The 456,527-nt window shown below is 66.2% G+C and carries 433 protein-coding genes, 5 tRNA genes and 2 pseudogenes (2 of these 440 only partly in view); 252 read left to right on the forward strand and 188 right to left on the reverse strand.

Features of this window, described 5'->3' with window-relative positions; translation table 11 throughout:
• Both AC50YC_RS00820 and AC50YC_RS00825 read left to right on the forward strand, forming a co-directional pair.
• Positions 1-256: the 3' portion of a tyrosine-protein phosphatase gene (locus AC50YC_RS00820; RefSeq protein ID WP_494952160.1), read on the forward strand. It extends 425 nt beyond the left edge of the window; only the last 256 of its 681 coding nucleotides appear in the window; its start codon lies off the left edge, out of view; the stop codon is at positions 254-256.
• Positions 257-268: 12 nt separating this feature from the next.
• Positions 269-2,656, forward strand: coding sequence for a hypothetical protein (locus tag AC50YC_RS00825; protein WP_494951753.1), 2,388 nt, complete (start codon positions 269-271; stop codon positions 2,654-2,656).
• Between the two features lie 81 nt (positions 2,657-2,737).
• On the opposite strand, the gene AC50YC_RS00830 is transcribed toward AC50YC_RS00825, so the two are convergent.
• From AC50YC_RS00830 to AC50YC_RS00840, 3 genes are all read right to left on the reverse strand, one after another.
• Positions 2,738-3,946, reverse strand: coding sequence for a globin domain-containing protein (locus tag AC50YC_RS00830; protein WP_494951754.1), 1,209 nt, complete (start codon positions 3,944-3,946; stop codon positions 2,738-2,740).
• A gap of 219 nt (positions 3,947-4,165) precedes the next feature.
• Positions 4,166-4,885 (reverse strand): DUF4397 domain-containing protein, encoded by a 720-nt coding sequence (locus AC50YC_RS00835; protein WP_494951755.1) that lies wholly within the window; start codon positions 4,883-4,885, stop codon positions 4,166-4,168.
• Positions 4,886-5,012: 127 nt separating this feature from the next.
• Complete coding sequence (locus AC50YC_RS00840; protein WP_494951756.1) at positions 5,013-5,429, reverse strand: hotdog fold thioesterase; 417 nt, start codon at positions 5,427-5,429, stop codon at positions 5,013-5,015.
• Between the two features lie 162 nt (positions 5,430-5,591).
• On the opposite strand from AC50YC_RS00840, the gene paaZ reads away from it, so the two are divergent.
• Together paaZ and AC50YC_RS00850 are read left to right on the forward strand one after the other, a co-directional pair.
• Positions 5,592-7,703 (forward strand): phenylacetic acid degradation bifunctional protein PaaZ, encoded by a 2,112-nt coding sequence (gene paaZ / locus AC50YC_RS00845; protein ID WP_494951757.1) that lies wholly within the window; start codon positions 5,592-5,594, stop codon positions 7,701-7,703.
• A gap of 84 nt (positions 7,704-7,787) precedes the next feature.
• Positions 7,788-8,195: a VOC family protein gene (locus tag AC50YC_RS00850; protein ID WP_494951758.1), complete on the forward strand. Its 408-nt coding sequence runs from the start codon at positions 7,788-7,790 to the stop codon at positions 8,193-8,195.
• A 113-nt stretch (positions 8,196-8,308) separates the two neighbouring features.
• Here AC50YC_RS00850 and AC50YC_RS00855 read toward each other — a convergent pair whose 3' ends face one another.
• The 5 genes from AC50YC_RS00855 to AC50YC_RS00875 form a co-directional block, all read right to left on the reverse strand.
• Entirely contained in the window at positions 8,309-9,184 is an 876-nt protein-coding gene (locus AC50YC_RS00855) for a DUF427 domain-containing protein (RefSeq protein ID WP_494951759.1), read from the reverse strand.
• A gap of 41 nt (positions 9,185-9,225) precedes the next feature.
• Entirely contained in the window at positions 9,226-10,404 is a 1,179-nt protein-coding gene (locus AC50YC_RS00860) for an NUDIX hydrolase (RefSeq protein ID WP_494951760.1), read from the reverse strand.
• 185 nt (positions 10,405-10,589) lie between these two features.
• Complete coding sequence (locus AC50YC_RS00865) at positions 10,590-11,195, reverse strand: TetR/AcrR family transcriptional regulator (RefSeq protein WP_494951761.1); 606 nt, start codon at positions 11,193-11,195, stop codon at positions 10,590-10,592.
• A gap of 86 nt (positions 11,196-11,281) precedes the next feature.
• Entirely contained in the window at positions 11,282-12,610 is a 1,329-nt protein-coding gene (gene paaK, locus AC50YC_RS00870) for a phenylacetate--CoA ligase PaaK (protein ID WP_494951762.1), read from the reverse strand.
• Positions 12,611-12,626: 16 nt separating this feature from the next.
• Positions 12,627-13,157, reverse strand: a complete 531-nt coding sequence (locus AC50YC_RS00875) for a hotdog fold thioesterase (RefSeq protein ID WP_494951763.1) — start codon at positions 13,155-13,157, stop codon at positions 12,627-12,629.
• A 232-nt stretch (positions 13,158-13,389) separates the two neighbouring features.
• On the opposite strand from AC50YC_RS00875, the gene pta reads away from it, so the two are divergent.
• Positions 13,390-15,501, forward strand: a complete 2,112-nt coding sequence (pta, locus tag AC50YC_RS00880) for a phosphate acetyltransferase (RefSeq protein WP_494951764.1) — start codon at positions 13,390-13,392, stop codon at positions 15,499-15,501.
• 11 nt (positions 15,502-15,512) lie between these two features.
• Here the strand turns inward: pta and AC50YC_RS00885 are convergent, their stop codons facing one another.
• Positions 15,513-15,803, reverse strand: coding sequence for a hypothetical protein (locus AC50YC_RS00885; RefSeq protein ID WP_494951765.1), 291 nt, complete (start codon positions 15,801-15,803; stop codon positions 15,513-15,515).
• A 209-nt stretch (positions 15,804-16,012) separates the two neighbouring features.
• On the opposite strand from AC50YC_RS00885, the gene AC50YC_RS00890 reads away from it, so the two are divergent.
• Positions 16,013-17,182 (forward strand): acetate kinase, encoded by a 1,170-nt coding sequence (locus tag AC50YC_RS00890; protein ID WP_494951766.1) that lies wholly within the window; start codon positions 16,013-16,015, stop codon positions 17,180-17,182.
• A gap of 101 nt (positions 17,183-17,283) precedes the next feature.
• Here the strand turns inward: AC50YC_RS00890 and AC50YC_RS00895 are convergent, their stop codons facing one another.
• Positions 17,284-17,574: an antibiotic biosynthesis monooxygenase family protein gene (locus tag AC50YC_RS00895; RefSeq protein ID WP_494951767.1), complete on the reverse strand. Its 291-nt coding sequence runs from the start codon at positions 17,572-17,574 to the stop codon at positions 17,284-17,286.
• Between the two features lie 167 nt (positions 17,575-17,741).
• Between AC50YC_RS00895 and AC50YC_RS00900 the strand changes: the two genes are divergently transcribed.
• Entirely contained in the window at positions 17,742-18,311 is a 570-nt protein-coding gene (locus AC50YC_RS00900; protein WP_494951768.1) for a GNAT family N-acetyltransferase, read from the forward strand.
• A 118-nt stretch (positions 18,312-18,429) separates the two neighbouring features.
• On the opposite strand, the gene AC50YC_RS00905 is transcribed toward AC50YC_RS00900, so the two are convergent.
• The 6 genes from AC50YC_RS00905 to AC50YC_RS00930 all read right to left on the reverse strand — a co-directional run bounded on the left by AC50YC_RS00905 (position 18,430) and on the right by AC50YC_RS00930 (position 25,033).
• A complete protein-coding gene (locus tag AC50YC_RS00905; protein ID WP_494951769.1) occupies positions 18,430-19,251 on the reverse strand; it encodes an HpcH/HpaI aldolase family protein in 822 nt (273 codons plus the stop codon).
• Positions 19,236-20,021: a 2-oxo-hept-4-ene-1,7-dioate hydratase gene (gene hpaH, locus AC50YC_RS00910; protein ID WP_494951770.1), complete on the reverse strand. Its 786-nt coding sequence runs from the start codon at positions 20,019-20,021 to the stop codon at positions 19,236-19,238. Before hpaH ends, AC50YC_RS00905 begins: the two co-directional genes overlap by 16 nt.
• Before the next feature lie 2 nt (positions 20,022-20,023).
• Positions 20,024-21,103, reverse strand: a complete 1,080-nt coding sequence (gene hpaD, locus AC50YC_RS00915; protein ID WP_494951771.1) for a 3,4-dihydroxyphenylacetate 2,3-dioxygenase — start codon at positions 21,101-21,103, stop codon at positions 20,024-20,026.
• A 76-nt stretch (positions 21,104-21,179) separates the two neighbouring features.
• On the reverse strand, positions 21,180-22,712 hold the full coding sequence (gene hpaE, locus AC50YC_RS00920; protein ID WP_494951772.1) for a 5-carboxymethyl-2-hydroxymuconate semialdehyde dehydrogenase: 1,533 nt from the start codon (positions 22,710-22,712) through the stop codon (positions 21,180-21,182).
• Between the two features lie 70 nt (positions 22,713-22,782).
• Positions 22,783-23,499 carry a GntR family transcriptional regulator gene (locus tag AC50YC_RS00925; protein ID WP_494951773.1) on the reverse strand — a complete coding sequence of 239 codons (717 nt, stop codon included), beginning with the start codon at positions 23,497-23,499 and terminating at the stop codon, positions 22,783-22,785.
• Positions 23,492-25,033: a fumarylacetoacetate hydrolase family protein gene (locus AC50YC_RS00930; RefSeq protein ID WP_494951774.1), complete on the reverse strand. Its 1,542-nt coding sequence runs from the start codon at positions 25,031-25,033 to the stop codon at positions 23,492-23,494. Before AC50YC_RS00930 ends, AC50YC_RS00925 begins: the two co-directional genes overlap by 8 nt.
• A gap of 236 nt (positions 25,034-25,269) precedes the next feature.
• Between AC50YC_RS00930 and AC50YC_RS00935 the strand changes: the two genes are divergently transcribed.
• Positions 25,270-27,219 (forward strand): FAD-binding monooxygenase, encoded by a 1,950-nt coding sequence (locus tag AC50YC_RS00935; RefSeq protein WP_494951775.1) that lies wholly within the window; start codon positions 25,270-25,272, stop codon positions 27,217-27,219.
• A gap of 296 nt (positions 27,220-27,515) precedes the next feature.
• Here AC50YC_RS00935 and AC50YC_RS00940 read toward each other — a convergent pair whose 3' ends face one another.
• From AC50YC_RS00940 to AC50YC_RS00965, 6 genes are all read right to left on the reverse strand, one after another.
• Entirely contained in the window at positions 27,516-29,870 is a 2,355-nt protein-coding gene (locus AC50YC_RS00940; RefSeq protein WP_494951776.1) for a hypothetical protein, read from the reverse strand.
• Positions 29,871-29,965: 95 nt separating this feature from the next.
• Entirely contained in the window at positions 29,966-30,619 is a 654-nt protein-coding gene (locus AC50YC_RS00945) for a peptidoglycan-binding protein (RefSeq protein ID WP_494951777.1), read from the reverse strand.
• Between the two features lie 750 nt (positions 30,620-31,369).
• Positions 31,370-31,636 carry a GlsB/YeaQ/YmgE family stress response membrane protein gene (locus AC50YC_RS00950; protein WP_494951778.1) on the reverse strand — a complete coding sequence of 89 codons (267 nt, stop codon included), beginning with the start codon at positions 31,634-31,636 and terminating at the stop codon, positions 31,370-31,372.
• A 237-nt stretch (positions 31,637-31,873) separates the two neighbouring features.
• Positions 31,874-34,090 carry a S9 family peptidase gene (locus AC50YC_RS00955; protein ID WP_494951779.1) on the reverse strand — a complete coding sequence of 739 codons (2,217 nt, stop codon included), beginning with the start codon at positions 34,088-34,090 and terminating at the stop codon, positions 31,874-31,876.
• Positions 34,091-34,164: 74 nt separating this feature from the next.
• Positions 34,165-35,247, reverse strand: a complete 1,083-nt coding sequence (locus AC50YC_RS00960; protein ID WP_494951780.1) for an LCP family protein — start codon at positions 35,245-35,247, stop codon at positions 34,165-34,167.
• A 58-nt stretch (positions 35,248-35,305) separates the two neighbouring features.
• Positions 35,306-35,896 (reverse strand): arsenate reductase/protein-tyrosine-phosphatase family protein, encoded by a 591-nt coding sequence (locus tag AC50YC_RS00965; protein WP_494951781.1) that lies wholly within the window; start codon positions 35,894-35,896, stop codon positions 35,306-35,308.
• 239 nt (positions 35,897-36,135) lie between these two features.
• Here AC50YC_RS00965 and AC50YC_RS00970 point away from each other — a divergent pair, with 239 nt between their 5' ends.
• From AC50YC_RS00970 to AC50YC_RS00980, 3 genes are all read left to right on the forward strand, one after another.
• Complete coding sequence (locus AC50YC_RS00970; protein WP_494951782.1) at positions 36,136-36,702, forward strand: hypothetical protein; 567 nt, start codon at positions 36,136-36,138, stop codon at positions 36,700-36,702.
• Between the two features lie 41 nt (positions 36,703-36,743).
• Entirely contained in the window at positions 36,744-38,042 is a 1,299-nt protein-coding gene (locus tag AC50YC_RS00975) for a hypothetical protein (protein ID WP_494951783.1), read from the forward strand.
• Between the two features lie 84 nt (positions 38,043-38,126).
• Entirely contained in the window at positions 38,127-39,707 is a 1,581-nt protein-coding gene (locus tag AC50YC_RS00980; protein WP_494951784.1) for a tyrosine-protein kinase domain-containing protein, read from the forward strand.
• A 60-nt stretch (positions 39,708-39,767) separates the two neighbouring features.
• Here AC50YC_RS00980 and lepB read toward each other — a convergent pair whose 3' ends face one another.
• Positions 39,768-40,481 carry a signal peptidase I gene (gene lepB / locus AC50YC_RS00985; protein ID WP_494951785.1) on the reverse strand — a complete coding sequence of 238 codons (714 nt, stop codon included), beginning with the start codon at positions 40,479-40,481 and terminating at the stop codon, positions 39,768-39,770.
• A gap of 131 nt (positions 40,482-40,612) precedes the next feature.
• Between lepB and paaA the strand changes: the two genes are divergently transcribed.
• From paaA to galU (AC50YC_RS01020), 7 genes are all read left to right on the forward strand, one after another.
• Positions 40,613-41,644 carry a 1,2-phenylacetyl-CoA epoxidase subunit PaaA gene (paaA, locus tag AC50YC_RS00990; RefSeq protein WP_494951786.1) on the forward strand — a complete coding sequence of 344 codons (1,032 nt, stop codon included), beginning with the start codon at positions 40,613-40,615 and terminating at the stop codon, positions 41,642-41,644.
• The gene (gene paaB, locus AC50YC_RS00995) at positions 41,641-41,946 is read left to right on the forward strand and encodes a 1,2-phenylacetyl-CoA epoxidase subunit PaaB (protein ID WP_024367847.1); all 306 of its coding nucleotides are present in this window, start codon (positions 41,641-41,643) and stop codon (positions 41,944-41,946) included. The genes paaA and paaB overlap by 4 nt, the downstream gene beginning before the upstream one ends.
• Positions 41,943-42,884 (forward strand): 1,2-phenylacetyl-CoA epoxidase subunit PaaC, encoded by a 942-nt coding sequence (gene paaC, locus AC50YC_RS01000; RefSeq protein ID WP_494951787.1) that lies wholly within the window; start codon positions 41,943-41,945, stop codon positions 42,882-42,884. The genes paaB and paaC overlap by 4 nt, the downstream gene beginning before the upstream one ends.
• An 11-nt stretch (positions 42,885-42,895) precedes the next feature.
• The gene (gene paaD, locus AC50YC_RS01005) at positions 42,896-43,450 is read left to right on the forward strand and encodes a 1,2-phenylacetyl-CoA epoxidase subunit PaaD (protein ID WP_494952161.1); all 555 of its coding nucleotides are present in this window, start codon (positions 42,896-42,898) and stop codon (positions 43,448-43,450) included.
• 15 nt (positions 43,451-43,465) lie between these two features.
• Complete coding sequence (gene paaE, locus AC50YC_RS01010) at positions 43,466-44,698, forward strand: 1,2-phenylacetyl-CoA epoxidase subunit PaaE (RefSeq protein WP_494951788.1); 1,233 nt, start codon at positions 43,466-43,468, stop codon at positions 44,696-44,698.
• A gap of 39 nt (positions 44,699-44,737) precedes the next feature.
• The gene (locus AC50YC_RS01015; protein WP_494951789.1) at positions 44,738-45,517 is read left to right on the forward strand and encodes an enoyl-CoA hydratase/isomerase family protein; all 780 of its coding nucleotides are present in this window, start codon (positions 44,738-44,740) and stop codon (positions 45,515-45,517) included.
• Positions 45,518-45,615: 98 nt separating this feature from the next.
• Positions 45,616-46,506: a UTP--glucose-1-phosphate uridylyltransferase GalU gene (gene galU / locus AC50YC_RS01020; protein WP_494951790.1), complete on the forward strand. Its 891-nt coding sequence runs from the start codon at positions 45,616-45,618 to the stop codon at positions 46,504-46,506.
• On the opposite strand, the gene AC50YC_RS01025 is transcribed toward galU (AC50YC_RS01020), so the two are convergent.
• The 5 genes from AC50YC_RS01025 to AC50YC_RS01045 form a co-directional block, all read right to left on the reverse strand.
• Positions 46,499-46,933, reverse strand: a complete 435-nt coding sequence (locus AC50YC_RS01025) for a VanZ family protein (RefSeq protein ID WP_494951791.1) — start codon at positions 46,931-46,933, stop codon at positions 46,499-46,501. The two genes, galU (AC50YC_RS01020) and AC50YC_RS01025, sit on opposite strands and share 8 nt — an antisense overlap.
• 88 nt (positions 46,934-47,021) lie before the next feature.
• A complete protein-coding gene (locus AC50YC_RS01030; RefSeq protein WP_494951792.1) occupies positions 47,022-47,636 on the reverse strand; it encodes an LPXTG cell wall anchor domain-containing protein in 615 nt (204 codons plus the stop codon).
• A gap of 171 nt (positions 47,637-47,807) precedes the next feature.
• A complete protein-coding gene (locus AC50YC_RS01035) occupies positions 47,808-49,631 on the reverse strand; it encodes a DUF4012 domain-containing protein (protein ID WP_494951793.1) in 1,824 nt (607 codons plus the stop codon).
• Between the two features lie 69 nt (positions 49,632-49,700).
• Complete coding sequence (locus tag AC50YC_RS01040) at positions 49,701-51,014, reverse strand: UDP-glucose dehydrogenase family protein (RefSeq protein WP_494951794.1); 1,314 nt, start codon at positions 51,012-51,014, stop codon at positions 49,701-49,703.
• Positions 51,015-51,081: 67 nt separating this feature from the next.
• A complete protein-coding gene (locus AC50YC_RS01045; RefSeq protein WP_494951795.1) occupies positions 51,082-52,563 on the reverse strand; it encodes a sugar transferase in 1,482 nt (493 codons plus the stop codon).
• A gap of 274 nt (positions 52,564-52,837) precedes the next feature.
• On the opposite strand from AC50YC_RS01045, the pseudogene AC50YC_RS01050 reads away from it, so the two are divergent.
• Positions 52,838-53,395, forward strand: a pseudogene (locus AC50YC_RS01050) (glycosyltransferase family protein); the annotation flags it as partial.
• The gene (locus AC50YC_RS01055; protein WP_494952162.1) at positions 53,396-54,010 is read left to right on the forward strand and encodes a glycosyltransferase; all 615 of its coding nucleotides are present in this window, start codon (positions 53,396-53,398) and stop codon (positions 54,008-54,010) included.
• Positions 54,011-55,415: 1,405 nt separating this feature from the next.
• Here the strand turns inward: AC50YC_RS01055 and AC50YC_RS01060 are convergent.
• From AC50YC_RS01060 to AC50YC_RS01090, 7 genes are all read right to left on the reverse strand, one after another.
• The gene (locus AC50YC_RS01060) at positions 55,416-56,651 is read right to left on the reverse strand and encodes a glycosyltransferase (RefSeq protein WP_494951796.1); all 1,236 of its coding nucleotides are present in this window, start codon (positions 56,649-56,651) and stop codon (positions 55,416-55,418) included.
• Positions 56,652-56,702: 51 nt separating this feature from the next.
• Positions 56,703-57,935, reverse strand: a complete 1,233-nt coding sequence (locus AC50YC_RS01065; RefSeq protein WP_494951797.1) for a hypothetical protein — start codon at positions 57,933-57,935, stop codon at positions 56,703-56,705.
• Positions 57,936-57,998: 63 nt separating this feature from the next.
• A complete protein-coding gene (locus AC50YC_RS01070) occupies positions 57,999-59,111 on the reverse strand; it encodes a glycosyltransferase family 4 protein (RefSeq protein ID WP_494951798.1) in 1,113 nt (370 codons plus the stop codon).
• Positions 59,101-60,465, reverse strand: coding sequence for a hypothetical protein (locus AC50YC_RS01075; protein WP_494951799.1), 1,365 nt, complete (start codon positions 60,463-60,465; stop codon positions 59,101-59,103). Before AC50YC_RS01075 ends, AC50YC_RS01070 begins: the two co-directional genes overlap by 11 nt.
• A 4-nt stretch (positions 60,466-60,469) precedes the next feature.
• On the reverse strand, positions 60,470-61,369 hold the full coding sequence (locus AC50YC_RS01080) for a glycosyltransferase family protein (protein WP_494951800.1): 900 nt from the start codon (positions 61,367-61,369) through the stop codon (positions 60,470-60,472).
• A 213-nt stretch (positions 61,370-61,582) separates the two neighbouring features.
• Positions 61,583-63,070 carry a tyrosine-protein kinase domain-containing protein gene (locus tag AC50YC_RS01085; RefSeq protein WP_494951801.1) on the reverse strand — a complete coding sequence of 496 codons (1,488 nt, stop codon included), beginning with the start codon at positions 63,068-63,070 and terminating at the stop codon, positions 61,583-61,585.
• A 225-nt stretch (positions 63,071-63,295) separates the two neighbouring features.
• On the reverse strand, positions 63,296-63,760 hold the full coding sequence (locus AC50YC_RS01090) for an Lrp/AsnC family transcriptional regulator (RefSeq protein WP_307461019.1): 465 nt from the start codon (positions 63,758-63,760) through the stop codon (positions 63,296-63,298).
• 159 nt (positions 63,761-63,919) lie between these two features.
• On the opposite strand from AC50YC_RS01090, the gene pdhA reads away from it, so the two are divergent.
• Genes pdhA through AC50YC_RS01105 form a run of 3 tightly spaced genes read left to right on the forward strand, consistent with a single transcriptional unit; the run spans position 63,920 to position 67,724 of the window.
• Complete coding sequence (gene pdhA / locus AC50YC_RS01095) at positions 63,920-65,170, forward strand: pyruvate dehydrogenase (acetyl-transferring) E1 component subunit alpha (protein ID WP_494951802.1); 1,251 nt, start codon at positions 63,920-63,922, stop codon at positions 65,168-65,170.
• Entirely contained in the window at positions 65,167-66,279 is a 1,113-nt protein-coding gene (locus tag AC50YC_RS01100) for an alpha-ketoacid dehydrogenase subunit beta (protein WP_494951803.1), read from the forward strand. Before pdhA ends, AC50YC_RS01100 begins: the two co-directional genes overlap by 4 nt.
• A 2-nt stretch (positions 66,280-66,281) precedes the next feature.
• Positions 66,282-67,724 (forward strand): dihydrolipoamide acetyltransferase family protein, encoded by a 1,443-nt coding sequence (locus AC50YC_RS01105; RefSeq protein ID WP_494951804.1) that lies wholly within the window; start codon positions 66,282-66,284, stop codon positions 67,722-67,724.
• An 878-nt stretch (positions 67,725-68,602) separates the two neighbouring features.
• On the opposite strand, the gene AC50YC_RS01110 is transcribed toward AC50YC_RS01105, so the two are convergent.
• Positions 68,603-69,763, reverse strand: a complete 1,161-nt coding sequence (locus AC50YC_RS01110; RefSeq protein WP_494951805.1) for an acyltransferase family protein — start codon at positions 69,761-69,763, stop codon at positions 68,603-68,605.
• A gap of 193 nt (positions 69,764-69,956) precedes the next feature.
• Between AC50YC_RS01110 and AC50YC_RS01115 the strand changes: the two genes are divergently transcribed.
• From AC50YC_RS01115 to AC50YC_RS01130, 4 genes are all read left to right on the forward strand, one after another.
• The gene (locus tag AC50YC_RS01115) at positions 69,957-71,039 is read left to right on the forward strand and encodes an acyltransferase family protein (RefSeq protein ID WP_494951806.1); all 1,083 of its coding nucleotides are present in this window, start codon (positions 69,957-69,959) and stop codon (positions 71,037-71,039) included.
• 533 nt (positions 71,040-71,572) lie between these two features.
• A complete protein-coding gene (locus tag AC50YC_RS01120) occupies positions 71,573-72,388 on the forward strand; it encodes an MBL fold metallo-hydrolase (protein WP_494951807.1) in 816 nt (271 codons plus the stop codon).
• Between the two features lie 741 nt (positions 72,389-73,129).
• A complete protein-coding gene (locus AC50YC_RS01125; protein WP_494951808.1) occupies positions 73,130-74,017 on the forward strand; it encodes a LysM peptidoglycan-binding domain-containing protein in 888 nt (295 codons plus the stop codon).
• A gap of 123 nt (positions 74,018-74,140) precedes the next feature.
• Positions 74,141-75,478 carry a MinD/ParA family ATP-binding protein gene (locus AC50YC_RS01130; RefSeq protein WP_494951809.1) on the forward strand — a complete coding sequence of 446 codons (1,338 nt, stop codon included), beginning with the start codon at positions 74,141-74,143 and terminating at the stop codon, positions 75,476-75,478.
• Positions 75,479-75,489: 11 nt separating this feature from the next.
• On the opposite strand, the gene AC50YC_RS01135 is transcribed toward AC50YC_RS01130, so the two are convergent.
• Together AC50YC_RS01135 and AC50YC_RS01140 are read right to left on the reverse strand one after the other, a co-directional pair.
• Positions 75,490-76,386, reverse strand: a complete 897-nt coding sequence (locus AC50YC_RS01135) for a nucleotidyltransferase family protein (protein WP_494951810.1) — start codon at positions 76,384-76,386, stop codon at positions 75,490-75,492.
• A complete protein-coding gene (locus AC50YC_RS01140) occupies positions 76,386-76,682 on the reverse strand; it encodes a PqqD family protein (protein ID WP_494951811.1) in 297 nt (98 codons plus the stop codon). The genes AC50YC_RS01135 and AC50YC_RS01140 overlap by 1 nt, the downstream gene beginning before the upstream one ends.
• Before the next feature lie 115 nt (positions 76,683-76,797).
• Between AC50YC_RS01140 and AC50YC_RS01145 the strand changes: the two genes are divergently transcribed.
• Complete coding sequence (locus AC50YC_RS01145; RefSeq protein WP_494951812.1) at positions 76,798-77,535, forward strand: GAF and ANTAR domain-containing protein; 738 nt, start codon at positions 76,798-76,800, stop codon at positions 77,533-77,535.
• A 420-nt stretch (positions 77,536-77,955) separates the two neighbouring features.
• On the opposite strand, the gene AC50YC_RS01150 is transcribed toward AC50YC_RS01145, so the two are convergent.
• Positions 77,956-78,888, reverse strand: coding sequence for a LysR family transcriptional regulator (locus tag AC50YC_RS01150; RefSeq protein WP_494951813.1), 933 nt, complete (start codon positions 78,886-78,888; stop codon positions 77,956-77,958).
• Between the two features lie 106 nt (positions 78,889-78,994).
• Here AC50YC_RS01150 and hisD point away from each other — a divergent pair, with 106 nt between their 5' ends.
• The 6 genes from hisD to AC50YC_RS01180 all read left to right on the forward strand — a co-directional run bounded on the left by hisD (position 78,995) and on the right by AC50YC_RS01180 (position 84,375).
• Complete coding sequence (gene hisD, locus AC50YC_RS01155; RefSeq protein WP_494951814.1) at positions 78,995-80,314, forward strand: histidinol dehydrogenase; 1,320 nt, start codon at positions 78,995-78,997, stop codon at positions 80,312-80,314.
• Positions 80,315-80,341: 27 nt separating this feature from the next.
• Positions 80,342-81,160: an ABC transporter substrate-binding protein gene (locus AC50YC_RS01160; RefSeq protein WP_494951815.1), complete on the forward strand. Its 819-nt coding sequence runs from the start codon at positions 80,342-80,344 to the stop codon at positions 81,158-81,160.
• Positions 81,161-81,241: 81 nt separating this feature from the next.
• Positions 81,242-81,895 carry an amino acid ABC transporter permease gene (locus AC50YC_RS01165; protein WP_494951816.1) on the forward strand — a complete coding sequence of 218 codons (654 nt, stop codon included), beginning with the start codon at positions 81,242-81,244 and terminating at the stop codon, positions 81,893-81,895.
• Positions 81,888-82,724 carry an amino acid ABC transporter ATP-binding protein gene (locus AC50YC_RS01170; RefSeq protein ID WP_494951817.1) on the forward strand — a complete coding sequence of 279 codons (837 nt, stop codon included), beginning with the start codon at positions 81,888-81,890 and terminating at the stop codon, positions 82,722-82,724. The genes AC50YC_RS01165 and AC50YC_RS01170 overlap by 8 nt, the downstream gene beginning before the upstream one ends.
• Before the next feature lie 69 nt (positions 82,725-82,793).
• Entirely contained in the window at positions 82,794-84,008 is a 1,215-nt protein-coding gene (locus AC50YC_RS01175) for an MFS transporter (RefSeq protein WP_494951818.1), read from the forward strand.
• Positions 84,009-84,063: 55 nt separating this feature from the next.
• Positions 84,064-84,375, forward strand: coding sequence for a thioredoxin family protein (locus tag AC50YC_RS01180; RefSeq protein ID WP_494951819.1), 312 nt, complete (start codon positions 84,064-84,066; stop codon positions 84,373-84,375).
• On the opposite strand, the gene AC50YC_RS01185 is transcribed toward AC50YC_RS01180, so the two are convergent.
• Positions 84,356-85,615, reverse strand: a complete 1,260-nt coding sequence (locus AC50YC_RS01185; protein WP_494951820.1) for an aminotransferase class I/II-fold pyridoxal phosphate-dependent enzyme — start codon at positions 85,613-85,615, stop codon at positions 84,356-84,358. The two genes, AC50YC_RS01180 and AC50YC_RS01185, sit on opposite strands and share 20 nt — an antisense overlap.
• Before the next feature lie 355 nt (positions 85,616-85,970).
• On the opposite strand from AC50YC_RS01185, the gene AC50YC_RS01190 reads away from it, so the two are divergent.
• On the forward strand, positions 85,971-86,468 hold the full coding sequence (locus AC50YC_RS01190) for a hypothetical protein (RefSeq protein WP_494951821.1): 498 nt from the start codon (positions 85,971-85,973) through the stop codon (positions 86,466-86,468).
• A gap of 89 nt (positions 86,469-86,557) precedes the next feature.
• On the opposite strand, the gene AC50YC_RS01195 is transcribed toward AC50YC_RS01190, so the two are convergent.
• The 5 genes from AC50YC_RS01195 to AC50YC_RS01215 form a co-directional block, all read right to left on the reverse strand.
• On the reverse strand, positions 86,558-87,961 hold the full coding sequence (locus AC50YC_RS01195) for an amidase (RefSeq protein WP_494952163.1): 1,404 nt from the start codon (positions 87,959-87,961) through the stop codon (positions 86,558-86,560).
• A gap of 68 nt (positions 87,962-88,029) precedes the next feature.
• Positions 88,030-89,274: an amidohydrolase gene (locus AC50YC_RS01200; RefSeq protein WP_494951822.1), complete on the reverse strand. Its 1,245-nt coding sequence runs from the start codon at positions 89,272-89,274 to the stop codon at positions 88,030-88,032.
• Positions 89,275-89,366: 92 nt separating this feature from the next.
• Positions 89,367-90,095, reverse strand: a complete 729-nt coding sequence (locus AC50YC_RS01205; RefSeq protein ID WP_494951823.1) for a hypothetical protein — start codon at positions 90,093-90,095, stop codon at positions 89,367-89,369.
• 44 nt (positions 90,096-90,139) lie between these two features.
• On the reverse strand, positions 90,140-90,886 hold the full coding sequence (locus tag AC50YC_RS01210; protein WP_494951824.1) for a DUF5058 family protein: 747 nt from the start codon (positions 90,884-90,886) through the stop codon (positions 90,140-90,142).
• Positions 90,887-90,989: 103 nt separating this feature from the next.
• Entirely contained in the window at positions 90,990-92,270 is a 1,281-nt protein-coding gene (locus AC50YC_RS01215) for a M20 family metallo-hydrolase (RefSeq protein ID WP_494951825.1), read from the reverse strand.
• 329 nt (positions 92,271-92,599) lie between these two features.
• On the opposite strand from AC50YC_RS01215, the gene AC50YC_RS01220 reads away from it, so the two are divergent.
• Positions 92,600-93,571 (forward strand): LacI family DNA-binding transcriptional regulator, encoded by a 972-nt coding sequence (locus AC50YC_RS01220; RefSeq protein WP_494951826.1) that lies wholly within the window; start codon positions 92,600-92,602, stop codon positions 93,569-93,571.
• 22 nt (positions 93,572-93,593) lie between these two features.
• On the opposite strand, the gene AC50YC_RS01225 is transcribed toward AC50YC_RS01220, so the two are convergent.
• Positions 93,594-94,595 (reverse strand): phosphatase PAP2 family protein, encoded by a 1,002-nt coding sequence (locus AC50YC_RS01225; RefSeq protein ID WP_494951827.1) that lies wholly within the window; start codon positions 94,593-94,595, stop codon positions 93,594-93,596.
• Between the two features lie 73 nt (positions 94,596-94,668).
• Between AC50YC_RS01225 and AC50YC_RS01230 the strand changes: the two genes are divergently transcribed.
• Positions 94,669-96,021, forward strand: coding sequence for a glycoside hydrolase family 32 protein (locus tag AC50YC_RS01230; RefSeq protein ID WP_494951828.1), 1,353 nt, complete (start codon positions 94,669-94,671; stop codon positions 96,019-96,021).
• A 49-nt stretch (positions 96,022-96,070) separates the two neighbouring features.
• Here AC50YC_RS01230 and AC50YC_RS01235 read toward each other — a convergent pair whose 3' ends face one another.
• Together AC50YC_RS01235 and AC50YC_RS01240 are read right to left on the reverse strand one after the other, a co-directional pair.
• Positions 96,071-96,424 carry a hypothetical protein gene (locus tag AC50YC_RS01235; protein WP_494951829.1) on the reverse strand — a complete coding sequence of 118 codons (354 nt, stop codon included), beginning with the start codon at positions 96,422-96,424 and terminating at the stop codon, positions 96,071-96,073.
• A 3-nt stretch (positions 96,425-96,427) separates the two neighbouring features.
• On the reverse strand, positions 96,428-96,937 hold the full coding sequence (locus AC50YC_RS01240) for a prevent-host-death protein (protein ID WP_494951830.1): 510 nt from the start codon (positions 96,935-96,937) through the stop codon (positions 96,428-96,430).
• A 170-nt stretch (positions 96,938-97,107) separates the two neighbouring features.
• Between AC50YC_RS01240 and AC50YC_RS01245 the strand changes: the two genes are divergently transcribed.
• The 9 genes from AC50YC_RS01245 to AC50YC_RS01285 all read left to right on the forward strand — a co-directional run bounded on the left by AC50YC_RS01245 (position 97,108) and on the right by AC50YC_RS01285 (position 107,634).
• Positions 97,108-97,629: a DUF6993 domain-containing protein gene (locus AC50YC_RS01245; RefSeq protein ID WP_494951831.1), complete on the forward strand. Its 522-nt coding sequence runs from the start codon at positions 97,108-97,110 to the stop codon at positions 97,627-97,629.
• A 14-nt stretch (positions 97,630-97,643) separates the two neighbouring features.
• Positions 97,644-98,453, forward strand: coding sequence for a class E sortase (locus AC50YC_RS01250; RefSeq protein ID WP_494951832.1), 810 nt, complete (start codon positions 97,644-97,646; stop codon positions 98,451-98,453).
• Positions 98,454-98,456: 3 nt separating this feature from the next.
• Positions 98,457-98,612, forward strand: coding sequence for a hypothetical protein (locus AC50YC_RS01255; protein WP_494951833.1), 156 nt, complete (start codon positions 98,457-98,459; stop codon positions 98,610-98,612).
• A gap of 3 nt (positions 98,613-98,615) precedes the next feature.
• The gene (locus tag AC50YC_RS01260; RefSeq protein WP_494951834.1) at positions 98,616-99,608 is read left to right on the forward strand and encodes an o-succinylbenzoate synthase; all 993 of its coding nucleotides are present in this window, start codon (positions 98,616-98,618) and stop codon (positions 99,606-99,608) included.
• 78 nt (positions 99,609-99,686) lie between these two features.
• Positions 99,687-100,208 carry a MarR family winged helix-turn-helix transcriptional regulator gene (locus tag AC50YC_RS01265; protein WP_494951835.1) on the forward strand — a complete coding sequence of 174 codons (522 nt, stop codon included), beginning with the start codon at positions 99,687-99,689 and terminating at the stop codon, positions 100,206-100,208.
• 121 nt (positions 100,209-100,329) lie between these two features.
• The gene (locus tag AC50YC_RS01270) at positions 100,330-102,411 is read left to right on the forward strand and encodes a PhoX family protein (RefSeq protein WP_494951836.1); all 2,082 of its coding nucleotides are present in this window, start codon (positions 100,330-100,332) and stop codon (positions 102,409-102,411) included.
• Between the two features lie 343 nt (positions 102,412-102,754).
• On the forward strand, positions 102,755-105,142 hold the full coding sequence (locus AC50YC_RS01275) for a heavy metal translocating P-type ATPase (RefSeq protein WP_494951837.1): 2,388 nt from the start codon (positions 102,755-102,757) through the stop codon (positions 105,140-105,142).
• 128 nt (positions 105,143-105,270) lie between these two features.
• Positions 105,271-107,121 (forward strand): arginine--tRNA ligase, encoded by a 1,851-nt coding sequence (gene argS / locus AC50YC_RS01280; protein ID WP_494951838.1) that lies wholly within the window; start codon positions 105,271-105,273, stop codon positions 107,119-107,121.
• Positions 107,122-107,196: 75 nt separating this feature from the next.
• A complete protein-coding gene (locus AC50YC_RS01285; RefSeq protein ID WP_494951839.1) occupies positions 107,197-107,634 on the forward strand; it encodes a VOC family protein in 438 nt (145 codons plus the stop codon).
• Between the two features lie 35 nt (positions 107,635-107,669).
• Here AC50YC_RS01285 and AC50YC_RS01290 read toward each other — a convergent pair whose 3' ends face one another.
• The 3 genes from AC50YC_RS01290 to AC50YC_RS01300 are packed head-to-tail and all read right to left on the reverse strand — an operon-like array spanning position 107,670 to position 109,128.
• Entirely contained in the window at positions 107,670-108,137 is a 468-nt protein-coding gene (locus tag AC50YC_RS01290; RefSeq protein WP_494951840.1) for an SRPBCC domain-containing protein, read from the reverse strand.
• Complete coding sequence (locus AC50YC_RS01295; RefSeq protein WP_494951841.1) at positions 108,134-108,790, reverse strand: dihydrofolate reductase family protein; 657 nt, start codon at positions 108,788-108,790, stop codon at positions 108,134-108,136. The genes AC50YC_RS01290 and AC50YC_RS01295 overlap by 4 nt, the downstream gene beginning before the upstream one ends.
• Positions 108,787-109,128, reverse strand: coding sequence for an ArsR/SmtB family transcription factor (locus tag AC50YC_RS01300; protein WP_494951842.1), 342 nt, complete (start codon positions 109,126-109,128; stop codon positions 108,787-108,789). Before AC50YC_RS01300 ends, AC50YC_RS01295 begins: the two co-directional genes overlap by 4 nt.
• Positions 109,129-109,317: 189 nt before the next feature.
• On the opposite strand from AC50YC_RS01300, the gene AC50YC_RS01305 reads away from it, so the two are divergent.
• From AC50YC_RS01305 to AC50YC_RS01320, 4 genes are read left to right on the forward strand one after another with little or no spacing between them, the layout of a single operon-like run.
• Positions 109,318-110,739 (forward strand): extracellular solute-binding protein, encoded by a 1,422-nt coding sequence (locus AC50YC_RS01305; protein WP_494951843.1) that lies wholly within the window; start codon positions 109,318-109,320, stop codon positions 110,737-110,739.
• Positions 110,736-111,692, forward strand: a complete 957-nt coding sequence (locus tag AC50YC_RS01310) for a carbohydrate ABC transporter permease (RefSeq protein ID WP_494951844.1) — start codon at positions 110,736-110,738, stop codon at positions 111,690-111,692. Before AC50YC_RS01305 ends, AC50YC_RS01310 begins: the two co-directional genes overlap by 4 nt.
• 8 nt (positions 111,693-111,700) lie before the next feature.
• The gene (locus AC50YC_RS01315) at positions 111,701-112,597 is read left to right on the forward strand and encodes a carbohydrate ABC transporter permease (protein ID WP_494951845.1); all 897 of its coding nucleotides are present in this window, start codon (positions 111,701-111,703) and stop codon (positions 112,595-112,597) included.
• A gap of 29 nt (positions 112,598-112,626) precedes the next feature.
• Complete coding sequence (locus AC50YC_RS01320) at positions 112,627-114,102, forward strand: glycoside hydrolase family 32 protein (protein WP_494951846.1); 1,476 nt, start codon at positions 112,627-112,629, stop codon at positions 114,100-114,102.
• 88 nt (positions 114,103-114,190) lie between these two features.
• Here AC50YC_RS01320 and AC50YC_RS01325 read toward each other — a convergent pair whose 3' ends face one another.
• A complete protein-coding gene (locus AC50YC_RS01325; RefSeq protein WP_494951847.1) occupies positions 114,191-115,291 on the reverse strand; it encodes a LacI family DNA-binding transcriptional regulator in 1,101 nt (366 codons plus the stop codon).
• Positions 115,292-115,651: 360 nt separating this feature from the next.
• Here AC50YC_RS01325 and menD point away from each other — a divergent pair, with 360 nt between their 5' ends.
• Positions 115,652-117,397: a 2-succinyl-5-enolpyruvyl-6-hydroxy-3-cyclohexene-1-carboxylic-acid synthase gene (menD, locus tag AC50YC_RS01330; RefSeq protein ID WP_494952164.1), complete on the forward strand. Its 1,746-nt coding sequence runs from the start codon at positions 115,652-115,654 to the stop codon at positions 117,395-117,397.
• 93 nt (positions 117,398-117,490) lie between these two features.
• Here menD and AC50YC_RS01335 read toward each other — a convergent pair whose 3' ends face one another.
• Positions 117,491-118,051, reverse strand: a complete 561-nt coding sequence (locus AC50YC_RS01335) for a hypothetical protein (RefSeq protein WP_494951848.1) — start codon at positions 118,049-118,051, stop codon at positions 117,491-117,493.
• Between the two features lie 153 nt (positions 118,052-118,204).
• The gene (map, locus tag AC50YC_RS01340; protein WP_494951849.1) at positions 118,205-118,969 is read right to left on the reverse strand and encodes a type I methionyl aminopeptidase; all 765 of its coding nucleotides are present in this window, start codon (positions 118,967-118,969) and stop codon (positions 118,205-118,207) included.
• Positions 118,970-119,036: 67 nt separating this feature from the next.
• Here map (AC50YC_RS01340) and AC50YC_RS01345 point away from each other — a divergent pair, with 67 nt between their 5' ends.
• The 3 genes and pseudogenes from AC50YC_RS01345 to AC50YC_RS01355 all read left to right on the forward strand — a co-directional run bounded on the left by AC50YC_RS01345 (position 119,037) and on the right by AC50YC_RS01355 (position 120,491).
• Positions 119,037-119,336 carry a helix-turn-helix domain-containing protein gene (locus tag AC50YC_RS01345; protein WP_494951850.1) on the forward strand — a complete coding sequence of 100 codons (300 nt, stop codon included), beginning with the start codon at positions 119,037-119,039 and terminating at the stop codon, positions 119,334-119,336.
• A gap of 190 nt (positions 119,337-119,526) precedes the next feature.
• Positions 119,527-119,604, forward strand: a pseudogene (locus tag AC50YC_RS01350) (hypothetical protein); the annotation flags it as partial.
• A 239-nt stretch (positions 119,605-119,843) separates the two neighbouring features.
• Complete coding sequence (locus AC50YC_RS01355) at positions 119,844-120,491, forward strand: hypothetical protein (RefSeq protein WP_494951851.1); 648 nt, start codon at positions 119,844-119,846, stop codon at positions 120,489-120,491.
• Between the two features lie 41 nt (positions 120,492-120,532).
• Here the strand turns inward: AC50YC_RS01355 and AC50YC_RS01360 are convergent, their stop codons facing one another.
• The 4 genes from AC50YC_RS01360 to AC50YC_RS01375 all read right to left on the reverse strand — a co-directional run bounded on the left by AC50YC_RS01360 (position 120,533) and on the right by AC50YC_RS01375 (position 124,559).
• A complete protein-coding gene (locus AC50YC_RS01360) occupies positions 120,533-121,336 on the reverse strand; it encodes an amino acid ABC transporter ATP-binding protein (RefSeq protein WP_494951852.1) in 804 nt (267 codons plus the stop codon).
• 11 nt (positions 121,337-121,347) lie between these two features.
• Positions 121,348-122,139 carry an amino acid ABC transporter permease gene (locus tag AC50YC_RS01365; RefSeq protein ID WP_494951853.1) on the reverse strand — a complete coding sequence of 264 codons (792 nt, stop codon included), beginning with the start codon at positions 122,137-122,139 and terminating at the stop codon, positions 121,348-121,350.
• A 94-nt stretch (positions 122,140-122,233) separates the two neighbouring features.
• Entirely contained in the window at positions 122,234-123,037 is an 804-nt protein-coding gene (locus tag AC50YC_RS01370) for an ABC transporter substrate-binding protein (RefSeq protein ID WP_354169003.1), read from the reverse strand.
• A gap of 163 nt (positions 123,038-123,200) precedes the next feature.
• Positions 123,201-124,559 carry an isochorismate synthase gene (locus AC50YC_RS01375; protein WP_494951854.1) on the reverse strand — a complete coding sequence of 453 codons (1,359 nt, stop codon included), beginning with the start codon at positions 124,557-124,559 and terminating at the stop codon, positions 123,201-123,203.
• A gap of 129 nt (positions 124,560-124,688) precedes the next feature.
• Here AC50YC_RS01375 and AC50YC_RS01380 point away from each other — a divergent pair, with 129 nt between their 5' ends.
• From AC50YC_RS01380 to AC50YC_RS01395, 4 genes are all read left to right on the forward strand, one after another.
• Positions 124,689-125,477: a demethylmenaquinone methyltransferase gene (locus tag AC50YC_RS01380; RefSeq protein ID WP_494951855.1), complete on the forward strand. Its 789-nt coding sequence runs from the start codon at positions 124,689-124,691 to the stop codon at positions 125,475-125,477.
• 12 nt (positions 125,478-125,489) lie between these two features.
• On the forward strand, positions 125,490-126,896 hold the full coding sequence (locus AC50YC_RS01385) for a geranylgeranyl reductase family protein (protein WP_494951856.1): 1,407 nt from the start codon (positions 125,490-125,492) through the stop codon (positions 126,894-126,896).
• On the forward strand, positions 126,893-127,993 hold the full coding sequence (locus tag AC50YC_RS01390; protein WP_494951857.1) for a polyprenyl synthetase family protein: 1,101 nt from the start codon (positions 126,893-126,895) through the stop codon (positions 127,991-127,993). The genes AC50YC_RS01385 and AC50YC_RS01390 overlap by 4 nt, the downstream gene beginning before the upstream one ends.
• Before the next feature lie 374 nt (positions 127,994-128,367).
• Positions 128,368-129,189 (forward strand): endonuclease domain-containing protein, encoded by an 822-nt coding sequence (locus tag AC50YC_RS01395; protein ID WP_494951858.1) that lies wholly within the window; start codon positions 128,368-128,370, stop codon positions 129,187-129,189.
• Positions 129,190-129,294: 105 nt separating this feature from the next.
• Here AC50YC_RS01395 and AC50YC_RS01400 read toward each other — a convergent pair whose 3' ends face one another.
• Both AC50YC_RS01400 and AC50YC_RS01405 read right to left on the reverse strand, forming a co-directional pair.
• Entirely contained in the window at positions 129,295-129,723 is a 429-nt protein-coding gene (locus AC50YC_RS01400; protein WP_494951859.1) for a hypothetical protein, read from the reverse strand.
• Positions 129,724-129,737: 14 nt separating this feature from the next.
• On the reverse strand, positions 129,738-130,409 hold the full coding sequence (locus AC50YC_RS01405; protein ID WP_494951860.1) for a trimeric intracellular cation channel family protein: 672 nt from the start codon (positions 130,407-130,409) through the stop codon (positions 129,738-129,740).
• A gap of 62 nt (positions 130,410-130,471) precedes the next feature.
• On the opposite strand from AC50YC_RS01405, the gene AC50YC_RS01410 reads away from it, so the two are divergent.
• The 10 genes from AC50YC_RS01410 (at position 130,472) to AC50YC_RS01455 (ending at position 141,283) form a co-directional block, all read left to right on the forward strand.
• Positions 130,472-131,206: a sirohydrochlorin chelatase gene (locus AC50YC_RS01410; protein ID WP_494951861.1), complete on the forward strand. Its 735-nt coding sequence runs from the start codon at positions 130,472-130,474 to the stop codon at positions 131,204-131,206.
• Between the two features lie 201 nt (positions 131,207-131,407).
• On the forward strand, positions 131,408-133,156 hold the full coding sequence (locus AC50YC_RS01415; protein WP_494951862.1) for a nitrite/sulfite reductase: 1,749 nt from the start codon (positions 131,408-131,410) through the stop codon (positions 133,154-133,156).
• Complete coding sequence (locus AC50YC_RS01420) at positions 133,153-133,884, forward strand: phosphoadenylyl-sulfate reductase (RefSeq protein ID WP_494951863.1); 732 nt, start codon at positions 133,153-133,155, stop codon at positions 133,882-133,884. The genes AC50YC_RS01415 and AC50YC_RS01420 overlap by 4 nt, the downstream gene beginning before the upstream one ends.
• Positions 133,881-134,936 carry a sulfate adenylyltransferase subunit CysD gene (cysD, locus tag AC50YC_RS01425; RefSeq protein ID WP_494951864.1) on the forward strand — a complete coding sequence of 352 codons (1,056 nt, stop codon included), beginning with the start codon at positions 133,881-133,883 and terminating at the stop codon, positions 134,934-134,936. Before AC50YC_RS01420 ends, cysD begins: the two co-directional genes overlap by 4 nt.
• Positions 134,936-136,369 carry a sulfate adenylyltransferase subunit 1 gene (locus AC50YC_RS01430; RefSeq protein WP_494951865.1) on the forward strand — a complete coding sequence of 478 codons (1,434 nt, stop codon included), beginning with the start codon at positions 134,936-134,938 and terminating at the stop codon, positions 136,367-136,369. The genes cysD and AC50YC_RS01430 overlap by 1 nt, the downstream gene beginning before the upstream one ends.
• Positions 136,370-136,476: 107 nt before the next feature.
• Positions 136,477-137,643: an RtcB family protein gene (locus tag AC50YC_RS01435; RefSeq protein ID WP_494951866.1), complete on the forward strand. Its 1,167-nt coding sequence runs from the start codon at positions 136,477-136,479 to the stop codon at positions 137,641-137,643.
• 237 nt (positions 137,644-137,880) lie between these two features.
• The gene (locus AC50YC_RS01440; protein ID WP_494951867.1) at positions 137,881-139,053 is read left to right on the forward strand and encodes an ABC transporter substrate-binding protein; all 1,173 of its coding nucleotides are present in this window, start codon (positions 137,881-137,883) and stop codon (positions 139,051-139,053) included.
• Between the two features lie 55 nt (positions 139,054-139,108).
• Positions 139,109-139,834, forward strand: coding sequence for an ABC transporter ATP-binding protein (locus AC50YC_RS01445; protein ID WP_494951868.1), 726 nt, complete (start codon positions 139,109-139,111; stop codon positions 139,832-139,834).
• Positions 139,824-140,759, forward strand: coding sequence for an ABC transporter permease (locus AC50YC_RS01450; protein ID WP_494951869.1), 936 nt, complete (start codon positions 139,824-139,826; stop codon positions 140,757-140,759). The genes AC50YC_RS01445 and AC50YC_RS01450 overlap by 11 nt, the downstream gene beginning before the upstream one ends.
• Positions 140,760-140,986: 227 nt before the next feature.
• A complete protein-coding gene (locus AC50YC_RS01455) occupies positions 140,987-141,283 on the forward strand; it encodes a putative quinol monooxygenase (protein ID WP_494951870.1) in 297 nt (98 codons plus the stop codon).
• 46 nt (positions 141,284-141,329) lie between these two features.
• Here the strand turns inward: AC50YC_RS01455 and AC50YC_RS01460 are convergent, their stop codons facing one another.
• Entirely contained in the window at positions 141,330-141,824 is a 495-nt protein-coding gene (locus AC50YC_RS01460; RefSeq protein WP_494951871.1) for a cupin domain-containing protein, read from the reverse strand.
• 72 nt (positions 141,825-141,896) lie between these two features.
• Between AC50YC_RS01460 and AC50YC_RS01465 the strand changes: the two genes are divergently transcribed.
• The 4 genes from AC50YC_RS01465 (at position 141,897) to AC50YC_RS01480 (ending at position 146,707) form a co-directional block, all read left to right on the forward strand.
• Positions 141,897-142,550 (forward strand): TetR/AcrR family transcriptional regulator, encoded by a 654-nt coding sequence (locus AC50YC_RS01465; RefSeq protein ID WP_494951872.1) that lies wholly within the window; start codon positions 141,897-141,899, stop codon positions 142,548-142,550.
• Between the two features lie 74 nt (positions 142,551-142,624).
• Positions 142,625-143,947, forward strand: a complete 1,323-nt coding sequence (gene cobA / locus AC50YC_RS01470) for a uroporphyrinogen-III C-methyltransferase (RefSeq protein ID WP_494951873.1) — start codon at positions 142,625-142,627, stop codon at positions 143,945-143,947.
• A gap of 89 nt (positions 143,948-144,036) precedes the next feature.
• Positions 144,037-145,497, forward strand: coding sequence for an FAD-dependent oxidoreductase (locus tag AC50YC_RS01475; protein WP_494951874.1), 1,461 nt, complete (start codon positions 144,037-144,039; stop codon positions 145,495-145,497).
• 220 nt (positions 145,498-145,717) lie between these two features.
• Positions 145,718-146,707: a DNA topoisomerase IB gene (locus AC50YC_RS01480; RefSeq protein ID WP_494951875.1), complete on the forward strand. Its 990-nt coding sequence runs from the start codon at positions 145,718-145,720 to the stop codon at positions 146,705-146,707.
• Between the two features lie 21 nt (positions 146,708-146,728).
• Here the strand turns inward: AC50YC_RS01480 and AC50YC_RS01485 are convergent, their stop codons facing one another.
• Complete coding sequence (locus AC50YC_RS01485; protein ID WP_494951876.1) at positions 146,729-147,628, reverse strand: DUF1206 domain-containing protein; 900 nt, start codon at positions 147,626-147,628, stop codon at positions 146,729-146,731.
• A 137-nt stretch (positions 147,629-147,765) separates the two neighbouring features.
• Here AC50YC_RS01485 and AC50YC_RS01490 point away from each other — a divergent pair, with 137 nt between their 5' ends.
• On the forward strand, positions 147,766-148,302 hold the full coding sequence (locus tag AC50YC_RS01490; RefSeq protein ID WP_494951877.1) for a hypothetical protein: 537 nt from the start codon (positions 147,766-147,768) through the stop codon (positions 148,300-148,302).
• 96 nt (positions 148,303-148,398) lie between these two features.
• Here the strand turns inward: AC50YC_RS01490 and AC50YC_RS01495 are convergent, their stop codons facing one another.
• The 4 genes from AC50YC_RS01495 to AC50YC_RS01510 form a co-directional block, all read right to left on the reverse strand.
• Entirely contained in the window at positions 148,399-149,079 is a 681-nt protein-coding gene (locus AC50YC_RS01495) for a FadR/GntR family transcriptional regulator (RefSeq protein WP_494951878.1), read from the reverse strand.
• Positions 149,076-150,329 (reverse strand): MFS transporter, encoded by a 1,254-nt coding sequence (locus AC50YC_RS01500; protein ID WP_494951879.1) that lies wholly within the window; start codon positions 150,327-150,329, stop codon positions 149,076-149,078. Before AC50YC_RS01500 ends, AC50YC_RS01495 begins: the two co-directional genes overlap by 4 nt.
• A complete protein-coding gene (locus AC50YC_RS01505) occupies positions 150,322-150,453 on the reverse strand; it encodes a hypothetical protein (protein ID WP_494951880.1) in 132 nt (43 codons plus the stop codon). Before AC50YC_RS01505 ends, AC50YC_RS01500 begins: the two co-directional genes overlap by 8 nt.
• Before the next feature lie 121 nt (positions 150,454-150,574).
• Positions 150,575-152,017, reverse strand: coding sequence for a PucR family transcriptional regulator (locus tag AC50YC_RS01510; RefSeq protein WP_494951881.1), 1,443 nt, complete (start codon positions 152,015-152,017; stop codon positions 150,575-150,577).
• A gap of 145 nt (positions 152,018-152,162) precedes the next feature.
• On the opposite strand from AC50YC_RS01510, the gene AC50YC_RS01515 reads away from it, so the two are divergent.
• Together AC50YC_RS01515 and gabT are read left to right on the forward strand one after the other, a co-directional pair.
• Positions 152,163-153,593 (forward strand): gamma-aminobutyraldehyde dehydrogenase, encoded by a 1,431-nt coding sequence (locus tag AC50YC_RS01515; RefSeq protein ID WP_494951882.1) that lies wholly within the window; start codon positions 152,163-152,165, stop codon positions 153,591-153,593.
• A gap of 82 nt (positions 153,594-153,675) precedes the next feature.
• Positions 153,676-155,031: a 4-aminobutyrate--2-oxoglutarate transaminase gene (gabT, locus tag AC50YC_RS01520; protein WP_494951883.1), complete on the forward strand. Its 1,356-nt coding sequence runs from the start codon at positions 153,676-153,678 to the stop codon at positions 155,029-155,031.
• 120 nt (positions 155,032-155,151) lie between these two features.
• On the opposite strand, the gene AC50YC_RS01525 is transcribed toward gabT, so the two are convergent.
• Positions 155,152-155,967 (reverse strand): AMIN-like domain-containing (lipo)protein, encoded by an 816-nt coding sequence (locus AC50YC_RS01525; RefSeq protein ID WP_494951884.1) that lies wholly within the window; start codon positions 155,965-155,967, stop codon positions 155,152-155,154.
• 202 nt (positions 155,968-156,169) lie between these two features.
• Here AC50YC_RS01525 and AC50YC_RS01530 point away from each other — a divergent pair, with 202 nt between their 5' ends.
• Positions 156,170-157,042 carry a universal stress protein gene (locus AC50YC_RS01530; RefSeq protein WP_494951885.1) on the forward strand — a complete coding sequence of 291 codons (873 nt, stop codon included), beginning with the start codon at positions 156,170-156,172 and terminating at the stop codon, positions 157,040-157,042.
• A 35-nt stretch (positions 157,043-157,077) separates the two neighbouring features.
• On the opposite strand, the gene rarD is transcribed toward AC50YC_RS01530, so the two are convergent.
• On the reverse strand, positions 157,078-158,103 hold the full coding sequence (gene rarD, locus AC50YC_RS01535; protein WP_494951886.1) for an EamA family transporter RarD: 1,026 nt from the start codon (positions 158,101-158,103) through the stop codon (positions 157,078-157,080).
• A gap of 185 nt (positions 158,104-158,288) precedes the next feature.
• Here rarD and AC50YC_RS01540 point away from each other — a divergent pair, with 185 nt between their 5' ends.
• The 7 genes from AC50YC_RS01540 to AC50YC_RS01570 all read left to right on the forward strand — a co-directional run bounded on the left by AC50YC_RS01540 (position 158,289) and on the right by AC50YC_RS01570 (position 167,003).
• Complete coding sequence (locus AC50YC_RS01540) at positions 158,289-159,737, forward strand: FAD-dependent oxidoreductase (protein ID WP_494951887.1); 1,449 nt, start codon at positions 158,289-158,291, stop codon at positions 159,735-159,737.
• Between the two features lie 240 nt (positions 159,738-159,977).
• Positions 159,978-161,366: a GAF domain-containing protein gene (locus AC50YC_RS01545; protein ID WP_494951888.1), complete on the forward strand. Its 1,389-nt coding sequence runs from the start codon at positions 159,978-159,980 to the stop codon at positions 161,364-161,366.
• A 156-nt stretch (positions 161,367-161,522) separates the two neighbouring features.
• Positions 161,523-163,046: an acetaldehyde dehydrogenase ExaC gene (gene exaC, locus AC50YC_RS01550; protein WP_494951889.1), complete on the forward strand. Its 1,524-nt coding sequence runs from the start codon at positions 161,523-161,525 to the stop codon at positions 163,044-163,046.
• A 164-nt stretch (positions 163,047-163,210) separates the two neighbouring features.
• A complete protein-coding gene (gene adhP / locus AC50YC_RS01555) occupies positions 163,211-164,221 on the forward strand; it encodes an alcohol dehydrogenase AdhP (protein WP_494952165.1) in 1,011 nt (336 codons plus the stop codon).
• A 16-nt stretch (positions 164,222-164,237) separates the two neighbouring features.
• Positions 164,238-164,645, forward strand: a complete 408-nt coding sequence (locus AC50YC_RS01560; RefSeq protein ID WP_494951890.1) for a DUF779 domain-containing protein — start codon at positions 164,238-164,240, stop codon at positions 164,643-164,645.
• A gap of 156 nt (positions 164,646-164,801) precedes the next feature.
• Positions 164,802-166,367 (forward strand): amino acid permease, encoded by a 1,566-nt coding sequence (locus AC50YC_RS01565; protein WP_494951891.1) that lies wholly within the window; start codon positions 164,802-164,804, stop codon positions 166,365-166,367.
• Between the two features lie 30 nt (positions 166,368-166,397).
• Positions 166,398-167,003, forward strand: a complete 606-nt coding sequence (locus tag AC50YC_RS01570; RefSeq protein WP_494951892.1) for a TetR/AcrR family transcriptional regulator — start codon at positions 166,398-166,400, stop codon at positions 167,001-167,003.
• 45 nt (positions 167,004-167,048) lie between these two features.
• Here AC50YC_RS01570 and AC50YC_RS01575 read toward each other — a convergent pair whose 3' ends face one another.
• Positions 167,049-167,684 carry a DUF2461 domain-containing protein gene (locus AC50YC_RS01575; protein ID WP_494951893.1) on the reverse strand — a complete coding sequence of 212 codons (636 nt, stop codon included), beginning with the start codon at positions 167,682-167,684 and terminating at the stop codon, positions 167,049-167,051.
• A 273-nt stretch (positions 167,685-167,957) separates the two neighbouring features.
• Here AC50YC_RS01575 and AC50YC_RS01580 point away from each other — a divergent pair, with 273 nt between their 5' ends.
• The 4 genes from AC50YC_RS01580 to AC50YC_RS01595 are packed head-to-tail and all read left to right on the forward strand — an operon-like array spanning position 167,958 to position 171,412.
• A complete protein-coding gene (locus AC50YC_RS01580; protein ID WP_494951894.1) occupies positions 167,958-168,938 on the forward strand; it encodes an ABC transporter substrate-binding protein in 981 nt (326 codons plus the stop codon).
• Positions 168,935-169,777: an ABC transporter permease gene (locus tag AC50YC_RS01585; protein WP_494951895.1), complete on the forward strand. Its 843-nt coding sequence runs from the start codon at positions 168,935-168,937 to the stop codon at positions 169,775-169,777. The genes AC50YC_RS01580 and AC50YC_RS01585 overlap by 4 nt, the downstream gene beginning before the upstream one ends.
• Positions 169,774-170,547 carry an ABC transporter permease gene (locus tag AC50YC_RS01590; protein ID WP_494951896.1) on the forward strand — a complete coding sequence of 258 codons (774 nt, stop codon included), beginning with the start codon at positions 169,774-169,776 and terminating at the stop codon, positions 170,545-170,547. The genes AC50YC_RS01585 and AC50YC_RS01590 overlap by 4 nt, the downstream gene beginning before the upstream one ends.
• The gene (locus AC50YC_RS01595) at positions 170,537-171,412 is read left to right on the forward strand and encodes an ABC transporter ATP-binding protein (RefSeq protein ID WP_494951897.1); all 876 of its coding nucleotides are present in this window, start codon (positions 170,537-170,539) and stop codon (positions 171,410-171,412) included. Before AC50YC_RS01590 ends, AC50YC_RS01595 begins: the two co-directional genes overlap by 11 nt.
• A 71-nt stretch (positions 171,413-171,483) precedes the next feature.
• Here AC50YC_RS01595 and AC50YC_RS01600 read toward each other — a convergent pair whose 3' ends face one another.
• Positions 171,484-172,992: a catalase gene (locus AC50YC_RS01600; protein ID WP_494951898.1), complete on the reverse strand. Its 1,509-nt coding sequence runs from the start codon at positions 172,990-172,992 to the stop codon at positions 171,484-171,486.
• Positions 172,989-173,483: a Fur family transcriptional regulator gene (locus AC50YC_RS01605; RefSeq protein ID WP_494951899.1), complete on the reverse strand. Its 495-nt coding sequence runs from the start codon at positions 173,481-173,483 to the stop codon at positions 172,989-172,991. Before AC50YC_RS01605 ends, AC50YC_RS01600 begins: the two co-directional genes overlap by 4 nt.
• A gap of 138 nt (positions 173,484-173,621) precedes the next feature.
• On the opposite strand from AC50YC_RS01605, the gene AC50YC_RS01610 reads away from it, so the two are divergent.
• Together AC50YC_RS01610 and htpX are read left to right on the forward strand one after the other, a co-directional pair.
• Positions 173,622-174,893, forward strand: a complete 1,272-nt coding sequence (locus AC50YC_RS01610) for an MFS transporter (RefSeq protein WP_494951900.1) — start codon at positions 173,622-173,624, stop codon at positions 174,891-174,893.
• Positions 174,894-174,941: 48 nt separating this feature from the next.
• Positions 174,942-175,814 carry a zinc metalloprotease HtpX gene (gene htpX / locus AC50YC_RS01615; protein WP_494951901.1) on the forward strand — a complete coding sequence of 291 codons (873 nt, stop codon included), beginning with the start codon at positions 174,942-174,944 and terminating at the stop codon, positions 175,812-175,814.
• A 62-nt stretch (positions 175,815-175,876) separates the two neighbouring features.
• Here htpX and AC50YC_RS01620 read toward each other — a convergent pair whose 3' ends face one another.
• Positions 175,877-176,368 (reverse strand): YajQ family cyclic di-GMP-binding protein, encoded by a 492-nt coding sequence (locus AC50YC_RS01620; RefSeq protein WP_494951902.1) that lies wholly within the window; start codon positions 176,366-176,368, stop codon positions 175,877-175,879.
• 211 nt (positions 176,369-176,579) lie between these two features.
• Between AC50YC_RS01620 and AC50YC_RS01625 the strand changes: the two genes are divergently transcribed.
• Positions 176,580-176,834 (forward strand): hypothetical protein, encoded by a 255-nt coding sequence (locus tag AC50YC_RS01625; protein WP_494951903.1) that lies wholly within the window; start codon positions 176,580-176,582, stop codon positions 176,832-176,834.
• Between the two features lie 150 nt (positions 176,835-176,984).
• A tRNA-Tyr gene (locus AC50YC_RS01630) sits at positions 176,985-177,066 on the forward strand.
• A gap of 268 nt (positions 177,067-177,334) precedes the next feature.
• Here the strand turns inward: AC50YC_RS01630 and AC50YC_RS01635 are convergent.
• The 7 genes from AC50YC_RS01635 to AC50YC_RS01665 all read right to left on the reverse strand — a co-directional run bounded on the left by AC50YC_RS01635 (position 177,335) and on the right by AC50YC_RS01665 (position 184,490).
• Positions 177,335-178,564, reverse strand: a complete 1,230-nt coding sequence (locus AC50YC_RS01635; protein WP_494951904.1) for a glycoside hydrolase family 26 protein — start codon at positions 178,562-178,564, stop codon at positions 177,335-177,337.
• A gap of 153 nt (positions 178,565-178,717) precedes the next feature.
• A complete protein-coding gene (locus AC50YC_RS01640; RefSeq protein ID WP_494951905.1) occupies positions 178,718-179,146 on the reverse strand; it encodes an ATP-binding protein in 429 nt (142 codons plus the stop codon).
• A complete protein-coding gene (locus AC50YC_RS01645) occupies positions 179,139-179,471 on the reverse strand; it encodes an STAS domain-containing protein (protein ID WP_494951906.1) in 333 nt (110 codons plus the stop codon). Before AC50YC_RS01645 ends, AC50YC_RS01640 begins: the two co-directional genes overlap by 8 nt.
• Complete coding sequence (locus tag AC50YC_RS01650; protein ID WP_494951907.1) at positions 179,455-181,452, reverse strand: glycosyltransferase family 2 protein; 1,998 nt, start codon at positions 181,450-181,452, stop codon at positions 179,455-179,457. Before AC50YC_RS01650 ends, AC50YC_RS01645 begins: the two co-directional genes overlap by 17 nt.
• On the reverse strand, positions 181,449-182,726 hold the full coding sequence (locus AC50YC_RS01655; protein ID WP_494951908.1) for a PP2C family protein-serine/threonine phosphatase: 1,278 nt from the start codon (positions 182,724-182,726) through the stop codon (positions 181,449-181,451). Before AC50YC_RS01655 ends, AC50YC_RS01650 begins: the two co-directional genes overlap by 4 nt.
• A 180-nt stretch (positions 182,727-182,906) precedes the next feature.
• Entirely contained in the window at positions 182,907-184,121 is a 1,215-nt protein-coding gene (locus tag AC50YC_RS01660) for a PP2C family protein-serine/threonine phosphatase (RefSeq protein ID WP_494951909.1), read from the reverse strand.
• Positions 184,122-184,301: 180 nt separating this feature from the next.
• Positions 184,302-184,490 carry a hypothetical protein gene (locus AC50YC_RS01665; RefSeq protein WP_494951910.1) on the reverse strand — a complete coding sequence of 63 codons (189 nt, stop codon included), beginning with the start codon at positions 184,488-184,490 and terminating at the stop codon, positions 184,302-184,304.
• Between the two features lie 192 nt (positions 184,491-184,682).
• Between AC50YC_RS01665 and AC50YC_RS01670 the strand changes: the two genes are divergently transcribed.
• Positions 184,683-185,138: a DUF6325 family protein gene (locus tag AC50YC_RS01670; protein WP_494951911.1), complete on the forward strand. Its 456-nt coding sequence runs from the start codon at positions 184,683-184,685 to the stop codon at positions 185,136-185,138.
• Positions 185,139-185,170: 32 nt separating this feature from the next.
• A complete protein-coding gene (locus AC50YC_RS01675) occupies positions 185,171-185,494 on the forward strand; it encodes an SHOCT domain-containing protein (protein WP_494951912.1) in 324 nt (107 codons plus the stop codon).
• A gap of 109 nt (positions 185,495-185,603) precedes the next feature.
• Here the strand turns inward: AC50YC_RS01675 and AC50YC_RS01680 are convergent, their stop codons facing one another.
• The 8 genes from AC50YC_RS01680 to AC50YC_RS01715 form a co-directional block, all read right to left on the reverse strand.
• A complete protein-coding gene (locus AC50YC_RS01680) occupies positions 185,604-186,101 on the reverse strand; it encodes an SRPBCC family protein (protein WP_494951913.1) in 498 nt (165 codons plus the stop codon).
• A gap of 15 nt (positions 186,102-186,116) precedes the next feature.
• Positions 186,117-186,449, reverse strand: a complete 333-nt coding sequence (locus AC50YC_RS01685; RefSeq protein ID WP_354169160.1) for an ArsR/SmtB family transcription factor — start codon at positions 186,447-186,449, stop codon at positions 186,117-186,119.
• 52 nt (positions 186,450-186,501) lie between these two features.
• On the reverse strand, positions 186,502-186,768 hold the full coding sequence (locus tag AC50YC_RS01690; protein WP_494951914.1) for a hypothetical protein: 267 nt from the start codon (positions 186,766-186,768) through the stop codon (positions 186,502-186,504).
• Positions 186,769-186,887: 119 nt separating this feature from the next.
• Positions 186,888-187,076 (reverse strand): hypothetical protein, encoded by a 189-nt coding sequence (locus AC50YC_RS01695; protein WP_494951915.1) that lies wholly within the window; start codon positions 187,074-187,076, stop codon positions 186,888-186,890.
• A 160-nt stretch (positions 187,077-187,236) separates the two neighbouring features.
• Positions 187,237-187,596 (reverse strand): VOC family protein, encoded by a 360-nt coding sequence (locus tag AC50YC_RS01700; protein ID WP_494951916.1) that lies wholly within the window; start codon positions 187,594-187,596, stop codon positions 187,237-187,239.
• 13 nt (positions 187,597-187,609) lie between these two features.
• Positions 187,610-188,044 carry a DUF1810 domain-containing protein gene (locus tag AC50YC_RS01705; protein ID WP_494952166.1) on the reverse strand — a complete coding sequence of 145 codons (435 nt, stop codon included), beginning with the start codon at positions 188,042-188,044 and terminating at the stop codon, positions 187,610-187,612.
• A gap of 26 nt (positions 188,045-188,070) precedes the next feature.
• Positions 188,071-188,700: a GAF and ANTAR domain-containing protein gene (locus tag AC50YC_RS01710; RefSeq protein WP_494951917.1), complete on the reverse strand. Its 630-nt coding sequence runs from the start codon at positions 188,698-188,700 to the stop codon at positions 188,071-188,073.
• Positions 188,701-188,753: 53 nt separating this feature from the next.
• Positions 188,754-189,347 (reverse strand): GAF and ANTAR domain-containing protein, encoded by a 594-nt coding sequence (locus AC50YC_RS01715; protein ID WP_494951918.1) that lies wholly within the window; start codon positions 189,345-189,347, stop codon positions 188,754-188,756.
• Positions 189,348-189,470: 123 nt separating this feature from the next.
• On the opposite strand from AC50YC_RS01715, the gene AC50YC_RS01720 reads away from it, so the two are divergent.
• The 6 genes from AC50YC_RS01720 (at position 189,471) to AC50YC_RS01745 (ending at position 192,374) form a co-directional block, all read left to right on the forward strand.
• Positions 189,471-190,193: a GAF and ANTAR domain-containing protein gene (locus AC50YC_RS01720; RefSeq protein WP_494952167.1), complete on the forward strand. Its 723-nt coding sequence runs from the start codon at positions 189,471-189,473 to the stop codon at positions 190,191-190,193.
• Positions 190,194-190,207: 14 nt separating this feature from the next.
• Positions 190,208-190,540 (forward strand): hypothetical protein, encoded by a 333-nt coding sequence (locus tag AC50YC_RS01725; protein WP_494951919.1) that lies wholly within the window; start codon positions 190,208-190,210, stop codon positions 190,538-190,540.
• 85 nt (positions 190,541-190,625) lie between these two features.
• Positions 190,626-191,087 (forward strand): MgtC/SapB family protein, encoded by a 462-nt coding sequence (locus tag AC50YC_RS01730; protein ID WP_494951920.1) that lies wholly within the window; start codon positions 190,626-190,628, stop codon positions 191,085-191,087.
• A complete protein-coding gene (locus AC50YC_RS01735; protein WP_494951921.1) occupies positions 191,069-191,353 on the forward strand; it encodes a hypothetical protein in 285 nt (94 codons plus the stop codon). The genes AC50YC_RS01730 and AC50YC_RS01735 overlap by 19 nt, the downstream gene beginning before the upstream one ends.
• Positions 191,354-191,374: 21 nt before the next feature.
• Positions 191,375-191,917, forward strand: a complete 543-nt coding sequence (locus tag AC50YC_RS01740; RefSeq protein WP_494951922.1) for a GNAT family N-acetyltransferase — start codon at positions 191,375-191,377, stop codon at positions 191,915-191,917.
• A 52-nt stretch (positions 191,918-191,969) separates the two neighbouring features.
• Entirely contained in the window at positions 191,970-192,374 is a 405-nt protein-coding gene (locus AC50YC_RS01745) for a VOC family protein (protein ID WP_494951923.1), read from the forward strand.
• 17 nt (positions 192,375-192,391) lie between these two features.
• Here AC50YC_RS01745 and AC50YC_RS01750 read toward each other — a convergent pair whose 3' ends face one another.
• Positions 192,392-192,880, reverse strand: coding sequence for a GNAT family N-acetyltransferase (locus AC50YC_RS01750; RefSeq protein ID WP_494951924.1), 489 nt, complete (start codon positions 192,878-192,880; stop codon positions 192,392-192,394).
• Between the two features lie 60 nt (positions 192,881-192,940).
• Between AC50YC_RS01750 and AC50YC_RS01755 the strand changes: the two genes are divergently transcribed.
• Both AC50YC_RS01755 and AC50YC_RS01760 read left to right on the forward strand, forming a co-directional pair.
• A complete protein-coding gene (locus tag AC50YC_RS01755; protein ID WP_494951925.1) occupies positions 192,941-193,339 on the forward strand; it encodes a hypothetical protein in 399 nt (132 codons plus the stop codon).
• A gap of 5 nt (positions 193,340-193,344) precedes the next feature.
• Complete coding sequence (locus AC50YC_RS01760) at positions 193,345-193,890, forward strand: acyl-CoA thioesterase (protein WP_494951926.1); 546 nt, start codon at positions 193,345-193,347, stop codon at positions 193,888-193,890.
• A 60-nt stretch (positions 193,891-193,950) separates the two neighbouring features.
• On the opposite strand, the gene AC50YC_RS01765 is transcribed toward AC50YC_RS01760, so the two are convergent.
• Together AC50YC_RS01765 and AC50YC_RS01770 are read right to left on the reverse strand one after the other, a co-directional pair.
• Entirely contained in the window at positions 193,951-194,751 is an 801-nt protein-coding gene (locus AC50YC_RS01765; RefSeq protein WP_494951927.1) for an efflux permease Rv1217c-related protein, read from the reverse strand.
• Complete coding sequence (locus AC50YC_RS01770; RefSeq protein ID WP_494951928.1) at positions 194,748-195,734, reverse strand: ABC transporter ATP-binding protein; 987 nt, start codon at positions 195,732-195,734, stop codon at positions 194,748-194,750. Before AC50YC_RS01770 ends, AC50YC_RS01765 begins: the two co-directional genes overlap by 4 nt.
• Positions 195,735-195,881: 147 nt before the next feature.
• Between AC50YC_RS01770 and trxA the strand changes: the two genes are divergently transcribed.
• A complete protein-coding gene (gene trxA / locus AC50YC_RS01775; protein ID WP_310061934.1) occupies positions 195,882-196,292 on the forward strand; it encodes a thioredoxin in 411 nt (136 codons plus the stop codon).
• Positions 196,293-196,395: 103 nt separating this feature from the next.
• Here trxA and AC50YC_RS01780 read toward each other — a convergent pair whose 3' ends face one another.
• A complete protein-coding gene (locus tag AC50YC_RS01780; protein ID WP_494951929.1) occupies positions 196,396-196,674 on the reverse strand; it encodes a putative quinol monooxygenase in 279 nt (92 codons plus the stop codon).
• 101 nt (positions 196,675-196,775) lie between these two features.
• Here AC50YC_RS01780 and AC50YC_RS01785 point away from each other — a divergent pair, with 101 nt between their 5' ends.
• Positions 196,776-198,452 (forward strand): AMP-binding protein, encoded by a 1,677-nt coding sequence (locus AC50YC_RS01785; RefSeq protein WP_494951930.1) that lies wholly within the window; start codon positions 196,776-196,778, stop codon positions 198,450-198,452.
• Here AC50YC_RS01785 and AC50YC_RS01790 read toward each other — a convergent pair.
• From AC50YC_RS01790 to AC50YC_RS01800, 3 genes are all read right to left on the reverse strand, one after another.
• Positions 198,449-199,261, reverse strand: coding sequence for an ABC transporter permease (locus AC50YC_RS01790; RefSeq protein ID WP_494951931.1), 813 nt, complete (start codon positions 199,259-199,261; stop codon positions 198,449-198,451). The two genes, AC50YC_RS01785 and AC50YC_RS01790, sit on opposite strands and share 4 nt — an antisense overlap.
• On the reverse strand, positions 199,261-200,229 hold the full coding sequence (locus AC50YC_RS01795) for an ATP-binding cassette domain-containing protein (RefSeq protein ID WP_494951932.1): 969 nt from the start codon (positions 200,227-200,229) through the stop codon (positions 199,261-199,263). The genes AC50YC_RS01790 and AC50YC_RS01795 overlap by 1 nt, the downstream gene beginning before the upstream one ends.
• Positions 200,230-200,346: 117 nt before the next feature.
• Positions 200,347-201,339 carry a DNA-3-methyladenine glycosylase family protein gene (locus AC50YC_RS01800; protein WP_494951933.1) on the reverse strand — a complete coding sequence of 331 codons (993 nt, stop codon included), beginning with the start codon at positions 201,337-201,339 and terminating at the stop codon, positions 200,347-200,349.
• Positions 201,340-201,501: 162 nt separating this feature from the next.
• Between AC50YC_RS01800 and AC50YC_RS01805 the strand changes: the two genes are divergently transcribed.
• From AC50YC_RS01805 to AC50YC_RS01835, 7 genes are all read left to right on the forward strand, one after another.
• Positions 201,502-201,936, forward strand: coding sequence for a VOC family protein (locus AC50YC_RS01805; protein ID WP_494951934.1), 435 nt, complete (start codon positions 201,502-201,504; stop codon positions 201,934-201,936).
• A gap of 57 nt (positions 201,937-201,993) precedes the next feature.
• Positions 201,994-203,379, forward strand: a complete 1,386-nt coding sequence (locus AC50YC_RS01810; RefSeq protein WP_494951935.1) for a cystathionine beta-synthase — start codon at positions 201,994-201,996, stop codon at positions 203,377-203,379.
• Between the two features lie 94 nt (positions 203,380-203,473).
• On the forward strand, positions 203,474-204,676 hold the full coding sequence (locus AC50YC_RS01815) for a cystathionine gamma-synthase (protein ID WP_494951936.1): 1,203 nt from the start codon (positions 203,474-203,476) through the stop codon (positions 204,674-204,676).
• A 6-nt stretch (positions 204,677-204,682) separates the two neighbouring features.
• Positions 204,683-205,963: a glycosyltransferase 87 family protein gene (locus tag AC50YC_RS01820; RefSeq protein WP_494951937.1), complete on the forward strand. Its 1,281-nt coding sequence runs from the start codon at positions 204,683-204,685 to the stop codon at positions 205,961-205,963.
• Between the two features lie 74 nt (positions 205,964-206,037).
• Positions 206,038-206,574, forward strand: coding sequence for a winged helix-turn-helix transcriptional regulator (locus AC50YC_RS01825; RefSeq protein WP_494951938.1), 537 nt, complete (start codon positions 206,038-206,040; stop codon positions 206,572-206,574).
• The gene (locus tag AC50YC_RS01830) at positions 206,571-207,896 is read left to right on the forward strand and encodes an MFS transporter (RefSeq protein ID WP_494951939.1); all 1,326 of its coding nucleotides are present in this window, start codon (positions 206,571-206,573) and stop codon (positions 207,894-207,896) included. Before AC50YC_RS01825 ends, AC50YC_RS01830 begins: the two co-directional genes overlap by 4 nt.
• A 44-nt stretch (positions 207,897-207,940) precedes the next feature.
• Positions 207,941-208,735: an SDR family oxidoreductase gene (locus AC50YC_RS01835; protein WP_494951940.1), complete on the forward strand. Its 795-nt coding sequence runs from the start codon at positions 207,941-207,943 to the stop codon at positions 208,733-208,735.
• A gap of 10 nt (positions 208,736-208,745) precedes the next feature.
• Here AC50YC_RS01835 and AC50YC_RS01840 read toward each other — a convergent pair whose 3' ends face one another.
• Positions 208,746-209,954, reverse strand: coding sequence for an acyl-CoA dehydrogenase family protein (locus AC50YC_RS01840; protein ID WP_494951941.1), 1,209 nt, complete (start codon positions 209,952-209,954; stop codon positions 208,746-208,748).
• Between the two features lie 179 nt (positions 209,955-210,133).
• Between AC50YC_RS01840 and AC50YC_RS01845 the strand changes: the two genes are divergently transcribed.
• The 4 genes from AC50YC_RS01845 (at position 210,134) to AC50YC_RS01860 (ending at position 213,759) form a co-directional block, all read left to right on the forward strand.
• Complete coding sequence (locus AC50YC_RS01845) at positions 210,134-210,787, forward strand: MOSC domain-containing protein (RefSeq protein WP_494951942.1); 654 nt, start codon at positions 210,134-210,136, stop codon at positions 210,785-210,787.
• 391 nt (positions 210,788-211,178) lie between these two features.
• On the forward strand, positions 211,179-213,317 hold the full coding sequence (locus tag AC50YC_RS01850; RefSeq protein ID WP_494951943.1) for a DEAD/DEAH box helicase: 2,139 nt from the start codon (positions 211,179-211,181) through the stop codon (positions 213,315-213,317).
• A gap of 231 nt (positions 213,318-213,548) precedes the next feature.
• Positions 213,549-213,620: transfer RNA gene (locus AC50YC_RS01855), tRNA-Thr, on the forward strand.
• Between the two features lie 62 nt (positions 213,621-213,682).
• Positions 213,683-213,759, forward strand: a tRNA-Met gene (locus AC50YC_RS01860).
• Between the two features lie 696 nt (positions 213,760-214,455).
• On the opposite strand, the gene AC50YC_RS01865 is transcribed toward AC50YC_RS01860, so the two are convergent.
• The 7 genes from AC50YC_RS01865 to AC50YC_RS01895 form a co-directional block, all read right to left on the reverse strand.
• The gene (locus AC50YC_RS01865) at positions 214,456-215,415 is read right to left on the reverse strand and encodes an IS481 family transposase (RefSeq protein WP_494951944.1); all 960 of its coding nucleotides are present in this window, start codon (positions 215,413-215,415) and stop codon (positions 214,456-214,458) included.
• A 69-nt stretch (positions 215,416-215,484) separates the two neighbouring features.
• Positions 215,485-216,099, reverse strand: a complete 615-nt coding sequence (locus AC50YC_RS01870) for a hypothetical protein (RefSeq protein WP_494951945.1) — start codon at positions 216,097-216,099, stop codon at positions 215,485-215,487.
• A gap of 143 nt (positions 216,100-216,242) precedes the next feature.
• Positions 216,243-217,118, reverse strand: a complete 876-nt coding sequence (locus AC50YC_RS01875) for an AbiV family abortive infection protein (protein ID WP_494952168.1) — start codon at positions 217,116-217,118, stop codon at positions 216,243-216,245.
• A 94-nt stretch (positions 217,119-217,212) separates the two neighbouring features.
• Positions 217,213-220,290: a type I restriction endonuclease subunit R gene (locus AC50YC_RS01880; protein ID WP_494951946.1), complete on the reverse strand. Its 3,078-nt coding sequence runs from the start codon at positions 220,288-220,290 to the stop codon at positions 217,213-217,215.
• Positions 220,291-220,300: 10 nt separating this feature from the next.
• Positions 220,301-221,236, reverse strand: coding sequence for a restriction endonuclease (locus AC50YC_RS01885; RefSeq protein ID WP_494951947.1), 936 nt, complete (start codon positions 221,234-221,236; stop codon positions 220,301-220,303).
• Positions 221,233-222,504, reverse strand: coding sequence for a restriction endonuclease subunit S domain-containing protein (locus AC50YC_RS01890; RefSeq protein ID WP_494951948.1), 1,272 nt, complete (start codon positions 222,502-222,504; stop codon positions 221,233-221,235). The genes AC50YC_RS01885 and AC50YC_RS01890 overlap by 4 nt, the downstream gene beginning before the upstream one ends.
• Complete coding sequence (locus tag AC50YC_RS01895; protein ID WP_494951949.1) at positions 222,501-224,471, reverse strand: type I restriction-modification system subunit M; 1,971 nt, start codon at positions 224,469-224,471, stop codon at positions 222,501-222,503. Before AC50YC_RS01895 ends, AC50YC_RS01890 begins: the two co-directional genes overlap by 4 nt.
• A gap of 594 nt (positions 224,472-225,065) precedes the next feature.
• Between AC50YC_RS01895 and AC50YC_RS01900 the strand changes: the two genes are divergently transcribed.
• Positions 225,066-225,884 carry a hypothetical protein gene (locus AC50YC_RS01900; protein WP_494951950.1) on the forward strand — a complete coding sequence of 273 codons (819 nt, stop codon included), beginning with the start codon at positions 225,066-225,068 and terminating at the stop codon, positions 225,882-225,884.
• A gap of 362 nt (positions 225,885-226,246) precedes the next feature.
• Here AC50YC_RS01900 and AC50YC_RS01905 read toward each other — a convergent pair whose 3' ends face one another.
• From AC50YC_RS01905 to AC50YC_RS01920, 4 genes are all read right to left on the reverse strand, one after another.
• A complete protein-coding gene (locus AC50YC_RS01905; protein WP_494951951.1) occupies positions 226,247-227,299 on the reverse strand; it encodes an RES domain-containing protein in 1,053 nt (350 codons plus the stop codon).
• Positions 227,300-227,439: 140 nt separating this feature from the next.
• Complete coding sequence (locus tag AC50YC_RS01910; RefSeq protein ID WP_494951952.1) at positions 227,440-227,712, reverse strand: hypothetical protein; 273 nt, start codon at positions 227,710-227,712, stop codon at positions 227,440-227,442.
• Positions 227,713-228,386: 674 nt separating this feature from the next.
• Positions 228,387-228,983 (reverse strand): restriction endonuclease, encoded by a 597-nt coding sequence (locus AC50YC_RS01915; RefSeq protein WP_494951953.1) that lies wholly within the window; start codon positions 228,981-228,983, stop codon positions 228,387-228,389.
• 156 nt (positions 228,984-229,139) lie between these two features.
• The gene (locus AC50YC_RS01920; RefSeq protein WP_494951954.1) at positions 229,140-229,304 is read right to left on the reverse strand and encodes a hypothetical protein; all 165 of its coding nucleotides are present in this window, start codon (positions 229,302-229,304) and stop codon (positions 229,140-229,142) included.
• A gap of 261 nt (positions 229,305-229,565) precedes the next feature.
• On the opposite strand from AC50YC_RS01920, the gene AC50YC_RS01925 reads away from it, so the two are divergent.
• Positions 229,566-229,727, forward strand: coding sequence for a hypothetical protein (locus AC50YC_RS01925; RefSeq protein WP_494951955.1), 162 nt, complete (start codon positions 229,566-229,568; stop codon positions 229,725-229,727).
• Between the two features lie 85 nt (positions 229,728-229,812).
• On the opposite strand, the gene AC50YC_RS01930 is transcribed toward AC50YC_RS01925, so the two are convergent.
• From AC50YC_RS01930 to AC50YC_RS01940, 3 genes are read right to left on the reverse strand one after another with little or no spacing between them, the layout of a single operon-like run.
• Positions 229,813-230,151 carry a hypothetical protein gene (locus tag AC50YC_RS01930; protein WP_494951956.1) on the reverse strand — a complete coding sequence of 113 codons (339 nt, stop codon included), beginning with the start codon at positions 230,149-230,151 and terminating at the stop codon, positions 229,813-229,815.
• 44 nt (positions 230,152-230,195) lie between these two features.
• Positions 230,196-231,494 carry a Y-family DNA polymerase gene (locus AC50YC_RS01935; RefSeq protein WP_494951957.1) on the reverse strand — a complete coding sequence of 433 codons (1,299 nt, stop codon included), beginning with the start codon at positions 231,492-231,494 and terminating at the stop codon, positions 230,196-230,198.
• A 47-nt stretch (positions 231,495-231,541) separates the two neighbouring features.
• The gene (locus AC50YC_RS01940) at positions 231,542-231,973 is read right to left on the reverse strand and encodes a LexA family protein (protein ID WP_494951958.1); all 432 of its coding nucleotides are present in this window, start codon (positions 231,971-231,973) and stop codon (positions 231,542-231,544) included.
• A gap of 442 nt (positions 231,974-232,415) precedes the next feature.
• Between AC50YC_RS01940 and AC50YC_RS01945 the strand changes: the two genes are divergently transcribed.
• Positions 232,416-233,540: an EcsC family protein gene (locus AC50YC_RS01945; protein WP_494951959.1), complete on the forward strand. Its 1,125-nt coding sequence runs from the start codon at positions 232,416-232,418 to the stop codon at positions 233,538-233,540.
• Positions 233,541-233,833: 293 nt separating this feature from the next.
• Here AC50YC_RS01945 and AC50YC_RS01950 read toward each other — a convergent pair whose 3' ends face one another.
• On the reverse strand, positions 233,834-234,190 hold the full coding sequence (locus tag AC50YC_RS01950) for a helicase associated domain-containing protein (protein ID WP_494951960.1): 357 nt from the start codon (positions 234,188-234,190) through the stop codon (positions 233,834-233,836).
• A gap of 787 nt (positions 234,191-234,977) precedes the next feature.
• Here AC50YC_RS01950 and AC50YC_RS01955 point away from each other — a divergent pair.
• Positions 234,978-235,919, forward strand: a complete 942-nt coding sequence (locus AC50YC_RS01955) for a hypothetical protein (RefSeq protein WP_494951961.1) — start codon at positions 234,978-234,980, stop codon at positions 235,917-235,919.
• A 175-nt stretch (positions 235,920-236,094) separates the two neighbouring features.
• On the opposite strand, the gene AC50YC_RS01960 is transcribed toward AC50YC_RS01955, so the two are convergent.
• Positions 236,095-236,406: a helix-turn-helix domain-containing protein gene (locus AC50YC_RS01960; RefSeq protein ID WP_494951962.1), complete on the reverse strand. Its 312-nt coding sequence runs from the start codon at positions 236,404-236,406 to the stop codon at positions 236,095-236,097.
• Positions 236,407-236,526: 120 nt separating this feature from the next.
• Between AC50YC_RS01960 and AC50YC_RS01965 the strand changes: the two genes are divergently transcribed.
• Positions 236,527-237,702 carry an RNA-guided endonuclease InsQ/TnpB family protein gene (locus AC50YC_RS01965; protein WP_494951963.1) on the forward strand — a complete coding sequence of 392 codons (1,176 nt, stop codon included), beginning with the start codon at positions 236,527-236,529 and terminating at the stop codon, positions 237,700-237,702.
• A gap of 797 nt (positions 237,703-238,499) precedes the next feature.
• On the opposite strand, the gene AC50YC_RS01970 is transcribed toward AC50YC_RS01965, so the two are convergent.
• The 4 genes from AC50YC_RS01970 to AC50YC_RS01985 all read right to left on the reverse strand — a co-directional run bounded on the left by AC50YC_RS01970 (position 238,500) and on the right by AC50YC_RS01985 (position 242,381).
• Positions 238,500-238,676: a hypothetical protein gene (locus AC50YC_RS01970; protein ID WP_494951964.1), complete on the reverse strand. Its 177-nt coding sequence runs from the start codon at positions 238,674-238,676 to the stop codon at positions 238,500-238,502.
• Positions 238,677-241,243: 2,567 nt separating this feature from the next.
• Positions 241,244-241,585, reverse strand: coding sequence for a helix-turn-helix domain-containing protein (locus AC50YC_RS01975; RefSeq protein ID WP_494951965.1), 342 nt, complete (start codon positions 241,583-241,585; stop codon positions 241,244-241,246).
• Positions 241,582-241,974 carry a hypothetical protein gene (locus tag AC50YC_RS01980; protein ID WP_494951966.1) on the reverse strand — a complete coding sequence of 131 codons (393 nt, stop codon included), beginning with the start codon at positions 241,972-241,974 and terminating at the stop codon, positions 241,582-241,584. Before AC50YC_RS01980 ends, AC50YC_RS01975 begins: the two co-directional genes overlap by 4 nt.
• 230 nt (positions 241,975-242,204) lie before the next feature.
• Complete coding sequence (locus AC50YC_RS01985) at positions 242,205-242,381, reverse strand: hypothetical protein (RefSeq protein ID WP_494951967.1); 177 nt, start codon at positions 242,379-242,381, stop codon at positions 242,205-242,207.
• Between the two features lie 315 nt (positions 242,382-242,696).
• Here AC50YC_RS01985 and AC50YC_RS01990 point away from each other — a divergent pair, with 315 nt between their 5' ends.
• Together AC50YC_RS01990 and AC50YC_RS01995 are read left to right on the forward strand one after the other, a co-directional pair.
• Positions 242,697-243,839, forward strand: a complete 1,143-nt coding sequence (locus AC50YC_RS01990) for a tyrosine-type recombinase/integrase (RefSeq protein WP_494951968.1) — start codon at positions 242,697-242,699, stop codon at positions 243,837-243,839.
• 280 nt (positions 243,840-244,119) lie between these two features.
• A complete protein-coding gene (locus AC50YC_RS01995; RefSeq protein WP_494951969.1) occupies positions 244,120-244,779 on the forward strand; it encodes an NAD(P)-dependent oxidoreductase in 660 nt (219 codons plus the stop codon).
• Between the two features lie 115 nt (positions 244,780-244,894).
• Here the strand turns inward: AC50YC_RS01995 and AC50YC_RS02000 are convergent, their stop codons facing one another.
• Positions 244,895-247,588 (reverse strand): FG-GAP-like repeat-containing protein, encoded by a 2,694-nt coding sequence (locus tag AC50YC_RS02000; protein ID WP_494951970.1) that lies wholly within the window; start codon positions 247,586-247,588, stop codon positions 244,895-244,897.
• 43 nt (positions 247,589-247,631) lie between these two features.
• Between AC50YC_RS02000 and AC50YC_RS02005 the strand changes: the two genes are divergently transcribed.
• Complete coding sequence (locus AC50YC_RS02005; protein WP_494951971.1) at positions 247,632-247,913, forward strand: hypothetical protein; 282 nt, start codon at positions 247,632-247,634, stop codon at positions 247,911-247,913.
• Between the two features lie 138 nt (positions 247,914-248,051).
• Here AC50YC_RS02005 and AC50YC_RS02010 read toward each other — a convergent pair whose 3' ends face one another.
• Positions 248,052-249,230 carry an ROK family protein gene (locus AC50YC_RS02010; protein ID WP_494951972.1) on the reverse strand — a complete coding sequence of 393 codons (1,179 nt, stop codon included), beginning with the start codon at positions 249,228-249,230 and terminating at the stop codon, positions 248,052-248,054.
• Between the two features lie 107 nt (positions 249,231-249,337).
• Here AC50YC_RS02010 and AC50YC_RS02015 point away from each other — a divergent pair, with 107 nt between their 5' ends.
• From AC50YC_RS02015 to AC50YC_RS02035, 5 genes are all read left to right on the forward strand, one after another.
• Positions 249,338-251,044: a glycoside hydrolase family 13 protein gene (locus AC50YC_RS02015; RefSeq protein WP_494951973.1), complete on the forward strand. Its 1,707-nt coding sequence runs from the start codon at positions 249,338-249,340 to the stop codon at positions 251,042-251,044.
• Complete coding sequence (locus AC50YC_RS02020) at positions 251,041-252,015, forward strand: aldo/keto reductase (RefSeq protein WP_494951974.1); 975 nt, start codon at positions 251,041-251,043, stop codon at positions 252,013-252,015. The genes AC50YC_RS02015 and AC50YC_RS02020 overlap by 4 nt, the downstream gene beginning before the upstream one ends.
• 162 nt (positions 252,016-252,177) lie before the next feature.
• The gene (locus AC50YC_RS02025; RefSeq protein WP_494951975.1) at positions 252,178-253,041 is read left to right on the forward strand and encodes an HpcH/HpaI aldolase/citrate lyase family protein; all 864 of its coding nucleotides are present in this window, start codon (positions 252,178-252,180) and stop codon (positions 253,039-253,041) included.
• A gap of 24 nt (positions 253,042-253,065) precedes the next feature.
• Positions 253,066-254,004 carry a DUF2797 domain-containing protein gene (locus tag AC50YC_RS02030; protein WP_494951976.1) on the forward strand — a complete coding sequence of 313 codons (939 nt, stop codon included), beginning with the start codon at positions 253,066-253,068 and terminating at the stop codon, positions 254,002-254,004.
• Between the two features lie 62 nt (positions 254,005-254,066).
• Entirely contained in the window at positions 254,067-254,291 is a 225-nt protein-coding gene (locus tag AC50YC_RS02035; protein ID WP_494951977.1) for a DUF3188 domain-containing protein, read from the forward strand.
• Here the strand turns inward: AC50YC_RS02035 and AC50YC_RS02040 are convergent.
• Positions 254,281-255,942 carry a SulP family inorganic anion transporter gene (locus AC50YC_RS02040; RefSeq protein WP_494951978.1) on the reverse strand — a complete coding sequence of 554 codons (1,662 nt, stop codon included), beginning with the start codon at positions 255,940-255,942 and terminating at the stop codon, positions 254,281-254,283. The genes AC50YC_RS02035 and AC50YC_RS02040 overlap by 11 nt on opposite strands.
• The gene (locus tag AC50YC_RS02045; protein WP_494951979.1) at positions 255,939-256,316 is read right to left on the reverse strand and encodes an ArsR/SmtB family transcription factor; all 378 of its coding nucleotides are present in this window, start codon (positions 256,314-256,316) and stop codon (positions 255,939-255,941) included. The genes AC50YC_RS02040 and AC50YC_RS02045 overlap by 4 nt, the downstream gene beginning before the upstream one ends.
• Before the next feature lie 145 nt (positions 256,317-256,461).
• Here AC50YC_RS02045 and AC50YC_RS02050 point away from each other — a divergent pair, with 145 nt between their 5' ends.
• Genes AC50YC_RS02050 through AC50YC_RS02065 form a run of 4 tightly spaced genes read left to right on the forward strand, consistent with a single transcriptional unit; the run spans position 256,462 to position 259,799 of the window.
• Positions 256,462-256,947: an FAS1-like dehydratase domain-containing protein gene (locus AC50YC_RS02050; protein WP_494951980.1), complete on the forward strand. Its 486-nt coding sequence runs from the start codon at positions 256,462-256,464 to the stop codon at positions 256,945-256,947.
• A 2-nt stretch (positions 256,948-256,949) separates the two neighbouring features.
• Positions 256,950-257,387, forward strand: a complete 438-nt coding sequence (locus tag AC50YC_RS02055; RefSeq protein ID WP_494951981.1) for a MaoC family dehydratase — start codon at positions 256,950-256,952, stop codon at positions 257,385-257,387.
• Positions 257,388-257,402: 15 nt separating this feature from the next.
• Positions 257,403-258,680: an MFS transporter gene (locus AC50YC_RS02060; protein WP_494951982.1), complete on the forward strand. Its 1,278-nt coding sequence runs from the start codon at positions 257,403-257,405 to the stop codon at positions 258,678-258,680.
• Between the two features lie 51 nt (positions 258,681-258,731).
• Positions 258,732-259,799, forward strand: coding sequence for a UDP-N-acetylmuramate dehydrogenase (locus AC50YC_RS02065; protein WP_494951983.1), 1,068 nt, complete (start codon positions 258,732-258,734; stop codon positions 259,797-259,799).
• Positions 259,800-259,812: 13 nt separating this feature from the next.
• On the opposite strand, the gene AC50YC_RS02070 is transcribed toward AC50YC_RS02065, so the two are convergent.
• Entirely contained in the window at positions 259,813-260,298 is a 486-nt protein-coding gene (locus AC50YC_RS02070; RefSeq protein WP_494951984.1) for a hypothetical protein, read from the reverse strand.
• 69 nt (positions 260,299-260,367) lie between these two features.
• Here AC50YC_RS02070 and AC50YC_RS02075 point away from each other — a divergent pair, with 69 nt between their 5' ends.
• The gene (locus tag AC50YC_RS02075; RefSeq protein WP_494951985.1) at positions 260,368-261,474 is read left to right on the forward strand and encodes a winged helix DNA-binding domain-containing protein; all 1,107 of its coding nucleotides are present in this window, start codon (positions 260,368-260,370) and stop codon (positions 261,472-261,474) included.
• A gap of 18 nt (positions 261,475-261,492) precedes the next feature.
• Here the strand turns inward: AC50YC_RS02075 and asd are convergent, their stop codons facing one another.
• From asd to AC50YC_RS02140, 13 genes are all read right to left on the reverse strand, one after another.
• Complete coding sequence (gene asd, locus AC50YC_RS02080) at positions 261,493-262,635, reverse strand: aspartate-semialdehyde dehydrogenase (protein ID WP_494951986.1); 1,143 nt, start codon at positions 262,633-262,635, stop codon at positions 261,493-261,495.
• A 52-nt stretch (positions 262,636-262,687) separates the two neighbouring features.
• The gene (locus AC50YC_RS02085) at positions 262,688-263,104 is read right to left on the reverse strand and encodes a hypothetical protein (RefSeq protein WP_494951987.1); all 417 of its coding nucleotides are present in this window, start codon (positions 263,102-263,104) and stop codon (positions 262,688-262,690) included.
• A 5-nt stretch (positions 263,105-263,109) separates the two neighbouring features.
• Entirely contained in the window at positions 263,110-263,763 is a 654-nt protein-coding gene (locus AC50YC_RS02090) for a hypothetical protein (protein ID WP_494951988.1), read from the reverse strand.
• 19 nt (positions 263,764-263,782) lie between these two features.
• Complete coding sequence (locus AC50YC_RS02095) at positions 263,783-264,784, reverse strand: WXG100 family type VII secretion target (protein ID WP_494951989.1); 1,002 nt, start codon at positions 264,782-264,784, stop codon at positions 263,783-263,785.
• A 170-nt stretch (positions 264,785-264,954) separates the two neighbouring features.
• On the reverse strand, positions 264,955-265,173 hold the full coding sequence (locus tag AC50YC_RS02100; protein WP_354169278.1) for an NF038396 family protein: 219 nt from the start codon (positions 265,171-265,173) through the stop codon (positions 264,955-264,957).
• Positions 265,174-265,177: 4 nt separating this feature from the next.
• On the reverse strand, positions 265,178-265,765 hold the full coding sequence (locus AC50YC_RS02105; RefSeq protein ID WP_494951990.1) for a dihydrofolate reductase: 588 nt from the start codon (positions 265,763-265,765) through the stop codon (positions 265,178-265,180).
• Complete coding sequence (locus tag AC50YC_RS02110) at positions 265,762-266,565, reverse strand: thymidylate synthase (RefSeq protein WP_494951991.1); 804 nt, start codon at positions 266,563-266,565, stop codon at positions 265,762-265,764. The genes AC50YC_RS02105 and AC50YC_RS02110 overlap by 4 nt, the downstream gene beginning before the upstream one ends.
• 33 nt (positions 266,566-266,598) lie before the next feature.
• Complete coding sequence (locus AC50YC_RS02115; RefSeq protein WP_494951992.1) at positions 266,599-267,021, reverse strand: GntR family transcriptional regulator; 423 nt, start codon at positions 267,019-267,021, stop codon at positions 266,599-266,601.
• Positions 267,018-268,664, reverse strand: a complete 1,647-nt coding sequence (locus tag AC50YC_RS02120; RefSeq protein WP_494951993.1) for a hypothetical protein — start codon at positions 268,662-268,664, stop codon at positions 267,018-267,020. Before AC50YC_RS02120 ends, AC50YC_RS02115 begins: the two co-directional genes overlap by 4 nt.
• Positions 268,665-268,743: 79 nt before the next feature.
• Positions 268,744-269,721 carry an NUDIX hydrolase gene (locus tag AC50YC_RS02125; protein WP_494951994.1) on the reverse strand — a complete coding sequence of 326 codons (978 nt, stop codon included), beginning with the start codon at positions 269,719-269,721 and terminating at the stop codon, positions 268,744-268,746.
• An 11-nt stretch (positions 269,722-269,732) separates the two neighbouring features.
• Positions 269,733-271,997, reverse strand: a complete 2,265-nt coding sequence (locus tag AC50YC_RS02130) for an RNA degradosome polyphosphate kinase (RefSeq protein ID WP_494951995.1) — start codon at positions 271,995-271,997, stop codon at positions 269,733-269,735.
• Between the two features lie 114 nt (positions 271,998-272,111).
• Positions 272,112-273,095, reverse strand: coding sequence for a mycothiol synthase (gene mshD / locus AC50YC_RS02135; RefSeq protein ID WP_494951996.1), 984 nt, complete (start codon positions 273,093-273,095; stop codon positions 272,112-272,114).
• A 289-nt stretch (positions 273,096-273,384) separates the two neighbouring features.
• Complete coding sequence (locus AC50YC_RS02140) at positions 273,385-274,083, reverse strand: winged helix-turn-helix transcriptional regulator (protein ID WP_307465631.1); 699 nt, start codon at positions 274,081-274,083, stop codon at positions 273,385-273,387.
• A 258-nt stretch (positions 274,084-274,341) separates the two neighbouring features.
• Between AC50YC_RS02140 and AC50YC_RS02145 the strand changes: the two genes are divergently transcribed.
• The 6 genes from AC50YC_RS02145 (at position 274,342) to AC50YC_RS02170 (ending at position 279,786) form a co-directional block, all read left to right on the forward strand.
• Complete coding sequence (locus AC50YC_RS02145) at positions 274,342-275,076, forward strand: permease (protein ID WP_494951997.1); 735 nt, start codon at positions 274,342-274,344, stop codon at positions 275,074-275,076.
• Between the two features lie 175 nt (positions 275,077-275,251).
• Positions 275,252-275,866, forward strand: a complete 615-nt coding sequence (locus AC50YC_RS02150; RefSeq protein ID WP_494951998.1) for a nitrobindin family protein — start codon at positions 275,252-275,254, stop codon at positions 275,864-275,866.
• Between the two features lie 91 nt (positions 275,867-275,957).
• Positions 275,958-276,692 carry a flavodoxin family protein gene (locus AC50YC_RS02155; RefSeq protein WP_494951999.1) on the forward strand — a complete coding sequence of 245 codons (735 nt, stop codon included), beginning with the start codon at positions 275,958-275,960 and terminating at the stop codon, positions 276,690-276,692.
• Positions 276,693-276,714: 22 nt separating this feature from the next.
• Positions 276,715-277,797 (forward strand): CAF17-like 4Fe-4S cluster assembly/insertion protein YgfZ, encoded by a 1,083-nt coding sequence (gene ygfZ / locus AC50YC_RS02160; RefSeq protein WP_494952000.1) that lies wholly within the window; start codon positions 276,715-276,717, stop codon positions 277,795-277,797.
• Positions 277,794-278,189, forward strand: a complete 396-nt coding sequence (locus tag AC50YC_RS02165; protein WP_494952001.1) for an ankyrin repeat domain-containing protein — start codon at positions 277,794-277,796, stop codon at positions 278,187-278,189. Before ygfZ ends, AC50YC_RS02165 begins: the two co-directional genes overlap by 4 nt.
• A 70-nt stretch (positions 278,190-278,259) precedes the next feature.
• Positions 278,260-279,786: a DHA2 family efflux MFS transporter permease subunit gene (locus tag AC50YC_RS02170; RefSeq protein ID WP_494952002.1), complete on the forward strand. Its 1,527-nt coding sequence runs from the start codon at positions 278,260-278,262 to the stop codon at positions 279,784-279,786.
• Positions 279,787-279,804: 18 nt separating this feature from the next.
• Here the strand turns inward: AC50YC_RS02170 and AC50YC_RS02175 are convergent, their stop codons facing one another.
• From AC50YC_RS02175 to AC50YC_RS02195, 5 genes are all read right to left on the reverse strand, one after another.
• Positions 279,805-280,515, reverse strand: coding sequence for a GNAT family N-acetyltransferase (locus AC50YC_RS02175; RefSeq protein WP_494952003.1), 711 nt, complete (start codon positions 280,513-280,515; stop codon positions 279,805-279,807).
• 42 nt (positions 280,516-280,557) lie between these two features.
• On the reverse strand, positions 280,558-281,583 hold the full coding sequence (locus AC50YC_RS02180; RefSeq protein WP_494952004.1) for a 6-phosphofructokinase: 1,026 nt from the start codon (positions 281,581-281,583) through the stop codon (positions 280,558-280,560).
• Between the two features lie 158 nt (positions 281,584-281,741).
• A complete protein-coding gene (locus AC50YC_RS02185; protein WP_494952005.1) occupies positions 281,742-281,996 on the reverse strand; it encodes a PspC domain-containing protein in 255 nt (84 codons plus the stop codon).
• A 3-nt stretch (positions 281,997-281,999) separates the two neighbouring features.
• Entirely contained in the window at positions 282,000-282,296 is a 297-nt protein-coding gene (locus AC50YC_RS02190) for a hypothetical protein (RefSeq protein WP_494952006.1), read from the reverse strand.
• Between the two features lies 1 nt (position 282,297).
• Complete coding sequence (locus tag AC50YC_RS02195) at positions 282,298-283,956, reverse strand: PspC domain-containing protein (RefSeq protein ID WP_494952007.1); 1,659 nt, start codon at positions 283,954-283,956, stop codon at positions 282,298-282,300.
• A 124-nt stretch (positions 283,957-284,080) separates the two neighbouring features.
• Here AC50YC_RS02195 and AC50YC_RS02200 point away from each other — a divergent pair, with 124 nt between their 5' ends.
• Positions 284,081-285,493 (forward strand): ATP-binding protein, encoded by a 1,413-nt coding sequence (locus AC50YC_RS02200; protein WP_494952008.1) that lies wholly within the window; start codon positions 284,081-284,083, stop codon positions 285,491-285,493.
• Positions 285,490-286,164: a LuxR C-terminal-related transcriptional regulator gene (locus AC50YC_RS02205; protein ID WP_494952009.1), complete on the forward strand. Its 675-nt coding sequence runs from the start codon at positions 285,490-285,492 to the stop codon at positions 286,162-286,164. Before AC50YC_RS02200 ends, AC50YC_RS02205 begins: the two co-directional genes overlap by 4 nt.
• An 80-nt stretch (positions 286,165-286,244) precedes the next feature.
• Here the strand turns inward: AC50YC_RS02205 and AC50YC_RS02210 are convergent, their stop codons facing one another.
• The gene (locus AC50YC_RS02210; protein ID WP_494952010.1) at positions 286,245-287,462 is read right to left on the reverse strand and encodes a pyridoxal phosphate-dependent aminotransferase; all 1,218 of its coding nucleotides are present in this window, start codon (positions 287,460-287,462) and stop codon (positions 286,245-286,247) included.
• Between the two features lie 299 nt (positions 287,463-287,761).
• On the opposite strand from AC50YC_RS02210, the gene AC50YC_RS02215 reads away from it, so the two are divergent.
• From AC50YC_RS02215 to rplL, 9 genes are all read left to right on the forward strand, one after another.
• Positions 287,762-287,834, forward strand: a tRNA-Trp gene (locus tag AC50YC_RS02215).
• 78 nt (positions 287,835-287,912) lie between these two features.
• Complete coding sequence (gene secE / locus AC50YC_RS02220; RefSeq protein ID WP_494952011.1) at positions 287,913-288,197, forward strand: preprotein translocase subunit SecE; 285 nt, start codon at positions 287,913-287,915, stop codon at positions 288,195-288,197.
• A gap of 115 nt (positions 288,198-288,312) precedes the next feature.
• A complete protein-coding gene (gene nusG / locus AC50YC_RS02225; protein ID WP_494952012.1) occupies positions 288,313-289,161 on the forward strand; it encodes a transcription termination/antitermination protein NusG in 849 nt (282 codons plus the stop codon).
• 130 nt (positions 289,162-289,291) lie between these two features.
• On the forward strand, positions 289,292-289,723 hold the full coding sequence (gene rplK / locus AC50YC_RS02230; protein WP_024365990.1) for a 50S ribosomal protein L11: 432 nt from the start codon (positions 289,292-289,294) through the stop codon (positions 289,721-289,723).
• A 140-nt stretch (positions 289,724-289,863) separates the two neighbouring features.
• The gene (rplA, locus tag AC50YC_RS02235; RefSeq protein ID WP_104172017.1) at positions 289,864-290,571 is read left to right on the forward strand and encodes a 50S ribosomal protein L1; all 708 of its coding nucleotides are present in this window, start codon (positions 289,864-289,866) and stop codon (positions 290,569-290,571) included.
• 92 nt (positions 290,572-290,663) lie between these two features.
• Positions 290,664-291,773, forward strand: coding sequence for a GNAT family N-acetyltransferase (locus AC50YC_RS02240; protein WP_494952013.1), 1,110 nt, complete (start codon positions 290,664-290,666; stop codon positions 291,771-291,773).
• A 123-nt stretch (positions 291,774-291,896) separates the two neighbouring features.
• On the forward strand, positions 291,897-293,006 hold the full coding sequence (locus AC50YC_RS02245; RefSeq protein WP_494952014.1) for a GNAT family N-acetyltransferase: 1,110 nt from the start codon (positions 291,897-291,899) through the stop codon (positions 293,004-293,006).
• Positions 293,007-293,316: 310 nt separating this feature from the next.
• Positions 293,317-293,925 (forward strand): 50S ribosomal protein L10, encoded by a 609-nt coding sequence (gene rplJ, locus AC50YC_RS02250; RefSeq protein WP_307465590.1) that lies wholly within the window; start codon positions 293,317-293,319, stop codon positions 293,923-293,925.
• A 73-nt stretch (positions 293,926-293,998) separates the two neighbouring features.
• Positions 293,999-294,373 carry a 50S ribosomal protein L7/L12 gene (gene rplL / locus AC50YC_RS02255; RefSeq protein WP_024365995.1) on the forward strand — a complete coding sequence of 125 codons (375 nt, stop codon included), beginning with the start codon at positions 293,999-294,001 and terminating at the stop codon, positions 294,371-294,373.
• Between the two features lie 207 nt (positions 294,374-294,580).
• Here rplL and AC50YC_RS02260 read toward each other — a convergent pair whose 3' ends face one another.
• Positions 294,581-295,081, reverse strand: a complete 501-nt coding sequence (locus AC50YC_RS02260; RefSeq protein ID WP_494952169.1) for an aminoacyl-tRNA deacylase — start codon at positions 295,079-295,081, stop codon at positions 294,581-294,583.
• 35 nt (positions 295,082-295,116) lie between these two features.
• Positions 295,117-296,316: an acetyl-CoA C-acetyltransferase gene (locus AC50YC_RS02265; RefSeq protein WP_494952015.1), complete on the reverse strand. Its 1,200-nt coding sequence runs from the start codon at positions 296,314-296,316 to the stop codon at positions 295,117-295,119.
• A 400-nt stretch (positions 296,317-296,716) separates the two neighbouring features.
• On the opposite strand from AC50YC_RS02265, the gene rpoB reads away from it, so the two are divergent.
• The 8 genes from rpoB to AC50YC_RS02305 all read left to right on the forward strand — a co-directional run bounded on the left by rpoB (position 296,717) and on the right by AC50YC_RS02305 (position 313,837).
• Positions 296,717-300,235, forward strand: a complete 3,519-nt coding sequence (gene rpoB / locus AC50YC_RS02270; RefSeq protein WP_494952016.1) for a DNA-directed RNA polymerase subunit beta — start codon at positions 296,717-296,719, stop codon at positions 300,233-300,235.
• Positions 300,236-300,340: 105 nt separating this feature from the next.
• Complete coding sequence (locus AC50YC_RS02275; protein ID WP_307465583.1) at positions 300,341-304,240, forward strand: DNA-directed RNA polymerase subunit beta'; 3,900 nt, start codon at positions 300,341-300,343, stop codon at positions 304,238-304,240.
• Between the two features lie 527 nt (positions 304,241-304,767).
• The gene (gene rpsL, locus AC50YC_RS02280) at positions 304,768-305,142 is read left to right on the forward strand and encodes a 30S ribosomal protein S12 (RefSeq protein ID WP_011692814.1); all 375 of its coding nucleotides are present in this window, start codon (positions 304,768-304,770) and stop codon (positions 305,140-305,142) included.
• A gap of 1 nt (position 305,143) precedes the next feature.
• Positions 305,144-305,614, forward strand: coding sequence for a 30S ribosomal protein S7 (rpsG, locus tag AC50YC_RS02285; RefSeq protein ID WP_494952017.1), 471 nt, complete (start codon positions 305,144-305,146; stop codon positions 305,612-305,614).
• Between the two features lie 69 nt (positions 305,615-305,683).
• Positions 305,684-307,798, forward strand: coding sequence for an elongation factor G (gene fusA, locus AC50YC_RS02290; protein ID WP_354169329.1), 2,115 nt, complete (start codon positions 305,684-305,686; stop codon positions 307,796-307,798).
• Between the two features lie 258 nt (positions 307,799-308,056).
• Positions 308,057-309,247 carry an elongation factor Tu gene (gene tuf, locus AC50YC_RS02295; protein ID WP_069949303.1) on the forward strand — a complete coding sequence of 397 codons (1,191 nt, stop codon included), beginning with the start codon at positions 308,057-308,059 and terminating at the stop codon, positions 309,245-309,247.
• Positions 309,248-309,533: 286 nt separating this feature from the next.
• Entirely contained in the window at positions 309,534-313,664 is a 4,131-nt protein-coding gene (locus tag AC50YC_RS02300) for a hypothetical protein (protein ID WP_494952018.1), read from the forward strand.
• Between the two features lie 47 nt (positions 313,665-313,711).
• A complete protein-coding gene (locus AC50YC_RS02305) occupies positions 313,712-313,837 on the forward strand; it encodes a hypothetical protein (RefSeq protein WP_494952019.1) in 126 nt (41 codons plus the stop codon).
• A gap of 70 nt (positions 313,838-313,907) precedes the next feature.
• Here AC50YC_RS02305 and AC50YC_RS02310 read toward each other — a convergent pair whose 3' ends face one another.
• Positions 313,908-315,335, reverse strand: a complete 1,428-nt coding sequence (locus AC50YC_RS02310) for a GH1 family beta-glucosidase (RefSeq protein ID WP_494952020.1) — start codon at positions 315,333-315,335, stop codon at positions 313,908-313,910.
• Positions 315,336-315,809: 474 nt separating this feature from the next.
• On the opposite strand from AC50YC_RS02310, the gene rpsJ reads away from it, so the two are divergent.
• The 23 genes from rpsJ to map (AC50YC_RS02425) all read left to right on the forward strand — a co-directional run bounded on the left by rpsJ (position 315,810) and on the right by map (AC50YC_RS02425) (position 328,730).
• Positions 315,810-316,118, forward strand: a complete 309-nt coding sequence (rpsJ, locus tag AC50YC_RS02315; protein WP_024366135.1) for a 30S ribosomal protein S10 — start codon at positions 315,810-315,812, stop codon at positions 316,116-316,118.
• 17 nt (positions 316,119-316,135) lie between these two features.
• Entirely contained in the window at positions 316,136-316,786 is a 651-nt protein-coding gene (gene rplC, locus AC50YC_RS02320; RefSeq protein ID WP_024366134.1) for a 50S ribosomal protein L3, read from the forward strand.
• Between the two features lie 4 nt (positions 316,787-316,790).
• Positions 316,791-317,414 carry a 50S ribosomal protein L4 gene (gene rplD, locus AC50YC_RS02325; protein ID WP_024366133.1) on the forward strand — a complete coding sequence of 208 codons (624 nt, stop codon included), beginning with the start codon at positions 316,791-316,793 and terminating at the stop codon, positions 317,412-317,414.
• A complete protein-coding gene (gene rplW, locus AC50YC_RS02330) occupies positions 317,411-317,716 on the forward strand; it encodes a 50S ribosomal protein L23 (protein ID WP_024366132.1) in 306 nt (101 codons plus the stop codon). The genes rplD and rplW overlap by 4 nt, the downstream gene beginning before the upstream one ends.
• A gap of 29 nt (positions 317,717-317,745) precedes the next feature.
• Positions 317,746-318,585 (forward strand): 50S ribosomal protein L2, encoded by an 840-nt coding sequence (gene rplB, locus AC50YC_RS02335; protein WP_069949299.1) that lies wholly within the window; start codon positions 317,746-317,748, stop codon positions 318,583-318,585.
• A gap of 12 nt (positions 318,586-318,597) precedes the next feature.
• On the forward strand, positions 318,598-318,879 hold the full coding sequence (rpsS, locus tag AC50YC_RS02340; protein ID WP_018773666.1) for a 30S ribosomal protein S19: 282 nt from the start codon (positions 318,598-318,600) through the stop codon (positions 318,877-318,879).
• Positions 318,880-318,917: 38 nt separating this feature from the next.
• Complete coding sequence (gene rplV, locus AC50YC_RS02345) at positions 318,918-319,283, forward strand: 50S ribosomal protein L22 (RefSeq protein ID WP_003803798.1); 366 nt, start codon at positions 318,918-318,920, stop codon at positions 319,281-319,283.
• Positions 319,284-320,117: a 30S ribosomal protein S3 gene (gene rpsC / locus AC50YC_RS02350; RefSeq protein WP_354169337.1), complete on the forward strand. Its 834-nt coding sequence runs from the start codon at positions 319,284-319,286 to the stop codon at positions 320,115-320,117.
• A complete protein-coding gene (gene rplP / locus AC50YC_RS02355; RefSeq protein ID WP_123257072.1) occupies positions 320,118-320,534 on the forward strand; it encodes a 50S ribosomal protein L16 in 417 nt (138 codons plus the stop codon).
• Positions 320,535-320,536: 2 nt separating this feature from the next.
• Positions 320,537-320,866, forward strand: coding sequence for a 50S ribosomal protein L29 (rpmC, locus tag AC50YC_RS02360; RefSeq protein ID WP_326957500.1), 330 nt, complete (start codon positions 320,537-320,539; stop codon positions 320,864-320,866).
• Complete coding sequence (rpsQ, locus tag AC50YC_RS02365) at positions 320,863-321,171, forward strand: 30S ribosomal protein S17 (RefSeq protein ID WP_310052392.1); 309 nt, start codon at positions 320,863-320,865, stop codon at positions 321,169-321,171. Before rpmC ends, rpsQ begins: the two co-directional genes overlap by 4 nt.
• A gap of 400 nt (positions 321,172-321,571) precedes the next feature.
• Complete coding sequence (gene rplN / locus AC50YC_RS02370; RefSeq protein ID WP_003803789.1) at positions 321,572-321,940, forward strand: 50S ribosomal protein L14; 369 nt, start codon at positions 321,572-321,574, stop codon at positions 321,938-321,940.
• Between the two features lie 3 nt (positions 321,941-321,943).
• Entirely contained in the window at positions 321,944-322,303 is a 360-nt protein-coding gene (gene rplX, locus AC50YC_RS02375) for a 50S ribosomal protein L24 (RefSeq protein WP_056425237.1), read from the forward strand.
• On the forward strand, positions 322,303-322,884 hold the full coding sequence (rplE, locus tag AC50YC_RS02380) for a 50S ribosomal protein L5 (RefSeq protein ID WP_056425240.1): 582 nt from the start codon (positions 322,303-322,305) through the stop codon (positions 322,882-322,884). The genes rplX and rplE overlap by 1 nt, the downstream gene beginning before the upstream one ends.
• A gap of 91 nt (positions 322,885-322,975) precedes the next feature.
• A complete protein-coding gene (rpsH, locus tag AC50YC_RS02385) occupies positions 322,976-323,374 on the forward strand; it encodes a 30S ribosomal protein S8 (protein WP_056425243.1) in 399 nt (132 codons plus the stop codon).
• A gap of 18 nt (positions 323,375-323,392) precedes the next feature.
• On the forward strand, positions 323,393-323,929 hold the full coding sequence (gene rplF, locus AC50YC_RS02390; protein WP_301226749.1) for a 50S ribosomal protein L6: 537 nt from the start codon (positions 323,393-323,395) through the stop codon (positions 323,927-323,929).
• Between the two features lie 2 nt (positions 323,930-323,931).
• Positions 323,932-324,315: a 50S ribosomal protein L18 gene (gene rplR, locus AC50YC_RS02395; RefSeq protein ID WP_091251989.1), complete on the forward strand. Its 384-nt coding sequence runs from the start codon at positions 323,932-323,934 to the stop codon at positions 324,313-324,315.
• Positions 324,316-324,341: 26 nt separating this feature from the next.
• Positions 324,342-325,022 carry a 30S ribosomal protein S5 gene (rpsE, locus tag AC50YC_RS02400; RefSeq protein WP_307460639.1) on the forward strand — a complete coding sequence of 227 codons (681 nt, stop codon included), beginning with the start codon at positions 324,342-324,344 and terminating at the stop codon, positions 325,020-325,022.
• A gap of 1 nt (position 325,023) precedes the next feature.
• Positions 325,024-325,230: a 50S ribosomal protein L30 gene (gene rpmD, locus AC50YC_RS02405; RefSeq protein WP_346925355.1), complete on the forward strand. Its 207-nt coding sequence runs from the start codon at positions 325,024-325,026 to the stop codon at positions 325,228-325,230.
• The gene (gene rplO, locus AC50YC_RS02410) at positions 325,231-325,725 is read left to right on the forward strand and encodes a 50S ribosomal protein L15 (RefSeq protein WP_058931722.1); all 495 of its coding nucleotides are present in this window, start codon (positions 325,231-325,233) and stop codon (positions 325,723-325,725) included. It begins immediately after the preceding gene.
• A 185-nt stretch (positions 325,726-325,910) separates the two neighbouring features.
• Positions 325,911-327,221 (forward strand): preprotein translocase subunit SecY, encoded by a 1,311-nt coding sequence (secY, locus tag AC50YC_RS02415; protein ID WP_494952021.1) that lies wholly within the window; start codon positions 325,911-325,913, stop codon positions 327,219-327,221.
• A gap of 5 nt (positions 327,222-327,226) precedes the next feature.
• Positions 327,227-327,796 (forward strand): adenylate kinase, encoded by a 570-nt coding sequence (locus AC50YC_RS02420; RefSeq protein ID WP_354170252.1) that lies wholly within the window; start codon positions 327,227-327,229, stop codon positions 327,794-327,796.
• Positions 327,797-327,902: 106 nt separating this feature from the next.
• On the forward strand, positions 327,903-328,730 hold the full coding sequence (map, locus tag AC50YC_RS02425; protein WP_494952022.1) for a type I methionyl aminopeptidase: 828 nt from the start codon (positions 327,903-327,905) through the stop codon (positions 328,728-328,730).
• Between the two features lie 96 nt (positions 328,731-328,826).
• Here map (AC50YC_RS02425) and AC50YC_RS02430 read toward each other — a convergent pair whose 3' ends face one another.
• From AC50YC_RS02430 to AC50YC_RS02440, 3 genes are all read right to left on the reverse strand, one after another.
• The gene (locus AC50YC_RS02430) at positions 328,827-330,173 is read right to left on the reverse strand and encodes an ABC transporter substrate-binding protein (RefSeq protein WP_494952023.1); all 1,347 of its coding nucleotides are present in this window, start codon (positions 330,171-330,173) and stop codon (positions 328,827-328,829) included.
• Positions 330,174-330,242: 69 nt separating this feature from the next.
• The gene (locus AC50YC_RS02435; RefSeq protein WP_494952170.1) at positions 330,243-331,097 is read right to left on the reverse strand and encodes a carbohydrate ABC transporter permease; all 855 of its coding nucleotides are present in this window, start codon (positions 331,095-331,097) and stop codon (positions 330,243-330,245) included.
• A gap of 56 nt (positions 331,098-331,153) precedes the next feature.
• Positions 331,154-332,104 carry a carbohydrate ABC transporter permease gene (locus AC50YC_RS02440; RefSeq protein WP_494952024.1) on the reverse strand — a complete coding sequence of 317 codons (951 nt, stop codon included), beginning with the start codon at positions 332,102-332,104 and terminating at the stop codon, positions 331,154-331,156.
• Positions 332,105-332,371: 267 nt separating this feature from the next.
• On the opposite strand from AC50YC_RS02440, the gene AC50YC_RS02445 reads away from it, so the two are divergent.
• From AC50YC_RS02445 to AC50YC_RS02480, 8 genes are all read left to right on the forward strand, one after another.
• Positions 332,372-333,307 carry a P1 family peptidase gene (locus tag AC50YC_RS02445; protein WP_494952025.1) on the forward strand — a complete coding sequence of 312 codons (936 nt, stop codon included), beginning with the start codon at positions 332,372-332,374 and terminating at the stop codon, positions 333,305-333,307.
• Between the two features lie 177 nt (positions 333,308-333,484).
• Complete coding sequence (gene infA, locus AC50YC_RS02450) at positions 333,485-333,706, forward strand: translation initiation factor IF-1 (protein ID WP_009358723.1); 222 nt, start codon at positions 333,485-333,487, stop codon at positions 333,704-333,706.
• A 68-nt stretch (positions 333,707-333,774) separates the two neighbouring features.
• Positions 333,775-333,888, forward strand: coding sequence for a 50S ribosomal protein L36 (gene rpmJ / locus AC50YC_RS02455; protein ID WP_009358722.1), 114 nt, complete (start codon positions 333,775-333,777; stop codon positions 333,886-333,888).
• A 175-nt stretch (positions 333,889-334,063) separates the two neighbouring features.
• Entirely contained in the window at positions 334,064-334,438 is a 375-nt protein-coding gene (gene rpsM, locus AC50YC_RS02460) for a 30S ribosomal protein S13 (RefSeq protein ID WP_024366110.1), read from the forward strand.
• A 41-nt stretch (positions 334,439-334,479) separates the two neighbouring features.
• Positions 334,480-334,881: a 30S ribosomal protein S11 gene (gene rpsK, locus AC50YC_RS02465; protein WP_018773682.1), complete on the forward strand. Its 402-nt coding sequence runs from the start codon at positions 334,480-334,482 to the stop codon at positions 334,879-334,881.
• 132 nt (positions 334,882-335,013) lie between these two features.
• On the forward strand, positions 335,014-336,024 hold the full coding sequence (locus AC50YC_RS02470) for a DNA-directed RNA polymerase subunit alpha (protein ID WP_024366109.1): 1,011 nt from the start codon (positions 335,014-335,016) through the stop codon (positions 336,022-336,024).
• 76 nt (positions 336,025-336,100) lie between these two features.
• Positions 336,101-336,682: a 50S ribosomal protein L17 gene (gene rplQ / locus AC50YC_RS02475; RefSeq protein WP_494952026.1), complete on the forward strand. Its 582-nt coding sequence runs from the start codon at positions 336,101-336,103 to the stop codon at positions 336,680-336,682.
• 31 nt (positions 336,683-336,713) lie between these two features.
• Positions 336,714-337,604, forward strand: coding sequence for a tRNA pseudouridine synthase A (locus tag AC50YC_RS02480; protein ID WP_494952027.1), 891 nt, complete (start codon positions 336,714-336,716; stop codon positions 337,602-337,604).
• 21 nt (positions 337,605-337,625) lie between these two features.
• Here AC50YC_RS02480 and AC50YC_RS02485 read toward each other — a convergent pair whose 3' ends face one another.
• Complete coding sequence (locus tag AC50YC_RS02485; protein ID WP_494952028.1) at positions 337,626-338,495, reverse strand: sensor histidine kinase; 870 nt, start codon at positions 338,493-338,495, stop codon at positions 337,626-337,628.
• 213 nt (positions 338,496-338,708) lie between these two features.
• On the opposite strand from AC50YC_RS02485, the gene AC50YC_RS02490 reads away from it, so the two are divergent.
• Positions 338,709-339,479: a response regulator transcription factor gene (locus AC50YC_RS02490; RefSeq protein ID WP_494952029.1), complete on the forward strand. Its 771-nt coding sequence runs from the start codon at positions 338,709-338,711 to the stop codon at positions 339,477-339,479.
• On the opposite strand, the gene AC50YC_RS02495 is transcribed toward AC50YC_RS02490, so the two are convergent.
• The 19 genes from AC50YC_RS02495 to AC50YC_RS02585 all read right to left on the reverse strand — a co-directional run bounded on the left by AC50YC_RS02495 (position 339,476) and on the right by AC50YC_RS02585 (position 355,590).
• Positions 339,476-339,946: an Hpt domain-containing protein gene (locus AC50YC_RS02495; protein ID WP_494952030.1), complete on the reverse strand. Its 471-nt coding sequence runs from the start codon at positions 339,944-339,946 to the stop codon at positions 339,476-339,478. The two genes, AC50YC_RS02490 and AC50YC_RS02495, sit on opposite strands and share 4 nt — an antisense overlap.
• Before the next feature lie 129 nt (positions 339,947-340,075).
• On the reverse strand, positions 340,076-340,963 hold the full coding sequence (locus AC50YC_RS02500) for a type II secretion system F family protein (protein WP_494952031.1): 888 nt from the start codon (positions 340,961-340,963) through the stop codon (positions 340,076-340,078).
• Between the two features lie 7 nt (positions 340,964-340,970).
• Complete coding sequence (locus tag AC50YC_RS02505) at positions 340,971-341,903, reverse strand: type II secretion system F family protein (protein ID WP_494952032.1); 933 nt, start codon at positions 341,901-341,903, stop codon at positions 340,971-340,973.
• A gap of 5 nt (positions 341,904-341,908) precedes the next feature.
• On the reverse strand, positions 341,909-343,438 hold the full coding sequence (locus AC50YC_RS02510; RefSeq protein WP_494952033.1) for a TadA family conjugal transfer-associated ATPase: 1,530 nt from the start codon (positions 343,436-343,438) through the stop codon (positions 341,909-341,911).
• The gene (locus AC50YC_RS02515; protein WP_494952034.1) at positions 343,439-344,632 is read right to left on the reverse strand and encodes a CpaE/TadZ family protein; all 1,194 of its coding nucleotides are present in this window, start codon (positions 344,630-344,632) and stop codon (positions 343,439-343,441) included.
• Entirely contained in the window at positions 344,629-345,345 is a 717-nt protein-coding gene (gene cpaB / locus AC50YC_RS02520; RefSeq protein WP_494952035.1) for a Flp pilus assembly protein CpaB, read from the reverse strand. Before cpaB (AC50YC_RS02520) ends, AC50YC_RS02515 begins: the two co-directional genes overlap by 4 nt.
• Positions 345,346-345,444: 99 nt before the next feature.
• On the reverse strand, positions 345,445-346,467 hold the full coding sequence (locus tag AC50YC_RS02525; RefSeq protein WP_494952036.1) for a pilus assembly protein TadG-related protein: 1,023 nt from the start codon (positions 346,465-346,467) through the stop codon (positions 345,445-345,447).
• A complete protein-coding gene (locus AC50YC_RS02530; protein ID WP_494952037.1) occupies positions 346,455-346,859 on the reverse strand; it encodes a TadE/TadG family type IV pilus assembly protein in 405 nt (134 codons plus the stop codon). Before AC50YC_RS02530 ends, AC50YC_RS02525 begins: the two co-directional genes overlap by 13 nt.
• Before the next feature lie 73 nt (positions 346,860-346,932).
• Positions 346,933-347,151 carry a Flp family type IVb pilin gene (locus tag AC50YC_RS02535; RefSeq protein ID WP_494952038.1) on the reverse strand — a complete coding sequence of 73 codons (219 nt, stop codon included), beginning with the start codon at positions 347,149-347,151 and terminating at the stop codon, positions 346,933-346,935.
• A 283-nt stretch (positions 347,152-347,434) separates the two neighbouring features.
• The gene (locus tag AC50YC_RS02540) at positions 347,435-347,647 is read right to left on the reverse strand and encodes a Flp family type IVb pilin (RefSeq protein WP_494952039.1); all 213 of its coding nucleotides are present in this window, start codon (positions 347,645-347,647) and stop codon (positions 347,435-347,437) included.
• Positions 347,648-347,655: 8 nt separating this feature from the next.
• Positions 347,656-348,534: a type II secretion system F family protein gene (locus tag AC50YC_RS02545; RefSeq protein WP_494952040.1), complete on the reverse strand. Its 879-nt coding sequence runs from the start codon at positions 348,532-348,534 to the stop codon at positions 347,656-347,658.
• Positions 348,535-348,544: 10 nt separating this feature from the next.
• Positions 348,545-349,498 (reverse strand): type II secretion system F family protein, encoded by a 954-nt coding sequence (locus AC50YC_RS02550; RefSeq protein WP_494952041.1) that lies wholly within the window; start codon positions 349,496-349,498, stop codon positions 348,545-348,547.
• Positions 349,495-350,784: a TadA family conjugal transfer-associated ATPase gene (locus AC50YC_RS02555; RefSeq protein ID WP_494952171.1), complete on the reverse strand. Its 1,290-nt coding sequence runs from the start codon at positions 350,782-350,784 to the stop codon at positions 349,495-349,497. Before AC50YC_RS02555 ends, AC50YC_RS02550 begins: the two co-directional genes overlap by 4 nt.
• A gap of 179 nt (positions 350,785-350,963) precedes the next feature.
• The gene (locus AC50YC_RS02560) at positions 350,964-352,169 is read right to left on the reverse strand and encodes a CpaE/TadZ family protein (protein WP_494952042.1); all 1,206 of its coding nucleotides are present in this window, start codon (positions 352,167-352,169) and stop codon (positions 350,964-350,966) included.
• On the reverse strand, positions 352,166-352,876 hold the full coding sequence (gene cpaB, locus AC50YC_RS02565) for a Flp pilus assembly protein CpaB (RefSeq protein ID WP_494952043.1): 711 nt from the start codon (positions 352,874-352,876) through the stop codon (positions 352,166-352,168). The genes AC50YC_RS02560 and cpaB (AC50YC_RS02565) overlap by 4 nt, the downstream gene beginning before the upstream one ends.
• A gap of 97 nt (positions 352,877-352,973) precedes the next feature.
• A complete protein-coding gene (locus AC50YC_RS02570; RefSeq protein ID WP_494952044.1) occupies positions 352,974-353,978 on the reverse strand; it encodes a pilus assembly protein TadG-related protein in 1,005 nt (334 codons plus the stop codon).
• A complete protein-coding gene (locus AC50YC_RS02575) occupies positions 353,960-354,349 on the reverse strand; it encodes a TadE/TadG family type IV pilus assembly protein (RefSeq protein WP_494952045.1) in 390 nt (129 codons plus the stop codon). Before AC50YC_RS02575 ends, AC50YC_RS02570 begins: the two co-directional genes overlap by 19 nt.
• A 104-nt stretch (positions 354,350-354,453) precedes the next feature.
• Positions 354,454-354,654, reverse strand: a complete 201-nt coding sequence (locus tag AC50YC_RS02580; RefSeq protein WP_494952046.1) for a Flp family type IVb pilin — start codon at positions 354,652-354,654, stop codon at positions 354,454-354,456.
• A 270-nt stretch (positions 354,655-354,924) separates the two neighbouring features.
• The gene (locus AC50YC_RS02585; RefSeq protein WP_494952047.1) at positions 354,925-355,590 is read right to left on the reverse strand and encodes a prepilin peptidase; all 666 of its coding nucleotides are present in this window, start codon (positions 355,588-355,590) and stop codon (positions 354,925-354,927) included.
• A gap of 294 nt (positions 355,591-355,884) precedes the next feature.
• Between AC50YC_RS02585 and rplM the strand changes: the two genes are divergently transcribed.
• The 3 genes from rplM to glmM all read left to right on the forward strand — a co-directional run bounded on the left by rplM (position 355,885) and on the right by glmM (position 358,406).
• Positions 355,885-356,328, forward strand: a complete 444-nt coding sequence (gene rplM, locus AC50YC_RS02590; protein WP_224047236.1) for a 50S ribosomal protein L13 — start codon at positions 355,885-355,887, stop codon at positions 356,326-356,328.
• 36 nt (positions 356,329-356,364) lie between these two features.
• On the forward strand, positions 356,365-356,874 hold the full coding sequence (rpsI, locus tag AC50YC_RS02595) for a 30S ribosomal protein S9 (protein WP_494952048.1): 510 nt from the start codon (positions 356,365-356,367) through the stop codon (positions 356,872-356,874).
• Between the two features lie 170 nt (positions 356,875-357,044).
• Positions 357,045-358,406, forward strand: coding sequence for a phosphoglucosamine mutase (gene glmM, locus AC50YC_RS02600; protein ID WP_494952049.1), 1,362 nt, complete (start codon positions 357,045-357,047; stop codon positions 358,404-358,406).
• A gap of 64 nt (positions 358,407-358,470) precedes the next feature.
• Here glmM and mscL read toward each other — a convergent pair whose 3' ends face one another.
• The 3 genes from mscL to coaA all read right to left on the reverse strand — a co-directional run bounded on the left by mscL (position 358,471) and on the right by coaA (position 360,864).
• Positions 358,471-358,878 carry a large conductance mechanosensitive channel protein MscL gene (mscL, locus tag AC50YC_RS02605; RefSeq protein WP_494952050.1) on the reverse strand — a complete coding sequence of 136 codons (408 nt, stop codon included), beginning with the start codon at positions 358,876-358,878 and terminating at the stop codon, positions 358,471-358,473.
• 88 nt (positions 358,879-358,966) lie between these two features.
• A complete protein-coding gene (locus AC50YC_RS02610; RefSeq protein ID WP_494952051.1) occupies positions 358,967-359,893 on the reverse strand; it encodes a M15 family metallopeptidase in 927 nt (308 codons plus the stop codon).
• 5 nt (positions 359,894-359,898) lie between these two features.
• On the reverse strand, positions 359,899-360,864 hold the full coding sequence (gene coaA / locus AC50YC_RS02615) for a type I pantothenate kinase (protein WP_307460450.1): 966 nt from the start codon (positions 360,862-360,864) through the stop codon (positions 359,899-359,901).
• A gap of 142 nt (positions 360,865-361,006) precedes the next feature.
• Here coaA and glmS point away from each other — a divergent pair, with 142 nt between their 5' ends.
• From glmS to AC50YC_RS02655, 8 genes are all read left to right on the forward strand, one after another.
• Positions 361,007-362,896 carry a glutamine--fructose-6-phosphate transaminase (isomerizing) gene (gene glmS, locus AC50YC_RS02620; protein ID WP_494952052.1) on the forward strand — a complete coding sequence of 630 codons (1,890 nt, stop codon included), beginning with the start codon at positions 361,007-361,009 and terminating at the stop codon, positions 362,894-362,896.
• 4 nt (positions 362,897-362,900) lie between these two features.
• Positions 362,901-363,248 (forward strand): holo-ACP synthase, encoded by a 348-nt coding sequence (locus AC50YC_RS02625; RefSeq protein ID WP_494952053.1) that lies wholly within the window; start codon positions 362,901-362,903, stop codon positions 363,246-363,248.
• A gap of 63 nt (positions 363,249-363,311) precedes the next feature.
• The gene (locus AC50YC_RS02630; RefSeq protein ID WP_494952054.1) at positions 363,312-364,838 is read left to right on the forward strand and encodes an NAD(P)H-hydrate epimerase; all 1,527 of its coding nucleotides are present in this window, start codon (positions 363,312-363,314) and stop codon (positions 364,836-364,838) included.
• A gap of 91 nt (positions 364,839-364,929) precedes the next feature.
• Positions 364,930-367,167: a glycogen debranching protein GlgX gene (glgX, locus tag AC50YC_RS02635; RefSeq protein WP_494952055.1), complete on the forward strand. Its 2,238-nt coding sequence runs from the start codon at positions 364,930-364,932 to the stop codon at positions 367,165-367,167.
• On the forward strand, positions 367,164-369,506 hold the full coding sequence (gene treY / locus AC50YC_RS02640) for a malto-oligosyltrehalose synthase (protein ID WP_494952056.1): 2,343 nt from the start codon (positions 367,164-367,166) through the stop codon (positions 369,504-369,506). The genes glgX and treY overlap by 4 nt, the downstream gene beginning before the upstream one ends.
• A 28-nt stretch (positions 369,507-369,534) precedes the next feature.
• Entirely contained in the window at positions 369,535-371,310 is a 1,776-nt protein-coding gene (gene treZ, locus AC50YC_RS02645; protein ID WP_494952172.1) for a malto-oligosyltrehalose trehalohydrolase, read from the forward strand.
• 17 nt (positions 371,311-371,327) lie between these two features.
• Positions 371,328-372,365 carry an L-glyceraldehyde 3-phosphate reductase gene (mgrA, locus tag AC50YC_RS02650; RefSeq protein ID WP_494952057.1) on the forward strand — a complete coding sequence of 346 codons (1,038 nt, stop codon included), beginning with the start codon at positions 371,328-371,330 and terminating at the stop codon, positions 372,363-372,365.
• Positions 372,366-372,534: 169 nt separating this feature from the next.
• Positions 372,535-373,620, forward strand: a complete 1,086-nt coding sequence (locus AC50YC_RS02655) for an inositol-3-phosphate synthase (RefSeq protein WP_494952058.1) — start codon at positions 372,535-372,537, stop codon at positions 373,618-373,620.
• Positions 373,621-373,704: 84 nt separating this feature from the next.
• On the opposite strand, the gene AC50YC_RS02660 is transcribed toward AC50YC_RS02655, so the two are convergent.
• From AC50YC_RS02660 to mshA, 3 genes are all read right to left on the reverse strand, one after another.
• Entirely contained in the window at positions 373,705-374,622 is a 918-nt protein-coding gene (locus AC50YC_RS02660; protein WP_494952059.1) for a DUF559 domain-containing protein, read from the reverse strand.
• A 120-nt stretch (positions 374,623-374,742) separates the two neighbouring features.
• On the reverse strand, positions 374,743-376,491 hold the full coding sequence (locus AC50YC_RS02665) for a formate--tetrahydrofolate ligase (protein ID WP_494952060.1): 1,749 nt from the start codon (positions 376,489-376,491) through the stop codon (positions 374,743-374,745).
• 58 nt (positions 376,492-376,549) lie between these two features.
• Positions 376,550-377,836, reverse strand: coding sequence for a D-inositol-3-phosphate glycosyltransferase (mshA, locus tag AC50YC_RS02670; protein ID WP_494952061.1), 1,287 nt, complete (start codon positions 377,834-377,836; stop codon positions 376,550-376,552).
• 190 nt (positions 377,837-378,026) lie between these two features.
• On the opposite strand from mshA, the gene AC50YC_RS02675 reads away from it, so the two are divergent.
• Entirely contained in the window at positions 378,027-378,572 is a 546-nt protein-coding gene (locus tag AC50YC_RS02675; protein ID WP_494952062.1) for a GNAT family N-acetyltransferase, read from the forward strand.
• 10 nt (positions 378,573-378,582) lie between these two features.
• On the opposite strand, the gene AC50YC_RS02680 is transcribed toward AC50YC_RS02675, so the two are convergent.
• The gene (locus tag AC50YC_RS02680) at positions 378,583-380,001 is read right to left on the reverse strand and encodes a family 4 glycosyl hydrolase (protein WP_494952063.1); all 1,419 of its coding nucleotides are present in this window, start codon (positions 379,999-380,001) and stop codon (positions 378,583-378,585) included.
• Between the two features lie 81 nt (positions 380,002-380,082).
• Here AC50YC_RS02680 and AC50YC_RS02685 point away from each other — a divergent pair, with 81 nt between their 5' ends.
• The 6 genes from AC50YC_RS02685 (at position 380,083) to tsaD (ending at position 385,783) form a co-directional block, all read left to right on the forward strand.
• The gene (locus tag AC50YC_RS02685) at positions 380,083-381,174 is read left to right on the forward strand and encodes a carbohydrate kinase family protein (protein ID WP_354169424.1); all 1,092 of its coding nucleotides are present in this window, start codon (positions 380,083-380,085) and stop codon (positions 381,172-381,174) included.
• Positions 381,175-381,566: 392 nt separating this feature from the next.
• Positions 381,567-382,787 carry an alanine racemase gene (gene alr / locus AC50YC_RS02690; RefSeq protein WP_494952064.1) on the forward strand — a complete coding sequence of 407 codons (1,221 nt, stop codon included), beginning with the start codon at positions 381,567-381,569 and terminating at the stop codon, positions 382,785-382,787.
• Positions 382,784-383,437: a tRNA (adenosine(37)-N6)-threonylcarbamoyltransferase complex ATPase subunit type 1 TsaE gene (gene tsaE / locus AC50YC_RS02695; RefSeq protein ID WP_494952065.1), complete on the forward strand. Its 654-nt coding sequence runs from the start codon at positions 382,784-382,786 to the stop codon at positions 383,435-383,437. The genes alr and tsaE overlap by 4 nt, the downstream gene beginning before the upstream one ends.
• Positions 383,437-384,108, forward strand: coding sequence for a tRNA (adenosine(37)-N6)-threonylcarbamoyltransferase complex dimerization subunit type 1 TsaB (tsaB, locus tag AC50YC_RS02700; protein WP_494952066.1), 672 nt, complete (start codon positions 383,437-383,439; stop codon positions 384,106-384,108). Before tsaE ends, tsaB begins: the two co-directional genes overlap by 1 nt.
• A 113-nt stretch (positions 384,109-384,221) precedes the next feature.
• Positions 384,222-384,689: a ribosomal protein S18-alanine N-acetyltransferase gene (gene rimI / locus AC50YC_RS02705; protein WP_494952173.1), complete on the forward strand. Its 468-nt coding sequence runs from the start codon at positions 384,222-384,224 to the stop codon at positions 384,687-384,689.
• On the forward strand, positions 384,686-385,783 hold the full coding sequence (gene tsaD / locus AC50YC_RS02710; protein ID WP_494952067.1) for a tRNA (adenosine(37)-N6)-threonylcarbamoyltransferase complex transferase subunit TsaD: 1,098 nt from the start codon (positions 384,686-384,688) through the stop codon (positions 385,781-385,783). The genes rimI and tsaD overlap by 4 nt, the downstream gene beginning before the upstream one ends.
• A 27-nt stretch (positions 385,784-385,810) precedes the next feature.
• Here tsaD and AC50YC_RS02715 read toward each other — a convergent pair whose 3' ends face one another.
• Complete coding sequence (locus AC50YC_RS02715; RefSeq protein WP_494952068.1) at positions 385,811-386,962, reverse strand: glutamate--cysteine ligase; 1,152 nt, start codon at positions 386,960-386,962, stop codon at positions 385,811-385,813.
• A 445-nt stretch (positions 386,963-387,407) separates the two neighbouring features.
• Between AC50YC_RS02715 and AC50YC_RS02720 the strand changes: the two genes are divergently transcribed.
• Positions 387,408-388,853 (forward strand): glycoside hydrolase family 3 N-terminal domain-containing protein, encoded by a 1,446-nt coding sequence (locus AC50YC_RS02720; protein WP_494952069.1) that lies wholly within the window; start codon positions 387,408-387,410, stop codon positions 388,851-388,853.
• Between the two features lie 72 nt (positions 388,854-388,925).
• Positions 388,926-389,768 carry a shikimate 5-dehydrogenase gene (locus tag AC50YC_RS02725; RefSeq protein WP_494952070.1) on the forward strand — a complete coding sequence of 281 codons (843 nt, stop codon included), beginning with the start codon at positions 388,926-388,928 and terminating at the stop codon, positions 389,766-389,768.
• A gap of 35 nt (positions 389,769-389,803) precedes the next feature.
• On the opposite strand, the gene AC50YC_RS02730 is transcribed toward AC50YC_RS02725, so the two are convergent.
• Complete coding sequence (locus tag AC50YC_RS02730) at positions 389,804-391,033, reverse strand: THUMP-like domain-containing protein (protein ID WP_494952071.1); 1,230 nt, start codon at positions 391,031-391,033, stop codon at positions 389,804-389,806.
• Between the two features lie 55 nt (positions 391,034-391,088).
• Between AC50YC_RS02730 and AC50YC_RS02735 the strand changes: the two genes are divergently transcribed.
• From AC50YC_RS02735 to AC50YC_RS02760, 6 genes are all read left to right on the forward strand, one after another.
• Positions 391,089-391,532, forward strand: a complete 444-nt coding sequence (locus tag AC50YC_RS02735; protein ID WP_494952072.1) for a hypothetical protein — start codon at positions 391,089-391,091, stop codon at positions 391,530-391,532.
• A gap of 237 nt (positions 391,533-391,769) precedes the next feature.
• On the forward strand, positions 391,770-392,066 hold the full coding sequence (groES, locus tag AC50YC_RS02740) for a co-chaperone GroES (RefSeq protein WP_069949240.1): 297 nt from the start codon (positions 391,770-391,772) through the stop codon (positions 392,064-392,066).
• Between the two features lie 78 nt (positions 392,067-392,144).
• Entirely contained in the window at positions 392,145-393,755 is a 1,611-nt protein-coding gene (gene groL / locus AC50YC_RS02745) for a chaperonin GroEL (RefSeq protein WP_282379902.1), read from the forward strand.
• Positions 393,756-393,966: 211 nt separating this feature from the next.
• Positions 393,967-396,045 (forward strand): acyltransferase family protein, encoded by a 2,079-nt coding sequence (locus tag AC50YC_RS02750; RefSeq protein WP_494952073.1) that lies wholly within the window; start codon positions 393,967-393,969, stop codon positions 396,043-396,045.
• 180 nt (positions 396,046-396,225) lie between these two features.
• On the forward strand, positions 396,226-397,737 hold the full coding sequence (gene guaB, locus AC50YC_RS02755; protein WP_494952074.1) for an IMP dehydrogenase: 1,512 nt from the start codon (positions 396,226-396,228) through the stop codon (positions 397,735-397,737).
• 106 nt (positions 397,738-397,843) lie between these two features.
• Complete coding sequence (locus tag AC50YC_RS02760) at positions 397,844-399,685, forward strand: ABC transporter ATP-binding protein (protein WP_494952075.1); 1,842 nt, start codon at positions 397,844-397,846, stop codon at positions 399,683-399,685.
• A 211-nt stretch (positions 399,686-399,896) separates the two neighbouring features.
• Here AC50YC_RS02760 and AC50YC_RS02765 read toward each other — a convergent pair whose 3' ends face one another.
• Positions 399,897-401,801 (reverse strand): S8 family peptidase, encoded by a 1,905-nt coding sequence (locus AC50YC_RS02765; protein ID WP_494952076.1) that lies wholly within the window; start codon positions 401,799-401,801, stop codon positions 399,897-399,899.
• Positions 401,802-402,074: 273 nt separating this feature from the next.
• On the opposite strand from AC50YC_RS02765, the gene AC50YC_RS02770 reads away from it, so the two are divergent.
• From AC50YC_RS02770 to AC50YC_RS02800, 7 genes are all read left to right on the forward strand, one after another.
• Entirely contained in the window at positions 402,075-403,211 is a 1,137-nt protein-coding gene (locus AC50YC_RS02770; protein WP_494952077.1) for a GuaB3 family IMP dehydrogenase-related protein, read from the forward strand.
• A gap of 74 nt (positions 403,212-403,285) precedes the next feature.
• Complete coding sequence (locus AC50YC_RS02775) at positions 403,286-405,037, forward strand: glycerol-3-phosphate dehydrogenase/oxidase (RefSeq protein ID WP_494952078.1); 1,752 nt, start codon at positions 403,286-403,288, stop codon at positions 405,035-405,037.
• 70 nt (positions 405,038-405,107) lie between these two features.
• Entirely contained in the window at positions 405,108-405,596 is a 489-nt protein-coding gene (locus AC50YC_RS02780; protein WP_494952079.1) for a PTS sugar transporter subunit IIA, read from the forward strand.
• 65 nt (positions 405,597-405,661) lie between these two features.
• Positions 405,662-406,525 carry an SURF1 family protein gene (locus tag AC50YC_RS02785; protein WP_494952080.1) on the forward strand — a complete coding sequence of 288 codons (864 nt, stop codon included), beginning with the start codon at positions 405,662-405,664 and terminating at the stop codon, positions 406,523-406,525.
• Entirely contained in the window at positions 406,522-407,034 is a 513-nt protein-coding gene (locus AC50YC_RS02790) for a DUF3817 domain-containing protein (protein ID WP_494952081.1), read from the forward strand. The genes AC50YC_RS02785 and AC50YC_RS02790 overlap by 4 nt, the downstream gene beginning before the upstream one ends.
• 128 nt (positions 407,035-407,162) lie before the next feature.
• Positions 407,163-408,752, forward strand: a complete 1,590-nt coding sequence (guaA, locus tag AC50YC_RS02795) for a glutamine-hydrolyzing GMP synthase (RefSeq protein ID WP_494952082.1) — start codon at positions 407,163-407,165, stop codon at positions 408,750-408,752.
• A 272-nt stretch (positions 408,753-409,024) separates the two neighbouring features.
• The gene (locus AC50YC_RS02800; protein ID WP_494952083.1) at positions 409,025-413,137 is read left to right on the forward strand and encodes an AAA family ATPase; all 4,113 of its coding nucleotides are present in this window, start codon (positions 409,025-409,027) and stop codon (positions 413,135-413,137) included.
• Positions 413,138-413,197: 60 nt separating this feature from the next.
• On the opposite strand, the gene cpaB (AC50YC_RS02805) is transcribed toward AC50YC_RS02800, so the two are convergent.
• From cpaB (AC50YC_RS02805) to AC50YC_RS02815, 3 genes are all read right to left on the reverse strand, one after another.
• Complete coding sequence (cpaB, locus tag AC50YC_RS02805) at positions 413,198-414,028, reverse strand: Flp pilus assembly protein CpaB (protein ID WP_494952084.1); 831 nt, start codon at positions 414,026-414,028, stop codon at positions 413,198-413,200.
• Positions 414,029-414,137: 109 nt separating this feature from the next.
• Positions 414,138-414,401: an FmdB family zinc ribbon protein gene (locus tag AC50YC_RS02810; RefSeq protein WP_494952085.1), complete on the reverse strand. Its 264-nt coding sequence runs from the start codon at positions 414,399-414,401 to the stop codon at positions 414,138-414,140.
• Between the two features lie 147 nt (positions 414,402-414,548).
• Positions 414,549-415,187, reverse strand: a complete 639-nt coding sequence (locus AC50YC_RS02815) for a 5-formyltetrahydrofolate cyclo-ligase (protein ID WP_494952086.1) — start codon at positions 415,185-415,187, stop codon at positions 414,549-414,551.
• A gap of 98 nt (positions 415,188-415,285) precedes the next feature.
• Between AC50YC_RS02815 and galU (AC50YC_RS02820) the strand changes: the two genes are divergently transcribed.
• The 11 genes from galU (AC50YC_RS02820) to AC50YC_RS02870 all read left to right on the forward strand — a co-directional run bounded on the left by galU (AC50YC_RS02820) (position 415,286) and on the right by AC50YC_RS02870 (position 425,507).
• Positions 415,286-416,203 (forward strand): UTP--glucose-1-phosphate uridylyltransferase GalU, encoded by a 918-nt coding sequence (galU, locus tag AC50YC_RS02820; protein WP_494952087.1) that lies wholly within the window; start codon positions 415,286-415,288, stop codon positions 416,201-416,203.
• A gap of 5 nt (positions 416,204-416,208) precedes the next feature.
• Positions 416,209-416,829, forward strand: a complete 621-nt coding sequence (locus AC50YC_RS02825) for a GNAT family N-acetyltransferase (protein WP_494952088.1) — start codon at positions 416,209-416,211, stop codon at positions 416,827-416,829.
• A 116-nt stretch (positions 416,830-416,945) separates the two neighbouring features.
• A complete protein-coding gene (locus tag AC50YC_RS02830) occupies positions 416,946-417,932 on the forward strand; it encodes a hypothetical protein (protein WP_494952089.1) in 987 nt (328 codons plus the stop codon).
• 121 nt (positions 417,933-418,053) lie between these two features.
• On the forward strand, positions 418,054-418,854 hold the full coding sequence (locus AC50YC_RS02835) for an SDR family oxidoreductase (RefSeq protein ID WP_494952090.1): 801 nt from the start codon (positions 418,054-418,056) through the stop codon (positions 418,852-418,854).
• A 46-nt stretch (positions 418,855-418,900) separates the two neighbouring features.
• Positions 418,901-418,973: transfer RNA gene (locus AC50YC_RS02840), tRNA-Ala, on the forward strand.
• 296 nt (positions 418,974-419,269) lie between these two features.
• Entirely contained in the window at positions 419,270-419,812 is a 543-nt protein-coding gene (locus AC50YC_RS02845) for a PadR family transcriptional regulator (protein ID WP_494952174.1), read from the forward strand.
• 5 nt (positions 419,813-419,817) lie between these two features.
• Positions 419,818-421,530: an ABC1 kinase family protein gene (locus tag AC50YC_RS02850; RefSeq protein WP_494952091.1), complete on the forward strand. Its 1,713-nt coding sequence runs from the start codon at positions 419,818-419,820 to the stop codon at positions 421,528-421,530.
• 55 nt (positions 421,531-421,585) lie between these two features.
• The gene (locus AC50YC_RS02855) at positions 421,586-422,053 is read left to right on the forward strand and encodes a GatB/YqeY domain-containing protein (protein WP_494952092.1); all 468 of its coding nucleotides are present in this window, start codon (positions 421,586-421,588) and stop codon (positions 422,051-422,053) included.
• A gap of 319 nt (positions 422,054-422,372) precedes the next feature.
• Positions 422,373-423,476, forward strand: coding sequence for a methyltransferase (locus tag AC50YC_RS02860; RefSeq protein WP_494952093.1), 1,104 nt, complete (start codon positions 422,373-422,375; stop codon positions 423,474-423,476).
• A gap of 56 nt (positions 423,477-423,532) precedes the next feature.
• On the forward strand, positions 423,533-425,125 hold the full coding sequence (locus tag AC50YC_RS02865; RefSeq protein WP_494952094.1) for an ABC-F family ATP-binding cassette domain-containing protein: 1,593 nt from the start codon (positions 423,533-423,535) through the stop codon (positions 425,123-425,125).
• Between the two features lie 67 nt (positions 425,126-425,192).
• On the forward strand, positions 425,193-425,507 hold the full coding sequence (locus tag AC50YC_RS02870) for a hypothetical protein (protein WP_494952095.1): 315 nt from the start codon (positions 425,193-425,195) through the stop codon (positions 425,505-425,507).
• Between the two features lie 22 nt (positions 425,508-425,529).
• Here AC50YC_RS02870 and AC50YC_RS02875 read toward each other — a convergent pair whose 3' ends face one another.
• The 3 genes from AC50YC_RS02875 to AC50YC_RS02885 all read right to left on the reverse strand — a co-directional run bounded on the left by AC50YC_RS02875 (position 425,530) and on the right by AC50YC_RS02885 (position 428,822).
• Entirely contained in the window at positions 425,530-427,212 is a 1,683-nt protein-coding gene (locus tag AC50YC_RS02875) for an ABC1 kinase family protein (protein ID WP_494952096.1), read from the reverse strand.
• A 40-nt stretch (positions 427,213-427,252) separates the two neighbouring features.
• A complete protein-coding gene (gene corA / locus AC50YC_RS02880; protein ID WP_494952097.1) occupies positions 427,253-428,248 on the reverse strand; it encodes a magnesium/cobalt transporter CorA in 996 nt (331 codons plus the stop codon).
• Positions 428,249-428,324: 76 nt separating this feature from the next.
• Positions 428,325-428,822: an Lrp/AsnC family transcriptional regulator gene (locus AC50YC_RS02885; protein WP_354169491.1), complete on the reverse strand. Its 498-nt coding sequence runs from the start codon at positions 428,820-428,822 to the stop codon at positions 428,325-428,327.
• A gap of 173 nt (positions 428,823-428,995) precedes the next feature.
• Between AC50YC_RS02885 and AC50YC_RS02890 the strand changes: the two genes are divergently transcribed.
• Positions 428,996-430,234 carry an MFS transporter gene (locus AC50YC_RS02890; protein WP_494952098.1) on the forward strand — a complete coding sequence of 413 codons (1,239 nt, stop codon included), beginning with the start codon at positions 428,996-428,998 and terminating at the stop codon, positions 430,232-430,234.
• Between the two features lie 36 nt (positions 430,235-430,270).
• Here the strand turns inward: AC50YC_RS02890 and AC50YC_RS02895 are convergent, their stop codons facing one another.
• Positions 430,271-430,777: an Lrp/AsnC family transcriptional regulator gene (locus tag AC50YC_RS02895; protein ID WP_494952099.1), complete on the reverse strand. Its 507-nt coding sequence runs from the start codon at positions 430,775-430,777 to the stop codon at positions 430,271-430,273.
• Positions 430,778-430,909: 132 nt separating this feature from the next.
• On the opposite strand from AC50YC_RS02895, the gene AC50YC_RS02900 reads away from it, so the two are divergent.
• Entirely contained in the window at positions 430,910-432,073 is a 1,164-nt protein-coding gene (locus tag AC50YC_RS02900; protein WP_494952100.1) for a trans-sulfuration enzyme family protein, read from the forward strand.
• On the opposite strand, the gene AC50YC_RS02905 is transcribed toward AC50YC_RS02900, so the two are convergent.
• Entirely contained in the window at positions 432,063-433,373 is a 1,311-nt protein-coding gene (locus AC50YC_RS02905) for an MFS transporter (RefSeq protein ID WP_494952101.1), read from the reverse strand. The two genes, AC50YC_RS02900 and AC50YC_RS02905, sit on opposite strands and share 11 nt — an antisense overlap.
• A 90-nt stretch (positions 433,374-433,463) precedes the next feature.
• Here AC50YC_RS02905 and AC50YC_RS02910 point away from each other — a divergent pair, with 90 nt between their 5' ends.
• On the forward strand, positions 433,464-434,447 hold the full coding sequence (locus AC50YC_RS02910) for a LysR family transcriptional regulator (protein WP_494952102.1): 984 nt from the start codon (positions 433,464-433,466) through the stop codon (positions 434,445-434,447).
• Positions 434,448-434,494: 47 nt separating this feature from the next.
• On the opposite strand, the gene AC50YC_RS02915 is transcribed toward AC50YC_RS02910, so the two are convergent.
• A complete protein-coding gene (locus AC50YC_RS02915; protein ID WP_494952103.1) occupies positions 434,495-435,541 on the reverse strand; it encodes a nitronate monooxygenase in 1,047 nt (348 codons plus the stop codon).
• Between the two features lie 36 nt (positions 435,542-435,577).
• Between AC50YC_RS02915 and AC50YC_RS02920 the strand changes: the two genes are divergently transcribed.
• The 9 genes from AC50YC_RS02920 to AC50YC_RS02960 all read left to right on the forward strand — a co-directional run bounded on the left by AC50YC_RS02920 (position 435,578) and on the right by AC50YC_RS02960 (position 444,527).
• Positions 435,578-436,510 (forward strand): N-acetylglucosamine kinase, encoded by a 933-nt coding sequence (locus tag AC50YC_RS02920; RefSeq protein WP_494952104.1) that lies wholly within the window; start codon positions 435,578-435,580, stop codon positions 436,508-436,510.
• A gap of 45 nt (positions 436,511-436,555) precedes the next feature.
• Positions 436,556-437,020, forward strand: a complete 465-nt coding sequence (locus AC50YC_RS02925; protein ID WP_494952105.1) for an NUDIX hydrolase — start codon at positions 436,556-436,558, stop codon at positions 437,018-437,020.
• A gap of 297 nt (positions 437,021-437,317) precedes the next feature.
• Positions 437,318-438,472, forward strand: coding sequence for a ribosome small subunit-dependent GTPase A (gene rsgA / locus AC50YC_RS02930; RefSeq protein WP_494952175.1), 1,155 nt, complete (start codon positions 437,318-437,320; stop codon positions 438,470-438,472).
• A gap of 260 nt (positions 438,473-438,732) precedes the next feature.
• Positions 438,733-439,827, forward strand: a complete 1,095-nt coding sequence (locus AC50YC_RS02935) for an ABC transporter ATP-binding protein (protein WP_494952106.1) — start codon at positions 438,733-438,735, stop codon at positions 439,825-439,827.
• Positions 439,827-440,573: an ABC transporter permease gene (locus AC50YC_RS02940; RefSeq protein ID WP_494952107.1), complete on the forward strand. Its 747-nt coding sequence runs from the start codon at positions 439,827-439,829 to the stop codon at positions 440,571-440,573. The genes AC50YC_RS02935 and AC50YC_RS02940 overlap by 1 nt, the downstream gene beginning before the upstream one ends.
• Positions 440,570-441,316 (forward strand): ABC transporter permease, encoded by a 747-nt coding sequence (locus AC50YC_RS02945; protein WP_494952108.1) that lies wholly within the window; start codon positions 440,570-440,572, stop codon positions 441,314-441,316. The genes AC50YC_RS02940 and AC50YC_RS02945 overlap by 4 nt, the downstream gene beginning before the upstream one ends.
• Positions 441,313-442,275: a glycine betaine ABC transporter substrate-binding protein gene (locus tag AC50YC_RS02950; protein ID WP_494952109.1), complete on the forward strand. Its 963-nt coding sequence runs from the start codon at positions 441,313-441,315 to the stop codon at positions 442,273-442,275. The genes AC50YC_RS02945 and AC50YC_RS02950 overlap by 4 nt, the downstream gene beginning before the upstream one ends.
• 99 nt (positions 442,276-442,374) lie before the next feature.
• Complete coding sequence (locus AC50YC_RS02955) at positions 442,375-443,595, forward strand: pyridoxal phosphate-dependent aminotransferase (protein ID WP_494952110.1); 1,221 nt, start codon at positions 442,375-442,377, stop codon at positions 443,593-443,595.
• A gap of 77 nt (positions 443,596-443,672) precedes the next feature.
• Entirely contained in the window at positions 443,673-444,527 is an 855-nt protein-coding gene (locus AC50YC_RS02960; protein ID WP_494952111.1) for a PPK2 family polyphosphate kinase, read from the forward strand.
• Positions 444,528-444,539: 12 nt separating this feature from the next.
• Here AC50YC_RS02960 and AC50YC_RS02965 read toward each other — a convergent pair whose 3' ends face one another.
• Together AC50YC_RS02965 and xseA are read right to left on the reverse strand one after the other, a co-directional pair.
• On the reverse strand, positions 444,540-444,770 hold the full coding sequence (locus tag AC50YC_RS02965; RefSeq protein ID WP_494952112.1) for an exodeoxyribonuclease VII small subunit: 231 nt from the start codon (positions 444,768-444,770) through the stop codon (positions 444,540-444,542).
• Between the two features lie 52 nt (positions 444,771-444,822).
• Positions 444,823-446,109, reverse strand: coding sequence for an exodeoxyribonuclease VII large subunit (gene xseA, locus AC50YC_RS02970; protein ID WP_494952113.1), 1,287 nt, complete (start codon positions 446,107-446,109; stop codon positions 444,823-444,825).
• Between the two features lie 233 nt (positions 446,110-446,342).
• On the opposite strand from xseA, the gene AC50YC_RS02975 reads away from it, so the two are divergent.
• Both AC50YC_RS02975 and AC50YC_RS02980 read left to right on the forward strand, forming a co-directional pair.
• Positions 446,343-447,185: a hypothetical protein gene (locus AC50YC_RS02975; RefSeq protein ID WP_494952114.1), complete on the forward strand. Its 843-nt coding sequence runs from the start codon at positions 446,343-446,345 to the stop codon at positions 447,183-447,185.
• 62 nt (positions 447,186-447,247) lie between these two features.
• A complete protein-coding gene (locus AC50YC_RS02980; protein ID WP_494952115.1) occupies positions 447,248-448,339 on the forward strand; it encodes a 4-hydroxy-3-methylbut-2-enyl diphosphate reductase in 1,092 nt (363 codons plus the stop codon).
• Between the two features lie 37 nt (positions 448,340-448,376).
• On the opposite strand, the gene AC50YC_RS02985 is transcribed toward AC50YC_RS02980, so the two are convergent.
• Positions 448,377-449,672 (reverse strand): DNA recombination protein RmuC, encoded by a 1,296-nt coding sequence (locus AC50YC_RS02985; protein ID WP_494952116.1) that lies wholly within the window; start codon positions 449,670-449,672, stop codon positions 448,377-448,379.
• 188 nt (positions 449,673-449,860) lie between these two features.
• Between AC50YC_RS02985 and ychF the strand changes: the two genes are divergently transcribed.
• Together ychF and AC50YC_RS02995 are read left to right on the forward strand one after the other, a co-directional pair.
• Positions 449,861-450,946 (forward strand): redox-regulated ATPase YchF, encoded by a 1,086-nt coding sequence (gene ychF / locus AC50YC_RS02990; RefSeq protein WP_494952117.1) that lies wholly within the window; start codon positions 449,861-449,863, stop codon positions 450,944-450,946.
• Positions 450,947-451,142: 196 nt separating this feature from the next.
• Positions 451,143-451,796, forward strand: a complete 654-nt coding sequence (locus AC50YC_RS02995) for an SDR family NAD(P)-dependent oxidoreductase (protein ID WP_494952118.1) — start codon at positions 451,143-451,145, stop codon at positions 451,794-451,796.
• Positions 451,797-452,007: 211 nt separating this feature from the next.
• Here AC50YC_RS02995 and AC50YC_RS03000 read toward each other — a convergent pair whose 3' ends face one another.
• The gene (locus tag AC50YC_RS03000) at positions 452,008-452,592 is read right to left on the reverse strand and encodes a DapH/DapD/GlmU-related protein (protein WP_494952119.1); all 585 of its coding nucleotides are present in this window, start codon (positions 452,590-452,592) and stop codon (positions 452,008-452,010) included.
• Between the two features lie 270 nt (positions 452,593-452,862).
• Between AC50YC_RS03000 and AC50YC_RS03005 the strand changes: the two genes are divergently transcribed.
• The 3 genes from AC50YC_RS03005 to AC50YC_RS03015 all read left to right on the forward strand — a co-directional run.
• On the forward strand, positions 452,863-453,573 hold the full coding sequence (locus tag AC50YC_RS03005) for a class I SAM-dependent methyltransferase (protein WP_494952120.1): 711 nt from the start codon (positions 452,863-452,865) through the stop codon (positions 453,571-453,573).
• Positions 453,574-453,618: 45 nt separating this feature from the next.
• Positions 453,619-455,232 (forward strand): cryptochrome/photolyase family protein, encoded by a 1,614-nt coding sequence (locus tag AC50YC_RS03010; protein WP_494952121.1) that lies wholly within the window; start codon positions 453,619-453,621, stop codon positions 455,230-455,232.
• Between the two features lie 370 nt (positions 455,233-455,602).
• A protein-coding gene (locus AC50YC_RS03015) for an ABC transporter family substrate-binding protein (RefSeq protein WP_494952122.1) crosses the window boundary here: on the forward strand, positions 455,603-456,527 show its 5' portion. 857 nt of this gene lie beyond the right edge of the window; only the first 925 of its 1,782 coding nucleotides appear in the window; it begins with the start codon at positions 455,603-455,605; the stop codon falls past the right edge of the window.

Below are 456,527 nucleotides of genomic sequence, written 5' to 3' on the forward strand. Positions count from 1 at the left end.
CGCCGGGGCGGGTGAGGACGCCATTGCCGGCGGCTACGAGCGGGCTGCAAGGGGCATCAACGAACACCACCGCGTGTCGGGGGTCCCGCATCCGCATGAACGGTATCTGCCCGAGGAAGTTCTCGCGCCGCTGCTTGAGACGCGGCGGGAAAGCCTGCTGCGGTTCGTGCGGCACGTGCGGACCGGGGAGTTCCTGCGCCGCAATGGGGTGACGGACCCGGAGGTGACGGCCATTCTGGCCAAATTGGGGCGCTAGAGTAACCGGGTGATGACACCGAAGTTTCAGCTGACTGTGCGGGCGGTGGCGGCTGCCGCCCTCGCGCTCGCGGGCTCGTTCCAGGCCGTTCCTGCACTGGCCGAAGCCGGGGGACCGGAACCCGTGTCGGCAGCTTCGCCGTCGGCACCGGCCGCCACGACGGCGCCGGTTGAGTCGTCGGCACCGGCCGCCACGACGGCGCCGGTTGAGTCGTCGACGGCGGGCCCCGCAATCAGCGACGTCGGACTGGCGGAAGCCATCCGGCGCGACCTGGGTATGACCTTGGAGGAGTTCAATGCCGCGGGCCAGCTGGCCAGGACCGCCGCCGACGCCCTCCCTTCCCTGCAGAAGCTCCCCGGTTATCTGGGCATCAGCCTCCGGGACAAAAAAATCCTCGTCGAAGGCAGCGGCGCCGGGCTGATGGCCCGGGTAGATGAACTGAACGCATCCGGAAGCGCGGCCGTGTTCGTCCTCGGGGCGCCGGCAGCTGACGCGGCCAGTCCTGCCGTTGACCCCTCGGCTCCTCCGGCCGATGCACCCCCCGCGGCGCCCTCCGCGGTGCCCTCGGTTGCTGAGCTGCTCGCATCCAGCACGGAGCAGCTGTTCCAGGCGTACGTCCGCGAGGTGGGGCCGGCCGGACTGCAGGCCGTCGCCTACTCCGGGGGGAACTTCATTATCCGCACCGGCGGGACAAACAGCGCCGAAGCAACCCTGACCCAGGCTCCGGACCAGGCAACCGACCCGGCGGTCGCCCCGGACCAGCACGCGGCCGCGGCCCCCGAGCCCGGGAAGATCTCCCCGGCTGACTTCGTGTCCCGGTACGCCAACGTCCAGCTGGAGAAGGGGTCCCCGGTCACCACCGAAGCGGACGTTTTCGGCGGGGAAGGCGTCGCCATTGACCGGCGGACCATTTGCTCGACGGGATTTGGCGCCTTCAGCGCAGCGGGACTTCCGGTCGTGCTGACGGCAGGGCACTGCGCCGAAGACGGCACGGCACGGATCGCCGAGCTGGAGCCGCCGGCCTCCGCCACGGCGGGCGGGGCGGCACCCCTGCCCCGCACGCTCGCCCCGCTCGGCAGCTTCGGTTTCAGCCAGTTCGGCGGGCCCCTCAATTCCTGGATCACCGGAACCGAAGACGCCCCCGGCAACGTCGGCACGGACATTGCCGTAATCGAGGCTCTCGACGGCGGAGTGAACCTGCAGCCGGCCGCGAGCACCTGGGCCAACGCAGCGAACCCCGGCGCCACCGCGGTGAAGATTATTGGTACGGTTGCCCCGTTCCAGGGCCAGGAGGTGTGCCGCTCCGGGCGGACCGAGGGCTGGTCCTGCGGCCAGGTGGAGGAAACCGGCATCTACGTGGTGGGCGGACGAACCACCGCAGCCGCGGACCTGCGCGCCTTCCGCGGCTTCCTGTCCAAGAACGTCCAGTCCCGCGGAGGAGACTCCGGCGGACCCTGGATCAGCGGCAATTTCGCCGTGGGCACCCATTCGGCCGGGGAGACGTCCGGCGAGAACTTTGCCATCGCCGCCAACCTCGAGGACGCCCTCACCAAAATCCCCACTGCCGTGCAGCTACAGCTGTTCCTGAACAAGCCCAAGCTCGCGGCGCCGGAAGGCCTGGCCGTCCTGGCGGGCCAACCCATCACGGGCCGGGTCCCGGCGGCTCCGGCGTCGGCCGTTGCCGCCGACTCGAAAGTCCGCATCACCATTGCGAAGCAATCTGACCCGGACACTGATCAGGAAACGGTGGAAGTGCCGGTCGACGCCGACGGCAACTGGGCTTTCCCCGCACCCGGGAGCAACGGCCCGCTGAAGTTCACGGCGGAGACGGTGAACGGATTCAGCCGCTCGGGCGCAGTTTCCCTGGCCGTCGAGGTGACCGAGCTGGACGCACCTGTGATCTCGTCACCGGACGAGGGAGCGGTGCTGAAGACACCCACCCGCATCGACGGCACCGGTACCCCCGGACTTACCGTGAAACTTACGGGCGACATCACCGGCACCGCAGTCGTCGCGGCGGACGGCACATGGACCATTCCGGTCGAGGGAGCCGCAACCGGCCCGCTCACTGTCCGCGCCGTCCAGACATCCCCTGGCACGGTGGACAGCCCGCCCGTCGTCCGGAACTTCACCGTCGTCGTCCCGGCCGAGCCGGTCGAGCCGGTCGATCCGGTTGTGCCTGTGGAGCCGGTCGAGCCGGTCGAGCCGTCCGAGCCTGTGACACCGGCGGAGCCCGCGACCCCGGTGCGTCCAGCAGGCGCAAGCCAGCCGCCTGCCGCCTCCGGCGAACTGCCGGACACCGGTGCCGGTTCGCTCCTGCCGGCGGCGGGACTTGCCGGCGGCGCGATCCTGCTCGGCGGTGTCCTGCTGGCCGCCACACGGCGCCGCGCAACCCGCTAACTACCGCCGCGCGGCGCCGGCGGAGCTATCCAGCTTCCGCACGGCGCCGGGCGGCCCGCTCACTGCCGCTAACTATCCCCGCTACTGGAAGTCAGCCAGCCAGAGGTCCGGGCCAAACACCTCGTACTGGATATCCTTCGCCGGAACCCCGCCGGCCACCAGCGCGCTCCGGACGGACTTCAGGAACGGCAGGGGACCGCAGAGGTAGTACTCGGCGTCGTCGGGGAGATCCACCGCGCCGACATCCATGAAGCCGGAGAACTCGGATCCGGACGCTGTGCCGCCCACGGTGGGATTCAGGAACCATGTCTTCAGCGACCCGTCCGGCAAGGCGCCCAGATCCTCCCGGACCTGCCCCCGGAGCGGGAAGGACTCCTCGCTGTCATCCGCATGCAGCAGCATCACCTGCCGCTGGGAGCCGGACTTGACGAGGTGCGAGAGCATGCCGGCCATCGGGGTGATCCCGATCCCCGCGCTGGCCAGGACCAGGGGCCGGTCCGTGTACTCCATGACCACATCGCCGAAGGGCGCTGAGAGCACCACCTCGTCGCCCACCCGGACCTCGTTGTGCAGCAGATTGGACATCTCGCCGTCGGGAGTCCCGAGCCCGTGGACCCGTTTCACCGCGAACTGGCGGTGCTGACCGTCGTCGGCCTTTGTCAGGCTGTACTGCCGGGGCTGGTGGACGCCGTCGTGCATCACCATCTTGATCGTTACGTACTGCCCCGGCAGGGACGGCTTGACCTCGCGCTCATCAACCCGCTCCACCACGAACCGGACCACGTCGTCCGACTCCTGGATCCGCTCCGCCACCCGCCAGGTCCGCCAGATCGTGGCCGGGGTGAGGTGCACCGCGTTGTACAGCCCGCGTTCCTTATTGATGAGCAGGTTCGCCATCAGCCAGTAGACCTCGTCCCAGGCTGCGGCGACCTCGGGTGTGACGGCATCCCCCAGCACATCCACGATGGCCCACATCAGATGGTCGTGGACAATCTGGTACTGGTCCGGGCTGAGCCCCAGCGAGACGTGTTTGTGGGCGACCCGGGACAGCAGGTGGTCCGGGACCTGGTCCACGTTGTTCACAAGCAGCCCGGCGAACGCCGCGATGGAACCGGCAAGTGCCTGCTGCTGGCGGCCGTCAGCCTGGTTCCCCCGGTTGAAGAGCCCATCCAGGAGGTCCGGCCGCGCCTCGAACATGTGTTTGTAGAAGCGCTTGGCGATCTCCTCGATGTGCTCGCCGACGACGGGCAGCGTGGCCTTGATGACGGGAAGTGAAGTGTCTGAAAGCATGGTGGATCCCTTCCGGTGAAACCGGTTTTACCCAGCGGTGTCGGGTGAATCAGCACTTCCAAGCTAACAGTCACGGGGCGGGGCCTTCCGGGTCCATCGGCCCTACAGCTATGGGCAGGATGGGTGTAGGTGAGCCCAGCAGCGCATCCCTTGCCGGATGCGCTGCTGGGCGGGTGCGCTTGTCAGGACCGGGCCAGCGCCTCAGCCGTCATTATCGGATCAGTGGCGGTCGTGGCCGCGCCACTTGGCCGAGTCGACCACCTGGACCGCCACGTCGAGGGTGCCGTCCTCCAGGCTGCCCCAGGCGTACACAATCGTGTTCTTGCCCTCCTCGACCGGAACATCCGCCGGGCCGATCAGGGGCTCGGTGGTGCCGGCGGCCGCAACCGAGGCGGACACCGTTCCGGCCCCCAGCGTCAGCACTTCCTGCTCGGGGTTCTCCAGGTCCTCGATGACCGCGGTGTCGCCGGCCAGGACGTCGACGGCGGGCGCCGCCGCCACATGCCGGACGGTCAGCTTGCCATCGCCCTCGGGACTGGGCCGGGTGCTGTTCTTGAACAGGGTGGCGGTGGGGTCTCCGTCGGCATCCAGGTGCGCGACGGCGGTGTAGTTCCTGCCCTCCTTGAGGTGGACCTTGACCGGGCCGATCACCGGATTGTCGGCGCTGGTGGCGTCGGCGGCCGTGATGGCGATCTTGTAGCTGCCGCCCTCGAGCTCCAGCGGGCCCGCGAGCGTGCCGGGCTCGAAGTCGTCCAGGGTGAGCTTGCCGTCCACCCACACATCCACGGTCAGGCCGGGGACGCCGTGCAGGACGGACAGGAGGGCATCGTCGCTGTGGTGCCTGCCGCCGTCGTGCTTCCCGCCGGCCTGGGCAGGGGCGGCGAAGGTGAGCGCCGCCAGCATGGACAGGGCCCCGGCGGCATAAACGGTTTTGCGCATTTCAAACTCCTCGTTGAGTTGCCCGGATCCGGGCGGTGATTTGCTTACACCGTTACTACCGGCCGGGGCGCCCGTTTGGATGCAGCCGGCAGGATTTTCCGACCGAACCCGCAGCCTCCGGCCGTTCTCAGCCCTTGCGGTCCAGCAGCAGGTTGGTGATCCGCAGCGTGCAGAGCCGTTCGCCGGCCTCGTTGTTGATCAGCACCTCGTGGGCGGTGACGGTGCTGCCGAGGTGGATCGGGGTGGCGATGATCGTGATGAGCCCCTCGCGGGCGGACTTGTGGTGGGTGGCGGAGACGTCCACGCCGACGGCGGTCTTGCCCATGGTGCTGGCGTGGATGACCGCGGCCCACGAGCCCACCGCCTCCCCGACCGCCAGCGAGGCGCCGCCGTGCAGCAGCCCGAAGGACTGCCGGTTGCCCTCCACCGGCATGGTGGCGACGACCCGTTCGACGGACTCCTCAACGATCTTCACGCCCATTTTCACGTCGAGTTCGCCGAGGGTGATCTTCCACAGCTCGGTACTGCGCGGCTCGGGCGTCATAACGTCTCCTCTTTGGCCGGAAATCCGGGGGTTCCGGCGGGTCAGTGCTACCGCAGCTAGTGTGCGGCAGGCCTCATTCATGTACTGTAGACATATTACCGAACGGACGGTCAGTAATGCTGGCCGTGTTGATCTTGCCCCTGTTGGAAGGACCCGTCAACGATGACCACCACTGCAACTGCTCCGGAACCCACAGTAGACACTGTTGAGATCGTTCCCAGCTACATCCGGGATTCCTGGTGGACCCCCGCCGCCGGCTCCGCAGCCGGCGCCGCGTCCGTCCTGGACGCCAGCACCGGTGAACTCCTCGCCAAGGTGAGCACCGAGGGACTCGACCTCGCCGCCGTCGTGGATTACGGACGCACCACCGGCCAGGCGGAACTCGGCAAGCTGACCTTCCACCAGCGCGCGCTCAAGCTCAAGGAGCTGGCGCAGTACCTGAACGGCCGCCGCGAGGAGTTCTACGCACTCTCCGCCCAGACCGGCGCCACCAAGATCGACTCGATGGTCGACATCGACGGCGGCATCGGCGTGCTCTTCACCTTCGGCTCCAAGGGCCGGCGCGAACTCCCCAACGCACAGGTGATCGTGGACGGGCCCATGGAGGTGCTGTCCAAGGACGGTTCCTTCGCCGGCGAGCACATCTACACCCGCATCCCCGGCGTCGCCGTGCAGATCAACGCCTTCAACTTCCCGGTGTGGGGCATGCTCGAGAAGCTGGCCCCCGCCTTCATCGCCGGCGTGCCCACAATCGTCAAGCCCGCCACCCCCACCGGCTACGTCACCGCCGCCGTCGTCAAGGCGATCATCGAATCCGGCATCCTGCCCAACGGTTCGCTGCAGCTGATTTCCGGCTCGGTCCGCACCATGCTGGACCACCTCGACTACCGCGACATCGTGGCCTTCACCGGCTCCGCCTCCACCGCCAACACGCTCAAGTCCCACGTCAACGTGGTCAAGGGCGGGGTCCGCTTCACCTCGGAAACCGACTCCCTGAACGCCTCGATCCTGGGCCCGGACGCCGTCAAGGGCACCCCGGAGTTCGACGCCTTCATCAAGTCCCTCGTCACCGAAATGACCGCCAAGGCCGGCCAGAAGTGCACCTCGATCCGCCGGGCCATCGTGCCGAAGGAGCTGGTGCAGGACGTCATCACCGCCGTGGGGGAGCGGATCCAGGAACGTATTGTCCTCGGTGACCCGCGCGCCGAGGGCGTCAACATGGGCGCCCTGGCGTCCCTGGAGCAGCTCGCCGATGTGCGCGCGGCCGTCCAGTCCATGCTCGACGCCGGCGGCGAACTCGCCTACGGCACCCTCGATTCGCCGGAGGTCACCAGCGCGGACGGCACGGTCGGCGTCGTCGACGACGGCGCGTTTATGTCCCCGGTGCTGCTGAGCTGGGCGGATCCGGAAGCCGAGGAGGTCCACTCGCTGGAAGCCTTCGGCCCGGTCTCCTCGGTGATCGGCTACACGGATCTGGCCGACGCCGTCCGCCTCGCCGCCCGCGGTGGCGGCTCGCTCGTCGCCTCGGTCTGCACCAATGACCCCGACGTCGCCCGCGAACTCGTCACCGGCATCGCCGCCCACCACGGCCGCGTGCACATGCTCAACCGCGAGGACGCCCGCAGCTCCACCGGCCACGGCTCCCCGGTCCCGCACCTGGTCCACGGCGGCCCGGGCCGCGCCGGCGGCGGCGAGGAGCTCGGCGGCATCCGCTCCGTGCTGCACCACATGCAGCGCACCGCCATCCAGGGTTCGCCGAACATGCTGACCGCGGTCACGGGCGTCTGGCACACCGGCGCCGACCGCAACTTCACGGTCGAGACCGAAGGCCAGCACCCGTTCCGGAAGCACCTGAGCACCCTGCACATCGGGGACGCCATCCGCTCCGAGCTGCGCGAAGTGACCCTGGACGAGATCACGAAGTTCGCCCACACCACCGGCGACACCTTCTACGCCCACACCAACCAGGAGGCCGCCGAGGCCAACCCGTTCTTCCCCGGCATCGTGGCGCACGGCTACCTGCTGCTGGCCTGGGGCGCCGGGCTGTTCGTGGAGCCCGCCCCGGGACCCGTGCTGGCGAACTACGGCCTGGAGAGCCTGCGCTTCATCACTCCGGTAGCCGCAGGCGATTCCATCCGGGTCACCCTGACCGCCAAGAAGATCACCCCGCGCGAGACCGACGAGTACGGCGAGGTTGCCTGGGACGCCGTCCTGACCAACCAGAACGACGAAATCGTGGCCACCTACGACGTCCTCACCCTCGTGGAGAAATAAGCGCTTCCGGCGCTTGTGGGCTTGGATCTGCAGGCTCTTTCCGCCCCGCTCCGGCGTAAAATTTTCAACGTAGGAGGTGGCGAAATGACCCTAGTTTTGAACAAAGCCACAACAGTCCTGCCGGTCGATGATGTCGAGCGCGCCCACCGCTTCTATGCGGAAACCCTGGGCCTCCCGCTCCGCGGCAAGGCAGACGACGGAAGCGAACTATATGGCAGCGACGGCGGCCCCATGCTGCAGTTGATGCCCGTCAGGGACGGAAAGCATTCCGAGCACACCACCCTGAGTTTTGAAGTCTCCGAGATCGAGCGGACCGTCCGGGAGATGGAAGCCAAGGGCGTCCAGTTCCAGGACTACGACGAGCCGGATCTCAAGACAGAGAACCACATCTGTACAACAGATTCCGAGAAGTGCGCCTGGTTCATGGACACCGAGCACAACATCCTCTGCGTCCACGAGAACATCACCTCGCCGGTGGATTACCAGCTCTAACCGGCAGTCGCGCCCCAAGGAACAGCGCCCCGGCTTCTGTCGGGGCGCTTTTCCGTGCTGCGGGTGCTGCTGGGTGCTCCGGGGCTGGCCACCGCCGGCCCCGAGCCCGGCTGTCAAAGTGCCGGACCGCTGGGGCGGGACCACGGCGTCACCGGGCGGGACCACGGCGACACCGGGCGGGGCTGGAGCACGCCCTCGACCGTCAGGTCCACGCGCTCATTGAAGAAACTGATGAGCCCGTGGATCTGGGCGGCGTCGAGGTACCGCCGGTCATAGCTCCACGCCAGGTTCCTGCCCTGCGCGGAGCCCGGGAAGCTCCAGTAGCGGGCCTGGCCCTTGTACGGGCAGACCGTCCGCTTCGGACTTTCCTCCAGCAGGTCCAGCCGCACGTCCGCGGGCGGGATGTAGTAGCGCAGCGGGAGCATCGTCTCGTAGAGCAGCTGCGCGCCGTTCGTGCGGGCCAGCGTCACGCCGTCGAGCGCCACCTCGACGTCCACAGACGACGCGCGGATGTCCACGCGGTGGAACGGATCCCGCGGGTGGCCGATGATTTCCTCGTCGTCCTCGCGCCAGTCGAAGGCGGCGAAATCGAGCACGATGTAGCCGGCCAGGTCGGGGTCCCCGGGCCGGAAAGCGGCCCGGGGAGCCGTCGCCGCTGCCGTTACGACGTCGAACTCCTCGCCGGTGATGGTGTGATTGCCAAACGCCGTGGTGGGGTCCAGCGAAATGGGGGCCGCGCCTTGCCGAAGGGCGAAGGGGTGCTCCTCGGCCGAAGCCGCGGGCAGGGCCGGTGCAGCGAGCCGGGCCAGCAGTTCCCTCCCCGGCACGGCAAAGACAGGGGTGATCCGCCGCGGTTCCCAGACCAGCCAGGCGTGCTGGGTGTCGACGACGGCGGTCCCGTTGAGGCTCGCACGGACCCTCTTGGCGGTGGGTTCGAACCGCAGCTGGGGGAAGGTGCCCATGAGCACCTTGGAGAGTCTGGTGGCCATCCTCACAGCGTGGCCCCGGCACCAGGCGCCGTCAATGGTCGCTAGGCCGCTGAAGTCCACTGGTCAAACGCAAATAGTGGATCACGCTTTTTTGCCGCGAGGGCCAACAGGGATAGGGCGGCCGCCAGCGGAACTGACAAGCGACCCCTGAAGTTCTCCGGCAGCATGTCTTCTGGCATATTGGGGTCCCAGTGCATTGGGTCACCAATGAGGCGGCACAAAGGGCGGCCTTCGACAAGCGTACGGTCGGCCGCAGGTATCGGTCGCCGTGCCAGCTCGTCCGAATCGATTGACAGAAGCGTCAAGCTAAAAAGCTCAGGGCAGGCCGACTTATCGAGCCACCTTCCGAAGCCCAAGAAGACTGTGGCAGCCACCTCCTGAGGCAGGATGCCAGTTTCCTCGGAGAGCTCTCGGGTGGCTCCGGACGCAGCCAGTTCACCCAATTCAACGACATCTGACCCCTCAAAATCCTTCGGCTCCAGAGATCCTGACCCGCTGGGGGCAAATAGTCCTTGGCTCCTTGCATTCCTTCTGGACTGCTCGACCAGAACCAGCTTGCCGTCCTTCGTGAAAGCCAGCGTGGAGGTGCCAATCGCGTTTAGTAGCCACGACGAGCCAAAGTCTCGGAGGTGGCCCCGTTTGTTGATGAACAGTTGCCGCCCAAATTCGGAACGTGGTGCCCCGTTTTGCATTACGTCGTTCAACGCAAAATCGTCCGTGCGGAGGCGTTGGTAAAAGGTCCCAGCTACCATCTCTACTTCTTGAATTCCGGAACCGCTTTCGCCCTGCCTGGGATCGGTCCCCCAGCCCAAGACCGGGTCATTCCATACGACACGCTTGTCATTGCGTGCCTCGTCCAGATACTTCTGCAGGTAGAGATCACCCAACTTCTTGAACTCTGAGGGCGCCACAAACGTGCTTTCGCGCAAGAGTCGGGCATGAATTTGGCGCTCCCTGACGAGTCGACTGACGTGGCTATCGTGGATGAAGGTTCCATTCACGTAATCAAAGACACGGAAGCGTCCGTCGAGTTTCAGACTCTGCCGAACGTCAAAAAAGGAATCACTTTCGCGGCGTTCAAACCGGGTCGACCTGAACCGCCGACGGTGCTCAATAATTTCCAGAACAAGTAGATAGCTGGCTAGAACTGCTGTTGCGTATATGAGCACTTTGGGGGCGGGAACGACAAGATCTATGAGTCCAATGACAGCGGCGGCCATGCTGACAAGTATCCATCTGGTGCGCTTAACCATGGTCCAGAGAACGTAGGAATGCATTCTTGCCCAGCGTCGAAATGTGATCACGATGTCCACGGTACTGTTTGCCTAGCCCAAGCTCCGGAACCCGATAGGCGACGTCGGGAGACTTTATTAGATTTCTCGGCGTCGGAGTCCCGCACCATGGACTAGCGGGGGACGTGGAGGCCGTGGAAGGCCATGGTGATGACGTCGTCGGCCAGTTTCTCGGGGGAGAGGGAACCGCCGGGTTTGTACCACTCGACGATGGAGTTGATGGTGCCGAAGAGCAGCCGGGTGACGGTGCGGGGGTCGATGTCCTGGCGGAGCGAACCCTCGTCGCGGGCGGCGGAAATCAGGGCCGCGACCTTGTGGTCGAAGGTGCGCCGGCGTTCCATCGCGTCACGTTCGATCTCGGTGTTGCCGCGCAGCCGCAGCAGCAGGGTGACGAACGGGAGCCGCTCCACCAGCACCGAGATGGTCTCGCGAAGGACGAACTCCAGCCGGGCCTCGGCCGAGCCGGTCTGGGCCTGCGGCTGGTCCAGGATCGCCTCAAGGCCGCCCAGCGCGTGGTCCAGAGCGAGCTTCAGAAGATCGCCCTTGGACGGCACATGGTGGTAGATGGCTGACTTCGAGATGCCCAGGTTTTCAGCGAGGATGCCCATGGACGTGGCGTCGTAGCCATGGCGGTTGAAGACGTCGACAGCGATCACGAGAACCGACTGCTGGTCGTAACCGGGTCGGCCGCGTTTGGTGCTGGCTGCTGTTGTGGGCATACTCGCTAGTTTCTCACGATCGGGAGATCAGTCAGCCCGCCGGGGCGGCCGCGCTGGGCCGGCCCGGCAGGCTGGACATGATGTGGTCAGGCCTTGGGACGCATGTCGTAGATCCGGCGGAGCTTGCCGTTGGACCGCTCCAGGGAGCCGGGCTCGACGACGTCGACGGCGCAGGAGGACCCGACGTGGATCTTGATCTGCTGCTGCAGGACCTTGGCGGCGGAGGCGACACCCTCGACCGTGACGGACTCGCGGCGTTCGATCCTGACGGTCAGCTGGTCCATCCGCTGGCCCTCCGGGCGGGTGAGCTCGAGCTGGAAGTGCGGGCTCAGCTCGGGGATCCGCAGCGCGATTTCCTCGATCTGCGAGGGGAACAGGTTCACGCCGCGCAGGATGATCATGTCGTCGCTGCGGCCGGTGATGCGGCCCATGCGGCGGTGCGCGGGGCGGGCGGTGCCGGGCAGCAGCCGGGTCAGGTCCTTGGTGCGGTACCGGATGATCGGCAGCGCTTCCTTGGTGAGTGAGGTGAAGACCAGCTCGCCGTGTGCGCCGTCGTCCAGGACCACGGAGGGGTCGAAGGCGTCGATGATTTCGGGGCGGAAGTGGTCCTCCCAGATGTGGCTGCCGTCCTGGGTTTCCACGGCTTCGCCGGCGACGCCCGGGCCCATGACCTCGGAGAGCCCGTAGATGTCACAGGCCTTGATGTTCATGGTCACTTCGAGCTCGTGGCGCATCTCCTCGGTCCACGGCTCGGCACCGAGCACGGCGTACTTGAGCGAGGTGGAGGCCGGGTCGATGCCCTGCTTCATCATCGCGTCGGCGATGGTCAGCAGGTAGGTCGGGGTGGCCAGGATCGCGTCGGGTTTGAAGTCCTGGATGAGCGTGATCTGGCGTTCGGTCTGGCCGCCCGAGATCGGGATGACCGTGCAGCCAAGGGCCTCGGCGCCGGCGTGGGCGCCCATGCCGCCGGTGAACAGGCCGTAGCCGTAGGCGTTGTGAACCTTCATGCCGGGACGGACGCCGGAGGCGCGCAGCGAGCGGGCCACGAGCTTGGCCCAGTCGGCGAGGTCCTTCTTGGTGTAGCCGACGACGGTGGCGCGGCCGGTGGTGCCGGAGCTGGCGTGGATGCGGGCCACCTCGTGCTGCGGGACGGCGAACATGCCGAAGGGGTACTCCAGACGGAGGTCTTCCTTGGTGGTGAAGGGGAACTTGCCCAGGTCGGAGAGCTCGCGGAGGTCCGTGGGGTGGACACCGGCCTCGTCGAACTTGCGCTTGTACAGGGGGACACGGTCGTAGGCGTAGGCCACGGTGTGCTGCAGGCGGCTGAGCTGCAAGGCCTCGAGCTCGTCGCGGGAGATGGTTTCTTCGCGGTCCAGGACAGCATCACTGGTGGGTGCGACGGTTTCTTGGGTCATCTGAGGTTCCCTGTTTCTATTTCTTGGAGATGGTGCGGCTGCGGCCGCGGAACTCGGCGACGAGTTCGCCCGGGAGGATGTCGGTGGGGAGCTCGCCCGGGACCGTGGCGGCGTGGGCCGTACCGGCGGGTGCCGCCGTCGTGGTGCCTGCAGGCGCGCCAGCGACGGGATCGGCGGCGTAGATCTGGATGTCGTAGAGGCCGCTGCGGCCGGTGCTGGCGCGGCGGTTGGCGACGGCGGTCAGCACCTGCCCGCGGAAAGCCGGCTTGAGGAAGTTGATGTCGACGCCGGACGCCACGGTGATGTTGCCGTCGTCGGCCGGGGTCGGGTTGGTCTGGTTGCAGGCCAGCGCGAAGGCGGTGTCGCCGAAGGCGAAGATCATTCCGCCGTGGGCCATGCCGAATCCATTGAGCATTTCCTGGCGGAGCGTCATGCGGATGGTGGCATGTCCGTCGTCCAGTGCCACAACCTCGATACCCATCCACTCCGAGGCGTAGTCGTCTTTAAGGATGGGGTGGGTGATACCGGAAATCGTCAGTTCAGCCATGCGTCATTGCCTCCAGCTTTATTTACCGAATGTTCATTAGGTAATCCCATTCGGGGGCCTTCTGTCAAGAGCTGGCGGGCGTATGAAGCTGTCGGCGGGCACAGTTGGGCACCCCGAAAACGGCCGGAAGCCACGCCGGGAACCTTACGAAACGCCACCGGGCACCCGGCTCCCGGGCAAGAGAAAGTAGGCTGGGAGGGGAGAAGCACCACTTCACAGCAAAGGGCGAACCATGGCCAAAGGAATCTACGTCAGCGCGACCACCCCGGGCTCCGGGAAGTCGCTTATAGCCCTGGGGCTGGCTGACACCCTGCACCGGCACGCGGACCGGATCGGCTTCTTCAAACCCGTGGTCAACGGCCACGACGCCGCCTCGGATCCCATGGTGGCGCTGATGAAGGCCCGGTTCAACCTCGAGGACGAGCGCTGCCGCGGCGGGCTGACCTTCCCCGAGGTCCGCAGCCTGCTCGCCGAGGGCAAGCGCGAGGAGATCGATTCGCGCTGCGTGGAGATCTTCGCCGAGATGGCCCGGCACTGCGACGTTGTGATCGTGGAGGGGACCGACCTGACCGGCCAGGACGCCGCCGTCGAGTTCGACCTCAACGCCCGGCTCGCCAACAACCTCGCCGCCCCGGTCGTCGCCGTCGTCGGCGCGAAGGGCCGCACCGTCGCGGAGACCGTCGACGCCGTCGAGGTGGCACGCAAGGAACTCGTCGCCGAACGGTGCGCACTGCTGGCCATCATCGTCAACCGCGCCGACCCGGAGGACCTGGAGGCCATCGCCGCCGAGGTCCGCCCCGGCGCCTCCGGCCGTCCCGTGTACGTCCTGCCCGAGCTGGAGGAGATCGCCCGGCCCACCACCGGCGAGGTCGCCGCCGCCCTGGGGATCGGCCAGGTGGCCGGCCTGGCGGACCTGGAACGCGACGTCCGGTCGGTGAAGGTTGCGGCCATGAGCGTGGCCAACTTCCTGCACGTGCTCGACGACGGCGCGCTGGTGATCGTGCCCGGTGACCGCGCCGACGTGCTGGTCGCCTGCCTGGCATCCTCGTTCTCGCCGGAGTTCCCGGTGCCCTCCGCCCTGATCCTCAGCGGCGGCCTGGCCCCGGACCCCACCATCTACTCGTTGCTGGCGCAGGCCCCGTTCCCGATCTTCGCCGCCCCGGACGATACCTATGTGACCGCCAAGCGCGTCTCCGAGGTACGCAGCGAGATCTGGTCCGGGCACCGCCGCAAGGTGGCCTCCGCCCTGGGCCTTTGGGCCCGCCGGGTGGACGAGGCGGAGCTGCTGGAGCGCCTGCACCTGCCGCGGCTGGAGCGGATGACGCCGCTGCGTTTCCTGCACGACCTGATCGAGCGGGCCCGCACCGAGCGCCGCCACATCGTGCTGCCGGAGGGCACGGATGTTCGCATCCTGCGGGCCGCGGAAATCCTGCACCGCCGCGACGTCTGCGAGCTGACCGTGCTGGGCCGCGAATCCGACGTCCGCGAGCTCGCCTCCACCCAGGGCATCGACCTCTCCGGCATCCACATCATCGATCCGGCCACCTCGGAGCTGCGCCAGGGGTTCGCGGAGAAATACGCGGAGCTGCGGGCGCACAAGGGAGTGGACCTGGCCAAGGCCCTCGAGGTCATGCTGGATGGGAGCTACTTCGGCACCATGATGGTCCAGCTGGGCGTGGTGGACGGGATGGTCTCCGGCGCTGCTCACACCACCGCGCACACCATCCGGCCGGCGCTGGAGTTCGTTAAAACGCGCGACGGCGTCAAGATCGTCTCGTCCGTGTTCCTGATGCTGATGCCGGACCGCGTGCTGGTCTACGGCGACTGTGCCGTGAATCCTGAGCCCAACGTGGAGCAGCTCGCGGACATCGCGGTGGCCTCGGCGGAAACCGCGGCCCAGTTCGGCGTGGAGCCGCGGATTGCCATGCTGTCCTACTCCACCGGCGGCTCGGGCGCCGGCGAGGCCGTGAACGCGGTCCGCCAGGCCACCGAGCTGGTGCGCGAACGCCGCCCGGACCTCGCCGTGGAAGGGCCCATCCAGTACGACGCCGCCGTCGACGCCGCCATCGCCGAGTCGAAAATGCCGGGCTCGTCCGTGGCCGGGCAGGCGACCGTCTTCATTTTCCCCGACCTCAACACCGGCAACAACACCTACAAGGCGGTCCAGCAGTCCTCCGGGGCGGTCGCCGTCGGGCCGGTGCTGCAGGGCCTGCGCAAGCCGGTCAACGACCTCTCGCGCGGCTGCACCGTGGAGGACATCGTCAACACGGTGGCCATCACGGCCATCCAGGCGCAGTCCGCGGAGCCCGCCGCCAAGCCGGCACCCGCGGCTGCCCTGGCTTAGTCAGCGGGATCCTAGTCAGTGTTTTCCGGATCCGCAGTGCTGTCGGGGTCTTGCTGGCTGGCGGGCTCGCCGGCCAGGCCCGTCGGTGTGAGGTCCAGGTCCTCCAGGTTCTCGGGGGGCTCGGGGGCTTCTCCGGTCTCGGCGGCCTTGAGGTCCCCGGTGTCATCCAGGGCGGGGTTCGCGCCTTCGACGCCGGTGGGATCCTGCTTGCCGGAACCGCTGTCCGTGCTGTCCGGCTCGGTGCTGGTTGGCTCGGTGCCCTCGGGCTGGGTGCTGTCTGGCTGGGTTGCGTCGTCGGTCATGGAAGTCCCTTCGTGAGTGGTCCAGTTGCTCCGCCGACTCTAAGCGCCTGCCGCGGCTTACGCAACGGAGTGGCGCCCTCGCCCGTCCGGCTAGAGATAGTCCGGCGATTTATAGTGGTTCCACTGGAGTGCTCCGCCAGGCTCCGCCGTGTTGCCCGTCCCGACGCGCCCTTAGGGGTCAGCGCAGAAGCCAAGGCGTAGGAGGCCCCATGCTCGTGCTCGTTATCAACTCAGGCTCGTCCTCGCTCAAGTATCAGGTCCGCGACGTCGAGGCCGGCAGTGTGCTCGCCGAGGGGCTGGTCGAGAAGATCGGCATGGGCACCGGCGGCGGGGGCGACGGCGAGATCGAGGGCCCCCGCGACCACGCTGAGGCGCTGGAGCAGGTCGACGCCGAGATCCACGCTGCCCTGGGCGACCGGGTGCTCGACGCCGTGGGACACCGGGTGGTGCACGGCGGGGAGCGCTTCGCCGAGCCGGTCCTGATCAACAACGAGATCACCCGCGCCATCGAGAGGCTCAACCCGCTGGCGCCCCTGCACAACCCGGCGAACGTGCTCGGCATCCGCGCGATCTCGAAGAAGTGGCCGGACATGCCGCAGGTCGCCGTGTTCGACACCGCCTTCCACCGCACCCTGCCGGAGCACGCCTGGCGCTACGCGGTGCCGGAGGAGCTCTACGCCAACCACGGGATCCGCCGCTACGGCTTCCACGGCACCTCGCATGAATACGTCGCAAACCGGGCCGCGGCGCTGCTGGATGTCCCGCTGGACGAGTTCGACGCCGTCATCGCCCACCTCGGCAACGGGGCCTCGGTCACGGCGATCCGCGGTGGCCAGTCCGTGGACACCTCTATGGGCTTCACCCCGCTGGAGGGCCTCGTGATGGGCACCCGCTCCGGGGACCTGGACCCGTCCATCCTCGTCTTCCTCGGCCGGGCCGGCTGGTCCCCGGAGGACCTCGACGCCATGCTCAACCGCCAGTCCGGGCTCAAGGGCCTGGCCGGCAACAACGACATGCGCTCCGTGGTGGAGGCCGCGGAAGCCGGCGACGCCCGGGCGGCCATGGCACTCGCCGTCGCCTCCTACCGGCTCGCGAAGTACATCGGCGGCTACCACGTGGCCGTCGGCGGGGCGAAGGCCCTCGTCTTCACGGCCGGGATCGGGGAGAACTCGCACCAGTTCCGGGCCCTGGTGGCGGAGCGGCTGGGTGCCCTGGGTGTGCAGCTCGACGCCGGCTTAAACCGTGAGCGGTCCAAGGAGCCCCGCGTGATCTCGTCGGCGTCCTCGGCCATCCCGGTGCTCGTGGTGCCCACGGACGAGGAGAGGGCGATCGCCGAGGCCACGGCCGCCGTCGTCAGCAGCCCATCGGTTGCTCCGTAGCGGCCCTTTTGGCGGCTCAAAAGGGCACCTGCGGAGCAGTCGATGGGAAAGTACCTCGTGGACCCACCGGAGCGAGGTCCCCGATCCGTGGCCTGGGACGCCTAGAGGACGGTCTGGTAGTGCTCCACGACGGGAAAGGGATCGTAGAAGTGGTGCAGTAAGGCGCGCCACTTCGCGTATTGCTCGGACTGCCGGAACCCAACGGTATGGTCTTCGAGCCGTTCCCACTCGACGAGCAGCAGGTAGGTGTTCGGGGACTCGATTGAACGCGACAACGACAAATTCCGGAAGCCAGCCATCGAGGCAATAATGGGCCGCGCCTCGTTAAACGCCAGCTCGAAGTCATGTTCCCGACCGGGGATGACAGGCAATAGTGCGTGTTCGGTAATCACCGGACGAGTCTCCCACACAGGAACACGGTCACGCCTGCGAAGTGGCCAGCCTCAAAGGGCGCCTACGGAGCAGTCGATGGGTGCCTCTCGCATCGGTTGCTCCGTAACTGCCGTTTTGGGGGCTCATAAGGGCGCCTACGGAGCAGTCGATGGGTAGCGTTGGGGGCATGACGGAACCCAAGCCCCTCCCGCTGCCCATCCGCACCGAACGGCTGGTGCTGCGCCGTTTCGTGGCCGGGGATCTGGACGCGTACCACGCCTACCACTCGCTGCCCGAGACGGCCCGGTTCCTGCCCGGGGAGGCGAAGAGCTACACCAAGTCCATGGAGTCCGTGGGCAAGTACGCCAACTTCGTCTTCGAGAAGGAGGGCGACTGGATCTGCCTGGCCATCGAGGCCGCGGATTCACCCGGCCTGCTCGGCGAGGTGGTGCTGAAGTGGCTGCCGGGCTGCGGCCAGGCCGAGATCGGCTGGAGCCTCGCCCCGGAAGCCCGCGGCAAGGGCATCGCTACCGAGGCCGCCGGGGCACTGCTGCAGCTGGGCTTCGGGGAGCTCCGCTTCCACCGGATCGGGGCCAAGCTCGATGCCCTGAACACAGCCTCCGCGGCGCTGTGCGAACGCCTTGGCATGCGGTTGGAATCCACCCAGGTGGACAAGTGGCATTACAAGGGTCAGTGGGCCACGGAAGTCGTGTACGCCATCCTCGAGCACGAATGGACATCCCGGCAGGCCGCGTAGGCCTCACCGGATGGACGCAAACGGCCGCTACCCGGGGCCCCGGCCACCGGATTGACACGAGTGGCCGCTATGAGAGGTCCCATGGCGGCCACTTGCGTCAGATGGGTGCAGGGGCGGGTCAGTAGCTCGCGGGGGTGTCGCCGCCGTCGGGCCGGATGAAGTCCGCGGCGAGTGCCTCGGAGCCGCGGGCCAGCAGCGCCACGTCGGCGCCCACCAGGATAAACGCTGCGCCTGCGGCCAGGTAGTGGTGGGCGGTGTCGGGGTTGAAGGCGTTCACCCCGGCGGGTTTGCCGGCCGCAGTGGCCGCGGCCAGGCAATGTTCGACGGCGGCGCGCACCCGGGGATGTTCCTGCTGGCCCAGCAGCCCCATGGAGGCGGCGAGGTCCGAGGGCCCCAGGAAGATGCCGTCCACGCCGTCCACCGCCAGGATGTTCTCCACGACGGCGACCGCGGCCTCGGACTCGATCTGGACGGTGACGCTGATGGTCTCGGAGGCGCGGGCGAGGTAGCCGGGCACCCGGTTCCAGCGTGCCGCGCGGGCCAGAGCTGAACCGACGCCGCGCACACCGTGCGGCGGATAGCGGGTGGCGGCCACGGCGGCCTCCGCCTCGGCCGCCGAATTCACCATGGGGATCAGCAGGTTCTGTACACCCAGGTCCAGGTACTGCTTGATCACCACGGTGTCATTCACGGGCGGCCTCACCAAAACCTGGACCGGGTAGCCGTTGATGGCCTGCAGCTGGGCCAGGATGGACTCGAGTCCGTTGGGGCTGTGCTCGGCGTCCACCAGCAGCCAGTCCAGGCCGGAGCCGGCGCAGAGCTCGGCCACCAGGGGGCTGCCGGAGCAGACCCACATCCCGGCCAACGGGCGACCGGCAGCGCCGGTTTGATTGCGCAGGGCATCCCGGAACGTGGGGGAGGGTTCTACTCGAATCGGCATGTGACAACTCCCAGCGGTCCGTAGTCAGCGTGGACGGTATCACCCTTGTACACCCACATAGGCCGGGTGAAGGAGCCGGCGAGGATGATGTCCCCGGCCTTCATTCCGTCCCCGTGGGCGGCGATCTTGTTGGCCAGCCAGTGGACGCCGTTGGCGGGGTGGTCCAGGACCCCGGCGGCGACGCCGGTTTCCTCCACGGTCTGGTTCTTGTAGAGGATGGCCGAGACCCAGCGCAGGTCCACGGCATCCGGGCGGACCGGGTTGCCGCCGATCACCATGGCCCCCATCGCGGCATTGTCCGAGATGGTGTCCACGATGGTCCGGCCCTCCATTTCGATCCGGGAGTCCAGGATCTCCAGGGCCGGAATGACGTAGTCCGTGGCGTTCAGGACGTTGAAGATGGTGCAGCCCGGGCCGCCGAGGTCCTTCTTCAGCACAAACGCCAGCTCCACCTCCACCCGCGGATGGCTGTACTGGTCCCATGCCACGGAGCAGCCCGTCTCCAGCACCATGTCATCGAAAATGGCGCCGTAGTCCGGCTCGGTGATGCCGGTGGCGGCCTGCATGGCCTTGGAGGTGAGGCCGATCTTGCGGCCCACCAGCTTCCGACCCGCCTCCTCATTGCGGCGCCGCCACAGCTGCTGGACGGCGTAGGAGTCCTCGACCGTCATCCCCGGATAGCGGGCGGTCAGCAGCGGGACCGGAGTCCGGGTCCGGCCGGCCTCCAGCAGCTCATCGGCGATGGCCTCAATCGTCTTGGCATCCAGCATGGCTACAGCTGCGCCCCGAGCTTGAACCCCTCGGCCGCACTCTCAGGGTCCTTGCGGGTGTAGGAGAACCCGTCCGCGCCGACGGTCACGGCCATTTCGCTTTTGTCCTCGCGGACGACGACGGGCTGCGGGTTCCCGTCGAGGTCCAGGACCAAGGAGGCCTCGGTGTACCAGGACGGGACCACGGGGTTGCCCCACCAGTCGCGGCGCTGGTTGTCGTGCACGTCCCAGGTGATGGTGGGGTTGTCCGGGTCGCCGGTGTAGTAGTCCTGCGTGTAGATCTCCACCCGGTGGCCGTCCGGATCGAGGATGTAGAGGTAGAAGGCGTTGGACACACCGTGCCGGCCGGGGCCGCGTTCGATCCGGTCCGAGATGCGCAGGGCGCCCATCTTGTCGCAGATCTGGATGATGTTGTGCTTCTCGTGGGTGGCGAACGCGACGTGGTGCATGCGCGGGCCGTTGCCGCCGGTCAGGGCGGTGTCGTGCACGGTCTGCTTGCGGTGCATCCACACGGCGTAGGAGACGCCGTCGGAATCCTGGATATCCTCCGAGACCCGGAAGCCGAGGTCCTCGAGGTACTTCCGTCCGCGCGGGACGTCCGGGGTGACCTGGTTGAAGTGGTCCAGCCGCACCAGTTCGCCGGCGGAGTACAGGTCGTAACGCTGCGTGAGGCGTTCGACGTGCTCCACGTCGTAGAAGAACTCGTAGGGGAAGCCCAGCGGGTCCTCGACGCGGACGGAATCGCCGATGCCCTTGGTGAAGCCGTCCTTGCGGCGTTCGGTGCGGCAGCCGAGTTCCTTGTAGTAGGCCTCGGCGGCGTCGACCTCGGCGGGGGACTTCACCCGGTAGGCGAACGCGGCCACCGCTGCGATGGGTCCCTTGCGCAGCACCAGGTTGTGGTGGATGAACTCCTCCAGGGAGCGCAGGTAGATGTTGTTCTCGTCTTCCTCGGTGATGTGGAGGCCGAGGAGGTCAACGTAGAACTCGCGGGACTTGGCGAGGTCCGTGACCACGATCTCCATGTAGGCGCAGCGGACAATGTCCGGGGCGGGGACCGAGGGCTTGGGGATGATGTTGCTCATGGTGTTCTCTCTTCGTTGAGGAGGGGGCGGTGGTTGAGGTACGACGACGGCTGGCCGGCTTGCGCGGCTGCGTCGCCTAGGCGCCAGCTTTAGGGGTGGCGCCGAATTTGGGAGTATGAACCGTGCCGAGGGTGATGTGCACGGCCTGCTGGTCGGTGTAGAAATCGATCGAGCGGTAGCCGCCCTCGTGGCCCAGGCCGGAGGACTTGACCCCGCCGAACGGGGTGCGGAGGTCGCGGACGTTGTGGCTGTTGAGCCAGACCATGCCGGCCTCGACGTTCTGCGAGAAGTTGTGAGCCCGGGTGAGGTTCTGGGTCCAGATGTAGGCGGCCAGGCCGTACTTCGTGTTGTTCGCCAGGGCCAGGGCTTCCTCGTCGCTGTCGAACGGGGTGATGGCCACGACGGGGCCGAAGATCTCCTCCTGGAAGATCCGCGCATCGGGGGCGACGTCGGCGAAGACGGTGGGCGCGATGTAGTTGCCCTCCGGGAGGTGCTCCGGGCGGCCGCCGCCGGCGAGCAGCCGGCCCTCGGCCTTGCCGATCTCCACGTAGGAGGCCACCTTGGCGTAGTGCTCCGGGTGGACCAGGGCGCCGACCTCGGTCTTCGGGTCGTGCGGGTCACCGACCACGATGTTCTTCGCCCGCGCGGCGTACTTGTCGCAGAATTCCGCGTACACGGCGCGTTCCACCAGGATCCGGGAGCCGGCGGTGCAGCGTTCGCCGTTGAGCGAGAAGACACCGAACAGGGCCGAGTCGATCGCGGCGTCGAGGTCCGCGTCGGCGAACACGACGCACGGTGATTTGCCGCCGAGCTCCATGGACAGGCCCTTGAGGTTCTCCGCGGCGTTGCGGAAGATGGTCTGGCCGGTGGTGGTTTCGCCGGTGAAGGAGATCAGGGGAACGTCCGGGTGTTTGACGAGGGCGTCACCGGCTTCCTCGCCGAGGCCGTTGACCAGGTTGAAGACCCCGTCGGGCAGGCCGGCGTCCTTGAAGATCTGCGCCCAGAGCGAGGCGGACAGCGGGGTGAACTCGGCGGGCTTGAGGACCACGGTGTTGCCGGTGGCCAGCGCGGGGGCCAGCTTCCAGGACTCCAGCATGAACGGGGTGTTCCAGGGTGTGATGAGGCCGGCGACGCCGATCGGCTTGCGGTTGACGTAGTTGATCTGCGCGCCGGGGACCTTCATGGCGTCGTCGAACTGGGCCACGATGAGGTCCGCGAAGAACCGGAAGTTCTCTGCCGCGCGCAGGGCCTGGCCCTTGGCCTGGGTGATGGGCAGGCCGGTGTCGAAGGTCTCGAGCTCGGCGAGACGTGCCTCCTGGGCTTCGACGGCGTCGGCGATTTTGTTCAGGATGCGGGCGCGTTCGCGCGGCTTCATCTTCGGCCACGGGCCGGTGGTGAAGGCCTTGCGGGCGGCGGCGACGGCGAGGTCGATGTCCTCTTTCTGGCCCGCGGCGGCGGTGGCGTAGTTGGTGTTGGACACCGGGTCGAGCACATCGAAGGTCTTGCCGCTGACGGAATCAACGAATTCGCCGTTGATGTAGTGCTGGATGTGGGTGGTCAGGTCCTGCGGAATGTAGTGGGTGGTGGTTTCAGAGGCAGTGAACGTCATTGTTTTCCTTACTGAGATGGCAACGCTGATTCATGCAACGCGGGGGCACTTTCGGCCCCTGCGGGGAGCTCTAATGGGCGCTGACTGACCCCGCGTTGCTTTGGGCGAGGTAGGCGTCCAGGGTGGCGGAACGGTGCAGGCGGGCGGCTTTTTCGATCACGTCGGCGTCGGCGCCGGTCTCGATGAGCCGGAGCAGTGCCTCGTGTTCGTCCACCGATTCGTGGGCGCGGCGGGGGACGAAGCGGAACGTGGAGGACCGCAGCGACGCCAGCCGGTTCCAGCCCCGGTGGACCAGGTCCAGGATGTGCGGGTTGGGGCAGTGCTCGAACAGGATGCTGTGGAAGTCCTGGTTCAGCCGGGTGAACCGGACGGGGTCGAAGTGCTCCAGGCATTCGCGCATCTCGGCGTTGACGGCCCGGGCCCGGGCCACGTCGGCCGGCCCGATCAGGGGAGCGGACAGGGCCGTGGCGGCGCCCTCGACGATGCTGAGGGTCTGCATCGTGTAGAGGTACTCGGTGGGGTCGATCCCGGCGACGGTGGCGCCGACGTTCCGCTCGAATTTCACCAGGCCTTCGGCTTCGAGCCGGCGGATGGCCTCGCGGACCGGCACCACACTGACACCCAGGTCATCGGCGATCTTCGCCAGCACCAGCCGGTAGCCGGGGGAGTAGCTCCCGTCCACGATCCGGGCCTTGACGGCCGCATAGGCCTGCTCGGACTTGCTGGCGGTGTGCGTTGCGGTGCGCGTTGCGGTGTTGGTGCCTAGGGCAGGCGCTGTGTCATTCATTGGCTTTGCCCGCTTCCCAGTTCTCGTAGCGTGCCCGCCATTCGGTGTTGAGCGGGTAGAGTCCGTCCACGCTGTGGCCCTGCTGCACCATCTCGGCGATGAAGACTTCCTCGCGCTCCTGGGCGATGGAGTCGTCCGCGAGCTCCTCGGCCAGCGACGGCGGGATCACCAGGATGCCGTCCGCGTCGGCCACGATGATGTCCCCGGGCTGCACGGTGGTGCCGCCGCAGGCGATCGTGATGTCCGTGTCCCACGGGATGTGCCGGCGCCCCAGCACAGCGGGGTGCGGGTTGGCGTAGTAGGTGGGCATGTCCATCGCGGCCACCGCGGAGAAGTCCCGGACACCGCCGTCGGTGATGACGGCCGCGGCGCCGCGGACCTGGGCGCGGAGGGCCAGGATGTCGCCGATGGTGCCCGTGCCCTTTTCGCCGCGCGCCTCCATCACCAGGATCTCGCCCTCGTTGACTGAATCGATGGCCTTCTTCTGGGCGTTGAAGCCGCCGCCGTGGGTCTTGAAGAGGTCCTCGCGGTTGGGCACGTAGCGCAGGGTCCGGGCCAGGCCCACGATCCGCCGGTCCGGACGCGTGGAAGTGAGGCCGTCGATGCTGACGTTGTTCAGGCCGCGCTTGCGCAGCTGGGAGGAGAGGGTGGCGGTGCAGACGCTTTCCAGCTTCGCCTTCAGCGCGGCCGAAAGGACAGGTACGACGACGGCGGCCGGCGCCTCTGCCGACTGGACATGCCCGGCGGCGGCGAGCCCTGCGGCCGTGCGGGAACCGTAAGCTTCCTCCCGCTGCAGGTCATCGGTCTTGGGCTGCGCGCCGAAGTCCCCGAACGGCGTCGTGCCTTCCGACACCAGGGTGACCAGCCGGCCGGTGGTGAGGCCACCGGACGCGGCGCCACCCGCCGTCGTACTCTCACTGCTGACGGCGGTGCTGACTTCAACCTCGACGACGTCGCCCGGCTTGGCCACGGACGCTCCGGCGGGGGTGCCGGTCAGGATAATGTCGCCCTCCTCGAGGGTGAGCAGCTGGGACAGGTCGGCGACGAGTCGGGCTAAGGGGAAGAGGAGGTCCCCGGTGGTGTCGTCCTGGACCAGCTCGCCGTTGTGCCAGGTGCGGATCCGCAGGCCGGAGGGGTCCACGGCGTCCGCGGCGATCAGTCCGGGGCCCACAGGGGTGAAGCCGTCGCCGCCCTTGGAGCGGAGGTTGGAGCCCTTGTCGGCGTAGCGGAGGTCGTAGACGCCGAGGTCGTTGCTGGCCGTGACCCATGCGACGTGGTTCCAGGCGTCTTCGATGCCCACGCGGCGGGCGGGCTTGCCGATGATCAACGCGATTTCGCCCTCGTAGCCGAGGAGTTCGCAGCCGGCCGGGCGCTCCACGGTTGAACCGCTGAGGGCCAGGGACGAGGATGGCTTCAGGAAGTATGAGGGCTGCTCAGGGGTCCGGCCGCGCTGGGCTGCCCGGCTGGGGTAGTTGATATGCACCGCGATGACTTTGCGGGCCGCTGCCAGGGTGTGGTCGGTGACCTGTTCCAAGAATGACTCCTCATCGAGTACGAAATCGTATACGAAGACTATTGCCCAGGAATTGCGGATCGTCAACCCCCACTTCCGGGGGATTCCGGAACACTTGTAACCCACGTCATATCTGCGTACAGTTTTGAGTGGAGACAAAAATTCTAATATCGAACGTCCTGTTCTATTATCGAACACGCAGTGGCGGCGAGATCCCCCACGCAGCGACGTCCCACACAACGAAGTGAGGAAAGCCCGTGCAGTTCCACCACCACGGTTACGTATCCGGTGACCCGCGAGTCCAGCCCGCCGCTGGCGTCGGCATCGACCGGCCCACAGACCTTCCCGACGAGGTGGACGTGCTCATTGTGGGCACCGGCCCGGCGGGCATCGTCGCCGCCGCGCAGCTGTCCCAGTTCCCGGGCGTCACCACACGGATCGTGGAGCGCCGCGGCGGTCGGCTCCCCATCGGCCAGGCCGACGGCATCCAGGCCCGGAGTGTCGAGACCTTCCAGGCCTTCGGCTTCGCGGAGCGGATCATCGCGGAGGCGTACCGCATCACCGAGATGGCCTTCTGGAAGCCGGACCCCGCCGACCCGTCCAAAATCGTCCGCGCCGCCCGCGCCAAGGATGACACCACCGGCATCAGCGAGTTCCCGCACCTCATCGTCAACCAGGCCCGCGTCCTGGATTACTTCGCCGAGTTCATGGCGAACGCGCCCACCCGCATGGCCCCGGACTACGGCTTTGAGTTCCGGAGCCTCAAGGTCGACGACGCGGCGGAGTACCCCGTCACCGTCACCCTCGTGCACACCGCCGGCCCCGACGCGGGCCGGGAGCGGACCGTGCGGGCCAAGTACGTCGTCGGCGCGGACGGCGCCAAGAGCAAGGTCCGGGACTCGATCGGCTGCACCCTCGCGGGCGACCAGGCGAACCACGCGTGGGGCGTCATGGACGTCCTCGCCGTCACAGACTTCCCGGACATCCGCACAAAGTGCGCCATCCAGTCCGGCAGCGGCGGCAGCATCCTGCTGATCCCGCGCGAAGGCGGCTACCTCTTCCGGATGTACGTCGATCTCGGCGAGGTCCCGCAGGACAACGCCGGCGCCGTGCGCAGCACCACCATCGAGCAGATCATCGCCCAGGCCAACGAGATCCTCCACCCCTATACCCTCGACGTCCGCAACGTTGCCTGGCACAGTGTGTACGAGGTCGCGCACCGCCTCACGGACCGGTTCGACGACGTCCTGCCGGACCAGCTCGGCACCCGCACACCGCGCGTGTTCATCACCGGCGACGCGTGCCACACGCACAGCGCCAAGGCCGGCCAGGGCATGAACGTCTCCATGCAGGACGGCTTCAACCTGGGCTGGAAGCTCGGGCACGTGCTGGAGGGCCGCAGCCCGGAGAGCCTGCTGTCGACGTATTCGGCCGAGCGCCAGGTCATCGCGAAGAACCTCATCGACTTCGACAAGGAGTGGTCGACGCTGATGGCGAAGAAGCCCGAGGAGTTCAAGAGCCCCTCCGAGCTCGAGGACTTCTACGTGAGCACCGCCGAGTTCCCCGCCGGATTCATGACCCAGTACACCCCCTCGATGCTGATCGGCGAGGCCACCCACCAGGACCTGGCCACCGGTTTCCCCGTCGGCAAGCGCTTCAAGTCCGCGCCTGTGGTGCGGGTCTGCGACACCAACCCGATGCACCTCGGTCACCACGCCACGGCGGACGGCCGGTGGCGGATCTATGTCTTCGCCGACGCCGCGACGCCCGGTGCCGGGCAGCCGGGCACAGGGTCGCCGGTCGCCGGGTCGGCCGTCGCCGATTTCGCCGACTGGATCGCGAACGCGCCGGACTCGCCGCTCGCCGCAACCCCCGAGGGGGCCGACCGCGATGCGTGGTTCGACCTGAAGGTGATCTACCAGCAGGACCACACGAGCATCGACATCGGCGCCGTGCCGGCCGTGTTCAAGCCTTCGGTGGGCCCGTTCCAGCTCACGGACTACGAGAAGGTCTACGCGACCAATCCGTCGGCGGACATCTTCGAGCTGCGTGGCCTGGACCGCGGCGGCGTGGTGGTGGTGGTCCGCCCGGACCAGTACGTGGCGAACGTCCTGCCGCTGACGGCGACGGCGGAGCTCGGCGCGTTTTTCGCACCCCTCCTGCAGGCCGGCAAGCGCGCCCCCGAGCTCCAGGACCACGCTGGCTAAGCACCAATACCGCTGCGGCAAACGTCTCATGACGCGCAAACGGTCCAGCGCTACGGGGATCCCCGTAGCGCTGGGCCGTTTGTGCGTCGCCAGTCCGGATCCGCAGCGGAATTCTGCTCGAGCGCGGCGTCGGAGGAGGTGTTCGGCGGGCGGCTGACGTGCAGCCCTCCCGCCTGCGCTGCGACGCTCCCGCCCAGTTACTGCCGGCCGCACTGCCCTGCGCCCGCGGAATCCCGCGGATCTGTGGGGCCGAAGCGGGGTCCGGCACCGAGTAACTGGGCTGGAGCGTCGGCAGCCTACGGTGCCGGCGGTGCCGTGGCCGTTGGAGAGGGCGACGGCGCGACCGGAGCCGGTGCGGTGGCCGTTCCCGCGGACTGCGTGGGCTGCGGTCCTGCGGGTGCGGTGGCCGTGGACGTAGCCGCCGGCGCAGTCCCCGTGGCGCCCGGTGTCGCACCCGTTGTGGCCGAGGGCGTCGCACCCGGAGTGCCGGAAGGGGTCGCGCCCGGGGTGGCGCCCGGCGAACTCCCCGGAGTGGCCGGAGCCGTGCCGGATGAACCACCCGGCGTGGCGCTGGGGTCGGACTTGATGACCTCCATGATCTGGGCCTTGAACGCGTCCAGGCGCCCCTGGATCTCCGAGAGCGGCACATCCTCCAGGGTCCGGCCATACTCCGCGATCTGCTGCCAGAGCTCGTTGAGCTTGGTCATGCCGTCCGCGCTCAGCGGCCCGTCCAGGGTGAGGACCAGCTGGCTCGCCAGCGCATAGGTCAGGCACCGCAAGCAGTTGGAGTTCGCGGCGGCCGAGAGGTTCTCCGGGACAATCACGTCGGTCTGGCCCACGATCAGCACCACCTGGAAGCCCACCGCGACGGCGGCGCAGTCCGTGCAGCTGGCGAAGGCGTAGGCCTCGTTGCGGGTGGTCACGTCCTCGCCGTCGTCGGCCCAGACCAGTGCGAAGGCGACGTCGTAGACGACGGATCCGTCCGTGGTGTTGACGGCGAGCGACTGGTTGCCGTCTTCCTCGGGCGCGGCCGGCTGGTCGAACGGGAACACCCAGGCGGGCGCCGCCGTGCCGGAAGTTCCGGCGTCGCGCGGGACCAGGACCATGCTGAGCTGCGGATCCTCCCGCGTGGGCTTCTCCGCGCCGGCGGGCCAGAGCGCCACGGTCCGGCCGGACCGGCCTTCCCGCAAGCCGGTGGTGGCACCGGCCGGGAAGATCGCGGTGGTGGCATCGGCCAGGGTGCCGCGCTCGTAGGGCTGGACGGGCCGGTAGCTCTCGGCGCCGGGCCACCAGGCCCAGGCGAGGCCGGCCGTCACGGCGGCGATCACGGCGAGGGCCGTTCCGCGCTGGAGCGCCTTGCCCCGGGTCTTCTGCCACAGGGCTGTAATAACTTGCCGGACCAGACGGAACAGGATGTAGAGGATCCCCAGGACGGGAAGGGCGACGGCGGAGATCGCCAGGATCCGCACGCCGGCGTCGAGGATGTCCCCGCCGGCGAGGGCGCTGTTGAACATGGCGTACTGCTTTTGCCCGCTGTCCCACGCGGTGCCGAGGAGCCGGGGGAGGGAGAGCACCATCAGGACCAGGCTGAAGAGCAGCAGCGGAACGGTGATCAGCACCCAGGCAGTGACGACGGCGCGGGCCCAGGGCTTGAGGACCTGCGCCTCCGGGTCCTTCCGGCGCCACGGCAGCAGGCTCAGCAGGGTGGGCTTGATCCGCTGGAACAGGTCGGGAACCCCGGTGGCGTCGGCGAGGATGTGGTACCCGTCGAAGCGGACCAGCGGCAGCAGCTGCCGGACCATCTGCAGCACCTGGGTCACGACGACGAGCAGGAGCGCGTCGAAGCCGGTGGCCCACCAGATGCCCATGATGGCGACGGCGACGATCGCGTTGAAGTACAGCCCGCCGAGGTCGGTCCGGATGCGGCCGGCGCGGCCCAGCCGGTAGGAATCGGTGACGTCGGTGAAGAACGCGGGCCAGATCAGGTAGAGGCCGGTACCCATGGCCCCGGGGGTGGCGCCGCCTCGGCGTGCGGCGGCCGCGTGCCCGAACTCGTGGAACCCGGCGGACAGGATGGTCACGGCGAGGATCAGCAGCACCAGGCCCGGGTTGGCGAAGGCCTCGTGCGTGGCCGACGCCAGGCCCTTGACCATGAACACCCACCAGCAGGCGGCGAGGAAGGCGGCGGTCACCAGGACCACGATCAGCGGGTTGAAGAGCGCGGCGAACGGGGTCGTGATCCGGCGGGTGCGCTCCGGGTCGGAGACGGTGTAGCGGAACTTCATGCCCAGCAGCGGGTCGGCCTTGCGGACCTCGGGCTGGGAGCCGTCGGCCAGCTGCAGCAGGCCCAGGGGCAGCAGCTGGGAGTCGATCAGCGTCCGGACATTGTCGGCGCTGACCAGCCGGCCGAACCCGGCGCTGGCGTGGTCGGCGATTTCCTCGGCGCCGCGGGTGCCGTCGATCGCCTCGAGGACCAGGTACAGCAGCCGGGTGAGCTGCAGCGTCTGGCCGTCGGCGCGGCGGACCAGGGACGGGGCCTCGCGGTAGCCGGAACCCTGGGTCTCGCCAAGGAGCTGGACGCCGTCGGCCCTGGCCGGAACCGGCAGGGTGCCGGTCGCGGCGGCTGGCGCCGAAGGAGCCGGCGCAGACACAGCCGAGGCAGCCGGCGCAGTTATAGCAGGCGTGGAAAAGGCCGGCGGGCCGTCCGTGCTGGACGGCCCGCCGTGCGGTGAACTCATCCGGGGGACTACTGCCGGAGGTCGGACTGCTGGTCGGCCGAGGCCGTAGCTTCGCCCTCAATGTTCTGGTTGATGATCGCGTCCTGCTGCGAGACGGCGTAGGCGTTGCTGTCGATGGACCCGATGTTGGCGGCGACGGCGGCGTCGATCGGGGCGGCGACGTTGGCGTTGGCGGCCACGGCACCGTTGATCGGGGCGGCGATGTCGGCGGAGGCGTCCAGATCCACGTTCACGTTGAGCAGATTCGAGTTCAGGGCGCCGGCGACGTCGGTCGGCAGGGCGCCGTCCTCGGCCGTGACCTCGGTTGCGCCGGTGTCGCTGCCGTCGGTGCTGCCGGTTTCCTGTTCGATGGTGCTGTCCTGCGTGGACTCGGCGGTGGCGTCGGCCGCGATGCCCTGGTTGATGATGACGCCCTGGTCGGAGAGCGCCTGGGCGTCCGAGCCGTAGGAGAGGATGTTCGCCGAGGCTGCGGCGTCGATCGGTGCGGCGACGTTGGCGTTGGCGGCGACGGCGAGGTCGATCGGTGCGGCGGCGTTGATGCCGAGGTCCAGGTCCGCGTTGAGGTCCAGGATGGAGGCCACTTCCTTGTCCGGGAGTGCGGTGCCTGCCTCGGCCATCAGCTCATCGTCGCTCAGCGGGGTCAGGTCCTGTTCGGTGCTCACGAAAAACTCCAGTTCCGGCACGGTTCCTGCTGCCCCCAGTGAGCAGTTTTCAGACCGACGTGCCTGATGCGAGTCAATAGTAAGCACGGTTAGCATTTATCCGGTAGGCGGCTCCCGAAAGTCCGCACCACGGCCTCCGTTGCTCGCGGCAGGAGCCGGCTTTCTTGGCGGGGAGTAGCGCTCAACCGCAGACGCGTCAGGAGCAGCCCTTGTGCCCCCGGCGTGGACTGATGTTATATTCCTCCGCGTCGAGCACCCGCTCCTGGGAGCGCGAATGGCCGTGGATCCGTTTTAGGTTCAACTGGAACAGGAATAAGGGACATCAGATGTCGACCAGCCCGTTTTCACTTCCAGAACGCAGTCTGGGCGGAACTCCGCCTTCGCGTCCTCGCCTAGTAACCATCAGCTCAGTCGAAGTTCCCCATGGCAAGAAGATGCCAGACATTCGACGGTAGGCCATAGCCGCCATCGAGGCCTTAATGGCACTGTCCGACCCGGAGAGTGCGCCTGAACGGGATCAACTACGGGCGTACGTGGAAGCGCATCCTGGGCAACCGGAAGTCGCGCTGGCCAAACACTTGTTGGCCCTCAGGCCCTACATTGATGACCCCAGTGACCGGGATCGATAATCCGTCCCCTGCATGCGTCCGCTCCGATAGTCAGCAGTAGCCCTGCAGATAACGGCTTGGCTCGCTGCGCCGCGCCGTCATCTGCAGCTCCCCGGCGGGACAAGCGCGCCAGGTGCCAGCCTTACGCCCTGCTGCGGCGTCCTGCGACGGCCCCATAGACCAGTAGCACGATGACGGCGCCGAGGATGGCGAGGAGCCAGGTCCGCAGATCGAAGAAGTCAGCGAGACCGCCGCCGAAGATCAACGAACCAATCCAGCCGCCCAGGATTGCTCCCACGACGCCCAGAACCAGAGTGATTACCCATCCGCCGCCCTGGCGGCCGGGAAGGATGGCTTTAGCGATCGCCCCTGCGATCAGCCCCAGCAGAAGAAATCCGAGAATGCCCATGGCTGTACTTCCTTTCGGTGGGACCGTCGCGAGTCAGCGGCGGCAACCATGAGTTAATCAGCACGCTTACGATCCTGCAATACCCTGTTGTTGGAGGGCAGTATCACTGGCGGGGCGAACGCCCGGCGAGGACGAGCCAGCCCGGACCATCCGCTGCTCCGCAACGGCCCTTATGGGGTCCCAAAAGGGCCGTTGCGGAGCAATCGATGGGGGGGAGGAGGGGGAGGAAGAGGAGGCCTACTTCAGCCCGGCCCCCGGCAGCAGCTCCGTGGCGCCCAGGGAGTCGGCGACGAAGGCGTAGTCCCAGGCGCGTTCCTTCCACTGCACGTAGCGGCCCGAGCCGCCGCCGTGGCCGCCCTCCATCTCGATCTTCATCACGATCGGCTCGCTGCCGGTGTTGAGTTCGCGCAGCCGCTGCACCCACTTGGCGGGCTCGACGTAGAGCACCCGGGTGTCATTAAACGAGGTGACCGCCGCGATCTTGGGGTACGCCACCGCGCGGACGTTCTCGTACGGCGTGTAGGACTTCATGTACTCGTACACGGCGCGGTCGGTGATCGGGTTGCCCCATTCCTCCCACTCCAGCGCGGAGAGCGGCAGCTCGGGATCCAAGATGGTGGTCAGGGCGTCCACGAACGGGACGGCGGCCACAATCGCCGCGTACTTCTCCGGGGCCAGGTTGGCGACGGCGCCCATCAGCAGCCCGCCGGCCGAGCCGCCCATGGCCGCGATCCGGGCCGGGTCCACCCAGCCGGACTGCGCCAGCCAGTCGGTGGCTGCGATGAAGTCCGTGAAGGTGTTCTTCTTCTGCAGCTTCTTGCCGGTGTCGTACCAGTGCCGGCCCAGCTCCCCGCCGCCGCGGATGTGGGCGATCACAAATACGATGCCCCGGTCCAGCAGGGACAGCCGCGGGATGCCGAAGCCGGGATCCATGCTCAGCTCGTAGGAACCGTAGCCGTACACCAGGCCCGGCGCCGTCGAGTCCCGCTTCACCGAGGCGTGCCGCAGCACCGACAGCGGGATGCGGGTCCCGTCGGACGCCACCGCCCACTCGCGGGTGGCGACGTAGTCGGAAGCGGAGTAGCCGCCGAGCACCGGGCTTTCCTTGCGCAGCAGCAGCTCGCCGGCGGGCTGCTCCGCGGTGGGCAGCACAAAGTCGTAGACCCGGGACGGCGTGAAGTAGGAGGTGTAGCCCATCCGGATCACGGGGGCCTCGTAGTCGGAACCGGCCACCCCTGCGGTGTAGAGCTCCTCCTCGAAGGCCGGCTCCACCGGCGCGCCCTGCTCCGGCGTGCCCAGCCCGGCCAGCGGCAGGACCTGCACGCGCTCGATCGTGTCCTTGCGGACTGACACCACCAGGTGCGTCGAGGTGACGCCGGCGCCGTTGACGCGCACCTGGTCGGAGTGTTCGACGACGGTGGTCCAGTGCTGCTCGGCGAGCGGCTTGGCGAGCTCGGCCGGGTCAACCAGGGAGACCATGGAGTTGATGGCGTCCCTGTTGTGGGTCAGGACGATGGCCTCGGACGGCTTCCCGGAGGCGTCCGCCAGCAGGAACGGCTCGGCCTCGTAGAGGATGCGTTCCTCCCGGGAGATCACGGTGCTCAGTCCGGCGTCGAGCGCGTCGAAGCGCAGCAGCCGGGTCTCGCTGAACTCGGAGCAGCCGATGCTCAGCACCAGGTGGCGCCGGTCGCCTGAGAGCTCGAAACCCAGCCACATGGCGACGTCGTCCTCCTGGTAGATGACCTCATCATTGGCGACCGGCGTGCGCAGCACGTGGGACTTCACCTGGTAGGGCCGCCAGGAGTCGTCCACCACGGTGTAGAAGATCCGGGTGCCGTCGGGGGAGAAGGAGATGCCGTAGAAGACGTTCTCGATCACGTCGGGAAGGAGTTCCCCGGTCCGCAGGTCCTTGATGCGCAGCGTGAACCGCTCGTCGCCGGCGTTGTCCACGGCGTAGGCGTAGAGGTTCCCGTCGATGGTCACGGCGGCACCGCCCACGGCGAAGAACGGCTTGCCCTCTGCCTCGACGTTGCCGTCCAGCAGGATTTCCTCGCCCGGAATCTCGACGCCGACCTCGACGGCGGGAGGAGTCCAGTCGGCGACGCGGTCCCCGGTGTCCTGGGCGCGGACGCGGCACTGGATGCCGTACTCCTTGCCCTCCACCGAGCGGGTGTAGTACCACCAGCCGTCCTTGCGGTTGGGCACCGAGAGGTCCGTCTCCTGGGTGCGGCCCTTGATCTCGCCGAAGATGGCCTCGCGCAGCGGCTCCTGGTGGACGGTCACCGCCTCCTGGTAGGCGTTCTCGGCCTTGAGCAGCTCCACGACCTCGGCGGATTCCTTGTCCCGCAGCCACTCGTAGTTGTCCTCGAAGGCATCACCGTGGTGCGTGCGGAGGGCGGGGATCTTCTTGGCAACAGGGGGCTGCGGGGAGGGCTGCACGGGAGTCTGGGTCATGGCTCCAATCTACCGCCCGGGCAAGGGCAGTCCGCCACACGCCGGGCCGCCCGCCACACCGCTCCGGCCGAGCCTCAGTTCCCGCCCTGCAGCCCGTTCGCGGCGATGTATTCGCCCAGGGTTCCGGAGGCCAGCGCGGCGGCCACGGCGGCGGTGGCGGCGGGGTTCTGCAAGATGATCGACTGTCCGTCCCGGCTGAATCCCGCTCCGGCGGTGGGGAGGGTGAAGAACAGGCCGTTGCCGGGGGGCGTGCTGCGCAGGCTGAACGCGAGCTGTTCCAGCGTCTCCACCGTGAGCCCGGGGGACACCGTGACGTGGGGGAGGACGGTGGACACCAGTTGCTTCACGGTGTTGCGGTCCGTCAGTGCGCCCTCGGCGGCCATTTTGGCCATCATGGCCTTGAGGAAGGTCTGCTGGTTCCGGACCCGCTGGTAGTCGCCGTCGGAGAAGGCGTGGCGCTCGCGGACAAAAGCCAGTGCCTGCACCCCGCTGAGCCTGTTAACCCCCGGCGGAAAGTAGAAAATGTCGTCGACGGTGCTGGTGAAGGGCTGCGTGATGTTGACGTCCACCCCGCCGAGGGCATCGGTCATGGCGGCGAAGCCCTGGAAGTCGGCCATCACGGTGTGGTTGATGGGCTGGCCCAGCAGCGCCTCCACGGTCTGCGTCATGAGGGGCACACCGCCCAGTTCCAGCCCGGCGTTGACCTTGGCCGCGCCGCGGCCGGGGATGTCCACCCACAGGTCGCGCATGATGGAAATGCCGTAGATGTTCTGCCGGTCTGCAGGGAGGTGGAGGAGGATCAGGGCGTCCCCGCGCTGGTCCGACGTTGCGCCCGATGCCGCGACGGCCCGTTCGTTGACCCGGCTGTCGCTGCCCACCACCAGGATGTTGAGCGCGGTGGGCGGCGGGTCCGGGGTTGGCGTCGGTGTGGGTGCCGGGGTGGGTTCGGGCGTGGTTGTCTCCGGCGCCGGGGCGGAGGTCTGCGCCGGGGCCGCGGTTTCGGTGCGCGGCCGGTTCAGCAGGAACACGGCGGCGGCGACGGCGATGACCACCAGCCCGGCGATGATGGCGATAGCAATGGTGCGGCGGCGATGCGTTCCGCCCGGTGCCGCGGCTGAGCCTGCGGCTGCTTCTGCTGGTTCCGGCGACGTTCCCATGGCCGGACATTACCACCGCGCTCCGTCAAAAGATGCGGGCGGCGCAGAGGTTAATAGCTCAGCTGTGCTGGCGGGCGAACCGCAGGATGGTGAGGATGGCCGGGGCCAGCTCGTCTTCCATCTGGTTGTACAGTTCCTGGCTGCGCCGGTAGGGGTCCACCACGTCGTTGTCGGCGGCGTCCGGCGCCAGCGCCAGGTGCCGCACGGAGGCCGCCCGGGCCGGGAGTCCCCGCCAGAACGCAGGAAGGTCGACGACGTCGGAGGGAGCGTCGCGCTGTTCCAGGACCTGCAGCATCCGGGCAAATTCGCGGATGGTGAAGGTGCGCTTCAGCAGGGATGCGTCCATCTGCATCACGGCACCGCGGTGTTTGGCGGTCATCGCCAGCACCAGGTCGGACTCCCTGAGGATCTTCGGCGTCAGCAGCCGGGCCGCAAAGCCGTCCGGGGTCCCGCCGTACGTCCTGATGATGTCCGCGGAGGGCGGCTGGATCGGATCGCCCACCATGGCCCGTGTGCCGGCGCTCCGCACCACAAAGGCGCCGGCCTGCACCTGGTCCAGGCCGGTCTGCAGCAGGCGCTCGGCGACCGGCGAGCGGCAGATGTTGCCGGTGCAGAGCGTCAGGATCCGAACGGGGTGGGGCGCTTCCAAGGTTTTCCCAACTTCCAGTAGCGAGACTCGTGCCGGTGGCGTGGTTTTCGAGTCTAGCCGCGCCGGGCTCCACCGGACCGCTTCAGGGAGATAGGGCCGCTTTCTGTCGTTCTTGAAAATAAAGCATCTTGATATTGAAGATTCACGCTTTTCTGCGTACAGTCGTCAATGGCTGCCGACCTGCTCGGCAGGAGCTGGCCCCATGGGGGGGTTCGCCGCACAAGAACTTGGGGTAGAAGATGTCGGAGATCAAGAGCCTGACCGCACCGAAAGCCAGTTTCGACCGCCGCGTCGTTGTGAAGGGTGCAGCGTGGAGCGTCCCCGTTATCGCGGCGGCTATCGCAGCGCCGGCCGCTGCGGCATCCGTGCCGGTCCCTCCCACGGTCGCCTTAGCTCCGTATGCCAACAGAATTGTCAGCCCGGCAAGTAAGACCCTTTCGGCGCCTACGGGGATTTTCATCTACAACACAACTGGTGCTAGCCCTGGGTCGGACAACGTCGCGGTAACAGTGAAAATTACGCGTGGGTCGGTCAATATGCCGGGTATCTTCATCGGATCGCTCGGCGGCGTGAACGGAAGTGTAGGGGCCTATGTCGATAACGTGGTCACCATTACTTACTCGATTCCGGTTGCCCGATCTCGTGCCGCGCAGAGCTTCGACTTTGGGTCTTTTACCCACAACGGCAACGGCAATTCCGTGATGGGCACGTACTCCATGACAGTTGACGTCCTGTTGCCGGCGCCAACGGGCAAGGTGTCAACATCATCTCCCTCCACGCAGAAGCTCACACTGAGCGGCAAATAGCCCCACCGCCGCACCCGAGGTCCGCAGACACAAATGATGTAATGGCAGGTGTCAAAGGCCGAAAATTTTGGGAGTGCCGTGTCGGAACTGATTTGGCGGCCTGCGCGCTTGACGGGCGAGAGCAAATGTACCCGAAATCATGCCGGGGTTGGCACGAGTTGAAGGTCTCGAGCCACCTGGCCATCAACGTACTGGGCACAGGTTTTGCCGTCGAATGGGGTTCGGCGGTTACACCCGCCCATCGCCAAGCGATGGCCAAGGCCTGGAACCGTTGTCTCGGCGAAAATCGCGTAATCATGGCTGGGGTGGAGTCTTCCACCTCCGCCATGCCCTACACGGCTTCCATCTATCATGATTCGAAACTCGCTGGCGCCGGCGTTCGGCGCCTCGGCTCAGATACCTTTGAGGGCTTGGCCGAAGCAGTGACGTCGGAAGTGACCATCGCCGCCATCCTCGAACGCGCTGGCGAACTGACCATGCTCCATGCCTGCGGTGTCGCGGATACCGGAGGCGCTGTTATTGCCTTGGTCGCAAAATCCGGCACCGGCAAGACCACGGCGTCGTCGCAGCTCGCCCGCACTTTCGGCTATATAACTGACGAAACCGTCGCGATCCAGGCGGATGGGACGGTTCTGCCCTACCCGAAGCCGCTATCCATAAAGCAGGCGGCGCCCGGTGTCGCCAAACTGCAGGTGGGCCCGGATGAACTGGGCTTGCGAATCGCGCCGGACAATCCCCGTATATCGGCCATCGCGCTGCTCGACAGGGTCGCCGGCGCGGAATACCAGCTCCCCGTCATTGAGCCGGTCCCGTTGGTAGAGGCAGTGCTGGCGCTTATTCCGGACACCTCCTCCCAGGCTGCCGTGGCCCAGCCGCTTCAGTCGCTCTGCCGGCTGATCGACAGCGTGGGCGGAGTGTTCAGAGTCAGCTATTCGGAAGCGGCCGACCTGAAGGACAGCCTGGCGCCGTTGTTCTTGTCGGACCCGGACCGGTCGGATGCCATCAGGGAATGGTCACCCGCCCTGGCTGAGTCTGCGGCCCCGCCAGGAGATCAGATCGGCGTTCAGTCGCCAGAGTCAATCCCCGCGGGCTGGCTGCAACGGACCGACGCCGTTGACGCCGTCGAGATCGGCGAAGACCTTCTGGTCCTCACCCAGACCGAACTCACCAGGCTCAGCGGTATAGGACCCATCATTTGGCAGACCGCCCAGCGTCCCGTCTCGATGCAGACAATCGTGGACCGGATCGAGGCCTTGCACGGGCTGCCTGAAGGCTATGAAGCGCTCTTGGGTGCGGCCGTGGACGGCCTAGTGGACCAGGGATTACTCCTGCGCGGTTAATATACACACCAACGCGGTCACCGTACCGTACAGTAAATTTTCGTGTGGGTCGATGGGGCCGGGCACGGGGGAGAGGACCTAAGCGTGACTGGTTTGGATACAGCCGACAGCAACAGCGGGCAGGCATCGGCGGGGCTCGCGTTGGAGGATTACCTTCGCATTGCCCGGGCGCGCTGGAAGGGAATCCTGGCTTTCACTCTGGCCCTGACCGTGCTGGCTTTCTGCTGGACCCTTCTCCAGCCGAAGATCTACTCCGCGCAGTCCAGCGGGATCGTCGTGGCGGGCGGCTCGGACAACCTCAGCCTCTCGCTCATGAGCGAGAACCTGGCCCAGACCAAGGCGACTAAGTACGAGTCTGTAGCCAAGTCCCGGCTCGTCGCCGAGCGCGTCGTTACCTGGCTTGGCCTCACCACGTCGCCTGATTCTCTTCTGGGGTCAATCTCTGTGACGCTGCCGAAGGAAAGCGCCCAGATTGCCGTCACCGCTACGTCTACGGACCCCGCAATGGCCCAGCGGCTCGCCGACGCTTGGGTGAGGGGTCTGGCCGAGCAGGTCAACGAAATGGAGAGCATCCCCGCCGTCGAGGGTTCGGAAGTCGTCCCCGTTCCAATCATCCGTGTGGTTCCGCTGGGCGAGGCGCCCCTGCCGACCGCCCCCACGTCCCCGAACGTCAAGCTCACGCTCGCGATCGGAGCGCTGGCCGGCCTGGCGCTCGGAATTCTCTATGCCATGCTGCGCCACCACCTGGACCGCCGTCTCCGCAGTGCCACCGCTATCGAACGCCGCTTCGGGGTCCCCGTGCTGGGCACGCTCCCGGTGGACCACCGCCTGGACGGTAAAAGCACCGTGCTGGACGACGGGTTCAGCCCGGTTGCCTCGGGCGAAGGCTCGCACGCCATCACCGAGGCCCTGCGCGAGCTCCGGACAAACCTTCAGTACGTCGACGTCGACAATCCTCCGCGTATCATCGTGGTGACCAGTTCCGTTCCGGCCGAGGGCAAGTCGACAGTGACCGCCAATCTGGCCGTCACCATGGCCGCCGCCGGCGAGAACGTTGTGGTGGTCGACGGCGATCTGCGCCGTCCCACCCTGGTCGATGTATTCAACCTCGTCCCGGGAGTCGGTGTCACCGATGTCCTGAGCGGCCACGCCGACCTGGAGGACGTGCTTCAGGAATGGAGCGCGATGCCCAACCTGCGCGTGCTCGGATCCGGCCGGATCCCGCCGAACCCCAGCGAGCTGTTGGGATCGCAGGCCATGAAGGCTCTGCTCAAAACGCTCGCCCAGGACGCCATTGTGCTGGTCGACGCTCCGCCTCTGCTCCCTGTGACGGACGCTGCTGTACTCACGCGCATCGCTGACGGAGCAATCGTTGTCATCAGGGCTGGAAAGACTACAGATGAAGAGCTTGGCAAGTCCCTCGGCAACCTCAACCGGGTGAACGGCAACGTCCTCGGGACCATCCTCAACCGTGTGCCCACTACCGGTGCCGGCTCGTACCGGTACTACACCGCGTATCAGTCCCACGAGGCGCAGCCTGAACCGGTGTCCGTCGGATCTCCGCGGGAGCACCTGGAACCCGAACCCGTCTACGACCAAAGCGCCGAGTCGCCCGCGCGTCCGGCGACGCGGTTGCCGGCGCGAAGCCGGACATCCTTTGATTGAGCAGTGAAAATTTCCCCTCGGAGCAACTCGCTCCGAGGGGATTTTCGTTTGTCGGTGAGCTCAGCCCACCCCGCCGGAGCGGTGCAGCGGCCAGAACCGGCCCGCCACCTGGCCTACCACGGCCGAGGCCGGGATCGTCCGGACGCAGTCGCCAGCCACATCAGCCGGCGTCCGGCAGGCGATGGCGGAATCCACCGAGTTGGAACGGTGATCGCCCAGCACCACCAGTTCGCCCTCGGAGACGGTGAACGGGGGAACACACCGGAGTGACCGGGGGCTGGTCCGGCAGTCGAGGCTGCCCGCATCGAACGGCAGATCCTCAAAAATGTAGGGCTCGTCGAGCGGGTGGCCGTCGACGCGCAGTTTGCCGTCGCCGCCGCAGCAGCTGATCGTCTGGCCGCCGGTGGCAACCACCCGTTTCACCAGGAACTGCTCATTGGAGGGTCCAATCCCGGTGACGTCGCCGAAGGAACGGGCGATCCGGGCGATCCCGCCGCCGCGGGGCACCGCAGATTCCGCCTGCCAGCTGTCCGGCCGGGTGAACACCACGATGTCCCCGGACCGCGGCCCTGAACCTAGATAGGCAATCCGGTTCACCAGGATCCTGTCGCCCCCGTCCGCGGAACCCTGCAGCGTCGGCTCCATCGACCCGGACGGGATCCGGTATGCCTTCACCAGGAACCCCTGCACCAGCGAGACGGCCACCAAGGCGATCAGCATGTTTCGGACCACGGAGGCCCAGAGGGGGAGCTTCTTGCCGGCGCCGATATTCACGAGTTCAAGCTACCACCGGCCCGCGGACTCACTGCCGCCAGTTCGCCCCCGGTGCTTGACGCATCTCCCGCCTTCCGCATATCCTGAACGAACGGTCGGTAATTATTTATCGGAAATGCATAGGAGCAACCATGGCATCGCAGACCCTGCAGTCAGTGCCCGGAGAGCCCACAGCGGCACGGCACGAACAGAGCCTCGAAGATGTGGCCCGGCGTGACGCTGAAGGCCAGGCATACTTCGACAAAGTCATGGCGGAAGATTCGCGGATCGAACCCCGCGACTGGATGCCCCCGGCATACCGCAAAACCCTGCTGCGCCAGATCTCCCAGCACGCACACTCGGAGATCATCGGAATGCAGCCGGAAGCCAACTGGATCTCCCGCGCCCCAAGCCTCAAGCGCAAGGCCATCCTGATGGCCAAGGTCCAGGACGAGGCCGGCCACGGCCTGTACCTCTACTCCGCCGCCGAGACCCTCGGCCAGCCGCGCGATCAGATGAACCAGGACCTGATGGACGGCAAGGCCAAGTACTCCTCCATCTTCAACTACCCCGCCCGCACCTGGGCGGACATGGGCGCTATCGGCTGGATGGTCGACGGCGCCGCCATCGCCAACCAGGTGCCGCTGTGCCGCGCCTCCTTCGGCCCCTACGGCCGCGCCATGGTCCGCGTCTGCAAGGAAGAATCCTTCCACCAGCGCCAGGGCTTTGAGATCCTGCTGGAACTCTCCCACGGCACGCCCGAGCAGAAGCAGATGGCCCAGGACGCGGTGAACCGCTGGTACGCCCCGGCCCTGATGATGTTCGGCCCGCCGGATGACGACTCGCCCAACTCCAAGCAGTCCATGGCCTGGAACATCAAGCGCTTCGGCAACGACGAGCTGCGCAACCGCTTCGTCGGCATGATGATGGAGCAGGTCAAGGTCCTGGAGCTCACCCTCCCGGACAAGGACATCCGTTTCAACGAAGAAACCAAGAAATGGGAGCACGGCCCGCTCGACTGGGACGAATTCCACGAAGTCCTCGCCGGCCGCGGCCCCTGCAACGCCCAGCGCCTGGAACGGCGCCGCGAGGCACACCACAACGGCACCTGGGTCCGCGAAGCCGCCGCCGCCTACGCGGAAAAACAGAGCCGCAAGCAAGCAGAGAAGGAATCCGCAGCATGACCACCCCCGAACCGCACGCAGGTAACGTCTGGCCCATCTGGGAAGTCTTTGTCCGCTCCAGCCGCGGCCTCTCCCACGTCCACGCCGGCTCCCTGCACGCGCCGGACGCCGCCATGGCCCTGCGCAACGCCCGTGACCTCTACACCCGCCGCAACGAAGGCGTGTCCATCTGGGTTGTCCCGGCTGACGCCATCGCCTCCAGCGATCCGGACGCCAAGGGCTCGTTCTTCGAGTCGCCCCAGGGCAAGGACTACCGGCACGCAACGTACTACACCAAGAGCGAGGGCGTGAAGCACCTGTGAGCACCTCACCCGAAACTGCGGCAGCTGCGGCCCCCGCAGAAGCAGAAGCCGGCGGCCACGGCGACATCTCCGTCGGCGTCAAGGGATCCGGCAACAGCGGCGAGGCCACGGCCAGCGCCACCCGCATTACACCCGGCAACGCCCTCCGCCCCGAGGACATCGCCCTGGCCGTGAGCCGCGGCACCGCCAAGCCGAGCGAGGACGTTGCCGAGTTCGCCCTGCGCCTGGGCGACGACGCCCTGGTCCTCGCCCAGCGCCTCGGCCACTGGATCTCCCGCGCCCCCGAGCTCGAAGAGGACATTGCCCTCGGCAACATCGCCCTGGACCAGCTGGGCCATGCCCGGTCCTTCCTCAGCTACGCCGGCGGACTCGACGGGCGGAGCGAGGATGACCTCGCGTACTTCCGCCGCGAGCCCGAGTTCCGTTCCGTCCAGATCTTCGAAATCCCGAATGGCGACTTTGCCGTCACCATCGCCCGCCAGTTCGTGGTCAGCTACTACCAGTTCGAGCTTTACCGCCGGCTGACCCAGTCCACCGACGCCACCCTGGCCGGCATCGCCGCCAAGGCCGTCAAGGAAGTGGACTACCACCGCGACCACAGCGCCCAGTGGGTGCTGCGGCTGGCCCAGGGCACGGATGAGTCCCGCGAGAAGATGATCCACGGCTTCAAGGTCATCTGGCCCTACGTGGACGAGCTGTTCCGTGACGACGAACTCACCGCCCGCCTCAGCGCGAGCGGCGCCGCCGTCGAGCCCTCCAGCCTGCGCGCCGACTTCGACCGCCTCACCGGAGAGGTCCTCGCCGCAGCCGAACTGGACGTGCCCAAGGTCCAGCCCGCCCCCGGCGGCGGACGCCAGGGCCTGCACTCCGAACACCTCGGCTACCTCCTCGCCGAAATGCAGGTGCTCGCCCGCGAGTACCCCGGAGCCAGCTGGTAACCACCATGGACATGTACGTCAGCCACCCCACGGCCGCGGACGGCCGCCCGGCGGAGCAGAAGACCCCCGAGCAGAAGGCCTGGGACCTCGCCGCGACCGTCTGCGACCCGGAAATCCCGGTCCTCACCATCGAGGACCTGGGGATCCTGCGCAAGGTCCAGCTCTACGACGACGGCGGGATGGTCCCCGCAGTTCAGGTGACCATCACGCCGACGTACTCCGGCTGCCCGGCCATGGACGCCATCCGCGACGACCTCAAGGCGGCCTTCCACAGCGAGGGCTACCCCAGCGTTAACGTGGAAATGGTCCTCTCCCCGGCGTGGACCACCGACTGGATGAGCGAGGCCGGTAAAGCCAAGCTGCAGGAGTACGGCATCGCGCCGCCGTCCGGCCACTCGGCCGCCGTGCGGCACGCCGGGCCGGTCCGCCTGTCCCTCGCCGTCAAGTGCCCGCAGTGTTCATCGTTGAACACCAAGGAACTCACCCGCTTCGGTTCCACCTCCTGCAAGGCGCTGTACGTCTGCCAGGACTGCAAGGAACCGTTCGACTACTTCAAAGTTTTGTAAGGAACAGGTGCACCCATGACTGTTGTCCGCCAGACCGCCACTGAAACGGCTGCAGCCACCGGCCGCCGCCGCGCGTCCTTCCACCCGCTGACCGTGGACGAGGTCCGCCGGCTCACCGATGACGCGATCGAGGTGAACTTCGGCGTTCCCGCCGAGCTCGCCGGCCAGTTCGATTACCTCCCCGGCCAGTACGTTGCCCTGCGCACCACCTTGCCGGATGAGACCGGCGAGCCGAAGGAAATCCGGCGCAGCTACTCCATCTGCGCCGAACCGCGGAGCTTCGCGGACGGCAGCAGCGAGATCCGGGTCGCCATCAAAAAGGACCTGGGCGGGCTGTTCTCCACCTGGGCGAACGCCGAGCTAAAGGCCGGCGACGTTCTGGACGTCATGAGCCCGATGGGCGCGTTCGTGTCCAAGCACGGCCGGGACGGCAAAGAGCAGAACCTGATGAACTCGCTGAACCACCCGGAGGCCATGGCCACCGAACTGGCGGGGGAGCCCGGCTCCTTCGTTGCGATCGCCGCCGGCTCCGGCATCACCCCGGTCATCGCGATCGCCCGCACCCTGCTCGCGGCACACCCGGAAACCCGCTTCGACCTCGTCTACGCCAACAAAGCCGCCATGGACGTGATGTTCCTCGAGGAACTCGCCGACCTGAAGGACAAGTACCCGGCCCGGCTGGCCCTGCACCACGTGCTCTCCCGCGAACAGCGGATCGCCCCGCTGCTCAGCGGCCGGATCGACGCGGAGAAGCTGCAGGCCCTGCTGGGGACCGCCATCCACGCCGACGACGTCGACGAGTGGTTCCTCTGCGGCCCGTTCGAGCTCGTCCAGCTCTGCCGGGACACCCTGGCCGAGCGCGGCGTCAACCCGGACCACGTCCGGTTCGAACTGTTCACCACCGGCAAGCCGGACCGCCCCGAGGGCAACGCCGGCCGCCCGGTGATTGTGGACGAGTCCCAGGCCACGTACAAGATCACCTTCAAGCTGGATGGCCTCCAGGGCGAGGTGGCCAGCCCCACGCACGCCCGCGAATCGATTCTGAACGCGGCCCTGCGGGTCCGCCCGGACGTGCCGTTCGCGTGTGCTGGAGGCGTCTGCGGAACCTGCCGCGCCAAGGTGGTCACCGGTGCCGTCACCATGGACGAGAACTACGCGCTGGAACAGGACGAACTGGACAAGGGCTACGTGCTCACCTGCCAGTCCCACCCCACGACGCCGGAAGTCACCGTCGACTTCGACGTCTAACCTCCCAAGCCCGCTTCCCGCCCCGACCCCAGGAGCCCCATGATTTCCCTCTCCATCGCCGACGGCGTCGCCGAGATCGTCCTTGACGCCCCGCACAAGCTCAACTCGCTGGACGGGCAGGCGCTCAGGGATTTAGCACAGGCGTACGACGACGCCGCGGCCGCCGCCTCCCGCGGCGAGGTGCGGGCGCTGCTGCTCCGGGGTGAAGGGCGCGCGTTTTGCGCGGGACGGGACATCGCCGGCGTCACGCCTGAGACGGACGACGTCCAGGCGTATCTGGGCGGGCTCCTGCAGCCCTTGCTGAAGAAGATGAGTGCATTCCCCGCCCCGACTTTCGCGGCGGCCCAGGGGGCCTGCCTGGGCGTGGGGCTGGGGCTGCTGCTGGCCACGGACGTGGTCTACGTGGCGGAGAACGCCAAGTTCGGTTCCCCGTTCGCGAACCTGGGCGCCACGCTCGATTCCGGCGGCCACTGGTACTTCACCGAACGGCTCGGCATGCACCGGACGCTGGACCTCATCTACACCGCCGAGCTGATGAGCGGTGCGGACGCCGTGGCACAGGGGATGTTCAGCCGGGCCATGCCCGCGGGTGAACTGCTGGAGAACACCCGCGCCATCGTGGCGAAGGCAGCTACCGGCGCCACCGGCGCGTTCAACGCCAGCAAGGAACTCGTGGCGCACATCCGGGACCAGCGGCTGGGCCTCTGGGAGTCCATGGAAGAGGAGAACGCCGAGCAGGCCCGGCTCTGCAAAACCGAGGACTATGCGGAAGGGTTCCTGGCGTTCCAGGAAAAGCGCAAGCCAGTTTTCAAGGGCTAGCAGCGCCGCAAAACGGGCGATGCGCGCCTACGAAGTTCCGGTACTTGTCTTTAGGTTACGGGATTTTGTTTATCCGGACGTCCTTGTAAGGTTCGTTTATGACTTTGGGGAAAACCATTAGAAAAGCCGTCATTCCTGCTGCCGGATTGGGAACGCGTTTCCTGCCCGCCACCAAGGCAATGCCGAAGGAAATGCTGCCGGTAGTGGACCAGCCGGCCATCCAGTACGTGGTTGAGGAAGCTGTCAAGGCTGGCCTGACGGACCTCCTGATGATCACGGGGCGCCAGAAGCGTGCGCTGGAAGACCACTTTGACCGCGAGCCCAACCTGGAGCGAACCCTCGAGGAAAAGGGCGATGTGGACCGCCTGGAAGCCGTCCAGCACGCCTCCAGCCTGGGACCGCTGCACTACGTCCGTCAAGGCGATCCCAAGGGCCTGGGGCATGCGGTCCTCTGCGCCCGCCAGCACGTGGGCGACGAGCCTTTCGCCGTCCTTCTGGGCGATGACCTGATCGACGAGCGGGATGAGCTCTTGAGCACCATGATCGAGGTGCAGGCCCGGACGGGGGGCTCCGTCGTCGCCCTGATCGAAGTGGATCCCGCCGAGATCAGCGCCTACGGTTGCGCCGACGTTTCAGCCGTCGACGGCGAAGGCCACGTACGCGTCAACCGACTGGTGGAAAAACCCTCGATCGCCGATGCGCCCTCGAACCTGGCCGTGATCGGGCGGTACGTGCTCCACCCAGCGGTCTTCGACGTCCTGGAGGAAACCCAGCCCGGCCGCGGCGGCGAAATCCAGCTCACCGACGCCCTGCAGACCCTTGCCACCTCGGACTGCGAGGGCGGGGGTGTGTACGGAGTGGTCTTCAAGGGCCGCCGCTACGACACCGGCGACAAACTGAGCTACCTGAAAGCCGTGATCTCCATTGCCTCGGAGCGCGTGGAATTCGGTGAAGAGCTCAAGACGTGGATGAAGGCCTTCGTCAGCTAGTTCTGGCGGCGGTCCGGGGGCGAACTACGTGAGTCACCGGGAGGAACCCTAAGAGGCATCCGGCCGTGTTGGTGGCGAGGTCCAGCGGGCTGGGGAAGCGGCTGTGAAGAAAGAGCAGTTGCCCCAGCTCCATAAAGCCGGAGACCAGTAGCCCCAAGGCGCCGATCTGCCACCAGGCCTTCGTCGGGAAGGCTAATGCCGCGAGGGCGCCGAGGGGCACGAAGAGGGTGACGTTGGCGGAGGCTTCAACGAATTCGTAGTCAATCCATGCCGGAACCCCGAGAGCGTGAATTAGAAATAGGAAGCCGGCTATCTCTCCCTGGACCGGCCCGTCCACCGGGCTGGGCCAGAAACCAACCAGCGCCAGGACAGCCAGGAAGCCTGCCAGGACGGCGCGCCAAGTCTGGGGTGTTGCCGTTGCCCTCATGTGCTCCTCAGAAATTATTAAAACAAAAAGGTGGTGGCCTCCAGTATCCCGGAGACCACCACCCTTTTTGATGGTTCTTAGTTGGTGCTTAGACGGTGACGTCTGTCTTCGCGCGGCGGCGAACTACGATGACGGAGGCAACGCCGGCAGTCAGCGCGCCAGCGCCGACCAGCGACCAGATCATGAGGTTGGAATCTGCACCGGTGTTGGCGAGTGCAGTGCCGTTACCCGTGCTCGCGAGGTTGGCACCCACTGCCGCCCCCTGCACTGCGATGGTGGAACTGGCGGTTTTTCCCGACTCCAGACCGGTTGCGGTGAGCGTGTAGACGCCGGTCTCGCTGATGGTGACCGGGAAGGTGAAGGCGCCCTTGGTGTCTGCCTTGGAGGAGAATTCCTGCGGTGCCAGCGGCAGAGTGATCTTGCCGGAGACGCTCATGCCGCGGCCATTTACGCTGGCGCCGGTTGATGCAGGCCGGCCGCCGGGCGTGACGGTGATGGAGAGGCCTTCTCCCGCCTTAAAGCCGTTGCCGCGGAAGACGAACTGCTCGCCGGGTCCGACGGTGCCGTCAGAAACAGCGGCGTTGGCGGAGTTCGAGGAGTTGCCGGGGCCGACGGGCGGCGCCGGGTAGGTTGCCATGGCCGGAATGGCGCCGATAAGTGAGATGGTGCCGGCGAGTGTGATCGCTGCAAGTGTTTTTTTCATGTGTCCCCCTGAGACCGTTTATACGAGTGTCATGCGATGTGGAGATTTCCGGCCCCCAGCGGCCGCCGGTTGAAATCTCATTAGATAAGTCCCTGCTGACGATAGCACTGATAACGCGAGTGACCAAAGTGAATCAAGTGACTTTACATACCGTTAACGTGACGTTTACTTTCACTGATTGCAGGTCACATTCTCGGCCGTAAGGATGACGTCTTTGACAGGCTGGATTGTGGGTGTGACGACCACTTTCGGCTCCGTGTGTTGGACGATTTTCCCGAACGTCAGCTCTACCGTGCTGCTCTGGCCGGGCGCCAGGGTGACGGTGACTGCTCCCACAGGCCTGTTGGCGTGGCGATGGGCGGCGAAGTCCGTTGTCTTGCCGTTCACCTTGGCCGTCTCGACGTTGGCTTGGACCGGTCCGTAGGCGATCACATTGGTTTGAACAGACCCAACCGGAACGCCAAAGGCGCCGGCTCCAGTGACATACGGCGGTAGAGAAGTGGCCGCGTCTGCCGGGGCCGTGTTTTTGCTGGTAATTCGGACTGTCGTCTGTTCGTATCCGTTTGTGGCACATTCTTTGACTAGCTGGACAGTTCGATTCACGTGATAGTCCATCTTTGCGCCGGTGCCGTCGTTGAAATAGACGCCGAACTGCGCGGGAGCGACGCTTGGGCCTGCGATGGATCCGCTCAGCGGATAGGCGGTAATAATGGACTGCTCTTGCGCCGAAGACGACCAAAGCAGAATTCTGCCCTCTGAAGCCCCGCGGGAAATTCCAGCGAGGAGCTCCTTGGCGTTGCCCTTCCCGCTGGACAATGCGCTGAAGATTTCCTTGGCAACGCCGGCAAAGTAGACGTCCTGATGTGAAGGGGACGCGATTTTGGCGTAAACGTCGGAAAGTAGAGTCGGCACGATATTTTCGTCGCTCAGCCGAGTCGGGAGTCCGCTACCAGTCAGTGCTAGAAGTTCGGGGTCGGTAATTTCCACAGGCCCAGTTCCATTCAACACATAGCCCAACGCGACGGGATCCATGGAGATCACCCCGTCTACGCGCTGCCTGGTCTTTCGTTCCCACATGGCTTGGGCTGTGGCAGCGGCCGTTGGGAAGTCGGGTGTGAGGTTGACATCTTGCATGTACTTCCCGAGCCTGGACGAGTAAATTTGCCCCTGTTCAGCGTCCACGGGGATCACTGGCGACATGATGCCAACATCGCTGGCGCTGCTCTGTGCACCTAGCGTCAACTTGCCGTTGTCCAATGTGATGACTGCCAGCGCTCCCGGAATACCGCCCGAGGCACGGGCTTCGGCATTGTTCTGGATTATGAGCAAGTAGTTTCGCTGGCCATCTGCCCCCAACATGCCAGGGGCGATTTTGGCGGCATTCGCGGATGCGTCGAGGGCACCTGTCACTTCCCCCAGCTGCTCCCGAGCCCGCTGCAACGGTTCAGCAACCTGGGGCCACAGGCTGCTCGCGTCAATTCCGTCCAGCCGTTCGGCCGAGACTCGTACGGCGTGAGCGGCTGCTGACACACTGGGGGCAGCATCTTGGAGAGGCTTCAGGTCCGAACCTGTGGAGCTGGGCAGAAGTTTATTCCAATCGAGGGAATCCAAAACGCTCGCCAGCGGAAGAACTCCAAGGCTGGCCACGTCATCGGCAGATCGGGCCACTTCTGCGATGGCACTGAAATTCGCTCCGATCCAGGGAACCGAAGCGGCCAAAGTCCAGAGCGGATCTCCTGCGGCCTGTCGTGCCGCTGCAGCGTGGGAGCGAAGCTGGTTGGCCGTAGCGCCGGCCTCTTGCGGATTGTTCCCAGCAATGTCGTTCTTGAGAACAGGGATAAGGAGCGCGGTGGCCTCGAGTTCATCCTTGATGACGGCAGCTCGTGTACCGAGCCATGCGGCTGCTGATACGGCGAGAACCGCTGCAAGAGCCAGACACGAGGCAACGACAATGACACGACGACGAGGGTGTCCTTTACTCTTGTCTGTCGTCAATCTTGTCCGTTTGTGTTGTTCTGTATGTATGTTTCCGGCCTCGTGTGCTTCGTGAGTGTCAGTCATTCTCTACGGGCGCCCAAGCCCTCGGTAGTTCCATCCGGCCGCACGCCATTTTGCGGGGTCCAGCACGTTGCGGCCATCCAACATGCGGGGAGAACCTACCGCCGCGATCAGTTCGTAGGGGTCAAGGTCGCGGTACGCCTGCCATTCTGTGAGAAGAAGCAAGGCATCGGCCCGCTGGACAGCCTTCTCGGTATCCGGTTCATAATGCAGTTCGGGGAACCTGCCAGCGGCGTTGGCTAGCGCCTTGGGATCCGTAACCGTCACCACGGCGCCTTGGAGCTGCAACTGGGCGGCGATACTCAGCGCAGGGGAGTCCCGCACATCGTCGCTCTCAGGCTTGAACGCGGCGCCAAGAACCGTAATTCGCTTGCCCAGCAACATTCCGCCGCAAAGTTCCCGGGTGAGCTCCACCACTCGCGTGCGGCGGCGCATGTTGATCCCGTCTACCTCGCGCAGGAAGGTCAACGCCTGGTCCGCGCCCAGTTCGCCTGCGCGGGCCATGAATGCCCGAATGTCCTTAGGCAGGCAACCGCCACCGAACCCAATCCCAGCATTGAGGAATTTTCTGCCGATTCTGTCGTCGAGGCCGATTGCATCGGCCAGCTGCGTTACGTCTGCGCCTGCGGCTTCGCAGACCTCAGCCATGGCGTTAATGAAGGAGATTTTGGTGGCAAGGAAAGAGTTTGCCGCCGCCTTAACCAGCTCTGCGGTTGCGAGGTCGGCGACAAGTCGGGGAGTGCCGACGGCCAAAGGTCCGGAATAGACGTCGTCCAAAATGGCCACTGCCGGATGCTGCTCGGAGCCACCTTCGACGCCGTATACGAAGCGGTCGGGCTGAAGGGTGTCGGAGACTGCATGACCTTCGCGTAAGAATTCGGGATTCCACATCAGTTGGGCGCTTGGCTCGGCGCCGCGGACCAATTCTGCGAGCCGTGCTGCCGTGCCCACAGGTACCGTGGACTTCCCGACGACGACAACGCCGGGTTCGAGGTGGGGGAGAAGCGCAATGGTAGCGGCGTCAACGTATGTCATGTCGGCGCCATTCTCGCCCTTCTTCTGTGGAGTGCCCACGCAGATGAAGTGGACGACACTCCCGGCGGCCGCGGCCATATCCGTGGTGAAGGTTAGCCGACCTGTCGCCTGAACCTCTGCCAGTAGGTCGTCCAGCCCGGGCTCGTAAAACGGAGCCTCCGCCGCTGACAACGCGTCAATCTTCGCTTCATCCACATCAATTCCGACAACTTCATGGCCGAGCTTGGCCATGCACGCCGCGTGGACGGCGCCTAGATAACCGCATCCAATGACCGAAATACGCATAAATCCTGCTTCCCCAATAATCCTGTTAAACGGCTTCTTGCTCTTGGTACGTAAAAGACCCAGCTGGTCAGACCGCTCCGGTACTGGCAAATACGGCTTTGAACGTTTTGAAAAGGATCACAAGGTCGCCCATTAGTGACCAGTTTTCAACGTAGTAAAGATCCAGACGGATACTCTCTTCCCAGGTCAAATTGGATCGGCCGCTTACCTGCCAGAGACCGCTCATTCCAGGACTCACATAAAGTCGGCGGTGAGCGGCATCATCGTAGAGGGCAACCTCCCCTTCTCGTTGTGGCCGTGGTCCTACCAAACTCATTGATCCCTGCAATACATTCAGCAACTGAGGGAGCTCGTCCAGCGAGTATTTACGAAGAACTCGGCCCAGCGGCGTAATACGCGGATCATTTTCAATCTTGAAGAGGGGAGTGTTACCGGTGTTTTGGGCGTGTAGAAGCGATAGAAGTTCAACATCTGCATTTACTTTCATGGACCGAAATTTCAGCATGTGAAAGGTCGAACCGCGCAGGCCTACTCGTTCCTGCCTGTAGAAGACAGGCCCGGGGTCAGAGAATCGGACCAGCATGGCGAGGACCACGAAGACCGGCGAGAGGAAAGCGACGAGGGCTCCCGCTACGGCTATATCGAATGCCCTTTTTGCAACTTTCTTCCCGCCGGTAAGCTTGGGGGTCGAGACATGAATCAGAGGGAGTCCCGCGACAGGTTGAGTGTGGATGCGAGGCCCCGCAATATCGGTAAGTGCAGGCGCAAGAATCATTCCAATGTCCCTCGCAGCCAGCTCCCAGCCGAGCCGCCGAAGATCTTTCGGATGAATGTTGACTCCGGCCGATATGGCGACAGCGTCAACGTTCGTGGAAAGAATCACACCAAGAATGCTGTCGAAGTCCATGTTCACTCCAGTCACTGGGACTGGGAGATTGCTGACTTGGTGAGTGTCTGCGGAGGCCCCAGGCAGGTGCGCGGCCACCGGCATGTAGCCTGCTTCTGGGGCACTTCTGAGTGATTCGACAAGATGAGCTGCGGAATACGGTCCGCCTATAATGAGTACCCGAGAGTTGCTTTTTCCGTGCGTGCGCTCAAGAGTAAGGTGCTGGCGCACGAGCCATCGGGCAAGGAGTAGGCCTATCGCGCCCACAGGAAAGGCCAAACCTACGAAGCCTCGAGCCGTGTCAATCCGCAGGGCGTAGGAGATGATGGCGACGAATCCGAAAAGCCATGCGGAACTGGCCATAACCCGCTTATATTCGTCCGAGCCGGATCCCAGAACTCGAGAGTCTCTCGATCCCCAGAAGCCCAGCATTGCCCACCACGCAACGATGAGAGCTAGGGACAACACCATGTAGTCCGCTTCGCGAATCGACCCATCTTCGCCGTCAACGAAACCGAATCTCACGCCATAGGCGCCCGCCACTGCCCAAATTACGACCCCGGCGTCGATCAACTTTAGTCTTAGGGCGTAGCGTCGTCTCCACGAGGCCTGCGCATGCAGCGTTTGCACACTTTCGCCCACGGTTTTCAAATCTTCCCCCATACCCTGAACGAACCTGTGTTGGTTCGAATCATACTTCGAGTTTCAGTCGCCAAGTGCTCTGGAGCAGATATCGTAACCCAGCTCACATCGCGCACCGAGTGTGGGCAGCGATGGTGGCCACGCTACATGTTGCGCCCTGCCGGTGGCCGAGCTGATTGGAGAGCTAGGGGACCTTTGGCCGGCCAGTAGAATGAGAATCCCGTGTTATGTGGGATAGTAATTAGCGCCAAGGCGTAACGAACCTCTCCATTGAGGGGTCTTGAAGGGAAGCCAGATGTCGGAAGAGACAAACCGCGGAGGACTTCGCACCCTAATCGTCCACGAGTGGTTTGCATCCATTGGCGGTTCGGAGAATGTCGCCAACGCGATTCGTAGAAGTTTCAGCGGAGCTGACCTCCTCTGCCTCTGGCGAGACCGTGACGTGCAAATCCCTGGGTCTGGCCGAGTGTTCGAGACGATTCTCGCCAAGAAGCCTTTCCACGGACGGAAAGTCCTATCCTTGCCCTTCATGCCATTTGTGTGGAGGTGGACCCCGGCACGGAAAGTCGGCTGGGACGTGGTTATCGTCAGCTCTCATTTGTTTGCCCATCATGTAGCGGTTCACCCGGGCACACCGAAGCTTGTTTACGTTCATACGCCTGCCCGATACATATGGGAACCCGCTTTCGACAGCCGAGGCAGAAATCTGGCCGTGAGGGCAGTGTCGCGGATCCTTAAGCCGCTCGACAGAAGACGCGCTCTGGAGCCATCGGATATTGCAGCGAATAGCGAGTTTGTCCGGGAACGAATAGCCAGGGCGTGGGGCCGTGACTCACGGGTGATCTACCCACCGGTGGACGTCAAAGAAATCCAAGGCGTCGCCGACTGGTCGTCCACATTGACGGCAGAGGAAAAGGTCGTTTGGGAATCTCTTCCGAAAGAGTTTGTATTAGGCGCGTCTAGATTTATCCCTTACAAACGTCTCGATCTAGCTATCCGCGCTGGTGAGCTGACTCAGATGGCTGTGGTGATAGCGGGGGCCGGACCTGAAGAGCGCAACTTGCGTGCTCTTGGTCAACGGTCTTCGGTACCCGTTCACTTGGTTTTGCGCCCATCCAACAACATGCTGAGGGCCTTGTACCAGCGGGCTGCGGTTTATGTCTTCCCGCCAGTGGAGGACTTTGGGATCATGCCTGTGGAAGCCATGGCTGCCGGCACACCAGTAGTGGCAAACATTAGAGGCGGGGCGAGCGAATCCGTCTTGACAGGCGTCACAGGTTCACATTTTCAACCTGACGATGATATATCGCTGCTGAACGCCCTTAGCGAAGCGCGATCCCTAGACCGAAGCCAGATTAGTCAGCACGCTCACAGGTTTTCGCGCGAAAGGTTCGAATCCGAAGTTCACCAGTGGGTGACCGAAAATCTAGACAAGAATTGCGGGAAGCAGTCGCTGGCCTCACTATAACGCCACCGCAGTTGCGAACGTTCCTATTCGTAGGTCTCACCAGCCAGGGTGCGGTTGCAGCGGTCAGCCTTCATGGGGACCGGTGGAACGCGTATGCCTAGTTGTTGGTAACTTACAGGGCGTCGTGCACTCGCGCCTGGACGAGCGGACACCTTGGATTCTTTACGCTGGCCCGTTGGTCGCCGGAAAACCCTCGATAGTCCGGCACTCTCGTTCTTCTGCGTGCTTATGCCGGTAAGGTCGTCGCAGCCAGCCGAGTCATTTTATGTCTTCTCTAAATCGCGGACCGCCCATCCGCCTTCTGAGCAAATGGTTGAGTCTTTCGGTCTGGTGTAGGGCAGCGAGTCGTTCCGCTAGTGTTTTAGCCGGAAGCCCGATCCTTGGAGTGTGACGTCTTCGGCGAGGTGGAGGATGCAGTCCTCGATGGCTGCGATGACGACTTGGTCACTGAACACGGCCGCGGGGCTGGGGGCAGCCCCGCGGCCGCAGCCAGTTCGCGAACTGTGCCTGGCCGGGTTCAGGCCGGCCGAGCCGACAGTTGAAATTGACGTCATCTAGTGACTAGCGGGCGTTGACCCCGGCAGCCCGGGCACGAGTCTCGGCTCCGGAGACTTCCCGGGTGGCGACTTCCTGGGCAGGACAGCGGCGAGGTACTCATCTGGGTCCAGCCCCCTTTGGCTCATCAACTCTAGCGTGGTGTCGCAAATGAAGGGACTCGTGGCTCTGCGAGCATAGGTGTTGTCGAGACACTCATAGCGAGGACTCCGAACCTCGATATAGATGCTTGACGGGGCGGATGCCGCCTCGCTTCGGTTGTGAATCTGGAGGACCACGGTCTGCTCTCCGCAGTGCCTGCCAGCGCGGGCCGGACGGCGCTGGCCGAACCGGTCGAGCGGAAAGTTGCCTTGTGCTGACTGCGCTGCGGCGTGTTGTCGCCCCGGATCCAGGCGGGTGGGTCCACTAGGTTCGGGTCGTCCGGTGCAGCGGAGCGCCGGAGGAGGTCACGGGCCGGATGCAAGTGCTGGCGGGTATGAAACTGCTGTGTCCGCGGCGGTCCGTCGTGCAGACCGCGAATGACATATTGCTACGTTCTAGGCTGACGAGCCGAGCAGACTGGTGGCCGACACTGTCACTGACCTGTCCGCGGAGCTTCGGGCAGTTGCCCGGGATACGGCCGCCCCGGGTACATCGTTACCCACCGAAACGCGTGTCTGGTTGACGCGGATTCCCATAGCCGTATGAGCACAGTCGTCGTTGAGATTGCCGAGCAGCATAGATCCACTTCGATTCCGAAGTTAACGGCGGGTGTAGCTCCGTGACCTTCTTCTCATCGCGTCCAAACCTACAGTTGGGAACTTACGAGTCAGGCGGGGCAGCGAAATTTTCTGACTCCAGACAGATCAACTTAGGCTGGGGCGGATTGATGATTACCTTGGATAATAGATGTTATACCTAGCTGAAAGGCGTCAGCGCTATAGGTGCTGTGCGCCCAATCGAAAGACCCCCGAATGGTCTCGGAATTGGATTCGGGATCAAGCAGCGACTTGATAACTGCATGGCGAAAATCATTTGCATCATTCGTCACGCTAACGAATAAGCGCCGGTCTCCTATCCCCTCCGATCCGACGTCAGTGGTAACAATGGGCAGGCCCCAAAGCATCGCAGTGATTGTCTTGAATTTGACACCAGCACCCCTGCGCAGGGGTACGACAAATAAGTTAGATTTTTTGTAATAGTCGCTAAGATTTTCGACGAACCCTGTAACTGTAACGTTGCTGAGACCAACAGAGAGGTCAATCAGTTCCGGGCGCGGGCTTGCACCCGCAATTATGAATTGAGCATCCGGCACGGTGGCAACAACGCCAGGCCAAATTTCTTTGAGGAACCAGTACACGGCTTCGTGATTTTCTGGCCTGTTGAGTGCACCTGTGAAAAGAACGATCTTTTGCGAAGGGACAGGTTGGGGGCAGCTTGTCGGCATCGCCGCATCGCTGAGGGGTGGATTGACAACAATGACATTTGCCATGGGCTGGATTCTCCGTGCCAATTGAGCATCCTTTTCACTGAAGGCGACAACTGTATCCACGGAAGCGAACGCTGCTTTCTCTGCCCTGAGGGCCGAAATGTAGCGAAGAAAGTAAAACAATTTGGTAGACCGGTTCTCGGCACTCCGTGACGCTCGGCGCCAGCGTTGTGCCAAAACGTCATGAATTACGAGTGTTTGCTGTGCCTGAGGGGCTGCCCTTCGAACGAACCGAGATAGGGCGGCGGCTTCGGTCCACTGGAAACCAACCGCGTCCGCATCTTGCAGGGCCAGTCGAACTGAGTCGTCAAGTCTGACGCGAATCTCCGTATCTAGACCAAGTGATGCGCCACGAATTGCCTTATATAAAAGCCGAAGTGGAGTGGACAGTCTCTGGCAGCGTACGGAAAGGCTCGGTATAAGGATAACCTTGGCCGACTTCGGGTCAGTTTCCATTGCTGCGACCGTGTTGTCAGGAGATTCGGGTCCCACGATGGTTACGTTGTATGAATGTGACAAGGCGGCGAGATGGCGGCGAACGTATTCCCCACCTGCATGCGGTATAGACGACTTAGGAACGAACGGGGTGAATTCTACCAAATTTAGCTTTGAGTTCATGGCCTTCTCATTATCGAAACGAAGAACTTAGCAACGGAGTCCCCCACTGTATCAAAACCGTCGTCTTATAGCACGATGAGCGAAATGCAGTTGAGTCAGTAAGACCATCAATTCTGCGCAAATTTCACCAAAAAAGGCCCCATGGGTGCCCCAATGTGTTGCTAGCACGGTGATTGCTATAATTCCGGATAGGCAACCCAGCGCGGAGCTCGTCGTAATGGCCCCTAGCTGTCTCAGGGCGACGAGAAGGAGCCCTCCTGAAGCGCGGGAACAACAGACCAGGAAGATAACGCACCCCCCGAGCAGGGCGACACTCGGCGGCACGTCAGCCACCCCCGAAAAAAGACGCACCGACAGCCAAGGCGCGATGAGAGTGAAGCCCAGTCCGGCTATGATTCCGACGCCGGCATTCAACGCCACTGCCGTTCGCGCGCGTTGAAGCCGCTGGGTAGCTGAACTCGCTGTCCCCAGCCAGCGCTGCATCGTGTTGGGTATGGCAACCAAGACTGACAAAGCCATCCTCATCAGACGCTCAGCTGCGGCGAAAACCGGAACAGAGACTGGCGATACTGAGGTGACGATAACCACAGGCATCGAAATGTAAACGGCAAGAAGCGCCCGGCCGCTGAGTGCATTCGTTTGCAGGTACAGCAGTGTCAGCAGTCGTCGGGGGGCCATGCCGTTGAAGTCGGATAGACGAACGCCGACAACAACCGCGCCTATGATAGGAGCCGCTAGTGATGAAGCTATCAGAGCAGCGCCGTAAGTCCAAAGTGGCGCGCCCATATAGAGTGCTGTGGCCGTTACCAACATAAAGGACAGTCGTGGAACTGCATCCGTCCCGAATATTTGTTTCGGGGATGAAGTGCCCACGAAGAACCAAACCATATTGAGTCCGGTTGCGGCCGCACCTAACGCAACTAGTGCAGCCTCAAAACTGTTGCCAGGCGCGATCCATATCGTTGCTAATATTGCGGCGACGCCAGCTGGAATAAGCACGATCAGCTTCAACAGGAGTGATGTGGCATACGTAACTCGTCTATTGTGTACCGACTGCTTAGCCACTCGCTGGGGTCCCGCAAGTCCCCAACCTAGCTCCACAAATACGGCGATACCGGCACCAATCGACTGCCCCACAGCAATTGATGCCCAGCCAACTTGACCGAATTGTGACGTAACGGCCGGAAGCGCAACCAAAGGACTTACAGCAGCAACAAGCGGCGGGAGCAGAAAACCCGCAAACTTCTTGACGGAACGACCAAGCCCTTTGCCGTCAGTCATCATTCTCCATTCCAGCTTGTGAACGGGGACTGCACTGGATGTATTGGGTCGGGGAATCCACGTCAGCTAATTCGAAAGTGCCTCTAAATACTGTTGTGCCACACGTGGTGACGACCGCTCTTCCCGAATCTTTGCCCGAGCGTTATCGCTTATTTTGGACCTCAGCTCCGGGGACGAAGCTAGCTGGGAAATTTTCTCAGAAGCCGAAAGCGCTGACTCTGCCTGGTAGACCAATCCGGATGACATGTCTTCGACGAATTCCAGAGCGCCACCAAGTGAAGGAACAACCACAGGCACACCCGCAGCCATTGCCTCGCCGACTGTGCGTCCGCTGGCCTCTTGGCTGTTGGCCACAAAGAGAATGTCAATTTCCTTATAGATTTCTGACGTTTGCACTGTGCCCAAAAAACGGACGCGGTTCGGAAGATGCAGCGCACCAAGTTCCTCAAGAGCCAGTTGATATTCAGTGTTGTCAGAAAACGCCGCACCGTAAATATTCAAGGATATGGACGGCTTACACATGCCGACAGCCTCGATAGCAAGTTCGATTCGTTTTTCTGCATCAAGTCGGCCGGCGATGCCAACTACCAAGGAGGAGGGGTCACGCTTTGAAATTGAACAGGGCTCTACCGCAATTGGTCTGACGATGAGGCGACGATCGATCCTAGTCGGAAGCATCGTTCCTACATATTTACTAATATAAATAACGCGGTGAAAACCAAAAATAGCAGATGATACGGTTCGAAGGGCCCTAGGGCTGAGGAACGAATCGTGAACGTCGGCAAGTAATTTGGGACGCCAGGTGGGAACTAAGCGAAGCATCCAACCTAGAAAATAGAGATTGACGCTAAAGATAACTACGGCTGTCCGGCCGCGGCCATGTTTAATTATCTGCCAGGCAAAGGCAAATAGCCGCATAAATCTGTTCTGCGGAGCCGTGAACAGAACAACCTCAGCCTCAGTCTTCTCACGGAGAAAACCGGAAACGGCCGGACTCGAGCAGATAACGAGGGAAGTTGTGCCTAGGCGCGAAAGTCCATTGATGATCGTCGTAAGGCTGTGCTCCGCGCCCCAAGGATGAACTGCGCTGGTCACGAATATCGGAGACACATCGGATGCCAGGATGGAATCGTCGCAAGTCTCAGCATCGGACATCGAACTGTCATTTTTATGATCCACTGGCGCTCTTATTGATAGATGGCTTCTTTAATGACTGCTGGTAACTGGATTCATCAGAATGCACCGTTACTAATCTCCGATTCAGGCTTTTTTCTATCGATTTACGATTTGTGGGTGGGAAAACGATGCGCAACATCAAATACACGAGCGCTAGCATTAGAGTGACCGCAAGAGTATTTAAGGTATAGTATGCAAATCCACCCTTAGTAATCCATGAATACAGTATAAACAAAAGAACGCAATTGCGCATTACTATAAGGGCGCTATCGGCGGGGCGATGGAGAAGTCGGATCACACACCCAATGATGAAGAAGGCTACGACGGAAGTCGTTACTCCAAAAGAGTATATAAATTCTGGTATACCACCGACAGTCACTGGCGTCGTCCAAGCTGATGACGCTGGATTCACGCCGATTATTTGCGCCGATACGGCTCGTTCGAATGAGTAGAGACCGGACACATCTCCCCCTGTGTATTTCTTTAGGAAGAAGGCGAAGTCGCTCCATACTGCGCCAGGTTGTGCACCGAAGACGTATTGTTCGATCGCGATTTGCTTTGGTTGCGCACCGACAAGGGTGATCCGATCTACGAACTGTCTCCAGGCGGGGGCAGCGTTTGTTGTATAGGTCTTATAGCTTGTAGCAACTGTCAAGCCGTAGGCCACCGCTAGCAACATTGCCCACCAGTAGCGAGAGACGAGATGTCGCAAGACGATTTTCTTCCCCGAAATTGCCACTGCAAAAATGAGCATAAGAATTAGGGTGCCGGATAGGCCACTTTTGAAGCCCGACAGAACTGATATCAGCAAATACGTCGCTGTTGCCCATTTCCAAGGTTTGTATATTGTCCAGCGTATGCCCTTGGAGTGGGCGACGGCTGTAGCCAAAGCCCACGCAAGTGGAACTCCGTAGAGGTACATCCGCCCGGGAATTCCGAACAGTCCGGACGACGTGAAATCAAATCGTTCAACTTCTATGGAGTCGGAAAATAGAGGTATGCCGCCGGCAAACAGATGGTAGATTGCGAGCCCCGCAGCCACGAGTACTACACCCATGACGGCCCTGTCAGATGCACCGTCTCGCTTGTTTGATTTCACTTGAGAGAGGGTGGCAGCTGTCTCTGTTCTGTCAGCATGCCGCTCGGGGGTGATCAGATATCCTACTGTAATTGAAACGACGCAAAACCCGAAGCTCCAAAAGGTTGACCAGTCAGCTCCGCCTTCATCCGCCAGGATGCCGAAACCGGTGAGCGTTGTAAGGGACCCCATGAGAACGAAGAACATCAAATTTACCCTCGCGAAAGCGAAGATGGATACTGCCATAAGGACCGCAATGATTACCAGCGCTAGATCCACGGGTTTACATTCCCTTCGGGGAGCGCCATCGGTAACCAGCGTAAATGCCGGAGAGAATCTTCATAGATTCGGGGTATTTTCCTTGGATCAGAAATCGAAGAGCCCAAACGATCCGCAGTGCCGTAACGGTAAAGAGGAAGCGGCGTAGGGATTTGTGCTTTCGAAAGAGGATAATACGGCTGCGCGTTCCGTGTTCGTATGTGACGAGTGACTTGGATCTGTCGCCCCCCGGTCGGGCCGTTGACAATCCCTCACTATGCGATACGCGCACAGTCCTCGAGACCGACAACGTCACTTCGTCGAAGTCTTCTTGAAGTCTCATGACTAGATCGGCTTCTTCGCTATAGAGGAAGAAATCGCTGGAGCAGCCGCCGGAGAGATTCCATAGCTTGGTGGAGATGCCGAGGAAGTGACCACCAGGATAAACCTGTTCGCCACTTAACGGACCCGATTCCTCAGATAGTTGGCGCGTCCGACCCGTCACTCTTTTCAGGGCCCCCTGCCCAGTCATTAGACCTCTCGTGGTTATAGTGGGCGCACTGAAGAGAGAACAATCGTTGTCCCGGACTTCCCCAGCAAAATCGCCGATTGAGCCTGTCGCAAGTCTGACGTCCGGGTTTATGATGACGACGACTTCAGGTGATGTCGCAGATGCTAAATTCTGGAGAGAGGCCCACGCCGCATTATTGCCACCGGCATATCCGAGATTTGCCCCGGAGCGACTGCAGGCTACAGTCGCGAACAAATCCTGGAATGTAGCCGCCGTTCTTTCGAGCGCTTCAAATTCGATGTCATCGCAACTGTTGTCCCAAATGGACACACTAACCTGCTGACGAGCAGGGTCCCTCTCCAAGGAATCTAAAAGCTCCTTGACCGCATTTGAAGTTTGATAGTTGACGATCAATACGGCAACAGTGGGCCGCGTACTTGCTGCCGTCGCTAGGTCGCTCTCGTCTGCACAGTTCATCTGTGGTTGATCCTTTGGACTGGGTTTCTGTGACGGGTAATTTGAAGCGTACAAAGGCTGAGTAGGTCGCGGGCCGGACCTCGCGGCGAAGAGGCGCATCCTCATACCCTGTGGCAGTGTCACAAAAGGAATGGCTAGCGCTTGGCGTGTTCAGCCAAGGGGCGCCGGAAATCGGCTGGCATCCCTTGTTTCGGACAAACTGTCTGATTGCGTTGTGCTTTCCGGCGACGTAGGAACATGCGGGTTCTTCGAGCCGGAGCCCTTGCGAAGGTAACGCGCTCCCTTCAGCTCAGCACTGCCGTAGTAGCTGTAGGAATAGGAGTCGGGACCTCTTGAGGGAAGTCGATTCAAGACGATACCGAGTATTTTGGCTTCAACCATACGCAACGCCTCTAGGGACTTTGCTAGATCCTGATGTTTCGACTTCTGGGAGCCGACTACGAGTACTACGCCGCTTACGTACTGGGATAAGACCGCAGCATCGGTCACTGGGAGCAGAGGAGGTGCATCAATGATGATGGTATCGAAAGCTGTCTCGAGTCGTCGGATCAGGTCCCGCATTTCGTGGGAACCGAGCAGTTCGCTGGGATTCGGGGGGACCTGACCCGATGTAAGGACATACAAGTTGCCCTCTCCCCACGGCTGTAAAAGGTCGTTAATATCGGCATTCCCTACCAAGGCGGTCGTCAGTCCAGCATGCCTGTCTAAGCCCAAGTATTCGCTGATCATCGGGCGTCTCAAATCGGCGTCGATCAGACACACGGTCTGGCCAGCCTGGGCCAACGCGATTGCCAAGTTCGTGGCTGTTGTGCTCTTGCCCTCGCCGGGCAGCGCAGAGGTGATCACTACTGTCTTGGCTTGACCAGAGACATTAGCGAATTGGAGATTTGTACGGAGTTGGCGGAAGGATTCCGCGCGAGGACTTTGCGGTGCTGCCTGAGTCAACAGGGGCTTCTTTGAGGCATCCTGATCGAATGAGATGCCACCAAGTAGAGGTGCGTCCGTAATGCGTCGAAGGTCTGCTTCTCCTCGAATTCGGTTATCCAGGGTCGTTCGCAAAATCGCCAGCACGCATCCCACAGCTAATCCAAGTAGGAGACCAACAGCTAGGTTCAACCTTGTGTTTGGTCCGGACGGTGCGGTAGGCGCCTCGGCTGGTGTGATTATTGACAAGCTCACGGGGGAAGTCCCCCCTGTCTTGGGGCGTTCCAGGTTGTCAATGGCCGTTACGAGGCTATCGGCGACTGCCTGAGCTATGGCTGCCGCTTGCACCGCCGACGTGTCCGTGGCGGCTATGTTGATTAGCACCGTGTTCGGGTCGGTGCTGGCTTCCACCCGACTCGCTAGTGCGGAGGCGCTAATTCCGAGGCCCAATTTATCTACTACTGCTTGCAGCACCACTGGCGTAGTTACCGTTTTAACATAGGACTGGACACGCGCTTGGCTAAAATTGTTGCCCTGTTGAAGCTCTTGCACTGAGCCTGAACTTTGGATCGCCACGAACAACTGCGTGCCGGCAGTGTAGGTGGGCTTAACAATTACTGAAGCAACTCCGCCGCCCAGTAGGCCGGTCAGTGTGGCCGCCACGACCAGTATCCAGTTACGGCGCAGCATGCGCAGGTAGTCGCTTAGGTCCAAACCGGGGTCCCCCTGAGTTGATTTCTGGAGGACATCGGGCCGCTAGGCGCGTCCCCCAGAACGGCAGTATTCGTGCGGTGCAGCTAATTGTACCCGTCGTATGTTGCAGCAATGGTCGAATGCGACATCGTTCAGTATGGCCAGAGGGTCCGGCCGCAGCCGAATGCCTTTCCCCTGGCTCTGTGGACTTCTTCCCATAACTGGCCTCGACCGGTCAAGATGGCATTATCTCGTATCCAAATCCTCGAACACCAAAAACGTCTGCGTGTCCAGCACCCCGGGCATGGACTGCAGTTGGTCGAAGATCACCCTCCGCAGGTCGATGTTGTCCACGGCGCGCACCAGCAGGATGACGTCGAAGTCCCCGCCCACCAGGGCGATATGGTGCACCTCCGGGATGGCACGCAGCAGCTCCCGGAGCTCCCGCCAGGAATGCTGCCGCACCTTCAAGGTCACGTAGGCCGAGGACTTCAGGCCAGCCTTGATCGGATCCACCAGCGCCGTGAATTTGGTCAGGACCCCCTCGCCGGTCAGCCGCGCAATCCGCGTATACGCATGGGCGCGCGAGATGTGGACGTTCTCCGCGACCTGCGTGACTGACATCCGGCCATCCCGCGTCAGCTCGGCGATGATGTTCCGGTCCACATCATCCAGCGGCACCGCAGCCTGGTCCGCTTCGTCCTCTGCCATTCGTCCACAACCCCCACCGGTAATCCAGCACACACTTACGATTTGTCTTCCAGAGTAGTCCCATTCGTTGGACTTCTCCACGATTTCTGCCGGAGCTGGATACGAAACATCACCCCGGGCCATACTTGGAGCGAATAGTGGCTACAGAAGGACGGACCAATGACGATCTCCGCAGACCACACTGCGCAGCACCCGGCGCCCGAGGACCAGACACCCGGCGCCACGGCACCCGGCACTCCACCGGAAGACGCCGCCAGTGAGGCGGTCCGGAAGTTCGGCATCACTGTCGAGGACTACATGCTGCCCGCCCGGCACCAGATCCAGATGGTGGGCTCGGACGGCACCCTGAACCCGCACACAGAACAGGGCACCCAGCCCGGCCACGAATATGCGCTCCCCGGCGACGAGGAACTGATGGCCGCCTACGAGCAGCTCGTCGTCGGACGCCGCGTCAACGACCAGAACTCCGCCCTGGTCCGGCAGGGCCGCATGGCCGTCTACCCGTCCAGCCACGGCCAGGAGGCCTGCCAGGTCGCCGCCGCCTTGTGCCTGTCCGAGGGCGACTGGATGTTCCCCACCTACCGTGACTCCGTGGCCGTAATGGCCCGCGGCGTGGATCCCGTCCAGACCATGACGCTCTTCCGCGGCGACTGGCACGGCGGCTATGACCCCTCAAAGCACAAGGTCGGCATCCAGTGCACCCCGCTGACCACCCAGCTGCTGCACGGCGTCGGCGTGGCCCACGCCGCCAAGCTGCGCGGCGAGGACACCGTGGTCCTGGCCATGTGCGGCGACGGCGCCACCAGCGAGGGCGACTTCCACGAGGCCCTGAACTTCGCCGCGGTGTTCCACCTGCCGGTCGTCTTCTTCGTCCAGAACAACCAGTACGCCATCTCCGTGCCGCTGGCGCACCAGTCCGTCGCGCCGTCACTCGCCCACAAAGCCGTGGGCTACGGCATGGCCGGCGAACGCGTGGACGGCAACGACATCGTCGCCCTCCTCGCCGTGCTGGGCCGCGCCGTCCGGCTCGCCCGCGAAGGCTCCGGACCCCTGCTCGTGGAGGCCCACACCTACCGCATGCAGGCCCACACCAACGCCGACGACGCCACCCGTTACCGCCAGGACAGCGAAGTCGCCCAATGGGTGGCCAAGGACCCGCTGAGCCGGATGAAAACCTACCTGACGGACCGCGGACTGCTCGACGACGACCGCGCCGCCGGAATCGCCGAGAATGCCGAGGCCGTAGCCACCCAGCTCCGCGAAGGGCTGAGCGAGGAAGTCCCGGTGGAACCGCAGGATCTCTTCAAATACGTGTTCTCCACCCCCACACCCCAGCTGAAGGAACAGTCCGCCATGCTCGCTGACGAACTCGCCCGCGACGCCGCATCGAAGACGGAGGCCGCGAAATGAGCCCCACCATCACCACTTCGTCCGAGGCGAACGGCAACGTCAGCGCCGCCACCGCCCGCGCGGCCGCCACGGCAGCAGCCACAGCTGAACAGACCGGCCCGCAGGCCGTCACCCTCGCCAAGGCCCTGAACACCGCCATGGCCGACGCCATGCACGCGGACCCCTCGGTTCTGGTCTTCGGCGAGGACGTCGGCATGCTCGGCGGCGTCTTCCGGATCACCGACGGGCTCACCAAGACCTTCGGTAAGGACCGCTGCTTCGACACCCCGCTGGCCGAGTCCGGCATCGTCGGCATGGCCGTGGGCATGGCGATGAACGGCATGCGCCCCGTCATCGAGATGCAGTTCGATGCCTTCGCCTACCCGGCGTTCGAACAGATCGTCAGCCACGTCGCCAAGATGCACAACCGCACCAAGGGCACCGTGAAGCTGCCCATGGTCATCCGCGTGCCCTACGCCGGCGGGATCGGGGGAGTGGAGCACCACTGCGACTCCTCCGAGGCCTACTACGCCCACACCGCCGGGCTCAAGGTCTTCACCCCGGCCACCGTCGCCGACGGCTACCGGATGCTCCGCGAAGCCATCGACTCCGACGACCCCGTGATGTTCATGGAGCCCAAGAAGCTCTACTGGTCCAAGGACCAGGTGGACCTGGGCGCCCTCCGCGCCGAACACGCCGAGAACACCGAACGCGGAACCTCCTCCGAAGGCCGTGCCGCCGTCGCCCGCCCCGGCACCGACGCCACGCTGATCGCCTACGGCCCGTCCGTCCCGACGGCGCTCGCCGCCGCCGCCGCGGCCGCCGAGGAGGGACGCTCGCTCGAAGTGATCGACGTCCGCTCGATCGTGCCGTTCGACGACGAGACCGTCTGCGCCTCGGTCCGCAAGACCGGCCGCGCCGTGGTCATCGCCGAGGCCCACGGCTTCGCCTCCGTATCCTCCGAGATCGTCGCCCGGGTCCAGGAACGCTGCTTCCACCACCTAGCGGCACCGATCCGCCGCGTCACGGGCTTCGACGTCCCGTACCCGGCACCGAAACTCGAGCACTACTACCTGCCCGGCGTGGACCGAATCCTCGACGCCGTTGACGACCTCCAGTGGGAAGACTGAACATGAGCGAACCGAAAGTATTCCTTCTCCCAGACCTCGGCGAGGGACTCACCGAAGCCGAACTCGTGAACTGGCTCGTGGCCGTGGGCGACGAAATCCGCGTCGACCAGCCGATCGCCGAAGTCGAGACGGCCAAGTCCATGGTCGAGGTTCCCTCCCCGTACGCCGGCACCGTCGCCGTGCTGCACGGCGAACCCGGCCAGACCCTCGACGTCGGCAAGCCGCTGATCTCCGTGACCCCCGTCGGCTCGGCGGTTGCGCCCGCCGCAGCCCTGGCGGCCGAGCCGGCCGACATCGCAGACGCCGCCGCGGAGGTCTACCGCGAGGAAGAAAAGGCTGGATCCGGGAACGTCCTGATCGGGTACGGCACCCCCGGCGGGCACGGTGTGGCCCGCAGGACCCGTGCGCGGAAGTCCCCGGCCGGGACTGCAATGGCGGAGCCGGTGGCCCAGGTGGCCGCGGCCGAGAAGGCAGCGGATGACCTGCTGCTGATGCGGACCCGGGTGCCCGGGAAGCTCGGGGCTGTCATTTCCCCGCTGGTCCGGCGGATGGCCCGCGACCATGGGGTTGATTTGGGGGAACTCCAGGGATCCGGGGCGAGCGGGCTCATCATGCGCCGCGACGTCGAGGCGGTTATCAAGCCTTCAACGGTTGAGCGTCCGGCGGCTAAGCCTGTTGAAACCACGCCGGCCGAGACTGCCGGTGACACCGACGCCCGCACCGGGCTCGGCATTACTGGGCGCACCGCCGTCCGCGGCGTCCGGAAGGCCGTTGCCGCGAACATGACACGCAGCCGGTCCGAGATCCCGGAAGCCACCGTGTGGGTGGACGTGGACGCCACCGCCCTCGTGGAGATGCGCGCCGCGCTGAAGAAGGCGGACCCGCACCACACCCCGGGCCTGCTGGCGTTCATCGCGCGCTTCGTCACCGCCGGGCTCAAGAAGTTCCCGGAGCTGAACACCCGGATCGTCACCACCGAGGACACCACCGGCGGAGCATCCCAGGAGATCGTGGCCTTCGACGGCGTCAACCTCGGATTCGCGGCCCAGACCGACCGCGGCCTGATGGTCCCGTCCGTGCGCAACGCGGACAAACTCAGCGCCCGCGAACTGGACGCCGAAATCCGCCGGCTCACCGCCGTCGTCCGCGACGGCAGGGCCAGCCCCGCCGAACTGGGCAGCGGCACCTTCACGCTGAACAACTACGGCGTCTTCGGGGTGGACGGCTCCGCCGCGATCATCAACCACCCGGAGGTGGGGATCCTGGGCGTCGGGCGGATCATCGACAAGCCCTGGGTGGTCAACGGCGAGCTTGCTGTCCGCAAGGTCACCGAGCTGACCCTCACGTTCGACCACCGTGTATGCGATGGGGGAACCGCAGGCGGCTTCCTGCGCTATGTGGCCGATGCGATCGAGAACCCGGGGTCGGTGCTGGCTGACCTGTGATACGCGAAAAGGATGCCTCGAAGGTTCGGGCCCAATTCGCCTGACGATGACTGACGGGTGCCTCTTCGGGCAATCGTCCTGGGGAGGTTCTTCATCGTAAAGTCGCTGAAGCGCGGAGGCGGGCCATAGATGCTACGGCGGCCTGTATTCCGATCCTTGGGCGGCGCGTTTCGGGTTCATTAGGCGCTGGGGCAGGATGTGAGTGAGGTTGCATCAAATCGTGAACCCCTAACTCCGGGCGCCCGTCGCTGTCACGAGTGCCGCGCGCGGGGTGTGTGCCGCGTCGGCGACAATGAACGTACGCTGCAAGACTCTTGGACTTTCCCGGGATCGGCCCTGGCGCTTTGTCGCAGTCCCGCACCTCGGTGACCAGAGAGGTGGGCTGGTTCACTACCAGGGCGTTCCATGTTCCCTCAGCGCGGTGAGCAGTTCCCGGCCCCGCATTTTGTCCAGCGGCAGCGTAATGGCGACATTGCCCCCATGGCGGTGTTGACTGCAGCTGCTTTACATCAGCTCTGGCCCACGTCCCGCCCGCGGGACATGTCGGATCACACGGCATATTGCCGTTCCTTGCAATCACACAATTTGGTCGAAGTCACCGCACACGATGCAAGCGACGCATTGCCAAGGGGAAGGGACGCAATGCTGCAGGAGTGTCCCTATCAGCGGTCAGCAAGAACCTCCCAACCATGGGACGCCACCGCCGATCATCGATTGCACGGCAAGAAAGCCTGACGGGTCCATTGAGCAGATCGGCGGCATTCAGGCTTCCCAAACAGATGCAAATGGTGTCTGCGCTGCCAGCACGCCTGGGCGGGTGGGCCGCATTCGCAGAACGGTCGCTCGTTGGGCAATACGACCGAGCAAGCAGGAATCCATCACTGCCTGGTCGGGACACTTGACCGATCTGAGGAGACTGGTATCTCTGAGTCTTTATGAAGTGGAGTACTATTCGGTTCACGCTTGAGCGCAAGGAACTTCTTCTCAACCAAGTGGTAAGACGCCGCGGCCATCGCTACGGTTATGCCGGTCACCGCGAATAGCCTCACCAACGATAGGGCGCCGTCTGTGTCCCAGAAGGTTCGGAGGGTTTGCAGCGGGACCTGGTGCCACAAATATACCCCGTAGCTGATGACACCGACGTATCTGACGGGCGCCCACTCCAGCACGGCCAGTAACCAGGTAGGAACCACCGCCGCCGCGCATGCGCCGACAAGGACTGCCGACGCCACGATGCTCAGCGGCCACCACCCACGGGAGTAAATGGCTGCCTGCAGGTCAGACGACCCCGCGTCAGCATGGCCAAAGACAAAGGCAGCTACAAGAGTTGCGCCGGCCGGTATGACCAGTTGCTTAGCCACCTTGCCGACCTCAGCCCGATGCTCGGCCACAAGAATGGCTAATCCGCAACCAACCAGCAAAGCGTCGGCGCTGAGGTCCGTGCCGGTCTGCCGCACCGGGTCCGCGACGAACAGCCACTTGCACACGTACGAAGCGATCGCGCCTACGAGGGCGCTCCACATTACCCCCCGCTTGCCGTTGACTTGGTACGCAATCCAGAGGCAAAAGGGCCACAGGATATAGAACTGCTCTTCGACGGCCAGCGACCAGTACAGTCCCAGGTAGCCTGCCGAGCTTGACCCTGGTTCATGCACCGCAATGTTCCACCAGTTAAGGAAGTGGAGGTACGCAGCCGGGATGGCGACGAGCGATTGTCTGGCTATTGCTGAGAAGGGGGATAGCGCGAGGGACAAAAAGAAGTAGGCGCTTGTAGCCAGAAGCATCGCAGGAAGCAACCGCAACAAACGGTTGATGTAGAAGTTGGCTAGGTTGATACGTCCGGACCGGTCAAGTTCGCGGATGAGGATCGTTGTGATCAGAAACCCCGAGAGGACAAAAAAGAGGATGACCCCGGTCTTGCCACCAGTCGTGTACGGCATTCCGGAGTGGGCAACGATCACGGAAATTACAGCCAGCGCGCGGAGACCATCGAAGCCCGCGATGTACGTCTTGCCCCTTGGCCTCAGCTTTGCTTCCACGGTCTACCCCCAGTGTTCATATACCCAGCTACTAACCGGAGCCATTGTTGCAGATGGACTCCGCCTCGATTGTTTCACGTCGATGTACGAGAGTCTGTCGAGTCATTACGCCACTAGGCGCAGGGGCCGGAAATTATCCTCAACTATTGCCCGCTAGACTTGCCAATCATCCGGCTACTGGTTTGGGGGGCGCATGGCCGATCTGAGGATACGAGCTAAACGAATTGAAGGGCTGGATGCCCTACGCGGGATCGCCGTGGGCCTTGTTATGCTGCGTCATGCGTGGCCGAGTACCTTCGGTGGGTCCGGTATCGTCGGAGTGGCGATCTTCTTTACGCTCAGTGGCTACTTGATCACCCAGCTCCTCGCCAAGGATCTGGATAGGTTTGGTTCCATTCGGTGGAAGCGGTTCTACCTGCATCGCGCATTCAGGCTCTTCCCGGCACTACTCCTCCTTCTCGCGGTGTTCGCAATTGTTCAAGTTGTGTGGGATCCAATAGGGGAACGTAATGCGATCCTTCCCTCGCTGCTTGTAGCCATCTCCTACACCGCAGACCTTCCGCTCCCCATCCAAGTGAGCGGCGATCTTGGGCACCTTTGGTCACTAGCAGTAGAGGAACAGTTCTACCTAGTCTGGCCAGCCGCCCTATTCCTTTTTGTAAAGACTAAGAAGAGCATTAGGGCTGCGGCGCTTGTTGTGGCCGGACTGCTCACCATGGCCTGTTGGGGAACCCTCTGGGCATCACCCCGTCCATCGGATCTTTACACGCTTCCCACGACTTGGGCCTCGATGATGGCAATAGGAGGAGCGGCCTATCTTTGGCGTCCTTCTCTGGACCGGCTTCCCAAGTTCGTTCGAGTTGGAGGCGCAGTAACGGGAGCCGCCCTATTACTGGGGCTCAGCTTTGCCAAGGAAGCGAAGGAATCCCCACTGACCTATCTCATGTGGCCAAGCCTAATCGCAATCGCAACGGTCTTTATCGTCCTACAAGTATCAAGCTGGAAGACACTCCCGGCAGCGTTCTGGCGCCCTGCGCTGTGGCTGGGGACCATCTCCTATGGAGCTTACCTATGGAACCTGCCCCTCAGGGTCTGGCTTCACGCCCTGATGCCTGACGCTCCATCCATCCTTATGGGCCTGTCGATTCCGCTCACAATCGCTGCTGCCTGCGCCAGCTGGTATACGGTCGAGTGGGTTGGCAGGAGGATGCGCGAGAGGTTCGACTCTGAAACTGCATCTAGGCAACCGGAGCCGGTTCCATTGGGCGTCGCATGAGTCATCGCCACAGGTAGTAAGCAGTCCTTGGAAGGTCTAAGGACCGTCCAGCTGCGTCGGAGAGAAACGACCGACCTGGCAATTGCATGGAGCCGAGGAATATGGCCAAGGCCACTCCGTCGTTCTTGCTGACACGAATTTCTGGCTCCTATTGTATCGTGCGAGGTGACCGGGATTCATTGAAAGGGCGCCGTCACGGCTCAACCTTCTCCACGTCATGATGCTACTTGCGACGACTATTGCGGATCCCCATGCGGGTGCGCACCGCACTGTTGGGGGCGGGGGCATAAGATGTTGGTGAGGGTTCTCGGGGTGCGGAAATGAGCAGCCGATAAGGCAACTGCCGCGCCGCAGGCTATGGCATCAACAGCTCCCGCAATCGCGACAAGCGGCGCGTGCAGGGCCCTAGAGTGAAGGACCCCTCATTTTCTGCTCATGGCTTCCATCTCCCGGCCAGCTCCGAAAGGTACAATCGAGGGCAGAACATCGCACCAACGACGCCGGGAATATGCCGGAATACGGAGATTTTGTTAATGTCACGATGGCTCGAGGTTGGCCCGGACAACTACGTCCTGACCACCCAAGGTTCCCTGCTCAACACCGGCTTGGTTGTCGGCTCCGAACGCGCCCTGGTGATCGACACCGGCGGCGGACCGAGGCAGGGACGCGAGATTCTTGACGCCGTGCGGGAAAAGACGCAGTTGCCGCTCGTCGTCGTCAACACGCACGCCCATTACGATCACTTCTTCGGCAACGCGGTGTTCGCCGACGCGGGCGTCACGGAGTTCTGGGCGCACGAGAACTGCGCCGCTGAGATCGACGAGAATGGCGACAGCCAGCGGCGCGCCGTCGGTGCCGACGAGCCCGAAATGACTGCCGGCGTGGGCAGCAACACCGAACTCGTCGTACCGAATGCGATTGTGAAGGACCAGCCGGTGCTGGTGGATCTCGGCGGACAGGCCGTCACGCTCTTTTACCTCGGGCACGGGCACACCGACGGAGACCTCCTGGTGGGCACGGCCACCACTCTCTACGCCGGCGATCTGGTGGAGCAGGGCTCGCACCCGTCCTTCGAGGATTCTTATCCCGAAGAGTGGTCAGACGTCCTCCGGCATGTCTCGGCACTCCGCCACCGCTATGAATTCCTGATTCCCGGGCACGGCGAGCCGTGCAGCGACCAGTTCGTGAAGACCATGGCCAACACTATGACCACGGCAGTGCGGCAGGCCACCCAGGCGACACGGGAGACCCCGGACGACGCCACCAAGGCCATCCCGATCCTGCCCTATGGACCGGAACAGTCCCGCTGGTTCATCAAACGTCTGCAGGAGACCCGAGCCCACCATTGAGCCGCGGAGGGCTTGGGTGCGTCGCTGGACAACTCCGGTAGCCCGTGAGTAACCTCGTGGAGGATCCGCAACCTAGGATTCAATCCCGCTAGCGCTCAGCTCGCCCGGGGGGAGGGGGCTCCCATGGCGCGCGTCAACAATGACGCTGCTCTCAGGAGGTCTCATCTGTGACTCTGCCCGGTTATGTCCTCGCCTTGTGCGTTTTGTTGGGAAGCCTCGTGGTCCTCTCCGCAGTTTCTTTTGTTTTGATTTGCATAAAGCGCAGAAGTCAAGCGTCCGTCCTTCAGCGGCAGGTGCCCTAGCTGTGCCGTACATCGACATCAACCCCCACCGCAAGCGGCCCAAATGGTGGGCTTACGTGGGCCTTCTGCTCCTCGCTCTCGTGACGGTCGTCGTCGTCATCATGGCACTGACACCCCGCTAGCAGCAGCGTGTCGGTGACGGTCGAAAATTAAGCGTGGCTCACCTTTTCGACCGTCACCGACACAGTGCCACCAAGCCCGGTACATCAACCGTGTAGCCCACTGAGCACGCACGTGGCCCGGCCGGAAAACCCGGGTAGCGGGTACGCGTGTGAAAGACGCTTCCGCTTAATACGCTCAGGCTAAGTCCGGAGCTGCCCGGGATCTGGTGCCGGGTTCGGGGCCTCTGCCACGGCATCTTGAAGAGTGTGCAGTCACCTTGAAGTCTTGAGCTCGGCTCAAGTCCAGGCCCGGTTGGCGCTGGTCATGAAGCGGGCTGATGCAGATGGTTCCGAACGAGGACGGTCTCCCGGGCAACCGCACGACGACACACAACTCCAAATCACTGGCCGCCGCCTTGCCCTTGCTGATCGCCTGCATTCTGGCGGCCTCCCTTGCGCTTCAACCGCCTGCCGACGTTACTGCAACAGCCAGCCAGGGCCTTTCGGCTCCGGAAGCCTCGTCGCCGGCGGTTCAGGAGACATCGTCCGAGCCCCCTTCCGTCCCGGTTTTAGCTGCTGAGCCTCCACCAGCAACTCCCCTGGAGGCAGGCGGCGGGGTACCTGAGCCGTCACCGGCAGCTCCTCCGGAGGCGCCCGGAGCCGATGCAGATTCCAACCAGTACCTCGTGGTGGCCGGTGACACCGTCGGCACCATCGCGGCGCGGTTCGGCGTCAACGTTTACGACATGCTTTCAGCCAACGGCCTAGGCGCGTACAGCCTCATCTACCCGGGCCAGACACTGAAGCTGTCGGGTCCCCCCGTTCCCGTTCCCGTTCCCGCGTTCGCCCCCGCTCCTGCCCCTGCCGTCCCGGCGCTGACCGCGCCGGTCGCTCCAGCCGTGCGCACCATCGTCGTGGCGGGCTCGGGCGGCCAGGCCATGGTGGACCGGTGCATCGGCCCCATCCACTTCACGCCCACGGATGCCTATTCGCTGTTCATCACCGAACACGACTTCTGCGGAGGGTGGGCGCGATTCTCGGGGGTCGGCGTCGGCGAAACCGTGGTCATCACCGGCTACGGCACTTACACCGCAACCGGCCGCGGACAGGTTGCCCAGGGGGCTACAACCAACGCCGTCTCTGCCGTCTTCGGGGGCTTCCCTAGGGCGATCCTGCAGACCTGCATCCCCGGCACGAACCGGATGCTACTGATAGCGCTGAACTAGCCGAATCGATAAGTGCGGATGCTTGCCTGTCCGCTTGCCAATGCGTCTGCGCCTAGAATTGCGGTTGAACCAATTCAAACGAGCACCGCAGCGGTCTGCGCTGTGAGTCCCAGGGGGACCAACATGCCCGATCCGGTGGACAACAACACAGCCAATGCTGCCGCGGAGGCAGATCAGCCCGAACTCCGGCGCCGGCGTGACCGCCGCCGCGGCGATGACTCCGACGCCTGGACAGGAACCATGCCAATCACCACGCCCAACGAAGTCGGCAGCGAAGCTGCGCGCACGGTCCGCAGCGGCTCCTGGGCCGAAGCCGCAGCAGCAGCGGATGCCCCCGCGGCCCCGAGCCGTGCCCCGCTGGACAGTGCTCCCATCACGTCGGTTCCACTGGATGCATCTACTGCCAACTCGGGCGCGCAGCCTCCGTCGCGGGGCGCCTTGCCCGCCACGCCCGACACCGCGCCGTCTGTGCCGCCAATGCCGGTCCGGTCCAGCCGGTCGGAAAGCCGAGCAGCGGCCCTCGCCGCCCCCGCCCCGGACTTCATCAGCTCGCCCGGCCTCTTCGTCCGTGAGCAGAAGCCGCGCCCCGTCGGCGGCTTCCGAGGAGCCCTCTACAAGATGACTGGCGGCGGACTGAACCTGGGCCCGAGCGCCCAACAGCGCGAGGAGGACGAACTCGCCCGGCGCATCTCTCGCCAACTGCAGGGCAGCTACAACACTGCAATCCTGAGCCTCAAGGGCGGCATCGGCAAGACCTCCACGACGGTCGGCGTCGGCCTCACCCTGGCGGAGTACCGCGGCGACCCGCCGTGCGCGATCGACGCGAACCCGGACTCCGGCGACCTCGTGGAGCGCGCCCTCGGCGAGGGCATCTACCAGCAGCAGAGCCCCCGCACCATCACCGACCTGCTCAGGAACATTGAATCCGTCGATTCGCTCACCGCCCTGGCCCGGTACATGCACCACGCCGGTCGGCTCCACCTGATCGCGGGCGAGCAGGATCCCGAGGTCTCGGATTCACTCACCGCCGAGGAATACCTGCGCATCCGCAAGCTCATTTCCGGCTACTACTCGGTGGCCCTGACCGACTGCGGCACCGGCGTCACACACAACGCCATGAGCGGGATCCTGCAGTCCGCGGACAACCTGATCATCGCGGCGGGCTACGCTGTCAGCGGCGCGAAGCGGGCTCGCAGCACCTTGCACTGGCTGGCCGGCCACGGTTACGAGGAACTGGCGCGCAACGCGATCGTGGTCATCACCGACAAGGACGAGGTTTCCTCCCGCGTGGACAAAGACGCCATCGAGGACCACTTGTCCGGGATCTGCCGTCAACTCATCGCAGTCCCGCACGACCGCGGTGTAGCCGACGGTGACCTGGTCACCCTGGATGTGCTGCGTCCGGAAACCCGGCGCGCCTACAAGGAGATCGCAGCCGCCATCGTTGATGGTTACGTCTGAAGGGCGGAGCACTATCGCCGGAAGAAAACTATGATCTTCCGTAACGCTGCTGGAAGGCCAGCCAGCCCGCGCCGCCAGCGCGACATGTGGGCCTTTAGTATCCCTTTCGCGGAGACGTCAAGATAGAGGTCGCGCTCCCGTAGGAACTGCCGTGAGGGCAAAATGGAACGAGCGAGCACCAATGGTTTGGCTCGCCAAGGACTTTCGATTAGCGCCACTAGATATGCCATGCCCGGGAATTGGGCGGCAGTTCGGTGGCGCCACTCTTCGCTGGGACTTTCTTGCTCAACCGGCCGAACCGCTAAGCCGAGATCATCTAGGAACGGTTTCAGCGCCGCCGTGGCCCCTAACTTCACGCTGAGATCTAAGATGTCGTGATGCATGCTGACATCCACGCGCTGAAGCAGGCCTGAGTACTCGTCTCGGTGGCGCCGAGCGCTAATGGACCGAAGGCTGTGCAGCGCCTGAAAGATTGCGGCTGCAGGCTTGGAAGGAACGGCTAGGCTTTTGGCCGCTATGACAAGATATTGCCGGTCGTGCCACAGCGTGTCGAAAGTTACGCCGGGGGGAGCCTCCATCCCGGGAAACCTATCGTGCACGTCAATATCGCAGTTCCACCGCGGATGGTAGATAGTACGCGAGTGGGAGTACTGGCGAATAGGCGACGCGCCGAATGGCCTTTCGAGCCAGCCTCTTGCGCCGAGGAGTTCGACCATTCTGTCCAAGTGTTCCGGGCGGACCAGGACATCCACGTCCGCAGAGACATGACTTTCACGAAGCCCCATCATGGTGGCCCCGGGACCTTTGATGAACAGCACCTGGAGGCCTGCTGATGCTGACACGTAATCCACGAGGGCCGTGGCCAGAAGGACGGCTTCGTCTTGATGCAGGGGCTCTGCAACGTCCATCAGTTGGCCGCCCCGTCACGGGTAGACAAAGTGATCAGTCCGCTGCTGCTCAAATCGTGGATCAGACGCACTACGTCACCTTGGATGGCTGAGGCCTTAGTACCGTAGTCGCGGGCAAGCTCGTCGACGACCTCGGCCTCGGTCCTGGTGCCGTCCAGCGCGTTCCAGACGGACGCGGCCGTTCCTGCCAGGATGACGGGCAAGTCCTGCTCCAGATGCAGCACGGCGACGCGGCCGCCGTCGGGACTCTGGACACAGGCAACGTCGGCACTGACGCGCCACACCCGTTCCGTCATGAGACCTCCACCGACACTAGAAAGGCCGTACAGCATCATGCGGGGCCTTCGCAAGGCTTATGCTACCGCGCGGCCGGCAAGTTGTTTCGCGCCGTGGACCGTCTTAGATTTAGGCATGACCAACAACGCCGCCGGGGACGAAGCCGCCCTGCACCTGCAGGACCTCCTGATGGGAACCGAGAACGTCGAGGACTTCCTCGGCCGCCTCGCGGAATTCTCGGCGGCGATGCTAAGCCACGCCTCCGGCGCCGGGATTGAATGCGGTGTGACGCTGCAGCGCCGGCGGAAGACCATGACCGTGGCGGGAAGCAGCCCCCGGGCCGTCATCCTGGACCGCATCGAGCAAAGCCTGGGCGAAGGCCCGTGCCTCGACGCGCTGCGGACCAAGTCCGTGGTGCTGCTGGCCGACGTCGACACCGATCCGCGCTGGCCGGCCTACCAGCAGCAGCTCGCGGCGCAGGGCGTCCGCAGCACCCTGGGGGTGCCCCTGGAAATCGGCCCCGACGCGGCCGCTGCCCTGAACTTCTTCGCCCCCGGCACCGGGATCTTCACCGAGGAGCCCATTGCCGAGGCGGCCGGCTTCGCCGACCTCGCCGGCCGTTCCCTGCGCCTGGCCGTGCGGATCGGTACCGCGCAGTCCCGGGCCGAGGACCTCCAGGCCGCCATGGAGCACCGCACCTCGATCGACCTGGCCTGCGGCGTCATCATGGCGCAGAACCGCTGCTCCCAGGAAGAAGCCATGGGCATCCTCACCAAGGTCTCCAGCAACCGCAACCAGAAGCTCCGCGACGTCGCCGCCGAGGTCCTCCGGAACCTCACCGGCGGGGACGTCCGCACACACTTCGAGGCCTGAGCGCCGCGAGGGTCGGCTTCTGGTGCGAGAAATCCGCTCGCGATGTTCCTCTCAACGAAGCAAGTAGTGGGTAATGCGAAGACAGGTACTCTCTACTCTGTTGCAGCGCCATGCCGATCTCGCAGGCTTGGTCGGGTGGGTTAGATGCCCGCGCAGCCTGGGACGGCTGCGACGCTGAGTTGGGGAGATCAGATGAGCACTATTAACGAAATGTATGCGCTTGAGGAACTGCGGCGTTCGTCTAGGCGACGCGCTTGGCGATTGGCGCAGCTTTCTGGGCTGGCCGTCCTCGCTGTCGTCACGTTCATCGTTGTTTACCTCGCCCTAACCCGTCAGTTCTAGGTCTCCAGCAACCCGGGTCATCCAACTTGGGGAGCTGGATGACCGCGCTGCCCCTGGTAACCGCTCCGACAAATGGGTTTAGTGCAGAGTTGCGCGCCCGATGGCCTGTCCCGGGGCCACTTTAGACAGCAGGGTGCGGGCGGCCATTTGGGCCATCTTCCGTGCCGCGGGTGACAGGTATGAGCCCTCGCGCTGAATCAGCGCGATCGTGTCGTACAAAGGTTCGGCGAAGGGGACGGCATGGACATTCCTGGGAAAGCCCGGCCCGCTCACGATGGCCTGCGGCACAAAGGTGCCAGCCGCCCCGGTCGCTACCAACCCCAGGGCGGTATCGACGTGTTCCACCTCTATGGCCGGTTCGATTTTCAGCCCCTTGAGGCGTGCACGCTCCAAGATCTGCCGGCGGGTGGGGTCATGCCAGCCAGCAAACGCGTCGTAGAGCACAAGCTTTGACTCGACAAGTTCCTCGATTGTCATGGGGCCTCGCGAAGGATCCCGGGTGGCCGACACGAAAAAGACCTCGTCCCGAAAAAGCGGCCTGACCTGAAGGCCAGCTTCCGCCACCGGCAGCACGATGAGCCCGGCCTCAATTTCACCCGACGCCACTGACTCGGCCACGGTAACGGAGTTCAGTCCCACCAGGCGCACCTTCACTTGGGGATACCGGCGGTGGAAGCGCTGCACCAGGTCGGCAAGGTCGTAGTGGGCTCCGTAGCGCAGAACGCCGAAGGTGCAGACGCCGCCTTCCAGCGACGACATGGACTTCAACGCTTCCACGCCGTTGTTGAACGAATTAACGGACTGCAGTGCATGCACGTGCAGCTCAACAGCCGCCGTGGTGGGAATGAGCCGCCGCCCGCCGCGGGTAAAAAGGCTGTGCTCCAGCTCGTGTTCGAGCCTGCTGATGAGTTCAGAGACGGAGGCCTGGCTCGTTTCCAACTTTCGTGCCGCGGCCGTGAATGAACCGAGCTCGTAGGCCGCAAGGAAGGCCCGGAGTTGTGCGAGCGTCATCGTTTCTCCTAGAGATCAGAGGCCCCCTAAGCACAGGGTAACCCTATATCTCGTACTTGCTTAGGTCCCGTTGTGCGATGAGTCAGCGAGCAGTAACTATTGGTCCATGCACCTCACCGAACGTGACATGGCTCACATCCCGGGAAAAGTCTTCACCCTGAAAAGCCCTGCCATTGAGGAAGTCCCGGCCCAACGCCTTCCCGCAGTTGTGGCGGCGGTGTCCGCAATGCTCGGTGAGATCGAGTCCAACGGAATGGACGCCGTCGTCAAGTACGCCAAAGAGCTGGACGGCTGGCAGGGCGGGAGCCTGGAGATCAGCCCGAAGGAACTGGCAAAGACCGGCGACTCGCTCTCCCCGGAACTGCGGGAGGCATTGATGGCCAGTGCCGAGCGGACCAGGCTGTTCGCCGTCGAGCAACGCGAACACCTCTCCGATTTCGAAGTTGAACTCATCCCGGGCGTCTTTGCGGGACAAAAGTATGTTCCCGTGGCACGCGTCGGCGCCTATCTCCCATCCGGCCGGTTTCCGATTCTTGCCAGCGCCTTCATGACAGTGGGCGTCGCCAAGACCGCGGGCGTCCGCAACGTTCTGGCCTGCACTCCGCCAACCGCGTCGGGCGGTGGCAACCCCGCAGTGCTGTACTCCGCGTACCTGTCCGGCGTGGACAGGGCGTTCGCCCTCGGCGGGGTGCAGGCGATGGCCGCCATGGCCTTCGGGCTGCTGGGGGAGCAGCCGGCCGACATCCTGGTCGGCGCAGGAAACGCCTACGTCACAGAGGCCAAGCGGCAACTCTTTGGACGCGCTGGCATAGACCTCCTGGCCGGCCCGTCCGAGGTCGCCGTGATCGCCGACGAATCCGCCGACGCCGAACTGGTGGCCGCTGATCTCCTCGGCCAGGCCGAACACGGCCCGCAGTCACCGGCGTCCCTGGTAACCACCTCCCGGGAGCTGGGAGAAGAGGTCATCCGGCACATCAACAAGCAGCTGCGGACGTTAGTCACCCGGGACATCGCCGGACCGGCCTGGCGGGACTACGGCACCGTCTACGTCGCCGGGGACCGCGAAACGGCTGTGCGGATCATGGACCTGCTTGCCCCGGAACACCTGGAAATCCAGACCTCGGACGACTCCTACTACCACGAGAACCTGCAGAACTACGGCTCCATCTTCCTGGGACAGTGGTCAACGGTGGCCTACTCGGACAAGGGCTCCTCCGGCACGAACCATGTGCTGCCCACCGGCGGGGGCGCCCGATCATCGGCAGGGCTCTCCGTCTCCCGCTTCCTCAAGCCGCTCACCTTCCAGCGCATCGAAAAGAGTGCAACTCCGCGTCTGGCGAACTACGTCTCCACGATCTCCGAGACCGAAGGAATGGCGGCCCACAAGGCCACCGCCACCCTGCGGCTCGAGCGCTTCAACCGATAGAAATCCATCCCTAGCAAAAGGCACCTCATGTTAAATTCAAAAACCCTCCGCAAGCGAATTGCTGCATTGGTGCCCATGGGCGTTGCCGTGGCCCTCGCTATGACGGCCTGTGGCTCAGGAGGCGGCGGCGCCGGCGCCGGCGGCGGCGGCGGAGAGCAAAAGACAATCACCATCGCAACTTCCAACGACGCCCCCTTCTCCTTTACGGACCAGGCCACCGGCGAGCTCAAAGGCATCGACGGGGAGATGATCAACGCCATCGCCGAGGCGAAGGGCTGGAAGATCAAGGTCTTCACCTCCGAGTACGCCACCCTGATCGCGGCGCTCAACGCCAAGAAGGCCGACGCCATCGTGGACGCCATGTACATCACCGACGAGCGGAAGAAGCAGATCAACTTCACCGACCCCTGGTACACCGAAGGCGAAGCCATGGTGGTTCCGGCGGATTCAACGCTGGCATCACGCGACGATGTAAAGGGCAAGGTTCTCGGCGCGCAGACGGGCACGGTGTTCAAGGATCTCGTCGACAGCCTTGGCGGCAGCGAGGTCAAGCTGTTTGACTCGCAGGCTGCCCTGCTCGCGGCCGTGGAAAACAAGCAGGTTGATGCAGTTTTTACTGACAGCGCCGTGATCGGCTACAGCCTGGTCCAGAAGCCGAACCCCAAGCTGAAGCTCGTCTCACCCTACGAGCCCTATTACCCCGGCATCATTGGAGCCGGCGTGCGCAAGGACGATACACAGTTGCTGCAGGACCTGAACTCCGGGTTGGCGGACCTAAAGAAGACCCCCAAGTACCTCGAGATTTTGAAGAAGTACGGGTTGGGCGAAGCCAACATGTCCGAATAGGTTCCAGATTCCTGCGAGGCCGGCAGGCAGCGCGACCGCACTGCCTGCCGGCCCCGCCCGACCTTCACGTAGGGATTCGCAGTGGACTTTATTACAAACACCCTCGCCGTGTTCCCGGCACTCCTACAGGCCGTACCCGTCGTCGTCCAACTGGCGCTCGGCGCCATGGCAATTGCCCTTGTGCTGGGCCTGCTGGTTGCGCTGGCACGCATCTCCTCGATCAAGATCCTCCGAGGCATCGCCACGTTCTATCTGGAGGTCATTCGCGGCACTCCGCTGCTGGTGCAGTTGGTCTACATCTTCTTCGTGCTCCCCAGCATCGGTATCAGCATCGAACCTGTCCCGGCCGGCATCCTGGGCCTGGGCCTGAACTACGCCGCCTACCTGTCCGAGGTCTTTCGCTCGGCGATCCTCTCCGTGGAGCACGGCCAGACCGAAGCCGCATTGTCCCTGGGCTACACGCCCAGCAAGACCCTGTGGAAGGTGGTTATTCCCCAGTCCTTCGTGGTTTCCATGGGGCCGATCGGTAACTACTTCATTGCCATGATCAAGGACACGGCACTGACTTCCGTGATTGCCGTGACCGAGATCCTGAAGACCGCCAACATCCTCAACAGCCAGACATTCCAGACCACAGCGATCTATACCGCAGCGGCCATTCTCTATCTGATCATCAGCCTGCCACTCTCGCGCGTTGTGGTTGTGCTTGAACGAAAGGCACGGGCCAGTGGCTGACGAGACCATTATTGACGTCCGCGACGTACACAAGACCTTCGTTTCCGACACGAAGCCGACCCTGGGGCAGAGGCTTAGCGGCAAGCCGCACGTGCAGAAGAGGGTGGAAGTGCTCAAAGGCGTGGACCTGGTGGTCCACCGCGGTGAAACCATTGCCATCCTGGGCTCCAGTGGATCCGGCAAAAGCACCCTGTTGCGCTGCATCAACAAGCTGGAGACCATCGATGCCGGGCGCATCTACGTCAACGGCCACCTGATCGGCTACGAGGAACGCGACGGGGAACTGATCGCTGAGAAAGCGTCCGTCACTGCCCAGAAACGGACCGACATTGGCTTCGTCTTCCAGCACTTCAATCTGTTCCTGAACAAGACGGCGCTGGGGAACGTCATGGCGCCGCTGCGCGACGTCAAGAAGCTGTCCGCGACCGAGGCCAGGGATGTTGCCCTGCCCAACCTCGAAATGGTGGGGCTGGGGGACAAAATCGACAATTACCCCAGCAAGCTCTCCGGCGGCCAGAAACAGCGGGTGGCCATCGCCAGGGCGCTGGCAATGAACCCCAGTGTCATGCTCTTCGATGAGCCGACGTCGGCGTTGGATCCGGAGCTTGTGGGCGAGGTCCTTGCGGTCATCAAGAAAATCGCCCTGCAGGGAACCACGATGGTGATCGTGACCCACGAGATGCAGTTTGCCCGGGACATCGCAGACCGCATTGTGGTCATGGACCAAGGGGTGATTGTGGAGGAGGGGCCGCCCAGCCGGATCTTCACTGCACCGCAGCATCCGAAGACGCGGGCGCTGCTGAGCCGCTCGGGTATCCTTCCGGCGTAGATGTCCTGATTGGCGGACCCTTCGAGGCCTGAGCGCCCCCGGGGGGTCCGCCCGCCTAGGATGAAGGGGATGAGCACCACACAGACCGCGCCCTTCAGCCTCCGCAGCATCGCCGTCCCCGCGTTCGGCCCGGCCCTGCTGTTCAGCATCGGCGAGGGCGCCATCCTGCCGGTGGTGGCACTGTCCGCCCGCGGGCTCGGCGCCTCGGTGGCCGTCGCCGCCCTGGTGGTCACCCTGATCGGCCTCGGCTCCTGGTTCTTCAACCTGCCCGCCTCGCTCATCACCCTGAAGTTCGGCGAACGCTGGGCCATCGTCGGCGCCGCGGCCGCCAGCGCCGTCGCCCTCGCGGCCGCGGCCCTGGCGCCCCTGCTGCCCAACGGGCTCTCGCTGCTCGCCGCCGCCATGCTCGTCGTCGGCATGGCCGCGAGCGTCTTCAGCCTGGCCCGGCAGAAGTACCTGACCGAAGCGGTCCCGGTGATCCTGAGGGCCCGGGCGCTGTCCACGCTCGGCGGCGTCAACCGGATCGGCATCTTCATCGGCCCCTTCATCGGCGCCGCCGTGATGCAGTTCGCCGGCATCACCGGCGCCTACTGGGTGGGCGTCGTCGCCATGGCCGCGGCCGCGGCCCTGTCCGTGACCATCCCGGACCTCGTGGCCAAGCCCGTCCCGGACGACGGCGTCCCAGTCCAGCAGGCGACGCTGCGCAGCGTCGCCGTCTCCCACGCCGGGGTGTTCCTGTCCGTGGGCCTGGGGGTGCTGCTGCTCAGTGCGCTGCGCGCGTCCCGGCAGGTGGTGATCCCGCTCTGGGCCGAGCACCTCGGGATGGACGCGACGCACGCGTCGCTGATCTACGGGCTCTCCGGCGCCATCGACATGCTGGTGTTCCATCCGGCCGGGAAGCTGATGGACCGCAAGGGCCGGCAGTGGGTGGCCATCCCGTCGACCCTGATCATGGGCACGGCCATGCTGCTGATCCCGCTCAGCACCGGCTTCGTGGGGCTGCTGCTCGCGGCGCTGCTGATCGGCTTCGGCAACGGCATCAGCTCGGGCCTGAACATGACGCTGGGGGCCGACTTCTCACCCGACAACGGCCGCGGCCAGTTCCTGGGCATCTGGCGGTTCATGGCCGACGCCGGGGCCACCGGCGGCCCGGTGCTGCTCTCAGGCGTGACCGCCGTGGCCTCGCTCGGGGCCGGGGTGGCCGCCACCGGTGCGCTGGGCTTCGCGGCCGCTACGGTCTTCGCCATCACCATTCCGCGGCTGAAGCACCGGCGCAACTACTGATGGTTTATCAGCGCACCGCCGGCATCGACGCCGTCACGGACCGGAGAATGATTCCATGAAAATAGAACTGCTCCATATCGACGAGTGCCCCAATACGGATGAAGCACTGGAGCGTCTGGAATCAGCCCTGGCCTCCTTGGGACACAGCGATATTCCAGTGAAGACGCGGCTTTTGGCGACCCCGTCAGAAATATCTGGCACTGGATTCGCGGGGTCCCCAACGATCACCGTCAACGGACTGGATATCTTCCCGACCGGCGCGCCTGCAAGCGACCTGGCCTGCCGAATCTACGCGACGCCAAGCGGGCTGGCGGGCGTGCCAATCCTCAGCCAGATAACCGAAGCGCTCAAGAACCGCGGACTCTGACGCCGCCCGAGCGCTCGATCGCGGCGGCGAAGACCGGCAGGGCGCGCTGGATCATGTCCTCCGAGGCGGTGAGTGAAATCCGGAAATAACCCGGCGTCTCGAACAGGGTGCCCGGCAGCACGAACACGTCCTCGTCCGCGAGGGCGGCGGTGAACTGCTCGTCGTCGTCGGCCGGGGTGCGGACGAACAGGTAGAAGGCACCCCCCGGCCGCGTGACCGTGTACCCCATGCCGGTCAGCGCCTCCAATATCAGGTCGCGTTTGCGCTCCAGCTGCCCGACGTCGATCGAGAACTGCTCCAGCCGCGGCAGCGCATACTGCAGCAGGGCGTTGGGGTAGATCCAGCCCAGCGCCATCTGCAGGGCGGTGATCGCCTCTCGCAGCGGCTCGCGGTCCGGCATGGTGGGCGGCAGCGCCAGGTAGCCGATCCGCTGCCCGGGCGCCAGATGGGTTTTGCCGTATGAGTAGGCCAGGAGCGTGTACGGATAGTATTCGGCCGGGCTGTGGAACCGGGCGCCGTCGTAAACGATCCGGTTGTAGGGTTCGTCGGAGAGCAGGTAGACCCGCCGCCCGTTGCTGCGCGAGGCCCCCTCCAGCATGGCCGCCAGGTCCTTCAGCAGCGCGGGCGGGTAGATCCGGCCGGTCGGGTTGTTGGGCGTGTTGACGATCACCACCCGGGTCCGCGGGGTGATCGCCGCCCCCAGCGCCGCCAGATCGACGTCGAACGTCTCCGCATCGCAGCGGATCTTGACCGGCACCAGCCCGGCCTCGATCACCAGCGGCTCGTAGAAGAACCAGGGCGGCAGGGTGAAGACGACCTCGTCACCGGGGTCGGCGACGGCCTTCAGCGCCAGCGGAAGCGCGGTGAAGCCGCCCGTGGTGAGGTGGATGTCCGCCGGCTCGAAGGGCATCCCCAGCAGGCGCTGCAGGGACGCCGCCGCCGCGGCCTGCGCCTCCGGTTCGTTGGTCTTGTAGGCAAACCACCGCTCGTTCCGGGGCGTCAGCGCGTCCGCCAGTGCCTCGACGTAAGCGGCCTGCGGCATCTGGTGCGGGTTGCCCAGGGCAAGGTCGCAGATCCCCGGCACGTGCTGGCGCCTGGCGTAGACGGAGTCGCGGAGGAAGAGATTGATCCGCTGCTGCGACGGGACGGACGCGAGGGTGGTGGCGCGCCGTGAAACGCCCGGTGGAACCGGAGAAGCGCTTTCTGAAACGCTCCGTGTAGCCGGAGAATCAGGGCTCATGACACTCCCTCAAGACGTGGTGGCTTGACCGGGGTGGGTCCAGCCTTGCGGGGCCGGTGGCTGTGCGGGACTAATTGTGGCCCTCGGCGGGTCGGATGTAAACGGGTCCGTGGTCGGGTGGCGGTCCTCAACCGGGAGCGGGTACCCGCGGGGCGAGTTACGAGTACCCGATACCCGGGCGGAAGCCGAGGGGGCTTAGTACGGTCGGGCGAGTGCGCCGGTGCATCCGAAAAACCCGGCCCTACGTGGGGCGGCAGGAGTGCCGCCGTCAGGGTTCGCCCGTGACTATTTGCCGCGCATGGTCTCCGCCCTCAGGGGTGATGCGTTTTCGCAGTACTAAATGGAGGAGATACCCATGTTGGGAAAAAAGACCCGCTGGATCGCGCCGCTTGCTGCCACAGCAGCCGTGCTTCTGGCCGCTTCGCCCGCGAGTGCCTATCACACCGATCCGGATGTAGTCATCCCGGCCTCGGAGTCGTGCGGCGACTTTGACCTTGGTCTCGCGGCAAGTGAAGGCAACATCAGGGTGATCGAATTGAGCAACGGCAACGTCTACCAGGTGGGCACGGGAGTCGTCCTCACCTGGTCCAATGAAGAGAACGGCAAGACGTACACAGTGAAGACGTCCGGTTCCGTGGCCAGGTACGTCCTGAACCCGGACGGAAAGAGCTACACGCTCAACCTCACCGGCCACAACGGATTTGTCTACTTCTCGACCGACGCCGGGGGGCCCGGAGCCTACCAGCACACCGGGCGGGTGGTGCTCCAGGTGGATTCACCGGCGACCAATAACGTGAGCCGCGTAGACGCCAGCGCGGGCAAGGCCGTGGATATCTGCGCACGTCTCAGGTAGCCACCGCAGAGCAGGAAAGGCCCGGGCGCCCTTAGGGGCGCCCGGGCCTTTGCCCCCGGCAGGCCGCCACGGCGATCCCCGCCGGTCCGTCACCCCAGCGCCGGCTCCCGCTTCGCGTGGCCGGTGGCCTGTTCGAAGCCGTACGCCACCTGGAGCAGCTCGAAGTCGTGCCCGTGGTTCATGGCCAGCTGCAGCCCCACCGGCAGGCCGCCGTCGCTGAACCCGGCCGGGACCGAGATGGCAGGGATGCCGGTCGCGGAGATCAGGCAGGCCGAGCGCATCCAGTCCAGGTAGGTCCCGAACTCGACGCCGTTGATGGACGTCGGGTACCGCAGGGACGCCTCAAAGGGCAGCAACTGCGCGGTGGGGCTGGCGAACACGTCGTACCGGCCGAAGAAGCGCCGTACGCTGGTGTCCAGCCGGGTCCGGGCGAGGGCTGCGGAGACCAGGTCCTGGCCGCTGAGTGCCCGGCCCCGGTCCACGTTCCAGTGCACCTCGGGCTTGACCACGTCCAGGTGCTTGGCCACCAGCTCACCCAGGCCCAGGGCAAAATCGAACGCTCGGGTGGTGCCGAACACTTCATCCGCGTCCCGCAGGTCCGGTGCGGCTTCCTCCACGGTGGCGCCGAGATCCTCGAAGATCCGCAGCTGGCTTTCCAGGACGCACAGCACCTCCTTCTCCACCGGCACGTCCAGGCCGAAGTCCGGCGACCAGCCAATCCGCAGGCCGGTCAGGTCGCGCCGCAGCGGTTCGGTGAACCGCCCGGCCGCCACTGGAGCGGCGTAGGGCACGGCGGGGTCCGGCCCGGCCACGGCCGCCATGGCCAGGGCAATGTCTTCCACGTCGCGGGCCAGGGGGCCGGTCCGGGCGAGCCAGGCCCACGCGTTGCGGGTCGGCGCCACCGGGATTACGCCCGCCGACGGCCGGAACCCCACCACGTTGCAGAACGACGCCGGGATCCGCAGCGAGCCGCCCATGTCGCTGCCGTCACTGAGCGGCTGGATGCGGGCCGCGAGGGCGGCGGCCGCGCCGCCGCTGCTGCCGCCGGCGCTCCTGGCCGTGTCGTAGGGGTTGACGGTGGTGCCGAAGACGTCGTTGAAGGTGTGCGAGCCCGCCGCGAACTCCGGCACATTGGTCTTACCGGTGGTGACCACGCCGGCCGCCTTGAACCTGGCGATGATGAGGTCATCGAAGTCCGGCACGAAATCCCGGAAGATGACCGAGCCCTGCGTGGTCCGCAGTCCCTTGGTGTTGTTGGTGTCCTTGTGCGTCATGGGCAGGCCATGGAGCGGCGGGAGCTCCGCCCCGGAGGCGGTGAGCGCGTCGGCTGCCGCGGCCAGCGCCGCAGCACCCTCGCGGTCCTCGGTCACCACGGCGTTGAGCTGCCCGTTCACGGCATCGATCCGGGCGAAGTGCGCGTCGAGGGCCTCCCGTGCGGAGATGTCCCGACGCCGGATGGCCGCGGTCAGCTCCGTGGCGGACAGCGCGCTGATGCCGCCGGCCGCCGCGAAGGCCGCCGGGCGGGTGGCCGGGCCGGCCCCGGACCGGGCCTCCGTGTCGGTCACAGCGCGGCCCCGGACCGGCCCACCCGGGAGAGCAGGGAGGTCAAGGCGGCGCGGACGCCCGTGCCCAGCGTTGGCTCGATATCCGGTGCGAAGTACGGCGAGTGGTTCCCGGGAAGGGGAGTCTCGGCGTCGAGCCTTTCCTGCGTGTAGGCACCGAACATCCAGTACACGGACGGTACCTCCAGCACCTCCGCGAGGAGCCCGAAGTCCTCGCTGCCCATCACCGGCGGGACCACGTTTACGCAGTCCCCGCCGAGGGCGGCCTGGAACTCGCCGATCAGGGCGTCGGCGGAGGCGGGGTCGTTGTAGCACCGCGGGAAGCTGGAGATTTCCTCGATCTCGGGGGCGGGGGCTCCGGAGGCGTCCGCTTCGGCGTGCAGGATGCGGCGCAGGGAATCGAGCACGCGGGTGCGGACGTCGACGTCGAACGTCCGGACGTTGAGGGAGAACTCGGCCGTGGCCGGGATAATGTTTTCCTTCAGCCCGGCGTGGAAGGTGCCCACGGTCACCACAGCGGACTTCATCGGGTGGACCTCGCGGGAGACGACGGTCTGCAGCCGCACCACCATGTGGGCGCCGAGGACGATCGGGTCGATGGACTGTTCCGGCTGGGAGCCGTGAGCCTGGCGGCCGTGGACGGTGACCTTCCAGGAATCTGCCATGGCCATGGCCGTACCGCTGCTGATGTTGACGGTCCCGGACAGGCCCGGCCAGACATGCTGCCCGTAGATGATTTCCGGCTTCGGGGCCTTGTCCCAGAGTCCGTCCGCGATCATGGCCTTGGCTCCGGCGCCGGTTTCCTCACCGGGCTGGAAGATGAAGACCACGGTTCCGGACCACGCGTCCAGGTTTTCGCTCAGCAGCTGGACGGCCGTCAGGGCGACGGTCATGTGGGTGTCGTGGCCGCAGCCGTGCATCACCGGGACGGCCGTGCCGTCCGCGAGCGTGCCGGTGGCGGTGCTGGCGAACGCCAGGCCGGTGTCCTCCTTCATCGGCAGGCCGTCGGTGTCCGCCCGGTAGCCCACCACGGGTCCGGTCCCGTTGCGCAGGATCCCCACGACGCCGGTGCCGCCGCACAGAAACGTTTCCAGGCCCAGCGCATCGAGCTTCTGCTGGATGAACGCCGCCGTGTTGGTCTCCTGCATGGAGAGTTCCGGATGGGCGTGAAGGTGGCGGTAGAGCTCGTGCATCTCGGCCCGGCGGGTGTCGCTGAGTTCAAACAAGGCAGTACTGGTGGTCATGGGGTTCCTTCCGGAGGAGTTCGGAGTTCGGAGTCTGGTTCGGGGTGCTCACTGTACTTAGTCCAGTGGGCCTGGTTCGCTGGTTCGGGCGGCTAGTTCACGAGGGAGGTGTTGGCGGGCGCGTTTTTGCGGGGCCGCAGGAACCACGCCAGAGCCGCCGTCAGCAGGACCACGATCCCGGTGGCCGGCTTGGCGAGCGCCGGGACGGCGGGGACCAGGACGAAGAGGACGACGACGGCGACGACGACGGCGATGACCGTCACCCGTGGCTGCTTCATGGTGACAACGAGCTGTACCAGAACGGCGCCGATGATGCTGGGGAAGATGTAAAGCCGGGCGACGTCGACGACGCCGGCCGGGATGACGCTGACCAGCCAGGTGCCGAGCACACCGACGAACAGCAGCATCGAGAACACGTGCACCATCGCGGCTCCGCAGATGGCCATGAGGGCCGCAAACTCGCCCCGTTTGGTGCCTGCCTTGGCGCCGACGGTTGCCTGGGCCACCAGAGCCGACGGGAGCAGCTTGTTGGCGATGTTGCCGATCATAAAGGCCTGGTACATGGCGGCTGGGCCGAGGACCGGGTAGTAGGTGATGGGTTCGACAAACCACAGCACGAAGAACGCGGCCGCGACGGCGAAGAAGGCCGTCCAGACCTGGCCGGAGGTGATGCCCAGGTCGCCGAAGAGCACGAGGTAGAGCGGAGCTGCGAGCGAGAGGATGAGTGCGGAGCCCATGGTGATCTGGCCCCAGCGGGAGGTGGTGCGGTCGAATTGGAGGAGGGTCGCGGCGCGTGAGGCATCAGTAGCGAGAGCAGTCATGAAAATCAATCCTTTCGAGACGGGATATGGCTGGAATTCGCTGCCTAGGCAGCCATGCCGGACGTGTGGGCGGCGTAGGCGACGAACAGGCCGACCAGGATCGAGATCCCGAGCCCCCATTCCCGGAGCCACGCGACGTCGAACTTCTTGGCCAGCGCGAGGCAGATGCCCATGACCAGGGCGGACACGATGACGGTGATGATATGCACGGGGGTCTTGCCGAGCTCCGCGATGCCGAGGCTGGCGAACGCCCCGATCAGCGCGGCCGCGGGAACGATCGCCATCAGCGCCGGGTTGACCCTGCGCAGCTTCGAATCACCGCGCCGGAGGATCGGGGTGAGGATCAGCGTGGAAATCATCCACATGGCGCCGGACATGCTCATCGCCATGAACGCCACGGCAAAGACGCTCTGGTCGTAACCCGGGCCGCCGAGCGTTGCCCCCATGGTCGTGGCGGCGAGGCTTGCCGATGCGGATTCTGTGGCTGCGGAACCCACCAGGCCGATCCGGACCAGCACCGCGGGCGTCCCGAACAGTGTCATCAGCGCAATGCTGACCAGCACGACGGCGAGGGACGGGCCGATCGCCGCCACGGCACCGGCCCGGAAGGACTGTTTCAACTCGGTCTGGGAAATGTCAGCGGCCGGCCCCGCCTTCCTGGCGGCGCGCATGTAGATGACGGTCTGGAGAATGATGGCCGCGAAGACACCGATGGCCAGCACCCACAGGACGGGGATATTGGCGATCGCGAGGATGTCCGTGGAGGCCCCGGGGGTTTCTGCAGTAGTCATGGATGCTCCGATGCTGGATGAGGATGCGAGCGGATAAGGAGTGGCGTGGTGCTGGGTCGGTGAAGCTCAGGTCAGTTCGGTTCCGTTGTCAGGTCCGGCCGGTTCAGTTCAGAACTGCGGAGGACAGCCCGGTGCGGTCGAGCAGGGTCAGCGTCTGCGCCAGGGCGCCGACGCCGGTGGCAATGTCCGCGAAATCGGTCCATTCCTCCGGGCAGTGGCTCTTGCCGGCCCTGGAGGGGACAAAAATCATGCCCATTGGCGCCAGCGCCGCCATGTGAACGGCGTCGTGGGTAGCCCCGCTGGGGATGGGCATCCATGGAATGCCGATGGCGTCGGCGGCCGCGGCGGCGACGTCGTGGATCCCGGCGTCGGCGTGAACCACGGTGTTGTCGGTGGACCAGTCGAACTCGACGTCGACCCCCAGATTCCGGGCGTTGGCCAGGATCTCCTCGGCCAGGCGGCCGCGGACCCCGCTGAGCCAGTCGTTGTCGACGCTCCGGACTTCGCTGGTCATCCGGACGAGGGACGGGACCACGTTGGGCGACCGCGACTCGGATTCGATTCGGGTGGTGGTGGCGACCCCGTGGTTGGGCGCTCCGCAGCCTTCGCGGCGGACCGAGAGCACCGCTTCGGCCGCGGCGACCATGGCGTCCTTTCGATCATTCATCGGCCGGGTGCCGGCGTGGTCGGGGCTTCCCGTGAAGGTTGCGACGAGCCGCTCGATCCCGGTGATCGCGGTGACGATGCCCAGCGGCAGCTGGCGCTGTTCCAGCGTGGGGCCCTGTTCGATGTGCAGCTCGATGAAGGCATGGAGCGGCGCGGTGCGGGCCCAGTGTGTCTGGAGCACGGCCCCGGGATCGAGCCCGAAGTCCCGGTATGCCTGCCCGAGGCTGACGCCGCGGTAATCCTGCCGGTCCAGGTCGGCGCGGGTCAGTTCTCCGGCGATGGCCCTGCTGCCCAGGCAACTGAGGCCAAAGGCATTGGATTCCTCCCCGAGGAAGTCCACCACCAGGAGGTCCCGGCTGAGCCGTTGTCCGGATTTCCGAAGCAGCTGGACGGCCTCCAGCGCGCCGAGCACGCCCACGACGCCGTCGAAACGGCCGCCGCCGTCGACCGTGTCCGTGTGTGAACCGGTCACCAGCGCCGGGGCGTTGGGATTGGTGCCCGCGAGCCGGCCGACGATATTGCCGGCGGTGTCCACCTGGACCTCAAGGCCCGCGGCGGCCATCCGTTCGGAAACCCACTGCCGGGATTCCCGGTACGCCTCGCTGAAGACTTCCCTGGTCCAGCCGGGCCGGGCCTCATCCCGGTACTTCGCCAGCTCCAGGATGCCTTGACCGAGTCGTTCGGCGGCATCCTGGCTCTGATCGGTGAGATCGAGCATCGGGCTCCTTCGTCAAGCGTCGGTCCGAACATGTGAGGGCTAGTGCAATCGATTGCGCTGCATCGGTTGCGGGGCAAAGCGGAGGGGAATGTTTCGTACATCACACTAGAATCCTGTTGTTTCGTCAAGGTTTCTTGGCAATTAACATTTGACGATCAGGCTGGCGTTGCGGCGTAACGCAAACCTTTGCATGGGATGTTCAGCCGGAGGGCTCTAGACTTCTAGGAAGACCGGAAGGGGGCACCGCCATCGCCGACTCACCCGCACCCGGGCGCTCCAAGGCCGACTCACCCGCATCCGGGCGATCCAAGGCCGTCACGCTGGCCACGGTGGCCCGTCACGCCCAGGTGCATGTCTCCACCGCCTCCCGGGCGCTCAGCGAGGATCCCGCGGGGATCAGCACCGAGACGGTCCGGCGCGTGCGCGAGCTCGCTGCCATGCTCGGTTACCACCGCAATCTGGGCGCCGCCGGTCTCCGGACCGGAAGCTCGCGACTGATTGGCGTGCTGGTTCCCCGCCTGACCGATCTGGCGCTCGCCACCATCTACGAGAGCATCGACGCGGCTGCGGAGTCGGCCGGCTACAGCACGGTGGTAGCGAACACCTTTGACGATCCCGGGCACCGCCGGGCCCGGCTCGATGCCATGCTGTCCCGGCGGATGGACGGGGTGATTATTGGGGATTCGCACATCGGCGACACGGCCGGCTACGAGCTGCAGAGCCGCGGCGTCCCCTATGTGCTCGTGATGCGCCGGCTGGAGGGGCATCTGTCCGTCGCGACCGATGACGAGCTTGGCGGCAGACTGGCGGCGCAGCACCTTTTGGAGCTGCGTCACCGGCGGGTCGGCGTCATCGCCGGGGATCTACTGGCGAGCACCGGACGGGAACGGTCCCAGGGCTTCCGGCGCGCGTTCGAGGCCGCCGGCTATCCGGTGGAGGACCCGTATGTGGTGAGCACCGGATTCGGCACCGCTGCCGGCCGCGTGGCCGGAGAGCAGCTGCTGGCGCTGCCCGAGCCGCCCACGGCGATCTTTGCCGTGGACGACCTCACCGCCCTTGGTGCGATGGGTGCCATCCGGGCCGCCGGAAAACGGCTGCGCGAAGACGTTGCGCTCATCGGCTACAACGACCTCCTCCTGGCCGACAACCTGCCCGTTCCGCTCACGTCAGTGCGGTCGGATCTGAAGGCCATGGGCCGGCTCAGCGTGGAGGCCCTGCTGCAGGGGATCGGCGGCAAAACGGCGAGCTCAACGCTGCTCCCGCCGGTCCTGGTGCCGCGGGCCACGACGGTGGCTGATTAGACGGTCCGGGTTTGGGCCCCGGTCAGCGGCGGGGTGCGCTCCGCCGTCGTGCAGCATGCCCGAACAGCCACACGCCGCCGACCGTGGCGAGGTAGCCCGCGATGACGATCAGCGCGGTGCCGGCCCAGAAGTAGTGCGTGGTACTGCCCGCCAGGCCCGTGGCGGCGACACTGAGCAGCGAAAAGGCGGCCACGGCGGCTGCGGCCAGCCCCGCCAGCAGCGGCAGCGCCAGCCACAGCCGCGAGGAGGCCCAGTGCTGGCCGTAGCCGTCCCAGAAGTTCCAGCGCGGACCCTTGCGGATGATCAGCCAGCCCGCCGGGAGCATAAACACAGCCACGACGAGGAAGGCCGCGACGACGTCGGCGGGCCGGTGCCACTGGTTGATCAGCGTGGACACCCCGGTGGCGACGGCGAAGCTGCCGCCCAGGAAACCGGCGAGCGGCCGCCAGCGCGGGGAGACCATCAGGAACACCGCCGCCGCGGCCGACGCCGCCAGGGTGGTGTGCCCGGAGGGCAGCGAGTTCAGCTCGAGGGTCTCGATCCCGCGGTAGGGCCGGTCCGGGACGATGTCCTTGAGGATCTGGGTGGCCACGTTGGCGCCCACGCAGGCCGCCACCGCGATCCCCGCCGCGGTCCAGCGCCGCTTCACCACGGTGACGATCAGGACCACCACCGCGGAGATCAGCAGGGACAGCGCGGGCAGCGAGTCGAGGAGCTTGTTGGCGGCCTTGCCGGCGGTGCCGTGGATTTCGACCGCCTCCACGAGGGCCGATTCATCGATGAACTGGCCCGTGGTGGTGCGGACAAAGAAGTAGTAGGTCCCGGCCAGCGCCGCCATGCTGGCGAGGGTGGCCAGCAGGAACAGGAATCCGGTGCCCCAGCCTTGGCGGCCGGCGGGCTCCGCCGGGTTGCCCTCGCGGATGCCCTCGCGGCCGCCCGGGCGGGTGCCCGCGGCGCGCGCGGAAGCCGGCTGCGGGTACTCCGGAGCCGGCTGCGTACTGGTGTGTTCCTGCCGAAAAATCATCCATCTCAGGTTCCCACAGAACCCTGCGAAGTTTCTGAGGGCGACCCGCTGCGGCACGGGTAGTGTTTTGGCCATGGACACCGCGGCGCACCATCCGGACCCAGCCTTCCCCCGCTTCCATCCGCGGCCGGCGCAAGGCTGGATCAACGACCCCAACGGGCTGAGCTACGTGGACGGCCGCTACCACGTGTTCTTCCAGTACAACCCGGACTCCGCCCGGCACCACAGCATCTGCTGGGGGCACCTGAGTTCCCCCGACCTGGTCCACTGGGACGAGGAGCCGGTGGCGCTCCGGCCCCAGCCCGGCGGACCGGACGCGCTGGGCTGCTGGTCCGGTGTGGTGACCGACGACGGCGGCGTCCCCACCGCTGCCTATTCCGGCGTCGACACCCTGGACGGGCACTCCCGCGTGGTCCTGGCCCGGGCGGATACAGCCCTGCGCACCTGGACCCAGGACGGGCACGTCGCGGCCGAGGTGCCCCCGGACCCGCAGGTCACCGCCGTCCGCGACCCGTTCCTCTTCACCTTCCAGGGCCGCCGCTTCGCCCTCCAGGGCGCCGGGCTCGCCTCCGGACACGCCGCCGTGCTGCTGTACAGCGTGGAGGACCTCCGCGACTGGCGGTACGAGGGGATCTGGTTCAGCTCGGAGGACCCGCTCGCGGCCCGGCACCTGCCGGCGGAGATCTGGGAGTGCCCGCAGCTGATCCGGGTCCCGGATTCCTCCGGCGCGGAGACCTGGGTGCTGATGGCCTCGCTGTGGCTGGCGACGGACCACCACGACCACCCCAACGGCGTCGGCTACCTCCTGGGCTCGCTGGCAGCGGACGGCAGCGGTCTGCCGGTGTTCACGCCGGCGTCGGGCGGGAAAGCCGACCTGGGACGGGAGTTCTACGCCCCGCAGCTCCTCTCCCTGCCGGACCGGGCGCTGCTCTGGGGCTGGTCCGGTGAGGCGGAGGACAGCGAGGCCCGCCCCGGACGCACCCCGGCGGAGACGGACGACGCCGGCTGGGCCGGGATCCTGACGTTCCCGCGCCAGCTCTCCGTGCACGGCGATGTCCTCGCCGTCGAGCCCGCCCCCGAACTCCTTGCGTACCGCGGCGACCGGCTGCACCACGGCGCCGCGGGCACCGTCAGTGTGCCGCCGGAGTCGGAGGTCCGGGTGGCCGGGGGAGAGGGAATGCTCAAGCTGGTCCTCGTCTCGGCGGAGCGGCGGCGGACCGTGTTCGCCGACACCGTGGCCGGGGGCGATGAGCTGCGGATCTTCCTGGACGCCTCGATTGTGGAGGTCTACCGCCACGGCTCCGTCCCCGCGACCCTGCGCGCCTATCCGGGCCCGGGCGAGGAGTGGCAGCTGGAGCTGCCGCACGGCGCCGCGGCGGACGTCTGGGAGCTCCGGCACCCGGAGCGGCCGGACATGGTCCTGTAGACAAGGACGTGCATTGTGGAGTTCAGCGCCTTCACGGGTGCGTGATCACTCAACTCTTGGTTTCGTTGGGATGGCTTGCATGGACCTGCTCAAGAAAGACCACTCGATCCACGACGTAGAACCAAATGCGGGCATCGCCCTTGAGTGTGGGCTTGTGCTGCCACCGCTGATGGGTGGCCCCGCCACGCTTCACAAGACCCAACTCACCGCGTAGAGGGTAGTTGAAGGGTGTTATCTGCTCAGGGGTGTGCGTCAGAAAATCCCAGGCATCGACCAAGGGGTTCCTGATCGTGGCTTTCAGATCTGTCCAGCCACGTCGCGCCTGGACAGAGGCAAACCGAAGTTCGTACTCACTCTTCTTTGTCGGCCGCTCAACCTTTTCGCTTTTCTCACTCTTCGCCATGCTCTACGGACGCTCGACGGCTTCCGAGTCGTCGAGCCACTCCACAGGTTCCTTGCCGAGGCCGGCTGCGATGGCTGTGGCCGTCTCACGCCATGAGGTCAGTTCAGCAATGGCCAGATGGGGCTCATTGGTGGCAAAGGACGCCCGGGCTGCCGCCAGGACATCGTCGGCGCAAGCCTCCCGGTCAGCTGGGCTCAGGGCAAGCATCCACGGGAAGCGGTCGCTCATGCGGGCTGCAAGTGTTCCCTCCGTGCTTGTGGAGACTGCAACGAGCTGGGCAGCCAGTTCCAGCAGTGAAATGCGTGCCGCATCTGCGCTCTCGGACATCAGCACGAGGGACTCGCCGTCACGGCGGGTGACCCGGACAGGGTGGTCGGCAGCAGCCGCAAAAACTTCAGCGGAGGAGCGGCTCAGTTCAGAAGACTGGAACGACGTCCGGGTCTGGACGGGTTGGGATGTCACTGGTGTTTTGGAAGACTGGGCGGTCTTCCGTGATTTGGTTGCTGCGCTCATGCGCCAACACTAACTCAGAACGTGTTCTGAAGTCGAGGAGCAGGGGGCTACAGGTCGTGGCGTTGCCCAGTAGATGGTTTACGGCTCAACGCCTAGCGGTCTCCGTAAGCGGACGGTGGGCACGTCATCGGCTGCGGGGGGCGCCTGACCCGATATGGGAGGATGATCCGGTGACTTTCCCTGCCCCCGCCGCGCTCCACAGCCCACGCGGCCGCCGTTGTGTGGGGCTGCTGGCTGTCCTGGTGCTGCCGTTGGTGATCGGGATGGCGGCGTGTACGGCCCCCGCACCCACGGTCATCTCCAACCCGGCTGGTTCGCCCGGCCCGACCAGCAGCGCCCCGGCAGCGGGCAGGCCGGCAACGGATGCCGCCTCCCCGGGAGTGACCGCGGCCCCGGCTCCGTCCGGTGTTTCCGCTGCCGTCGAGGCGGCGCTGCAGGCACTGGTGGCGTCCTCGCCGCAACCCAGCACGGCGCAGGTCCGCGAGAGCCTTGCCGCGGCGGGCTTTGCCCCGGCCGCCGTCGAGGTGTCCGCGTCCCGCACGCCCACGGGACTGGCCGCCGACGCCGTCGAGGTCGGAGTGCTGGGCGAGAACGAATGTGTGATGGCGCAGCTCCGGTCCGGAACTGTGGCAACGTCAGTCTTGCCGGTTCTTCCGAACGGGCGATGCTTTATTGGCAGCGTCCAGCGGTAAGCAACAGGAGTTCCATGTCGAAGGTACTGAACCGCCGCGCCGCCGTCGCGCAGGAAACACTCCGCACCCGCCCGCGGCGCTCGCTGATGGCTGTGCAGGTGGCGGGCGAACTGCTGATCACCTTCGGTGTGATCGCCGGCCTCTTCGTCGCCTGGCAGCTGTGGTGGACCAACGTTGAAGCGGACGCGGCCCAGGGTGCTGCCGTGAAGCAGTTCGTCCAGGAGCACCAGGCGCCGATCCCGGATGACCCCTCCGGCACCGGGCCGGACACCACCGCGCCGGTGGACCCCGCGGACCCGGCCTCCGTGCCGGTCGGCGACGCACCGGCCCACGGGGCGGCGATCGGCGTCGTCTACATTCCCCGCTTCGGAGCCGACTACAGCCGCCCGATCATCGAGGGCACCAGCAGCGACGTCATCGACACCCTGGGCCTGGGCCGCTACGCGGGCACGGCGATGCCCGGTGCCGTCGGGAACTTCGTGATGGCAGGCCACCGCCAGACCCACGGCGCGGTCCTGGACAACATCCACACCCTCGTGCCCGGGGACAAAATCTACGTCCAGACCGCCGACGGCTTCTACACCTACGTCTTCCGGAACCAGGAGATCGTCCTGCCGGACCGGACCGACGTGATCGCGCCGGTGCCCACCCAACCCGGGGCGGCGCCGGAACAGCGGCTGCTGACCATGACCAGCTGCAACCCGCGCTTCGGATCCGAGGAGCGCATCATCGCCTACTCGGCCTTCGAATCCTGGCAGCCGCTCAGCGCCGGGCCCCCGGCACCCATCGCCAAACAACTCGCCGCACTGCAGGGGAAAGGCTAGACCATGTACCTTTGGCTTTTTCAGCACCTCCCCGGACCCCTCTGGATGCGGATCCTGCTCTCCGCCGCCCTCCTGACAGGGGCGCTGTTCCTGCTGGTCGACTTTGTCTTCCCCTGGCTGGCGGACCTCACCAACCTGACCGACGCGACGGTGGGCTGAGAAGTGCAGCTCCCAGTACTGGAGGAGCTCCTCGCCGGGGCGCACGTGGTGAGCCTGCCGATGCGGGTGAAGTTCCGCGGCATCGTCCAGCGCGAGGCCCTGCTGCTGGACGGCCCGCTGGGCTGGGGCGAGTTCTGCCCCTTCCCGGAGTACGGCGACCCGGAAGCCTCCCGCTGGCTCGCCGCCGCCATCGAGGCCGGCTGGCAGGGATTCCCGGAGCCGCTCCGGCAGCTGATTCCGGTCAACGCCACGGTCCCCGCCATCGCCGCGGACCGGGTCCCGGAGATCCTGGCCCGCTTCGGCCGGGTGGACGCCGTCAAGATCAAGGTCGCCGAGCCCGGGCAGAGCCTCGAGGACGACGCCGCCCGGGTCGCCGCGGTCCGCGCGGCGCTTCCCGACGCCGCGATCCGGGTGGACGCGAACGGCGGCTGGGACATCCCGGCCGCCGTCGAGGCACTGACCCGCCTGTCCGCCGTCGGGCTGGAATACGCCGAACAGCCGGTGCCGGACATCGCCGGCCTCGCCGAGGTCCGCCGCCGGCTGCGCGCCGCCGGTGTCCCGGTGCTGATCGCCGCGGACGAAAGCGTGCGCAAGGAGGACGACCCACTCAAGGTGGCCCGCGCCGGCGCCGCGGACCTGATCGTCGTGAAGGTGGCACCGCTCGGGGGAGTGCGGCGCGCCCTGGATATCGTGGCGCAGGCCGGACTCCCCGCCGTCGTCAGCTCTGCCCTGGACACCTCCGTGGGAATCCGCGCCGGACTGGCGCTCGCCGCCGCCCTGCCCGACCTGCCGTACGCCTGCGGGCTGGGGACCGTGTCGCTGCTCGCCGCCGACGTCACCCGGGACTCCCTGGTGCCCGACGACGGCGCCATCCGGGTCCGCGAGGTGGCCGCCGATCCTGGGCTGCTGGCGGAATACGCGGCCGCGCCGGAGCGCCGCGAGTGGTGGCTGGAGCGCCTGCGCCGCGTCCACGCGGTGCTGGCCGCCGACCAGTGAGGCGTGCGGGTGCGAGTAAAGTAGGTGCGGGCGCGGCGACGTTGCCGCCGAAATTAGCTTTAGAACGGAAGATTCGTCATGACCACCCCGGTACCCCAGCAAGTTGACGAGCTGGCCAAGGCCAAGCCTGCGGAGGGCCAGAACGAGACCCACCAAGCCGGGCTGCTCCGCATTGTCCAGGGCCTGCGGCGCGTTGACACGGGGACCTACGCGCTCCGCATCCGGCTGGCCGAGAAGCTGGGGATCGGCACGATCGACATCAACGCGATGGCCTTTGTGGGCGAGGTGGACGGGCTCACCCCCAAGGACCTGGGCAAGGCGCTGAACATCACCACCGGCTCGGTCACCGCCATGGTGGACCGGCTGGAAGCCAAGGGCTTTATGGTGCGCAAGCCCAACCCCACCGACCGGCGCAGCGTGCTGCTGCACCTGAGCCCGGAGGGGACCGATGCGATGCAGTGGGCCAACGACCACTTCGCCGCGGCCGCAGTGGCCCTGCTCCAGAGGTCCTCCGAGGAGAGCATCGTGGACATCGCCGAATTCCTCGAGGGTATCGGCCAGCGGCTGATGGCAGCCGCTACCGACCCGGAAGAGGCCTAACCGCGCAGGGCTTAGCTTGGCCCGCCGGAGTTCACCGGAACTTCATCTGAGAGTCGACTCCGCGTAGTGTGCGGCTGGAACGGTGGGGAGGCACCCCAATCCACCCGTGGAAGGTCTCTCCATGTCTGTTTCCTCCGGACGCAAGTTCTCCCTGCTCCCCATGCTCGGCCACACCAAAGGCAAGCGCAGCGCCGTCACCTGCGCGCTGAAGTGCGACAACGCCTGCACCGGCGAGGTCTGCAACACCAGCTCGAACGGCTACTTCCGCGACATCGCCTCCGCGACCATGTCCCGCCGCGCCGCCCTGGGCTTCGGCGCCGCCGGTGCCCTCGCCGTCGCGTTCGGCGGTGCCCTGGCCTCGCCCGAGGCCGCAGTGGCCGGCGGTCCCGGCCTGTCCCCGGCAGCCAAGAACGGCTACGGTGCCTCCAAGCTCAAGTTCACCGCGATCGCCCCGGTGGATGCCGCCGTCGACGCCGTCACCGTCCCGGAAGGCTTCACCTGGCAGCCGGTGATCCGCTGGGGTGACCCGATCTTCAACGATGCCCCGGACTTCGACCTCGGCAACCAGACCGCGGCCGCCCAGGCGCGCCAGTTCGGCTACAACAACGACTACACCGACATCCTCGAGATCCCCGGCAGCAAGGGCCGCCGCGCGGTGCTCTTCGCCAACCACGAGTACACCAACGAGGCCATCATGTTCCCGGCCACAATGCCCGCCGCCGACGTCCGCGCGATCGGTGCCGCCGCGCACGGTCTCTCCGTCGTGGAGCTGGAGCGCAAAAACAAGAACAAGCCGTGGAGCTACGTCAAGGGTGCCGGGCTGAACCGCCGCTACCTGAACAACACCGCCTACGAGCTCACCGGGCCGGTGGCCGGCTCGCCGCTGGTCCGCACCGCCGCCGACCCCTCCGGGCGCCGCATCCTCGGCACGCTGGGCAACTGCGCCGGCGGCACCACCCCCTGGGGCACCATCCTCTCCGGCGAGGAGAACTTCAACGGGTACTTCGTCGGCACCGGCACCTCGGCCGAGGACAAGCGCTACGGGCTCACCAACAAGCCCACGGCCCGGCAGTGGGAACTGGACGATCCGCGCTTCGACACCCGCACCCTGGGCTACGAAAACGAAGCCAACCGCTTCGGCTGGATCGTCGAGGTCGATCCGTTCGACCCGACGTCGACCCCGAAGAAGCACTCCTCCCTGGGCCGCTTCAAGCACGAGGGGGCCAACGTGATCGTGGCCGAGTCCGGCCACGTGGTGGCCTACTCGGGCGACGACGAGCGCTTCGACTACCTCTACAAGTTCGTCTCCGCCGCCAAGTACATCGAGGGCGACCGCAAGCACAACATGACCCTGCTCTCCGCCGGCGACCTCTACGTGGCCCGGTTCACCGGCAGCTCCCCGGCCTTCGAGATCACCGGCACGGGCACGGTCCCGGCCGACGGCGGCTTCGACGGCACCGGCGAATGGCTGCCGCTCGTCGTCGGCGGCGTATCCAAGGTACCCGGGATGACCGTTGAAGAGGTGCTGGTTTACACCCGCCTGGCCGCGGACAAGGTGGGCCCCACAAAGATGGACCGCTGCGAGGACGTCGAGCCCAGCCTGCACACCGGCAAGGTCTACGTCGCCTGCACCAACAACTCGGACCGCGGCAAGATCGGCAAGGAAGGCGCCACCGAGGTCAACCCGCGCAACGCCAACCGCGACGGCCACATCGTGGAAATCACCGAGACCGGCGACCAGACCTCCACGAACTTCACCTGGAACCTGCTGATGGTCTGCGGCGATCCCGCCTCCGGGGACGTGACCTACTTCTCCGGCTTCCCGGTGGACCAGGTCTCGCCCATCTCCTGCCCGGACAACCTCGCGTTCGACTCGGTCGGCAACCTCTGGATCTCCACCGACGGCGCCCCCTCCGGCATCGGCAAGGCCGACGGACTGTTCAAGGTCACCCTCGACGGCGCCGAACGCGGCCGCGTGGAGCAGTTCCTCGCCGTCCCCCGCGACGGCGAAACCTGCGGGCCGATCATCCGCGACGAGGAACGCACCGTGTTCGTCTCTGTGCAGCATCCGGGCGAGGACGGCACCTTCGACGCGCAGCTGTCCTTCTTCCCGGACTACGTTCCGGCAGGCACGACGCCGGCCCGGGGCCAGGCCCGCGCCCCGCGCCCCTCCGTGGTCCAGGTCTTCCGCACCGACGCCTAGAGTTCTTCGCCCGGACTCTCACTCCCGTTTGGTGGGTTTCGACGCTCCCTCACATCCCGCAGATCAACCGCGGGATGTGAGGGGGCGTTTGCCGGTTGGGGACCGGATGTGCGGAGAGGGTCTGCTGTGCAGTATGACCGCACAAGTCGGCCAGCCTTTGACTGGTACCCCCTAGGGGTATAACGTCGGGAGTACCGGAAAGAGTCGTCACGGCGCCCGCCCAGGGCTGGCCCCACGCATTGAAGGTCTTCCTCCGCGGTTCAGCGGAGCGCCATCTCGGGTGACCTGACGCTTCCGGACTCCACGGACATTCCCTATCCGTGTTGAGGAGACCAGCGCCATCATGACTGAGCATGCACACCACCACCACGGGACCGGGACGGCCGAACAGGTCAAAGATCCTGTCTGCGGGATGACCGTTGACCCGCACGCCACCGGACACCACGCCGAACACCAGGGACAGCCGTTCTACTTCTGCTCGTCCGGATGCCAGGGCAAGTTCCTGGCGGAGCCGGACCGGTATCTGCCCGGCGCGGGGGAGTCCGGTCTGGGGGAGCCCGGGGCCGTGGAATCCGGGGCCGTGGCGCCGGCGGAGGCGCCGTCGTCGGAGGACGCCGAGCTGGAGTACACCTGCTCGATGCACCCTGAAATCCGGCAGGCCGGCCCCGGTTCCTGCCCGATCTGCGGGATGGCTTCGGAACCGGTGACCGTCACGGCCGGCAGCGGCCCCAACCCCGAACTCGCCTACATGACCCGGCGCTTCTGGATCGGTCTGGCCCTCACAATCCCGGTCTTCATCCTCGAAATGGGTGTGCACCTCTTCCCTGCGCTGCACGAAGTGGTACCGCCCCGGATCTCCGCCTGGATCCAGTTCTTCCTGGCCACCCCCGTCGTCCTGTGGGCAGGCTGGCCATTCTTCGTCCGCGGCTGGGCCTCGCTCCGGACGATGCAACTGAACATGTTCACCCTGATCGCGATCGGCACCGGCGTCGCCTGGCTTTACAGCGTGGCCGCCGTCTTCGTCCCGTCCGCCTTTCCGGAGGCGTTCCGGGGCATGGACGGCAGCGTCGACGTCTACTTCGAGGCCGCCGCGGTCATTGTGGTCCTGGTTCTCCTCGGCCAGGTGCTCGAGCTGCGGGCCCGGGAGCAGACCTCCGGTGCCATCAAGGCCCTGCTGGATCTGACGCCCAAGACTGCGCGGCGGATCGGGAGCGACGGCGTCGAACTGGAAGTCCCGCTCGGCCAGCTGCAGGTCGGCGACCAGGTCCGGGTCCGGCCCGGAGAGAAGGTCCCGGTCGACGGCGAGGTGGTGGACGGGCGCTCCACGCTCGATGAATCCCTGGTCACCGGCGAATCGATGCCCGTGACCAAACAAGCCGGGGACCACGTCGTCGGCGGCACGCTCAACCAGACCGGCGCGCTGGTCATCAGCGCAGAGAAGCTGGGCCGGGACTCCATGCTGGCCCGCATCGTCGCCATGGTCGCCGCCGCCCAGCGGTCACGGGCCCCGATCCAGGGCCTGGCGGACAAGGTCGCGGCCTGGTTCGTTCCCATCGTCATTGCCATCGCCGTGGCCGCCTTCATCATCTGGGCACTGGTTGGACCGGAACCCCGGATGGCGCACGGCCTGATCGTGGCCGTCTCCGTGCTGATCATTGCCTGCCCGTGTGCCCTGGGCCTGGCCACGCCGATGTCCATCATGGTCGGCGTCGGGCGCGGTGCGGGACTGGGCGTGCTCATCAAGAATGCCGAAGCCCTGGAACGGATGGAAAAGGTCGACACGCTCGTTGTGGACAAGACCGGGACCCTGACCGAGGGGCGGCCCTCCGTCACCGGGATTGTCACGGCCGACGGCTTCGCGGAACAGGACGTGCTGCGCCTGGCCGCCGCCGTCGAGCAGGCCTCCGAGCACCCGCTCGGCCTGGCCATCATCGAAGCAGCCCAGGGCGCCGGCATCACGATTCCGCAGGTGGAGGACTTCGACTCGCCGCTGGGAAAGGGTGTCTCCGGAACGGTTGAGGGACGGCGCGTGCTGCTGGGCAGTGCACAGTTCCTGGCCTCCGAAGGCGTGCGGACCGATGCCCTCGACGCTCGTGCCGAGGAGCTGCGGGCCGACGGTGCCACCGCCATTTTTGCCGCCATCGACGGACTCCCCGCCGCGGTGCTTGCCATCGCGGACCCGGTCAAGGAAAGCACGCCCGCCGCGCTGGCCGCCCTGCAAAAGGAAGGCATCCGCGTCCTCATGCTCACCGGTGACAACCGCACTACCGCCGAAGCGGTCGCCCGGCGGCTGGGAATCACGGAGGTTGAGGCGGAGGTGCTGCCCGATCACAAGAGCGCCGTAGTGGAGCGGCTCCGCGCCGAAGGCCGGGTCGTCGCCATGGCGGGCGACGGCGTCAACGACGCTCCCGCCCTGGCCGCGGCCGACGTCGGCATCGCCATGGGTTCCGGGACGGACGTGGCGATCGAAAGCGCCGGCATTACGCTGCTGAAGGGGGACCTGACCGGAATCGTGCGGGCCAGGAAACTCTCCGAAGCCACCATGGCCAACATCCGCCAGAACCTCGTCTTCGCGTTCATCTACAACGCGGCCGGGATCCCGCTGGCCGCAGGCATTCTCTACCCCGCCTTCGGCCTGCTGCTCTCACCCATCGTCGCCGCTGCCGCGATGGCACTGTCCTCCGTAAGCGTGATCACCAACGCGCTGCGCCTGCGCGCCACGAAGATCTGACCGCAGCGTCCGCGGGGCACCGGGGCTTCGGGGCACCGGGGCCGCATCGCTCCGGGCGCTCCTTGCCCCCGGGGCTTCGGGGGAGGGGCGGAACTGATAATTTGAACAGTGTGAATAATCCGGCCGAAATGGTTGTCCCCAGAGTCCAGGCAGCAATTGCCAGCGCGTTCGGCGAAGAGTACCGCGGGACCGATCCCGTGGTCCGGCCCTCGCAGTTCGCGGACATCCAGATCAACGCGGCCATGGCGCTGGCCAAGAAGGTCGGCATGCCCCCGCGGGACGCCGCCGCCCGGATCGTCGAGGTCCTGGACCTGGACGGGATCTGCACCTCGGTCGAGATCTCCGGACCCGGCTTCATCAACCTCACCTTCGACGGGACCTGGATCGAGGAGCTGCTCAACGCCGCGTCTCCCGGCGCTCCGGCCGTGCCGGCGGCGGAAGCCCAGCGCGTCGTCGTCGACTATTCCTCCCCGAACGTCGCGAAGGAAATGCACGTCGGGCACCTGCGCACCACGGTGGTGGGGGACAGCCTGGTGAAGGTCTTCGAGGCGCTGGGCGACACCGTCATCCGGCAGAACCACATCGGCGACTGGGGCACCCCGTTCGGGATGCTGATCGAGCACTGGCTGGAGATCGGCGAGGACTCCCCGGCGGCGGCGCTGCTGGTTGATGACCCCAGCGCGTTCTACCAGGCCGCCCGGGCCAAGTTCGACGCCTCCGCCACCGACGAGGACGGGTTCGCCACCCGCGCGCGGCAGCGGGTGGTGGCGCTGCAGGGCGGCGACGCGGAGACCTTCGCCGTCTGGCAGCGGCTCGTGGCCCAGTCCAAACGCTACTTCAACGCCATCTACTCGATGCTGGGCATCAGCCTCACCGACGACCACATCGCCGGCGAAAGCTCCTACGACGCCCATCTGGCACAGCTGTGCCAGGAACTCGAGGAGCGCGGCATTGCCCGGGTCAGCGACGGCGCCCTGTGCACCTTCCCGGCCGGTTTCACCGGACGCGACGGCGAGCCGATGCCGCTGATCATCCGCAAGTCCGACGGCGGCTACGGCTACGGCACCACGGACCTCGCCACCATCCGGTACCGGGTCCGCGAGCTCGAGGCCAACCGCGTCCTGTACGTCGTGGGCGCGCCGCAGAACATGCACCTGCGCATGGTCATGGCCACCGCCCGCGAAGCCGGCTGGCTGCCGGACACGGTGGAGGCCGTGCACGTGCAGATCGGCAACGTGCTGGGGGAGGACGGGAAGATCCTGAAGTCCCGCTCCGGTGCCCCGGTCAAGCTGATGGCCCTGCTGGAGGAGGCCGTGGACCGGGCCCGAGCCGTCATCGACGCGAGCCGGCCCGAGCTCACCGCGGCGGAGCGCGCCGTGACCGCCCGGCAGGTGGGCATCGGCGCGGTCAAGTACGCCGACCTTTCCGTGGGCCACGACACCGAGTACGTCTTCGACTTCGACCGGATGCTGGCCCTCAGCGGCAACACCGGACCCTACGTGCAGTACGCCGCCGCGCGGATCCGCTCGATCCTGCGCAAGGCCGGCGTGCTGGAGCGGTACACGGCGCTGGAGGCTGCCGAGATCGACGGCGGGACGCCGGAGACAACCGCCGCGACCGGGATCGACGGCGGCCCGCCGTGGACAACAGGGGGGACCGACACTGCCGGGACCGGCATCGACGGCGGCACAGCAGCGACGCTGATCGCCGTCGTCGAACCCGCCGAACGGGCCCTGGCCCTGCACCTGCTCGAATACGGCGCGACGCTGTACAAGGTGCGCGAGGCGCTGGAGCCGCACCGGCTGTGCACGTACCTGTTCGAACTCGCCCAGCTCTTCACATCCTTCTACGACCAGTGCCCCGTGCTGAAGTCCGAGGACTCGGTCCGGGAATCGCGGCTCGCCCTGTGCGCCCTGGTGCTGCGCCGGCTGTCCGAGGGCCTGGACCTGCTGGGCATCGAGACCCCGGAGAACATGTAGCAGCAGGCCCGGGAGGGCGCTTTGGTTCCCCGCTAGCCACTGGAGCTAATCGGTCCGCCTTGGTAGCTTCAACGCATGGCCATCAAACTTGAGAACGTCGGTATCGCCGTTCGCGACCTCGAAGCAGCAATCGCCTTTTTCGCCGACCTCGGGCTCACGGTCGTCGGCCGTGACACGGTCAGCGGCGAATGGACCGACACCGCCGTCGGACTTGACGGCAACCACGCCAACATCGCGATGCTCCAGACCCCCGACGGTCATGGTCGACTTGAGCTCTTCGAATACATCCACCCCGAAGCGATAGAGACGAACCCAACTCGTCCCAACGACATCGGCATGCACCGCGTGGCCTTTTCGGTCGACGACATTGACAAGGCCCTTGAGGTAGCTGCGAAGCACGGATGCCATCCGCTACGCGGCGTGGCGACCTACGGTGACGAATACAAACTCACGTATCTGCGCGGTCCCAGCGGAATCATCGTGATGCTCGCCGAGAAACTGAAGAAAGACTGATTCCCGAAGCAACCAGAGCCCCATGCCCGCGTGAACTAGATGGCGGACAGCCCGGACGCGAGCGTGCGGCCGAGGGCATCGAGGAGCAGCCGGCTGCCGTACTCCCGGCCAGCGCCGTCATCGAGACCGTCGAGGTGAACGCCGTGCTCGGTATGCGTCAGTCGAGACCCTTCGTCAAGACGCTCAAACTCGAACGACGCTACCGACGTGGAAATGTGCGTGCCGTCGATCCACATGTCGTAACTCGTGACGATTCGCGTGTGCTCGACGATGTCGGTGTAGCGCGCCTCGTAGCGTGAAAGCACGCCGTTGTGGAAGCGTGCCTCGTCGATGTCGAGTCCGCCGACTCGGAAATCGAAGCGCCACTCACTAGGCGTCCACTCGTCACCGCCGCCAAACCAGTCGCGCTTGCGCTTCTCGACGGCGAACGCGGCCCAGAGATCGGCGAGTGCCGCCGGATAGTCGCGAACCAGGGTGAATCCGGCATGCGCGACGGCGGTCATGAGCGAACCTCGCGTCGGAAGGTCACATGCGTCACGCCACCCGGTGCTGCCTCTGAGGTGACGTCATAACCCGACTCCAGACCGCGCAGGTCATCCCACAGCCGCACGCCGCCCCCAAGGAGGATGGGGACGATGCCCACGTGGAGATCGTCGACGAGGCCGGCGCGGAGGAAGTCCCGAACAGTGGACGCGCCCCCACCCACGCGTACGTCGCCGCCGTCCGCTGCCGCGGCGGCGGTGCGAAGCGCTTCCTCCGGGGACGCCGTGAGGAAGTGGAAGGTGGTGCCCCCTGCCATCTCCATCGACGGGCGGGGCGAGTGCGTGAGTACGAAGACGGGCACGTGGAAGGGCGGCTCGTCGCCCCACCATCCACGCCAGTCGGGGTCGTCGGGGTTCGCCTGCAGTCCGAACATGCCCGCGCCCATGATCTCCGCGCCGATATCTTCGAAGTAGCGCGCGGCGTAGCGGTCATCGACGCCTGTGGTTCCCTCCCCGCTTGCGTCGTGGAACACCCGTTCACGGATGGTGCGCGTCGCAGCGTACGCAGCGGTGAGGCGCCCCCAGTCATCGCCGAACGGGTTTTCAGGGGTCTGGTCGGTGGTCGTGGCGAAGCCGTCGAGCGAGATGTTGAGGTCGACTCGGACGCGTGTCATAGCTGGGTCTCCTGAGTGTGGCGGGTGAGGTGGATGCCGAGCCGGTCGGCTCGGCTTTCGGCCGGCGTGCGCTGCTCGCCGAGCCAGAGGTGAAGCACATCGAGAGCGCCCGGGCGAAGACTGACGGTCCGCACCCGGCCGTTCTTCTCCGACGTGACGACGCCCGCCTCCTCGAGCACGCCAAGATGCTGGAGCATCGACGGGAGAGTGATCTTGAAGCGACCAGCGAGGGCCGACACAGGGGTGGGGCCCTTCGCGAGAATCTCGACGACGGCGCGCCGGGTCGGATCGGCGAGCGAGCGAAGCACCAAATCGACTTCTGCTCGATAGTTTGGCATATGCCTAAGTGTCCTGAGCGGCGCGCGGTCTGTCAAGAGTTTTGTCCAGCCGGATCGACCCCCTTGCCTAGGGTTCAGGTGGATTCGGCCTGTCCGGACTCCGCCAGGTGACGAGGGGAACAAGTGATTCTTGACACGTGTTAGGTCCACGATCTACAGTTCCTAACACGTGTTAGGAAGGAAGTTGCTATGACCGGTACCACACCTGGCCGCCTGCGGGAATTCTCGCGCCGGACCGCCCTTGGTGCCCTGGGGGCAGGAATTGTGGGAGCAACCGTGGCGTCGTGGCCGCGGCTCTCCGGAACCGACATTCCCGGGCGAGGGGACAACAGCCTCAGCATTGCCATCATGGGGACCGCCGCCGATGCCGCCGCGCGCCAGCGCGCCATCGACGCATTCACCCGGCTCCACCCGGACATTCCGGTCAAGGTCCAGGCCATCCAGGCCGCGGACTGGAAAGACTTCTTCACCAAGATCCTCACCATGGTGGCCGCGGGCACCCCGCCGGACGTTGTCTACGTGGCCACCGAGGGCGCGCAGCTTTTCGCCGACAAGCTGGCCCATCCGCTGGACGAGTACCTGCGCCGCGACGCTGCGGACATGGCCGAGTTCTTCGACGATGTGCACCCCAGCCTGGTGGAGGCCTTCATGTACAAGGGCAGCCTCTACCAGCTCCCGATGGACTGGAACGCCGCCAACATGTACTACAACACCACCGCCTTCCAGCAGGCGGGGCTGCAGCGCCCGGCGGACGACTGGACCCATGTGGACTTCCGCAACAGCCTCGCCGCCATGCGCAAAGCCCGTCCCTCCGACTTCACCCCGTACTACTGGACCAACCGGCTCTTCGGCGGTGTTGTGCCCTGGCTCTACGCCAACGACACCAGCTTCCTGAAGGAGACCCGGTCGGCCGGCGGTGACTGGCTCTGGGACGGCTTCTACGCCAACGATCCCTCCCGCGGCCTGCGCAGCGGCGGCTACCAGTGGCTGGAACCCAACGCCGACGATCCGCGCGTGTTCGAGTCCTTCGACTACCTGCGCGGCCTGGTCAAAGACGGGCTGGGCGTCCGCCCGGAGGAAGGCGGCGGCTCCTCCCTGGTGGGGTTGTTCGCCTCCAACCGGATCGGCACCACCCCGGCCGGCGGCTACTGGGTGCAGGGCCTGCACGAAGCCGGCATGAAGGAAAACGACTTCGACGTGGCTTTCTTCCCCAAGTGGCGGAGCCAGCGGCACCAGTTCGGGACGGCCGGCTACGCCATCATGAAGACGGCCAAGGACAAGGACGCCGCCTGGGAATGGATCAAGTTCAGTTCCAGCCGCGAGGCCATGGAAATGATTTTCCCCAACCCGGTGACCACGCCCGCCCGTCGTTCCATGGTCAACGAGGCCCTGTACACGGGCAAGGGCCCGGCGCACTGGAAAGTCTTCTACGACACGCTGGACAAGTACCCCACCACCGGGCCCATTCCGGCACCGCCCCAGCAGGCCGCCGTCGAAACGGCCCTGATGAAAAACGTCTCGCTGGCCGTCAGTGGCGACGAGCGCCAGCTCAAGCAGGCCCTCGACTCCATGCAGCGCGATCTTGAAATTGCCCTGAGGAGGCAGTCATGAGCACCACCATCCCCCGCCGGGAGCGGCCGAAGCAGGCCGCAAAACCGGCTGCATCCGGGGCGGCGGCCGCAGTGTCCGGACGGCACAGCCAGCGCTGGCTGGCCTGGATCTTCCTGGCCCCCACCATCGTGGGCATGGGCCTGTTCACCCTGGTGCCCATCGCGGCGTCGGTGGTCCTGGCGTTCTTCCGCTGGGACATCATCTCGGCCCCGACGTTCGTGGGCTTCGACAACTTCGCCGAGGTGGTCCAGGACCCCACGGTCCGGGTGTCCTTCCTGAACACGATCCTGTTCGTGGTGGTGGCCGTGGCCCTCCAGCTCGGCCTGGCCCTGGCGCTCGCCGTGATGGTGCAGGAGAAGATGCCGTCCTGGCTGCGGACCGTCTTCCGCTCGGCGTTCTTCTTCCCCCTGATCCTCTCCGCCGCGTCGGTGTCCATCTTCATGCGCTACCTCTTCAACGAGCAGTTCGGCGTGGTCAACTGGTTCCTGTCCCTCGCCGGCATCCCCGCGGTGCCGTGGCTGACCACACCCGGCGGATCCGCCGCCGTCGTCATCCTTGTCTATGTGTGGCAGAACTTCGGCTTCTCGTTCCTGCTGTTCATCGGCGGGCTGGCCTCCATACCCACCGAAACCTATGAGGCGGCCTCCCTGGACGGGGCAACGGGGTGGCGCAAGCACCTCTACGTCACGCTGCCGCTGCTGAGCCCCACCACGCTGCTGGCCTCGGTCATGGCCATCATCAGCGCGCTCCAGGTGTTTGACCAGCCCTACGTCCTGACCCGCGGCGGGCCCGGAGATTCGACCCGCACAGCCGTGATGGTCATCTTCGAATCCGCGTTCCAGCGGCTGGAATTCGGCCAGGCCTCGGCCATCGGCGTGATCCTCACCCTGATCATCATGGCCATCACCGCCGCGCAGTTCCGGCTCAGCAAACGATTCGTCTTCTACCAGTAAGGCCAGCCATGTCAACCACAACAGAGCGTGCGACCACCCGCCCGGCCCAGGCCCCGGACCCGGCCCTGCCAGCCCGGCCACGCCGCCGGCCGAACTGGAACCTGGCGGGCCGGGTGGCCCTGCTGACCCTCGCCGCAGTGATGACCCTGGGCCCGGTGATGTGGACACTGTCCACGTCACTGCGGACGCCATCGGAATCGTTCAAGCTGCCGCCGTCGTTCTTTCCCGTGAACCCGGACTTCACGTCCTACGTCCAGGTCTTCCAGCAGCTGGACATCTATCTCCTCGTGCTGAACAGTGCACTGGTCACCGGGCTGATCGCCGTCGGACAGATGGTCACAGCGGCGATGGCCGGCTACGCCTTCGCCAACCTGAAGTTCCGCGGCCGGGGGGCGCTGTTCTCGATCGTGCTGGCCACCATGATGGTGCCGGTCCAGGTGACGATCGTGCCCGTCTTTATGCTGATCCGCGGAATGGGCCTCTCGGACACCCTGCTGGCGCTGATCCTGCCGGCCATCCCGACGGCGTTCGGCACCTTCCTGATGCGACAATACTTTTTGGGGCTGCCTGCCGACCTTGCGGAAGCTGCGGCGATCGACGGCGCCACGCCCTGGCGGACCTTCCGCTCGGTCTACGCGCCGCTGGCCGTCCCGGGCATGGCGATTGTGGGCATCCTGGCCTTCAACTTCCATTGGAACGAGTTCTTCCGCCCCCTCATCCTGACCATCTCCGAGCAAAACTTCACCCTGCCGCTGGGCCTCGTCTCACTGCAGGGCAACCTGGGTACCGGCAGCATCTCGGTGGTCCTGGCAGGTGTCATCCTGTCCATGATTCCCGCCCTGGTGGTGTTCATCTTCGGCCAGCGTGCCCTGCAGGACGGCCTCACCGCCGGCACCGGCAAATAACCTCACCCCCTGCTGAAAGGCCTCACTCCATGTCATACCCGGACCTTGCCGTCACCGACTTTGCCGGCGTAGCCGCAGCCCACCCGGACCGCGCGTTCCCGCGCTTCCACCCCCGCCCCGCCACGGGCTGGATCAACGACCCCAACGGTGTCAGCCACATCAACGGCCGCTACCACGTCTTCTTCCAGTACAACCCCGAGTCCGCCCGCCACCACCGGATCGCGTGGGGCCACATCAGCTCCGCCGACCTGGTGCGCTGGGAGCAGCACCCGGTGGCGCTCCGCCCGCAGGACGGCGGGCCGGACGAGTACGGCTGCTGGACCGGTGTAGTGACGGACGACGGCGGTGTCCCCACCGCGGCGTACTCCGGCGTGCGCGGCGACGGCGGCCACTCCGAGGTGGTCATCTCCCGGGGTTCCGCGGACCTGGTGGACTGGGCCCAGGACGGGCACGTCGCGGCGTCCATGCCGGCCGACCCGCAGGTGACGGCAGTCCGGGACCCGTTCATCTTCCGCTTCAATGGCAAGCGCTACGCCATGCAGGGTGCCGGCCTCGCCTCCGGCCACGCGGCCCTGCTGCTGTACACCCTGGAGGACCTGTCCGACTGGGCATACCAGGGCATCTGGCTGACCTCCGAGGACCCGGTTGCTGCCGCGCATACGCCGGCAGAGATCTGGGAATGCCCGCAGCTGGTGCGCGTCCCGGCCGGATCCGGACCCGACGCCTGGGTGCTGATGTTCTCGCTGTGGCTGTCCGGCGACCAGCACGAGCACGTCAACGGGGTAGGCCACCTGATCGGCTCGCTGGCTGAGGATCCCGCCACCGGGCTGCCCGTCTTTTCCCCGCAGACCGGCGGAAAGTCGGACCTGGGCCGGGACTTCTATGCGCCACAGATCCTGCAGCTGCCGGACGGTGCCGCCGAACCGGCTGCACCGAAGGCGCTGCTTTGGGGCTGGGCCAACGAAGGACCGGGCCGGGATGGCCGCCGCGGCCGGAGCCAGGCGGAGATCGATGCTGCGGGTTGGGCCGGCGTGCTGACCCACCCTCGCGTGCTCTCCGTCGAGGACGGGGTATTGGCCATGGCACCCGCGCCGGAAGTGGACTCCTACCGTGGCGAACCAGTGGCCGTCGGGGCCGTCGGGGACGTGCTGCTGCCGCCGTTTGCCGAGGCCGTCGTGACCTCCGCGGCTGCCGGGGCCTCCGCGGCGGCCGCCGCGGTAACGTCCCGCTCCGGTGGGGCGGACGCGCTGGCCGCGGACGCCGTCGTCGAACTTTGCCTCGTGGCCGGTAGCGGGCCGGAGGCGTCCCGCCAGGTGGTGTTCAGGGGGACCATCGGGCCGGGGGAGGAACTGCGTGTTTTCGTGGATGCCTCGCTCGTGGAGGTGTACCGGACCGGGTCGGTGGCCACTACCCTGCGGGCGTACCCGGCGGCCGGCGAACGCTGGGTCCTGCAGCTGCCGGCGGGCGCGGTTGCCGATGTGTGGCGGCTGGAACAGCCAGAGTAGAGGTTCTGTTCGGTCCCTGCGGGCCTGTGCAGTGTCGGGCTGTTGAGTGCCGGCCCGTTCAGCGCCGGCCCGTTCAGTGCCGGCCCGTTCAGTGCCGGCCTGCAGGGACCGGTCCCGTGGACGCACGGACCACCAACCTGCCCGGGACCAGGGTCTCGGCCGGCTGGCGCCGGGCAGCCTCTGGGTCAGTAACGGCTGCGGAACCGTCGTCGCCCCCGGTCCCGGGCACCTGGCCCAGCTCCCGAAGGAGCCCTGTCATGGCGGCGGCACCCATCTCCCGCAACGGCAACGCCATGGTGGTGAGCGCCGGGACCATGGTGGAGGCAATGCGGAATTCGTTGTCGTAGCCCATGACGGAGAGGTCCTGCGGGATGGAAAGGCCCAGCCGGTTGGCTGCGAGCACCACGCCGATGGCCAGCCGGTCGTTGGCGCAGACGATCGCGGAGGGACGTTGCGCCGCGGCCACGCCGTCCAGGAGCTTCATGGCCCCGTGGAAGCCGGTGTCGATGTCCCAGCCGACCTGGAGGATGCGGCCAGGGGGCACCGGCAGGCCGGCCGCCTCGAACGCCTCGCGGTGGCCCTGGATCCGGCGCGGGGCAGCGGGAGTGAGGCTGTCGCCCGCCAGGAACGCGATGTCGCGGTGGCCCAGGTCCAGCAGATGCGTTGCCGCCTCCCGGCCGCCGCGGACCTCGTCGGGAATGACGGCGGGCACACCGGTTTCGGGACGGTCATCGAAGCAGTTCGCCAGCACCGACGGCACTTGCAGCATGTTGAGCGGGACGTGCAGGGGGCGCAGGCCCACCGTAATGTACATCAGCCCGTCCACCTGGCGGTCCAGAAGCGTGGCCACGGCACCCTCGTCGCGGGTCTCGTCCGATTCCGTGTCCATCACCACCGTGACGAAACCATGGGTCCTGGCCACGGCGTCGGCGCCGGCGATGATGTTGCCGTCAAACGGGCTGGTGACCACCTCGTCCGAGACGATCCCGATGATGCGCGAGCGGCGGTTCCGCAGGCTCACGGCGATGGCGTTGGGCGTGTAGTGCAGCGCGGCGGCAGCGTCTCGGATCCTGTCCTGACTCTCCCTGGCCACGTTTCCGTCCCCGCGGCCGTTGAGGACCAGCGAAACCGCGCTACGTGACACCCCGGCGAGTTTGGCAACGTCCAGTGCTGTGGCTTTGCGGTTCATGGTGCATACCCTCCGGGTGTGGAATCACTGCTTTGCTGCAGTTTACCTAACTCGTGTGAGCCGTGCGTCCCTGGTGACGCGCTCCCAGTTGCCGCGGGATCCCCGCCCGCCGGAGGGAGAGCGTTGGCGTCGGGGGCCAGTGAGAGAGCGCCTGGCCCAAAGCGACAGGAAGTGGGAGAGCATTGGCGTTGATGGGAGACTGGATTGGTGACTTCTGAGAACCCGCTGGACCCGCTCAACGCCTATGCAGCCGCCGGCGATGCCCCGCTTTCCGAAGGCGACCCTACCGGCGCCCCGGCCGACCCGACCGCACACACGGCCCCTGACGCCGGCGCCCGGCCGGACTCAGCGCCGGACACCCTGGACGCCACCGAGCTGAGCGCGCTGGATGCCGCGCGGATCGCCGTCGCGGCCCTGCTGCTTGAGGGGGTGCGCTACGTGGTGGTGGCGCCGGGCTCGCGCTCGGCACCGATGGCCTACGCCCTGGCCGAGGCCGACGCCGCCGGGCGGGTCGAGCTGCTGGTCCGGATCGACGAGCGCGACGCCGGCTTCACCGCCCTGGGCCTGGCCCTCGCAACGGGGGCGCCCGCGGCCGTGCTCACCACCTCGGGGACCGCCGTCGGCAACCTGCTGCCCGCGGTGATGGAGGCCAACCACGCTGCCGTCCCGCTTGTGGTGATTTCCGCCGACCGCCCCGAGGAACTCCGCGGGACCGGCGCCAACCAGACCACGGCGCAGCTGGACCTGTTCGGTGAGCATGTCCGTTTCGCCGCCGACGTGCCCGCCGGCAGCGACCCGCGGCGCGCCGTCGAGACCGCCCTCAGCGCCGCCACCGGGGCCTTCGAGGACACCCCGCCCGGGCCGGTGCAGCTCAACCTGGCCTTCCGCGACCCGCTCGTTCCCGCCCCCGGCGACAGGCTGCCGCCCGAGTCCGGCCGCCGGGTGTACCGCGCGCCCCGCGGCCCGCTGGCCCTCGACTTCCCGCCCGCCTCGGCCGGACTGCCGGAACGGCGCACCGTGGTGCTGGCAGGGCACGACGCCGGACCGGTCGCCGAGGCCTTCGCCCGCGCTCACGGCCTGCCGCTGCTCGCCGAGCCGTCCTCCAACGCGCGGTTCGGGCCCAACGCGGTGGGACCCTACCGGATTGTCCTGGACGCGTTCGGTCCGGAGTCCGCGCAGCCGATCGAGCGTGTGGTGCTCTTTGGCCGGCCCACCCTCTCCCGGCCGGTGAGTGCCCTGCTGGCCCGCGCCGACGTCCCCTCGGCCCTGTACCAGCCGGTTCCCGTGGCCTGGTACGAGCCGGGCCGCCGCACCGAACTCCCGCTCAACAACCTGGGCGACCTGGCCGACTTCGCCGGCCGCGGCTCCGCGGCCTGGCTGGATGCCTGGCTGCTGGCCGGGGCCGCCGCGCAGCACGCGGTGGACGTGGTGCTGGCGGGCACTGCCGCCCCCGGGGCCGCTGCGACGGGTCCTGCCACCGGGCCGGCCGCGACCGGGCCCGCCGTCGGCGCCCTGGTCTGGGAACACACACGCGGGCAGCTCGTGCTCGGCTCCTCCAACGGCATCCGCGACGTCGACCTCGCCGGCGCGCCCGCCCCGGAGCCGGCCGCCGTCGTTTTCGCCAACCGAGGCTTGTCCGGCATCGACGGGACCCTTGCCACGGCCACCGGCATTGCCCTGGGCGGCCGGCAGGAGACCACGGTGCTGCTGGGCGACGTCACCTTCCTGCACGATGCCGGCGGGCTGCTGCTCGGCGCCGGGGAGGAGGAGCCCACCCTGCGGATCGTGGTCCTCAACGACGCCGGCGGGGCCATCTTCGGGCTGCTGGAACACGGCGCCGTCAAGGCCGCGGGCCGCTACGGAACCGCCGTCGAACGCCTCTTCGGCACCCCGCACAGCGTGGACCTGGCGGCACTCGCGGCGGCGTACGGCGTCGAGCACCGCTCGGTCAGCACCACGGCGGAGCTCGCCGCGGCGCTGGCGGAGCCGTGGGAGGGCCGCAGCATCATCGAGGTCCACACGGACCGGCACGGTCTGCGGCAACTGCACGAGCGCATCCGGGCCGCCGTGGGCACCGCCGTGGCCGGGGTGCTCGCCGCGCAATAACCGGCCGCGCAGGAGCCCGCAAGTTTCCGCTGCGCTTTCGGACGGGGGCGGCGCGGATCCGCGGTGCGGCTGTCCGAAATCGCCGCGGATTCCTCAGCGGTGGATGAGGTGGCCCCAGTCCAAGGCGTCGCCCAGAGCCCGGTCGCGGAATCCGGGATGGGCCCGGCGCAGGTGGCCCATGTCGGCCTCCGTGTTCCAGGGGCCGATCCCCATGCGGATGCCTTCATCGATCAGGGCGTCGGCCCTGGCGACCGCCCCGGCGATCTGCTCGCGCGAGTACAGGTCCCCCAGGACTTCGCCGAGTCGGATCCGGCCCAGACCATACTCACCGACGTGCCCGGCGAAGCGGCGGTTGTAATAGTGGATGGCGAACACGGCGTTGCTGAGGTCAAGCTCCCGGGCGTCGGCGATCATCTTCTCCCGGCGCACCTGGACACCAATCTGGGCCTCGTGGATCCGGGCAAGTGCCGCGTCGAGCTCAGCCTCGTAGCGCTCCTGCGGGAAGCCCGGGACGGTGTTCTGTATCTGCTCAAGTGCAGCCTCGCGGAAGTCCCTGCCCTCCACCATCCGGCCTCCGTGATGCATGGCGGCCGAGCGCAGACTGGACTCCCGCTGCTCGGGTGTCTCCTCTGGGCGCTGATACTTCGAGCTCACGCGTTCTCCGATCTGTGTGGGTGTCCGGTCTACTTCCGGCGTATAGCGTCCAGAAACGAGACCAGCATCTACCGAAAACCGCTCGAGCGAAAGCATCAGTGCTTCGGAAAATGTCAGCGACGGCAGCGTGTGAGGTTTTCGGTGCGCGAATTCTCAGATCGTGAGGACTACAGGCCCGTCGTCCGTGATGGCTACGGTGTGCTCGCTGTGCGCCGTGCGGGTTCCTGTCGCACTGCGGAGGGTCCATCCGTCCGGGTCGGTGACGAGGTCGGCGGTGCCCGCCATGACCCAGGGTTCGATTGCCAGTAGCAGGCCAGGGCGGAGCCGGTATCCCCGGCCTGGGCGGCCCGTGTTGGGGATGTGGGGATCCTGATGCATCGTCGACCCGACGCCGTGCCCTCCGAACTCGGTGTTGATGGGGAAGCCGGCAGCCGCAAGGACGGCGCCGATGGCGTGCGAGATGTCCCCGATGCGTGCTCCGGGGTTGGCGGCCGCGATTCCGGCTTCCAGCGCCCGCTGCGTGGTCTCGATCATCTTGGAGTCCGACGGGCTGGAGGACACTCCGACGATGAAGCTGACGGCGGCATCGGTGACGATCCCATCGAGGGACGCAGCCAGGTCAAGGGTGAGGAGATCGCCATCCTGGAGGGCGTAGTCGTGAGGCATTCCGTGCAGCACGGCGTCGTTGACTGAGGTGCAGATGAAGTGGCCGAAGGGTCCGCGGCCGAACGAGGGCGCGTAATCGAGATAGCAGGACTGGGCCCCTGCCGCGGCAATCATCTCACCGGCCCACTGGTTGATCTCCAGGAGGTTGGTGCCGACCCTGGCCCGCTCCTGCAAGCTCTGCAGCACTGTGGCGATGAACCGTCCGCTTACCTTCGCCCGCTGTAGTTCAGCTGGGCTGAATATTTCGATCACCAGATGGTCCTCTCAGCATGCCCAATAAATATACCGGTAATACTATACCGGTACTATAGTTGGAGGCATGGTCAGACTCCCACTCACGCCCGCTGAAGTCGAACGAGGACAACATTTGGGCGCACTTCTGCGTCAAGCGAGGACAGATCGCTCCATGTTCGAGGTGGCGGTGGCCGCGGGCATCTCGCCTGAGACCCTGCGGAAGATTGAAACAGGCCGGGTGGCCACTCCCGCGTTCTCCACGATCGCGGCTATCGCGGCCGTGCTCGGTCTCTCCCTCGACGATGTCTGGTCCTCGATCAACCCGCCGACGCAGGCCTCCAGCGAACAGGTAGCGGACCAGCGGCCCGACCGCCTGGCGTCCTGACTTCCAACCTGAGCCCGGGCGCGGCCGCGGCGGAGTAGGCCTGCCACCATTTCGCTGCGGTTTCGGACGAGGGCTGCGCGGGCCCGCGGCGCGCCTGTCCGAAAACGCCGCGGAAATGCTCGGCCAGCGTTTTCCACATCCGGACACCGGGCCGTTGTTGTGGCGTTGAGGCCCGGGCCAGTATCGGTGCATGGACCTGCCCGCCCTGATTCTCAGCAGCGACCTGGCGCGTCTCGGCCGCGACTCGCGTGCGCTTGCCCGGCAAACCGAGACCGGGGAACTCAAACGCATCCGCCAGGGTGTGTACGTGCGGGCCGAGGCGTGGGATGCACTGCAGCCCTGGGAACGGTACCCGCTGCTGATCCACGCCGCGGCATCCACCCGGCGAAGCCAGACCGTATTCTGCCGGCAGTCAGCCGCCGCCCTTTCGGAGATCCCGGTGCTCGGCACGAGGCACCCCGTTCACGCGTGCACGTCCGACGCCGGAGGGGCCGTTCAAGGGCGGGCGTGCGGCGACACTTCGTTGATCCCGAATCCCTCCGGGTCGAGGAACGCCAGGGCCTGCTGGTCACGGCCCGGTCCCGGACGGTGCTGGACCTGGCCGCCTTCGAATCCTTTGAGCAGGCCGTGACAGCCGTCGACCATGTACTGCGGCCTGCACGGAATGGGCCGCCGGGGCTGACCCTTGAGGCGCTCCAAGCCGGCATCAGCGGAATCTATACGGCCGCCGCAGCCCGGAGGATCGTCACCGCCCTTGAGTTCGGCGATCCGGCGTCGGGTTCTCCGGGGGAATCGGTGAGTCGGGCGATGATGCACCGGCTGGGGTTCAAGGCGCCCGTGCTCCAGCACGAGATCCGGGATGCCCGGGGACTCGTCGGCTACACGGACTTCGAGTGGCCGGAGGACGGCCTGTCCGGCGAATTCGATGGTCTAGTGAAGTACCGGGACGCGGCCTATCTGAAGGGCCGGACGGCCTCCGACGTGGTGATTGAGGAGAAGAGCCGTGAGGACCGGATCCGGGCCACCGGCCGACGGGTCATCCGGTGGACGTGGGCGGAGCTCGCCAGCCCGGAGAGATTCTCGGCTTTCCTCGATGCGAAAGGCGTCCCGAGAATTCGCTACGGAAACGGACAGCCGCCACGTGGATCCACGTAGCGGCTGTCTGAAATCGGCGCGGAATCCGCAGCGGTAGGCGCCTACTCCGCGAGGTCGATGTGCGTCGGGTCGAGGACGCGGCGGAGGAATTCCTTGGTGCGGGCGTGGTTGGGGGCGCTGATGACCTGCTCGGCCACGCCTTCCTCCACCACGACGCCGCCGTCCATGAAGACCACACGGTCGGCGACTTCGCGGGCGAAGCCCATCTCGTGGGTCACCACCAGCATGGTCATGCCTTCCCTGGCCAGGTTCCGCATGACGGACAGGACGTCGCCCACCGTCTCCGGGTCCAGTGCCGAGGTGGGCTCATCGAAGAGCATCAGTTCGGGGTCCATGCTCAGCGCCCGGGCGATCGCCACGCGCTGCTGCTGCCCGCCGGAGAGCTGGTCGGGGAAGCGGTCGGCGAGGTGCCCCAGGCCCACGCGCTCCAGGTTCTTCATGGCCACGGCCGAGGCGTCCGACTGGCTGCGCTTGAGCACCTTGGTCTGCGCGATGGTGCAGTTCTGCAGTGCGCTCAGGTGCGGGAAGAGGTTGAACTGCTGGAAGACCATGCCGACCTTGCGGCGCATCTTGTCGATGTCCACGTCCGGGTCGGTGGCCTCGAAGCCGCCGACGTGGACGCTGCCCACGTTGGGCTGCTCCAGCAGGTTGACGCAGCGGAGCAGGGTGGATTTGCCGGAACCGGACGGGCCGATCAGGCAGACAACCTCGCCGGGGGCGACATTGAGACTGATGCCCTTGAGCACTTCGTTGGTTCCGTAGGACTTGCGGAGGTCCGTGATGGACACGCCGGCGGCCTTGATGGCCCCGCTGCGGTCATTCGCGTTCTGTACGACGTCGTTCATGACTGTCCTGCCTATCGCTTCGTCCGCGCGGAGCGGCTTTCGAACTTCCGGGCCAAGAGGCTCAGCGGGATGGTGATCACCAGGTAGAAGGCGCCGGCCACCAGGAGCGGGGTCAGACCCGCGCCGAGGCTGGAGATGCCGTCGCGGCCGAATTTGGTGAGCTCGTACTGCGAGGCGGTGAGGCCCAGCACGTAGATCAGCGAAGAGTCCTTGGTCAGCAGGATGACCTCGTTGGTCAGCGGCGGCAGGACGATCCGGAAGGCCTGCGGGATGACGATGGAGATCATTGCCCGCCACTGCGGCATGCCGAGCGACCGGGCGGCCTCCAGCTGGCCCTTCGGCACGGCCTGCAGGCCGGCGCGCAGGGTTTCGGCGATGTAGGCCGCGGCCACCATACCGAGCGAGACCATCACCACCACGGTCACGTTCCAGGAAACACCGAAGGCCAGCGGCACGCCGTAGCCGAATGCGATGAAGACCAGCAGGGCCGGGATGCCACGGAAGAACTCGATGTAACCGGTGGCCAGCCAGCGGTACAGCGGGAACGAGGAGAGCTTCATGAGCGCCAGCAGCAGGCCGCCGGACAGGCCCACGATGAAGCCCAGGGCGGTGTAGATCAGGGTGTTCTTCAGGCCCACCAGGATGATGTCAGGGAACATCGGGCCGATCTTGGCGAAGTTGAAGACGCTGGTGCTGATGGTCTTCCAGTCCGTGGCCAGGATCAGGGCGATCACGGCCACCACAAAGATTCCGGCCTGGACGTACAGGCTGACTCTGGCTCGTTGACGTGCGGTCATTGCCATGGTGCTCTCACATTCGTTTTGCGCAGTTGAGGCCCCGTACGGACTGTCGTCCAGCGGTACGGGGCCTCAACTTTGTCGGTCTCAGGCCGGGGTGCTACTTGGCGGCTTCGCCGAACCAGGTGGTCTCGAACTTCTTCAGGGTGCCGTCGTCGGTGAGGCGCTTGAGCGTGCCGTTGACCTGGGTGGCCATCGCGGTGTTGCCCTTCTTGATGGAGATGCCGAGCTGCTCGCCGGTGGTGTAGTTCTCCACGCGCTTGAACTTCGCGTCGTCCTTGATGGCGTAGGCGAGGACGGACTGGTTGCCCAGGGCGGCGTCGATGGTGCCGGCCTGCAGGGCCTGGACCAGGAGGCCGGAATCCTCGAACTGCTGGGCGTCGAGGCCCTTTTCCTGGGCGTACTTGGCGCCGGTGGTGGCCTGCTGGACGCCGACCTTCTTGCCCTTGGCGCCCTCGAGGTCGTTGATCCCGGATGCCTCGCTGGCCACCAGGGTCAGGTCATCGTCCATGTACGGGCTGGAGAAATCCATGACCGACTTGCGGGTGTCCGTGATGGAGACGGAGGAGATGGAGACGTCGCACTGGGTCAGCGCGGTGCCGGTCTCGATGGCCTCGAAGGAGCTGTCCACGACGCTGAGTTCGGCCTTCAGGTCCTTGGCCACCTCGGCGGCGATGTCCATGTCGAAGCCGACGATCTTGCCGTCCTGCTGGAATTCGAACGGCTCGTAGGGAACGTCCGAGCAGACGGTCAGCTTGCCGGCGTTGATGAGCTGCACGCCGCCTTCGGAGGAGGCTGCGGGGGTGGAGCTGCCGCCGCAGGCCGTGAGCGTGAGGGCGCCGACGGCGAGGAGTGCGGCTGCCTTGGCGGCCACCTTTGCCGTGGCGAGGGACTTGAGCTGCATGGTTTTTTACCTCTTGTTGCAGGAGCAGACGTGACTTAGTCGGCTTATAGTGTATCGCCGAATACGAGATGTGCATCACAGGAAACTAAGTTTCACCATTGGATAACTATTGATGACACTAGTGCAAGGCCCCGCGGGGCCGCAGTGTCTCCTATCCCGGACTCTAGCTTTTGATCCCGAGGGACTCCAGCATCGGCCGGAACTTCGCCCAGGTTTCAGCGAGTTCGGCTTCGGGCACGGAGCCCTCGACGACGCCGCAGCCCGCATAGAGCCGCACGGTCTCCGGGGACTCAATGACGGCGCCGCGCAGCGCGATGCCCCATTCCCCGTTGCCGGCCGCGTCCAGCCAGCCGACCGGTCCGGCGTAGGGGCCGCGGTCCAGGTGCTCCAGCTTGCGGATCAGCGCGCCCGCCACCGTGGTCGGCGTGCCGCAGACCGCCGCGGTGGGATGCAGGGCATTGATCAGCGCGAGGCAGGTGGGCACATGGCCTTCGACCTCGGCGAGCTCCGCCTTCACGTCCGAGGCGAGGTGCCACACGTTGGGCAGTTCCAGGATGAAGGGTTCGCTGTGGGCGTTCATCGCCTCCGAGAACGGCGCCAGCTGCGTGGTCAGCGACTGGATGGCGATGTCGTGTTCGTGCCGCTGCTTTTCGGATCCGGCCAGCACACGCTCGGCGAACTCCAGCGGCGAGCCGTCCATGCCGTCGGCGTCGCGGCGGTCCAGGGTGCCGGCCAGAACGCGGGCCTGCGCAGTGCGGCCCTCCACCTGGATCAGCATCTCGGGGGTCGCGCCGACCAGCCCGTCCACCCCGTAGGTCCAGCATTCTCGGTAGCGGACGGCGAGCTGGCGGAGGATTTCGGCGGCATTGACGCCGTCCGGGACGGTGGCCACGATGTCGCGGGCCAGTACCAGCTTCTCCAGCGCCCCGGTACGGATCTCCGCGACGCCCGCGGCCACGGCTGCCATCCAGTCCGCTTCGCTCAGTGACCCGGTGTGCAGGGTCGCCTCCCGTGGCACGGCGGCGGCCGGGTCTGCGGCCGGGTCTGCACTCGGGTCCGCGGCGGCGTCTGCTGCAGCGGGTACGACGCCGGGTGTCCCCAGCCAGCGGTCCAGCGCGGCGCGCGCGCCCGCTTCGGTGAGGTCGCCGTCGTCGAACGTCATCTGGGTGAGCCAGGCTTTGCCGTCACGGAGCCCGACAACGATTTCGGGAACGATCAGCCGCGACTCGTGCGCGGAGGCTTTGGAGAAGGCGAAGGAGCCGAAGGCGACGGGGCCGGTGCCGGGCCAGTCGACGGGGTCGTCGATCTCAGCCTCGATCACCAGGTGACGCCACCAGATGTCCGCCTCGAGGAAACGCTCGGGTCCCGTGGCGGTGAACCGGGCCACCTCGCCGAAGCCGACCAGCCCTGCTTCGCGGCGGGTCCAGCAGAGGAGGTCGTCCCGGACCAGAAACGACGGCAGCCCCCCGGGGAATGTTTCTGCATCGAGGGGGACTGTCAAGGTTCGGAACGCGCTCGTCATAGTGAGACAACACTACTCCCGCGGCGCCGGAGGCTCCGTTCAGGCTCCGCTCCGGCGCCGCGGATGCCCAGTTCAGCCCCAGTTCAGGTGTGGTTAGGGTGTGTGCTGATCATTTGAGACAATGTCAGGGTGAACCGAGCATCCTTGGATAAGCGTCCGGACGAAGTAGCCACGATGTTTGACGACGTCGCCCCCAAATACGACGTCGTCAACGATGTCCTGTCGATGGGGCAGACGCGCCGTTGGCGCAAGGTTGTGGTCGAAGCCATGGATGTGAAGGCCGGCCAGCGGGTGCTCGATCTCGCCGCCGGCACGGGCACCTCCAGCGAACCGTATGCCGACGCCGGCATCGACGTGATCGCCTGCGACTTCTCCCTGGGCATGCTCAAGGTCGGCAAGCGCCGCCGCCCCGACATCGACTTCATCGCCGGTGACGCCACCCGCCTGCCGTTCGCGGACAACACCTTCGATGCCAGCACCATCTCCTTTGGGCTGCGCAACGTCAACGAGCCGAAGAAGGCCCTGGCCGAGATGCTGCGGGTCACCAAGCCCGGCGGCAAGCTGGTCATCGCCGAGTTCTCCCAGCCGGTGGTGCCGCTGTGGCGGACCATGTACACCGAATACCTCATGCGCGCCCTGCCCGCGATCGCCGTCAAGGTCTCCTCCAACCCGGACGCCTACGTCTACCTCGCCGAGTCCATCCGCGCCTGGCCGGACCAGGATCACCTCGCGGCCTGGCTGCAGGAAGCCGGCTGGGACAACGTCTCCTACCGCAACCTCAGCGGCGGCATCGTCGCCGTGCACCGCGCCGTCAAGCCCGGCGCCGAGGCCGGCCCTTCCGCGGCCGCCGCGGCGCTGGCCGCCCACACCGGACCGGTGGCGAAGCTGCGCCGCAACATCATCCGGCCCGCGCGTTAGTCCGTCGCCGCCGTGAAAGTACTGATTGTCGGAGCAGGTCCGGCCGGATCCACTGCCGCCTACTACCTGGCGCAGGCGGGCATCGACGTCACGGTGCTGGAAAAGACCAGCTTCCCCCGGGAAAAGGTCTGCGGCGACGGGCTCACCCCCCGCGCCGTCCGTGAAATCCAGAAGCTTGGCCTGCCGCACCCCGAGGCCGACGGCTGGCGCCGAAACAAGGGCCTGCGCCTGCTGGCCGGCGGCCGCAGCATCGAACTGCCCTGGCCAGAGGTCTCCGACTTCCCGCAGTACGGCCTGATCCGGACCCGCCTGGGCTTCGATGAGGAACTGGCCCGGCACGCCCAGTCCGCGGGCGCCGTCGTGCTGGAACGCCACAGCGTCACCGAGGCACTGCGCTCCGAGGATGGGCGGGTCACCGGGGTCCGCGCCGCGCTGCTGGACGGCTCCGGCCGCAAGACGGGGGAGACCCGGGACTTCAGCGCCGACGTCGTGCTCGCAGCGGACGGGAACTCCAGCCGCACCGCCGTGTCGCTGGGCATCCGGAAGCGCGACGACCGGCCGCTCGGCGTCGCCGTCCGCACGTACTTCACCTCGCCGCGGCACGACGACGACTGGATGGAAGGCTGGCTGGAGCTTCCCGGCCGCGACGGAAAGCTGCTGCCCGGCTACGGCTGGGTGTTCGGCGTCGGCGACGGCACCTCCAACGTGGGGCTGGGCATCCTGAACTCGTCCAAGGAATTCGGCAAGCTGGACTACAAGCAGGTCCTGCGCGAATGGACCGCCGGCATGCCCGCCGAATGGGGCTTCACCCCGGAAAACCAGGTCGGCGAGATCCGCGGCGCCGCGCTGCCGATGGGCTTCAACCGCACCCCGCACTACTCGCCCGGGCTGCTGCTGCTCGGCGACGCCGGCGGCATGGTCTCCCCGTTCAACGGCGAAGGCATCTCCTACGCCATGGAGTCCGCCCGGTTTGCGGCCGAGTTCATCATCGACGGCGCCGCCCGCTCGGCCTCGGCCGGCTGGACCAAGGCCGACGCCGACGCGCACCTTTCCCGGTACGCGGACTACGTGCGGGACCAGTGGGGTTCGCACTTCACCCTGGGCCGCGCCTTCGCGGCCCTGATCGGCAAACCGGCCGTGATGAAACTTGCCCTCCGGACGGGCATGCCCATCCCTGTGCTGATGCGGTTCGTGGTCCGGCTGCTGGCCAACCTGACCGACCCCGCGGCCAAGGGCTTCGAGGACCGCGTCATCCGGGTGCTGGAATCGCTGGTCCCGGCGACGTCCAACCAGGGCCTGTCCAGGGCGGACGCTGTCAGTGCGGGCTCGTCGCAGATCGGCCCGACCCACACCGACACCCCTGCGCACACCGGCGCCAACTCCGCGGTTTCCGCAACAAAAGTTAGGGTTAACCCGTGACCAACTCTGCAGACCAAAGCTGGACGCACGCCGGACACGGCCTGCCGAGCTCCGAGCCCGACCTCAACACCACCGCGATCGCCACCGGATTGCAGCTGCCGGCCGGCTTTGCCGCGATCGCCGGGGACCCCGAACTGGGGCCCGCGATCACCACCAACCTGGCCCGCGTGGAGAAGAAGCTGCGCGAAGCCATCGCCAACTCCGATCCGCTGGCTGACGCGACGTCGCGCCACCTCGTGGAAGCCGGCGGCAAGCGCATCCGGCCTTTGCTGACCCTGCTCTGCGCCCACCTGGGCGACGCCTCCCGGCCCGCCGTGGTGCAGGCCGCCGTCGTGGTTGAACTGACCCACCTGGCGACGCTCTACCACGACGACGTGATGGACTCGGCGCCGTTCCGCCGCGGCGCCCCCACCGCGCACGAGGTCTGGGGCAACTCGGTTGCAGTCCTGACCGGCGACCTGATTTTTGCCCGCGCCTCCATCCTGGTCTCCGAGCTCGGTTCCCGCGCGCTCGGCATCCAGGCCCGCACCTTTGAGCGGCTCTGCCTGGGCCAGCTGCACGAAACCGTGGGCCCGCGCCCGGACGAGGACCCGGTGGAGCACTACCTCTCGGTCATCGCGGACAAGACCGGTTCGCTGGTGGCGGCCTCCGGTCAGCTCGGCGCGATCTTCTCCGGCGCGGATGAGGCCTACGAGCCGATGCTGGTCGAGTACGGCGAAAAGGTGGGTGTGGCCTTCCAGCTCGCCGACGACGTCATCGATGTCACCGGCGTCAAGGTCAAGTCCGGCAAGTCCCCGGGCACCGACCTGCGCGAAGGTGTCCCGACGCTGCCCGTGCTGCTGCTGCGCAAGAAGGCCGAAAACGGCGACCAGACCGCCGTCGAACTCCTGAAACTCATCGACGGCGACCTCAGCTCCGACGAGGCCCTCGCCGCCGCGGTTGCCGGCCTGCGCGAGCACCCCGTGACGGCGGAATCCTGGGTGGTTGCCCGCGCCTGGGCCGACGAGGCCATTGCCGCCCTCGCCCCACTGCCTGAAGGTGTAGTCAAGACCTCGCTGAGCAACTTCGCGCTGGCCGTGGTAGACCGCGCCAGCTGATTTTGTCCTTGGGCTCTCCGGCTTAAACGGAACGGCCCCGGTTCCTTGCAACGTTACGAGTCATACGTTGCGTCGAACCGGGGCCATTTCTCCGTTCGCATCAGATCCACCGGAGGCATTTGGTGAACCCATGAATGAGCATATGACAGAAATGTCACGTTGTCTAGGCCGCCTGTAAATTGCTTGTCACAGGTGCGCTGGGGGAGTCCCGACGGGCTTTCCCCACGTTTCCACCTTTCCATGACGGAACCCGCGGCCTGTCGCGGCGGCACGCCGTGGGGGTGTCTGATACGTGGGGAAATCCGGCGGAGAGTTTGTCCACATAGTCCAACCGCCGGGTCCACGACGTGGCCACCGCCGGGTCTGCTGGAGTCATGGACGTCACGGAGTACCTGAAAAATGCCGGCTCGGTGGCCCGGACGGCGACGCTGTTACAGGCCGGATTCACCGAGCGGACCATCAGAAACACCCTGGCTTCCGGGCAGGCGGTGCGGTTGCGGCACGGCGTGGTGGCGCTGCACGATGCGCAGCCGGACCTCGTTGCCGCAGTGCTGGCCAACGGCCTGTTGTGCTGCGCCTCGGCCGCCCCGCACCACGGGCTCTGGAGACTTTTCGCCCCGGAGCGGCTGCACCTCCTGTGCCGGCATGGCTCGGCTGCCGGCGTCGTGGTGCATCGTGGCAGTGTGGTGCCGCCGGAGTTCCCCCGCCCGGTGGCCGGGCTGACCGACTCGTTGTTGCATGCCGTGAGATGCCTGCCAGCCGTGGAAGCCGCGGTCATGGTGGAAAGCGCTCTGGTCCAGGGCCGCACCACGCTCGGCTATCTCGTGCAACGTCTTCCGGGAAACCGAAACGGCGGCGCACGCAGGGTCCTGGATCTAGTCGACGGAACCGCAGACTCCGCGATAGAAGTTGTGGCCAGGCTGCTGTTCCGGGGTGAGGGGATCTACACCCAGACGCAGGTGGACCTGCCGGGAATCGGCATCGTGGACTTCCTGCTTGAAGGCTTCCTCATCGTGGAGATCGATGGAAGAACGCATTTGGAAGCCCGGCAGGTCAAGAAGGACCGCCTGAGAAACAATGCCAGCGCACTCACCGGTTACGCCGTACTCCGGTATGGGTACCAGGACGTGGTCTACAACCCGCAGAAGATCATCCGGGAAGTGTGGCAGGTTCTGCGGGGCCGGGTGGTGCGCTGAGATTCCCCACTTTTGGCTTCCCGGTGCCGGGGCTCCCCGGCGGTTTGGGGTGACACGCCGGGTGGGCCAGTCAAAGGTGGGGAGAATCCGGCGGCCGGAGGGGGCTTAGTCCTCGTCCTCGTCGTTGAACGCCCACTCGAACATGTCGAAGACGAACTCGGAGAACGTGCCTTCCTCGCTCTTCCACTGGCCGCGGGCATTGTTGCGGCGGTACACGATCGGGTCCGGGACACTGAGGTCGCCGACCCGGAAACCCCAGGTGAACTGTTCTTCCTCGTCCTCGAGGAACATGAGGAAGCCTTCGTCATCGACTTCGAGCTCTTCGGGGTCCCAGAAGTAGTGGTACGCCTCCATGATGTCCTCGCAGCCGCCGACCGCGAGGTAGAACTCCCGCAACACCATCGGCACCTGGAACTGGTGTTCGGCGAGGGCCTCGTCCAGCTCCTCGGCCAGGAGGCCATCCTCTTCCTGCCATTCGTCTTCGAGATACTTCGGAACAAGCGCGCGGAACTTCTCGAGGAACATGTCAGTCATGGTTCTTATCCTAGCTAATCCTTGGGCCCGCCATCCGCCGCGTCCAGGCCGAGCCGGTGCCAGCCGCGGACCGCCAGCGGAACGTACCATTTACGCCGCCAGGCCGTGACGCGGAAAGCGAACACGATGGCCGCAACAGCGCCCGCGGTGACCGCGTTGAAGGTGCCGGTGACGGACAGGACCATGGTCAGCGCCGCCCCCGCAAACGCCGGCAGTGCGTAAATATCCTTGGGGTCGAACAGCTGCGGAACCTCGTTGGCGGTGATGTCGCGCAGCAGGCCCCCGCCCACCGCCGTCGTGACCCCCAGCAGCACCGCCGCAATCGGGTTCATCCCGGCGGCCAGCGCCTTCAGGGTTCCGGTGATGCAGAAGAGCGCCAGCCCGCCGGCGTCGAACAGGATGAGCAGCGAGGTGTAGCGCTGCACGCTCGAAAACAGGAAGTACACCAGCACCGCGGCGAGCAGCGGCGGCGCGAGGTAGGCGGGGTTGGTGAAGGCCGCGGGCGGGCCGGCGTTGATGATGATGTCGCGGATGACGCCGCCGCCCAGGCTCACCACCGAGGCCAGGAGCAGGGAGCCGATGATGTCGAACTGCTTTCGTGCCGCGAGCAGGGACCCGGAGACCGCGAAGAAGAAGACGCCAGCCAGGTCCAGCCAGAGCAGAACAACGCTGAAGGAAAAAGTCATGGAGGGTCCCGGTGGGATATCAAGGGGGCGGATGGGGCGGCTCCAAGGTTACGCTAACGGCTATGAATAGCCCCATCCTGATCGCCTGCGCCCACGGCACCTCGAGCACCGAGGGTGCCGCCGAAGTCAACGCCCTCCGCGACGGGCTCGCCGCGCTGCGGCCCGGACTCGACGTCCGCGAGGCCTATGTCGACGTCCAGGACCCCGAGCTGCCGGCCGTCGTGGCGGGCCTGCCGGCGGGGGAGACCGCCGTCGTCGTCCCGCTGCTGCTCAGCGTCGGGTACCACGTCAAGGTGGACATCGCCCGGGCCGTCAAGAGCCGCCCGGACACCCGCGCCGCCGCTCCGCTGGGGCCCGATCCGCGGCTCGCTGCGCTGCTGGACGTCCGGCTCAGGGAAGCCGGGGTAACCGACAACGACGCCGTCATCCTCGCCGCTGCAGGGTCCTCCGACCCCACCGCCGCGCAGAATGTCGAGGAACTCACGGACCAGTTGCGTGCGCTGCGGTCCAACCGCATCGTGGCCGCCTACGGTGCGTCCGCGAAGCCGTCGGTGCCCGAGGCCGTGGCCATGCTCCGCGAGGAGGCCGCGGGCGGCGCCGGTGCGGGGGAGTCCGCCGGGGCGGTGGACCTGGGCGGCCGTGTGGTCATCGCCGCCTACCTGCTGGCACCGGGCTTCTTCCACGACCAGCTCACCAAGGCCGGCGCTGACCTTGTCACGGCGGCCCTGCTGCCCTCGCCCGTGCTCGCCGAAATCGCGCTGGAACGCTACGACGCCGCCCTCGCGTCCGGCGCCTGACCCGCCGCCGCGTCCGGCGCCCGACCCGCGGCCGCGTCCGGCGCCTGACCCGCCGCCGCGGCGCGGACTCGCACCCCCTCCCTTGCACACCACCCGCGCCACTTCAAGGCTCGCCGACGCTTCGTGACGATTTGTTGCCCTAGGTGACCCCGCGTTTCCGGACCTTTGTGACGGCATTACGGCCACCCCTACAGTCGATCCATGACTGATACAGCTCTAGCCGGAGCGTCCCCGGACCAGGCTGCCCCAGGCCGCACCAAGCGCCCCACCTCCCGCCCCGCCGCAAAGCCGCACGGGCAGTGGAAAGTGGACGGCACCGCGCCGCTGAACGCCAACGAAACCTGGAAGCAGGAAGACAACGGCCTCAACGTCCGCGAGCGTATCGAGTCCGTCTACTCCAAGCACGGCTTCGACTCGATCGACGGCACGGACCTGCACGGCCGCTTCCGCTGGTGGGGCCTCTACACCCAGCGCAAGCCCGGGATCGACGGCGGCAAGACCGCCACGCTCGAGCCGCACGAGCTCGAAGACAAGTACTTCATGCTGCGGGTCCGGATCGACGGCGGTGCCCTCACCACCGAGCAGCTGCGCGTCATCGGCCAGATCTCCGTCGACTTCGCCCGCGACTCGGCCGACCTCACCGACCGGCAGAACATCCAGCTGCACTGGATCCGGGTCGAGGACGTGCCGGAAATCTGGCGCCGCCTCGAATCGGTGGACCTGTCCACCACGGAAGCCTGCGGCGACGTGCCCCGCGTCATCCTCGGCTCGCCGGTCGCCGGCATCGCCAAGGACGAGATCATCGACCCGACGCCGCTGATCCACGAGCTCGCCGAACGCTTCATCGGCGACCCGGAACTGGCCAACCTGCCGCGCAAATTCAAGACCGCCATCACTGGCCACCCCAGCCAGGACGTGGTCCACGAGATCAACGACGTCGCCCTGGTGGGCCTGGTCCACCCCGAACTCGGCATCGGCTACGACCTTTGGGTGGGCGGCGCGCTCTCCACGAACCCGATGCTGGGCAAGCGCCTCGGCGCCTTCGTCCGGCCGGACCAGGCTGCCGACGTGTGGCTCGGCGTCACCAGCATCTTCCGCGACTACGGCTACCGGCGCATGCGTACCAAGGCCCGGCTGAAGTTCCTGCTGGCCGACTGGGGTCCGGTGAAGTTCCGCCAGGTCCTCGAGGACGAATACCTCGGCTACAAGCTCGACGACGGCCCGGCTGCTCCCAAGCCGTCCACCCCGGGCGACCACATCGGCGTGCATGAGCAGAAGGACGGCAAGTTCTTCATCGGCGCCACCCCGCTGGCCGGACGACTCTCCGGTGGCCAGCTGGTGAAGCTCGCGGACACCCTGGAAGCCCGCGGCTCGCAGCGCCTGCGCACCACCCCGCACCAGAAGCTCGTTGTCCTCGACGTGCCCAAGGACCAGGTGGAACCGCTGGTCGCCGAACTCGACGCCCTGGGCCTCTCCGCCCGGCCGTCCGTGTTCCGCCGCGGCACCATCGCCTGCACCGGGATCGAATACTGCAAGCTCGCCATCGTCGAAACCAAGGTCACGGCCGCCACCGCCGTCGCCGAGCTGGAACGCCGCCTCGCCGACCTCGTCGAGACCCGGCAGCTCCCGCAGGCCCTGTCGCTGCACATCAACGGCTGCCCCAACTCCTGCGCCCGCATCCAGACCGCGGACATCGGCCTCAAGGGCATGATGCTTCCCACGCCCGACGGCGACCCCACCCCGGGTTTCCAGGTGCACCTCGGCGGCGGGCTGGCTTCCGACAGCCGCGAGGAGGCAGGCCTGGGACGCACCGTCCGCGGCCTCAAGGTCACCGCCGATGAGCTGCCCGACTATGTGGAGCGCGTGGTCCGGAAGTTCGTGGCCGAGCACTCCGAGGGCCAGACCTTCGCCGAATGGGCCTTCGCGGCCGATGAGGGTGATCTGCAGTGAGCAAGCACGCCTTGGGAACTGACCCCGTCCTCCGCACCCACGACGAGCTCAAGGCCATCGCCGAGTCCGGCGCCGCCGAACTCGGCTGGGACGCCCCGGCCCGCGAGGTGATCGCCTGGGTGGCGCGCAACTTCGAGCTGCCCGCGGTCGCCGTCGCCTGCTCCATGGCCGACGCCGTCCTTCCGGCGCTCGTCGCGGACCAGCTTCCCGGCGTCGACGTGCTCTTCCTGGAGACCGGCTACCACTTCCCGGAAACCCACACGACCCGTCACGAGGTCGCGGCGAGCCTGCGCGTCAACGTCGTCGACGTGCTGCCGGAGAACACCGTGGAGCAGCAGGACCGGCTGCTCGGCAAGGACCTCTTCGCCCGCGACCCGGCCCAGTGCTGCGCGCTGCGCAAGGTCGCCCCGCTGCGCCGCACCCTGGCCGGCTACGAACTCTGGTTCACCGGCGTCCGCCGCGACGAGGCCCCCACCCGCACGAACACGCCGCTTGTGACGTGGGACGAGACCAACGGCCTGGTCAAGGTCAACCCGGTCGCGGCCTGGAGCTTCGACCAGCTGGTCCAGTACTCGATCGACTTCCTCCTCCCCGTCAACCCGCTGCTTTCACAGGGCTACCCGTCCATTGGCTGCCAGCCCTGCACCCGCAAGGTAGCGCCCGGCGACGACCCCCGCGCCGGACGCTGGGCAGGAACCGACAAGACAGAATGCGGACTACACGTATGAGCAATGTTGAGACTTTCGTGGCCGTCGGCCCCGATGCCGCCCCCGCCCCTTCGCGGGACGGCGATGCTGCAAGCAGCATCGCGTCCCGCTCCGACAGGCCCGATGCCACTCCCTGGGCGGCCTCGGGGCCGACGGCGGCGCCCCGCCCGAGCTCCCCGGCCCGCCTCTCCAGCCTGGACACGTTGGAATCGGAAGCCATTCACATCATCCGCGAGGTTGTTGCCGAGTTCGAGAAGCCTGCGCTGTTGTTTTCCGGCGGCAAGGATTCCGTGGTGATGCTGCATCTGGCCACCAAGGCGTTCTGGCCGGGCAAGGTGCCGTTCCCCGTGCTGCACGTGGATACCGGGCACAACTTCCCCGAGGTCATCGAATTCCGCGACCGGACGGTGGAGCGGCTGGGGCTCAAGCTCGTCGTCGGCAGTGTGCAGGAGTTCATTGATTCCGGCGAGCTGGCCGAGCGTGCCGACGGTACCCGCAACCCGCTGCAGACCGTGCCGCTGCTGGACGCGATCCAGCGCAACAAGTTCGACGCCGTGTTCGGCGGCGGCCGCCGGGATGAGGACAAGGCCCGGGCCAAGGAACGCATCCTGAGCCTGCGCGACGAGTTCGGCCAGTGGGATCCGCGCAACCAGCGGCCCGAGCTGTGGAACCTCTACAACGGCCGCCACACCGTGGGCCAGCACGTCCGCGCGTTCCCGATCAGCAACTGGACCGAACTCGACGTCTGGCGCTACATCGAACGCGAAAACATCGACCTGCCCGGCCTCTACTACGCCCACGACCGTGAGGTCTTCGCCCGCGACGGCATGTGGCGCGCGGTCGGCGAGGTCTCCCAGCCCCGCGACACCGAGCAGGTCATCACCAAGACCGTCCGCTACCGGACCGTCGGCGACATGTCCTGCACCGGCGCCGTGGAATCGGCCGCCGCCACCGTGCGCGACGTTGTGATCGAAGTTGCCGCCTCCACCATCACCGAACGTGGCGCCACCCGCGCGGATGACCGCATCTCCGAGGCCGCCATGGAAGACCGCAAGAAGGATGGCTATTTCTAATGAGCACCGAAATCGACACCGCCCGCGCGGCTGCCCTTCTTGACGAGGCCCCGCTCGCGCACGCTTCGCTGTTCCGTTTCGCCACGGCCGGATCGGTCGACGACGGCAAGTCCACCCTGGTGGGCCGGCTCCTGCACGACTCCAAGGCAATCCTCGCCGACCAGCTCGACGCCGTCGCCCGCACCTCCGCGGACCGTGGCTTCGGCGGGGCCGGCGCGGCCGGTATCCAGGCGATCGACCTGGCACTGCTCACCGACGGCCTGCGCGCCGAGCGGGAACAGGGCATCACGATCGACGTCGCCTACCGCTATTTCGCGACCGACCGCCGCAGCTTCATCCTCGCGGACTGCCCCGGGCACGTGCAGTACACCAAGAACACGGTGACCGGCGCGTCCACTGCGGACGCCGTCGTCGTGCTCATCGACGCCCGCAAAGGTGTCCTCGAGCAGACCCGCCGGCACCTGTCCGTGCTGCAGCTGCTGCGCGTGGCGCACGTGATTGTCGCCGTAAACAAGATCGACCTGGTGGACTTCAGCGAGACCGTGTTCCGCGAGATCGAGGCCGACGTGCAGAAAGTCGGCCGCGAGCTCGGGCTCGGTGCGGACGGGATCGCCGATCTGCTCGTCATTCCGGTGTCCGCGCTCGACGGCGACAACGTCGTGGACCGCTCGGACCGCACACCCTGGTACGACGGCCCGGCCCTGCTCGAAGTCCTGGAGACGCTGCCGGCCGCGGACGAACTCGAAAGCCATCTGGAGAGCTTCCGTTTCCCGGTGCAGCTGGTGGTCCGGCCGCAGGGGGCGCTGGCTCCCGACGCCGTCGCCGCCGGGCTCGACGTCGAAGGCTACCGCGACTACCGCGCCTACGCCGGCCAGATCACCGAGGGCTCCGTGAAACTCGGGGACCAGGTCAGCGTCCTCACCCCGGGCCAGGCGCCGCGCACCACCACGGTGACCGGCATCGACTTCGCGGGACGGCGGCTCACCGAGGCCGTGGCCCCGCAGTCCGTGGCACTGCGCCTGGCGGACGAGTTCGACGTCGCCCGCGGCGACACGATCGCCGCGACCGGCACCATCCGAGAAGCCTCGGCCGACCTGTACGCCGCGCTGTGCTGGCTCTCGCCAAAACCGCTCCGCGAGGGCGCCAAGGTGCTGGTCAAGCACGGCACCCGCACGGTCCAGGCCCTGGTCCGGAACGTGACCGGGAAGCTGGACCTCGCCAACTTCCAGCTCGAGCCGACCACCACGCTGGAGCTCAATGACATTGGGCATGCCCAGTTGCGGCTCGCCGCGCCGCTGCCGCTGGAGAACTACCTGCACCACCGCCGCACCGGGGCGTTCCTTGTGATCGACCCGCAGGACGGCAACACCCTCGCCGCCGGCCTCGTCAAGGACCACCCCGGCGACCACGAGGACGAGCGCTACTCGATCTGAGTTTCTTGGCTGGCACTGCCCTGCCCCGCCTGAGCATCGAAGTCGCAGTCTAGGGCCCTTGCCACCGGGCTGCCCTCCCACGATCATCGTCATGGGAGGGCAGATCGTTGGAAGTCATCAACAACAAGCTGTTCAACTGGGCGTCGATCCTGGATGACAAGACCCTCGAACAGGCCCTGGCCACGGCGCAGCTGTCCATCATCTATCCGCATCTGGCGCTGATGCCGGACGCCCACCTGGGCCTGGGCGCCACCGTGGGATCCGTCATCCCCACCCTCGGCGCCGTCATCCCCGCGGCCGTGGGTGTGGACATCGGCTGCGGCATGATCGCCGTCCGCACGCAGTACTCCGTGAAGGACCTGCCCAAGGACCGCAAACCGCTGCGGGAGGGCATTGAGCACGCCGTTCCGCTGTCCGCCGGCCACTTCAACCACAGGATCAGCGCCACCGCCGGACCGCGGATTGACCAACTGCGGCGGATGGCAGCCAGCGCCCGGTTCGACCCCGCCCAGTACGCCGCGAACTGGACACTGCAGCTGGGGTCGCTGGGCTCGGGCAACCACTTCATCGAGGTGTGCGCGGACGAGACGGATGCCGTGTGGCTGTTCCTGCATTCCGGCTCCCGCGGCGTCGGCAACAAACTCGCCCAGCGGCACATCGGCGAGGCCCGCAGCCTGATCCGGAGCCGGAACATCGCCCTGCCGCATCCGGGCCTGGCCTACCTCGAGGAAGGCACCCCCGAATTCGACCGGTACATCAGGGAACTCCGCTGGGCCCAGCACTTCGCCCTGCTGAACCGCGAGGAGATGATGGACCGCGTGGTCCGGCAGTTTGAATCCTGGACCGGCGGCTCCGTCCGGGAGGCCGAACGGATCAACTGCCACCACAACTTCACCGCGAAGGAACACCACTACGGCAAGTCCGTCTGGGTCTCGCGCAAGGGAGCGATCCGGGCCGAGGCGGGGGACCCCGGGCTGATTCCCGGCTCCATGGGCACCGCGTCCTACGTTGTGGTGGGCCTGGGGAACCGCGAGTCGCTGAACTCCTCCCCGCACGGCGCCGGGCGCGAATACTCCAGGCACGCCGCCCAGAAGCTCTTCACCCTGGCCGAGCTGAAGGCCGCCATGCACGGCATCGAATTCGGGCCCAGCAAGGCCTTCATCGACGAGATCCCGGCGGCGTACAAACCCATAGAGCAGGTGATGCTCGACTCCGCGGACCTTGTCAAGATACGGCACAAGCTCCGGCAGCTCGTCAACGTTAAAGGCGATTAATCGGCCATAAATCCGCTGCAGAGCCCGGATGGCGGCCCGCATGTGACGCTGCATGAACCCGCGTGACCCCGGGTTTCCGGGCCGTTGAACCGTGTTCCCCGCAGTCCCTATGGTGAAGCAATGACAACCACGGAACGGCTTTCCCCTGGCACCGCCAGCAGGGTACCCCGGGGGCGATGTCGCCGGCGCTGACCACCCGCCCGGCCTCCCCGCACCCCCAGGAACAGGAACTCCACCATGTCATCCCGCTCGAACAACCCCACCCCCGGCCAGACCCCCGGAACTACACGGATCGTCGCCGGCGAATCGGCCAAGCCCAAACGCAGGCGCGCGCTGGAGATCAGCCTGGCGGTCGGCCTCGTGCTGCTGATCGGCGCCGGTGCCGCCGTCGCGTCGTCGCTGAACCGCACCAATGAAGCCGCCGCCGCAGTCCCCGTGGCCACCCCGGCTGCCGAACTCAAGCTCGGCTACTTCGGCAACATCACCCACGCCCCGGCCCTGATCGGCACGAGCCAGGGCCTGATCGCGAAGAGCCTCGGCGAGACCAGGCTCAGCACCCAGGTCTTCAACGCCGGCCCCGCCGCGATCGAAGCCCTCAACGCCGGCGCCATCGACGCCACCTACATCGGCCCCAACCCGGCCATCAACTCCTACGTCAAGAGCAAGGGCGAATCGATCAGCGTCATCGCCGGTGCCGCGTCCGGCGGAGCGCAGCTGGTGGTCAAACCCGAGATCAACTCGGCCGCGGACCTGGCGGGCAAGAAGCTCGCGACCCCGCAGCTCGGCGGCACCCAGGACGTGGCCCTCCGCGCCTGGCTCGGTACGCAGGGCTACCAGACCAACACCGACGGCGGCGGCGACGTCGCCATCAATCCCACCGAGAACGCCCAGACGCTGAAACTCTTCCAGGACGGAAAGCTCGACGGCGCGTGGCTGCCGGAGCCCTGGGCCTCCCGCCTGGTGCTCCAGGCCGGCGCGAAGGTCCTGGTCGACGAAAAGGACCTGTGGGAGCAGGGCGAGTTCATCACCACCGTCCTGATCGTCAACAAGAACTTCGCCGCCGCGCACCCCGAGACCGTCAAGGCGCTGCTGAAGGGCCACGTCGCATCCGTGGACTGGCTCAACGCCGCCCCCGCGGCGGAGAAGTCCACGGTCCTCAACGCCGCGCTCAAGGACTCCGCCGGCGCCGCCCTGCCGACTGACGTGATTGACCGTTCGCTCAACAACATCGCCTACACCGTCGACCCGCTCGCCGGAACCTACCAGAAGCTACTCCAGGACGGCGTCGACGCCGGCACCACCAAACAGGCCGACATCAACGGCATCTTCGACCTCACGGCGCTGAACAGCGTCCTCGGCGGGGGCGCCACGGGCACCAAGATCTCCGCGCAGGGACTGGGCAAGGACTAGCCAGTTCCTTCCCCCGCCCGCCAACAGAAGTGCCAACAGAAGTAAGGACGTGACCATGCCAGTCGTACTGGAAAACCTGGGCAAGCGCTTCGGCGACGGCGCCCCGGTGCTGGACGACGTCAACGCCAACATCGAGCAGGGCGAGTTCGTCGCCCTGCTCGGTGCGTCCGGCTGCGGCAAGTCCACCCTGCTGAACATCATGGCGGGACTGGAGGCCCCGACGTCGGGCGCCCTGGAAGTGCCGAGCGACGGCGCCGCCTTTATGTTCCAAGACGCGGCCCTGTTCCCCTGGCTGACCGCGCGCGGGAACATCGAGCTGGCACTCAAGCTCCGCGGCGTCGGCAAGGCCGAGCGCCGGGTCAAGACGGGGGAGCTGCTGGACCTCGTGCACCTGGGCGGCGCGGGGGACAAGCGCCCGCACGAGCTCTCCGGCGGGATGCGCCAGCGCGTGGCCCTGGCCCGTTCGCTCGCCCAGGACCGGCAGCTGCTCCTGATGGACGAGCCGTTCGCCGCCCTGGACGCGATCACCCGCGACCTGCTGCACGACGAGCTGGAGCGCATCTGGAAGGAAACCGGCCGCACCATCGTTTTTGTCACCCACAATGTCCGCGAGGCCGTCCGGCTGGGCCAGCGCGTGCTGCTGCTCTCCTCCAGGCCCGGCCGCGTGGTGCGGGAATGGCACGTCAGCGAAGAGCACCGCACCGACGCCGGACTGGCCGGCCAGCTCACCGGCGAAATCACCGCCCGGCTACGCGAGGAGATCCGCCGCCATGCCAAATAAGCCAGCCTCCCTGGTGGAGCCCGCCGAGACCCACCACATCACTGCGGCCCTGACCCGGTCCTCCACCGGCCCGGCCGACCTCCGCGAGCTCGAGGCCGGGCTGGACTCGCTGCAGTCCGACGCCGTGCGCAAGGCCCGCGTCGACTGGAGCCGGGTCCTGCTGCCGGTTGCCGCGCTCGCGGTGCTGGTCATCATCTGGCAGCTCTACGTGTCCCTGGGCTTCAAGCGGCAGGACCTGGTGCCCGGACCGCTGGATGTACTGGGCCAGCTGGGTACCCTGTGGGCCGACGGGAAGTTGCAGGAGGCGGTGTGGACCTCGCTGCAGCGCGGGCTCGTCGGGTTCCTGATCAGCGTGGCCATCGCGACCCCGGTAGGGCTCCTGCTCGCCCAGGTCGCCCCGCTGCGCCGCGCATTCGGCCCGCTCATCTCCGGCCTGCAGGTGCTGCCGTCCGTGGCGTGGGTGCCGGCGGCGATCATCTGGTTCGGCCTGACCGACGCCACCGTGTACTTCGTGGTGTTCATGGGCGCCATCCCCTCGATCATCAACGGGCTGATCTCCGGCGTGGACCAGATCCCGCCGCAGTACCGCAGCGTCGGCACGGTCCTGGGCGCGTCCCGGCTCCAGCTGGCCCTGCAGATCATCCTCCCGGCCGCGCTGCCCGGCTACCTCAGCGGACTCAAGCAGGGCTGGGCGTTCTCCTGGCGCTCGCTGATGGCCGCGGAAATCATCGCCGTCGGCGGCTCCATCGGCTTCGGCCTGGGCTCCATGCTGAACCAGGGCCGCGACCTGTCCGACATGACCATCGTGATGGCCGCGATCCTGATGATCCTCGGCGTCGGCATCCTGATCGAACTGCTGTTCTTCGCCCCGATCGAAAAGCGTCTGCTCCGCCGTCGAGGCCTCCTCGCCGGCAGCACACGCTAAGCAGCCCCTCCCCAACCAACGCGGGGCAGCCCGATACGGGCCCCGACGGCGACTACCGCCGTCGGGGTCTGCTGCGTCTGGCAGACCTCCTGCGGCGCCATCTGCAATGCCTCATTGCCGGGCGCGGGGCGCTCCTCGCGACGCCTTGCCCGGACCCCGGCACCGGCCTACACTCGCGGCTATAGGCCGGTTTTCGGCCCATCCAGCCCAATTCTGAGGAGACAGCCGTGGCGCCAAAATACGGAGTGCTGGCACTGGTCGAAGCCAAGCCGGGGAAAGAACAGGAAGTCTGGGACTTCCTTAACGGCGGCCGCGAAATCGTTCTGACGGAGCCCGGCACCAGGACCTGGTACGCCTTCCGGGTCAACGAGACCACCTTCGGCATCTTTGACACCTTCGACACTGAGGAGGGCCGGCAGGCCCACCTCAACGGAGCCATCCCCGCGGCCCTCGGCGAGCACGGCCCCGCCCTGCTGGCCAAGGACCCCGACATCAAACTCATCGAGCTCATCGCGGTGAAATAGGCGGCCTTCCGACCGCCGGCGGAGCCGACCGTACCTGCCCCCGCCGCTAGTCGAACGGCGGGGGTCCCAGGATTTCGATGCCGCCGTTCATACGCCCCGACTCGCGGATCCGGTCAAAGTCCACCACCCGCGGACCATCGTCATCGGCGGCGAGCGGCTCGCTGGCGCCCAGGTAAAACGCCTGCGCGCCGCCCGGCGTGTGCAGGCAGAGCATGCGGGTTCCTTGCTGCAGGACCTTGAACGCATGGGGAACGCCGCGCGGGGCGATCGTGAGGCCGCCTGCCGCAACCCGGTGCTCGGAGCCGTTCATGTTCATCAGGATCTCGCCGGCCAGGATGTACATCGTCTCGTCGGAGTCCGGATGGGTGTGCAGCGGCGTGACCTTGCCTAGGTCCATGTCGTCTTCGAAGAGAAAGAATACCCCCGCGGTGTCCTTCTCCGTCGCCTTCCAGGTCTGCACCCCGCCGCCGAAGAACCAGCGCCTTTCCCCTTCGCCGGGCTGCCGGACTATCGCGGATGCTGAGTATTTGGTCTCCATCATGATCGCCTCGATGCTTTGCGGAGCACTTATGGGACTGTTATCCCATAACAAGACTGGTGTACCATGAAGCGCATGTCAAGACCCTACGTGGACGCAGGCCGGACGAGCCAAAAGCGCCGCACTTTTGATGCCCTCGTGGCAGCGGCCCGCCAGCTCGTGGCGTCTGGCACATCCCCCACCGTGGACGACGCCGCGCTCGCCGCCGGGGTCTCCCGCAGCACCGCGTACCGCTACTTCCCAGGCCAGCGGGAGCTGCTGGCCGCCGCGCATCCCGAAACAGGGCGCACGTCGATGCTGCCGGAGAATCCGCCCGAAGACGTGGGGGAGCGGCTGGATGCCGTTGTGTTCGAGTTCACCCAGATGATCGTGGAAACCGAGGCGCAGCAGCGGACCATGCTGCGGCTTTCGCTTGAGCCGGCCGACAGCCACCAGCAGCGCCTCCCGCTCCGTCAGGGCCGCGCCATCGGCTGGATCGCCGAGGCGCTGGCTCCACTCCGGGATCAGCTGTCGGATCAGGAGATCCATCAGCTGGTGCTGGCGATCCGAAGCGCCACGGGCATCGAATCGCTGGTCTGGCTGACGGATGTCGGCGGCCTCAGCCGGGAAGCCGCCGTCGCGTCGATGCGGTGGACAGCTGGCGCCCTGCTTAGCCAGGCGCTGACGGGCGGCCTGAAGGGCCTTGACCCCGGTCCGTCGCGCGGCAACCGGCCGTCAACAACTATGTGACGTGGCGTTACCCCGCGTGAACGGGTGTTTCCGGACCGTTGTTCCGCTCCCTGACGCCGCCCTATCGTCGAGGCATGGCAATTCAGGACATTTACCCCACGGCGTTGCGCCTCCTCGGCCGCCCCGTGCTGGTCGTCGGCGGCGGCCCGGTCGCCGCACGCCGCGCCAAGGGACTGCTCGACGCCGGCGCCCGCGTCACCGTCGTCGCGCCCCTGGCCTGCCCGGCCCTGACCGGCCTCGCCGACGCCGGCCTCCTCGCCTGGGAGCCCCGCACCTACCGCACGGCCGACGTCGTCGGCGTCTGGTTCGTCCAGACCGCGACCGGCGACGCCGCCGTGGACGCGCAGGTATCCGGCGACGCCGAGGCGCAGCGCATCTGGTGCGTCAACGCCTCCGACCACGAGGCCTCCGCCGCCTGGACACCCGCCGTCGCCGTCGTCGATGACGTCAAGATCGCCGTGAACGCCGGGGGAGACCCGCGCCGCGCCATGGCCCTGCGCGACGCCGTCGCCACCGCCCTGGAAACCGGGGACCTGCCGCTGCGCCGGCAACGCGCAACCACAACCGCCGGCACCGTCGCGCTCGTGGGCGGCGGACCGGGCGACACCGGACTCATCACCGTCCGCGGCCGCCGGCTCCTGGGCCAGGCCGACGTCGTCGTCGCGGACCGCCTGGGCCCGCGCGAACTCCTCAGCGAACTGGCCCCCGACGTCCGCGTGATCGAGGTCGGCAAGACCCCCGGCCACCACCCCGTCCCGCAGTCCGAGATCAACCGGATCCTGGTCGACGAAGCCCTGCAGGGACACCGCGTGGTCCGGCTCAAGGGCGGCGACCCGTACGTCCTGGGCCGCGGCGGCGAGGAAGCCGAGTTCTGCCGGCAGCACGGCGTCGAGGTTGAAGTGGTTTCCGGCGTCACCTCCGCCATCTCCGTCCCGGCTGCCGCCGGCATCCCGGTCACCCACCGCGGCCTGGCCAAGGGCTTCAGTGTTGTCACCGGCCACGAGGAGCTCTCCGAAGTCCCCGCCCGGGCCGACCACACCGTGATCCTGCTCATGGGCGTGGGCCAACTCCGGGATTCGGCGGCCTCGCTGGGCCGCGCCGGTTTGCCAGCGGGGACGCCTGTTGGCATCGTAGAGAATGGTTATCTGCCGAACCAGCGGGTGACCATCGGAACGCTCGGGACCATCGCGGACCAGGCGGAGGCCGCAGGCGTCGCGAACCCCGCCGTGATCGTGATCGGTGACGTGGTCCGCGTCAGCCCGTTCGCGCCGTCGCACTTCAAGACCTCGGACTACAGCACCACCTCCCCGAACGCCCCCCGCACGCCAAGCACCACCAAGTCCACCTGCACCGCAAGCACCACCAGCACCACCCAGACCCGCGTACTGACCCCCTAACCCCCGTCGATTGCTCCATAACTGCCGTTATCAGGCCCCAAAAGGGCAGTTGTGGAGCAACGGATGCAGAAGAACAAAGGAACACAGCCGTGTCAACGAACACCCCTGTAGGAACTGCTGCCCGCCCGCTGCGCATCGCCGTCGTCGGCTCCGGACCCGCCGGGGTGTACGCCGCGGACATCCTGACCAAGAGCGAGGCCGTCAAGAGCGGTGAGCTCACCGTCAGCATCGACCTCTTCGACCGCTACCCGGCGCCCTACGGACTGATCCGCTACGGCGTGGCCCCGGACCACCCGCGCATCAAGGGGATCGTCAACGCCCTGCACAAGGTCCTGGACCGCGGGGATATCCGCTTCTTCGGCAACGTCGACTACGGCACGGACCTCACCCTCGAGGACCTGCGCACGCACTACGACGCCGTCATCTTCGCCACCGGAGCCATCAAGGACGCGGACCTGAACATCCCCGGGATCGAACTCGAGGGCTCCTACGGCGGCGCCGACTTCGTCTCCTGGTACGACGGCCACCCGGACGTTTCCCGCGAATGGCCCCTGGACGCCAAGGAAATCGCCGTGATCGGCAACGGCAACGTGGCCCTCGACGTCGCCCGGATGCTCTCCAAGCACGCCGACGACCTCCTGGTCTCCGAGATCCCGGACAACGTCTACGCCGGCCTCAAGTCCTCCCCGGTCACCGACGTCCACGTCTTCGGCCGCCGCGGCCCCGCCCAGGTGAAGTTCACCCCGCTGGAGCTGCGCGAGCTGTCCCACTCCAAGGACGTGGACATCATCCTGTACGCCGAGGACTTCGAGTTCGACGCCGAATCGGACCGGCAGATCCAGAGCAACAACCAGACCAAGACCATGGTGGGCACGCTCACCAACTGGATCGCCGAGCAGCCCGAGGACCTCGCCGAGCTCACGGCCTCCCGTCGCCTGCACCTGCACTTCCTGCACAGCCCGGTCGAGGTCTACGACGACGCCGAGGCCCCCGGCTGCGTCGCCGGCATCAAGTTCGAGCGCACCGAACTGGACGGCACGGGCAACGCCCGCGGCACCGGCGAGGTCGTCGACTACCCGGTCCAGGCCGTGTACCGCGCCATCGGCTACTTCGGCTCGTCGCTGCCCGAGGTCGAGTTCGACCACAGCAAGGGCGTGGTCCCGAACGACGGCGGCCGCGTCCTGGACGCCTCCGGCGCCCACGTGCCGGGCATCTACGCCACCGGCTGGATCAAGCGTGGCCCGGTCGGCCTGATCGGGCACACCAAGGGCGACGCCCTGGAGACCGTGACCTACCTGCTGGAGGACCGCGAAAACCTGCCGCTCGCCGCGGCCCCGGCCCCGGAGACGATCGTCGAACTGCTGGAGAACCGCGGCGTGCAGTACACCAGCTGGGAAGGCTGGCTGGCCCTGGACGCACACGAGCGGTCCCTCGGCGCGAAGGCCAGCGCCGACGCCGGTACAGACGGCATCCAGCGCGAACGCATCAAGGTGGTCCCGCGCGAGGACATGGTGGAGATTTCCCGTGGCGGGGTGGCCGCAGAGGTCTGACCCCACCACCACCGCGCATCACGCATCACAGAGCAACGCGGGGTCGCTGCGCGCCCGTCCCGGAGGGGACGATGGGCCGTGAGCGACCCCGCGTTGTTTCATGGGTGGCGGAAAACCGAGGTTTAGTCAGTAGGCTTACCGTCATGGATGAGCAGCACATGCCAGCAACCCCCGGACCAGGAGCCCGCTGCCCCGGAGCCCGCCAAGCAGGAGCCCGCCGATGAGGCTCCGGCGCAGCAACGCGTCCGGCCGCGGCTACCGTCGGGTCCCGGCCGGGACCGGCTTCAGCTACAAGGACCTGGACGGCTCCACCCTGCCGCCCGGACCCGTGCGCGAGCGGCTCGAAAGCATCGGCATCCCGCCGGCCTGGACGGATGTCTGGATTGCGCCGTACGACAACGGACACATCCAGGCCACGGGGCTCGACGCCGTCGCCCGGCGCCAGTACATCTACCACCCGGGCTGGCGCGAAAAGAAGGACCGGCTGAAGTTCGACCGCGCCCTCCAGCTCGCCGAAACCCTGCCGGCCGCGCGCCGGCTCGTCACCATGGACCTCCGTTCGGAGGGCCTCACCCGGGAGCGGGTGCTGGCCGCCGCCTTCAGGATGCTGGACAGCGGTTCGTTGCGGGTCGGCTCCGAGCGCTACACGAACGAGAACGGCAGCCACGGCCTCGCCACCCTGCTCTGCGCCCACGTCGGCGTGCGCAAGGACGAGCTCCGGCTCAGTTTCCCCGCCAAGAGCGGCAAGAACTGGGAGTCGCGGATCAACGACGCCGACCTCGCCGCCGTCGTGCGCCAGCTCAAGCGCCGCGGCGGCAACGCCCGCCTGCTGGCCTACAAGGACGGCCGGAGCTGGCGCCCAGTGTCCAGCTCGGACATCAACGAGTACGTCAAGGAGCGCACCGGCCAGGACTTCACCGCCAAGGACTTCCGCACCCTGCGCGGGACGGTGGCCGCGGCCGCCAGCCTGGCGCGGACCGGCCCGCAGCCCAAGGTCTCTGCCCGCAAGAGGGCGGTAAGCCGCGCCATGCTGGACGCGTCCGACGTCCTCGGCAACACGCCGTCAATCGCCCGGAAGAGCTATGTGGATCCGCGGGTCCTGGACCACTTCGCCGCGGGGGAGACCATCGACCCGAAACGGCTGGACTCCGCAGAATCCGAGGTCCGTGCCCTGCTGTACCAGGAAGGCGACGTCGTTCCGCTGGGCTGAGGGGGCAGAGCGGCCGCCAGGCTACATCCGGCCGAAGCGTGCCCGGACCAGCGCGAACAGGCCGTAGGCGATGAAGCCGGCACCGATTGCCAGGAGCAGGACGGGGCCAAACGGGTGGTCCTGCAGGGCCTTGAGACTGCCGTCCAGTCCCGTGGACGAGGCGGGATCGTTGGTGGCTGCGGCGATGACAAACAGCAGGCCCGTCAGGATCAGGGCCACCCCCTTGGCGATGTGGCCAGCGACGCCCAGGCCGCTGATCAGCCGGCCCCGGCGCATCCCCTCAAAATGGCGCAGCTCCTCCTTGAACTTCTTTCCCGCGCCCTTGACGATGAAGTACACGCCGATCCCGATGATGGTCAGGCCCAGGCCGATCAGCGCCGGCACACCGAACGGGCTGCGGACCAGGGCGGTGCTGAAGTCCCGGGTCGAGTCGCCCGAATCGCCCCCGTTGCCCAGCGCGAAGCCCGCGAAGCTGAGCCCCACGCTGCCGTAGGCGATGCTGAGGAAACCGGAGGAAACGAGCTTCCCGAGCCGCTGCCGGCGCGGGAGGTGCCTGGCCCGAAGCGTGGCCTCGCTCAGCTGCCACAGCGAGAGCCCGGCGCAGGCGATGAACCCCGCCCACATGACCGCAGGTCCCCACGGGTTGGCCGCGAGCTGTTCGATCGCCCCGGTCGGCTCGGCCTGGCCCGGGGCGCCCAGGACCAGGGCCATCGCAATCGCCCCGATCACGATGTGCAGCAGCGCCATCACGGCGAAGCCGGACCGGGCGACGACGTCGAGCGTGGCGCTGTCCGACGCCGCTTCCGCAGCGTCGGCCGCGCCGCCGGCGGCCGCCCCGAGGGTCCCGCCCCGGGTTCCGCCGTCGGCCGCCCCGAGGGTTCCGCCGGACGCTGGCTGGCCGTTTGGTCCCGGTGATTCCATGCCGCCGATTCTACGCAGGGAGGACTCCGTCCCCGGAACTACCAACTTTTTCATAAGTGTGCTTACCATAGCCCGGACGCGGCCTTTCGTGGGCCACGACTGTTCCGGATTCGAACTCAGACGATAGGAAGCTCAACATGGCAGGAAATCTTGTTGCCCGATCCATCCACGACCTGACGGCGGGTGCCTGGTTCGGCGGTTCGCTGATGGGCGCCATTGGGCTGAACGGGGCGACGGCGGAAGCCAAGGATCCGGCCGAACGCACCCGTCTCTCGAGCCTGGGCTGGAAGAAGTGGGCCCCGGTCCAGACGGCGGCCTTCGGCGCGCACTTCCTCTCCGGCCTCGCCATCATGTGGGAAAACAAGGGCCGGATGGCCAAGCAGGACGGCGTCACGCGCCTCAGCGTCATCAAGTCCATCGTCACGCTCGCCGGTGCCGGCGTGAGCCTCTACGCCGGGCTCCAGGGCGCCAAGGTGGACAAGCTCGCCAGCGAAGGCGCCAAGGGTGCCACCGAGCCCAAGCCCGGTGCCTCCGAGGAACTCCGCTCCGCACAGCAGCAGCTGAAGATCCTGCAGTGGGCCATCCCCGTCTTTGCCGGCTCGGTGATCGTCATGGGCGCCAAGCACGGCGAAATGCAGCGTCCCAAGAACGTTTTCGCGGGCCTCTCACGCTAGTCGAGGCTGCCGCGCCAGCCGCGCGGCATTGAGCCTCAACACAAAGGCCTCCGCACCGGGATCCCGGTGCGGAGGCCTTTGTGCTGGGCGGGGCAGCTATTGCTGGATCCACTCCGCGCAGGAGTTCAGGTTCCGGTGCACGCTCTCGACGGCGGCCGTCTCGTCGTGCGCGGCGATGGCGTCGACGAGTTCGTCGTGGCCTTCGTGCGGGAGGCCGTTGAAGCCGGCGCGGCCCTGCTGCCGGAGCAGGTCGGCGTGGAAGACGACGCCGAAGCTGACGTACAGCTCGTGCAGCAGCGGGTTGCCCGAAGCCTGCGCCACGAGGACATGGAATTCCCAGTCGGCCCGGGCCCACCCGGCGTAATCCTCGGCCAGCCACGCGACACGGCGTGCCTCCAGCAGCGCGCGCATCGCCCCGACGTCGTCGGCGGTGGCGTGGCGGGCGGCGAGCCGGGCGGCCTGGGTGTCCAGTCCGACCCGGACCTCCAGGATGTGGACCTGGGAGTGGTCCCGGTACATGCGCTGGGCCGCGCCGGAGATCTCGCTGGTGGCGCGGACGTAGGTGCCGTCCCCGCGCCGGACTTCCAGCATGCCGCTGTGGGCGAGGGCCTTAATGGCCTCGCGCAGCGTGCCCCGGGAGACGCCGAGGGCGGCCATCAGCTCCGGTTCGGCCGGGATCCGCTGCTGCAGCGGCCATTCGCCGGAATGGATCAGCTCACGGAGCTTGGCGGTGATCTCCTCCACCAGCGGCGGACGGTGGGAGGTGGTGAGTGTCATGACTGAACCTCTCGGGCGGCGACCAGGGTGACCTTGGGTTTGGCGGTCAGCAGGTGCCCGACGGCGATCTGGCCCAAGGCCACGGCCAGCAGCAGGATCAGCGGCAGCGTCCAGGACCCGGTGGCGCTGTGCAGCAGCCCCATGCCGAAGGGGCCGAGCGTCGCCAGCAGGTAGCCCGCGGATTGCGCGACCGTGGACAGTGCCGTGGTTTCGGCGGTGGTGCGGCCGCTGCGGCTGATCATCACCATCACCAGCGGGAAGATGCCCAGCCCGAAGCCGAGCAGCACGGCGGTCAGCGGCGCCCAGGAGACCGGCAGGACCAGCATGGACAGGACACCCACGGCCATCGTGACCGTGGCCAGGTAAAACGCGGTGCGCTGCATCCGGGGGCGTGAGCCGATCGCGACCAGCACCATGCCCGCCGGGACGGAGACCAGCTGCATCAGGCCGAACATCAGCCCGCCCTCGGAGGCCGTCATGCCCAGCGTGACCAGCATGTAGGGGAACCAGCTCAGCACGGCGTAGGCCAGCAAAGCCTGGACGGTGAAACCGAGCGTGATCAGCACGCCCGTGCGGGTCCGCAGCAGGGGCCAGGGGGACACCCGGCCGGCCTTGACGGCGGGCGCGTTCCGGTGGGCGTGCAGCGCGATCGGCAGGAAGCCAAGGCAGGCGCCCAGCGCCAGGAACCCGATCGCCCCGACGCCGGCGGAGGGCGAGCCGAGCTGCTGCGCGACCGGCACGATCAGCACGGCAACAACGGTGGCGCCCGTCGTCATGGTCACGGTATACAGTGCCGTCATCAGCGACGTCCGGTGCGCGAAATAGACCCGGATGAAGGACGGCATCGCCACGTTGCAGATCGCCAGCCCGGACATCCCGACGACCGTGCCCGCCATCAACATGCCGGTGGTGGGGATCCCGCGGACCAGCAGACCGGCCGCGAGCAGCACCAGGGAGAGCAGGATCGCCTTCTCGAGCCCCAGGACCCGGGTGAGCCACGAGGTGGCGGCACCGGCCACGGCGAAGGACAAAGTCGGAATGGAGGGGATGATGGCGGCAATCAGCGGCCCGTAGCCCAGGACGGCCTGCAGGTCATGCAGGAGCGCGGCGGCGCCGGTGATGCCGGCGCGCAGGTTGAGGCCGATCAGCACGATCGCGACGACTCCGGCGATGATCACGCCGCGCGGTGCACGCACGACGGCGGGAGGTGCTGTTTGGGGAAGGGCGGACGCCGCCGTGCTGCTAGCCATTCCTAAAGGTTAGACGTTTGATGTTTGTGCTTTCATCTTTAGTGGCGAATATCTCGGCACGTGACGCTCCGGTGGACTTCACCCATTCCTGCAGGGCGACCAGCTCGCCCTGCAGCTTGGCCATCTCCGCCTCGTACTCTTTGCGGCCCATCTTCGTCCGGGCCCCGTCCTCGGCGCCCTGCTTGTTCTTCTTCTTTTTGCGGACCCACCCCTGCGTGGCCGGTGGGCCGGCGGGAAGGCGGCGGTCAGCGCGGGTGCCGCGCGCCCAGCCGCTGCACGGCCAGTGCAAGCCAGAGCTGCACCCGGTCCGCGGTCTGGGCCGGGTCGTAGCCGGTGAGCTCGGTGATCTGGGCCAGCCGGTACCGGACCGTGTTCCGGTGCAGCGTGAGCTCCTCCGCCACGGCCGCCACCGAGCCGTTGTTGTTCAGGTAGCTCTCCAGCGTCGTCAGCAGCTCGGCGCCGTGGGTGGCATCGAAGCTCCGGAGCGGGTTGAGGGACTCGTTGGCCATGTCCGCCAGCGGCACGTCCTCGCTGGCCAGCAGCAGCGAGGTCAGGCTGAGCCGCTCTGGTTCGTTCACGGGCAGGCCGTGGCTTGCCGCGTCGCGGGCCTCGAAGTAGCTCCAGCGCAGCCCGTTGGGCTTCGTGTACGCCCCGCCAATCCCGATCGTGGCGTGGATCCCCGCCTCGGCCAGATGGTCGCTGAGGCTCCTGGCCAGCGCACTGGCTCCGCTGCCGTCGTCGGGAATCACCACCACCAGATCCTTGCCGACCACGGCGCTCACCGACATTTCCAGCGGCTGCGGCAGCGAGGACGTGCCAAGCTGCTTGACGTGCGCGGCGGACTCGGCCAGCAGGACGACGTTCCGGCGGGTGCTGTTGACGCCGATGCCCGCGAGCCGCCGGGTGGCCTCGCTCGGCTCCAGGGTCCCGTGGATCACGTCCTCCAGGACCTGCCCCGCCAGGGCGCGCTGGGACTGCCGCTGCTTGACCATGTTGTTGAGCTCGACGCTGATCAGGTTCTGCGCGTACCCCACGATCCCCGAGTCCTCGAAGGGCTGCTTGACCCACAGTGTGCACGCGTCGCGGCGGCCGGTGGGAATCGGGAAGGACGCCCAGCCCTCGGCGCTCGGGGCGGGATGGCCGGCCACGCTGTTGTAGAGCTGGGCGGTGAACTGGGTCAGCACGATCTCGGTCCGCAGCATGGACCCTAGATGCTTGAGGAGTTCGGCCAGGCCGCCGCCGGTGAGCAGCGCGCGGGCCAGGATCTGGTGCCCGGCGATGAGCCGCTCCAGCTTGGTGAAGTGGTCCGCGGACTGGGCGTCGGCGACCAGCTTGCCGATGGCGATGAACGGCGTCTCGTACGGCACCTCCACCACCGGAAGCCCCCAGCGGTTGGCCTCGGCAATCAGGGCCGGCGGCACGGCGTCGTGCGTCAGGCCGACGCCAAAGCCGATGCCCACCGCCCCGGCGCGCTGGACCTGGCGGACGAAGCGGCGCTGTTCCGGGGCGCTCTTGAGCCGCATGCCCGTGGTGAGGACCAGTTCGCCGCCGTTGAGGAACCGCTGCGGGTCCTCCTGTTCGGTGACGGCCACCCAGACAATGTCCTCGTGCCAGGTGGTCTCCGCGAGGCCAGCCTTGGCGAGTTTGAGGGACGGCACCCCCAGCAGGGCGGCAAGTGAAATGGCCATGGATTCAGGATAACCGCGGGCTGGGCAAGCGCACTAAAATATGGCGGCAACGGTGTGCAGGTGACTATTCCCCGGGGTTGACCGGCTGGCATAGGCTCGGAGCAGTCTCATTGGGTCCTTTTCAGCGCGAAAGAGGTTGTACACCGTGGTTCAAACCTTGCAGAACTTCATCAACGGCGAGTTTGTCACTCCTGCCGGAACCGGGATGCTGGACATCGTCAATCCCACCAACGGCGAAGTCGTAGCGAAGTCGCCCGTCTCGGGGCAGGCCGACGTCGACGCCGCCATGACCGCTGCGAAGGACGCCTTCAAGAGCTGGAAGCACACGACGCCGGGGCAGCGCCAGCTGATGCTGCTCAAGCTCGCGGACGCCGTCGAGGCGAACAGCGACGAGCTCGTCGAGGCCCAGCACCGGAACACCGGCCAGGTCCGGTCCCTGATCGCCTCCGAGGAAGTTGCCGCCGGTGCGGACCAGCTGCGCTTCTTCGCCGGCGCCGCCCGCATCATGGAGGGCAAGTCCGCCGGAGAGTACTTCGAGGGCCACACCTCCTACGTCCGGCGCGAACCCATCGGCGTTGTCGCGCAGGTCGCGCCCTGGAACTACCCGTTCCTGATGGCCATCTGGAAGATCGGTCCCGCCCTGGCCGCGGGCAACACCGTGGTGCTCAAGCCCTCGGACACCACCCCGGAATCCACCCTCGTCCTGGCCCGTCTCGCCGGCGAGATCTTCCCGGCCGGCGTGCTCAACGTCGTCCTGGGCACCGGCGAGACCGGCGCCCTGATGGTGGAGCACAAGGTCCCCGGCCTGGTCTCCATCACCGGCTCCGTCCGGGCCGGCATCGCCGTCGCCTCCGGTGCCGCGAAGGGCCTCAAGCGCGCCCACCTGGAGCTTGGCGGCAAGGCTCCCGCCGTGGTGTTCGCCGACGCCGACATCAAGAAGAGCGCCGCGGCCATCGCCGAGTTCGCGTTCTTCAACGCCGGCCAGGACTGCACCGCGATCGCCCGGGTGCTGGTCCAGGACGCCGCCTACGACGATCTCGTGGCGGCCCTGGTGGAGCACACCAAGTCCCTTCGTACCGGCTCGCAGAATGACGAGGACAACTACTTCGGCCCGCTGAACAACGTCAACCACTTCAACACGGTCAAGGCCCTGGTGGAGTCCCTCCCGGAGAACTGCCGGATCGAGACCGGCGGCCACCAGGCCGGGGAGAAGGGGTTCTTCTTCGAGCCCACCATCGTCAGCGGCGCGAAGCAGAGCGACGACATCGTGCAGAAGGAAGCCTTCGGCCCGGTCATCACGGTGCAGAAGTTCAGCACCGAGGAAGAAGCCGTGGAGATGGCGAACGACGTCGACTACGCCCTCGCCTCCAGCGTCTGGACCTCCAACCACGGCACGGCCATGCGCCTGAGCCGCGACCTGGACTTCGGCGCCGTCTGGATCAACACCCACATCCTCCTCACCGCCGAAATGCCGCACGGAGGCTTCAAGCAGTCCGGCTACGGCAAGGACCTCTCCATGTACGGCGTGGAGGACTACACCCGCATCAAGCACGTCATGAGTGCGCTGGACGCATAATCCCCACCGGCTCCCTAACCTCGCTCCGCTTCGGCCAGGGAACCCTGCCGGCGTGGCCCCATTCAGCAAGAAAGGCTTTTCCATGACCACCACCGCGAATGACATCACCTACCGTCTTGAGCAGAAGCGGCGCGTCCAGGCCGACTTCCCGGGCCCCAAGTCCGTTGCCCTGACCGAGCGCCGCAAGGCCGTCGTGGCCGCAGGCGTCGCGTCCACCGTTCCCGTGTACGTCGCCGACGCCGACGGCGGCATCATCCACGACGTCGACGGCAACTCCTTCATCGACCTCGGCTCCGGCATCGCCGTGACCAGCGTCGGCGCCTCCGACCCCGCCGTCGTCGGCGCGGTCAAGGAAGCCGTGGAGCACTTCACCCACACCTGCTTTATGGTCACCCCCTACGAGGGTTACGTCGCCGTCGCGGAACAGCTGAACCGGCTCACCCCGGGCGACCACGAGAAGCGCACCGTGCTGTTCAACTCCGGTGCTGAAGCCGTCGAGAACGCCGTCAAAGTGGCCCGACTGGCTACCGGCCGGGACGCCGTCGTCGCCTTCGACCACGCCTACCACGGCCGCACCAACCTGACCATGGCGCTGACCGCCAAGGCCATGCCCTACAAGACCAACTTCGGCCCGTTCGCGCCCGAGGTCTACCGCATGCCGATGAGCTACCCGTACCGCGAGGAGAACCCGGCGATCACCGGTGCCGAGGCCGCCAAGCGCGCCATCACCATGATCGAGAAGCAGATCGGCGGCGAGCAGGTTGCCGCGATCATCATCGAGCCCATCCAGGGCGAGGGCGGCTTCATTGTCCCCGCCGAGGGCTTCCTCCCGGCGCTGGCAGCCTGGGCCAAGGACAAGGGCATCGTCTTCATCGCCGACGAGGTCCAGTCCGGTTTCTGCCGCACCGGCGAGTGGTTTGCCGTGAACCACGAGGGCGTCGTCCCTGACATCATCACCATGGCCAAGGGCATCGCCGGCGGTATGCCGCTGTCCGCCATCACCGGCCGCGCCGAGCTGCTCGACGCCGTCCACCCGGGCGGCCTCGGCGGCACCTACGGCGGCAACCCGGTGGCCTGCGCCGCGGCGCTGGCCTCGATCGGCTCCATGGAGCAGTACGGCCTCAATGCCCGTGCCAAGCACATCGAGGAGCTCGCCCTCGGCAAGCTGCGCGAACTGGCGACTGAACAGCCCGTGATCGGCGACGTCCGCGGACGCGGCGCCATGCTCGCGATCGAACTGGTCCAGGCCGGCTCGAAGGAGCAGAACCCGGAGCTGACCAAGGCCGTCGCCGCGGCCTGCCTCAAGGAGGGCGTCATCATCCTTACCTGCGGCACCTACGGCAACGTCATCCGCCTGCTGCCGCCGCTGGTCATCAGCGACGAGCTGCTGCTGGACGGCCTCCAGGTCCTGGCCGCGGCCATCAAGGCCAACGCCTAAGGCGGTCCGCCGGCCGCCAATCCAGCCGGCCATCCGGACACCGGATACCTCACACCAGCAGGGCCGCGGACACACCGTCCGCGGCTCTGCTGCGTTAAACTCGTGCTGTTTCTCCGGGAGCTACTTCCAGTTCGTGGCGTCGAGCTGGACCGCGACGACGTAGACGGGCTGGCCGCGCTCGATCTTCTCGACCTCCCAGACCCGCACCTTGGTCTCCGGCACCGGATCCGTCGGCCGGCCGACGCCGATCCCGTAGCTGACCACGCCCTCGAAGTCCCCGGCCGCGGCGTAGCTGGTGAGCGCCGGGTAGCCGAGCGCCGGGCCCGGTTCGCGCGTAATGGTGCTGGCCATGCCGTCCGCCGTATGCGCCTGGGCGCCGTGGAAGACCACTTTGAGGATCGCACCGGTGCCGGGCATGGAAACCGGCAGGCCACTGGCGTCGGCCAGCAATTCGGGCACAAACTCGATGTCGTAGCTCGGGAACCCGCCCAGGAACCGGAAGCTCAGCTGGTCGTAGGGCGGAGTCTCCACGGGGTGCGTCCCGGCTCCGATGGCGTACAGCGCGGGCAGGGGAGCGGCCGGCGGCGGAGAAATTGGCACCGGGTTCTCATGCGTTGCCCTGAACGGGCTGCCGGGGCCCGGCCAGGTCCAGTCGAGGGCGATCCTGGAGGAGATCACCCTGACGCCCGAATGCGGCGGAGCCGTTTCGTCAGTGTCGGCCGGAACGGTGGCTGACGCGGAAGGAGAAGCGGTCGACGTGGCGGGGGCCGTCGCGGTGGAGGTGGCGGTCGCAGTCGACGTGGCAGCGGGCGGGCTGGTTCCGCCGGTTTGCGGTGTGGACGGCGTACAGGCGGTGAGGGCCAGCAGCAGGGCCAACATCCCCAGGCCGGTGTTCCGTGTGGTGGCGCGGATCTTCCGGGTGTCAATCGCACTCATGATGAGCTCCCCTCGACCCTGCCAGCCTAGGGACGGATGATTGCCCTGCTCAGGGCCGAAAGTCACGGACTGACACGGCCAATTCCGGGCCCCGCTGGGCTAGAGTCGTTCCTACCACTGCAGGAAACGCAGACCGGCCGACGTCGCCCGGAACCCCCGGAGCAAAGCTGGCTTCTGCCACAGACCCATAAGGGGTTCATACATGCGATACGTAGTTGGCTATACCCCCAGCGACCGCGGCGCCGACGCCGTCGCGCTGGCCTCTGCCCTGGCCCGGGCCCAGGGCGCGCAACTTGACCTGGTCTACGTTGTGGACCGGCGGACCCCTTACGTCGCCCTGCACCCGGAGGGAAGCGGTGTCAGCGCCGCGGAGCAGGAGATGCTCACCGCGGAACGGGAGGGCCTGTCCCTCATCCCCAAGGACGTCGAGGCCAAGTTCCATGTCCGCCACGCGGACTCACACGCCGCCGGCCTCATTGATGCAGCCCTGGACTACGAGGCCGGACTGATCGTCGTCGGTGCCGCCAGCGCCGGACTGTTCAAGCGCTACACCATTGGCAGCGCGGCCAACGCCATGCTCCACGCCTCGCCCGTTCCGGTGGCCCTGGCCCCCCGGGGTTACCACCGCACGGAGCCGATCACCCGGCTGACCCTCGCGGTGGGCCAGCGTCCCGGCGCGGAGGCGGCGATCGACGTCGCGATCACGGCCGCGGAACGCCGCGGGGTCCCGCTGCGGCTGGTTTCCCTCGTGGAACTCGACGCCGAAGGGGACAGCGGCGAAAACATCAACGCGGCGCACATCCATGCCAATACCGTCCTCACCGCGGCCGCCCACCGGCTCCCGGAGGGGCACGACGTCACCGTTGAAGTGGCCCATGGCCGCACCATTGAGGAAGCGATCGACGACATCGACTGGGACGAGGGCGAGATCATGATCGTCGGTTCGTCCCGCCTGGCGGAGAAGAACAAACTGTTCATCGGCAGCACTGCCCACAAGGTGCTCCTGGCCCTGCCGGTCCCCATGGTGGTAGTTCCGCGCGAATACTCACGGATGCACACCAGCCCCGGGGTCTGACAAGGCCCGGAGTGCGCCGGCCCCCTGGGCCAGACTCAGGCGGCGGCGCGGGCCAGTTTCCGGTTCACGGAGTTCTTCCGGGCGGCGAGCAGCATGTCCACGGTGAGCACCAGCAACGCCAGCCAGACCACGCCGAAGCCGATCCAGCGGTCCGTCGTCATGGGCTCGTGGAACACGGCCAGCGCCACGATGAACTGCAGCACGGGAGCGAAGTACTGCAGCAGGCCGATCGTGGTCATCGGCAGCCGGCGGGCGGACGCGCCGAAGAACAGCAGCGGCACGGCGGTGATGATGCCCGACGCCGCAAGGAGCCAGAAGTGCCCGGGGCCGTGGGCTGCCAGCGTTGCCGCCCCGGTCAGTGCCAGGACGATCATCGCGGCGGCGGCCACCGGCGCCAGCACAATCGTCTCCACCGTGAGGCTGGTGATCGCATCAGCGCGCGGGCCGACGCGCTTCTTGACGAAGCCGTAGAGGCCGAAGCTCAGCGCCAGGGTCAGGGCGATCCACGGCAGTTTGCCGTAGGAGACGGTCAGGACGCCGACGGCGATGAAGCCGATGCCGACGGCGGCCCACTGCAGCGGCCGCAGTTTCTCCTTGAGCACCACCACGCCCAGCAGGACCGAGACGAGCGGGTTGATGAAGTAGCCCAGTGAGGCTTCGACCGCCTGCCCGGTGGTCACGCCGTAGACATAGGTCAGCCAGTTCACGGCGATCAGGACCGCGGCGATGATCAGCGGGAAGATCAGCGTGCGGTTCCGGAAAGCGGCCCCCAGGACGCGCCAGGAGCGGGTGATGGTGATCAGCAGGGCGCAGAACAGCAGTGACCAGAGCACGCGGTTGGCCACGATTTCCACCGCACCGGCCGGCTGCAGCAGGAAGAAGTAGAGGGGCATCAGCCCCCACAGGCCGTAGGCGCCGATCCCGAAGACGATTCCCGCCGTCGTGTCCGTGTCCACTGCCTTGAGGACGGCCGGCGGTCGCTTCGACGGGCTTCCGCCGGGGGCAGCGGTGCCCGGAGCGCTCAGCGCAGCGGGGGAGGGGGATCGGTCAGGGGTAGGCACAAGATCAATAACACCACCTGCGGGACCCCTATTCCTGCCATTCGGTCCGGCGGCGCCCCGGCGCCCGGATGCGGATCCCTGCGATGTCGGTCACCGGGGCGCCCAGACTTTCCTGCGGACATTTAGAATGGGGGATTGTGCGCTGCATGTGCTGGCGCCGTCGCTAAGACTCAGAAGGGCTCCCGGTGTCCAACTCGGCCAAAACTTCGCCTAACAGACCGTCCAAACGTCCGCTCCGCGTTGCGATTGTCGGCGCCGGACCGGCCGGCGTCTACGCCGCGGACATCCTGACGAAGTCCAACGAAGTCAAGGACGGCGACTTCGAGGTCAGCATCGACCTCTTCGAGGCCTACCCGGCCCCGTACGGACTGATCCGCTACGGCGTCGCCCCGGACCACCCCCGGATCAAGGGGATCGTGAACGCGCTGCACAAGGTCCTGGACCGCGGCGACATCCGTTTCCTCGGCAACGTCACCTACGGCCGCGACCTGACCCTGCACGATTTCCGCGCGTTCTACGACGCCGTGATCTTCTCCACCGGCGCCATCAAGGACGCGGAACTGGACATCCCCGGCGTCGAACTCGAGGGGTCCTTCGGCGGGGCAGACTTCGTCTCCTGGTACGACGGACACCCTGACGTCTCCCGCGACTGGCCGCTGGAGGCCAAGGAGATCGCGGTGATCGGCAACGGCAACGTGGCCCTCGACGTGGCCCGGATGCTGGTCAAACACGCCGACGATCTGCTGGTGACGGAAATCCCGGACAACGTCTACCAGGCACTCAAGAATTCCCCGGTCACGGACGTCCACGTGTTCGGCCGCCGCGGCCCCGCCCAGGTCAAATTCACGCCGCTGGAACTGCGCGAACTCTCCCACGCCCGGGACGTCGACATCGTCCTCTACCCGGAAGACTTCGAATTCGACGAGGCCTCGGACGAGGCGATCCGCAGCAACAACCAGATCCGCACCATGGTCAACACCCTGACCAACTGGCTCGTCGAGGAACACACCGAGGCCGAGGAGCCGTCCTCCCGCCGGCTGCACCTGCACTTCCTGCACAGCCCGGTGGAGATACACGACGACGCCGCCCACCCCGGCAAGGTCACCGGCATCAAGTTCGAGCGTATGCAGCTGGACGGCACCGGCAACGTCAAGGGAACGGGGGAGTACCTCGACTACCCGGTCCAGGCCGTCTACCGCGCGATCGGCTACCACGGCTCGCCGCTGGACGAACTGGAATACGACGCCCGCCGCGGCGTCATCCCCAACGAGGGCGGCCGGGTGCTCGACGCCGGGGGCAACCCCGTCCCGGGCATCTACACGACCGGCTGGATCAAGCGCGGCCCCGTGGGTCTGATCGGCCACACCAAGGGCGACGCGCTGGAGACCATCGGCTTCCTGCTCGAGGACCGGCTGAGCCTCCCGCCGGCGCAAAACCCGGACCCGCAGGCGATCATCGACCTCCTCGAGGAGCGCGGGATCGAATACACCACCTGGGAAGGCTGGAACCGGCTTGACGCCCACGAACTGGCCCTCGGCGCGGAGTGGACCGCCTCGGGAGACGCCAACGGCATCGCCCGGGAACGCATCAAGGTGGTTCCCCGCGAGGACATGGTGCAGATCTCCCGCGGTTAGGCGCCCGGCCCCACTGCCCAGGCCACCCCTTGCAGCCCCGGCCGAATCCGCTGCGGAAACGGACAGCCGCCACGCGGATCCACGTAGCGGCTGTCTGAATTCGGTGCGGAATCCGCGCGGGGGCAGGGAGCGGTGTGACAGGAGGACCCGCGCGCTCTGGCGGGCTTCCGGCACGCCCCGTAGACTCGACTGGACATGGCTGCCTCCGGCACGCCGTCGTGCCCGTCCGGTGGGAGTTCAATGAGGAATCCGATCCATCCGGCAGCCCTGCTCCCGCCAGCCGGCGGGGTCCCCGCAGCGCTGCGCCAGCAGTATGCCAGCGCCGGCCACGAGCAGCTGGATCCGCAGGGGCTCGTTTTCCCGGCCGACCTGCAGCTGCCCGGTCTCAGCAGCCTGATCCAGGAGTCCTGGCGGCGCTCGGCGCAGCTTCAGGCCAACCCGGACAACCCCGAGGCGCCGCTGGCGATGGACAGCGAAGAACTCGAAGAGTACCGGCGCCAGCACCCGCTGGCCGCCATCATGCCGGTCATCCACAAGCTCCTGGTCCTGCCCAGCCACGACAGCGGCATGCTGGTGGCCGTCGGGGACGAGGTGGGCCGGCTGCTCTGGGTCGAAGGAGATGCGGAAATGCGGCGCCGGGCCGAGGGCATGATGTTCGTTCCCGGGGCCGACTGGTCCGAGGCAACCGTGGGCACCAGCGCCCCCGGCACCGCCCTGGCCCTGGGCCGCGGCATCCAAATTTCCGGCGCCGAACACTACAAACGCTCCGTCCACCCGTGGAGCTGCACGGCCGTTCCGTTCCATGACCCGGATTCCGGCGCCGTGCTGGGCGTTGTCGACATCACCGGCACCGAGTCCGCCGTCGCACCGCACACCCTGTCCCTGGTCGAGGCCACCGTCGCCGCCGCCCAGGCGCACCTCCGCGTGGAGCGGCTTCAGCTCGCGGCCGCCAAGCAGTCCTCGCCGGCCCGACGCCGGGGCGCTGCCACCTCCGGGACCGCCCGGGACGGTGGCGGGACCGCCGGCAGCCTTTACCGCAACAGCCTCCAGCTCCTCGGCCGCGACCAGGCGCTGCTCAGCATCGACGGCCGCACCGTGGCGCTGTCCGCCCGGCACAGCGAAATCCTGGCCCTGCTCAGCACCCACCCCGAAGGGCTCAACGCCGAGGAACTGTGTGCCCTGCTGTACCCGGGGGACGCTTCCACCATGACGCTGCGGGCCGAGATGGTCCGGCTGCGCAAAGTCCTCCAGCAGCTCAACCCGGCCGCTGTTCCGGACTCACGGCCCTACCGGCTGCCGCTGGACCTGGTGCCGGACTCCGGCCAGGTCCTGAACTGCCTGCAGCGCGGCGCCCACCGAATCGCCCTGGAGATCTACCGCGGCGCCGTCCTGCCCCGCTCCGAGGCCCCCGGCATCGCCGAACTGCGGACCCGGGTGTCCTCCCTGCTCCGCGACGCGGTCCTGACGGACGGCAGCGCCGAATCGCTCCTGAGGTTTGCCGAGCTGCCCGAGGCGAGGGACGACGTCGAGGTCCGGATCGCGGCGCTGAAACTCCTGCCGCCGCGTTCGCCCAAGCGGGCCGCCGTCGTCGCTGACCTGGAACGGCTCGAGGCGGAACTCAGCGCCTGACCCGACGCAACCTCCGGGACTGACTGCTGAACTGACAGCAGAAGTGACCCGGATCACGTAGTTGCAACCTGACTGCAACCTCCTTGCTCCTAGGCTGAACGCAACGGTGGCGCCGACATCTGGCCGCCACTATCTTGCACAGCAAAGGAGCTAGCAATGACTGTTTACTCACAGCCCGGCACCGAGGGCTCGAAGGTCACCTTCAAGGACCGCTACGAGAACTGGATCGGCGGCGAATGGGTCGCCCCGGTCAAGGGCCAGTACTTCGAGAACATCACCCCCGTCACGGGCAAGGCCTTCTGTGAGGTGGCCCGCGGCACCGCCGAGGACATTGAACTGGCGCTGGACGCCGCCCACAAGATTGCGCCGTCCTGGGGCAAGACCTCCGTCGCCGAGCGCGCCGCGATCCTGAACAAGATCGCCGACCGGATCGACGAGAACCTCGAGATGCTCGCGGTCGCCGAATCCTGGGACAACGGCAAGCCGATCCGCGAAACCCTCAACGCGGACATTCCGCTCGCCGCGGACCACTTCCGCTACTTCGCCTCCGCCGTCCGCGCCCAGGAAGGCCGGCTGTCCCAGCTCGACGACGACACCACCGCATACCACTACCACGAGCCGCTCGGCGTCGTCGGCCAGATCATCCCCTGGAACTTCCCGATCCTGATGGCCGTCTGGAAGCTCGCCCCGGCCCTGGCCGCCGGCAACGCCGTCGTCCTGAAGCCGGCCGAGCAGACCCCGTCCTCGATCTTGGTCCTGATGGAACTCATCGGCGACCTGCTGCCGGCCGGTGTCCTCAACGTCGTCAACGGCTTCGGCGTCGAGGCCGGCAAGCCGCTGGCCTCCAGCCCCCGGATCCGGAAGATCGCCTTCACCGGCGAAACCTCCACCGGCCGGCTGATCAGCCAGTACGCCAGCCAGAACCTGATCCCGGTCACCCTGGAATTGGGCGGCAAGAGCCCCAACATCTTCTTCAACGACGTTGCCGACACCGACGACGCGTTCTACGACAAGGCACAGGAAGGCTTCGCCCTCTTTGCCTTCAACCAGGGCGAAGTCTGCACCTGCCCGTCCCGCGCCCTGGTCCAGGAAGACATCTACGATTCCTTCATGGCCGACGCCGTGGCCCGGGTCGAGAAGATCATCCAGGGCAACCCGCTGGACACCGAAACCCAGCTCGGCGCCCAGGCCTCCAACGACCAGCTGGAAAAGATCCTGTCCTACATCGACATCGGCAAGCAGGAGGGCGCCAAGATCCTCACCGGCGGCGCCCGGGCCGAACTGCCCGGCGACCTGGCCGGCGGCTACTACGTCCAGCCGACCATCTTCGAAGGCCACAACAAGATGCGGATCTTCCAGGAGGAAATCTTCGGCCCGGTGGTGTCCGTGACCCGCTTCAGCGACTACAACGACGCCATGGGCATCGCCAACGACACCCTCTACGGCCTCGGCGCCGGTGTCTGGTCCCGTAACGGCAACGTCGCCTACCGCGCCGGCCGCGAGATCCAGGCCGGCCGCGTCTGGGTGAACAACTACCACGCCTACCCGGCGGGCGCTGCCTTCGGTGGCTACAAGTCCTCCGGCATCGGCCGCGAGAACCACTCGATGATGCTGGACCACTACCAGCAGACCAAGAACCTCCTGGTCAGCTACAACGAGAACAAGCTCGGCTTCTTCTAGGCCGCACCAAACCCGGGCGGGGTGGATCGGAAAAGATCCGCCCCGCCCGCACCACCTGTGCACCTACGGGGAAGGACGCCGCCTCACTGCACACGATTTTCAGCCCCACCCATGCTTGATGACGCAAGGATTTCGCTATGACGACGACAACGACGACGACGACCATGCAAGCCGCAGTAGTAACCGAATTCGGCAAGGACCTGCAGATCCAGACCCTCCCCGTTCCCGTTCCGGGCCGGGGCCAGGCCCTCGTCAAGGTGCTCACCACCGGCGTCTGCCACACCGACCTCCACGCCGCGGTAGGCGACTGGCCGGTGAAGCCGAGCCCGCCGTTCATCCCCGGCCACGAAGGCGTCGGCGAAGTGGTTGCCCTCGGTGAGGGCGTCACCGACCTCGCCGTCGGCGACCTTGTCGGCAATGCCTGGCTCTGGTCCGCCTGCGGCGATTGCCAGTACTGCCGCACCGGTTGGGAGACCCTGTGCGAAGCGCAGCAGAACGCCGGCTACAGCGTTGACGGCTCCTTCGGCGAGTACATGCTGGTGGACACGCGCTTCGCGGCCCGGATCCCGGCCGGCACGGACCCCGTGGAGGTGGCCCCGGTGCTCTGCGCCGGAGTGACCGTCTACAAGGGACTCAAAATGACCGAGGCGCGCCCCGGCCAGTGGGTCACCATTTCCGGCATCGGCGGGCTCGGCCACATCGCCGTCCAGTACGCGGTTGCCATGGGTCTCCGTGTTGCTGCCGTGGATATCGCCGATGACAAGCTGGCCCTGGCCAAGAAGCACGGTGCGGAACTGACCGTCAATGCCCTGCACGAAGATCCCGCCGAAGTCATTCAGCGCGAAACCGGAGGTTGCCATGGAGTCCTGGTCACGGCGGTGCACCCGTCAGCATTCGGCCAGGCGATCGGGATGGCCCGCCGCGGCGGAACGATTGTGTTCAACGGCCTGCCGCCGGGTGACTTTCCGGCGCCAATCTTCGAGATTGTGCTCAAGGGCCTGACCGTCCGCGGCTCCATTGTGGGAACCCGGCAGGACCTGCAGGAGGCCCTGGAGTTCTACGCCGAGGGCAAGATCCACCCCACCGTCTCCACCCGGGAGCTCTCCGAAGTCAATGCCGTCCTCGACGAGATGAAGCACGCCAAGATCGACGGCCGCGTGGTCATCAAGTACTGATCAGAAAAGGACTCTGATGCCATCGACAAAGCTCGACGCCGCCGTCACCCTTCCCGGGGAGGACTTCTCCCGGGTGGCGCTCACCCCCGTGGCGGTGGAACTGCTGCGCAAGCTGTGGCTCCAGCACGGACCGCTGATGTTCCATCAGTCCGGCGGCTGCTGCGACGGGTCCTCACCAATGTGTTACCCCGCGGGGGAGTTCATCACCGGCGACTCGGATGTGCAGTTGGGCCTGTTCGACATTTCCGACGGTCTGCAGCCGCAGACGATCGAGTTCTGGATGTCGAAGGAACAGTTCAACTACTGGAGCCACACCCACCTGACCGTGGACGTGGTGCCGGGCCGGGGAAGTGGTTTCTCGGTGGAAGCGCCCGAGGGCAAACGGTTCCTGATCCGGTCAACGCTGATGGACTGGCCGGTCTAAACCGGAACGGGTTACGCGCGAGCGGGCCGCGCAGGGGAACCTGCGCGGCCCGCTTTTGCGCGTCTCACCATGTGGGATAAAAATGGCCGTCCAGTGGATGGACACTAATATAGGTAGGTCTGTTTCCACCAAGCTATCGAGATTGTGGACTTTTCTATGAACCTCTTCCGGACCAAGTCGATCGAGCAGTCCATGTCGGATGCTGATGAACCCGGACGGCAGCTGAAGCGCTCGCTCAGTTCCTGGGACCTGATGATCATGGGCGTCGCCGTTGCCGTCGGCGCCGGCATCTTTTCGGTGGGCGCCAAGGCTGCAGCAAACTTCGCCGGCCCTGCCGTCACCCTGTCCTTCGCCATTGCCGCCGTCACCTGTGCGCTGGCGATCATGTGCTACGCCGAGTTCGCCACGGCCATCCCCGTGGCCGGCTCCGCCTATGTCTTCACCTACGCCACCATGGGTGAGCTGCTGGCCTGGATCATCGGCTGGAACCTCATCCTCGAGCTGTTCACCGCCGGTGCGGTGATCGCCAAGTACTGGGGCATCTACCTCAGCAAGGTCTTCGCGCTCATGGGCGTCGATATTCCGCCGTCGATCTCCCTGGGCGGCGTGGACCTCTACTGGGGTGCCTTCCTGATTGTCGCCGTGTTCACCGTGCTGCTGGTGATGGGGACGAAGCTGTCCGCCCGCGTCGGCAACATCTTCACGCTGGTCAAGATCGGCGTCGTGCTCTTTGTGATCGTGGTGGGCTTCAGCTACGTGAAGTTCGAGAACTACGCTCCGTTCGTTCCGACCTCCGAGCCGACCGGGGGCACCGGCGCCGCCGACGTCATGAAGCAGTCCTTCTTCGCTTTCCTTACCGGCGCCGCCCCGGCACAGTACGGCACGCTGGGCATCTTCGCCGGTGCCGCCCTGGTCTTCTTCGCCTTCATCGGTTTCGACGTCGTCGCCACCTCGGCCGAGGAGGTTAAAAACCCGCAGAAGACCCTGCCCCGCGGCATCTTCGGCGGCCTCGCCGTCGTCACGGTCCTGTACATCCTGGTGTCCCTCGCGCTGACCGGCATGGTGTCCTATACGGAACTGGCCAAGGCCGAGAACCCCACGCTGACCACGGCGTTCGAGGCGGTCGGCAACACCGACGCCGCCAAGATCATCGCCTTCGGCTCGCTCGTGGGCCTGACCACCGTGATCATGGTGCTGCTCATGGGCCTCTCCCGGGTGGTGCTGGCGATGAGCCGCGACGGACTGCTGCCGCGCTCGCTGTCCAAGACCAGCACCATCCGTGCGACGCCGGTCCGCCTCCAGGTGATCTGTGGCGCCGCCGTGGCCGTTGTTGCGGGGCTCACCAACGTGGACCTGCTGGAGGAAATGATCAACATCGGCACGCTGTCCGCGTTCGTGACGGTCAGCATCGGCGTCCTGGTGCTGCGCAAGAAGCGCCCGGACCTCACGCCCGCGTTCCGGGTGCCGTTCGGCAAAGTGCTCCCCATCGTCTCTGCCGTCCTGTGCCTGTACCTCATGACCAACCTGGCCGTGGAGACCTGGATCTTCTTCGCCGTCTGGCTCGTGATCGGCGTGGTCATCTACTTCTCCTACGGCCAGCGTCACTCCCGGCTGAACGAAAGGTTCGCCGAGGCCAAGGCCTCGGTCGATGGCCCCGCCGATAAGAGCGCAGCCGTTGCCGACGCCAAGGCCGCTGCCAAGGCGGGAGCCAGCGCCAGCTAAGGAGTCGACCCCGCTCCCTATGATGGAACCATGGCCCGCCCAGCACGACCGGAACGCAAGGCAGAGCTGTTGGCCGCGATCCTGGACTACCTCATGGACAAGACCCTCGGGGAGCTCACCTTCCGGAGCCTGGCCGAGGGCCTGGGGGTCAGCAGCTATGTGCTCGTCTACCATTTCGGCCACCGCGAGCAACTGGTGAACGAGATCATCCGCACCATTGAATCCCGGCTGGACAGCATCCGGGCCACGGACGTGCGGGACATTGACCGGGACGTCTGGCGGGAGTTCCTGCTCGAGTCCTGGCGCTGGACCATGGCGCAGCGGAACCGGCACCTGGCCCGGCTTGAATTCGAGGCGACGGCGCAGGACATCGTGGCGGCTTCACCCCGCGGAACGGCCCAGGAACACTTCAGGATGCTGCACGAGAAGGCCCGGGACTGGCTGATGCTCCAGGGCATCCGGGAGGAGTTCGCCGACACCGACGCTCGGCTGTTCACCGCCGCCTTCTACGGGCTGCAGTTCGACTTCGTCGTGAACAATCAGCCCGGGCAAGCCAGCCGGGCCTTTGACCTGATGCTGCTGGTTTTCTTCAACAACCTGGACCGGCGGCTCGCCGCTGACGGCCAGCACATCTGACCTGGCGCAGCTGCGGGGCATCCGGCCACACTCGGGTGCTCCGCGTCACGGTGCCGCGTAGCGGCCGATCCAGTCCACCAGGGGCCGCAGCTGCTCCCAGCGCCGGGCCACCTCCGCGGCTGCGTCCGGTGTCGAGAGCCAGCCCGGCCGTCCCACGTGCAGTCCGGCCGCCAGTGACTTGTGCTTCAGCAGCTCGGCGCGGGGATGGTCCTTGGCGAAGCCCCGGGGAACGGTTTTCAGGGTCTCTCCCTCCACTGCGAAGCCGCGGGCCTCGACTTGCGCGACGATCTGCTGCAGGACTTTTCCGCTGGAGGGGGCATCGACGGCGCTGCGGAAGCGTGCCAGCTGGGCCGGTGTATGGGTGTGGTAGCCGCCGCCGATGAGCAGGCCGTCAGCGTCGAGCTGGATGTAGAAGCCCATACCTGCGGCAACAGTGGCGACGGCGCCCTGGGCAGTCTTGTAGGGAGACTTGTCCAGCGAAAACCGGATGTCCCGGTTGGGGCGGAAGAGCTTGGCCGTGCCGAACTCAGGCTCGAGGGCGGCGAGCAGCCCGGTCAGGGGTTCCTTGACCGCGGACTCATAGGTGAATTTGTGTTCCAGCCACCAGTCGCGGTTGTTGTTCTGCTCCAGCTCCGCGTAGAAATCGAAGGCGGCGTCAGGGATGCCTGAAAAAGGGGTCATATGAGCACCCTAGGGACATCGCGTGCCTCACCGCGAGCGGCGCCGGCCCTATGTGGAAAGTCGAGGACACCCGCCACGGTCACCGTGGGGCGCCGAGGATCTGGTTCCCTCACATCCCATGGACGCCCCCGTCTCAGAGTTGTAACAATGAGCCGAACGTGGTTGACCTCACATTAGGTTTAGAACAGACTTAATTTGAACGTCTGTTCGAACAGCGAACATTTGGGGCTGGGGGCTTGTCACTCCCATGCCAATGGGCACATAGGAGTGAACATGAAACGTCGTTTTATTGCCGTCTTGGCAGCCGCCTCCGTTCTGGGATTATCGGCCTGCGGAAGTGGCTCGCCCAGTTCCACGGGAGGCGGAACCGCCACCAGCGGCGGAGATTCCGGCCTGACCAAGGTCAGCGTCGGTGTCATTCCGATCGTGGACTGCGCACCCATCTACCTTGGCGACAAGCAGGGCTTCTTCAAGGAAGAGGGACTCCAGCTGGACATCCAGACCGCAACCGGCGGCGCGGCGATCGTCCCCGGCGTCGTCAGCGGCAGCTTCGACTTCGCCTTCTCCAACCTGATCTCGGTCATGGTCGCCAAGGACAAAGGCCTGGACCTGAAGTTCGTCGCCAATGGTGCCTCCACCACCGGTGAGATCGGCAAGGACATCGGCGGCGTCGTCGTACCCGCGGGCTCGGACATCCAGTCCGCGAAAGACCTCGCCGGCAAGACCGTCTCGGTGAACAACCTCTCCAACATCGGCGACACCACGATCAAGTCCGTCGTCGAAAAGGACGGCGGCGATCCCAACAGCGTGAAGTTCGTTGAAGTGGCTTTCCCGGACGCCCCGGCGGCCCTGGCCAACAAGCAGGTGGACGCGGCGTGGATCCTCGAACCCTTCCTGTCCAAGGCCGTGGCTGAAGGCGGCAAGGTGGTGTCCTGGAACTTCGTCGAGATGGACCCGGAACTGGACATCGCCGGCTACTTCACCAAGGCTGAGACCATCCAAGGCAAGGCCGAGCTGACGCAGAAGTTCACCCGCGCCATGAACAAGTCGCTCGAATACGCGCAGCAGCACCCGCAGGAAGTCCGCGACATCGTGGGCACCTACACCAAGATCGACGAGGCTGCCCGGGCTGCGATCACGCTGCCCCGGTACCGGGTCGAATTCAACAAGGACGCGTTCAAAGTCCTCGGCGACGCAGCCGCCAGCTACGGCACGCTGACCAAAGCCCCGAACGCAGACGAACTGCTCCCGTGAGTTCAAAGACTCTGGCCGCCGGTGCTGCCGCTCCCGACGTGGAGCGGCAGCACCGGCAGGTCCGCAAGGTACCAACAAAGCAACTGCTGGGCGTCGCGGGGATCCTCGGTTTCCTGCTCACCTGGGAGCTCATTCCCCGGCTCGGCATCATCGACGCAAACTATTTGCCGCCCGCCAGTGAGGTCATTGCCGCGCTGGTGGTCGATTTTGGACTCACCGCCTTCTGGGTTGCCGTGGGCGAGACCATGAAGGCCTGGTTCCTGGGCCTCGCGATGGCCGTGGCGGCAGCCGTGCTGCTGGGCTTCATCATCGGCTCCAGCAACTTCCTGCGGAAGGCCACCAACTCCACCATTGAGTTCCTGCGCCCGATCCCGTCGGTTGCGCTGATCCCGCTGGCCGTGCTGCTCTTCGGCGTGAAGATCGAGTCGTCGCTGCTGCTGATCGTGTACGCCGCCTTCTGGCAGGTCCTGATCCAGGTGCTCTACGGCGTGGCCGACGTCGATATGGTCGCCAACAACACAGCCAAGACCTACGGCCTGGGCAGGATGGCCCGGATCCGCTACGTCGTCTTTCCCACCGCCCTGCCCTACCTGATGACCGGGGTACGGCTCGCCGGCGCGGTGGCGCTGGTCCTGGCCATCACCGCGGAACTTGTGATCGGATCCCCCGGGCTCGGCCGCGAAATCGCCCTGGCCCAGTCGGGCGGTGCCATCTCCGGCATGTACGCCCTGGTGCTCGCCACCGGCCTGATCGGAGTGCTGATCAACATGCTGATGCGCTTCATCGAAAAGAAGACCCTGGCCTGGCACTCGTCGGTCCGCTCCGAGGTGGTCGTATGAAGACCCTGAAGAATCTCGGCTACATCCTGGGCCTGCCGGTGATCCTGATCCTGATCTGGTGGGCCGCCACCCTGGGGACGGTCAACTTCTTCGTCCCCACCCCGGACAGCCTGGTCGAAACCTTCGGTGAGGTCTGGTTCGGCGAGCGTATCTTCACGGATGTGCTGCCCAGCATCGGGCGGCTCACGGTGGGTGTCCTCGCGGCGATCGTGATCGGCGTCGTCGGCGGTGTCCTGATCGGATCGGTCCGATGGCTCCGGTCGCTGCTGGAACCGACGCTGGAGTTTTTCCGCGCCATCCCGCCTCCGGTCCTGGTGCCGGTCCTGATGCTGCTCATGGGCATCACCGACACCATGAAGGTCGTCGTCATCATCTCCGGCTGTGTCTGGCCCGTGCTGCTGAACACGATCGAGGGCGTCCGCGCAGTCGACCCGGTGCTCTCCGACTCCGCCCACACCTACGGTATCGATGGCTGGGCCCGGGTCCGGTACCTGGTGCTGCCGTCCGCCAGCCCGCAGATCATGGCCGGCGTCCGCCAGTCGATGTCCCTCGGCTTGATCCTGATGGTCATTTCCGAAATGTTCGCCTCGTCCTCGGGACTGGGCTTCACCATCGTCCAGTTCCAGCGTTCCTTCTCCATCCCGGAGATGTGGTCCGGCATCGTGGTGCTCGGGCTGCTGGGTGTGGGCATGTCATTCATCTTCCAGTGGGCCGAGCGGAATATCCTGCGCTGGTACCACGGCCAGAAAGAGGTAGAAAATGCAGCCTGACGCAACTCACGCGGGCCCGGAAGCGATGCTCTCCGTCCGCGGGCTGAAGAAGGTCTACCAGACCGACGGCGGCGATGTGGAGGCCGTGCGGAACCTCACCTTCGACCTGCGCGCGGGGGAACTGGCCTGCCTGGTGGGGCCCTCCGGGTCAGGCAAGACCACGCTGCTCAAGTGCATCTCCGGGCTGATGGCCCCGACCGAGGGGGAAGTCCTCCTGGACGGCAAACGCGTCGTCGGCCCGCCGAAGAAGATGGCCGTGGTGTTCCAGGAATACGGACGCTCGCTCTTCCCCTGGATGCGGGTCCGGGACAATGTGGAACTGCCGCTGAAGAACCAGGGCGTCCCGAAGGCCGAACGCGACAAGCTCGTCGATGAGGCCCTCGAGGCGGTGGGCCTGTCCCACGTCCCGCGGTCCTACCCGTGGCAGCTCTCGGGCGGCATGCAGCAGCGCGTGGCGATCGCCCGCGCCATCGCGTACCAGCCCGAGGTCCTGCTGATGGATGAGCCGTTCGCGGCCGTGGACGCCCAGACCCGGGCGGACCTGGAGGACCTGATCCGCACCGTGTGGAAGAAGCTGGGGATCACGGTCCTGTTCGTCACCCACGATATCGACGAATCCGTCTACCTCGGCGAGCGGGTCATCATTCTCTCCAGCTCCCCGACAGTGATCCAGGAAGACATCACCATCGACCTGCCCGCGGACCGCGACCAGCTGGAGACCCGGTCGCTGCCGCGCTTCACCGAACTCCGCCACCACGTCTACGAGCAGATCCAGCTCGCCAAAAAGGGCCACCGCCCGGCCGCCGCGGGAGGCTCCGGCGCGGGCCCGACGCCGGCCACCGCCTCGGGCGTGGATCTCGCCTAGCAAGTAACGCCAATAACGAAAACACCCCGCCGCGGTTTGATCCGTGGCGGGGTGTTTGGGTTCGAAGCTGATCAGCCGATCTTGTTGGCTGCCTCAGCGTCGGAGAGAGAGGCTGTGCCCAGGTTGGCCCGCAGCTTGGCGCCGAGCTCGGCGTCGACGTTGGTCCAGTACTGGATGGCGCGTTCCTTGATCTCGGCGTTCTGCACGCCGCCCACGGCACCGGTGATGGTGTCGAGGAAACGGGCCTTCGCCGCGTCATCGAAGACCTCGCGGTACAGCGTGCCGGCCTGGCCGAAGTCGCTGTCCTCGGAGTGCAGGGTCGCGGCGCTGCGGACCAGGGCGCCGTCGAACTCCCAGGAACCTTCACCGGCGCGGGCCGGGTCGGCCACGGGGCCGCCGAAGGAATTCGGGGCGTAGACCGGGGCGGTCGCCGGCTTGTAGCCGTGGCGCAGCGAGCCGTCCTGCGAGTAGTTGTTCACCGGCGAGACCGGGCGGTTGACCGGCAACTCGTTGTAGTTGGTGCCCACGCGGTAGCGCTGTGCGTCCGGGTAGGAGAACACCCGTGCCGTCAGCATCTTGTCCGGGGAGATGTCGTGGCCCGGAACGACGTTCGCGGGCGACAGGGCAATCTGCTCGATTTCGGCGAAGAAGTTCTCCGGGTTGCGGTTCAGCTCGAAGCGGCCCACCTCGACCAGCGGGTAGTCCGCGTGCGGCCAGACCTTGGTCAGGTCGAACGGGTTGAAACGGTAGGTCTTGGCATCCTCGTACGGCATGACCTGGACGTGCAGGTCCCAGCTGGGGAAGTTGCCCTCGGCGATGGACTCGTACAGGTCGCGGCGGTAGTAGTCGGCGTCGGCGCCGGCCAGCTGCTCAGCCTGCTCGCTGGTGATGTTGTGCTCGCCCTGGTTGGAGCGGAAGTGGTACTTGACCCAGAAACGTTCGCCTTCGGCGTTCGTCCACAGGTATGTGTGCGAGGAGAAGCCGTGCATCTCGCGCCAGGAGCGGGGCAGGCCGCGGTCGCCCATGAGGTAGGTGACCTGGTGGGCGGACTCGGGGGAGAGGGTCCAGAAGTCCCACTGCATGTCGGCATCGCGCAGGCCGGAGCCCGGGAGGCGCTTCTGCGAGTGGATGAAGTCCGGGAACTTGATGCCGTCCTTGATGAAGAACACGGGGGTGTTGTTGCCCACGATGTCCAGGTTGCCCTCAGGGGTGTAGAAGCGGGTCGCGAAACCGCGGACGTCGCGCCAGGTGTCGGGGGAGCCCTGCTCGCCGGCCACCGAGGAGAAGCGGATGGCCGTGCCAACCTGGGCGCCCGGCTGGAAGGCAGCCACGCGGGTGTACCGGGAAACGTCGCCGGTCACCGTGAAGGTGCCGAACGCGCCGCCGCCCTTGGCGTGCACAATGCGCTCCGGGATCCGCTCGCGGTTGAACTGGGCGAGCTTCTCGACCAGGTAGCGGTCGTGCAGCGCGGTGGCTCCGTCGGCACCGGTGGTCAGCGAGTGCTCGTCGGACGCGACGGGGGCGCCGGTCTGGGTCGTGGTCGCGGTGTGCGGGATGGGCGCGGAAAGGTTCGCAGTCATCTTTCTCCTTTGTTGATTTCTTGCTGTTCAGATGTGGAGGGAAGTTTTTGGGTGCGCTGGCAGTCCTGGCAGATGCCCTGGTACAGCACATCGGCGATCTGGATGGTCATCGGCCTGGCGTTCTCGTCCCAGCTCGGCGTCAGACACGGCGCGTGGCCGACGGCGCATTCGACGTCCTCCACCCGGCCGCAGCTGATGCAGACGGCGTGGTGGTGGTTGTCGCCCACCCGCGTCTCGTACAGGGCGGGGGAGTGCGGGGGCTCAAAGCGGCGCAACATCTCCAGGTCGGTCAGATCGCCCAAGACCACATAGACGGACTGTGCGGTCAGTTCGGGGAGATCCTGGCGGGCCGCGGCAAGGATGTGCTCGGCGGGGGAATGCGGGTGATGCTCGACGGCGGTGAGGACTGCCAGCCGCTGTTTGGTCACCCGGCGGCCGTGGGCACGCAGGGCGGCAGCCCATGCTTCGTGGGGGCCCGTCGATTCCGTCATGCCCCCATTCAAGCATTTATTATGAGTCGATCATAATAAGGCGCGGCTTATGACAGCGTTCCCGGTGGCCTGCCGGCGGGCCGCGCGTCGGGCACCGGGTGCACCGGTCAGGCACTCCGGCGCCACTAGAGTATCCGGGTGGGGAAATATCTGGCGGACATCACGCCCTTGCGCGAGAGTCCGGCGTTCCGCCGCCTGTGGCTGGGATCCGCCGTCGCCGCCCTGGGCAGCCAGTTGACCCTGGTTGCCGTGAGCCTGGAGGTCTACCGGCTCACCCAGGACAGTCTCTACGTGGGACTGCTGAGCATCTTTGCCCTTGTCCCGCTGGTCTTCGGCGGGCTGCTGGGCGGCTCGATCGCGGACGCCCACGACCGCCGCAAGGTGGCGCTGCTGGCCTCCTCGGTGCTGTGGCTGACCACCGCCTGCCTGGCCCTGCAGGCCTGGCTGCAGCTGGGAAATGTCTGGCTGCTGTACGTCCTGGTGGCGGTGCAGAGCGGAGCGCAGGCCATCAACCAGCCGGCCCGCAGCGCCATTATCCCGCTGCTGGTCCGCAAGGAGCTCCTGCCCGCCGCCAATGCGCTGAGCATGATCAGCTTCGGCCTCACCCTGACCGCCGGGCCGCTGCTGGCCGGGCTGCTGGTGGCCACTGTCGGCTTCGCCTGGACTTACACGATCGACGTCGGCACCTTCGCCTTCGCCTTGTGGGCGCTGCTGAAGCTTCCCGCCATGCCGCCGGGCGAACATGCGCGGCCCGCGGGGCTGCGGTCCGTCGTCGAGGGCTTCCGTTTCCTGGGCACGCGCCCCAACCTCAAGATGACCTTCATCATCGACCTCGTCGCCATGATCTTCGCCCAGCCCCGGGCGCTGCTGCCCGCGATCGGCGCCGTGATGATCGGCGGCGGCGAAACCACGGTGGGGATCCTGCTGGCCTCCACCGCCGTCGGCGCGTTCCTGGCCGGCCTCTTCTCCGGCCCCCTCGGGGCGGTGCGGCGGCAGGGGGCCGCCGTCGTCTGGTCCGTCATGGGCTGGGGCGCCTCGATTGCCGGCTTCGGCCTCGTCGTCGTCCTCGCCGGGAACTCCGGAGCCGGAGGCGTGACGTGGTGGCTGCTGCCGGCGGCCCTGTGCTGCGGCCTGGCCGGCATCGCCGACTCCGTCAGCGCCGTCTTCCGCACCACGATCCTGCAGGCGTCCACCCCGGACCACCTGCGTGGCCGGCTGCAGGGCGTCTTCATTGTGGTGGTGGCCGGCGGGCCCCGCGTGGGGGACGTGCTCGCAGGCGGTTGGACTAAAATTCTGAGTGAAGGCTGGGTCCTGCTTTTGGGCGGCCTGGTGTGCATCGCGGCGGCCTGGGCCGTGGCGCACTGGCAGTCGGGCTTCCTGAAGTACGACGCGCGGAACCCGGTGCCGTAGCGGGACGTCTTCCGGGTGAGAGTCCATGGGACGACTTCTGGAGGAACAGTGCATCAGCACCACAACGGACTGAAGACCGCGGCCCTATTCGGTGTGCTGTGGGCCGTGCTGCTGGGACTCGGCGCGCTGATGGCCTCCAGCATGCGCAGTGCCGCACCGATCTGGATCATGGCCCTGATCGGCGTCGCCACCACGGCCTACGGCTACTGGAACAGTGACAAAATCGCCATCCGGGCCATGCAGGCCTATCCCGTGACGGAGGCCCAGGCGCCGCAGCTCTACCAGATTGTCCGGGAGCTCTCCGCCACGGCGCAGCAGCCGATGCCGCGGATCTACCTCTCGCCGACGATGGCCCCGAACGCCTTCGCGACCGGACGGAACCCGCAAAACGCCGCGGTGTGCTGCACCGAAGGCATCCTCCGGCTGCTCGACGCCCGGGAACTGCGCGGCGTGCTGGGCCACGAACTGATGCACGTCTACAACCGGGACATCCTGACCTCCTCGGTGGCCGCCGCCGTCGCCGGCGTCATCACCTCGGTGGCGCAGATGTTCCTGATTTTCGGCGGCGGCGGGGACCGGCGGAACGCCAATCCGCTCGCCGCGATCGCGATGGCACTGCTGGCACCGTTTGCTGCCTCGCTGATCCAGATGGCCATCTCCCGCACCCGGGAGTTCGACGCCGACGAGGACGGTTCCAAGCTCACCGGAGACCCGCTGGCGCTCGCCTCAGCCCTGCGCAAGATCGAGCAGGGCGTCCAACTCGCGCCGCTGCCGCAGGACCAGCGGCTGGTCAACGCCTCGCACCTGATGATCGCGAACCCGTTCCGCGGCGGTGGTGCCGCGAAAATGTTCTCGACCCACCCGCCGATGAGCGAGCGGATCGGCCGGCTGGAGCGGATGGCAGGCAGGCCGCTGGGCTAGCCCTGCGGGTCTAACCGGGGTGCCAGGGGTCCCCGGGGAGACTCTGCGCCGCGGAGAGATAACTAGCTGCGGAAGTTCACGAACTGCAGGTCGGCCTCGTCGAAGCCCTTCAGCAGGTTCATGGTCTCCTGCAGGTCGTCGCGGGACTTGGAGGTCACGCGGAGCTCGTCGCCCTGGATCTGCGACTTGACGGATTTGGGGGCCTCGTCGCGGATGAGCTTGTTGATCTTCTTCGCGAGGTCCTGCGCGATGCCCTCCTTGATGGTGGCCTCGAGCCGGAACTCCTTGCCGGAAGCGTACGGCTCACCCGTCTCGAGGGACTTCAAAGAGATGCCGCGGCGGATGAGCTTGGACTGCAGCACGTCCAGGACCGCGAGGACACGCTCTTCGGAGTTGGCCTTCATGAGGATCTTCTCGCCGCTGAAGTCGACCTCGGCGCCGACGCCCTTGAAGTCGTAGCGCTGGACCAGTTCCTTCTGGGCCTGGTTCAGCGCGTTGGCGACTTCCTGCTTGTCGACCTTGCTGACGACGTCGAATGTGGATTCGCCTGCCATGACTGTCCTCCTGGTGGTTGGGGGGTGCCCGGTGAGGGGCCGTTGTTTCTGCAATCCAGCCTAGTACGGATGCCCCTGATGTGAAGGCCGGCGGGACATTGTCGCCTTCATAGTCCCGTTCACAGTCCGCTCAAAGCTGAGTCAGGGCGGGAACGAAGTTTCGGGGGGCAGAGTTGCAGGAGTTGGAAGAGTCGCTCGAAAGGTAGAGCTCATGCAGAACAAGCCCGGCCGGAATGTGATCCGCTCCACGGCAGCTGCCGCCGGCGGTATCGCCGCCGCCGCGTCCTCGATGGCGGCCGCGACGCTGGCGGCCTCCATCATCTTCAGCCCGGCCGCGGATGCCTCGTCGCGGCTGGACGGCGTCCACGCCGATCTAGCGCGTGCCGTCCAGCTGAACCAGATCACGGAGGAGCAGGCTGCGAAGTTCGAGTCCAAACTTGCCAGCCGCATCCTGGGAGAAGCCTGATTTTCCGGGGTTTTTGGGGCCCAAAAGCGCCGATTCGATTCTTCGGCAGAAGTTCTGTAAAGTTGTCTTGCCCGCGGTTACTGGAAGCGGAACGGACTGGAAACAGGCGTTCTGACGATGGAAGCCGCGAGTGATCTTCTTTTGAAGTTCGGCAGATTACCCGAGCGGCCAAAGGGGGCTGACTGTAAATCAGCTGGCAACGCCTACGGGGGTTCGAATCCCTCATCTGCCACCCTTGGAAAAGCCTCCGGAACCAACAGGTTCCGGAGGCTTTTTCTTTTCCTGCCTCAGACCGGAGTGCCCGCCAGGACCCAGTTTCCGCGCCTGTTTCGGACGCGGCGCGCGGATTCGGACGGCGGCACCCCGGATCCGCGCAGCGCGCGTCCGGAAGCGTAGCGGAACTTGCTGCGCGTCCCGACTCGGGGGCCGCGCAAGCAGGAAAACCCGCGCCAGAGGCTGTAGCGGAACGTGCAGAGCGTCCCGCCGGAGGTGGCATCCCGCTATTGGCGGCGCTCGGCGAGGGCAGCGGCCAGCGCCGTGGCGGAGCTGGTGCTGCTGTTGATCCGCCAGTCTGTTTCCTTGTTGAAGTTGAACCAGACCACCGCTGTGACGTCGGACTGCGCTGCAAGGTAGCTGATCAGTGCCGTGTTCCAGTCCGCTTTCGAGCCGCCCTGTTCCGCGGACGATGTTTCTGCGATGAGCACCTGTTTGCCGGGCGCGAGCCGTCTGAGTTCGGCCAGGCCTGGGCCAAAGAGTTCCGTCGGCGAGATCCAGCTGCTCCAGGCCGCCGACGTGCCCCAGTTGTACCCGTCGAGTGCCACCGCGTCCACGTAGCCGGGGCCGGGGTACAGGCCGGCAAGCGGGGTCGACCCGAAATAGGGGACGTTGGGATTCCAGACCCACGTGATGTTGGCGGCGCCGGTGGCAGCGACGACGTCGTGAACGTGCCGCCACGCGGCGGCGTAATCACCGGGTCCGTTGCCGTTGACGCCCTCGGACCACGGGTACCAGTTGCCGTTCATCTCGTGCCCGAAGCGCAGCATCACCGGATGCCCCCAGGACGCCAGCGCCGCGCCCCACTGCCGCAGATAGGGGTCGAAGTCGCCGGCCGTGACGCGGTCGAGGGCATAGGCGGGCTGTTCGGTTCCGCCGCCCCAGGCCCAGGGCTCCCACGTCAGCAGGGTCGTGGCGCCCCGGCTGCGGGCGGCGTCCAGCTCCGGAACGGGCGGGGCCTGGTTGAAGTCCTTGTAGGACAGGATGACGGACGGCACCTCGCCGGCAAGGGACGCGGCCTGGTCCAGTTCCGCCGATGCCAGCGGCCCGCCCGGCGTGCCGACGCCGAAGCGCAGCGGCGCGCTGCTGATGGCCGGTGGCGGCGGCGCAGTGTCGGTCACTGGGGCCGCGACGACGGTGAAGGCCGCCGAGGCCTTGACGGTCCCGGCAGTGGCCTGGACGTCAAGGACCGGCTGGGAAGTCTGCGGGATGACGACGGCGGCGCTGAAGTATCCGGAGGCGCCCACCTTGAAGGCGGCGGAGCTGGTGCCGGCGCTGAGGATCCCGGAGCTCTTTTTCGGGAAACCGGTGCCGGTGACGGTGACCGTGGTTCCCGCCGGGCCCTGGGCCGGACTAAGGCTGATGGCCGCGGCTGCGGCCTGCGCGGGGACCGCTGCCAGCGACAGGCTCACGACCACCAGCGCCAGGATGCACGCCAGGCTTCTTATCGGCTTCATCGAAAACTCCTCGGCCGGGCGCCGGGTACGGCGGGGCATCGTGACGGTACCCGGCCTCCACCGGAAGCCGTAGTTTCCAGTGTCCGCTACGGCCGGCCCGCCCCGGGGGCTAAAAAGACGCAGGACATCCCGAGGATTGTCCAAGCATTCCGCTTAGTTGTGCAGTGGGGACTTTGACAGGATCCAGGTGTTCGTCCCGTCCTGGCGCTTGAACGTCACGGTGGTGACGAGGGCGCGGATGAGCGCGAGGCCGCGCCCGGATTCAGCCTCGCCGTCGGGCATGGCCGCTTCCGTATCAATGGGGTCGGGGGAAGCTGCGCCGAAGGCGCTGACCCGCGCCTCGAGCCTGATGGGCGTGACGCTGATGTCGACCCCGAGTTCCACCGGCTCCGAGGATTCGGGAACGGCATGCTGCACCACGTTGCTGGCAGCCTCGATGACGGCCGTGGCGAATGTCATGCGGTCCATGTCCGGAACAAAGGAAGCGTCGTCCCACAGCCCATCCAGCTCGGTGTGCACGGCCTCGATGACTTCCGGACGTGCCGCCTGGCGCAGCGTCCGCCGGGCGAGGACGTCAGTCATCGCCGAAAGCTTCGGCTGCGGAGGGGTACGACGTCAGGACTTTGTCCATGCTGGTCAGGCCAAGGACCATTTGAACCTGGGGCTGGACTGCCGCGATCCGAAGGTCGCCGCCGGCCTGCCGGGCGGCCTTGAGGCATCCGATCAGGGCTCCGAGGCCGGAAGAGTCCATAAACGCCGTCTCTTCCAGGTTGATCACGATCCTCGAGGAGCCCGCCGCAACAACTTCCGCAACCATTTCCCGCAGTTTCGGCGCTGACACCATGTTGAGCCGGCCGGCGGCCGTTATCTCGGCGTAGCTGTCTTTCACTTCATAGCTCAGGTCCACGGATGGCCCTTTCTTTGGATGACTCGGTGGTGCTGTCGGTCTCATCGTGGGAATCGCCACCCGGGTACCCGCGGTACCTGACGGCCCGGAACAGGATACTCATGACGATGAGGTCAAACACCACCCAGAGTACGTTGACCAGTGTGCCGATCGGTTCGGACATTCCGGCAGCAAGCCGCCCAATCCCCACGACAGCCGCGATGACCAGCAAGACGGACACCGCAATCTGCGGGCGGATCAGGCTCCACCGCGGGCCGCCAGACTGGCGGTCCTTGGGGGTGACGGCGAATCCGAGCGGGCGTCCGAACCAGACGTTCCGGGCCGCCGTCGTGCAGGCTTTGATCCAGGTCGGGAACAACGCGAGGCTGTACTGCTGCCCGCGCCACGTGGGGATACCCTTCCCGGCGATGGCGAACAGGAGCTGGTTCACCACCATGAACGGTATGAACCGGACAAAGAAGTCGGTGCTGAGGCTGGTGACGGGCAGGATTCCGAAGAGCAGATAAACGATCGGTGCGGCGAAGTAGACGACGGCGGCGAAGCCGCTGAGGTAGGTCCACATGGTCGCAAAGTACATGAGCCGCTGGCCCAGCTTGAGTCCCCGCTGGACCAGCGGGTTTTCCCGCAGGAACACCTGCATGGTGCCCTGGGCCCAGCGGAGCCGCTGGGTCAGCATGGTGCCGATGTCCTCCGGTGCCAGCCCGTTAGCCAGGACTTCATGGTGGTACACACTCTGCCAGCCCATGGCGTGCAGCCGCATGGCCGTTGCCATATCCTCGGTCACGGAGATCGTGGCCAGCGGCATCACAGGCTGGGCCTCGTCGGTCCGTTCCACCGACAGGGCGTCCAGCACCGCCTGGACGGACTCGATGGCACCGAGCGGGGACCAGTCACGGGCCGCCATCCGCTGCACCGCATCGTCGGTCACCACGGGCACGCCCGCTTCACCGATCTCCACCGGGGACATCGCTGCGATTTCCTCCAGATCGGCCTGCAGGGCGGACACGTCCGCCAGCACCAGCGACTGGACCGCCTGGTCCACCCGCCGCCGCGCCCGGTAGGTGATCTCGCTCAATGACCCGCCGGCGTCGAGCTGGCGGCGGGCCTCCTGGGTCGCCGCTTCGACTTCGTCGAGGGTCTGCTGCAGGAGGACGGATTCGCTGGAGGCTGCTTTGCGCGCCTTCCGGATAGCGGCCTGGGAGGCGCCGAGGGCGCGCCGGACGCTCTTTTCCGTTTCCTTGACGTAGCCAACCAGCCCCAGCTGCATCAGGGCTTCCCGCCGGAGGACGGCGTTGGAGCCGCAGAAGAAGGCAGCATTCCAGCCGTCCTTGCCCTGCTGGATCGGGCCGTAGAACAACGGAGCCTGGCTGCCCAGGGGATCGTCCGCCGGGACGTTGATGAAGTACTGGGGTGTCTGGACGAGGGCAATCCTGCGGTTGTTGAAGTAGCCCAGCGTCTTGTCCAGAATGTCCGGTTCGGGGATCTGGTCCGCGTCCAGGATGAGCAGGAACTCCCCTGAGGTCATCATCAGCGCGTTGTTCAGGTTCCCGGCTTTGGCGTGCCGGGGCATCCCGCTCCACGCCGCACTGCGGGTCACGTACCCCAGACCGTGCGCGGCGGCCAGGTCCCGGAGTTCGGGCCGGTCACCATCGTCAAGAATCCAGGTGCTGTGCGGGTGCCGGATCTGCTTGGCGGCCAGCGCCGTCGTCATCACCAGATCCAGCGGCTCGTTGTACGTCGTGATGAAAACGTCGACAGTGGCGTCCGCAGGAGCCGGTGACGGCGGGGTGCGGGTCTTGAGCCGCCAGACCGTCATCCCGAAGAGCATCACATCGATGAGGCTGTACGTTTCGGCGACGACGAGCGGCACGGCGATCCACCAGGCGTCCCAGTTCAGCGACGCCAGCCAGCGCCAGGCAATGTAGTTCACCCCGGTAAGCACCGTCAGTACGACGACGAGCCGGACCCAGAAGGGCCTCATGGGGTTTCACCGGCGTGAGCGTTCAGGTCGCCCAGGTCGTCCCGCCGGACGGCCAGGATGGTCACGTCATCGGGGTTGGGGGTTCCCTGTGCCCGCCGGCGCACGGCATCGACGAGCTCTTCCGCGGACCCCGCGCAGACGGCGAGCCGTCCGATCTCGTCAACCGCGGCGAGTGTTCCGTCATAGAGGTCCAGGACTCCGTCGCTGAAGCTGACAATCATGTCGCCGGGGCCCAGCCGTGTTTCCAGGGACTCCCAGCGGGTGTCGGGGAGCAATCCGACCGGGAAGTTGTCAGAGACGAGCCTCTCCCAGGTGCCCGCCGCGCGGACCACCAGGGTCAGGCCGTGGCCGGCGTCGGCGAACAGGATCCGCCCGTCGGAGGCCCTGAGCCGGGCGTGGAAGAGCGTCGCGAAGGTTCCCGCCTGGCTCAGGTCGGTAGCCAGGCAATCCTGCGTAAGGGTCAGGGCGGTCGCAGGGTCACCGCTGTTTCGGGCACTGCGAATGACGGCCCGCGTCGTGGCGGCGATCATGCCGGCGCCGGCTCCCTTGCCCATGACGTCACCGAGGGTGAAGCCGAGCCCCTCTTCGATGAGGTACCAGTCGAAGAAGTCCCCTCCGACGGCGGTGGAGGGGATGCAGGCGCCGGCTGTCTGGTAGCCGGGGAGGGGAGCGGCGTCCTTGGGCAGCAGGAAGCGCTGGATCTGGGCGGCGCGGCTGAGTTCGGCAGTGGCGGCGGCCGCCTGCTCGCGCGCGGTGTGGAGCCGGCGTCGCGCCCGTTGCGCCAATTCATTGACCACAAGGGCGCCCAGGACGAAGATCATCGTGCTGAACAGCCCGCGGAAGAGCTCGTTGGGGTTCGCGTCGATGCTCGACCCGAGAGCAAACGGGACCATGATGGCCACTGTCGCTCCTACAGCCGCGTAGGCCACGTGGCGGCGGCCCTGCATAGCGGCGAACCAGAGCACCGGCAGCAGGACAATCGAGGCATAGATGGAGTGGCTTTCCCCCGTGCCGTGCCGCAAGGCTCCGGCTGCCAGGAAATCCAAGGAAGGGACAATGATGGCAAAGCGTGCCAGCTCCGGTTTGCCCGCCACGGCGGCGAAGCCGGTGGCCGCTGCCGTCAGCACCGCCCCGGCTGCCAGCGCCGTCCAGTCACTGACCGTCAGGGTCGCGATCGCGCTGCTCATCGCTGCGGCGACGACAAAGAACAGCGCGAACGGCAGCTGTTTCCGAAGCGGCGACAGCTCGTCCACACCCGTCATAATGGCCGCCATCCGTGGCCGCTGCCATGGTTGTCCGTCCACACCCGTCACGACGGCTTCCCGCATTGCCGTTGCCGCCACTGATTCCCCTAAATCCAGACTTCCCCAGCTCTTGTCCCCATGAATCCTACCGATCCTTTGGCGCTGATAGCTCCAGCGAGACGCCTGGCGGCCTTGGACCGGTGTCGGAGCTTAGCTTCGGCCCGGCGCGCGCTGGAAAAGGACGGCCGTGATGTCGTCCAGGACGACGGATTTTCCCCGCCGGTCGCACAATTTTTTTACGGCGGCGTCCGCGTCGTCCTGCGTCCGGCAATCCGTCATGGCGGCGGCGAGCAGGCCGAGGTCGCCGCCGTGGAGGTCGAGGAGGCCGTCGGTCGGAATCAGGACCGCGTCTCCGGGAGACAGCGCGATGGGGCGCTGGTTCCAGGCCGCACCGGGGACCAGCCCCAGCGGTGGTCCTGTGGGGGGCAGGCGCTCGACGGTGCCGTCGGCGCGCAGGATGTGGGTCAATCCCTGGCCGGCGTCCGCATAGAGGCCGGTGCCAGTTGCAGGGTCGATGACAGCGTGGAAGACCGAAGCGAAGGACCCTGCGCGGGCCAGCGTCCCGTCGATGCGGTCAGATACGTCCCGGAGGAGGCGGGACGGGTCCGCGTCCCAGCCGGCGTCAGCGAACGCGGAACGCGCCGCACCTGCCACGAGCCCGGGACCGACACCCTTGCCCATGGCGTCGCCGACGGTCATGCGGAAGAGTCCGGACACCGTGGTGCCGAGGTCGTAGAAGTCCCCGCTGAGCCCGAAGGCGGGATAGAAGCAGACTCCCAGCGAATAGCCGGCCGGGGCGGGCGGAGTGATCGGCAAGAGAGCTCTTTGCGTGCGGGCTCCCTGGTCAATGTCCCATGAAAGGTTCATCTCACGCTGGATGATCTGGGTCAGGTCCTCGAGGATTCTTTGCTGTTCCGCACCGAACGACCGGGGCGACTGGTCGATGATGCAGAACGTCCCAACATGGGTGCCGCCCGGTCCGGTGAGAGGGTGGCCCGCATAGAACTTGATGTGGGGGTTGCCCGTCACGAGCGGGTTGTTCCGGAAACGTTCGTCGGTGAGGGCGTTCTCCACGATCATGGTTTCAGAGGACTTGAGCGTCTCGGCGCAGAAGGCGTCGCCTCGGTCCGATTCGCGGGACAGCGGGCCGACGAACGATTTGAGGTACTGGCGGTTCTCGGCGATGAGCGACACGCTGGCTGCGCTGACCCCGAAAAGGCTCTGTGCCAAGCGCGTGATCCGGTCGAAGCGTTCCTCAGAAGGTGTGTCCAGCAGGCGGGTCCTAGACAGGTCCTCCAGCCGCGCCCATTCCGGGGCGTCAGGACCCCGGAGGCTGGTGGGGGATGGGTGTTCCGTGCTTGTCATACGTCCTCCAACGTTGAGGGGGAGCATCCTTCACGGACCTACTCGTCAGAGTAGCCGGGTCGTCCCGAAGCCGCGGCGGGCGCTCAACCTCGGATGAGCTTACCGCCCATCGCGGGGGGAGCAGGGAAGCGCCCTCTTTCCAGCGGCGGCTGGACGGTATATTAAGCCGGCGTTCCCGCTTCAGACCAGGATGGTCCCGACTGCCCGGAGGCCGGCGATCGCTCCAACGATGGTGGCCGGATGGTTCCAGGTGGACACCACCCCCGTTGCCGGGCCAGCCGGGGCCGAGGCGACGCCATCCTGCCAAGCCTTCAGGATGGCGTCCCGGCCGTCGTCGTGTCCGAGAAACGTACCGCACTCTCGCCTCATTGCGGGGGTCCAGCCCGTTCGATTGGGGTCACCCGAAAGGGATGATGTGGGTACCCCGCCGCGGGCGTTGTAGTGGTCTATAGGACACGCCCCCGGGATCACCCGATGCGGGTGGTGGCGCCCCGGCAGGCGACGTCCACACTTAGACGAGCGTGCCGGACAGGGCGCTCCAATCAGAACGGAGGAAAGCCAGTGACAACCACGCCGGAGACTGAGGTCCACGGGCCGGTCGACTTTGTGCTCCTCGAGTTCCCCATGGCAGGGCTGACGGGACGGGCGGGTGACGAGCTCATAAGGCTCGTGGAGCAGCGTGTGATCCGGCTCTTCGATCTCCTCATTGTCATGAAGAACGAGGACGGCGCGGTCGAGGTGCTTGAGCTCACCGACCCGGGCAGTCCCGCGGAGGCGTTCGCATATTTCGATGGCGCGCAGTCCGGGCTTCTCGGCGAGGAGGAAATCGCCGAAGCAACAAGCGCGCTTATGCCAGGGACCCTCGCCGCGCTGATTGTCTTCGAAAACATCTGGGCGGCACCATTTGTGGCGGCCGTTCGCGACGGCGGGGGCGAGCTCGTTGCGAGTACGCGGATCCCTGCGCCGGATGTGATGGAGGCGCTCGAGGCCCTCGAGGCCAAGCGGCCCGTAGCCTGACACACAAAACGCGATGCGAGAGGAGAAAGATCATGGGACTGCTTAGGGGTATGGCGCGGACGGCAGTCGTTGCCGGGACGGCATCTGCGGTCAGCGGCCGCGTCCAGCGCAGGCAGGCTTCGAAGTTCGCCGAGAAGGATGCCGCGACCGCGGCGAGGCAGCAGCAGGCCTACGACCAACAAGTGGGCCAGCAGCAGCAAGCGGCGTACCAGCAACCGGCTCCGCCCCCGGCCGCCGCGGGCGGAATCTCCAACGACGCCATCCAACAGCTCAAAGAGCTCGCGGCGTTGAAGGAGCAGGGGATTCTCACGGAGCAGGAGTTCGGGGTACAGAAGGCGAAGATCCTCGGCGGTTAGACCGGCTGGCCGGCCCGCTCGAACCGATAAATCACCCCCGCGCTGCCCCGGAAGGCAGCTGCGGGGGTGCTTCCCTGCGGCTTCGGCTTTAGCTGCGGACCCGTTCCGGTCAGCTGACTTTGGTCTCGGCGAGGATGGCGTCGATCTGCGCAAGGGCCTGTTTCATGCCCTCTTCCATGCCCATGGCGAGCACCTTCTCCAGGGCATCTGCGGAGTCGAACGTCGACACCATGGTCATCCGCGTGCGGTTGTCGATTGCCTCAAGCTCCATCACAGCGTGGCTCGTGCCCATCGCGGGGACCGGGTCGCCGTTTTCGTCGGCGAATCCGTCGTCGAACTCCAGGCGACGTGGGGCCTCGATGGCGGTGAACCGCCACCATCCCCGGCTCTTCTCGCCGTCAGGGCCGGTCATGTAATAGCTGGCCTTCCCTCCGGCCACGAAGTCGTGGCTGTCGAAGGTCGCGGGCCAGGTGGGCGGGCCCCACCAGCGTTCGAGCTTGCGCGGGTCTTCCCAGACCTGCCAGACCCGCTCGACGCCGGCATCGAACTCGGCGACGACGGTGAAGCTCAGGGCTTCGGCGTTCTTGTGCGAACTGATTACGGTCATGACGGAACTCTCTTCCTATCCCTCTGCGAGAATGTCTGCGATCCGGTCAGCCCGCTGCCGCCAGATCGATTCGTACTCATCGAGCAGCCGTCGAGCTCGCTGTAGGCCATCGTGGTGGGCCCGCACGATCTGCTCCCGTCCGCGCCGTTCCTTCGTCACGAGGGAGGCGCGCTCCAATACCGCCACGTGCTTTTGTACGGCGGCGAAACTCATGGCGTAGTGCTCCGCCAGCCCTGATACCGAATACTCGCCGGCCGTCACGCGGGTGACGATGTCCCGGCGGGTGGCATCCGCGAACGCCTGGAACAGGCGGTCAAGGTCAGCGTCTCTCAGCTCATCTACAACCATTTGGTTGTAGAATATTCCGCACGTACGGCGGTGTCAACAGTTTTTGAGAGCGCTATTTGGCCATGCCGGGGTGCACCGCGACGAACTCGATCGCGTTGGCGGGCTGGACCGTCTTTTTCGGTGCCCGGGAATATCCCTTCGCGTCGAGGTGATTCTCTGCCCGGTACACGGCGAGGGCCTCGTCGTAAAGGGCGTTGAGCTGCTGGCCGGTGAACTCCTCCGAGGAGCCATCATTGAAAGTCACGGAAATGACGGTGCTGCCGGGAAAGTGCCGCTTCATGCGGATGAAGCCTTCGGCGTCCTGCTGGAGATTGATCAATGCGGTCCTGCCTTCGTATTGGGGACTTCCAGTCTCCCGCACGTCCTTCGGAACGCCCGCACGGCGGAGCCTGACGGAGCGGAAGGCCCCCCGTGGAGGAGCCTTCCTTGGTATTCCGGTTAGACCTTCTCGCGGGTCCGGTCAGTTGTTGCCGGCTCCTCGACGGTGAATTCCCGGCTGCGGCGGGGGAACGCCCAGAACTTGTTGCCAGACGACTCCGCCCGGGGCTCCGGACGCACCTCGGTTTCCTTTAGTTCATCCTTCTCGATGTCCCGCCGGAACTCCCTGTTGTACTGATAGCACATCACTGACCTCCTAATCGTGACTGCCCTTTAATCCTCCTCCGCCTCCCGCCGCGCGTCGATACCTTGCTTGCCGAACCGGGGCCGGCCGGTCAACCCCTACGCGATCCCGAAATCGTACGGCGCGGTACCTTCGCTGTCGTGACGGGGTCCGGCGCTGGCGGTGCTACCGTCCGGCCGTATCCACAACGCAGAAGCGGTTGCCCTCTGGATCGGCCAGAATGACGTAGTCCGCATCGGCGGGACGCTTGCTCCATTCCACCCGGCTCGCACCGAGACGCAGGAGCCGGTCGACGTCGCGGTCCTGCTGCTCCGAATAGAGGTCGAGGTGGATGCGGGGCGGGATCTGGACCGTCGACGGGACACGGTCCAGGGAGATGTTCGGGCCGGCCCCATTCCGCGGCTCGAGAACAACGAAGTCTTCCTCGGGAGGCCGCCGCGGCGCGTAGTCCAGCGCGGCAGTCCAGAAATCCAGTTGGCGCTGGAGATCATCGACACGGATGACGATGGAGCCAATGCTGATCATGGGACGCGGCGCCCTAATCCTTGCCGAGGAGCTGGTCCGTGGCGGCATCGGGAATCCCGTCGAAGTACTTCGCAAGGACCTCCTGGAAGACCTCCTGCCGGGGGTCCGCCCGGAAGAAGAGGGTCATCGAGGAGTGCAGCTTCCGCTCGTCGGTGCCGCCGAAGATCTGCCTCGCGGTGCGCCCCTCGAGACCGGCCACTGCTCCGGCGCATTCGGCCAAGCGTGGACCAAGTACCGGGTGACCCAGATAAGCCTTCGCTTCATCGAGAGAGGTCACGGCATACTTCCGGGCGGTCGGGCTCTGCCCGAGCCCGGCGATCTGCGGAAACACAAACCACATCCAGTGGCTGCGCTTGGAGCCCGCACGGAGTTCGTCGAGGGCACGCCGGTAGGTTCCGCCGGAGTCCTGGGCCGTAACGAACCGTTCCAGATCGAAGGGATCCTCCACTGCGTCCTCCCCGGCTCCGCGGGGACTCATTCCTCGAACCGTGCCGTCATGTCGGTATCGCCGGCGATCGAGGCCACGACGGCCGCCGCGACGTCGCGGATCTTCATGTTTCTGTTGTTGGAGGTATTCCGAAGGATCTTGAACGCCGATTCCCTCCCGCACCGGTTCTGGGCCATGATGGCCCCGACAGCTATGTCGATGGTGGTCCTCGACTGCATGGCGGCGGCAAGGTCATCCCGGGATTCGCCGAGCTGTGAGATCCTCAGGGCCAGCACGAGTGCCCGCGAGGCTTCCGCGGCAAACTGGTGCGCCTGCTCCACCTCGTCGTTGGAGAATGCCTCGACCAGCGGCGAGTAGAAGCTGATGACCGCTGTGCTCTCGCCGTCGAGGACGAGCGGGATCCGAAGCGTGCTGGCGGATCCCTCGCCGGTGCTGCCCGCTGCTGAGGAAGGTTGCTTCCGCCGGTCGACGGTGATCCCGCAGGACACGTCGCGTCCCGGGTAAGAGACTTCCTCCGCCGCCAGGCCGGACAGTTCGGCCAGGAAATCGTCGACGCCGGAACCCGCTTGGGTGCTCTCAAGCAAAAGATCCAACAGCGTGCCGGCGCTGCCGTTGACGTTTTGCGCCGTCGACGAAAAAGCACGGTCCTCACGCATAGCTGCCCCCAATTCCCGGCCGCACGCTGATAGGACGGCGGCTTTCTCCCATCCTATTGCGGGGGGTCCGCCGAAGGTAGGGATGCCCCCTGCAGGATATCCGCGGCAATCGCATGGAGCTTCGTGTCGGTCGCCCTGGCGGCCAGGTGGAGCAGCTCCATGGACTGTTCCCTGCTGTAGCGGTTCTGCACCATGATGAGGGCGACGGCGGCGTCAACAACGGCGCGGGACTTCAAAGCGGACCGGAGATGCTCCGGGTAAATCTCCGGGGGATGGACCTTCAGTGCCAGCCGCAATATTCGGGACATAAATACGGCGTGGCGCTCCACCTCCCGGACAGTGTCAGTGTCAAAAACGCCGCTCGTGCGGGAATAGCAGTTCAGCGCCGCGGCGGAACCCGGATCCGTGGCGATCGGCACGGCCAGGACCGACCGGATTCCCTCGCCGGATACCGCGGAGGCGTAGTGCTCCCAGCGGTCGTCAGCTGCCACATCAGGAACCAGGACGGTGGTTCCATGCCGCAAGGCCGTCAGGCACGGGCCGTCGTCGAAGGCGTATTGCTTCTCGTCCAGCCGTTTCGCGTCCTCGCCGCTGCTGGCAACGGTGGCCGGGGAGCCATCCCGTTCCACCGTGATCGCACACAGCATGGGCTCCGGACCGCCGAGGCGGGTCGCGGAGATGGTGGTCAGGCTCAGAAGAAACTCCGTATGCTTGGAGCCTGCGGCGATGCGCGCCGGCTGGCCTCCTGCCGGTTTGGACCTGAGGTGAAGATGACCGTGGAACTGCCGTTGGCTGACGAGATCACCGCTGTTTTCGCCCGGGCCACGAAGCTGTTGCTGACCGAAGAGACGGTAGCCCACGCCCTCCGGCTAATCACCGACGCCGCGACAGCGGCGATCCCTGGCGCGATCGGTGCCGGAGTGTCCCTGATCAACAGCTCGGGTCAGCGGCACACCACTGCCGCGTCCGACACCGTCGTGGCTGAAGCCGACGCACTTCAGTACGAGCTGGGGGAAGGCCCGTGCATCACGGCCTGGGCGAGCGGGGAAACGGTCCTGGTCGAGGATCTGGCCTCGGACCGCCGCTGGCGGCGCTGGGCTCCAGCCGCGGCCTCCCTCGGAATTTCATCCTCGCTGAGCTGCCCCCTGTTGTCCGGCGGTCTTGCACTGGGAGCGGTCAAGGTCTACTCCGACGGCGGACAGTTGGCCGGCAACGGCGCGGTCCGTCTGGCCGAGCTCTTTGCCGAACAGGCTACGCTCTTTGTGATCCACTCGCACGCCCGTGAGGCTGCCCGGACGCTGAGTGACCGCCTGCAGGAATCCCTGGCGCAGAGGGACACGATCAGCATGGCCAAGGGCCTGCTGATGGCGCGGAACGGTACCAATGATGACAGGGCACTTCGGGACTTGATGATGCTGTCGCGGCAGGCAGGGAAGCCCCTGGCCCTGGTCGCGGCAGAATTGCTGGCTACGGCCAGACCCTTCGAAAACTAACGCAGGACGACGGCATGGCCTTGGGCGACGAGGAGAGCGAACAGCGGCGGCGATTCGCCGATTCGCTGCGCCATGCCGACGTCGGCATTGAAGAGTTGTGGCTGAGGTACTTCACCCTCGGCGGCCACGCCGGACAGTTCGAGGTGGAGGCCTACATCCACGGCGCCATGGCTTTGCCCCCGTTGCAGCGCGACATCCTCGCCCACGCACTGAACGAACGCCTGGATGAGCTGTACTCCGGCACGCCGCGGGCCCCGTACAGCGTCGATGCGCCCGACAAATCGCCCGACGACGGCTCCGGTGATTGGTCAGACGAAGGGTCCGGAAAAAAGTCCGACGACGAGTAGCCGCCGCATTGCTAGAGTCAGCAAAAGGGTGAGTGATCCCGGGCCGGCCCGCCGCTGATTGACGGGTCGAGGAAAGGCGGGTGGCGTGTTCGCATTCTTCACCGACACAAGCCTGGTGGAAGCCGGACTGCTGCTCGCGACGTTTGTGCTGTGTTCCCTGATCGGTATCGAACGGCAGGTCCGGCAAAAGAGCGCGGGCTACCGGACCCATGTGCTCGTGGGACTCGGCTCGTGCGCCTTCACCCTCGTGTCCGCGTACGGCTTCGCCTTTGTGATGGAGCCCGGAGCCGTCCTGGACCCGTCCCGGATCGCGGCCCAGATCGTCAGCGGGATCGGCTTCCTGGGCGCCGGCGTTATCTTCAAGGGCCGGGACGTGGTCCGTGGCCTCACGACGGCCGCCACCATCTGGGTAGCTGCCGCGGTCGGAATGGCCTGCGGGGCCGGTATGGTCTCCCTGGGCGTCGTGCTCACGATCTTCCACCTCATCACGCTGTTCGTGATTGCCCCGCAGTCCGCAAAATCCCCTCCGTGGACAGAAACCGCGTGATGCACATCGAATACGCTGATGGCCAGGGCGTGTTGCGGCAGATCCTCGAGATCGCCACCACCATGGGGTTCAGTTCCTCGATCCTGCGCACCCGGAGGACCGGGGACGAGCAGAAACCGATGGTCTCGATGGAGGTGCGGTTCTTCGGCCGCCATCCGCTGCGCAACCTGGTCCTTCCCCTGATGGACCTGCACGGCGTGGCGAGCGTGACTGTCCGGGGCACCGATTCGAGCGAAGACGACGACGACGACGATGACGAAGACTGAGGCGCCTTGCGGGGCTCCCGGATGACCGGGACCAGCAGGGCGCTGGCGGGCAGCGTCCGGATCCGGGTGTTGAAAGCCTCCGACGCGGAACTCATGTGCGCCGCCTACCGGCGTAACCGCGAACACCTGGCGCCCTGGGAGCCGCTGCGGGCCGAGGAATTCTTTACCGTTGACGGCCAGATGGTGAGTGTCCAGTCCAAGCTGGCCCTGTTCATCGCGGGATCCGACCTTCCGTGGGTGCTGACGGACGGGGACAACATCGTGGGCCTCATGACGCTCAGCGGCATCGTCCGCGGGCCGTTCCTCAGCGCCCACCTCGGGTACTGGGTGGACAAGGACTATAACGGGCGCGGGATCGGCTCCGCGGCAGTCGCTTTCGCCGTCGACGCGGCCCGGGACGAGCTGGGCCTGCACCGGCTGCAGGCAGCGACCCTGCAGCACAACGCCGCCTCACAGAAGATCCTTATACGCTCGGGGTTCACGGAAATCGGTGTGGCACCGGCCTACCTCAACATTGCCGGGGGCTGGCAGGATCACATCCTCTTCCAGCGCATCCTGTACTGAGGTGCCGGGACCCGGCGGAAACCGGCACCCCCGGCCGTGCGAGACTCTCTGGGTGACTGATGAATCGCTCGGTGCCCTGCACCATGTTGAACTGTGGGTGCCGCACCTCGGCCGCGCCAGGGACGAATGGGGCTGGCTCCTGACCCGGCTGGGCTACCAGGATTACCAGGACTGGCCGGACGGGTGCAGCTGGCGGCGGGGGCCGACCTACATCGTCGTCGAGGAATCCCCTGCCCTCAGCAGCCGGACGCATGACCGCACCGCTCCCGGCCTCAACCACCTGGCCTTCAGCGCCGGGACCCGGCAACAGGTCGACGCGCTCGCCGCGGCCGCCGTCGGGCACGGCTGGTGTGAACTGTTCCCGGAGAAGTACCCGCACGCCGGGGGCCCGGACCACTTCGCCGCCTACCTGGTGAACTCGGACGGCTTCGAAGCCGAGCTGATCGCCACGGACTGACGCCGCGCCCGGTCGGCTCAGCGCACCATCCGCAGGATCCGGACCGGGGTGCCGGCCAGCTCATGCACCGCGGTGGCCCCGTCCGGGACGAAACCGTTGCGCCGATAAAAGGCGAAAGCGCGGGGATTCTGCTCCGCAATCCAGAGGTAGGCGCCCGAGTCGCCCACGGCTGCGTCCAACAGTAGCTGCCCCGCCCCCGAGCCGTACTGGCTGGCGAGCACGTAGATGCCCTCCAATTCCCTGGGGCGGGGTCCGTCGTCATCGCGGCCGGCGCCCGCGCTCGCCCACCCGACAATCTCCTTGCCCGCGCAGGATACCCAGATGTCCGAGGTGGCAGCGGTGATGATCCCGCGCCATCTGGCCTCCCGCGGGCCTTGTTGCAGCCCGGCCAGGGATGAGGCGGGCAGCAGATGGGCGTAGCTCTCACGCCAGGCCTGAAGGTGCACCCGGGCAATGCCGGCGGCGTCGTCCAGCACGGCGGCCCGGACGGTCGGCTCTGGTGTCATCCGCACAGCGTAATACTCATTTCCTGCCCCACGTCGCAGCGAGCCGGGTACGTTGAAGCCATGAGCATCTTCTTGGTAGGCGGCGGCCCGGATACCGTGACGACTCCCGTGATCTTCGACCAGTTCATGGCGGAGGCCCGGCAACAGGCTGGGGGCAGCCGGCCGCCGCGGATCGCTGTGGTGCTGGTTGACCACGGAGGCAGCGCCGAATACTTCCTGCCGGCCTATCTGGATCCCATGCACAGCCGGACGCCAAGTGAGGTGACCACCGTTCTGCTCCACCGCAGCGAAGACGTGGACCCGCAGATTGCGCCAGAGCGGGCCATCGTCGGGGCTGCCGCATGCGGACCCGGGGGAGCAGCGGGTGATCGGGGCCAACAACTGCTGGCTGGTCCGCGGTCCCGGACACAAAGCCACGGTTTCGGTCCTTGGCAGCGTTGTTACTCACGGGTAACATAGTCCCCATGCATCTGCTCCTCCGCACGCTCGTCCTGCTGTTCACGTCCTCCCGCCGCTCCCCGCTGAGCATCTGGGACACGTCGTCGCTGCCGCTGAAAGTCCTGCCCACAGACATTGACATCGCGATGCATGTCAACAACGGCATGTATTTCTCCCTGATGGACCTGGGCCGGTTCGACCTGATGGCCCGCAGCGGAACCTGGAAGGCCATGCGCCGCCGGGGATGGAGCCCCGTGGCAGCCGGGGAGACCATCGCCTTCCGCCGGTCCCTGCAGTTGTGGCAGCGGTACACGATCGAAACGAAGATCATCGGCCTGGACGAGAAAGCCATCTACTTCGAACAGCGCATGGTGGTGGACGGGGAAATCTACGCCCGCGCCTTCATCGCCACCCGCCTGGTCAGCAAGGGCAAACCGGTCAGCCAGGAGGACATCCTCCGCGAATTCGGGGCGCCTCCGGCGGATCTTGAACTGCCCGAATGGATCCACGAATGGCGCGAAACGAACGCCCTGCCGGGCGCGCGGCGCCCGGCACCCCACGTCTGGGCCTAGGCGGGTCCGGGCCCGCGCCTGCCTGCGCCTGGGACCCGGCGTCGCGGGTTCCCGACGTCCCTAGGTCCCGACATCGCGCCGGCTTAGCGCTACCGCGCTGAGCGCCATGAGCGCCGCGGAAATTCCCCACAGCCAGCCCGCGGCCGCCCAGTCCGCCCCGTTGGCCACCGGGTTGTTGCCGTACGCCCAACTGTAGGGCGAGAGGTTCAGGAGCCAGTCGACCTCCTGGCTTTGCCGGCCCACGGCGTTGAACACATAGCCCAGGACGCTGACCCCGGCACCGGCGGCCAGCCCGTAGGTCTTCCGCCCCGTCACCGCTCCGGCGAACAGCGCCGTGGAGCCCGAGAGCATGCTCAGCCCCGCGAACAGCACCGAGGCGTCGAAAAGGTTCTCCGGCCTGATGTTCAGCTGCGCGGAATCGGTCAGCAGCCGGATCAGCACAAACACCAGGGCCACGAGCAGCAGCACGCGCAGCAGGACGGCCAGCGCCCGCTCCAGGATCACCTGCGTGCGGGTCACGCCGTGCGCCAGGGTCAGTTCCAGCTGGCCCGACTCCTCGTCCCCGCCGACCGCCGCCGCACCCCACGCCACCGAGGCGATGGTCATCAGCATGAAGCCGATCAGCCCGAACATGGTGGCCTGGGTGTAGCCGGGTCCCGAGGTGATCTGGTCGTAGTTGAGGGCCTTGATCATCTCCGGCGGGAAGGCATCCATCACGCCCTGCATCTCCGGGCTTCCGCCGATCGAGGGATAAAGCGGCAGGTAGATGAAGATCGTGGCGGCGAGCCCCGCCGCCCACCCGAGGGTGGAACGCCAGGAGTCCACGAACGCCCGCCTGAACAGCGGCAGCGGTTTCCTCATGCGCCGTGTCCCTTCCGTCCGCGGCGACCGCGGCGACCGTTGCCGTTGCCGCGGATGGTGCCGTAGAGCTCAAGGACCGATTCCTCGAGGTCCGGGTCCTCCAGTACCAGTTCGGTGAGTTTGAGGGTGGCCAGGACCTGGAGCAGCGGCTGGATCGCACCGCCCAGCGTGGCGGACAGCTCGACGCCGTCGCCCGCCGGCAGCACCTCGAGGTGCCCGATCCCGGGCACCCGCGCCAGCAGCGCGCCGGCGTCGGCCGCCGAAATCCCGGTTGCCGTGAGCCGCACGTGCCGTACCGCGCCTTCCCGCAGGCTGGCCACGGTGGCGACGGTGATGATGCGGCCATCGCGGAGGATTGCGACCGTGTCGGCGGCCTGCTGGACCTCGCTGAGCACATGGGAACTGAGGAAGACCGTCTGCCCGTTGGCCTGGGCCTCGCGGACCATGGTGAGGAATTCCTGCTGGACGAGGGGGTCCAGTCCGCTGGTAGGTTCGTCCAGCACGAGCAACTCGGGATCATGCATAAAGGCCTGGACGAGTCCCAGCTTCTGCTTGTTGCCCTTGGAGAGCTTGCGGGTGTGCCGGTCCAGGTCCAGTCCGAGCCGTTCGGCGAGGGCATCGACCCGGCCGGGCCTGACGGGTCCGCTGATGTCCGCGTAATGCGACAGCAGCTTGCGGCCGGTGATCCGCCCTTCCAGGAACAGTTCGCCGGGCAGATAACCGATCCGGCGGCGGAGCGCAGGGCCAGCGGTCCGGGGGTCCTCGCCGAGCACAGTCGACGATCCGGCGGTGGGCCGGATGATGTCCAGCAGGCACCGCATGACGGTCGTCTTGCCCGCGCCGTTGGGCCCGATCACGCCGAAAACGGAGCCCCTCTCGATGGCGAAGCTGACGCCGTGCAGTACTTCCCGGTGGCCGAACTTCTTGGTCAGGGAGTCGACCGTGATGGCCTGGCTGGTGGTGTTTCCCGGGTCTGGGGGCATGGCGCCGATGGTAAACCGTAGCCGCCGTGCGGGCTAGGGTCCTAGGACCCCGGACCGGATGGCAGGGTGCGCCGGAGGGCCGTCACATGGATGTGCCAAGAGCGAAATGCGGGGGACAATCCGGGGCTGCTCGCGTACCGTTGACCCATGGCTACCGTAGACATTACAGGTGAACAGTTCGCATCTACCGTCGAGGACAATGACATTGTCCTCGTCGATTTCTGGGCCGAATGGTGCGGCCCGTGCAAGCAGTTCGGCCCCACATACGCCGCAGTTTCCGAGAAGCATCAGGACGTCGTCTTCTCCAAGGTGGACACCGAGGCCGAGCAGCAGCTCGCCGCCGAGGCCGGCATTACGTCCATCCCGACGTTGATGGCGTTCCGCGAGAAGGTGCTCGTGTTCTCCCAGCCGGGCGCATTGAATGCCCAGCAGCTGGAGCAGGTCGTGGACGCCGTCAAGGCCCTCGACATGGAAGAAGTCCACGCACACGTGGCCCGGTCCCAGGCCGAGGCCGCCGCGGCCGGCAAGCAGGATGGCAGCCAGATCCCCGAGGCCTAAGCGAGTCCCTGACCGGCATACAGCAACGCGGGGTCACTCCGCGCCCATGATCTTCTGATTAATGGGCGGGGAGCGACCCCGCGTTGTCTGTTCTGGGACTTGGTTAGAGCTTGACGAGCCGCACCGGCTCGGCCAGCAGGGCGCTGAGGGATTCATTGAGGTCCTGGACGGCTGTGCCCTTGGAGTGCTTGTCCAGGTCCTCCTGCGAGGCCCACTGTTCGGTCAGCACCAGCTTGTCCTCGCTCGCCTCGGTCAGCTCGTACCGGATGCAGCCGGGCTCGTTGACCACCTCGTCAATCGCGATCTCCAGCGCGAGCTTCACACGGAAGAACTCGCCGTCGTTGGGGATGAAGATGGCCTGAAGGTCAATGGGTGCGCTCATGGTTTTCACAATACCGGGCGGGGGCATTGTGTCCCGAAGATTTCGTAGGACATCCAAGCTTTGGTCTTCTTTTGACGGCCGAGTGTTGGTAGCGTCACATCATGCTTGCATACACAGCCGGGGACACTGACGTCCCGCTGCTCGGGGAAACCATCGGCGACAATTTCGAGCGGATCGTGGCCAGATTCCCCTATCAGGACGCACTGATCGAGGCTGCGGCGGTGCCGGGGGAAGAGGCGAGGCGCTGGAGTTACACCAAGCTGAACGACGACGTCGACCGCGTGGCGCGCGCGCTGCTCGCCCTGGGAGTGGCCAAGGGTGAACGGATCGGCATCTGGAGCCCGAACTGCGCCGAGTGGACCATCCTGCAGTACGCGACGGCCAAGGTCGGGGCGGTCCTGGTCAACGTCAATCCGGCGTACCGCAGCCATGAGCTGGAATTCGTGGTCAAGCAGAACGGCATGCGGATGCTGGTCGCGGCGCCGTCGGACCGCAACAGCGACTACACCGGCATGGCCCGGCAGGCGCTCGCCGAATGCCCGGAGCTGCGCGAACTCGTGTTCCTGCCCGACGCGGGCCTGCCCGGCCTCACGGCAGGCGTCCCCGAAACGGACGCCGAGCGGACGTTCGCGGAGCTGCTCAAGCGGGCCGACGACGTCGCCCATTCCGTGCTGAAGGCGCGCATGGCCGAGCTGGACCCCCACGACGCGATCAACCTGCAGTACACCTCCGGCACCACCGGCTTCCCGAAGGGGGCCACGCTCTCGCACCACAACATCCTGAACAACGGCTACTCGATCGGTGAGCTGATGGAGTACACCGAGCACGACCGGGTGGTGCTGCCGGTGCCGTTCTACCACTGCTTCGGCATGGTGATCGGAAACCTGGCCGCCCTCAGCCACGGCTGCGCCACCATCATCCCGGGCCGGGGGTTCACTGCCGCCGCGGCGCTGGAAGCCGTGCAGGACTTCGGCGGGACGTCGCTGTACGGCGTGCCCACGATGTTCATCGCCGAACTCGCCCTGCCGGACTTTGCCTCCTACGACCTCTCCACCCTGCGGACCGGGGTGATGGCGGGCTCGCTGTGTCCCATTGAGGTGATGAACCGCGTCATCTCGGAGATGAACATGGCGGACGTCGCCATCTGCTACGGCATGACGGAGACCTCGCCGGTGTCCACGATGACCCGCAGCGTGGACACGATGGCCCAGCGCACCCAAAGCGTGGGCCGGACCATGCCGCACCTGGAAAGCCAGGTGGTGGACCCGATGACCGGCGACGTGATGCAGCGCGGCGAGATCGGCGAGCTGTGCACCCGCGGGTACTCCGTCATGAAGGGCTACTGGAACCAGCCGGACAAGACCGCCGAGGCGATCGACGCCGACGGGTGGATGCACACCGGGGACCTGGCCCGGATGGACGAGGACGGCTACATCGTGATCGAGGGCCGGATCAAGGACATGGTGATCCGGGGCGGCGAGAACGTCTATCCCCGCGAAATCGAGGAGTTCCTGTACACCCACCCGGACATCCAGGACGTCCAGGTGATCGGCGTGCCGGACGAGAAGTACGGCGAGGAACTGATGGCCTGCGTCATCCTCAAACCCGGTGCCGCCCCGCTGGATGCCGGCAGCCTGGCCGAGTTCTGCCGGGGGAGGCTGGCGCACTACAAGATCCCGCGCTACGTGGACGTGCGGGAGAACTTCCCGATGACCGTCTCCGGGAAGATCCGCAAGGTGGACATGCGGCAGGAGGCCGTGGCCCGGTTGGGCCTCTAATACGCGCTCCGCTGGACCGTTCGGATGCCCACGACCAGCCCGACGGCGGCTGTCGCACCGGCGGCGGCCAGCCCGAGCAGCGTGTCCACCCCCACGGCCCCGGCGAAGAGTTCACGTTCGGCGTTGACAAGGTACGTCAGGGGATTGAACAGGCTCGCCGCCTGCATCCAGTCCGGCCCCGCCTCGATGGGCAGCATAATGCCGGACAGGATCATGAGCGGAAACAACAGGGTCTGCTGGACCGCCCAGAAAATCCACTCCTTGCTCTGGGAAACCAGCGCCAGTGAATAGGACAGGGCTCCGAGGCCGATGCCGAAGGTCCCCAGGATGACAAGCCCGAACAGCACGTGAAGCGGGTAGAAGTCGAAGCCGAAAGGCACGCACACGATGGCGATCAGGAGGCCCTGCACGACCAGCGGGGCCCACTCCTTGAGCGCCCGCCCGATCATCAGCGAGGACCGGGACAGCGGGGTGGCCAGGATCCGCTCGTAGGAACCGGTCATGAGTTCGTACTGCAGATTGGAGCCGGTCATGGAGGTGCCGAACAGGGCAATCATTACCACGACGCCGGGCAGGAACCACTGCAGCGTCGACTGGCCCCCGAAGGCCGGCGCTCCCACGGCGGATCCGAGAAGAGGCCCGAACAGGGCGAGAAATATCAGCGGCTGGAGCAGGGAGAAGACCAGCGAAAAGGGGTCCCGCAGGGGAAGCAGCATCTCGCGCAGGAAGACGTACCAGATGTCCCTCAGCAGCTGCCCGGTCCCGGGCCGCTTCAGGTCGGCGTCGGGCCGCGGGCCGTTCCCGGGCATCAGACCTTCGCTCCTTCCCGGAGGCTCCGCCCGGTGAGTTCAAGGAATACGTCATCCAGGGTTGGCGGCTTCAGTTCCAGTGAGAGCGCGGGTGCGCCGGCGTCGTCCATGTGCCTCAAAAGGTCCGGGGCCAGCCGGGAGCCATGAGTGAGCCGCAACCGGAACCGGACAACACCGTTGTCCTCTGATTCGTCGAGTTCGCCCTCCGTGGCGGTCCGCCCCAGCAGTCCCCGCACCGCGGCGGCCGATCCGGCCGCCACTTCCACGGACAGCAGATCGCCGGCGAGATCCGCCTTGAGCCGTGCGGGAGTGTCATCGGCGATGATTCTCCCGTGGTCAATGACGACCACCCGCTCGGACATTGCATCCGCCTCGTCCATGTAATGGGTGGTCAGCACAATGGTGGTGCCGTGTTCGGCACGCATGCGCATGATGTGCTCCCAGAGATTGGCCCTGTTCTGCGGATCCATGCCGGTGGAGGGTTCGTCGAGGAACAACAGCCGGGGTGAATGCATCAGCCCCAGGGCCACGTCCATCCGCCGCCGCTGGCCGCCGGAGAGCTTGATCACCGTCCGTTTCGCGAGGTCGGTCAGATCCAGGGACTTGAGCAGCTCATCAGCCCTGGCCAGTGCGTCCGCCGTGTTCATACCGTAGAAGCGGCCCTGCATGACCATCTCGTCGATGACCCGGAAGCTGTGGCCGCCGCCGTTGCCCTGGCCGATGTAGCCGATCCTGGCCCGCACACCGGCAGGATCCGTTGCGACGTCCAGGCCCGCAACCGCGGCGCTGCCGGACGTGGGCTTCAGCAGGGTTGTCAGCATACGCAGGGTGGTGGACTTGCCCGCGCCGTTCGGGCCGAGGAACGCCACGAGTTCGCCAGGGGCCACGTCAAGGTCGATGCCTTTGACCGCCTCGATGGTGTCCTTCTTGACGACGAAGTTTTTCGTGAGCTTCTGGGTGTGGATCACTGGTACTCCGGGAGTGTGAGGCCCAGGCGCCGTGGCTGCCGGGCGCCATGCGGCCACGCTATACCCATCAGGCAGGGCCGTCCACAGCCAGGGACTGCCCCGGTCCTGAGGGAGTTCCTAGTGGCCGCGGTGGTCCTGGATGGTCATCCGCGGGCCGAAGGTCGGTTTGCGGAAGCCGCTGAGCCCGATCATCCGGACCACCCGCTGCCGGTGCCCGGCCCATGGGGCCAGCAGCCGGAGCATCCCGGCGTCGTCGGTCCGGCGGCCGGTCAGCGCCGCCCCCACGTACGCCGCAAGGTGGTAGTCGCCCACCGCAATCGAGTCCGGGCAGCCGTGCGTGCGTTGCACGACTTCCGCGGCGGTCCACACGCCGATGCCGGGAATGGTCTGCAGCTTCGCGGCGGCCTCCGCGGCCGGGAGCCCGGCGAGCCGTTCCAGCGCGACGGCGGAGCGCAGCGCGCGCATGACGGTCGCCGACCGCTGCGGACCGACCCCGGCCTTGTGCCATTCCCAGGACGGGATGCGCAGCCACTGCTCGGGGGTGGGCTGCACCAGCAGGTTCGCCGGGGCAACCGTACCGGCGCCGGGCGCCGGGGTGCCGAAGCGGTACATCAGGTAGCGGTAGCCGCGCCGGGCCTCGATCACGGTGACCTTCTGCTCCAGGATGGTGGGCACCAGGGAGTCGATCAGGCGGCCGGTGGCGGGCAGCCGCACGGCGAGGTTCCGGCGTCGGGCCTCAACAACCATCCGGGGGAGGGTGGCGTGGAACGCGGGCTCATCAAAGGCGGACCAGTCGTCGTCGCGGCCCAGCATCCGCGGCGCGGACGCGGCGGCGTCGGCGGCACCGGGCCCCCAAGCGCGGACGTCGACGGCGGGACCCGCCGGCGGACAGTCCGACGGACAAGCCACCGTCAGCCGGAGCGTGGCCGGACCCGACGGCGTGGTGAACGCCATCCAGAGGCCATCCGGCGCGGTGCGGATGGACGGATCGCCGAGCCCCCGCAGCAGCGTCCCGACGGTCTGCATCAAGTCGAAGGGACCGCCCGGCAGCCATCGCAGCGAGGCGTCCGCCGCGGCGGCAACACCGGCGGGGACGTCTGCAATGGTCATCTGACCATGATTCCACGAACGCCTGACAGCGGCCGTCACTGCCTGTTGGAAGCAGGGGCCGGACGGCCCTTAACTCCGGGGTCGACCGGGACTAGACTCCGGCTGTGGTGTGGAGCGCCCACGCCTGGCCTTGGGCCGGACCCCTGTTCCTTGGAGAGTGTGATGGCTGGCGGAGTAGTGCATTTCGAGATCCCCGCGGACGACGAGAACCGCGCCCGGGAGTTCTACAGGTCGGCGTTCGGCTGGAGAATAGATGCCATGCCGGAGATGAGTTACGCCATGCTCATGACGACGCCAACGGATGAGACGGGCATGCCCTCCGCACCGGGCTCCATCAACGGCGGCATGTTCCGCCGCGAGGGGGAACTCACGTCCCCCGTTGTCACGGTGGACGTGGAGGACATCGACGCCGCGCTGGAGAAGATCAATGCCCTGGGCGGCAGCACTGTCCAGCCGCGGCAGGAGGTCGGCACCATGGGCTGGGCCGCCTATTTCCGGGACACCGAAGGCAACATCATCGGCCTGTGGCAGAACGCCGCGCCGGAGGGAGGCGCCGCCACCGCAGGGGCGAACGGGGCGAACGACATCGGCGCCTGAGTCGCCCCGACGTGCCCGGGGCCGCCCCCGGCGGGAGGAGACGGTAACTTTGTACCTATGAAGTACGCCCAGTCCGTTCTGGACCTCATCGGCAATACGCCGCTCGTCAAGCTGCACCACGTTACCGACGGCATCGGGGCCACGGTCCTGGTGAAGCTGGAATACCTGAACCCCGGCGGATCCATCAAGGACCGCATTGCGGTGAAGATGATCGAGGAGGCCGAACGCACCGGCAAGCTCCTGCCCGGCGGCACCATCGTGGAACCCACCTCCGGCAACACCGGCGTCGGTCTGGCCCTCGTGGCCCAGCAGAAGGGCTACCGGTGCATCTTCGTGGTGCCGGACAAGGTCGGCGAGGACAAGCGCGCCGTGCTCCAGGCGTACGGCGCGGAGGTCGTGGTGACGCCCACCGCCGTTCCCCCTGACAGCCCGCAGAGCTACTACGGCGTCTCGGACCGGCTCGTCACCGAGATCCCCGGCGCCTACAAGCCCGACCAGTTCTCCAACCCGGCCGCCCCGGCCAGCCACTACGAATCCACCGGCCCGGAAATCTGGCGCGACACGGACGGCAAGATCACGCACTGCGTGATCGGCGCCGGCACCGGCGGCACCATCACGGGCACCGGCCGGTACCTCAAGGAAGTCTCCGCCCACCGCGCGGAGTCCGACGGCGGCGTGGTCAGGATCATCGGCGCGGACCCGGCTGGTTCGGTCTACTCCGGCGGTACCGGCCGGCCGTACTTCGTCGAGGGTGTCGGCGAGGACATGTGGCCCGCCAACTACGACAAGTCCGTCCCGGACGACGTCATCGCCGTCAGTGACGCCGACTCCTTCGAGATGACCCGGCGGCTGGCCCGCGAGGAAGGCCTGCTCGTGGGCGGCTCCTCCGGCATGGCCGTCGTCGCCGCACTGAAGGTCGCCAAGGACCTGCCGGACGACGCCGTCGTCGTCGTGATCCTGCCGGACTCCGGCCGCGGCTACCTCGCCAAGATCTTCAACGACCAGTGGATGCGCTCCTACGGCTTCCTGGCCAGCGGCGACGAGGCCTCCGTGGGCGAGATCCTCAAGGCCAAGACCGGGGAACTGCCGGACCTCGTGCACATCCACCCGAACGAGAGCGTCCGCGACGTCATCAACATCATGAACGAGTACGGCGTCTCGCACATCCCGGTGCTGTCCCAGGAACCGCCGGTGGTGATGGGCGAGGTCCTCGGCGCCGTCGACGAACGCACCCTGACCGCCAAGCTGTTCCGCGGCGAGGCCAAGCTCTCGGACAAGATCTCCGAACACATGGAGGCCCGGCTGCCGGTGATCGGTTCGCTCGAATCGATCTCGACGGCCCGCGAACTCCTCTCCGACGCGGACACCCTCATGGTGACGTTCGTCGGCGCTCCGGTGGGAATCCTGACCCGCCACGACCTCCTCGCCTACCTGAGCAACTGACCGCCGCCACTGACCTCAGTATCTGACCCCAGCAACTGACCCGGCAGCCGGACCGCCCTCCCGGGGCGCCGGCCGTCGGCCGAAAGGAACGCACATGTCTTTGCCAGAAAGCTCCGCCGCGAAAACCCCCGGCTTCAACACCCGCGCCGTGCACGCCGGCCAGGAGTTCGAGCCGCGCACCGGCGCCGTCGTCCCGCCCGTGCACTTCTCCTCCACCTATGCCCAGGAAGCGATCGGCGTGCTGCGCGCCGGCTACGAGTACGGCCGCGGCACCAACCCCACCCGCGACTCGCTGCAGGAGCAGCTGGCCGCGCTGGAAGGCGGGACCGCCGCGTTCTCCTTCAGCTCCGGCCTCGCCGCCGAGGACTCCATGATCCGCGCGCTCACCCGCCCCGGTGACCACATCGTCCTCGGCAACGACGCCTACGGCGGCACCTACCGGCTGATCAGCCGGGTGCTGGGGGAGTGGGGCATCGGCAACACCCCGGTGGACATGTCCAACCTCGACGCCGTCGCGAAGGCCGTTGCGGCCAGCAAAACCCGCCTGGTCTGGGTGGAGACGCCCTCGAACCCGATGATGAAGATCACCGACATCGCGGCCCTCGCCAAGCTGGCGCACGACGCCGGTGCCCTCCTCGTGGTGGACAACACCTTCGCCTCGCCCTACCTGCAGAACCCGCTTGCCCTCGGCGCCGACATCGTGGTGCACTCCACCACCAAGTACATCGGCGGGCACTCCGACGTCGTCGGCGGCGCCATCATCGTCAACGACGCGGAGCTGGCCGAGAAGATCGGCTTCGTGCAGTTCGCCGTCGGTGCCGTCTCGGGCCCGATGGACGCCTTCCTGACCACCCGCGGCCTCAAGACCCTGGGCGTCCGGATGGACCGGCACAGCGACAACGCGCAGGCCGTGGCCGAATGGCTGCTGCAGCGCCCCGAGGTCGAGGCCGTGCTGTACCCGGGACTGCCCTCCCACCCGGGGCACGAGCTCGCCAGAAAGCAGATGAAGAAGTTCGGCGGCATGATCTCCGTGCAGTTCAAGGGCGGCGAGTCGGCAGCACGCAAGGTGGCCGAATCGACCTCCGTGTTCACCCTGGCGGAGTCCCTCGGCGGGATCGAATCACTGATGAACTACCCCTCGGAAATGACACACGCCTCGGTCAAGGGCACCGAACTGGCCGTCCCGGTCAACCTGATCCGGCTCTCCTGCGGCATCGAGGACGTCGAGGACCTCATCGCCGACCTCGAACAGGCCTTCGCGCAGATTGACTCTGCGCCCGGCAAGTCAGGCAGCTAAGCACCCGTGACCTCCACCTCCACCAGGGCCACGCCCTCCACCATGCGCGGCTGGCTCGCGACGGCGGCCGGCGCGCTCGCCGTCGTCGTCGCCCTGGTGGTGCTGTACTCGGCCTACATCCCGCTGATGAACGATTTCGAGGTGTACTTCTACGGCGGCAGCCGGGTGCTCCAGACCGGTGAGACCGGCGTCAACGAGCTTTACGCTCCGCGGGACGGGCTGCCGTTCACCTACCCGCCGTTCGCGGCGCTGCTGTTCGCGGCCATGGCGACGCTGGGCCAGAGCGGTGGCAGCCTCGTGTTCATCACCACGGCGCTGCTGGGCGCCGCGATTGTGTCCGCCTGGCTGGCTCGGCACTACTTCCGCCTCGGAAGCTGGCGGAACGCGTTTGCCGACTGGCGCTTCCGGGCCGTGGCCCTGGCCGGCACGGCCGCGATCCTGCTCCTGGGACCCTGGCGGGACACCTTCGACTTCGGCCAGATCAACATCATCCTGATGGGCCTGATCCTTGCCGACTTCGCGCTCTACGGGAAAGCCCGGGCCGGGGAGATCCGCTGGCCCGCGGGGCTGCTGATCGGCATCGCGGCCGGGATCAAGCTGACCCCGCTGGCGTTCGGGCTGTATTTCCTGGTCCGCCGCGATTTCAAGGCCCTCGGCTGGATGGCGGCCGGCTTCTTCGGCTCGATCGGCCTGGCCTGGGCCATCCTGCCCACGGCCTCGCTCACCTTCTGGACCAAGATCCTGCCGGACACCGGACGGATCGGCGGGCCGGCGTACGTGGACAACCTCTCGGTCAAAGGCCTGCTGCTGCACCTGGGACTCCCGGACTCCGGCCTGACCAGCATGCTGTGGCTGGTGCTCTCCCTGACCCTGGCCGCGGTGGCCGCGCTCGTGATCGCGTGGGCGGTGGCCGCGGACGAGAACTTCGTCGCGGTCTCCGCCACCGCCGTGCTGATGCTCCTGATCAGCCCGGTGTCCTGGTCCCACCACTGGGTGTGGATGGCCGTGGCCCTGCCCTGCATGGGCTTCGCGATCCACCGGGTGCCGTCCCGGAACGGACGGATGCGCCTCGCCGGGTGGATCATCGTCGCGTTCTCGGCCCTGGCCTTCTACCTGACGCCCAAGTACCTGTCGGTCATGGCCGGGGCGGCCGAATGGGGCAAGGACCCGCAGACCCAGTGGCAGCTCATCGTGGCCAGCCTGGGCGTACTCTGCGGGATCGCCATGTTGGTGTACTGGGCGCTGGCTTACCGCCCCTCCCGCGTCGCGCTCCGCCAGCGGGCCTAGCGCGTCCATCCGGCCTGCCCGGCGGATCGGGAAAAGGCTGGCTTTCTTGAAGATAGTCAGCTAGTTTGGTCGGCATGGCACTTCGATCCGACTGGTCCCAGCGGAACTGCAGTATGGCCCGCGGCCTGGACATCCTCGGCGACCCCTGGGGCATGCTGGTCCTCCGTGAGGTCTTCTTCGGCAACGGCCGCTTCGACGCCATGAAGTCCCGGCTGGGGGCCGCGGATTCCGTCCTCACCAAACGCCTCGCGGCACTCGTCGACGCCGGGCTGCTCATCCGGCAGCCCTACGACGACGGCGGCCGCACCCGCCAGGAGTACGTGCTCACCGCCAAGGGCGAGGACGCCCTGCCGGTGCTCAACGCCGTCGTGCTCTGGGCCGAAAAGCACCTGCCGGCTCCGTCGGAACAAGCGCACATGTTCGTGATCCACACGGGCTGCGGCGCGCGCACGACGTCCGCGGACAGCTGCACGGCGTGCGGGGAGCGGCTCACGGTACACAACACGAGTTGGCACAGCCTGACCCGAACCCCGGAACCCGTGGCCCTTGCCGCCGCCCCGGCCCCGCCCTCGACCGGTCCCATCACCCCCGCGAACGGATCCGCCGCATGAGCGCCCCCGAAACCACTCTGCTGCCCGCGCCCAAACGGCGGATCCACCCGGCCTGGATCGTCGCCGCAGTTGCCTTCCTCGCGCTCGTCGGTGCCGCGGGCTTCCGCGCCGCGCCGGGGGTGCTGATGGTTCCGCTGCAGAGCGAATTCGGCTGGTCCACCACGGTGCTCTCGGCCGCGATCAGCATCAACCTGGTGCTCTTCGGCCTTACCGCACCCTTCGCCGCGGCCCTGATGGAACGCTTTGGCGTCCGCGCTGTCACGTCCGTGGCGCTGGTGCTGATCGGGGCCGGCAGCGCCCTGACCGTGCTGGTGAATGAGTCCTGGCAGCTCCTGCTGACCTGGGGGCTGCTGATCGGCCTGGGGACGGGGTCCATGGCGCTGGTCTTTGCGGCGACCATTGCGAACACCTGGTTCGTAAAGAGCCGCGGGCTGGTGATCGGCATCCTCACCGCAGGCAGCGCCGCGGGGCAGCTGGTCTTCCTGCCGTTCATCGCCGCCCTCGCCCAGGACCCGGGGTGGCGGCAGGCGTCGCTGCTGATCGCCGCCGGAGCCCTGGCCGTGGTGCCGCTGGTGCTGAAGTTCCTGAAGAACTCACCGGCCGACGCCGGGGTGTTGCCCTACGGAGCCGAAGCTGAGCCCGAGTCCCGGTCCGGGGCGGGCGCCGCCGCCGGAGCCGGGGTATCCAACCGGAATGCCGCCGTCCGTGCCCTGCAGGTGCTCAATCGCGCCAGCAGGGTGCGGACCTTCTGGGCCCTCGTCGCGGGGTTCGCGATCTGCGGCGCCACCACCAACGGCCTGATCGGCACCCACTTCATTCCCTCCGCCCACGACCATGGCATGTCCCAGACGACGGCGGCGGGCCTGCTGGCCATCGTCGGGATCTTCGACATCGTGGGGACAATCGCCTCCGGCTGGCTGACCGACCGCTTCAATCCCCGGATCCTGCTCGCGGTCTACTACCAGTTTCGGGGGATTGGCCTGCTGGTCCTGCCGCTGCTGCTCAGCGCGACCGTCCAACCCAGCATGATCGTGTTCGTGGTGATCTACGGGCTGGACTGGGTTGCCACCGTGCCGCCGACGGCCGCCATCTGCCGCGAGGTCTTCGGCGCGGACGGCAGCGTCGTGTTCGGCTGGGTTTTCGCCGCCCACCAGCTCGGTGCGGCCGCCGCGGCACTGGCCGCCGGAGCCATCCGGGACGCCACCGGGCAGTACACCTACGCCTGGTTCGGCGCCGCGGCGATGTGCACCATCGCCGCCGTCATCAGCGCGGCCATCCGCAAGGACGCCGGCGCGAAGGAGCCTGCGCCCGTTCCGGCCTAGCCGGCTGCGGCATCTGCGGGAAGCCTGCCGCTAGGCTGGTCCGCATGGAAGCCACCCCGCCTGCTGTGCCCCCGGCTGCTGTGCCCCCGGCGCGCCGCAAGACCGCCCTCGTGACCGGCGTCGGCCGGCTGGCGGGAATCGGTGCGGGCATCGCGCGACGGCTGGCGGCCGACGGCTGGGACCTCGTGCTGAGCTACTGGCAGGACTACGATGCCCGGATGCCGTGGGGCGTCCAGCCCGACGACGTCGAACGGCTCACCGCGGAACTCCATGCCACCGGCGCCGCCGTCGTCGCGCTGCCGGCAGATTTCCAGGACCCGCAGGCCGTGGACCGGCTGATGGAGGCCATCGCGGCGGAGGCCGGTCCGCTGCAGGGGCTGGTGCTCAGCCACGCGGAATCCGTGGACTCGGGCATCCTCGACACGTCCTTGGAGAGCTTCGAGCGGCACTTCGCCGTCAACGCCCGTGCCAGCTGGCAGCTGATCGCGGCGTTCGCCCGGCAGACCCCGGCCGGGGGCGGCGCGATCGTGGCCATGACCAGCGACCACACCGCCTTCAACCTGCCCTACGGCGCGTCCAAGGGCGCACTGGACCGGATCGTGACCGCGGCTGCGCGGGAACTCGGGCCGCAGGGGATCAGCGCCAACGTGCTCAACCCCGGTCCGGTGGACACCGGCTGGATGGACCGGCCGCTGCGCGAAGAACTCGCCCGGCGCCAGCCCGGCGGCCGGCTTGGAACCCCGGCGGATGTCGCCGGGACGGTGGCGTTCCTGCTCTCGCCCGACGGCCGGTGGGTGTCGGGCCAGCTGGTCAAGGCCGACGGCGGCTTCTCCGCCTGACCGCCCCGGGCTAGCGGAAGGCGGCCAGTCCGGTGATGTGCTGGCCCAGGACCAGGGTGTGGACCTCGTCGGTGCCCTCGTAGGTCCTCACGGACTCGAGGTTGGCGGCGTGCCGGAGCGGCGAATAGTCCAGCGTGATTCCGTTCCCGCCCAGGATGGTCCGGGCCTCGCGGGCGATCGCGATCGCCTCACGCACGTTGTTCAGCTTCCCCAGCGAGATCTGCTCGGGCCGCAGCTTCCCGGCATCTTTGAGCCGCCCCAGCTGGAGCGCCACGAGCGTGCCCTTCTGGATCTCGAGCAGCATGTTCACGAGTTTCTCCTGGGTCAGCTGGTACCCCGCGAGGGGCTTGCCGAACTGCAGGCGCTCCTGCGAATACTTCAGTGCGGCCTCGTAGGAGTCCCGGGCCGCGCCCATCGCACCCCACGCGATCCCGTAGCGGGCCTCGTTGAGGCAGCTGAACGGGCCACGCAGCCCCCGGGCCGCCGGGAGCAGGGCCTCCGGACCCAGCCGGACGCCTTCGAACGTGACATCACACTGGATCGAGGCGCGCATCGAGAGCTTTTGTCCGATCGGCGTCGCGCTGACCCCGGGGGTGCCGGCGGGGACCACGAAGCCGCGGACACCATCGTCGGTCATCGCCCACACCACCAGCACGTCGGCCACCGAGGCGAGCCCGATCCAGCGTTTGGTGCCGTCCAGGATCCAGCCGGCGTCATCGCCTGAGCCGTCGCGGCGGGCGAAGGTCTTCATCGAGGCCGGGTCCGAGCCGGCGGTGGGCTCGGTGAGCGCGAAGCTGCCGATCAGTTCGCCGGCGGCCATCCGGGGGAGCCACTCCTGTTTTTGCTCCTCGGAGCCCCACTTGTGGATGGCTGTCATGGCCAGCGAGCCCTGCACGGAGACGAACGTCCGGATCCCGGAATCGCCGGCCTCCAGTTCCATGGCCGCCAGGCCGTATTCGACGGCGGAGCGGCCCGGGCAGCCGTAACCCTCCAGATGCATCCCGAGGACGCCGAGTTCCCCCAGCTCGGGGGCCAGCTCCAGCGGGAAGACGCCGTCGTCGTACCAGCCCGCGATGCCCGGGCGGATCCGCTGCTCCGTGAAATCGCGGACCCGCTCCCGGACGGCCAGTTCCCCGGCGCTCAGCAGGGAATCGATCGCCAGGACGTCGGACAGCTCTGTTCCGTCAGATCCATGGGGAAAATCAGCCTCGTTGCTCATTCCAGCATCCTACGGTCTTGGCGCAGCAGCCCGCCCCGGACTTCCCGCCCAGTTACTTCCGGACACCGCCCCGGCTCCCGGCCAACACACCGGTGTCGCCGGGCATTTGCGGGGTGCGCGGGAAAGCAACCGGGCAGGAGCGTCGGGCGGCCGCGGGCGCCCAGGCCTACACTGGTGCCATGGACACCGCTTCTGTAGTTGCCGTCTGCCGCGTACACCAGTTGCTGGCTGACCCCGGAAGCGTGGGCGTGACAGCGATCGACAAACGGCCCGTGGCCGGGCCGGTCAGGGTGCACAGGCTCGGGCTGCGCGGGGATGTCCAGGCCAGCCGGATCCACCACGGCGGTGAGGACCAGGCGCTCTACGCCTACTCCCAGGACGACGCCGACTACTGGGCCGCGGAGCTTGGCCGTGGACTCCCGCCGGGGATCTTCGGCGAGAACCTTCGCGTCGCCGGCATCAGCGCCACGGACGCCATCATCGGCGAACGTTGGAAGATCGGACTCGACGTCGAGGTCGAAGTGACCTCGCCCCGCACCCCCTGCGCGACCTTCCAGCGCCGGATGCGTGAACCGCACTGGGTCAAGCGGTTCGGCGACGCCGGGCGGGTCGGGACCTATCTGCGGGTGGTGCGGGTGGGCAGCATCCAGGCCGGCGACCACATCCACCGGATCTTCGTCCCCACCCACGGGGTGACCATCGGCAAATGGTTCAGCGACCCCACGGCCGAGGACATGGAGGTCCTGCGGGACGCCGACGCCGACGGCGAGATCCGCCTCCAGCCCGAGTACCGCGGGGAGTTCGCGAAGCTCCAGCGCCGCCTCGGGGTGTAGCCGGACCGGCGCCGGTGTGCCCAAGCTCACCGCCGTCGTGGGCCCCTGCGTTACCCATGGGCGGATCCATGCCCTACAATTGAACTATCCCCCACTCCGGAAATCCCTTATTTCCTGCCCAATTATTGAGGCAAGACTGGTAAGTGTTGGGGCCCGCGCATTGAGATGCGGGCATTTTCATAGGGAGAGCCGGCTAAAGAAAACGCTGTACAGACTGCTGGGATAGCAGCCAAGAGATGCAGCGGGAAGTCCTGCCACGGGATTGCGAAAGCGCCGGGCTTCTATGTGACCGGCCGGTCAAAGTATGCCCGGCGATTTCGGTCACGCGTACTGCGGCTCCGCTCACCTCGGGTTGTGCCGCTTGGCCCCTATGGATGAGGATATTTCACCTATGCCCGAAAATCAGAACAACTCCGTCGAAACCGAAACCGAAACCGTCAACATCGACGTCGAGACTTCTGAAACGGCTGCCCCCGCAGCCGGCTCCGCCCCGGTATTCACCGAGGCTCCTGCGAACAACGACGCTCCGGCCGCTGCCGAAGCCGCACCGCAGGCCGACGCTCCGGCTGCTGCCGAAGCCGCACCGAAGGCCGACGCCCCGGCTGCCCCCGCGAAGGAAGAAGACGCCGAAGAAGAAGGCGTCAAGTTCGTGGACCTCGGCATCGACGGCCGCGTCCTTGCTGCCCTGCAGGACGTTGGCTACGAGAAGCCGTCCCCGATCCAGGCAGCGACCATTCCGCTGCTGCTCGAAGGCCGCGACGTCGTGGGCCTCGCCCAGACCGGCACCGGTAAGACTGCAGCATTCGCAGTACCGGCGCTGTCCCGTCTGGCCGAGCTCCACGACCTCAACGGCCCGTCCCGCAAGACCCAGGCCCTGGTGCTCGCTCCGACCCGTGAGCTCGCCCTTCAGGTCGCCGAGGCCTTCACCTCCTACGCCAAGCACATCGACGACTTCACCGTCCTCCCGGTGTACGGCGGCTCCGCCTACGGCCCCCAGCTCAACGGCCTGCGCCGCGGTGCCCAGGTTGTTGTCGGTACCCCCGGCCGCGTGATCGACCACATCACCAAGGGTTCCCTCGACCTGTCCGAACTCCAGTACCTGGTACTGGACGAGGCTGACGAGATGCTCCGCATGGGCTTCGCCGAAGACGTGGAGCAGATCTTCCAGCAGACCCCCGCGGGCCGCCAGGTTGCCCTGTTCTCCGCCACGATGCCGAGCCAGATCCGCCGGCTGTCCAAGCAGTACCTGAACAACCCGGCCGAGGTGCAGGTCAAGTCCAAGACCACCACGGGCGCCAACACCCGCCAGCGCTACCTGCAGGTCATGGGCCCGCACAAGCTCGACGCGCTGACCCGCATCCTCGAGGTCGAGCCGTTCGAAGGCGTCATCGCCTTCGTCCGGACCAAGATGGCCACCGAGGACCTCGCCGACAAGCTGCGTTCACGGGGCTTCCAGGCCGCCGCCATCAACGGCGACATCCCGCAGCAGCAGCGTGAGCGCACGGTCGAGGCCCTGCGTGACGGCAAGATCGACATCCTGGTCGCCACCGACGTCGCGGCCCGCGGCCTTGACGTTGAGCGAGTCAGCCACGTGGTCAACTACGACATCCCGCACGACACCGAGTCCTACGTGCACCGCATCGGCCGCACCGGCCGTGCAGGCCGCTCCGGCGACGCGATCCTGTTCATGACGCCGCGGGAGAAGTACCTGCTGCGGTCCATCGAAAAGGCGACCCGCCAGCCGGTGGAGCAGATGCACCTACCCACCGCCGAGTCGGTCAACACCCTGCGCCTGGGCAAGTTCGCGGAGAAGATCACCGAGACCCTCGCCTCCGAGGACGTTTCGTCGTTCCGCGACCTCATCGCCTCCTACGAGGAAGAGCACAACGTTCCGGCCGCGGAAATCGCCGCCGCACTGGCAGTGATGGCCCAGGGCGGCCAGCCGCTGCTGGTCAAGGAACTGCCTGCTGCTCCTGAATTCCAGAAGCGCGAGCGCGCCAAGGACGGCTTCGGCTCCCGCGGCCCGACCCGCACCCTGACCGAGGGCAACGCCACCTACCGGATCGCCGTCGGACGCCGTCAGCGCGTCATGCCGGGTTCGATCGTTGGCGCCATTGCCAACGAAGGCGGCATCTCCTCGGCCCAGATCGGCGGCATTGACATCCGCGCCGACCACTCCCTCGTGGAGCTCCCGGCCGACCTGAGCGCCGACCAGCTGAAGGCCCTGTCCCGCACCCGGATCGGCGGCGAGCTGATCCACCTCGAGCTGGACAACGGCCGCAAGCCCTCCGGCGAACGCGGCAGCTACCAGGGCGGCGGCCAGGGCGGCAGCCGCGGCGGAGACCGTGGCGGTTACTCCGGCGGCGGCGACCGAGGAGGCAACTTCAAGGGCAACGGCGGCTTCAAGCGGGAATTCCGCAAGAACGACGGCGAGCGGTCCTCCGCTGACCGTGGCGGACGCTCCTTCAGCGACCGCAACGAGCGCGGCGTAGGCACCGACGCGGCCCGCAAGCCGCGCACCAAGTGGTAACCATCAGCCGCTAGGCACTGCACCACCCTGAAAACGGGCCGGCCCACCAGCCGGCCCGTTTTCGTTTAAGTTCCCTTGGTCACATCCGCGCGTCCGGTGGTGCCGCGGTGCTGCGCCCGCGGGGTTCCCAGGCGCCTGGGGCCCCGGATTTCCGCCGATTTTGACGCTTTCAGGACTGCCTCTGGGCCGATTTGTTGGGAGCGGAATCTTCCGGTAGAGTATTTACTCGTTGCCCCCCTAGCTCAGTGGTAGAGCGCGTTCTTGGTAAGAACGAGGTCACCGGATCGATTCCGGTGGGGGGCTCTGAATGAGGGCCTGTGTCAAGGCGGTTTTTGACCGGCTTAGCGCAGGTTTTCCTCATTTATGGCGGCGTAGCTCAGTTGGTTAGAGCGCACGACTCATAATCGTGAGGTCGGGAGATCGAGCCTCCCCGCCGCTACCAGATAAGACCCCCGGAATCCTCAAGATTCCGGGGGTTTTGCTGTATTGGGAGTTCATCATTTTCCGAGAGCCATCTCCTGGATTCGCCGGAAATCCTTCCGAGTCTCTGTGGAGTGGCTGTTAAATGGCTGCTACCGACCAGATTCGCCGCTGGGCTACAACGCGAAGCAGGGGGTATCCACGCAGGCCCGACAGCGGGCGTCCTGCGCCCTCTCTGGGCGGCTGTGGCCACACCCTGAAGCTTTCGGGACCCGGTGCGCTTCAGGGGCTGTTAGAGCGCCCCGTGAGGGCTGCAGGCATCAGCGACCACAATGGTTTCAGACGGCTGCTCATGGGATCCAGGTTTGCCGGAGCCAACCACTACTGGGTCAGTACGAGTCCCACGCGGGATTGGCGTGGGCTTTCGACGAGACCTTCTCGTCGTCCGAGTCTCCTAGGCGAGCAAGTAATTCGGCAGGGAGGGCAGGGTTTGAAGCCAGAGCTTCGAGAACTTCGACGTACGTCTCCACCCATAAGTTGGCTGGACTGTCTGCGGGGAGGGAATACTCGTGGGGCAGGAACTTATAGCTGCCCAACTCAGTGAGAACAGAGACAGGCGTCCGGGGATTGCTCGCCAAAGCCGCCCACACATCAAAGTCCTTTGTGCCCGCTGCGGCCTCGAGGAACTGAACGGGGCAGTTCCAATGGTCTAGGTGTATTAACCACGGAGGTTAGTGACGCGGCTTGCCGGTGGCTGACCCTTGAGTGAGGTGTGGCCTCGGTGATGATTGTAGTCATGGAGCCAGGCAGGGAAAGCGGCGACGCGCTCGGTCTCTGAGGTGTAGGGGCGGGCGTAGGCCCATTCCTCGAGCATCGTGCGGTTGAAGCGCTCTACTTTGCCGTTGGTCTGGGGCCGGTAGGGCCGGGTTCGTTTGTGTGTGATGTCCGGACCCAGGGCGTCTTTGAAGGCGTGGGAGCGGTAGCAGGAGCCGTTGTCGGTGAGGACGCGCTTGACGGTGATGCCGGCGGCGTTGAAGGCCTCGTTGGCGCGTTCCCAGAAGCCGGCGGCGGTCTCTTTCTTCTCGTTCTCGAGGATCTCGGTGTAGGCGAAGCGGGAGTGGTCATCCACGGCGTTGTGCAGGTAGGCGTAGCCGGGGCGCCGGTTCGCCGCGGTCCCTGTCTTGTTTTTCCTGCCCGCGGCCCGGTCCATGACGCGGTGGCCGCCGCCATCGGGAATGCGTCCGAGTTTCTTGATGTCGACGTGGATCAGGTCGCTGGGCTTCTCGTGCTCGTAGCGGCGGACCACCCGGGCCGTGGCACGGTCCAGCCAGGACAGTTTCGCCAGCCCGAACCGGGAGAGGACCTTGTGCACGGTGGATGGCTGGAGGCCCAGCAGATACCCGATCCGGGCCGGCCCCCACCGCCGGTTCACGCGCAGGGTGATGATCCGCCGCTCCCGCCGTTGCGGGGTTCTCGAGGGAGACCTCAGCGGGCGGCTGGAGCGGTCCTCCATCCCGTCCTCGCCGTGTTCACGATAACGGTCTGCCCAGCGTGCCGCTGTCGGCACGGACACCTGGAACCGCTCGGCGGCCCGGCGCAGCGGCCACCCGTCATCGACGATGCATCTGGCCAGCTGCAGCCGCCCCCGGGGAGCGAGAAAAGCATTAGGGTGGGACATGAAGACCTCCGTTTGTGGAACTGGACTCTAGACAAGCCCCACTCCACCCGGAGGTCTTCTTTTTGTCACCTATCCACGCCGCCTGTCACTAACGTCCGTGGTTAATACATCTAGGGCATTCGTACGCACCTGCTCATCGGGATCACGGAGCAGTTTAAGAAGCAGCGGGAGAGGGAGCATTACGTTCGTGGCGAGCACCGCACGAGCGCCTTCATGCTCTGAATTCGCTATGGCCTCCAGGACTCTAAGAGTGGCGGACGGGTTGGACGCCACGTCGACTGTCGGGTCCGTCTGCGGATGAAGGTCTATCAACTGGAGCATGACGTCCTCCGGGCAGGCCGGATTTTGAGCCAGGAACACATCAGTATGCCGGTTCTGCCCCGCCCACTCACGGAACTTCGCTGCGGGAAGATTCGGATTCCGAGCCATTGTGCGCCCAACACTTGGAACTGGGTCCTCCAGCAGGAGTGGAAGGAGGTCCTCGGGGCAGGAACTATTGCCGGCAACATTAGCTCGGACGTCAGGGTTCTCGTCCAGTGCAAGCGTGTAGAGGATTGGGGCCGGGGTGGCCGAATTCAATGCGACCGCCTGTCGAATTTGCTCGGATTGATGGCGTGAGAACTTGGTGAGCAGCCGCACATCCCCTGTCGCCTGGAGGTGCCAATACAATTCGTATGTCCCCATGTTCAATCCCTTTCCAGCGTCTGACTTCCTGCTCGCCAGTGACTCCGGATTCAGTGTTCCATAGGGAACCGAAAGCCCGGTCGTGCCGAGCTCCACGGCCGCTTAGTTTCAGGGAAGTGAACAATGGGGCGTGGGAATATCGACTAGTAGTCGTTGTAGTAGTCTTCCCCGCCGTATTCGTCCATCATCACGCGGTTGTAATGCGATCGCTGCTGTTCCTGAAGCTCTTCGATGGTGGTGCTTTTGTCGAGGGAGAGGTCCAGCTGCGTTAGAGGGAAGGTCCATTTCTGTTCTACGATGCCGCAGGCTTCCACCAGAGTGGGCGTCATTTCCCTTCCCTCTGGCATCAGGGAGCGCAAAACCTGAGTATTCCGAACCCGGCAATATTCCCATCGCGTTGAGCTATCAAAGGGTGAGTTCTTCCAGGCAAAGGCGACAGCCCGGGCACCGGCCTCTGTCAGCATCCCTGTGGTCCGCATCGCAAGCACCAGTCTCGTTATCCGCTGGGGCGCATAGGCCACGTCGGGATCGCCTCCGGTCCACTCGTATTTGGCCGGCTCCGTTTCCTCGTAGTCCACGTAGAGTGCGGTGTCGCGTCGGCGCTGCAGTTCATTGCGGAGGATCCAGTCTGCATCATTGGGCCCATCGAGATAATGGCTCGGGCGGCAGTCGTCGACGTAGCCCTCGACTTCTGCGTACAGCGACGGATTTCCTTCATGTACGTAGGCGTAAATGCTACGCGCAAGGTGGTCGTAGAAGTACTTGCAGGCTCGGGTGAGCTCCTTTTGGTTGTGCATGCACCGAGCCATGTCCAGCAAAATCAGCGCCTTTGCCGCCTCTTCCGTGCAGATGATGTCAAGTGCGGCCGCGCCGCGGACATCGTCGGCGACGTTGAGGAGCCGCACAGACTGGGCCAAGCCAGCAACATGGTCTCCCAGCCGAGTAAGTCCTTCTCCGATGACTGGGAAGCGTTGTTCCTGCTTCAGCTCGATGAGCCGAGCGATCCGACGTGGGTGCATCGTTGTTACCGAGCGGCTTGGGGTTCGAATGGCGCGAACGCGCCGCAGCACTGCCGCCGGGTAAGGAGTTGTGCGGGATGAGGCATACAGACGCTCATGTCTGCAGCTCCTCGTAGACCAGCTCGCTCAGCATTTTCAGCAGCGCCGTCATTTTCGTCTTGTCGCCCAGCGCCTGGAGGCTCAGGTTGTAGTGGCTGTCCATGGAGTTGGACACTGCGTCGGTGACGGCCTTTTCCAGGTGCGGGCTGCTGCCGAAGTGGCTGCGGGAGTTGTTCTGCGCCTGCTTTTGCAGCGTCTCGTTCTTCACCAGTTCCCGTCGCACGCCCTCGACGAAGTGCGCTACCGCGTCGAGTTCTTCGCCTTCGAAGGGCAGGTTGGCCTGCTGGATGATTTCTTCCCACGTCGCCAGGACAGGATCCTTGGCCTGCCCGGTGCCCACCTCGGTCGGCGGTTTCAGTAGTGCGTCCTCGCCTGAGAGCTGCAGTTGGGCCTGTCCCTTGTCCTTGAGCGCGTACTTCGCCAGCACGACGCCGGAGAGGTCCAGCGCCACCTTCGCGTCGTTCACGCGGAGAACTGGCAGGAGGTGCTTGTAGTAGATCGATCGCTTCTCCAGGTCCGTGTCCGCGAAGTCGACGATCTGGGAGAGGAAGTCGTAGGCGCGGACAAACGAGCCGAGGTCCTTCCGGAACAGGTCCAGCTCGTCCGTGGCGGCCTTGTCGCCCTCGGCGGCTGCGGCGTTGTACCGGGTGTTGAAGCGTGACTTCGCCGGGGCCACCCAGCCGGAGAGTGCGTTGTTGCCGGCCTCCAGGACATATGACTTCACCAGCCCGTCCACCTCGGACTCAAGGTAGATCTGTGCGGCGTCGAGCTTGGCCTGCAGATCGTGCACGACGTTTGGGTCGGAGACGCCTTCGAGTGCGGCCTCGCGGAAGTAGGGCTGGAAGGACGCGAGGATCTCGGCCGGGTCGTTGACGAAGTCAAGCACGAACGTCTGGTCTTTGCCGACGGCGGTGCGGTTGAGACGGGAGAGCGTCTGTACGGCCGAGACGCCGGAGAGCTTTTTGTCCACGTACATGGCGACGAGCAGTGGCTGGTCAAAGCCGGTCTGGAACTTGTTGGCCACCAGCATGATCTTGTACTCGTCGGTGGCGAACGCCTCGGGCAGTGTGCGCCCCTTGAGCCCGGGATTCATTTTGAGCTCGGTGAAGGCCTCGGGGCCGGAGTCGTCGTCGTTCACTTCGCCGGAGAAGGCGACCATGGTGCCCAGCCCGGAGTAGCCAGCGTCGTGGATGTACTTGTCGATAGCGAGCTTGTACCGCACGGCTTCCTTGCGGGAGCCGGTGACCACCATGGCTTTGGCCTTGCCGTCGAGGCGCCAGGCGACGTTGGCGCGGAAGTGCTCCACGATCACCTGGACCTTCTGGCTGATGTTGTAGGGGTGCAGCTTCACCCAGTTCATGAGCGACTTCAGCGCCTCGGATTTCTCCACTTGGGCATCGTCCGAGTCGTAGTCCCGACCCTCGTGGGTGAGCCGGTAGGCCACCTTGTAGCTGGTGTAGTTCTGCAGCACGTCCAGGATGAAGCGTTCCTCGATGGCTTGCTGCATGGAGTACAGGTGGAACGGCTGCGGCAGCCCGTCCGGAGCCTTGCGGCCGAACAGCTCCAGCGTCTTGGCCTTGGGCGTGGCGGTGAAGGCGAAGTAGCTGATGTTCTTGGCGTCGGCACGCTCGGCCATTTCGGCCGCCAGATAGCTTTCGACGTCGAACTCGCCGCCGTCGTTGACGTCCGCCAGTTCCTCCGCGGAGAGGACCTTCTTCAGCTTGTTCGCGGTGGATCCGGTCTGCGAGGAGTGGGCCTCGTCCGCGATGATGGCGAAGTTCCGGCCCTTCAATGCCTGGGATTCGGCGATGGCCTTCAGCGCGAACGGGAAGGTCTGGATGGTGACGATGATAATCGGCGTCCGGGCCACCAGAGCCGCGGTGAGTTCGGCGGATTTGGAGCCAGCGTTGCCTCGGATGGGAACGACGACGCCGGACTTGTGTTCGATCTGGTAGATCGCGTCCTGTAATTGGGCATCCAGCACGGTCCGGTCCGTCACGACAATGATGGAGTCGAAGATCTTCTGATTGCCGGGGCCGTGCAGGGAGCTGAGCTGGTGTGCGGTCCAGGCGATGGAGTTGGTCTTGCCGGACCCGGCGGAGTGCTGGACCAGGTAGCGGTGGCCTGGACCTTCGGAGCGGGCCGTTTCGATGAGCTGGTTGACCACGTCCCACTGGTGGTAGCGGGGGAACAGCAAAGATTTCCGGACTTCCCGCTCGCCCGTGACCGGGTTGGTCTTGTCGCTGATCTGCAGGTGCAGGAACTTGCCGATGATGTTCAGCCAGGAGTCACGCTGCAGCACCTGTTCCCAGAGGTAGCTGGTGGCCGAACCCTTCGGGTTGACGGGGTTGCCGGCACGGCCGTCATCGCCGAGGTTGAAGGGTAGGAAGTAGGTGTCCTTGCCCTTGAGCTCGGTGGTCATCTGGATTTCGTCGTTGCTGACGGCGAAGTGAACCATGGCGCGTCGGCCGAAGGACAGGAGCGGCTCGTCTTTGTTCTTGCCGTTGCAGGGGAGCCGGTCCTTGCGGTACTGTTCGATGGCGTCATTGATGTTCTGCGTGAAGTCCGTCTTGAGCTCGATGGTGGCGACCGGCAGGCCGTTGACGAACAGCACCAGGTCGATGCTCTTCATGGTGTCGACCGTGGAGTAGTGCACCTGCCGGAGCACCCGGAGGCGGACCTTGCCGTACCGCTCCAGGGTCTCCGGGTTCAGGCCCATGGCCGGCTTGAACTGGCACATCTCAAACTTCGCGGCGACATCCTTGAACCCGGTGCGCAGCACGGAGAGCATGCCGGCCTCCTTCGCCGCCGGCTTGTCCAAAACCTTGCAGAGCCGATCCAGGAGCAGCCGCTTCGCCACCTCGTGCTCGGCGGGGGAGTCCGTAGGCTTCAGGACCTTGGCCAGCTGCTCCGGCTGGGTGTCCGCCAGCCACGCGAAGACATCCTCCGGCACAAGCGCGCGGCTTGCGTCGTAGAGTTCGCCGGCCTTGCGGTGCGGCTCGTAGATCCATCCCTCGGCGGCAAGGGCTTGGCAGATCTCGTCCTCGAAGGTCACTTCATTGTGCTGCGCCATACGGGTCCCCCTAGAAACTGTCGAAAAAGTCCTGGTCCAGCTTTTTCACGACTACTGTCCGGTCGACCTGGACACCGACGCCGTACTCGAACATGAGCGACGCCAGCCGCTGCCCATCGATAAGAATCAGCGTGTAGTGTGCGGTGTCGCGTGCGACAGCTCGCGCTCCGGTGGTGAACGTCGAGGTGGTGATGAAGATCCCCTTGGTAGCGCGGAACTGGCCCAACGCTCCGCTGAAGGCCTGCACCTCGGGTGCTCCGACATTGTTCCCCTCCGAGTAGCGTTTGGCCTGGAGGTAGACCCGATCGAACCCGAGCGCGTCCTGCCAGACAATTCCGTCGATGCCCTTGTCGCCTGATCGCTGCGTGGGCTTCAGGTTGTCTTCGCGGTCTGTTCCGTAGCCAAGCGCTCGCACGACAAACGGAATGAGGCGTTCGAAGGCGTCGGGAGAGAGTTCGAGCAGATTGCGGTAAATCTCGTCGATGACAACTCGATTGAGCTGGTCTGCAGACTGCTCGAGGGCCTCGGACGGATCGGCGCCGACTCCAACTTCGGAGAGGGCGGCAACCGGTTCGAGACCGGGAAGGACCGTCTTCTTGGGCGCCTTCGACGTGTTCTGGTACGCCCGGTACGACTCGTATTCCAGCAGCGTCTGATAGGTGATTTCCGCAGTAGAGGACACCCGGCGAAGGCCCTCGTCGCTGATCTTGTACTGCCCGCGCGCCTCGCGCACGAGCAAACCGGCCTTCATGGAGTCGAAGACCGCCCAGTTGATCCTGTTGGCCCAACGAGCCTCACCGGAGGACATGACTTCCGCCATGTCCTCTTCGGTCAGACGGGTGCGCTCAGCCACGGCCGTCCTGATCTCGGCATTCCGGCGGATATGGCCATCCGACATGACCCGCAGAACCGGATCAACGAATCCATGCCACTGAGGCAGAGTCATAGTTTTGAAGCTCCTTCTCGAACGTCAATTTTGCCGGTGACTGCAGCGGAAATGAGGGCGGAGCGACGCTCTCCTAACAGATCAAGGCTCCGCACTACACGTTCTTGTAGTGTGTCCATCGCTGTGAGCTTCTCTCCAATTGCCGTTGCGATCGCCTTTTGATCATGAAGAGGCGGGACTGGGAGGTGGAGGAGTGCGAAGTTTGCGAACCGGAGGGCTTGACCGTCCCGAACAAGATTGCTAGTCGACTGCAGGCCAGCGATATATCGATTGCATTTGAAGAGCCACCGGAAGTATTCGACGTCTACTGATGGGTTAGGGACGAGCATCACGTATGCGGAACTGATCTTGCCGCGTACGCGCGAAAGCTCAAGGCCACCTTGGAAACTTCGCATGCTGATAACGAAATCGTCAGGCTCTACGTGCTTAAGAATCTCTTCGCCCTTGATAACCGAAGTTACGCGGTTCCCCGTCATTGCAACGAAGCTTGCTTGCGTCAGAATCCCGTATGCCTGCGACGAAGTCAGCTGTTCGTCGTCAGCGCGAGCTCTTTCGCCTCTCTCACTGAATATGCGACGCGATCCCAATACATCCCAGTGTCCGGGCACCTCGCCGAGCCAGGGGATGCCGGAGGGTTTGGTGGGGGCCGTTGGGTCGAGGCCTTTGGTGACGGCGTGGGTGATGACGGCCTGGCGCTTCTCGGCGAGCAGCTTGATGAGCCGCTCCTGCTTGCCGATCAGTTCGTCGATCTGTGCGGTTTCGCGGTCGAGGAACTCAGAGATTGCACTCTGGATCGCGTGGCTAGGGAACGGCATTTGAAAAGAACGAAAGTCATTCTGGCTCAGGTTCTGCATGCTACTGCTGGTGCCAACACATATGGCGGCAACCTGGTCGCGATATTCCCGCGTTTGCATCCACCAGTAGACAAATCTTGCGACTGCGGCTTCGGACGTCCGCACTTGCCAAAGCCGATCCGGAAGATACAGATTGTCATAATCACGCTGAGTGTGGCCAGCAGCACCCACAAGAGCCGGCGTGTTCATGCGACTGACGATCAGCCTGTCGGAACGGACTGGACAGGACGCGCGGTCAAGCTCGTCTGGATCCACGACTTTGTTTTCCGTTGCATCGAAGTATCCGTTGGAAACACAACTAGTCTTCAGCACGCCTACTTCGTCTTCAGCGGATGGGAAGTCCATCGCATTTACGCTGGTGCCGCTTTCGATCGCTGCCACCGCACGGCGGACTGCCAATTGAGGGTACGTCACTTCTCGACCTCGGCCAACAGAGTCGTGATCTCGCCGATGAGCTTGTTGAGGTCGGCGTCGATCTCGTCCAGCGACCTGGGCGCTACGTACTTGTAGAAGTGCCGGGTGAAGGGGATTTCGTATCCGACCTTGGTCTTGGTTTCGTCGATCCAAGCGTCGGGGACGTGGGGGAGGACTTCGCGTTCAAAGTAGGCCGTGATGTCCTGACGCAGCGGGACGTTTTCGGTGTCGCGGAGATCCGTATCTGCCTCGGGTGTTCCCTTCGGGCTCTGGCAGACGTCGGCTGTTTCGTCGCGTTCGGAGAGCCCAGCCAGGATCGTTTTCAGGACCGGGGCGCCGAGCTTGAGCCCGGCGCCGGCAAGAGCCGACTTGAGGACCTTGAGGAAAGCCTCACGGTTCTTCCAGAGCTTCGGCTCGTCTTCGCCGAGCCGGGTGAGCGTCTTTTCGAGCAGCTGCCGGTCGTCGTCGGACATTTTCTCGACCGGCTTCTGCGCCAGAACGGCGTCGATCCTCTCGGGCGTACAGGCGAAGTTGAGCTTCAACGGGAGCTCCACCGTGATGGTGGAGTAGCCGAAGTCCTGGTTGGTGAAGATCTTGGAGGTCTCGCCGTCGTACTCAAAGGCGCCGTAGAGCTGGACGATCTTGGTGATGTCCTTGGGTCCGAGTTCCTTGCGTTTGGAGCCAAGGCTCTTGCGCATCTTCTGAAAGAAATCCACGCCGTTGATGAGCTGGATCTTGCCGACGCGCTCCGAGTGTTTCTGCCTCTTGCTGTTGGAGAGGATCCAGATGTAGGTGGCGATGCCAGTGTTGTAGAACATGTCCGTGGGCAGTGCGATGATGGCCTCAACGAGGTCGTTCTCAATGACGTATTTGCGGATTTCGGACTCGCCGGAGCCAGCCCCGCCGGTGAAGAGGGGCGATCCGTTCAGGACGATGCCAATGCGGGAGCCGCCGTCGTGCGCGGGACGCATCTTGCGGATCAGGTGCAGCAGGAACAGCAGCGAGCCGTCGCTGACGCGAGGCAGGCCCGGACCGAAGCGGCCGTCGAAGCCGTGGAGTTCGTGTTCCTTCTGGATCTGCGGCTGGATTTTCTTCCACTCGACGCCGAACGGCGGGTTGGAGAGCATGAAGTCGAACTGCTGGCCGATGTTCTGGTCGTTCGCGAGGGTGTCTCCGACGGAGATCTTGGAGATGTCCTGGCCCTTGATGAGCAGGTCCGATTTGCAGATGGCGTAGGACTCGTCGTTGATTTCCTGGCCATACGCGACTAGGGAGGCGCTCGGGTTGAGGGAGTGGAGGTGTTCCTGGGCGACGGTGAGCATGCCGCCGGTTCCGGCGGTGGGATCGTAGATGGACCGGACGATGCCTTCCTTGGTGAGGACGTCGTCGTCGTAGTTCAGCAGGAGCTGGACCATGAGCTGGATGACCTCGCGCGGGGTGAAGTGCTCACCGGCGGTTTCGTTGGAGGCTTCGGCGAAGCGGCGGATGAGTTCCTCGAACATGAGGCCCATCTCGATGTTGCTGATGGTCTCTGGGTGGAGGTCGATCGCGGCGAAGTCCTTGGTGACGTGGTAGAGCAGGTCCGAGCTGTCCAGCTTCTCGAGCGTCTTGTAGAACTCGAAACGCTCGAAGATGTCCCGGGTGTTCTCTGAGAAGCCCTGGACGTAGTTGAGGATGTTCGCCTTGATGTTGGTGGGGTCATCCAGGAGCTTGGCGAAGTTGAACTTGGAGGTGTTGAAGAAGCTGTGGCCCGAGGCCTTCTGCAGGAAGGTGTCCAGCGGGATGTTGAGGTCCTTCTTGGCTTCCTGCTCGGCGAGGACCGCGTCCTTGGTGGAATCCAGGACGCAGTCGAGGCGGCGGAGAATGGTGAAGGGGAGGACCACCGACCCGTACTGCGCCGGTTTGTAGGTGCCCCGCAGAATATTTGCGATGCTCCACACAAGGTTGGCGTTGTTGTTGCCGGCCACTGCTCCCACTTTCCTTTGCTACGGGCAGTGGGGCGTCAACGCTCGAGGCTGGCACAGCCAAGGCAGGGTCCCCATTGCCGTGCAGCTTTCATCGATCTCGCACGTACTTGCCTTGAATTGTATGGGGAGGGAGGTCGTTATCTAACAAAGGCTGTCGCATAACGGCGCTGAGCCAGAGTCCGGCCCGCGAATAGGGCATCAGCCGCGAAACCCTCTGCCAGTACTCAAGACAACGAACTGACGGCCCCGCCCCTTGGTGCAGCCGACTACGGAAACTCACAAACATCGATGAACTGTCGGAGTGAGTCAGGAACCGTCCCTATTCTGTATGATCGGAAACCGTGCGTAGGGCTACTGCCGCACACAAGGTGGTATGGAAGCAATTGCGTTTGTCGTGTCCTTCGTGGACTCATCCGTCGCCATCAGCCAGACATCCTTGTTGTGTGCCTGGGCTTCTGTGTCTCCTGGGCAATCGCTCGACACCAAGGCCGCCGACGGACTTGCACAGAAGTCGACGCCAAAGGCCCGTGAGTTCTGCCTCCCGACGTGATGCGGTCGTTCAAGATCCGCGTAGCATCTATCCTTTACAGAATTATGTCTATAGAGAAAAAGCCGTGGTGGCATGACCGGCGCCTAGTAGTTGGGTTGCTGATTGCGTTTGGGGTGGCGCTATTCCTCGGCTCTTTCAGATGGTTCACCCTTCCCACGTCTCGATACTTCTGGCCCAAGAGCGCCGATGATTGGTCAGCATGGGGGACGTGCCTCGGTGCAGTCGGAACGATCCTTGCTGTTGTCTACGCTGCCAGGACTCTGAAGTCCACCTCTGAAGCCCAGCTTGAAGAACGCCGTGATCGACGGTTGGAAATGGATTTCTTGGAGGCCAAGGAGGCTGAGGACGCCATCAAACTGCGCCCGGATACTAGGGCCTTTCCTCGGGAGAGCGATGAGTGGGGATATAGCGCAGAGGCTTCTGGGGCACGGATTCTCGTGCAGAACTTCTCCGAGCACCCTTTCCGGGAAGTGCAAGTTTTCGTACCCAATGACTCCTTGACTGATGGCGTGACTCTGTCCAACATCGAATTCTGGGAAACCGATCTAGAACACGATGACGAATACGGCCGGAGACTTGGAAAGTGGTCGGTGATCGAACCTCCCGCGCCGGCCATTCCGGAGTCGAACCTATTCACCTTGGGCACGGTCCTTCCCGGAAAATGCCGTAGCGTTTCATTCGATTTCTCATCGGAATGGTCTGAGTGGATGCTTGACTGGGACCACAGGAGTTCTGATGCCACAGACCCCTTTGGGCGCACGAAGCTACTAGGCATTACGTTTGTAGACCGCAACGGTAGGACGTGGCAAAGAACGTCGCGTGATGGTGGCAAGATATCGAGGATTCGCGGCTTGGTGCCTTAGATCAGGCGAAAAACACGTTCCGGAGGTTGCCCGTTGACGGGAAGCCCAGCCTGGGGCGCTCGACGGAGATCCAGGAATCCAAGCCGGAAAAATTGGCATACCATGGGCTGCCGGAAATGTTGATGCGTGAACCCTTTCTGTTGCGACGCTAGGGGGCATGGGCAGTCAAGCCCATTAGCCGCAGAGCTCGAGTATCAACGGCGCGCAGGGTCCGATCGCCGATGCTGCACTCCTCCGCCGGGGGTGAAAGCGCAACGAAGGATTGTGGATTCGAAGCCTCCTCGAAATCCTTCGTATGCGATAACGCGAACCGCAGCCAGAGCAGCGAGTCAGCTTGTGGTGAGGGTCCGCTTGGGCCCACGTTAGCGGGGCTGGGGAGGTCGGTCCCAGCGGAATTGGATTGTACGGCCGGGAATTAGCGCTGTTTCGGGCTCGACATTCGGTTCCGCCGGTATCAGGGACGAGTGCGGAATGAGTTGGGGAGTCGCGCCAGCCTTGTACTGGAATATCTGAGTGTTAGTCAGCCGAAGCATGTGTTTGGCTCGATCGGCATCGAGGGCAAGGTTGAATGCGAATGGTGAGTCGATGAGTGCAGACTTGTATCCCCACCCCGTGGCTTCAACAGGGAGGAAATGAAACTCGAGTGCGATAATTTGCGCAGCTTCGTAGCGGGGATTGTCTGGGTCGTGCCCGGAATAGTTGAACACCGAGTTGAAGAATCCGGCCAGGATCGACAGCTTGCGCTGCTGCCGCACGGAGAGTTTTGCTTGTGCCCTCATGGCCCGGATATCGATCACGACGATCGGTTCTGTGGCAATGAACTGACTGACCGCCACATAGTCGCCGTCCCTTGGCTTGGCTTCGACCATGGCGAGGTGAGCGGTCTCCGCGGCCAAGTATAGGATGCGCTGTCCTGCGCGGTTGACTCTGCCGGCCGCACCGCCATCGGGACGGGCCCAGACGCCGGCCACGGACCGTACTTCAAACGGGTCACTAATGTTTGCTCGCACCCGGTAAAGCGGTGCCCTCAAGGCAGGCACTGTAACCGCAGTTATTGGCAATGATATCGAGCGAAACCCAGGAGGATACAGGATCGTGAGCAGCCGGTTGCGGATCTCATCGGACGATGCGGCAACGTCGATTTCCGCTTGGAAGGCCGCTATCTTCTCCAATAGCTGACGGACATCGAAAGCGTCCAGATATTCGCGGACGTCGAGTGTTATCTTGCCGTTCGGTGGGCTGTTCGTTTGTGCGGGCTCTTTATGAATGACCTGTTCGCTCCAATCTCCGAGCAGGCTGGGATCGCCGGAGCGACGGATGGCTTCGATTAACTCCAGCCGGGCTGTAGCTTGATGGACTTGGAAATCTGGAGTCGTTTCGCCTCCCATCGGGATGATGCGGATGTCTTCAGGCACACGTGGTCCTTCTTATAGAGGAGTGGGCCCCGCATCCACGAAGTGAAGGTGGGGCCCTAGCTTAGCGAGCCATCCTACTACTCGCCGAGCGGCAGGCGCGTCCCAAAAATGATGCTTGCTTATTTTCTTTCTGCCGGTACCTACATGGCCTCAAGTGCGTCCATCTCGGCGGCGTCCAGCAGTGTTGTTGAGTTTTCCCCGGTTGCCCGGGCCAGATCGTCCAGGGATTTGAAGTGGACACGGGCAAGGGTGATGGCGACCAGCTGGAGGTAGGCGGTGCCGTTGCGTTGTTCCAGGTCGCAGAGGTATTCACGCATGAGCCACTCTAGAGCGCCCGGGCCTTCGGATTCTTCCGCGGCGAGCCGCGTCAACGTGAGGACCGCCAGGTCCGGGTTGTCGTAGATGAGTCCCACGGGCCAACGCTACCCATCCCGATGGCGCGGTCAAGAGCCGGTGCTAGCGCCAGCGGAAGAATTCCAGCGCGGGAAGCAGGGTAGCGACGTCGGCCTTGAGATGATCAACCGGGCGGGTCCCCGCAATGTCTCCGGACGGCGTGACCATCCAGACGGTGAAGTAGTTGTGCGGAAGTAGTTGTGCGGGATGTCCAGTTCCATCGCCCGCTGAAAAAGCTCAACGACCTGCGGGCGGAGCTGCCCGCCGGGGAGGTACAGGAATCCCGGGCAGAAGGTCCCGTCGTCAATGAAGACAGGGACGAGCTGGCGCATGACCGGCTCAGGGTCTTCCATCAATCGGAGAGTCGGCGGCGGACCAGTTCCAGGGAGGGCGTATGAAGTCGTTGCTGATCTCGTCCGGCGTATTGTAGCTGATAGATCTGATTCTTCCGAGGCCTATCAGTTTTCATGCCCGAATCCTGCCATCATGCACTGACGGTCTGGAATATCAGTCGAGAAATTACGTCGTTAAGCTGACCAGAATAAGATGACGGGGCGGCTGTCACAGTCCTGGCGGTGGCGGCCAGGCTTGCATCCAGACCCTATAACTGACGGGTCGTGAGAATTGGTCGGGGAACATCTGAGTCTCTGTCTTACCGCGACGTCTGGTGTCGTGCCGCTTCCGGTTTATTGGACTAAGGGGTAGACCTCTTTGACCAATAGAGCGCAAAAGCGCCAAGTGCCAGTAATACCAGGGCCGCACCCGTAAGCGGTCGTTGGTTGCCCGGCAGGAAGAGCTGGCCGACGATCATCAGTGAGGCCAGCGCAAGAAGTGAAGAACCAGCGGTAAGGATGGAAGGATGGGCGGCGCGGGGCGATACGTCGTGGGACACAGACGGCTCGGAAGTCTTTTCTGCTCTCGTAATCAAGTCTGCCGCTGGCTTGTTCATCGCTTGCATGGAACCGTCCAGCCTGTAGTGGAATAGGGCGATATCCATTTCGTTTGCGTATGCAATGGCCTGTTCCGTGTACTTAGAACCCGTGAAGAAGAGCATGAGAGCCCCCACGTGACGGCCGCGAGCTCCAACCAGAAGCTGAAGGTAAGGTCGACCGACGTCGCGGGCCTCATACTTCACCTGCGCCACGGCTTCTCGCGACCGTATGTCGAGTCCAGCGTCTGCGCCGGGAAGCGTCAGCTGGGCATCCGTGAATCCCCAAGCTCGCATCCAGTCCCGGGCATTCGATTCTGCTGCTTCCCAGGACGTGATCTGCCGCAGTGCAGGTGTCTTCATCTCAATTGCTTCGATAGATAGTTCGGGCACCTGAGCGCGTCGACGGCACCCTAATGGGCAAATTGCTACCGGTTCTACGGGACCTCATAGGCTCAGCATATTGGTTGCCGGCGATTCACTCACAGCCCCATCCGTATGCTTCCCGCCCACTGGCACCTAGCGGTCCCCAGTAGCGTCTGCTTCGGCGGCGTCGAGCAACGCTGTTGAATCTGCCCCCGTAGCCCGGGCGAAGTCGTCCAGGGATTTGAAATGCTCCCGGGCGAGTGTGATGGCCACCAGCTGCAGGTAGGCAGTCCCGTTGCGTCGTTCCAGGTCGTTCAAAATGCGAGCATGCGTGCCTCCAGGCCGGATTCTTCGGCGGCGAGCCGCGTCATGGCGAGGGCCGCCACATCCGGGCTTTCATAGATGAGTCCCGTAGGCCAAAGCTGCGCACCCCGCCAGGGCAGTCAAGGGCCAGTTCTGATGCCACCGGAAGGATTCCAGCGCGTGCAGTGAGGGAGCGGGGCCGGCTTTGAGGTGGTCAACGGGACGGGAGCCCGCAAGGTCTCTGGAAGGGCTGACCATCCAGACTGTGAAGTAGTTATGGGGGAAATTCAGTCCCATCGCCCTCCGGAAAAGCTCTATGACGGTCGGGTGGAGCTGTCCGCCGGGGAGGAACTGGAATCCGAGGCTGAAAGTGCCGTCGTCGATGAAGACGCGGACGGGCTGCTGCATCACGGGTTCGGGGTCTTCCATGAGCTCTGAGAGCCTGCGCCGTGCCTGCTGCAGGATCGGCAGCGTGAATTCCGTCCTAATCGCTGCCACGTCTGGTCGTTGATGGGATGGCCGTTCACTCCTCTTCCGCTGTTTCGTCGGCGTCGCTGATGCTGACCAGGAGCCACTGGGTGGAGAGCGGTTCCCGGCGGAGCGTCGCGGTCCAAAGGGCTGAATGGTTACCGGAGCGGACCTGTACCCGCCAGAATTCGGTGCTGACCAGGTCGCCGCTGCCGACGGCTGCTGTGCGCCGGGTGTCCCACCAGGCGTCGCGTCCGTACCAGTGCTGGGAGTCCGTGTCGGGATCGACCAGCCAGATCCGTCCTTCGTGGCGGATGGCGAGGGGTTTACCTGCCGGGTCGGTCCGGACCTGAAGATCGTTGGTCTGGGCTGGGGCTTCGATGGTGCTGGTCATGGGGGTACGTTCTTTCGTGGTGCTGTCGTGCGGGTGAAGTTTGGTTAGGCGGCTTTGACGAGGGGGAGTTCGTCCCAGTGGGTGGTGTAGCGGGGGGAGAGCATGTCCCGTTTCATGGTCCAGTCCGGTCCGCCGCGGATGCCGCCGTGGCCCAGGCCGATGGAGCCGCGCCCGTAGCGGCGGGTGATGTCTTCCAGGAGGGTTCCGACGTGGCGTTCCTCGTGCGGGTTTTCGAACAGGGCCAGGGGTGCCTGGTTGCCGCTGGGGCGCAGGTCGGTGACCATGATCCCGGCCCTGGCGTACCTGATGCCCTCGCAGATGCGGGGCAAGAGTGCGTGCGCGGCCTTGGTCAGGATGACCGGGTCGGCGGTGGGAATGGGCAGCGGGACGCAGACCGAGGGGTAGGAGGTGTCTTTCGGGTTGAAGTGGGAGGTGCCGGCGAACGCGGTGAGGACCTTGGCCTGGAGCCCGTGTTTGGCCAGCCGTGCTGAGGCCTGCTGGCCGTAGACGCTCATGACCTGCCGGATCCCGCCGGCGGTGGTGATGGGGGTGGCGAAGGAGCGGGAGAAGATGAGCTGGTCCCGGCCGATCCGCTCTTCCTCCATCGGGATGCAGGGGGTGCCCTGCAGTTCCAGGACGGTGCGCATCATGACGACGGAGAAGCGGTCCCGGATCATGACCGGGTCCGCGCGGGACAGATCAAGGATGGAATGGATGCCCAGGGCATTGAGGCGTTTGGTCAGCCGGGTGGCGACACCCCAGATCTCGATCACGGACAGGCGGCGCATCAGCCCTTCCCGCTCGGCGGCGGGGACGGAGTCCCAGTGGCAGACGCCGTCGAAGGCCGGGTTGTTCTTGGCCCATTTGTTGGCCAGCTTCGCCAGCGTCTTCGTGGGTGCGATCCCGACGCAGACCGGGACGCCGACATTGCGCCGCACGGTGGCTTTCATGTCCCGGCCCAGGGCCAGGAGTTCGTCCGGGTTGCCTTTGACGCCGAGGAACGCCTCGTCGATGCTGTAGACCTCCAGCCAGGCGGAGTACCGGCCGAGAAGTTCCATCACGCGGGCGCTGATGTCCCCGTAGAGCTCGTAGTTGCTCGAGAGGGCAACGAGTCCCCATTCCTTGGCCCGAGGGGCGAGTTTGAACCACGGCTCACCCATGGCGATGCCGAGGGCCTTGGCTTCGGGGGAGCGGGTGACGGCGCAGCCGTCGTTATTGGAGAGCACGATGACGGGCCGGCCCTCCAGGGACGGGTCGAACGCCCGCTCGGCTGAGGCATAGAAGCAGTTCACATCCACGTGCGCGATCTGCGGCTGATGCCGCATGAGAGCTGGCTTAGACATTGCTTGCCCCCTGCCGGCAACGTTCCCGTTTAACGCAATAGCGCATCTTAAACATGGTGAAGGCACCGGGTCGCGACGCCCCAGATGACGAGATCGGATAAGGACGGGACCCGGATGTCCGGGTAGGCCGGGTTCTCTGCCTGCAGTACGACCCCGGTTCCGGTGATCCGCAGCCGTTTGATGGTCAGTTCGCCGTCCAGGACCGCGACGACCACGGACCCGTCCACCGGTTCCAGGGCCCGGTTGACGATCAGCTCATCGCCGTCGCTGATGCCGGCGCCTTCCATCGATTCCCCGGACACCCGCACGACATAGGTACTGGTGATGTCTTTGATCAGGTGCTCGTTCAGGTCGATTCGGCCATCGAAGTAGTCCTGCGCCGGCGAGGGATATCCGGCCGCAACAGCGACCGGAGAGATCAGCACCGACAACAACGATGCGCCCGCATCTATCACACGGGGACCAACAACAACGCCCACAACACGCCCCTATTCGAATATATGTTCGATTTAAACTATAGCTGTAGGGGGCGACAAAAGAACCATCACCGGCGCCTGGCGCCCGCCGTATCCCGCCACACTCTTCGAGCGGCTCAAACCCAGGTGTCTACGTTCCCAGCGTGCACGAAACTCGACCCTCCGCGCCCTCGCCCACGAGATCGCCGCCGCCCGCTCATGGACATGGTCGGCTAGAGCAAGCTCGTAAGCGCCCGCCACACTGTGCGCGCAGACGGGCTAATGCCGGACTACTACGTCGAATTGAAGGGGCCATCCACGCCGTAAGGGCGGGCACCGCATGCCGCCGTCCGCATCGACGGCCTAAGCCCAGCGCAGCTTCGAAGCCGAGCCGCCCGTGCTCAAGCGCTCGGGGCCAATCACGTGTCGGAGTCCTTCACACGTGATCGTGGGGCACAATGGCGGCATGACTGAACCCTCGGCCTATGAGCTCGATGCATGGCGCAACGTCCAATGGTTCCAGGGCCGCCCCCTCTCTCGAGTGATGAGGGACGCCGGCGAGCAAGTGGCCAGCGGCGCTGCGGAACTCGGCAAACGTGCGTCGAAGTACTTGGAAGAACGCCCAGGAGCCCACGCCGCCGTTTCGCATGGGCAGGAAATGGTCGCCAAGGGCGCTCAGACAATAGGCACCGGGGCCCGCAAGGCCGCCGATGCCATACCCGACGGCATGGCCAACTGGAGCGGCGCTGCTTTTGCGTCGATGCGGCAGACGGTGGCACGGGCCTCACGGGCGGGACTCTCACCCAAACAGGTCGTGAAAAAGCACAGGAAACGCGGACACGACGTTGCATCACTTCCCGACCTGCGACGCCTCGACCTCGAGCAGATCGACGCTGTCCGTGGACGGGGAGCGAGCTGGGGCTACCCGATAGCCGCGGCAGCCTCGGGAGCAGCTGCAGGGCTCGCGATCTCCGGAGGAGAACTCGCCATCCCCCTCACCGGCGGAGTCGCGGCGGCGCCTTCGGGCGCAGTAATCGCCGGCGCTTTCGTTGGCGACGCCGCATTCGTTCTGGCACTCGGTTCCCGCTGCGTCGGCGAGGTATCGCTGCTCTACGGCTACGATCCGGAAGAGCCCGCCGAGAAGCTCTTCATCATGTCAGTCGTCAATGCCGGAACGGCTATATCAGCCGGCGCGAAGTCCGCCGCAATGGCCGACATCTCGCGGCTCACCCAAGCACTCGTCCGCAAAAAAACCTGGGAGATTCTGGACCAGTCAATCGTCGCTCAGGTCTCGAAACAGTTCGCCAGGGCATTCGGCGTTCGCCTTACCAAGCAAGGGCTCGGCAAAGTCGTACCCGTAGCCGGGATCCTCGTTGGAGGCACCCTCAACTGGACCACCTTGGAGGGGATCGTTGACGCCGCCAACACAGCGTACCGGCGGCGGTTCCTCCTAGAGAAGTACCCACACCTTGGCGACGAGGAAGCGCCCGGACTGTTTCCTAATGTCGACCAGGACAGCGCGGACGAAGTTGACGAGGCGATCAGCGTGATCAGCGAGCTCGCCGTGGCGGGTGGACCCGTCCTCCACTGACCTGAGGCAGTTCACACCAACAAAGCATTCACCGAGTCGCGACTGCCGGGCCGCCTAATATGTCCGCGGCCCGGTAGCTGACGGTGTCCCCGATGGACGCCTATCCCGGTGGGATAACTCTCGTGCCCACGCGCGGTTTCTGTCCGGCGTATAAGGAAAGCCTCCGCGCGAGTCCAGGACTCAAGCGCGGAGGCTCCGGTTCTCCAAGCTGGGGGGGCTGGAGAACCACTCTCAGGGTACTCGCAGGCGTGACGTCCTGCCCGCACGGCTGCCGGGAGGGCGCGGCCTTCGGGTCACCGCCGGCGTGGGCAACCCCGGGTTCTCCCGGCCCGCCAACCCGGAACTGCATCGTCGAGGAGCTTGATCTTGACGGGGTCGAGTTCGCGACGGTGGCGTTTGTACCGCTGGGTGTGGATCCACACGCCCAGCGCGTGTTCGCGCTCTGATTCATAGTCGTGGTGGCGCGGCCAGTCGTTGCCTTCCCTCCTGAACTCCACGAGCTCGTCCAAGCGCTGGCGCCAGCGGGCTTCGTCCGCCGCTTCCCTGCGGTTTTCCAGCCACCCGGGCGCCCGGGCAAGACCGTCGCTGTAGGCCGGGTCCAGGGTGCCCTCGGCGGCTTCGCGCCGGCGACCGGACAGCCAGCGCGCCATCGACCTTTCGTCCCGGTCGCCGGAACGGCCTTCAGGGAACCGGCCTTCGGCCGAAACCCAGGCGACTCTTCCATGCGGGCAAGATCCTTGGGCGAGGGGCAAGGAACGGGTACGGCGCCAGCGGCAGTCTGGTGCTCGGCCTCGAGTCCCGGATCCTGGCGGCGGGCGATCACCAAGTGGTAGCCGACGGCCGCGGGCGGAACGCGCACGAGGGCAGCGATGCGTTTCCGGCTCAGTCCGAGCCGGTACATCAGCACCCATTCCGAGTCAGGAGCGCGCCGCAAACGCCTGTCCATAATGGACCCGTCCTGCCATGGCCGCCGGGTTGGGAGTGCAGCCAACACCGGTCTACTGCTGCGTTCTCTGGCGTCCCGCTGGTGCCGTCGTCGCCGGGCGGTGGGGCCAGGCGTCGCGGTCACCGCAGACCTACCACGGGTCAGCATGTGGGTTACGGCATCCAGGGCGATTTTCACTACAGGACGCATACCAGGGGCCAGACGACCCAAATCGCTGCACGGCAAGGCGGTGCAAGGGACCGTACAGTCAGTAATCCAGGTTCATGAACAATGGGTTGGGGGATGAAATGATTCCAACACCGAAATGCAATCCGTGGTGCACGGACCCAAACCGTAGGCGGGATTCCTGCTACACGCGTATGAAACCTTAGGAAATTATCGAGTGTCTTCTGAGTTGCACCATCTCCATGGCCGCCAATGCCACAAGTCGTAAGTGCACCGCCAGCCTGGAAGTAGGAATTCTGCTTTCGTTTGGGCAATAGACTTCCCCTATGACGATGCCAGCAGACGCGATTGATCAAGCACAGGAGATGGAATCTCCCGCTCCACAGGGAACACACCTGAGAATCACCTGGCGCACGGTTGCAGTGCTGTCAGCACTTGTGATGATGGGTCTCCTGATCTCGCTTATCACGATCGCCACAAGTGTCGGTGCTGACTCACTTGCCACTACTGCGCTAGCACTTGCCGTCATTGCATTCGGTGCCCAACTAATTGTCTATGTTGCTCAGGTAGCTGATTCTTCCGAGACCCGCAGGCAAGCTTTGGAGGTCAATGCCGCCACTCAGGCTTCCCTTGCCCGCATTGGTACGACGGTGGCGAATTCTGACCAACTTCTTCGGGACCAGTATGGCGAGGTCGTCAAAGAACTCACAGGGAACCTGCGACGAGCGAGTATCCAGAGTAAGGAATCGGATTCTCCGCTCGACTTCGGGGATGCGGTTGGGATCCTGAGGTCGCAAGCGCATGGTGCCCAGCCGGTCAATCGATCTGCCTCTTCGCGATTCCCTGACGTGGATGACATGGAGGACGACGACGGGTACTGGGAGCCGTCTGAGTTGGACTTGTGGCCGGATCCTGAGGAGATGGATGAGATGCTGGATGCGTACGACATCCTTCGGACTCTGGACCCGATCTCAATCGGACAAATCAACAGATTCGCCACGGACGAAAAGATCAGTCTTCAGCTCGACGTCCTACCGGGCATGGTGTTCACCAGCGCGGAACAGGCGCCATTCACAAGCGCCCTCATGAACGCGGGCCTAGTTGAGCGAACAGGACGGCACCCTCGCGGGCGTCCTCCCAAGGGTGGCCACCGACCGGAGTTTGTGGTCCTCACGGACAAGGGCAGGATGGCCGCGCGTTTACTCAGTCCGACTGGAGCTGCCCCCTCACACATCAGGGCTCTTGTCTCTTTGGACACCACGCCGTAGGCGTGGGTGGGGGAGCCGCGCAGCGACGCCCAATTCACTTGAAATAGCAATATAACTGGGTGGCTGGTTACGGCTCCTAAACATGATGATGGCGACATTCATGCCGGCACCGATGCCTCCTACATTGTGCTGATAGACGCCTGCCAAGGCGACGGTTCACAGCTTCCGCCGCGGGCTACCCGCCCATGGGTCGCCGACCGCCCCGGTACGGCCTGTTCTTTGCAGCCGCGCCTGGCGGGAGCAGCAGCTCAGTAACCGGCACATCAAGCACGTCGGCGATATCCCAAAGTCGCTCGTAAGCCACACTCTTCTTGCCCCACTCGATGCCGATGATCATATTCCGGCTCAACCCGGACTCCAGGGCCAGAGCCTCCTGGGACAGGCCCTGGCCGAGTCGGAGTTCGCGTATCCGAGCACCGACCATCGACCTGCGGTCAGCCCACCGGAGTGTCTGCTCCTCGGAGGACTGGTGCGGGCGGGTGGGCATTTATCCATGTCAACTGACATTGTCAGTCTTGTCTGCTCTACTAGTGATACATGCATCTAATAGGGTCCATCTCGTTGCGAGAAAGTCGGTGCGGACTATGGAAACCCGCCACCGGATGCCATGATCCGGGCGTACAAGTTCCGCGCGTACCCGACCTCGAAGCAGTTGGACGTGCTCGTGGCGATGCTGGATGACCACCGGTCCCTTTACAACGACGCCCTGCAGGAACGCAGGGAGGCGTGGGGGCACTCCAAAACCAGGGTCAGCTTCCCTTGCCAGTCTGCCCAGTTGACGGCCCGGAGGACGAACAATCCTTCAGAGGCACGCTGGTCCTACGCCGCCCAGACCCAGACACTCCGTAGGCTGGAGAAGGCCTTTCAGGCCTTCTTCCGGCGGGTCAAGGCCGGAGAGACGCCGGGCTACCCGCGGTTCAAGCAGGCCGGCCAGTTCCATACCGTGGACCACCGCAACGGGGACGGCGCCAAGTGGGATTCGCACGCTACGCAGACTCGGGCCTACTTCAAGGGCGTCGGGCACGTCAGGGTCAAGCAGCACCGCGAGGTCATGGGCCGTGTTAAGACGGTGTCAGTCAAGCGGGAGGGGCGGCGCTGGTTTGTCCTCCTGACGGCCGAGCAGGACCTGCCAGCCCCGCTCCCGCCCACCGGCGCCGTCATTGGCATCGACTTGGCCACGGGACCCAATGGCCTGGCCTATACGTCCCTGGGGGAGCGGATCGACAACCCGGCCTACGGCAAGGCTTCACTGCCCCGGCTGGCTGAGGCCAACCGGGCCCTGGCCCGCACGAAGCGGGGATCAAACCGCTGGCGGAAGGCTCGGGAGCGAGTCGCCGACGTGCAGCGAAAGATCCGCAACCAGCGGCACGACTACCTCCACAAGACGGCACGTCGCCTCGTGGAGGGCAACGACGTCATCGTGGCCGAGGCCCTCAACACCGCCGGCATGGTCCGGCGCCCAGCGCCCCGGCCCGACGGGTCCGGCGGCTATGAACCCAACGGAAGGAGCGCCAAGGCCGGACTCAACCGGTCCATCCTCGATGCAGGCTGGGGAGTATTCCTGAACATGATCAGCGCCAAGGCTGAAAGCGCCGGACGCCAGTTTATTCGGGTCAACCCTGCCTACACTTCCCAAACCTGCAGTGAATGCGGGCACCGCGACGTGGCCAATCGGAACGGCAAGGAATTCATCTGCCTTTCGTGCGGGCACGAGAATGACGCGGACGTCAATGCGGCGAAAAACATACGTAGGGCCGGGCTGGTCCTGCGGGACACGGCCTAAAGCCGTATCACGAGAAGCCCGCACCTTGGGGAGTGGTCACACACCAAGAAATTCTTGCTCTCCCCAGCAGCGGACATGGTCACAGATGTATAACCACCGGATTTTCAGCAGATGGTCAGCCCTGGCCCCAACGGGACCAGCGTAGACATCCCGGACAAGGGCGCCGGTGACGCCGCGGAAGCGCGGGCAGGCGGCCCGGGCCAGCACCTAGTCCCTTGGTGGTTGGCGCCAAATCGACGGCACGGGCCTCCACGCCCTTGAGATACAGCCACCCGCTTGGCAGCGTCAAAATTGAGCAACGCAGGGCCTGTGAGGGGTGCCCCAGCCCCGGTCGCGTAGTCGTCGACCATGTCGAAGCGCCTGCCCCAATCACCCTCGGACCTGCTCGGACACCTGCGTCTCTCGCGATGATGCGCCGGGAGTCATGGCTCCCCTACGGCTCTCCATCGTCGCGATGGCGCCGCGGGCCCACCTGCATCTCTTGCCACGAGACGACGTACCCGTCACCCCGAGGGCTGCTCGAGCGATCCCGCCTGGCCCGGCCCCAAAGGCAACGAAGGTCGCGATTTGCTGGCGGCGACCGAATGCAGACTGCGCCGATCCATCCGACTTTTTCTTCGAGGGACTGCGGAGCAAATGATCCCGGTAGCTTTCCATCTGCTCGGCGCAACACAAAGTCTCCGGACGTCTGGTCCTGCGGTTACGGCCGGTCCTCCGGCCAGTCCGCCATCCGGTTCATTCCCTATACAAGCAGGCCACCCTTTGGGGATGGCCCTGCAGTTGTGTGGTTAGTGCCGTCACTCCGTCAGTCGGCCTCTGATGGCCATATCTGCGATGGCCACCGCCAGCACCACACACCCATATAGGACCATGGCGATGCCTCCGATGGAGTTCGTGACCACCAGCACCAGCAGGACAGCCATCAGGGCCACCCATAGCCAGCGAAGGGCGAGGACTACCGTTGTGCGCTGCATCCGATCACCATCCCGTGAACGTTGGATTGCCTGAAGGATACGCCCGTGTCGTACGACGCGCACTGGGCGGTGCAAAGGTGCCCGTGAAGCAGATCAGGCGTCCGAGGTCCCGCGAGACGACCACCGGACCACCGCCTTGGACGGACGCTATTCAGCGACAATGACGTAGGTGATATCGACGTTGAAATAGTCAACGTCGGCACCTGGACGGCGGCCCGGTCGGGACGCTAGCCGGGCAGGCTGGGGGCCTGCCCGGTACTGGACCAAATTGGCTGTGAGCGGTTGGCAGCTCCTGTCATTGGACCGTAGGTCAACCCCTATGGACGGGTGGGGGTGACCCCCCACGCGTCCTGCCGTCCCGCCCGGCGGTCATAGCGCCTAGGGGCGCGTACGGGTTTAGAAGCGATTAAATATGATTTATTACCCCATCATGTCTGCCGGGGCGAACGACGCCCCGGCTGCATCTGGCTCACTCCTTTGGCGACCCGTCGGCCCACAAGGCCGACAGGTCAGGAACCGAATCCGTCCACGTCCGCGACACTTGACGTGTCGAGGACGTCGCAACACGTCCGCATGCGGGTTGCCCTTGGTGGGCAACCGTGCCGAATCAAACCGGAAGCGCCGTGGTCGCCCATGCGACCACACGGCCGTCGTGTCATTCGATCGTCCAGAGGAAGATTTTGGCATCAGGGCGAACCGGGCCACAGCCCTGATGCCGGCAGCGGCAATAAAGTTCGCAAGCCTTCCGGCTATAGCTCTCTTTATTTAGAGTGGGATTTTTAGAATGGCGGCACTTCGCCCTGCCAAGGTTGCCAGGGAGGAGGGGTCCAGCACTCCGGGTCGAGGCTGTCCCACCATGCAGATTCCTCGGCAGTCCAGGAATGCCCGGTCAAAGGACGTCCCGGTTGCACTTCATCGGCCCCTGGGATGAGCAACGTGTGGACTGAGCTCTTATCGAACCTCGCTTCACTCTTCAAGAGACCCGCGGCGCGAGCCCTTTTGAAGTGCTCGGTGATGGTACTCACATCCCGTTTCCCGGTGAGGAGACACAGGCCCGCCCTGTCAATGGTCGTTTGCCTGCCGTCGGAGTTGTCCGCCACCGCATGCAACGTGTTCTTAACTGGTGTCTTCAGCAATGACTTGTCGACTGCCTCCCGGTATGCCGCCATAGTCCAGGACGGGACCGTGGGTTTCGCCATTGCGGCCATTGCGCAGCGTTGCACATACCAGGAGCGGATAATACTTTCTGCCTCCCTAGCTGCAGCTGTGGTGGCTGCGACGGACGTATCTGACAAGTAAATCTCCGATGATTAGTGGGCGGCGATCAGCACAGGGCCGCACATGGACCCTGTTTGGAAGGAAGATGGCATGCGCCACTGCGGCGCGGAGAAATTGGTAGTGGTAACACCGCCACTGAGGACGGCAGCAAATCTGATCTTCAGTTACTGAGGACGGCCCCTTAGGAAGCTGCCCGCCGTGATACGGCTGGTTCATCCCGGACGGTGGTGGCAGTATTCATCCCCGTCATGCGAAGAGTCCGGCTCGTCTTGTTCGTTTCGCTAGTGACTACGGGGGCGCCCTACGAGCGCATTTGATGACACAGTCAGACGAGGCCGCGCGCTGGTGCCGTGCACGAGTACCGTTGTCAGAAATTCCTTGCTCAGGGCCGCTACGGGCCCACTGCGGGTCAGGCCGACCAGGAGAACTTAGCCCCGCGGCGAGGGGAGTTGGAACGCCACTGATTCGGCTCTGCTACCGGGAAAGTGTCGACGTGCGGCTGGCACGTGAGGCACGGCGGATTGACCTGGGAGAACCCCTGCTGGTGGCCCCAGGCTGCCTGGGCGGCACAACGGCCGCAGAGGCCCAGACCCTGATAGTGGCGCTTATTGGCGTCAAAGGACCTAGCCTGCCGAAGCGTTTCCACAGAATCATTGGCGGTCCGGGACTTGGATTTGGTCACAGTTTTCCCCTTTGTGTGTGAGTGGTTGTAAATAGCGGCGGCCACCGCAGCAAATCGTTGAGTTACGCGGAGCTTGCTCCGCCCTTCGGGCTGCGCGGCGCTCCGCTCCCCTGGACAGCCGGATCAATATTCCGGTTGCTGAGCGGTGCCACACCTGCCCGGTGACCCTGCCCCTCAAGGGCAAGGGTCATAGCTTCCTTGACCACGGAATGGTTGGTCAGGGATGGTGTGGTCTCGTCCTGCCTTGCTGCGGGAAGGGATGACCCTGCCCCGAGGCAAGGTCATCCCGTCTCCGTCCCGTCATGGGTCACCAATGGACTCGGAGATCCAGGCGTACGGAGGTAGAACACCGGTCATTAATGGGGTAGTTAGGCCCCGACATTGTCGGCGATGGCTTCGCCGCCCTTTTGGGGGCGTCGAAACCGTAAGGTAGATCGAATTGAGGTAGAAGTTGGGGTAGTTAGGCGCCGACTTTGTCGAGGGTCCAGGGGCGAATTTCCGGGGGGACCCACAGAGCGACTTTCCATGGGTACCCCGCGGTTGCTGAAGGCTGGGATTCAGGAGCCAACTTGCTGACGTCCGGCTTCGAAATCGTCGACGAAGTCCATCACCACGGTGGCGGTCCCGGCGCATCCTCGGCGGGGCTGTGCGTCCCGGTATCGTCCACGGCAGGAATCGTGATCGTGTACATGATCGACGTATTGCTCCGCCGATCCTTGCGCAGGTAACCCTTCAACTCCGCCGTCCCGGTGTGCTTGGAAACCACGGCCTCCGACAGCCCTGTAGCCGCCGCAAGCCTTTTCACGGAAGGCCACGCCCTTCCCGTGTCATTGTCAGCAAAGGTGCTGAGTGCCCAGCAGGTGGCGCGGACGCCCGAAGGAAGGCCGGATTCCGCAATGGCCTTGGCGTACTGCAAAGGACGCGCCGGCCGACTCAGGACTTCGTTCACAGGTCTCCCTCCGGAATATGAAGCGACCACCCGTAGTTCCGGCCGAACCGGTCGTCGATGTTGCGGTCGATGTATCCCTCCAACGAGAGTTCTGACATGGTCTCGAGCACGGAGAGATCCCTCCTGTGGCGCCCGAGCGCGGCATTGATCCGTTGCCAGTCGGTGAAGGCCACGCGGCCGATGCCGACGGAACGGGCCATCACACTTGCCACCCCGGGCGCATCAGGCGGCAGGCTGCCGTCGCAGTCGACGGCTTCGAGCCAGCGGTCCAGATAGGGGTTCGCTGCGGCGAACGGGGACTTGTTGCCGCCACGGTATTCGGCATTCGGCGGCTCGGTTGACTGCGGCGCAGGACCGGCCTCAGCCGGCGGTCCGGTCAGTGGGATCATGGGTACCTCCATTTGTTGGGTCAAAATGGGCGCGACAAAGGTAGGGATAGGCCTGTCGGGATGAAGCGCGATGATCGAGCGGATGGAGTACTAGCCACCATTGGTGGCGGGGATTGGTCTGGCGTACGGCCGCTGGGGAGCGGTATTGGCCTCTTTATATGCGTTTTTGGGACCGGCGCCGCCATAGTGAATGTGGCGCGTGGCCAGCAAGCTTGGCCGCTTGGTTTCTTCTAGCGGGTGATTTCCTGCTGTCGCATCCATTCCTCGACATCGGAGAGGCGGTAGACAATTTTGGATCCGACACGCAGGCGCCTGGGACCGTCGGTCAGGTGGGTGGCAAGAAACTTCTCGCTCACGCCCATGAATGCCGCCGTCGTACGGCGATCCATGTACAGGGACTGGGACATCTGCTGTGCCTTTTCGACAGTGGCTTTGACGTGAATGGGGATAACGGACAAAAAATCTCCAGCTGGTAGGGCCGTCGGTCGAAAAGAGGGACCGGCGACGAGATGCGTGTTGCGTGAATAAAGAGGGCAGCGGTTATTGCGTCAGGTGAAACGGAACCAGGAAGGAGGATCGCTTCCCCTGGGTCGGGCTTTGAACAGACCCCGGCGGTCCGGGATCTGCAGAGGACCTTGGAGAAGGCCTGTTATGACCATTGTGTGGAGCTTCCCACCGTTATTTGGCTCGCGAATGCACGACTTATTGGCTAGTGTTGCGGCATGGCAATCAACAAGCTTCCCGGCGGGAAGTACGAGCACGACTACCGTGTCGATGGCAAACGCCGATATAGGCGCTTCAGGACGAAGGCGGAAGCGCAGGCGCACGAGCTGCAGATCAACACGGCAAAGGCCGGCGGCACCCTCATGGATACCCGCAAGGGGGGCAAGATCCGGTTTCATGATCTGTACGAAGAGTGGATAGCCCACGTTGCAATGGTGGGCGCCAGGGGTGCGCGTCCTGCGTCGCCCGTCACGGTGGCAGGGTACAAGCGGGTTTACGAGTCACACATGAGGCCGCAGCTTGAGCACCGAACTCTCGCCACCATAACGCTCACAGTCATCAATGACTGGCTAAATACGTTTGCCACCAACGACGCACGGCAGCGATCGTACCGGCAGTTGGGGCGGATGCTCGAGTATGCAGTGGGTAGTGGCTACCTGCCTGCTAATCCGGCCCGCAACGCGACGATCAATCATGTCCCGCAACCTGAGCCGGTCCGGGAGCCCGCCGCGCTAACGGTTGAGCAACTCCAGGCGTTCGCCGAACAGGCTGCAGCTGGTGGACGGTACGCGGACTCATCACACGATGTGTACAGACTCCTGATCCTGTTCGCTGGCACGACGGGCCTGCGGTGGTCGGAAATCTCGGGCCTGTTGCCCGGTGCTCTGACATTTGGTGAAAGGCCGCAGGTAATCGTTCGGACAACCTTGGTTCCCGTGGACGGGCGTCTGGAGTTCAGGGAAACAACCAAAGCCCGCAAGCCCCGCACAGTTCCGATTCCAAGATCTGTGGCGGCGCTGCTGGAAAGTCATTTGGAACGGTCGCACGATGGTGGTTACGTGTTCGCATCTCCGTCAGGTAAGGCGCTGCGGGCGTCCAATTTCGCCCGCCGAACCTTCCATCCGGCCGTCGCCAGATGCCGTGCCGCAGATCCCAACTTTCCGAGGATTGTTTTTCACGACCTGCGACGGACGGCCGTTTCTTTGGCGATAAGCGCCGGTGCGCATGTGAAAGTGGTCCAGCAGATTGCCGGCCACAGTTCGGCTGTGACTACGTTGGATGTCTATGCACAGCTGTTCGCAGACGACGCCCACGCCTCAGCCAGGGCTGTTGACGCGTTGCTGAGCCCTGCCAGGGTCTAGTTCCTAGAGTGGCTGCCGGTAGGGACCCATAAAGCTAGTGGCTGTTAAATGGCTGCTTATGCGTCCAGAATCCCTTTAGCAGCAAGGATTCACTGGCCGACTCATAATCGTGAGGTCGGGAGATCGAGCCTCCCCGCCGCTACAGAATGACCCTTCAGGCGCAGCCTGCGGGGTCTTTTTGTTTTAACCGCCGTTGCGCTATCACTTTGGGTGCCTAAACAGGCCTTTTGGCCGCGTTAAGTGATAGGGCAACGGCGGGGTTGTGGGACAGAATGGGTCCATGACGCGAATCGCAATCATTGGCGGCCACGGCAAAGTGGCTCTGGAACTGTCCCGCATCCTCTCCGGGGAGGGGATGGACGTGACGTCGTTCATCCGCAACCCGGACCACCGGGAGGAAGTCGCGGCAACGGGCGCCACTCCTGCTGTCCTGGACGTTGAACATTCGACGACGGCGGAGATCGCCGAGGCGCTCAGGAACCAGGACGCCGTGGTCTGGTCGGCCGGTGCCGGCGGCGGAAGCCCCGAGCGGACCTATGCGGTGGACCGGGATGCCGCCATCCGGTCGATGGACGCGGCGGCCGGGGCCGGCGTCGGGCGGTACATCATGGTCTCCTACCTCGGCGCCGGGCCGGATCACGGCGTCCCCGAGGACAACAGCTTCTTCGCGTACGCCGAGGCCAAGGCCGCCGCGGACGCGTACCTGCGCGGCACGGACCTGGACTGGACCATCCTGGGCCCCGGAGCGCTCACTGACGGGCCCGGCAATGGCCTGATCGATGTCAACCCGGCGGACAACTCCGGAGGCCAGGAAACGGCCCGTGCCAACGTGGCCCTCGTCGCGGCGGCAGTACTGGGACTGCCCTCCACCGTCGGGCGCACCATCGAATTCCGGGACGGCACCCTGCCCCTGGCGGCCGCCCTGGAACCTGTGAGCTGACTGGCCAGCGGGAACGCGCGGCTGCGCCGCCGCACCCCGACAGAAAAGGGCCGGATCATTGATGATCCGGCCCTTTTCACGAGCTTTCGAGGCGCCTCGGCGGCTGCCCCCGCACCTACGACACCGAAGCGGCGAAGATGCGGGGGATGTAACCCTCGTTCGTTTGCATGCCTGTTCCCGAATAGGCCCAGAGCGAACCGTCGGGCCGGCGGGCCACCATGTCCGGGAAGCTGTCCGCGGTCAGGTTTCCCGCGCCCAGGACGGTGTCAAACACGTGCCAGCCTGTTCCGATTCTGCGCGGGGCGGAGAGCTTTCCCGTGCCGTCGCCGGGGTACATCCACAGGGTGCCGTCGAACTTCCTGGCGACGACGTCATTTCTTCCGTCCGCGTTGAAGTCCCCGGCTCCGAACAGCTGGTCGAAGACTTCCCAGCCGTAATCACCGATCCTGATCGGCGAGGAGTATCCCTCGTTGGTGCCGCTGATGGTGCCTGTACCGCGGTACAGCCACAGCGAGCCGTCGGATTTCCTCGCCAGGAGGTCATTCTTTCCATCCCCGTTGAGGTCACCGGTTCCGGTCAGGGCGGTGAAGGCGTTCCAGCCGGCGGTGCCGATTTTCTTCGGCGCCGTGTAGCCGGGGTCGCCGGCGTCGACACGGCCGGTGCCGGGGTAGATCCAGAGGGTACCGTCGGGCTTCCGGGCGATGAGGTCGTTCTTGCCGTCCCCGGTGAAGTCCCTGACGCTGATCAGCGCATTGAACACTTCCCAGCCGCCGAGACCGATCTTCCGCGGCACTCCGTAGGCGCCCTTGCCGTCGCCGGGGTAGAACCACAGGGTGCCGTCCGGTTTCCGGGCCAGGAGATCGGCAACCTTGTCGCCGTTGAAATCTTCGACGGCGCTCAGGTAGTCGAAGACCTCCCAGCCGAAGTCACCGATCTTCCGCGCGCTGCCATAACCCTCGTCCCGCATGGCGGTGCCGGCGTAGAAGAAGACGTTTCCGTCGGCCTGGCTGGCCACGAAGTCCGCGGTGCGGTCCCCGTTGGCGTCGCCGGTGCCCAGGACCGTGGTGTAGATATCCCAGCCTGAGCCAATCTGCTGGGGCAGGACGAGTTTCGCCGGTCCTGAGTTGGAATAAAGCCAGAGGGACCCGTCAGGGCGCCGGGCGGCCAGGTCGTTGGTTCCGTCGCCGTTGAAATCGTGGATCGGGATCAGCTGGTCAAAGATCTCCCAGCCGTAGTCGATTTCGCGGGGCGTTCCCGGCCGGCCGGTGCCCGTTCCCGGGTACAGGACCAGCACGCCATCCGGGCGCCGGGCCAGGATGTCCGGCTTGGCGTCGCCATCGAAGTCGCGGACGCCCAGGAGCACATTGAAGGCATTCCAGCCGAAGTCACCGATCTTGACCGCTGCGGCGTACCCCTCGTTGCTGGCCGAAACGGCTCCCGTCCCGGCGTAAAACCAGAGCGAGCCGTCGAACTTCCTGGCGACGAGGTCGTTCCTGCCGTCACCGTTGAAGTCGCCGGTGCCGAGGATGCTGTTGTATATTTCCCACCCGGTGCCGATCCGCTGGGCGGCCCGGGACTTGCCGCTGCCGTCGCCAGGGTAGAGCCACAGCTCGCCGTTGACCTTGCGCTGAATGAGATCGGCGATTCCGTCGCCGTTGTAATCGCCCGGGGCGACCAGCAGGGGCTTGGCCGGGGGCATCGCATCAATCGTGATCCCCGCACCGGAATCCGAGATCCAGTCGATGGTCACCCGTGTACCGGCGTGGGAGGTAAAGGTCTGGCCGGCCTGCCACGCCTGGTTGTAGCTGTAATAGCCGTTGAAGGTGGTGGTGCTGGGCTGCAGGGCGATGGAACCTGAGCCGTAAGCCTGGACCACCTTGACCCCGCGGTTGCCGTTGAGGGCCGTTGCCGCGTCGTTGCCCACCGGAAGACGAAGTTCCAGGTAGTAGGTCTCCCCGCTGATGGGATCGGTGAACTTCACGGCGCGGTGGTCGTCCGCGCTTCCCCAGGCCTTCAACTGGTAGGAATTCTTGCCCACCGCTTTCCCCAGATCCCTGACCTCGTTTCCGGAACCGAATCCGCCAAACTGGTACGTGGGGGAGCTGACCACCGGCTGGCTGAGCTGGGAGACACCCATCAGGTCAAGGTTGTCCTTGTATTCCTCGATGCTGCAGGTGCCGTTGGCGAACGATCCGTCCGCGTTGCTGGCCGTGTCCACGGCTCCATTCGAGCACCTGAGCCGGTTGGCGTGCATGAGACCCAGCACGTGCCCGAATTCGTGGGCCAGGACGCTCTTGGTCAGGTTTGCCGGAAGCGGCATGAGGACGCGTCCGCTGGTTCCGTTGTAGCTCCAGCCCGCGCCGTACGCCCCATCGGACAGTGTGGGAGTGGACACGAACACCACGAGTGCCGTGTAGGAACTGGGGACCCATCCGATTTCGGCGGCGATCGTGTTCATCATGGAGGAATAGCTCTGCGTGGAGGTTGCCTTGCTCGACCTGTTCTCGACCGTGTCGACGCTCATGGACAGCCTGCCGTTCGACATCGCCTGCCAGTACTCGCTGCTGGTATGGATCGCTGCCCGGGCGTCCGACTCAGAGATAGCCGCCTTCTTGTCCGCCAACTGGACCATCACCAGTTTTACCTTGATATCGCCGCTCCGGGCGATGGAGTAGGCCTCGGTGGCTGCCGAGTGCTGTTCAGCCCCCTTTGGCCCGTGTCCCTCAGTGCCGAGGCTGGAGGTGGGATTGCTGCCGCCAACGACCTCAATGAACAGCGGCTCCGGAGAAGTCAGAGTCTGCGATTCCACCGTTGCCGGGGATTCCATCGGTGCCGTCGGCGCGGGCGACGGCGTGGCTGACGCCGTCGCCGTGGGAAGGGGCGTGGCCGTCGATGTGGGTAGGGGCGTGGACGTCGCCGACGTCGTCGCGGGCGTGGCTGATGCTGTCGACGTGGGTGTCGGCGTCGGATTAGCGAGAGCCGGCGAGAGCGTCACAGCGGTGAGCGAGGCGAGAGTAACAACGAACGCTGTCAGCAGCGCCGTCGTCTTCCGTATTGAGTTCACGTTTTGTGTCTTTCATGAGACCGCCGCCCCACTGAAAGCTCAGCAGGACGGCCGGGAGACCGGGAAGTGAGGTCAGTCTACGGACGCCGCGCCGCCAGGAACGGGAACCTGCACCAAACTTTCGTCTTTAGTAGCGAATCGTTGCCTAATCTTGAGCTATGCCCGAGCAGGCGCCGGATTGTGTGCCCCGCCACATCGAGCGGGTGCCCTACCTCGCGAGCTCCAGCTCCGGCGCGTTCGCTTCGACGTAGTCCAGGGCATGCCGGACGGCGCCGACCGTGACAATCGCGTCGCCCAGCGGCGAGACTGTCACACGCGGGGGAGTCGCCGTGAACCGGGGGAGCAGGGCCGTGATGCCCGGCAGGAGCATCCCGGCGGATTCAGCCACCGCCCCGCCGATCACCACCTGCTCCGGGTTCATGAAGCTCGCCACGGAGGCGATGACCCGTGCCATCCGGTCCGAGATGCGCGCCAGGATGGCCAGCGCGGCGGGATCCCCGGCGGCGGCATCCTCAAAGACACGGCGGGCGCTGGCCTCACCGCCCGCGGCGGGACCGCCGTCCGCTGCGGACCACTGCCGGGCGAGGCTGGCGATGCCGTCGCTGGAGCCGACGCCCTCCACGAGGTCCAGGTAGCCCATTTCACCGGCTGCGCCGCCGCGGCCGTGCAGCAGCCGCCCGGACTCCATCACCCCGGCGCCCAGCCGTTCCCCGGCCAGCAGCACCACAAGATCGTCGACGCCGGTGCCGGAACCCCGCCAGCGTTCACCCAGGGCGGCAAGGTTCGCGTCGTTCTCCAGCAGCACCGTCCAGCCGTGCAGCTCCTTCAGCGCCGCGCGGAGCCCGACGTCGAACAGGCTCCAGAAATGCTGGGTGACCAGCACGTTGCCGTCACGGTCCACGGGGGCGGCGATGCCGGCCCCGACGGCCAGGACCTTGTCCGGGACGGTCCCGGCGGCGGACAGCGCCCGGCGGCAGGCACGGTCGACGACGTCGATCCGTTCCTCCGCGGGGATGTCGGTGGCCCGGAAACTCTCGCTGGACCGGCCGAGGATGGTGCCGCGGAGGTCCGCGACCGCCGCGGTGGTGGTGGCTGCGCCGATGTCGAGGCCCAGCACAAACCCGGCGCCGCTGTTGAGCTCGAAGCGCCGGGCCGGGCGGCCCTTGCGCGGACTCCCGGGCTGTTCCTCGTCGCGCGTTTCCAGTTCACGGATCCAGCCGCGCCGGATCAGGTCCTCGCAGACGGCGATGACCGATGCCCGCGTCAGCCCGGTCCTGGCCATCAGCTCTGTCCCGGTGGCCACGTCCGTGGTCCGGATGACGCCGAGCACGGAGCGGGCGTTGACCCGGCGCAGCAGCTGGGGCGTGGCGGCGGCTGCGTGCGGCATCAGAATCTTGACCTCCCCGTGAGTCCGGACCCATAATTGATCCGGCAATATATTTAGCTTGTATCTAAATTATCAGAAGCACCGCTCCGAACCCGAAGGATCATCCCTTGTCCAACACCGCCACGCTGGCAACCCTGTCCGGTTCCGATCTCGCCGCCGACCCCAACTGGTGGCGCCAGGCTTCCGTATACCAGATCTACCCGCGCAGCTTCTCCGACTCCAACGGCGACGGACTCGGTGACATCAAGGGCATCACGGCGAAGGTCCCCTACCTGAAGGAACTCGGGATCGACGCCGTCTGGCTGAGCCCGTTCTACCCCTCAGCCCTCGCGGACGGCGGCTACGACGTCGATGATTACCGCGACGTCGACCCCAAGCTGGGAACGCTGGCGGACTTCGCAGAGATGTCCGCCGCCCTGCACGCCGCAGGCATCAAGCTGATCGCCGACATCGTCCCCAACCACTCCTCGAACCGCCACGTCTGGTTCCAGGAAGCCCTCGCGTCCCCGCGCGGCTCCGATGCGCGGGAACGCTACATCTTCCGCGATGGCAAGGGCGAGAACGGGGAGATCCCGCCGTCGGACTGGGAGTCCGTGTTCGGCGGCCCGGCCTGGGAACGCATCACCGAACCGGACGGCACCCCCGGCCAGTGGTACATGCACATCTTCGCCAAGGAACAGCCCGACCTGAACTGGTCCAACCGGGAAATCCGCGACGACTTCCTCAAGACCCTGCGCTTCTGGTCCGACCGCGGCGTGGACGGTTTCCGCGTCGACGTCGCGCACGCCCTGACCAAGGACCTCACCGAGCCGCTGCTGTCCAAGGTCGAGCTCAGCGAGGCCAACAGCGGTACCGACGGCTTCGACGACGGCTCGCACCCGTTCTGGGACCGCGACGAGGTCCACGAGATCTACGTGGAATGGCGCGAAGTCTTCAACGAATACAACCCGCCGCGCACCGCGGTCGCCGAAGCCTGGGTCCACGCCAGCCGCCGCGGCCGCTACGCGAGCCCGGAGGGCCTGGGCCAGGCGTTCAACTTCGACCTCCTGCAGGCCGACTTCGACGCCGACGAGTTCCGCGAAATCATCACCCGGAACCTCGCCGAGGCCACCGAGTCCGGCGCCTCCTCCACCTGGGTGTTCTCCAACCACGACGTCGTCCGCCACGCCACGCGCTACGGGCTGCCCAAGGGCGGCGGCAAGCACGCCAAGGGCCAGGACGGGAAGGGCTGGCTGCTGGCCGGCGCCCCGCCCGAGGAGCTCGACGTGGAGCTCGGTTTGCGCCGTGCCCGCGCGGCCACCCAGCTGATGCTGGCGCTGCCGGGGTCCGCGTACCTGTACCAGGGGGAGGAGCTGGGGCTCCAGGAAGTCACGGAAATCCCCGACGCCGAGCGGCAGGACCCGACCTTCTTCCGCAACAAGGGCGTGGAGATCGGCCGGGACGGCTGCCGGGTGCCGCTGCCCTGGGCCGCCGAGGGCAGCTCCTTCGGCTTCGGCGACGGCGGGGCGCACCTGCCGCAGCCGGAGTGGTTCAGCCGTTACGCTGTGGCCGCCGAGGACGGCGTGGAGGGCTCCACGCTGGAGTTCTACCGCCGGGCGCTGAAGCTGCGCCGGGAACTGCAGACCTCGGAAGAACTCGAATGGCACAGCACCGCCAGCCCCGAGGTGCTGCACTTCAGCCGCCCCGGGGGCTGGCAGACCGTGACCAACTTCGGTGACGAGCCCGTTGAGCTGCCCGCCGGAACGGTGCTGCTCAGCAGCGGACCGCTGGAGAACAACCTCCTTCCGGGCAGCACCACCGTCTGGCTGCGGTGAGCACCCAGCCCGGCCGCGGACCCGTCCCCGCCCAGGAACTGATTTACGGCTGCATGGGCCTGGGCGGCAGCTGGTCGCCGGAGCCGCACTCGTCCGCGGATGTGGACGAGGCGGCTGCGGCCGTCGACGCCGCCCTGGCGGCCGGCATCACCTTGTTCGACCATGCCGACATCTACCGTGGCGGCAAATCCGAAGCTGTGTTCGGCGAGATGCTCGCGCAGACCCCGGGGCTCCGGGACCGCATCCGGCTGCAGACCAAATGCGGCATCCGGCTCAACGAACAAGGCCTGGAGACGTACTACGACCTGAGCCGGGACGCCATCCTGGCCCGGGTCAACGAGAGCCTGGGCAGGCTCCGCACGGACTACGTGGACGTGCTGATGCTGCACCGCCCCGATCCGCTGATGGACCCTGCCGAGGTTGCCTCCGCCGTCGGGCAGCTGATGGCCGAAGGCAAGGTCCGGGCGCTGGGCGTGTCCAACATGTCCGGGGCGCAGATCGAGGTGCTGCAGGACCGGCTCGAGACGCCGGTGGTCGCCAACCAGCTGGAGATGAGCCTGTTCAAACGCGCCTGGCTGGAGAGCACGGTGCTGGTCAACCATGCCGAGGGCACGGACTACAGCTTCCCGCACGGCACCGTGGAGCACTGTGTCCGGCACGGGATCACCCTGCAGGCCTACGGGTCACTGGCCCGGGGCCTCTACACCGGGGCCCCGGCAGCAGCGCCGTCGGCCGCGGAGGAAGCGACCGCCAGGCTGGTGGCGCAGCTGGCCGCGGAGAAGAAGACCACCGGGGAATCGGTGGTGCTGGCCTGGCTGATGAAGCACCCGGCCGGAATCGCCCCGGTGATCGGCACCGCCAGGCCGGACCGCATCCGCGCCTGCGCGGACGCCGCCGAGGTCGCCGCGGGCATGACCCGGGCCGAGTGGTACCGGCTCTGGGTGACGGCGCGCGGCAGCAACATCCCGTAGACGCCCGCCGTCCCGACCAGCTGGCAGTGCAAGCCGTGATGAGCGCCGAAAACGGCTTCTGCTGCCAGCTGGGTGGGCGTGGACGTGATTTTGGTCGTATTGGTCGCCCCGGAGGGCCGGATCGCTTAGCCGCAAACGCCCCCGGGCGGCTAGCGTAGATACATGACTTCCACCACCACCGCCGGGACCGTCCGGCCCCAACGCAACATCCCTGCTGAAATCGCCCGCTCCTGGCTGCTGGTCAATGCCATGAAAACCGAACTCTTCGACCAGTCGGCCTCCTCCCGCGCGGACGCCATCATCCTGGACATCGAGGACGCGGTGGACCCCTCGCAGAAGGACGCCGCCCGCGGGCACGTCGTGGACTGGCTGACCGCCGGCGGCAGCGCCTGGGTGCGGATCAACGACGCCACAAGCCCCTTCTGGGCCGACGACCTTGCCGGGCTCCGCGGCACCCCGGGCCTGCTCGGTGTGATGCTGGCCAAGACCGAGTCCGCGGACCAGGTCACCGAGAGCTACCACCGCATGGACGGCAAGACGCCCGTCATTGCACTGGTCGAGTCCGCCGTCGGCATCGAGGAAGCCAACAACATCTCCAAGGCCCAGGGCGCGTTCCGGCTGGCCTTCGGCTCGGGCGACTTCCGCCGCGACACCGGCATGGCGGCCACCCCGGAGGCCATGGCCTACCCGCGCGCCAAACTGGTGGTGGCCAGCCGCGTCGGGAACCTGCCGGGCCCCATCGACGGCCCCACCGTCGGCACCAACCACCCGATCCTCCGTGAGCAGACCGGGATCACCGTGATGATGGGCATGACCGGCAAGCTCTGCCTCGCAATCGACCAGACCCACGTCATCAACGAGGTCATCAGCCCGACGCCGTCCGACGTCGCCTGGGCCACCGACTTCATGGCCGACTTCGAGGCCAACGGCCGCGTCATCCGCGACGGCTCCGACCTGCCCCGTCTGGGCCGCGCCGAGAAGATCATGAAGCTCGCGGTAGCCTTTGGGGTGCAGCCGGCCCTGTAGCCCGCCCCGAACCAAGGAGACCCCGTGACCGATACCTGTTATCTGGTCCACGGGGTCTTTTGGGATGCCGGGCCGGCACCGCAGGACCCCGACGGCGGGTGCCCGGCGATACGCCTGCAGGACCCCGACGGCGGCTTCACCGAACTGCCGCTCGACGCCGGCACCCGGCTCGGCTTCCGGCTCGCCGCCGCGGGCAAGCGCTGCCTCGGGCACCACAAGGTCCACGGGCCCGCCGACCGCGACCACATCCTGTGCCCCGACCGGGCGCCGGCCGTGAAGGGCAGCCAGTGTGAGCGGTGCTTCGTCGTCGACGATTCCCGGCTGATCCACGATTTCCACCGCGGCGCACGCGTGCCGCCGGGGCTGCGTGCCTACCTGATGCAGCCGCACTGGCTGTACATCGCCACCTTCGCCAACGGTGCCAGCAAGGTGGGCACCGCGGCGAACCTGCGGAAATGGAAGAGGCTCGCGGAGCAGGGCGCCGTCGCCGCCCGGTACGTCGCCCGGGCCGACGACGGCCGGGTGGTCAGGAACCTCGAGGACCTGGTGACCCGCGACGCCGGCATCCCCCAGCAGATCCGCTCCGCCGCCAAGGCCGCAGCCCTGACCGGACCGGCGCCCGCCGTCGCACTGGATGCCCGGAACAGAAAGCTGGCCGCGGATGTCCGGGGGCTGCTGGCCGGCGCCGGGGGCGGCGGCTTCGACGTCGTGGATGAGCACTGGCGGCGGCCGGGGTTCTCGGATGCGGTCTGCGCGCCGGCTGCCCGGCACGCCTACCCGCAGGAACTCAGCGCAGGAGTCCACGGGTTCCGGATTGACTCGCTGAGCGGCAGCGTCGCACTGGCCCGGCTCGACGGCGCCGATCTTGAATTCGTCGTGAACCTCGGCCAGCTGAAAGCTCGGACCATTGTGCTCGGCGACCACGGCACCGGCGTCCCGGCAGTCCAGGAGTCCCTGTTCTGAGCCGCCGCCCGGCAAGGCCCGGCCCCAGCCCCGCCGTGGCGCCGGCACACTAGACTGGCACGGTGCTGAAAGAATTCTGGGACTCCGCGCCAACCACCTACAAGGTGCTCGTTTTCAGTGCCATGGGCCTGCTCGGCGTCGGCATCATCCTGAACCTGGTCGGCAACAGCTCCGGCAACCAGGACCTGGCCGTCGCCTCCCTGGCAGTGATCGGGCTCGGCCTGGTCCTGCACATCGCCGGGATCGTGGTCCGCGGCCAGTCGATCCGCAAAAACCTCAAGCGTTAGCGGCGGCGTTCCGCAGCACGTGGCTGCGGGCGTGCGCCACGGCCTCGGGCAGGGATGAGAACAGGTGCTTGTGGTGCCGCAGCGAGCGGATCACCCCGACGTTGGTCACGAGCTCCAGGTGCTGCGGCTGGACGCCCTTCAGCAGGACCGTCACGCCGCGCAGCTCCAGAGCCGAGATGACCTCCACCAGCGTGTGCGCCCCGGTAGCGTCGAGCATCCGCACCTGTGAGAGCCGGATGATGGCCACCTGGATGTCCTTGACCTGGCTGATTTCCTGCAGGACCCGCTCCGCGGCGCCGAAGAACATGGCCCCGTCCAGCCGGAAAATCGCGATGTGCTCGTCGCCGTCCTCGCGCGGTCCCGGGATCTCCTCGCGCTTCACCCCGCTGAGCGAGGCGAACTTCCGCAGCGTGAAGATGGCCGCGGCGACCAGGCCGATCTCGATGGCCACAATCAGGTCGAAGGCCACGGTGATCAGGGCAGTCAGGACAAACACAAACGCGTCGGCGCGGGTGGAGCGCATGATGGCGGTGACCGTATGCTTGGACACCATGCGCGTGGCCGTGACCATCAGGATCCCGGCCAGGACGGCCAGCGGGATCCTCCCGACCAGGCCGGCCGCCAGATAGATGATGGCCAGCAGGACCAGGGCGTGCACAATCGCGGAAAGCCGGGTCTTGGCGCCCGAGCGGACGTTGACCGCGGTCCGGGCGATGGCGCCCGTGGCGGGCATCCCGCCGAAGAACCCCGCGGCCACCGAGGCGAGTCCCTGCCCCATGAGCTCCCGGTCCGGGCTATAGGCCCCGGAGGGCCTCCCGTCCGGCCCCACCATGCCGGCGGCCACCCGCGCGGAGAGCAGGGATTCGATGGCGGCCAGCATCGCGATGGACACCGCCGGCATCAGCAACCCGCCCAGCAGCGCCGGATCCAGGGACGGGATCGACGGTGCGGACAGGGAATGCGGCAGGGCGCCGATCCGGGGGATGTCCAGCTGCAGCAGCTCGGCGGCCACGGTGGCCAGCAGCACCGCGATCAGGCTCGCGGGCAAAGCCTTGTTCAGCTTCGGGAGCAGGAACATCACGGCGGCCACCCCCGCGACGACGCCGAGCGTCTGGAGAACAGTGGGCAGCGTGGCCTGGGAGGCGCTCTCGAAGGCGCCCAGCAGGGTGTTGTGGCCCGGCACTCCCTCGGTGCCGGTGGCCAGGGGCACCTGCTGGAGGAAAATGATCGCGGCGATGCCGAGCGTGAAGCCTTCCACCACCGGCCAGGGGATGAACGCCACGGCCCGGCCCAGTCCGCTGATGCCCAGGATAACCACCAGCAGCCCGGCCATCAGGGAAACCAGCGCGATGCTGCCGACACCGTGGATGGCGACGACCGGCGCCAGCACCACGACCATCGCGCCGGTGGGGCCGGAAACCTGGACGTGCGAGCCGCCCATCACCGCGGCGACCAGGCCGGCCACAACGGCGGTGATAAGCCCGGCTTCGGCGCCGACGCCGGAGCTCACGCCGAAGGCCAGCGCCAGCGGCAGGGCCACAATGCCCACCGTGATGCCCGCCAGCAGATCCGTTTTCCAGGTCGAGCCCAGCCCCTCGTAGTCACGGCGGGAGGGCAGGAACCGGCTGAGCTGGCCCAGCACGGCACTCATGAGGCGGAACCTTGCAGGTGCTCGCTGGGGAGTCCCTGGGCGAGTTTGAGCTGTTCGTTGGAATCGGACAGGGTGTCGAGAAGGAAGGTCCGGGCGATGGCCAGCAATTCGGCGATCTTTGGATGGGCCAGCCGGTAGGTCACGGCGTTTGCGGACCGGGACGACGTGACCACACCATGCCGGCGCAGGGTGGCGAGGTGCTGGGACAGATGCGAGGCCTCGAGGCCCGTCTCTGCCAGGAGGAAGCTGACGGGCGCCGAGTTGTCCGGCGCCGCGGACAGCAGTTCGAGCACACGGATCCGCGCCGGATGGGCGAGGGCCTTGAACAGGTTCGCCTTGATCTCGTACAAGGGGGTTTGCGCTGGGGAAATCATCGCTGCCTGGGCTTTCTCGTCCGCGGAGCCGGGAACCGGCTGTGAATTGATGAAATGATGTTTTCATCATACCGCATGATCGCCAGCCTGTGCGGCTCGCGTCATCGGCGCTGGCGGCCGGAGGCCTGCCGCTAGGCTGGAACCCATGACTATCAATCCGGATCTGCAGGGGCGCAGCTACCCTGCCAAAGAGGTGTACGACGTCGGCCGCGAGAAAATCCGCGAGTTCGCCCGCGCGGTCAAGGCGACCCACCCCGCCCACTTCGACGTGGAGGCGGCCACGGCGCTGGGGCACAGCGACCTCGTGGCACCCCCGACCTTCGCCATCATCGTGGCGCAGCGGGCTGACGCCCAGTTGATCGAGGACCCCGAGTCCGGCATCGACTTCTCCCGTGTGGTCCACGCCGACCAGCGCTTCATCCACCACCGCCCCATCGTCGCCGGCGACCGGCTGGTGGCGGAGCTGCACGTCGACGGCGTCCGGTCCATGGGCGGGGGAGCCATGATCACCACGCGTTCGGAAATCTTCGCCCTGGCCGCCGGCGCAGCGGCCGGTACTGCCGGCGACGCGGCGCGCGAGGCCGTCGCCACCACCACCTCGTCCATCCTGGTCCGCGGAGAGGGACAGTAGCCATGACACCCACACTTTCGGAACTCACCGTCGGCCAGGACATCGGCAGCCGCAGCGTCGGCGTCACCCGCACGGACCTGGTCAGGTACGCCGGCGCCTCCGGCGACTTCAACCCCATCCACTGGAACGAAGCCTTCGCCACCGGCGTCGGGCTGCCCGGCGTGATCGCGCACGGCATGTTCACCATGGGCTCCGCCGTGCAGCTCGTCACCGACTGGGCCGGCGACCCTGCCGCCGTCGTCGATTTCCAGACCCGCTTCACGAAACCGGTCCCGGTGTCCGACACCACGGGGACGGCCGAGGCCGGCACCATGGTCGAGGTCAGCGGCGCCATCGGAGCGATCGACGCCGACAAGGGCACCGCCCGCGTGGACCTCACCGTCACCTGCGCCGGCCAGAAGGTGCTGATGAAGGCCCAGGCCGTCGTCAGGCTGGCCTAGCTGCATGGCGATGCCGTGAGCGTGGCCACGGGCCAGTCCGCGGAGGTCACGCACTGGCGGAACGCCGTCGTGGCCGCCTACGCGTTCAGCGGCGTCGCCTTCGCGACCTGGGTCTCCCGGCTGCCGGCCATCCGGGACGGGCTGGACCTCACGCCGGGGAATGTCGGGCTGCTGCTGCTGTGCATGACCCTCGGCTCCTTCATCTCGGTCTCCGCATCCGGTTTGATCGTGCTGCGTTTCGGATCCAAGCAGACCATCCGGATCGGCAGCATCATGGTGGGCGCCGGGCTGGTCCTCACCGGCCTGGGAACCTCGGTCCTGGTCAGTCCGCCCGCCGTCGCCGCCGGGCTGGCCGTGATCGGCCTGGGCACGGCCAGCTGGAACACCGCCTCCAACGTCGAGGGGGCCGCGGTGGAACGCGCCGTCCGCCGGCACATCATGCCGCGGCTGCACGGAGCGTTCAGCCTGGGCACTGTCGCCGGCGCCGCGGCGGGCGCCTGGGCCGCCGGCGCGAGCGTTCCCGTCGTGTGGCACTTCGCCGTGGTGGGGCTGCTGGTCGCGGGCTCCGTGGCGACCGCCGCCTCCTGGTTCCGGGCAGACATCACTCCGGTCGAGGGCAGGCAGAGCTTCCGGCCGGCCAGGCCCGATACCTTCGAGGACCCCTCCACCGGGCCCATCCCGATCATCCGGCAGGAGACAGACCGGGCCGAGGCCCCGCTGGACAACAAGCGCCAGATTGCCCTGGCCTGGCGGGACCGCCGGACGCTCCTCCTGGGGGTGCTCGTGTTGGGGCTGGCCCTTGCCGAGGGTGCGGCGGGGGACTGGGTGGCCCTGGCGCTCGCCGATGGCCACGGCCAGTCCGACGCCGCAGGCGCCGCCGGCTACGGACTGTTCGTCACGTTCATGACCGTGGGCCGGTTTGCCGGCACCGTGGTGCTGGACCGCTTCGGCCGGGTCCCGGTGATGCGCTGGTGTGCGGCCCTTGCCGTGCTGGGCCTGGGCCTGTTCGTTTTCGCCCCGGTGCCGTGGGTTGCGTATGTGGCCCTCGCGGTCTGGGGGCTCGGTGCCTCGCTGGGCTTCCCGGTGGGCATGTCCGCCGCTGCCGACGATCCGCTCAAGGCCGCCGCGCGGGTGTCCGTGGTCTCCACGATCGGCTACGGTGCGTTCCTCTGCGGTCCGCCCCTGCTGGGCCTGCTGGCCGAGCACGTCGGCATCCTGCACTCCCTGCTGGCCGTGATGGTGATGCTCGTGGTCAGCTTCCTGCTCTCCCCGGTGGCCCGGAAGCCCGGGTAGCGCGTGGGCCCTGCTTAGGGGAGTCAGGCGTTACCCGGCTAGGCTGGTCGGGTGACCCAGACACTGCTTTCCGACCTGACCACGGCCGCCGTCGGCGGCCCCGCCGGCAGCTTCATCGAGGCCCGCACCGAGGCAGAGATCATCGAGGCCGTCCGCTCAGCGGACGCCGCCGGTGAGCCCCTGCTGATCATTGGCGGCGGCTCGAACCTGCTGGTGTCCGACGACGGGTTCCCCGGCACCGTGCTGAAGATCGCCTCGGAGGGGTTTACCGTCAACGCGGAGGACTCCTGCGGCGGCGTCGCGGTGGTGGTCCAGGCCGGCCACAACTGGGACGCCCTGGTGGAGCACGCCGTGCGGCACGCCTGGTCCGGCATCGAGGCGCTCTCCGGCATTCCGGGCGCCACGGGCGCCACACCGGTCCAAAACGTCGGTGCGTACGGCTCGGACGTTTCCCAGACCATCGCCACCGTGCGGACCTGGGACCGGCAGCGCAACGCCGTGCAGACCTTCACCAATTCGGAGCTGAAGTTCGGCTACCGCGATTCGATCCTCAAGCAGACCACCGTCAACGGCTCCCCGCGCTACGTCGTGCTCACGGTTGAGTTCCAGCTGCCGCTGGGCCGGATGAGCGCCCCCATCCGCTACGCCGAGCTGGCCCGGGCGCTGGGCGTCGAAGCCGGCCGGCGGGCCTATTCCAACGACGTCCGGCGTGAGGTGCTCCGGCTCCGGGCGTCCAAGGGCATGGTGTGGGACGCCGCGGACCGGGACACCTACTCCACCGGTTCCTTCTTCACGAACCCGATTGTGCCGGCAGCCGTGGCCGCCGGGCTGCCCGACGACGCGCCGCGCTACCCGGGCGGCGCGGACGGGCAGACCAAACTCTCGGCGGCCTGGCTGATCGACGAGGCAGGTTACGGCAAGGGATTCGGGCTCGAGGCGGGCAGCGTCTCCGGCGGCCGGGCCTCCCTGTCGACCAAGCACACCCTGGCCATCACCAACAGGGGAAACGCCAGCGCCGCGGACCTGCTGGCGATCGCGCGGGAGGTGCGCCGCGGCGTCGTCGAACGTTTTGGGATTGAACTGCACCCGGAACCGCTGCTCATCGGCGTGGAGCTCTAGGAAACGGACGCCCTCAGGTCCTGCGGCGCTGCCCGACCCTGCTGAAGAGCAGGAAGGTAAAGCCGGAAGCGGCGGCGCCGAGGAAGAACACCTGGCAAAACGCCACGGACTGCGCGCTGGGGCCGCTGCGGAGCACCAGGCCGGCGAGGGCGAAAACGACTGCCCCGGCCAGCAGGGCCAGCGAGCAGAGCAGGAAACTTTGCACGGTGTCCGGGAATCCCTCGACTTCCAGCCGCTCCGGTGCGGCAGGTGATTCACGGGCGGCCCGGACGGCGTGACGCGGCTGCACCGAGGCGGCCGTGACGAAACTGGTTACCGCCACGGCCATGGACGCCACAGCCACGAGTTGCAGGGTGCTCATCATGGGCGACAGCCGTGTCCCGCTCGCAATGGCAACGGCGAGCCCGGCGCTCATGCCGGCGGCGCTGGACACCCAGCCCAGCAGGGCAAGCCTCCGGCTCAGGGGCCGCAGCAGCGGCCACATCTCACGCAAGGTCATCCATCAAGGGTAGGGAGTCCGGCTGAACGGCGGCTGGGAACCACCGTTCAGTAGCCTTAGTATGGGTGCATGGCAGCAACGGCGCGTGCCTGGCTGAGCCGGGGGATCCTGGGACGGCTGCGGCTGGCCTCGCAGGGGCTGGCCGGGTCCGGATTCCGCAGCGTCCCGGAGGCTGTGCACTGGATGACGGCCATGCAGGCGCAGGATCTGCAGTCTGCCCTGTGGGCCGTGGGCCAGCGGGTCCCGGGGTCCCGCATCGGCGACGTCCGCAGCGCCCTTGACCGGGGCGAAATAGTCCGCTCCTGGCCGATGCGCGGCACCCTGCACCTGCTGGCGCCCGAAGACCTCAAATGGATGCTGGCCATCACCTCCGATCGGCTGATCCGGGGAATGGCGGGGCGCCACCGGGAACTCGACATCACTCCCGCGGACGTCGACGCCGCAGCGGGAACCGCGCTGCAGCTGGTCTCCGGCGGTGCAGCCGCAAGCCGGGCGGAGCTGTTCCAGGCCTTCGAACGGGCGGGGCAGTCCACGGCCGGCCAGCGCGGCATTCACCTGCTGGGGAGCCTGTGCCAGCGGGGCTGGCTGGTGCAGGGCCCGCTGGCCGGCAACCAGCAGCTGGTCGTGGCCTTCGGGGACTGGATCACGGAGTCGCGGACCCTGGACCGTGCGGAAGGCACCGCCGAGTGGCTGCTGCGGTACCTGCGCAGCCACGGCCCCGCCACGGAGCGTGACTTTTCCTGGTGGTCCGGGATTCCCCTGACCGAGGTCCGCGCGGCCCTGGCCCGGGTTAAGGACCAGTTGGCGGAGCTGACGTTCGAGGGGACCAGCTACTGGCTCTCCCCGGAGACGGCCGCGCTGCTGGACGAAGGCGTCCCCGCGGGGCGTCTGGTGCTGGCACTGCCCGGCTTTGACGAGTTCCTGCTCGGCTACACGGACCGGTCGCTCGTTTTGCCGCCGGAGCATGCGGACAAGATCGTGCCGGGCGGCAATGGAGTCTTCCGGAAAACGATTGTTTCCGGCGGCCAGATCGTCGGCACCTGGGACGTGTCCCGCAGCGGAAAGGCCCCGGTGGTCGTGCCCCAACCCTTCGACGAGGTTAACGGGCTGCGGCCTGCCGCCCAAAGATCCTTTGAGCTGCAGTCCGCGAAGTACCGGAGATTCCTCGGCACCTGACCGGGGGTGGGTAAGCCCCTAGAGCTTGCCGGTTGCGATGTTGAGCATACGGCGCAGCGGTTCGGCCGCACCCCACAGGAGCTGGTCGCCCACGGTGAAGGCGCTGATGTACTGCGGGCCCATCTCCAGCTTGCGGATGCGACCCACCGGAATGTCGAGGGTGCCGGAGGCTGCCACGGGCGTGAGGTTCGCCATGGAATCGTCCTTGGTGTTGGGCACCACCTTGGCCCACTCATTGTCGGTGTCCAGGAGCTTCTCGATCTCGGCGACGGAGAGGTCTTCGCGGAGCTTGAGCGTGAGTGCCTGGGAGTGCGAGCGCATGGCGCCGATCCGGACGCACAGCCCGTCCATGATGATGTGCCCCTCGCCGGAGGTGCCGAGGATCTTGTTGGTTTCGACCCCGGCCTTCCACTCTTCCTTGGACTGGCCGTTGCCGAGGTCCGCGTCGATCCAGGGGATCAGCGACCCGGCCAGCGGCACGCCGAACTGGGTGGCGTCGATGTCGGTGCGCTGGTGGGCCAGGACCTTGCGGTCAATCTCCAGGATGGCCGACGCCGGGTCGTCCAGTTCCCTGCTGACCTGGGCGTTGAGCGTGCCGAACTGGCTCAGCAGTTCGCGCATGTGCCGGGCACCGCCGCCGGAGGCAGCCTGGTACGTCATGGAGGTACCCCATTCGACGAGGCCGTTCTTGAACAGCCCGCCCAGGCCCATCAGCATGCAGGAGACGGTGCAGTTGCCGCCAATGTAGTCCTTGACGCCGCCGGAGAGCCCGGCGTCGATGACGTCCCGGTTGATCGGGTCCAGCACGATGATCGAATCGTCGTTCATCCGGAGGGTCGACGCGGCATCGATCCAGAGACCGTCCCAGCCGCGGCTGCGCAGCTCGCCGTGGACCCGTTTGGTGTAGTCCCCGCCCTGGGCGGTTACGATAATCGGCAGCTTGGCGAGCGTCTCGACGTCGAACGCATCCTCAAGCTTGCCGGCATCGCCCCCGGCAGAGCCGGCGATGGAGGGGGCGGCACCTCCCGCGTTCGAGGTGGAGAAAAATACCGGGTTGATGTTGGCGAAGTCGCCCTCGTCCTGCATGCGCTGCATCAGGACGGAGCCGACCATGCCACGCCAACCTACAAGTCCAACGGACGGAGTAGCTGCTGTAGTCATTGGCCCAGTTTAGACTTTGCCGGCTCCGCGGCGCAGTCGGTTACGTCACCGCTTAGTTCAACTGGCGCGGACTGGGATCCGGGATGCCCCGCTCCCGGCGGATCTTTCGGGCCCGGAATTCGGAGAGCGCCAGCCGCGCGGCGTAGACCAGGCCGGCGATCCCGCCGATGGTCAGTACGAGTGCCCCCCACAGCGGGTCCTGGCCGTTAGCAGCGGGAGCGGCAATAAGGAAGATTGAGAATGCCGTTACCCCGGCGAAAAAGACGCCGAGGGCCAGCATTCCCGGTGCGGTGGTAACGATGGGTCCCGAGCCGGCCCGGGCAAAGCCGATCTCATCCGCGGCGTAGCTGTGCAGCCTGCCGCCGTCCATCGTCCGGGTCAGCAGGCGCTTTTCGCCGGCAGCCACGGCCTGTTCGTGCCTGGCCCTGGTCTGCTCGTCCTCGTAGCGGCGGGCCGCGTCATTGTCCATCGTGGTCAGTCTTTCCGGATTGAGCGGATGCGTTCGAGTACCTGATCGTCAGTAAACCCGGCGATCTCCTCGATCGCTCCGGTGCCCCGGCCGCTGTAGCCGACGCTCCACGAGCCGCCGGCGCGTTTGAGCAGCAGCTGCCCGCCGTCCGGATCTTCGAGGCGTTTGAGGGTGGCGCCGCCGTCGGGGTGGTCTTCCAGATGCTTGCGCATGATGAAGAAATTGGCCTCAGCGGCGGAAATGTCCGGGTCCTGCGCCATGGCGAACCAGCTCAGGAAGGCGCGGGGCTGCAGCAGGATCCGGAAGTCCGGCGATTCGACGGTGAGCACGCTGTCTGCCGACTCGGGCGTCAACAAGGTGATCTGCATGCGGCGCTCGGCCGATGTCAGGGCACGGGTCACCGCCGCCACCGGGCCGCTGACCGACAGGGTTCCGTCAGGCTCCACCGTGGCCGCTCCGCGGGCCACCAGCGAGGAGGCACCGGCCGAAAGGATCATCGGATCCTCGAGTTCGTTGGCGATGCGGAGGGCTTCGGCGCTGGCGGTTGCCGCGGGCCCGTGCTGCAGGTTCAGCAGCGCGATCAGTTCGGCGAAGCCAAAGCCGATGGCGTCCGGGTGGCCCGCCTGCACGGGCGCGGGGGCGGTGCTTGTGTCAGTCACGATGTGAATCTCCTCGTTGTTAAAAGCCAAAGAAATCGCCGACGGCTTCGGCGCCGTCACTCACGGAATCGGCAACGGCGCTGGCGCCGTCACTCACGGAATCGGCCACGGCGCCGGCGCCGTCGGCGATTTGGCCGCCCACGTAGTTCACCGAGTCGTGGACGATCGGAACGTTGTCGTAAATGGCCAGTCCGGCGCTGGCCACCATGCAGATGGTCCCCGCGGGCGGCGGCAGGAAGGAGCCGGCACCGATCAAGGCCTTCGTCCCGGAATAGGCTGCTGAGCTGTACTCGCCGTCTTTGGCCGCGTTGACGGCGTCCAGGCTGTCCAGCCCCACGCCGAGCACGCCCAGGCCCTTGCCGAGGCCGTCGAAGGCCTGGAATGCCTTGGTGCCTTCCGTGAGGTTGAGGGCTTCGTGCCAGCGCCCCTCAAACAACTGGTTCGAGACGTTGAAGAATTTGCTGAATTCGTTGGAGTTCTGAAAGGTGCGCCAGGCACTGGCGTCCAGGAAGTCGCCAATTCTGGATTTGTGCAGCATCGCACCGATGTCGAACAGCCCGGAACGGAGATTGGGCAGCGCCTTGACCAGGTTGTAGATGTCCCAGCCGCCACGGAACGGCGAGTCCGGACCGGTCAGCCAGTCCGGGCCCCAGGGGTCGTTGCGGGTGCCGCTGCCGCCCGCACCTCCCGGGGCGCTTCCCGGCGTGCCCGGCGTACCTGGAGCCCCGGGAGCGCCTGAACCGGATCCGTTGTTGCTGGCCTTCTCCTGCTGCTCGGCGTGGGTCATCAGCCGTTTGGACTCTGCTTTGAGCGCCAGCGCGGTCTTCTGTATCAGGGCGCGGTGGCTGCCGTTCCACTCGGAGGTGAAGCGGGCGCCGTCGGCTCCCTTCCAGGCCGTGTTGCCGTTGATGGCCGACGTCAGCGTCGTGGACTGCTGCAGCAGCGTCTCGGACGTCTTGCCGAACTTTTGCGCAAGTGTGCGCAGTTGGGCGACGTCGGCGCCCCACAAGTTTCCTGCCATAGCGGCATCCCCCTTTTACCTGCATCAGCCTAACCGGCTGCGACCGGGACCTGGTGTATTCCGGCGTGAGTATCTAACCGGCCCCAATGTAGCCGGAACAGCGGCACCCGGCGATGGGGTGATCTCCCCATCGGCCGGAGCCGGAGCCGGAGCCGGAGCCCAGCAGGCGGCTACTCGCCGCTGTGCTCCGTGAGCAGCGCGTGCTTGCGCTTCCGGAGGGCGTAGAACGCTCCGAAGGCGAAGGCCTGGGTGACCACCACAAGCACGATTGCTCCGACGATCTTGTTGCCGCCCAGGATCATGGTCAGTCCCACGATCGCGGACAGCAGCGCCAGCAGCGGAAGCAGCATGTAGCCAAGGACAAAGAGGGTTTCGGGTTTCTTCAACATTGGCTCAGTGCTCCGTCCGGCGCCACACATTGATGCGGTAGCGGGTGCCGTTCCCGGCGGTTTCCCAGCCATCGGCCGGCAGGCTTGCGCCCATGGTCCAGTCGTAGCCCAGGTCCGGGGCGAAGGTGTCGCCCTCTGTCGTGGCGTCGATGGTGGTGATCACAGCGACGTCGGCGAGGTCCATGGACTGCGCATAGATGTTCCCGCCACCGATGATCCAGACCATCTCGTTGCCCGGCGCGAACTGGGACTCCAAGAGCGCATCGTCCAGGGATTTGACCGCGATGGCGCCTTCCGCCGCGGGCGTCCCGCCCCACTCTTCCTGCCGGGTGATCACGATGTTCGTCCGCCCGGGCAGGGGGCGGTACTGGTCGGGGAAGGATTCCCAGGTCTTGCGGCCCATGATCACCGGGTGGCCTGTGGTGAGCCGGGTGAAGTGCCGCATGTCCTCGGGCAGGCGCCACGGCATGCCGCCGTCCTTGCCGATGACACCGGTGCTGGTCTGGGCCCAGACGACGCCGAGCCCGGTAAGGGCCGCCAGTGCGTCGGTGAAGCCGGCGGGCTGCGTGCCCTGGATTTCGTCGTTGCTCATACGGCTATCGGGGCCTTAATCGTCGGGTGGTGCTGGTATCCGACCACCTCGAAGTCATCGAGGGTGTAGTCGAAGATGGAGGCAGGCTTGCGGGTGATCTTCAGCTGCGGGTACTCGTAGGGCTCGCGGGCGAGCTGCTTGAGGACCTGGTCCATGTGATTGTCATAGATGTGGACGTCGCCGCCGGTCCAGACGAATTCGCCGGGTTCCAGGCCGGTCTGCTGGGCGATCATGCAGGTCAGCAGGGCGTAGGAGGCGATGTTGAACGGAACGCCCAGGAACGTGTCCGCGGAGCGCTGGTAGAGCTGGCAGGAGAGCTTGCCGTCGGCCACGTAGAACTGGAAGAACGCGTGGCACGGCGGGAGGGCCATGTCCTTGAGCTCGGCGACGTTCCAGGCGGAGACGATGTGCCGGCGGGAATCCGGGTTGCTCTTGAGGTTCTCGATGAGCTCGGCGATCTGGTCGATGTGGCCCCCGTCCGGGGTGGGCCAGGAGCGCCACTGGACGCCGTAGACAGGGCCAAGTTCGCCGTCGGCGTCGGCCCATTCGTTCCAGATGGTGACACCCTGGTCCTGCATCCACTTCACGTTCGTGTCCCCGCGGAGGAACCAGAGCAGCTCCACGGCGACGGACTTGAAATGCACGCGTTTGGTGGTGACCAGGGGGAAACTCTTGCTCAGATCGAACCGCATCTGGCGGCCGAACACACTCAGGGTGCCCGTCCCGGTACGGTCCGATTTGTGCGTGCCGTGCTCCAGCACATCGCGCAGCAGGTCTTCATAGGGCGTAGGAATGCTCACCGTCCCAGTCTACTGAGAACTCGCTGCCGCACCTTATCCGTCTTGCTGGCTGAGCTTCGCCCGCAGGATCGCGAGCAGCGCGGCGTCGTCGAAGCCGGCGCGCCGGCCCTCGGCAATGTAATGCTCGACGGCGGCGGTCACCTGGGCGGCGACGGCCCCCGGCGCGGGAGTGTTGGCCAGGGCCCGGGACGGTTCCTGCGTCGCGGGGGCAGGCGAGCCTGCGACGACGGTGCCGTTGCGCCGCCTGGTGTCGATCAGTCCCGCTTGCTCGAGCTCCCGGTAGGCCCGGGCGACGGTCCCGGCCGCGATCCCCAGGTCCGCCGCGAGGCTCCGGACCGTCGGCAGCCGGGTGCCCGGCGCCAGCGCTCCGAGGGCGACCAGCGACGCGACCTGCGCCCGGATCTGTTCGTACGGCGGTGTGGCCGAGCCCAGGTCCACGGAGATCCCGGCCGTCACGCGGAGACTTCCGACCTCGGCAGGGGAGCCGGGGCAGGCCGCGCCGGACCGCGCACCGGGATGACGGCGATGACCGTGGCCGCGACGCCCAGCACTGCGCCGGCCGCGATCGCCGGCCACCAGGTTGTCGCCGCGTGGTCGGTCTCCCCGAACGCCGCCCGGCCCAGCACCGCCCCCCAGGCGTTGCTTCCGGTCAGCAGCAGGGCAGCGGCCTGGGCGGTGAGGGTCGCCGCCAGGGTCCGCACCACCCGGTGGACGGTGATGGCACGCAGGGCCACGTCCAGGCCGGCCGGGGCGCCGGCAACACCCTGGCGGCGCCTGGCCAGGACGAGCGCCGGCACGGCGACGGCCCCCACTCCGGCCGTGAGCAGCCCGGCCGGAACCCAGCCCGGGCCCTCGGCGAGACGGGCCTGCCCCAGCGCCGTGACAACCAGGGCGACGAGGAAGACCAGCAGCCCCAGGACAGCCGTGGTCAGCAGGGCGGGGCTCACCGGCTGCCGCGGCCAGGGGCGCGGCGCATCCGGGCGTCCGTAGTTGTGCTGCAGCAGGAGCTCGCCGGCGGCAATAACAAGCAGCACGGAGACGGCCATCAACGCCACGACGCCGGCAAAACCGTAGCTGGCGGTGGCCATGAGGGCCTGGGTGAGAAAGAGCCCGGCCAGCAGCGGCACGGCGGCCGCCAGCCCCAGCAGCGCCCCGAGGGAGGAAACGAGCCGGGCCGCCGGGTGCTGCCCGTCGGAAGAGATCCCTGGTTCCGGGCGGTTCCGGACGCCCAGTCCAGCGGCCGCGAGCCGCGGAGGCCGCCACCACCACATAACGAACAGGACCGCGGCGCACGCGAGGCCTTCCGGGTTCGCCCACGATGTCATCCCCTGGGCCGGATCGGGCCGGGCCGCGAAGTTCCCCGCGATGGCTGCCAGCCCGGCCGCCACCGTGGACACCGTGCGCAGCAGCCGGTTCATCGCGATGGTCCGCAGCACCGCGTTATCGGCCGCGTCGAGGGACTCCTGCTGGCGGCGGCTGGCGATCAGCCACAGCACCAGCCCCGTCCCGCCGGCCAGCACCAGCAGGGCGCCGCCGAGCCAGCCAGCCACTTCGGGCCCGGGGATCCGGCCGTCACCGCCGCCGTTGTAATAGCTGGATTGGCCGTCGCTGACCTGGGTGGGTGCCACGGCCGCGAACCCGGGGAGGGTGGCCGTCCGGGCGATCGCCGCGGCGGCGCTCACAAAGATGGCGGCCGTGGTCAGGCCCAGCCGGCGGGGCAGGAAGTCCCGGATGTGCCGGACTGACAGCACGGCCTGCCGCTGCATCCGCCGGGGACCCGGGTAACTGACCTGGCCGATGGCGTGCACTGTCAGGCAGCCCAGAACCGGCCACAGCAGTGCCGGCATGATCATCCCGGCGCTGGTCAGCCCGCCGCCGGAGGACGGATTGGCCGGAATGATGCCCAGGTTCATTGCCCCTTGGAGGGAGCTTGCCAGCCAGCCGATGACGCCCACCCACAGCGCGTGCTCCGACACCGACGCCGGAGAGGTCCCGGTGCGCGGCGCCCAGATTACCCAGCGCAGCACAACGTAGACGACGACGGCGGAGAGGAGCGGGCCAAGCAACAGCAGCGGCGGCAGCTCGGACTGAAGCGGCATGAAATCCCCCAAAGATTCTGCGGCAATGTATCAGGTGCTTGATACAAACTATGGCCGGCAAGGGGGAGGGTCAAGGACCTCAGTCGTCGAAAGGCCTGAACCGCTCGACCGCAACCACCTTGTCTTTGCTGTGGTGCGCCACGTGGCACACCACAATCTCGCCGGGAGCAAGGAACGGGTCCGAGTCCGGCAACAGGGCCCGCAACCGGGACCCCATGTGCTTTCCCAGTTGGGCGAAGACGGTGGGGAGGGCGGGGCGGTGGGTGCACAGAGCCACGGCCCGCTGCTTGTCGAACAGGGCCTCGACGGCGGCGGCGGTCTTGTGTGGATGGCGGCCGTGCCGGTGCTCGGTGAGGGCTTCGTTCAGCTTGACCTTCGCATCGGAGGCCTTGGCGTAGGGGGCGATGGTGGCCACACACCTCAGCCACGGGCTGGAGACAACGCGCTTGGGTTTCCAGACCTGCAGCAGCCGCCCCACCGCCTGCGCCTGCCGCAACCCGGTGACAGCCAGGGGCCGTTCCCCTTCGGCCTTGGACCACGAGGAGCGCGGCTTGGCCTTGGCGTGGCGCACGATCACGAGCGGCCAGGTCTTCAGTTCGCCGCGGGCGTGGGCGGCCGCCAGGTGCTCCAAGGGGGCCACATCGCTGGGGTTGCTCAGCAGCCGGGCCGCCTTCTCCGGCGAGCACCACATGACGCTGTCCACTTCCTTGCCGTCCGGCAGGAGGGCGGCTCCGTCGACGTCGACGGCCCAGTAATGGACCACCTTCAGCCCGGCGGGGACGTGGTAGTGGATGGCGGGCAGCGGAATGCCCAGGGTCGCCTTCAGGCCGATTTCCTCTTCGACCTCGCGGGCGGCGCACTCGGGCACCGTCTCGCCGGGGTCGATCTTGCCCTTGGGCCAGGACCAGTCGTCATACCGCGGGCGGTGGATCAGCGCGACCTCGACTTGGTCCTTGTCGCCCGGGGCGACGCGCCATGGCAGGGCGCCCGCCGCGACCACCGCAATTGCATCGCCGGGATGGTCTGTCTGGTCGGCGACCAGTGAATCGCTACTCAATGCCAGAGCCCCTACCGCAGCCCGGACGAGCGCTGGCGCGAGCGGGAATTGAGCAGCCAGGACTGGATGTCTTCGAGATCCTGACCGTCTTCGGTGAGGTGGTGGCGGGTCCATTCCGCCTCGTTGTTCAGGTGCCAGCTGGCGGTGCCGGGATCCATGTAGCGGCGCAGCAGGTCCATGACATACGTCGTGTCGTCCCCGCTGGTGAGCTGGACGAGGGCTTCCACCCGCCGGTCCAGGTTGCGGTGCATCATATCCGCCGAACCGATGTAGACCACCGGGTCCCCGGCATTGGCGAAAGCGAAGACGCGGGAGTGCTCCAGGAACCGGCCCAGCACGGAGCGGACCGTGATGTTCTCGCTGAGGCCGGGCACCCCGGGGCGCAGGGAGCAGATGCCGCGGACGATGATGTCCACGGGAACGCCGGCCTGGGAAGCCCGGTACAGGGAATCGATGATGGCTTCGTCCACCATCGAGTTGACCTTGATCTGGACCCGGGCGGTGAGGCCTGCCCGGGCGTTCCGGATTTCGGTTTCGATCCGGTCGATGAGTCCTGAACGGACCGACCGGGGAGCCACGAGCAGCCGCTTGAAGGTCGACTTCGGGGCGTAGCCGGAGAGCTGGTTGAAGAGCTTGGAGAGGTCCTCGCCCACCTGCTCGTTGGCCGTCAGGAGGCCCAGGTCCTCGTAGTAGCGGGCCGTGCGCGGATGGTAGTTGCCGGTGCCGATGTGGCAATAGCGGCGGAGGCCATCCACCTCCTGGCGCACCACCAGGGAGAGTTTGCAGTGTGTCTTGAGGCCCACGATGCCGTAGACCACGTGCACGCCGGCCTGCTCCAGCTTCCGGGCCCACGAGATGTTGGCCTGCTCGTCGAAGCGGGCCTTGATTTCGACCAGGGCCAGGACCTGCTTGCCGGCCTCGGCGGCGTCGATGAGGGCGTCGACGATCGGGGAGTCGCCCGAGGTGCGGTACAGCGTCTGTTTGATGGCCTGGACCTTCGGGTCCGAGGCCGCCTGTTCCAGGAACGCCTGCACCGAGGTGGAGAACGAGTCATAGGGGTGGTGCAGCAGGATGTCCCGCCGCCGCATGGCCGCAAAGACGTTCGCCGCCTTGGACGTCTCCGACTCGTTGAGGTGCCGGGAGGTGTGCGGGACATGCTTGGGGTAATGCAGGTCGGCACGGTCGATTCCGGCGATGACCGAGAGCCCGCGGAGATCCAGCGGGGCCGGGACCGAGTAGACCTCGGACTCCTCCACGCCAAGCTCGCGGATCAGCAGCGCCCGGATGTTCGGGTTGATGTCGTTCGTGACTTCGAGCCGGACCGGCGGGCCGAAACGGCGGCGCAGCAGTTCCTTTTCGAGGGCCTGCAGCAGGTTCTCGGCGTCGTCCTCTTCGACCTCGAGGTCCTCATTGCGGGTGACGCGGAAGGTGTGGTGCTCCAGCACTTCCATCCCGGCGAAGAGCTGGTCCAGGTGGACGGCGATGACTTCCTCGAGGGCGATGAAGCGTGCCACCCGCCCCGGCACGGAGCCGGCGCGCGGGCCGTCGACCGAGATCAGCCGGGGGAGCTGGTCCGGGACCTTGAGGCGGGCGAAGAGTTCCTTGTCGCTGATCGGGTTGCGGACGACGACGGCGAGGTTCAGAGAGAGCCCCGAGATATACGGGAAGGGGTGGGCCGGGTCCACGGCCAGCGGGGTCAGGATCGGGAAGACCTTCTCGGCGAACATCGCGCTGAGCTGGTCCTTGGCCTGGGAGTCGAGTTCCTCCCAGTGCATGAGATGGATGTGCTCATAGGCCAGCGCCGGGCGGATCTGCTCGGCGTAGACGCGGGCGTGGCGCTGCTGCAGCCGGTGGGCCTCCTCGCCGATCTGCTCAAGGACCTGCATCGGGCTGAGCCCGGCGGGGGAGGGGACGGCCAGGCCGGTGGCGATGCGGCGCTTCAGCCCGGCGACACGGACCATAAAGAATTCGTCCAGGTTGGACGCGAAGATGGACAGGAAGCTGACGCGTTCCAGCAGGTGCAGGTTTGGGTCTTCGGCGAGTTCCAGCACCCGGGCGTTGAACGAGAGCCAGCTCAGTTCGCGGTCCAGGAAGCGGTCCGGGCTGAAGTCGCCCTCCGGTTCCAAGTTGGGCGCGAATTCCGGGATGTCGATCCGGTCCTGGGTGGCACGTGAGGCGGGCACTTCGGAGGAGCCGAATTGGGCACGCGCGGGTCGGACTTTTTTGTCCGACGTGGCGGCCTCAGACGTGGCTGTCCGGGCAGAATCCCGTTGCATGGTCTCTCCTAATGCTGGCTCGATTTAGCTTCAACCTTACAAGCAATCATCCGGCTGTCAGCTTTCGCGGAGCCCAGATTTCCCCGGGCGTGGAGAAGATGTCCGCCGACTGGATTAACGCCCTTCCAGCGGGGCGTACATAACGTCGACGTCCCAGCGGGTGAAGCCCAGCCGCCGGTACAGCGAAACGGCCGGAATGTTGTCCGCATCGACGTAGAGCATGACGGCGTGGAGGCCCTGGTGCTGCAGGTGACGGATGCCGGCCACGGTCAGCGCTTTCCCCAGACCGGTGCCCTGCGCCTCCGGGGTGACGCCCACGACGTACACCTCGCCGATCGCCGGGTGGTCACCGTGCCGGGGATGCACCTTGGTCCAGTGGAACCCGAGGATCCGGTCCGAGGCATCGACGGCCAGCAGGAAACCGGCGGGATCGAACCACGGCTCGCCCATCCTGGCGAGCAGGTCGCCCCGGGTCATGTTGCCCTGCTCGGCATGGTGCGCGAAGGCGGCCCGGTTCGCGGCGAGCCAGGCGTCCTCATCCTGGCCCGGGACGAAGGCGCGCAGGCTCACTCCGTCGGGCAGCGGGACGTCGGGCAGCTCCGCCGTCGAGCTGGCGAGCCGCATCTTCCACAGCTCGCGGACCGGGCCGTAGCCGTAGCGCGCGGCGAGGTCGGCCGCGGCTTCGTGGTTGCCATGGGACCAGGCCTTCAGGCCCGCGAAGCCGCGGGTCGCCTGGAGTTCGCCGACCAGCCTTTTCGCCACGCCCTGGTTGCGGTAGCTGGGGTGGACGGCAATTTCCAGCACCCCGGTGCCGTCCGGTTCCTCGATCACGACGGCGACCCCGGCCAGATCCTGCGCCGTCGCCGGGTCGGATTTCTCGTCGGGGCAGTAAAGGGCGAGGGTCAGTGCGGTGGGTGTGCCGGCGGCCCCGTCTGCGTCCGCGGCACGCAGGGTCACGAGTGTCTGCTCGGACAGCGGCGGATTGCCGTCGGATTCCTCCGCGGCGTCCGCGAGGGCTTTGACGTCCTTCAGGAGCTGCGGATCCGCAGCTCCTGTGGCGGAGAGGACGGGCCAGTTCTCAGGGTGCGCAGGACTCATGGTGCAAGGCTATACGGTGCCGCCGGGGCGGGGCCGATTTTGTTGTTCCGGGACTCTTACGTATAGTCGTTAACTCGTCCGGCTGTTCGGTCCAGAACTTGTTTCTCGGTGCCGCCGGCTTGGACACAAGGGGGATCCACCACTGGGGTGGCCTCGATACGTTCGACCCGTATGTCCTCCACTGAAACAGCAAGGCCCCGGACTGGTGTCCGGGGCCTTTTGCTTGTTCCCTGCAGTGCTATCGGGCTGCACTCGTGAGGTCCGGGCAGGTGCCCGGGCCTGCTGCACGTCAGGCCTCGGTGAGCTCTTCCTCCGGATGCCGGACCAGGGTCAGGCGGTAACCCACGTTGCGGACCGTGCTGATCAGGTTCTCGTGGTCAGCGCCGAGTTTGGCCCGCAGACGCCGGACGTGGACGTCCACCGTCCGGGTGCCGCCGTAGTAGTCGTAGCCCCAGACTTCGGTCAGCAGCTGCTGGCGGGTGAAGACCCGGCCGGGGTGCTGCGCCAGGTACTTGAGCAGTTCAAATTCCTTGAAGGTCAGGTTCAGCGGTGCGCCGTTGACCCGGGCGGTGTAGCTGGCCTCATCGATGACGACGCCGGCGGCCCGGATCTCCGTCGGGGCGTCGTCCTGGTCCGGCACGGCCCGGGCGACGCCCAGGCGGATGCGGGCCTCGACCTCGGCAGGTCCGGCGGACTCCAGCAGGATGTCATCGACCGCCCACGCCGAGGACACGGCGGCCATGCCGCCCTCGGTCAGGATCAGCATGAGAGGGGCGCTCAGGCCGGTGGCCTTGAGCAACTGCGTCAGGGAGCGGGCGCCGACGAGGTCTTTGCGGGCGTCCAGCAGGACGATGTCGCAGGGGTCGGTCTCCAGCAGCGCCGTCGGCTCGGCGGGGAGAATATGGACCCGGTGGTTCAGTAGTTCCAGCGCAGGCAGGACGTCCACCGATGAGCCGGTGCTGTTCGTCAGTAACAGGATGTGCGACATGTTTCCTCCAAGGGGTGTCCGCGCATCGTTGGGCGTCTGTAGCTGTGTCTGAGTATACCCAAAGGCCCCTTGCCGGACATGCTTCCGTCACCTGCGTCAGGTTCTTTTGCGACACAAAACGGTCACATAGGGCAGGATTGATCCGTCGGGGCCTGCCGCCCCCATGACGAAAGACCAGGTCGAATTGGGGTCCGCAGTGAGCGAAAGAACGACGATGGCCGGAAGACGAATGACGGATATACACATGTCGGGTATGCAGTGAGGGATTGGTCCATCGGCGCCATCGGCCTGGCCGGACTCGCCGCGATTGTTGGCGCGTCCTACACCTCACCGGAGGCACTCCTGGCGGTGGCGGTGCTCATCGCCGCCGGCGTCGGAATCGGCTGGCCGCATTTCCTGGGCATCCCGGCCAAAAAAACCCTCGCCGTCCTGATCGGCCTGCCGGGCATCGGCGCCGCCGTTGCCGCCACCTACCTTCCCGCCCCGGGTTTCCTGGACTGGACGCCGTCGTTCATGGCTGCCGGCGTGATGGCAATCTTCGTGATGCAGCTGATCCGCGGCACCGGCCAGGCGCAGCGCCTTGAGTCCACGCTCGGTTCGTCCGCCGGCGTTATGTTGTCCTGCCTGGGCGCCGGCTGGATCGCGTGCTCCCGCTTCAATGGCGTCCGCGAGATGGTTCTGGTCGCCGCGATCAGCGCTGGGGTCGCCCTGCTGGCGGGTCTGATCCGCTGGCCGGACCGGGTCGTGGCGCCGCTGGGCGTCGTCGCTGCCGGCCTGGCCGGACCGCTCGCGGGCCTCGTCTTCTCGGACATCGCCGTGCTCCCGGCCGCGATCGTCGGGGTGGTGGTGGGTGCCGTGCTGGTGAGTTTCCGCCGGTTGGTCATCCTCCGCGGTGAATCGCTAAGCTTTGCGGCAGCCCTTGGAATCGGACTGGGCCCGGTGTCCGCCGTCGGTTCGCTGGCTTACTTCATAGACAAACTACTCATCTTCTAAAGCGCTAGGATGGCATCATGTCCGTACTTGCATTTGAAATCTTCTTCCTTGTCCTCCTCGGCGTTGCCAGCCTGGCCATGGCCTGGTTTGCCGGTTTCGTGGTGTACCGCCTCTTCAAAGGCCAGAAGTAACAGCCAGAAATTACTAGCCGTCTTCGTTTCCAGAGGTAGCTGCTGTGCCGATTGAAATACCTACAGATCTGACCCCAGAAATCGTTCCGCTGTCCTGGCTCATTGGTGAGTGGGAGGGCCGAGGCCGGCTGGGGGCCGGGGAAGAGGATTCCGAGCACTTCGTGCAACGCGTCTCCTTTACACACAACGGCCTGCCGTACCTGCAGTACCGTGCCGAGAGCTGGCTGACCGACGACGAGGGAACCAGGTTGCGTCCGTTGACGGTCGAAACAGGTTTTTGGGCCCTGGAGCGCAAGCAGCGCGAGGAAGACGGCGGCCCGGGGCTGATCCCGGCGGACATCGTTCCCGTGCTCAAAAGCGCCGACGAAGTCGAGGCCCTGCGCAACAAGGACGGCGGCTTCGACATCTCCGTCTCGATCTCCCATCCCGGCGGGATCTCGGAGCTGTACTACGGCCAGATCAAGGGCCCGCAGATCCAGCTCAGCACCGACATGGTGATGCGCGGCAGCCACTCCAAGGAGTACACGGCCGCCACCCGGATCTTCGGACTTGTGGACGGCAACCTGCTCTGGCGCTGGGACGTGGCCACGGGCAAGACCCCCGCGGGGGGCAGCGGCCTGGAAGCCCACGCGTCCGCCATCCTTCATAAGGTCACCTGACGGACGTCACGCGGCCCGCCGCCGGACCCGGGCGCGTTGTAAGGGTCTCACTGATTTTCCTTTGTCCGTAGCGACCGCAGGGAGCGCCACAGTGAATACGACAGCTGCTAAGTCCGGGAGGTCTGCCGATTTCAGCGACCTCAAAGCCGTGTACTTCAACGGCACCCTCAAGAAGTCCCCGGAGACGTCCAACACGGAGGGCCTGATCGAGGTCAGCCGCCGGATCATGGAAAAACACGGCGTCAGCACACGGGTCATCCGGACGGTGGACCACGATATCGCCAGCGGCGTCTACCCGGACATGCGCGAGCATGGCTGGCTGACCGATGAATGGCCGGAGCTGTATCCGGCCGTCCAGGAAGCAGACATCGTCGTCGTGGCCGGACCGATCTGGCTGGGCGACAACTCCTCGCAGACCAAGAAGCTGATCGAACGCCTCTACGCGCACTCCGGTGAGCTCAACGACAAGGGCCAGTGGGCGTTTTATCCCAAGGTGGGCGGCTGCCTCATCACCGGCAACGAGGACGGCATCAAGCATTGCGCCATGAACGTCCTCTACAGCCTCCAGCACGTCGGCTTCACCATCCCGCCGCAGGCCGACGCCGGCTGGATTGGCGCCGTCGGGCCGGGCCCGAGCTACCTCGACGAAGGCTCCGGCGGTCCGGAAAGCGACTTCACCAACCGCAACACCACATTCATGACGTGGAACCTGCTGCACCTGGCCCGGATGCTGAAGGACGCCGGCGGCATCCCCGCCTACGGAAACCTGCCCGAGGCCTGGAAAGCCGGGACAAGGTTTGACTTCGAGAATCCGGAATACCGCTAGCCCCTAAGGACTTCTACTTCATATGACTATCAAGAGCCCCCTGCTGACGCGCCCTGGCGCCGTCGAAGCCGGCGGCGCTGACGCCGGCGTCGCCTCCCACTACGGCGAACCGCTGCGCGAACAGCGGGCGCTGGCCGCCGGCACCGCCGTCGTGGATCTGTCCCACCGCGGAGTCGTCACCGTCACCGGGCCGGACCGGCTGAGCTGGCTCAACACGCTGTCCTCCCAGCAGCTCACCAACCTGGCGCCCGGGCAGTCCAGCGAACTGTTGCTGCTGAGCGTGCAGGGCCGGATTGAATTCGACGCGCGGGTGGTCGACGACGGCGCAACCACGTGGCTGCTCGTCGAGGCAGCCGAGGCCGCTCCGCTGGCCGAGTGGCTCAACAGGATGAAGTTCATGCTCCGCGTTGAGATCGCCGACGCCTCAGCGGATTGGGCTGTGCTGGGAGCCACCCGCCCGGTCCCGGAGTGGTCCGGCCTGCTGGTCTGGGAAGACCCCTGGCCGCATGTCGGCGCCGGCGGCTACTCCTACGCGGTGGTTGCGGAGGACTCCCACCCCGGGCTGGACCGGCCGTGGTTCGAATACCTTGTCCCGGCCGCCGGGCTGGAAGCCACGGTCGGCGACCGTCCGCTCGCCGGGATCTGGGCCGCCGAGGCGCTGCGCATCGCAGCCTGGCGCCCGCGCTGGGGTGCCGAAACCGACGACAAGACCATCCCGCACGAACTCGATCTGCTCCGCACCGCCGTGCACCTGAACAAGGGCTGCTACAAGGGCCAGGAAACCGTGGCGCGGGTCCACAACCTGGGCCACCCGCCGCGCCGGCTGGTGTTCCTGCAGCTCGACGGCTCACAGCACACCATGCCCGCCGTCGGCAGCGAGGTCCGCTCCGGCGACCGCAGAGTCGGCACCGTGACCTCCGTGGCGCAGCACTACGAGATGGGGCCGGTGGCGCTGGCCGTGGTCAAGCGATCGGTCGCGCCGGAGGACGTCCTGACTGTCCTCGACGGCGACGAGCCCTACACCGCGGCGCAGGAAGTCATTGTGGCTCCCGACGCCGGCCAGGTCGTGGGCCGCCAGACCGGCTTCCTGCGGGGAACGCGATGACCAACAACAGCACCGGACCCGACGACGAGACGCTGGCCCTGGCCCACAAGCTCTTTGACGCCGCCCGCCAGGGGGACTCCGGGCTGCTCGCCGGCTACCTCGCTGCCGGCGTCCCGGCGACCCTGACCAATGAGGCGGGGGACACCCTCCTGATGCTGTCGGCCTACCATGGCCACGCCGACACCGTCCGGCTCATCCTCCAGCACGGCGGAGACGCCAACAGCGCCAACGACCGTGGCCAGACGCCGCTCGCCGGAGCCGTGTTCAAGGGCTACACGGAGGTGGCGCAGGTGCTGGTGGACGCCGGGGCGGACCCCGACGCCGGTACACCCTCCGCCCGCGCGGCCGCGCAAATGTTCGAACGCAACGACATCCTGGCACTGCTGGGCTGACTGCACCCGGAACGCCGGGTCCGGACGCGCCGCACGCCCCCCGGCATCCCCTTCAGCCCCTAAGGAACCCATGGAAAACGTCGCCAGGCCGTGGCCGGCACTCTGGTCGCTGGTGATCGGCTTCTTCATGATCCTGATCGACACCACCATCGTTTCGGTGGCCAATCCCCGCATCATGGAAGGCCTCAACGCCGATATCAACTCGGTGATCTGGGTGACCAGCGCCTACCTCCTCGCCTACGCCGTCCCGCTGCTGATCACCGGCCGGCTGGGTGACCGGTTTGGCCCCAAAAAGCTCTATCTGTCCGGTCTTGTGGTCTTCACCCTGGCCTCGCTCTGGTGCGGGCTCTCCGGCGACGTCCAGACGCTCATCATGGCCCGGGTGCTCCAGGGCTTCGGGGCGGCGATGATGACCCCCCAGACCATGGCGGTCATCACCCGGATCTTCCCGCCGGACCGGCGCGGCGCGGCGATGGGCATCTGGGGCGCCACGGCCGGCGTCGCCACCCTCGTGGGACCGATCCTCGGCGGCGTCCTGGTGGACGGACTTGGCTGGGAATGGATCTTCTTCATCAACGTCCCGGTGGGCATCGCCGGCTTCTTCCTCGCGCTGCGCTATGTGCCGGCCCTGAGCACCCACCCGCACAAGTTCGACATCCCCGGCGTGCTGCTCAGCGCCGTCGGGCTGTTCCTGCTGGTGTTCGGCATCCAGGAAGGCGAGACCTACAACTGGGGCACCATCGCCGGACCCATCACGGTGTGGGGGCTGATCATCTCCGGAATCGCCGTGCTGGTGGTGTTTGTTGTGTGGCAAAAAGTGAACAAGGGCGAGCCGCTGCTGCCGCTGTCCCTCTTCAAGGACCGCAACTTCTCCCTGGCCAACATCGGCATCACCACCGTGGGTTTCACCGTGACCGCGTTCACGCTGCCGCTGATCTTCTACTACCAGATGGTCCGGGGCCTGACCCCGACCCAATCCGCGTTGATGATGGTGCCCATGGCGGTGATCTCGGGTGGGCTGGCCCCTGTGGTGGGCAGGTTCATTGACCGCGTCAACCCGAAATACATCACCGCGGCCGGCCTGGTCCTGATGTCCGTGGCGCTGTTCTGGAACGCCTTCCTGATGCACCCGGACACGCCGATCTGGCTGTTCCTGCTGCCCAGCGCGGTGCTCGGCTTCGCGAACGCCGGCATCTGGGCTCCGCTGAGCACTACCGCCACCCGGAACCTGCCGCCCCTGCAGGCCGGCGCCGGCGCCGGCGTCTACAACACCACCCGCCAGATTGGTGCCGTCCTGGGCAGCGCCGCCATCGCGGTGCTGATCCAGGCGAGGCTCGCGGCGGAACTCCCGGCAGCTCCGGGAGGGGCCGGGGAGGCCAGCCCGATGTCGTTTGGCGGTGCCCTGCCCGCTGCCCTGCAGGAGGGCTTCTCGACGGCGATGGGCCAGTCCATGCTGCTGCCCGCCGCGGTGATCCTGCTCGGCGCGGCGGTGGCGCTGTTCTTCGCCAAGCCCCAGCCAATGCAGGGCTGGGGCACGGCCCCCGGCTCCCCGGCGAAGGCCGCCGCAGGCGAACCCGCCGCGGCCCAGCCAGGCTGAGGCCACCCGGCCTCCGGATCAGCCCAGCAGGACGCTGGTCTGGATGCCGCCGGCGGTGAAGCCCAGGCTGCGGGCGATGGCAAGTGAGCCTTTGTTGCTGACGTCGGAGCGCCACTGCAGCGTCAGCCCGGAGGCGAGTGCCTCATGGGCCGCGATGGAGGCTGCCAGGGAGCCCAGTCCCCGGCGGCGCCACTCCGGTGCCACCAGAACCCCCATTTGCGCCAGGATGCCCTCCCATTCGGTGTAGGCACCGCACGCCACGGGGGTCCGGCGGCCGTCCTCCGCATGCAGGATGGTGAAGCGGTGCTCCAGGCCCGCGAGGCCCACTTCGTTGACGTCATCCGGCGGGCAGGCGGCTTCCAGCTCGATCGCTTCCGGATGGCCGTGCGAGACGGTCAGCTCCTCCGCGGGCTGCCGGAGGGGCAGGTCGTCTGCGAAGAACAGCGCGGCGGCGCCGAGCCCGTGGCCGCCGTGGTCCCGGGTGATGGTCAAGAGCGTCACATGCTGCGCGAGTTCCTCGTCGGCCAGCCCGACGGCGGCGTCCAGGGCCCACTGCGGGCCCACCAGGGCTGAGTTGCCGAACAGCCGGACGAACTGGACGGCGCGGGCCGCGTCGTCGGCGCGCGTGATCCGGACTCCCGCGGCGGCGGCAAAGGCGCCGTCGTCGAGCCCCAGGCGGCGGGCCCACGCGAGCTGGATGATGTCGACCGAACCGGGCTCAAGTGTCATGCCTCCAGCCTACCCACGGGCGTGCCGACCCCGGCCGGGGGCTCAGCCGAAGAGGACCGCGGCTTCGTCGTAGCGGTACTTCGGCACGGTCTTGAGGTTGCCGAGCGCAGCGTCGAAGCCTACATGGACGATGTCGGTGCCGTTGAGGGACACCATGGTGCCCCAGCGTTCTTCCACGACGGAGTCAATGGCCGCCATGCCCAGACGGGTCGCCAGCACACGGTCGAACGCGGTGGGGACCCCGCCGCGCTGGATGTGGCCCAGCACAGTCGCCCGGGTTTCGATGCCCGTCAGGGCCTCCAGTTCCGGGGCCAGCCGTTCGGAGATCCCGCCCAGCCGCGGACGGCCGAAGGTGTCCAGCCCGCGTTCGGAGTGCGGTGTTTCCTGGTCATCCGGGACGAACCCCTCCGCGACGACGACGAGCGGTGCGCGGCCGCGGTCGCGCGCCGAGATCACCCATTCGGCGATCTGCTCCATCGAGGCCTTCTGCTCCGGGATCAGGATGGCGTGGGCGCCGGAGGCCATGCCGGCGTGCAGCGCGATCCAGCCCACATGGCGGCCCATTACCTCGGCGATCATGCAGCGGTGGTGGGACTCTCCCGTGGTGCGCAGCCGGTCGATCGCCTCGGTGGCAATCTCGACGGCGGTGTCGAAGCCGAAGGTGTAGTCCGTCGCGTCGAGGTCGTTGTCGACGGTCTTGGGGACGCCGACGATCTTCAGGCCGGCGTCGGTGAGCCGCTTGGCTGCGGCAAGGGTGCCCTCGCCGCCGATGGCGATGAGGGCGTCGATGCCCAGCCGGTCCATGTTGGCCTTGATGACCTCGGGCCCGCCGTTGTTCTCAAACGGGTTGGTGCGGGAGGTGCCCAGGATGGTCCCGCCCTGCTTGGCGATGCCGCGGACCATGGTGCGGGGGATATCGATGATGTCGCCCTCGACCACGCCGCGCCAGCCGTCAAGGAATCCCACGAATTCGTGGCCATGGACGGCGATGCCCTTCAGGACGGCGCCACGGATGACGGCGTTCAGTCCGGGGCAGTCTCCGCCGCTGGTGAGGATTCCAATTTTCATGTTTCGGCTCAAATCCTGGCTCGAAGGGTTACAGGCAGAGCGCCACGCTGAGCTCACCTAAAGTCTAGTGGCGCATGTGGGGCAGGACACAAACGATGACAACGCGAAGTGCCCCTGCCGGGGAGGCAGGGGCACTTGACGACATTGCAGAGGGGGCCTCAGGGGCGGTTCGGGCGCTTCGCTAGGAACGTCTCGAGGATGATGGCGTTCCGCTGGTCCGGCAGGAGCAGCCAGGCCGCGACATATAGGACGAAGGCTGGTCCGGGCAGCAGGGCGAAGAGCAGGACCGCGATCCTGACGAACGCAACATCCACGTTCAGCTTGGCGGCGATTCCGCCGCAGACACCGCCCAACCAGCGCTGCGGACCACGTTTCAGGCCAAGGCCCCGGACGGTGCTATAGAACTTTTCCATGGGTCAAGACTTCCTTGTCGATGCGTCTTTGTCACGTCCGCGGGCCGAGAGAAGCCCGCCGATCACGAGTGCCGCGCCGGCGCCAATCATCAGGCCGATCACCACATAGGTGCCGTTGAGCGCCACGATGCCGAGCTGGGCGACGATGATGAGGACGGCGAGAGCCACCACGATCAGCCCCCAGACGATGGTGCCGACGCGGGCCGGGGAATCCTCCGGCGGCTCCGGGGGACCGGACCGCAGGGGAGCGGCGGGGCGGCTGTCCTCCGTGCTGCCGGTCGGTGCGTCATAGCTGCTCATGTCAGTTCCCTTCCCTGATGGTGACGTTGCTGAAAGTACCGTCGATCTCCACGATCAGCGTCTCTCCCGGCTTGTCGGTGTTGTAGTTGCTCTGTTGGGTGGTCATGCCACCGTGGTTCTGGCTGCCCTCATTGAGGTTGCCCATGGTCATGTCGGCGCGGATCTGCACCGGAACGGTGTCCGGGATGACCACCGTGAGGTTGCTTGCCGTTGCGTCGATGGGGACCACCAGGTCGGCCCTCAGCGGCGGGATGACCGCGAGCCTCGTCAGGTCCACGGTCCCGGTCCCGGCTGTGATGTCGAAACCGGCCCGGGCCTGCTCGATGCTCACCGGTGACCAGTCGGCGTTCTGCGGGCGGAAGCGGTCGCCGTTCGGAAGCACGCTGTAAATGCCGCCAGTGATCAGGGCGACCACGGCGAAGAATCCGAGGATGCCCGAGGTGCGGCCCCTGAGGCCGGCGAAGAGGATACCGAAACCCAGGACCACCGCGGCGCTGGCCCAGACGACAGCGTTGCTGGAGGTGCCGAGGTCGATCACGTTCGCGACGTCGAGGGCCTTGAGGCCGCCGCCCACCAGCAGGGCGATGCCCGCGGTGACCGCGACGGCGGGGGCGCCGGGGCCGAAGTTCCGGTTCTTGTCCGGCGGGATGGGGCCGCCGCCGGGTACCGGCTGGTAGCCGCCCCCTGGGGGAGGAGTGGGACCGGCGGGCGGAGGCGTACCCCAGCCCGGGCCGGGAACCGTGGACTCACCGTAGCCGCGGTAGCCGGTCGCGGCGAAGGAAGCCGTCGGCGTTGACGGTGTAAACGAAGTTGTCGGCGTTGTCGGTGGTGTCGTGTTCGGCGGGTAGCCGGGGTTTGCCGGGCCGCCGGACTGGGGGCTCGAGGACATCGGGGTGACTCCGTTCCGGGAGTTGTTGCGCTGTGTCAGGTAGTAGATGAGGTAGATGGCGCCAGCTACCCAGACGACGGTCCAGATGAGGGCGCCGAAGCCGTAGCGGTCCCAGCCCCAGACCCCGGTGCCCAGGCTGGGGAAGCCGATGATGGTGGTGATCAGGGCACCGGTCATCCCGGATGACCAGCGGCCGGCGGCGGCCTCCTGGACATGGATGCGGCCGTCGGGTTCGGGCAGGAGGGCCCAGGCGATGCCGTAGAGGAGGACGCCGACGCCGGCGAAGACCGTCAGGACGACCAGGATGCCGCGGACAATCAGCGGGTCGACGCCCAGGCGCTGGGCGATGCCGCTGGCGACGCCCCCGACCCAGCGCTCGCGGCCACGGTACACGCCCTGGCTGCGGATCCAGTCGAAGAAATTCTGCGGCTGGCTGCCGGCCGGCGGGGGTGTCGGGCCGTAGTAGTGAGGCGGTGGAGGCGGCGGAGGCGGCGGCGTGCCACCTGCCCCGGCGCCGGGCCCGCCGCCGGACGAAAAGTCCAGGGGGAGGGTCGCGGAAGTATCCGGCGGACGAGTGGCGGAGGTGTCTGCCGAGGGAGGCTGGTCCGCGGCGGAACCGCGGGAGGCGTCGGCGCCGGCGCTGGCCGGAAAGTCCAAGGGGAGGGTCGCGGAAGTGTCCAGCGGAAGGGTGGCGGACGTGTCTGCCGTCTGCCCGGCTTTGCGGCCCGCAGGGTCGGGGCCTTCATCGGGGTGCTCAGTGTGCGGATTCATACTTCGATCCTCCCGTCCGCTTCGGGTCCGCTCTACTGGGGAACACCCTGAACTGTCCCTGAGTCACCCCCGGTTAGGGCTGCAAACGGGTCCGGGGCACCCTGATCCATGCTTGGATTGAGTCATGACAACCGCCGCTTCGCGCCCGCCGCTGGTCCGCGGCAGCGATCGGGTGATTGCCGGGGTCTGTGTCGGCCTCGCCCAGCACCTGGGCTGGCCGGTGCGTATGGTCCGCCTCGGCATGGCGTTGGCCGCGCTCGCCGGCGGCGCCGGCGTCGCCTTCTACGCCTGGCTCTGGATCATGGTTCCCACCGCGGACGAAAGCGCCAAGCGCGACGCGCGCCAGCCGGCGTCGCCGATTGCCCCGGCCGTCAGCGCACCGTTCGCGGCCCCCTTTGCCGGGCCCGCCGACCCCCTCACGGCCGCCTCGTCGCCGGGACCGGCCGCAGCTGCGGGCAACGCAGCCGGGGGAGCGGCGGCCGCACCGGTCGGGGCGGTTGCTGCCGACTCCTGGCGGAGCCGTGTCACCGGCATGCGCTACGGCAAGGAGATCCTGCTCGGGGCGGGTCTGTTGCTGGCTGCCGGCATCCTGATCGCCCGCCTGCTCGGTGTTGATGTTCCGCTCGGGACCCTCATCCCGGTGGCGGCCATTTTGGGCGGCGCCGCCATCGCCTGGATGCAACTGGACGAGACCCGCCGGGCCGGCCTCGTGGACAAGACCAAAGCCGACCAGGCCGGCGGCTGGGCCCGGCTTGCGGCCGGGTTGGCCCTTGTGGTGACCGGTGTCCTGGTCATGGTGTCCGGCTCCGGGTCCTGGGAACAGACCTGGCTGGCCCTGCTGTCCTCGGTGGCGGTGCTCGGCGGCGTGGCCCTGGTCCTCCTGCCCTGGGGGCTGAAGTTCTGGCGGGACCTGGAGACGGAGCGGGCCGGCCGGGTCCGCGCAACCGAGCGGGCCGAGATCGCCGCCCACCTGCACGATTCCGTGCTGCAGACGCTGGCCCTGATCCAGCGCCGCGCCGGCAACGAGACCGACGTCGTCCGGCTTGCCCGTGCCCAGGAGCGCGAGCTGCGGGGCTGGCTGTACCGGGATCCGGCCAAGGAAGCCGGGCAGCTGTCCGAGGGCATCAACACCGCGGCGGCGGAAGTGGAGGACTCCCTGGGCCACGCGGTGGAGGTGGTCACGGTGGGCGACTGCGCCATGACCGAACGCCACGAGGCACTGGTCCAGGCCGCCCGGGAGGCCATGCTGAACGCGGCCCGGCACGGCGGCGGCGCCGTCTCGGTGTACCTGGAAGTCACCGACGGCGCGGCGGAGGTCTTCGTGAAGGACCGCGGCCCCGGTTTCGATCCGGACGCCGTCCCCGCTGACCGGATGGGAATCCGCGAGTCGATTGTCGGCCGGATGAACCGCCACGGCGGCACGGCCACCATCACCAGCACCCAGGACGGCACCGAGGTGCGGCTCAGGCTGCCCCTCCCCACGGGAGTGCCCGCCGGCGCCACCACCAGCAACAGCAACGGAGAGGCAAGACTGTGAACAACACCGAAGCGAGGACCCCTGCCCGGGGGATCCGGGTGGTGATCGTGGACGACCACGCCATCTTCCGGTCCGGCCTGAAGGCGGACCTGGACCCGGACATCGTCGTAGCCGGCGAGGCCGGAACGGTGGAGGACGCCGTCGCCGTGATCGCTGCCGTGCGTCCCGACGTCGTTCTCCTCGACGTCCACCTGCCAGGCGGACTCGGCGGCGGAGGACGCGAAGTGCTGGCCGGCTCCGCGCCCCTGCTGGGCAGCACCCGGTTCCTGGCCCTGAGCGTCTCGGACGCGGCCGAGGACGTCGTCTCGGTGATCCGGGCCGGGGCCCGCGGCTACGTCACCAAGACCATTTCCGGAACACAAATATCCGACGCCGTCCGCCGCGTCGCAGGCGGGGACGCGGTCTTCTCGCCCCGGCTGGCGGGTTTTGTGCTGGACGCCTTCGGTACCGCCCCGGCGGACATTGCCGACGACGAGCTGGACAGGCTCTCCGCCCGCGAGCTCGAGGTGATGCGGCTCATCGCCCGCGGCTACAGCTACAAGGAAGTCGCGAAGGAGCTGTTCATCTCGATCAAGACCGTGGAGACCCACGTCTCGGCGGTGCTGCGCAAACTCCAGCTCTCCAGCCGGCACGAACTCACCCGCTGGGCTGCCGAACGCCGGCTCCTCTAGCCAGGATGCGCTGTCACTTAGGGTCCTTATCGCGCCGGAATAAGGACCCTAAGTGATAGCGCATCGGGGGTTTGGGGCTGCTATTTCGCCTTGCCGAGGAAGTCCTGCAGCCGGGCGACGCCGGTGGCGAGGTCCTCGTCGCCCAGGGCGTAGGAGAGGCGCAGGTAGCCGGAGGGGCCAAAAGCCTCACCCGGAACCACGGCCACTTCGACCTCTTCCAGGATCAGGGTGGCCAGCTCCGCCGACGTCGACGGCCGGACGGGACCCTTCGCGGCGGGGAATTCCTTGCCGAGCAGGGCACGGACGTCCGCGTAGACGTAGAAGGCGCCCTTCGGCGTCGGGCATTCGACCCCTTCGATCGCATTCAGCCCGGCCACGATGGCTTTGCGGCGGCGGTCGAAGGCGACTTTCATCTCGTCGACGGCGGTCAGCGGCCCGGACACGGCGGCGAGGGCAGCCATCTGCGGGATGTTGGAGACGTTGGACGTGGCGTGCGACTGAAGGTTGGTGGCGGCCTTTATAACGTCGGCCGGACCGATCATCCAGCCCACGCGCCAGCCGGTCATGGCATAGGTCTTGGCAACACCGTTGAGGATGACAACCTTGTCGCCCAGCTCGGGGACGGCCGTGGCAATCGAGGTGAAGGGCATGCCGTCGTAGGTCAGGTGCTCATAGATCTCGTCCGTGACCACCCACAGGCCCCTGGCAGCGGCCCACTGGCCGATTTCCCTGACCTGCTCCGGTGTGTACACGGCGCCGGTGGGGTTGGAAGGGGAGACGAAGAGCAGGATCTTGGTGCGGTCCGTGAGGGCGGCCTCGAGCTGCGCCACCGTGACCAGGTATTCCTGCTCCGGTCCGGCGAAGACCTCGACCGGCACGCCTCCCGCGAGCCGGATGGCCTCCGGGTAAGTGGTCCAGAACGGCGTGGGAACAATGACCTCGTCGCCCGGATCAAGCAGTGTGGCGAAGGTGTTGTACACGGCCTGCTTACCGCCGTTGGTGACCAGCACCTGGGCTGCCTCGGCCTTGTAACCGGAATCCCGGAACGTCTTGTCCGCGATCGCCTGCTTCAGCTCCGGCAGGCCACCTGCCGGCGAATAGCGGTGGTACTTGGGCTGGCCGGCGGCTTCGATGGCTGCCTGCACGATGTAATCGGGGGTCGGGAAGTCCGGCTCGCCGGCGCCGAAGCCGATGACTGGGCGGCCCGCCGCCTTCAGCGCCTTCGCCTTGGCATCAACAGCCAATGTGGCGGATTCGGCTATGGCGGAAATTCGCTGTGAAATGCGGGCGGCAGGCATCGCGGGTCCATTCTTCGCTAGCAGCTTCGGTGGCTGTTTGTGGGATTCGACGGAACCTACTCTATGCTGTTCACCGGATCGTCCGCGGTGCCGGGATGGAAATGTGACTGCATGTTCATCAGGAGGTTTTTCCAGCTGGTTTGAGTGGCTGGATTTCTCTGCGAGGCGGGGGTCCGTGAGGGCCGGTTCGACGTAGGCGCAGTTGTTGCGTAGACTGGTTCTCCGGTGTTGAAAACACGATGATGGTCTGCGCCTCAGGGAAGTCTGGGGAATCGGGCCGGAACCGGTTTTCGATCCATAGGGTAGTGGCGCAATTGGTAGCGCAGCGGTCTCCAAAACCGCAGGTTGCAGGTTCGAGTCCTGTCTGCCCTGCGCAAGCTGTTTCGGTTTCTCCGGAACTAGCGCAGCAACCATGGTTCAGTTCAGAGCCGGGTATCCGACATTGCGAGGATGAGTGAGAACCAGGTGACCGAAACGGCTGCAAGCAGCTCCAGTGGCCGCCCCGCCAAGAATGCCCCCAAGGCAGGCTTCTTCTCTCGCATCGCGCTCTTCGTCCGCCAGGTCATCGGCGAACTGAAGAAGGTCGTTGCACCGACCCGCAAGGAACTGATCAACTACACCCTCGTGGTGCTGGTGTTCGTGGTCATCATGATGCTCATCGTCACCCTGCTGGATCTGGCCTTCGGGACCGGAGTGGGCTGGGTCTTCGGCGGCACGGGCCCCACGGACAGCTAAGGCGACCGGTCCGCAGACTGCGTGGATTACCACCGGGATTCCGGAGGTTCCGCGGGGTGTGCGGAATTGAGTCATTTAAATAGGCATGTTTAGCAATGAGGAAGCAGGAGACCAAGTGTCTGAGCAGGAGCTCGAGGTAACTGAGACTGAGCTGGATAAGAGCCAGGACGCCGCGGTGGAAGCCGGGGAAGAGTCCGAGGCTGTGTCTGCTGCGCCCGAATCCGACGTCGCTGACGAGGCCGTTGACACGGCAGAGGCCGCCGCTGACGATTCCGCCGAGGTTGACGAGGCAGACACAGCCGCCGGCGAAGAAGCCGACGACGAGTCGGGCGACGCGCTGGCCGCTGCTGCAGCCGCCGCCGAGGTCGATCCGGCCGACGAGTTCAAGGCCAAGCTGCGCCGCCAGGAAGGTGACTGGTACGTCATCCACTCCTATGCCGGCTACGAGAACCGCGTCAAGGCCAACCTTGAAACCCGCATCCAGACCCTGGACATGGAAGATTACATCTTCGAAATCCAGGTTCCGATGGAGGAAGTCGTTGAGATCAAGAATGCTCAGCGCAAGGTCATCAACCGCGTCCGCATCCCCGGTTACGTCCTGGTCCGCATGGACCTGACGGATGCCTCCTGGGGCGCCGTCCGCCACACCCCCGGCGTCACCGGCTTCGTGGGCAACGCCCACAACCCGGTCCCGCTGCGCCTCGACGAGGTCTTCTCCATGCTCGCCCCGGTCTTCGAAGAAGAGCAGGCCGAGAAGGGCAAGCCGGTCAAGCACGCTGCCGCGCAGGTCGACGTCGACTTCGAGGTTGGCGAGTCCGTCATCGTCAAGGAAGGTCCCTTCGAGACCCTTCCGGCCACGATCTCGGAAATCAAGGTGGACTCCCAGACCCTCGTGGTGTTGGTCTCCATCTTCGAGCGCGAGACCCCGGTCACGCTGGCCTTCAACCAGGTCAGCAAGATCTAGTCATCCCCACAGAATTCGCCCCGGACTGCCCGCTTTAGCAGCCAGGGGCGGCCGGCCGCCTCGCCATGGCGGCCAACAACCTGAGGCACGCTCCTGTGTCCCAGGACGTAATTGAGAGAAGGACCCTACATTGGCTCCCAAGAAGAAGGTCACCGGCCTCATCAAGCTGCAGATCCAGGCAGGTGCCGCTAACCCGGCCCCGCCGATCGGTCCTGCGCTTGGCCAGCACGGTGTCAACATCATGGAATTCTGCAAGGCGTACAACGCTGCGACGGAAGCCCAGCGCGGCAACGTTATTCCTGTTGAAATCACGGTCTACGAGGACCGTTCATTCACGTTCATCACCAAGACCCCGCCGGCCGCGGAGCTCATCAAGAAGGCTGCAGGCGTTGCAAAGGGTTCACCGACCCCGCACACCGTCAAGGTTGCCAAGCTGACCCAGGCCCAGGTCAACGAGATCGCCACCACCAAGATGGAAGACCTCAACGCCACCAGCCTGGAAGGCGCCGCCAAGATCATCGCCGGCACCGCCCGTTCCATGGGTATCACCGTCGAAGGCTAATAGCCTTTTCCGCCGGGCAACCGGCACCACCTAAACATTGAGATGTTGAAAATCCGGGACGGACAAACCGTCCGGAGTTCCAACTGTGGCAGGGCCCAGCGCGGTCCGCAGACCACAACTGCACAAGGAGAATAAGCAGCATGGCAAAGCGCAGCAAAGCATATGAGGCAGCCGCAGCCAAGATCGACGCGGAGAAGTTCTACGCGCCGTTCGAGGCAGTGACGCTGGCCAAGGACACCAACCCGTCCAAGTTCGACGCCACCGTTGAGGTTGCTTTCCGCCTGGGTGTAGACCCGCGTAAGGCTGACCAGATGGTCCGCGGCACCGTCAACCTGCCGCACGGCACCGGTAAGGTCGCCCGCGTCCTCGTTTTCGCCACGGGCGACAAGGCTGAGGCAGCAATCGCAGCCGGCGCCGACTTCGTTGGTTCCGATGACCTGATCGAAAAGATCGCAGCCGGCTGGACCGACTTCGACGCCGCCGTCGCGACCCCTGACCTCATGGGCAAGGTTGGCCGCCTCGGTAAGGTCCTGGGTCCGCGTAACCTGATGCCGAACCCGAAGACCGGCACCGTGACCGCTGACGTCGCCAAGGCCGTCAACGACATCAAGGGCGGCAAGATCGACTTCCGCGTCGACAAGCACTCGAACCTGCACTTCATCATCGGCAAGGTTTCCTTCGACGCCCTCAAGCTGGCCGAGAACTACGCAGCCGCTCTGGAAGAGGTCCTCCGCCTCAAGCCGTCCGCTTCCAAGGGCCGCTACATCCAGAAGGCCACCGTCGCCACGACGTTTGGCCCGGGCATCTCGGTTGACCCCAACGTCACCAAGGTCCTGACCGAGGTCTAAGCTTCACCCGTTTTACGCTAGGCAACAGGAAGACCGTCCCGCATCCGCGGGGCGGTCTTTCTGCGTTCCGGGGCACCGGTTAGGCTGTCCCGGTGACTGCCGCGCCGTACCGCATTGAACGCCTCCTGATTCCGGATGCCCTCGGTTCCCCGGACTCCGGTAACTTCCTCGAGTTCAGCAAACTCAGCGACGCCCTGGTGCTGGAGACCTGGGGCAACCTGGACCGCGCCACCCCGGCTGAGGCCCGGCTCCGCTACTGGAGGGACGACGCCTACAAGCGCCTGCAGCTTTTCTTCGTCCGTGTGGGCGGCCGGATGGTCGCGCGGTCCTGGATCCGTTACGAGCTCCAGGACAACCTGCGCAGCGCGCTCGTCCATGTGGACGTCCTGAACGACTTCGCCGGCCGCGGGATCGGACGGACCCTGCTGGCCCATGCCGAGGCCCTGGCGGCCGCAGACGGCCGCACCGTCCTGATGACGTTCACGGAGCACCCTGCCGACTTCGACGCCGAGGGCCCGGACGTTCTCCGGCCCGCCACCGGTACCGGCGCGCTGCCGGCATCCGCGCGCGCGGTCCGCTTCGCGCAGCAGGCGGGCTACCGACTGGAGCAGGTGGAGCGGTTCAGCTCCCTCGCCATGCCGCCGGCACCGGCCTTGCTGGACGCCCTGGAGCGCGAGGCGCTGGCCAGGGCGGAAGCGTACGAGCTGCTCACCTGGACCGACCATTGCCCGGAGGCGTATGTGGAGCAAATGGCCGTGCTGATGTCCCGCATGAGCACGGACGCGCCGACGGGCGGGCTTAGCTATGACGAAGAGACCTGGGACGCCGCCCGCGTCCGGCACGTGGAGGAGACCTGGAAGCAGGCCGGAAACACCTCGCTCGTCACCGCTGCCCGGCACCGCGAACGCGACGAACTGGCGGCCTACTCCGTGCTCGAACTGGCGCCCGGCAAACCGTGGCTGGCAGACCAGGACGACACCCTGGTCGCCGCCGGCCACCGCGGGCACCGCCTGGGCATGCTGGTGAAAATCCGCAACCTCCGCCGCCTGCTCGCCGGATACCCGGCGGTGGAACGGGTCAACACGTTCAACGCCGCGGAGAACGACCATATGCTCGCCATCAACGTCGCGCTCGGTTTCCGGCCCGCAGGCTACGACGGCGAATGGCAGCGGAGAGTCGACGCCACCGGCCGGGAACCGTAGTGGTCCCGACGCAGGTCACTGATGGAACGCCGGCGCAAACCGGCATATGCTGACGGTGGAGCCCTGCTATTGCAGGAAATCCGGTACCCGTAGATGGCAGAACAGCTGGGGATGATGCCCGTTATGGCAAACGACGTACGGATTGAACAGCTATGGATCCCCGATTCGCTGGACGGGCCGGACGCCGCCGACTTCATTGCCGCCGTCGAAGTGGGCCGCAAGGTGCGCATGCAAACCTGGGGCAGCGACGATCTGGCCTACGCACCGCGGGAGAAGTTGCTCGAAATGGCGGATCCCTACGAGCGCCAGGTGATTCTCGTGGCCAAGATTGGCGGGGAGATCGTCGGAACAGTTGATATCGCGCTGCCTCTCTCGGAGAACCTCGACCTGGCCGAATTCGACCTGGACGTCCTGCCGGAGTTCCAGGGCCGGGGCGTCGGCCGGCAACTGCTTGAGGCCGCGGAGCACTTCGCCCGCGACGAGGGCCGCCACACCATCCTGATTGACACAAACCATCCGAGGTCCTCCCTGGGGGACAATGAAGCCGGTCAGCTGGTGCCCGGCACGGGCCTAGGCTTCGTACCGGTGAACAGCCGGGAGGTGGAGTTCGCCCGCCACAGCGGCTACACCCTCCAGCACATCGAGCAATTCAGCGCCTGCGCGCTGCCGCTGGACAGCGAGCTCGTGGAGGAGCTGCATACCGAGGCCGAGGAAGCCAACGACGGCCGCTACCGCCTGCACCATTGGACGGACCGGTGCCCGGAGCAGTGGCTTGAGGCTGTCGCGGCGCTGGAAAACAGTGCGGGCGAAGACGGCGTGCCCGGGGTCGACGACACCGACATAGTGTTCGACGGCGGCATCCTCCGTGAGGCGGAAGACGTCGCCATTGCGCAGGGCCGCCGGACGGTGGTCACCGCCGTCGAACACATTAACAGCGGTGTACTCGTTGGCCTGACCACCATCAGCGTCCTCGCGATGCGCCCCGACGTCGTGTTCCAGGACGACACCGTGGTCCTGCGGGAGCACCGCGGCAACAAGCTGGGCCTGCTGATCAAGGTCGCTAACATGGAGCGGCTCTCCGAGCAGTTCCCGGATGCCCGGGTCCTCTACACCTGGAACGCACCCGAAAACCGGTACCTGCTCAAGGTCAACCTGCAGCTGGGGTTCAAGACCGCCGGTGTGACGGGGATCTGGCAAAAGGAGCTTCCGGATTTCAGCCCCAGCAGCAGCTGAACCGCACTCCCGTCGCCCGATTTGGAGCACACGCCCCGGGTCGCGTAAGCTGGGGGGACCAAAGACCGTCGGTTGTTGGAAATCCACTCTCCCAAGCAAGACTCACTTCTGCAGTCGCGCCGGGAGAGCCAGTGGATCTCCAGACGAAGGACCCTGAACATAGGGCGGCCGGCGCAGGTGAACGAAGCAAAGCTCCGCAGTCATGGACTGCGTCGAGACAAGCCCCGTGCATCTGCGCGGGGCGTTTTTAGTTTTTAGCTCTTTTGAGCGGGGACCGGGAAACACCGGCACTATCCCCGGAAGGAGGGTTATGGCAACGCCTAGCAAGGTTTCAGCAGTAGCTGAGATCACTAACGATTTCAAGGAATCGAACGCCGCTGTCCTGACCGAATACCGTGGGCTCACCGTTGCACAGCTCAAGCAGCTGCGTGTCTCTCTCGGCCAGGACACCAAGTTCTCGGTCGTCAAGAACACCCTGACCGCTATTGCAGCCAAGGAAGCTGGTGTCGAAGCATTCGACGGCCAGCTCGCCGGCCCCACTGCAATCGCGTTCATCAAGGGTGACGCAGTTGCCGCTGCCAAGAGCCTGACGGATTTTGCCAAGACCAACAAGCAGCTGGTTATCAAGACCGGTTACTTCGAGGGCAAGGCACTGAACGCCAGCGAAGTTGCTGCCCTGGCAGCACTCGAGTCCCGCGAGCTGCAGCTTGCCAAGGTTGCAGGCATCCTCAAGGCTCCTGCTGCCGCTGCTGTCCGCATCATCGACGCACTGCGCCTCAAGCTTGAAGAAGAGAACGGTGCACCGGCTGAAGCCGAAGCGCCCGCCGCTGACGAAGCCCCGGCCGACGCAGCAGCTGAAGCTCCGGCTGACGCCGCCGCTGAAGCTCCGGCCGACGCTGCAGCCCCCGAAGAGAACTAACTCTCTAAACCAGACTCCGGTGCGAAGGCACGGCTCCGGCCGCCGAGCACCACTATAGGAAGGACGCCACACCATGGCGAAGCTCACCAACGAAGAGCTCATTGAAGCTTTCAAGGAACTGACCATCATCGAACTCTCTGAGTTCGTCAAGCTCTTCGAAGAGACCTTCGAAGTTACGGCTGCTGCTGTTGCAGTTGCTGGCCCCGCTGCCGGCGGCGCTGCAGAAGAAGAAGAGCAGACCGCATTCGACGTCATCCTGGAGCACCCGGGCGACAAGAAGATTGCAGTCATCAAGGAAGTTCGCGCGATCACTTCCCTGGGCCTCAAGGAAGCCAAGGACGTTGTTGACAGCGCTCCGAAGGCCATCCTCGAAGGTGTCACCAAGGAAGCAGCCGAGAAGGCTGTTGCACAGCTCGAAGAAGCCGGCGCTCGCGTTACCCTCAAGTAACTCGCCGCTTCAGGACCTGTCCGGGAACCCCGCGTTCCCGTTCCGCTCCGGGAAACCCCGTCCACTCCGGTGGGCGGGGTTTCCTGCGTTAAGCGCCTAATGAAACCCTTCAGGACTGAGCACGGGCCGGCCGCACCTCCACCGGCCGCGCGGGGGAGGAGTTAACCCGGGGGAGTTAACCCGCGCGGGCCAGATCGGCCGGGTGGGTCAGTTTGGTTCGGAGATGTCCGCTACGACGGCTGCGAGGGCGGCGGTCATGGCGTCGGCGTCCACGAAGGCGCTGTAGCCGTGCTCCCCGGCACCCATGGATATCCTGCGTCCGGTGATGCTCCGGTCCGCATAAACCGGCCAGGCCACGGTGCTTCCGAGCGGGGTAATGGTGCCGCGCTCGTAGCCCGTGGCGGCCAGGGCCACGTCCGCGGTCGGAAGGGACAGCTTGTTTACCCCGATCAGCCCGCGGAGCTTGGGCCAGGAGATCTGCCGGTCGCCCGGAATCAGGGCGAACAGGAAACTGCCGTCCTTGTGTTTGACCACCAGGGACTTCACGATGTCCCCGGGCTGGATCCCCAGGATCCGGGCCGCCTCCACCAGGCTGTTCGCGGCCAGGCGCTCCACAAGCTGGACGCTGAGGCCGCGGGCGGCGGCGTCAGCCAGGAACCGCTCGCGGCCGGTGGCGCCACCACCATCGGCGGTCCCACCACTTTTCAGGCCCTGCCCGGGCAACACGGGGTCCGGCACGGCGTTCAGTCGCGGAACAGCAGGAGCGCTTCGCCCTGGCCGCCGCCGCCGCAGAGGGAAACCGCAGCTTTGCCGGCACCGCGCCGTTTCAGCTCGTGCGCCGCGTGCAGGGCAAGGCGGGCACCGGAGGCACCGATCGGGTGGCCCACGGCGATCGCACCGCCATGGATGTTGCACTTCTCCAGGGGGTAGTCGAGGTCCTTGAGCGACTGAACGGCGACGGAGCCGAAGGCCTCGTTGATCTCGATGAAGTCCAGGTCCGCGGCGGACCAGCCGGCCTTGTCCAGCGCGCTCTTGATCGCGTTGGAGGGCTGGGAGTGCAGCGAGTTGTCCGGTCCGGCCACCTGCCCGGGTTTCCCGACGACGGCGAGGTACTCAAGCCCGTTGTCCTCGGCAAACTTCCGCGAGGACAGCACCAGGGCGGAGGCGCCGTCGGACAGGGGAGAGGAGTTGCCGGCGGTGATGGTGCCGTCCGTGACGAACGCCGCCCGCAGCCCGGCCAGCGAACTGACGGTCGTGTCCGGCCGGATGCCTTCATCCGCGGCCAGGATGACCGGGTCCCCCTTGCGCTGCTTGACGCTGATCGGGGCGATTTCGCCGTCGAACACGCCGTCCTTCGCGGCACGGGCGGCGCGCTGGTGGGACGCTGCCGCCACCTCGTCCTGGGACGTGCGGTCGATCCCCAGCGTGAGGTTTTTGGTCTCGGTGGACAGGCCCATGGACTGCCCGTCGAAAGCGTCGGTCAGGCCGTCATGGGCCGCGACGTCGAGCGCCTGGATGGAACCGTAGGTCCAGCCCTGCCGGGAGCCGGGGAGGAGGTGCGGTGCGCGGCTCATGGACTCCTGGCCGCCGGCGACGACGACCGTGGCGTCGCCGCTGCGGATCATCCGCGCCGCATCGATCACCGCGGTCAGCCCGGACAGGCAGACCTTGTTGATGGTCACGGTGGGAACGTTCCAGCCGATGCCGGCGCCGATGGCGCTCTGGCGGGCGGGGTTCTGGCCTGCCCCGGCCTGCAGCACCTGGCCCATGATCACCGAGTCCACCTGCTCGGCCTTTACTCCGCTGGCGGCCAGCGCCGCGCGGATGGCGTGCGCGCCGAGCTCCACGGCCGTGAAGCTGGCGAGCTGCCCGTTGAGGCGTCCCTGGGGCGTGCGGGCGGCGGCGAGGATGACAACATCATTGTTGTCTGCAGAGTTGCTCATGGTTTTCTCTTCCGATCTTGAACGATGTACAGCAAGGTTATCGTGACCCCAGTCACGGAGCCATCTGCCGGCCGAGAGGGTGCCGCGATCCGCGGGCGTTATACCTCATCCGGAAGCCGGGGCCAGTGCTTGCAATCCCGGACGAAGTGGGGTAGACAAGTAGGTTGCTTTGCCGTATCGTAGATATTTGCGTCTTCCCTGTTTACCTTCAGCCTTCATATAGCGGTGGGCTTAGCCTGGCAGCTGCGCCGTCAATGTGCCGTCAACAACGGCACCAACATGGCCAGCGCGGGTCCCGGGTCATATAGCGGAACCGGATTGGTAGCACTGCGGAGTCACTCCGCAGGGTGCATAACGGGGGAGATCTGAAAACGCCTGAAGGTCTGTGGAAGGATCCCTCTTGGTCGCCTCGAGCACCTCTAATGTAAACAACGCTGCAACCGCTATCAATGCCGACAGCACCGACGGTGCAACCCGCCGGCTCTCATTCGCAAAGATTCACGAACCTCTTGACGTTCCGAATCTGCTTGCCCTGCAAACGGACAGCTTTGACTGGCTGGTCGGAAACGAACGCTGGCAGGCACGCGTAGCCAAGGCCGTCGAAGAAGGCGACCTCAGCGTCGCCACCTCGTCGGGTCTGTCCGACATCTTCGAAGAGATCTCCCCGATCGAGGATTTCCAGGGCACCATGTCCCTGAGCTTCTCCGAACCGGAGTTCGCTGATCCGAAGTACACCATGGCCGAGTGCAAGGACCGGGACGCAACGTACTCGGCTCCGCTGTACGTCAAGGCCGAATTCATGAACAACAACACGGGCGAAATCAAGCAGCAGACCGTGTTCATGGGTGACTTCCCGCTGATGACCGAGAAGGGCACCTTCGTCGTCAACGGCACCGAGCGTGTCGTTGTCTCGCAGCTGGTCCGCTCCCCGGGCGCCTACTTTGAGCGCACCGCCGACAAGACCAGCGACAAGGACATCTTCACCGCGAAGATCATCCCGTCCCGCGGCGCCTGGTTTGAACTCGAAATCGACAAGCGCGACCAGGTCGGCGTTCGCCTCGACCGCAAGCGCAAGCAGTCCGTCACGGTACTGCTGAAGGCCCTCGGCTGGACCGAAGGCCAGATCCTCGAAGAGTTCGGCCAGTACGACTCCATGCGCGCAACGCTGGAGAAGGACGCCACCGAAACCCGCGAAGACGCCTTGCTGGACATCTACCGGAAGCTGCGACCGGGCGAGCCGCCCACGGTCGAGGCTGCCCAGTCCCTGCTGGACAACCTGTACTTCAACTCCAAGCGCTACGATCTGGCCAAGGTTGGCCGCTACAAGATCAACCGCAAGCTCGGCATCGACCGCTCCCTTGGTGACAAGGAAGCGTCTGTCCTGCACGTTGAAGACATCGTCGCCATGATCAAGTTCCTCGTTGCCCTGCACGCCGGTGAGAAGACCCTCAGGGGCAAGCGCGACGGCCAGGACCACGAGCTGCGCGTTGAGATCGATGACATCGACCACTTCGGCAACCGCCGCATCCGCGCCGTCGGCGAGCTCATCGAGAACCAGGTCCGCACCGGCCTGTCCCGTATGGAGCGCGTTGTCCGCGAGCGTATGACGACCCAGGACGTCGAGGCCATCACGCCGCAGACGCTGATCAACATCCGCCCCGTCGTGGCAGCGATCAAGGAGTTCTTCGGAACCTCCCAGCTGTCCCAGTTCATGGACCAGAACAACCCGCTGTCGGGTCTGACCCACAAGCGCCGCCTGTCGGCTCTTGGCCCGGGTGGTCTGTCCCGTGACCGTGCAGGCATGGAAGTCCGAGACGTTCACCCGTCCCACTACGGACGTATGTGCCCCATCGAAACTCCTGAAGGCCCGAACATTGGCCTGATCGGTTCGCTGGCTTCCTACGGACGCATCAACCCGTTCGGTTTCATCGAGACCCCCTACCGCCTGGTGGCCGAGGGTGTCGTCTCCGATGAGGTCCAGTACCTCACCGCCGACGACGAAGCAGAGGTCCTGATTGCACAGGCCAACGCTCCGCTCGACGAAAACAAGAAGTTCGCCGAAGAGACCGTCCTGGTCCGCGCCCGTGGTGGTGGAGGCGAGCCCGTGCTGGTTCCCGCCGCCGACGTCGAGTTCATGGACGTTTCCCCGCGCCAGATGGTGTCCGTGGCTACCGCCCTGATCCCGTTCCTGGAGCATGACGATGCTAACCGCGCACTCATGGGTGCCAACATGCAGCGCCAGGCCGTGCCGCTGGTCCGTTCCGAGGCGCCGTTCGTCGGCACCGGCATGGAACGCGCCGCTGCAGTCGACGCCGGTGACGTCACCATCGCGAAGAAGGCCGGTGTGGTCACCGAGGTTTCCGCCGAGCTGGTCATCATGCTCAACGATGACGGCACGGAAACCAACTACCGGATCAACAAGTTCGCCCGCTCCAACCAGGGCAACTGCTACAACAACCGCGTTCTGGTGAGCGAAGGCCAGCGCCTGGAGGTCGGCGGCATCATCGCTGACGGCCCGGCAACGGACCAGGGCGAACTGGCCCTCGGTAAGAACCTGCTCGTGGCATTCATGTCATGGGAAGGCCACAACTTCGAGGATGCCATCATCCTGTCCCAGCGCATCGTGGCTGAGGACGTTCTTTCCTCCATCCACATCGAGGAGCACGAGATCGATGCCCGCGACACCAAGCTTGGTGCCGAGGAAATCACCCGTGACATCCCCAACGTGTCCGAGGAAGTCCTGGCTGGCCTGGACGAGCGCGGCATCATCCACATCGGTGCCGAGGTTGAAGCAGGCGACATCCTGGTCGGAAAGGTCACGCCCAAGGGCGAGACCGAGCTGACCCCGGAAGAGCGCCTGCTGCGCGCCATCTTCGGTGAGAAGTCCCGCGAAGTGCGCGACACCTCCCTGAAGGTTCCGCACGGCGAGTCCGGCACCGTCATCGGTGTCCGCGTCTTCGACCGCGACAACGACGACGAGCTGCCCCCGGGTGTCAACCAGCTGGTCCGCGTCTACGTGGCGGCCAAGCGCAAGATCACCGACGGCGACAAGCTCGCCGGCCGTCACGGCAACAAGGGTGTTATCTCCAAGATCCTCCCGATCGAGGACATGCCCTTCCTTGCCGACGGTACCCCCGTTGATATTGTCCTGAACCCGCTGGGTGTTCCGGGCCGTATGAACGTCGGCCAGGTGCTGGAAACGCACCTCGGCTGGGTTGCCAAGACCGGCTGGAAGATCGAGGGCGAGCCCGAGTGGGTCAAGCAGCTGCCGAACCTGCCGCGCGAGAGTGGCTCGACCACTGTTGCAACGCCGGTCTTCGACGGTGCGCGTGAAGAGGAAATCACTGGTCTCCTCGACTCCACCAACGTCACCCGCGACGGTGTCCGCCTGATCAACTCCTCAGGCAAGACCCGCCTGTTCGACGGCCGCTCCGGCGAGCCGTTCCCGGATCCGATCTCGGTCGGCTACATGTACATCCTGAAGCTCCACCACCTGGTGGACGACAAGATCCACGCGCGCTCCACCGGCCCGTACTCCATGATCACGCAGCAGCCGCTGGGTGGTAAGGCACAGTTCGGTGGCCAGCGCTTCGGTGAAATGGAAGTGTGGGCGCTCGAAGCTTACGGCGCCGCCTACACGCTCCAGGAGCTCCTCACGATCAAGTCGGATGACATCCATGGTCGTGTGAAGGTCTACGAAGCCATCGTCAAGGGCGAGAACATCCCGGAGCCGGGCGTTCCTGAGTCCTTCAAGGTCTTGATCAAGGAAATGCAGTCGCTGTGCCTGAACGTGGAAGTTCTTTCCACGGACGGAACCACAATTGAAATGCGTGACTCTGATGACGCAGTCTTCACGGCTGCGGAAGAACTGGGCATCGATCTGTCTCGTGCAGAGCCCAGTTCCGTAGAAGAGGTTTAGCAGGTGGGGTTCGACGGCGGGTTACCCCCCGCCGTCGAACGCCGCCTCCCTCTTCCCGTAACCCAAGACTTCAGAATTTAGAGAACAAGAGAGAACAGGGACCATATGTCCAGCGAATCCTCCTTCGGCCTCATGCAGATCGGCCTCGCCACCGCGGAAGACATCCGTGGCTGGTCTTACGGCGAGGTTAAGAAGCCGGAAACCATCAACTACCGCACGCTCAAGCCTGAGAAGGACGGCCTCTTCTGCGAGAAGATCTTCGGCCCGTCCCGCGACTGGGAGTGCTACTGCGGTAAGTACAAGCGTGTGCGCTTCAAGGGCATCATCTGTGAGCGGTGTGGCGTTGAGGTCACCCGCGCAAAGGTCCGCCGTGAGCGCATGGGCCACATCGAGCTGGCCGCCCCGGTCACGCACATCTGGTACTTCAAGGGTGTTCCGTCCCGCCTGGGCTACCTCCTTGACCTGGCACCGAAGGACCTCGAAAAGGTCATCTACTTCGCCGCCTACATGATCACGAGCGTCGACGCCGACAGCCGCCACGAAGAACTGCCCAACCTCCAGGTTGAGCACGACATCGAGAAGAAGCAGCTGATCGACAACCGCGACTCGGACATCGCCACGATCGCCCGCGACCTTGAGAACGAGCTTGCCCGTCTCGAGGGTGAAGGCGCCAAGGCTGCCGACAAGAAGAAGGCCCGCGACTCCGCTGACCGCCAGATGGCCAACGTCCGCAAGCGCGCGGATGCTGAAATCGAGCGCCTCGAGCAGGTCTGGGACCGCTTCAAGAACCTCAAGGTCGCTGACCTTGAAGGTGACGAAGGCCTGTACCGCGAACTGCGCGACCGCTACGGCATGTACTTCGAAGGCTCCATGGGTGCCGAAGCGATCAAGAAGCGTCTTGAGAACTTCGACATGCAGGCCGAGTCGGACATGCTCCGCGACATCATCGCCAACGGCAAGGGCCAGCGCAAGACCCGCGCCCTGAAGCGGCTCAAGGTGGTCAACGCGTTCCTGACGACCAACAACAGCCCGCTCGGCATGGTGCTGGACGCCGTCCCGGTGATCCCGCCGGAACTGCGCCCGATGGTCCAGCTGGACGGTGGCCGCTTCGCGACCTCCGACCTCAACGACCTCTACCGCCGCGTGATCAACCGCAACAACCGCCTCAAGCGCCTGCTTGATCTCGGTGCTCCGGAGATCATCGTCAACAACGAGAAGCGCATGCTTCAGGAAGCTGTTGACAGCCTCTTCGACAACGGCCGCCGCGGCCGTCCGGTCACCGGACCGGGCAACCGTCCGCTGAAGTCCCTGAGCGACATGCTCAAGGGCAAGCAGGGTCGTTTCCGCCAGAACCTCCTGGGTAAGCGCGTTGACTACTCCGGCCGTTCCGTAATCGTCGTCGGCCCGCAGCTGAAACTGCACCAGTGTGGCCTGCCGAAGCAGATGGCGCTGGAGCTCTTCAAGCCGTTCGTGATGAAGCGCCTGGTTGACCTCAACCACGCCCAGAACATCAAGTCGGCCAAGCGGATGGTCGAGCGCTACCGCCCGCAGGTCTGGGATGTTCTCGAAGAGATCATCACCGAGCACCCCGTGCTGCTGAACCGTGCACCCACCCTGCACCGTCTCGGCATCCAGGCGTTCGAACCCCAGCTTGTTGAAGGTAAGGCAATCCAGCTTCACCCGCTGGTTTGTGGCGCCTTCAACGCTGACTTCGACGGCGACCAGATGGCAGTGCACCTGCCGCTGAGCCCCGAGGCCCAGGCTGAAGCCCGCATCCTGATGCTGTCCTCGAACAACATCCTGAAGCCGTCTGACGGCCGCCCGGTGACGCTGCCTTCGCAGGATATGATCATCGGCCTCTACCACCTGACCACCAAGCGTGTCGGTTCAGCTGGCGAGGGCCGGATCTTCTCCTCCGTGGCGGAAGCCATCATGGCGTACGACCTGCACGAGTTGCACCTGAACTCCCAGGTCAAGATCCGTCTCGAGGGCTTTGTCCCTTACGCCGGCTGGGAAGCTCCGGAAGGCTACGAGCCGGGTCAGACCGTGCTCGTCCAGACCTCCCTGGGCCAAGTCCTCTTCAACGAGACCCTTCCCGCGGACTACCCGTGGGTTGAGAACGTTGCGGACAAGGGCGAACTGTCGACCATCGTCAACGACCTCGCCGAGCGCTACCCGAAGGTGGTCACGGCGGCAACGCTGGACAACCTGAAGGATGCCGGTTTCTACTGGGCCACCCGGTCCGGCGTCACCGTCGCCATCTCCGACATCGAGGTGCCCAAGGACAAGCCGCGGATCCTCGCCGGTTACGAGACCATGGCTGCCAAGATCCAGGGCCAGTACGACAAGGGCCTGATCGACGACGACGAGCGTCGCCAGGAACTGATCGAGATCTGGAACAAGGCAACGAACGAGATCGCCCAGGCGATGCGTGACAACCTGTCCCCGATGAACACCATCAACCGCATGGTGTCCTCCGGCGCCCGTGGTAACTGGATGCAGGTCCGCCAGATCGCGGGTATCCGTGGCCTGGTGGCCAACCCTAAGGGCGAGATCATCCCGCGTCCGATCAAGTCCTCCTACCGCGAGGGCCTGTCGGTGCTGGAATACTTCATCGCCACGCACGGTGCCCGTAAGGGTCTGGCTGACACCGCGCTGCGTACCGCCAACTCGGGTTACCTGACCCGTCGTCTGGTGGACGTGTCGCAGGACGTCATCGTCCGCGAAGAGGACTGCGGCACCGAGCGCGGTCTGATGACCGCCATCGCGGTCGCTGACTCCAACGGCGAGCTGGTCCTGGACGAGAACGTCGAGAACAGCGCGTACGCCCGTACCCTGGCCGTGGATGTCGTTGACTCCAAGGGCAAGGTACTGGCAGCGGGCGGCACTGACTGCGGCGACGTCGTCATTGCCGAACTGTTCGCCGCCGGCATCACTGAGGTCAAGGTCCGCTCCGTACTCACTTGTGAGTCCAGCGTCGGCACCTGCGCCCTGTGCTACGGCCGTTCGCTGGCCACGGGCAAGACCGTCGACATCGGTGAGGCAGTGGGCATCATCGCCGCACAGTCCATCGGTGAGCCGGGTACCCAGCTGACCATGCGTACGTTCCACACCGGTGGTGCTGTTTCCTCCAGCGGTGGCGACGACATCACCCAGGGTCTGCCCCGTATCCAGGAGCTCTTCGAAGCCCGTACTCCGAAGGGTGTCGCACCGATTGCTGAAGCAGCCGGCCGCATCACCATCGAAGAGTCCGAGCGCCAGATGCGCCTGGTCATCACCCCGGATGACGGATCCGAAGAGATCGCTTACCCGGTCCTGCGCCGTTCACGTCTTCTCATCGAAGACGGCGAGCACGTCAGCGTCGGCCAGAAGCTCATCAACGGTCCGGTCGACCCCAAGCAGGTTCTGCGCATCATGGGCCCCCGTGCCGCGCAGAAGTTCCTGGTGGACGAGGTCCAGGGCGTGTACCGCAGCCAGGGCATCGGTATCCACGACAAGCACGTCGAGGTTATCGTCCGCCAGATGCTGCGCCGCGTCACGGTCATCGAGTCCGGCGAATCGGATCTGCTGCCCGGCGAGCTCGCCGAGCGCAGCCGCTTCGAAGATGCCAACCGCCGTGTTGTGTCAGAGGGCAAGACGCCGGCTTCCGGCCGTCCCGAGCTCATGGGCATCACCAAGGCGTCCCTGGCGACCGAGTCCTGGCTGTCCGCAGCTTCCTTCCAGGAGACCACCCGCGTCCTGACGCAGGCGGCCATGGAAGGCAAGAGCGATCCGCTGCTCGGCCTCAAGGAAAACGTCATCATCGGTAAGCTCATCCCGGCCGGCACGGGTCTCCCGCGCTACACCGAGGTCACCGTGGAGCCCACTGAAGAAGCAAAGGCCAACCTGTTCACCGGCCCCAGCGCGTTCAGTGACTTCTCCTACGATTCCCTGGGCGGCGACGGAGCTCCTGAGTTCCACGCCATCCCGCTGGATGACTACGACCTGGGCAGCGACTTCCGCTAACGGGCAGGGCGGGCCCTTTCGTGTCGCGTTCCGCGCCACGTAGGGACCCGGCCGCCCTGCCCTTGGCAGTCATAGCCAAAGATGGTCCCGCACCGCAAGGTGGGGGACCATCCCCTTTTAACCCATCGACTGTTCCGGTACCGCCCTTTTGGGTCCCCAAAACGGCGGTACCGGAGCAGTCGATGGGGGAGGAAGGGCGTGGTTTCCCCGCCGATTAAGGGCTGGGGCCTGTCCGTGTTAGACTTGAGACTAATTGTTATTGTGGCAGTGGATGAGTGCGCCGGTTGCAGCTGAAAGGCTGGACCAGGACGACGTTTCCGGTTTGCAGGGTTCTTGTGCAACGTATGCCACATTTTCGCATGCCTAGGGGCAATTCAGGATGAAAGTCCGTGGGCCCCGGCGTGCGGTCCGACTATTAAGGCTTCGCCTCAGCTGCTCTGGAGAGAACTTCAAAGCTCGAGCGGCGGGGCGCAGCGACAAGAGAGCGGCTGCCAACGGCCGCTCCGGATAAAACGGAGAACACGAGAGTGCCTACGATTAACCAGCTGGTCCGCAAGGGCCGCACGCCTAAGGTCAAGAAGACCAAGGCTCCCGCGCTTAACGGCAGCCCGATGCGCCGCGGTGTTTGCACCCGCGTGTACACGACGACCCCGAAGAAGCCGAACTCGGCTCTGCGTAAGGTTGCACGTGTGCGCCTCAACGGTGGCGTTGAAGTTACCGCGTACATCCCCGGTGTAGGCCACAACCTGCAGGAGCACTCCATTGTGCTCGTCCGCGGCGGCCGCGTTAAGGACCTCCCGGGTGTCCGTTACAAGATCGTCCGTGGCGCCCTCGATACCCAGGGTGTCAAGAACCGTAAGCAGGCTCGTAGCCGCTACGGCGCAAAGATGGAGAAGAAGTAATATGCCTCGCAAGGGTCCGGCCCCCAAGCGGCCGCTAATTCTAGATCCCGTTTACGGCTCCCCGCTGGTCACCCAGCTGATCAACAAGGTGCTCGTTGACGGCAAGAAGTCCACCGCAGAGCGCATCGTTTACGGTGCACTCGAAGGTGCTCGCGCCAAGTCCGGCGGCGACCCGGTTGCAGCCCTCAAGAAGGCCATGGAGAACGTCAAGCCTTCCCTCGAGGTCCGCTCCCGCCGCGTCGGTGGCGCCACCTACCAGGTTCCGGTTGAGGTCAAGCCGGGCCGCTCCACCGCGCTTGCCCTGCGCTGGCTGGTTGGCTACTCCAAGGCCCGCCGCGAGAAGACCATGACCGAGCGCCTCCAGAACGAGATTCTGGATGCCTCCAACGGTCTCGGTGCCGCTGTGAAGCGTCGCGAAGACACCCACAAGATGGCCGAGTCCAACAAGGCCTTCGCACACTACCGCTGGTAATACTTCCCGGACGCCGCCGGCTCCACCGAGCCGGCGGCGAACGTGCAGTCCATCCGAAAGGGAGACACCGTGGCACAGGACGTGCTTACCGACCTTAGCAAGGTCCGCAATATCGGCATCATGGCCCACATTGATGCCGGCAAGACCACTACTACCGAGCGCATCCTGTTCTACACAGGTGTGAACCACAAGATCGGCGAGACCCACGACGGCGCCTCGACGACTGACTGGATGGAACAGGAAAAGGAACGCGGCATCACCATCACGTCTGCCGCCGTGACCTGCTTCTGGGAAAACAACCAGATCAACATCATCGACACCCCCGGCCACGTGGACTTCACGGTTGAGGTTGAGCGCTCCCTGCGCGTCCTCGACGGTGCAGTTGCCGTGTTCGACGGCAAGGAAGGCGTGGAGCCGCAGTCTGAGACTGTCTGGCGCCAGGCTGACAAGTACAACGTTCCGCGCATCTGCTTCGTCAACAAGATGGACAAGCTCGGCGCTGACTTCTACTTCACCGTCGACACCATCATCAGCCGCCTCGGTGCCAAGCCGCTCGTCATGCAGCTGCCGATCGGCGCCGAGAACGACTTCGTCGGCGTCGTCGACCTGCTCTACATGCGCGCACTGGTCTGGCCCGGCGACTCCAAGGGTGACGTCACCATGGGTGCCAAGTACGAGATCCAGGAGATCCCGGCTGACCTCAAGGAAAAGGCCGAGGAGTACCGTGCAACGCTCGTTGAGACCGTTGCAGAGTCCTCCGAAGAGCTCATGGAGAAGTACCTCGAAGGTGAAGAAATCACCGAAGACGAGCTCAAGGCCGGCATCCGCAAGATGACGATCAACTCCGAGCTCTACCCGGTCTTCTGTGGCTCCGCGTTCAAGAACCGCGGCGTCCAGCCGATGCTTGACGCCGTCGTGGACTACCTGCCGAACCCGCTCGACGTCCCGCCGATGATCGGTCACGATCCTCGCGACGAAGAGAAGGAACTGACGCGCAAGCCTTCCTCCGAGGAGCCGTTCTCGGCTCTGGCGTTCAAGATTGCGACGCACCCGTTCTTCGGTCAGCTCACCTTCATCCGCGTGTACTCCGGTCACGTGGAAGCAGGCTCCCAGGTGGTCAACTCCACCAAGGGCAAGAAGGAGCGCATCGGCAAGCTGTTCCAGATGCACGCCAACAAGGAAATGCCCGTTGACGGCGCTACCGCTGGCCACATCTACGCAGCGATCGGTCTGAAGGACACCACCACGGGCGACACCCTGTGCGACTCCAACAACCAGATCGTCCTCGAGTCCATGAGCTTCCCGGAGCCCGTGATCTCTGTTGCGATCGAGCCGAACACCAAGGGTGACCAGGAGAAGCTCTCCACGGCCATCCAGAAGCTCTCCGCTGAGGACCCGACCTTCCAGGTCTCCCTCAACGAAGACACCGGTCAGACCATCATCGCCGGCATGGGCGAGCTCCACCTGGACATCCTGGTGGACCGCATGCGCCGCGAGTTCAAGGTCGAGGCCAACGTGGGCAAGCCCCAGGTTGCGTACCGCGAAACCATCAAGCGTGCTGTAGAGCGTCACGACTACACGCACAAGAAGCAGACCGGTGGTTCGGGCCAGTTCGCAAAGATCCAGATCGCGATCGAGCCGCTGGACACGTCCGAGGGCGAGATGTACGAGTTCTCGAACAAGGTCACCGGTGGACGTATTCCGCGCGAATACATCCCGTCGGTTGACGCCGGTATCCAGGATGCACTGAACGACGGCGTCCTGGCCGGTTACCCGGTTGTCGGCATCAAGGCCACGCTGATTGACGGCGCATACCACGATGTTGACTCCTCGGAAATGGCGTTCAAGATCGCCGGCCGTATGGCTTTCAAGGAAGCCGCACGCAAGGCGAACCCCATCCTGCTCGAACCAATGATGGATGTCGAGGTCCGCACCCCTGAGGAATACATGGGTGAAGTTATCGGCGACCTCAACTCCCGCCGTGGCCAGATGCAGTCCATGGAAGATGCGCAGGGCGTCAAGGTCATCCGCGCGCACGTCCCGCTGTCCGGCATGTTCGGCTACATCGGCGACCTGCGCTCGAAGACCCAGGGCCGCGCTGTGTACTCCATGACGTTCCACAGCTACGCCGAGGTCCCGAAGGCATTTGCCGACGAGATCATCCAGAAGAACCGCGGCGAGTAGTCCCAAAGGCTCTCGCAGCAACAAACTCGGGTGCGTTTCCGTCAACGGAGGTTCACCCGGTGCAGATGGCCGGTTCCGGTCAGCCGCTTTTCCGGGCAAACCGGCCGGCCATCTGCACCGGCAGGCTCGAGGGACTAGTATTAGTTCCTGAATCTGCAATTTCATCAATCCAAAGCCCCCCAAGTAGACTTACTGAAGTTTCGCCGCGACAAGCGCGGTCGAAGGGTAAGTCATTTGAAAACGTTCTAGGAGGAACCTGTGGCAAAGGCAAAGTTCGAGCGGACTAAGCCGCACGTCAACATCGGCACCATTGGTCACGTTGACCACGGTAAGACGACGCTGACGGCCGCGATTTCCAAGGTGCTGTACGACAAGTACCCGACTCTCAACGAGCAGCGCGACTTCGCGTCCATTGACTCTGCTCCCGAAGAGCGTCAGCGCGGCATTACCATCAACATCTCCCACGTTGAGTACCAGACCGAGAAGCGCCACTACGCACACGTAGACGCTCCGGGTCACGCTGACTACATCAAGAACATGATCACCGGCGCTGCTCAGATGGACGGTGCAATCCTCGTGGTTGCCGCCACTGACGGCCCGATGGCTCAGACCCGCGAGCACGTCCTGCTCGCCCGCCAGGTTGGCGTTCCCTACCTGCTGGTTGCACTGAACAAGTCGGACATGGTCGATGACGAAGAGCTCCTCGACCTCGTCGAAATGGAAGTTCGCGAGCTGCTTTCGGCTCAGGGCTTCGATGGCGATGAGGCTCCGGTCGTTCGCGTTTCCGGTCTGAAGGCCCTCGAAGGCGACCCGGTTTGGGTCAAGTCCGTCGAGGACCTCATGGAAGCTGTCGACAACTCCGTGCCGGACCCGGTACGTGACCGCGACAAGCCGTTCCTGATGCCGATCGAAGATGTCTTCACGATCACCGGCCGTGGCACCGTTGTTACGGGCCGCGCCGAGCGTGGAACCCTCGCCATCAACTCTGAGGTCGAGATCGTCGGCATCCGCCCGGTCCAGAAGACCACGGTTACCGGTATCGAGATGTTCCACAAGCAGCTCGACGAAGCATGGGCCGGCGAGAACTGTGGCCTCCTGCTCCGCGGTCTGAAGCGCGACGATGTCGAGCGTGGCCAGGTTGTCGTCAAGCCGGGTTCCATCACCCCGCACACCGACTTCGAGGCTAACGTCTACATCCTCTCCAAGGACGAAGGCGGGCGTCACAACCCGTTCTACTCCAACTACCGCCCGCAGTTCTACTTCCGCACCACGGACGTAACCGGCGTTATCACCCTGCCGGAAGGCACGGAAATGGTTATGCCCGGCGACAACACTGAGATGACCGTTGCGCTCATCCAGCCCATCGCCATGGAAGAGGGCCTCGGCTTCGCTATCCGCGAAGGCGGCCGCACCGTTGGTTCGGGACGCGTCACCAAGATCCTCAAGTAATACTTGTTGATCTGAGCTGGATCCCTGATCGGGTTGGCCGTCTGACGGCTCCCGTGACGTAAAGAACAGCCCCGCTGCATTCGCAGCGGGGCTGTTCTTTTTTTGCGCCTCGGTCCCCAGTCCCGGCCGGCAGGGCCTAAGCCCCTTCCTGGGCCCCGACCTGGGGCCGGACGATGGGGTGATGAACGAGCATCCGCTGACCACCAACCGGTGCTATATTTCATCTAGTCATTGGATTTAATGGCGGCTGGGCGGGTTCGGGCAGCCGGAGTCACGAAGGAAATCTATGTCGACCGACGTCCCGCCCCTGCTGGTGATGCTCCTGGTGGCGGGCGCCCTCCTGATGGGCCTCCGCTGGGGGAGGGCGCGGGAACGCAGGCGTGCCGCTGCAGAGAATAGTCAGGCCTTCGCCGACGGCTTCCGGACGGGGCACCTCCAGGGCTGGCGGGACGGCCAGTCCGCCCCGGTGCCGGGGGCATGGACCATCCTGCCGGAACCGGCTGCGGCTCCACCCCTAGCCTGGCCCGCCCAGCCGGCCCCGCCGGCCCCGCCGGCCTGGCCAGCCCAACCGGCCCCGCCGGCCTGGACCGCACCGCAGGGACAGCCCCGACCCCTTCCCACGCAGGGGTCTTCCCCTCCGCCGCAGCCCCCGCGTCCGGCTCCTCCCCAGGAATCCGCCGCGGACCGGGCCGCCCGCAAGGAGAAGCGGGACCGGCAGAACATCAACACCACCCTCTACGTCGCGAGCCTCCTGCTGGTGACTGCCGGTTCCCTGTTCATCGGCACCGGTCTGCCCGAAGTCCTCCGGTTCGCCGGCGTCGTCGCCATCACCGCGCTGTTCTACGCCGGCGGGCTGGTCCTGCACTCGAGGGCCCCGCGCCTCAGGCCGGCTGCCGTCGCGTTTACGGGAACCGGCCTGGCCCTGATCCCGGTGGCAGGACTGGCCCTGTACAACTTCACCCCGCTCGGCGGCTCCGCCGCCTGGCTGGTCACCTCGTCCATCGGTACTGTGGCCTATCTTGCCGCGGCAGTCCGGATGGACAGCAAGGTCCTGGCCTACTTGTCCCTGACGTTCGTCGTGTCGACGGCGTGGTCCGGGATTTCGGTCCTGGGCGGAGCCCTCGTCTGGTACTTCGCGGCGCTGATCGCGATCGCGGTCGTCCTGACGTTGCTGGCCATGACCAGTCCCCGCTGGATGCCATCGGTGTTCAAGCCGCTCATGGACCTGCACCCTTTTGTGGTCCCCGCCGTCGCAACCGCCGTGACCTTCATTCCCATGCTTCTCGACAAGGGGGAGTACGCGCTCATCATGTTCCTGTGCGGCACGTACTTCGCCCTGGTGGCGGCGGTGCCGCAGAGCCGCTTCCGGGTCGCCCAGTACTACGGCGCGAGGTTGAGCCTCACGGCAGCGCCTGCGGCCGCGGTCTGGGCTGCCAGTGACAGCCTGCCGTGGATGCTGCTGACCGCCGTTGCGCTGGCAGCCCTCCAGGCCGTGCTGGTGGCCTCCGGGCTGAACGTCGTACCTGCCGCGCTGCTGGGGTCGTCCGTCCGGCGGCAGGCAGACGCCCTCGCCACCTTCGGGCTGCAGCTGCTCCTGACCCTGCTCTGGGGTGCGGCGACCCTGTTCGATCCCGCCGTCGACCCGGGCAGTGACGTCCCGGTGTGGCTGCCGCTGGTGCTGGCGGTGCTCACCGGCATGGCCCTCGCAGTGGGCCTGGGCGGCCTGGCGGAAGGTGCCCCGGTGGCTGCCCTGGTGCTGGCATCGACCTTCGGCGACCGAGCCGGCGGCTGGACCCCGGCAGGGTTCCTGCTGCTGGTCGCGCTGTTCTGGGCCGTGCGCTCCCTGCCGTCCACGGAGTCCCTGCGCCGGCACTTCGTTCTCGCCGCCCGCATCGCGGCCACACTGGCCGTTCCCGCGCTCGTTGCGGCAGCGACCGACGACGGCTCTGTTCCGGTGCTGTCCGCTTTCCTGCTGGCTCTCGTGGTGCAGCAGCTCGCCACGGCAGCCCTGGCCCGGGCGGGCGTGCTGTCGCTGGCCCCGGACGCGAGCCTGGCGGCATTCTCCCTCGCGGCACTCCCAGCCCTCGCAGCGCTGGCCTTCATGGACGACACGCCGGGGCGAACGCTCGCCGGCGCCGCCGTCGTGCTCCAGCTGCTGGCCTCCTTTGGCATTGGCTGGGCTCTCTCCGGAGAAACTGCGGCAGGAATTCGCTGGCGGCCGGGCGCCCGGGAACTGCTGCCCCTGGGCATGGCGGCAGCGCTGATCGGCCTGGCCTTTGCCGGTGTCTCGCTCCAGGCCGGCAACATCGGCCTGGCCCTGACCGTGATTTTTCTCGTGGCGACGGCCCTGCGCCGCGGCGCGCTGCAGCAACGGTGGAGCTACTGGTGGCTGACCCGGGCGGCCGGCACCGTCCTGGTCCTGACGGGTTTCCGGCAGCTGCGTCAGGAGACCGGTCCGCTGCTGCTTGGCGGCGAGGAGCTCATGGGCGCTTCGCTGGCGATGCTGGTGCTGGGGCTGCAGCTGGCCTTCCCCCTGCTGGCCGAGGTCCGGGGCCGGGCTCCCGACGGCGTTGTCGTCGACGCCGCCGCGGTACTGGCGCTGCAGGCCGCCGCGCTGGCTGTTCTCACGGCGGCCGGCCTGCAGTATCGGTCGTCCGGGGGCTGGCAACTGACCGCTGCCGTCGTCGTGATTGCCCTCAGCGCCGCGGCGGCGGGGTTCGTGCTGCGGGCCCGCCCACGCGCGGCGGTGTTTGCCCCGGCCACGCTGGCGCTGCTGCTGGCCCGTGCAGGTTCGGCGCTCGACGTCGAGCTGGTTCTGGGCATCTTTGCCGCCTTCAGCGCCGCGATGGTGGTGGCCGCCACCTCGCGCACTGCCAAAGGCGCATATTTCGCGTCGGCCCGGGTGCTGACCCTGGCGCTGGCGCTCGTCCTGACTTATGACGCGGCGGCCTCGGTCACCGTCGTATCGGTGGCCTTCGGGCTGGTCCTTGCAGCCCAGCATGTGATCCGCTGGCTCATGCGGCACCGCCTGTCAGAAGTACCGTTCCAGCAGGCCGCGGTGTGGATCACGCTCGCCGCCCAGGCCGCACTGCCGCTCGGTTACCTTGTGGCAGCGCCGAACGACGGCGGCCGCTGGGTGGTCCTGCTGCACGCGGGGCTGCTACTGGTCTCCGCGGCGGTGGCCAGCCGGGTGTTTGCGGCCCGCGGGGCGGCCTACCTGACGGTCTATGCCGCCGTGTTCGGCACCGTGGCGCTGGGGCCGCTGGTGCAGTTCGGTGGCGGCTCGTCTGCCGGCGGTGTGCTTGACCAGCCGGTGCTCAGCCACAACGGGGTCGTGGTGATGCTGCTTGTGCTCTCGCTGGCCGCCACCGGCTCAGGCCTGCGTTTCCGGCGGAACGCGCGGGCCGACGTCGAACGCTGGCTCTGGCTGGCAGCTTCCGGTGCCTTCGTTATGACCGCCATGCTGCTGGCGCCGCTCGCCGCTGACTGGCTGACCGGGGGATCTGTCCTGGTGCTGGCAGTGGCCTGTTTTGCGGCGTCTCACCTGGAGCGGTGGCCGGCGCTCTACGTGCCAGCCGTTGCGGCGTCGCTGTCCGGTGCCACGCTGTCAGCTTCCGAGCTGCTGGAAGCCGCGCCGGGCGCCTGGGGCAGCTACGTGCCCTGGCTGGCGGGCTGCGTCCCGGCGGCGGCAGCGCTGTATGCCGTCCGCTGGCTGCGCCGCGACGCGCTGGCCGGCGATCCGGTCCGGCGCTGGTCGCTGGCGGCTGCAGGGGTCCTGGGTGTTGGCCTCGCCGCGGCCGCCGGGCTGCGGTGGGACGAAACCGCCTGGGCCGGGGCTGCGCTCGTGGCCACGACCGCCGCGATGTGCTGCGCCGAAGTGCCGGCGGCAGCCCGCAGGGCCGGTGCGGAACTGGGACTGTTCGCTACGACCGCGGCGGTGCAGCGTGCGGTGCTGTTCACCGGACTCGACTCCGGCTCCGATTGGCCCGATGCGTTCTGGACCCTGCAGTGGCATGTGGTCCTGGCCGGGGTGCTGGGTGCCCTTCGCTTGATGTCGGGGAACCGCAGTGAGGCTCACCGCAGAACAGGCCCGGTGCTGTTGTCCGGCGGGGCCGGGCTGTTGACGCTGTCCGGGCTGGGGATCATCTTTGGCGGCGATGCGGGGCAGCAGCTTTGGGTCCTGGCGCTGATGGCCGTGGTGCTTATGGCGGGGCTGGCCTTCGGCGAACGGTTGTTTGTCTGGTGGGGTGCGGCAGGAGTGGCGCTGTGCATCTTGTGGGCGATCCGCCAATACACTTTCGCGCTGCTCGCCCTCATTGCCGCGGCCCTCATAGCGCTGGCACTCTGGCGGCTGAACAGCAGCAAGCCGGTCGCTGTCGAGCCGGCACCGCGCCGTGAGCCGGCGGACCATAGTTAGCAGGGGCAGCCCGCTGATATCGTTGCTTCCAACGAAGGGAGCTCACAATGGGCTGGTTGATTTTCCTGTTGGTGGCCGTTGCCGTCGTCGCCGCCGTCTTTTGGGCCAAGAAGCATTTCCGGAACGAGATTGAGCGGGCCAAGCGCATCACCCGGGCCAACCGGGAGAAATAGCGCGCAGGGGCGTACACGCCCTGTGGGCGGCCGGGCCACCGCGGGCCGGCCGCCGGCGTGTCCTTTCAGCTCATCCCTTGCGGGCCCTGCTGAGTGCCTGGTACCAGTAGTAGGAATCTTTGGGCGTGCGTTCCTGGGTGTCGAAGTCGACGTGGACCAGCCCGAAGCGCTGCGAGTACCCGGCCGCCCACTCGAAGTTGTCCATCAGGGTCCAGACGTAGTAACCCAGCAGTTCAACGTCCTCGGCGATGCCGCCGGCCGCGGTGGCCTCCAGGGCATGCCCCAGATGGGATGCGATGTAGCTGATCCGGTCCGTGTCCGCGATGGGGCCGGACACGTGCTCGGGCTCCGGGAAGCTGGCCCCGCTTTCGGTGATGTACAGCGGAGGCAGCGCCCCGCCATACCTGTCCTTCAGCTCGCGGAGCAGCGGGCCCAGGTGGTCCGGGGCCACCGGCCAGCCGAAACCGGTGGTGGCGTATTCCGGGAACGCCGCCATATGGAACGGCATCTTCAGCATCGCGTCGGCGGTGCCCGCGGGGCTCTCGCCCGGGCCGCGACCGGTTGCGACCTTCACGGGGTAGTAGTAGTTCAGCCCGTAGAAATCGAGGGGCTGGTGGATGGTCCGCAGGTCGGCGTCGGAGATCTTCCCCAGTGAACGGAACCACGGCTTGGCGATGAGCGGCACTTTCGGGTAGCTGCCCAGGAGGATCGGATCCGCATAGACCCGGTTCAGGACCAGGTCGAAGATGTTGGCCAGGAACCGGTCCGTCACCGATTTGGACGCCGGCCGGACCGGGGAATGCAGGTTGGTGACGCCAACAGCGCCGGTGACCCCCTCCGCGCGCAGCGCCTGCACGGCGAGGCCGTGCCCCAGAAGCTGGTGGTGCACGGCGGGCAAGGCATCGAAGAGCAGGTCGTGGCCCGGGGCATGGACCCCCAGGGCGTAGCCGTTGAGTGTGACTGAGACCGGCTCGTTGAGCGTTACCCACTGGGCGACACGGTCGCCGAAGCGGCGGCCGGCCGCCGCGCTGTACTCGGCGAAGCGTTCCGCGGTGGACCGCTGCAGCCAGCCGCCGCGGTGTTCCAGCGGCAGCGGGGTGTCCCAGTGGTACAGCGTGGCCATCGGGGAGATGCCGGCTTCCAGCAGCTGGTCGATGAGCCGGTCGTAGAAGTCGAGCCCTGCGCTGTTGAACGGACCCGTCCCGTCCGGCTGGATCCGCGGCCAGGAGAGGGAGAAGCGGTAGGAGTCGATGCCGAGCGTACGCATCAGTTCGACGTCTTCCGCGGTGCGGTTGTAGTGGTCGCAGGCGACGGCGGGGGAGTGGCCGTCCTGGATGGTGCCGGGTTTCTCGACGAAGGCGTCCCAGCCGGAGGGCCCGCGGCCGCCGGCCGCGAGGGAGCCTTCAATCTGGAAAGCTGCCGAGGCAACTCCCAGCTGGAAATCCGGGCCCAGGCGCGCGGCGAGGGCCTGAACTGCTACGGAGTCCTGCACGGTCATGCCCCCATCATCCCCACGGTGCCCGCTGAAGGCAATGACCGGAAGTCCAGTCCCGCCGTCGTCCGCCCCAGCGCCGCGTGACCGGCCGCGTGAACCGGCCGACGCCGGCGCGGTGGCGGCCTTGCCCCGCCCGGCCGTCGATTCGCTTCTGCCCGGCAATTCCGGCATACTAGATGAGTTGTTCAAGCGCTCTTTCGCGTCCCGATCCGGATAATGCCGGGTGTCAGGGTCCAAGTAGGAGACCAAACATAACCCACGCCCCAAGGAATTGCGGTCGAGTACGCGTGAAAAGCGCGACACGCCCGACCGCGGGGGTCGGTTACGTCGGCAGGTTGAGGAACCCGGATTTATCCGGATTCAGCTTGTGCGGCGGGTGGTAGTTACGACTTCAATTGCTTCGGCAGCCACATGCAACACGCAAGTAAACAGAGCAGCCCTCACTGGAGCAGCACTAACGAAAGAGAGTCAGGCGACATGGCGGGACAAAAAATCCGCATCCGGCTGAAGTCATACGACCACGAGGTCATTGACTCTTCAGCACGGAAGATCGTTGAGACGGTCACGCGCGCAGGCGCCACGGTAGTAGGCCCTGTGCCGCTGCCGACGGAGAAGAACATCTACTGCGTCATCCGCTCTCCGCACAAGTACAAGGACAGCCGTGAGCACTTCGAAATGCGTACTCACAAGCGTCTGATCGACATCATCGACCCCACGCCCAAGGCTGTTGATTCGCTTATGCGTCTCGACCTGCCGGCCGACGTGAACATCGAAATCAAGCTGTAGGGAGGTGCTGAGAGACTATGACCGCAACCCGTAACGTAAAGGGCCTGCTGGGCACGAAGCTCGGCATGACCCAGGTCTGGGACGAGAACAACAAGCTCATCCCCGTCACTGTGGTCCAGGCTGACTCGAACGTCATCACGCAGCTGCGCAATGCAGACACTGATGGCTATGTCGCCGTTCAGATCGGCTACGGCCAGATCGATCCCCGCAAGGTCACCAAGCCGCTGGCTGGTCACTTTGAAAAGGCAGGCGTCACGCCTCGCCGCCACGTCGTCGAACTGCGCACTGCAGATGCTGATTCTTACGAGCTGGGCCAGGAGCTCTCCGTAGAGCTCTTCGAAGCCGGCCAGAAGATCGACGTCGTTGGCACCACCAAGGGTAAGGGCTTCGCCGGTGTTATGAAGCGTCACGGCTTCCACGGCGTTGGAGCTTCCCACGGTGCACACAAGAACCACCGTAAGCCCGGTTCAATCGGTGGCGCATCCACCCCGAGCCGCGTCTTCAAGGGCATGAAAATGGCCGGCCGCATGGGCGCCGTTCGTCACACCACGCTGAACCTCACGGTCCACGCGGTTGACGTCGAGAAGTCGCTGCTCCTGATCAAGGGCGCCGTCCCCGGCGCCCGCGGCCAGGTCGTACTCGTACGCACCGCCGTGAAGGGAGCCTAGTTCAATGACTAGCACTGTCAAGGTTGACCTGCCTGCAGAGATCTTCGACGTACAGACCAACGTGCCGCTGCTGCACCAGGTCGTCGTTGCCCAGCTCGCTGCTGCTCGCCAGGGTACCCACAAGACCAAGACCCGCGCCGAGGTTTCCGGTGCAGGTCGCAAGCCGTTCAAGCAGAAGGGCACCGGCCGCGCCCGTCAGGGTTCAATCCGTGCTCCTCACATGACCGGTGGTGGCGTCGTCCACGGCCCCACGCCGCGTGACTACAGCCAGCGCACCCCCAAGAAGATGATTGCTGCTGCACTGCGCGGCGCTCTCTCTGACCGCGCCCGTAACGGCCGCATCCACGTCGTTGCTGAACTGGTTCCCGGCACCAAGCCGTCCTCCAGCGCAGCACTGGCAACTCTGCGGGGTGTCTCCGAGCGCAAGAACCTGCTCGTTGTCATCGAGCGCGCCAACGATGTTGCTGCACTCTCCGTGCGCAACCTCACTGATGTTCACGTTCTGTACGCAGACCAGCTGAACACCTACGACGTTCTCGTCTCCGATGACGTTGTCTTCACCAAGGCTGCCTACGAAGCATTCGTTGCTTCCAAGGCAGTGGCAAAGAACGAGGAGGATGCCAAGTGAGTGCAGCCACCATCAAAGATCCGCGCGACGTCGTGCTTGCACCCGTCGTCTCGGAAAAGAGCTACGGCCTGATCGACGAGGGCAAGTACACCTTCCTGGTGGACCCCCGCTCGAACAAGACCGAGATCAAGCTGGCCGTGGAGAAAATCTTCTCCGTCAAGGTCGACTCGATCAACACCATCAACCGTGCCGGTAAGCGCAAGCGGACCAAATTCGGATGGGGTACCCGCAAGAACACCAAGCGTGCAATTGTGAGCCTCAAAGAAGGCACGATCGACATCTTCGGCGGTCCGCTCTCGTAGCGGAGACCACTTTAACGAGGAAATAAATTATGGGAATCCGTAAATATAAGCCGACTACCCCGGGCCGTCGCGGCTCGAGCGTAGCGGACTTCACTGAAATCACGCGGTCGACGCCGGAAAAGTCGTTGGTACGTCCCCTCCCGAAAAAGGGTGGCCGTAACAACACCGGTAAGATCACGACCCGTCACAAGGGTGGTGGCCACAAGCGCCAGTACCGTCTGATCGACTTCCGTCGCCACGACAAAGACGGCGTCAACGCCCGCGTTGCCGAAATCGAGTACGATCCGAACCGTACGGCTCGCATCGCGCTCCTCCACTACATTGATGGCACCAAGCGGTACATCATTGCCCCGAACAAGCTGTCCCAGGGTGACACCGTAGAGGCAGGTGCCGACGCTGACATCAAGCCCGGCAACAACCTCCCGCTGCGCAACATCCCGGTCGGTACCGTAATCCACGCAGTCGAACTGCGTCCGGGTGGCGGCGCCAAGATGGGCCGCTCCGCCGGCGCATCGATCCAGCTCGTTGCTAAGGAAGGCCGTTTCGCCCAGCTGCGTCTGCCTTCCGGTGAAATCCGCAACGTTGACGTGCGCTGCCGCGCAACCGTCGGCGAGGTCGGCAACGCCGAGCAGTCGAACATCAACTGGGGTAAGGCCGGCCGTATGCGCTGGAAGGGCGTTCGCCCGACCGTCCGTGGTGTCGCCATGAACCCGGTCGATCACCCCCACGGTGGTGGCGAGGGTAAGACGTCCGGTGGACGTCACCCCGTCAACCCGAACGGTAAGCGCGAAGGCCGCACCCGCCGTCCCAACAAAGAGAGCGACAAGCTTATTGTTCGTCGCCGTCGTACTGGCAAGAACAAGCGATAGGAGCCTGGACACATGCCACGCAGCCTGAAAAAAGGTCCTTTCGTTGACCAGCACCTCTTTGTAAAGGTAGCCAGGGAAAACGAAAAGGGCACCAAGAACGTCATCAAGACCTGGTCCCGCCGCTCGATGATCGTCCCCGACATGCTCGGCCACACGATCGCCGTACACGACGGACGCAAGCACATCCCCGTGTTTGTCACTGAGTCGATGGTCGGGCACAAGCTCGGCGAATTCGCTCCCACGCGGACATTCCGCGGCCATGTCAAGGACGACCGTAAGGGCAAGCGCCGCTAGGCGCCTGCACTTACGTCAAAGACGAGAGAAGGAAAGCAATGGAAGCCAAGGCAATTGCGCGTCACATCCGCGTAACGCCTATGAAGGCCCGGCGCGTCGTCAACCTTGTTCGTGGTAAGCAAGCGAATGAGGCTCTGGCAATTCTGAAGTTTGCCCCGCAGGCAGCTTCGGAGCCGGTATTCAAGGTAGTTCAGTCGGCAATCTCCAACGCCCGGGTCCTCGCGGACCGCGACGGCGTGGCGTTTGACGAAGGTGACCTCATCATCAGCGAAGCGTTTGTTGATGAAGGCCCGACCATGAAGCGGTTCCAGCCGCGAGCCCAGGGTCGTGCATTTCAGATCAAGAAGCGCACGAGCCACATCACCGTGGTAGTCGCTACCCCGGAGAAAGAGGAGGCTCGCTAAGTGGGACAGAAAGTTAACCCGCACGGGTTCCGACTCGGCATCACCACCGATCACGTATCGCACTGGTTTGCTGACAGCACCAAGGCCGGCCAGCGGTACAAGGACTTCGTTCGCGAAGACATCCGCATCCGCCAGCTCATGTCCACGGGCATGGAGCGCGCCGGTATCGCCAAGGTTGAGATCGAGCGCACCCGCGACCGTGTCCGTGTGGATATCCACACGGCACGTCCGGGCATCGTTATCGGCCGCCGCGGCGCAGAAGCAGACCGCATCCGCGGCGAGCTCGAAAAGCTCACGGGCAAGCAGGTTCAGCTGAACATCCTCGAGGTCAAGAACCCCGAGATGGAAGCTCAGCTTGTTGCCCAGGGCGTTGCTGAGCAGCTGACTTCCCGCGTGGCTTTCCGCCGTGCGATGAAGAAGGCCATGCAGTCCGCACAGCGTGCAGGTGCCAAGGGCATCCGTATCGCTTGCTCGGGTCGACTGGGCGGCGCAGAAATGTCCCGCTCGGAGTTCTACCGCGAAGGCCGTGTGCCCCTGCACACCCTCCGCGCGAACATCGACTACGGCTTCTACGAGGCCAAGACCACCTTCGGCCGCATCGGCGTGAAGGTCTGGATCTACAAGGGTGACGTCACCGCCAAGGAACTGGCTCAGCAGGCAGCTGCTGCTCCGTCCCGTGGCCGTGGTGCCAGCGACCGCCCGGGCCGCCCGGGTGGCGCTGACCGTGGTGACCGCCGCCGTCGTACTGACCGTCCGGCCGCCGAAGCAGCTCCTGCTGCAGAGGCTCCGGCCGCTGAAGCTGCTGCTCCTGCAGTAGAAGGAGGACAGGCTTAAATGCTTATCCCACGTCGAGTCAAGCACCGTAAGCAGCACCACCCGGGTCGTTCCGGCGCTGCTACGGGCGGCACGAAGGTCTCCTTCGGTGAATGGGGTATCCAGGCTCTGAGCCCGGCATACGTCACCAACCGTCAGATCGAGTCTGCCCGTATCGCGATGACCCGCCACATCAAGCGTGGCGGCAAGGTCTGGATCAACATCTACCCGGACCGTCCGCTGACGAAGAAGCCTGCCGAAACCCGCATGGGTTCCGGTAAGGGTTCTCCGGAATGGTGGGTCTCAAACGTCAAGCCGGGCCGGGTTCTCTTCGAGATCTCCGGTGTCGAGGAATCGGTTGCCCGCGAGGCACTGCGCCTGGCGATCCACAAGCTCCCGTTGAAGGCACGCATTCTGCGTCGCGAAGGTGGTGAATAGAAATGTCAGTAGGATCCAAGGAACTTGCATCCGCACAGCTGGACGGTTTCGACAACGAGCGACTCGTTGAGGAACTCCGTAAGGCCAAGGAAGAGCTGTTCAACCTGCGTTTCCAGTCCGCCACCGGCCAGCTGGAGAACCACGGTCGACTGCGCGCGGTAAAGAAGGACATCGCACGCATCTACACCGTTCTCCGTGAGCGCGAGCTGGGCATTCGTGCCGAGGTTGCCGCACCGGTTGTGGAAGCCAAGGAAGAAAAGAAGTCCAAGAAGGCTGCAACCAAGAAGGCTGACAAGGCTGAAAAGGTTGAGACCGAGGAGGACGCCAAGTGAGTGAAAAGGACGAGAACGTGACGGAAACTGTTTCCGGCGCAGCTAAGGCTGACGAGCGCGGTTACCGTAAGACGAAGCGCGGCTATGTGGTCTCGGACAAGATGGAAAAGACCATCGTTGTCCAGGTCGAGGACCGTGTGAAGCACGCCCTCTATGGCAAGGTCCTTCGCCGCAACACGAAGATCAAGGCTCACGACGAAGAGAACAGCGCCGGCATCGGCGACCTCGTTCTCCTCGCCGAGACCCGCCCGCTCTCCGCTACCAAGCGGTGGCGTCTGGTGGAGATCCTCGAGAAGGCCAAGTAACACCTGCAGCTTCCCCGTCAGGGGATCTGCATCGAAACCCCCGTTCCCTTCTGGGAGCGGGGGTTTCTCCGTCGCCGGGGGAGTGCGCCGGCCTGTGCCGTGCTGTGGAGGCCCGGCTGTGATATGGGGATATGGCCGAAACGTGCTAGGATTTTGAGTTTGTATGGCGCCCTCTGTGCGCCGTCATCAACCTCGTAAACAATCGTGCCACGGCATAGTGCCCCCTAGCGCCCCGATTCGTCGGAATCCGCCTGGGAAGCAAATGTTTTTGGCACGGGAGTTTAGGCCTGGTCTGGCAAAATCCAGGCAGGTCAAGAGACACCCCGATCAACCGTTCCGCAAGGCTCATTCCGTAGGAAGATTTTCGGTCTGAGAACCAGCGCGACGCAAGGAGTAAATAGTGATTCAGCAGGAGTCGCGACTCAAGGTCGCCGACAACACGGGTGCTAAGGAAATCCTTACCATTCGCGTTCTCGGTGGATCTGGCCGTCGCTACGCAGGCATTGGCGACGTAATCGTCGCTACCGTCAAGGACGCAATTCCGGGCGGCAACGTAAAGAAGGGCGACGTCGTCAAGGCTGTCATCGTCCGTACCAAGAAGGAACGCCGCCGTGCGGATGGTTCCTACATCAAGTTTGACGAGAACGCAGCTGTGATCTTGAAGAATGACGGTGACCCCCGCGGTACCCGTATCTTCGGACCGGTTGGTCGTGAACTTCGCGATAAGAAGTTCATGAAGATCGTTTCTCTGGCTCCGGAGGTGCTTTAGTCCATGGCTAAGATCAAAAAGGGTGACCTCGTTCAGGTCATCACTGGCGCCAAGGCTGAGCGCGGCGGCGACAAGGGCAAGCAGGGCAAGGTTCTGCGCGTATTCCCCGAGACCAACCGCGTGTTGGTCGAAGGCATTAACCGCGTAACCAAGCACACCAAGGTCGGTCAGTCGCAGCGCGGCACCAAGACCGGTGGCATCGAAGTCGTCGAGGCTACGATCCACATCTCCAACGTGGCTCTGGTTGACCCGTCCACCAAGAAGCCCACCCGCGTCGGTTTCCGCACCGAGACCGTTGAGCGCGATGGCGTGAAGCGCGAAGTGCGTGTCCGCGTCGCCAAGAGCTCAGGGAAGGACATCTAATGACTGAGACTCTCGAGACTCCGGCAAGCAAGATCGTTCCTCGTCTGAAGACCAAGTACGCGGATTCCATCAAGAGCTCGCTCGTTGAGGAATTCAAGTACGAGAACGTCAACCAGGTTCCCCGTCTGGTGAAGGTCGTTGTGAACATGGGTGTTGGAGATGCCGCCAAGGACTCCAAGCTGATCGACGGTGCTGTCCGCGATCTGACCCTGATCACCGGCCAGAAGCCGCAGGTAACCAAGGCCCGCAAGTCGATCGCACAGTTCAAGCTGCGCGAAGGCATGCCGATCGGTGCACACGCAACTCTGCGTGGGGACCGCATGTGGGAATTCCTGGACCGTCTGGTCACGCTGGCTCTGCCGCGTATCCGCGACTTCCGGGGCCTCAGCGGCAAGCAGTTCGACGGCAACGGCAACTACACCTTCGGTCTGACCGAGCAGGTTATGTTCCACGAGATCGACCAGGATTCCATCGACCGCGTTCGCGGCATGGACATCACCGTCGTGACCACTGCCAAGACCGACGACGAAGGCCGCGCGCTGCTCAAGGCGCTTGGCTTCCCGTTCAAGACCGAAGATTAATCTAGCTACGTAAAAGGTCCGTTACGTGCCGGTTCCCCCCTGGGGATGACTGCACGGCGGAAACCGTTATGAGGAAGGGCAAGAGCCCACCATGACAATGACAGATCCCGTCGCAGACATGCTTACGCGTCTGCGCAACGCAAACTCGGCATACCACGATTCCGTGTCTATGCCGTACAGCAAGCTCAAGGCACGCGTTGCCGACATCCTGAAGGCCGAAGGTTACATCGCCTCCTGGAAAGAAGAAGACGCTGAGGTCGGCAAGAAGCTGACCCTCGAGCTCAAGTTCGGTCCGAACCGCGAGCGTTCAATCGCTGGCGTTCGTCGTATTTCCAAGCCGGGACTGCGCGTTTACGCAAAGTCCACCAACCTGCCGCACGTGCTCGGTGGCCTGGGTGTCGCAATCCTGTCCACCTCTTCCGGCCTCTTGACTGACAAGCAGGCCGGCAAGAAGGGCGTGGGCGGCGAAGTCCTCGCTTACGTCTGGTAACGGGAAAGGAAGAGAATAATGTCACGTATTGGACGTCTCCCCATCACCGTTCCTGCCGGCGTTGAGGTCAAGGTTGACGGCTCTGTCGTCAACGTCAAGGGTTCCAAAGGCGAGCTGAGCCACACTGTGCCCAGCCCGATCGAGGTTTCCCTGGAAGATGGCACCCTGACTGTCGCCCGCCCGAACGACGAGCGCGCCTCACGTTCGCTGCACGGCCTGACCCGCACCCTGATCGCCAACATGATCCAGGGTGTCACCGCAGGCTACGAGAAGAAGCTTGAAATCGTCGGTACCGGTTACCGCGTTCAGGCAAAGGGTTCTGACCTGGAGTTCGCTCTGGGCTACAGCCACCCGGTTAGCGTCTCGGCACCGAACGGCATCACCTTTGCAGTAGAGACCCCGACCAAGCTCTCTGTTTCAGGTATCTCCAAGCAGCAGGTCGGCGAGGTTGCTGCCAACATTCGCAAGCTGCGGAAGCCGGACCCCTACAAGGGCAAGGGCATCCGTTACGCAGGCGAAGTCATCCGCCGCAAGGTCGGAAAGGCTGGTAAGTAACCATGGCGATCGCAATTAACAAGAAGCGTACGAACAAGAGCAAGTCTGCCCAGCGCAGCCGCCGCCAGCTTCGTATCCGCAAGCGCATCTCCGGAACGGCTGTACGTCCTCGTCTGGTCGTCAACCGTTCCGCACGCCACGTATTCGTCCAGGTTGTCGATGACACCAAGGGCCTGACCGTAGCAAGCGCCTCCACTTTGGAAGCCGACCTTCGTGCATTCGACGGTGACAAGACTGCCAAGGCCAAGCGCGTTGGCGAGCTCGTCGCCGAGCGTGCCAAGGCTGCCGGAATCGAAGCTGTTGTCTTCGACCGCGGTGGTAACAAGTACCACGGCCGGATCGCCGCCGTCGCTGACGGCGCACGTGAAGGTGGGCTGTCACTGTGACCGAAAATAACGAAAAGGACATTCAGGTGACTGAAGCTGTAGCTGCTCCGGCAACTGAGACCGCTGCGCCTGCTACCACCGACGCCGCCCGTGGTGGCGCTCGTCGTGGCGAGCGTGGCGACCGCGGCCAGGGCCGTGGCGATCGTGGTGGCCGTGGTGGCCGCGACGGTGGCCGCGAAGCCGAAAAGAGCCAGTTCGTAGAGCGCGTCGTAACCATCAACCGTGTTTCCAAGGTCGTCAAGGGTGGTCGTCGCTTTAGCTTCACCGCCCTTGTCGTCGTCGGTGACGGTAACGGTATGGTCGGCGTTGGCTACGGCAAGGCTAAGGAAGTTCCTGCCGCAATCGCGAAGGGCGTTGAAGAAGCCAAGAAGTCCTTCTTCCGCGTTCCCCGCATCGGCAGCACCATCCCGCACCGCGTTCAGGGTGAAGCCGCCGCAGGCGTCGTTATGCTGCGTCCGGCTTCCGCCGGTACCGGTGTTATCGCCGGCGGTCCGGTCCGTGCAGTACTGGAGTGCGTGGGCATCCACGACATCCTCTCCAAGTCGCTCGGTTCCTCCAACGCCATCAACATCGTGCACGCGACCGTTGACGCGCTGAAGCGCCTCGAGGAGCCGGCAGCAGTGGCAGCACGCCGCGGCCTCCCGCTCGACGAGATCGCTCCGCCGGCAATGGTGAAGGCGCTCCTGAACCAGAAGGCAGGTGTCTGAGTTGGCTAAGAACGTGCTTGTCTCCGACGCAAAGTTGGAGATCACTCAGATCAAGTCCGCCATTGGCGGCAAGCAGAACCAGCGCGACACGCTGCGGTCCCTCGGCCTGAAGCGGATCGGACACACCGTTGTCCGCACCGCCGACGCCGTGACCGTGGGAATGGTCAACACGGTTCCGCACCTGATAAAGGTAGAGGAGGCGAAGTAAATGGCAGAGAAGAACACCGCCGAAAAGGCACAGGGCGCCGCTGCTGAGAAGCAGAACGCACTGAAGGTTCACCACCTGCGTCCCGCCCCGGGTGCCAAGACCGCCAAGACCCGTGTTGGTCGTGGTGAAGGTTCCAAGGGTAAGACCGCCGGTCGCGGTACCAAGGGTACGAAGGCCCGCTACCAGATCAAGGCTGGCTTTGCCGGCGGCCAGCTGCCGCTGCACATGCGTCTGCCGAAGCTGCGCGGCTTCAAGAACCCGTTCCGGGTTGAGTTCCAGGTTGTAAACCTGGACAAGCTCAACGAGCTGTTCCCGGAAGGTGGCGCAGTCACCGTGGAGAACCTGGTCGAAAAGGGTGCCGTTCGCAAGAACCAGCCCGTGAAGGTGCTTGGCACCGGCGACATCACCGTCAAGGTTGACGTCACCGTCCACGCATTCTCGGCCAGCGCCGCAGAAAAGATTGCTGCAGCAGGCGGAAGCACCACCGCACTCTAACGAGGCGGCGGGGCAGTTGCCCGTTGTGGAAACTCCCGGTACCCGGGGCTCAGGCCCCAGGTGCCGGGAGTTTTTCTATTTTCCCGGCCCTGCGATTGTCCGCAGGGCGCGTCCACCCGTTAGACTCGGTTGTTGGGTTTATTTGACCTATCTCACACGACTTTACTTATTACTCAGGAGGACGCTTGCTTAGCGCATTTGGCCGGGCCTTTCGCACGCCTGATCTGCGACGCAAGTTGTTGTTCACGCTGGGAATCATCACAATCTTCCGCTTGGGTGCCTTCATCCCCTCGCCTGGTGTGAACTACCAGAATGTCCAGCAATGCTTGCAGAACGGTCAGACCACGGGCGGCATCTACCAGCTCGTCAACCTGTTCAGCGGCGGTGCACTGCTCCAGGTGTCTGTCTTTGCCCTGGGCATCATGCCGTACATCACGGCCAGCATCATCGTCCAGCTGCTCCGGGTGGTCATTCCCCGCTTCCAGCAGCTGTACGAGGAAGGCGCCGCAGGCCAGTCGAAGCTGACGCAGTACACGCGTTACCTGACGATCGCCCTGGGCCTCCTCAACGCCACGACCTTGGTGTCGCTCGCACGCTCCGGCCAGCTGCTGCCGAACTGCCAGCTGCCGATCATCCCGGACGACAGCGTCATCACCACGATCCTCATCATCATCACCTTGACGGCCGGCACCGGCCTCATCATGTGGATGGGTGAGCTCGTGACCGAAAAGGGTGTCGGCAACGGCATGTCGCTGCTGATCTTCACCTCGATCGTTTCCAGCTTCCCCGGCTCGCTCGGCGCCATCTGGACCTCGCAGGGCCCGGGCACCTTCTTCATGGTCCTGGTCATCGGCCTGCTGACCGTGGCCGCCGTCGTCTTCGTGGAGCAGTCCCAGCGCCGCATCCCGGTGCAGTACGCCAAGCGGATGATCGGCCGGCGGACCGTGGGCGGCACCAGCACGTACATCCCGATCAAGGTGAACATGGCCGGCGTCGTGCCCGTCATCTTCGCTTCCTCGATGCTGTACCTGCCGGGTCTGATCTCGCAGTTCAACCAGCCCCAGCCCGGAGAGCCGATCGCACCCTGGGTGGAGTGGATCAACAACAACCTGGTCCGCGGTGACCAGCCGATCTACATGGTGCTCTACTTCGCCATGATTGTGTTCTTCACTTACTTCTATGTTGCGATCACTTTCAACCCTGAAGAAGTTTCTGACAACATGAAGAAGTACGGCGGCTTCATTCCGGGTATCCGTGCCGGCAAGCCGACCGCAGACTACCTGCAGTATGTGCTGGCCAGGATCACCCTCCCCGGTGCTATTTACCTGGCGTTTGTGGCACTTATCCCGCTGGTCGCACTGGTCCTGATCAATGCCAACCAGAACTTCCCGTTCGGTGGCACCTCGATCCTGATCATGGTCGGCGTAGGTTTGGAGACCGTCAAGCAGATTGATGCGCAGCTACAGCAGCGTCACTACGAAGGGCTTTTGCGATGACGAGAATGTTGATTATCGGACCTCCCGGCTCCGGCAAGGGAACGCAGGCGGAACGCATTTCGGAGCGCCTCGGCGTGATTGCGATCTCCACGGGGGACATCTTCCGCGCCAACGTCAAGGGTGAGACGCCGTTGGGCATCGAAGCCAAGAAGTACATGGACGCGGGCGACTTCGTCCCGGACAGCGTGACCAACAAGATGGTCCGCGACCGGCTCGGCGAGGACGACGTGGAGAACGGCTTCCTCCTGGACGGCTACCCGCGCACCACCGCGCAGGTGGACTACCTCGACGGGATCCTGGCCGACGGCGACCAGAAGCTCGACGTCGTCCTGCAGCTCACGGCCGACGACGAGGAACTCGTCACCCGCCTGCTGGGCCGCGCCAAGGAAACCGGACGCACTGACGACAACGAAGCCGTCATCCGGCACCGCCTCGACCTCTACCACGAGCAGACAGAGGCCGTGGTCGCCAAATATGCCGACCGCGGCATCCTGACCCGCGTCGATGGCATCGGCGGCATCGACGAGGTCACCGACCGCGTGATGCAGGCCATCAAAGAGGCCCAGACGGCCTAAGCGGCCCGCGAACCTCGAGGCCCCTCCCGGATGATCGGGAGGGGCCTCAGCCATTTGGCCGGCGGCATCCCCGCGCCGGCACAGCCCCATTGAAAGGAAGTTGCGGATGGCATTCGGCCAGCCACGCATCGAATACAAGACCAACGCCCAGATGCGCTCCATGCACGAGGCCGGGCTCGTCCTCAGCCGGGCGCTCGACGCCGCCGTTGCGGCCGCCGCACCGGGGAAGACCACCAAAGACCTCGACGCCGTGTTCGCTGCGGTGCTCAAGGACGCCGGTGCCACCTCGAACTTCCTGGGCTACCACGGCTTCCCGGCCACCTGCTGCACCTCGGTCAATGAAGAGGTCGTGCACGGTATCCCCGGCGACCGCGTCCTGCAGGACGGGGATATCCTGTCGATCGACGGCGGCGCGATCCTGGGCGGCTGGCACTCCGACTCGGCCCGTACCGTGATCGTGGGTACCGCGGACCCGGAGGACCAGCGGCTCTCCGACGTCACCGAGGCCGCGATGTGGCACGCGATTGCCGCCGTCGCGACCGGGAAGTTCATCGGGGACATCGGCAATGCCGTGGACGACTACGTCACCTCGGTGCCCGGTAAGGCCCTGGGCATCCTCGAGGACTACGTGGGCCACGGGATCGGCTCCGAGATGCACATGGCCCCGGACGTCCCGAACTACCGCACCAACCACCGCGGGCCGAAAATCCGCCCGGGGCTGTGCCTGGCCATCGAACCGATGCTGGTGCGCGGCGGCATCGAAACCGCAGTGCTGGAGGACGACTGGACCGTGGTGACCACCGACGGCAAGCGTTCCTGCCAGTGGGAGCACTCCGTCGCGGTCCACGACAAGGGCATCTGGGTGCTCTCCGCGCCCGACGGGGGAGCCGCGAAACTGGCCCCGCTCGGCGTCGTGCCCGTCCCGATCCCCTAAGCGGGGCGACTTGCCTGAGACACGAAGAATCCCTGGCGTTGCTGGAAGACCAGCATCGCCAGGGATTCGTCGTAACGGCAGGACCCTTGCGCGGCGTCAGCTCTTGAGCTTGGGCTTCACGTCCTTGGTGTAGATGCCTTCCAGCGTGGCCTTGAGTGCCGTCATGGTGGCCTGGACGTCGCCCTGCTGGGTGAGGATCGCCGCGGCGGACTTGGCCATCTCCTGGTCCGCGCCCGGCAGGAACACGCGTGCGTTGTCCTGGACGCGGGTCACGGCGAGCTGGTCCATGGCGGTCTTGATCTGCGGGGTGGCGGCGAGCACCGCGGTCATGTCGGCCGAGGTGCGGGTGGGCATGTAGCCGGTGGCTGCGGAGAACTGCGCCGTGCTCTCCGGTTCCGTCATGAACTTCAGGAAGGTGGCGGCCGCGAGCTGCACCTCCTTGCTGACGCCGCTGGGGATGCCCAGGCCCGCGCCGCCGGTGGGGCACACAGGGCTTTCGTTCTTCGGGCCGCCCGGCAGGTAGCCAACGCCGACGTTGAACTTCGCGGACTTCAGGACCCCCAGCAGGGAACCCGTCGAGGAAATCGTTGACGAGGTGATCCCCGCAGCAAAGTCATCGGCAGCCTCCTTGGACGAGACGCCGGCCCACTTGTCCTTGAAAATGGAATCCTGGGCCCACTGCAGTGCGGCGACCGACTCCGCGGAATCGCAGTTGAAGGTCCACTCGTTGGACCAGCTGCCGCCCCAGCCCCACAGGTTGTTCTGCAGGGTCCAGCCCGCGTAGCCGGCCAGCGCCGGGTAGATGTACGCGTACTGGGCGCCGGAACTGGCCTTCAGCTTGGGCGCCCACTCGGCAAACTCCTGCCACGTCTTCGGTGCGCGGTCCGGCAGCCCGGCGGCCTTGAAGTGGTCCTTGTTGTAGTAGAACAGCGGGGTGGAACGGCCGTAGGGGAGCGCCCACTGCTTGTCCTCGTACTGGTAATCCGCGATCAGGGACTTCTGGAAGTCGTCCACCTTGACGTCCAGCTGCTTGATCAGGCTGTCCAGGGCGATGATGTTGCCGTTGGAGTAATACCGGAACCACCAGACATCCGAGAGCACCACGAGGCCCGGAAGGCCGGACTTCGCGGCCTGCGAGGTCTGGAACTTCTGGGCGATTTCCTCATAGTTCGCCCCGGCGGTGACCAGGTTGACCTTGATCTCCGGGAACTTGGCATGGAACTGCTCGATGATGGCCTTCTCCACGTCCTGGGACTTTCCCGGGTGGTTGGACCAGAAATCGATCGAGGCGGCGGGCTTGACCCCGCTGAAATCGATATCGGCAGCCGCGGTCGCAGCCGCGGGTGCACCGGTGGACGGGCCTCCGCAGGCCGACAGCGCGGCGGCGCCGGCGCCGGCACCTGCCAGTCCCAGGAAGTGCCGGCGGTCAAGATTCAATGCCATGGTGGATCCTCTCGATGATGCTGACTCGTTGAATGGCTGTGCTGGAGTTGGAGAATTCAAGGGGCACCGTCACCCGGTGACGCTGCCCTGGGTGAGGCCGGCCACGATATACCGCTGCAGGGCCGCGAAAACCAGCAGAATGGGCACGATCACCAGCACGGCACCAGCCATCAGGATGCCCCAGCCGGAGCCGTTGCCCTCGGAGTTCTGCAGCAGCGTCAGGCCTACCGGCAGCGTCATCGTCTCGGGACGGTCCGTGATGATCAGCGGCCAGATGTAGTCGTTCCATTCGCTCACGACGACGACGAGCGCAACGGTCGCGATCGACGGTCCGGAGACCGGCGCCACAATCTGCCAGAGACGGCGCCAGTGGCCGGCGCCGTCGATCTCGGCCGATTCGAGGATGGAGGCGGGCAGCGTCATGAAGTGCTGGCGCAGCAGGAACGTGCCGAACGCCGTGCCAAGGCCCGGGAGGATGATGCCCCACAGGGTGTTCTTGCCGCCCATCCCTGCGATCAGGATGTAGTTGGGCAGGATGGACACCTGCGGGGGGACCATCAGGGCCACCAGGATCAGGACGAAGATGACGTTCTTGTACGGGAAGCGGACAAACACCAGCGCGTAGGCGGTCAGGATGGCCAGGAGGACCTTGATGGTGGCGCCCACGCCCGTGACAATCAGGCTGTTGATAAAGAACTGGGCGAACGGCACCGTTGTCATGGCGATGTTGTAGTTCTCGAGGTTCAGGCTTTCCGGCAGGATCTTCAGGTCCATGGTGATGATCTCGCCGGGGAGCTTGAAGGAACTCAGCACCATCCACAGCAGCGGCAGGAACACCACCAGGGTGGTGAGGATCAGCGGAACATAGCCGCCGGCAATGGTCTGGGTCAGGTTGGCCCGGGAGAACGGCCGGTGACGCTGCAGGGGAATCTCGGGATCTGCGCCGGCGGCGGGGTCGGGACTGACGGGAGAGAGCAGGCTCACGAGTAGTGCACCTTCCGTTCGACGAACCGCAGCTGCAGCACGGTGATGATGAGCAGGATGGCGAACAGGATCACCGAGATGGCCGCCGAGTAGCCGGCCCGGTTGAATGCCCCGAAGGCCTGGAGGTAGGCCTCGTAGATCAGCGTGCTGGTGCCGTTGCCCAGCGGGGTCATGATCCGGATCAGGTCAAAAGCCTGCAGCGAGCTGAGCATCGTGGTGATGAGCAGGAAGAACGTGGTGGGGGAGAGCAGCGGCAGGGCCATGCTCACGAAGCGCTTGAAGCCGTTGGCCCCGTCCAGCGACGCGGCCTCCATAACGTCCTGCGGGAGCGACTGCAGCCCGGCGAGGTAGACGACGGCGCAGTAGCCCAGGTTTTTCCAGACGTAGACGATGATGACCATCACCAGGGACAACTGGGGATCGTTGATCCACTGCGGACTCTGCTGGCCGATGCCGCGCAGCAGCCAGGCGAGCACCCCGTAGCCGGGATCGAAAATGAACAGCCAGACGAGGCCGACGCCGACGCCGCTGAGTACATAGGGGGCGAAGACGGCTGAGCGCGCGAAGGTTGTGCCGCGGATCTTGGAGTTCAGCGCCAGGGCCACCAGCAGTCCCAGGATCATGGACCCGCCCACCGTGACGAGGGTGAAAATGGCGGTGGTGCCCAGGACTTTGGTGGCGTCGGAACTCGTGAAGAACGTGACGTAGTTGTCGAGGCCCACCACCGTGGCCGAGGCGGAGCCCAGGGTCCAGTCCAGGGTGGAGTAGTAGATGTTGTTGAAGAGCGGGAGGTAGGTGAACACCGCAATCAGGAGCAGGTTGGGAAGGGCCAGGGCCAGGAAGACGAAGAAGTCCCGGCGGGTTCTTGCGGACCAGCGGGCACGCGGCGCCGCGGCCGGTTTAGCCTCGACGGCGGCGCGGGGCCGGTCGGTCAATTGTCGCGTCATTCAGGTCTCTAACGGGTCCGTGCCGGCCGGGGCAGGCGGGTGGGCGGGGATACCTTGCTATCACTTCAGCACATGGTTGGTGGGCAGTACCCCGCACAAGACACCAGTAGAGCTTTGTTGTCCAAGGCTTCGTTGCCCGTTAACGCTGTGTTGCATGCAGTATTACATAACGCCCGTTTGGACTACAGGCATCCGGGCGCGTTTCTTCAAGACGATGGAAAGACCGGGCGGGGCTGTGGCCGTGTACCGGGGGAGCACAATAGAGCCATGACTGCGATTACTGATGTGCCGGGCCTGCGGGTGGGCCACGCCGGCAGGACGGGTGAGGGCTGGCTGAGCGGGGTGACGGTGGTGCTGCCGCCGGCCGGGACGGTAGGCTCCGTCGATGTCCGGGGCGGCGGCCCCGGGACCCACGAGACCGACGCCCTGGACCCCACGACGCTGACCCGGACCGTCGACGCCGTCGTGCTCACCGGCGGTAGCGCCTTCGGCCTCGCCGCGGCCCACGGCGCGCAGCGCTGGTGCGAGGAGAGCGGCCGGGGGTTCCCCGTGGCCGGCGGCGTGGTCCCGATCGTCCCGGCCGCCGCCATCTTCGACCTCGGCCGCGGCGGGGACTTCGCCGCCCGCCCGGACGCGGCCATGGGCTACGCGGCCACCGCCGACGCCGCCGCCCGCAAGATCACGCACGACGTCGAACGCGGAAACGTAGGCGCCGGCACCGGAGCCCTCATAGGGCGGGGGACCTACAAGGGCGGAGTAGGGACAGCCTCCATCACCCTGGACAACGGCGTCGTGGTCGGGGCCCTCGCTGTCGTGAACGCGCTCGGGTTACCGTTCGACACATTGCCGCAGCAGCCGGACCCTGCGCAGCAGCCCCCACCCCCGCTCAACACCACCCTTGTGGTCGTCGCCACGAACGCGATCCTGGACAAGGCCGAATGCAAACGCACGGCCTCGGCCGCCCACGCCGGGCTGGCCCGTGCGCTGAACCCCAGCCACACCCTCGCGGACGGGGACACCGTCTTTTGCCTCGCCACCGGCGCGCTCGCACTGGACCGCAGCACCGAGGCCGCCCGGCAGGCGAGCCTCATCACCCTGCAGAGCGCGGCAGCCGACGTCGTGCGGCTGGCCATCCTGGACGGGATCACCAGCGCGGTGGCTGTGAGCACGCCGGCGGGCGAATTTGGTGCATACGGACGCTGAGTACGCTACGATTGCTGGATTTAACATTCAGGCCGTAATGGCGTAGTGTTGTCTGTTGGTTGTCTGCCCTGTTGTGCCCTTTTGGGGCCGGGAGGCATCAGCCAATCAATCAAAAACGTCCGCGGTGATTTCCGGTGCAAGCCGAAGGGCTGCGGCAAACAACAGTTAGCGGAGGGTATGGCCAAGAAGGACGGGGTCATTGAGATCGAGGGCGTTGTGACTGAGGCGCTGCCTAACGCGATGTTTCGCGTTGAGCTCACCAACAAGCACATCGTTCTGGCACACATCTCAGGAAAGATGCGCCAGCACTACATCAGGATTCTCCCTGAGGACCGGGTAGTGGTGGAGCTGAGCCCGTACGACCTGACACGTGGTCGTATCGTCTACCGCTACAAGTAAACACTGGGCGGCCAGAGCAACAGCCGAAGGCCGGTCCAGCTGACCACTGCAACACGCAAAGGAACGCCATGAAGGTCAAGCCGAGCGTCAAGCAGATCTGCGAAAAGTGCAAAGTGATCCGCCGTAATGGCCGGGTCATGGTGATCTGCGAGAACCCGCGCCACAAGCAGCGCCAGGGCTAATTTCCCTCTTCGGGAAATCCTGGGTTGCTAACCCACGCAAGTAAATAAAAGGCAGCACAAGCTGATCTGGGACGTATGGGCCCGTACAGCTAACCCCCGGTCGGAGGCTGGGGCCGCACAGAATGTGCGGGTGTACTGCCTACGACCTCCGGTTTATTCAAGGAGCACTGCCTCTATGGCTCGTCTCGCTGGCGTAGACATTCCCCGCGAAAAGCGGTTGGAAATTGCGCTTACTTACATCTACGGCGTGGGCAAGACCCGTGCACACGAAACCCTGGCTGCCACCGGCATCAGCGCGGACGTTCGGGTCAAGGACCTGTCCGACGCCGAGCTCGTCCAGCTGCGTGATTACATTGAAGGCAACTACAAGGTTGAGGGTGACCTTCGCCGCGAAGTAGCAGCAGATATCCGCCGCAAGGTTGAAATCGGCAGCTACGAAGGTATTCGCCACCGCAAGGGCCTGCCAGTGCGCGGACAGCGTACGAAGACGAACGCACGTACCCGCAAGGGTCCGAAGCGCACCGTCGCAGGCAAGAAGAAGACCCGCTAAACCGCTCGTCTTCCCCCCGATAACTTTCTGTAGGAGAAATAATGCCCCCGAAGACTCGTGGCGCGGTTCGCAAGCCGCGTAAGAAGGACAAGAAGAATATCGCGCTGGGCCAGGCGCACATCAAGAGCACCTTTAACAACACCATCGTGTCCATCACGGACCCGAACGGTGCTGTCATCTCCTGGGCTTCGTCCGGTGAAGTTGGCTTCAAGGGCTCACGTAAGTCCACCCCGTTCGCAGCCCAGATGGCCGCCGAAGCCGCCGCAAAGCGCGCACAGGAGCACGGTATGCGCAAGGTTGACGTATTCGTCAAGGGCCCGGGTTCGGGACGCGAAACGGCAATCCGTTCACTGCAGGCCGCTGGCCTCGAGGTTGGATCCATCCAGGATGTAACCCCCAGCGCCCACAACGGCTGCCGTCCGCCGAAGCGCCGCCGCGTCTAAGGCTTTCCAACGCACCGGTGCTTGCCCGGACCTTCACGGGTCCGGGCAAGCCCAGCCGCGTTAAGTCTCAGACCGATCTTTCCACCACCTGTGTTGCGTCATATAGCGGATGCTCGCCGAAAGGAAACCTAAGTGCTCATTGCACAGCGCCCCACCCTCTCCGAAGAGGTCGTCTCAGACAACCGCTCCCGTTTCATCATTGAACCGCTGGAGCCCGGTTTCGGTTACACCCTCGGAAACTCCCTCCGCCGTACCCTGCTCTCCTCCATCCCCGGTGCCTCTGTCACGAGCATCCGGATCGATGGCGTGCTGCACGAGTTCACCACGGTTCCGGGTGTCAAGGAAGATGTCACTGAGATCATCCTGAACATCAAGAACCTGTCGGTTTCCTCCGAGCACGACGAGCCGGTTGTTGCTTACCTGCGCAAGCAGGGCCCGGGAGTCGTCACCGCCGCGGACATCGCTCCGCCGGCCGGCGTCGAATTCCACAACCCGGATCTGCACATTGCCACGCTGAACTCGAAGGGCAAGTTCGAACTCGAACTGACCATCGAGCGCGGCCGCGGCTACGTTTCGGCAGCTCAGAACAAGTCCGGCGACTCCGAGATCGGCCGTATCCCGGTCGACTCGATCTACTCGCCGGTCCTGAAGGTTACTTTCCGCGTGGAAGCTACCCGTGTTGAGCAGCGCACTGACTTCGACAAGCTCATTGTCGACGTAGAGACCAAGCAGGCCATCGCCCCGCGCGATGCGGTTGCTTCGGCAGGTACCACCCTGGTGGAACTGTTCGGTCTGGCCCGCGAGCTGAACACCGCAGCTGAAGGTATCGAGATTGGCCCGTCGCCGACGGATGCTGCCCTGGCAGCAGACATGGCCCTGCCGATCGAGGATCTGGACCTCACCGTCCGTTCCTACAACTGCCTCAAGCGTGAGGGCATCCACACCGTGGGTGAACTCGTGGCCCGCTCCGAGGCCGACCTCATGGACATCCGTAACTTCGGTGCGAAGTCCATCGATGAGGTCAAGGCAAAGCTGGTTGAACTGGGCCTGTCCCTCAAGGACTCGCCTCCCGGTTTTGACCTCGCAGCACGCGCCGCAGCAATTGAAGAGGACGACGCCGCTTTCAGCGACGACGAGCTCTAACAAACAGATCTTGGCCCGCCGGCTGATGCACCACGGTGTGCGCAGCCCAACGGCTTCCATATGAGGAGAAACTATTATGCCTACCCCCGCTAAGGGTCCGCGCCTCGGAGGCGGAGCGGCTCACGAGCGTCTTATGCTCGCGAACCTGTCCGCCGCACTGTTCGAGCACAAGCGGATCACCACCACGGTGACCAAGGCCAAGCGACTGAAGCCGTACGCCGAGCGCCTGGTGACTTTCGCCAAGCGTGGCGACCTGGCTTCCCGCCGCCGTGTACTCGGCTTGATCAGCGACAAGGGCATCGTCCACGAGCTGTTCACCGACATTGCACAGGCAGTGGAGAACCGCAACGGTGGTTACACCCGCATCACCAAGATCGGCAACCGCAAGGGCGACAACGCTCCCATGGCTGTCATCGAACTGGTTCTCGAGCCGGTTTCCGCCAAGCAGGCAGTCGTAGCCGAGGCTACCTCCGCCGCCAAGGGCGATGCTGACAAGAAGGACGCCGACAAGGCAGAAGCTGCACCGGTTGCTGAGACCGAAGCCGCTGAAACCGAAGAGGCTCCCGCCGCTGAAGCAGCTGAGACTGAAGCAGCAGCAACCGAAGAGGCTCCGGCCGCTGAGGAAGCAGACGCCAAGTCCGAGAAGGACGCGAAGTAATTCGCTGATTTCTTCGCATAGACTTAAGTCTATGAACGACCAGAAACCCGCTGCCCCCGTTAGAGGGGGCGGCGGGTTTTTGCGTATCCGGCTTGATCTTGCGTACGACGGCGGACCCTTCAGCGGGTGGGCCGTCCAGCCCGGACGCCGCACCGTCCAGGGCACGCTGGAAGAGGCCCTGGCCATGCTCATCCGCCGCCCGGTCCGCGTGACCGTGGCCGGACGGACCGACGCCGGCGTGCACGCCCGCGGCCAGGTGGTCCACGTGGACCTCAGCGAGACGGAATGGACGGGCCTGAACCGCGGCGCGGAGCTGGATCCGGCCGTCGCGCTCCTCCGCCGCCTCCGCGGCGCCCTCAGCCGCGGACTCGGGGACCTCACCGGCTCCATCGAAGTCCACAAGGTCACCATCGCCCCCGAGGGCTTCGATGCCCGCTTCTCCGCGCTCTGGCGCCGCTACAGCTACCGGATCGCGGATGGCCCCCTCCTCTGGGACCCGCTGGGCCGCACCTCGACGTTGTGGCACCGAGAAGAGCTCGACGTCGGGCTGCTCAACGAAGGCGCCTCCCAACTGCTGGGACTCCAGGATTTCCGGTCCTACTGCAAACCGCGGGAAGGCGCCACGACCATCCGGGAACTGCAGCGTTTCGAGTTTGCCCGCGGCGCCGACGGCGTCCTGGTGGCCACGGTCCAGGCCGATGCGTTCTGCCACAACATGGTGCGCTCGCTCGTGGGATCCGCGCTGTTTGTGGGGGCCGGCATCGAGGAGCCGGGCTGGCTGCACGAACGGTTGCTTGCCCGGCAGCGGGACGCCAAGTCCATACTGGCCGCCCCGCATCCGCTGGTGCTGGAAGAGGTGGCCTATCCCTCGGCCAACGGGCTGCTGGCCCGGGCCGAGCTGACCCGCGCTCTGCGCCAGTAGCGCCGCCTGCGTCGGCCGGACCTAGAAGGCCGGAGACGCCGCTTCGGTGGGAAGCTCCACCGTGAAGGTGCTCCCGCAGCCGGGACGCGTGCTGCAGGAAATGGAGCCGCCGTGCCGTTCGATGATCGCCTTGGTGATGGACAGGCCCAGCCCCGCGCCGGGAATCGGGCCCTCGCGGACCGCCGGACTGCGGAAGAAGCGGGTGAAGACCCGTTCGGCGTCGGCGGCTGTCATGCCCATTCCGTCGTCCTTCACGTGCAGCAGCACCCGGCCTCCTTCGTTCCTGGCGGAGACGTGAACGGTGCCGCCGTCCGGCGAGTACTTGATGGCGTTGGAGACGAGGTTGTCGAGGGCCTGGCCGATCCGCAGCGGATCCACGTCGGCCCAGAGCGGAGCCGGCAGGTCCATGGAGAGCGAGACCCGGGATGCATGGGCGTGGGCCTGGGCCGAACCGAGGCTGGCTTCGACCAGGCTGGCCAGATCGGTCCGGCGCGGGTGGACGTGTACGGCTGAGTCGGCGGACATCATCAGGTCCGAGACCAGTGCCAGCAGCCGCTCGGCGTTCCGCTGCGCGATTTCGATCCGGCGCACGGTGGCAGGGGAGAGCTCGGCAGATTCGCCGAGGACCAGGTCGAGGTTGCCGATGATCGAGGTCAACGGGGTGCGGAACTCATGCGAGACAGACGAAACAAGACTGTCTTTGGCCTTCAGAGCCTCGGCAAGCCCAATGATCTCCTCGTTGAGCAGCTTTTCGCGTTCACAGCTGCCCGCGAGCAGGGCATGGAGCTCGGCTTCCCGGGATCCGGTCAGCCGGACGACTGCCAGCTGCGCGCGCCGCGGGAGTCCCGCGAAGAATCCTTCCGGGTTACCGACCAAATGCTGTTTATCCAATGAAGCCGCGCCCCTTTCTCGCTGCTTTAATTTAACAGCATTGGTCACGCAAGCTTGACACACGATGAATATTTGTGGCCCCGGCTGTGCCTAAACGGTAATAACCGCTATAGCGTGGGTATTCTGACAATACTGGCGCACCATGAGTGCACTGCAGTAACAACGCGGCCTCTATGGGGGTGGTTGCCGCAGGATCAGACATAGAGGGGGACCATGACTGACTTGGGAGTCGCAGTCGTCGTTGAGGACGACGAGGACGTACGTCATCTCGTTGAAGCCGTGCTGAGCCAGGCGGGATTTGACGTCCACGGCGCAGCCAGCGGGCGCGAGGGCGTCGAGGTGGTGCGGAGCCAGAAAGCCAGCGTCGTCACCTTGGACATTGGCCTGAACGATATTGACGGCTTTGAAGTCCTGCGCCGGATCCGGCAGTTCAGCGACGCCTATGTGGTTATGCTGACCGCTCGGACGGACGAGCTGGACACGCTGACCGCGCTGCACACCGGCGCCGACGATTTTATGACCAAACCATTCCGCCCGCGTGAGCTCCGGGCCCGGGTCGCCGCGATGATGCGACGGCCCCGCCACGAGTTCACCGAGGGCACATCCCCGCAGCCGGGAGCCGCGCCGTCGGCGGCTCTGGTCCTGCCGCAGGATTCCGTGTTTCGGCACAACGGCCTGGTGCTGAACCCGCACACCCGTTCGGTCACCCTCGACGGCGTGCCAACCAGCCTGACCCGCAGCGAGTTCGATCTGCTGCACGCGCTGCTGAAGGCCGCCGGTGCAGTCCGGACCAAGGTCGATCTGGTGCGGGTGGTTCGCGGCGAGTATTACGGCGCGGATGCGTACATCAGTGAATCCGACGAGCGTGCCGTGGAGGTCCATATCGGTAACCTGCGGCGAAAACTGCGGGAGGATCCGCTGCAGCCCCGCTGGCTCCAGACTGTCCGTGGCGTGGGCTACCGGCTCGCCCCCGCCCTGGACTAACTGTCCTCGAGGTAGCCGAGCTGCAGTTCGTCCACGGTGTCGTTGCCGCTTTCGGCGACTTCATGCAGGAGGAGCCGCGCGAGGTCGGCATCGCGGAGGCGGATGGCGTCCTCGAGCTCCCTGGCCAGCTCGGCCAGGCGGATCCCGCCCACCATCGCCGAGGACGTCTTCAGGCTGAGCACGGCATCCAGGGCCGCGGCGTCGTCCCCGCTGTCGAGGGACGTGGCGAGGGACTGGTAGCGCTGGTCCCACATGTTGGTGTAATCCCGCGCGAATCCCTTGGCTACGGCCGGGCTGTCCAGTTGGGACCCGAGCTCCTGCAGGGCCGTGGGGTCGACGAGCGGCGGCGCCGTGTCGGGCGCAGTGTCCTTGAGCTCCGCTGGGGCCAGTCCTGCACCGCAGGGGCAGGGTTCGGCGGAGAGGCTATTGTTTACGTCGGCGTCGTCTGGAGCTCCTTGAAAGGACATGTGACCACGCTACTGCCTGCCCGTGCCGCTGCCCTGCGCTCCGGGTGATCCTGCGCAAACCCTTGCGCTATCCCGTTGGCTTCCTGAGGGTTCGCTCTGCAGGGCCGATCTCCCGGGTATGCAGGGGCGCTACTGGCCGCTGAAAGTCTCGATCGTGTTGATGACGGCTGGACCCAGGATGGCAATGAACAGGACCGGAAAGATGAAGAAGAGGAGCGGGAACAGGACCATCACCGGAAGCTTCATGGCCTTCTCTTCGGCCCGTTGCCGGCGCTTGACGCGCATCACCTTGGCCTGGACGCGCAGGACCCGGCTGATGGCGATACCGTAGGTGTCCGCCTGCACCACGGCCTGGACGAAGCTCCGGAGTTCGGGGATGTTGGTGCGTTCGGCCAGGGCGAGGTAGGACTCGCGGCGGCTGCGTCCCACCTGCATATCCTGCAGGGTGCGGACCAGTTCCTCGGCCAGCGGGCCCTTGCCGTTCTCGCCGGCGCGGGCCATGGCCCCCTCGAAACCGAGGCCAGCCTCGACGGATATCAGCATCTGGTCCAGGGTGTTGGCGAGCTCCAGCTGCATGGCCTTCTGCCGCTCTTCCCCCTTGCTGTAAAGCATCAGGTCCGGGATGAAGTAGCCCAGGACCACAATTAAGATCCCAACCAGTTTGATGATCGGCGTTGATCCGATCGAGCTGAGAAAGAGTCCTAGCAATCCGCCCATCAGACCCAGCGCAGGTTTGGCAGCAAGCAGCCGGCCCAGCGGAAGGTTCGCCGGGCGGCCAGCGAGGGAGAGTAGGTGATCGAGTTTGAGCACGTACGCGGCCGGCGTGAGGCGGTACCCGATCTTCTCGATGAAGCCGGTACCGGCCTTCCTGTCGTCCTCTTCAGCGCGGTGGTTTCCCCGGGCCAGGATTTCCCGGGCAGCCGTCTGGCCCTTCTTGTCGGCGGACAGCAAGGTCCACGCCAGGTAGCCGAGCGGCAGGCAGATCAGGAGGAGGGCGAGGACAATCAAAGGATCCATGGCTGGCTCAGAATTTCAGGTCGATGATTTTGCGCATCCAGAGACCGCCGATGGTCATCAGGATGCCTGAAGCGACCAGCATGATTGCGCCGAGCAGGGTGGTGAACATTTTGTCCATATATCCGGGGGTGACCAGCATCAGCATGGCCACGATGCCGAAAGGCAGTGCCATCAGGATGTAGGCGGAGAATTTCCCCTCGGCGGCCAGGGACTTGATGTGGCCCTTGATCTCGCTGCGTTCGCGGATAGTTTCGTTGACCTGGTCCATCACCTCGGCCAGGTTGCCGCCCACTTCGCGGTTAATCTGGATGGCTTGGGAGATCCAGATGAAGTCCTCGTTTTCCATCCGCTCGGCCGTGTCGTTGAGAGAATCCAGCAGGTCCCGCCCCAGGCTCGTTTCCGAGATGACCCGGCGCATCTCTTCGGACGTGGGGGCTTGGGATTCGTTGGCGGCGGCATCGATGGCGCGGAGGATACTGTGCCCGGCGCGGAGGCTGCCGGAGAGCAGCTGCAGAGTATCGCCCAACTGCTGATCGAACTTGGCGCGCCTCTTACCGGACAGGAACCCCAGGACAAGGTGTCCCCCGAACGGAGCCGCGACCACTAGCAATACCCCCAACAAGGGACCGGCCACCACGAGGCCCACCAGACCCCCCACGAAGGCGCCGATCATAACGAGGAAAAGGAAATCCGCCTGGCTCAGGCGCAGGCCTGCGTTCTCCAGGGTTTCCCGGTTGAAGAAGCGGACGTTCCGCTTAACCAGAACGGCGTCAATCGCGTCGACGGCGGAACCTGCAAAGCGGGTCAACTGCGAGTCTGACTCGGTCCGGAAGGGGCGACGGCGGTCCAGCGGCACCGTCGGGGTGCGGGGGATAAGCACTGTCACTCCGGCCAAGGCGGCTGACGCGACCACGAGGGTTACTGCAATGATCAGGATCATGGACGTCAGTGCTTTCCGGCCAGGTCCACCGGCGCTCCGAAGACGCCGGCCGAGACGTGGATGCCCAAATCTTCAAAGCGGTCGATGAACCGCGGACGGATCCCGGTGGGGACCGGGGTTCCCAGGAATCGTCCGTGCTGGTCGACGCCGGCGGAATAGTCGAAGACGAAGGCGTCCTGGAGGGTGACGATGTCACCTTCCATGCCCTGGACTTCGGTGACGTGGGTGATGCGTCGGGTGCCGTCCCGGAGTCGGGAAATCTGGATGATCAGGTTGACGGCGGAGGCGATCTGCTCACGGATGGCCCGCAGCGGAAGATCCATGCCGGCCATAAGCACCAGCGTTTCCAGGCGGGCGACGGCGTCGCGAGGCGAGTTGGAGTGCACCGTGGAGAGTGAGCCGTCGTGGCCGGTGTTCATTGCCTGGAGCATGTCCAGCGATTCGCCGCCGCGGACCTCACCGACCACAATCCGGTCCGGACGCATACGCAGGGAGTTGCGCAGCAGCTCGCGGATGGTGACCTCGCCTTTGCCCTCCGTGTTCGGCGGCCGGCTTTCTAGCCGCACCACGTGGGCCTGCTGGATCTGGAGCTCGACGGCGTCCTCGATAGTCACGATGCGTTCGTTGGCGGGGAGGAACGAGGACAGCACATTGAGGAGCGTGGTCTTCCCAGTACCGGTACCGCCGGAGACGATGATGTTCAGCTTTGCCTTCACACAGGCGTTCAGCAGCTCGGCCATCTCCGGCGTGAGCGTGCCGTAATCGATGAGGTTCCGGACCGTCAGCGGGACCTTGCTGAACTTACGGATGGTCAGCGAGGAGCCGCCGACGGCCAGCGGGGGAATCACGGCGTTGACGCGGGAGCCATCCTCTAAGCGCGCATCCACCAGCGGGGAAGACTCGTCGATACGGCGGCCCACCTTGGACACGATGCGCTCAATGACCTTGCGCAGGTGGTCCTCGGAACTGAACCGGGACTCGGTGAGCGTCAGCTGGCCCTTGCGTTCCACATAGATCTGGTCCATCCGGTTGACCATGATTTCGGTGACGTCCGGGTCATCCAGGAGCCGCTGCAGCGGACCGTACCCCAGCACGTCATCGGCCACGTCCCGGACCAGGCGGGAGCGTTCGTCTGTTGTCAGCGGGACTTGTTCCGCATCGATGATGCGGATGAGCTCTTCCCGGGCTGTGCTGCGCAGCTCGCCTTCCGTAATGGCTGAGTCGTTGAAGCGGGCTCCCATCTTTTCGAACAGCGCCGTCGCGGCGCGCTGCTTGATCGCTGCGAAAGCGTCCACGGGCTGGTGGGATTTGGTCTGGAAGCCGTCGGGCTGAACGGACGCGCCCGGGGACGGTACGGGTTTTGCGGCCGCCGGCGGCCGTTCGTGGCGTGTCGACGGTGCAGACGTCCGTGCCTCCAGCCGTGGAGCCGGGGGAGTGGCGGTGGAGGCAACGGAAGCCGTAGTCATGGTCCGCGCGGGGGTCGCGGAAGGCTGGGTCTTCTCCTGTGCCGCCTGGATGCGTTCCGAAAGTTTCACCTAGACCACAACCCGCCGGTGAATCTTGCGCGGGGTTTTTGCGCGCCCGGCCGGGCTGAAGCGCTCCACGAGCCGGTTCAGGCCCTTGACCGCAGGGTCTTTTCGGGACTCTTGCAGTACGGGAATGCCGCGGTTGGTGGAGAACGCGACGGAGCGGGAGCGGGGGACGCTGACGTCAACGGGCGCGCCAAGGGTGGATTCGACGTCCTGGACGGAGAGACCGCACTTGGGGTCGGCCATATTGAGCACCACGTGCCGGCCTTCCGGCATGATGTCCAGCTGGCGGAGGATGTCGAGACCGGAGCGGAGGCCGCGGACGCTGGGGATGTCCATGGCGCTTACCCAGACCACATCGGTGCAGGCCTCCATGGCGGCCAGCCCGATTTCGGGCAGTCCGGGAGCGGTGTCCACCACCACGTATTGGAACTCGTCCGCCAGTTGATCCAGCAGCCGGGTGATCTGTTCGGGTGTGATGAAATCGGCCTCAACCGGGCTCTCCGGCGCGCACAGTGCGTAGATGCTCGACGAGTGGACGGTGAGGAACGCCTTTAACACCAGTGTGTCCTGGCTAGCGGCAGGGGAGACGGCATCGGTGACGGTGTGCGCCGGGTTGAGGTAGAGCCCGGAGGCGACGTCGCCGAATTGCAGGTCCAAGTCCACGATTACCACGCTCATGGGTGCAATCTTGCCCAGGCCCACGGCCACATTGGTGGCGATGGTGGTTTTTCCGACGCCGCCTTTGGGGGAGAAGACTCCGATCACCGTGCCCTTGCCGCTGTCTGCCTGTTGCGAGGGCTCCGTCCGGTGGCGGTTGGCGAAGGACTGGCAGGCCCGCTCCAGAAGGACCCGCATCTGATCCGGATCGGCCGAGGGGCTGAGGATGTCCCGGACGCCGGCCCGCATGGCCTGCAGGATGAAATCGGGGTCAGGCTCGCTGACCAAGAGAACGGTCAGGTCCGGGGCTTGGACGTCAAGCACCATGGCGAGGCGCAGAGCCTCGTCGACAGGTACGTCGGGACCCAGCACCAAGACTTCTGGTCGCTCCTGGTTCAGCTGCGCGAACAGGTCGTATGGGCCGGCAGGTAAAACGTTTGTCAGGAAGGTCTGCACGCCCCCCTGGAGCCCGCCCGCCACCGCCTGCCTTAGGCGGTTGTCAAAATCCGCGTTAGGTGTGATCAGGACAAAGCGGCTCACTTGTAAACCTCCGGTTTCGTCATGATCCCGGGCTTGCCGCTTTCCGTGGCGTCGAGGGGTTCCCTGCTCAGCCAGATGCTGGCAAAGTCGGTGAACTCCGAAGCATAGACAATCTTCGTTGCGTCGACATCATTGACGGCAACGGTTAGGAGCAGCAAGCCGGTGGGGAGTGACGTGTCCTCCACTGGAGCCGAGCCGTCCGCGGTTGGCTGGGGGGAGGGCGTGGCGACGGGCGCGCGCTGGACGGCGGTGACCAGGACTTTGTGGATGGATAACTGTGTTGTTTCCTTTTCCGGCTTGGCCTCGAGGCCGCCAACCTTGAGATTAATGAAGATTCCGACGTGGTCTCCCGGAGCGATGCGTCCGCCGACGACGCGCTGAGGTTCCAGCTGGAAGGACACCTCCTGCAGACCGGCAGGGATCTCTACCGACCCTTGGATCTTGAGGTTTTCGGGTTCGACTAGACGCTCCGTCAGTAGCTGCTCGCCGGGAATGAGGTCGACGGCGGCAACCTTGCCCTGTAACTCATTCAGCGACTTGAGGGAGGACTCGGATACGGCCGCTGCGGGAAGCTGCTCGGTCGCGATTGAGGCGCTCATAGCTTCCACCGAAGTCCCGGCCGGAATTGCGTTTTTCACCACCAGAACGCTGACAGGCTCAAGGTTTTTAACTGCCCGTTGGTCCGCGCCCTGCGCATAGGAAATCACGAGCATAGCCCCCACTATTGCGAGGACTACTGCCGCCGCCCCTGCCAATAACCGAGACTTCACGAACTGCTCCTGAGAGGTATTGAAACGCTGAACTTCATGGATCTAACTGGTCAATTCGACGACAGTGGCGCCATAGGGGCTGACCGGGCCGAGCTTGTAGCCGTCGGACAAAGAGACGTAGTTGACGAATTTTCCGATGATGCCGCGGCAACTGCCTGTGCAGTCCAAGGCTTTGTCGGACGATTTATTGTTATAGACCAGCGGCAGCTTGTCGGCGCCACTAAAGGCCCAACCCTGGACGCTAAAGGAAGCGAATGCCAGCAGATCGTAAGAGGCCCCGGAACCGGTTCCGTTGACGTCCTCATAGACCGGCAGCAGCACGTTGATCGCCCGGCCTGCAGCCAGTTCGCTGGCCCATTTCGTGAGAATAGCGTCGCAGTTTGACGGTCCGTCATTCCCGGTGTCACTGCCGCTCTGGTTGATCGCAAGGTTTACGAGGCCGCCACACTGCCCGGTGCTTTGGACGATCCAGCCAAAACCACCCTGCACCGTCTTACCGGCCGGGCCCAGGGGGCAATCGGCATTGGCGTTAGCGGAGTGGTTTTGCAGCAGTTGCGTTGCGCCGCCCACCATACCCGAGACCTGGCAGATCGAGAATGCCAGTGGGAACGGTGTAGTTCCTTCAATGGGGCTGCCCCACCGCACAGAGGAACTCGCAGTTACTTCGGCGCTGGGGATTCCGAGTGCCTTGGCGAAGAAGAGGGAGACAGTGTTTGGGGCGCTTCCGGATTCCATTGCGCCGGTCGTTACCGTGACCGTGCGGCCGGCTTTGTCCAAATATATGGACTTGACGCCGCTCCTTCCATCCAGGGCGTTGCCGTTGGCCATGCCTGCTGCGAGGGGGGCTTCCGTGGAGCAGTTTGCGTCGGCCGCATTCTTGGCACACTTCTGTGCCACCATCAGCGCGGCGGAGTCGGAGCCATTCTGTAGTTGCGCCCGTTCGGAGTACAGCATTCCGACGTCGACGGCGATGGCAGCAAAGCCGAGCAGGACCACCATCAGGAGAGCAACGATAACGGCGATTCCGCCGCGCTGCCTGTCAGCCGGCGCATTTATCCGCCGCATTGCATCGTCCCTGTGCCTTTCATGGCGAACGGGCCGGCGATTCCCGTCATGGTGGTGAGCGAGTAATTAATTGTCACGGTCACCTGGACGTTCGCTGCGCAAGCCGTGGGGACGGGTGTCGTCGCAGGCGTCGTTTGATACTTGAAGACAATCTTTTCGTCTTTGAGGCCCGGGTTGAGGACACCGGCGACGTTCTTAGCCGCAGTTTTGGCGTTGGACTCGCTGTTGTTGATGGCCATCACTCGCACGCCCTCACGTGCCGCATTGGACAGCGTAGTTTGCGCGCTGTAAGCGCGTCCAAACTCCATAATGCCGAGCAGCAGCATGATCATAACCGGAACTACGAGGGCAAACTCCACCGCGGCGGCTCCACGTTCGGATGCCTCCGACATGGCGTCCTCTCATACTGATCAGACAGTTCGGCGGCGGTCGCAACCGCCGCCGAACTGAGGGTGAATTCCTAGGCTAGGCCACGCACGCGGTACCGTTCCAGGTCGGCGTCGCCGGCGTCGTGATTCCGCAGTTAACGCTCTGGAACATGTCGTCCAGCGATCCGCCGAGGAGGCTCACTGCGGCGATGATGACAACCGCGATGAGGGCGACCATGATGCCGTATTCAACGGCGGTTGCGCCTTTCTCATCGCGGCGGAGGCGGAGGGACAGGTTGGTGTAAAGAGAAAGCATGGTGGACTCCTGAGCGAGCGAAGGGAAGCTGGCCAGATACCAGCTCTGCCAGAAAGTTAGCAATGCGATTCGCCCGAAGTTACTCTGCTTGCCACATCCTGCGCCAACACTGCCCAAACTGTACGTTTCCTGAGTATTTCTTGCGCGGAATCTGTACCCCGGTAGCGGGGCGGCCGGCGGGGAGCGGGCACGAAAGGACCCCCTTGGCTCTGGGGTCCAAGGGGGTCCGGTTTCTGGGGCGCAGGTTATAGATTGCGCGGTGCCCGTGAGGCAGCTTGTTTACTTAGGGGAGGCCGAGGGCAGTTCTTACTCCGGTGCTGAGTTGCCCGAAGTAAAGATTCAGCGCCGTTCCGAAGGCCCCCACCCCCGCCACGATGACAATGGCGATGAACCCTGTCAGGATGCCGTATTCGGTGGCGGTGGCGCCGTGTTCATCCGTGCAGAGCCTGCTGAGGTTCCGGATCCAGGCGCGGAGGCCGCGAGACGTGTTTGGCATGATTTCTCCTAGGAAAACGCAGCCATGATGCCCATGACCGCGGGCCCCATGAGGATGATGAAGAGCGTAGGGAAGATGCAGAAAATCAGCGGGAAGAGGATCTTGACGGGGATCTTCATGGCATGCTCCTCGGCACTCTGGCGACGCTTGGTTCGCAATTCCTGGGCTTGCGCTTTGAGGACTTTGGCGATCGCGATGCCGTACGTGTCCGCCTGGACGACGGCCCGGATGAAGCTGCGGAGGTCAGGCGAATCGACCCGATCTGCGAAGGCCAGGTAGGCGTCTTTGCGGCTACGCCCCACTTGCATGTCCTGCAGGGTCCGGGTGAATTCGTAGGCCAGCGGGCCGGTGCCGTTCTGAGCGCTCCGTGCCATAGCCGCTTCAAAGCCGAGGCCGGCCTGCACGGAAATCAGCATCTGGTCCAGGGCATTCGGGAGCTCAAGGCGGATCGCTTCGCGGCGCTTCTCCGCCTTTGTCCGGATCAGAAGGTCCGGAACGAAGTAGAGGAAAACCACAAAAGCCAGAGCTACAAGGATGCGCTGGGGGGAAGGCTCTACCAAGAAACCAGCAATACCGAGTCCGGCGCCGCCGAGTGCCAATAGCGGTTTGACCATCAGGAGCCGCCCCAACGGCCAGTCCTTGGGCCGTCCCGCCCCGGCCAGTTGCTTGTCCAGCCAAGCAACGTAGCCAACCGGAGCCAGCTTCCTGCTGAGCGCGGCAAGCTGCTCACCAGTCATGGACCGTCCGACGGCGGCCCCCGCAGATTTTGTGCCGAGGTTAGTGCGGATGTTGCGCAGGCCGGTGCGATCCCCGGTGAAAGCCAGCCAGACCATGCCGGAGATGGGCGCAATGATGGCTAAAACCGCGGCCATTGCGATGGGTTGCATGTCTTCCTCCTCAGAACTTCGGCTTGATGAGTCGGCTGAGCCAGAAAGCGCCGAGGCTGAGCATGACGGCCGCGACCGCAATCATGATGTAGCCGGGAACCGTTGACGAGAACGTCTTGGCATAAACCGGGTTGATGAACTGCAGAGCGATGAACAGTAGGATCGGCAATGCGATCAAAACCAAAGCGGACACCCGTCCTTCGGCGCTGAGGGCCTTCACCTGGCGCCTGACTTGGTTCCGGTCCCGGATCGTCTCACCCACGTGGTCTAGAACCTCTGCCAGATCTCCGCCGACTTCACGGTGGATTTCTATGGCTTGGGCGATCCAGCCGAAGTCCTCATTTTTTGTCCGGTCCGCGACATCGAGGAGGGATTCCCCGAGGTCGCGGCCGATGCGGGTCTCGTTGACGATGCGGCTCAGTTCATCCGCCATGGGGGCGTCGCTTTCCTGGCCTGCAGCGTCCAGCGAACGCAGCAGGCTGTGCCCGGCACGCATGCCGCCGGAGAGCATCCGGAGCGTGTCCGGAACCTGATCGTCGAACTTGGCCTGTCGGCGGGAGATGAGCAAGTTCAGAGTCAAGGCGAGCCCGATCGGCGCGGCAAGGACCAGGAGGACCGCGGGGAACAAACCTCCCAGCAGGAACCCGGCCACCCCAGCCAGCAGCGTTACGATCCCGGCCAGGAGCAGGTAGTCCGCGGACTGCTTTTTGAGCCCGGCGCTGTCGAGCCGCCGCCGGGACAAAATGCCGGAAGGCTGCGGCTTGAGCTTGGCATCGATCACGCCCAGCGTCGCGTCCGTCAGCTTTGTCAGGGCCGAAGGGTTCGCGACGCCGCCGGGCCGGCGGCGTTCGGCCGAAATAACGTTCCGCGACTTCAATAGAACCCAGAAGGCGATAGCGAGCGCCAGATAGACCAGTGCCAGGCCTAATACCATGACCGCAGGGGAAGCGTCGTTGGGAATCATCGGACGCCCCCAAGATGCGCCCCGAAAACGGCGGCCGAGATCGGAATGCCGAGTTCAACGAACCTGTCGGTGAACCGCGGGCGGACGCCAGTAGGTATTGGTTTGCCGAGGAACCTGCCATTGGCGTCCACCCCGGCGGAGTAGTCGAAGACGAAGGCATCCTGGAGGGTGACGATATCCCCTTCCATGCCCTGCACCTCGGTGATGTGGGTAACCCGGCGGCTTCCGTCACGGAGCCTTGTGATGTGGACGATGAGGTTCACAGCGGAGGCGACTTGTTCGCGGATGGCCCGCAGTGGCAAGTCCATCCCGGCCATCAGCACCAAGGTTTCCAACCGGGCCACCGCATCCCTGGGAGAGTTGGCGTGAACAGTGGATATTGACCCGTCATGGCCGGTGTTCATGGCCTGGAGCATGTCGAGTGATTCGCCGCCGCGGACCTCGCCTACGACGATCCGGTCTGGCCGCATGCGGAGCGAGTTGCGGACGAGTTCGCGAATGGAAACCTCGCCGCGGCCTTCGATATTCGCAGGACGACTCTCCAGCCGCACCACGTGCTCCTGCTGCAACTGGAGTTCCACAGCGTCCTCGATTGTCACAATGCGGTCTGTCTCCGGGATGAAAGAGGACAGCACATTGAGCAACGTGGTTTTTCCTGTACCAGTACCGCCCGACACGATGATGTTCATCCGTGCCAGGACACAGGCTCGAAGGAGTTCAGCCATTTCCGGGGAGAGGCTGCCGAACTCGATGAGTTTGTTCACCGTGAGGGCTTCGCGGGCAAACTTTCGGATGGTCAGCGAAGGCCCATTGACGGCCAGGGGCGGGATGATGGCGTTGACACGCGAGCCATCGGCAAGCCGGGCATCCACCAAGGGCGAGGACTCGTCAATCCGTCGGCCCACCCTGGAGACAATCCTTTCAATGACCCGGCGCAGTGCTTCATCGGAGCTGAACTTGGCATCAGTTTTTTGGAGATGGCCATGTTTCTCCACGTAGATGCTGTCGTGGCGGTTGACCATAACTTCCGTGACTTCAGGATCGTCGAGGAACCGCTGGATCGGACCGTGGCCCAGAACGTCGTCGATAATTTCGCGGGTCAGTCGCTGCCTTTCAGCCGAGGTAAGCGGAACCTGCTCCGCGTCCACGACCTCCTTGAGTTCAGCCTTGACGTGCTGGTGCAGTTCCGCTTCATCCATCGAAGAGTCGGAGATCCTGGAGCCGAGCCGCTCGTAGAGTGCCTGGCTTGCCCGTTCCTTAAGCCCGCGCAGGGCCTCGCTGGCCATGCCCGCGTTGGGGCCGACCTCTTCAACCACGAGTGCCGCGCTGGCAGCATCGGCGGCTTTGGCTTCCTGAATTCGACCCAGGGTCGAGGGGACGCCCGGACGTTCCAAGGGTTCCGGCGGCGTGGTCGTCTGCTCCTCCTGGCCACCGTGCCGCAACTGTTCAAATCTGCTGGTGAGGCTCACTGGACTACCGCCCTTCGGTGGAGCTTGCGATGTGTTCGGTCCTGCCAGTTCGGCTGGAAACGGTCCACGAGCTGCCGAAGACCCTTTGCTGCCACGTCCCGGCGGCTGTCCTGAAGGATGGGGACACCCTTGTTGGTCGAAAACGGCAGGGTCCGGGAGCGCGGTATGGCAACGTCAACCGGTACCCCGATCGTTGCCTCCACGTCGGGAACGGTAAGACCGCTCCTACCGTCGGCCATGTTCAGCACAACATGCCGGCTTTCCGGCATGAGGCCCAGTTCGTTGAGGATGTGGAAACCGGTACGGAGCCCGCGGATGCTCGGCACGTCCATGCCACACACCCAGACGGCATCCGTCGCCTGCTCCAGCGCGGCAAGAACATGCTCGCCGAGTCCTGGGGCGGTGTCGATGACCACGTACTGGAACTCATGCCGCAACTGCTTGAGCAGGTTAGTGACGTGGGCGGAGGTAATCCCCTCCATTTCAACGGGATTCTTAGGCCCACACAGCGCGTAGATGCTTGCCGAGTGCAGCGTGAGATATGTCTTGAGGACCATGGAGTCCTGGCTGGCTGCGCCCGTAACCGCATCCGTGAGCGTATGTTCCGGGTCCAGCAACAGCCCACTGGCGACATCCCCGAACTGCAGATCCAGGTCCACGATGACGACCCCCATCGGAGCCACTTTTCCCAGTCCGACTGCGATGTTTGTCGCGATGGTGGTCTTGCCGACGCCGCCTTTCGGAGACATGACGGCGATGACCCGACCGCCAGAACGTCCAGCCGGAGACTCTGCCGTACTGGGGTTGAGGCCCCTCCGACGGCCGGCTGCGGCCAGGCTGGAACGTTCAACCATTGCCCGGATTCCGTCGATGTCCGACGCGGGAGAAAGGATGTCCCGCACTCCCGAGCGCATCGCGGCCAGGACGAGCTCCGGGGTCTGCTCCGCGGCCAGCAGGACGCTGATTTCCGGATACTGCAGGTCCAGCACGGCTGCGTGCTTCAAGGTTTCGTCCAGAGCCAGCCCCGGGCCGAGGATGAGCACTTCCGGGGGCTCTCCCAGCAGTTTGCTCAGGAATTCATCTGGACCTTCCGGGAGGTAGTCTGCCTGGAACCACTGCAGGCTGCCGCTCATACCGGCGGTAGCTGAGCGGACCTTTCGCTCGAAGTCGACGCTTGGCGTGATCAGTACGAAGCGGCTCATTGGAAGACCCTGATGCGTTCCATGACGCCGGTGTTGTCCGTCGTCGAGCTTTCCGATTCCTTGCTCAGGTACACCTTGCCGAACTCGACGGCGTGGACGATCTTCTCCACGTCGATTGAGGGCCTGGCCAAGGTGACGAGGTAGCCGCCATTTGCCTGGGCCGCGCTGGATTTGGCGTTCAAGGCCCCGTCGGAGGATTCCGTCGTCGTTGTCGCTGACTGCTCCTGCGCTACGGCACCCGTGGAGTTCTGGACCGCCGTTACCAGCACCTTGTGGAACACCAACTGAGACTGGTCGGGAAGATTCAGCTTCTCGTTTTCCGCATAGGACAGGATCACGCCGACGGTGTCGCCGGCTTTCAGGCTTCCGCCGACGATTCTGTCGATACTGAGTTTGACCGTGACTTCCTGCAGTCCGCTGGGGACCGGTGCCCGGTTCGGGCCGAGCAACTGCCCCGGCTCCACCATTCGTGTGGCCAGGAGTTGTTCGCCGGGAACTAGCCCGACGGCCGAGACCTTCTGCCCAAGTGCAGTCAAGGTGGTGACGCTGTCGCTGGCCACCGCTGACTTAGGTACGGTCTTCTTGATCACCGAATCGCCGAAGTCCGCTGCGGCGGTTCCGGCTGCAATTTCCTTTTGGACCACGTAGACCTCAGCGGTCTCGGTGTTTGCCAGGGCGCGCCGATCGGCGCCTTGGACGTAGGACACAAGTAGAACTGTCCCGATTATGGCCACAACGAGTGCGGCAATGCCTCCCAGTAGGCGAGCTTTCAATTCTTCCACCCCTTTAAAAATGAATCAGTAGTTATTTGATAAGACCGAGAATCTTTATGTTTCCGGTAGGGGCGGTAGAACCACCCGTGAATACGCCTGGATCGGCGAAATAACCGGCGAATGTCCCGTAAAGGCCCTTTTCGCTCGTAGAAAAAACGTTGGTGGGATCATAGGTATTGCCGGGAAATTTCCAACCCTGGACTTCGAAACCCGCCCACTTCTCGATCAGGTACTGCACGTTGCTTCCGGTACAGGGCGAGAACACGCTTTTGCAGGTGTACTTGTAGACCGGGATTGCGACTGTCTGTCCGACGAGATCGCTGTTGAAGATGGCCCCGCAGCCAGTTGGCATGGCTGCGCCGGCACTCGTCATGCTCCACTCACCAACTTCCGCGGTCACCTGGCACCCAGTAGTGCCGTCCGGATCCAGCCAGGCGAAACCGCCGGGGATGGTCTGGTTCGAGGGATTCAACCCGGTGCAGTCCACGGCTCCGGCACCGCCGCCCTGGGTCAGGATTTTGTGGGGGAGCCCGTCATCGATGAACTCGCACGGCGCGAAGGTCAGCGGAAGGATGCTGCGGCCGCGGGTCGGATATTCCCATTTGGCGGTGGCAGTGGCGCCGACGCCGACGTCGGGGGTATTGAGGGCATTGGCGAACAGCTTGCTCAGGAAGCCGGAACCATCGGCCCCGTTCACAGTCGCCGTGCTGACTGTAACTTGACCGTCGACGCTCAGGTCAACGAACCGGACACGTGAGACACCGTCCTTCGAGTTCTGGTTGGCCAAGAGTGCTGCAACGGCGTCGGCATCGGCCTGCGTGCACCCTGCTGTCTCCGAGCAAATCTGTGCGCCGGCCAGGGCCCCTGCGTCGGCAGCGTTTTGAAGTTCGCCGCGTTCTGCGTAGATCTGGCCGACGTCGACGGCGATGGCGCCGACGCCGAGAAGCGCGAGCATCATCACGGCGACAAGTACGCCGGCGGCACCCTTCTCGCTGTCCCTGTCTCGTCGACCTTCCGTTACGGCAAACGTTCGCATCGCATGGCTCCTTCCCCGGTGACAGTGACGGTCGGACTGAAGAAACTGGTGAGGGCCGGCCGCGTGAAGGTAACGGTGGCTGTGACGGTGTCGCCCGGAGTGCAGGCCCCGGAGAAGGCGAAGTTTCCCGGCGCTAGGGCGACCCCAGGAGCCCCGGCTACCCCTTGGGCAGCAGCAAGTCCGGTGTCGTTGGTGACCGCCATTTCGCGGGCCGCCTCGCGGGCTGCTTGGGTCACCGAGATCTGGAGATTGTAGAAGTTGGAGAACTCCAGGATCGCAACCACGATCAATAGGAGCACCGGCGCGATAAGGGCGAACTCGACGGCTACCGCGCCGCGCTCCCGCCCCGGCATGACTTTGTTGCGTTTCACAGTTTCCCCCCGAGGAACGTGACGCTGGATCTAATGGAGAGTGCCGCGTCCGCGCTTGGCGGACGCGGCACTCCTTGGTGTTGAGACCTGATGCGGCGGTTGGACTACCAGGCGTTGACGGTGACGGCCAGACCCCGGAAGAAGTTGTCGAGTGCGGTGCCGAAGAGTCCAACGCCAGCGACGATGATGAGGGCGATGAGGCCGACGAGCAGACCATACTCAGTGGCGGTTGCGCCCTTTTCGGATTCCATCTTGTCCTTGACGCCGGCGACAAATGCGAGCATTGAAATCATGAGACCAGTCATTTTGAAGTTCCTTTTCCAGAGTTTTGAATATGAAACGAAATTCCAGCAAATCCCCTGTTGCCAACCCCCTGGAGTTCCGTTGGGACAACATTTGCACGGCGATTAAGGGCACAGCAATGAATTGGAATACTCGACTTTTTGGGGTGCAAAAGGGGCCGCCACCTAGGGCAATCCGGGGGTGTACTCAGTTCGTCCCGGCAGGTGGTCGCCCACTACTTGGATTGATACGCCCGCTTACTAATGGGGGCAGAGATACGGCAGTGGCAGGAGTTACGGAAGAAGCAGGATGATGGCCAGGCCGGCTGCCAGCATGGAGGGGCCGTGGGCCACCTCTTTTGGCTTGTTTCCGCGGTTCTTCAGCACCAGGATCACGGAGGCGAGGCCGCCCGCGACGAAGGCCAGGGCTCCGCCGTAGAACAGGTGCGACCAGCCTAGGTAGCCCAAGTACAGTCCGAGTGGTGCTGCGAGCTTCACATCGCCCATTCCGAGGCCGTTACCGCTGGTCAACGCCAAAAGTAGGTACAAAATGAACAAGATTACGGACCCCGCGGCTCCGCGATACAAGTCCCCGGGGGCTCCCTGCGCCAGTGCGGCGAACGCCAGGAGTGCCAGGCCGGCCCCCAGCAGGGGTCCGACGAGCCGGTTCGGCAGTAAGTGATGCACAATATCGATCCGTGCCAGCGGAACGGCGAAAACGCCTAGTAATACGTAGGCGGGAAGTTCGGCTGCGCTTCCGAAGCGCCAGGCCAGCAGGGCCGAGAGTGCAAAGGTGACCGCCGCCGTCGTGGTCCTCAGCCGAATGGAGGCGCCGCCGGCCAGCTGGGGGAGGAAGCGCCGGATAACGGCGTCGGCCAGGAGTCCCAGGCACATGCCGGCCAGCCCGACCCCGGCAATAAACAGCGGCGAGGCGGAGGCAGCGGCGGCGGTGTCGAACACGGTTCCTCCAGGGACGCAGGGGGCCGGGGGCGGGCAGAATCCATCCGGACACCCCATTTTGACCCAGCGACTGCTCTTCCGCTATTCTTGGTAGTCGTTGTGCGTGTCCTTCTCGATGATGCGTGCCCGCTTGGGAATCCGGTTGCAGGATGACTACCCAACGTGCACATTCGAGACTTCAGGACGACTGGTTACATAGAGCCCTCACCTCTGTTCCGGTAGCGCATAGATAGTAGGTGCACCTTCGCGTGACGCCTAAAACAAGAACGCCAGAACAAGAACGAGGCAAACACCGTGCGTACGTACACCCCGAAGCCCGGCGATATCAACCGCCAGTGGCACGTCATTGACGCCACAGACGTTGTCCTTGGTCGTCTCGCGAGCCAGACCGCAATCCTGCTGCGCGGCAAGCACAAGGCCACCTTTGCGTCCCACATGGACATGGGCGACTTCGTCATCATCATCAACGCTGAAAAGGTTGCCCTCACCGGCGCCAAGCTGGAGCAGAAGCGCGCATACCGCCACTCCGGTTACCCGGGCGGCCTGACCTCCGTCACCTACGCGGAGCTGCTGGAATCCAACCCGGTCCGCGCCGTGGAGAAGGCCATCAAGGGCATGCTCCCGAAGAACTCGCTCGCTGCACAGCAGCTGGGCAAGCTGAAGGTTTACAAGGGTGCCGAGCACCCCCACGCCGCCCAGCAGCCCAAGACTTTCGAAATCACCCAGGTCGCCCAGTAGTCCTGGCCACCAACCAACTTTTAATCAAGGAGAATCGTGGCTCAGAACGAAGAACTGACCACCGAAGCCGTTGAGGCTGAGGAAAACCTGACCAGCTACACCTCGGAAAGCGGTGCTGCAGAAGCAGCTGCGCCGAAGAAGGAACGCCCGGCACTGACCGTCGCCGGCGCTGCAGTTGGCCGTCGCAAGGAAGCCGTTGCACGCGTTCGCGTTGTGCCCGGTTCCGGCAAGTGGATCATCAACGGCCGCGAACTGGCCAACTACTTCCCGAACAAGCTGCACCAGCAGGACGTCAACGAGCCCTTCAAGATCCTCGATCTTGATGGCGCCTACGACGTTATCGCCCGCATCCACGGTGGTGGCATCTCCGGCCAGGCCGGTGCCCTGCGTCTCGGCATCGCTCGTTCGCTGAACGAGATCGACACCGAGAACAACCGCGCCACCCTGAAGAAGGCCGGTTACCTGCGTCGTGACGCCCGCGTCATCGAGCGCAAGAAGGCCGGTCTCAAGAAGGCCCGTAAGGCTCAGCAGTACTCGAAGCGTTAATTCCGCTTCCAAGCGCCTTTGGCGCTTGCACGAAAGCCCGTTCCGCCCTTTGTGGCGGGGCGGGCTTTCGCCGTTTAACCAGCGCAAACACCGGAATACGGGCGGCGCCGCGGGCCCGCGAAGTGGCTCCGGGACCGGAAGGGCCTACCTCATCGTCTAAACTTGACCCGATGTCTAGATTATTTGGAACAGATGGTGTCCGGGGTTTGGCTAACGGCCTGCTGACGGCCGAACTGGCGATGCAGCTGGCCCAGGCCGCCGCCGTCGTGCTTGGCCATGACCGCAATACCAGCGGAACACGGCCGCGCGCCGTGGTGGCCCGGGACCCCCGCGCCAGCGGTGAGTTCATTGCGGCTGCGGTGGAGGCGGGGCTGTCCAGCTCCGGGATCGACGTCTACGACGCCGGCGTGCTGCCCACCCCGGCCGCGGCCTACCTGGTGGCAGACCTGGACGCGGACTTCGGCGTGATGATCTCCGCCTCGCACAACCCCGCCCCGGACAACGGCATCAAGTTCTTTGCCCGCGGCGGCCAGAAGCTCCCCGATGATGTGGAAAACGCCATCGAGGCCCAGCTCGGCAAAGAGCCGCGCCGCCCGGTCGGCGGCGAGGTCGGCCGGATCCAGCGCTTCTCCGACGCCGAGGACCGCTACATCGTCCACCTGCTCGGCACCCTCCCGCACCGCCTGGACGGACTCAAGGTCGTGCTGGACTGCGCCCACGGCGCCGCGAGCGGATGTTCCCCCCAGGTCTTCAAGGACGCCGGCGCCGACGTCATTGTCATCGGCGCCGAACCGGACGGCCTCAACATCAACGAAGGCGTCGGGTCAACCCACCTGGGGCCGCTGGCCCAGGCAGTCCTGGCGCACGGCGCCGACCTGGGCATCGCGCACGACGGCGACGCGGACCGCTGCCTCGCCGTGGACCACGAAGGAAACGTAGTCGACGGCGATGAGATCATGGCCATCCTCGCCGTCGCGCTGAAAGCCTCGGGCAAACTCAAGGACGACGTCCTCGTGGCCACCGTAATGAGCAACCTCGGACTCAAGATTGCACTGCGCCAGGCCGGCATCAGCCTGCGCGAAACAGGCGTGGGCGACCGATACGTCCTGGAGGGGATGCGCGAAGGCGGCTTCAACCTCGGCGGTGAGCAGTCCGGCCACGTAATCTTCGCCGACCACGCCACCACCGGTGACGGCGTCCTCACCGGCCTGCAGATTGCCGCCCAGGTGGCACTCACTGGCCGTCCCCTGAAGGAACTGGCCAAGGTGATGACCAAACTTCCCCAGGTCCTGATCAACGTCAAGGGCGTGGACCGGACCCGGGTCAACGGCGATGACGCCGTTGCACAGGCCGTGGCCCTGGCCGAAGTTGAGCTTGGTGACTCCGGCCGGGTGCTCCTGCGCCCCTCCGGCACCGAACCGGTGGTGCGCGTCATGGTTGAGGCGGCATCGCAGGAGACCGCCCAGGCCGTCGCAGAGCGTCTCGCGCAGGTGGTCCGGACCGAGCTGGCACTGGAGCTTGTCGCGGACTGAGTTCCCCCGCTACCCGCAAAGCAATGGCGCGTCCCCTCGGGGGACGCGCCATTGTCGTTTTTTGCTAGACGGTTCGATCAGTGCGCAGGGCGTCCCGGATTTCGGTCAGCAGCGCAATCTGCGGGTCCTCCGCTGCCTCCTCCTTGACGTCCGTGTTGATGCCGAGGCGGCGGTTGCGCCGTTCGATCATGTGGTTCATCGGCACAACGACCACGAAGTAGATGGCGGCCGCAACCAGGAGGAAGTTGACGATCGCCGTCAGCAGCACGCCGAACTTGATGTCATTGCCGTTCAGGGTGACGACGGCAAAGCTGTCGAAGTTGGGCGAACCAACCAGACCTGCGATGAAGGGCATCAGGACGCTCTGGACGAGTGCCGTGACCACGGCACCAAACGCGGCACCGATGACGACTGCGACGGCAAGGTCTACGACGTTGCCCTTGAGAATGAAGCTCTTGAATCCGTTCAACATGTCCCCAAGCTAACCCAGCCGCGTGAACGCCCTGTGTCGGGGAGGTAAGTTTTGCGGGCCGTGTCGGTGTGCCGGGCGGCTCGGGCCGCTACTTGTACGCCGGGGCCGCTTCGAGTCCGAAATATTCCTCAAGGGTCGCGATGCCGCGGGCGTTCATGTCGACGGCGGTCTCCACGCCCACGAAGCGCAGGTGCCAGGGTTCGTAGTAATAGCCGGTGATCTCATGGAACATCCATGGGTAACGCACCACGAAGCCGAACAGGTGGGCGTTGGCCTTCGCCCAGACCGCTGCCGGCTGATTGGCGAACGCGGGGGTGAAGCTGTCCCTCCCGCTGCCGTCGCCGATGTCGAAGGACCAGCCGGTCTGGTGTTCCGAGTAGCCGGGCCGCGCGGAGGCGGTGTCCGCTGCGGCCTGCCCCTCGGCATTGACCCATCTGTTGTAGGTGGCGATCTGGGTGTTGAAGGAGCGGTAACCGCTCGCGAGGGTGATGACGACGCCGGCGGCCGCGGCCGCCGCGAACATCTTCTCCGCCGCGACCGCCGTCGTGCTGTTGAGCGAGGCCGATTCACCGGAGGTGGCCAGGCGCACGCGGGGCTGGACCAGGTCGGCCGGCACATAGCCGGCGGGGGAGAGCGGCCGGTGCTTGTTCACCACCACCCAGGGGCTCGCCGGGTCGGTGAGCGAGTGCCGGGCTGCGGGCGCGGCAGCGGAAGGCTCCGGGGCCGGTGGCGTGGTGGCCGGTGCCGTGGCGGCGGGACTGTCCGGCAGGGGCTCGGCGGAGGGCGTGGCGGTGACGGAGGCCGTCGCGGTGGTCCCGGCCGTCGCGGACGGTAAGGGCGGCGCGGACGGGGAAGCGGCGGCGGACGCCGTCGTAGGGGTATCGCCCGGGGTGCAGGCGCTCAGGGCCGCGAGGCCCGAACCGGCCATCAGGAGACGGCTAAAAGCCCGCCGGCTGGTCACGCCGGCCACGGAACCCGGCGTGACCGGACGCTCCGCGGACCCGTCGTAGCACACGTGTGCTAGACCTTGCGGAGCAGCATACGGCGGATGGAGTGGTCGGCGTCCTTGGTGAGGACCAGCTGCGCGCGGCCGCGGGTGGGGAGGACGTTCTCCTCCAGGTTTGGTTCGTTGATGCGCTTCCAGATCTCGCGGGCAGTCTCTTCCGCCTCGGCGTCCGAGAGCGTGGCGTAGCGGTGAAAGTAGGACTCGGGCTGCGCGAATGCGGTGGTCCGGAGTTTGCGGAAGCGGTCCACGTACCACTCCTCAATGTAGGACGTTTTGGCATCAACATAGATGGAAAAATCGAAGAAGTCACTCAAGGCCAGGCCCTGCCGGCCGTCGTGCCGCGGCCGGGCCGGCGCCAGGACGTTCAGCCCCTCGACGATCAGCACGTCGGGGCGGCGAACCACCACTTCCTTGCCCGGGACGATGTCATAGGTCACGTGCGAGTACCAGGGGGCCCGGACTTCCTCGGCGCCGCCCTTGATCTCGCTCACAAAGCGGAGCAGTGCACGGCGGTCATAGGACTCGGGGAATCCCTTGCGCTCCAGCAGCTGGCGGCGTTTGAGTTCCGCCAGCGGGTACAGGAAGCCGTCGGTGGTGATGAGCTCAACATTGGGGGTGCCGGGCCAGCGGCGGAGCATCTCACGGAGCACACGGGCGATGGTCGATTTGCCCACAGCCACCGAACCGGCGACGCCGATCACGAACGGCGTGCGCTGGGTCTGCTCGCCCAGGAAGGTGGTGGTTGCCGCATGGAGCTGGCCGGCCGCCTCGACATACAGGTGCAGCAGCCGGGACAACGGGAGATAGACCTCGCGGACTTCCTTCATGTCCAGGGGATCGCCGAGGCCGCGGAGACGGAGTACGTCCTCCTCGTTGAGGGGCTGCTCCATCTGGGCAGCGAGCCGGGACCAGGTCTGCCGGTCCAGCTCCACGAACGGGGAGACGCCGTCGCCGTTCGCTTCATTGCGTTGCAAAGTCACCCTAGAGATTCTGCCCTCCGCCGGGCCGAGAGCGAAATGGACGAACCCGTCCGTGCAGCAGACGCGCCCCGCCCGGGCCGCGGAAGGGGTGTTGGCGCTGGTCCTACGTCCGCTGTCCGGGAAACCCGCTAGGCTTGTGTCCATGTGTGGAATCGTTGGATATGTGGGCCACTCCGCTGGCCGGGTAAATACTGGACACAATGCCCTGGACGTTGTCCTTGAGGGATTGCGGCGGCTGGAATACCGGGGCTACGACTCTGCAGGCATCGCCGTGGTAGCTGACGGAGCTATTTCGTCCCGCAAGAAGTCGGGCAAACTGAGCAACCTGATTGCCGAACTCGAGGCCAGCCCGCTGCCGGAATCGCTGACCGGCATCGGTCACACGCGCTGGGCGACCCACGGCGGCCCGACCGACCTGAACGCCCACCCGCATCTCGCCGATGAGGGCAAGCTCGCCGTCATCCACAACGGCATCATCGAAAACTTTGCCGAGCTCAAGCTGGAGCTCGTCCGCAAGGGCGTCGCCTTCAAGTCCGAAACCGACACCGAAGTGGCCGCCGCGCTGCTGGGCGACATCTACCGGAACCAGATCCACGGCTCGTCCAAGGGCGACCTGACCAAGGCCATGCAGCTGGCCTGCCAGCGCCTCGAAGGCGCCTTCACCCTCCTCGCCATCCACGCGGACCAGCCCGACGTCGTTGTGGCGGCCCGCCGCAACTCCCCGCTCGTCGTGGGCCTCGGCGACGGCGAGAACTTCCTCGGCTCCGACGTCTCCGGCTTCATCGACTACACCCGCCGCGCCGTCGAACTCGGCCAGGACCAGATCGTCACCATCACCGCCGACACCGTGGAAATCACGGACTTCTACGGCGCCCCGGCCGAAGGCAAGGAATACGAGGTCAACTGGGACCCGGCCTCCGCGGAGAAGGGCGGCTTCCCGTCCTTCATGGAAAAGGAAATCCACGACCAGCCGGACGCCGTGCTGCAGACCCTGCTGGGCCGCTCGGACATCAACGGCCGGCTGACCCTGGACGAGCTCCGGGTTGATCCGGAACTGCTCAAGCACGTGAACAAGATCATCGTCCTGGCCTGCGGAACCTCCGCCTACGCCGGACAGGTCGCCAAGTACGCGATCGAGCACTGGTGCCGGATCCCCACCGAGGTGGAGCTCTCGCACGAATTCCGTTACCGCGACCCGATCGTGGACCAGAACACCCTGATCGTCTCGATCTCCCAGTCCGGTGAGACCATGGACACCTTGATGGCCGTCCGCTACGCCAAGGAACAGGGCGCCAAGACCGTCTCGATCTGCAACACCAACGGCTCCACCATCCCGCGCGAATCCGACGCCGTGCTCTACACCCACGCGGGCCCGGAAATCGCCGTCGCCTCCACCAAGGCCTTCCTGGCGCAGATCACCGCCGCCTACCTCCTGGGCCTCTACCTGGCCCAGCTGCGCGGCAACAAGTTCCAGGGCGAGATCAAGGACATCCTCGCGGACCTCAACAAGATCCCGGCCAAGATCCAGCAGATCCTCGACAACGAGGACCAGATCAAGGAACTCGGCCAGTCCATGGCCGACGCCAAGTCCGTGCTGTTCCTGGGCCGCCACGTGGGCTTCCCGGTAGCGATGGAGGGCGCGCTCAAGCTCAAGGAGCTTGCCTACATCCACGCCGAGGGATTCGCCGCCGGTGAACTCAAGCACGGCCCGATCGCTCTGATCGAGGAGGGCCAGCCGGTCTTCGTGGTGGTCCCCTCGCCCCGCGGCCGCGACTCGCTGCACGCCAAGGTGGTCTCCAACATCCAGGAAGTCCGGGCGCGCGGCGCCAAGACGATCGTCATCGCGGAAGAAGGCGACGAAGCCGTCAAGGCCTACGCCGAGCACGTCTTCTATATCCCCGAGACCCCCACGCTGCTCGCGCCGCTGCTCAGCACCGTCCCGCTGCAGATTTTCGCCCTCGCCCTGGCATCCGCCAAGGGCTACGACGTGGACCAGCCTCGCAACCTGGCCAAGAGCGTCACCGTAGAATAACGCCATGATTGTTGGCATTGGCGTAGACGTCGTAGACATTGAACGGTTCGGCCGGCAGCTGGAGCGCACCCCCGGGTTGCGTGACAGGCTGTTCGTCCCCGCGGAGCGCGAACTGAACACACGCTCCCTGGCGGCCCGGTTCGCCGCCAAGGAAGCCGTGGCCAAGGTCCTCGGCGCCCCGGCCGGGATGAACTGGCAGGACTGCTGGATCGGGCTGGACCAGAATGGTCCCACGGTCCAGATCAAGGGCACCGTGCTGGCCGTGGCCGAGTCTAAAGGCGTCAAACGCTGGCACCTGTCCATGAGCCACGACGGCGGCATCGCCACTGCGACGGTCATCGCCGAAGGCTGAGCTTTACCAGCCTGACCAACGCCGCATTTCCCACAGCGACTGCACCGCGAATGGACTGAAACCATGATCAGCGCCTACACCGGAACCCAGATACGAGAGGTTGAGAACGGCTTCATCCAGACAAGTCTGCAGGCCGGTGCGGGCGCTGTTCTTATGCAACGGGCCGCCTACGGGCTGGCCAGCGCGGTGGTCCGCGAACTCCGGGTCCGCGGGGAGCGCCTCTACGGCGCCAGCGTCACGGTGCTCGCCGGCAAGGGCAACAACGGCGGGGACGGGCTGTTCGCGGCCGCCATGCTGGCCGGCCGCGGCATGCGGACGACGGCGGTCCTCACCGCCGGGGAGGCCCACCCGGAAGGACTCGCGGCCTTCGAAAAGTCCGGCGGCCGCGTGATCCGCCTGACGCAGGGGAATGTCACCGCCGCCGCCGCAGCAGCCGCGTCATCCGGCATCGTTATTGACTCTGTCCTCGGCACCGGCGCGCAGGGCGGGCTCCGGGGCCCTGCCGCGGAGCTGATCGAGGCGCTTGGGCGCTCCCGGCCAGGACTCGTGGTGGCCTGCGACGTTCCCAGCGGCGTGGACGCTGACACCGGGGAAGCCCATCCCCCCGTACTCCGCGCGGAGCTGACCGTGACCTTCGGGGCGGCCAAGGCCGGAGTGCTGGCCGATCCCGGAGCGGACTTCGCCGGCCGTGTACAGGTGATCCCGATCGGGATCGAGTCAGCCCTGCCGGAACCGGCGCTGCGCCGGCTGCAGTCCGAGGACCTCGCCGTGCTCCTGCCCCACCCCGAGCGGCGCTCCCACAAATACTCCCGGGGCGTCCTGGGCGTCGTGGCCGGCTCGCAGCAGTACCCCGGCGCCGCGGTGCTGGCGTGCCGCGGCGCGCTGGCAGCCGGCGTGGGCATGGTGCGTTACCTCGGCCCTCCGGAGGTCGCGGACCTGGTCCGCCGGTCCTGCCCGGAAGTCGTGTGCGGCTCCGGCAGCGCCGCGGACGCCCACGTCCAGGCCTGGCTGCTGGGACCGGGGATCGACGAAGACGCCCACGAGCAACTCCAACGCGTCCGTGACGCCGCGGCCACCGGGCTTCCCGTCGTGGCCGACGCCGGGGCGCTGCCGGCGCTTCCCCGGAACCTCACCCCGCAGTTCGTGCTGACACCGCACGCCGGCGAACTTGGGACCCTGCTGGCGCGTTACGGCGCCGCCCCCGGCCGCACCGGAGTGGAGGGCGCCACCCTCGCGGCCGCCCGGCGGGCCAGTGACCTCACCGGGGCCACCGTCCTGCTCAAAGGCGCCACGACGCTCGTGGCCGCTCCCTCGGGGGCAGTCTTCAGCCAGGACGACGCGACCCCCTGGCTGGCAACCGCCGGCAGCGGGGACGTCCTGGCCGGCATCCTGGGAACCCTGCTCGCGCAGCTGGCCGGGGCCACCGGGACATTCGCTTCCCTCGGGATCCGCGCCGACGACCGCTGGGCCGGCATCGCGGCACTGGCCGCCAGCGTCCACGGCCGGGCCGGAAGCCTTGCCTCGGACGGAGGGCCGGTGACGGCGTCGGACGTCGCGCAATCCGTGCGGGAGGTCATCGCGAAGCTGTAACAAACGCGCACGCCCCGTGCGCCGAGTCAATTGGTAACCCTACTTACAAGTAGTCTGTCTAGAGAATTTTCGCCACGCACGAGGAGTACACATGGAAGTCTGGCCCGGATCGGCATACCCGCTGGGAGCCACCTTTGACGGCACCGGCACCAACTTTGCCCTGTTCAGCGAACGTGCCGAGCGGGTGGAGTTGTGCATCCTTGCTGATGATCTGACTGAAACCCGCATCGAACTGACCGAGGTGGACGGCTACGTGTGGCACTGCTACCTGCCGCACATCCAGCCCGGCCAGAAGTACGGCTACCGGGTCCACGGCCCGTACGAGCCCGAGAACGGCAACCGCTTCAACCCGAACAAGCTGCTGATGGACCCGTACGCCAAGGCCATCCAGGGCCAGATCGACTGGGATCCGGCGCTCTTCACCTACGAATTCGGCGACCCCGATTCCCGCAACGACAGCGACTCGGCACCGCACACCATGCACGGCGTGGTCATCAACCCGTTCTTCGAGTGGGACGGCGACCGCCAGCCGCGGATCCCCTACCACCAGTCGGTCATCTACGAGGCCCACGTCAAGGGCCTGACCGAGCTGCACCCGGAGGTCCCCGAAGACCAGCGCGGCACCTATGCCGGCGTCGCGCACCCGGCCGTGATTGACCACCTGAAGAAGCTCGGCGTCACCGCGATCGAACTCATGCCCGTGCACCAGTTCGTCAACGACGGCACGCTCGAGGAGAAGGGCCTCAACAACTACTGGGGCTACAACACCATCGGCTTCTTCGCCCCGCAGAACACCTACAGCTCCTCCGGCGACGTCGGGCACCAGGTCCAGGAATTCAAGGCCATGGTCCGCGAGCTGCACAAGGCCGGCATGGAAGTGATCCTGGACGTGGTCTACAACCACACCGCGGAAGGCAACCACCTCGGGCCCACCCTGTCCTTCAAGGGCATCGACAACCAGGCCTACTACCGCCTCGTCGACGACGACCTGAAGCACTACATGGACTACACCGGCACCGGAAACTCCCTCAACGTCCGGCACCCGCACTCCCTCCAGCTGCTGATGGACTCCCTGCGCTACTGGGTGACGGAAATGCACGTCGACGGCTTCCGCTTCGACCTTGCCTCCACGCTCGCCCGCGAGTTCTACGACGTCGACAAGCTCTCCACCTTCTTCGAGCTCATCCAGCAGGACCCGATCGTGTCCCAGGTCAAGCTGATCGCCGAGCCCTGGGACATCGGCCCGGGCGGCTACCAGGTGGGCAACTTCCCGCCGCAGTGGACCGAATGGAACGGCAAGTACCGCGATACGGTCCGCGACTTCTGGCGCGGCGAGCCCTCCACCCTGGGCGAATTCGCGTCCCGTCTGACCGGCTCCGCGGACCTGTACGAAAGCTCGGCGCGCCGTCCGGTGGCATCGATCAACTTCGTCACCGCCCACGACGGCTTCACCATGCGCGACCTCGTGTCCTACAACGAGAAGCACAACGACGCCAACGGCGAGGGCAACAACGACGGCGAATCCCACAACCGGTCCTGGAACTGCGGCGAAGAGGGAGACACCGACGACGACCGCGTGCTGACCCTCCGGGCCCGCCAGCAGCGCAACTTCATCGCCACCCTGCTGCTCTCGCAAGGTGTCCCGATGCTCCTGCACGGTGACGAACTCGGCCGCACCCAGCAGGGCAACAACAACACCTACTGCCAGGACTCCGAGCTGAGCTGGATCCACTGGGACGCCATGGACCAGCCGCTGGTGGAATTCACCGCCGTCGTCAACAAGATCCGCCACGACCACCCGACGTTCCGGCGCAGCCGCTTCTTCGACGGCCGCCCGGTCGTCCGGGGTGAGGGCGAGAAGCTGCCGGACATCGTCTGGCTGAAAACGGACGGCACGGGAATGCTGCCGGAGGACTGGGACAGCGGCTTCGGCCGGACCATCGGCGTGTTCTACAACGGGCACGGCATCCAGGAACAGGACTCCCGCGGCCGCCGGATCACCGACGACAACTTCCTGCTCGCCTTCAACGCCCACGACGACGACGTGGACTTTGCGCTGCCGGCCGAGGAATACTCACCGTTCTGGGACGTCCTGGTGGACACCGCGGACCAGGCCGACACCGAGGAACCGCTCAAGGCCGGGTCGGTACTGAAACTCGGAGCCAAGTCCATGGTGGTGCTCCGCGCCCACTCCGGCCCCGAGGTGGAAGTGGACTACTCCGCGGCCGCGTCGCTGGCATCCATGGCCGAGCACGAGGACGCCCACGAGGAGATGGTGGAGGCCCAGGACGAGGCCGCCGCAGCCGTCGAGAAAGCCGCCGCCAAATGAGGACACCCGTCTCCACCTACCGGCTTCAGATCCGGCCCGGCTTCACCCTGCAGGATGCTGCCGAGACCGTGCCCTACCTGAAGTCACTTGGCGTGGACTGGATTTACCTCTCGCCGATCCTGACGGCGGAGAAGGGCTCGGACCACGGCTATGACGTCACCGACCCCTCCGCGGTCGACCCGGACCGGGGCGGACCGGAGGGCCTGATCGCTGCGTCAAAGGCAGCACGGGACGCCGGGATGGGCGTGCTCGTCGACATCGTGCCCAACCATGTCGGCGTCGCAACCCCCGTGCAGAACCCGTGGTGGTGGTCTCTGCTCAAGGAGGGGCAGCGGTCCCACTACGCCCCGGCGTTCGACGTCGACTGGGACTTCGGCGGCGGCCGGATCCGGATCCCCGTGCTGGGAACGGACTCCGACGTGGACGCGCTGGAAATCAAGGACGGGGAGCTGCGGTACTACGACCACCGCTTCCCGCTGGCCGAGGGAACCTATACCGCAGGTGACTCCACTGCGGATGACCCCCGCGAGGTCCACGACCGGCAGCACTACGAGCTGGTCGGGTGGCGCCGGGCCGACAACGACCTGAACTACCGCAGGTTCTTCGCTGTCAACAGCCTGGCCGGCATCCGGGTCGAGCTCCCGGAGGTCTTCGATGAGGCCCACGCCGAGATTGTCCGCTGGTTCCGCGACGGGCTGGTTGACGGACTCAGGATCGACCACCCGGACGGACTGGCCGATCCGGAGGGCTACCTGCGCCGGCTCCGCCAGGTCACCGGCGGCAGTTACCTGCTGATCGAGAAGATCCTGGAGCCAGGGGAGGTGCTGCCGGCGGGCTTCGACTGCGAGGGAACCACCGGCTACGACGCCCTAGCGGACGTGGACCGGCTCTTCGTCGACCCCGCCGGGCAGGACGCCCTCGACGCGCTCGACACCGAGCTGCGGGGCGGCCAGGCGGCGGACTATGAGGAGATGATCCGGGGCACCAAGCGCCGGATCACGGACGGGATCCTCCACTCCGAGATGCTCCGGCTGGCACGGCTGGTGCCGTCCGGAACCGGTCTCAGCGTCGAGGCGGCCGCCGATGCCCTGTCCGAAATCATCGCCGCCTTCCCGGTGTACCGCAGCTACCTGCCCGAGGGCGCGGATGTCCTGACGGAAGCGTGCGAACTTGCCGTCCGCCGTCGTCCGGAACTGGCAGACGCCGTCGGGCAGCTGCTGCCGCTGCTCCTGGACGCCGGCCCGGAACCCGGCGCCGAACTGGGACGCCGCTTCCAGCAGACCTCCGGCATGGTCATGGCCAAGGGCGTGGAGGACACTGCGTTCTTCCGCTACACCCGGCTGGGCACCCTGACGGAGGTCGGGGCCGACCCCACCGAGTTCTCCGTCGATCCGGACGAGTTCCACCAGCGGATGGCACAGCGGCAGGCCGAGCTTCCGCTGTCCATGACCACGCTGAGCACGCATGACACCAAGCGCAGCGAAGACACCCGGGCCCGGATTTCCGTGCTCGCGGAACTGGCACCGGAATGGCGGGCCGCCCTGGCCCGGCTGCAGGAACTGGCGCCGCTGCCCGACGGGCCGCTGGCCAACCTGTTGTGGCAGGCCATTGCCGGTGCCTGGCCCGCGGACCGTGACCGGCTGCAGTCGTACGCGCAGAAGGCAGCCCGGGAGGCCGGCAACTCGACCGACTGGCTGGACCCGGATGCCGGCTTCGAGGAGAAGCTGGCCGCCGCCGTCGACGCGGCCTTCGACAACCCACGCGTCCGGGCGGAACTGGACTCCCTCGTGGAGCTCCTGGCGCCCTACGGGGCCGTCAACTCACTGGGCGCCAAGCTGGTGCAGCTGACCATGCCGGGCGTCCCGGACGTGTACCAGGGCACCGAGTTCTGGGACCACTCGCTGACGGATCCGGACAACCGGAGGCCGTTCGACTACGGCGAGCGGCGCGCGGCCCTGGCCGCGATCGACGCCGGCGACCGCCCGGCGTCGTACACCGACGACGCGGCGAAGCTCCTGGTCACCTCGCGGGCGCTGCGGCTGCGCCGCGACCGCCCGGAACTGTTCACGGGCTACCGCCCCGTCGCGGCAACCGGCTCCGCCGCCGGGCACCTGGTCGGCTTCGACCGGGGCAGCGCGGCAGGTGCGGGGGCCGTCACGCTCGCGACCCGGCTGCCCCGGGGACTGGAGCAGCAGGGCGGCTGGCGGGACACCGCCATCCACCTCGACGGGACCATGACCGACGAACTGACGGGCGCCACCTTCGGCCCGGGTGCCGTGGAGGTGGCCGCCATCCTGGCCAGCTACCCGGTTGCCCTGCTGGTACCCGCCAAGCACTGACTGAACCACCGATATACGGAAAGCTGTGATCACTTTGCCTGCTGACGGAAATGACCGCTTCGACCTTTGGGCGCCGGAAGCGGACACCGTGACGCTGCTGGCCGACGGCCGGCAGTACCCGATGACACGACGGCCCGGCGGCACCGGCGGTGACGGTGACGGCTGGTGGACCGCACCGGACGCCCCGGCCGGCGGGGACGTCGACTACGGCTATTTGCTCGACGGGGACACCACACCGCTGCCGGACCCGCGCTCCCGGCGGCAGCCCGAGGGCGTCCATGCGCTGTCGCGCACGTTCGACGCCGGCAGCCACGAGTGGGCGGACGGGCAGTGGCAGGGCCGCGGGCTGCAGGGGGCCGTGATCTATGAGCTGCACCTGGGGACCTTCACCCCCGAGGGAACGCTCGATGCGGCCATCGGCAAGCTCGACTACCTGGTGGAGCTCGGCATTGATTTCGTGGAGCTGCTGCCGGTGAACGGCTTCAACGGCACCCACAACTGGGGCTACGACGGTGTCCTCTGGTACGCCGTGCACGAAGGCTACGGCGGACCCGCCGCGTACCAGCGCTTCGTGGACGCCGCCCATGCGGCCGGGCTCGGCGTCATCCAGGACGTCGTCTACAACCACCTCGGCCCCAGCGGAAACTACCTTTCCCGCTTCGGGCCGTACCTGAAGTCGGGGGAGGGCAACACCTGGGGCGACTCGGTCAACCTCGACGGCGCCGGCTCCGACGTCGTGCGCAGCTACATCCTCGAGAATGCCGCGATGTGGCTGCGGGACTACCACGTGGACGGGCTGCGGCTCGATGCCGTGCACGCCTTCAAGGACGAGCGGGCGGTCCACCTGCTCGAGGAGTTCGGTGCGCTCGCGGACGACGTCTCCGCCGAAACCGGACGCCCCGCCACGATGATCGCCGAGTCGGACCTCAACGATCCGCGGCTGCTCTACCCGCGGGACCTTAACGGCCACGGCCTGGCCGGGCAGTGGAGCGATGATTTCCACCACGCCGTGCACGTCAACGTCAGCGGCGAGACGACCGGCTACTACGAGGACTTCGGTTCCCTCGAGGCCCTGGCCAAGGTCCTGGTGGATGGCTTCTTCCACGACGGCAGCTACTCCAGCTTCCGCGGGCGGCACCACGGCCGGCCCATCAACACCGGCCTGGTCCACCCGGCGGCGCTGGTGGTCTGCAGCCAGAACCACGACCAGATCGGCAACCGGGCCACCGGCGACCGGCTGTCCCAGACCCTGGGCTACGGCCAGCTGGCGCTCGCCGCCGTCGCGACCCTGACCTCGCCGTTCACGCCGATGCTGTTCATGGGTGAGGAATACGGCGCCACCACACCGTGGCAGTTCTTCACCTCGCACCCGGAGCCGGAGCTCGGCAAGGCCACCGCGGAGGGCCGGATCCGGGAGTTCGAGCGGATGGGCTGGGACCCCGCCGTCGTGCCCGACCCGCAGGACCCGCAGACGTTCACCCGCTCCAAGCTCAACTGGGACGAAGCCGCCGAAGGTGACCACGCCCGGCTGCTGGAGCTGTACCGCCAGCTGATCGCGCTGCGGCGCTCGACGCCGGAGCTCGCCGGCCTCGGCTTCGAGGACACCGCGGTGGCCTTCAGCGAGGCCGACGGTTGGCTCCGACTGCGCCGCGGCGACGTGGAGGTCGCGATGAACTTCTCCGCCGAACCGCGCCGGATCGCCGTTGCCGGTGCCTCGATCGCGCTGGCCACCGACGCCGGCGCGCAGCTCGGGGACGGCCAGCTCGACCTGCCCGGCCACAGTGCCGCCATCATCTCGAAATAGGACAGGACACAGTACGTATGACTTACGTTGCAGCAGATACCCGGTACGACTCCATGCCCTACCGCCGCGTGGGACGCAGCGGGCTGAAGCTCCCCGCCATTTCGCTCGGCCTGTGGCACAACTTCGGCGACGACAAGCCCTTCGAGACCCAGCGCGCCATCCTGCGCCGGGCCTTCGACCTTGGCGTCAACCACTTTGACCTGGCCAACAACTACGGACCGCTGGCCGGTTCCGCCGAAACCAACTTCGGCCGCCACCTCAAGGATGACTTCGCCCCCTACCGGGACGAGCTCATCATCTCCACCAAAGCCGGCTACAACATGTGGCCGGGACCGTTCGGCGAATGGGGCTCGCGCAAATACCTGCTCGCCAGCCTGGACCAGTCGCTGAACCGCATGGGCCTGGACTACGTGGACATCTTCTACAGCCACCGGCCCGACCCGGAAACGCCGATGGAAGAGACCATGGGCGCCCTGGACCACGCCGTCCGCTCCGGGAAGGCCCTGTACGCCGGCATTTCCTCCTACACTCCGGAGCAGACCCTCGAGGCCGCCCGGATCCTGAAGGAGCTCGGCACCCCGCTGCTGATCCACCAGCCGAGCTACTCCATGCTGAACCGCTGGACCGAAAACGGCAGCCCCAACCTGTACGAGGCGCTGGAACAGGTGGGGGCCGGCTCCATCGCGTTCTCGCCGCTGGCACAGGGCATGCTCACCGACCGCTACCTGAACGGGATTCCGGCCGATTCACGCGCCGCGCAGGAGAAGTCGCTGGCCGAGGACAGCATCACCGAGGACAAGCTGGACCGGGTACGGGGACTGCACCGGATCGCCGAGGGCCGCGGGCAGACCCTCGCGCAGATGGCCATCGCCTGGATCCTGCGTGAGCAGGGCAAGGGTTTCTCCGTGACCTCCGCCCTGGTCGGCGCGTCCAGTGTCCGGCAGCTCGAGGACACCCTGTCCGCGATCAACAACCTCGACTTCACCGCCGCGGAGCTGACGGCGATTGACGAGTTCGCCGTCGAGTCCGACATCAACCTGTGGGCCCAGAAGTAACTTCCCCCGCCCGCGAGTCATACAGACGGTGCGGCGGCCGGGAACAACCCGAGCCGCCGCACCGTTGACTAGAATGCTAAGGGCGCCGTATGGCGCCGTGCCCGCTGCCGCCGTCGTGCATCAGAGTACTTCCGCGCCGGGCACATGAAGTTGTCCCCAAAGGAGTTCCGTGTCTTCACATCCGATTCGTGTTGCAATCGTCGGCGTAGGTAACTGTGCCACCTCGCTGGTCCAGGGCGTCGAGTACTACCGGGAGGCCGACCCCAAGGCCACGATTCCGGGGCTGATGCACGTGGAGTTCGGCAAGTACCACGTCAACGACGTCGAATTCGTTGCCGCTTTCGACGTCGACGGCAAGAAGGTGGGCCTGGATCTCGCCGACGCCATCCTGGCCAGCGAAAATAACACCATCAAGATCGCCGACGTCCCGCCGACCGGTGTTACCGTCCAGCGCGGCCCGACCCTCGACGGGCTCGGCAAGTACTACCTCGAGACCATCGAGCAGTCCACGGAGGAGCCGGTCGACGTCGTCCAGGCCCTCAAGGACGCCAAGGTCGACGTGATGGTCTGCTACCTGCCGGTCGGGTCGCAGGAAGCCGCGGAGTTCTACGCCCAGTGTGCAATCGACGCCGGCGTTGGCTTCGTAAACGCCCTGCCGGTCTTCATCGCCGGCACCAAGGCCTGGGCGGACAAGTTCACCGCCGCCGGCGTGCCGATTGTGGGCGATGACATCAAGAGCCAGATCGGTGCCACCATCACGCACCGCGTCATGGCCAAGCTGTTCGAGGACCGCGGTGTCACCCTGGACCGCACCTACCAGCTGAACGTCGGCGGCAACATGGACTTCAAGAACATGCTGGAGCGCGACCGGCTCGAGTCCAAGAAGATCTCCAAAACGCAGGCCGTTACCTCCAACGTGGAAGCCGAACTGGCCGCCAAGGACGTGCACATCGGCCCATCGGACTACGTCCAGTGGCTCGATGACCGCAAATGGGCCTTCGTCCGCCTCGAGGGCCGCAACTTCGGCGACGCCCCGGTGTCGCTCGAATACAAGCTGGAGGTCTGGGACTCGCCCAACTCCGCCGGCGTGATCATCGACGCCATCCGCGCCGCCAAGATCGGCCTGGACCGCGGCATCGGCGGCCCGCTGCTCTCCGCCTCGAGCTACTTCATGAAGTCGCCGCCGGAGCAGTTCAACGACGACCTCGCCCGTGACAAGGTCGAGGCCTTCATCCGCGGGGACCTGGAGCGCTAGACCCGTTCTTCCCCCCCGTTGCCCTATCACTTACGGTGCCCAAACCCCTGGTTTGACCGCTACAAGTGATAGGGCAACCGGCGTTTAATAGGGGCGAAGGGCGGCCCGGACTCGTTGGACCGCGCCGCGGAAGTCATCTGCCAGATCATCGGAGTTGAACTTGAAATACCGCCAACCAGCCGCGTTGAACGATTCGTCGCGGCGGTTGTCGCGGGACTGTTGTTCGCGCGTGCGGTGGTGGCCGCCGTCGTACTGGATGGCGACCCGCTGCCTCCGGTAGCCGAGGTCCGTAGAGGGGGAGTAGGGGTCGCCCGGCACAATCCGGAGCTGCAGTTCTGGCTCCGGCAACCCGGCCGCGGTCAATTCCAGGCGCAGGAACGTCTCCGGTGCGGAGTCCGAACCCGGCCGGATCAGCTCCAGTGCCTGGCGTGCTTTGACGATTCCCTTGAGTTTCGGGTGCCGCCTGAGCATGGCCGCCAGCTGGGGGAGAGTCGCCCACGGCTCGGTGCGGCTCTCCAACTCAGGGCGGGGCTGCCGCACCAATTGGTCGCCGACCGCGACGAGATCCTTCAGCGGCAGGATGCGGGCAAGGTCCAGCCAGGTCCGGGCGGGAGTTGAAATCCGGATTCCGTCCCACACCATGAGCTCGTCGTCGAACGCCAAGACGGTATGCCCGACCACACCCTCACGCCGGACCGGCGGCAGAACCCTGGGCTTGCTGAGATGCAGTTCCCGGCACCCGCGGAACCAGGCCGGGAGCCACAGGCCCAGCAACATCGCGGCCGTGAGGTGCGAAATCCACGCGCTTGGCGTCGCGACCGACAGGGCACGGGCCAGACCACGGAGTTCAAACTCCCAGCCGGTGGGCAGATAGAGCAACCGGCCTGCCGTCGCGAGATCGCCAGCGCGGAGCCGGGAGCTGCCCAGGGCCGCAGCCCGTGCCTCGTAGACGGTGAACGGGGCTGAGGCGAGGTGGGCCGGCAGGGCTGCTGGTGGGCGCATGCGGACCATTCTTATCCGAACGCCGGATCCCCGCTCCGGTTATCCACAGTGCCCTGTTGAGCTATCACTTTTGGTCGCCATTCGCCGGAAATGACAGCCAAAAGTGATAGGGCAACGGGGTTAGAAGAGGCCGACGGGGTTTCCGTCGGCGTCGACGTCCATGCGCATCGCGGCGGGGACCTTGGGGAGCCCCGGCATGGTCATGACCGCGCCGGTGAGGGCCACGATGAAGCCGGCGCCGGTCTTGGGAATCAGGTCGCGGACGTGCACGGTGAAACCCTTCGGGGCGCCAAGCCTGCTCGCGTCGTCGCTGAAGGAATACTGCGTTTTCGCCATGCAGACCGGGAAACCGGACCAGCCGTTCTTCTCGATCTCCGCGAGCCGCTTGAGCGCCGGGACGGAGAAATCCACGCCGTCGGCGCCGTAGATCTCCTGCACGATCGTCCGGATCTTGTCCTCCACCGACATCTCCAGCGGGTACAGGTGCCGGAAGGTGTGCGGCGCGTCGATGGCCGCGGCGACCTTGGCCGCAAGTTCGTCGCCGCCGTCGCCGCCGCCTCCGCGGCCCCAGACATCGGCCACGGCCGCCTGGACGCCCTCCGCGGCGCACCATTCCAGCAGCCAGTCCAGCTCCTCGCGGGTGTCGGTGGCGAACTTGTTGATCGCCACGACCGGCGTGATGCCGAATTTCTCCACGTTCCGCACGTGGCGCTGAAGATTGACGACGCCGGCGGCCAGCGCGTCCACGTTGGGCTCCTTGAGCTGGTCCTTGGGGAGGCCGCCGTGCATCTTCAGGGCCCGGACGGTCGCCACGATCACCACGGCGGACGGGGCGACGTCGGCGACGCGGGACTTGATGTCCATGTACTTTTCCGCGCCCAGGTCCGCGCCGAAGCCGGCTTCGGTGACGACGATGTCCGCCAGGCTGCGGGCGGTCTGGGTGGCGATCAGGGAATTGCAGCCGTGCGCGATGTTGGCGAACGGTCCGCCGTGGACCAGGGCCGGGGTCCCGGCGATGGTCTGCACCAGGTTCGGCTTGATGGCGTCCTTGAGCAGCATGGTCAGGGCGCCCTGGACACCGAGCTGGGCGACCGTGACCGGCTGCCGGTCGTAGGTGTAGCCGAAGGTGATCCGGCCCAGGCGCTCCCGGAGGTCGGCGAGGTCCGTGGCGAGGCAGAACACGGCCATGATCTCCGAAGCCACGGTGATGTCGAAGCCGTCCTGCCGCGGGATGCCCTGCGTCGGGCCGCCGAGGCCGATCACGACTTCGCGCAGCGAGCGGTCGTTCATGTCCAGCACGCGTTTGAAGGTCATCCGGCGCGGGTCGATGTTCAGCTCGTTGCCCTGGTAGATGTGGTTGTCCACGAGCGCCATGAGGGCGTTGTTCGCCGAGGTGACGGCGTGGAAATCGCCGGTGAAGTGCAGGTTGATCTCGTCCATCGGCAGCACCTGGGAGTAGCCTCCGCCCGTGGCGCCGCCCTTCATGCCCAGGATCGGCCCGAGCGAGGGTTCGCGCAGCGCGATCATCACCTTGTGGCCGGCGCGGGCCAGGGAATCCGCGAGGCCCACCGTCGTGGTGGACTTGCCTTCACCGGCGGGGGTGGGGGACATAGCCGACACCAGCACCACCTTGCCGGCCGCGCGGGACGCACCGCCGGGCAGTGAACCGGCGAGCTTGGCAGGATCGATCTTCGCCTTGTAGCGGCCGTGGAAGTCCAGCGCTTCGGCGTTGATCCCGGCCGCTGCGGCAATCTCCTCGATCGGCCGCATTGTGGCCCGCTGCGCGATCTCAAGGTCACTCAACGCGGCGGCACGGGCAGCGCCTGCGGCTGCGGTGGCGGCTGATCCGGGAGTCGTGGTTTCAGACATCGTTGTCCTTTGGCTCGTGGCGTCGGTGGGTGTTCCGGCCAGTGGGTTCAGGCCGCTGTTACCGGCCTATGGTTCCGGGTGAGGGCGTGTGGCCCACCGGAATGGTCAGGTTTCCAAAATACTGGCTCAACGCGGTGTGGTAACTCTCCAGCGTGATGGCGGCGGTGCGTTGCCAGCCGAATTCCTGCGCGTGCAGGGACGCCGCGCGGCCCATGTCCTCGCGGGTCGCGGGGTCGTCGTGCAGGGCTTCCAGGACGTCGGCCCAGTCGGCGGCCTTGTGGCCCTCCACAAGCATCCCGGTCCGGCCGTCGAAGATGGCACGGGACAGTCCGCCGACCTTGGTGGCGACCACCGGCGTCCCGCAGGCCTGGGCCTCCAGCGCCACGAGACCGAACGATTCGCTATAGGACGGCATCACCACGACGTCGGCTGACCGGTACCAGCCGGCCAGCTTCGGTGCGCTGACCGGCGGATGGTGGGTGACGACGTCGTCCATTCCGGCGGCGGTGATCAGCGACTTCAGGTCGAAGTCCTTGGCCCCGCTGACCGCGCCGACGATGGTCAGCTGAAGGTCGATGTCCGGACGCCGGGCCCGGAGCAGGGCGGCGGCCTTGACCAGGATCTGCGGCCCCTTGAGGCGCTGGATCCGGCCGGCGAACAGCAGGTGGAAGCGGCCTGGCGGCACCCCGTGCGCGGCCCGGGCCCGGCTGCGGAACGCCGGCGTGAAGATGTCCAGGTCGACGCCCGGCGGGGCCACATCGATGTGGTCGTTGTCCGCGTTGTAGTGCGAGACCAGTTCCGCCGCTTCGGTGCCCGTGTTGGCGATCAGCCGGGTGGCGCCGTCGACAATCCGCTGCTCGCCGTCCTCGCGCCGGCGCGGCTCGGGCTGCTCGCCGGAGACCAGCAGCAGGTTCTTCACCTTGGCCATGGTGTGCATGGTGTGCACGAGCGGCCGTCCCCACAGGCTGGCGAGCTCAAGACCGGCCACCCCGGAGACCCAGTAGTGCGAATGGATCACGTCGTAGCGGCCGTGCGGCTGGAGCTGCCGGATGCGGTCGATCTCGGCGACCATGCTGTGCAGCAGTTCGGGAAGTTCTTCCTTGGGCAGCTTCCGGGCCGGGCCCGCCATGACGTTGTGCACGCAGACCCCGGGGGAGGGGTGCTCGACGGCGGCCTGGCCGGCGGAGGTGGACCGGGTAAAGATCTCCACCTCGACGCCGGTTTCGGCGAGTGCCGCGGCCAGCGCGCGGATGTACACGTTCATGCCACCGGCGTCACCGGAACCGGGCTGCTCCATCGGCGAGGTGTGCAGGGAAAGGAAAGCCACGCGGCGGATCAGCGACATTCTTTTCCCTTCCTCCCTGGAACTATTCCCTGGAACTCTTCGCGGGGCCGGGCCAGGTGGACATCCCCTTGCGGGCACGCCCTGGTTAATACGCCCGGAACTGCATTTCGATAAAACACTACTCCTGAAAATCCCGCGGGTTCATAGGCCGGTGGGCGGCGCCGGTCACAGAGCCGGGCGTGCTGCTAACGTGACGGCTGTGAGCACAAGCGAAGAAACCGATTCCACCGCCCCGGACTGGGCCATCCGCCCGGCCACCGGCGCGGACTGGCCGGCGATGTGGGAGATCCTCGAACCCGTGATCAGGGCCGGGGAGACCTTCACCTGGGACCGGGACACCACCGAGCACCCGGCCCGCGAACGGTGGTTCAAACAGCCCCCTGGTCACACCTTCGTCGCGGCGGGCCGGGGGGAGCTCGACGGCTTGATCCTGGGCACCGGCGAGCTGCACGCAAACCAGGGCGGCGGCGGGAGCCACGTCGCCAATGCCGGGTACATGGTCCACCCGGCGCACGGGGGCAAGGGGGTGGCGCGCGGGCTGTGCGCCTACTCGCTCGACGCGGCGCGGGCGGCCGGATTCCGTGCCATGCAGTTCAACGCCGTCGTGGAAAGCAACGTCCGGGCCGTGGCCGCCTGGCAGTCCCTGGGCTTCGAGGTGCTGGCCACGATCCCGGAAGCGTTCCTGCACCCGCGGCTGGGCTACGTGGGCCTTCACCTGATGTACCGCAGGCTGTAGCGGCAGGGACTCAGGGCTTCCCGCGCCAGAGTCCCTGCAGTTCCGGGAACGCGTCCTCGTACCCGGCCAGCAGTTTGGCCGCAAGGTCCGCGGAGCCGACCAGCGGGTGTCCGGCGAACGCCGCCAGGGCGGCTTCCCGACGGCCGGCCCCGGTCGACCCCGCGTCCCGGCTGGTGGCCGCCACGACGAGCCGTTCGACGTCCTTGACCTGCCGGAGCAGGGCCAGCTGGGCAGGAGCCGGTCGCTCCTGCGCCAGCGGCGCCACGCCGTCGGGCGTCACCCGGCAGGGCACCTCGACGACGGCTTCCGCGGGCAGCCCCGGGATCGCCGGCGTCGCTGCGCCCCCGCCGGCGTCGCTGGTGGTGTTCGGGGTGTTCAGGATCAGCTCCGCCGCGCCGCCGCCGGAGAGGGCGCGCATCACCGCTAGGGCGACGCGTTCGTAGCCGCCGCCGGCCAGGTCCGTCTCATCCCGGCGCTCGCCGGCGGCACGTGCCTCGGCGAGATATCCCTCCTCTCGGGAACGGCGCGCGGCGTCCCACAGCCCGTAGGCCTCCCGGCCGGCCGCCGCGAGCCGCGGATAGAGCTCGGACTGCTGCCGGTCGATGGACTCGCCGCGGGTCGCGGGGGAGGACCGGATGCCGGCCAGGGCGCGTTCGGTCTCGTAGTAGTAGTACAGATATTCGTTGGGCAGGCACCCCAGCTCGGCCAGGAAGGGCTGCGGAAACAGGCGTCCCTCCTCGAACCCGGCCAGGGCGTCCGCATCGGCCAGCAGCCCGGGCAGTACGTCGCGGCCGCCGGACGCCAGACGGTACAGCCAGCCGAGGTGGTTCAGGCCGTAGTAGCCCACGCCGTCGAGCTTTCCCTCGGGCAGCGCGACGCTGGCGGCCCGCGCCGCCCGGTGCACCAGTCCGCTGGCCGAATCGCAGATGCCGACCACTTTGCGGCCGAGCACCGGAACCAGGGCTTCGGTGACCATGCCGGCCGGGTTCGTGAAGTTCAGCAGCCACGCGTCAGGGCAGTGCTGCCGCATCTGGGCGGCGAGGTCCAGCATGCGGGGAATGGACCGCAACGCATAGGAGATGCCGCCGGCTCCCGTGGTTTCCTGGCCCAGGAGTCCCAGGTCCAGGGCCACCCGCTCGTCGGCGGTGCGGCCGGCTGTCCCGCCGGGGCGGATCGCGGCAAACACTAGGTCCGTGCCGGGCAGCGCCTCGGCCAGGGAGGTGGTGGCGCGGATTGCGGGAGGTGGCGCGGCGCCGGGCGGGTGCTGCCCCGCGAGCGAGGCCAGGACCGCGTTGATGGCGGCGAGCCGGCCGGGATTGACGTCGTACAGCACCAGTTCTCGGACCAGCCCGGCGAAGGGGCCCGCGCAAAGTGCCCGGTAGACCAGCGGTACCCGGAATCCGCCGCCCCCGGCAATCATCAGCCGCATGTCGACAGTCTATGCACAGCGGCACGTTCCGGGCCCCCGCGGACGCTTTCCTGCGGTACCCGGACGGCGTACTGTGCATATATGGACGCGATACCGACGCGGCGCTTTGACCCGCTTTCCTCCGTCCGGATCCCGGCGGCGGAGGGCTTTGACCTGCTGCTGACCGGGACCGTTTTCCAGGACATCATCTTCACCGGACTGCCGCATGCGCCGGTCGCCGGAACCGAGATCTGGAGCGACGGGATGGGCAGCTGCCCCGGCGGTGTGGCCAACCAGGCCATCGCCGCGGCACGGCTGGGCCTGCGGACCGGGCTGGCGGCAGCGTTCGGTGATGACGGCTACGGCGACTACAACTGGAAGATCCTGGCCGGACAGGAACACGTGGACCTGTCGCTGTCCCGGAAGATCGCCGGCTGGCACTCCCCGGTCACGGTGTCCCTCAGCGTGGACCACGACCGGTCCATGGTGACCCACGGCCACCCGGCACCGGTGACCTCCAGCGAACTGGTCGGCTGCCCGCCGCCGGCGCTCGCCGCCGTCGCAGAGCTCGGTGAGCAGCTGGAGCCGTGGGCGCTCGACGCGCACAAGGCCGGGGTCCGGCTGTTCGGCGACGTCGGCTGGGATCCCACGGGAGCCTGGTCCTCCGCACGGCTGGACAACCTGCAGTACTTCCATGCTTTTATGCCGAACCAGCATGAGGCGATGGCTTTCACCGGCCACGACAATCCGTGGGCGGCGCTCTACGCCCTGGCGGACAAGGTGCCGGTCGCCGTGGTGACGCTCGGGCCCCAGGGGTCTATGGCTGTGGACTCGGAAACGGGCGAGGAGGAGTGGGTCCCGTCGCTGCCGGTGCCGGCCTTCGACCCGACCGGCGCGGGGGACTGCTTCGGCGCCGCCTTCATCGTCGGCTGCCTCGCGGGCTGGCCGCTCGGCGACCGGCTGCGGTTCGCCAATCTCTGCGCCGCGCTGGCCGTACAGGAGGTCGGCGGCTCGCTGGCCGCACCCGGCTGGGGGGACATCGCGGACTGGTGGCAGCGGGCCAACGCCCGGAAGGAACGCCAGAGCAGCCAGTGGCTCCGGCGCTACCGCTTCCTCGAGGACATCGTCCGGGACGTGCCGCAGGAAGCGCAACGGCGGGCGACGGCGACCATCGCTCACCTTTCGGACGCGTAGCCGCCTCTCCCTCCCACTGGACATGCCCTCCGCGTGGGCCCAGGAGCGGACATGCTGCCATTGTGCCCAATGGCGGGCGTGAGGACTGGGCATGTCCCGCGGGAGGGGTAGGGCCCGGGAACGTGTGGCCACTGGACATGCCCTCCGTCCGGGGCCAGGAGTGGACATGCTGCCATTGTGCCCAGTGGCGGGCGTGAAGACTGGGCATGTCCCGCGGGAGGGTTCGGGCCCGGGAATGCGTGGCCACTGGACATGCCCTCCCTGCGGGCCCAGGGATGGACATGATGCCATTGTGCCCAGCGCCGGGCGTGAAGACTGGGCATGTCCACCCGGGGGAGGCTGCCACGGGCCCTGAATTAAGCCGGATGCGCGGCCACCCCTAGAATCGTTAAGTGACTTACCCAGCAGCAACAGGTGACTTCCGGCCCGTTCCGGAGGCTCCGCCGGCCTATGCCGAGGAGCGCTCGGCAATAATCGACCTCGAAGCCATCCGGCACAATGTCCGCCGCGTGGCGTCCGTGGCATCACCGGCGCAGGTGATGGCGGTGGTCAAGGCCGACGCCTACGGCCACGGCGCCGTCCCTGTCGCCCGGGCCGCGCTCGGCGCCGGCGCCAGTTGGCTGGGAACGGCCCACATCTCCGAGGCCCTGGCCCTGCGCGCCGCCGGCATCGAGGCACCCCTGCTGGCCTGGCTGCACACCCCGGAGAGCAATTTCGCCGCCGCCGTGGCTGCGGGGATCGACATCGGCTGCTCGGGCTGGGAGCTGGAACGCATTGTTGCGGCCGCCCGCGAGCAGGAACGGCCGGCCCGTGTGCACCTTAAGATCGACACCGGGCTGGGCCGCAACGGCGCGACCCTGGATGCCTGGGACAGCCTCGTGGGCGAAGCCATGGACTACCAGGACCAGGGCCTGCTGCGCGTGGTGGGCATCTTCTCCCACCTGGCCGTCGCCGATGAACCCGAGCGCCCGGAAACCGACGACCAGCTGGCGGCCTTCCGCGAAGCCCTCGCCATCGCCCAGGACGCGGGCGTGGACCCCGAGGTACGGCACCTCGCCAACACCCCGGCCACCCTGTCCCGGCCCGACACCCACTTTGACCTGGTCCGCGTGGGGCTGGGCCTGTACGGACTCTCGCCGTTTGAGGGGCAGAGCTCGGAGGAACTGGGCCTGCGCCCCGCCATGACGGTCCGCACCGTCGTTTCGCACTGCAAGGATGTGCCCGCCGGCCAGGGCGTCTCCTACGGACTGAACTACCGCACCGGCGGCGCGAGCACGCTGGGGCTGATCCCGCTCGGCTACGCCGACGGCGTCCCCCGTATCGCCACCGGGGGACCGGTCCGGGTCGAGGGCGTGAATTACCCCGTGGTGGGGCGCATCGCGATGGACCAGATGGTGATCGACCTGGGCCCGCTCAACGTTTCGGCCGGCGGCCGCAGCGTCCTCGGCGCCGAAGCCGTGCTGTTTGGCAACGGCGACGACGGCGGGCCCACCGCAGAGGACTGGGCCCAGGCCGCGGGCACCAACAACTACGAGATCGTGACGCGGATCAGTCCCCGGGTGCCGCGCCGCTACGTCAATGAAGATCCCTCCAGCGGCGAGCAGCGGCCGTGAGCGCGGCGGCCTGGGAACAGACCCTGCAAGTCGGGACCGCGGACGAAACGCACGCGCTCGCGGCGGTCCTCGGCGCCCAGCTCCAGGCCGGTGACCTGCTGGTCCTCACCGGGGAGCTGGGAGCGGGCAAGACCACCTTCACGCAGGGCCTCGGCGAGGGCCTGGGGGTCCGGTCCGGAATCATCTCGCCGACGTTCGTGCTGGTCCGGATCCACCCGAACCTGCCCGATGGTCCGCGGCCGGGTGGCCCGGACCTGGTGCATGTTGATGCCTACCGGCTGGGGTCGGCCTCGGAAATCGACGATATCGACCTGGAGAACACGATGGACAGCGCCGTGACCGTGGTGGAATGGGGCCGCGGCCGGGTGGAGCACCTGAGTGAGAGCCGGCTCGAAGTGGACCTGGTCCGCAGTCTCGGCGGCGCCCAGTCTCCGGAATCTGCCCAATCCCCGGAAACAACCGAACACGCTGAGGTGCTGGATTTTGACACCGACGACGACGACGAACCGCGCACCATCGTGATCCGTGGCTTCGGTCCGCGCTGGGTGGCCCCTCCTGTCCTCGCCGCGGCCGCGGCGCCCGTGCAGGCTGCGGCCGCGCCTGCCCCTCCCGCGCCGCAGCGCCCGCCCCATACCCCGGAAGGGAACTGATGCTGATCCTAGCCATCGACACTTCGGCGGTGGCCAGCGCCGCGCTCGTCTCCGACGACACCCCTGAATCCCTCGTGGGAAGCTTCGCCACCGAAGACACCCGGAGCCACGCCGAGGTGCTGGCGCCGGGAATCGAGGCGCTCCTCGCCGAAGCCAGCCTGAGCGGCGCCGACATCGACGCGGTTGTCACCGGCGTGGGGCCGGGCCCGTTCACCGGACTGCGCTCGGGGATCGTCACGGCCCGCACCCTCGCGTTCGTCTGGGGCAAACCGCTCTACGGGCTGATGAGCCTGGACGCCATCGCCCTGGAGGTGGCGGAGTCCACCGATGCGGCGCCGGAGTTCATCGTCGCCACGGATGCCCGGCGCAAAGAGGTCTACTGGGCCCGGTATGCCCTCAGCAGCGGCCAGTTGCCGCAGCTGCTGGACGGCCCGCACGTCGGTTTTGCCGCGGACCTTCCCGATCTTCCGGTCTACGGCGCCGGCGCCGGCCTGTATGCCGACGTCGTGAAGGCCGTCCCGGCATTCAGCGACCGCCAGCCGGAGGCCCTCTCGCTGGGCCAGTTCGCGCTGGCGCGGCTCGCCGCGGGGGAGCAGCTGCTGGACTCCACCCCGCTGTACCTGCGCGAATCCGACGCCCAGGTCCCCGGCCCGCGGAAGCGGGCGCTGTGAACGCCCGGTCCGCAGGACAGAGCGCAGCACAGGCCTCGGCACAGGCCACGGGGGCGGCCGCAGGACCGGCCACTGACCCGGCGCGGCTGCCCGGCGGGGTGACCCTGCGGGACATGACCGCCGCGGACATCCCGGCTGTGCACGAGCTGGAGTGCAGGCTGTTCCCGGTGGACGCCTGGCCGCGGCAGATGTTCGACGCCGAGCTGGCGCAGGCCGAGACCCGGCGCTACCTCGTGGCCGAGCGTGCCGGGCAGATCGTGGGCTACGCCGGGCTGATGTGCATCGAGCCGATCGCCGACGTCCAGACCATCGCCGTCGTGCCGGAGCAGGAAGGCCAGGGGATCGGTTCGGCGCTGCTGACCGAGCTCATCCGGGAAAGCCGGCTGCGGCGTGCCGAGGACGTGCTCCTGGAAGTCCGGGCCGACAACCCCCGCGCCCAGCAGCTCTACCGCCGTTACGGATTCGAACAGATCCACGTCCGGCCCCGCTACTACCGCGACGGCGTCGACGCGCTGATCATGCGGCTCCGGCTCGGCACCCCCCACCCCGACACCACACCCAGGGAAGCAGACCGCCCATGAACAGCACCCAGCTCGGCCGGCCGCTGGTCCTTGGCATCGAATCCTCCTGCGACGAGACCGGCGTCGGGATTGTCCGCGGAACGCAGCTGCTGACCAACACCGTGTCCTCCTCCATGGAGGAACACGTCCGGTTCGGCGGCGTGATCCCCGAGATCGCCTCCCGAGCGCACCTGGACGCCTTCGTCCCCACCCTCCGCGAGGCGCTGACCGAGGCCGGAGTGACCCTGGAAGACATTGACGCGATCGCCGTCACGTCCGGTCCCGGGCTGGCGGGCGCCCTGATGGTTGGCGTCTGCGCTGCCAAGGCGCTCGCCGTCGCGACGGGCAAACCGCTCTACGCCATCAACCACCTCGTCGCGCACGTCGGCGTCGGGCTGCTGCAGACGGACGAAGGCGCGCAGCCGGCGAACGCCCTGCCGGAAAACCTGGGCGCCCTGCTGGTCTCCGGCGGTCACACCGAAATCCTGCGGATCCGGAACATCACCGGGGACGTTGAGCTGCTGGGGTCCACCATCGATGACGCTGCCGGCGAGGCCTACGACAAGGTGGCGCGGCTCCTGGGCCTCGGTTATCCGGGCGGCCCGGCCATCGACAAGCTGGCACGCATGGGCAACGCCAAGGCCATCCGCTTCCCTCGCGGACTCAGCCAGCCCAAATACATGGGAACCGCGGAGGAACCCGGCCCGCACCGCTACGACTGGTCCTTCAGCGGACTCAAGACCGCCGTCGCACGCTGCGTGGAGCAATTCGAGGCCCGCGGCGAGACGGTGCCGGTGGCGGACATCGCCGCTGCCTTCCAGGAGGCCGTCGTGGACATCATTACCTCCAAAGCGGTGCTGGCCTGCCGGGAGAACGGCATCACCGAGCTGCTGCTGGGCGGCGGCGTGGCGGCGAATTCACGGCTGCGCCAGCTCACCGAACAGCGCTGCAGCGCCGCCGGGATCCGGCTGACCGTCCCGCCGCTGGCCCTGTGCACGGACAACGGCGCCATGGTCGCGGCGCTAGGCGCCCGGCTGGTGATGGCGGGGATCGCGCCGAGCGGCATCGGCTTCGCGCCGGATTCCTCGCTGCCGGTCACCACCGTCTCGGCCTGAGCCGGTCCGGCGACACGACGGGCCGGCCTAGGCTTCGGGGCCCTTGCGCATCTGCTGGACCAGGTCCAGGACGACGGCGCGCAGGTCGCCGCCGTGCTCGGCCGCCACGCGCCGCTGCCGCTGGTACCCGGCGCCGCGCTCGATGATCTTCAGGACGTCGGCCAGCTCCGTGACGCAGCCCAGTTTCACGGCGACGGGTTCGAGCCGGGCGACCGTCTCGCGGATGTGATCCGTGACGAGCTGTTCGTTGCCCGCGGCGTCGAGGATGATGATGGCGTCCAGGCCGTAGCGGGCCGCACGCCACTTGTTCTCCTGCACATGCCAGGGCGGCATGGTGGGGATGGTGCCGCCGTTGTCCAGCGTCGTGGAGAACTCGTCGACGAGGCACTGGGTCAGGGCGGCGATGGCGCCGACTTCCTCCAGCGTGGCCAGGCCGTCGCAAATGCGCATCTCGATGGTGCCGAAATGCGGGACGGGCCTGATGTCCCAGCGGATTTCGGAGAGTGAGTCAATCACACCGGTGGTGAACATGTCCTGGGCATAGGACTCGAAGTCCTCCCAGCTGGCGAACTGGAAGGGCAAACCGGCGGTGGGCAGCTGCTGGAACATCAGCGCGCGCTGCGAGGCGTACCCGGTGTCCTCGCCGCCCCAGAACGGGCTGGAGGCGGAGAGCGCCTGGAACTGCGGGAAATAGTTCACCAGGCCGTCCAGGACCGGGAGCACCTTGTCCCGGCTGTCCAGGCCCACATGCACGTGGACACCGTAAATCACCATCTGGCGGCCCCACCATTGCGTGCGGTCGATGAGCTTGGCGTAGCGCGCCTTGTCGGTCACCGGCTGCAGCTGCGGGGGACTGAAGGGGTGGCTGCCGGCGCAGAACATCTCGACGCCCATGGGATCGGTGACATCACGGACGGCGGCAAGGGAACTGCTGAGGTCCGCTTTCGCTTCCGCCACGGTATTGCAGATGCCGGTGACCAGCTCCACCGTGTTCAACAGCAACTCCTGCTTGATGTGCGGGTGCTCGTCGTCCTCGTTCAGCTCGGGGTGCCGCGCGGCGACCCCGCGGAGAACCTCATTGGCCACGGACGCCAGTTCCCCGGTTTCCGCGTCCACAAGGGCAAGTTCCCATTCCACACCAAGAGTTGATTGCCTGGATGAAGCGAAGTCAATCTTCATGTGGTCCCTTCATTGTTGTGCTGTCCGTTTCCCTGCCCCGTCCGGCTTTCGTCTTGGGCGGATTTGCCGGACAGTTGGCGAGGCAACGGTGGCTCAAGTCTAGTGCAGGGGTAGCATCGAGCCGGTGGCCAGATTGCAGCGAAAACGTGAAAGTGTTCACAAACGACCCCGGAGCGCGGCGGTACTGACGGCAATTTTGGGGCTGGTCCTCGGAACCGCCTCCTGCTCGGAGCCTCCGACGCCGGACCCTTCGGCAGACTCCGCGCCCCCCGCACCCACAGCACCGACCGCGCCGGCACCACCGCCGGCGCCCCCGGCGCCACCCTCCGATCCGTCCGCAACGCTGCCGGACGATCCAGCGACATTCCCGCGCGCAGGGATCCGGCCGCTCGGTTGGGGGCCACAGCAGCGGGACGCGACGGCCGCGGCCAGGGCCGTTGCCGCGATGACCCTTGAGCAGCAAGCCGGGCAGGTCCTGTTGCCGTTCTACCGCGGACTCGACCATGAGGCCCAGGCCGCAGTCATCGAGCGTCTGCACCTGGCCGGATCCATCATCATGGGCGACAACGTCCCGGGCATGCCCGACGGACGGGTGGACACCGCGGCGATGCACGGCATCGCCAACCGGCTTCAGGCCGCGGCACAGGCCGGCGGCCGCAGCTGGCCCGGCCTGATCGGCGTCGACCAGGAAGGCGGCGTGGTGGCACGGCTGCGGGCGCCGCTCACCGAATGGCCCGCCCCGATGAGCTACGGCGCGGCCGGAAGCGGGCCGCTTGCCGGCGAGGCCGGCCAGGCCATGGCCTCCGAACTCGCGGCGCTGGGCTTCAACACCGACTTCGCCCCGACCTCCGACGTCACCATGGGCCCGGCCGATCCGACCATCGGGGCTCGGTCCATGTCCGGCGACGCCGACGCCGCCTCCGGCTTCGGGGTCGCGTTTTCCCAGGGGATGCTGGCGGCGGGGCTGCTGCCGGCCGCGAAGCACTTTCCGGGCCACGGCTCGGTCAGCGTCGATTCCCATGCCCGGCTGCCGGTCCAGGGCGCAAGCCTGGAGCAGCTCCGGGCCAAGGACCTCAAGCCCTTCCAGGCTGCCATCGATGCCGGCCTGCCGATGGTCATGACCGGCCACATCGCCGTTCCCGCGCTCGAGCCCGGCGTCCCCGCTTCCGTATCCAAGGCGGCCTACGCCGAACTGAGGGGGATGGGATTCCAGGGTGTGGCCGTTACGGATGCGCTGAACATGGGCGCGGTCAAGGGACGGTATCCCAACGACTCCGCCGCGCCGCTGGCCCTTGCCGCCGGCGCCGACCTGCTGCTGATGCCCGCCAACGTCGACGCGGCCCATGCCGCGATCATCGCCGCGGTCCGCAGCGGTGCCCTGCCGCCCGAACGGCTGGCCGAGGCGGCGCAGCGCGTCGTGACCATGATGATCTGGCGTGCCCGCACGGGCGCGGGACCCGGAACGGCGCCCGGCAGCGGCAGCGGCCTGTCGCAGGAAGTCTCTGCGGCGGCCATCACGGTCCTGGCGGGGCCCTGCGAGGGGCCGATCGTGCCGGCCAGCGTCCGCGTGACGGGCGGCTCGGCCCAGGACCGGGCGCGTTTCACCGCCTCTGCCCGGAACGCCGGCATCAGCATCGGCGCGGGACCGCTCGTCTCGCTGATCGGCGCCTCGGCATCACCGGCTGCGCCGCACACGCCGGCGGATGTGGCGGTGGCCCTCGACGCGCCCTGGCCACTGGCAGAGTCCACGGCCCCGGCCAGGATCGCGATCTACGGCCGGAGCCAGGGCGCTTTCGACGCGCTCGCCGCCGTGCTGGCCGGACATGCCAAGGCTCCCGGAAAGCTTCCTGTCGCCGTCGGGTCCCAACAGCCGGGAACCGGCTGCGCGTAACAGCAGGCCGGCGCGGACCGGCCTGCGTCCGGGAGCGCGGCGGCCCGGGCGGGACTGTCGTTTAATGGAGGGGTGCCCATCCTGAATAAAGACATGACCCTCTGCATCTCGCTCTCGGCCCGGCCGAGCAACAACGGGACGCGCTTCCACAACCACCTGTACGACCAGCTTGGCCTGAACTGGATCTACAAGGCCTTCGCGCCCACGGACCTCGGCCAGGCGATCGCCGGAGTGCGCGGCCTCGGAATCCGCGGCTGCGCCGTGTCGATGCCCTACAAGGAGGACGTCATTGCGCTCGTGGATGTGATGGACCCGTCCGCGAAAGCCATCGACTCGGTCAACACGATCGTCAACGACGGCGGCACCCTCACCGCCTACAACACCGACTACACGGCGATCGAGCAGCTGCTGCAACGCAACGCCGTGCCCTCGACACACTCGGTGCTGCTGCGGGGCGCCGGCGGCATGGCGAAGGCCACGGCCGCCGCCCTGCGCGACGCCGGGTTCCGGGACGTCACCGTGATCGCACGCAACGAAGAAACGGGACGGGCGCTCGCCGGGCTCTACGGCTTTGCCTGGCGCGCCGACGTCGATTCCCTGACGGCAGACATGATCATCAACGTCACTCCTATTGGTATGGCCGGCAGTATGGCAGGGAGCGCGGCAGCCAGCTCCGATGCCGAGGCGCTGTCCTTCCCGCAGGAAGCAGTGGACGCCGCAAAGGTGGTGTTCGACGTCGTCGCGCTGCCGGCCGAGACCCCGCTGATCAAGGCCGGCCGGGCGGCCGGGAAGACCGTGATCACCGGTACGGAAGTGGCGACCATCCAGGCGCTGGAGCAGTTTGTGCTGTACACGGGGATCCGGCCCAGCGACGAGCAGGTCCGGGCCGCCGAGGACTTCATGCGGGCCCAGTAGCCACCCCGGGAAGCCGGGACTACGGCCACCCGGTCCTAGACCGGTTCCACCGAAACAGCCACCCTTTCCTCCCCAATCCGGGTGAGGACCAGGGTGGCTGTTTTCGTGCCCTTGTTCTTCCCTCCGGTCTTCCCTCCCGGGAGGAGCTGTTTGCGCAGTTCCTCCGGAGTGACCGAGGTGCCGCGCTTCTTGATGTCCAGCACTCCGATGCCCTGGTCCTTGACCCAGGCCTTGAGCGCCTTGACGTTGTAGGGCATCACGTCCAGGACCTTGTAGGCCCGGGCAAAGGGGGTGTCCCGCAGTTCCGGGGCGCAGATGTAGGCGATGTGCTCGTCCACGAGGTGCCCGTCCAGCTGGAGCGCGACGTCGGCCACCAGCCCGGCGCGGATGACGGCGCCGTCGGGCTCATAGAGGTACCCCTCGACCGGTCCCACCGGGGCGACCGGGCCGCCGTCGAAGTCCTCGGCGCTGGTGAGCTCCGCCGCGCCCGCGGGGCCCAGCAGCAGGGCAGCGCGTCGGATTCCCGGCCGCCGGACCGCGTTGAACCACAACGCCACTTCGGTGACGTCCCCGCCGACGGACACCCATTGGGCTTCGCAGTCCTTGGGCACCGAATCGTGCGGCATGCCCGGGCCCATCTTCACACCCACGGCCAGGCCGGCCGCGGCCAGGGATTCGACGAAGGACAGCGGCGGGGAAAAGTCCTCCGGATCCCAGAGCCGCTTCGTGCCCGAGGTGGAAGTGGTCCGGCGCGCCGGATCGAGCCAGACACCGTCCATCCCGTCGAGGGGAACCGTGGTCGCATCGGAGTGGACCACAGTGGCGTTCCGGAACGGGATCAGGTTCATCGTGGCGCAGGCCGCCGTCGTCTCGTCACTCTCCACCGCCGTGACCTGGATGTCCAGCGAGGCGAACGCCATCGCATCACCACCGAGGCCGCAGCCAAGATCCGCCACATGCTGCACGCCGGCTTCCGCGAAACGCTGCGCGTGCCGGGCCGCCACGGTGAGCCGGGTGGCCTGCTCCAGGCCGGCCTGGGTGAAGATCATCTGCCGGGCGAACTCACCGAACTTGGCCTCGGCTTTGGTCCGCAGCCGCGACTGGGTGAGGGCGGCCGAGACGAGCTCGGGGGAGTGGCCGGCCTTCCGGAGGGAGGCGTTGAGCCGGAACGCCTCGTCCTCCCGGTAGGGCCCAAGTGACGCCAGCAGCTCCCAGCCCTCGGGGTTCAAAAGCGGGGCGATCTGGTCCTGCGGTGCGTCAGCCATGGGATCCAGCCTAGTTCAGCGCGGGTGGGGCCGGGCGCCCGATAAGGTTGTCGGCATGGATGACAGCGGCACGGCAAACAGCGGCACGGACAGCGGCACAGACGAGAACTACCCGGAGAACGGCGCCGCGCAGCAGGACGCCGACGGCGGCCATCCCGCCCGCCAGGGACTCGCCCGCTACGCCCGGCCGGCGCTGATCGCCGGCGTCGTCATCGCCGTCGTCTGCGTGGCGCTCCTGGTCATCATCTTCTTCCTGGACTCCTTCAACGCCACGGTCTACTCCGTCGGCGGCAAGGACGTCCAGGACACCACCGACGAGGCGAAGGCCATCCGCGAGAGCTACGCCGCGGTCCGCGCCGGCGGCGCCGTGTTCCTGGCCCTGGGTGCCGCCCTCGCCGCGGCGGCCGGCCTGGTGCTGTACCGGCACCGGAACGAGGCCGGTTCGGACGACGGCGACAACGGCGAGGACGTCGACTTCGAGGACCTGGGCGGACGGTAGCCCGGCGCCGGCACCGGTGTCTGAACAGCCTGCACTGTTCACCGGGAACGAATTTCTGGCACTCACCTTGACCGAGTGCTAACTACTTACATAGAGTCGTCATTAGCACTCTCCCTAGGAGGGTGCTAACACCTGAAGCTTTACAGCCAGGCTGCTGCCGGCACCGCGACGACGGTCTGTACGCCTTGGCACCACAGCTTTGAAGTCCACGAATTTGCTGACGAAAAGGAGAGGTCATTGTCGGTCTCTATTAAGCCTCTTGAGGATCGTATTGTTGTCCGCCCGCTCGAAGCCGAGCAGACCACGGCTTCCGGCCTGGTTATCCCGGACTCCGCGCAGGAAAAGCCGCAGGAAGGCGAAGTTGTAGCAGTTGGCCCCGGCCGCTTCGACGACAACGGCAACCGCGTCCCGATCGATGTCACCATTGGCGACGTTGTTATCTACTCCAAGTACGGCGGAACTGAAGTCAAGACCGGCGGCACCGAGTACCTCGTGCTGTCCGCCCGCGACGTCCTGGCGATCGTCGTAAAGTAACTCTCTTGGACCCCGCGCCGCCGATCCTCCTTTTGACGGGTCAGTTGCGCGGGGTTCTGTCTTTGAAAGGACAAAACCATGGCAAAGCAGCTTGCGTTTAACGACGCTGCCCGCCGGTCGCTTGAAGCCGGCATCGATAAGCTCGCCAACACGGTCAAGGTGACGCTTGGCCCGCGCGGCCGCAACGTCGTGCTGGACAAGAAGTGGGGCGCACCCACGATCACCAACGATGGTGTCACCATCGCCCGTGAAGTCGAGCTGGACGACCCGTATGAGAACCTTGGCGCGCAGCTTGCCAAGGAGGTCGCCACCAAGACCAACGATGTTGCCGGTGACGGCACCACCACCGCCACGGTGCTGGCACAGGCCCTCGTCAAGGAAGGCCTCCGCAACGTTGCGGCAGGCGCCGCCCCGGGCCAGATTAAGCGCGGCATCGAGGTCTCGGTTGAGGCCATCGCCGCCCGCCTGCTCGAAAACGCCCGCCCGGTCGAAGGCACCCAGGTCGCCAACGTCGCCTCCATCTCCGCCCAGAGCGACGAGATCGGCGAGCTGCTGGCCGAGGCATTCGACAAGGTCGGCAAGGATGGTGTGATCACCATCGAGGAATCCTCCACCACGCAGACCGAACTGGTCCTGACCGAGGGCATGCAGTTCGACAAGGGCTACCTGTCCCCGTACTTCGTCACCGACGCGGAACGCCAGGAAGCTGTCCTCGAAGACGCCCTGATTCTGATCAACCAGGGCAAGATCTCCTCGGTCCAGGACTTCCTGCCGCTGCTGGAAAAGGCGCTGCAGAGCTCCAAGCCGCTCTTCATCATCGCCGAGGACGTCGACGGCGAGGCACTCTCCACTCTGATCGTCAACCGCATCCGTGGCACCCTGAACGTCGTCGCCGTCAAGGCGCCGGGCTTCGGTGACCGTCGCAAGGCCATGCTGCAGGACATCGCCACGCTCACGGGCGCCCAGGTTGTCTCGCCGGAACTGGGCCTCAGCCTGGACACGGTTGGCCTTGAGGTGCTGGGTACCGCCCGGCGCATCACCGTCACCAAGGACAACACCACCATCGTGGACGGCGCCGGTTCGGCAGAGGACGTCGCAGCTCGGGTTTCCCAGCTGCGCGCCGAGCTGACCCGCACGGACTCCGACTGGGACAAGGAAAAGCTGCAGGAACGCCTGGCCAAGCTGGCCGGCGGCATCGGCGTGATCAAGGTCGGCGCTGCCACCGAGGTTGAGCTCAAGGAAAAGAAGCACCGTATCGAGGACGCCGTGTCCTCGACCCGCGCTGCCCTGGAGGAAGGCATCGTCGCCGGCGGCGGCGCCGCCCTCATCCACGCCCTCAAGGCGCTCGACGAGGACCCGGCCGTCCAGGCCCTCGAAGGCGACGCGGCAGCTGCTGTCGGCATCGTCCGCCGGGCACTGACCCAGCCGCTGCGCTGGATCGCCCAGAACGCCGGCTTCGACGGCTACGTCGTCGTCGCCAAGGTCGCCGAATCCGCCAACAACCAGGGCTTCAACGCCAAGACCGGCGAATACGAAGACCTGATCGCTGCCGGCGTCATCGACCCCGTGAAGGTAACGCGTGCGGCCCTCCGCAACGCGGCTTCCATCGCGGCACTGGTGCTCACCACGGAAACCCTCGTGGTCGAGAAGCCTGCCGAGGAAGACCAGCACGCAGGACACCAGCACTAGCACCAAGCCATAGCAGTCAGGGCCGGTCCGGCATCAGCCGGGCCGGCCTTTTCTGTGCCCGCAATGCTTCCCGGTTCAGGCGCGACGCCTGCCGGCGATGCCCATGGAGTTTCGCCACCAGCCGCTCCACGGACTCCCGCCGCCGTGATTGGCCAGAGAATTTTCGACTCGGTAGCATTGAAGCTTTGGAAACCGGCTTGGAGGGTCCCGAGTGTCGAACGAGCGAACCATAGTCAGCCCGCAGGCGGCGGGCGCGGATTCGCCGGCGCGCGCAAAATCGGGCTACCGCCCCGAGGTCCAGGGACTCCGCGCCCTCGCGGTCCTCATGGTGGTCACCTACCACGTGTGGCTCGGGCGGGTCTCCGGCGGGGTGGACATCTTCCTGCTGATTTCGGCGTTCCTGACGACCCTCAGCTTTGCCCGGAAGGTGGAGGCCGGCAAGCCCCTGCGGCTCCTGAGCCACTGGCTCCACCTGCTCAAGCGGCTGCTTCCCGCCGTCGTTGTGGTTGTCCTGGGCGTCCTGGCCGGCACCCGGGTGGTCCTGCCCCAGAGCCGCTGGCCCGACGTGCTGGACCAGGCCTGGGCCTCGCTGCTGTACCGGCAGAACTGGCTCCTGGCCGACACCGCCGTCGACTACTACGCGCAGGACCACGCGGCGGCCAGCCCGCTGCAGCACTTCTGGTCGCTGTCCATCCAGGGCCAGGTGTTCCTGCTCTGGCCGCTCGTGTTCGCCGGCGCGGCCTTGCTGCTGCGGTTCCTGCGCCGGACCCGCGTTGGCGACCGGGTTGGCTATCCCGCCCTCCTGGCCGGGGCCTTCGGCGCGATCTTCGTGGTGTCGCTGGGGTTTTCCATCGAGCAGACAGCTACCAACCAGTCCTACGCCTACTTTGACACCCGCACCCGGCTCTGGGAATTCGCCCTCGGCTCGCTGCTGGCGCTCGCGTTGCCGCACCTCAAGCCCGGCAAGGCCCTGCGCGTTGTCCTTGGCTGGACCGGCCTCGCCGCGATGCTCTCCTGCGGCCTGCTGCTCACCGTGGACCGCTCCTTCCCCGGCTTCATAGCGCTGTGGCCGACGCTGGCCGCGGCGGCCATCATCGTCGCCGGCCAGAGCGGCAGCCGCTTCGGCGTGGACCGGTTCCTGACCTGGAAGCCGCTGGTATCGCTCGGGGACAACTCCTACGCCCTGTACCTCTGGCACTGGCCGCTGCTGGTGCTGGCCCTCGCCGCGACGGGCATCACTGCGCCGAACCTGATCCAGGGCCTGGCGATCGTTGCCGCCTCGGTTGTGCTGGCCGTGCTCACCACCCGGTTCGTGGAGAAGCCGCTGCGCGAGTGGCACTGGCCGCAGCGCCGCGCCTGGCGCACCGCCGTCGTGATCGCGGCGTGCGGCGCGCTGCTGGCGGGCCCGGTGTCCGTGTGGCAGAGCAGACTGCTGGCGGATGAGGCCGTGGCCGCGGCACAGCCGAGGGAACTGACCCCCGGAGCGGCCGCTTTGGCGCCCGAGAATGCGGGCAAGCCGACGCCGGACGCGAAGATCATCCCGGCTCCGGTCGCGATGAAGAACGAATGGGCGGACATCGACGGGCTGTGCACGGACGGGAACATCCCGGGGGATCCGCTGCTCGCGGGATGCCTGCAGAACAGCCGCCCGGACACCGTTACGAAGCGCATCGTGGTGCTCGGTGACTCCCACGCCCAGCAGTACATGGCCGCGCTCGGCCCGGTTGCCCGAAGCCACGGCTGGGAAGTCGTGGCCCTCCTGAAGGGCAATTGCCGCTTCGGCGGCGAATCCCCGGACCGGGACGCCGGGTGCAACGCCTTCAACAGGGCCAGCGCCCAGTACGTCCTGGACCACCAGCCGGACGCGGTCTTCACCGTCGCCTCGCTGACCCACAAGGACGCACCCTTCGAAACCGAGGTGCCGCAGTACCTCGAAGGCATCAAACCCTTCACCGATACCGGCATTGAAGTGGTCGGCATCCGCGACAACCCGCGCTTCACCATGAACATGCCCGAATGCGTCCAGAAGCACGGGCCCGAGGCCCCGAAATGCCAGGTGCCGCTGCAGGAGTCCCTGGCCGAGTTCTCCCCGCTGGACGCGTACCGGGGGAGGGTGCCCGGGCTGCACCTGATGGACCTGAGCGACTTCATCTGCGCTGGCGGGATCTGCCCGGCCGTCGTCGGGAATGTGTACGTCTACAAGGACGACAACCACCTGACCAAGACCTACGTCCAGAGCATGATCCCGATGTTCGAACAGCGGCTGCTCGCTGCCACCGGCTGGACGTGACGCGCCGGCGCCGGTCCGGCCGGTGCCGTTGCTCACATTACTGCCCCGGAATATGGGGATCGCCGCCAAGGTTCTAGTATTTATTCAACACTTCTGCACAGGCCATGCCCGTAATGACGGGCTGGTCATCTGTTGCAACCCCTACCCGTGAAACCCGTAACCAAGGTAAGAGGCGCACTCATGACCCAGCCCGAACACAACCCCTTCGGCTTCATCGGACTGACGTACGACGACGTCTTGCTGCTGCCCGGCCACACGAATGTTATCCCCTCCGAGGCCGACACCTCCTCCCGGATCTCCAAGCGCATCTCGGTCCAGACCCCGCTGCTCTCCGCGGCAATGGACACGGTCACCGAATCGCGGATGGCGATCGCCATGGCCCGCCAGGGCGGCCTCGGCGTCGTTCACCGCAACCTCTCCATCGCCGACCAGGCGGACCAGGTGGACCGGGTCAAGCGCAGCGAATCCGGCATGATCACCAATCCGCTGACCATCGGTCCGGAAGCCACCCTGGCCGAGCTGGACGAAATCTGCTCGCACTACCGGGTCTCCGGGCTGCCCGTCGTGGACGAGGGCATGCGGCTGCTGGGCATCGTCACCAACCGCGACACCCGCTTCGTCCCGGAAGCGGATTTCCCCATCCGCCTGGTCAGCGACGTTATGACCAAGATGCCCCTCGTCACGGGGCACGTCGGCATCAGCCGCGAGGAAGCCTCGCACAAGCTCGCGACCAACAAGATCGAGAAACTCCCGCTCGTTGACGAGCAGGGCCGACTCAAGGGCCTGATCACCACCAAGGACTTCACCAAGGCCGAGCAGTACCCGCTGGCCACCAAGGACGACGAGGGCCGGCTGCGCGTCGGCGCCGCCATCGGGTTCTTTGGCGACGGCTGGGAGCGGGCCATGGCGCTGATCGACGCCGGCGTGGACGCCCTCTTCGTCGACACCGCCAACGGCCACTCCCAAGGTGTCCTGGACATGATCCACCGGCTCAAGTCCGATCCGGTGGCCGCGCATGTGGACATCATCGGCGGCCAGGCCGCCACCCGCGAAGGCGCCCAGGCGCTAATCGACGCCGGTGCCGACGGCATCAAGGTCGGCGTGGGCCCGGGATCCATCTGCACCACCCGTGTGGTCGCCGGCGTCGGCGTTCCGCAGATCACCGCCATCTATGAGTCGGCCAAGGCCGCCATTCCGGCCGGCGTGCCGCTGATCGCCGACGGCGGCCTGCAGTACTCGGGCGACATCGGCAAGGCCCTGGTTGCCGGGGCCGACACCGTGATGCTCGGCTCCCTGCTCGCCGGCTGCGACGAGTCCCCGGGTGACCTGATCTTCGTCAACGGCAAGCAGTTCAAGCTCTACCGCGGCATGGGCTCCCTCGGCGCCATGCAGACCCGCGGCAAGAACACCTCCTACTCCAAGGACCGCTACTTCCAGGCCGACGTCTCCGGCGATGACAAGCTCATCCCGGAAGGCATCGAGGGCCGGGTGGCGTACCGCGGCCCGCTGGCCTCTGTGGCCTACCAGCTGGTCGGCGGCCTCCGCCAGACCATGTTCTACACCGGCGCCCCGACGGTGCCGGAGCTCAAGGCCCGTGGAAAGTTCGTCCGGATCACCGCGGCCGGGCTGAAGGAGTCCCATCCGCACGACATCCAGATGACGGTGGAGGCACCGAACTACGGTTCGCGCTAAACCGCACCGCTCCAGCACCACGAAGGCCACGGGGAACTCTCCCCGTGGCCTTCGTGCGTCCGGGAGCCGCGCCTGCGCCGTGAGATCCGGCAACTAGGCTGGAGGCATGTCCGAACTCAGGCCCGCCCGTGAGCCGAAGCGCAAACTGGCGCTGCGGCCCTACGCCCGCGCGGTGGCGCAGGTGCTGCGCGTCAGCTTCCGGGCCTCGCCCGCCGCCGTCGTGATGAAAGTCGTGGGTTCGCTGATCTCGGCGCTGCTGCCGCTCGTCACCACCTACTTCGCCGCCCTGACCACCACGGCCCTCGCGGCCGCCTACGCCGGTGATGCCGCCGCGGGGCAGCAGGCCGTTGTCTACGTCATCATCACCGCCGCGCTGGGACTGTTCTGGGGTGCCTTCAGCAGCGTGGACCGGTACATCCAGCAGCTCATGAGCTTCAAGGTCGGCGCGATCGTGGGCGACCTCATGTACGAGCGGTTCCTGGCCCTGGAATTCTGGCGCTACGACGACAAGGAAACGGTCGACCTGTACGACCGGGCCAAGCGCTTCTCCGATTCCTACGCCCGCGTCCTGGACCGAATCGCCGCCATCTTCACCCAGCTGGTCTCGGTGATCCTGGCGATCGGCGCGCTGATGCTGGTCAGCTGGTGGATCGCCGTGATCGTGCTCGTGGCGATCGTGCCCAGCGTCTACCTTCAGTTCAAGCTCTCCCGCGAGCAGATCGCGCACTGGAACACCCAGATCGATTCCCGCCGGCAGCGGCGGATGATCGAGATCAACCTCCTGCGTCCGCAGCATATCGCCGAGATGCGCCTCTACGGGATCGTCGGGTACCTCATGGGGCTCCGCTCCCGGCTTCGCGACGCGGATGAGCGCCGGCGGCTGGATTTCCAGAAGCGCTACATCCCCAAACAGCTCGCCGCGGACACCCTGCAGTACGGCGCCGAGGTGGTGTCGCTGATCTGGGTGGTCGGGCAGATCATCGCCCGGGCGCAGCCGGTGGGGCAGTTCCTCTACGTGCAGCAGATTGTCAGCCGGGCCCTGTCCACCGCCAACAGCCTCGTCTCGTCGCTCAGTTCCATTGACGAGGACCTCGCGAACCTCAAGGACTACGAGCTGTTCATGGCGCTGCCGGTGCACTCTGACCACGCCCCGCCGCTGCTGCAGGCGCCCGGGACCGTGGAGCTGCGGGACATCCGCTTCACCTACACGGGCAGCGAACTGGAAGTCATCAAGGGCATCTCGCTGACCATCCGCGAGGGCCAGCACATCGCGATCGTGGGGGAGAACGGCGCCGGCAAATCCACCCTCATCCGGATCCTCGCCGGGCTCTACCGCCCGGATTCCGGGCAGGTGCTGCTCGACGGAGTCGACCTCGCCGCCGTCGACGTCAAGTCCTGGCACCGCCATCTGGCGGTGCTCAGCCAGGAGTTCCTGAAGTACGAGTTTGCGACCGCGGCCGAGAACATCTTCTTTGGCGACGTCGAGTCACTGCGCGACGACGGGCGGATCCGCCGTGCGGCGGCGGACGCCGAAGCCCTTGAGTTCATCAACAAGCTGCCCAACGGCCTGGACAACCACGTCAGCAACTGGATGGAGGACCCGCGCGGACGAAAAGGCAGCGGCCTGTCCGGCGGGCAGTGGCAGCGCCTCGCCATGGCCCGGAACTTCTACCGGAATGCCCCGTTCATGGTCATGGACGAGCCGACCTCGGCCATTGATGCGCTCGCGGAGCACCGCATCTTCACGCGGCTCTTCGCCGACCGCAGCAGCACCATGATCGCCATCAGCCACCGCCTCGCCACGATCGAGAAGGCCGACGTCGTCTACATGTTGGAGGACGGCCGGATTGTGGAGCAGGGCACCCACAAGGAACTGGTGGCCCTGCGCGGCCGCTACTTCCGGATGTTCGAATCCCAGCTCACCGTGGACGAGGCCGAGGGCGTCTGACGGGGAGGCCGGGCCCTGGGCCGGCCTGGCCTGCCCGGACCTCCGCTCTGCGGACATGCCCTCCGCGAGCCAGGTCCAGTGGACATAACGGTGCTATGCCCACGCGCGGGCACGAAGAATGGGCATGTCCTCCCGGGAAGGGAGGGCATGCCCATTCCTGCTGACATTCCTGCTGCCAGTCCTGCTGCCCGGCCTGCTGCCCGGCCTGCTGCTACGAGGTCGTCACCGAGGTGTCGTCCACGAAGAAGTAGGTCTTGAGCGAGGAGTCCTCCACGCCCAGGAAGCGCAGGGTGACGGTCTTGCCCTTGAACGAGGACAGATTCAGGGTTTTCAGCACGTAGCCGGTGGACTTGTTGAGGTTGGAGTAGGTGGCCAGCGTGGTCGTGACGCCCCCGCTGATGGCCTGCACCTTCAGGGTGTCGTAGGCGGTACCGGCGGTGGTCTCGTCGGTCAGGGTCTTCAGGTAGAAGGACAGGCTGGAACCGGTCACGGAGGACGGGATGGAGATCGTCTGGTCGAGCTTGTACGACGTCGCCTGGCCCCAGCCGTTCAGGCCGGCGAAACCGCTGCCCGTGCGGGCATTGGTTCCGGTCTCAAAGGTGTCCGCGTGGTCGGAGGTCCAGGACGCCGGGCCGCTCTCGAAGCCTGGGTTCAGCAGCAGGTTTCCCGACGGCGGCGGCGGGGTTGTTCCGCCAAGCAGCCCCATGGTGGCGGTGGCATCGGAGAGGCCGGCGCCGCAGCCCTTGGTGCAGCCGCCCGGCATCGCCCGGGTGCCCTGCCGGAGCGTGGACTCCACCTGGGCCGGGGTAAGGGCGGGGGACTTGGACTTCATCAGGGCCGCGAGACCGGCCACGTGGGGGGCCGCCATCGAGGTGCCCTGGTAGTTGGCGTAGCCAGCCCCGCCCGGCGTCGAAGTTCCGGTGTTGATCGTGGAGAGGATGCCGCCGCCGCTGACGCTGGTGTCGCCGCCCGGGGCGGTGAGGTCCACGGTCGCGCCGTAGTTGGAGTAGTAGGACAGGCTGCCGCCCGGGTTGCTGGCGGCGACGGTCACCACGGAGTTGCAGTTGGCCGGACGGAAGCCGGCGGCGTCCTGGTTGCTGTTGCCGGCAGCCACCACCACCGTGGAGCCCCGCGACACCGCGGAGTCGATGGCAGCCTGGTAGGTGGTGCCGCAGCTGCCGGAGCCGCCCAGGCTCATGTTGATGACCTTGGCCGGGTTGGCGTTGGCGGGGATCCCGGAGACGGTGCCGCCGGAGGCCCAGATGATGGCGTCCGCGATGTCGGAGAGGGATCCGCCGCACTTGGCCAGGACGCGGACCGGGAGGACCTTCGCATTCGGGGCGACCCCGGCCACACCCGTGGAATTGCCCGTGACAGCGGCAACGGTGCCGGAGACGTGCGTGCCGTGCCAGGACGAGTTGGCGGCTGCGGTCTGGCCGCATTCGCCGCCGGCGTACCAGTCGCCCTGGTCCTGGGCGTTCGAGTCCCGGCCGTTGCCGTCGCGCGCCGCGGTGGCATCGGAGACGAAGTCATAGCCCGGCAGTACGTTGGCGTCCAGATCCGGGTGCGCCGTGATGCCGGTGTCAATCACGGCGACAGTGGCCCCTGACCCTGTGGAGGAATCCCAGGCGCCGGGGATGCGCATGCCGTTGGCCCCGGTGAAGTCCCATTGCTCCCCGTAACGGGTGTCGTTCGGCGACAGCACGGCCGTCATGCGGGCGTCGGGTTCCACGGCGTCGACCGCTCCGGAAGCGACAATTGCGTCCATGAAGTCCTGGGCGGCCTGGTCGGACAGCGCCTTGTCCGAGGCGATCAGGGTTCCTCCGGTGGCCAGGGCGCGCAGTTCCCGCACACTCACCCCCTGCTGCCTGGCGGCAGCGCCCCACGCGTTCGCACGGCCGTTGGGCGTGGCGTTGCCCGGCGTCTTCTTGAAGCTGACAATGAACTGCGTGTAGGCCTCGCCGGCGTTGACGTCCGGAGCCGGAACATTCTCCGAGGCCACCGGTCCGGTGCCGGGAGTGGCGAGCGCCGGGGTGACGGTGAGCGTCATGGTGCCAACGACGGCGGCCAGCGACAGGGCCAGGACGCGGTACTTCCTAAGTGATGCACTTCCCATGGGTTCTGCTTTCTTTAACCGGGCATTGCGGAATGCCCGGAACTGGGGGTGGAGGCGGCCGGTTGAAATCCCGGCCGGGCGAAAGCAAACGTAAAGGCATTTGCGCGTTTTGTAAACTCTTGACAAAAAGTGTCAAGTTCGTGTGGACTATCGATTAATCCGTGCATCGCGGGGTGCTCTCCGCGGCGCGGGCGGCAGCCGCCGCCGTGCCCTCCGCGGCCCGGTGGCGCGGCCAAACGCCGGGTCAAGGCCAGGGTCAAGTAAAGTGGGGACGTGACTTACGAGATTGAGATTGGCCGTGGCAAGCGTGGGCGTCGTGCCTACTCCCTGGATGACATTGCGATCGTCCCCAACCGACGTACGCGTGACCCCAAGGATGTGTCCGTCGCCTGGCAGATCGACGCCTACAAGTTCGACATGCCGGTCATCGCCGCACCGATGGACTCGGCCATGTCGCCGGAAACCGTCATCGCCCTGGGCCGGCTCGGCGGACTCGGCGTTCTCGACCTCGAGGGCCTCTGGACCCGGTATGAGGATCCGCAGGCCGTACTGGACCAGATCGGTGCGCTCGAGGACGAGACCAACAGCCCGGCCGTCACCCGGCGCATGCAGGAGCTCTACCAGGCGCCGATCCGGCCTGAGCTGATCACCACCCGGCTCGCGGAGATCCGCGCCGCCGGCGTCACCGTTGCCGGCTCCCTGACCCCGCAGCGGACCCAGGAACACTACAAGACCGTGGTGGCCGCCGGCGTCGACATCTTCGTGATCCGCGGCACCACCGTCTCGGCCGAGCATGTTTCGAAGGCCCACGAGCCGCTGAACCTGAAGCAGTTCATCTACGAACTCGACGTCCCGGTCATCGTCGGCGGGGCCGCCGGGTACACCCCGGCCCTGCACCTCATGCGCACCGGTGCCGCCGGAGTGCTGGTCGGGTTCGGCGGCGGCGCCACGAGCACCACCCGCCGCGCCCTCGGCATCCACTCGCCGATGGCCTCCGCCATCTCCGACGTCGCCGCGGCCCGCCGCGACTACATGGATGAGTCCGGCGGCCGCTACGTCCACGTGATCGCCGACGGCGGCATGGGATCCTCGGGCGACATCGTCAAGGCGATCGCGATGGGCGCCGACGCCGTTATGCTCGGCAGTGCCCTCGCCCGCGCCGAGGAAGCCCCGGGCAAGGGCTGGCACTGGGGCCAGGAAGCGCACCACCTTGAACTTCCCCGCGGCGACAGGGTCAACGTCGGTACCGTCGGGCCGCTCGAGGAGGTTCTCTTCGGGCCGGGCCACCACACGTCCGGAACGTCGAACCTGATCGGTGCGCTGCGCCGGTCGATGGCGACCACCGGCTATTCGGACCTGAAGGAATTCCAGCGCGTCGACGTCGTCGTTTCGCCGTACGCAGGCAACTGACAGCCCCCTGCCCATCCGGGGAAGTTGGAAGTAGTGTGGTGCACTACGAGCTTTGAGACGGATGGAGGCGTGACATGAACAGTTTTCCCGGCGGTTCTCCCAAGGCCGGCGGTGCCCTTGGGCCTGCGGAACGTGAAGCTTCACTCGCGGTACTCAGGGGCACCACCGAACCGGGGAAGGAACTCGACATCCTCATCGTCGGCGGCGGCATCGTCGGCACCGGCGCGGCCCTGGACGCGATCACACGCGGCCTGAGCGTCGGCATCGTCGAGGCCAACGACTGGGCAGCGGGCACCTCCTCCCGCTCCTCAAAGCTGATCCACGGCGGTCTCCGCTACCTGGAGATGCTCGACTTCGGCCTGGTCAAGGAGGCGCTTCACGAACGCGGGCTGATTCTCTCGGCCCTCGCACCGCACCTCGCCCGGCCCGTTCCCTTCCTGTACCCGCTGACCAAGCCGTTCCTGGAACGGCCCTACGTGGGCGCCGGCATCGCCTTGTACGACGCCATGTCCATCTCCACCGGCCAGCGCCGCGGCGTGCCGTTCCACAAACACCTGAGCCGACGGGGGACCCTCCGGGCTGCGCCGAGCCTGAAGGACGATGCGTTCGTCGGTTCCATCCGGTACTACGACGGGCAGGTCGACGACGCCAAGTATTGCGCCAACCTGGTCCGCACCGCTGCCTACTACGGCGCCCACGCGGTGAACCAGATGTCCGTGGTGTCCTTCCTTCGCGAAGGCGAACGCGTGGTCGGTGCCAAGGTGGTCAACCACGAGGACGGGTCCTCGTTCAACATCAAAGCCAAGCAGGTCATCAATGCCACGGGCGTCTGGACGGACGAGACCCAGGCCATGGTGACCGACCGCGGCCAACTCAAGGTCCGCGCCTCCAAGGGCATCCACCTGGTAGTGCCACGGGACCGCTTCCAATCGACCGTGGGACTGATCCTGCGGACGGAGAAATCCGTCCTCTTCGTCATCCCCTGGGGCCGGCACTGGATCATCGGCACCACCGACACCGACTGGCACCTCGACAAAGCGCACCCGGCCGCGTCCAGCAAGGACATCGACTACATCCTCGAGCACGTGAACCGGGTCCTGAAACGCCCGCTCACCCGCGAGGACGTCGAAGGGGTCTACGCCGGTCTCCGCCCGCTGCTGGCCGGCGAAAACGACTCCACCGCCAAACTTTCCCGCGAGCACGTCGTGGCCCACCCGGTGCCCGGGCTCGTCGTCGTGGCCGGCGGCAAATGGACCACCTACCGGGTCATGGCCAAAGACGCCGTCGACGAGGCGACCCGCAGCATGGACGAACGTGTCCCGCCCAGCTGCACGGAGTCCATACCGCTGCTCGGCGCCAGCGGGTTCAAGGCCACGTGGAACAAACGGAACCGGATGGCCGAAGAAACCGGAGTCCACGTCGCGCGGATCGAGCACCTGCTCAACCGCTACGGTTCGATGGCCCCGGAGGTGCTGGCGCTCATCACCGAGAACCCGGAACTGGGCGAACCGCTGCCCGGCGCGGACGACTACCTCGCCGCCGAGGCCGTGTACGCCGCCACGCATGAGGGCGCCCGGCATGTGCAGGACGTGCTGACCCGCCGGACCCGGATTTCCATCGAGGCCTGGGACCGCGGTGTGTCCGCCGCACCGGTAGTCGCTAAACTGATGGGAGAAGTCCTCGGCTGGAGCGATGCGCAGGTCGAGGGCGAGATCAAGCATTACCTGGCCAGGGTCGACGCCGAACGGCTCAGCCAGGAGCAGCCGGACGACGAATCCGCTGACGCAGCACGGATGGGCGTCGAGGACATCGTTCCGCTGCGTTGACCGGCAGCGTCCGCCGGCAGCCTCGACCCGAGGCTGCCGGCGCACTGACGCCACTTCGAAGGGATACCTCTTGGCGGAACCATTGGACCGGTATGACGCCGAGCTCACCACCCCCGAAATGGTGATCCTCGAGATGGACGCCACCGACAAGCTCGACGCCACGACCCAGCTGGCGGAACGGATGCACGCCGCCGGGCGCATTTCGGATCTTCCGGGCTTCCTCAAGCACGTCAACGCCCGTGAACACCAGCTGGCCACCGGCCTTCCCGGAGGCATCGGCCTGCCCCACGCCCGCAGCGAGTTCGTCTCCCGGACCACCATCGCCGTCGGCATCACGAAATACGGCAAAGCGCTCGACTTCGGCGCCGCCGACGGTCCGGCGACGGTGGTCCTCCTGATCGCGACCCCGGCCAGCTCCTTCTCCGAGCACCTCGAAGTGCTGGCCACGCTGGCCAGGTCATTGTCGAAGGAGTCGTTCCGCGAATCGCTCCGCCGCGCCTACGACCCCGAAGTGATCGCCGAACTCATCAACTCCAGCCTGGTCTTCTTCGACCACTGAGATGGGGGCAGGCCCACTCTGTAGCCGTTTCGTTGTTCTACACACGGACGAAGTACGGTTAAGGTGTGCTGAAAACTGCCCTCAAACCCCGCTGGATCGCAGGCTTGGTCTTCGCGATCGTCGTATCAGGGGTGTTTGTCCTGCTCAGCCAGTGGCAGTTCGGCCGCTCGACCCAGCCCGAGGTAACGGTCGCCACCACGACCGAGGAACCAAAAGCCCTCACCACGGTGCTCCAGCCCGGGGAATTCTTTCCCGGTTCGGTCGCTGACCAGATCGTCACGGCCACCGGAAGCTACGATCCGCAGAAGCAGGTCCTCGTCCCCGGCCGCCTGAACGACGGCGCCATGGGCTACTGGATCGTTTCGGCCCTGGCCGTGAATGAAGCCCCCGTCCTGACCGGATCCGGCGCTTCGCCGCAGACCTGGATCCCGGTGGCCCGGGGCTGGGTTGCCGACCCCGCAGACGCGCCCGCACCGCCGTCGGGCACCATTGAACTGACCGGACGGCTGCTGCCCTCCGAAGCCCCGCTGCCCGAGACCGACGCGGGCCCCGGCCGGGCCAGCGCCGTCTCCGTCGCGGAACTCATCAACATCTGGGAAGTCAGCAGCTACCCCGGCTTCGTCGCCGCGAGCTCCGAGGCCGCCGGCGGCAGCGACGTCAGCGCCGCCGCGTCCGGCGGGGAGGTCAGGCCGCTGAACGTCGGGCCGCAGCCTCCCGCCGAAAAGGTCAACTGGCTGAACCTGTTCTACGCCGCGGAGTGGGTCGTGTTCGCCGGCTTCGCGCTGTTCATCTGGTGGCGCCTGGTGAAGGATGACTACCGCCGCGGACTCGAGGACGCCCTCGACGAGGAACACGACGCCGCGGCGCGGGAACGCCCCGAACCGGACCCCACCGAACCGCACCCCACCGAAACGAAAGTGCAATCATGATCGAGCCCCAGCCGGCCGTCCAGCCGCAGCAGTCCAGCGCCCCCGGAAGCGGGCGCGGCAAGAAACGCCGCTTCGGCGGAACCGAGGCCCAGATCCGCTCGGCATTGAAGTTCTACAAGGTGCTCGCGTACATGACCGGCGCCATGCTGCTCCTGCTCTGCGCCGAACTGATCGCCCGGTACGCCTTCGGTCAGTACCTCTTCGCGGGCGGAACCAACGCCGTCACCGGTGAGCCTTTTGGCCTCGGCTTCGCTGATGCCGAGCCGCCCGGTGTCATCGGCGGCGTGAACCTCTCCGTCGCGGTCCTGATTGTGCACGGCTGGATGTACGTCGTGTACCTCATGTCCAACTTCCGCCTGTGGTCGCTGATGCGCTGGCCGTTCGCGAAGATGATCATCCTGGCGCTCGGCGGTGTGGTGCCGTTCCTGTCCTTCTTCGTGGAGAAGAAGTTCCACGCCGAGGTGGAGGCCGAACTGGCCGCAAACCCGCAGGCTCCGCAGCGCTACTGAGCACGCCCCGGCCCAGCTCCGGGCGCCACCGCACCGGGCGTGTGAGTTCGCTTACCCGGTGGCCTTTCCCGGGCCCGGACCGGCTTCTCAATGTGCGGGCGGACGGCGCCGCAAAGTAGGCTAGTACGGTGACTACTCCCACTGCATCCCAGACGTCCCACAAGCCCGTGCTGGTTGTTGATTACGGTGCCCAGTACGCGCAGCTGATCGCCCGCCGCGTCCGGGAAGCGAATGTGTATTCGGAAGTGGTTCCGCATACCTTCAGCACCGAGCAGCTCCTGGCCAAGAACCCCGCCGCCATCATCCTCTCGGGCGGCCCCGCGAGCGTCTACGCCGAAGGCGCCCCGAGCGTCGGGGCGGACCTGTTCGAAGCCGGCGTGCCGGTCTTCGGCATCTGCTACGGCTTCCAGGCCATGGCGAACGCCCTTGGCGGCAAGGTCGCCCAGACCGGGCTCCGCGAGTACGGCGCCACCGAAACCACCACTATCGGCGAGGGCCGCTCCATCCTGGCGGGCATGCCCCAGCACCAGAGCACCTGGATGAGCCACGGCGACTCCGTCCACGAGGCCCCCGACGGCTTTGAGGTCCTGGCGACGACGGCCGGAGCCGACGTGGCCGCCTTCGCCAACGAGGAGAAGAGCCTCTACGGCGTGCAGTGGCACCCCGAGGTGAAGCACTCGGCGTACGGCCAGCAGGTCCTCGAGAACTTCCTCTTCAAGGGCGCGAAGCTGGAACCGAACTGGACCACCGGCAACATCCTCGAGGAGCAGGTAGACCGCATCCGCAAGCAGATCGGCGACGCCCGGGTCATTTGCGGCCTGTCCGGCGGCGTTGACTCCGCCGTCGCCGCCGCCCTGGTCCAGCGAGCCGTCGGCGACCAGCTGACCTGTGTCTTCGTGGACCACGGACTGCTGCGCGAAGGCGAAGCCGAACAGGTCGAACGCGACTTCGTGGCCGCCACCGGCGTCAAGCTCTACGTGGCCAACGAGCAGGAGCGCTTCCAATCGGCCCTGGCCGGGGTCAGCGACCCGGAGACCAAGCGCAAGATCATCGGCCGCGAATTCATCCGCGCCTTCGAGGAAGCCGAGCTGGCAATCATCGCCGAGGCAGCCGCGCACGGCGAGAAGATCAAGTTCCTGGTGCAGGGCACCCTGTACCCCGACGTCGTCGAATCCGGCGGCGGCGAAGGTGCAGCGAACATCAAGAGCCACCACAACGTGGGCGGACTGCCGGAAGACCTGCAGTTCGAACTCGTTGAACCGCTGCGCGCCCTGTTCAAGGACGAGGTCCGCGCCGTCGGTGCCCAGCTGGGCCTGCCGCAGGAAATCGTGGGCCGCCAGCCGTTCCCGGGGCCGGGCCTCGGCATCCGCATCGTCGGTGAAGTCACCAAGGAGCGGCTGGACCTGCTGCGCAAGGCAGACGCCATCGCGCGGGCCGAACTGACCGCCGCCGGACTCGACAACGAAGTCTGGCAGATGCCGGTCGTCCTGCTGGCCGATGTCCGCAGCGTCGGCGTCCAGGGCGACGGCCGCACCTACGGACACCCGATCGTGTTGCGCCCCGTCTCCTCCGAGGACGCCATGACGGCGGACTGGTCGCGGCTGCCCTACGATCTGCTGGCCAGGATCTCCAACCGCATCACCAACGAAGTGGACGGCGTGAACCGCGTCGTACTCGACGTGACCAGCAAGCCGCCGGGAACCATTGAGTGGGAATAGCCCGGTAACGGGCTGATCGAATGGCCGGTCTCCTGGGGAGACCGGCCATTTCCCGTCTGTCCGGGTCGGTCCGGCCGGGAGTCCGCCGGCCGGATTTGGCGGGGCGGGCGATCCGGTGAATTCGGTCGAATTTGTCTCCCGCCAGTGTTGCGGAGCCTCACTGGCGCCGGATTCGGGCTACCCTCGAATGCATGCCGGTATTGTTCAGGACGTCCCGCGCGAGCACGGAAAACGTGAGCACAGTAAACGCGAGCACAGAAAAGAAGGCAGCAGTGTCAGTTGGTCAAGGCCACCCCGAGGGCTCCGAAGAGCTCAGGAAATGGCTGTCTGGGCTCAAGCCCGTCACCGGAGCAGACACCATGCTGCGCTTCACCAAGACGCCTGAGGGGTCCATTGACCTGACCCACGCACACCCGTCCGGACTGGCGCAGCTGATGGCCGGCCGGCGCACCCGGCTCTCCACCCTGATCCGGGACCACCAGCAGTACGTCGTCGCGGCGAGGGCCTCGCGCAATCTGCGGTCCAAGATTTTCGAACTCGCCAATGACCGCGGCATCGACGCGGGCTACTTCTCGGCGGGCACGGTGGTCTGGACATCCGCCGTTGGTGGAAAACCGCAGCGCGTCTCTGCCCCGGTCATGCTGGCCTCCATCTCCCTCACCGTGCGCCCGGGCGAGGACGACTACGAACTGCAGCTGACCGAACAGGCCAAAATCAACCCGGCCCTGATCCGTCACCTGAAGACCATTCACGGGATTGTCTTCGACGTCAACGCCGTCACCCGCATGGCGTACAGCACCGCCCGCTTTGATCCCCAGCCGGTCCTCGACCGCCTGGGCACGCTCATCCAGCCCATCCACGGCGCTGAGGTCGAGCACAACCTCCTGGTCTCCACTTTCGCGGACCTGTCCGGGAGCCTCGCCGATCCCTGGATCAACGAGAACCATTTCCTCGTGGCGGCGCTGGGGCGCGCCGCGGCCGGCGGGACGGTGGAGGTTCCCGAGCTCAAGGCCGGGCGCTTCCCGAGCACCGATGAGCGGGATCCCGCCGAGGAACTGCTGCTGCTCGACGCCGACAACGACCAGCAGTACGTCATCGACGCCGTCCGGGCCGGGGAATCGCTCGTGGTCAGCAGCCCGCCGGGCACCGGCCAGACCCAGACAGCCATCAACACCATCGGCGCCCTCGTCGATCAGGGCAAGACCGTCCTGGTGGTGGGGGACCGGCGCGCCAGCCTGGACGAGATCTCCGCAGAACTGGACACTTTGGGGCTGGACTCCACCCTGTTCCAGCTCGCTGGCAACACCACCCCGCTGCAGCTCAAGGGCCAGCTGGTCCGGGCCATCATGCGCAACGAAAAATCCCTCGAGCCCCAGCTCAGCAACCTGCACACCACCCTGATCGAGCACCGTCACGCCCTTCGGGACCACGTCGCCTCGCTGCACAACGTCCGCCAGCGCTGGGGCTGCTCGCCCTACGAGGCCATGCAGTCGCTGGCCGAGCTGACCTCGCTCCAGCCGGCCCCGGCCACCACCGTCCGGCTCAAGCGCAGCGTCCTGGACAACATCCGCGACCGCGAGGAACTCGCCGGTCGGCTCCACCGCGCCGCCGAACTGGGCAGCTTCAGCCGGTCCTCGACGGCAAGCCCGTGGCACGGCGCCCGCCTCCTGACCCGCAAGGAAACCCAGGAAGCCCAGCAGGTGGCCCGCTCGGTGGCCGACAAGCTGCCGGAACTGCGCGAACTGATGAACGGCGTCGCCGATCATGCCGAGATCCGCCTTGGCCGCACCTTTGCCGAGTGGGGCGATCAGGTGGAGCTTCTCGTCGCGGTCCGAGAGAGCCTCGACAAATTCACCCCGGATATTTTCGACCGCCCGGTCCACGACCTCATCTCCGCCACCGCCGCCTCCTCCTGGCGGCGCGAACGGAACATCGAGATGCCGTCCATGCAGCGTTCCCGCCTGCGCCGGGTGGCGAAGGAATACGTCCGCCCGGGCGTCCACATCGCGGACCTGCACAGCTCCCTGGTCCTGGTCCAGGAGCAGCGGGCCGCGTGGTCCGGCTACGCCACCACTCAGCGCCATCCCGCAGTCCCATCCGGCCTCGGGGAGATCATCGCCCTGTACCGCGAGCTGGAGTCGGAGCTGGCCGAGCTGGGGCAGGCCGTCCGGCACACCCCCGCAGGCGGCGAACTGCACGCCACGTCCTATGAAGAACTCATGGAGCGACTGGAACGGTTGGTTGCCGACACCGGCACGCTCGAGACTCTGCCGGAGCGGACGCTCCTGATCGAGAACATGCGCGAACACGGTCTCGGCGAACTGCTCGCCGACCTGGCCGAACGTGAGGTGCCGGCAGAATCGGTCGCCACGGAGCTTGAGCTCGCCTGGTGGCAGTCGGCGCTGGAAGCCATGATCAGCGGGGACGACTACCTTGCCATGTCCGACGGTGACGCCCTGCGCCAGCTCGAAGCCGAGTACCGCCTCGCGGACAACGCCCACATCGCCAGCGGTGCGGCCCGGCTGCGCTGGCAGCTGGCCGAACGGTGGCGGGCGGCCATTGCGGAGCAGCCGCGCCAGGCGGAGCTGCTGCGCAGCCTGCTCAAGGACGGCCGCGTCACCCTTCCGGCCCTGACGGGACAGGCCCCCGAGCTGCTGCCCGTGCTGGTGCCGGTGTGGTCGGTGAGTCCCTATCTCCTGACGGCGGTCCTGCCCGTGGAGCAGAGGTTCGACGCTGTTGTCATCCTCGACGCCGAGGCGACGTCGCTGCAGGCTGTCCTGCCGGCCATCGCCCGATCCAAACAGGTCATCGCCTTCGGTGACGACCGGATTGCCAGCCCGCGGACCTTCACCGTCAGTGTTGAGCGGCTCGCCGCCGGCGAGAGCTCCCACCAGGGTGTGGAGAGCGCTTACCAGGCTCTGGCGACCGTGTTGCCCATCTGGAGCCTGCGCACCGTCTACCGGGCCGTTGATGAAGACCTCGTGCGGCAGCTCAGCAGGGGCTTCTACGACGGCGGACTGCGGCGGTTGCCTGAAGGCCAGTCCGCCACCGGGCTGGACCGCGCCTTGACGGTGGAATACCTGCCGGACGGCACGGGACTGCCCAGCGCGGACCAGGACGGTGTCGAATCCGTTGTGGCCGAGGTCAACCGTGCGGTGGAGCTCGTCTTCGAACACGCCCGGCTGCGGCCGCGGACCTCGCTGGCCGTCGTCACCGGGAGCCTCCGGCACGCCGCCCGGATCGGCGAGTCCATCCGGTTGCAGCTGCCCAATTACCCGCTGCTGGCCAGTTTCTTCACCGCCGGCGACGAATCCTTCCGGGTGGTTGACCTGGAACGCGCCCAGGGCCTGGTCCGCGATCATGTGATCTTCTCGCCGGGGTACGGACGGACCCCGCACGGGCGGGCTCTCCACAGCCTGGGCCCGCTGTCGCTGGACGGCGGACGGGCCAAGTTCGCCCTCGCCATGACAAGGGCGCGGCGGTCCCTGCATGTGCTGAGCTGCTTCCGTCCCGAGGATCTCGACGTGACCCGGCTGAGCCACGGTGCGGTCGACTTCTACGAGTTGCTGGACCGTGAAATTGCGGGCAACTCCGATCTGGGCAGTCCGGCATCGCGGGCGGCCGCCAGCGAACAAGCCCTGGGAGCAGACCCCCTCGTGGCTGACCTCGGCGACCGCCTGCGGGCCCGGGGTGCCAGGGTCTGGCACCAGTACGATGGCGCCCTGAACATGGTGGCCGCGGCCGACCCGCTGAGCACCCTCGGACAGGACGACGCGGAGATTCCCCGGCCGGTGGCGATTGAGTCCGACGGCACCGAGCAGTACCGCCGGCTGACCGTCCGCGAACGCAGCAGGCTCCGCCCGCAACTCCTGGAGCGGCTAGGCTGGCGTTACATGCCACTATGGACCATAGAGGTGTTCACCGATCCTTCGGCCTGCGCCGACCGCATCGGCGGATACCTGGGCCTGGAAAAGCCGGCCGTGACGCACCGGAAACAGACCTCGCCGGGATCCTTCGACGACGACGTCGAGAATCTGGCCGTCAACGAAGCGCAAGCCTCGGAGCGGCGGGCCTCGTCCGGACGGCCGGACAGCGGGCAGGAGTACAGAACAGATCAGGGCAGTAAGGAGGCCGGCGGCATGACTGTGGACGGCGATACCCAGAACCACGGCGATGTCCGGAACGGTGGCGACGTCCAAAACGGCGGCGAAGGCCGGGACGGCAACCAGGACGAGGCGACACAATCCGAGTCGGCGGCGGCGGCCCCCGCCGGTGTGCTGCCGAACAAGGCCGCTGAAGACGATCCCAGGCGCTGGGGCGACGAGCAGGGCGGCTACGACCACGACGCCTGGCTCGAGGAACAGAAACCTCCGCACTGGGGCTAGGCTCCCCGGCCCGGCCCGGGGGGATTGGGCTTTCGGCCGAGCTCCGGCCGGGAGGACCCGCTAACCGGGAGCCGCCGCCACGAGGACAAAGAACAGCTTTCCCTGCGTGGATGCGCCGGCGAGGCGACCGGCCTGATCGACGTCGGCAGCAACGACCAGGAGACCGTCGGTCTCCCCGGTGGCCAGCCATTCGCCGGCCCCGCTGCCGTGCTCCGAGGTCCACAGCACCGGCACCGCGGCGGCCAGCACCTGGGACGCTGCCGGCTGGTCAAAGCCGCTGCCGGTTGTCATCACGACGTTGACGAGCTGCCCGGGGGAGACCAGCTGGATCGACGCCGGGTCCGCCATCCGGAGCGGCACGGCGGCAGATCCCGGCGGGCTTCCCGCCAGCAGGCCGGGACCAAGGAGCTGGGAGTCGGATAGCAATTGGCCCTTGCGGAGAGCCACCGCCAGCTGTTTGCCCTGCAGGGACTCGGTGCTGTCAAAGCTGCCGGCGGGCACCAGGCCGCGCGGGACGCTCAGCGCTGTCAGGTCGTCCGGGCCGAGCGTTTCCCCGGCCGGGAGGTCCCGTGCGGCGGCGAAAGCGGAAACCGTAAAGGCCGGGGCAGGCGTCAGCTGTTGGACTGTGAGACCGGCGGCCGCGCACAGCAGCAGCGCTACCCACAGCCGCCGGTTGCGGCCCAGCCACCGGGCCAGCCGCCGGCGGGGAGGCTGTCCAGCGGGTCCTGACCGTCGCGGCGGGCTTCCGGCGGCAGGCCGGGCCTGGCGGCGCCCGGGGGAACCGCCGTTTCGTAGGACCGATAAAGGTCGCCATGCGCCACGGAAATAGGTCCCAAGGACAACCTCGGGGAAAACGCTTACGGGCGGGAGGGGTCGGGCGGCGGTGGCCATAGCCCGACACTACCCAGCGGCGCCAAAGCCGGGCAGTCGGTGTCTGGGCTATGTGGACAAAGCCCGGCAGGCATCGAACCGCACCGGGGCCGCAGCCCTCAGGAGGTTCCTAGCTTGCGGAAGCTGCGGCAGGCGCCGGAGTTGCGGCCGGGGCAGGAGCCGGGGCCGGGGCCGGGGAGACGGTGCTGCCTTTGGCGTCGCGGGAGTCGGTCCGGTAGAAGCCGGAACCCTTGAAGACGACGCCGACGCTGTTGAACTTCTTGCGAAGGGTCCCCTGGCACTCGGGGCAGGACGTGAGGGAACTGTCGGTGAACGACTGCACGATCTCGAAGGCGTGGCTGCAGTCCTTGCAGGCGTATGCATACGTGGGCACTGGAAATCCTCCTCTGGGACAAACGAGCAGGTCCCGTGCTGTCCGGTGCGGATCGCGGCCGACATGTTCGTCGCCGGAATCCGTCCCTTAGCAGTCGCAGGGCCTGAGTGCTAATTCTATCACCCCGGCCGAGCGTCCATTTGTGAGCTAGTGGGGCTGCAGCCGGAGCAGGCCTGCCGGGGTGAGGACGGCGGCCACCTTCCGGTCGAATTGCTCTGCCGGGATGCTGCTGGCCGGCAGGACCTCGCCGTCGTACACGACGGCGGCGGTCGGCACGGGCGGCAACAGCCCGCCGTCGGACGCCGGGGTCCCGGAAGGGAGGACAGCGGCCAGCGCCGCCAGGAACTTGTCGTAGTAGCCGCCGCCCTGGCCGATCCGGTTGCCGGAGAAGTCGACCGCTGTGGCGGGCAGGAAGATGCCGTCGGTGTGCCGCATGACGGTGCTGTCGTGGCGCTCGCCCGCGGGTTCCTGGATCGGCGCGTAGCTGCTCCGGACAAATTTTCCTGCCGGTGTCCAAAACACCCAGCTCAGCACCCGGCCCGGCTCGCAGACCGGAAGCAGCACCTGGTGCCCGGCCTCATGCAGCGCGGCCAGCAGGGGAAGGGTCGGAGGCTCGAAACCCACGCCCAGATAGGCGGCGAAAGTGCCCGGTCTGCCGCCGGTCAGACCGTTTGCCCAGGCAAGCCCGTGCCGGGCAATGCCCGTCCCGGCGCTCTCCAGTCCGGCCGGTGTCAGCGCGGCACGCCCGGCGCGGTGGCTGGCCCGGATCTCTTCCTTCGACGCCATGGCCGTGTTCCCTCCGCATGATGCAGCCCGGCAAATAGCGCTTCTCCCGGCGGCCCGAATGATTACCCAATGATTGGTCCCTCCGTTAGATTAGACCAGTGACTACACCCAACTCTCCCGTCCGCAAGGCCGTCATCCCCGCAGCCGGCCTCGGCACCAGGTTCCTTCCGGCCACCAAGGCCATGCCCAAGGAAATGCTGCCCGTCGTTGATAAGCCGGCCATCCAGTACGTCGTGGAGGAAGCTGTCAAAGTCGGCCTGAGCGACATCCTGATGATCACCGGCCGCAACAAGCGTGCGCTGGAGGATCACTTCGACCGCGTCCCCGCGCTGGAAGCCACCCTTGAGGCCAAGGGAGACACCGCCAAGCTCGAGTCCATTCAGGCTGCCAGCAATCTTGGGGACATCCACTACGTCCGGCAGGGCGATCCGATGGGCCTGGGCCACGCCGTGCTCCGTGCAAAGCAGCACGTGGGTTACGAGCCGTTCGCGGTCCTGCTGGGCGATGACCTGATTGACGCCCGCGACGAACTTCTCAGCACCATGATCGAGGTTCAGGCGAAGACCGGCGGATCGGTGGTGGCACTGATCGAAGTTGAGCCGTCCGAGATCAGCGCCTACGGGTGCGCCGACGTCCAGCCGATCAGTGGCGAAGAGTACGTCCAGATCAAGCACCTGGTCGAGAAACCTGACATCAAGGACGCCCCGTCCAACCTCGCCATCATTGGACGCTACGTCCTCCATCCGGCAGTCTTCGAGGTGCTGGAACGCACCGCCCCCGGCCGCGGCGGCGAAATCCAGCTCACCGACGCGCTCCAGGAGCTCGCCTCCGGCGACGGCGAAGGCTACGGCGTGTACGGCGTGGTCTTCCGCGGCCGCCGCTACGACACCGGCGACAAGCTCAGCTACCTCAAGGCCTGCGTCCAGCTGGCCTGCGACAGTGACGACCTGGGTCCCGGCCTGCGGGACTGGCTGCCGGGCTTCGCCTCGAGCCTGGCCTCCAGCCTGACCAAGTAGCTTCCGTGGGGGGCAGCTTCCACTGGCCGGTGACGCTCGAAAGCGGCGACCTCGTGTTGCGCCCGATCCGGTACCGGGACCGCAAGGAATGGTCCGAGGTCCGTTCCCGCAACAGCGAGTGGCTGGCCCCCTGGGAAGCATCCAACCCCGTCCCCGGGGGTGGCCTTCCCGACTACCGCCACATGGTGCGGTCCCTCAAGGCGCAGGCCGCCCAGGCCACGGCCCTGCCGTTTCTGATCACAGAGCGGACCCCGGGTTTCCGGGATCCTGTCATTGTGGGACAACTGACGGTCTCCTCCATCGTGTGGGGCTCGGCGATGATGGCCACACTCGGCTACTGGGTGGACAAGGACCGGGCCGGGCACGGCTTTGCCCCGACCGCCGTGGCGTTGGTGACGGACTACTGCTTCCAGAACCTGGGGCTGCATCGGATGGAAATCAACATCCGACCCGAGAACGGGCCCAGCCTCCGGGTGGTCGAGAAGCTCGGCTTCCGCGACGAGGGCTACCGGCCGCGGTTCCTGCACATCAACGGTGAATGGGCTGATCATCGGAGCTTCGCACTGACGTCCGAGGAAGTGCCGGAGGGGCTCCTGCCGCGCTGGCAGCAGAGCCGTCCGTTGTAGTCGGCAGACCCTTTCTGACCAGCCCTTACGTCATCAATCCAGTCATTTGACAGTTCCCCCGCGACACACCGGGGACAATGCGGTCCCGCACCCCGCATTACTCATACGGTTTTGATGTGGACTTCCCTCTTAGCAGCTCTGTGATCCTTGTCATTGCTGTTGCGCTCTGGATTGTGTGGGTTGCCCCCTACATGCTCCGGAACGGACGCCACCGGCTGCAGCCTGCGGGCGAGCTAGCGGCAGACATGATCGATCCCGAAACAGCAGCCCCCCAAGCCGGGAACGTCATGATGATGACGGCCCAGCAGGAGAAACCCATGACCAGCACCCAGCGCACCGAGTCCGTCCCGGGAACCACCCGGCTCGACGGCGGCCCCAAGACTTCAGCCACCGGCCCGGCGTTCAGAATCCGCTATGGCCGGCTGGCCCTCGCCCTGGGCGGCCTGCTCTCGCTGCTCACCGGCGTCGTCTCGGCTGCCCTGCGAATCTTCGGCCTTGGCTCACCCTGGCTGCCTTTCCTGGCGTTGTTCGGCGCCGTGGCCGCGGTCGTTATGCTCCGCTGGCTCGCGGTCAGGGACCGACGCCGAAAGGTGAACGCCGCGTTTCGCGCGGCCATGAGCGCGCCCGCCCACGAGGCCGTGCGCACCCCGGAACGCGCACCGCTGCGGGAGACGTCGGACGAGCCCCGCGAACGGCCGGAGAGCCCGCTCTTTGACGCCCAGGCCGACACCGCAGAACGGAAACCGGCCCCGAAGCCCCTGACCGCCCAGGAACTCCGCCAGGCGGCGCTGGCGGAAGCTCTGGCCTCGGGCGACACATCTGTCCGTGGCGCCTCGGATGCCCCGGCGGCCGAAGGATCCAGCTGGGAGCCGGTGGAGGTCCCCAAACCCACCTATGTGGAGGCACCGAAAGCCGAGCGGGCCGCCCCGGAGCCGCTCGACCTGCCGGAAGCCCCGAAGGCAGTTGGAAAACCGTCGCTGAAGCAGGGCCTTCCGCAGACGCCGGCCGGCAGCCTCGGTGCTGACGCCGAGCAGAAGCCGCTGGGCAAGGCCCAGAGTGCCCTGAGCAACCTGGACGATGTCCTGCAGCGACGCCGCGCCTGAGCCTCTTCTTACCAGCCCCGGGCAGCCAGCAATGGCCGCCCGGGGCTATTTTGTGCCCGGCTGATCAAATACCCGCGGTCCAAACGGCCGGGAATCAGGCACGGGGCTATAGCCTCAAGGCATGACACGAATTTGCGTTGCCGGGGGAACCGGCCAGGTGGGCCGCGAAGTCGTGCGGCAGGCCGTCGCGGCCGGGCACGGGGTTGCCGTCCTCAGCCGGAATCCGCCTCCTCCGGGGGCCCCGCTCCGGACGGAGGGGGCGGAGTACTTCGCCGCCGACGTCACCTCCGGCGAGGGGCTGGCAGCGGCGCTGGCCGGGGCCGACGTCGTGATCGACTGCCTGGAGGGGCGCTCCGGGAGGGCGCTGAAAGACTTCGCCGACGGCGGCGCCCGGCTGCTTGCCGCCGCCCAGGACGCCGGCGTAAACAGGGCCGTGGTTCTCTCCGTCGTCAATTGCGACCGCAGCAGCTTCGGCTACTACGCCTCGAAGGCAGCCAAGGAGCAGATCTACGAGCGGTCCGGACCGGAGACCGTTGCGCTCCGGGCGACTCAGTTCCACTCCCTCCTCGCGGCAGTCTTCGCGGCGGGATCCCGGCTGCGGATCATCCCCGTGGTCAAGAGTGCCGGCTTCCAGCCGATTGCGTCCGGCGATGTGGCGGCGGCCCTGCTGGAGGAGGCCCTCAAGTCAGCAACGGGCCGACGGCACAGCGTCAGGACCATCGGCGGCCCCGAGATTCAGGAGATGGGGGAGTTCGCCCGGCAATGGAAGGCGTCTACCGGCTCCCGCGGACGACTTGTGCGGTTCCCGCTGCCCGGCGCGATGGGCAAATACCTGCGCGCGGGGCTGAACCTGGTGCCGGAGGAACGCCACGCCGGTGAGACTTTCAGCGGCTGGCTGGCAAAGAACGCGGATAGTTTGTAGCCTAGGGACACCGGCAGCGCCGTTCCTTCGGGACCGGCGTTGCTTCGGGGCTATAGCTCAGTTGGTAGAGCGCTTCGTTCGCATCGAAGAGGTCAGGAGTTCGAATCTCCTTAGCTCCACAACTTTTGAGGGTTTTTGAACCCTTGAGTGCCTGGCAGGCACATCGGGCAGACGCCTAGCTCACCGTGACCATCGGTTTGGACCCGGATTGCCTGCACAGGCTAACGCCGGGGCAATCTCGTGATCAGTCGTCCCGGAGGATCAAGTCCTATCCGTTTCGCGGTCGACGGCGTTGCCGCGACTCGCGTGTGCCACCGATGTGCCACCGGCTTCCCGCACTGCTGGTCCTCGTGAGTGTCGGGATGTATCGTTGACTATCGTTGTATATCGTTCGCGGTTCACAGAGGAGACCATGATGCGTAATTCATACCCGGCAGGCGGATTCCGCGGCAACAACGTGGACGGCATGTGGCAGGCTGTCGAGGAGCTGCGTTCAAGGTTTGAGAAGCGCTCGGGCACCCGCGCGGGTCGGGGCGAGGTGCGGTCGGCAGTGCTGGCACTGCTCGCAGAGCGGCCGATGCACGGCTACCAGATCATCCGTGAAATCGAGGAGCGCAGCGGTGGCAGCTGGAAGCCCAGCGCCGGCTCTGTCTACCCGACGCTGCAGCTGCTGGCTGATGAGGGATTCATCAGTGCCGAGGAATCCAACGGGCGCAAGATCTACTCGCTCACTGAAGCCGGCCGGGAGGATGTAGCGGGGGCCGATACGACAGCTCCGTGGGAGTCGACGGGGCCGGCGTCGGGCCCCGGGTTCGCGGCGTTGCCCAAGGCAGGCGTCGAGCTCGCGCAGGCAGCGTCCCAGGTGGGTCGCACCGGCACGCGGGAGCAGGTGCAGGAGGCCGTGACGGTGCTCGACGACGCACGTCGGCGGCTGTACTCGATCCTCGCCCGGGACTGACGGGAGTGACGTCGGTTCGTCGGGACCGGGCAGATCCGGTACCCGGCGCCGGGGACACCCGTGCCCGTTACCGTCGCATCCTGCGCTTCGCCGCCTGGCATCTCGCGGTGACCTGGTGGTTCGAGCTGTTCCTCCCGCGCATCGGGCTGGCCAGGATTGCCGAGCGCACCAGGACATCAAGGATGCTTCGCTTCGCGCAGCGCTTTCATGTGCTCGCGGTGGACCTTGGCGGTCTCATGATCAAAGTCGGTCAGTTCCTGTCCTCCAGGCTCGACGTGCTTCCGCCCGAAATCACCAAGGAACTTGAGGGACTGCAGGACGAGGTGCCCCCGGTTTCGTTCACCGCGATCCGCACCCTCGCCGAAGCTGAGCTGGGAGCGCCGCTGGAGCAGCTGTTCGCGTCGGTTGAGGAGACGCCGATCGCAGCAGCGTCCCTCGGGCAGGCGCACCGGGCGAGGCTTCTTCCGCGCGACGCCGCCGACACCGGGCTCGACAATGTGGTGCTGAAGGTACAGCGGCCGGGCATCGACGCCATTGTCGACGTCGACCTGGCGGCACTGCGCAAAGTGGGCGGCTGGCTCAGCCACGTGCGCCTGGTGTCCGATCGCGCCGACATGCCCGCCCTGGTCGAGGAGTTTGCGCAGACCAGTCTTGAGGAGATCGACTACGCGAATGAGGCGGCCAATTCGGTGCGGTTCGCCGTTGATTTCGCCGACGATGACCGGGTGAGTGTGCCCGACGTCGTCTGGGAGCGGAGCACCCGCCGCGTGCTTACCCTCGAAGATGTCACGGCGATCAAGATCACGGACGCGGAGGCGCTTCTCGCAGCGGGCATCGATCCGGCCCAGGTTGCCCCGGTTTTCGCGTCGGTAATGTTCGACCAGATGTTCACGAACGGCTTCTTCCACGCTGATCCGCATCCGGGCAATATCTTTGTCACTCCGGGTTCCGGCTCGTCCACGGATCGTCCGTGGAAGCTGACGTTCATCGACTTCGGCATGATGGGCGAGGTTCCGGCGAGTACGCGCAGCGGCCTGCGGAAGCTGCTCATCGCGGCCGCTTCGCGTGACGGTAAGGGGCTGATGACCGCGATCAGCGACGTGGGTGTGCTGGTGCCCTCGGCCGATACGGTCGAGCTTGAGCGGGCGCTGACGCACCTCTTCGCCCGCTTTGGGGGGATGGGCTTCGCCGAGCTTCGCGAGGTGGACCCGCGGGAGTTCCTTGATTTTGCGGTGGAGTTCGGTGACGTGGTTCGCTCGCTGCCGTTCCAGTTGCCGGAGAACTTCCTGCTCATCATCCGGGCGATGTCACTGACGTCGGGTGTGTGCAGCACGCTGGACGCCCGGTTCAATCTGTGGGACTCGGTCGAACCCTACGCGGCGCAGCTGCTGCGCGACGAGCGTGGCAGCATCGTGCAGGACGTGGCCCAGCAGGCATTTGATGCTGCCGGGCTGGCCCTGGGTCTGCCGAAACGCCTGGAGGGGCTTCTCACCCGACTCGAGGACGGTTCCCTGTCGGTTGCCAATCCCCGCCTCGAACGGCAGGTGGCGCGGCTTGACCGCACGGCGCAACGCTCGGCATCGGCACTGGTATTCGGCGCCCTGCTCATCGCAGGTTCTGTGGTCCGAGCGGACGACACAGTGCTCGGCAGTGTGCTGATGATCATGTCGGTGGTTCCGCTGCTGCATGGGCTGTGGGTGGGGCGCAGCGGCCTCTAAGTGAGCCGGTGACTCCGCCCAGCCCGATATCCTGTCCAGTGAGACGAGGAGAATCATGACCACCCTGAAAGAACGCCTGCACGCCGACGTCGTCGGCCACATGAAGGACCGCAACAAGGTCGCGCTCACCACGGTGCGCAACGTCCTGGGCGAAATCGAAACCCGCGAGAAGTCCGGCAAGACCCCGATCGTGCTGGACGACGCCCAGGTGACGTCGCTGCTGCAAAAGGAAGCGGCCAAGCGCCGCGACACCGCCCGCATCTACACCGAGGCGGGGGAGTCCGGGCGGGCGGCGGCGGAAATCGCCGAAGCCGAGATCATCGAGGCCTACCTGCCAAAGGCCCTGACCGCAGCCGAGGTGGAGACGATCGTCGACGAGGTGATCGGTGGCCTCACCGCCAATGGCGCCGAACTGACGATGCGGCAGCTCGGCGCGGTAATGAAGCCGGTGACCGCCAGGGTCGCCGGACGCTTCGACGGCAAGGCCGTCAGCGAGATCGTGCGCAGCCGCATCGTCCAGTGACAGGGCGGGCCGGGCCCCGAAATCCGCAGCCCGGCCCGGATGGCGGCCGGCCGCCGGCGTGCGCCTGTATCCTGAGAGGGTGCGCCACATGGCAGAATCCGCCATTACCGGGCGCGGTTCCTGGCCGGACTGATGTCCGCGGCCCTGGACCGTATCGCCGGGCGTCGCGGAATCCCGCCGCAAACGTCAGTCTCCGATCCGCCCCTCGGACTCTGGGATTGGAACTCATATCGCAACCGTCGTACCCGACCGCCCCCTGGCAACCCCGACGACCGCCCGCACGTCCCCGCAGGCAGCCTCGCTGAATGAGCCTGCCGTCGTGACGTGGGAAGAAGGCGGCCACAGCAGGACCGCCCGCTGGCGGTCGGCGAACGGACGCCCAGCACCGGCCCGCGTTGAAGTGGTTACCGACTCCCTCACCGCGGACGAGGCGAACAGGATGGCGTCCCAGGGCATCGCGATGCTCTGGCACGGCGACTTCCACAATGCGCGGCAGATCCTCAACGCCCTGGACCGGCGGGTGGGCGCCGGGAAGAAAAAGGCCGCTGACACCCCGGCCGATGAGTTCTACCGGCACCGCCAGTCCCGCTCCCACCGCGCACGCATTCTCGGCCTGCTGCTGATCCCGCTTGATCCGGGACCGGTGGTACCGCTGCGGCGCGCCCCGGACATCCGGGCCGCCGCCGAGGAGGCATACGGGGACATCAGCGAGTCTTCGGTGGTGTCGCTCCATGAGCTTGTCGGGGCCATCGGCGCGCATGAGTGGCGAAAAAACGGCGTCTTCGTCGAGGCCCTGCAGGGCCTCATCCATCCGCACTACGGCACGTTTTTTCCGACCCGCAGCGAGTACGTTGATCTGGTGGCCGCCGCCCCGCTGCCCTCCGACAGGCTGGCGTTCGACGTCGGGACCGGCACCGGGGTGCTCGCTGCCGTGCTCGCCCGCCGGGGCGTACACCGTGTGGTGGCGACGGACAACGAACCCCGCGCGATTGCCTGCGCCGGCGAAAACTTCCGGAACCTAGGCGTCCAGGACCGTGCGGAGGCTGTCCTGACCGACATGTTCCCGCCCGGCCGTGCACCGCTCATCGTCTGCAACCCGCCGTGGATTCCGGCCACGCCGCATTCCTCCCTGGACAATGCCGTGTACGATCCCGGCAGCCGGATGCTGTTCCGTTTCCTGAACGAGCTCTCCGACCATCTGGAGCCGGGCGGTGAGGGGTGGCTCGTCCTCTCGGACCTGGCCGAGCATCTGGGTCTGCGGTCCCGTGGCGACCTGCTGGGCGCCATCGAGGCGGCCGGGCTGAAGGTGCTGGAACGGTCCGACACCAAGCCAACCCACCCCAAGGCATCCGACCGCAATGACCCTTTATTCGCGGCCCGCGCGGCCGAGGTCACCTCGCTCTGGCGGCTCGCAACCCGTTAGTGCCACGATCCGCCGCGTGCCCTGCCGTTCAGACCCAAACCGAAAGTGAAATACCCATGAGCCTGATCCGGCTGCAAGACGTCAGCGTGCGCTTCGACAACACCCAGATTCTCCGGGAAGCGTTCTTCCGCCTCGAGACCGGCGACCGGGTGGGCTTGATCGGCAAGAACGGCTCCGGCAAGACGACCATCCTCAAACTGGTCCTTGACCAGGTGTCACCGGATACCGGCACGGTCACCCTGGAACTGGGCACCAAGGTGGGCTACTTCTCCCAGTTCTCGGAACTCAACGGGGACGCCACGATCACTGACGTGCTCGATGCACTGTTTACCGAGATCAAGGCGATCGAGGCCGAGCTGGGCGCCATCGACGCCTCCATCGCAACTGGCCCCGCGGACACCGAACTCGACCGCCTCATCAGCCGCCAGGCCGAGCTGTTCGAGGACATGGAACGGCTCGACGGCTGGGACTACCCGCGGCGCATCGACACTGTCCTCACGACGCTGGGCTTCGACGAGGCCCACCGCAACTGCGCGATCGACGAGTTGTCCGGCGGCTGGCGCAACCGTGCGGCCCTGGCCAAGATCCTGCTCGAAGGCCCTGACGTGCTGCTCCTCGACGAGCCCACCAACTTCCTTGACGTGGCCGGCGTCGAATGGCTCGAAAGCTGGTTCCGGGACTTCAAGGGTGCCGCGATCATCGTCTCGCACGACCGGAAATTCCTCGACGCCGTCGTCACCCGTATCATCGAGGTGGAAAACTTCCACCTCCACGAATACCCGGGCAACTTCGGCGAGTACGTCGTGCAGAAACAGTTCCGCCTCAAGACCCTGGAGCAGCAGTTCGTGCACGAATCCGAGCTTCTGGCCTTCGAAGCCGAAGGGATCGCCGACCGCCGCGAGGCGGCCAAGGCCGCCGGCAGCGGGCTGGGGAACCAGCTGGCCAAAATCAAGAAGGCCCGCACACCCCGGCCGGTCGACCAGATCGTCACCGAGATTTACGGCGGCCTGCACGTCAAGGACGTCCTCTGCCGGGTGGAGGGACTGGGCAAGTCCTACGGCGAGAAGCTGCTGTTCGACGGCCTGAGCTTCGAAATCCGCCGGGGCAACCGGATCGTGGTCCTCGGCTCCAACGGCAGCGGCAAGTCCACGCTCCTGAAGGTGCTGACCGGCGAGGAGCGCGCCGACTCCGGCGAGGTGGCCTGGGCCAAGGGGCCGGGCTTTGTCTCCTATAACCAGATGCTCGAGGACCTCGACGACGCCGACACCGTGTCGCACGCTGTCAACGCGCTGCCGGACAGCCTGGCGTTCAGCGCCACGAAGAAGTCCGTCAACCGGTTCCTGGCGATGTTCCAGTTCTCCGAGGCGGACCTCAAGCAGAAAATCGGGAACCTCTCCGGCGGGCAGAAGGCGCGCGTCGCCATGGCGCAATGCCTCCTGTCCGGCGCCTCGGTGCTGCTGCTGGATGAGCCGACCAACCACCTGGACATGTCCAGCACCCAGGTCATGGAACGCGCGCTGGTGCACTTTCCCGGCGCCGTCGTCGTGGTCAGCCACGACCGCTTCTTCAGCGAAAAAATCGCCAACCGCCACCTGGTGTTCGGCGCTGACGGCGCGGCGCCCGGCGAAATCGACGTCCGCGCCGCCTAGAGCGCGAGGAATGTGACCGCACGCTTTCCGGACCCCTGAACCGCCGTGTCCGCGGGATAATGGAAGCATGACCGAACAGGACCAGGACCGCGACCCGTGGGATGAGTTCGACCGGCTCAAACCGGCGGGACCTGACCGGGTGGCGGGCCACCCCGGGGGCGAACCCGTGGGCTTCGGCTTCCGCACGGGGGTCCGCAGCGCGAAAGTGGCCATCGGCTTCGCCATCTATGCCCTGACCCTGGGAACCACCCTGGTGGTGATCGGCGCTATCGTCTTCATCGGCGAAAGCCACTGGCTGCTGCTCGGGCTGATGGTGCTGATCGAGGCGGTGTTTGTCCTGGCGTTCAGCCGGCTGGTCGCGCAGGCACGACGGCGCCGCTGACAGCCCCGCGCAGGGGCCCGCGCTACTTCCGGTGTCTGGAGGTCAGGGCCAGGTAGGCCCCGAGGGCGCCGACGCCGCCGATCCCCGCGGTGAAGAGGGTCTTCGGCCAGTTCCGCCAGCGATCCGGCTGGGCAGCCACCAGCTCCCCGACAGCGTTGATCAGGGCGGCAGTGATCAGTCCGGCGACGATCCGGTTCCCGGTCTTCTCCGCTTTGTCCATCAGCCGGTCCAGCTCCTCGGCCCGGAAGTGAATGTCGATGCCACCGCGCTCCAGGACATCCACCACCCGGCGCATGATCTCCGGCGCATCCGTCCCGAAGCGCAGGGCTTCCCGGCCGAGCTTCTTCAGCCGGTCCGCCAGAGCCTCGGGGGACAACGAGCCAAGGATCATTTGCTGTGAAAAGGGTCCCAGCTGGGTGGTCAGCTCAAATCCGGGATCCAGCTGTTTGCCCAGACCGTCCGCCATCACCAGCATTTTCAGCAGGAGGGCTGTTTCCCGCGGCAGCCGCAGCCGGGACCCGCGCAGCAGGGCCGCCAGTTCCGTCAGCACCGGGACGATCGGAATCTCAGCGAGCGGCCGTCCGGCATACCGGTCCACGAGCCGCCCCAGGTCCGTCTGCAGTCCGCCGAAGCCGCCGCCCGCCTGAGCCCCGCACATGCGGACCAGGGCCGTGGTCAGCCGCGCGGCGTCCCGGTCCACGATGGCCACCAGCATCCGGACCAGCTGATCGCGCGTGGAGTCGCTGATCTGGCCGACCATACCGAAGTCAATGATGCCCAGGCGCCCGTCAGCCTCCACAAAGAAGTTTCCCGGATGCGGGTCGGCGTGGAAGAAGCCGTCCTCGAACACCATCTTCAACAGGACATCGCAGGCCCGCCGGGCCAGCTTCGCGGCGTCGATCCCCGCCTCCCGCAGCGCGGCCGTGTCGTTGACTTTGATGCCCTGGATCCGCTCCAGCGTGAGCACCCGGGACGTGGTGGTGTCCCAGAAGACCCGGGGGATGTAGACGCGGGCGTCGCCGGCGAAGTGCTCCACGTTCCGGGCTTCCTGCAGGTAGTCCAGTTCGGCGCGCAGGGTCTGGGAGAACTCATCCACGAGGGCCGCCAGATGGACGCCGGCGGCCCGGGTGGAGGCCCGCTCCGCCCGTTTGGCCAGCTCGGCCATGATCTCCAGATCCTCATTGATCTGGGCCACGACGCCGGGCCGGCGGACTTTGACCACGAGGTCGATGCGCCGGCCGCCGGGGGCCGCCCCGGCGGGGCCACTTGATCCGGCGTCCTCCGGGGCGATCCGGCCGCAGTGGACCTGCCCGATGGAACCGGTGGCGAGGGGCGTGTCATCCAGCGAAGCGAGCAGCCCGTCCGCTGCGGTGCCAAGCTCCTCGGTGATAACGGCACGGACCTCGGCGGCAGTTATGGGCGGGGACGCGTCCTGAAGCTTCGCTAGCTCGGCGGCGTACTCCGGAGGAAGCACATCGGTGCGCGTTGACACGATCTGGCCGAACTTGATGTAGACGGCGCCGAGGTCTTCCAGTGCGAGCCGGACGCGCACCGGCAGGCTCACGCCCCGGGGCGGGCGCCGGTGCGGGGCCGTCCCGTCCGCGGGCCGGACCCTGTCCAGCCCAAGGGTTCCCAGCGCGAAGCCCAACCCGTGCCTCGTCAGGGTCTCCACGATGTCCCGCAACCGGTCCCGCCGTGCGCTCATGACGCCAGACTACACGCGGGTCCGGCGCTGAATCCTCTCGCTAGAGCCAGCCCTTCCGCTTGAAGATGCCGTACATCAGTGCCGCGGTGGCGCCCATCAGCCCGATGGCCATCGGGTAGCCGAAGCTCCACTGCAGCTCCGGCATCCGGTCAAAGTTCATGCCGTACACGCCCGCGACAATTGACGGGGCGAAGAAGATCGCCGCCCAGGACGAGATTTTCTTGACCTGTTCGTTCTGTTCGGCGCTGGCCTCGTTCTGACGGTTGGCCGTCAGCGTGCCGTCGAGGGTGAGGGCGTTCTGGAGGAGGTCGCGAAAGGAATCAGCGCGCGAGATCAACCGCTCCACGTGGTCCTCGACGTCGCGGAGGTTGTGCTGGAGCTCGGATTTCACCTCGTACTTCTCGAACCCGCGCCGGAGCAGCTGCATCATGGCGGGGAGCGGATGGATGGCGCGCTGGAACTGGATGACTTCGCGGGCCAGCTCGTAGATCCGCCGGGAGACTGTGGAGTCGCCGCTGAACAGCTGGTCCTCGATCTCGTCGATGTCGTTCTCCAGTCCTGACACGACCGGGACGTAGTCGTCCACCACCTGGTCCATCAGGGCGTAGAGCACAGCCTCCGGGCCGTGGCACAGGAGGTCGGGGCGCCGCTCCAGTTTTCGCCGCACCTGCGCCACCCCGCCGGTCTCGGCGTGCCGGACGGTGACGACGAAGTTCTTGCCGGTGAAGACATGCAGCTCACCGAATTCCACGGTTTCCGACTCGTCGAGGTACCGCGCGGGCCGCAACACCGTGAAGAGGATGTCGTCGTAGCGTTCGAGTTTGGGGCGCTGGTGCGCCGAAATCGCGTCTTCCACGGCGAGGCTGTGCAGCCCGAACTCCGCCGCGACTGCGGCCATTTCGTCTTCCGTGGGACGGTACAGCCCGATCCACGCCATCCCGCCGTGCCGGCTCAGGGTCTCAAAGGTCTGCTCGAGGCTTTGCGGCTCGGCGCTGCGCACGCCGTCTACGTAGACGGCGTTATCGATGATAGTCACGGGCTTATTATCCCGCCTGATGCGGCCCTGGCCGCGCAGGTCCGGATGCCCCGCCGGAACAGCCCGGGCCGAAGGATCACTTGGCCCGGGCGGGGGCGAGCGAGCTGCCCTGGGCCAGCCGGCTGATCAGCGGTTCGGTGCGGTATTGGATGTGGGTGTGCAGGGCAAGGACGGTCTCGGTCCGGATGACGCCCTTGATCCGCAGAATGGAGCGCAGGGCGGCCTGCAGGTTGTGGGTGTCCGTGGCCACCACCCGGCACCATACGTCGCCGCGTCCGGAAATTTCGTGGACTTCCAGGACCTGCGCGATCAGGCGCAGGGCTCCCACCACGCCGTCGAGTTCCCGGTGGTTGACCTCGATCGTGACGAAGGCGACGACGTCGTAGCCCACCGCTTCAAGATCGATTTCCCGGCCGCCGTCGTGCAGCAAACCCGAACGCTGCATGCGCCGGACGCGGGACTGCGCGGTGTTGCGGGCTATGCCCAATTTTTCGCTGAGATCGCCGATCTGGATCCGCGGGTCCCGGATCAGTTCCAGCAGGATTTTCAGGTCGGTGGGGTCCAGGCTGTTCAAATCGTCACTCCGGTTCACTCTGACGGTGGCTGATTGACTGTTTTGATCAATTTTGGCATGGAATTTCGCTGGTGCGGGCAGTAGTGCCTCAGTCTGGAGGTATCGAATCAGTACGGGCTGGCGATTCCCCCACCACAGGGAACACGCGGCCCGCTTCCACGCAAGGGCACGGTATGACGGTCTTCAGCGAGCTTCGCATGCGCCCCGCCACGGCAGAACGCTGGGGCTGGGACGCTTCCACTACGGCACGGCTGGTGATGGCCGGCGTCGTGATTTTCACGCTGCTGGTCGGCGCGAATCTTGCCACGCCGCTGTATCCGCTGCTGCAGGCCAAACTGGGGATCACCGCGTTTGATGTCACGGTGGCCTTCTCGGCCTATGTCCTGGCACTCGTGGCCACCCTGATCCTGGCAGGACACTGGTCCGACCACATTGGCCGCCGGGCCGCGCTGGTCCTTGCCGTGCTCGTGGGCCTCGCCGGCGGCTCCATCTTTGCCGCAGCGGACAGCCTGTTCGCGCTGTGTGCCGGCAGGGCGCTGCAGGGCATTGCTGTGGCGCTCGCCACCGGGGCCAGCTCGGCGGCCCTGCGGGAGCTGCTGCCCAGCCGTCCCGAGTGGGCCTCGCGGTTCACCCTGCTGGCTTCCGCCGGTGGTGTGGCGGCCGGCCCGGCCATCGGGGGAGTGCTTTCGCTGCTGCCCGGGCCCACGTCCACGCCGTATTACCTGCATTCCCTGGTCCTGGCCGCGCTGCTAATCCCGCTGTACCTGCTGAAGGCCCGTCCGGCGATCAGCTCCGCCGCGGGTCCGCAGCCGTGGCGTGTGCTGGCGCCCCGCCGGCCGTCGGTGTCCAGTGAGGCGCGCGGCGCCTTCTGGCTGGCGTCCGCGGTGGGGTTCCTCAGTTTTACCGTCTTCGGCTTCTGCCTGTCCCTGGCGCCGGGCTATTTCGCCCAGATCGTGCACGCCGATTCCCGGCCGCTGATCGGCCTGCTGGCGGGGCTGACCCTCGGGTCCTCCGCGCTCAGCCAGTTCCTCGCGGTGCGGGGGCGTTTCGTGGTGCCGGCCGGACTGGGCATGCTGGCCGTGTCGGTGCTGCTGATCGCCGCGGCCGCCGCCTGGAGCAGTCCGTGGCTGCTGATCATCGCGAGCATCACCGCCGGCTTGGGACAGGGGGTGTCCTTCCGGACCGTCTTCAACGATGTGGCCGGGAAGGTCGAAGCGTCCCGTCACGCCCAGATCATCAGCACGGTCTACGTCATCACCTACCTCGGCAGCGCCTTTCCCGTCATCGGGCTGGGGCTCGCCGCCGGGGTCTTCGGCCTGCAGACTGCGGTCGCCGGCTTTGTGGTGCTCTGTTCGATCGCGGGCGTCACCCTCGCCGCCATCACGCTGCGGGCGGCGCTGCGCCGCGCCTGACGGTCCCCGGGGGCTGAAACAACGCCCCGGCCATTCCTACTCGGGCAGCGGGCCCTGGTTGCCCTGGATGTGGTCGAACACGAGGGTGGTCTCGGTATGGCCCACCACGGGATCGGTGGCCAGATTGTCCAGCACCCAGTCGCGGAGGTCCTCGGTGGTGGCGACGGCAATGTGCAGCAGATAGTCCACCGAGCCGGAGGTGTGGAAGGTCGAGAGCACGGCCGGGAGCTTCGGAACCCGGGCCGTAAAGCGGTCGATCTGTTCGCGGTCGTGGGCGCGGAGCCGGACGGCGATGAGGGCCTGCACGGAGCGGCCGATCGCGGACAGGCTCAGCTTCGCCTCGAAGCCCTGGATGATCCCGCGCTCGGAGAGTGCCCGCGTGCGCATCAGGGCCGTGGACGGCGCGATGCCTACCAGCTCGGCCAGTTGCTTGTTGGAGATTCGGGCATCGGCCACGAGTGCCGCGAGCAGGCGCTCGTCGATAGCGTCCAGCGGCTCGCCGGCACCCGCTCCCGGCCGAAGATTCTTCGCACTGCTACTCACGGATCCTCCTTGAGGGGTTTTCAGTTCATCATAAACGGCGCATTCCGACACTTCCATTCGAGGCCCCTACAAAACTCCGAATTATTGCCAGATACTTGCGGAATTCAACGGTGAATATTCATAAGGAGCAAGGTGCTTTCTCAAGACTCGCTGGCTGTCCACGCCGGACGCAACGGCCTCACTGAACTGGGCGTGCACGCAGTGCCCATCGACCTGTCCACCACGGCGCCCCTGCCCTCGGTGCACGACGGCGGTCTCGCCTATGAGCACATGGCCACGGGCGGCACCCATGTCGAGGGCCAGAGCACGGTCTACCAGCGGCTTTGGAACCCCACGGTGGCACGGTTCGAGGAGGGCGTCGCCGTCCTCGAAGACACCCCGGAGGCTGTGGCCTTCGCCACCGGCATGGCGGCGCTCAGCGCCGTCCTGCTCGCCGTCGTCGCCACAGGCAAGAAGCACGTGGTCGCGGTGCGGCCGCTCTACGGCGGCAGCGACTACCTGCTGGCCTCGGGAGTGCTCGGCAACGACGTCACGTTCACCACCCCGGAGGGGGTTCGCGCCGCACTTCGGCCCGAGACCGGCCTGGTGATCCTGGAGACGCCCGCCAACCCGAGCCTGGAGCTCGTCGACATCGCCCGCGTGGCCGCCGCGGCCGACGGCGTCCCGCTCCTGGTTGACAACACCTTCGCCAGCCCGGTCCTCCAGCGCCCCTTTCTGCACGGCGCCGCGATGGTCCTGCACAGCGCCACCAAGTTCCTCGGCGGACACGGCGATGCCATGGGTGGCGTGGTGGCCGCAACCCCCGAGTGGACCACCAGGCTGCGCCAGATACGGGCCGTCACCGGCGGCATCCTCACGCCCTGGCCCGCCTACCTGCTCCACCGCGGCCTGGCCACGCTCCCGGTCCGGGTGCGCGCTCAGCAGGCCAGTGCACAGAAGGTTGCCGCCGCCCTGGCCGGGCACGGGCTCGTCCGGCGCGTCTTCTACCCGGGGCTGCCCGAGTGCGATCCGCGGGGGCTGATCGGGACGCAAATGTCCGGCCCCGGTTCGCTGCTCGCCTTTGAGGTGGGAACCGCCGGGCACGCCGAACGGATTCCGTCCGCCGTCGGCATGATCACGCACGCGGTGTCGCTCGGCGGCATCGACACCCTGATCCAGCACCCGGCGGGGCTGACCCACCGGCCCGTTGCCGCCGATGCCAAGCCGCATGCCAGCCTGCTCCGTGTGTCGGTGGGCCTGGAGGACCCGTCCGACATCGTGGCCGACCTCGTGCAGGCCATCGAAGCTACCCGCTGACGCCCGGTGCCGGCGCCCCGGTCGCCGGGGCCAGCGCGGGCCGGGCGGGATGCACCACGGCGGTGATCACCGCCGTCGTGCAGGCCAGCCCGATCACGGTCAACGCCAGCGCGCTCCAGCCGAGCGACTGGAAGACCAGCCCGCCGGCCCAGCCGATGACGCTGGATCCGAGGTAGTAGGCGAGGTTGTAGAGCGATGCCGCCTGTGCCCGGCCGGACGTGGCGATCACCCCGGTCCAGCCCGCGCCGATGCTGTGCGCCGCGAAAAAGCCGCCGGTGAACAGCAGCAGGCCTGCCATGATGAGCGGCAGCAGCGCCGTGAGCGTCAGGGCCAGGCCCGCCACCATCAGCACCGTCCCCGCGATCAGCACCGTGCGCCGGCCGAACCGCGCCGCCAGTCCGCCGGCCCAGCGGGACGAGACAGTTCCGGAGAGGTAGGCCAGGAAGATCAGGCTGATGGTGGTGGCGGGCAGGCTGAAGGGTTCCCCGGAGAGCCGGAAGCCAAGGTAGTTGTAGACGGCCACGAAGCCGCCCATCAGCAGGAATGCCTGGACGTAGAGGGCCAGCAGCCGCGGATTCCGGCCGTGGCCCGCCAGGGTCCGGAACGCCCCGCGGAAGCCGCCCGCCGCCGCGGCCGTGAAGCCCCGGGCCTGCGGCACCAGGACCAGGAAGAGGGCCGCCGCCACCGCGGCCAGGAGCGAGACGGCCAGGGCTGCGGCCCGCCATCCCCAGAGTTCGCCGACAAAGCCGGCCAGCAGCCTGCCGGCGAGCCCGCCCAGGGTCGTGCCGGCGACGTACGTTCCGGCGGCCAGTGCGGCGTGGGCCTTGTTGACCTCCTCGTTGAGGTAGGCGATGGCGATGGCGGGGATGCCGCCCAGTGCCATGCCTTCAAGCATCCGCAGGCCCAGCAGCATCGGGAAGCTCGAGGCGAGCGGGACCAGCAGGCCCAGGACGGTGGCGGCCGATATGCCCCACATCATGGCCCGGACCCGGCCGATGCGGTCGGCCAGGAAGGACCACGGAAGCACGGTCACGACCAGCCCCACGGTCGCCAAAGAGATTGTCAGCGCCGCCTCGGCCGCCGTGACCTGAAGCTCCGCCGCCATCATCGGCAGCACCGCCTGGGTGGAATACAGCTGGGCAAAGGTGGCGACGCCGGCGAACGCCAGCCCCGCGAGAATCTTCCGGTATGCCGGGGACCCCTTCGCATGCCCCGGCCAGGCGGCATGGGTGCCGCCGGCAGGGTCCAGCCGGGCCGGGCCTGGGGCGGCGGGGCGGCGGGGCGGTGGAAGTCTGGGCATCTCCCCAGAATAGGCTTCGGAAAGGCATGCTTCCAATGCATGATTCTCATAGAATCAATAGCAAACACGGAACGATCTGGAGGCTGGGACATGGACGTGGAGCACAAACAGCTGGTCCAGCTGCTGCCGCTGCTGCCCCTGCTGGCCGAACTCGGGCGTACCCAGCACATCACCGAGACCGCCGAAGTGCTGGGACTGCCCCAGTCGACGGTCAGCCGGGGAATCGCCCGCGCCAGCAGCATCATCGGCACGGAACTGCTGATCCGGGACGGCCGCGGCGTGCGGCTGACCCCCGCCGCCAAGGCGCTCCTGCCGCACATCGAGGCCGCGCTGGGCGAATTCCAGACCGGGCTGGACCTGGTCCGGCACGAGTCGGAGGTGGTACGCGGCCGGATCGCGGTGACGTTCCAGCACACCTTCGGCGAGGCGATGCTGCCGCTGCTGATCAGCGCCTTCCGCAGCCGGCATCCCCAGCCGGCCTTCGACCTCAGTCAGGGCGCCCGGGACGGCTGCCTGGCGGAACTGGCCGCAGGCGACGCGGACCTGGCACTGACCGCCCCGGTCGCTGCGCCGAGCCGGCTGATCTCCTCCGCAGCCCTGTACCGGGAACCGCTGCGGCTCGTGGTCCATCACCGGCACCGGCTCGCGAAGCGCCGCAGCGCGGGCCTCGCGGAGATCCGGCAGGACCCGTTCGTGGCGATGGGCGCCGGCTACGGGATGCGCTCGCTGACGGACGCCCTGTTCCGGGAGGCCGGTTTCCGGCCCCGCATCGCCTTCGAGAGCCAGGATTCCCACACGGCCCGGGGACTCGTCTCGGCAGGTCTCGGCGTGAGTATCCTCCCGCCCGGCGGGCTGGCCCCCGGACGCCACACCCCGGGGCAGTCCGGCGACCTTGGCTGGGTGGAGCTCGCGCTGGATTCGGGCCTTGCCGTCCGGGAGATCGGCCTGGCCTGGCGGGAACGCCGGGGCGGAGCGGACACCGAACCGGACCCGGTGCGGCTGTTCCGGGAGCTGGTGCTCAGCGAGGGACCGGCGCTTCTGGCCGGCTTCGTCCGCGGACGCTCCGGCAGCTAAGCGCCCATGGTGGCCTGGGGGCGCCGGACCCGAGGCGTGCCGTGCCGTCAGCCCAGCAGCCCCGCCATGATTTCCGCCACGGAACCGGCCCGCGCCCGCTGCCAGCCCGCCCCGGCCCAGAGGTTCAGCCGTTCCGCGTCCCCGGCGGCGGCCGCTGCCGCGCGCAGGGGAGCGGTGAGGTGGTGCACGGCGGGATAGGCCTCCGGTGCGTCGGGGTGGTCCCGGACAAACTCGTTGACCAGGGCCCGGGCGGGCCGTCCCGTAAAGGCCCTCGTCAGCCGGGTCTGCGTGAAGTGCGGGCTGGCGAGGGCGTCCTTGTGCAGCTGCCGGGCGCCGCTCTCTGGTGTGCGGAGGAACGCCGTGCCCAGCTGGGCGGCCTGTGCCCCCGCGGCCAGGACGTCCTGCAGCCCGGCCCGGTCCATCACAGCGCCGGCCGCCAGCAGCGGGAGTCCGACGGCGGAACGCACCTGGGCGAGCAGCTCCGCCGTCGTGCCCGGCTGGCCGTCGTCCCGGCGCTCCTCGTGCCCCGCGGGGCGCGGCTGGAACGCCGCGCTGTGGCCGCCGGCGCTCTCATGCTGCACGACGAGCGCATCCACGCCCTGCCCGGCGGCCTCCAGCGCCTCGTCCACCGAGGTGACTGTGGCGAGCACGGCGGAGCCCGACCGCTGCAGCGCCCGGACAATATCGGACCCGGGCAGCCCGAAGGCAAAACTGACCAGTTCCACCGGGTCAGCCAGCAGCGCGTCGATCTTGCCCTGCCAGTGGTCGTCGTCGTCGAGCCGCAGCGGCGGGACCTCCACGCCGTACCGCCGGGCATCCGCCTGCAGCCGGCCGCGGTAGTCCTCGAGCTGCGCCAGCACCTCTGCGGAGGGTGGCAGCTGGGCGGGGTCGGGAACGAAGACGTTCATGCCGAATCGTGCCCCGGAGGCACGCGCGCTGCGGATCTCCGCCTGCATGGCGTCCACGCCTTTATAGCCCGCGGCCAGGAAGCCCAGACCGCCGGCGTCGTGCACGGACGCCACGAAAGCTGGAGTGGAGGTCCCGCCGGCCATCGGGGCGGCAATAATGCGGGTACCAAAGATGTCGTGCGGCATTGCTCACTCCTGGATTGGATTCAGTAGGCTGTTCCGGTGACTCATTCTGACATCCCGCCGGCGGCGGATCCCGTTTCCCCGACCGCACCCGCCGCCGTGATCGGCCTCGATATTGGCGGGACCAAGACCCGCGGCGTGCGCTTCGAGGACGGCGCCGTCGTGGCCGACGAATCCGTGGGCAGCTCAAACGTCCAGAACGTCAGCCGCGAGGAGGCGGCCCTGCACCTCGCGGAGCTCTTCGCCCGGATCGGCGGGGGAACGGTCGCCCAGGTCTACGCGGGAGCCGGTGGCATCGATACCGACGAGGACGCCGCCGCGCTCGCCGCGCTGATCGCGCCGCATGTGCCGGGTGCCCGGATCACGGTGGTCCACGATTCGAGGCTCCTGCTGGCTGCCGGCGGCGCAAGCACCGGCGTCGCCGTTATCGGCGGAACGGGTTCGGCCGCCTGGGGCCGGAACAGCCGCGGCGAGGAGGCCCGCGCCGGCGGCTGGGGCTATCTGCTCGGCGACGAAGGCAGCGGGTACTGGCTGGGCCGCGAGGCGGTCCGGCACAGCCTGCGTCGGATGAACCAGGGGCTGGAACCCGACGAGCTCACCACCGCCCTCCTGGCTTCCTGCGGTGTGGATGACCCCAACAAGCTGATTGCGCGCTTCCATTCACCGGACACCGGACGCCGGTACTGGGCCGAGCGGGCCCGGCTCGTGGTCGACGCTGCCGCCGCCGGCCACGCGCCCAGCCAGGAGCTTGTGGACCAGGCCGGACGGGACCTGGCATCCCTGGCGCTGCAGACGGTCCGGAAGCTCGGCATCGACGGCCCGGTGATCCTGGGCAGCGGCCTGGGCATGAACGTCCCCCGCCTGCAGGAATCCTTCCGCGCCGCCCTGTCCGCCGAGGGGATCACCGACGTCCGCGTCCTGGAACAGGATCCGGTCTTTGGTGTGCTCCAGCTCGTGGCCGAGCAGGGCTGACGCGGCCGCCGGGCTCCTGCACTGCCGGGCCATTACGCTGGAGGAATGAGCCTCAACTTCGACACCCGTCCCGCTGCCTACGCGGTCATCATCCGCGACGGCGCCATCCTCCTGGCGTACTGGAAACAGGGCGGCAAGGAAGGCTGGACCCTTCCGGGCGGCGGCCTGGACCTGGCCGAGCACCCCGTTGATGGCTGCCGCCGGGAGATCTACGAGGAAACCGGCTACCGCGCGGACGTCGGCGCCATGCTGGGGATCGACGTCGGGCACTGGCCCGCGGAGATCCGGATCGACGGCGGCGAACGGGACTTCCAGTCCCTCCGGCTCATCTACGAAGCAACGATCACCGGCGGGGAGCTGCGGCACGAGGTGGACGGCAGCACCACACACGCGGGCTGGATCCCGCTGGAGGACGTTGCCGGTCTCAACAAGGTCTCGCTCGTCGACGCCGCACTCCGGCTCCACCGCGAGCGGCCGCTGAACGGCCAGCTGAACGGGACACTGTCCTGAACGGCCGGCTGTCCTGAAAGTTTTCCCTAGCCAGGCCCGGGGCGTGCGGCTATTCTAAAAACCGGCGGAAAAGCCGACAACGATCACGGGGAGGTGGAGACGATGACTGCATCAGTCCGGTGCGCACTGCGCGCCACCATCAGCCAGGCCATCATTCCTGCCCCGGCCGTCAGCACCCACTAGCCGCCACCGCTGCCAGGTTCCACCCGCAGCGCGGCACGTGCACCGGGGCCCATCAAAGGGTTTTCGTTGACTACTTCATTTGCACGTCAGGGCGCGTCCGGCGCCTCCCACCCCATCCCCAACAACCTCCCCGCGGGTCCGGCAGGGTACGGCTTCACCGCCGCCGTCGCCGAACGGTTCGCGGCCCATCCCGTGCGGGGCGGCACCGGCGCGGGCCGGGTCATCCGCGTGGACCGCAACCTGGTCCTGGTCGCCACGTACGACACCACCCTCCATCTGCCGTACCCCGGCGCCGGGGAACTGCCCGCCACCGGCGACTGGGTCTGGCTGGGATCCAATACCGCGGGGGAGCCCGCCATTGCGGGGATTCTGCCGCGGCATTCGGAACTGAGCCGCAAACGCGCCTTTGACGCCTCGTCGGAGGCGCAGGTCCTGGGCGCCAACATGGACGTCGTCGGCGTCGTGGTCCCCGTGGACCGGCCGCTCACCCACAACCGGCTCGAACGCGCCCTCGTCGCCGCGTGGGACTCGGGAGCCACCCCGCTGGTCATCATCACCAAGGCGGACCTTGCCGACGTGGCGGACGACGTCGTCGGCAAGGTGATTCTCCAGGCCGCCGGCGTCGCGGTGGTCACCACCTCCGCGGAACAGGGCGACGGCCTCGAAGAGCTGCTGGGCCACCTCCCGGCAGGCGGCACCCTCGTGCTGCTGGGTCCCTCGGGGTCCGGCAAATCCACCCTCATCAATGCCCTCGTCGGCATCGAGGTCCAGGAAACGGGGGCAGTCCGGGCCGGCGACGGCAAGGGCAAACACACCACCACCTCACGTGAGCTCGTGCCCCTGCCGGGAGGCGCCGTCCTGATGGATACCCCCGGGGTGCGCGGCTTCGGGCTGTTCGACGCCGACAGCGGGATGGCGGAGATGTTCGGCGACCTCGAGGAACTCTGCGGGCAGTGCCGGTTTTCCGACTGCGCCCACGGCAGCGAGCCCGGCTGTGCCGTGCAGTCCGCGCTCGCGGACGGGTCCCTCGATGACCGCCGCTGGGCGAGCTACCTGAAACTCCAGCGCGAACTCGCTGCCCTGGCCCGGCGGCACGATGCCGCCGCCCGCCGCGCCTACGCGCGCGAGTGGCACCAGCAGATTTCGGCTGCGGGCCAGAGCCAGCGCTCGGCAGAACGGGACAGCTACGAGGCAGCCGCCAATGAGGGTGCGAAGCGCGGCCGGAAAGGCCGGAGCGGGTCCAAAGGAGGCGGCCGGCGGACCCGCTGACCGGGGACCGGAGTCCTGCCGGGCCGGCCGCCAGGCAGTGGATGGGTGCTTCGGCGGAAGTTTTCCGGCGCAGGACCCATCCAAAGCCGACTGCCCTACGAATTGCTACGTCAGCCACAGCGCCCTCGACGATATCCCTGACATTGGCGGCCGCGCTGGTTAGGCTGAGTCCTAGGTGCTTTACAGTCAAAAATCAGCAGGTTTATGATCAGTTGGCTGGACCGTCCGATGTTGCCGCCAACAGTTAGGTAAGCCCGGAAATGGCTGAAGCCATGATCGAGTTCCAGAACGTCACCAAGCAGTACCAGGGCGGCCAGGCCGCCGTTGACGGCTTGACCATGTCCATCGACAAGGGCGCCATCACGGTCTTCGTCGGACCCTCCGGCTGCGGCAAGACCACCTCACTGCGGATGATCAACCGCATGGTCGAGCCGACCTCCGGAACCATCACCGTGGACGGCCAGGATGTCACCGCGGTGCCGGCGGCGAAGCTGCGCCGGTCCATGGGCTACGTGATGCAGTCCTCCGGGCTGATGCCGCACCGTTCCGTGCTGGACAACATCGCCACCGTTCCCCGGCTCAACGGCGTCTCCAAGGCCGAGGCGCGGAAGCGTGCGCAGGAACTGCTCGACGTCGTCGGGCTGGCATCCGCGCTGGGCAAGCGGTACCCCTCACAGCTGTCCGGCGGCCAGCAGCAGCGCGTCGGCGTGGCCCGGGCGCTCGCCGCCGACCCTCCCGTCCTGCTCATGGACGAGCCCTTCAGCGCCGTGGACCCCGTGGTCCGCGATGAACTGCAGCAGGAACTTCTCCGGCTCCAGCGCGATCTGGCCAAGACCATCGTCTTCGTCACCCACGACATTGACGAGGCCACCGTCCTCGGCGACAAGGTGGCAGTCTTCGGCCTCGGCGGCAAACTGGCGCAGTACGCTACCCCGGAGGAAATCCTGCGCGCCCCGGCCAACGACTTCGTGGCGTCCTTCGTGGGCCGGGACCGCGGCTTCCGGCACCTGGCCTTCAGCCCGTCCGACGGCGTCACCGTGCACCCGGCGCAGACGGTCACCCCCGATGAACTTGAGCGCTTCGGCAACGCCTCCGGCGACTGGCAACTGGTGGTCGACGAAAGCCAGCGTCCGCTCGGCTGGTCGGGGCCGGGCAAAGGCCCCGCGACTGTTCCCGGCGGATCCCTCTTCCGGAAGGGGGACACGCTCCGCCGCGCCCTCGATGCGGCCCTGTCGTCGCCCTCAGGTCTCGGCGTCGCCGTGGATGCGGACGGCCGCGTGGCCGGGGTCATCAGCGCCGAGGAAGTCCTCGCCGTGATCGCGTCGGACCGCCATGTCCGCCAGGGCGCGCTCTGATGGAGTGGTTCCTGGCCAACAGCGCCCAGGTCTACAGCCTTGCCGGACAGCACCTGGTCCTGGCCATCCTGCCGATGGTGTTCGGGGTGCTTATCGCCGTCCCGCTGGCCCAGGTCGCCCGGCAGAACCGTGGACTCCGCTCCGTGGTCCTGACGGCGTCCTCCCTGCTCTACACCATCCCGTCCCTGGCGCTGTTCATCATCCTGCCGACCATCCTTGGAACGCGGATCCTGGACCCGGTCAACGTGGTGGTGGCCCTGACCATCTACGCCGTCGCCCTCCTGGTCCGCGCCACCCTGGACGCCTTCGACTCGGTGGACGAGGACCTCCGGCAGGCCGCCGTCGCCATGGGGTTCAAGCCCTTCGCCCGCTTCCTGCAGATCGATCTGCCGCTGTCCCTGCCGGTGCTCTTCGCCGGGCTGCGCGTGGTCTCCGTCAGCAACATCTCGCTGGTCAGCGTCGCGGCGCTGCTCGGCATCGGCAACCTCGGAATGCTGTTCACCTCCGGCCTGCAGCGTGACTTCGTCACCGAAGTGGTGGTGGGCATCATCGCCATCCTCATCCTCGCGCTGCTGATGGACGCCGTCCTCGTCCTGCTCGAGCGGCTGCTGACCCCCTGGACCCGTGCCGCGGCGGCCCCCGGCACCGGAGCCAGTACTGCTTCCGGCGCCGGCGAGGACAAGGCCGGCTCCGCTGCCGCGGCGCTGCGGCTGTCCGACGCGCAGACCGCAGGCGGTGCCTCATGAGCAACGTCGTCACGGATACGTTCGCCTGGCTCGGCGATCCGGAGCACTGGTCCGGCAGCGCCGGAATCCCGGCTCGGCTGGCCGAGCACCTGCTCTATACCAGCCTGGTCATGGTGATCGCCACTGCCATCGCCGTGCCCATCGGCCTGTACGTAGGGCACACCGGCCGCGGCCGGGTTGCCGCCGTGGCCGTCGCCGGGGCCCTGCGTGCCCTGCCCACCCTTGGCCTGCTCACCCTTTTCGTGCTGCTGGCCGGCATCGGGCTCATGCCGCCGATCTGGGCCCTCGTGATCCTGACGGTCCCACCACTGCTCGCCGGCACCTATGCCGGCATCGCCAGCGTGGACCGGAACGTCGTCGACGCCGCGCGGGCCATGGGCATGACGGAGCTCCAGGTGCTGTTCCGCGCCGAGTTCCCCAACGCCCTGCCTGTTATTTACGGCGGGTTCCGGACCGGGGTGCTCCAGGCGATCGCCACCGTCTCGGTGGTGGCGTACATCAACCTCGGCGGCCTCGGCCGGTATCTCTTCGACGGGCTGGTGCTGTCCGACTTCCCCCAGATGCTGGGCGGGTCCCTGCTCATCGCCGGACTCGCCATCGCCGTCGACCTTGTCCTTGCCCTCATCCAGAGGCTGTTCCTGTCCCAGGGAGCCTCTTCCCAGCCGAACCGGAGCCAGCAGGCTGCGGTTGATCTCACAGACCCCGTACCCGCGGGGACTGTTGTTCAAGGAGGTACGTCATGAAGGAAACCCGCCAACGAGCACTCGGCAGGCGCGCATTCGGCGGCCTGGCCGCCGGCGTAGGCCTGGCCATGGCACTGTCCGCCTGCGCAGGCTCGTCCGATCCGCTCTCCACTGCCCCCGCCACAGGCGGTGCCACCTCCGGTGCGGGCTCCGCGCTTGTGATCGGTTCCGCCGACTTCACCGAAAGCCAGATCATCGCCGAGGTTTACGCCGGGGCGCTGAACGGAGCAGGCATCACGGCGAGCACCAAGCCGAACATCGGCTCACGCGAGGTCTACTTCAAGGCCGTCCAGGACGGTTCCGTGGACGTGATCCCCGACTACAGCGGCAACCTGCTGCTGCACGTCAGCAAGGACGCTACGGAGGTTTCGGCCGAGGACATCTACAAGGCCCTGCCGGGCAAGCTGCCCGAGGGCCTGGCCGTACTGGAGGCGTCCAAGGCCGAAGACAAGGACGCGATGGTCGTCACGAAGGCCACCGCGGAGAAGTACCAGTTGAAGTCAATCGAGGACCTCGCCAAGGTCTGCAGCGAAATCGTGGTGGGCGCCCCGGCGACCTTCGCCGAACGCGCGTACGGCCTCCCGGGCCTGGAGAAGAACTACAACTGCGTACCCAAGAAGCTGGAGCCGTTCAGCGACGGCGGCGGAGCCGTCACGCTCAAGGCCCTGCTCTCGGACCAGGTCCAGGTTGCCGACATCTACACCACCACCCCGTCCATCGCGGACAATGACCTGGTGGTGCTGGAGGACCCGAAGAATAACTTCATCGCTCAGCAGGTCCTCCCGCTGTACAACACGGCCAAGATGACGGACAAGGCGAAGGAAACCCTGAACGCCGTGTCCAAGGTCCTCACCACCGAGGACCTGATCAACCTCAACCGCGCGGTCAGCGGCAGCCAGAAGCAGAACCCCAAGGACGCTGCGGCGGCCTGGCTCAAGGACAAGGGACTGGTCAAGTAAGAGGCCCGTCCAGACAGGGGTGTCCCGCCTGTGACGGCGGGACACCCCTGTGAGACAGATCTCGGCGGAAGTACATCCGCCATATGGCATATTTGATGAATGGCAGAATTCAAGCAGTCCACCAAGCTTCATAATGTCCTTTACGACATCCGTGGACCGATCCTCCTGGCCGCCCAGCAGATGGAAGCGGAGGGTCACCGCATCCTCAAGCTGAACATCGGGAACCCGGCGCCGTTCGGGTTCGAAGCGCCGGACGCGATTCTGGTGGACATGATCCGCCACCTGCCGCATGCCCAGGGCTACAGCGACTCGCGCGGCATCTTCTCCGCCCGGACCGCCGTGTCGCAGTACTACCAGACCCGCGGGATCCAGAACATCCACGTGGATGACATCTACCTGGGCAACGGCGTCAGCGAGCTCATCACGATGTCCCTCATGGCGCTGCTGGATGACGGCGACGAAGTCCTGATCCCCACCCCCGATTACCCGCTGTGGACCGCCTCCGTAGCCCTGGCCAGCGGCCGGCCCGTGCACTACCTGTGCGACGAGGACTCGGGCTGGCAGCCGGACCTCGAGGACCTCGAAGCGAAGATCACGCCCCGCACCAAGGGCATCGTGGTGATCAACCCGAACAACCCCACCGGCGCCGTCTATCCGGAAGACACCCTCAAGAAGATCGTCGCCCTGGCGGAGAAGCACGGCCTGGTTCTTTTCGCCGATGAGATCTACGAGAAGATCCTCTACGAGGATGCGGTCCACGTGAACATGGCCAGCCTGACCGGCGACGACGTCCTGTGCCTGACGTTCAGCGGCCTGTCCAAGGCGTACCGCGTTTGCGGCTACCGGGCCGGCTGGATGGCCATTTCCGGGCCGAAGAAGGATGCCGCGGACTACCTCGAGGGCATCAATCTGCTGGCGAACATGCGCCTGTGTGCCAATGTCCCCGCCCAGCACGCGATCCAGACGGCGCTCGGCGGGTACCAGAGCATCAATGACCTCATCCTGCCGGGCGGGCGTCTGCTCGAGCAGCGGAACAAGGCCTACGACATGCTCAACGCCATTCCCGGGGTCAGCACGCAGCAGGCCCGGGGCGCCATGTACCTGTTCCCGAAACTCGATCCCGAGGTTTACCACATCCGCGACGATGAGAAGTTCGTCCTGGACTTGCTGCGCGAGCAGAAGATCCTGGTCTCCCATGGCCGGGCCTTCAACTGGGTCCGGCCGGACCACTTCCGCATGGTCACCCTTCCGCTCGTGAAGGACCTGGAAGAGGCAATCAACCGCATGGCGGACTTCCTGAGCCGGTACAAGGGGAACTAGCCTAACCTCAGCAGCGCAGCGCGGGCGGTGGTCCGGCGGTCCGCACGGAGGCTGCCCGAACCGGAAAGAGGCAAGGCATGTCAGATGTCGTGGGATTCACGGAGCGCCCCTTTGAGACCTTAAGGGTGGGCAAAGGCTTCAGCCTGAAGGACACGGACCCGGACTCCACCCCGGGCTACCCGGGGGACAAGAACGACGGGGAGGTGCTTCTCGATGACCTCGATGACAACCTCACCCTGCTCCAGGAACAGCTATTCGCGGAATCCCGCGTCGGCGGCACCAAGCGCGTCCTGCTGATCCTGCAGGCCATGGATACCGCCGGCAAAGGCGGAATTGTGACCCACGTAATGGGCGCCATGAACCCGCAGGGTGTCCAGATGAGGTCGTTCAAGGCTCCCACTCCGGAGGAGAAGTCCTACGACTTCCTCTGGCGGATCGAGAAGGAAGTGCCCGCTGCCGGCATGGTGGGCGTCTTTGACCGCTCGCATTACGAGGACGTCCTGATCCACCGCGTCCACCGCTGGGCGGATCCGAAGGAACTTGAGCGCCGCTACATCGCGATCAACGAATTCGAGGCCAGGCAGACGGCCGCCGGCACCAAGATCGTCAAAGTCATGCTCCACATCAGTCCCGACGAGCAGAAGGAACGGCTGCTCGCGCGGTTGGATGACCCGGCGAAGCTCTGGAAATACAGCAGCAACGACCTGAAAGAGCGCGCGTTCTGGAACGACTACATGGACGCGTATCAGAAGGCTTTCGAGAAGACGGCCACCGACATCGCCCCGTGGCACGTCGTCCCGGCCAACAAGAAGTGGTACGCCCGGATCGCCGTCCAGCAGCTGTTGCTGGACGCGATGGAGGGCCTCAAGCTGCAGTGGCCGGTTCCGGAGCTGGACGTGGCGGCGGAACGGGAACTGGTAGAGCGTTCCTGACCGGCCGCCGGGCTAGCCGGCCTGGGAGGGTTGGTCGCGCGCCGCGGCCAGGCGCTTGCGGGCACCTTCGAGCCACTGTTCGCAGCGCTTGGCCAGCGCTTCGCCGCGTTCCCAGAGCGCCAGCGACTCCTCAAGGCTCGCCCCGCCGGTTTCGAGCCTGGTGACGATGCCCATGAGCTGCTCCCGCGCCTCCTCGTAGCTGAGGCCCTCGATGTCGGCGTGGGGCTGTGCTTCTGCTGTCATGGCGTGCTGCTCCTTGCTGTCCCGCAGGACGGGTCGTTCGGTGGGTGGTGTATCAGTCTTCGGCGGGTTCCTGGCCGCCGGTCGACTCCGCGGTGAACCGGCCTCCGGCCACCCGGACGGCCAGCGGTGTGCCCGACGGCGCCTGGTCAGGGTGCCGGACAACGTCCCGGCGGGTTCCGGGCGCCGAGCCGCCGTCGGCAAGCTGCACCACGGCGTAGCCCCGGTCCAGGGTCTTCTGCGGCGAGAGAGCCCGGACCTGGGCCTTGAGGTGGACCAGCTGGTCGGCTGCCCGGACGACGGCGGTCGTCACCGCCGCCCGGGAGCGGCCCTTGAGCCTTTCGACGTCGTCGTGGCGGATGCTGACCATGACTTCGGGGGAGGCCAGCACGGGCCGGGAGCGCAGCGAGGCCAGCCGGTCCGTCTCACGTTCCACCAGGCGGGTGGCACCACGCCGGAGATGGTCCCTGGCCTGGCGGACGCGGGCCAGCTCTTCGACAACGTCCGGGACGATCCGCTTGGCGGCGTCGGTCGGCGTGGAGGCGCGCAGATCCGCGACATCGTCAAGGATCGGCCGGTCCGCTTCGTGGCCGATCGCACTGACCACCGGCGTGGACGCGTTCGACACTGCCCGGATGAGTTCCTCGTTGCTGAAAGGCAGCAGATCCTCCAGGGCGCCGCCGCCGCGGGCGATGACGATCACGTCCACCTCGGGATGCGCATCCAGCTCGCGCAGCGCCGCGATGACCTGCGCGACGGCGGTGTTGCCCTGAACGGCCACTTCGCGGATCTCGAATTCGACGGCGGGCCAGCGCAGCGCCGCGTTGCGCAGCACGTCCTTCTTGGCGTCCGAGTTCCGGCCGGTAATCAGTCCGATCCGGTGGGGGAGCAGGGGCAGGCGCTTCTTGCGGGCGTCGGAGAACAGCCCTTCCGCGGCGAGGGCATGGCGCAGGCGCTCGATCCTGGCAAGCAGATCCCCGAGGCCCACCGGCCGGATGTCCTTCACGGACATGTTCAGCCGCCCCGTCTTCAGCCAGAATTCGGCCTTGAGCAGGGCCACCACGCGGGAGCCGCGCTCCAACGGCGTTTCCTGGCGGTCCAGCACATTCGTCCAGACGGACGCTGGGAGGGAAATCTCAGCGTCGATGTCCCGCAGCGTCAGGTATGCGTTGGTGCCGCGCCGGTTCAGTTCGATGACCTGGCCTTCGACCCAGGCGGCGGGGGCCCGGTCGATGTGCATCTTGAGTTTCTGGGATAGCAACTGCAGCGGCCAGGGGTTGTCCGGGCTGGTTTCCGCGGCCGAGGCAGGAACCGTCGTGGCCGCCGCGACGTCCTCAGACATGGCGGTATCCCGGGGCGGAGATGGCCTGGTGCATATGCGTGGGTGTCCTTTGCCGGGGCGGGGCCGTCAGCAGGTGCGTCCCCGGCGATTGCGCGTCAGGAAGGGCCACCGGCCGACAACTCGAACTTGTCGGTTTCAACTCTATCCATAGCTCTATCATCGGGGCCTGACTTTTATCGTTCCGCAGGCCGCCCCGTAGGATGGCACTACCCCTCAACCGACTAGGAATTCTCGTGCGCACTTTTGTCTCGGCCGTAGCGGTACTGATCGGGCTTGTCCTGGCGGCTGCCGCTGTTCCCGCCATGTGGGTGGACCGGAACATCGTCCAGCAGGACGGCTTCGTGGCGTTCACCGCCCCGCTCGGCAAGGACCCTGTATTTCAGGAGCGGCTGGCCGCGGCCGCCGTCGGCAGTCTCAGTGCGGAGCAGATCCCGGAAGAGCTCAGCGGACTGGTCACGCCGATCCTGGAGAGCGCGGCCCGGTCGCTGACGGGCATGCCCGGCTACCCCGAAGCCTGGACCGAGACGCTGCGCAAGAGCCATCAGCTTAATTTCGCCGACCCCAGCGCTCCGCCAGCCGAGGCCGACGGCGGGACGTCCCTGACCCTGGACCTGGCGCCCCTGGTCGGTCTGGTAGCGAAGCAGTTGTCGGACGCCACCACCCTGCCGTTGGAGGCCCCGGAGCAGCTGCTGATCACGATCGGGCAGCCCGAGCACCGGCAGCTTCTCGACCGCGTGTCCGCTTTCGCGCCGATGGGCTACGCCCTGGCCGTCGGCGCCCTCATCGCCTTCGCACTGGCCTTTGTGGCCGCCCGGCGGCGCTGGACTGTCCTGGCCGGCATTGGCCTCGGAGGCCTTGTGCTGGCCGGCGCCTGGAAGCTGGCAGCCGACGCCGCCGGCGGTGCCGTGACGGCAACGAGCAGCGGCAACGAGGTCGCGGAGATCTTCAAGAGCGAGTTCGTCGCGGCCGCCAGCTCCAGTTTCGGGCAGTGGATCGTGGCAACCGCCGTGGTCGGCGGCGTCCTGCTGGCAGTTGGACTCGTGGTGCGCGTCGTCGGCGGGCGCCGCCGCGCCTGAGCGCCGGGCGCCTGCGGCCGCGGCCAGATCGGCGGACCGTCCAACACCGGTAGCATTGGGGCATGACCTCCACTGCTGTTTCCATCCCGATGCCAACCGTTCCGCGCCGGCGGCGTACGCCGGAAGAAGTCCTGGCTGCAGCCCCCGTGGCCGGCCCGAAAAAGGTCCTGCTCGCGGCCCCGCGCGGCTACTGCGCCGGCGTCGACCGTGCGGTCATTGCCGTGGAAAAAGCGCTGGAGCACTACGGCCCGCCGGTCTATGTTCGCAAACAGATCGTCCACAACGTGCACGTCGTCAGCTCCCTGGAGGAAAAGGGCGCCATCTTCGTTGACGAGACCGACGAGGTCCCCGAGGGCGCCCTGGTGATCTTCTCCGCCCACGGTGTCTCACCCGCCGTGGTCCAGTCTGCCGAGGACCGGGGGCTGCGCACCATCGATGCCACCTGCCCCCTCGTGACCAAGGTGCACAAAGAGGCGGTCCGCTTCGCGAAGGACGACTTCGACATCCTGCTGATCGGCCATGACGGCCACGAGGAGGTCGAAGGGACCGCGGGCGAGGCGCCCGAGCACATCCAGATCATCAACGGCCCCCACGAGGTCGACAAGGTCACGGTCCGGGACCCGGAGAAGGTTATCTGGCTTTCGCAGACCACCCTCAGCGTGGACGAAACCATGGAGACCGTCCGCCTGCTCAAGGAGCGGTTCCCCACCCTGCAGGACCCGCCCAGCGACGACATCTGCTACGCGACCACCAACCGCCAGGTGGCCATCAAGAAGATCTCACCGCAGGCCGAGCTCGTGATTGTGGTCGGATCAGCCAACTCCTCGAACTCGGTCCGGCTCGTGGAAGTGGCGCTGGAGTACGGGGCGAAGGCCTCGTACCGCGTGGACTTCGCCAACGAGGTGGACGAGACCTGGTTCGAGGGTGTCGCCACCGTCGGTGTGACGTCGGGCGCCTCGGTCCCTGAAGTCCTGGTCAAGGACGTCCTGCGCCTGCTCGCCGACTACGGCTACGGCTCGGTCGAGGAAGTCGTCACGGCCGAGGAGGACCTGCTGTTCTCGCTGCCGAAGGAGCTCCGCGCCACGCTGAAGCAGGCCGGCGATGTCACCCGCGCCCTCGGCGGCCGCGGGACACGCCCCGCCCAGACCTCCTAGACGGAGCACAACGCCCGTCCAACGCACAACGTCCGTCCTAGGCGGCGGACTCCTCTTCCTCTGCGCGTGGACCGCTCGGGGCTGCGTCCGCTGACCGCCCGGACCCAGGTTCCGGCCCGTTCCCGGGCTGGAGTTCCGGGGCGGCCACGGATCGCGGCGTCACCTCGACGGCCGCGGGGGTGGCCAGCCCGGTCGCATCCAGGGCGTTGAGCTTCCGGGCCGTCGGCAGCACCCGGGCCTCCAGCGTGCCCACCATGGAGTTGTAGCGGTCCACGGAGGTCTTGAGCGAGGCGCCGAGCTTCGTGACGTTCTCGCCGAGCGTTCCCATCCGCTCGTAGAGTTGGTGGGCCAGTTCGAAAAGCTCACGCGCGCTGTCCGTCAGGACGTCCTGGCGCCAGGTGAAGGCGACGGATTTCAGGACCGCCAGCAGGGTTGAGGGCGAGGCCAGCACCACGTTCCTGGACAGGGCGTAGTCCAGCAGTGCCGGGTCCGCCGAGAGCGCGGCCGCCAGGATGGATTCGGCCGGCAGGAAGCAGACCACCAGCTCCGGGGAGTTGCCCGGGATGTCCCAGTACTTCTTGTTGCTCAGCGCGTCCACATGGGCCTTCAGGGCCTTGGCATGCGCCAGCAGATGGGCCTGCTGCCCGCTCAGGGACTGCGCGTGCTGCAGCCCGGGGGCGGACGCGCCGAGTTCCTGCGCCGCAAGATAGGCCGCGAGCGGCACCTTGGCGTCGACCACGAGCTGTTTCTGGCCGGGGAGCTGCACAACGAGGTCAGGCCGGATACTGGTCTCCGACGCGGCACCGTGCTGCGGGCCGCTGGAAACCTGCTCGTGGAAATCGACATGGCGCAGCATTCCGGCAGCCTCGACCACCCGGCGCAACTGGACTTCGCCCCACTGGCCGCGGGCGCTGTTGGACCGCAGCGCGGACTCCAGTGCATGGGTCGAACGCAGCAGCTGTTCGTCGGACAACCGGGCTTCCTGCAGCTGCTGGGCCAGCTGGCCGTACTGCTCCAGTCGGTCGCGCTCCAGCAGCGACACCTGGTGCTGCACTGCGGTGAGCTTCTCCGCCACCGGTGCCAGGGCCCGCAGCACGCTGCCGTCCTGGTTCCGGGACTCGCCAAGGTCCCGGTTCTGGGCCGCCAGCAGGCGCCTCTCGGCGTCGGCCGCGGCGAACTGCGCGCTGACCTCGGAGAGCCGGGCGGACACGGCGTCGAAATCCTGCTCCACTGCGACGGTGCGGTGCCGGGTCAGCAGAAAGACCACGGCGGCGCCGGCGACCGCGCCGACGAGCAGCATGAGCAGGGCAAGAATCAGTGCAAAAGCGTCCATGTCTTCACTTTGGCATGCCCCTGCGACAGTTTCCCGCCGACGCCCTGCCGGCGGCCCCACGAGACCCGGCCGCCGGCGAGCCCGCGGGCGAACCCAGTGGCGAACCAACTGGCGAACCAACCGGCGAACCAGGCAGCGAACCAAGCTGTCGCAGGGGACCCCGACCGCAGCAGGTAGAATCAGTACTCGTGGCTCTTACTATTGGCATCGTCGGACTGCCCAACGTCGGCAAATCAACCCTTTTCAACGCACTGACCCGCAACCAGGTGCTCGCAGCGAACTATCCGTTCGCCACGATCGAGCCAAACGTCGGTGTGGTCAACCTGCCGGACCCGCGGCTCGCCAAACTGGCCGCCGTCTTCGGATCGCAGCGCCTGCTGCCTGCCCCGGTGTCCTTCGTCGACATCGCCGGGATCGTCAAGGGTGCGTCCGAAGGCGAAGGCCTGGGCAACAAGTTCCTCGCCAACATCCGCGAGGCCGAGGCCATCGCCCAGGTTATCCGCGTGTTCGATGACCCCGACGTCATCCACGTCGACGGCAAGGTTGATCCCCGCTCGGACATGGAGATCATCAACACCGAGCTGATCCTGGCTGACCTTCAGACCATTGAAAACGCCATTCCGCGGATCGAAAAAGAAGTCAAGATCAAGAAGCGGGACGCCGCGGAGCTGGCTGCCATCAAGGCGGCCCAGACAGTGCTCGAGCGCGGCGACACCATTTTCGCCTCGGTCAAGAGCGACAAGCTGGAGATGGAGCACCTCAGGGAGCTCAGCCTCCTGACCGCCAAGCCCATCATCTACGTCTTCAACTCGGACGAGGGCATTCTGGGCAGCCCGGAGAAGCAGGAAGAACTGCGCGCCATGGTGGCCCCGGCGGACGCCATCTTCCTCGACGCCAAGCTCGAATCGGACCTCGTGGAACTGGACGAGGAAGAGGCCCGCGAAATGCTGGAGATGAACGGCCAGGACGAATCCGGCCTGGACCAGCTGGCCCGGGTCGGCTTCCACACCCTCGGGCTGCAGACCTACCTGACCGCAGGACCCAAGGAAACCCGGGCGTGGACCATCCACCAGGGTGACACGGCCCCGCAGGCGGCCGGCGTCATCCACTCCGATTTCCAGCGCGGTTTCATCAAGGCCGAGGTTGTCTCCTTCGACGATCTCATCGAAGCCGGGTCCATGGCGGAGGCGAAGTCCCGCGGCAAGGTGCGCATCGAAGGCAAGGAATACGTCATGATCGACGGCGACGTCGTGGAATTCCGGTTTAACGTGTAGCCCACTGAATTTGAGACGGCCCCATCTGCTTCCGCATATGGGGCCGTCTCTGTTGGGTGCGATGGGAGCATGCGTGGGTTCTGGGTCGGATGAGCGCGTGAAGCCGGCTTCGTTGCATGGGGAGTGCCGCAGCCGTCCAGCCTCAGGAAACCGACCCGCGCTGGGCTACCTGCAGCACGTGACCTAGGATCTACCCATGACGACTCTTCAGGGTGCGGTTGTTCTGGTAGTCGGCGCCACCGGCGGACTCGGTTCGCGCATCGCCGCTCAGCTGGAGAGTACCGGCGCCATCGTCGCCCGGTCGTCAAAGTCTGCTGGGCACGATCTGCGCGCATTCTCCGTGATCCAGGAGGTGCTGGATGACACGTATGCGCAGTACGGACGTCTCGACGGGTTAGTGGTTGCGTCCGGGGTCGTCGCCTTCGGCGCCGCATCAGACCTTGAACCCGCCACGGTGGACGAACTCTTCGCTGTGAACACGACCTCTCCGATCCAGCTCATTACCCAGAGCCAGCCCTACCTCGCGGCCTCGGCACGCGAGGGCCGGGAGCCTTTTGTGGTCACACTGAGCGGCGTTGTCGCAGAGGCACCCGTCGCCGGTCTGGCGGCATACTCGGCGTCGAAGGCTGGGCTCGCGGCCTTCGTTGTCGCAGCGGCGCGCGAGTATCGTCGTTCGGGCATCCGAATCGTGGACGCCCGCCCAAGCCACACTGGTACCGCGCTGTCCGAGCATCCGATCGCCGGGTCAGCGCCGCGATTCGGAGCGGGGCTGGATCCAGACCTGGTTGCAGCGCGGATTATCACCGCGATCGTCGATGGCGAGAAGGATCTGCCCAGCACCGCCTTCTAGGCTCGGCCATTGGTCCTGCAACTGAGCGCTAAAGAAGCTAATGGAGCTAAACGGAGCCTGCGGGCGGAACGCTTATTCTGTGACGGAACGTGGTGGAGTTCCGCTTCAACGCCTAACGTTTCGCCTTAGTAGTACAACGCAGCTCAGTCATTTGAAGTCGACTGAGCTGCGTTTTTGTTTCTGCGTAACCGTCCCGGCCCAGTGCGAGGAATTATCCCTCCGGCACCGTGCCCACCGGCTTCGCTGGAACGCCGACGACCACTGCCCCGGCAGGCACGTCCTTAGTGACGACCGCCCCCGCGCCGATAACTGCCCCATCGCCGATGCTCACGCCCGGCAATACCGTCACGTTGGCTCCAAACCACACGCCCCGGCCGACTACAACGCGGGCCGGGTGCATATCGGCCCGCCGGCTCGGCAACATGTCATGGTTCAACGTCGTGATCACGGCGTTGTGGCCGATGAGGGATCCATCGCCGATGTCGATGCCGCCCTGGTCCTGGAACCGGCAGCCGCTGTTGACGAACACATCCTCACCGAAACTAATGTTCTTGCCAAAGTCAGCGCTGAACGGTGGGAAGAGTTGAAAGGAATCGGGGACTTGGCGCCCGGTCAGTTCACTCATCAGGGTCCGTACCTCAGACGGGGAGTTGTAGCGCCCGTTGAGTGCAGCGGTGACGCGCAGCGACTCCTGGCTCGCGGCGAGCATAGCCGTGTGGAGCGCCGAACCACCGGGGATGGTCTCCCCGGCGTTCAGCGCAGTCAGCAGGTCCTCGAGTCCTTGAATTTTGGCCACGTGCCCACGATAGCGTGCCCTTGACTGCACTTGGGTACCATTCCAAAAGAAGCGGATCGAAGAGCTGGCATCGCCCAACGGCAGGCGTTCCTAGTGGTCTTTGGTCCGTGAGGGTGCCCGGCTACGGAACGTCGTGGAATTTAGGTTTAACGTCTAGTTCCAGCCCGGCAGCATCTCAGCTCCGCCGATCAGACTCACCTGGTGAGGACCAAGTTGTTAGGATCGAGCCGACTGTACTGACCATGGGCTTCTTCCCGAGAGCGAGGATCCGTGAAAGCCGACCACTATGACAGTTTCGCCGAAAGTTACTCGGCGGAGAACGAGTCCAGCCTCCTCAACGCCTACTACGAGCGGCCGGCGATGATTGCCCTCGCCGGCGACGTCGACGGCCACCGGGTCCTGGACGCAGGGTGCGGCTCCGGGCCTTTGTCCGCGGAGCTAAGCGCGAGAGGCGCGATCATGACCGGCTTCGATGCCAGTCCTGCGATGCTCGAATTGGCAAGACAGCGATTGGGCGCGACCGCGGACCTGTACGTGGCCGACCTCAGCAAGCCGCTCCCTTTCGCCGATGACTCCTTCGACGACGTCGTCTCGTCCTTGGTCCTGCACTATCTAAAGGACTGGTCAGCACCACTTGCCGAACTGCGGCGTGTGCTGAAGCCGGGTGGTCGCCTGATCCTGTCGGTCAACCACCCCACCGTCAGCGTGGTCACCCAACCTACCGAGGACTACTTCGCGATCCGGCAGTACTCGGAAGATTACGAGTTCGATGGCGAGCCTGCGGTCCTGACCTTCTGGCACCGGCCACTTCACGCGATGTTCAGCGCCTTCACGTCAGCGGGATACCGCGTAGCCGGCGTGAGCGAACCCGAGCCATCTCCCGACACACCGCGCGAACTCCTTCCACCGCGCATCCTCAACGGAGAGAAGACAGCGTTCCTGTCCTTCATCTTCTTCGTCCTCGAAGCCGGCAGAGGGTAGCGGAGGGACGTGGTCGTCCCAAGGCGGCGCCTCTATCGTTAGGGTATGAATTCCGGCCCGTGTGTGCGCCTCGTTTTGCCGCATCAGCTCTTCGATCAGCATCTCAACGCTGCTGCCGGCACAGTGTTCGTGCTCATCGAGCATGACCTTCTCTTTCGCCAGTACGCATTCCATTCCCACAAGCTGGTCCTGCATCGCGCATCGTTGACCCGCTTCGCCCGTCGCCTGAGCGAGCATGGCTACGAGGTTGAAGTCCTCAGAAGCGACGCCGACCATAGCTCCCAAGATCAGCTCGCTGAGTTCGTTCGGAACCGCGACCCAGTGCAGGTGACCTGGTTCGACGTGGTCGATGACTGGCTTGAGCAGGATCTGTTCGCGGGGCTCGCCGGCGGTGGCTATCAAATGCGCCAGGAAGACGTGCTGGAGACACCGAACTTCCTCACTGACCGTGGGCAGATCGATGACTGGTTTTCGCACAATGACTCCCGCATGCAGGACTTCTATGTGTGGCAACGCCGCCGACTCAACATCCTTCTCGACGACGGGGCACCCCTCGGCGGGAGGTGGTCCTTCGATACCGAAAACCGCAAGAAGCTTCCCCGCGGGTACACTCCTTCCGTTGTAGGCCGTTTCACGCACCATCCCGTCCTCCGGCGTGAGGGGACCTTCGATATCGAAGCGCTGATGGGGGATGCCGACGAGGTTGGTGACGAGGTACCTCACGAGGTCACCCTCGCGATCGCATGGGTCAGTACGGAGTTCCCGGATGCTCCGGGTGACCCCCACCTGTTCGCCTGGCCTACGAGCGGCGACGAAGCCCGGGAGCATCTGCAGGAGTTCGTCCGCGAACGCCTGCACGAGTTCGGACCCTACGAGGACGCGATCTCCACTGCGCATCCGTTCATCGCCCACGGCCTGCTGACCGCCGCGCTGAACATCGGACTGCTGGACCCGCGAGACGTCGTACTGACGGTACTCGACGGTGCCGACCACAACACCCCGCTCGCCTCCGTCGAGGGGTTTGTGCGGCAGGTGATCGGTTGGCGGGAATACATGCGCGCCACCTACCGGACAAGCGGCCGCCAAATGCGTACGTCTAACCGGCTCGACCACCAGCACGCACTCGGGGACGGCTGGTGGGACGGGACCACCGGATTGGCGCCCGTTGACATGGTCATCTCCCGCGTGCTCGCCACCGGATATGCTCACCACATCGAGCGGCTCATGGTGATCGGTAACGCGATGTCCCTGCTGCGGATCCATCCCGATCGGGTCTACGAATGGTTCATGGAGCTGTTCATCGACGCGTACGACTGGGTGATGGTCCCCAACGTCTACGCGATGAGCCAGTTCGCTGCGGGGGAGGAGATCACCACAAAGCCCTATGTGTCGGGCAGCAACTACCTGCGGAAGATGTCAGACCTGCCTGCGGGAGAGTGGATGCCTTGCTGGGATGGTTTGTACTGGACGTTCATCGAGGATCACCGCGCGGTCCTGCGAGCAAACCCGCGCATGCGAATGGTCATCTCCCAGCTTGAAAACATGGACCCGAAAACGCGCGACGACCATCGACGCCGCGCTGCGGCGCTTCTCGACGTCGGGCACGAAACGACACTGCTGAGAACGACGCCGACGCGCGGAAAGACGCGTGAATCGTGAAAGTGCTCAGGACGGCGGCGTCGTGTAGTTCCGCTTCAACGCCTGACGGATTGATGAATCCATCAAACAATTCTGGATTAACTCGGAAAGCCCCGATGTGGGAATCGGGGCTATTCCTGCGCCCGGGGACATTAGCCCGAGGCGTCCGGGACGTCAATAGGCACCGACGAATTTCTCCAGTGAAAATGCGTCCAATGTTGCAGCTCTGTAACGAACTTTACAGTCGGTCAACTTTCATCGCCCGGCGCTGAATTTCGGGTTTACGCTACATCCCATGTGAGACGGACCACACTGCCGCTGGGGGAGTGTGGACGTCTGCCCGGTGCCTACGGCCTCGGTCTCATCCACACCACAGAAACAAGGAGGCGGAATGCGCTTCGGTCGTATTTCCAAAGCAGTGGGCGTGGCAGCAGCAGCTGCCCTGGCCCTCAGCGCCTGCGCAGGCAACAGCGGCGGGACAACCCCGACCACTGCTGCGGCAGCAAGCAAATCAGGGGGATCTGCAACAGTCGTGGAGGTGAATGCGTTCAACACGTTCAATCCCAACACGGCTGATGGCAACACGGACATCAACTCGAAGATCAGCTACGCCACCCACTCGGGCTTCTTCTACATCGACAACAAACTGAACGTTGTCCGCAACGAGAAGTTCGGCAAGATGGAAAAGGTCTCAGACAACCCGCTGACGGTCAAGTACACCATCAACGAAGGCGTGAAGTGGTCGGACGGCACTCCCGTGACCGCAGCCGACCTCGTCCTGCAGTGGGCCGCATTCTCCGGCTACTACGATGATGCCGACGCAGAGGCAAAGACCGGAACGTCCTACTTCTCCTACGCCGGTGACCCCACAGGCATCGCCCTGACGGATTTCCCGGAACTTGGCGAAGACGGCCGCTCCATGACCCTGACATACTCGAAGCCGTTTGCTGACTGGGAAATCGCCATTGGCGGCCCCGGCGTTGACATCCCGGCCCACGTCCTGGCCAAGAAGGCAGGCCTGGCGGATGCCAAGGCATTCGTTGACCTGGTCAAGGAAATGCCGCGCGGCGACGCCACGGCACCCCAGCCGGCTAACGCCCAGCTCCAGGCCATGGCGGAGATGTGGAACACCGGCTTCGACTCCAAGACCCTGCCGGCTGACCCGAACCTGTACCTCTCCAACGGCCCCTACATTGTCAAGGGTGTCAACCAGGACCAGTCCCTGACCATGGTCAAGAACAAGGACTACAACTGGGGTCCGGAAGCCAAGCTGGACGAAATCACCGTCCGCTACATCGGTTCCGCTCCTGCCCAGG

The organism is Pseudarthrobacter sp. MDT1-56, assembly GCF_059383555.1.

Bases quoted from the DNA above. Each gene is read 5' to 3' on its own strand.
- AC50YC_RS00825 (WP_494951753.1), top strand. From the start codon at position 269: ATGACACCGAAGTTTCAGCTGACTGTGCGGGCGGTGGCGGCTGCCGCC.
- AC50YC_RS00830 (WP_494951754.1), bottom strand. From the start codon at position 3,946: ATGCTTTCAGACACTTCACTTCCCGTCATCAAGGCCACGCTGCCCGTC.
- AC50YC_RS00835 (WP_494951755.1), bottom strand. From the start codon at position 4,885: ATGCGCAAAACCGTTTATGCCGCCGGGGCCCTGTCCATGCTGGCGGCG.
- AC50YC_RS00840 (WP_494951756.1), bottom strand. From the start codon at position 5,429: ATGACGCCCGAGCCGCGCAGTACCGAGCTGTGGAAGATCACCCTCGGC.
- paaZ (WP_494951757.1), top strand. From the start codon at position 5,592: ATGACCACCACTGCAACTGCTCCGGAACCCACAGTAGACACTGTTGAG.
- AC50YC_RS00850 (WP_494951758.1), top strand. From the start codon at position 7,788: ATGACCCTAGTTTTGAACAAAGCCACAACAGTCCTGCCGGTCGATGAT.
- AC50YC_RS00855 (WP_494951759.1), bottom strand. From the start codon at position 9,184: ATGGCCACCAGACTCTCCAAGGTGCTCATGGGCACCTTCCCCCAGCTG.
- AC50YC_RS00860 (WP_494951760.1), bottom strand. From the start codon at position 10,404: ATGGCCGCCGCTGTCATTGGACTCATAGATCTTGTCGTTCCCGCCCCC.
- AC50YC_RS00865 (WP_494951761.1), bottom strand. From the start codon at position 11,195: ATGCCCACAACAGCAGCCAGCACCAAACGCGGCCGACCCGGTTACGAC.
- paaK (WP_494951762.1), bottom strand. From the start codon at position 12,610: ATGACCCAAGAAACCGTCGCACCCACCAGTGATGCTGTCCTGGACCGC.
- AC50YC_RS00875 (WP_494951763.1), bottom strand. From the start codon at position 13,157: ATGGCTGAACTGACGATTTCCGGTATCACCCACCCCATCCTTAAAGAC.
- pta (WP_494951764.1), top strand. From the start codon at position 13,390: ATGGCCAAAGGAATCTACGTCAGCGCGACCACCCCGGGCTCCGGGAAG.
- AC50YC_RS00885 (WP_494951765.1), bottom strand. From the start codon at position 15,803: ATGACCGACGACGCAACCCAGCCAGACAGCACCCAGCCCGAGGGCACC.
- AC50YC_RS00890 (WP_494951766.1), top strand. From the start codon at position 16,013: ATGCTCGTGCTCGTTATCAACTCAGGCTCGTCCTCGCTCAAGTATCAG.
- AC50YC_RS00900 (WP_494951768.1), top strand. From the start codon at position 17,742: ATGACGGAACCCAAGCCCCTCCCGCTGCCCATCCGCACCGAACGGCTG.
- AC50YC_RS00905 (WP_494951769.1), bottom strand. From the start codon at position 19,251: ATGCCGATTCGAGTAGAACCCTCCCCCACGTTCCGGGATGCCCTGCGC.
- hpaH (WP_494951770.1), bottom strand. From the start codon at position 20,021: ATGCTGGATGCCAAGACGATTGAGGCCATCGCCGATGAGCTGCTGGAG.
- hpaD (WP_494951771.1), bottom strand. From the start codon at position 21,103: ATGAGCAACATCATCCCCAAGCCCTCGGTCCCCGCCCCGGACATTGTC.
- hpaE (WP_494951772.1), bottom strand. From the start codon at position 22,712: ATGACGTTCACTGCCTCTGAAACCACCACCCACTACATTCCGCAGGAC.
- AC50YC_RS00925 (WP_494951773.1), bottom strand. From the start codon at position 23,499: ATGAATGACACAGCGCCTGCCCTAGGCACCAACACCGCAACGCGCACC.
- AC50YC_RS00950 (WP_494951778.1), bottom strand. From the start codon at position 31,636: ATGGGCATTCTCGGATTTCTTCTGCTGGGGCTGATCGCAGGGGCGATC.
- AC50YC_RS00955 (WP_494951779.1), bottom strand. From the start codon at position 34,090: ATGACCCAGACTCCCGTGCAGCCCTCCCCGCAGCCCCCTGTTGCCAAG.
- AC50YC_RS00960 (WP_494951780.1), bottom strand. From the start codon at position 35,247: ATGGGAACGTCGCCGGAACCAGCAGAAGCAGCCGCAGGCTCAGCCGCG.
- AC50YC_RS00970 (WP_494951782.1), top strand. From the start codon at position 36,136: ATGTCGGAGATCAAGAGCCTGACCGCACCGAAAGCCAGTTTCGACCGC.
- AC50YC_RS00975 (WP_494951783.1), top strand. From the start codon at position 36,744: ATGGCAGGTGTCAAAGGCCGAAAATTTTGGGAGTGCCGTGTCGGAACT.
- paaA (WP_494951786.1), top strand. From the start codon at position 40,613: ATGGCATCGCAGACCCTGCAGTCAGTGCCCGGAGAGCCCACAGCGGCA.
- paaB (WP_024367847.1), top strand. From the start codon at position 41,641: ATGACCACCCCCGAACCGCACGCAGGTAACGTCTGGCCCATCTGGGAA.
- paaD (WP_494952161.1), top strand. From the start codon at position 42,896: ATGTACGTCAGCCACCCCACGGCCGCGGACGGCCGCCCGGCGGAGCAG.
- paaE (WP_494951788.1), top strand. From the start codon at position 43,466: ATGACTGTTGTCCGCCAGACCGCCACTGAAACGGCTGCAGCCACCGGC.
- AC50YC_RS01015 (WP_494951789.1), top strand. From the start codon at position 44,738: ATGATTTCCCTCTCCATCGCCGACGGCGTCGCCGAGATCGTCCTTGAC.
- galU (WP_494951790.1), top strand. From the start codon at position 45,616: ATGACTTTGGGGAAAACCATTAGAAAAGCCGTCATTCCTGCTGCCGGA.
- AC50YC_RS01025 (WP_494951791.1), bottom strand. From the start codon at position 46,933: ATGAGGGCAACGGCAACACCCCAGACTTGGCGCGCCGTCCTGGCAGGC.
- AC50YC_RS01030 (WP_494951792.1), bottom strand. From the start codon at position 47,636: ATGAAAAAAACACTTGCAGCGATCACACTCGCCGGCACCATCTCACTT.
- AC50YC_RS01040 (WP_494951794.1), bottom strand. From the start codon at position 51,014: ATGCGTATTTCGGTCATTGGATGCGGTTATCTAGGCGCCGTCCACGCG.
- AC50YC_RS01045 (WP_494951795.1), bottom strand. From the start codon at position 52,563: ATGGGGGAAGATTTGAAAACCGTGGGCGAAAGTGTGCAAACGCTGCAT.
- AC50YC_RS01060 (WP_494951796.1), bottom strand. From the start codon at position 56,651: ATGAACTCAAAGCTAAATTTGGTAGAATTCACCCCGTTCGTTCCTAAG.
- AC50YC_RS01065 (WP_494951797.1), bottom strand. From the start codon at position 57,935: ATGATGACTGACGGCAAAGGGCTTGGTCGTTCCGTCAAGAAGTTTGCG.
- AC50YC_RS01090 (WP_307461019.1), bottom strand. From the start codon at position 63,760: ATGGCAGAGGACGAAGCGGACCAGGCTGCGGTGCCGCTGGATGATGTG.
- pdhA (WP_494951802.1), top strand. From the start codon at position 63,920: ATGACGATCTCCGCAGACCACACTGCGCAGCACCCGGCGCCCGAGGAC.
- AC50YC_RS01100 (WP_494951803.1), top strand. From the start codon at position 65,167: ATGAGCCCCACCATCACCACTTCGTCCGAGGCGAACGGCAACGTCAGC.
- AC50YC_RS01105 (WP_494951804.1), top strand. From the start codon at position 66,282: ATGAGCGAACCGAAAGTATTCCTTCTCCCAGACCTCGGCGAGGGACTC.
- AC50YC_RS01115 (WP_494951806.1), top strand. From the start codon at position 69,957: ATGGCCGATCTGAGGATACGAGCTAAACGAATTGAAGGGCTGGATGCC.
- AC50YC_RS01120 (WP_494951807.1), top strand. From the start codon at position 71,573: ATGTCACGATGGCTCGAGGTTGGCCCGGACAACTACGTCCTGACCACC.
- AC50YC_RS01125 (WP_494951808.1), top strand. From the start codon at position 73,130: ATGCAGATGGTTCCGAACGAGGACGGTCTCCCGGGCAACCGCACGACG.
- AC50YC_RS01130 (WP_494951809.1), top strand. From the start codon at position 74,141: ATGCCCGATCCGGTGGACAACAACACAGCCAATGCTGCCGCGGAGGCA.
- AC50YC_RS01135 (WP_494951810.1), bottom strand. From the start codon at position 76,386: ATGGACGTTGCAGAGCCCCTGCATCAAGACGAAGCCGTCCTTCTGGCC.
- AC50YC_RS01140 (WP_494951811.1), bottom strand. From the start codon at position 76,682: ATGACGGAACGGGTGTGGCGCGTCAGTGCCGACGTTGCCTGTGTCCAG.
- AC50YC_RS01145 (WP_494951812.1), top strand. From the start codon at position 76,798: ATGACCAACAACGCCGCCGGGGACGAAGCCGCCCTGCACCTGCAGGAC.
- AC50YC_RS01150 (WP_494951813.1), bottom strand. From the start codon at position 78,888: ATGACGCTCGCACAACTCCGGGCCTTCCTTGCGGCCTACGAGCTCGGT.
- hisD (WP_494951814.1), top strand. From the start codon at position 78,995: ATGCACCTCACCGAACGTGACATGGCTCACATCCCGGGAAAAGTCTTC.
- AC50YC_RS01160 (WP_494951815.1), top strand. From the start codon at position 80,342: ATGTTAAATTCAAAAACCCTCCGCAAGCGAATTGCTGCATTGGTGCCC.
- AC50YC_RS01175 (WP_494951818.1), top strand. From the start codon at position 82,794: ATGAGCACCACACAGACCGCGCCCTTCAGCCTCCGCAGCATCGCCGTC.
- AC50YC_RS01180 (WP_494951819.1), top strand. From the start codon at position 84,064: ATGAAAATAGAACTGCTCCATATCGACGAGTGCCCCAATACGGATGAA.
- AC50YC_RS01185 (WP_494951820.1), bottom strand. From the start codon at position 85,615: ATGAGCCCTGATTCTCCGGCTACACGGAGCGTTTCAGAAAGCGCTTCT.
- AC50YC_RS01190 (WP_494951821.1), top strand. From the start codon at position 85,971: ATGTTGGGAAAAAAGACCCGCTGGATCGCGCCGCTTGCTGCCACAGCA.
- AC50YC_RS01200 (WP_494951822.1), bottom strand. From the start codon at position 89,274: ATGACCACCAGTACTGCCTTGTTTGAACTCAGCGACACCCGCCGGGCC.
- AC50YC_RS01205 (WP_494951823.1), bottom strand. From the start codon at position 90,095: ATGACTGCTCTCGCTACTGATGCCTCACGCGCCGCGACCCTCCTCCAA.
- AC50YC_RS01210 (WP_494951824.1), bottom strand. From the start codon at position 90,886: ATGACTACTGCAGAAACCCCCGGGGCCTCCACGGACATCCTCGCGATC.
- AC50YC_RS01215 (WP_494951825.1), bottom strand. From the start codon at position 92,270: ATGCTCGATCTCACCGATCAGAGCCAGGATGCCGCCGAACGACTCGGT.
- AC50YC_RS01225 (WP_494951827.1), bottom strand. From the start codon at position 94,595: ATGATTTTTCGGCAGGAACACACCAGTACGCAGCCGGCTCCGGAGTAC.
- AC50YC_RS01230 (WP_494951828.1), top strand. From the start codon at position 94,669: ATGGACACCGCGGCGCACCATCCGGACCCAGCCTTCCCCCGCTTCCAT.
- AC50YC_RS01235 (WP_494951829.1), bottom strand. From the start codon at position 96,424: ATGGCGAAGAGTGAGAAAAGCGAAAAGGTTGAGCGGCCGACAAAGAAG.
- AC50YC_RS01240 (WP_494951830.1), bottom strand. From the start codon at position 96,937: ATGAGCGCAGCAACCAAATCACGGAAGACCGCCCAGTCTTCCAAAACA.
- AC50YC_RS01250 (WP_494951832.1), top strand. From the start codon at position 97,644: ATGTCGAAGGTACTGAACCGCCGCGCCGCCGTCGCGCAGGAAACACTC.
- AC50YC_RS01255 (WP_494951833.1), top strand. From the start codon at position 98,457: ATGTACCTTTGGCTTTTTCAGCACCTCCCCGGACCCCTCTGGATGCGG.
- AC50YC_RS01265 (WP_494951835.1), top strand. From the start codon at position 99,687: ATGACCACCCCGGTACCCCAGCAAGTTGACGAGCTGGCCAAGGCCAAG.
- AC50YC_RS01270 (WP_494951836.1), top strand. From the start codon at position 100,330: ATGTCTGTTTCCTCCGGACGCAAGTTCTCCCTGCTCCCCATGCTCGGC.
- AC50YC_RS01275 (WP_494951837.1), top strand. From the start codon at position 102,755: ATGACTGAGCATGCACACCACCACCACGGGACCGGGACGGCCGAACAG.
- argS (WP_494951838.1), top strand. From the start codon at position 105,271: ATGGTTGTCCCCAGAGTCCAGGCAGCAATTGCCAGCGCGTTCGGCGAA.
- AC50YC_RS01285 (WP_494951839.1), top strand. From the start codon at position 107,197: ATGGCCATCAAACTTGAGAACGTCGGTATCGCCGTTCGCGACCTCGAA.
- AC50YC_RS01290 (WP_494951840.1), bottom strand. From the start codon at position 108,137: ATGACCGCCGTCGCGCATGCCGGATTCACCCTGGTTCGCGACTATCCG.
- AC50YC_RS01295 (WP_494951841.1), bottom strand. From the start codon at position 108,790: ATGACACGCGTCCGAGTCGACCTCAACATCTCGCTCGACGGCTTCGCC.
- AC50YC_RS01300 (WP_494951842.1), bottom strand. From the start codon at position 109,128: ATGCCAAACTATCGAGCAGAAGTCGATTTGGTGCTTCGCTCGCTCGCC.
- AC50YC_RS01305 (WP_494951843.1), top strand. From the start codon at position 109,318: ATGACCGGTACCACACCTGGCCGCCTGCGGGAATTCTCGCGCCGGACC.
- AC50YC_RS01310 (WP_494951844.1), top strand. From the start codon at position 110,736: ATGAGCACCACCATCCCCCGCCGGGAGCGGCCGAAGCAGGCCGCAAAA.
- AC50YC_RS01315 (WP_494951845.1), top strand. From the start codon at position 111,701: ATGTCAACCACAACAGAGCGTGCGACCACCCGCCCGGCCCAGGCCCCG.
- AC50YC_RS01320 (WP_494951846.1), top strand. From the start codon at position 112,627: ATGTCATACCCGGACCTTGCCGTCACCGACTTTGCCGGCGTAGCCGCA.
- AC50YC_RS01325 (WP_494951847.1), bottom strand. From the start codon at position 115,291: ATGAACCGCAAAGCCACAGCACTGGACGTTGCCAAACTCGCCGGGGTG.
- AC50YC_RS01345 (WP_494951850.1), top strand. From the start codon at position 119,037: ATGGTCAGACTCCCACTCACGCCCGCTGAAGTCGAACGAGGACAACAT.
- AC50YC_RS01360 (WP_494951852.1), bottom strand. From the start codon at position 121,336: ATGAACGACGTCGTACAGAACGCGAATGACCGCAGCGGGGCCATCAAG.
- AC50YC_RS01365 (WP_494951853.1), bottom strand. From the start codon at position 122,139: ATGGCAATGACCGCACGTCAACGAGCCAGAGTCAGCCTGTACGTCCAG.
- AC50YC_RS01370 (WP_354169003.1), bottom strand. From the start codon at position 123,037: ATGCAGCTCAAGTCCCTCGCCACGGCAAAGGTGGCCGCCAAGGCAGCC.
- AC50YC_RS01375 (WP_494951854.1), bottom strand. From the start codon at position 124,559: ATGACGAGCGCGTTCCGAACCTTGACAGTCCCCCTCGATGCAGAAACA.
- AC50YC_RS01395 (WP_494951858.1), top strand. From the start codon at position 128,368: ATGGACGTCACGGAGTACCTGAAAAATGCCGGCTCGGTGGCCCGGACG.
- AC50YC_RS01400 (WP_494951859.1), bottom strand. From the start codon at position 129,723: ATGACTGACATGTTCCTCGAGAAGTTCCGCGCGCTTGTTCCGAAGTAT.
- AC50YC_RS01405 (WP_494951860.1), bottom strand. From the start codon at position 130,409: ATGACTTTTTCCTTCAGCGTTGTTCTGCTCTGGCTGGACCTGGCTGGC.
- AC50YC_RS01410 (WP_494951861.1), top strand. From the start codon at position 130,472: ATGAATAGCCCCATCCTGATCGCCTGCGCCCACGGCACCTCGAGCACC.
- AC50YC_RS01415 (WP_494951862.1), top strand. From the start codon at position 131,408: ATGACTGATACAGCTCTAGCCGGAGCGTCCCCGGACCAGGCTGCCCCA.
- cysD (WP_494951864.1), top strand. From the start codon at position 133,881: ATGAGCAATGTTGAGACTTTCGTGGCCGTCGGCCCCGATGCCGCCCCC.
- AC50YC_RS01430 (WP_494951865.1), top strand. From the start codon at position 134,936: ATGAGCACCGAAATCGACACCGCCCGCGCGGCTGCCCTTCTTGACGAG.
- AC50YC_RS01440 (WP_494951867.1), top strand. From the start codon at position 137,881: ATGTCATCCCGCTCGAACAACCCCACCCCCGGCCAGACCCCCGGAACT.
- AC50YC_RS01445 (WP_494951868.1), top strand. From the start codon at position 139,109: ATGCCAGTCGTACTGGAAAACCTGGGCAAGCGCTTCGGCGACGGCGCC.
- AC50YC_RS01450 (WP_494951869.1), top strand. From the start codon at position 139,824: ATGCCAAATAAGCCAGCCTCCCTGGTGGAGCCCGCCGAGACCCACCAC.
- AC50YC_RS01460 (WP_494951871.1), bottom strand. From the start codon at position 141,824: ATGATGGAGACCAAATACTCAGCATCCGCGATAGTCCGGCAGCCCGGC.
- AC50YC_RS01465 (WP_494951872.1), top strand. From the start codon at position 141,897: ATGTCAAGACCCTACGTGGACGCAGGCCGGACGAGCCAAAAGCGCCGC.
- cobA (WP_494951873.1), top strand. From the start codon at position 142,625: ATGGCAATTCAGGACATTTACCCCACGGCGTTGCGCCTCCTCGGCCGC.
- AC50YC_RS01480 (WP_494951875.1), top strand. From the start codon at position 145,718: ATGAGGCTCCGGCGCAGCAACGCGTCCGGCCGCGGCTACCGTCGGGTC.
- AC50YC_RS01485 (WP_494951876.1), bottom strand. From the start codon at position 147,628: ATGGAATCACCGGGACCAAACGGCCAGCCAGCGTCCGGCGGAACCCTC.
- AC50YC_RS01490 (WP_494951877.1), top strand. From the start codon at position 147,766: ATGGCAGGAAATCTTGTTGCCCGATCCATCCACGACCTGACGGCGGGT.
- AC50YC_RS01495 (WP_494951878.1), bottom strand. From the start codon at position 149,079: ATGACACTCACCACCTCCCACCGTCCGCCGCTGGTGGAGGAGATCACC.
- AC50YC_RS01500 (WP_494951879.1), bottom strand. From the start codon at position 150,329: ATGGCTAGCAGCACGGCGGCGTCCGCCCTTCCCCAAACAGCACCTCCC.
- AC50YC_RS01505 (WP_494951880.1), bottom strand. From the start codon at position 150,453: ATGGCCAAGCTGCAGGGCGAGCTGGTCGCCCTGCAGGAATGGGTGAAG.
- AC50YC_RS01510 (WP_494951881.1), bottom strand. From the start codon at position 152,017: ATGGCCATTTCACTTGCCGCCCTGCTGGGGGTGCCGTCCCTCAAACTC.
- gabT (WP_494951883.1), top strand. From the start codon at position 153,676: ATGACCACCACCGCGAATGACATCACCTACCGTCTTGAGCAGAAGCGG.
- AC50YC_RS01525 (WP_494951884.1), bottom strand. From the start codon at position 155,967: ATGAGTGCGATTGACACCCGGAAGATCCGCGCCACCACACGGAACACC.
- AC50YC_RS01530 (WP_494951885.1), top strand. From the start codon at position 156,170: ATGCGATACGTAGTTGGCTATACCCCCAGCGACCGCGGCGCCGACGCC.
- AC50YC_RS01545 (WP_494951888.1), top strand. From the start codon at position 159,978: ATGAGGAATCCGATCCATCCGGCAGCCCTGCTCCCGCCAGCCGGCGGG.
- exaC (WP_494951889.1), top strand. From the start codon at position 161,523: ATGACTGTTTACTCACAGCCCGGCACCGAGGGCTCGAAGGTCACCTTC.
- adhP (WP_494952165.1), top strand. From the start codon at position 163,211: ATGCAAGCCGCAGTAGTAACCGAATTCGGCAAGGACCTGCAGATCCAG.
- AC50YC_RS01560 (WP_494951890.1), top strand. From the start codon at position 164,238: ATGCCATCGACAAAGCTCGACGCCGCCGTCACCCTTCCCGGGGAGGAC.
- AC50YC_RS01565 (WP_494951891.1), top strand. From the start codon at position 164,802: ATGAACCTCTTCCGGACCAAGTCGATCGAGCAGTCCATGTCGGATGCT.
- AC50YC_RS01570 (WP_494951892.1), top strand. From the start codon at position 166,398: ATGGCCCGCCCAGCACGACCGGAACGCAAGGCAGAGCTGTTGGCCGCG.
- AC50YC_RS01575 (WP_494951893.1), bottom strand. From the start codon at position 167,684: ATGACCCCTTTTTCAGGCATCCCTGACGCCGCCTTCGATTTCTACGCG.
- AC50YC_RS01580 (WP_494951894.1), top strand. From the start codon at position 167,958: ATGAAACGTCGTTTTATTGCCGTCTTGGCAGCCGCCTCCGTTCTGGGA.
- AC50YC_RS01590 (WP_494951896.1), top strand. From the start codon at position 169,774: ATGAAGACCCTGAAGAATCTCGGCTACATCCTGGGCCTGCCGGTGATC.
- AC50YC_RS01595 (WP_494951897.1), top strand. From the start codon at position 170,537: ATGCAGCCTGACGCAACTCACGCGGGCCCGGAAGCGATGCTCTCCGTC.
- AC50YC_RS01600 (WP_494951898.1), bottom strand. From the start codon at position 172,992: ATGACTGCGAACCTTTCCGCGCCCATCCCGCACACCGCGACCACGACC.
- AC50YC_RS01605 (WP_494951899.1), bottom strand. From the start codon at position 173,483: ATGACGGAATCGACGGGCCCCCACGAAGCATGGGCTGCCGCCCTGCGT.
- AC50YC_RS01620 (WP_494951902.1), bottom strand. From the start codon at position 176,368: ATGGCAGGCGAATCCACATTCGACGTCGTCAGCAAGGTCGACAAGCAG.
- AC50YC_RS01625 (WP_494951903.1), top strand. From the start codon at position 176,580: ATGCAGAACAAGCCCGGCCGGAATGTGATCCGCTCCACGGCAGCTGCC.
- AC50YC_RS01635 (WP_494951904.1), bottom strand. From the start codon at position 178,564: ATGAAGCCGATAAGAAGCCTGGCGTGCATCCTGGCGCTGGTGGTCGTG.
- AC50YC_RS01640 (WP_494951905.1), bottom strand. From the start codon at position 179,146: ATGACTGACGTCCTCGCCCGGCGGACGCTGCGCCAGGCGGCACGTCCG.
- AC50YC_RS01650 (WP_494951907.1), bottom strand. From the start codon at position 181,452: ATGAGGCCCTTCTGGGTCCGGCTCGTCGTCGTACTGACGGTGCTTACC.
- AC50YC_RS01655 (WP_494951908.1), bottom strand. From the start codon at position 182,726: ATGGCGGCCATTATGACGGGTGTGGACGAGCTGTCGCCGCTTCGGAAA.
- AC50YC_RS01660 (WP_494951909.1), bottom strand. From the start codon at position 184,121: ATGACAAGCACGGAACACCCATCCCCCACCAGCCTCCGGGGTCCTGAC.
- AC50YC_RS01665 (WP_494951910.1), bottom strand. From the start codon at position 184,490: ATGAGGCGAGAGTGCGGTACGTTTCTCGGACACGACGACGGCCGGGAC.
- AC50YC_RS01675 (WP_494951912.1), top strand. From the start codon at position 185,171: ATGGGACTGCTTAGGGGTATGGCGCGGACGGCAGTCGTTGCCGGGACG.
- AC50YC_RS01680 (WP_494951913.1), bottom strand. From the start codon at position 186,101: ATGACCGTAATCAGTTCGCACAAGAACGCCGAAGCCCTGAGCTTCACC.
- AC50YC_RS01685 (WP_354169160.1), bottom strand. From the start codon at position 186,449: ATGGTTGTAGATGAGCTGAGAGACGCTGACCTTGACCGCCTGTTCCAG.
- AC50YC_RS01700 (WP_494951916.1), bottom strand. From the start codon at position 187,596: ATGATCAGCATTGGCTCCATCGTCATCCGTGTCGATGATCTCCAGCGC.
- AC50YC_RS01710 (WP_494951917.1), bottom strand. From the start codon at position 188,700: ATGCGTGAGGACCGTGCTTTTTCGTCGACGGCGCAAAACGTCAACGGC.
- AC50YC_RS01715 (WP_494951918.1), bottom strand. From the start codon at position 189,347: ATGCTGTGTGCGATCACGGTGGAACGGGATGGCTCCCCGGCCACCGTT.
- AC50YC_RS01720 (WP_494952167.1), top strand. From the start codon at position 189,471: ATGACCGTGGAACTGCCGTTGGCTGACGAGATCACCGCTGTTTTCGCC.
- AC50YC_RS01725 (WP_494951919.1), top strand. From the start codon at position 190,208: ATGGCCTTGGGCGACGAGGAGAGCGAACAGCGGCGGCGATTCGCCGAT.
- AC50YC_RS01740 (WP_494951922.1), top strand. From the start codon at position 191,375: ATGACCGGGACCAGCAGGGCGCTGGCGGGCAGCGTCCGGATCCGGGTG.
- AC50YC_RS01750 (WP_494951924.1), bottom strand. From the start codon at position 192,880: ATGACACCAGAGCCGACCGTCCGGGCCGCCGTGCTGGACGACGCCGCC.
- AC50YC_RS01755 (WP_494951925.1), top strand. From the start codon at position 192,941: ATGAGCATCTTCTTGGTAGGCGGCGGCCCGGATACCGTGACGACTCCC.
- AC50YC_RS01760 (WP_494951926.1), top strand. From the start codon at position 193,345: ATGCATCTGCTCCTCCGCACGCTCGTCCTGCTGTTCACGTCCTCCCGC.
- AC50YC_RS01765 (WP_494951927.1), bottom strand. From the start codon at position 194,751: ATGAGGAAACCGCTGCCGCTGTTCAGGCGGGCGTTCGTGGACTCCTGG.
- AC50YC_RS01770 (WP_494951928.1), bottom strand. From the start codon at position 195,734: ATGCCCCCAGACCCGGGAAACACCACCAGCCAGGCCATCACGGTCGAC.
- trxA (WP_310061934.1), top strand. From the start codon at position 195,882: ATGGCTACCGTAGACATTACAGGTGAACAGTTCGCATCTACCGTCGAG.
- AC50YC_RS01780 (WP_494951929.1), bottom strand. From the start codon at position 196,674: ATGAGCGCACCCATTGACCTTCAGGCCATCTTCATCCCCAACGACGGC.
- AC50YC_RS01785 (WP_494951930.1), top strand. From the start codon at position 196,776: ATGCTTGCATACACAGCCGGGGACACTGACGTCCCGCTGCTCGGGGAA.
- AC50YC_RS01790 (WP_494951931.1), bottom strand. From the start codon at position 199,261: ATGCCCGGGAACGGCCCGCGGCCCGACGCCGACCTGAAGCGGCCCGGG.
- AC50YC_RS01800 (WP_494951933.1), bottom strand. From the start codon at position 201,339: ATGACCATTGCAGACGTCCCCGCCGGTGTTGCCGCCGCGGCGGACGCC.
- AC50YC_RS01805 (WP_494951934.1), top strand. From the start codon at position 201,502: ATGGCTGGCGGAGTAGTGCATTTCGAGATCCCCGCGGACGACGAGAAC.
- AC50YC_RS01810 (WP_494951935.1), top strand. From the start codon at position 201,994: ATGAAGTACGCCCAGTCCGTTCTGGACCTCATCGGCAATACGCCGCTC.
- AC50YC_RS01815 (WP_494951936.1), top strand. From the start codon at position 203,474: ATGTCTTTGCCAGAAAGCTCCGCCGCGAAAACCCCCGGCTTCAACACC.
- AC50YC_RS01825 (WP_494951938.1), top strand. From the start codon at position 206,038: ATGGCACTTCGATCCGACTGGTCCCAGCGGAACTGCAGTATGGCCCGC.
- AC50YC_RS01830 (WP_494951939.1), top strand. From the start codon at position 206,571: ATGAGCGCCCCCGAAACCACTCTGCTGCCCGCGCCCAAACGGCGGATC.
- AC50YC_RS01835 (WP_494951940.1), top strand. From the start codon at position 207,941: ATGGAAGCCACCCCGCCTGCTGTGCCCCCGGCTGCTGTGCCCCCGGCG.
- AC50YC_RS01840 (WP_494951941.1), bottom strand. From the start codon at position 209,954: ATGAGCAACGAGGCTGATTTTCCCCATGGATCTGACGGAACAGAGCTG.
- AC50YC_RS01845 (WP_494951942.1), top strand. From the start codon at position 210,134: ATGGACACCGCTTCTGTAGTTGCCGTCTGCCGCGTACACCAGTTGCTG.
- AC50YC_RS01850 (WP_494951943.1), top strand. From the start codon at position 211,179: ATGCCCGAAAATCAGAACAACTCCGTCGAAACCGAAACCGAAACCGTC.
- AC50YC_RS01865 (WP_494951944.1), bottom strand. From the start codon at position 215,415: ATGTCCCACCCTAATGCTTTTCTCGCTCCCCGGGGGCGGCTGCAGCTG.
- AC50YC_RS01870 (WP_494951945.1), bottom strand. From the start codon at position 216,099: ATGGGGACATACGAATTGTATTGGCACCTCCAGGCGACAGGGGATGTG.
- AC50YC_RS01875 (WP_494952168.1), bottom strand. From the start codon at position 217,118: ATGCACCCACGTCGGATCGCTCGGCTCATCGAGCTGAAGCAGGAACAA.
- AC50YC_RS01880 (WP_494951946.1), bottom strand. From the start codon at position 220,290: ATGGCGCAGCACAATGAAGTGACCTTCGAGGACGAGATCTGCCAAGCC.
- AC50YC_RS01885 (WP_494951947.1), bottom strand. From the start codon at position 221,236: ATGACTCTGCCTCAGTGGCATGGATTCGTTGATCCGGTTCTGCGGGTC.
- AC50YC_RS01900 (WP_494951950.1), top strand. From the start codon at position 225,066: ATGTCTATAGAGAAAAAGCCGTGGTGGCATGACCGGCGCCTAGTAGTT.
- AC50YC_RS01915 (WP_494951953.1), bottom strand. From the start codon at position 228,983: ATGAAGACACCTGCACTGCGGCAGATCACGTCCTGGGAAGCAGCAGAA.
- AC50YC_RS01925 (WP_494951955.1), top strand. From the start codon at position 229,566: ATGGGGGAAATTCAGTCCCATCGCCCTCCGGAAAAGCTCTATGACGGT.
- AC50YC_RS01930 (WP_494951956.1), bottom strand. From the start codon at position 230,151: ATGACCAGCACCATCGAAGCCCCAGCCCAGACCAACGATCTTCAGGTC.
- AC50YC_RS01935 (WP_494951957.1), bottom strand. From the start codon at position 231,494: ATGTCTAAGCCAGCTCTCATGCGGCATCAGCCGCAGATCGCGCACGTG.
- AC50YC_RS01945 (WP_494951959.1), top strand. From the start codon at position 232,416: ATGACTGAACCCTCGGCCTATGAGCTCGATGCATGGCGCAACGTCCAA.
- AC50YC_RS01950 (WP_494951960.1), bottom strand. From the start codon at position 234,190: ATGGCGCGCTGGCTGTCCGGTCGCCGGCGCGAAGCCGCCGAGGGCACC.
- AC50YC_RS01955 (WP_494951961.1), top strand. From the start codon at position 234,978: ATGACGATGCCAGCAGACGCGATTGATCAAGCACAGGAGATGGAATCT.
- AC50YC_RS01960 (WP_494951962.1), bottom strand. From the start codon at position 236,406: ATGCCCACCCGCCCGCACCAGTCCTCCGAGGAGCAGACACTCCGGTGG.
- AC50YC_RS01965 (WP_494951963.1), top strand. From the start codon at position 236,527: ATGATCCGGGCGTACAAGTTCCGCGCGTACCCGACCTCGAAGCAGTTG.
- AC50YC_RS01970 (WP_494951964.1), bottom strand. From the start codon at position 238,676: ATGCAGCGCACAACGGTAGTCCTCGCCCTTCGCTGGCTATGGGTGGCC.
- AC50YC_RS01980 (WP_494951966.1), bottom strand. From the start codon at position 241,974: ATGATCCCACTGACCGGACCGCCGGCTGAGGCCGGTCCTGCGCCGCAG.
- AC50YC_RS01985 (WP_494951967.1), bottom strand. From the start codon at position 242,381: ATGTCCCAGTCCCTGTACATGGATCGCCGTACGACGGCGGCATTCATG.
- AC50YC_RS01990 (WP_494951968.1), top strand. From the start codon at position 242,697: ATGGCAATCAACAAGCTTCCCGGCGGGAAGTACGAGCACGACTACCGT.
- AC50YC_RS01995 (WP_494951969.1), top strand. From the start codon at position 244,120: ATGACGCGAATCGCAATCATTGGCGGCCACGGCAAAGTGGCTCTGGAA.
- AC50YC_RS02010 (WP_494951972.1), bottom strand. From the start codon at position 249,230: ATGCCGCACGCAGCCGCCGCCACGCCCCAGCTGCTGCGCCGGGTCAAC.
- AC50YC_RS02025 (WP_494951975.1), top strand. From the start codon at position 252,178: ATGACTTCCACCACCACCGCCGGGACCGTCCGGCCCCAACGCAACATC.
- AC50YC_RS02040 (WP_494951978.1), bottom strand. From the start codon at position 255,942: ATGAGTGCCGTGCTGGGCCAGCTCAGCCGGTTCCTGCCCTCCCGCCGT.
- AC50YC_RS02045 (WP_494951979.1), bottom strand. From the start codon at position 256,316: ATGATTTCCCCAGCGCAAACCCCCTTGTACGAGATCAAGGCGAACCTG.
- AC50YC_RS02050 (WP_494951980.1), top strand. From the start codon at position 256,462: ATGACTATCAATCCGGATCTGCAGGGGCGCAGCTACCCTGCCAAAGAG.
- AC50YC_RS02055 (WP_494951981.1), top strand. From the start codon at position 256,950: ATGACACCCACACTTTCGGAACTCACCGTCGGCCAGGACATCGGCAGC.
- AC50YC_RS02070 (WP_494951984.1), bottom strand. From the start codon at position 260,298: ATGACCTTGCGTGAGATGTGGCCGCTGCTGCGGCCCCTGAGCCGGAGG.
- AC50YC_RS02075 (WP_494951985.1), top strand. From the start codon at position 260,368: ATGGCAGCAACGGCGCGTGCCTGGCTGAGCCGGGGGATCCTGGGACGG.
- asd (WP_494951986.1), bottom strand. From the start codon at position 262,635: ATGACTACAGCAGCTACTCCGTCCGTTGGACTTGTAGGTTGGCGTGGC.
- AC50YC_RS02085 (WP_494951987.1), bottom strand. From the start codon at position 263,104: ATGGACAATGACGCGGCCCGCCGCTACGAGGACGAGCAGACCAGGGCC.
- AC50YC_RS02095 (WP_494951989.1), bottom strand. From the start codon at position 264,784: ATGGCAGGAAACTTGTGGGGCGCCGACGTCGCCCAACTGCGCACACTT.
- AC50YC_RS02100 (WP_354169278.1), bottom strand. From the start codon at position 265,173: ATGTTGAAGAAACCCGAAACCCTCTTTGTCCTTGGCTACATGCTGCTT.
- AC50YC_RS02105 (WP_494951990.1), bottom strand. From the start codon at position 265,765: ATGAGCAACGACGAAATCCAGGGCACGCAGCCCGCCGGCTTCACCGAC.
- AC50YC_RS02120 (WP_494951993.1), bottom strand. From the start codon at position 268,664: ATGCCGCTTCAGTCCGAGCTGCCGCCGCTGCTGTTGCTTGGCCCGCTC.
- AC50YC_RS02130 (WP_494951995.1), bottom strand. From the start codon at position 271,997: ATGCAACGGGATTCTGCCCGGACAGCCACGTCTGAGGCCGCCACGTCG.
- mshD (WP_494951996.1), bottom strand. From the start codon at position 273,095: ATGAGTCCTGCGCACCCTGAGAACTGGCCCGTCCTCTCCGCCACAGGA.
- AC50YC_RS02140 (WP_307465631.1), bottom strand. From the start codon at position 274,083: ATGTCGCACATCCTGTTACTGACGAACAGCACCGGCTCATCGGTGGAC.
- ygfZ (WP_494952000.1), top strand. From the start codon at position 276,715: ATGACTATCAAGAGCCCCCTGCTGACGCGCCCTGGCGCCGTCGAAGCC.
- AC50YC_RS02165 (WP_494952001.1), top strand. From the start codon at position 277,794: ATGACCAACAACAGCACCGGACCCGACGACGAGACGCTGGCCCTGGCC.
- AC50YC_RS02170 (WP_494952002.1), top strand. From the start codon at position 278,260: ATGGAAAACGTCGCCAGGCCGTGGCCGGCACTCTGGTCGCTGGTGATC.
- AC50YC_RS02175 (WP_494952003.1), bottom strand. From the start codon at position 280,515: ATGACACTTGAGCCCGGTTCGGTCGACATCATCCAGCTCGCGTGGGCC.
- AC50YC_RS02180 (WP_494952004.1), bottom strand. From the start codon at position 281,583: ATGAAAATTGGAATCCTCACCAGCGGCGGAGACTGCCCCGGACTGAAC.
- AC50YC_RS02185 (WP_494952005.1), bottom strand. From the start codon at position 281,996: ATGGAAAAGTTCTATAGCACCGTCCGGGGCCTTGGCCTGAAACGTGGT.
- AC50YC_RS02190 (WP_494952006.1), bottom strand. From the start codon at position 282,296: ATGAGCAGCTATGACGCACCGACCGGCAGCACGGAGGACAGCCGCCCC.
- AC50YC_RS02195 (WP_494952007.1), bottom strand. From the start codon at position 283,956: ATGAATCCGCACACTGAGCACCCCGATGAAGGCCCCGACCCTGCGGGC.
- AC50YC_RS02200 (WP_494952008.1), top strand. From the start codon at position 284,081: ATGACAACCGCCGCTTCGCGCCCGCCGCTGGTCCGCGGCAGCGATCGG.
- AC50YC_RS02210 (WP_494952010.1), bottom strand. From the start codon at position 287,462: ATGCCTGCCGCCCGCATTTCACAGCGAATTTCCGCCATAGCCGAATCC.
- secE (WP_494952011.1), top strand. From the start codon at position 287,913: ATGAGTGAGAACCAGGTGACCGAAACGGCTGCAAGCAGCTCCAGTGGC.
- rplA (WP_104172017.1), top strand. From the start codon at position 289,864: ATGGCAAAGCGCAGCAAAGCATATGAGGCAGCCGCAGCCAAGATCGAC.
- AC50YC_RS02245 (WP_494952014.1), top strand. From the start codon at position 291,897: ATGGCAAACGACGTACGGATTGAACAGCTATGGATCCCCGATTCGCTG.
- rplJ (WP_307465590.1), top strand. From the start codon at position 293,317: ATGGCAACGCCTAGCAAGGTTTCAGCAGTAGCTGAGATCACTAACGAT.
- rplL (WP_024365995.1), top strand. From the start codon at position 293,999: ATGGCGAAGCTCACCAACGAAGAGCTCATTGAAGCTTTCAAGGAACTG.
- AC50YC_RS02265 (WP_494952015.1), bottom strand. From the start codon at position 296,316: ATGAGCAACTCTGCAGACAACAATGATGTTGTCATCCTCGCCGCCGCC.
- AC50YC_RS02275 (WP_307465583.1), top strand. From the start codon at position 300,341: ATGTCCAGCGAATCCTCCTTCGGCCTCATGCAGATCGGCCTCGCCACC.
- rpsG (WP_494952017.1), top strand. From the start codon at position 305,144: ATGCCTCGCAAGGGTCCGGCCCCCAAGCGGCCGCTAATTCTAGATCCC.
- AC50YC_RS02300 (WP_494952018.1), top strand. From the start codon at position 309,534: ATGTCGACCGACGTCCCGCCCCTGCTGGTGATGCTCCTGGTGGCGGGC.
- AC50YC_RS02305 (WP_494952019.1), top strand. From the start codon at position 313,712: ATGGGCTGGTTGATTTTCCTGTTGGTGGCCGTTGCCGTCGTCGCCGCC.
- AC50YC_RS02310 (WP_494952020.1), bottom strand. From the start codon at position 315,335: ATGACCGTGCAGGACTCCGTAGCAGTTCAGGCCCTCGCCGCGCGCCTG.
- rpsJ (WP_024366135.1), top strand. From the start codon at position 315,810: ATGGCGGGACAAAAAATCCGCATCCGGCTGAAGTCATACGACCACGAG.
- rplC (WP_024366134.1), top strand. From the start codon at position 316,136: ATGACCGCAACCCGTAACGTAAAGGGCCTGCTGGGCACGAAGCTCGGC.
- rplD (WP_024366133.1), top strand. From the start codon at position 316,791: ATGACTAGCACTGTCAAGGTTGACCTGCCTGCAGAGATCTTCGACGTA.
- rplB (WP_069949299.1), top strand. From the start codon at position 317,746: ATGGGAATCCGTAAATATAAGCCGACTACCCCGGGCCGTCGCGGCTCG.
- rpsS (WP_018773666.1), top strand. From the start codon at position 318,598: ATGCCACGCAGCCTGAAAAAAGGTCCTTTCGTTGACCAGCACCTCTTT.
- rplV (WP_003803798.1), top strand. From the start codon at position 318,918: ATGGAAGCCAAGGCAATTGCGCGTCACATCCGCGTAACGCCTATGAAG.
- rplP (WP_123257072.1), top strand. From the start codon at position 320,118: ATGCTTATCCCACGTCGAGTCAAGCACCGTAAGCAGCACCACCCGGGT.
- rpmC (WP_326957500.1), top strand. From the start codon at position 320,537: ATGTCAGTAGGATCCAAGGAACTTGCATCCGCACAGCTGGACGGTTTC.
- rplX (WP_056425237.1), top strand. From the start codon at position 321,944: ATGGCTAAGATCAAAAAGGGTGACCTCGTTCAGGTCATCACTGGCGCC.
- rplE (WP_056425240.1), top strand. From the start codon at position 322,303: ATGACTGAGACTCTCGAGACTCCGGCAAGCAAGATCGTTCCTCGTCTG.
- rpsH (WP_056425243.1), top strand. From the start codon at position 322,976: ATGACAATGACAGATCCCGTCGCAGACATGCTTACGCGTCTGCGCAAC.
- rplF (WP_301226749.1), top strand. From the start codon at position 323,393: ATGTCACGTATTGGACGTCTCCCCATCACCGTTCCTGCCGGCGTTGAG.
- rplR (WP_091251989.1), top strand. From the start codon at position 323,932: ATGGCGATCGCAATTAACAAGAAGCGTACGAACAAGAGCAAGTCTGCC.
- rplO (WP_058931722.1), top strand. From the start codon at position 325,231: ATGGCAGAGAAGAACACCGCCGAAAAGGCACAGGGCGCCGCTGCTGAG.
- AC50YC_RS02420 (WP_354170252.1), top strand. From the start codon at position 327,227: ATGTTGATTATCGGACCTCCCGGCTCCGGCAAGGGAACGCAGGCGGAA.
- map (WP_494952022.1), top strand. From the start codon at position 327,903: ATGGCATTCGGCCAGCCACGCATCGAATACAAGACCAACGCCCAGATG.
- AC50YC_RS02430 (WP_494952023.1), bottom strand. From the start codon at position 330,173: ATGGCATTGAATCTTGACCGCCGGCACTTCCTGGGACTGGCAGGTGCC.
- AC50YC_RS02440 (WP_494952024.1), bottom strand. From the start codon at position 332,104: ATGACGCGACAATTGACCGACCGGCCCCGCGCCGCCGTCGAGGCTAAA.
- AC50YC_RS02445 (WP_494952025.1), top strand. From the start codon at position 332,372: ATGACTGCGATTACTGATGTGCCGGGCCTGCGGGTGGGCCACGCCGGC.
- infA (WP_009358723.1), top strand. From the start codon at position 333,485: ATGGCCAAGAAGGACGGGGTCATTGAGATCGAGGGCGTTGTGACTGAG.
- rpmJ (WP_009358722.1), top strand. From the start codon at position 333,775: ATGAAGGTCAAGCCGAGCGTCAAGCAGATCTGCGAAAAGTGCAAAGTG.
- rpsM (WP_024366110.1), top strand. From the start codon at position 334,064: ATGGCTCGTCTCGCTGGCGTAGACATTCCCCGCGAAAAGCGGTTGGAA.
- rpsK (WP_018773682.1), top strand. From the start codon at position 334,480: ATGCCCCCGAAGACTCGTGGCGCGGTTCGCAAGCCGCGTAAGAAGGAC.
- rplQ (WP_494952026.1), top strand. From the start codon at position 336,101: ATGCCTACCCCCGCTAAGGGTCCGCGCCTCGGAGGCGGAGCGGCTCAC.
- AC50YC_RS02480 (WP_494952027.1), top strand. From the start codon at position 336,714: ATGAACGACCAGAAACCCGCTGCCCCCGTTAGAGGGGGCGGCGGGTTT.
- AC50YC_RS02490 (WP_494952029.1), top strand. From the start codon at position 338,709: ATGACTGACTTGGGAGTCGCAGTCGTCGTTGAGGACGACGAGGACGTA.
- AC50YC_RS02495 (WP_494952030.1), bottom strand. From the start codon at position 339,946: ATGTCCTTTCAAGGAGCTCCAGACGACGCCGACGTAAACAATAGCCTC.
- AC50YC_RS02500 (WP_494952031.1), bottom strand. From the start codon at position 340,963: ATGGATCCTTTGATTGTCCTCGCCCTCCTCCTGATCTGCCTGCCGCTC.
- AC50YC_RS02505 (WP_494952032.1), bottom strand. From the start codon at position 341,903: ATGATCCTGATCATTGCAGTAACCCTCGTGGTCGCGTCAGCCGCCTTG.
- cpaB (WP_494952035.1), bottom strand. From the start codon at position 345,345: ATGCTCGTGATTTCCTATGCGCAGGGCGCGGACCAACGGGCAGTTAAA.
- AC50YC_RS02525 (WP_494952036.1), bottom strand. From the start codon at position 346,467: ATGCGGCGGATAAATGCGCCGGCTGACAGGCAGCGCGGCGGAATCGCC.
- AC50YC_RS02530 (WP_494952037.1), bottom strand. From the start codon at position 346,859: ATGTCGGAGGCATCCGAACGTGGAGCCGCCGCGGTGGAGTTTGCCCTC.
- AC50YC_RS02535 (WP_494952038.1), bottom strand. From the start codon at position 347,151: ATGCTTTCTCTTTACACCAACCTGTCCCTCCGCCTCCGCCGCGATGAG.
- AC50YC_RS02540 (WP_494952039.1), bottom strand. From the start codon at position 347,647: ATGCCAAACACGTCTCGCGGCCTCCGCGCCTGGATCCGGAACCTCAGC.
- AC50YC_RS02545 (WP_494952040.1), bottom strand. From the start codon at position 348,534: ATGCAACCCATCGCAATGGCCGCGGTTTTAGCCATCATTGCGCCCATC.
- AC50YC_RS02550 (WP_494952041.1), bottom strand. From the start codon at position 349,498: ATGATTCCCAACGACGCTTCCCCTGCGGTCATGGTATTAGGCCTGGCA.
- AC50YC_RS02555 (WP_494952171.1), bottom strand. From the start codon at position 350,784: ATGGCCAGCGAGGCCCTGCGCGGGCTTAAGGAACGGGCAAGCCAGGCA.
- AC50YC_RS02560 (WP_494952042.1), bottom strand. From the start codon at position 352,169: ATGAGCCGCTTCGTACTGATCACGCCAAGCGTCGACTTCGAGCGAAAG.
- AC50YC_RS02570 (WP_494952044.1), bottom strand. From the start codon at position 353,978: ATGCGAACGTTTGCCGTAACGGAAGGTCGACGAGACAGGGACAGCGAG.
- AC50YC_RS02580 (WP_494952046.1), bottom strand. From the start codon at position 354,654: ATGACTGGTCTCATGATTTCAATGCTCGCATTTGTCGCCGGCGTCAAG.
- glmM (WP_494952049.1), top strand. From the start codon at position 357,045: ATGTCTAGATTATTTGGAACAGATGGTGTCCGGGGTTTGGCTAACGGC.
- mscL (WP_494952050.1), bottom strand. From the start codon at position 358,878: ATGTTGAACGGATTCAAGAGCTTCATTCTCAAGGGCAACGTCGTAGAC.
- glmS (WP_494952052.1), top strand. From the start codon at position 361,007: ATGTGTGGAATCGTTGGATATGTGGGCCACTCCGCTGGCCGGGTAAAT.
- AC50YC_RS02625 (WP_494952053.1), top strand. From the start codon at position 362,901: ATGATTGTTGGCATTGGCGTAGACGTCGTAGACATTGAACGGTTCGGC.
- AC50YC_RS02630 (WP_494952054.1), top strand. From the start codon at position 363,312: ATGATCAGCGCCTACACCGGAACCCAGATACGAGAGGTTGAGAACGGC.
- glgX (WP_494952055.1), top strand. From the start codon at position 364,930: ATGGAAGTCTGGCCCGGATCGGCATACCCGCTGGGAGCCACCTTTGAC.
- treY (WP_494952056.1), top strand. From the start codon at position 367,164: ATGAGGACACCCGTCTCCACCTACCGGCTTCAGATCCGGCCCGGCTTC.
- mgrA (WP_494952057.1), top strand. From the start codon at position 371,328: ATGACTTACGTTGCAGCAGATACCCGGTACGACTCCATGCCCTACCGC.
- AC50YC_RS02660 (WP_494952059.1), bottom strand. From the start codon at position 374,622: ATGCGCCCACCAGCAGCCCTGCCGGCCCACCTCGCCTCAGCCCCGTTC.
- AC50YC_RS02665 (WP_494952060.1), bottom strand. From the start codon at position 376,491: ATGTCTGAAACCACGACTCCCGGATCAGCCGCCACCGCAGCCGCAGGC.
- mshA (WP_494952061.1), bottom strand. From the start codon at position 377,836: ATGTCGCTGATCCGCCGCGTGGCTTTCCTTTCCCTGCACACCTCGCCG.
- AC50YC_RS02680 (WP_494952063.1), bottom strand. From the start codon at position 380,001: ATGCGGCTGATGATTGCCGGGGGCGGCGGATTCCGGGTACCGCTGGTC.
- AC50YC_RS02685 (WP_354169424.1), top strand. From the start codon at position 380,083: ATGGACGCGATACCGACGCGGCGCTTTGACCCGCTTTCCTCCGTCCGG.
- tsaB (WP_494952066.1), top strand. From the start codon at position 383,437: ATGCTGATCCTAGCCATCGACACTTCGGCGGTGGCCAGCGCCGCGCTC.
- rimI (WP_494952173.1), top strand. From the start codon at position 384,222: ATGACCGCCGCGGACATCCCGGCTGTGCACGAGCTGGAGTGCAGGCTG.
- tsaD (WP_494952067.1), top strand. From the start codon at position 384,686: ATGAACAGCACCCAGCTCGGCCGGCCGCTGGTCCTTGGCATCGAATCC.
- AC50YC_RS02715 (WP_494952068.1), bottom strand. From the start codon at position 386,962: ATGAAGATTGACTTCGCTTCATCCAGGCAATCAACTCTTGGTGTGGAA.
- AC50YC_RS02720 (WP_494952069.1), top strand. From the start codon at position 387,408: ATGACCCTTGAGCAGCAAGCCGGGCAGGTCCTGTTGCCGTTCTACCGC.
- AC50YC_RS02730 (WP_494952071.1), bottom strand. From the start codon at position 391,033: ATGGCTGACGCACCGCAGGACCAGATCGCCCCGCTTTTGAACCCCGAG.
- AC50YC_RS02735 (WP_494952072.1), top strand. From the start codon at position 391,089: ATGGATGACAGCGGCACGGCAAACAGCGGCACGGACAGCGGCACAGAC.
- groL (WP_282379902.1), top strand. From the start codon at position 392,145: ATGGCAAAGCAGCTTGCGTTTAACGACGCTGCCCGCCGGTCGCTTGAA.
- guaB (WP_494952074.1), top strand. From the start codon at position 396,226: ATGACCCAGCCCGAACACAACCCCTTCGGCTTCATCGGACTGACGTAC.
- AC50YC_RS02760 (WP_494952075.1), top strand. From the start codon at position 397,844: ATGTCCGAACTCAGGCCCGCCCGTGAGCCGAAGCGCAAACTGGCGCTG.
- AC50YC_RS02765 (WP_494952076.1), bottom strand. From the start codon at position 401,801: ATGGGAAGTGCATCACTTAGGAAGTACCGCGTCCTGGCCCTGTCGCTG.
- AC50YC_RS02775 (WP_494952078.1), top strand. From the start codon at position 403,286: ATGAACAGTTTTCCCGGCGGTTCTCCCAAGGCCGGCGGTGCCCTTGGG.
- AC50YC_RS02790 (WP_494952081.1), top strand. From the start codon at position 406,522: ATGATCGAGCCCCAGCCGGCCGTCCAGCCGCAGCAGTCCAGCGCCCCC.
- cpaB (WP_494952084.1), bottom strand. From the start codon at position 414,028: ATGGCCACCGCCGCCCGACCCCTCCCGCCCGTAAGCGTTTTCCCCGAG.
- AC50YC_RS02815 (WP_494952086.1), bottom strand. From the start codon at position 415,187: ATGGCGTCGAAGGAAGAGATCCGGGCCAGCCACCGCGCCGGGCGTGCC.
- AC50YC_RS02835 (WP_494952090.1), top strand. From the start codon at position 418,054: ATGACACGAATTTGCGTTGCCGGGGGAACCGGCCAGGTGGGCCGCGAA.
- AC50YC_RS02845 (WP_494952174.1), top strand. From the start codon at position 419,270: ATGCGTAATTCATACCCGGCAGGCGGATTCCGCGGCAACAACGTGGAC.
- AC50YC_RS02855 (WP_494952092.1), top strand. From the start codon at position 421,586: ATGACCACCCTGAAAGAACGCCTGCACGCCGACGTCGTCGGCCACATG.
- AC50YC_RS02865 (WP_494952094.1), top strand. From the start codon at position 423,533: ATGAGCCTGATCCGGCTGCAAGACGTCAGCGTGCGCTTCGACAACACC.
- AC50YC_RS02870 (WP_494952095.1), top strand. From the start codon at position 425,193: ATGACCGAACAGGACCAGGACCGCGACCCGTGGGATGAGTTCGACCGG.
- AC50YC_RS02875 (WP_494952096.1), bottom strand. From the start codon at position 427,212: ATGAGCGCACGGCGGGACCGGTTGCGGGACATCGTGGAGACCCTGACG.
- AC50YC_RS02890 (WP_494952098.1), top strand. From the start codon at position 428,996: ATGACGGTCTTCAGCGAGCTTCGCATGCGCCCCGCCACGGCAGAACGC.
- AC50YC_RS02905 (WP_494952101.1), bottom strand. From the start codon at position 433,373: ATGCCCAGACTTCCACCGCCCCGCCGCCCCGCCGCCCCAGGCCCGGCC.
- AC50YC_RS02910 (WP_494952102.1), top strand. From the start codon at position 433,464: ATGGACGTGGAGCACAAACAGCTGGTCCAGCTGCTGCCGCTGCTGCCC.
- AC50YC_RS02915 (WP_494952103.1), bottom strand. From the start codon at position 435,541: ATGCCGCACGACATCTTTGGTACCCGCATTATTGCCGCCCCGATGGCC.
- AC50YC_RS02925 (WP_494952105.1), top strand. From the start codon at position 436,556: ATGAGCCTCAACTTCGACACCCGTCCCGCTGCCTACGCGGTCATCATC.
- AC50YC_RS02935 (WP_494952106.1), top strand. From the start codon at position 438,733: ATGGCTGAAGCCATGATCGAGTTCCAGAACGTCACCAAGCAGTACCAG.
- AC50YC_RS02940 (WP_494952107.1), top strand. From the start codon at position 439,827: ATGGAGTGGTTCCTGGCCAACAGCGCCCAGGTCTACAGCCTTGCCGGA.
- AC50YC_RS02945 (WP_494952108.1), top strand. From the start codon at position 440,570: ATGAGCAACGTCGTCACGGATACGTTCGCCTGGCTCGGCGATCCGGAG.
- AC50YC_RS02950 (WP_494952109.1), top strand. From the start codon at position 441,313: ATGAAGGAAACCCGCCAACGAGCACTCGGCAGGCGCGCATTCGGCGGC.
- AC50YC_RS02955 (WP_494952110.1), top strand. From the start codon at position 442,375: ATGGCAGAATTCAAGCAGTCCACCAAGCTTCATAATGTCCTTTACGAC.
- AC50YC_RS02960 (WP_494952111.1), top strand. From the start codon at position 443,673: ATGTCAGATGTCGTGGGATTCACGGAGCGCCCCTTTGAGACCTTAAGG.
- AC50YC_RS02965 (WP_494952112.1), bottom strand. From the start codon at position 444,770: ATGACAGCAGAAGCACAGCCCCACGCCGACATCGAGGGCCTCAGCTAC.
- xseA (WP_494952113.1), bottom strand. From the start codon at position 446,109: ATGTCTGAGGACGTCGCGGCGGCCACGACGGTTCCTGCCTCGGCCGCG.
- AC50YC_RS02980 (WP_494952115.1), top strand. From the start codon at position 447,248: ATGACCTCCACTGCTGTTTCCATCCCGATGCCAACCGTTCCGCGCCGG.
- AC50YC_RS02985 (WP_494952116.1), bottom strand. From the start codon at position 449,672: ATGGACGCTTTTGCACTGATTCTTGCCCTGCTCATGCTGCTCGTCGGC.
- AC50YC_RS02995 (WP_494952118.1), top strand. From the start codon at position 451,143: ATGACGACTCTTCAGGGTGCGGTTGTTCTGGTAGTCGGCGCCACCGGC.
- AC50YC_RS03010 (WP_494952121.1), top strand. From the start codon at position 453,619: ATGAATTCCGGCCCGTGTGTGCGCCTCGTTTTGCCGCATCAGCTCTTC.